This is a genomic window from Roseivirga sp. (assembly GCF_965216855.1).
GTDB lineage: Bacteria > Bacteroidota > Bacteroidia > Cytophagales > Cyclobacteriaceae > Roseivirga.
In genome coordinates this window covers 3,505,172-3,966,544 of sequence record NZ_OZ244204.1, presented here as the reverse complement: position 1 = coordinate 3,966,544, position 461,373 = coordinate 3,505,172, and the positions used below count along the sequence as shown (strand labels likewise).

The following is a 461,373-nucleotide window of genomic DNA, read 5'->3' as shown; positions in this document are numbered from 1 at the left end:
GACGAACCCAGGATTGCACAGTTTACCGCAATCAATGGCAAGAAGATACCCAAAGAACCATAAAGAGATGGGGAGTACTTCTCAATAGTCATCTCAACCAACTGCACCATAGCAGCAATGATGGCGATGAACATGATAAATCTAAGGAATGATAAGTCTATAGTTGCGAAGCTGGCACCTAACCAAGAAAGGGCACCTTCTTTCAATATAAATTCATTCAATAACCAGTTCATTGGAACTGTCATACCTAATACGAATACTACAGCCAGTCCAAGACCGAATGCCGTAGATACCTTTTTCGATACTGCAAGGAAAGAACACATACCTAAGAAGTAGGCAAATACCATGTTCTCAATGAAGATCGACTTAATACCTAAATTCAATAAATCCATGATATATACTTTTAGTGTTCTACGTAACCTGATTTAGTTCTCTGTACCCAGATAATGAATCCAAGTACCACAAATGCTCCTACTGGAGATACCATCAAACCATTGGTAGCGAAGTTTTCAATACCCATGGCTTCAAATACCGGATATCCGAAAACGTTACCGGATCCCCAGATTTCTCTGAAGAAGGCCACGGTTAGGATAATCCAGGAATACCCCAGGCCTGAGCCTAAACCATCCAACATAGAGTCATAAGGCTTGTTACCCAATGCAAAGGCTTCCAGACGTCCCATTACAATACAGTTGGTAATGATCAGACCAATGAAAACTGACAGCTCTTTGTACATATCATATGCATAAGCTTTCAGCACCTCATTCACCAAGGTTACCAGGGTGGCTACTACTGCCAACTGTACGATAATACGTACCCTTGTTGGAATAGCATTTCTCATTAATGAGATGATTAGGTTTGAAAACATCAACACCAGGGTTACGGAAATAGCCATAACCAGTGTAGGTTTCATTTGAGTCGTTACCGCCAATGCAGAACAAATACCCAGAACCTGGATGGTAATCGGGTTGTCGTCACTTAAAGGATCAGTAACAAATTTCTTTCTTCTCTTCGATAGTAAGGATTCTTTCTCCTTGGCTACCGGTGCTTCTAACGTTTCAGTACTCATTATAATTACTGTTTAGTTATTCTCTAAATTCATTGTCATGGTGCCAGAACCACTTTTTACATTCTTGTCGAAGTAGTTCTGATAATAACCGAGGTAGTTTTCCAGCATACTGTTCACTCCATTGGCAGTCAATGTTGCACCAGCCATACCGTCTACTTTGTTGGCACCGAGATTAGACTCAGGATTGTTCTCTCCTTTCACCATCTCAACAGAAACAAATTCACCCTGACCATTGTAAAGCTCTTTACCCTGATATCTTTCTTGAATTTCATCTGAAGTGATTCTTGCTCCCAGACCCGGAGTTTCACCTCGGTGATCGAAGCTTACTCCAACCACGGTTTCCAAATCTGGCGCTATTGCCACAAATCCCCAAATTGCATCCCAAAGTCCTGCACCAAAAGTAGGGACTATGTAAGCCTCCTGACCGTCAGCACTGTACTTAAATACAGGAAGCATTCTCTGCTCAGCTGGTTTTTTGTAGTTCTTCTCAATGTTTACATTCTCAGCTACGATGGGCTCGCCCTTCTCATTGGTAGTCACCAGACTTCCATTATAGTCGGTCACTTCAGAAGTAATCACCTCACTGTAACGCGTAAGAATTTCTTCGGCTGTCATGTTAGCCAAAGCGGCTTTCTCTGAAGGGATAGCACCCAAAATCTGTTTTTTAGTATCCAGATCGACTGCTTTTTTCTGAGCAGGTCCCAATACCTGGGAAACACCTGACAATAACCCTCCTAACACTACAGTAAGGATTACAGAGAAAACGATGATATAAGTATTAGACTGTCGCACGGGCCAACCTCCTTTTCTTGTTTGCTTGTACTACGTAGAAATCGATCAGTGGTGCAAAGACGTTCATTAAAAGAACTGCCAGCATAATACCTTCAGGATATGCAGGGTTCACCACTCTAATTATTACCGTAAGAGCACCTATTAGTACTCCATATATCCATTTACCGGTTTCAGTTTGTGAAGCCGATACAGGATCTGTAGCCATAAATACAGCACCGAAAGCCAAACCACCCATCACCAGGTGATACTCTGCCGGAATTCTCATAAATTCATTAGCATCAACCACATTGAATAGTGTTCCCATAGCAAAAGCACCAGCGAATACACTCACAATGATCTTCCAGCTTCCCACTCCTGTTGCAATCAAAATAATTGCTCCTAACAGCGCCATAAGCGTTGAAGTCTCTCCGATAGATCCAGGTATACCTCCAATCAGCATATTCTGGAAACTAAAGAAGTCTCCACCAAACGGTGCGGCCAGTACACTATTAGCTTTTGCCAGTCCTTCAGTAACAACAGTTCCAACATTAGATGAATCATAGGCAACAGCCAGTGCAGTTGCACCAGAGTAACCATTCACTGCAGTTTCACCAGACAGCTGAGTCCAGACATCACCTGAAATCTGAGAAGGATAAGCGAAGTAAAGGAATGCTCTGGCTGTCATAGCCACGTTCAATACGTTCATTCCGGTACCTCCGAAAATCTCTTTTCCTACCAATACTCCAAATACAGTAGCCAAAGCTACCTGCCACAATGGAATCGTTGGAGGAACAATAAGCGGTATCAACATACCGGTTACCAGGAAGCCTTCATTGATGGGGTGCTTTCTGACAACTGCAAAAATCACCTCTACAATACCCCCTGCGGCATATGAAACGATTACGATAGGAAGTACCCATCTTAATCCGAATAACAAATTATCTACAGAAAAGAATGAAGTCGCTTGACCAACAGCCACATGGTGTTGATAACCTACGTTGAAAATACCCCAGATAAGACAAGGGATCAGTGCGATGACCACAGTCATCATCATTCTTTTCAGGTCAACTGCATCGCGAACCTGCACCCCTTTATTCTTGGCAGTACTGGCTGGCGAAAACAAAAACGTTTCCTGTGCTTCGAAGAGGTAGTAGAACTTCTCGAGTTTACCGCCCTTTTCAAACTTAGGCTTTTGTTTCTCTAATAAATCGTGTAAAAACTTCATTCCAATTAACCGTTTTGCATCAATTCAATCCCTTCTCTAACAATCTGTTGTACATCATGTTTCGACACATCAACATATTCACACAGGGCTAAATCTTCTTCAACTACCTCGTAAATACCAAGGGCTTCCATATTATCATAGTCTTCGGCCATGATGGCTTTGATCAAGTAAACCGGATAGATATCCATTGGGGTTACTTTCTCAAAAACGCCTGTTTCAACAAAGGCACGTGGCTCACCATTGGTATTGGTGTCTAACACATACTCTTTGTCTTTACCATTAAGGAATGAGAATAATCCCCAGGCTCTGTGGAAGCTCAGCACATCTTTCTTAGGCTTAATCCATCCAAGGAATTCTGCATGATCTCCTTCAGGAAGTACTGAAAGCAGATTATCATAGAAGCCTAAATAACCATCCTTTTCAACTTTTTCACCAGTGAGAACATTGCCTGAAATAAATCTGACATGATCCTGCTTCAGGTTACCGTCTACCAGCTTATTTACACAAGCTCCGGTGTAAGTCTTGATATATTGTGGGTCTTTCAATTCAGAGCCAGCTACAGCTACAACTCTGGAAGCATCATATACTCCTTTGCTGAAAAGCTTTCCGATCTGAGCTACACCAAATGGAGTAACAGTCCAGACCAAATCACCTTTTCCGATTGGATCGATATGGTGAATCTGCACACCCACATTACCTGCCGGATGCGGGCCGCTTACCTTATTATGTTGAATACCTTCAATATTGGCGAACACTGAAGAAACCTCACCATTCAGGTCATGATTCAGATGGATAGGCCCTTCCGTAAATTTCTTCAGGATTTCTATACCGGTTCTGAAAGCCTCTTCTTCTCCTTTTAGGGTGAAAGCCGGATCGGCAGCCAATGGATGTGTATCAAATGCAGAAATGAAGATAGATTTCGGTGAATCTTCTTCATTGGCAATTACTCCGTAAGGTCTTTGAATGATATTGGCCCAAACACCACCTTTTGTCATCTGAGCAACAGCGTCTTCTCTGGAAAGACCTTTGATGTCAGACACATTATAAGTGTTGAACTGTTCATATTCAATTTCCTTGTCGGCCAGGATCTTAATTTCGAGTAGTTTCCTCTTGGCTCCCCTCTTCACTTCGACTACTTCACCGCTAACCGGAGAGCAAATCATCACATTTTCCTGCATTTTGTCATATAAAACAGGACTTCCAGCCTTCACGTTATCGCCCTCAGCTACCAAAAGCTTAGGTCGTTTCATTCCAACAAAGTCAGTGGGTTTGATAGCAAACGTTTCCGAAGGAGGAGTATTCGCGATTTTCTTTTGCGCTTTCCCGGCAAGGTTGATGTCAAAGCCTTTTTTAAGCTTTATGATTTTAGACATACTGTATTAAGTTGCGAATCACTAAGGTTGATCAAAATCGAGGCAAAAATACAACTTTTGCACTCAAAAGAAAGGTTAAACCTCCCTTTTCGGTGCGCAATTTAGTCCAAAAAACTTGCTATTGAAATGTAGATTGAAATTTATATTTCAACGGTTTCTTCGAAGTGATTTTCAATGTGTTTCGCCACATTTTGCATGAGCCACATTGGTGTAGAGGTTGCACCACAAATACCAACATGATCTGTCGGGTTAATCCAGCTAAAATCTACCTCTTCTTCATTCTCTACAAAGTAGCTTCTTTCATTCTGCTGTTTACACACTGAATACAATGCCTTGCCATTAGAGCTCTTCTTGCCACTCACGAAGATAATTACATCTACTTCTTCCGAAAATTTGAGTAGTTGGGGCTCTCTATTGGAAACCTGACGACAGATGCTGTCATTGGCTGAAAAATCAACTTCTTCCAACTCACCTTTTTGTTCTTTGATTCTGCTTTCAATCAGTTCACGGATATGATAGAAGCCTTTCGTGCTTTTGGTTGTCTGTGAGAACAGAGTCACCGGCCTGCTGAAGTCAATCTTATCCAGGTCGGCTTCTTCCATTACAATAATAGCCTCGTTGTTTGTCTGACCAGTCAAACCAACCACTTCGGCATGGCCCATTTTTCCGTAAATCACAATCTGCCCATTAGCTCTTTTCATCTTGTCATGGGCTAACTTAACACGGTTTTGGAGTTTGAGCACAACGGGACAAGAAGCATCCACCAACTCGATATTATTCTCCAGTGCCAATTGGTAGGTTTCCGGTGGTTCCCCGTGGGCACGGATAAGTACTTTAGAGTTCTTCACCTGCTTGAGCTGGTCACGGTCAATAATCTTCAATCCTTTTTCATTCAGGCGCTTCACTTCCATACTGTTATGGACAATATCTCCCAAACAGTATAAAGAACCTTCCTGCATCTCGTCTTCTGCCATCTGAATAGCAAACTCAACGCCAAAACAATATCCGGAATTTTGATCTATCGTAACCTGCATACAAACACTCTATCTATTCTGCCTCAATGCGTTGCTGTGCCAAATCTAACACTTTTTGCACTTGGTCTTCAAACTTTAAATCAGAAGTATCTATCTCCACAGCATCCTCTACTTTAATCAGTGGACTCTCCTTTCGGGTGGAGTCTATTCTGTCTCTTTCTTCAAGATTATTGATGACCTCATTTAACTCAACATGCTGACCCTTCTCTGCCAGTTCTGCCTGACGTCTCCTCGCTCTTACTTCAGTTGATGCGGTCATAAACACCTTTAGTTCAGCATCAGGAAAAACAACAGAACCTATATCTCTTCCATCCATTACCACCCCGCTGTCTTTACCCATTTGCTGCTGTTGTCTGACCATGGCTACTCTTACCTCTTTAATGGCAGCAACCTCACTCACATGACCTGCAACGCGCATTGACCTGATCTCTTCCTCAACATTCTGTTCATTCAAAAAGGTTTCATTTTTTTGAGTATCAGGGTTATACTGAAAATCGATCTTGATATTCTCTAAGGCTGCATTTACCTGAGCCGAATCATGGAGATCTACCTGATGATCGAGCATATACAATGTCACTGACCTGTACATGGCGCCTGTATCAATGAATTTATAGCCCAGTGTTTTGGCCACAGCTTTGGCAGTACTGCTTTTTCCACACCCTGAAAGACCGTCAATGGCAATGTTGATTTTATTCATTCTCAAAGTTTGCGCAAAGGTAAGGCTCAAAGTTTTATGTTCTAAGGCTTTTGTCTGAACTTAGCCGTAGCAACTTTTGAAACAGATGAAAATATCCGGTCATATAGTCGATGTAAGAAACAGACGCATTTTCGATGGTGAATTATCTATTGAACGAAACCGCATTACTTCCATAGAAGCCAGAGAGCAGGTCGATAATCAATTTATTCTACCGGGCTTTGTCGATGCTCATGTTCATGTAGAAAGCTCCATGCTCGTTCCCTCTGAATTTGCCCGACTTGCCGTAGTACATGGCACTGTTTCAACTGTTTCTGACCCTCATGAAATTGGCAATGTTTTAGGAGTGGAAGGAGTGGAATACATGATCGAGAATGGCCATAAGGTGAATTTCAAATTCAACTTTGGAGCCCCCTCCTGTGTTCCTGCAACTACTTTTGAAACAGCAGGTGCTGAGATCACTCCCGAAGAAGTAGAGTATCTCTTGAAAAAACCGGAAATCAAGTATCTGGCTGAAATGATGAACTGGCCAGGGGTTTTATTTAAGGATGAAGTAGTCTATCAAAAACTGCAGATAGCCAAGGAACTGGGTAAGCCTATTGATGGCCATGCTCCTGGACTAAGAGGTGAGCAAGCTGAAAACTACATTAAGGCCGGAATTAGTACAGATCACGAATGTTTCACGGCTGACGAGGCAAGAGACAAGCTGAAACACGGAATGAAAATCGCCATTCGCGAAGGGTCAGCTGCCAAAAACTTCGAAGCACTGGTAGAACTGTTTGCAGAAAGCCCTGAAATGCTCATGTTCTGCTCTGATGATAAACATCCTGACAACCTGGTAGAAGGTCACATCGATGTTTTGGTGAAAAGGGCATTGGACAAAGGGTATGATATTTTCGATATTCTTACTGCAGCCTGTATTACTCCCGTAGATCATTACGCTCTGGAGGTTGGAACGCTACAGCCAGGAGACTATGCCGACTTTATTGTAGTGAATAACCTCCATGATTTTAAAGTCTTAGCTACTTATATTGATGGTCAACAGGTAGCTGAGCAAGGTAAGTCATTGATTCCACAGGTTGAGAACAAGATCGTAAATCAATTTGACTGTTCACCAATTGCCCCGAAAGACCTTAAAGTGAAGGCCGACTCTGACTCTGTTAATGTCATAGAAGCCCTGGACGGACAGTTGATTACCAACTGCCTTCCTATGAATTGTAAAAAAGATACGGAAGGATATGCCGTTTCTGATACCAACCAGGACATTCTCAAAATGGTGGTACTGAACAGGTATCAATCGGCCCCACCAGCTATTGCCTTTATTAAAAACTTCGGTTTGAAAGAAGGAGCGATTGCTTCTTCTGTCGGACACGATTCACATAATATTATAGCAGTTGGTGTGGATGATGAGTCTTTGGCCAAGTCGATTAACCTTATTATTAAGGAGCAAGGTGGAGTGAGTGCCGTCAATGGACAACAGGAAATGATTCTTCCATTACCAGTTGCCGGAATTATGTCTGATAAAGATGGTTATGAAGTGGCAAAACAATATACCGCCATTGACAGACTCTCTAAGGAAATGGGTAGTTCACTCAACTCTCCTTTCATGACCCTCTCCTTTATGGCACTGCTGGTTATTCCAAAATTAAAGCTGAGTGATTTAGGCTTGTTTGATGGAGAAAAGTTTGAGTTCAAATCTCTTTTCAACTAAAATTAACTAATCCATTAGTTTGAAGTAAGTCCTGAAATGGCTAAGTTCCGAATTAAACTAGTCAACCATGAAACTTGCACAAACTACTATGCTGGCTTGTCTGTGCCTATGGACTATTAATGTTAGTGCACAGGATTTAGTATCTAAGTCAGAGATCAATGAAAAATATACCATTGCTGGCGATTACATCCGCATGGATGATTATAAGAAAGCCCTCCCCTCACTTCACTGGTTATTGAAAAACGCTCCAGACTTTTCCGAGAGTGTACAATCATGGGCTATGGACGCATTCGAAGAAGTGGCCAATGCCACTGAAGACAAAACCCGAAAGCAGGTCATGCTTGATTCCATGCTCATTGCCTATGAACTTAAAGCGCAGCATTTTGAACTGAGTGTTATTGAACAAAATAAGCTGGCCTTCAGGTATTACAAATACTTTTTAAATGATAAGGACAAACTAACCAGAGCATATACGCTCTTTACAAACCTCTTTGATACACCCGATGAAGTGATCAATAACAACCTGATTCCATTTATACTGGTCACTGAAAAGTATCATCAATTGGTTCAAAACCTCTCCGAAAAGGAAATCATTGATAATTACATGCTTACCTCGGGAGAAGTAACTGAAAGGTATTTCAGTAAGAATGAAAAACGCTTCGACAACTATACTGCCTATCTGGATCAATCACTGATCAATATGCTGGGAGGTGAAATTCCTTGTAACACCATCGATCAGATGGCAGATGGCATGTCGAAAAGTGATAGCGTGAATGTGGCGAAGAAAGTGATGGCCTTTAGCCTCAGATCAAGCTGCGGAAAAACGGATAGCTACCTATCTGCTCTTAAACTATTAGCCAGAAATGAACCTACATCGGGTATCTTCAAAATTCTCGCACAGTATGAAGCAACTGATGATAACTTTGGCCAGGCTATCTCCTATTATCAAAGTGCTCTCGAACTCGAAACAGTTGTTAGCAAAAAGGCAGACATCCATATGGACATTGCCAAAATGCATTTTGCCAACCTCAACAAGCCACTGGCCAGAGCTTCTGCCCTGGAATCAGTAGCACTGAATCCTGAGTTAGGACCTACAGCCTACACATTCATTGGTCATCTATATGTAGCCAGTTTTGACGAATGTGCCGATCGATATGACATTGTGCAGGATCGTGCGGTCTATTTAGCGGCTTACGACATGTTTGCAAAAGCAAACAATACTAAAGCCATGGAGGAAATCGCCCTGCAATTCCCTACCAGGGAAGCAGCCTTTGAACAGGATATATATGATGGAGACCCCATAAAGGTGGGCTGTTGGATCAATGTAAAAACCACTTTAAGGACCAGAGTGAGTAATTAGCAGAAGACAACAATTTGATAATCCTTGAGTTAATTTTTAACTTCTTCATAACCATTACTTTTGCCAACCATTTCTAATTGGTAGAAACTTTGCTATTATCCACTCGTAAACGAGAGACTATGAAAAAGTTAATCTTATTAATACTTACAGTATTTGTCATACAAGGCGCTTTTGCCCAGGCTCCTCAACTGAACCTTCCCTCTGATCCGAAATTGGAAGCCGAAGCCAAAAGACGTTTCGCACTTTCTGTAGATGCAATGTCTGCCGATAAATTCAGAGAAGCAGCCAACTCCTTAAGTTGGTTAATGAAGAATGTTCCCGAGTTGTATGACGGACTTTATATCAATAGCTACAAGGCTTATGAAGAGTTGGCAGAAGCCACTTCTGACGAAGCAAAAAAGAATATGTTGCTCGATTCCATGTTCATTGCTTTCGATCTAAAAGCTAAATATTATGAGCTTTCTGATTTAGAGGTGAACAACAAAGCTTACCGCTATTACAAATACTGGAAGTCTAATAAGGACAAAATGCCTGAGGCTATCGAGGCTTACGAGGCCGCTTATAAAAACCCGGCAGAAGTCATTAATAACAATCTGGTTTCTTACATGGATATCATCAGACGCGCCAAAGCCTATGGTGTAGACATTCCCAATGACAAAGTATTCGATGTTTATACTCAGGTAATGGAAACCATCGACCTGAAAGAACAAAACGGAGAAGATGCTGACCGGCTGGAAAAATACAGAACCACTGTCAACAGCTTATTGACCATGACCATGGGCGATGACCTAAACTGTGACTTTATCAATAATAACCTTGCGCCTAAGCTGGAAACTGACCCAAATACCAAGTTGGCCAAAAAGGTTTTCAGTTTGCTGCTCAATCAGGGATGCTCAGAAAGCCCGTACTTTCTTACTGCCGCAGAGATTATTCAGAAGGATGAACCTACGGAAGGTATAGCCAAAGTAATTGCTCAGAGAGCATTTGTCAATGAAGAGTATGATAAAGCCATTTCATTCTACAATGAGGCCATAAACCTTTCAAAAGATCCTGAGAAGAAAGCAGATCTTTTACTGGACCTTACTTCTGTTTATATCAAAATGGGAAATAAGGCTGAAGCAAGAAAGACTGCCTTACAAGCAGCAGAAACCAACAAAGCTTCTGAAAGTCAGGCTCTCACCTTAGTGGCCAATATGTATATGAATAGCTTCGACCAGTGCGCTAAGAAAGTGAGTCAGGTAGAAGACAGAGCTATCTTTATGGCGGCTTATGACCTTTACCAAAAAGCTGGAAACAGCGAAGGTATGGCTCAGGCCAAAGCCCAGTTCCCAACAGTATCGGATGTATTTACTGCCAACAAAAAAGAAGGTGAATCAATCAGAGTTGGATGCTGGATCAACGTGAGTACTACTATTAAAGCAAGACCTACGAACTAATGGATACTGAAAAACTATTAAAGGAGTTACGCGAGAAAATTGATGAACTCATCGATCAGGCAAAAAATGCCGGTGCAGAAGCTCGAGAAGAAATGGATGATGTCATTGAAGACCTGAAAAAGCAGCGCGATAAGCTGGAGGATAAAATGAAGGACTTCAAATCTAAGAATGAGCCTAAGTTCGAAGAAGCCAAATTCCATATCAGAAAGGCCGCTGAAGAGCTTGAGCAGGCCGTGCGTAAGATTTTTAGAAAAGGCCCGGGAGCCGAAGAGGTATAGAGAAAAGAAAATGTAATCAGAAAGGTCAGCCAAAAGGCTGGCCTTTTGTTTTTGGTATACCCTTAAACAGGTTATTACCAAACCGACTCGTTCTAAATGGTTGGGTTGAGGTTTACTCCAACAGCAGACCCTTTAGCAAAACAGCAGGAGTAAATCCGAACGTCATAAAGCATCAATTGGCTTTTTTGTGCATATTCAGGTATGAGTTATATAGATAGCTTCGATCATGAATATGTCGGGCAGCTAGGTTACCTCCCCATTTATCATCCGTTGGAAACGCTTGAACAAGTGAAATGGGGAGACTATGATTTTGGTGCTGACCCTACCAACCTGATACTTGGTGGCGGAAGCGGTGAACACCCGGGACTTGTACTTCACAGGCTGGAATGTTTTGTCGCCAAATTTCTTTTTGACCAGATCACTGAAGATGATGAACAACTGATGTCCCATGAAGACCGCGATTTTGTGATTGATCTGGCCTTTGTCAATTATATTGAACTGCTAGAATTTTGTGAATGGAGGATAAGTGAAATAGCAAACTTTCACAAGATGGCTAAGTCTTCCACCATGGGTTACCGGCTAACCAAAAACGACATTATGGAAGACTGGCTAATTAAATCGATTGGAGAACTGGTATATTATGCTCTTCCCGAGTTAAACCCGGAACATGAGTCTCTTACCAGAATCTTTCAGGATTATGAAATTCACCCTGTTATGAGAAATGTATTGATACCTCCTCCCGGTTACCCGGCCTGGGGTGGCAGACAAACACTAGACAACAAATCTGTTTGGGGACATCATCGTTTTTATGACAGCACTAACCAATAACCCTATAAACCCCGATTCATCTCTAAACCGCTGCACTCATGAGCATGTCAAAAACTGAAAAACTCTCCCATTATGCTGTTGTACTCATTGCTGTGATGGCCGTAATAGTCTCCTTCTGGCAAGTCCGCATAGCTCAGGAACATAACAGGCTATCTGTAAGGCCTTATATGGACTTCTTCTATGGTTGGACTTCTGCTACGAATCTTCAGCTTAAGTTATCCAATCAGGGAGTTGGTCCGGCCATTATTACGCAGGTAGAGCATTATTACAAAGGCCAGCGATATAATACCTGGGATGACTTACTTAAGGCATCAGGTCTGAATGAATACCGGAAGAGTTCCTATCAGTATGGAGGCAAGAGCCCTTTCGCTTCTGGCAATGAAATCGTATTTCTGGAACTGGAGCTGAGTGAAAATGAGAAATCACTTTTGAATGAGATCAGGACCATTGTTCATTACGAATCTATATATCAGGAGCCGTTTGAATTGGAAATTATCTTCTAGTGATTACATCAAGTCCGGTAGAACAAAGCCTGTACTACTGGTTAACCCTGACTCTCACCTTATTCCCTGTAACTTCCAGATACATTGAAGTGCTTTCTACCTGTTCACCTTCTAAAAGAGAAACAGTACCTATCTCAGCCGGAAAAACCAGTTTAAAGGAAGGGTCAGCCTGCTCAATAAGCAACTCATACCCTCCACTTTCCAGTCGTTGAAAGCTCAACGAAAGCGTATTATCACCAATGACAAGGTCTGCGATTTGAGCCTCATTCCAGGTTGATGGCATCAGTGGAGAAATGGTCACTTCCTTCAAGTGTGCCATAGGCTTTACTCCAAAAAACTGCTTAATAATGGGCACAGCATAAGAGTAAATATTCCATGCCTGGGTATGCATACCAAAATCCGGGCTTACTTCATAAATAGAACCGGGTAAGGCATAACCGAAAGAATTGGTCATCCTGTTCAGATAATCTAATGCAGCATCTGGTCGGCCATAGTTGTTTTCAGCAATGGCCTGTACCCCTGTTGGCAAGGTCATTACAGCTCCTGTATAGGAGAATATCTTCATTTTCTTAGCAAAGCCACTATCATCGGTTCCGGCTGACTCATCGCGATCGATACCGGTTACAAAAACACCAAAGGGGTTGACATAACGACTCCCGGTATTCAGTGCCTTGATCGCTTTAGCACTATCGGCCACCCCAACTTCCATCGGTGTATTCACCACCCAATTGTGGTACAAAACGAATCCCTGCTTTTTATTGGGATTATAACCTCGTACCCTTCTTTGGGTGGTTTTCAGTTCCTCCACTGCCCAGGGTTTGTCGAGAGTATCAGCTCTTACAATAGCTCCTTCAATCAGGTGCTCCGCATCTTTGGCTGTACCAATAAAGTCGGCATAAGAAGAAAACTCTTCCACCCAAAACTCACTATTAATAATTCCGGCTAGTTTCGTAGCCTTCATTCTATAGTCCTTTGCTTCTGCCGGTTGACCCAAAACCTCAGCCATTTCAGCTGCATCCATAAAGGCTTTGTAGGTGTAAGCCGCCACATCGATCATTTCAGATTCGAGGCCATGAATTTCCATCATGCCATAACCATCGGCCAGAAGATTGCCATCTTCATCATTCTCCCTGAGTAGCCAGTCCAACCCTGCTACGACCGTAGGATAATACTTCCTGAGGAAATCCATATCTCCCGTCCATTTAAAGACCTCCCAGATCAATGTGGCATATTGTGGTGTCTCATTGAGGTTTCCCGGGTTGAAGACGGATCCATTGGTACTCATCTCGTGCATGATCTTACCGGAACCATCATTCACTGCATTCGATACGCTATCGATCATCTGGATGGTTGAATAGACTATATCCTTCATTCCCACCGCAGTGGCTCCCTGTAAAGCATATTCGCTGTCGGCACCGAAGAACCATGGATAGTCGGGGTTACCGGCCGTAATCCCTCTACCCAAACCATCTACATCGTTGATCAGCCAATCTGTATTATACTTCACCCATTCAAACGCCTGATTCAATCGTGCATCAGGTGTGGTCAATTGAGCCATTTGATTAATCTGCGCATAGCGTTGGGATTTTTGCTGAAACAGTGACAATACATTCTGCCTGACTGATTCAAAAGTGGCATTGGCAGCATCCAAGGACTTGTCAGATCCCGAAATAACAAAAGGCAGTACCAACTCCTCTCCTTTCGCCAGGCTGAGTGGAAAACTCAAAGCGGCATTAACACCTTGACCGTTTCTTTCAAAGTCACATAGTTGACTATCTACTTCTGCTTTGCCCGGGGAGGAAAATGAGCCATAAACTACATGCCATTCATTGGCCTCGTCTTTCGCTTCAATGCGTCCAGTCTGTTGATTGAAGCTGGCCTGATCTGCGGCATCCACCATATGGGTTCTCTCGCCCAACCAGACAGGCCTGAGGTCCACCATACCATTAAAGGTAAAGTCAAAATCCAGTGCATCGCCCGAGTTATTGATCAGCTTATACTCTACATAGACAGCTTTTTCTCCATCAGGTACAAATTGTCTTCTGGCCACCTCCAGACCTAAAGCGTCAACCTGAAAATGGTGTTCATTGAAGAAAGAGTAGTTGATGAATTCTGAAGCATCAGTGAGACAGAACGTGGCATTATTGCTATTAATGGAAGCTACAAAACCATCCATTAACTTAATCGGATGGCTCCATATACCTCCCATTTCACCTGTTACGTGCCAACCCAAATCAGGAAAGCTTCCGTCCTGATGTCCGACCATGTAGGTTTTATCACCAGGGGTTAAGTAGGGTGAAGCCAGGTATTCAGGCTTACCTGATATGCCTTCCTGTAATGTTACTTCAACATCAATAAAAGATTCGTACCCTTGTTCACAACTGAATGTAAGAGCAAGTAAAGACAGAGCAGAAAAGAGTTTCTTCATGGCATTTGGTTGGAGCATGCTAATCTAGGCGATTATGCATACTCCTGCAAAGGCCGGGCACTACTCATCTCTTAAAACATCGGCCGGATTTTCCTTAGATACTTTTAAAGACTGACCAAGAGTCACCAACCAACTCAAAGCCAGGAAGGCAAGAAATGCTCCAATGAAGATTAATGGACTGAGACTGATTCTATATTGAAACTCGTTCAGCCAGTTCTGCATAGCAAAGTAGGCGACTGGTACGGCAATAATAAATGCCACTCCAATCAAGATGGAATACTCTTTATTGAGCATTAGAATCAGTCGGTTCATTGAAGCTCCCAATACCTTACGGATACTTACTTCCTTTCTTCTTTGTTCAAGGCTGTAGACCGTTAAAGCAATCAGACCCAATAGTGATATACTAATAGCGATGGAAGAAAAAACCTGGAATAGCCTGAACTGCTCCTGCTCCTTTTGATAGAAGTCTGCAATCTGATCATCCAGAAAGTCATACTCGAAAGGTCTTCCAAAATAAGCCTCGTATTGCTCGGCCAACCTCGGTATGGCAGAAGACAAGCTATTAGCTTCCAACTTCACGAAAACCTGATCTGTCCCCCAGCTATTCAGGTAGTATATGCTCATTGGCTCTATCTCAGTCTTGAGGGATTTCATATGAAAGTCCTCTACAATGGCCACAATTTCCAGTCCTACCTGATCACTCCATCCATAAATTCTCCTGCCTTCAGGTTGTTCCAAAGCACCCATACTGGCAGCCATGGTTTTATTGATAATTACCTGTCCGGGGCTAAATTCAGCAATCGCATTTTCATGGGCCTGCCAGTATACCTGAATTTCCATGATATCAAGAAAACCTGCATCGGCAATGATGGCTTCATTCCCTATCATTTCAGCCTCCTTCCCCCGGTTATTAGGTCCGTTCAAGGCAGGTATGCTGGCCGAACCTCCTGGTTTAAACCCTCCCAGGCTGGCCTTCCTCACCCCCGGTATTTTCAGAAACTCTTGTTTTAAAGGTTGATAGGCTTGAGTAGAATCCTGATCAAGAGGGATGCTCAAAACAGCACTGGCATCAAAACCCAGGTCTTTGCTCTTCAGATAGTTCATCTGATTCATCATTACCATAAGGCAGGAAAGTAAGAGTGCAGTTACTGTAAACTGAAAAAGCACCAATACCTTTCTGAACCTGGAGGATTGTTTCCCTCTTCCTGAAGTGGATTTCACAGTGCTAATTGGGCTGACTTTTAAAATCTGTACAGCCGGGTATATACCTGAGAGTCCTCCGATAATTACTCCCGCAATCAACACCCACATAGCGAAAGTACTTCCAAAATAAGGTAGTGCAATATCTTTATTTAGTATCTCATTGAATCTGACCAGCAGTCTTTCAGTTAAAGCAAAGGCCAGCATAAATGAAAAGACCACTACCACAATTGATTCCAGAAACTGGTAAAACATCAGTTGATACCTTCCGGCACCAATCACTTTCCGCAAACCAATCTCCTTTACCTTCTTTGTTGCCTGAGCCGTAACCAGGTTGACATAATTAATGATAGCCAGCAACAGGACAACAAGGGCTATACCTCCAAAAAGTCTCAGGTATCTAATGTCATTTTGCTCAAAGTAAATAGCCCGGTAGTCGGCATATAACCTTTGATCTGCCATTGAGGAAATATTAAATTGCTCATTCTCTACAGCTATTTTGTACGGTGGTTTACTTCTGGCAGCACTAATAGCTGCAACTACCTGATCCTTCGAAAAATCAGGGGTCAATTTGAGATAGGTGATTACATTGGTTAAACCGGAGGTTTTCGCAAAGTTGTTTTTATACTGTCCCTCATCAAAAGTGACCATCTTAAAGCTAATGGTGCTATTCAAAGGAGGATTTTTGGCAATACCTGTAATGGTATACACCTTACTCCCCTTTTCGACTTGTAATTCCTCGCCAATCGCATTGTTATCACCAAAAAGTTTTTCTTTTAAATCCTCAGTGATGACTGCACTACCTGAGTTAGAAAGTACTGAAGAAGGCAAACCATCGATTAATTCAAATGAAAAGAACTCAAAGAAGTTTTTGTCTGCCGAGAGTACTCCATCAGTATTCAACTCCTTTCCTCGTGCTTCAACCAGCACAACACCCCGGTTAAGTCTCAGTCTGGAATAGCTATTGAGTCCAACTATGTCTTCTTCGAAGAACTCTACATAATCACTTGGAATTACACCTCTCCAGTCTCTATCCTGATATTGAGAAGTTACCCTGTATATGTTTTCATAGTCCTTGTGAAACCGATCAAAGCTTAACTCATGCCTGATGTAGAGACTGATCATCAAAAAAGCAGTGAGACCAATCGTTAAACCTACCACATTGACCAGCGTAAAAATTCTTTCTTTACGAAGTCGTCTAAAAACTAATTTGAGGTTATTTCTGAACATGTTATGTCAAATTTATTCGTTACGTAATGTATCCATAGGGTTCAACCGTCCCGTCTTAACCGACTGAAAAGCAATTGTACCCAGAGCGATAAGAACTGATAGTATCGCTGCTACCAGAAAACCGCCAATACCTAAGTCAATTCTATTCGCGTAGGTATTTAGCCATAGATTGACCACATAGACTGATAGAGGAATCGCCACCAAAAAGGCGATCAGGATAAGCTTGATAAAGTCTAAGCCGAAACTCTTGACAATATCGACAATACCTGCCCCCAGCACCTTTCTCACTCCAAACTCATGTTGTCTCTGATCAGCAGTGAAAGCAGCCAGACCAAACAAACCAAGACAACTGATGAAAATGGCCAGCACAGTAAATACCATGACCGCATCACCATTCTGCTTTTCTTTGTTATAGACCTCTGCAAAATTCTGATCGAGGTACTTATACTCAAAAGGTTCGTTATTGAGTTCTTCCCAGGTAGTCCGAACCTGTGCAATAGTTGAATTAAGATTTTTTGTGTCGAGTTTAATGGCCACCTGATTCGGGGTTGATGGATCATAATTGATTAAAGCGGGTCCTACTTCATCTCTGTAGTTGTCTACGAAGAAATCCTCTACCACTCCAATGACTCTCCAATAGTTTCCAAATACCTGCCCTACCGGATCGTCTTCAAAACCTATGGCATTTACTGCCGCCTGATTGAGCACAACCAATGAATCGGTTGGTTCCTGATCCGGTCTGAACCAGTCACCCGAAACCAAGTTTAGTCCCAAGGTCTCCTGATAAAAGGGATCTACCTGAAAATGACTGAAAGCTACGGTCTCTTCGGCATTGAGCATAACAGACATAATATCGTTTGACTGATCAGCGGGGAGACGGTTATTAAAGCTGGCGGACTCCACTCCCGGAATTCTTAATAGTTCGCTTCTCATTGGATGATGACCATCCACCGCTTTTGAAGCATAAGGTAAAACAATAACCTGTTCTCTATCAAAACCAAGATCTACCTGACGGAGATATTGAAGCTGACTATAGACAAAGAAAGCCCCGATAATCAACGTTGAAGAAACCGTAAACTGGAGGACAACAAGTGAATTTCGCAAGGTCTTGGCGCTTCCCAGGTTCAATACCTGATTCAGCTTCATTCCTTTTAACAATGGAATCATCTTCACTGAAGAAAGGTAAAAGGCCGGATATGTACCCGCTAATATGCCAACCACAATTACCCCGATCAACACATACAGCGCCAGAGAAGGGTAGCTCAGAATTGAGATACTAATAACCTCTCCAACAGACTGATTGAGAAGATTGATAAATAGTTCTGACAACCCTCCACCAATAATAGCAGCAATCAGAGTGAGCATAACGGACTCTAATAAAAACTGGCTTATCAACCCTGATTTACCGGTTCCCAGTACTTTCCTAAGCCCTATCTCTTTGGTTCTTTGTGATGACCTTGCCGTAGAGAGGTTCATAAAGTTGATAACGGCAATCAAAAGAATGAATGAACCAATAATGGTGAGTGTTACCCTGGCTTGCCGATCACCGTTCGGAGTCAGTTCAAACTTTTCATTATCACCCAGATAAATCTCACGAATGGGTTTAGCAAAGAAGCGTACTTTATTGGCTGATTCAAGCCAATCATCAGCAGACAAGGTCTGACTGCCATGTACAATAGGATAAGCATAGGTCTTAGCTATTTCATCTAGTTTTTCATTGATAAGCTGAGCGTCTACGGGGACAGTAGTTCTCGCATAGGTGTAACCTCCAATACTAAACCATCTGCCATCGGCATACTCAGGGTTGAAGATATCGCTGGAGATTACATCAAACTTCAAATGACTTCTATAAGGTTGGTCATCCAGCACAGCGGCAACTACCTTTTCCTTTTCCTGATATTTTATGGATCTGCCCACTACATTAGTCTCACCAAAGAGTTTTATTGCAAAGTCTTTGGTCAATACCAACTTATTTGGACCATCAAGTGCAGTTGAGAGATCTCCTGCCAATACATTAAAATCAAAGACCTCAAAGAAATGTTCATCGGCCTGAATGACTCTGGAAGCTGAATACTCCTTCTCTCCCACCTTGAATCCATCTGTAACTCCTGCAGCAATCCGAGTGAAACTCTCTATTTCGGGTACTTCATCCAATCTGTACTGCAGATTAGATGTAGACCAGGCCGTTCTACCCATACCCAAAAAATCTTCCTCCAGACGGTAGATTCTTTCATGGTCTGAAAAACCTTTTTCATAAGTATTCTCCTGATAGAGATACAGTGAAATCACCAGAAAGCAGGCCAGACCTATACTCAACCCTAACAGGTTAAGGGCGGATAACAGAGGACTTCTCTTAATCGCCCTGATGGAAGTTTTCAGATAATGAGCTATCATATTATTCTTCTCTAAGTGAATTAATGGGGTTAGCTGAAGCTGCCCTAAATGACCTATAACTGGTAGTAAGTAATGCTATCATCAGAGTAGCCAACAGACAGAAAGTAAATATGGCCGGTCCAATCTGCATTCTAAAGGCGTAGCCCTCAAGCCATTGATTCATTAACCAATAAGCAACAGGACTGGCAATCATGAAGGCGATAATGACCAATCGGACAAATTCAGATGAGAACAGTCTGACCAGGTAAAATATTGAAGCACCCAATACTCTTCTCACACCTATTTCCTTCCTTCTGGTGGCTGCCATATAGGAAACTATACCATAGAGCCCTAAACAGGTAATGCCTACAGCAATACCTGCAAAAAGAAGCAGCATTTGAGTAGCTTTCTTTTCGTTCTCGTAGTACATCCCCACATAATCGTCATAGAACTGGTATGAAAACTCCTGACCGGAATAAACAGACTGCCATATGCTTTCAAGACTACTTAATACCTGATCGGCATTAGACGGATTAAGCTTTATGCCCAGGGTGCTAAAGTTCCGTTGATCATTGTACATAATCACCGGCCTCATTTCTCTTTTGGCAGTGGTAACCAGAAAGTTCTTCACCACACCTTTTATGGCTGCTGTATGACCATCATAGTTAATCAGTGCCCCGATGGCTTCTTCATTGCTCTCTAGGTTCAGCTTCTTAACGAAAGCTTCATTGACCACAAAACCTTCTACCGTTTGCAGGTCCTGATAGTACTCCCCTGCGACTAATTCCAAACCGTAAGTACCGAAGAATTCGGTATCTGCGGTCTTTTTCAAAGCACTGAACTGAATTCTATCCTCATCTTTACCGAAGGTGGCAGTGGTTGAAGACATTGAGCCGGAAAATGGTGTATGCGTAGAAAAGGCATACTTGTTCACACCTGAAACTTTATCCAGCTCACCTTCCCATACTTGTTGATTACCTGCTTCGCCTGAAGGAAGGTCAAGAAAGACTACCCAATCCTTCATTTCGCCCAACGTAATACTTCTGGCGTACCTGGATTGTTGAAATACAACGGAGGTTCCGAAAAGGAAGATAATAGCAAAGGCGAATTGCATGACCACCAAAATTCTTCTTAGAAGCATTCCTTTTTTACCCGTAGCATAGTTATTCTTTAGTGCATCAGTAGGCTTAAACCTGGAAATAACATAGGCAGGGTAATAGCCTGCAATGAGAGTGACCAGGAACAAAAGGCCTGTGAGAAACAGTGGTATTTCAACATCCGCCAATAAGTGGTAGTCTATTACAGTACCCGCAAAGTCTTGCACCACTGTTGGCATTAGCAGCTCTACCAGTCCGAGGGAAATCAGCATCGATACCAGTACTACATAAAACGTACTGACCATCTGCTTCTTAATTAATCTGGCACTGGTACTGCCCAATATCTTTCTGACTCCAACATCTCTGGCTCTCTGAAAAGCCACAGCGGTTGACATATTGATGAAATTGAAGCAGGCAATGAGCACGATAAAAACAGAAACAATGCTCAGTGTGGTAATGTATGTGCCTGACGCCACTCTGTAGTTCAGGTTACCATATTGCTCATCGAAATGAATCTCATGGAGAGGCTGAAGCTGGATTTCAAGTCTTCTTTCTCCATTATACCTGGCTAAAGCCACTTCATTCATTTGTCTTTCAACTTCAGCCACCTGATTTTTAGAATGAATGACCACATAGGCCCGATCATCGGAATAGGTACTATACCAGTTATTAAATTCTTCACCCCCCGAAATAGTCTTCATTGAAATAAAAAATTCAAAAGGGTAGTCAGAGTTATTCGGTCTTCTTTTCACAATACCGGTAACCATCAGGTCTCCTACATTTTTCACCTTAATGGTCTTACCCAGAGCATTCTGATCTCCAAAATATTTAGTAGCCAGAACATCATCCAGCACCACTGAATTAGGTTCTGTCAGAGCCTTTTCCTCATCTCCTGAAATCCATTCCCAGTCAAACACCTGGAAAAGCTCAGGTTCAGCATAGACTACACCGGGGTTTTCAAAGAAGCTGTCAATACTTCCGTCTTCTCTGATTAACTCGACCTCACCATACCTGCTGTGATAGAAATGGGTGATGGTCTCAATACCAGATATTTTGTCTCTAAACTCATATGGCATTGGCTTCGGTAGCCCTACCTGATGTATGGCCTGTCCTTCTACCTCTCCTGACTGTACAATTCGATAAATCTGGTCATACTTCTCATGGTAGGTATCGAAGCTCTTTTCATAGCGTACTATGAGGAATAAAATAATACCGGAAGTAAGACCAAATGTCAATCCAAGGATATTGAGCAGCTTAAATCTGAGATTAGCCTTTTGACTTTTAACCGTGAAGTACCTGCTGAAATTAATCTTACTCATCTCTTAGTGAATTAATCGGGTTAGAAGTCGCTGCTCTTAATGATTTATAGCCGGTAGTAACCATGGCGATAACAATAGACGAAAGGAGACTCAGTACAAAAATGAATGGTCCGATAGAAATGCTGTATTCATAGTCCTGAAGCCAACTATTCATGCCCAGATAGCCTAAAGGAGCGGCAATCAGGAATGCCAGACCAACAATCACTAAAAACTCAACAGAGAACCGGCTTACCAACTGAGCTACGCTGGCACCCAATACTTTTCTGATACCAATTTCCTTTGCTCTTTGGTTAGCCATGAAAGAAACCAGTCCGTATAGTCCCAGGCAACCAATAAAAATGGCTATGCCGGCAAAGGCAGTGAGCATCTGTGACATTTTCTGCTCACTCTCATAGTATTCTACAATCTGATCATCTACATATTGGTAATTGAATTCGTACTCTTCATTGATCCTGTACCATATACTCTCCAATTGTTTGACTACCTGATCTGCATTAGAAGCGTTAACGCTTACTCCCAGGGTTCTGTAATTCCTCACATCATTGAATAGTGTCACTGGTTCGATAGCGCTTTCAAGCGTTCCGGTGTGAAAGTCCTTCACCACACCTACAATGGGAGCTGTTTTACCCCAAAGTCTGATTCTCTTATTAATGGCATCATCGACATCTACTCCTACCTGTTTCAGAAAAGTCTCGTTAACTACAAACTGCTTCAGGGTATCACTATCGTCCAGCCACTTTCCGGCCAGTAAGGTCAGGCCATAAGTGTCCAGGTAATTTTCATCGGCCATCTTCACATGAGTGGTTAACTCTTCTCTGGTGGTATCACCCAAATAGAAATAGGCATTCGTAGCTGATACCGAACCTGAGAATGGTGGGTGGAAGTTGAATGAGTAGGCATTCACACCAGGTACATTTTGTATCTCTGACTCCCAAAGGTCGAGTGCCTGCTTGTCCTTTCTGGCCAGACCTACGTTTAAGATCCACTCCTGATCATACCCCATGTCAGCCGACATGAAATAATTCATCTGCATAACGGCCACCACGGTACCAAAAATCAATACCTGACAAATCAGGAACTGGAAGAAGACCAGAAATCTTCTGAAGAACATACCTCCTTTCTTCTGTGCCACAGCGCCCTTCAATGCATAAATGGGCTGCGTATTGGAAAGCACCAATGCAGGATAGAGTCCTGCCAGTAAGGAAACAACTACCAGAATACCCAAAAGATAGGCAACAAGGCTAAGATCGGAAAGCAGGCTAAATGATATCTCAATGCCAATGAAGTCATTAATAACCAGAGGCAACAGTCTTTCAGTAATGGCCATGGAGAGTAAAAGGGAAATGAGGGTAATAGCGAACGTTTCACCCAAAAACCTTAATACAAGGTGTCGCTTACTACTTCCCAAGACCTTTCTCATACCTACTTCCTTGCCCCTTTTGACTGACATGGCGGTAGACATATTCACGAAGTTCACGCAGGCAGTAACAATGAGAAAAGCACCAATAATGATGTAGGCATAAAGTAGTGATTTAGGTGCAATGCGCTGACTAAAGGTCCCAAAACGCTCATCGAAGTGATACTCGCTCAAAGGAGACAGCACAAAAGTCCTTAGTTCTCTGGTCTCCTTATCCCAGTGTTTCTCTACAAAATCAGGGAATTGTGCCTCTACCTGCTCAGGGTTCACATTATTCTCCAATTGAATGAAAGCCACGTTATCGCTTGAAATACTACCCCACCGATTGAAGTCGTCAGGCTCTTGTGAACGTTTGGTTTCCATGGAGATAAACAAACCAAAAGGAAAGTCAGAGTTATCCGGAGCATCTTCGACTACGGCTACCACCTTTAAATCAGTTTGTTTATTGAGCCTTACTATTTTGTTTAAGGCAGATTCCTCCGGGAAGTATTTTTCCGCCAGTGTTTGGTTCAGCACTACCACATTGGGCTGAGCCATGACATCTCCATCAATCGTGCCTTCAACCAGAGGCCAGGTAAACATGCGGAAGAAACTAGGCTCTACGTAAACTAAATCTGGGTCTTCTTCATAGTACTTAACCGACCCATCCTTAGCATTGACGGATATTAGTCCATATCGCTCATGACTAACAAGAGTAACCTCTTTGAGTCCTACAATCTCCTCCTCAACAGAAGCCGGCATCACCAGGGGTAATCCACCTCCAGGATATTCTCTGCCATTTTCGATATCGATATGACCAACACGATAGATCGAATTCAAATTTTCATGATATGTATTGAAGCTGAACTCCTGCTTGACAATCAGGAACATCACCAGGCTACAGGTAATACCCAGTGTTAGTCCAAATACATTGATAAGGGTGAAAGCTTTGTTACGGGCAAAGTTTCTAAGGAGGGTTTTTAAATAGTTTTTGAGCATAACCTTTATAGTTTATTCGGTTCTTAGAGCATTAACTGGATTAGACATAGCAGCCTTGGCAGATCTGGCTGAAACAATAAGCAGTATGGTAACCATGGCTAGCAGGCCGATCAGGATAAATGGCCAGGCGCCAATACCAATGTGATAGCTAAATTCAGCCATCCAACTACTCACTGCATAGTAAGACAGCGGTATAGAAACCAGAAAAGCCACCAGCATCAGCCAGAGCATTTCTCTGCTCAGCATACTCAGGATTTGTTTCACGGAAGCTCCCAACACTTTGCGTATACCAATTTCCTTAACACGTTGGTCGAGAGTATAACTAATCAGACCAATCAAGCCCAGAACAGCCACAAAAATGGACAGGCCTGTAAACAGATTGATCACCTGACCGAGTTGTCTTTCTTTATCGAAGAGCCTGTCAAATGATTGTTCAAACAGTTCATAGTCGAAAGGCTCGGCAGTAAATTTTCCATAAATCTGCTGTGCAGCGGCAATAGCCTCTTGTTGGGTACCTTTAAAGCGTACAGAGATCAAAGATGGATATGGTCTGCTAAAGAGGGCAACAGGACCAATTTCTTTGCGAAAGTCTTCATAGTGAAAGTCCCTAATTACCCCCACTATTTCTACATCCTTACCGTTGAAGTTGGCATTGAATCTTCTTCCCAGTACATCGCCCCCAAGGTTTTTGGCCAGGGTTTCATTCACCAGCATAGCTGTGCGGTCTCCATCGAGTTCACTATCGAGAAATCGACCTTCTACCAATTCGAAGCCCATTACCTCAGCATATTCAGCATCGATATACTTATACTGCATACGCTTGTATTCGGCATTCTCCACATTATTCTCAATGAACCCACTGAGTGCCAGATTGGTCAGCTTATAATGACTGAAACCAACTGACTCAATACCGGGCATGCTTTTCAACTCATTTCTGAAAGCATCTACATTATCTCCAATCTGGAATTTCGAATTGTCAATAACCAAAACGTCTGACTTATCGAAGCCCAGGTCTTTCTGCATACTGAAATGCAGCTGCTGGGAAATAAACACTGAGAAAATAGCCAGTGACAGAGACACCACAAACTGGAAAACAACCAGCCCGTTTCTGAAATATCTCTTGCCGGAGCCTGCTTTATAGTCTCCTTTGAGTACTGCCGATGGCTTGAACCGGGTCAGATAAAGAGCCGGGTAAATTCCTGCTACCAATCCGGTAACCAGGGCAACATTACCAATTACTGCTATCAACAGGCTGTAATCATATACATTGGACTCAAAGTGGCCGAATCCATTGAATTGAAGTAGCTTCAGTGTTGCTTCTGCCAAACCAAAACCAATCAACACCGCCACAAAGGCAATCATAACAGACTCTACAATGAATCGATAAACCAACTGATTTCTGAAGGAGCCTAAAACCTTCCTTACTCCTATTTCTTTTGCTCTTTTAGAAGCTTGAGCAGTCGAAAGATTGACGTAGTTAATTGCCGCCAGAATGATGACAAATACGGCTATGAAAAGGAAAACATAGAGGTAGGTTACATTTCCTGGTTCCGAAGCTTCAAACTGGATATTGGAATTCAGATGTACATCTGCCAAAGGCAATACCATCATTCTTGAGGTATAAGTTTCCTTATACTCTTCAAAGCTTTTGCCCTCTCCATAACGTTCGAAGTCAATCGGTAAGAGTGCCTCATCTACGGCAGCTTTCACCTGATCCAGCGGCATCTCGCTGGCCGTCTTGAAATAGCTGTAGCCGGTTGTAAAGGAGTAGCTGTCTTTTACCCTGTCTATGAATTCTGCCGGCAAACGACCGATAGCTGAAAAAGAAATCGTGGTATTGGAAGGTAAGTCCTTAATGACACCCGTCACCTGAAAATTACCCTCAGCCAATTGAGAATTCACATGCAACTGCTCTCCTATCGGGTTTTTGTCACCATAAAGCTTTCGCGACATGCTCTCCGTCAAAATCAGGGCATCGGGAGCATCTAAAGCTCCTTCCGGATTCCCCAAAATAAACGTGTGCTTAAATACATCGCTGTACTCTTCTGTTACATAGAAATAATCCTTAACTGCCAGACTTTTTCCACTCTCTGTTTTCAGGCTGGCAGAGGGATTGGGCATAATGCTTACTACATGCTCTACTGCTGCTACATTATTTTTGATCTGATTCAGATGAGCTATAGATGAAAGCGCAAAACTGTTAGCACTTAGCCGATAGACCTTTTCATGCCCGGCATAATGCTGATCGTAAGTGAATTCACTTTTTACATAAATAGCGATGAGTGTAGTCGCAGCAAAACCAATAGCCAGCCCCATGATATTAATGCTAGCATAAGCCTTGTTTCGCTTGAGATTTCTGAAAATGGAAAGCAGATGATTTCTGAGCATATTATTCGCTTCTAAGTGAGTCTACAGGGTTAGAGACCGCTGCTTTCATTGATCGCAATACGGTGGTAATAACCCCTACTATTAAAGTGAATCCTATAGCCGCAACAAATACCCAAACACTCACTCCCACACGGTATTCAAAGCCCGATAACCAATTGTCCATGATGTAGTAACCGAAGGGTACAGCAATGAGGAAAGCAACTCCGATGAGGACCAGCATCTCTTTAGAAAAAATATTCAGAATCTGTCCTACAGATGCACCGAGCACTTTCCGGACTCCAATCTCTTTCTTCTTCTGATTAGCCATAAACGAAACCAGTCCATATAATCCCAAACAACCTATGAGAATGGCTATTCCGGAAAAGAGCTGAAAGAGTGTGAGCATATTTGCCTCCTCTTCATAGTTCTCCATGATTTCTTCCGTAAGCAGACTATAGTCGAATAAAACATCCGGATATTGGGCTGTCCAGGTCTGCTCAAGAGCAGCAATCAAATCATTGGTTTCACTTTCGTTTCCACTAAATTTCAAAGCCCCTTCATAGTAATAACCCGGATATCTGACCATAACCATTGGGTCTCGTTTCTCTTTTAGATCCTTGTTATGAAAGTCTTTGAATACACCAACAACCGTTTTTGGCCCCGCAAACCCAGAGCTGATTTCTTTACCAATGGCCTCATTTGGATCATTCATTTCCATCAGCTTTAAGGCTTCCAGTGATATCAGTGCCTCGGTTAAGGTATCGGTCTTCTTTATATCTCTACCTGCTAACAGCTCAATTCCGTAGAGGTCAAGATAATTATCATCAATCACCTTGTATGCCACATCAAACTGCCCTTGTGTTTCGAGAGGGGCATAACCGAAAGTAGAACCTATATTGTTGGTAGAAAGCGGGCTTCCGAAGGCATAACTCACATTCTCCACTCCCGGAAAGCTGATCAGCTCATTACGCATGACCTGAAGCTTAGAGCCATCAGGAACTGGTAATGGAAAAGTGATGATAGACTCCTTTTCAAAACCCAGGTCGGAATTGCTGAAGTATTTCATTTGTGAAATCACCACCAGCGTACAAATCACCAGCACCTGAGAAATAAAGAACTGGAATATGACCAAACCTCTTCTGGTTACAATATTTCCTGACATGGCCGATTGGCCTTTGCCTCTTAGAACAGATACAGGCTTTAGTTTCGAAAGCACGAATGAAGGATAGAGACCGGCAAACAGGGTAACTCCAATAATTACAGTCACCACCACTGCCAGAAGTGAATAATCATTCAAAAGATCTAATGAAAGCTTATGTCCAAGAAGGTCTTCCATATTGGTGATGACCAACTCGGCAATTCCAATAGACAGCAGAACGGAAATTAAGGTAATGAGGAAGGTCTCTCCCAAAAACTGAAAAATTAATTGCCCTTTGTGACCTCCGAGTACCTTTCTGATACCCACTTCCTTAGCTCTCTTAATCGCCAATGCGGTTGATAGATTCACAAAATTGACACAAGCTGTGAGAATCAGGAATATGCCAACCACAATAGGTACCGTAATTATATCTGAATCAATGGCAGTACTTCCATAAGTATTAAACTCAGGCTGAAAGTGCATTTCCGCTATAGTCTGCACATGAAATGTTGTTCTGTTTTCGGATTCAGGTATGTATTTCTTGCCCAGTTCCGGCAGAACAGCTTCTATCTGTTTCTTAGTTACATTCTCATTGGCCAGGAAGAACACCTGTGCATTACTGGAAGTGGAAGTCCATGATTCAGGTTGGTAAAAATCAAAGATCTCTGCCACTGCTTCATATTCCATAATAATTTTGAATGGAACTGACGCATTCTTTGGAGGATCAACAACAACTCCGGTAATGAATACTGTCAGCTCATTATTCATTTTCACTTCCTTACCCAAAACCCTGTCATATCCTCCGTCTGTTACTCCAAACAGCTTTTCAGCCAGGGAAGTAGAAATAACGGCCGATTTCGGTTTAGACAAAGCCGTTTCAGAGTCTCCGATCATCCATTCATAGTCGAAGAGTTTAAAAAAGGTTGAGTCTGCAAAACCAATACCATCGGTCTGTTGATAATGGATCCAGTTATCACTTGCGCCCTGAACACTCAATTGATTTTCTCCTGTATAGAAAGTTCTACAGGCTATCCCCAAATCAGGATTATCAAGCATGAAGGACTGGGCAAAAGGGTTTGGCACCCCACCTTCCAGGTCAATCAGGTTTGGGCTTTCTACCCGCTTGGTAAATCTGTAAAGTCTGTCATAGTTAGAAAGGTACTGATCGAAGCTTTTCTCAAACATCACATACTTGAAAAGTACCAGGGCTGCACTTATGCCTAAGGCAAGTCCAAATACATTAATGAGCGTAAAAGACCTGTTTCTTCTAAGGTTTCTTATGGCCGTAATAAAGTAATTCTTAATCATATCGCTTTCTTATCTTATTCGTCTCTAAGTGAATTAATTGGATTAACTGAGGCGGCACGGAATACTCTATAGCCAACGGTACTGGTAGCAATAACCAATGTTACCAGTGCTCCCAGCACAAAAACTGAGGCTCCCAGTGTAATATGATATACATAGCCTTCCAACCAGCTATTCATAGCCAGGTAGGCTAGCGGGGCGGCCAGCACAAATGCAATGGCCACCAAAATCAATACTTCTTTGGAGAAAATACTCACTATACCTGTAAGTCTGGCCCCCAATACTTTTCTGATACCAATCTCTTTTACCTTCTGATTGGCCATAAACGAGATCAGACCATATAGTCCCAGGCAACAGATGAAAATAGCCACACCGGCAAACACCTGAAAGAGGGTTGAAATTTTTCGCTCCGTTTCGTATTGACCCGCTACACGGTCTTCTATAAAGTCATAAGTGAAAACATCATTGGTGAAAACATCTGACCAAATAGCATCCACCTGATCTATGATATTCTGATAACCACCGGAAGAAGCAATCGCTACTCCTCCTTCAAAATATTGAGAAGCCCCTTTCATCATGAATACCGGATCAATTCCCCTGTGGAAGGAATTATTGTGGAAATCCTCCACTACCCCGGCAATGTAGAATGAGGCACCATAGGTAGTTTTATATCGGTTACCTACGGCACTGGCAGGATCATTATAACCCAGTAACTCAGCCAGTTTACGGTTGATCACGCTGTAGTCGTCCGGAGATTCATTCGTGTAAAAGCTACCACTCAATAGTTCGAGGTTGAACAACTCACCATAATTCGGGTCTACATTCTTTCTATTGGCTCTGATGCCATCGTTTTCCTGACCCTTCGGGTCTTCAATTGTATCGATGTTGTTGGTATTTGAAGCGCCCGGGGTAGCGATGAAGAAGCTCATGTCGCCTACTCCGGAAACGGCCGATAATCTGGACTTCAACACATTCATAGTCTCTTCTGAACGATCGGGAATGGGGAATGTCAAAACACCCTCTGATTTAAAACCAAGTGGCTGGCTACTCATGTAATCCATTTGAAAGACGACCACCAGAGTAGCAATGATCAAAGTCTGAGAGATCAGAAATTGGAAGACTACCAAAACTCTTCTGATAGAAAAGCTACCCTTGCTGCTTTTGGCATTCAGGCTACTGCTTTTAATAGCATGCACCGGATTATAATTAGAAAGCACCAATGAAGGATAGAATCCAGACAGTGCCGTTACTCCAACTAAGAGGACTAACAGGAATAATATCGTTTCCGGATTATTGAAAAGATTCAGCCCAAGGCTGTAGCCCAATAGTGGTTCCAAACGAATGAGCACTGCCTCACTCACTGCCAATGATATGAGTATGGACATGAAAGTGATAATAGCCACTTCACCGAAAAACTGGAAGACAATCTGACCCTTGCCACTTCCCAGTACTTTTCTGATCCCTACTTCCTTAGCTCTTTTAACCGACTGAGCAGTTGCCAGATTCACAAAGTTAATGGCGGCAGTGAGGATTAAAATGATGGCTATAATGCGCATATTGCTCAAAATGCTCTGATCTACATAACCACCGGCTCCCAAATCAGGATCCAGGTGAATACTTTTCAAGGGTTGTAAACCAAAGTACACCCCTGCCTCTTCGGAGTCTACCCCAATATTCTTCAGGTATTTGACTGAGGATTGCTTCAGAGCAGCCTCTGCCTGATCCAGGTTCTGACTTTCAGGTAAACGAACAAACATGCGGGTAGCACCATTACGCGTTCCCCAGCTGGTCAGGCCATTGGCATAAGGATAAATTTTTGCTCCTTCATAGAACATAAGATAGTCTATTCCATAATCTGTATTCTTTGGTGGGTTATCATAAACAGCAGCAATGGTCATTTTAAGCTTATTCTCAAAAGTGACCGTCTTGCCAATAATGGATTGATAGTTACTGCCATTCAGACCAAAGAGCTTCTCTGCACTATCAACCGATAAGGCCATAGTGTTAGGATTGCCCAACAAATCCTGATCACTTCCGGCTATAACGTTGTAATCAAACATCTCGAAGAAATCAGATTCCACAAAAGCCATATTATTGGGCTCCTTGATCTTCTTCAAAACTCCCTGTTCATTCTCGTATGAGAATACACCATTCCAATACCAGTGAATTCTGGATACCTTCCAATCAGGATAATCAAGCGCCATGGCTGGTCCTAATGGATGCATAACTGATGCAGATTTCTGCACATCGCCATCATTATCCTGAACCAGGTTGATTCTGTATACCTGGTCGGCATGTTCGTGATAGTCTTCAAAGCTTTGTTCAAAAGCCGTGATTCGGTAAATAATGATGGTACCTGATATACCCAGTACCAAACCCAGAATATTCATGGCAGCGAAACTCTTGTTTCGAAGCAGATTTCTGAGTGCTGTTTTGAAGTAATTCTTGATCATTTGAGGCAATTTTGATTCAGCCTAATACTAAAGACGTGCCAAGACTATAAACATCTATAATACAGATACTTACAAATCAATAATGAAAGCTTAACCGAAAATTTAGTTTGTTTTTAATACATCTGACTGTTTGTTTTTGATACAGTCATTTTCTGTAAGCCATCCATTGACTTCAGTTCTATTCCTCTCTCAGAACGTCAACCGGATTGGTGAAAACTGTTTTCAGTGATCCTGCCACCACAATGACTAAAACGGTCATCAGAGCTCCTACTGCTAAGACAATAAACGGCAGATAACTGAATGAAACACGGTAGGCAAAACTGCTTAACCACTGCTTAATCAGGATAACTGAAAGTGGAAATGCCAGAACCATAGCTACTGCCAGTAAGCGCAATAACTGCAGGTTCAAGGCACCCAAAATATTCACAATTGGTGCACCCAGTACTCTTCTGATACCTATTTCCTTAAACTTCTGGTTAACTAAGGCTGCAATCAGTCCTATGAGCCCAAAGACTGAAATAATGACCGCCACCACGGTAAAGAGATTCACAATGATGCCCAGCTGTTTATCTTGTTTAAAGATCTCTTCGTATCTGGTCGTATAAGGTTCGGCTACCAGAATTTCATCAGTAAACTCTGAATAAATCCGGTTTACCTCCGTCAAAGCTTCATCATAATCACCATGGTATGAGATATATAAATTGGTTGAGTATGGGGCATAGATGAGTGCTACGGGTGCAATCTTACTTCTCAAATTGTCGTAATGAAAATCCTTCAATACACCAACAATGGTCATTCCGTTGTCACTGAGGTTGTGGAGTATCTTTCTACCTAGTACGTCACCGCCCAACTCCCTGGCTAACGTTTCATTAATTAAAACCGAGCCTTGTGTTTCATCTCTTTCAGCATCGAAAAACCGACCTTTCACCAACTCAAAGCTCAATGCCTTAGGGTACCCTTCATCTGAGATAACATAAGATACAGTCATTGGATTGATGGCCTCTCCATCAATCTTATTGAGGGTTGAGAGGTTCATTTTAGTAAGCTCAAAGTGGGTAAACCCTGCATATTCAACCCTGGAATTGCTTTTCAGGCTATTCAGAAAAGCATCCTTGTTATGACCTAGCTGAAAACTGGAATTATCTACCGTTATCACATTATCAAGGTCGAAACCTCTGTCTATTGTCAACCCATAATTGAATTGCTTTGAGATGAAAACAGCAAACAGAATAAGCCCAAGGGACACCACTAACTGAAATACGACAAGGGTGTTCTTAAACCAACCATTAACCGGTCCGGTGGTGAACTTACTCTTAAGCCCCTTCGTGGGTTTAATCTTCATTAAGAAGGTAAAAGGAAACACCCCTGAAATAACACCCTGAGCCAGAGCCAGTAGAGTAGCAACCACTAATACTTCCTGATGATTGAGTAATGAAGTCGCATAGTGCTCAAAGTAGTTACTTAACAACAACTTCATAGACAATTCTGCAATCCACAAACCAATAATGAGACTGCAAATGCAGTAGATAACGGACTCCAGAAAGAACAAGATGGAAACCTGAGACTTGGTGGCACCCAGAACTGATCTGATGGCTACTTCTTTGAACCGCTTCTGTGCTGAGGTAATGGACAGTGTTATATAGTTGATAGATGCCAGAATTATGATAAGCACTGCAACAAGGGAAAGTATATAGATTACCTCATAATCTCCATTCTGGGACGCCTCATAAGTCAGGTTGGACTCTAAATGAATTTTCTCCAGTGGCATGATCAAACGATTGGAGGAGAACCCCTCCCTGAACTCTTCCTGACTTCTCCCATCTCCATACTGAATATAGTCTCTGTCGAAGAGAGACTGATCCACCATTTTATTCAGTTCATCTAAGTCATAGTTTTGTTCCGTCTTGAAATAAGAATAGAATGAAGTAAAAGAATATCTACTCTTTGCACTCTCTAAAAAGTCTTCAGGAAAAGTGGCAATAGCCTCTATAGGAGTTGAAACGGTAGAAGGTAAATCCTTAATAACGGCTGTAACCTCATAATCACCCTCACCAATCTGATTGGAAATTCTCAGTACTTCTCCTACAGGATTATTATCTCCGAAATAAAAGGCTGATAAGGATTCGGTGATTATTATACTATTCGGCTTACTCAGAGCCCGTGCACCATCTCCATAGACATATTGATGTTGAAAAACATTGGTGTAGCCATCGGTTGAATAATAAAAATTCTGAAGGACATTTTGCTTTTGGCCCTTTACCAATTTGGTCTTTTTAGAGCTTAACATGCTGGTGACAGACTTTACAGCAGGATTAACCCTCTTAAGTTCGTCCAGATAAGCCATCGAATAAAAAGCATGAGACCTGGTGCTCACCCGGTATATCTTCTCGCTTTCCTGATAATATTTATCGAAACTTAATTCGTTTCTAACGTAAAGAAAGATCAGGATAAACGTAGCCAAGGCAAATGACAACCCAACCAGGTTGATGGCTGCAAATAGCTTATGCTTTAAAGTAGATCTGAAGACGGACTTAAAATAGGTTCTAATCATAAAGAGTGTTTTGATTCTTAAAGGTCTGCGCTGAAAATTCAACATTCATGCCACCAGATACATTTGACTGGCAATCAGTTATTTGTATTTATTCTGTAGAATACCTGAATAATAATTTGTTTGTTTTTAATACATTTAACCGTTTGTTTTTGATACAGTATTTATGAGTAAGATTGAAGCGAAGATTCTGGTAGTGGATGATGACATTGATGTGCTAAACACTGCGCGGATGTATCTTAAGCAGCAGTTTACACTGGTACAGATAGAAAACGATCCGGAGAACATACCGCTCCACTTCGAAAGGGAGTCATTCGATGTGGTGCTACTGGACATGAACTTTAAGAAGGGTGAAAACGATGGGTCGGACGGACTTCACTGGCTTAACCGAGTTCTGGATATTGACCCTAATGCCATCGTTATATTGGTCACCGCTTATGGTGAATTCGATCTGGCCGTAAAAGCCATTAAGGCAGGGGGTACAGATTTTATTACCAAACCATGGAAGAATGAGAAACTCTATGCTACCATCACCTCTGCCCTACAGCTAAGGCGAAGTAAACTGGAAGTTGATCGACTGAAGAATACCACCAAAAGCATCACGAATGATGTAGATCAGAAGTATGCTCATTTCCTGGGAGAGTCATTACCCATGCAACGGGTGTTCTCTCTGATTGAAAAGGTTGGACCAACCGATGCCAACGTCTTAATTCTTGGCGAAAACGGAACCGGCAAAGAACTGGCAGCACGCGCATTACACAAAAAGTCAGAGAGAGCAGATCAGGTATTTATCAAAGTAGACCTCGGATCAATCAGTGAAACACTCTTTGAATCTGAACTTTTCGGTCACGTTAAAGGTGCTTTTACCGATGCCAAAGAAGACAAGCCGGGCCGGTTTGAACTGGCTCAGGGTGGCACTCTCTTTCTGGATGAAATAGGTAATCTCTCCCTCCCCCTTCAGGCCAAATTGCTCTCCGTTCTACAACAGAGAAAGGTGAGCCGGGTGGGATCCGGTAAAGAGATCCCTGTTGACATTCGCCTGGTCTGTGCCACCAATATGCCCCTTTACGAAATGGTGGAAAGCGGAGAATTCAGGCAGGACCTATTATATCGCATCAATACCGTAGAGCTCAAAATGCCGTCACTATCTGAGCGCACAGAAGACATTGACCTGTTGGTAGAACATTTCCTTAATGTGTTTGGCAAGAAGTACAAGAAGGCCAATATGCGCATTGACACAGGCACCATGAACAAGCTGAAGAAGCATCTCTGGCCGGGTAATATCCGTGAATTGGAACATGCTGTTGAAAGAGCTATCATTCTCTCTGAGGGCAATAAGCTAGGCCCTAATGATTTTATGTTTGGTCCTGCCAAAGGCAATGTAAAAAGCAAGGAGGATGAAAACCTCAACCTGACGGAAAACGAAAAGCGGCTCATATTGAAAGCACTCGATAAGCACAATGGCAACGTCACACGTGCAGCAAAAGAGTTAGGTCTCGATCGACTGGCACTCTACAGAAGAATGCAGAAATATGGACTCTAGACCTTAGATATCAGATGTTAGCATTTAGATTTAATTTGAGAAGTTTATTTAGCTGTCGAGCGATTAAGGTGTTTGGCCAAGTCATCAATCAAAAATCATAAACCGAAGTGGTATCTAAGAGATTTGCCTTACTGGTCATTATCCGCATTGTGTTGCTCATGCTCACCATGACGGCCCTGGCATTTATTTTCGCCCGCACCGAGCTTTTCTTTAACCAGATCATTCTGTTGGGTATCATCATCATTCAGGTCTCTGAACTGATTCGCTTTATTACATTCACCAATCGGGAAATTGCCAAACTACTGATGGCCATCCGTTACTCGGACTTTTCCATTTCCTTCAGGGGTAAAAAAGGTGGCAGGTCTTTTCAGGAACTGCAAGATGCCTTTGTGGAAATCATTGAGGCCTTCAAAAAAGTGAGTGTAGAAAAAGAAGCTCAGTTCAAGTTTCTTAAAGTCATTGTCGATAACATCAAAGTGGGTGTTCTGGCCATTAAAGAAGATTACTCCATTGAGCTGATGAATAAAGCAGCTCAGGATTTATTAAAGACATCTACCCCGAACTACTGGAAACAGTTTCAACAATTGCAACCTGCCTTTGCCCATGAAATCGATGATATGGAAGACAATGAGCGCAGGCTGATAGAGTTGGTCATTAAGGGTGAAAAACAGCAGGTATCCGTACAGATTAACCGACTCAAAATCCTCAACTACCGATATACCATTCTCACCTTCCAGGATATTAAAAGTGAAATTGAGCAGAAGGAAATTGAAGCCTGGCACAAACTGATTCGCATCCTTACCCATGAGATCATGAATTCTGTGACTCCGGTTACTTCCCTATCGGAAACAATGCTCATGATGTTGGAAGAAAAAGGGCAACCTAAGCCATTGGAAGACCTCTCTGAAGAGACGCTGGAGGACCTGAGGTTCTCTTTGAAAACTATTCAAAAACGAAGCGAAGGACTACTTCACTTCGTAGAAGATTATCGTAAACTCACTCGCATTAAGGCACTTCAACTGGAAAATGTCAGTGTAAAAGAACTGCTGGAAGACAATGCCAATCTATTACGAATGGAGTTTGAAAAAGCAGGGGTCGGGCTTAAAGTTCAGTCTGAAAGTGAGTTGAAGGTTCCGATGGACCGCAAGCTGATCGATCAGGTTCTTATTAATCTGCTCACCAACGCCAGACATGCCACAGAAAAGGAAGAGAATCCACAGGTAGAAATTAAAGCCTATTCAACCAGGTCTCAGGCTATCATTGATGTAATTGACAATGGTATGGGTATCGATGAAGCCAAAATGGATCAGATATTTATCCCATTCTTTTCTACCAAAGAAGAAGGCTCGGGTATAGGCTTGAGCTTATCGAGACAAATCATGCAAAAGCATAAAGGCAACCTTACAGTCAAATCTCAACCCGGAGCGGGAGCTACTTTTAGTTTGGTGTTTAAGGTTTAGATCTCTTCTCAAAGGAAGATACCATAAGGCCCATGTCCGGGCCAAGCAGATTCGGTTTATGCGATGCTAATAAGTCGTCCGTTAATCTCAGCATAATTAATTCCCCATTCCGTTATTTTCTGAATCACAGGAATAAGACTCTGTCCCGTATCCGTAAGTGAGTATTCTACCTTGAAAGGTGGTTTCACGCCATACTTCTTACGTTCGATGAGTCCATCCTCCTCCAATGCAGAGAGTTGAATACTCAACATCTTATCAGTGATGTCCGGAATAAGCGATTTGACTTCTGAAAAGCGTAGCTTTCCATTCCTTAGGTACCAAATAATTATAGATTTCCATTTCCCGCCAATGAACCGAAATCCAACGGCAGTACCACAATGGAAAACCTCACCATCAACCTCATACGCTCTGTGCTCTTTATCTAGAATCATAGCATTATTTTATACTGTCAATTTTGACAGTTATTGGATTTCAAAACTAATAAAATCAGCTTTGTACTATAAAAAGTATAGTATAAAAATGACCATATATGACCTTATTGGTTATCTGGGATTAACCCTAAACCTTTACTCCATGTATACCAAGGGAGAATATAGGCTTAGGCTTTTTTCAGCTCTGGCAAATTCCATCTATGTAATATATGGTTTGTTGATATCCGCCATGCCTATCCTTATAGGTTGTGCCATTGCGATTATTCTTCATTTATATCGATTAAAGCAACTAGAAGCCAAAACTCATGCTACAGATTCGCCAAGCAACCATAAATGATGCTATAAGCATTGCACTACTCGGCAGGGTTACATTCAATGACACATTTGGTCATTTGTTTTCAGATCATAACGACCTGCTGGACTACCTTGAAAGAACATTCTCAGTCGCGAAAATCAGCAGCAGTCTGGAAAAGGATAACAATCAGTTTTTCATTGCTTTCTACAATGACCTTCCGGTGGGTTATGCAAAACTCAAACTGGATTCTACCTCAGAGTTCCTGCCTTCCCAAAAGGTTTGTCAACTTCAGAAAATCTATGTCCTGAAAGACTTCCTATCCAAGAAAATCGGGAAGGCATTGCAGGACTCTCTACTGATTGAAGCTCAAAATAAATCCTTTGAAAAGATATGGCTTTCAGTATATCATGAAAACAGCAGGGCCATTAGTTTTTATGAGAAAAATGGATTCAAACCAATCGGCACACATGGCTTTCAAATCGGAAAAGAGTACTTTGATTTTATCGCCATGGCCAAACCCTTACAGAACGGTTAATGATCGGATAGCCTCTTTTTGGACGGTGGAGGTTCATCCCGGCCTTTCTATCAGAATTCTTAGCCTCTTAATCCTTTTAAAATACCCTGCGCTTGCGCGATCAGCCCTCCCGAATCAGTTCCGCAGGTGATGAGTTGATAGCCCTTCTTTTGCTGATACGGCCTCACAGATTCGGGTGTAGTTCCAAAGTAGCCCATTGGCATAGATACCTCCTGACAGGCCTGTTCCACTTTCTCAATCGCTTCTCTGACTTGCGGGTGATCTACCTGACCTGCTAAGCCTAAACTGGCAGAGAGGTCATAAGGCCCGATAAAGACCACATCGATCCCCTCTACACTCAATATGTTATGGATTTGATTCACCCCTTCAAAATGCTCTATCTGAATCACGACCATAGTTGATTCATTCGCCTTCTCGATGTATTCCTGAAAGCTAAGTCCATATCCCTGAGCCCTGGCAGCTCCCACTCCCCTCACTCCCTGAGTCGGGTATTTGGCATACGATACGATTCGTTCTGCCTCTTCGGCCGAATTGACCTTGGGTACAATGATCCCTTCTGCACCGATATCCAGTACTTTCTTAATATTCGATTCACTGACCTCCGGCACCCGGACTAAAGCGCCACAGTCAGACCGCATGGCTTGCAACATCCTTTGCAGTTCCATAAACCCATGAGGTCCGTGCTCCAAATCAATAAATAACCAATCGAAGCCAACCTGGCTCATCATTTCAGCAATTTCAGGCGAAGGCAAGCTGAGCAAAGTACCAAGTAACTGGTCACCGGACTGAAGGCGTTTCTTTAGATTCATGGGTTTAAGATAAACAGCTTTTGGCAAGAATGGGCTTCCACTAAAATCATTTAGTATGACCTCATGAATTGCTTCTCAAGTCCCTTTGTCTAAAAAACAGTATCTTCAAATCAATGAGCAACACATTGCGCACCTTCCTGGCTATTGCTTCCATTGTGCTCATTTCTGTGTTTATCTTCTTTACATTCTTTCTGGAAGGAATTCTCAAAGAACAGTTGAGCTCCAGACTGAAAAAGACCTTTGACAATTATTACTCCGTTGACTTTGAGAGCTCAGAAAGCCGAATCTCCTGGTTCAGACTGAGCATTACCTTCAATGATGTGGAATTCAAAACTGATACGAGCAGAAATGAACTGGTCAGGCAATACCCTGTGATTTTCTTTAGGGCCAAAGCCTTTGAAGTCACCGGGGTTCACATGCTGGATGTACTACTCCAAAGAGACTTACATATCAGCGAAGTAAAGCTGCAGGAACCCAACCTCTTATCTCTGATCCCTGATAGCAGGCCTGTGCAAAAGTCTTCGACCGAAGAACTTTCCGGGTCCAAAAGAATTACCTCATTGACTTTCGACCAGCTATTGATTGAACAGGGACAGGCTGCTCTGGTCTGGTTACAACACCCGGAAGATACTCTCTATGCCGGCAGGAATCTTTCGCTCGAAACCCAATCGTTTGAACTGCCGCTAGACAACAGCTCAGGTCAGGTACTCAAAAACATCCATTTGAAGGATATGAAGATGTCTCTGAAGGATGTCATATTTATACCTCGCTTCTCACCCTATCGCTTTGCTATTGCAGAAAGTAGTCTGAGTCTTTCAGACAGTTTATTTACAAATGCTGGCATAGAGGCTTTACCCAAACGAAACCTTTATCAGGCTAGTCTGAAAGCTGATTACAGAAAGACATTCTTCAACATTACAGCGGATTCTCTCAATATCAATCAGGCTGATTTTAACGAACTGATCAGAGGGAATACTATTCAGGCCAAACGTCTTGACCTGGTCAGTCCTTCCATCACCCTATTCCAGAATATGAACCTGCCACGTGATGAACAGGTTGAGAAACTCCTGCTTGGAGAGCTGGTCAATCAGGTACCTATGCATCTGGATATAGACACATTAGACATCATCAACCTTGAGTTACGTTATGAGGTGCTGGCCAAAGGACAGACAAAAACAGCCCGGGTTAACTTTAGCCAAATGGATGGACACTTCGCCAATATCAGGAAAAATGATACCCAAAAAGACACCATTAAGGTGGAGCTTTCCGGTCGGTTCATGGAGGCCGGAGACATCTATTTCACTGCCCAATTTCCACTCAACACGCCTCGAAATCATACCTATTCGGGGCATATTGCCTCGATGCCCTTTGCCAGTTTCAATCCTATCTTTTCCAATCTGGGTAAAGTGAATATAAGTGATGGTGCTATTAAACACATCTACTTCACGGGCACATGTGATCAGTTCAATAATCGCGGACAGATGATTTTTGATTATGAAGGACTGAAGCTTCAATTCAAAACCAAAAGGGATAGAAATGCCTGGTTGAAAACAGGTCTTGCCAATTTACTGGTCAGAAATAACAGCGGTACGGAAGCTTCAGGTCAAACTGAGAGTGTAGACTATCACTATGTGCGCCCTCCCTACATTGGAGAACTGGGCTTCATTGTGCATGGCATCACTGATGGAGTTGCTCAGGTAGTACTTCCTAAGCCGGCCTACCGGCTGTTCCGCAAAAAATAGCGACTACAAATTGCCATTTCTCACAGACAGTCAATATTTTCGAACAACCTAAAAGCTAATCCATGGATGTTTTCGCCATCATTACCATTCTCACCGTACTCTCAGCGGCCTTTGCTTTCATCAATACCAAATTTCTGAAGCTGCCCTTCACCATTGGTCTGATGATTATTGCCATGTGCTTTACGCTGGTAATTGTATTGATTGGCCAGTTTGAACACAGCATATTGGATAGATCAAAAGAGCTGATAGAGTCTATAGACTTCAAGACTGTACTGCTGGAGGTAATGCTGAGTTTTCTGCTCTTTGCGGGTGCGCTGCATACCAAGCTCGATGAGTTGGCTAAGCACAAAGCCCCCATTATGCTGTTTGCGACTCTTGGTGTGGTCATTTCCACTTTCATTGTGGGCGGCATATTCTACTATGTGGCAATGGCTGTTGGCCATCCGATAGACTTTATCTACTGTCTGCTTTTTGGCGCCCTCATTTCACCTACCGATCCCATTGCCGTATTGGGTATATTAAAAGATGCGAAGGCTCCCAAGAAGCTGGAAATCAAGATTGTGGGTGAGTCACTTTTCAATGATGGTGTTGGTGTAGTGGTGTTTCTGGTCATCTTCGCTATCGCTCAAAAAGGCATTGCAGCTGTAGAAGCTCAGGAAGTGGGCTTGCTCTTCTTTGAAGAAGTCTTTGGAGGTATTGCCCTGGGCTTGATATTGGGTTGGTTAGGCTTTCAGATTATGAGAACCATTGACCATTATGAGACTGAAGTAATGATTACCCTGGCCCTGGTCATGGGCATCTATTCAATTGCACATTATGTACATTTCTCAGGCCCCTTGGCTGTGGTGGTAGCGGGTATATTTATTGGCAATAAATCACCGGAAATTGCCTGGTCACAAACCACTCAGAACTATGTCGATAAGTTCTGGGAGCTGATCGATGTCTTCCTCAATGCCATTCTTTTTGTACTAATCGGTTTTGAACTCCTGATTGTTGCCATCAATGGTGAATATATTCTGCTGGGTCTCCTGGCCATACCAATTACCTTATTGGCCCGATACATCGCCTTGGCAGGCCCCATTATGATCTTCAATAAGAAACTGGAATTCATCCCCAGAACTGATGTAATCATGACCTGGGGAGGTATCAGAGGTGGTATTTCCATTGCCCTGGCACTGTCCCTTCAACCTGAAATGGAAAGAGAGCTCTTTTTAACCGTTACCTATGTAATTGTTGTCTTCTCCATTATTGGCCAGGGACTTACTATTGGGCCTTTGGTGAAAAAGATACTCTCTTCAAAGAAGTAAAAGCCTGTCAGTTTTCTCTAACTGTTCCTTCCAATACACCAACATTGGATGAGAATGGATTACCGGCTCCTCGTCTCATGAGTACTACCTGCCCTACATGCCAGAGTGCATCTGAGAGTGGTCCGTTTAATACATTCCATACAGGATACTCTCGGGAATTTCCGTCAGGATATTTGAAAATCATGTCGAAGTTTTCGAAATCACTGGCATCGGATTTCTTGAGTGTTTCACTGGCCGTTTTAATGAACTCAAGGGTCTGGTTCCTCTTTTCTTCGAAGTTTAACCGGGACAGATCGACATCGAAAGTAGTAGGTTCACCTTTAATGGCATTCATCACAATTCTACTCAGCGACCAGATATGGTCCAGCGTTTCAGCCATGGTGCGTCCATCTTCATTGGCCTTATAACTTAGGTTATCGCTGGTTAACCCTGCTGTAGCCCAGTAGTACCTGAACCCAAGACCATCGACCATTCTGGCCATCACTGTTCCAGCATTGTAAGTGCCTGGATACTCAGGGATTTCGTAGTAATAATCGGTTTTATTCTGTGCCTTGAGCAGGATAGTCGCCAAGAGCAGCGAAGTCATTAAAAAGTATCTCATAGTGTTGGTTTTTGATCCAATAAATATGACGAAAAGAAATATCTGTAAGCTGAATTCGGAATTACCTTTTCCGTTCAATCCTGTTCAAGCTTAATGAAAAGGTGAATTGTAAACTAGCCACCAACAGCCAATCTTTTCCTTTTGGCTTGTTGACGGACATACATAATGAATAGCGCCAAAAAGACTCCCATCAGGGCCATAACTGCTCCTACCAAATCAGCAGAGCTAAAGCCATATCCCATGGCAATCGGAAGTCCGGCAAAATAGGCTCCCGAAGCATTCCCCATATTGAAAGCGCTTTGATTTAGTGATGAACCCAACATCTCAGACCCCTTCGATGACCTGATCATGGTCATTTGAATGGGCGCTGCCAGACTAAAGGCTATGGCTCCGATGAGGAAAGTCATTAGCAAGAGTGCAATCTTATACTCTGCCACCAGCACATTAACTATCAACGCTACTACCATCAGGCTAAGAAAGATAATCACGGCTTTGATCGGTAGTATTCTATCGGCCACTTTAGCCCCGATGACATTTCCGGTAGTCATCCCAACTCCCGCCAGAATCATGATATACCCAACCTGATGCTCTTCGAAACCTGCCACTTCTGTAATCAGTGGAGCGATATAACTGTACCAGGCAAAAAATCCCCCTGTGCCTATGGTCGTAAGAATAATGACCAGCCAGGGCTCCAATCTTTTGAGTAAGCCAAGGTCTTTGAGAATACCTTGTTTGGAAGCTCTGGGAAGTACAGGCATCCAGAAATAGATAGATAGCATAGCCAGCAAGCCAATAAAGCCAACTATCAGAAAGGCTATGTTCCAGCTAAAGTGATGCCCCAGATAGGTTCCTAATGGAACTCCCAACACATTGGCAAAAGTGAGTCCGCTGAACATCACGGCCATCGCCTGAGCCTCTTTCCCCTTAGAAGCCAGTTTACCTGCCACTACGGCCCCTATTCCAAAAAAGGCTCCATGTTGTAAACCTGAAAGGAATCGTGCGATCAGTAACGTGGTGTAATCGTTGGCAAAAGCAGACAGGGTATTGAATACGGTAAACCAGAGCATCAACAATAGCAGCACACGATGTGAAGCCCATTTACCTCCCAGACCTGTCAGAATCGGAGCTCCCACTACCACTCCCAGGGCATAAGCAGAAATGAAATGTCCGGCCTTGGGGATGGATATATCAAGGGCTGCTGCCACATCAGGCAAAATGCCCATAATGACAAATTCAGTCATACCGATACCAAAGCCACCAATGGCCAGGGCAATAAGGGGTTTCTTCATGAAATGCGCGTCTCAGTTTAAGGTCGAGTTGGGTAAACTCTACCCGAAAGAAGTAAAAGCAAATGGCATTAGGAAAAGTTTCTTGAAATTAGACTATCTCTGGAAGTTGGAGTAATTGGTTTTCAGTATTTTGCTTGAATGAAACGCGTACTTATCCTATTTCTTTTAAGTCTTAAAGTTGGACTTTATGCTCAACAGGTAAACCCCAACCCATGGGTTCAGGCCCCTGACCCCAATGCCAAAATCACCTACACCAATCCCATAATTTCAGGCTTCTACTCAGACCCCAGTGTTTGCAGGGTTGGCGAAGATTACTATTTGGTAACCAGCACGTTTGAGTACTTTCCGGGAGTACCTGTTTTCCATAGTAAGGATCTGGTAAACTGGGAGCAGATAGGTCATGTCATTCATAGAAGGGATCAGATTCCTAATAACCTGAATACCTTTGCAGCTACCATCCGCTACAATGAGGGTATATTTTATATGATTACCACCAACATCAGTGAAGGAGGTAATTTTTATATGACAGCTACTGATCCTGCCGGTCCCTGGTCGGACCCTATCTGGATAGACATGCCTGAAATTGATCCTGACCTTTTCTTTGATGATGACGGCAAAGCTTATGTAACCACTTCTACCTTTGAAATGGCTGAACTGAATATTAAAACAGGTAAGGTGGGGGAAAGAAAAAAGATTTGGAATTCTACCGGAGGACGATACCCCGAGGCTCCACACATCTATAAGAAAGATGGATTTTATTATCTCATGGCCGCTGAAGGAGGCACTGAAGAAGCACATATGGTTACCATTGCCAGAAGTCATAATATTTGGGGACCATATATAGATAATCCCGCCAATCCCATTGCAGCACATGCCCGTATTCCAGGTATGGGTAAACCGATTCAGGGCATCGGTCATGCCGATATGATTCAGGCTCATGATGATAGTTGGTGGATGGTGATTCATGGCTATAGAAGCATAGCAGGTTATCCTCCACACCACACACTGGGCCGGGAAACTAACCTGGTACCAGTAGAGTGGCCCAAAGGTGGCTGGCCAGTTGTGAATGGAAACGGCTCGGTAGATATTGAAATGACCAGCCCTACTCTACCCTTGAAACCATTCAATGCAAAACCTACCCGTGTTGAGTTTAAGGAACCAGAGTTGGGCTTTGAATGGAACTATAAGGGAGTCCCGAAGGCTCAAAACTTTATTCTTAATGCCGAAAATGGCACCCTCACTCTCAAAGGATCTGCCAGTAGAATAGGTGAATCTAAGCCAACTTATGTAGCCAGAAGACTAACAGATATTGCTTTTAGTGCCACTACTCGTCTGAACTTCGAACACAAAAGTGATAATGAAGAGGCTGGATTGGTGCTCGAGAACAATAATTCTCATTTCGACCTCATGATTAAAAGAAAAGGTAGAAAGAGATACCTGGTGGTCAGGCTTCAATTTGGTCAAACAATTTATGAGTCCAAAGAAGTAAGTCTCGGTCCAGGTTCAGTTGATTTGAGAATCGAAAGCAGCAATGGATCAGATTTCATTTTCTCCTACAGTCAGAATGGAAGTGATTTTAAGATCATAGAAACGGCCGATGCTAAATTTCTGAGCACAGAAACTGTAGGGTGGTTTACCGGAGTTTATGTAGGACTATATGCCACTGGCAATGGCTCTACCTCCAAGGCAGAAGCAGTTTATGATTGGTTTGAGTATAAAAAGAACGATTAAAGAATGAATACAACTACGTTATATAGGCCTGTAAATCAAGCAGAATTAGATTTGATCAAAGCTTCTGGATGGAACGCTTTTCCTCCAAGGCTTCCTGAGCAACCAATATTCTATCCCGTAATGAATTTTCAATACGCAGAAGACATATCCAAAAAATGGAATGTAGACGCCTATGGAATAGGATACATTGTAAAATGGGAGATGGATTCAGCGTATTTATCCAGATTCAATGTGGAGAATGTGGGTGGTTCTCATCACAATGAATTATGGGTTCCCGCAGAAGAATTGGAGGAATTCAACAGCAAAATTATCGGAAAAATAGAGTTGATCGCTGAATACAAGTAATAACCGCAAGGGGTAATGAGGATATAAATACCCTTTGCGGTTTATGGGTTTTAGTCGTTGCCTTTTCTTGCTGGTGGCAATGCCCTATGAATCCTGTCTACCAACTTACTGAATGGTAAACTTTGCAAATATACTTTCCCGGGTCCGGTCAGCTTTACCAGAAACAATCCCTCTCCACCGAAAAGGGCATTCTTGAATCCACCGACAAACTGAACGTCATAATTTACTGAGGGGCTGAATCCAACCACACAGCCAGTATCAACTCTAAGCATTTCTCCCGGTTTCAACTCACGTTCTATAATAGTTCCTCCGGCATGAATAAATGCCAAACCATCGCCTGTAAGTCTTTGGAGAATAAAGCCCTCTCCACCGAATAACCCGGCTCCGAAACGCTTGGTAAAAGCTACTTCGATTTCAATACCATGAGCGGCACATAAAAAAGCATCTTTCTGACAAAGGAATTCTCCTCCTTTAGAAGCTAAATCAAGAGGTACAATTTTACCCGGGTAAGGTGAGGCAAAACCTACTGTCTGTCGGCTATTACCCAGATTGGTGAATGAGGTAATGAAGAAGCTTTCACCCGTAAACATTCGTTTCAGTCCTTTCATTAAGCCTCCACCCGTTCCGGTTTCCATCTGGATGTCCTGGTCCATATACATCATCGTTCCGGCTTCTGCCCTCACCGTTTCCTGCGGATCGAGAGTCACCTCTACCAGTTGCATATCATCACCTATCAGTTCATAGTCTATTTCGTGCGCCATAATTTGAGTTATTGGTTATTGGTTAATAGTTATTGGGGTTTGTTTTTATTTGATCAGATAATCGACTACCACTGCATCTTCTATAATACCACCATGCTGCTCTCCGAAGGCCACATGGGCAGGATGCGGTAAATATTCATCCCGAGCCTGCTCATCTTCAAAGGTCAATAGAAAAATATGGGTCATCCCTTTATCATACCCCTCCGGGCTATTATTGAGACCCCATTCGAAGGCCTTGATCTGAGGAATTTCGTTTTGAAGTCCTTCGAATGCTTCAATCAATCCATTCACTTGATCCTCTGTAGCATCATCCGAGAATTTAAAGCATACAACATGTCTTAGACCACCTCCGGTTGACTTAGAATTGGTACAGGCAGCCATTAGAGATACTGTTATGAGGAGAAGAAATATCTTTTTCATTTTAATAGTTTAGGGTTTTCAGTTGGAAGTAAGTTCCACAAGCCCAAATCTGGAACTTAAACTGAAATTTCTCAACTGAATCGTTCATTACTTCAGTCGATCATATCGGGTTTTTAATGCATTCAATGTCTGGTTGAGTTGCTCAATGGCCGTTTGGGTCTGAGTAGTAGGCCTGGCATCGGCCGCCTGCAAGAGGTTATGCATAAATAAGAATTTATGCTGAAGGCCTACCAGGGTCTCACGCTCAGCAGGCACCTGAGTAATACTACCATACATGGTATCAGGGTCACCCACTGCTCCATTGCCTCTTAGGTTTTTGAGTTGATCAGAAGCATTTCCCTTGGCATCTATGGCCTCTACCATTTCCTGCAACTCATGATAGGCCCCGTAACAGGCCATACTCAGGTTAAACTGTTCATCAAGATCTTCAGGACTAATCGTTACCCTTGGATCCATTTTCACGGTTACAGGTCTTTCATAGCTTTGCCCATCAACCGTGAGTCTGGCCCGATAGGTACCCGGTTTAACAAAAGGCCCATGAGGTCCACTCGGAGTATTTTGATAGACTGCCGCAATAGAGAAGTCGCGTTCTGCGCCTTTAGGTGGAGCATATCTCAAGTCCCAAATAAAGCGATGGTGTCCTTCAGTGGTACCCAATTGTTGTTCGGGACGCATCCAGAAAGTTGGGTAGGCATATGACAGGGTATCTCTTTCTTCAGCCGGATCATTACTGCTATACTTTCTGATCAGATTACCCTCAGAATCCAGAATTTCCAGTTGCACTATTCGGGCGGACTGATTGAGTTGATAATCGATTGGGGCACCATCTGGTGGATTTTCGCCTGTAGGTTCTTCAGGAGGTAGTGGCGTATCGCTGAACATGTTCCACCTTACTCTGTAGGTATCTGACGGACCATAGAGATAGGCTTTCCCTGAAGCAGACTTAGCCATTTCCCTCAAAGGTGAAATATGGTCCATAATCCAGATTGATCGGCCATGTGTTCCCACCACCAGATCATCTTCATGAATGACTAAATCTCTGATGGAAGTGGCGGGCATGTTATTTCTTAATGACTGCCAGTTTTTACCCTCGTCAATCGAGAAGTAAACTTCGCGCTCAGTACCGGCATATAGTAGACCTTTCTGCTTTGGATCTTCCCGCACCACATTGACCGGCCCTACCGGATTCATTCCTTTGTTCACCAGCTCCCAGGTTTCACCCCCATTATTGGTTTTATACACATAGGGGGTCATGTCGTCTTTACGGATGGCATTGATGGCGATATAAGCTGTATTCTTATCAAAGTGACTGGCATCTATCTGAGAGACTTTGTCCCATGAGCTCATGGCCGGAGGGGTTACCTCTTTCCAGTTAGCACCACCATCGGTTGTCAGGTGAACACGACCATCGTCTGTTCCGGCCCAGATGACATCTATATCCAACGGTGAAGGGCCCACAGCATAGATGACCCCTCTTCTTCGCATGGTTTCCATCTCCCTGGTCTTGAAATCGCCAACTGAAGCGGGCACCGGAGGTTGTTCATAGGTTAAATCCGGACTGATGACTTCCCAGCCCTGACCTCCATTCATTGTTTTCCATAACACATTAGTAGCAAACAGCAGCATGTTGTCATCAGCCGGGTGGAATAAAAGTGGCATTGTTCTGACACCGCGATAGTCACCGGACCTCAAAGCTTCAGGCGCTACATTGGTAGACTGCCCCGTTTTCTTATTGAATTTCATTACCCTTCCACCATAAATGATATCCGGGTTTTTAGGGTCGGGTGCCACATAGGCATATTCATCGGATCCGACTCCCATAAATTCACGGAATGAAATCTGTCCACCGTTGCCACGGCTGGCAACACCTATGGCTCCACTCTCCTGCTGACCACCATAAACCCAATAAGGGAAGGCATTGTCTGTTTTCACATGATAGAGCTGACTGGTTGGTTGATTGTACCATGAGCTCCAGGTTCTTCCGGCATTCACGGTTACAACGGCTCCCTGATCGGCCACGAATAGCATGATGTCGGGATTAATGGGATTGATCCAAATCCTGTGATAGTCATCGCCACCCGGGGCTCCCTTAAGGGACTGCCATGTCTTTCCTCCATCCCATGAGGTATAGGAGGCTACATTACCTACATAGACTCTATCAGGATTTTTTGGGTGTACCTTGATTTCTGCGAAATCTCCTCCTCTACCCCATAATCTTCGGTCTGTTTGAATCAGCTTCCAGCTTTCGCCTGCATCTTCGCTTTTATAAATTCCTCCATTCTGACGGGCATCAACGGTGGCATAAATGATGTTGGAATTGCCTGGTGCAATACCAATTCCAATTCTTCCCAGACTTTGTTCGGCTCCCGGGAGTCCGTTGGTTAGTTTGTTCCAGGTTTCTCCTCCATCGACAGATTTATATAAACCACTATTGGGTCCGGAAAAAGCAGCATTTTCCCAGGGTCCTTCCTGATGCTCCCACATATCGGCATATATGATTTGCGGGTTATTCGGATCGAACTCTACCTGAATAGCTCCGGTATTATGATTGATGTAGAGCAGCTTTTCCCAGGTTTTTCCTCCATCAGTAGTTCTGAAAACACCTCTTTGCTCATTGGCTCCATACGGATGGCCGAGGCCTGCAACATAAACAATGTCGGGATTGTTTGGGTGGACAATCAAGCGGCCCACTTGTTGCACATCACCTAAGCCCACATGCTTCCAGGTCTTTCCACCATCGGTACTTTTGAAGATACCATCACCCACTCCGAGATCGGGCCTGTGCAGACCTTCACCACTCCCCACATAAAGTATGTCGGGATTGGAAGGAGAAACAGCAATGTCTCCGACTGAACCGGTTGGCGCATCATCGAAGATGGGATTCCAGGTCCTGCCGTAATCATCTGTTTTCCACACTCCTCCGTTATTGACTCCTACATAGAAGACATTGGGCTGAGTTGGAATACCCACACCTCCCACAGTTCTACTGGCCCTGAATGGGCCAATCATTCTGTATTCGAGCGATTGATAACGTGATGGATCGATTTGTTGCCCTGACAGAGAAGAACTCAGAGCAGCCAGTAAAATCAGGAAGCTGAAACGAAGGTATTGACGCATAGACATATCAGAAATAATTAGAGTTTCCGAGTTTACCCATATTGACTCATAAAACCAATGTGTTTTTTTAAGCCTGACTCTTTATCTCATTACTGATGAGATAAAAGTGTATAACCCCGACTTAGAAAATAGTAGCAATCCACTTGATGGCTGTGGCTGTCCAGATTAACAGAATACCATACCTAGACCTGAGCTTTTTCTTTTTATCGTTGATTAGAAAATAAGTCAGTACTGAGCAGTAGAGCAGTCCCAAAACATAAACCGGTATGTATTGCTGAAACTCTAAAAACTGGGCGGTTGCCAATAGCACTATCACTATCCCCATAGCCACAAAGAATGTTTTATGCCTGACTTTCAGATTAAGGGAGTTTCCCGGCTCCACTGATGCCAAAATGGAAGCGAAGGCATAGATGACAAAGCCGTATGGTGCAATTCCAACAAATCGCTCCAGGTAAATAACACTTGAAATAGCCAGAAAAACGGTGATATAACGCGTCATTGGCTTGCGTGAATAGCGAGTCAAAAACAGTGCAGCCCCGGCACTGAGAATGGTTATGGCTGAGGAGATCATAACTATAGTAAATTTACCGATTCGTAAGCGCCTACCTATACCCTGATTAGGGTATTTTTTAAAAAATAAGCCCCCGACAAAATTGCCAGGGGCTTCTATTCACCTAAACACTGTAGTCTTGATTACTTCTTAACCATCAACTTCAGATTTCTTACATATCCGTTGGTATTGACTTTCACGAGATAGACCCCACTGGCCACTCTGCGTCCGTCAAATTCAACTTCTACATTCTGGTCGGCTACCACCTCACCATCGTATAGGGTAGCTATTCTTACACCATTCATGTCAAACACTCCCACGCTGGCCTTGCCATCCATATCACTTGAGAATCTGATGACAGCCGTTCCGCTGGTTGGGTTCGGGAATGCTTCGATACCAATAACCGGAAGGTTCTCAACTTCAACCTCTTTCTTCTTGCCATTACCTTTTGAATCATTGGTGCTGATTCCGGTAACAGTTGAAGTTGATGATTTACCTCTGTGAATTACCACGGTACCTTTATCGATCTGCTCCTGTGTTTCAACATCGAGTGCTACACCAGCCTCATTATCATAAATCACATTACCTGAAGCGGTCTCGTAGATCTTGATTCTGAATCTGTCATTAGGAGCTCTGTCGTTCACATGGATATCAACCATAGTGGCCACATAAGAGAATCCAGCCACATCGTTGATTCTACCTGTACCTTTCATCACAGCATTGTCATCCATGATCACCATCCACTGAGCTTCTTCAGACTTAAACTTGAAGCCTGCACTATTGAGGTGGAAGTTCATAGTTCCCTGCAGCCTGCCATTGTTCAGGTATTTACCCTGGAAGCCATAGTTCGATTTTCCTTGTGCCGAAACATTGCTTACCAAATCACCCGGTTGAGAAGTAATGAAACCACCACCGGTGATGTGACCTTCATTCGGATCGAATACCGGCACATAGGTGTACACGCTGGTATCAGACTCGCCACAAGCATCGACAACAGTCAATGTTACAGTATATAGCCCTGTGGCACTGTAGCTGTGTACTCCGGTTACCATGTTATTAGCTATAGTTCCTTCAGTAGTTGAACCATCACCCCAATTCCATGTAGCAGACACCACATTGTTATCGGTGTAACCAGCGCTGTAAGTAGCAGCACCATTGATGATAATTGACTCCTGCATACTGAATCCGTTGATGACCGGAATGTCATTGGTCACCGTAATGGTTTGAGTACCTGTAGTCACATTACCATTTACATCCGTAGCGGTCCAGGTTACCGTTGTAGTTCCTACCGGATAGAAGTCTAGTCCGTTGTCTACAATTGAAGCTACTGCACAATTATCGGTTGCTGTTGCCTGTCCAATATTTACTACAGCTCCACAAACATCAGGGTCATTCAATACCGTGATGTTGGCTGGTACTGTCAATATCGGAGCCACATTGTCCTCGACAGTTACGGTTGCGTTGGCTGAGCTTACATTTCCATTGACATCGGTTACTGTTAAGGTTACCGTATTGTTGCCAACATGTGAGCAGTCAAAGTCGTACTGATTCAGTTCGTAGCTGGCTATACCACAGGCATCATTCGAACCATTGTCGATCATGGCGGTGGTGATGCTGGCTGCACCATTGGCATCTAACTGAATAGTTACATTCTGAGTAATTACCTCAGCGGCAGTTACGTCTTTCACAGTTACTGTAGCAGGAGCTGTAGCACTGTTACCATTAACATCCATCACAGTCAATATTACTGTATTGTCACCCACATTTGAACAATCGAAGTTCGATACATCAAGAGTCAACGATGCTATTGCACAATTGTCTGAAGAACCGTTATCGATCATTTCAGGAGTGATACTGGCATTGCCCTGAGCATCCAGATCAATTGAAATGTTCTGGGTAATCACTGTTGGAGCCACATTATCCTCAACGGTTACAGTAGCATTAGCTAAGCTTACGTTTCCATTGACATCTGTTACGGTTAAGGTTACTGTATTGTCTCCTACATTCGAGCAATCGAAGTTGTATTTACTCAATTCATAGGTGGCAATACCACAGGCATCGTTCGAACCATTATCGATCATGGCGGTAGTGATACTGGCTGCACCATTGGCATCCAATTGAATTGTTACGTTTTGCGTAATCACTTCTGCCGCTGTTACATCATTCACCGTTACAGTTGCTGAAGCATTTGCACTGTTGCCATTTACATCGATGACAGTCAACACAACCGTATTGTCTCCCACATTTGAACAGTCGAAGCTGGTCACATCGAGTGATACAGATGCTATTGCACAGTTATCTGAAGATCCGTTATTGATCATTTCAGGGGTAATGCTGGCGTTTCCGCTAGCATCGAGATTGATAGAAATATTCTGTGTAATGACTGTTGGAGCCACGTTGTCTTCAACAGTCACGGTCGCGTCAGCGGAGCTTACGTTTCCATTGACATCTGTTACTATCAAGGTCACTGTGTTTGCGCCTACATTCGAACAATCGAAGTTGTAGTTGCTCAGAGCGTAGCTGGCAATTCCACAAGCATCATTCGAACCATTATCAATCATGGCTGCAGTAATGCTGGCCAATCCGTTAGCATCTAACTGAACAGTGATGTTCTGAGTAATTACCTCTGCGGCTACATTGTCTTCTACCGTAACAGTAGCATCGGCAGTAGAAACATTACCATTTACATCTGTTACCAGAAGTGTAACCGGATTATCTCCCACATTAGAACAATCGAAGCTTAAGCTTTCTACACCTTGCTCACCTGTTGAATAAGTAGCTTCAACATAAAGTCGCTTGTAAGTACCAGGGCAAGGATCACCGAAGATGCCATTTACTGCAGCTATAGAGAAGGAATTCTGACCTATAGCAGCACTTAGTCTATCCATTGAGAATTGTGAGTGACAACCGCTCTGAACGAACTGGCCATTCACAACATTTGGTGTACCATAGCTGGCAAAATTGATTCCTGTGATCACTGCTCCGGCAGGTGCTGTCAGAGTTAAGGCATAACCTTCATTGGCGGTTGCTCTTAAAATCCCTTCAGTCGTAGAAGCAAACTGAACAGACTCAATACCACATGCATCGCTGCTGCCATTATCTACCATATCAGGAGTAATAGTGGCGTTACCGTTAGCATCTAACTGAACCGTAATGTTTTTCGCAACCGCATCAGGTGCTGTCACATCTCTTACAGTTACAGTGGCATAAGCACTGGCAAATACTCCATTCTGATCGTGAGCCGTAAGTTCCACTACATTCTCCCCTACCTGTGCACATCCAAACTCTGTGATGTTAAGGCTTAGGGTGAATGAACAGTTGTCGTAAGTACCATTGTCGATCATTTCAGGTGTAATGGAAGCATATCCATTAGCGTCAAGGTCAACAACAATGTCTTGTGTAATTACGGTTGGAGCAATTTCATCTCTCACCTCTACATCTGCCGGTGCCGTAGTTTGATTTCCATTAACATCGTAGGCAGTTACCTGAATTTCATGGAAACCAACCTCATCACAATTCCAGGCTGTTTTACTCAACTCAACTCGGTCAATACCGCAATTCTCTGCGATAGTTTCCAGGTTAAAGTCTGATGCCGAAAGTGATGCAACACCATTAGCATCAAGGTAAATGATGAATGACTCTCTGGTAAGGAATACCGGAGCCACATTATCTTCTACTGTAATGATTGATGTAGCAGTTGATTCGTTGCCATTGACATCTCTCACAGTCAGAATCACAGTGTTTTCTCCAACATCAGCACAGCTAAATTGCTCTTTGCTCAGGCTGATACTTTCAATACCGCAGGCATCATAAGAACCATTATTGACCGCTGCCGGAGACAGGTTATAATTACCATTTTCATCCAGCTGTACCGTCAGGTTATTAGCACTAGCTGTTGGCGCTGTTATATCATTCAATTCAAAAGTGATGGTGGCAGTAGCTGTAGACTGAATGTTGCAGTCTTCTGCGCTTCCTCCATATTCCACTACAAATCCTGCGATTGAATTCCCAATTGAATGAGGATAATCATTCCATCTGCCATCAGACAGGAAGTGAGCATAGTCTTCACCGCCAAGTGGTGGATAGTCATTTGGTTCTCCACCGGCCCAGTTGTTATACTCTCCATTGACAGCATATCCGCCTGCATTGCCCTGGCCTATATAGAATAGGGTTCCGGCTTCAGGGCCTGTCTCCCATCTCCACTGACCTTCTTGCTGAGCATCGCTGGCACCAATCCATCCCTGTCCATTCAACTTGGCAGCAGCAAATGCATTTTCTGCCGCACTGGTAATAGTAACCAGATATCCCTGCTGTCCATTATAGGTTCTGCTTTCAGCCATGCTCTTGGCCTGAGTCCAGGTTACACCAGGGGCATAAACAAACTCGTAGAAGTGACCATTGCCGGAGAATACGATGGTTCCATCATCTCTCTTCACAATATATTCGGCAGTAGCAGTGTGATTAGTAGACTGACCAGGTGTATAAGTAAATGTACCATTGCCATTATCTACTATGCTTCCGCTGCTTGGCTGACTAACAAAATCAACTTTCAACGACTCACCATATGGGTCAGAATCGTTACCCAACAAATCGGCAACACTGAAAGTAACCGGCTCGCAATTATCAAGTGTGAAGCTGTCTGCTTCTGCTACGATTGGCAGTACATTTAGCACGGTCACTGTAACCTCTTGCTGAGCAATTTGTCCATTGACATCTGTTACAGTGATGGTTACAGTATTGTCTCCCAATTCGGAGCAGTCGAACGATAGTTGGCTTGCAGCAGAATTAGCTACTCCACAATTATCGTCTGTCGACAGAAGTATATCGGCCAGCTGGATACTTCCATATCCATTCTGATCTAATTGAACTGTTGCATTTTGAACAGTCATGGTAGGCGCAGTATTATCAAGAACTCTAACCTGTGCTGTTCCACTGGCATTACTTCCCAGCGTAGAGGTGGCCGTCAGGGTCACTGTATTATAACCTACATCCGAGCAATCAAATGAAGATATATCCAGTGACAAACCTGATAGCCCAACCAAAGAGCTGGAACCGTCATCTACATCTTCCGGAGCAATGGTCACCTGACCATTTCCATCGAGATAAACGGTAATGTCTTTTGTAATTACTGTTGGTACCGGATCGATTACGGTGACCTGAACAGAGGTAGATGCTGAATTACCACTAGCATCGGTTACAGTAAGTTGCACTGTCACCGGACTGTTAATAGCATCCTGAGCACCAAAAGTATCCTGACTGAGGCTGTAGGAAACTACACCGCAATTGTCTGAAGCACTTACCAGTACATCCTGAGGAGTAATGGACACCGTACCCGATGCAGTCAGGGTGACTTCAACGTTCTGACCTGTTACTGTCGGATCGATATCGTCCAATACGGTTACCAGGGCAGTACCATCGGCTGAGTTACCATTGTTATCTGTTGCAGTCAGGGTTACAAGAACACCTTCTGTTTCGCCCTCAAAAGCAGGCATATCTGTAGTCCAGACAGTCCCGTTTGTATTTGCGTCATTGTTCCCAGCCAGATCCTCAAGGTTAGTACCCGAGCCAGTGTCCATGTTGTAGTATAAAACGAGACCATTCTCACTACCACTAAGTCCCTTATTATAGTTATCGGCAATCTCCTGTGTGGTTCTTGCCACATTCCATAAGCGTACCTCGTCTACTTGTCCATTGTGGTAAGAATGAATACCTGTCTCAGCAATAGTAAATGGCGCATTACTGACTGCCGGAGTTGTATTGGCAACAGTAGTAGTACCAACCAGCTGACCATTGAGATATAAGCGGGCCTGGTTACCGTCTTTTACTCCTGCCAGGTGATACCATGTATCAAGCTCAACCGCAGGGTTACCTGATGTTACGACAGACGCATGATCTAAAACCTGGTTATCTGCCCACATTTGGAATAGGAAACGTTGCTCGTTGAAATTGTACCAAAGGCCATATTCTCTATCATTAGACGTTCCTTTTCCAACTACTCTTACCCAATCGTTAACATTGCTTTCAATCTTAAACCATGTCTCAATAGTCATGTTTCCGGCACTTGTTCTCAAACTTGCATTGTCTGCCACGGAAACATTTTGATTGCCGTTGAAGTCCAAGGCAAAGACATTGGAGTTTCCTGAGGTGCTGCTTAAGTCGTCACAATCAAAATCCGTTATGTCTAGTGAGAGATTCGCGATTCCTGAAGGATCAGAAGAACCATTGTTAATCTGCTCCGGAGTAATGGAAGCATTTCCGTTCTCATCGAGGTAAACGGTTACATTCTGAGTACTTACTGTTGGTGGGGTAACATCAATTACAGTTACTGTTCTTGTTAATGTTTCAGAGTTATTACCCTGAGCATCAACTGCCACATACTCCAGTGTATAAGTTCCTAATGTATTCGTATCAACTGTACCGGTTACCTGAACTGATGCTGAACAATTATCATCAGCCACTGCTCCAGGATCATTAAATGTATCGAATTGATTGACGGTCATATCTCCTCCGTTCAATACCAGAGTTGGCACAGTTTGGTCTACCCCTAACTCACATTCACAGGTGGCAGAGAAGTTGGCACTTGTTCCTACTCCCTGGCCTCCATTGACTGAAGTTGGCACTCCATTGGCATCTACTGCTGCAACAAGTCTGCCTTGTGCATCAATAGCATCTAAGCCAAGTCCTAAGCTTCCTTCTACCGCATCTGCACAACCATCGTTGTCAGAATCGAGGTCTAAGTCGTTAGTAATTCCATCTTCATCGAAGTCACATAGCGAGAAGAAATCTGCTCCGAAGGCAAAGTTCACATAGGTCTCAGCATCCAGATAATCGAAGCTCAATGACGAAAACTCACCATTAAATCTCAAGACGATATTCCCTTCTTTTCCTGTAACCACATTTCCGTTGACGGAAGTTGTAGCTTCTTCGATCCAAAGCACATCAAAGTCATCTTCGAACTCAATGTTAACAGTTGGGCCACCACCGATAGATGCAAATACCAAAACAGGATTGGTCATTGGCTCATCAAAAGCCAGGGTGTTCTGAGAAGCCAAATCATTTCTGATTGATGTTTGATTAGGGATGTCAAACTCAGCAGGGAACTTATGAATACCAAACAAATTGCTTGTGGTAGTAAAGTTCACATTAGAAGAATAGGTATAGCCAATTCCATTAATGGTTCCTCTTGCGCTTTTCGCCAATCCATTAACCGGGTTTTGCAAAGCCGGTCCATCTGACCAGAAGAAGGCCGATGAAGAACATTCATCTGCATCGAGTATACCGTCATTGTCATCATCAAGGTCACAAATATTCGGAACACCATCGCCATCGGCATCAAGTCCTCCCAGTACAGTCACTGTAGCTGTTTCTGTGGTTTCATTTCCGAAAGGATCGACAACAGTGAGTTCCACTACATTGTCTCCGATATCGGCACAAGAGAAGCTAGATTGGCTAACAGTCATATTCACGATTCCTGAATCATCTGTTACATCTGCGAAAACAGAGTAAGTAACAGGCACTACTCTGGATAGGGTAATACCTCCAATAAATGATCCGGCCGCATCATCAACACCCAATTGCTCAAACACCAGGCGAGCCTGCGTTTCAGCATTGACAGTAAATGTTACAGTTTCGGTAGCAGCTGTTAGTTGTGAAGCGAAAGTCTGGTCTAAGAGACCATCTATGACTACTCTCACTGAGTTATTGCCAGCCGGGTTGTTGTTTAGTCTGTGATCGAAACTGATCTGATAATCTCCAGGCACGAAGAGGAAAGCCTCCTTTGTTGTGATGGTAGAGTTATTCGTTCCTGCAAGGTCAATTTCAACACTGCCATTATTGGTGATGTAATCTCCTACATCTACATTGTCATTGGCATCTCCAAAAGACCAGTTAGCCAAGGTAGTTTGAACACCCGTGGCCTCTGCACTGAAATCTTCTGAGAAAAATTCCGACAGATAGGCACCTGCTTCAATTGAAGCCTGACCATTAGCATCCAGTTCGATCGTTGCATTTTGCGTGATTAATACCGGAGATTCGGTATCAACGGCACCCACATTAACGGTTCTGGTAATCGTATTTGATTCATTGCCTGAACCGTCAACTGCTTTATAGCTCACCTCATATGCCCCCGGAGTATTGATATCAACAGTTCCTGAAACCTCAACATTGGCAGAACAATTGTCTGCAGCGGTTGCTCCCGGATCGTTGAATTGTTCTCCGGCTGCCAGGTAAACGGTAGCAGCGCCATTGAGCGATATGGTTGGTGAAATGTTATCTACCACCGTTACACCAAAGGCTTCTGATCTTGTGTTGCCTAATGGGTCTGTGGCAGTAAGGATTACTGCATTATTTCCATTTCCTGACCCGTAGGCATTACCTTCAGATACTTTGTATCCATAGGCCTGATTATTAGCATGAACCCAAATATTTTCTCCATCAAATGAAAGTCCTTGTGAAGTGTAATTACTTACAGTAAAACTAGACTCATAACTCTTACTGGCTACATCTATAATATGTATAACATTCCAGCTGTTAGGATAAGGAGACCAGTTGTCGGTTCTTCCACCCATGTAGATCTTTCCGTTGGCATGGATCATTGATCTAAAGTCACCACCTCCTGGAAGGTTGATAACTCCCTGATAAGAACCATCCGATTTATTAAGAATGATGATTTGTGTGGAGTTATATCGGTGATAATAAACAAAGTTATCATCGGTAGTCACAGCTCTCGGACCATACGCTCCTCCACCCTGAATTGACCTTTGCCAAACCTGATTTAAATTTCTGTCAACTCTTCTTATCACCTGCGAGTAATAATCCGCCTGAAAATAATCACCAGTTTCTCCGTCAACCCATAAATCAAGTATAGAATTATAAGGGAATGTAAAAGACCCTAAGGAATTTCTGTCTTTATCAAACCTATAAATAGTGTTAGTACTCCATTGTGGAAAAAGATATTCTTCTGTTACCGGATCATAAGCAGCACCCAGGGAATAATTAGACTGGTTTTCAGTACCTATATAGGTAGGGGTTACAATTGAAGAATTACCTGCGAGGTCATCACAGGTGAATACATCTCTATCGATAGTCAGGGTTACTGTTCCATCCGGGTCAGTTGTTCCTGTATCTACATCCTGAGGGGTAATAGTGGCCTGGCCATTGGCATCTAAGTAGACCGTAATGTCTTGCCCCTGAATAATTGGGGCTGACTTATTGTATTCAATAGCATAAACCTCTATTTCCTGAATGAAACCATAAGGAAAGCCATAACTACCTGTAGTCGTAACGTTCAGTCCTGTTAAGGCTCTGATTGAATTACTGCTTTGATGGCCACTACCATCAACGGCATAATAACTCCAGCCTCTTACATAACCGCCAGACATGTTACTGTCTATATAGATATCATGTCCTCCGCCAAAGGTAGGTCCATAATTGCTGCGATTATAAGTAGCGTTCTGAACATAATTAGGATGAATATCTCCCTTTTGGTTGGTTGTCAGATTGAAAAGGAAGGCATCTGCTCCACCTGAATAGGTATTTGAAGATGTCCAGGACGTTGGATTATAACCTCCGAATACAGTGCCATTGCTTCCTTTAATAAGGACCAGTGTTGGGCCCTGATTATCTACGGCATTATGAAATGCCGTTCCTGAAGCACCATTTACAGATTTTCTATAAATCAGGGTTCCTGATGGAACAACACCAGATTCTTCTAACCAGGTTCTCAACACCTGATCATCATCACCATCGGCCAGACTCGAGCCGGGTAAAATTGGAAAAACAGATTGTGCACTAATCGCTGAACTGAGTAGCAGCATGACTAGTAACAGACTTATTTTAGATAGATTTTTCATGCTTCCTACTCCTTAATGGTTACATCAAATAATTGGAAATACTCCGATACAGAAATCGGTAAACCGTCCCCTGATTGATGGGTAAGGTTGATTTCCGGAAGTTGACTACAGTCATTCAAAACAGTTATTCCGGCAGCAATCGCAGACTCCTTTATGTCTTCATTGCCACTTTGTTTAACTGTTAATGGATAAGCTATTGTAAGCGCTTTGCCACTTTGATTATCAACCTTGAGTTGAATTACCTGTCTGGTAGTTGATTCAGCCAACATCTCATCAGACGGAGCATCGACTTCGCATTCGGTTACCAGATAATAGACAGCAACCCCGGAAGCCTCTTTCAGAAGCTTCCAGTCTTCCTGCCCATAAGTTTGAAAGGATAAAAGCATCAGGATTCCGATGCCACAAATTGTTCGATTGGTTGTTGCGGTGAAGTAGTTCACCAAAGTGGAATGCATAAAAACATGCCTCACTTTTGGTAAAAGAGAGTTCATACACTATATGTTTTGGTTGTAGTATTCTTATCTGAGCAACAGCTACAGAGTCAGTCTAACAGTGCAGTTCAGGTGAGTTGTTAGTGAAATTAATTCAATTATTGTGTACAGCTAAAAGTTTGTTGTGAATGACATAGCTTTGTATGTCAGCTGTATTTATTGAAGAATCAATCGGTGTCGATTTTATCAAGTATAGAGGCCTTCTTAGATCGGCTAACGGGAATGCGTTCATTATCAATTTCCAGGTAATCAGCCCCTACCCTTACCACCTTGTCCATATTGACGATATAGGAACGATGAACACGAATGAAGTTGGTTGACGGCAGTAAATCCATCATTTCTGAAAGTGGCTTTCTGTGAATGAACTTCTTTGAATTGGTGCTTATTTCTGTGTAGACATTGTCGGCTTTTAACCAACGAATATCATTCAGCTTGATTCTAACGGTATCATAACCTTCTTTCAGATTAAGAAACTGATTACCATTGTTTTGAGAGATTTTTATCCTGGCCACCTCCAACGTCTTGAATACCTCTTCTTCGGTAAATGGCTTCAACATATAAGACAATGGCTCATATTGTAGGGCTTCTCCTATAGTTTTTGGATCTGAGTACGAAGTAAGGTAGACAAAGGGCACCCCCTTATTCTTACAGGCCCGTGCCAAATCGATTCCTGTAGTTTTCGATTCCAGGTTAATATCAAGAAAGACAAGGTCGGGCTGATGTTGATTTAAATAACTATCGAAGTCGAGATTACCTGAGAACAATACCCTAACGTGATTGCCCATTTTTTCCAGAACGGATTTTAAGTATTCAGCTATGATGGTTTCATCCTCAACAAGGATGACTTTCATGCTATTCGGCATAAGGTGTTTTGGTTGAACAGGAGCTAAATATAAATTCTTTTTTAACTTTTGATCCTCCAAGAGCAGCCCCATATGAAATTTATTTCAGATAGCATTTTTACAACCTACTTTACCTTTAAAAATTCATATTTTGTGATTTTCAGAGGTATTTGGGTATTCGTACTGACACTATGCCCATTGTCTTTAATCAGAGGACAGGAAGAAACTTTCTCAGAGAATCAGCTGGTATTAATTTCCGACTATCCGGCCGAAGAGGTTTCTGCCGATCTTCAAAAAGCAATAAGTTTAACAGACTATGGAAACTATAACGATGCCATCCCAATCTTCGAAAAACTGGAGCACTCAGAGCTGATTCATAGTAATGATTCCATGCGTATGGCCATGCTGGAATCGAGGGCTTTTATGTGTAAGGTAATGCGCAAAAACAACCAGGCTCTGGCAGACTACATGGAGATGCTCGACTACTACACAAGCAGGCAGGATTTCAATAATATGGCCAAAACAGAAACACTACTAGCTGAATATTATCGTGCCAGGGCCCTGGGAGATCTGTCTGACAGACATCTCGAGATAGCTGAGGAAATTATCGACAACCATGAAGTTGACCCCTGTAACATTTCTTATTGGTTTAGCCGGAAGGCAGCCAATGAATCTCAATTCAGAAGTAACGCCAATAACGTAGGCTTCTTCAGTCAAAAAGCACTGGAATTAGCCAACGAACCATGTGCTCAATATACCAAAGCGCTCATCCTGAATGAACTGGCCTATTTGTATGGCGCTACTCATTTTGACGAGGTTGAACGAATTGTCTCACATTATGAACAATCTTCTGAAATACTCAGAAATATGAACAGGCAAAGAGACCTGGCAACAGTACAGCATAACCTGGCGGTATACTATGCTCGCAGAGGAGAAGCCGACAAATCACTGGAAGTACTGGGGCCCATAATTGCTCTGGCAGAACTCAACGAATGGCACAGCGCACTCGAAGACCTCTACCTGATTCAGATGACAATCTTCCAATCCAAAGGCTGGTACGAAAGAGCCTATCACATATCAAGAAAGGCCTATCAGTCTAAAATTTCGCTGATGGTTGACCAGTATGCAATTGATGTAGAAGAGCTTCAGGCCGTACATGACAGGGAGTTGGCTGAAAAAGCCCTGGCAGAAGCAGAAGTCAGAGCAGATAATAATCAACGGGCACTGGTCTATACCATTGGTGGCTCAACCTTACTGGCCATTTCTACGCTCACAGTGGTATTTCTTTTTCTAAGGGTACGTAAGAAAAATTCTCAGCTTTCTATTCAACAAGAAGCCATCGCAAAAACGAATGAGCAGCTTTCTTATTCATTGGAGGAAAAGGAAGTACTCTATAAAGAGCTGAATCACAGGGTCAAAAACAACCTCATGGTACTCTCAGGCCTGATTTACCTGCAAGAACAAACAGATGAAGACCGAGGCAATCACGGTTTATATGGTGCTCTGAGAAATCGTATCCAAACCATGGCTATGGTACACGAGAAACTCTATGGCCTTGAGTCAACTACCAGAGTTAACTTTCAGGAGTACCTGGAAGAACTCTCTCCTTTGATTTGTAATACCTTCAGGAAGGGCTCAGGGCATATTCCCATCAACATCAGCTGTAAAGAGTTATCTCTACCGATCAACAAGGCCATTCCACTGGCTCTGATATTCAATGAACTGATCACCAACTCCATCAAACATCTTAATGATAAAGCCCTGGCCCAAGGTATTTCCATTAGCTGTAAAAATGACAATGGGTCAACACTGATTGAGTACAGAGACCACGGCAACGGCTTACCAACAGGTTTCGACCTGTCTGCTTCTAAGAGCATGGGTATGAGAATTGTGAACCTTATGATTCAACAGTTGAAGGCCACTTTTAGTCACCATTCTTCTGATGAAGGATTAAGGTTCACAATCAGATTTGACTAATTATCCTTTTTAACCGGCCGCTTCCAGCGAATTGGTGCTTCAGGCTCAGGTTTGAGTGTTACTTCCTGAGTTTCCAGTAGCCGCATTGCCTCTTTAATAGCTGCTTCCAGTTGAGGATCATGTCCATCAATCACCAGCCTCGGGGTCTGTTCAACCGGTATATCAGGAGAAATCCCCTTTCCTTCTACATCCCATTCTCCATCAGTATTGTAAAAACCACCTCTTGGCGCTACCATTCTACCATTGTCGATAAATCTGGGAGTATCCCAGGTACCAACCAGGCCTCCCCAGGTACGAGTACCTACCAATGGTCCGATTTCCATCTGATGAAACATATAAGGCAAAAGATCACCGCCTGAACCGGCACGTTCATTAATGATCATCACTTTCGGCCCCCAGATTCCTGCACCCGGAGATGGGAATGGCCGATGCCCTTCTACCCTGCTGTTAAAGTATCCATGAAGCTCTCTGGACATGATATCTACCATGTAGTCTGCAGCAGAGCCACCACCGTTATTACGCTCATCGATAACAGCTCCCTTTTTATCCTGCTGGGCAAAGTAGTATCGATTGAAGTAGGTATAGCCGGGATTGCTGGTATTTGGCACATACACATAGGCTAACTTGCCTCCTGATAACTGATCGACTAATCTTCGGTTACCTTCGATCCAGTCAAACTGTCGAAGGCCTCCTTCATTACCAATGGTCTCTACTAAAACAGTTCTGGCTCCTTCTTTGGAAGGTTGAGAATTGATGGTAAGCGTAACCTGACGACCGGCAGTTCCTTCAAAATAGCTAAAGAAGTTATCCTCCACGGACAAGTCTTCTCCATTAACCTGAACTATGTAATCGCCCTCACTAACTCCCAGACCCGGTTGTGCCAGGGGAGCAGAAAGGTTCGGGTTCCAGTTTTCACCAGTGTAAATTTTCTCTATTCGGAAGCCATTACGATCTGGCACTATATCGGCACCCAACAGTCCTACTCTGTCACTGGTGAGGTCAGGGTAATCTCCGCCTGAAACATAACTATGCCCTACCGCGATCTCTCCGCTAATGATATCAACAATGTAGTTCAGGTCTGAACGATGTCTTACATGCTCAACCCATGGAGCATACCATTTCCATACTTCATCCCACGGAGCGCCATGTGTATTGTCCACGTATAGGAAATCACGCATAAACCTCCACCCTTCTTTCAGTATCTGTTTGGCCTCTTCTGTCGGATCAACTTTCACTCGAATTCCATTCAGGTCAAGACGACCATCACCTACTTTCTTTGAACCTCCCTTAGTGGATATTATTCCCCAGGTTCCTCCACTTCTGTAGAGTAGATTATTTCGATCTGATGAAACCACACCATAGGCAATAGAAGGCAGGAAAGTAGTAGCCTTCTGTTCTTCCAGGCTGTAGCGTTGGAGTCTGGCACCTTCCTGAGGAACATTTTCCACGTAGAAGAAATGACCCTCAGGACCGGGCATCATTTGAGTGTAATTTCGTGCGGGTACATTAATTGGAATAATACGTTCTGCAATACCCTCAGCATCAATATTTACAACTACCTCGTATTTCTTATCCTCCTTTTTCTCTTCTCCCGTGGGTTCTTCATCACTTTTAGGTAAAAATGGCGACTTACCGTCTTTTGAAAGCACCATCAGATAAGGTGTATAACTAAGAGGGGCGTTATAAGAACTCATATCCAACCAACCACTGGTTAAACCATAGTCAGTCGATGCCAGGAAGTACAGGTATTGGCCATTGGCATCCCAAACCGGAGACATAGCATCAGCCATGGCATCTGTAAGAGTTAAAGTAGCTCCTGTTTCTACATGATGAACTTTAACTGCTTTAAACTGATTCGGCTGCAATTGAACATAAGCTATCCATTTGCTATCGGGTGACCACTCCGGGTTTAAAGTGCGGTTAGGGTGAGCATATAAGTCCGTGTCTGCCTTTTTGGCCACACCAGACTCAATATCTACATACCACATGTTATAATCAGTATCGGTGTATGCAATGTACTTTCCATCAGGAGACCACTGAGGTCTGAAATAAAAAGTCTGATTAGGAAGGGTAATGGTCCTGGGAGCTTCCAGTCCCATTTGATCTGCAATCTTTAACTCATATTCGCCTGATTCATCTGAAAACCAGGCTACCTGATCACCATTGGGAGACCAAACCGGAGCCCTGTCCGCATATAGGCTTGAGTTGGTCAGGTTTCTCCAGGCACCTTCTTCCTTCGGAACGGTAATAATATCTCCCCTGAATTCGAATATGGCTCTTTGACCTGTTGGCGAGATTTGTGCGTTTTGCATATCGAAAGCTCTCGCATCCACCCATCGAGGCCTGCCCCAGTTCATGTCACCTGCAACATTGATATTTAACTGTTGAGATTCTCCTGTTAAAGGATTGATCGTATGCAGATACCCTCCTTGCTCATAGACCAACATTCCTCCACCGGCATCAATATTCTTTACATCAAAATCAGCATGATGAGTGATCTGTTTCTCTTCTCCTGTTTGAGGGTTGAAGCTCCAAATATTATTCGCATAGTCTCTTTCAGACAGATAGTAGACCACTCCACCCATCCAAACCGGACTGGTATGTCTCTCATTATCCGGCTGAGGCGTCATCTTTAAGTTGTAGTTTTTTAAATCAACAATCCAGATAGGCTTAGCTTGTCCACCTCTGTGATTTCTCCATTCAGGATCCCAGAAAGAAATCTGCTGATAGGCAATCCATCTGCCATTAGCCGAAATCTCACCGTCAACAGCTCTTGGTATGGGTAATTCCTTCGGATGTCCCCCGGTTGTAGAGACTGTAAAGAATTGCGATTCTTTGGTTGGATGTCCATTGCGTCCAGAAGAGAAAAGCACCTCACCTTCAGGTGTCCAGCCCGTCACATTATCACCTGAAGGATGCCAGGTCAATCGCTTAGGCTCTCCACCCTGAGATGGAATTACATACACGTCCTGATTACCATCGTACTGCCCCGAAAAGGCAATCATAGAACCATCGGGTGAGAAATGCGGATTGGTTTCTCCTCCTATATTGGAGGTAAGCCTTTTGGCATTCCCTCCTCCTTTCTCCACAATCCAAAGGTCATTGGCGTAAACAAAGGCAATATGTGTATCAGAAATAGTGGGTTGCCTCAAAAGCATGGTACCCTGAGCCATGGTCAGGCAGCTTATGAACAAGGCAGTCAATGTCAAAATTCCTTTCATAGAAGTGTATGGTTGTTTGCCCGATTAATCTAGAAAAAATGCATAAGGCAAACGAGTGAATTCATGTAAAAGGATTTAAGACTTTATAAATACCACACCATTGGTTACCTTAAATGCGCAAAGAATAAGTCATGCAAAAAATCAAGAAAGTTTGTGTCTACTGTGCGTCAAGCGACAAGATTGATCAAAAGTACTTTGAGGCCACCAAAGTTCTGGCCAAAGCACTGGCTAAAAACAACACAACCGTGGTTTATGGTGGTGGAGCCAGAGGTTTGATGGGACAGTTAGCAGACACCATTCTTGAAGAAAAAGGACGGATCATTGGCATTATGCCTCACTTTATGAAAGAGGTAGAGTTCCATCACAAAGACGTTAATGAATTCATCTTCACAGCCGACATGCATGAGCGCAAAAAACAGTTTATGGTAGGTGTCGATGCACTGATTACCCTACCCGGTGGCTGCGGCACATTCGAAGAGCTTATGGAGGCCATTACGCTAAAGCGCCTGGGTATATTTACTAAACCCATCGTAATACTGAATCTTGACGGTTATTACGACAACCTCCTTACCATGCTTGAGACAGCTATTGAACATGGGTTCATGGGTGAGGTACACAGAAATATCTGGACAGTCTTTACCGATCCGTCCAAAGTTTTAGAAACGATCCAGCAAAGCACGCCCTGGTCCAGCGATGCTATAAATTTCGCTCAAGCTTAGAATTGTATAATTTCAGGTCAGAATTCAGTTTTTTAACTTGCAAATGCAATCATAATCAAGAATCTTTCAAGATCATTGATGAGGCTATCTGGCACAAATATTCTTCTAACCACTCTCTTGTTATTCAGCCTGGGCTACAACAGTTTCGGTCAGGAACGCTTCTTCAAGAACTTTCATGTGATCAATGGCCCCACTGAAAGGACACTTAACAAGCAAAACATTCTCGTTTTTACTGACGAATCCAAAACCAGGACTATTGAGGATATTCAGGAACTAAGGCAGAATGACTTTATAGAAGCCAGTTACATCTCGCGTTTCGACCTTGAGGCCAACTATTGGTTATACTTCCGAATCAACAATGCCAGCGATGTCAGACAATCGCACATACTTAGAGGAGGAAATAACTCTAAAGAAACCTATTACATCAGCATAGACGACCAGGAAACTGTTGAACTAAAAACCGGAGAAGGCTTTGCCTCCAGCGAAAGAAGTATTCAACAAGGTATAGACACAAAAGTAAGGCTGGATATTCCGGCAAAAACAGAAGCCCACATCTATGTAAAGATTGAGAGTGAACATCAAATGCCAATCAGTCTGGCACAAAGTATTGAACCATATGATGACTGGCTGGGACAAAAGGAAAGAATCAATCTGTTCGAAGGGTTCTTTTCCGGCCTGGTACTGGTAATCATTTTCCTCAACCTATTTTTAACTGGTTATGTCAAGCAAAGGGTGTTTACCTACTTCGCTCTCTACAGTCTTTTCAACCTTCTCTACTTTATTGACTACTACGGCATTTTGGAGATTTGGCTCTATCCGGACTATGTAGATCCCCTGCCCATTTTTGGCTATGCTCCTGTATTGTCCATCACTTTCTATTGCTTCTTTGCCAGAGAGTTCCTGGACCTGAAGAAAGACTTCGCTGTGTGGGATGAGACCCTCAAGTGGGTGGGCTATTCAGGTGTTGCCGCCTTTGCCCTTATCTCCATTTACATGGGCCTGTCAGACAACTACTACATGACTTATAAAGCGTTTGAGGCGTACATGGTAATTGTCACAGGTTTAGGACTATTCTTCCTGATTTCTATTAACCTGAGGTCCAACCTGATTATTCGGTACTTCACCTGGGGAACCGTTTTGCTGATGGTTACCGTAATGATTTCAGCTGTAGCCAAAACCATCAATCAGCCGGTAGAGATCCCTATCTACATTCAGATCGGTCTCATCATAGAACTTTTCGTATTCTGTCTCGGAATCAGCCACAAGCTGAAAAGGGACTATGAAAACCATGAAATCACTCAGCGATCTCTTATTCTTCAGTTGAAAAACAATGAAAAGCTACAGCTCAATATTAATCAGGAACTTACCGAGTTAGTAGCAGCCAGAACACAGGTAATCAAAAAGCAGAACAACGAATTGGAGGTTGCGCGAAATGAAGCAGAAAAGGCCACCAGAGCTAAATCTGAATTCCTTTCTGTTATGAGCCATGAGATCAGAACTCCCCTTAATGCCATCATAAGCCTTTCCCACATCATGGAAATGGATAATGAAAATGAGGAGATGCAGGAGTACATCGATGCCCTGAAGTTCTCGGCTGAAAACCTCCATTCACTGATCAATGATGTATTGGATTATAATAAAATCGAGGCCGGCAAACTGGTTCTGGAATCTATAGAATTCTCCATTATTGATCTCCTGAAAAACATTAGAGACAGCTTCAAATACAAAGCAAGAAGTCAGGGCATTGATCTTATTGTTGAAGTTGGTGAACATATGCCGGATCGGGTAATGGGAGATCCTACCCGACTCACACAGATATTCAATAACCTGATTGGTAATGCCCTTAAGTTCACTCACGAAGGTCATGTGCATATTATAGCATCACTATCAGGTCTGAAAGATGATTTTGCCTCAGTAAACTTTGAAGTAAAAGATACAGGTATTGGTATTCCCCGAGATAAACTTGAAAAGATCTTTGAGGCTTATGAACAGGCCGGGCAGGAGACTACCAGAGAGTATGGTGGCACAGGTCTGGGACTTTCCATCACTCAAAAGCTATTGAATCTGATGGACAGCCAGGTGGTCATAGAATCTGCCGAGCAAAAAGGCACCAGCCTGTCTTTCGAAATCTCATTCAAAATCAATCAGGCTTTTGATATGGTGAACCTTCAGGATCAGATGAGAGACAAAGACCTGAACGGTAAACATGTACTGGTAGTAGATGATAACGACATGAACAGACTGGTCCTGAAAAGACTGCTCAACAGCTGGAATGCCCGTTTTCATGAAGCTACCGGAGGCACCGGAGCATTGGAGAAATGCAAGAACCAGAAGTTCGATCTGATCCTAATGGATATTGAAATGAAGCCGATGTCAGGTTTTGAAGTGGCAGCCAGTATTAGAGATCACTGTGAAAACAATCAGGAAACGGTGATCATCGCCATGAGTGGTTACCTGAGTGCAGAGTTCGACAATGTAATGGACAAGAACCATTTTGCTACATTGGTCCAGAAACCGTTTGAGCCAAATGAGCTCTACCGACAGATCATTAAATTCATTTAAGACATGGAAGATCAACAAAGACAAAACTTCAGTTCAGGTAGCCCCTGGGAAGACATTGTAGGATATTCTCGCGCTGTACGAGTGGGCAATGTGGTAGAAGTAACCGGAACCGTTGCCGATGATCAGGGGAAATTAGTAGGTGGAAACGATCCTTATCTGCAAGCCAAATTCGCCCTGCAAAAGATTAAAGGCGTACTGGAACAAGCCGGTGCCCACATGGAAGATGTGGTGAGAACGCGGATTTTTGTAACCGATATCACACAATGGGAAGCTATTGGCAAGGCGCACCAGGAAGCTTTTGGATCCATTAAACCCTGCACCACCATGGTTCAGGTATCCAGATTTATTAGTGATCAATATCTGGTTGAAATTGAGGCCAGTGCCATCATCAGCGAAGGTTAGACTCAACCTCTTCTAAAACATGGGCCAGCTCACTGAGCATCATGGCCGTTGCTCCCCAAACCACTTCCCCCCGCAGTTCAAAATATGGAGAGAATATAGTGTATGGTGGAAAATGCATTTCCTTTACTTTTCTCACCGATTGATCATGAAGCATCTTCAGCGGCATGGGTAGCACCTCGGCCACTTCTATGGGATCAGGAATAAAGCGGGGCGTATTTTTCAATACCCCAACAGTGGGCAATACTTTGAAGTTACTGGCAATGATGAACAGCTCTGATAGATTACCCAATACCTCAATGTCGCCCGAACGAACACCGATTTCCTCTTCTGTCTCTCTTAAAGCTGTAGCCACTAAATCCTTATCAGATTGCTCAAGCTTGCCTCCAGGAAAACTGATTTGACCACTATGTGCCCCATCATATTCAGGGCGTTTCATTAAAGGAATATGAATTCCACTTTCGTGGGGATAGAGCAAAACCATTACTCCTCCTAACTTAGCAGGCCGGGACGGGTTCTCTGTAAACCTTCTCTCATCCACAGGTTTGGGTGCCATCTTTATCTGGGCCTCTCGTCCCGGTAGTGGTTCCCCCAGCCTGCTTCTTACCGCTTGAATAAAGTTTTCGAATTCCTGATCTCTCACTCAGTTAATAATTGTTGGGATTTCTATCTTAAAGTAATAAACTAAGCCACTAAATAATCGTTCCAAAGACGAGAGCAATGGTTATCATGAAAAAAATTTACCTCCTCCTACTCATTTTTGCTGGTCCTTTATTAGCTCAGGCACAATCCGATCAAATTAAAATTGCCAAGCTTCAATATGGCGGTGGTGGTGACTGGTATGCCAATAAAACAGCACTACCAAATCTGGCCAGGTTTTGCAATGAACAGTTAGGCACTCAAATCGATGAAGAGGATGCTGTAGTACAGGTAGGCAGTCCTGAATTATTCGATTATTCCTACGTCTACATGACAGGACATGGCAATGTAGTTTTCAGTCCCTCCGAAGCAGAGAATCTCAGAAAATACCTCAGCTCAGGAGGCTTTCTGCATATTGATGACAACTATGGGCTTAACGCTTATATAAGACTGGAAATGAAAAAGGTATTCCCGGAACTTGAGTTTATTGAACTACCGGTAGATCACCCTGTTTATCATCAGAAGTTTGACTTTCCCGATGGTATTCCAAAAATACATGAGCATGACAACAAGCCAGCTCAGGGCTTTGGCCTGATTTATGAAGGTAAGCTCGTGTGTTATTACTCTTATGAGTCCGACTTGGGCAATGGCTGGGAAGATCAGAGAATACATAATGATCCTCAAGAGGTTAGGCTAAAGGCATTGAGAATGGGAGCCAACCTGATTACCTACGTTTTTACTCAACTCTGAATAAATAACTAAATAAACTAACCCGTTAGTTTGAAAACTACCGCGATAGTTGTATTATTGATAATTACGCAACAACTTTATTGATATGAAGGAATTAACCAAGGCTGAAGAACAAGTGATGCAGATTTTGTGGGATATAGAACAGGGCTTTGTCAAAGATGTATTGGCAAAAATGCCTGAGCCGAAACCTGCTTACAATACTGTTTCTACAATTATCAGAATTCTTGAGAAAAAGGGCTTTGTTGGCTACAAAGCTTATGGAAAAACACATGAGTACTTTCCATTGGTAGACAAGAAGACTTACAGCAATTTTTATCTCAAAAACTTTATTGGTGGCTACTTCGGAGGATCATTCCAGAAGCTAGTATCATTCTTTGCCAAAGAAAACGACATGGATCTCACTGATTTCGAATCTTTAATGGACCATGTTAAAACTGATTTAGACGAGGAAGAAGAAGTTAAGTAAATGAAGCAGCATCCAACCATAGAGCTACTCGAATCACTGAATTCTTCAGTGGTTTATCTCATTGAATCAGCCACCTGTCTGGCTGTTCTCTACCTGCTCTATTATTTCTTTTTAAGAAATGAAAAGAGCTTTCATTACAACAGAGCCTATTTGTTGGTTGCTTTATTTTTATCTGTTTCTTTTCCCATGATGGAGTTCTCTTACAATCCGGCCAGTACTCCGGGTTTCTTCAACTCCTTACATGAAATTGGTAATGGTGTAGGTGATGAACCGATCATTGAAGCCGAAAAAGCTTACTCCTATACCATTACAGCCAAATCTGAACGCCCTTTCCTGCTATGGTGGGAAGCACTTCTCTTATTATACCTTGTAGGTTTCGGCCTGGGTTTGTTGAAGTTCCTTATCAGGATCAGACAATTCAAGGAAGTAATCTGGTATAGAAGACATAATACCAGGTTTAAAGGGAACTACTTCCTGGTGAAGACTGAGGGCTTAATGCCTACTTTCTCTTTCTTCAACTACTTGTTTTGGGATAATTCTCAGCAGTATACTGAAAGAGAAAAAGAGCAAATCATTGCGCATGAGAAAGCTCATATCGACCAAAAGCATTCATACGACATCCTTTTTATCGAAATACTGAAGATTGTCTTTTGGTTTAATCCATTTATGTACCTGTATAAGATGTTGCTGGAAGAAGTGCATGAGTATGCAGCTGACCAGGCAGTGATTGGCAAAGAAAGTCATACCACTTATGCCAGCTTATTGGTTCGTACTGTTTTCAATAAAATGGGACTGGAATATGGTAGCTATTTCGGTAAGAATAAGACCCTGAAGCGACTTGATATGATGAAAAAAGTAGCTTCTACTAATTACTTTAAGTTGTTGTTGCCTTTACCGTTTATAGCGCTGTTGTTCTTTATCTTCTCTTTCGATGCACTGCCATTAGAGAAGGTGAAAGTAGACAACTATCAGGTTGAAGCATCGGCCGAAAAGGAAATTCTGCCTGAGCCGTTAATCGGCACAGCCGAATGGACCTCATTCCTTGAGGAGAACATCCTTTATCCTAAGGCAGCCAGAGATGCCAATGTAGAAGGCCAGGTAATTATATCGTTCGATGTGAACCCTAACGGTTACCTCGAATACCTTGAATTTGAGAATAAACTTGGGTTTAAGATTGAAGAAGCTATCCTTCAGGCGTTGAGAAAATCAAGCAAATGGAAGCCAGGTTTCTCTAACGGAGTTCCGGTGACAACCAGAGTCCGTTTACCTATCGAATTCAAGAAGTCTTAATTATACTTTCTTTTAAAGACCTCGGAAGCAATAAAAGCACGTTTAGCGGAATCAAGATCACTAAACATATCTGAGTAGCCCTTTTCCTCCTCTTCCGGATGGTATGGATCAAATTGTTCATTCACTCGTGCTCTGATTCTTGCAGCTTCTTCTTCCGCCTCTCTTTTTCTTTCTGCAGCACGCTTTTGAGATGCTTCGTAAGAGCTAAGTCTGGGTTTGCTCTCTGTTTGAACCACTTGTGGTTCTTCCTCTGTTTCTACTGCCGGAACGGGCTGCACCTGCCTCTGGCCGGTAAATTCCTCTAACAGCTCTTCGAATGTAGGTCTTCTTGATGGTCTCTGGGTCTCCTGCTCAGCATCGTTAGCTTCAGCAGCCCTTTTCTGTTGCTTCTTCTTGTTCTTGGAATTGCTCTGAACAATGAAATATATAATGGCCAGTGCTATATAAACCAGCGTACCTACATCTATATCCATAGAATAACAAATCTAAGAAATTGCCCGAGATATCCTTTTCAAGACTCATTTTTCCTACGCTTCCAAACAAGATCAGAACTACAGTAAAAATCTCCCAATTGATTAGCAATTTTTCAGACATTAAGCATGAATTGTCCTCGTTAATTTTAATTTTGCTAGCTACACTCATTTTTTAGTGGAGCCCGTTCATGCAGCTTACCAAGCTTGAAATAAAAGGATTTAAGAGTTTCGGAGATAAGGTAGTTATCAATTTCGATAAAGGAATTACAGGTATTGTAGGTCCTAATGGCTGTGGTAAGTCTAATGTGGTAGACTCCATTCGTTGGGTACTGGGCGAGCAAAAGACCAGAATGCTAAGGTCTGAGAAGATGGAGAACATCATCTTCAATGGTACCAAAAAACGAAAGCCAACTCAATTGGCTGAAGTATCCCTTACTTTCAAAAACACCAAGAACCTGCTTCCTACAGAGTACACAGAAGTTACGATTACCAGAAGGTACTATCGATCGGGAGAAAGCGAGTATTTGCTGAATGGAGTGAACTGCAGGCTCAAGGATATCACCAACCTCTTTATGGATACTGGTATTGCTTCTAATAGCTATGCCATTATAGAATTGAAAATGGTAGACGATATCCTGAACGATAAGGATAACTCCAGAAGGGCTTTGTTCGAAGAGGCTGCCGGTATTTCTAAGTTCAAAACACGGAAAAAGGAAACCCTAAAGAAGCTAAAGGATACTGATGATGACCTGGATCGGGTCGAAGATCTTCTTTTTGAAATAGAGAAGAACCTAAAGTCTCTGGAAAAGCAAGCCCGTCAGGCTGAAAAGTATTACAAGCTAAAAGAAGAATACAAAGTTGAGAGTGTAGCTCTTGCCCGGAAAACCGTAGCAGAGAAGTCCAATCGTTTCAAGTCTCTGGAGAAAGCCATTCAGCAGGAAAGCGACAAGAAACTGGAGATCAATCAGATGATGACCAATCAGGAAGCCACCATCGAGAAAGGCAAGACCGAGTTGATCAACAAAGAAAAGCTACTGGCTTCCAGACAACGTACCCTGAATGAACATGTCAATAAAATCAGACAGTTCGAAAGCGAAAGAAAGATCAAAAACGAGCGACTGACCTTCCTTCAGGACAAAAGTGACAACCTGCGTGAGCAGTTAGAAGCCGATAAGAAGAGTAACGACCGGGCTTCTTTCAGTCTGGAAAGTTTACGTAATGAACTGGAAGGCGCTGCAAAAGATCTATCCGTCATTGAACAGGAGGTCCATTCCCTGCAAAAGATATATGCTGAGCAAAAAGAGCTGAGTCAGGAAGCCCAACTAGCCTACGAAGAGCACAGAAAAACCTTTACTTCCAAGCGCGAGCGTCTGTTCAACCTGAAGAAGGAAATAGAAATTAAAGAAATACAGCTTCAAACACTGAAGTCTGAGTTCGAAAAAACAGAGACAGACAGTTCAGAGCAATCGGAGAATCTGGAACGCTTTGATGAAAAGCTCCAATTGCTGGAAGAGCAGAAAGAAGAAAAAGGCAGCCTGCTTTCCAAAAGAAAAGCTGAAGAAGATAAACAAACCAAGGCCATTCAGGACACGACTGATACCATCGATATGATCAGGGAAGAAATGACCCAGGTCGGCCGTAAACTGGACAGCAAAAGAAACGAGTACAACCTGACCAAATCGCTGGTTGAAAACCTGGAAGGTTTCCCGGAAGCCATCAAGTTCCTCAAGAAAAAAGCGAACTGGAATAAAAACGCTCCCCTCCTTTCAGACATTATCACCTGTGACGACAAGTATCGTGTAACCATCGAGAACTATCTCGAGAGCTATATGAACTATTACATTGTCGATACCGAAAGGCAGGCCTTCGAAGCCGTGAACATTTTGAGTGATGCCTCCAAAGGCAAAGCCAACTTCTTTGTTCTGGATGCCTTCGACAAATACGAACCACAGCCATCCAAACTCTACGATAATGCCATCCCGGCAACAGAGATTGTAGAATATGAACCAAAGTACAGAAGACTGATTGGTTATATCCTTGAAAATGTATTCATCGTCAAGGGAGGTCCGGGTGATATTCCAATGGATGAAGATGCTGTATTCATTACTGAAAGCGGCAAATACACCAAGCGCAAATTCAGCGTTTCGGGAGGGTCAGTTGGCTTATTTGAAGGAAAAAGGATTGGTAGAGCCAAAAACCTGGAAAAGCTACAGAAAGACATCAAGGACCTCGAATCCAAGAGCGTTAATATCAAAGACAGGCTGGATCAAAAGCAACAAGAGCTGGCCCGTCTCAAGTCCAACACTTTCAAATCGGATATAGAGGAATTGCAGAGAGAATTCAACATGGTGAACGAGGAATACATTTCCGTGAAAACCAGAAAGGAGCAACTCTCTCAAATGCTGTCTACGCACGCCAACCGCAAAGAAGAAATTGTTAAAGGCATAGAGCGACTCACGCAAGAGCTCGATGGACTTGTACCTCAGGTGGAAGAGGAAGAGGTAATCTTCGCAGAACTGGAATCAGGTATATCGGAACTCGAAGAGAAAGCAAAAGCCGAAGCCGCCACCCTGTCTGAAAAATCTCAGGTATTCAATGAGAAAAACATACTCTATCACCAAAAGCAAAACCGGGTAGAGTCAATCAAACAGGAAATCAGCTATAAAGAAACTGCCTTTGAAAGTAGCAAACAGCGCATCACTAAAAACCAGGACGAACTGGAAAGGAATGAGCTGGAAATCAGAAAGCTGATTGATACATCGGAAAACAATGAGGATGAACTCATTGAGATGTATGACGAAAAAGAAAGCATTGAAAAAGGTGTCAATGAAGCTGAAAAAGACTACTATGCTCAACGGGGAGAGATTGATATAGCAGAAAAGACACTCAGGGAGCTACGCCATAAACGAGAGCTTTCCGATACCCTCATCATGGAGCAGCAGAATAAGCTCAATGAAACCAAGCTGGAACTGAGCTCCGTAAAAGAACGCCTTTCAGTTGAGTTCAAAGTAGACCTTGACGCTATTCTGAAAGAAGATGTAGAGCCTGATGAACGCCCGGCTGATGACATTGAGGAACGTGTACTCAAGCTCAGAAGTAAAATCGAAAACATGGGGCCAATCAACCCTATGGCCATGGAAGCTTATGATGAAATCAAGGAACGCCATACCTTCATCACCGAGCAGAAAAACGATTTGGTGGAAGCTAAAGACTCATTGCTTCAGACCATTGAAGAAATTGATACCGTAGCGAAAGACACTTTTCTGGAGGCCTTTGCCCTGATAAAGGAAAACTTCATCAAGGTTTTCCGCTCTCTCTTTACCGAAGAGGATGACTGTGACCTGAAACTGACCGACCCGGACAATCCTTTAGAGTCATCGATTGATATTATGGCCAAGCCAAAAGGTAAGCGACCTCTGACTATCAATCAGCTTTCAGGAGGAGAAAAAACGCTCACTGCCACCTCTCTGCTTTTCGCTATCTACCTGCTTAAACCAGCTCCATTCTGTATTTTCGATGAGGTAGATGCCCCACTTGATGATGCGAATATTGACAAGTTTAACAACATCATTAAAAAGTTCTCTAACGAGTCACAGTTCATTATTGTAACCCATAATAAACGCACCATGGCTTCAACTGACATCATCTATGGTATCACCATGATTGAACAGGGAGTTTCTCGGGTTGTGCCGGTAGACCTGAGAGAATTAGCCTAAAATTAACACCCCTCTTTGCCCCTCCTCCTCATTAACTTTAATATCTTAGGTGATACCTTAAACTGAACATGAAAAAATTATTCACTATCGTGTGCCTGATGGCCCTTTCATTAATGGCCTTTGCTCAGGAGGAAGAAGAACTTAGCCCGGAAGAATTACAGGAGTTTGAAGAGCTTATCAGGCAAACATCTGACAGCCTTGATGCTACCATGGACTATCAATATGGATCCATCCTGTTGGGTGGAGATATAGCCACTCTTAAAGTACCGGAAGGCTTCAAGTTTGTTAATCGTGAAAAGGCGAAATACGTCCTCACCGATGTCTGGGGAAATCCCGAAGACGAGTCAACCCTTGGTCTCATTTTTCCCGAAGACTCCAATCCGTTCTTCATGTCTTATGCCATAGAAGTTTCTTATGTAGAAGATGGCTATATCGAAGATGATGATGCAGCCGACATTAACTACTATGAGTTACTGGATCAAATGAAAGAGGACTCTGATGCAGAAAATGAGCAAAGGGCAAGCATGGGATACCCAATGGTGGAGTTGATTGGCTGGGCCTCTTCTCCTTACTACGACTCCAAAACCAAAAAACTGTATTGGGCTAAAGAACTCAAATTTGAAGAGTCAGAAATCAATACACTCAATTATAACATCCGAATTCTGGGAAGAAAAGGCTACCTCATGCTCAATTACATTGCAGACATCGACCAGCTGGACCTTATCAATGCCAACATAGATCCGGTATTGAACAGTGTAGAATTCAATGAAGGTTACCGATACGAAGATTTTGATTCGAGTATAGATGACGTAGCCGCTTATGGTATTGGTGGACTCATTGCCGGAAAAATTCTGGCCAAAGCCGGCTTCTTTGCGGTTCTGCTAAAGTTCTGGAAATTAATTTTGATCGGTATAGCCGGAATTGGTGCCGGAGTTCGTAGGTTCTTAAAAGGCAAAAGAGCCCATGAAGAAACAACGAAACCTGAAGCTACCTGAAGCAGTTCATAAACCATTAAGCAAGCAAAAAAAGGCACTGCCAATGAAACTTTTCACTTTCATCATGGCCATCAGCATTATGGCCTGTACCTTAGATGACACTTCAAACGAACCTATGATCAACCCATCAGCAAATAATTATTTAGCCCTTGGCGATTCTTATACCATTGGTGAAAGCGTGGAAGAAAATCTACGCTGGCCAGTTCAACTGACTAATCAATTAAATGAGGATGGTTTTGAAGTGAACTCTCCAAAGATCATAGCAACTACCGGATGGAGAACAGATCAACTGAAGGCGGCCATTGAAAGTGATGATGAGCTTTTAGAGCAGTACGATCTGGTATCGCTACTGATAGGCGTGAACAACCAATATCAGGGGCGATCTGTAGAGAGTTTTGCTCCGGAGTTTGAGGAATTACTTCAAATGGCCATTAAACTGGCTGGCAACGATAAAGACAAAGTCTTTGTAGTATCCATCCCTGACTATGGGAAAACGCCCTTTGGAGCAGCCAAGGCCGAACAAATTGCCAGAGAGCTGGATGATTATAATGCAGTATCGAAACAGATTTGTGAAAAGTATGGAGTTGAGTACATCAACATTACTCCCATTTCAAGACAGGATGACAAGGAAGGAAAACTTGTAGCCTCAGATAACCTGCATCCTTCAGGCTATCAATATGGGTTGTGGGTTGAAGAAATGTATGATGAGGTGAAAGCTATTCTGAATCAGTAGATCAATTATTGATCCCTTAAAGCCAGGTTCAGGCGGATATTCAGTTCTTCGTGAACCTTCAGCAAGCCGAGGAATTTCTTTGGTGGTTCCAAGTCGAAGTATTTCAGATTCAGGTCGAACTCGGCCTTTAGTGACTTCTGCCCTTTTTCTTCCACCAAGATGAAAGGCAGTTTTTCCATATAAAGCTCTTTCCCAACCAGTTTAAGCCTTAGGGAACTGAAGTAGTTATCTCCTTCTTTAAAGAATTGTTCTACCAGGACATGAATAAAGGGGTACTCTTTCGATTGAAGTGTTTTGTTGAAGTCGCGGTTAAGCATTTTATTACCACAACCAAACTCATCGACAGGGAGGTTGATATCCATTACTGGTCTTTCCCTTGCCTCTCCATGATTGAATCTTAGTGTATCGGCTTCGCGAGTTGTAGCATAATCACAGGCAAAGCGGCCAAAGGAGGTTACCCCATCGATGATAACAGACTTCCCTGTTACCACCTGAAAGTCTTGGGCCTTCAGGGATAACAGGGAAATACTGCTGAATAATATGATAACTAAGTTTCTGATCATTCCTTTGTTAAGGACACACTTTCAAGTGTTGACTAGAATCCAATGACTGCTTCGAGAACGATACCGTTGAATTTACCATCCTGGAATCTGGTGTTGGCAAAACCATCACCTGAGTATTCCTGATTGACATATTCAAGTTTCATCAACACATTGTTAGTCATAAACCAACCACCACCAAGGTTCAGTCTGCTGATGTCGCTGGTAGCTGCTGCATCACTTACTTCACCACTAACGCTGTTGTATCTACCTCCAAGGTACCATTGCTCAGCGGCTCCGAATCTGTACAGGCCTTCAAAACCCAGTTGAGTGAATCCACCGCCTACAGCATCGTTACCATTATTGACAAACTCAAACACTCCGAAGAATTCCAATCCTTTGAATTTAACAAATGGGTTGATCTGAACGGCAGTCTGATAGCCAAATCTTGGGTTAAATCTTGGGTCAAAGTCGCTACCACCATTGGCAACAGTAGCTAAAGTGCTATAGTATCTGCCACCGGCACGGTCACCACCGTAGATGTAATCTCGGGTACTCTTGTCAGAGCTAGAGTAAAGTGAACCAGTTAAACGTAGTCTCAAGTCATCATTTACCTGTTTGTCATAACCTACTTTACTGAAGAATACGAAGCCATCGTCACCTTTTACAGGGCTTTGATTCAATCTACCATTAGTAATACCGGCTACTAAAATCCAGTCAGAAGGCAGTAAAGTTACTTCCAGGAAAGGCTCAGTGGTAAAGGCATCCATAATATAGTTACTCACAAATGGGTTGTAGATGGCCATGGCGTTATCTGATCTTCTGAATTGCGCGTCACCGTAGTTAATCTGGTCCATACCTACACGGATAGTGGCAATTTTCATGAATTCTGACAAGAAACCTTCTTTAATGAAGTCCAGCTTATCGAACTGTAAGTAACCACCTTTTACGTAGGCTTCGGTATGGTGACGAGAAGACAGATAAGTTCTTAAGTGCATTCTCATACCATCGGCCAGTTGTGCATCGATGTTCAGGTTAGCAGTTGGCAGGTTAAAGTTTGAACCTAAGTCTACCAATGGGTCTCCAACTATGGAGTTCTCATGGCTTAAGCCCTGGAATTGAATTGCGAAGTCACCTCCTACGCGCACATAGAAGCCTTCATATTGAACAGTATCTGATTTAGAAGTTTCAAAGACATTAACACCTTGCTTTCCAGCGAATCTGTAATACTGCAAGGCCTTACGGGTGTCCACCTGAGCGAAAGTGACCACACTGCTCAGTAAAAAGAGGACAATAAACGAGAGTCTAAAATTTTTCATGACTATTTAGTTTTGGAAAGTTGCGTTGAATTCGATGGTGACATCGTCACCGGTTTTAATTGTGCCCATGAGAGCAGTGGGCGGATCAATCTGATAATCAGTCAGACGAAAATCCGTGCTTCCTTTGACTGTCAGGCTATTGCCCGACTTCTCTACTGTGATGTCAAAGATCACGTTCCTGCTGGTTCCGGCTATGGTAAGCTTACCGCTTGCCTTACCTGTTGTAGCTGACTCCATATTACAGCTGACAAGCACGAACTGAATGTTGGGGAACTCATCTGTTTTGAGCGCCTTATATGCATTTTTATCCATGCCCCTTTTTCCACTCTTTAGCGTTTCTGCTACAAGAGTGATTTCAGACCCGGTAAAATTGAGTACCCCTTCTGTCGATTCACTTACCTGCACAAAGCCTTCACCCTCTTCTGAGGTCATGTGCCAATCGTGTAAGGTCGAAGTTCCTTTCACAGAAAATTCCTGAGAACCTGCCTTAAGATTTAGCTTTTGCTGGGCCTGTAGATTAAGACCAATTAGAAAGAATACTACCAGGGCTAAAATTTTTGATGATTGTATCACTGGCGTTTTCATGATATCTGGTTTTTGTTTTTGATACTCAAAGGTATCTATCGCACTAAGGCAGGAGCGTGATGCGCATCAATCATTAATGTGACTTTTGTCACATTAAAAGGATGACCTATATCATGAAAATATGATGTGGAGCTTCCCCGGTTAGCGGGTACTTATTGATTATCAGGGTAGAACATGGCTTTGAGCCTGTCAATCAACTCTCTGGTTTCGGACAAGACACCTGAGGCCATTTCAGCACAATCCGAAGTGCCTAAGGCATTGACACAGTCTTCAACCCTTCCCAGTAACTCGTATTGGCCGATCATTTTAAAACTGGATCTCATTTTATGGAGTAAGAAGCTGGCTTGAGCTGTATTATTGGATTCTACTATTCCTGGTAGCTTCTGAATGAACTCTTCAAAGTTGAGGATAAAGCTATCTACCAGACTTATGGCAAACTGTTCGTCTCCTCCTACATAGGCAAACAACTTCTCTTTTATATCCATTCCTGCAGTTTCATCAGACGCATTACTCGGTGGCTTAACTGACTGTTTTACATGACTCAATATCTTTTTATGCAGTTCTGACGGCACAAATGGCTTCACCACAATGTCATTCATACCGAAATCCCTGATGCGATTCATGGTACCCGTATCTGATGAAGCTGTTAAAGCCAGAATCGGCAGGTCTTTGAAGTAAACATCGTCAAACCCTCTTATTTCTTTGGTAGCTGTCAGTCCGTCCATTTGCGGCATCTGCAGATCCATTAATACCATATCGTATTTCTTGCTCTTTACAGCTTCTACAGCCTCCAGCCCATTGTGAGCCAGACTCACTTCAATTCCCCAGTTGTTCAGAAACTTGATAGCCACAATCTGATTGGCAGAATTATCTTCAACTAATAATATATGAAGCTTCAAATGAGTCAGGTCGGAGAGTGTATCTCTATATGAAGGATTACTGGTTGAAACAGGAGAGACCTTATCCTGATAAGGGAATTTTAAATGGAAGGAAAACGTAGATCCTTTCTCAAGTTCACTTTCCAGTTGAATTTCACTCCCCATAATTTCTACCAGCTTACTGGTAATGGATAAGCCAAGGCCTGTACCACCAAAACTTCTTGTAATGTGGGATTCAGCTTGTACAAAACGATCGAATATCTTCTTCTGATTATCCTTAGATATGCCAATACCCGTATCCTGAACCTCAAAACGTATATCTACCAGATCATTGGCCTTACTCACCAGCTCTATCGTTACCCGAACACTTCCACTCTGGGTAAACTTAATGGCATTACTCAACAGGTTATTAAGGATCTGAGATAGTCTTGAGGGGTCTCCTATTACCATACCCGGAATATCGCTATCGTAAAACAGCTTCAGACCGATAGACTTTTCTTCAGCCTTGTAGGCATGCGTAAGCTTAATATTATTGACAAGCTCCTCCAGGTTAAACTCAATTTCTTCAAGTTCTACCTTACCTGCTTCAATCTTATTATAATCGAGTATGTCATTGACCAGACTCAGTAAATTCTCCCCGCTGAATCGTATGATCTTCAGGCCCGGAAGCTGGTCAGCCCTGGGAGCCTCCTGCATCAGCAAGTGAGACATGCCGATAACGGCATTCAGAGGCGTCCTGATTTCGTGAGACATTACAGAAAGGAAATTGGCCTTGGCCTGAGAGGCACTCTCTGCTTTCTCCTTGGCCTCAATCAATTCCATTTCCTGGCGCTTAGCATGAGTAATATCCTCAGTGAGCATGATAATTCCACCGATGTCACCTTTATTATTATACCAGGGCTTTACCTCCCACTTGATCCACTGCACTTCTCCGTTTTCCCTTTCAAAGGGATCTTCTTCTCTTCTGTGCACTGCACCGGCCAGACACTCTCTGTGTATCTGCTTCCACTCCTCTCCTATTTCGGGGAAAACCTCATAGTGTCCTTTGCCCAGAATGTCATGTCCTTCAAGCCCATAAGTTTTAAGCCATTGACTGCTATGGGCCAGGTAGATCATGTCTCTATCGAACATAGCAACTGGGGCTGGCGTGGCCAGTACAAAAGACTCCAGCCTGTAGTTCTGATTTTTAATGATCTGCTCCTGCCCTTTCCTGATCTGTATATTTCTGGTAGAGGACCTTAGTGAAGTCACTTTACCTTCATCGTTGACGATGGCTGTCGAAATTGACTCAAACCAGATATAATTTCCATCCTTATGTCTCAGACGGTATTCAAAGTAGTTTTCCTTATCTCCTTCCAACAGTGGTTTGTGCGCCTCATTTCTGGCCCTTTCCATGTCATCAGGATGCATCAAGTCATATGGAGTCAGGCCAATGATCTCTTCAGGTAAATAGCCCAGAGAGTCCTTGATCGAGGGAGAAACATAGGTATAAGCCCCTGTTAGATCATGGAGGCAGACAATGTCCTGAGAAGTTTCTGAAATCAGTTGGTAAAGCGTAGAGCTTTCCTCCGACTTCCTTTTGAGTCTGATCTCATTCGTAATGTTGCGAGAGATGGCTGTTACTTTAATCAACACCCCATTCTCATAAATCATTTTCGACTTTTGCCCTACAATGAGCTCAGCCTCTGGATCATCCTTCACCAGAACCCGAAAACTGATATTCGCTTCTACAGCACCCTGATCAATTTGCTCCCGGTAAAATAACCTGACTCTTTCCCTGTCTACCGGGTGCACCAGTTCAGTATAGCGCATGTTCAGCAGCTCATCGACAGAGTAGCCAAAGTCCCTGGACATCACAGGGTTGCAATAGGTGAAAACTCCTTCTGCATTAGCCTCAAAGACATAGTCCTGCACATCTTCAATCATAGACTGAAATTGTTCAGTCTGCAGCTGAAAGTCTTCAATCTCTCTCCGGAGTTCCAACTGGATCATTACTTGTCTGGATAGTCCCTTTAATGCTCTTTTCTGAGAATCGGTCAGCATCTTGCTCTCCGTATCAATGACACACAGTGTACCTAATACTTCACCATTGGAGGCTAATAATGGTGCTCCGGCATAGAATACAATATTCGGACTACCCGTTACGAGGGGATTGTCTTTAAATCTTGAATCATTTGAGGTATCGCTGACTTCAAAAATCTGAGCCGGGGTATGGATGGCGTGAGCACAAAAGCTATAATCTCTTGGGGTTTCATCTACTTCCAGTCCCACTTTAGATTTAAACCATTGTCTGTCTGAATCTACCAGGCTAATGAGAGCAATTGGAGTATCACAGATTTCCGAAGCAATGGTGGCAATCTCATCAAAAGCCTCTTCCGGCAAAGTATCCAGAATATTATAGTTGTCCAGTGTAGCCTTTCTTTTGGCTTCTGTTTTGGGTAAGTCCGGTTTTTTCATTCAGTCAGCAGCAATGGTCAGTGATTGTCTATGACCATCATTTTAAGCCCAGTTCTCAACGTAAATATATACGTATTCTGTTCTCATTTTGCCCTGCTCATACTTTATGCACCCAGGACATTTGAAGCCTCTGACAAGAAACTAATCTGAAAAGCACAGATAATAATACAACCCGCAGATTTATGGATTAGAACGGCATAAGCAGAAAGGAAATAATTTTCCGGATCTGTTGAATAAAAATGATATGAACATAAAAGTGAGGTTGTCTCGAGTTTGCCTGATCACGTCATTCTGAATTTATTTCAGAATCTATTGAGACCCTGAAACGAGTTCAGGGTGACGCTGAGCAGACATTTGAGACAACCTCAAAGAGCTTTGAAGTAGTATTGTATCAAACTATTTGATATTGCTTGCCTTAACCAGGGGAAGTTGTACTTCAATCTTAATCTCATCTTTACATTGTACTGCGCCACCAAAGTCGGTTGGTGGCTCCAAACCAAAGTCACTAAAAAGTGTATTGGCTTCTGCTACAATCCAAACAATCTCATCCTGCATACGGGTCGTGAACTTAAAAACCAAATCTACATTCTTACCTGCCATGTACAGGTTGCCATGCATTTGTAGGGGTTCATCATTAATTCTGGAAAAACCGTAGGCAAAGAAAGTGACCATTGGATTGTCATCGGTTAACAAAGTAGACTGTGCCTTCCTCGTCATTCGCTTATTTTGTTCATTGATAATGGTACTGGCATCAATGTTTACAATTACCCTTGAGAGGTGCTGTAAAATCTCGCCATCCATCACCATCTGAGCATCTCCCTTCAATTGGTTGGACTTGAGCATCCACGAAGAAGTATTAGACTTACCACTGAGTACAAGGTATCCTGCACCATCTACTATCTCGTATTTCTCTTGAGCGTTCACTTGAAAAACAGCCACGAGAAATAGTGTTGAAAATATGATTCTTAAAGTTTTCATGGCTTGAAATATTATTTGACATGAAGCTACCTCTTAATATAATTTTCTTACCTAATGAGAATCATTCAAATCCATGACAATAGTCAGGCTTTCAAGCCATTACGGCAACTGACCATCTTGACTTACAGGCATTACCGAGAATTCTTTAACTTCCTTCAAACTTTTTCCGGAAGAGGTTCATCTTAAAACCGGAACCACAATGAAATGAGGGAAGTCAACCTAATGCCACAAACTGATTTTCTGGTCAAAGCCGCGAAGGAAGGCGATGTAATTGCACTTAACCAACTGGTAAAACAGTGGCAGAAACGTATTTACAATTTTGCCTTCAAGTACTTTGGCGATTACGACATGGCGATGGACGTTACACAAAAGACGTTTATCTCCATGAGCAAGAACCTGAGTTCGCTAAAAGATGAGAACAGTTTTAAGTCATGGATTTACAGAATTGCAGCCAACTATTGTCATGAAGAAGTAAGAAGGCAAAACAGAAGATGGGTCTTCCCATTTATGAAAGTGCAGGGAAAAGATGACAAACAACACATCTCTGACACACTCTCAAATCATCGTAGTCACAATCCTGAAAAAGAGCTTGGCAACAAGGAATTGAAGGATGTATTGAAAAAGGCCCTGGCCACACTGCCTGAAGAACAGCGTATGGTGGTCATTATGAAAGAATATGAAGGGCTAAAGATCAGAGAAATTGCAGAAGCAATGGCTATCTCTGAAAACACAGTAAAGTCGAGACTTTACTACGCTTTGGGGAGCTTGAAAAAGCTGCTCGAACAGTGGAACATCACAAAAGAAACGGTGCATTATGAAATATAAACCCACCCAGGAAGAACTGATCGCCTATTTATATGGCGAGCTTCCGCAGCAAGATTTAGAACGTATCGAGGAGTTTCTCAATAAGCATCCCGAAACGAGGAAGGAGTTAGAATCCCTCCAGCAAACAAGCCTGTTGATGGCTGAGTATGAAGATGAAGAGCTACCGGAACAAATGGCCTTCATTCAGCCTCAGAGAAACGAAGAATGGCTGTATTGGAGAAAGTATGTAGCCGTTGCGGCAACTCTCCTGCTCATGGTGACTTTCGGTGCCCTCAGCGGTTTTAAAGTAGTCAACTCTGAGGCTGGTCTGCACATTGGTTTTGGTGAAACCCAGTATGGCTTAACCGAACAAGAGGTAGCCGACATGATTTACCAGGACAGGGTAATGATGCTGGACTTTATGAATACCAGTCTGGAGGCCCGCAATGACAGCATTAATCAGAAGTTCAATGCCCTGCAAGCCAGTCTCAATAACGAAGACATGATCAGAACTGCCTTTGAACAGGAAAAACAAGCCTTAATTCAGGACATTACAGACCTCACTGAGAAGATGGGAGACAACTATCGAGGCATTTTAAGAGAAATAGTGGTCAACTTTTCAAACAATATCGAAACGCAACGCATCGAAGACTTAAGAAACATTCAGGCGGCTTTTGACGGACTTGAAAATGCTACGGTCAATAGACAATTGGATATTGAAGATGCAATTTTCAACCTGTCAGAAAAGGTCAATGCAATAGCTGCCAGTCTATCAAACAGAGATTAAAATGGTCAAAAACTCAAAATATATCATCATCATTTGCTTCATGCTCATCAGTACAGGATTATGGGCTCAAAGCAACAACAGCAAATTCAGTCCCATACAAAGGGACATAGAGATTAGCAGAGTCACTTTAGAGAATTTTCTAAAGAAATGGGAAGGAGAGCCACTGCTCAACCGCATAGAGAAGGCAACAGGCCTTTACAATGAAGGCAAGGGAGTTGAGTTCATTATAGATGCCCCTAATGCCAGAATATTCCTGGACGGCAGGTTCATCATGAATCAGAAGGACAAGGTGCTGATGGACACTTTCTACGATGAAGAAATAGTGAGACTTCAGAGAGACAGGCTTAAACTCAGTGTAGCTAGCTTTCTGGAGGATTTTGGAAGCTACCTTCCTAAAATCAACGATCAGGAGGAGATTACCTTCCGCTTTGAAGTAAAGGATCCTGTCAACCAGAAAGAAGAAAGCCCTGGTACATCACCTAAAGAAAATATAAGAACCTATCAGATTGCATTTGCCATTGAAGGCTCGGCCCTGCAAAGGTTCATTGCTGAAGACTCATCTGTCAGCGAAATAGAGAATAGTATTAAAATATCAATGAAATAAATATCTGAATTATGAAAAAGACAACGATCAAAATCAGCTTACTGGCTCTGGCATTATGCTTCGGGCTCAACACAGCTCAGGCGCAGAGTGCTCAGGCTGTAGATATTGTAGAAGGATATGCTTCCCATGGTGGAAGACAAGACCTCTCCCAACTTCCAAAAATGGAAAAGGACATTATCATCCTCCAAAACGTACTAGGAGACTTGTTCAGTAACAATGAAGGCGACAGGTTCTTCTCCAGCAGAAATGCCAAAGGCATGTACATTCCAGGCAGCGGTGTAATGTTTAGCCTGAACAGTTCAGTCTACGGCAGTGCCCTTGTTGAGTTGGTGTCTGCACGTGAAAGAGAATCGCAAAGGGCAGATAGAACCGAAGAGCCGGATTTGGATGTGGATGAAATGAATAAGAAGAACGAAGAAAACCTGAAGCAAAAATCCAGGGAGTTCTTAGCCAACTATGGCAGTTTGCTCAGCGAATTAAAATCGGGTGAGAAAATCATGTTGAATATCGAGTATTCAGAAGCGGTTGACAGAGACCGGGACAGAATTTCTACCGGTGGCGCCCGTGTAGCCTACATCGGCTCAAGAAGCAACAAGAAGCGTATGCAAAGCAGCATTTCAGCCAAAACATTGAGCGATTTTACTTCCGGAAAAATCAGCCTGGATCAAGCCATGAATTCAGTTGAAGTAAATATCAAAGGCGACAGTGACAAAGAGATGTCCGATGTAAGAATTATGGCCGGCATCCTCGATGACCTTCTTCAGAATACCATGGATGGAAAACTAAGAAGGAGAAGCAGAACATCATGGTCTTACTTTGATGGTTTCGGTCTTATGTTCAATATCCAGATGTCTACTACCGTATCGAGTAACCTTGTAGTCTACAGCCAGGGTGCAGCAGGAACTGTTTCCAGAATCAGCAAAGATGACAGAGACAAAGAGAGAGAAGAAATGTTGAAAGACCTGGAAGAAGTCTTCCCTGAATTTGAAGAAATGCTGAAGGAGAACATCATTCAATATGGCCGCACATTGAGAAGCCTTGGTACAGGTGAAAGCATTATTGTCAATGTAGATTTAGGTACCTATTTCAGAGATTCTAAACTTCCAAGAAGCATTAGAATGGTCATTCCTAAAAGTACTATTGAAGCTTATGCCAAAGGACAGAAGTCTCTGGACCAGGCCAAGCAGGATGTAGACATTACCAGACTTCAGACAAGCATTGGCAATAACGGATCTTTCCTTTACCGTTCTGATAGTGATTTCTTTCCTACAGTATATGAGACAGCACCAGAACCTGCTACATCAAGCAGTGTGAGAGGTACAATAAAATCAAACAAATAATAGTCAAACCGACTAAACAGAGAAGCCCGGCTGGTCACCGGGCTTTTTTTATTCCTTTTAAAGGCTTCATTCAATTCAATGGATTTAATAAATTCACACAAATTCGTGACCATGAAGAAAATCCTCAAATATGTATTGATTGTTTTAGTTGCCGGCCTGGTAATTATTCAGTTCATCAACAGACCTGAAAAAATCAATGACCCTGTAACGGAAAATGACATCATTGAGAACCTGCAACTGAACACCGAAATGGCTGGACTCCTTAAAGCAGCATGCTACGATTGTCATAGCAACCAGCCAAGGTACCCATGGTATGCCAATATTGCTCCGGTCAGCTGGACTATCGCTGAGCACATTGAACATGGCCGCGATGAGCTGAACTTCTCAGAATGGGGCACTTACTCAGCCAGAAGAAGAGACCATAAACTGGAAGAAGTAGTAGAAGAAGTGGAAGAAGGTCATATGCCACTACCCAACTATGTAAAAATGCACAGGGAAGCTGATATCAGTGAAGAGCAACTTGAAATGCTGAAAGCCTGGGTACAACAGGAGCGCGCGAAAATCGCTCAGGAGCAAGAGGGAGAATAACCAGGATCAAAGATATTATCGGAGCCAGCTTTTCAGCTGGCTTTTTTTATGCCTTAAAGTTGAATTCAAACAGGTTGTTTGGATGTTTAAATTTTAATTCTACATTTGTAGAAACAATTCTACAAAACAAGAATGAACTTACCTAAATCAGAAGAACAATTGATGCAGTACCTCTGGGAAATGAAGAAGGCTTTCATGAAAGACCTGATCGATAAATATCCTGATCCTAAGCCTGCATCAACCACCGTAGCCACTCTGCTCAAAAGACTTTTAGACAAAAAGGCCATTGGTTTCACCAGGTACGGCAGTGTCAGAGAGTACTATCCTTTGGTGAGTAAAGAGTCATACTTCTCCAAACAAATGAACGGTGTTATCAAAAACTTCTTCAATGATTCTGTTTCTCAGTTTGCCTCCTTTTTCACTTCTGAAGAGAACCTCACTGATGAACAACTCAAGGAGCTACAGGATATAGTCGAGCAGCAAATAAACGCACGAAAGAAATGATTGAATACCTCCAGAAGTTTATGCTGGGTAGTCTAATGCTCTACAGTGTTTACTACCTCTTTTTGAGAAATGAAAAGACCTTTCAGTTCAATAGACTCTATCTGTTACTCATTATTCCAGCCTCATTATCCATCCCCTTGGTTACGGTTCATACCACTTATGTCGAAATTCCGACAGTGGTAAGTCAAATCAGTAGTCAACCGGCTGAGGTTTTCTTTGAAACTCCTTTCTATCATGAGGTAAACCAAGCAGAAAGCAAACCTCCATTTGATTGGACAAGTCTGATAACATATACTTATCTAACTGTGTTTCTGACTCTCCTTTTTAGGTTTACCTTGAACCTATTCAGACTAAACCAGATGAAAAAGCAGGGTGAAATACTCACTTTCGATAGGTACAACATCTGCCTTCAGAAAGACCTGAAAGCTTCATTCACATTCCTCAATACCATATTCACCAATCAACAGAGATACTCAGCCGGGTTATTGCCCGAATCGATTCTAAAACATGAAATGGCTCATGTTCACCAAAAGCACAGTTATGATATCATTCTGATCGAAATATGCACAGCGGTCTTCTGGTTCAACCCTATTGTTCATTTCATCAGGCAATCAATCAAGCTGAATCATGAGTTTCTCGCAGACGAAGCCGTCTGTTCCGAATCTTCGTCCTTATCTGACTACCAACGCACATTAATTAACTACTCCAAACTTAATTCTAAAGAAATGCCAGCAATGGGCAGTCAGCTCACCTTTGGCGAAACCAAAAAACGTTTAAAAATGATGGTCAAAAGAACACACAAAACCACGGCATGGATAAAGCAATCCATCGGCCTGGTGGCAATTGCCGCAGCAGTATATGCCTTTGGTAATCGACAAGTAATTGCAAAAGAGTCTCACGTAGGTTCTAATGCTTCACCAACCGAAAGCGCTAAAGATTCTATTCCTTTAGATCAAAAAACTATTTATCCGGCTCTGCTTTCATCAGAAACTATGGTGCGATTCACCGATGAAGATGGAACTCTGGTTGAATCCGAATTCGGTAAACTAAGTCCCGAGCAAAAAAACAGATTCAACTATCTGGAAGCTGACCTTGAATTCTTTAGCGTGATAGATAGCACGGCCGAAATGAGCCTGACTGACTGGCAACTACTTTTCAATAAAGAGAAATATGGCATATGGATTAACGGAGACCAGATCCCTAATGAAGCATTATCGAATTACGAACCAGGCGATATCTATAAATACAATATAAGGAAGGTGGCCAAAAACAGTAGTCTGGGTAATTTTGATCTTCAGTTTTTCGCCCTTACCAAAGAGTTTATCAACAAGAAATATAAGGTTGGTAATAAGAGAGGCCAATGGCTGAATTACCGTGAATTTGTGAGCCTGAACAAGGCCGTTGAGCAGGAGATTCAGAAGAATGACACTACTCTGTCTGCCATAAGATCAAGACTTAGAAGCAGCAATGCCTTGGTTAGATTCGAAGGTATTGATGGTAGGTTAATTGAGAAAAGGTACCATGATATGTCGCCTGCAGAACTTGAGAGGTTTAAACTAAATGAGGCGAGGCCGGCATACTTTCTTCCACCTCCACCCAAAGGATACATTCCTGATAATTTCCAGGAGATATTCTCAGACTCAAAAGAGTACGGTGTCTGGATTGACGGAGAACAAATATCAAATTCAGCTTTGGCAGAATACGACAAAGACGATTTTCATCACTTCACCAAATCGAAACTATTACCAAATGCCAAAAACTATGGAAAGCATACATATCAGGTAAACTTTTTCCTCAACTCAGAGAAGTTTGAAGAAGGAGTATGGATTAACCTTTTATCGATACCCGAGGGCAGAAAAGATTCCATAAAAAAGTCAAAAACAAATCATAAGCCAGATCAAGATGTAAGAAATGAACTAGCATTTAAAGGCTTCGACACCACTAAAGTTGAATACTTCAGAGTTCCAACACCGAATACATACGTCAAATTCGTAGATAAAAGGAAGAACCTTATTGTAGAGAAATGGAAGAATCTTTCTCAGGAGAAAAAAAGGCAATGGTACACCAATGGTCATGAAGGAATGATTTTCAATCCACCAAAGGCTAAGACAAAAATTGACTTTATAGTGTTGAATGAAATCGTTGAGGATACTGACGGAGAGATTATACTCAATGGTAAAAAGGTGGATGGTGCTACAATCAATACCATGTCTCCTCATGAATTTTATGACTTCGAAAAAATAGTAGGTCAAGAGAGTACAATCACCTATCGACTCATTTCCAACGAAGTCTTTCTGGCAGAGCAATACCTTGAAAGCTATTGGATCACTAACGTCTTGTATAAGAAATCTGACTCCGATGAATAGGTAACTACACAACCAACAAAAAACCCCGACCTATGGCCGGGGTTTTCAACGCTATAAAATTCAGATGCTTTATTGATCTATTGAGCCTACTACTCGCTTCATAAACTCGTTCAAAGCTTCTTTCCTGGGTTTACCATCTTTGATGGATTGACTCACTTCAATGGCTCCATAGAAGTTGGAGATCAACTCTCCTATCACATCCAGCTCTTCATCTTTCAGGTTTTCACTCTCTGTCAGATGTTCCAGCGTTTCAATGGTTTCCAAAACGAAGTCCTGATCGTTCTGCTCAATAAAATCTGTGATATGCTTAATTAGCGGCAACCTCATCGACCAAAGCTTTTAATGAATCAAACTTATTGGTTTGCACCTGGTTAACCAGTTGTCCACCTTCGTAAGCTGCGAAAGTCGGCAGGTTATTCACATTAGCCAGCTTTCTTGACTCCGGAAATTTCTCTGCATCTACTATAATAAAAGCAGCATCCTCTCTCTCACTTGCCAGTTTCTTGAACTTAGGTTTCATAATTCGGCAGTTGCCGCACCATGAAGCTGAAAACTGTACAAATACCCTCTGATTCTCATTCAGAACTTCCTGAAGATTGTCTTGACTCAATTCAGTTACCATATTGACCTCCTTAGTTATTGCTTAGATAAGAAGAAACACCTTGTCTGTTGGCAGTCATGGCTTCTTTTCCTTCTTCCCAGTTAGCAGGACAAACCTCACCATGCTGCTGTACGTGAGCATAAGCATCAATTAGTCTTAGGTACTCATTTACATTTCTACCTACAGGCATGTGGTTAACACCTTCGTGGAATACTGTACCTTCCTCATCGATCAGGTAAGTCGCTCTGTAAGTCACGTTATCACCTTCCAACAGCTCCATACCGGTTTCCTCATCATAGTTTACACCAGTGATATCAAGGATATCCAATACTCTTGAAAGGTTTCTGTTGCTGTCTGCAATCAGGTTATAGCTAACACCTTCGATTCCACCATTGTCTTTAGAAGTATTCAACCAGGCAAAGTGAACCTCAGCAGTGTCGCAAGAAGCACCGATAACGATAGTGTTTCTCTTGTCGAACTCAGGAAGTGCTTCCTGAAAAGCATGTAACTCAGTTGGGCAAACAAAGGTGAAGTCTTTCGGGTACCAGAAAAGCACTACTTTCTTATTGTTCTTTTGTGCCTCCTCAAGCACATTCAGTTTGAAAGTATCGCCCATTTCGTTCATGGCGTCCACAGTGATATTCGGGAATTTTCTACCAACGTAGCTCATAATTGTTCTTATAGTTTTATAGTGTAAAAATCAATTCTGTTTGTGCTGCGAAAGTACTTGTCTTTATCAGATTTAACAGCCCAATGTCTATTAGTTTTTGGTATTTCTTATTGATAAAAACTATATACTCTACCTACTGATTTCTCTACTTAATCAACACACGCCCATATCCTTTTCATAGTCAAATACTTATGAATAAAAAGCAATCTGACTCAAAATTTCATACTCAGAAAAATTGATAAAATGGCTTTGAAATGAAATCGATTGCAGTTTTTCAAATAATTCAGTGATCTTTCAACAAACAAGATTTCATTCAACACTTAAGTGAGCATAGTATATTTTATACAAATCAAACTACACCAAACTACCTGGACACAAACAGAGATTTTACCTTAGATTATGTAATTCTTATAGATTTGATCAATAGAATACGACACAACCGATTCCTATAATTGTAATAACTTGAAAGTCCAGATTTTACCAGTTATGCGCATTACAGAAGAAGAGATTATTGAGGGAAAGGAACTTGAGTCTTACCTCAGAAAGAGCATGCAGTTTGAGTACTGTCAATTCAAGAACTGCGACTTTACTTCACGCAACCTGTCAGGCTTTTCATTCCTGGAGTGTGAATTCATCGACTGTGACCTGTCTGCCGTTGAAATGATTGATACAGGTTTTAAGGAAGTGCGATTTACCAATTGTAAACTCATGGGCTTGCGGTGGGATCAATGCAAAGCCTTTCTCCTGTCTATCAACTTTAATGGCTGTAAACTGGACTTCTCAAGCTTCTATCAACTGAAACTCTCTGAAAAGGACTTTACCAACTGTTCCTGTCTGGATTGTGACTTTGCGGAAGCCGATTGTTCAGCTTGCGATTTTGGAGGAACTGATCTGGCTGGCGCCACTTTTGACCAGACCAATCTGGAGAACGCTGATTTTAGCGGGGCTCAAAACCTGGTACTCATCCCTGAAAAGAACAAACTCAAAGGAGCCCGTTTCGATCGTGATCAGCTATCCGGTCTGCTGGACCATCTGCAAATAGTCATCAACTAACCTTTAGGCATAAAAAAGGCTTTCTTAAGAAAGGTTACTTAAGAAAGCCTTCAAACAAGGGGATTATTTACCTCCCCCTCCTTTTTCCAGTTTCAGGCTCTCACCTTCTTTGATTTTCTCTTCGGTTTCTTCATCAACCAATTCATAGCGTAGGGTTCTACCCTTTAAGGTTGCCGGCAAACCATAAGCCATCCACTCAGGCATTGGCGCATCTTTCAGGTAATGATCGAAGAACTGTCCCATTCTCATAGAAAGGTCTTTTCTGTTCTTACGCTGAGTCAGGTTATGCGCTTCGTCATTATAAACTACCATCCATGACGGCTTCTGAAGTCTTCTCAGGGCCATGTAGAACTCAATCCCCTGATACCATGGCACAGCACCATCAGCATCGTTGTGCATAATAAACAATGGCGTTTCAATATTCGGAACACCAAATAGTGGTGAGTTTTCTACGTAGAGATCGAATTTATCCCAGAGCGTACCGCCAATTCTCGACTGTGTTTTCTCATACTGGAACATACGGCTCATACCTGATCCCCAACGGACTCCACCATAAGCAGAAGTCATGTTAGAAACTGGTGCTCCTGCCCCTGCAGCTGCATACATATCAGTTTGAGTAACAATATAGGCTACCTGATAACCACCCCAGCTTTGACCCTGGATAGCCATCTTATCTTCGTTTACAAACCCTTTGGCCATAACAGCCTTTGTCGCAGGTACTACATGGTCCATCGCACTTTTACCCGGATGTCCATCTTCATATTTAATATCCGGAACAAGTACCAGGTAATCATTACTCACGAAGTAAGGAATATTCACCGTACTGGCACTTGGCGCAGGACTTGGGTGACTGTGCAGTGAGTTAGATCTTCTTTCGTAGAAGTACACAATCATTGGGTACTTCTTGTTTGGATCGAAATTCTCAGGCTTGTAAAGAATAGCCTGCATTGTCTCTCCATCGTATCCAGAAGCAAACTCAATCAATTCAGCACTACCCCAGTTATAAGGGTCTTCCTGAGCATCGATATCTGTCAATTTTTTCAGGCCATCCATTTCCAGATTATTAGCCATGTATACTTCCGGATATTCCTCATAGGTAGACATTCTCACCAATACTCTGTCAGCCTCTTTTGCTTTCTGAAGACCATAAACACTCATGTCCTTCATCACAATAGCAGATGGAGTTGCCGGCTGGCTCATATCACCATAAGCATAACCTGAAGCTTTTGTCCACTCATTGAACACACTCAGGAGTGCCTTACCGTCAACATTCACATACTCTTCTTCTCTATCCAGTCTCTGGTATCTATAAATCATCTGATTGGCTCTTCCATGACCCTCAGTCACGTTCACAGCAGCCTGCTGTCCTTCCGGATCGAACTTCCAGATGTCATATCTGTCATAGATATAGAAGGCCTCATCTTCCGGTGCCCAGCCTGGAGAACCATAGCTTCCTGCCAATGACGGTGAATCATGAAGTTCATCAGCAAATGAAACCGGCATATCGGCAGTGAGATTAGTGATCTTGCCACTTGCCACATTCATGGTGTAGTAGTTTCCATCTTCCTGATCGAACCAGTTGAGGTACTTTCCTCCCGGAGATAGCGAAGCAAAAGCGACAGTGCTTTCCAATAGTACTTCTACCTCACCGGTCTTAGCATCTACTTTATAGTAATCTCTTGGTAGTTGAACATCCCAGGTATACTGAGTTCTGAAACGCTGGTCATCCATAGCGATAAAGAAATCCATATCGTGTTCGGTATCAATGTAAACAGACTCCAGATCGTTACCTTCCAACTGTACCAGAGTACCGGCCTGCAGGTCATACACTACCTGATAGGTTCTGTTTTTCTCACGATTGGCCTGAAGTTTCTGCATTGGCTGAATGTATGGGTCATTGTAAGACCATACATCTACCTGAGGTCTTTCCTCCTTGAGAATAGTCGTATCACTCTCATACTCATATTCCATGGGTTCAGGGGCTGTTCCGAAGTAAAGTCTGTTTCCGCTTTCAGAAAACTGAAGTCGGCTGTTATCACTCACCATCCAACCTTCAGGAACTCCCGCAGTAAGAGAATCAGCCAACACATTGGCAATTCCATTACCATTCCAGTACATCACACTCCAGACCTTATCGTCTTCGTCTTTGTCGCTGTTGGTGGCGAAGAAGGCCATTTGATTGCCCTTATCACTAACTGACATCTTTTTATAATCTGTCATTCCTGTACTTAGCTGCATTGGTGTACCCATTTCAGTATTCACTGCAAATACACCTGATGGGTTCAAAGAGTCTACCTCATCGAATTCGTAGAAGAGATAACTTCCATCTTTAGACATAGTGTATTCCATTACACCCTGGAAGCTGCTCATTTCTCCTGTGCTCATGTTGAAAAGCACCAACTCAGTTCCTTTAGATTTTGCGCGCGGATCTTCAGGTTCTTCAGCAGTTTCAACTTCCTTCTCTACCTCTTCTTCTTTCTTTTTATTCTTCTTCTTTTTCTTACTCTTCTCAGGAGCTTCTACTTCCTTTTCTTCTTCCTTGGCAGGCTTCTTTTTTTCTGCCAATGGTTTTTCATGTAACCAGGCCATCCATTCTGTTGACTCTTCAGGAAGGTCATAACTCTTGACTCGAGCAAACTTCTGAATGTCTCCTGAACTCAAATTCAGGACAAAGAGTGAGTCTTTTGGCATTTTGCTGGCCGCAGTCTTTTTGAGTTTGAGCTCTCTTTCTTCTTCGTAGGCCGGTTTAATCTCTCCTACTACGAAAGCACTGTTATGCGAAAAAGCATATCTCGAAACTCTATCAATTTTAATGGTCTGATTGTTATTCAGATTCCGAATTTCTAATGTGGCATCTCCTACCTGAGGAGCAATTCTCCATCCGGCCCAGTTGCCGTCATTGCTGATGTTTACCGACTGGATTCCTTTCCAGTCATCATAAACATCATGCGTTAGGGGCTTTTTCTGAGCCCACGAAAGTGTAGCCCATATGGTAAAAAAGGCTATCAGCTTGATTTTTCTGGTTGACATGATCTAATGATTTATTATTGATACCCCACAAATATAATTGACTAGATGTGTTGACAAAGACTTCTTATATTGATGGACATCATTTCAAATTTTGAAGCTTCATGAATAAAAGATTAATCCTTGGTCTCGCTTTACTAATGGTTTTCAACCTGTCCAAAGCACAGAAGACCATAGAAGAAGCCACCAGCGGCACCGAAAAAAAAGAAGGTTACTTTACCTATTACTGGGATGAAAAAGCCGGCAAAGTATGGCTCGAAATCGACCAGATGAACTCTGAATTTCTCTATGTCAACTCATTGACTGCCGGAGTAGGCTCTAATGATATAGGCCTTGACCGTGGTCAGTTGGGCGGAACTCAAATTGTAGAATTTAGAAGGGTTGGGCCCAAAGTATTGATGGTACAGCCTAACTATCGTTACAGAGCTGTCTCTGATAATGCCGATGAGGTGAAAGCCGTGAGAGAAGCATTTGCGGAATCTGTTTTGTGGGGCTTCACTGTGGCTGCCGAAACTGATGGTCGCGTTTTGGTAGACCTTACCCCTCTCTTACTGTCCGATGCACATGGCGTAAGTCAGTCATTGAGCAGATCCAGACAGGGTAACTTCAGAGTAGATGCAGACCGATCAGCCATCTACCCTCCCATGCTCAAGAACTTCCCTAAAAACTCTGAGTTCGAAGCGACCATTACCTTCACCGGAAGTGGAGCTGGCGGATACCTGAGAAGTGTTACTCCTTCATCTGATGCGGTAACCGTAAGAATGCATCACTCCTTCATTGAATTACCCGATGCTAACTATGAAAGACGCAAGGCTGATCCTCGCTCAGGATATGGTACCATCAGCTATATGGATTATGCTACTCCTATTCAGGAAAACATAGAAAAGAGCTTTACGCGCAGACACAGGCTGGAAAAGAAAAATCCGAGAGCCAGAGTTAGTGAACCGGTTGAGCCCATCAGATACTATGTAGACCGTGGTGCTCCCGAACCTATCAAGTCGGCCCTGATCGAAGGCGCCAGATGGTGGAATCAGGCTTTTGAAGCGGCCGGATATAAGGATGCCTTTCTGGTAGAAGAAATGCCGGAAGGAGCTGATCCGTTAGACATCAGATACAATGTTATACAATGGGTACACCGTTCTACCAGAGGCTGGTCTTACGGTTCATCAGTGACTGATCCAAGAACAGGAGAAATTATTAAAGGACATGTAAGTCTGGGATCACTCAGAGTAAGACAAGACTTCCTGATTGCTCAGGGATTATTAACTCCTTATGAGAATGGGACAACTCCAGACCCAAGATTGCTTGAAATGGCCCTGGCTCGTCTGAGACAACTATCCGCTCACGAGGTAGGTCATACCATCGGGTTAATGCATAACTACATCTCAAGCACCAATGACCGTGCTTCAGTAATGGATTATCCTCACCCACTGATAGAGCTCAACAATAGTGAGATTTCTCTGGCCAATGCTTATGATGTGGGTATTGGTGCATGGGACAAAGCTGCAATCACCTGGGGATATCAGGACTTCCCTGATAATGTGAATGAAGACAAGGCACTGGATGATCTGATCGAAGAACAATACAAAAACAATCTTTTCTTTATTACAGACTCTGATTCAAGACCTCTTGGTAGCAGCCACCCTCAATCTCACTTATGGGATAATGGTGAAAGTGCTACTACTGAATTGAACAGGTTGATGGAAGTACGTAAACATGTACTTGAGAACTTCTCTGAGAAGAACATCGCGGTAGGAGCGCCAATGGCTACTCTGGAAGAAGTATTGGTTCCTATGTTTATGTTACACAGATACCAACTGGAAGGGGCTGCCAAAGTAGTAGGCGGAACTTACTACAATTACAAGCTGAGAGGCGATAGTCAGCCTTTGCCAAGAACTGTTCCCAAAGTAGAACAGGAAGCCGCTCTGAATGCACTCTTGAATACAATACAGCCGGCCAACCTGGCTTTCCCTGAGCACATTCTGAAAATCATTCCTCCTCGCCCTCCGGGGTATGGAAGATCACGAGAGACTTTCAGAGTCAGAACAGGAATAGACTTTGATGCTGTTGCCCCGGGAGAAACTATAGCCGGAGCCGTTATGAGCTTTATCTTCAACGGACAAAGAGCTACCCGCCTCGTACAACAGAAAGCCATGGATCCTAATCAGATCGGGTTGACTGATGTAATCAACAAGACGATTAACGAGACCTTCGGTAAAACTTATGCAGAGGGTTACCATTTACAGTTGAACTATGCTACCGAAAACCAATTGGTCTATGCTTTAATGGACCTCTACAAGAATAACGGAGCCGCAGCACAAGCACGGTCTGAAGCTCTGCTCGGTCTAAAGCGAATCAAGAACAGAATCAGCAATAGTAATACAGAAGCTATTGCAACAACAGCTGCTCATTATGCTTACCTGAACCTGATCATTGACCAGTTTATGGAGCATCCGCAAGAACTACAACTGCAAGATGCCCTTACTCCTCCTGATGGGTCTCCTATCGGAATGGATATTGAGCAATGGTGCTCTTTTACTGACAATTAATTGATATGATATTTGCTTTGCGTCTCCTGATACTTAAAATTGAAAGTAACAGGAGGCGCAAAGTCTTTTTAAAGAGATCAACTCTGGTGTTACTTTTGCTAATACCTGACGTCTACCTGCTGAACATACGCTTATGCACAAGAGAAATATAGTCGCACTCATATTAATCATCATCTCACTGATCTGTCTTTATCCCGGCCTTACCAGAGACATTCTGAACATCCATATTGGAGCCCAGATTCCCCTCTTAGGAGAGTTCGAGTTGTATGACAGAACGCAGAGTGTTATCAGTGGTATTAAACTGCTTTATGAAAACGACAATGCGCTGGTAGCTTCATTGATACTGCTCTTCTCAGTGATAGTACCCGTTGCCAAAGCCATTTTGCTCTGTCTGGTACTGGCCTTTAAAAACTGGAAGTGGAGAACCCGGGTCTATCAATTTGTGGCACTCATCGGTAAATGGTCCATGGCCGATGTATTTGTTGTGGGCATGTTCCTTATGTATCTGGCCACTGCCTCTGAAGAAAATATCACTTCCAGCATTATGGAAGGCTTCTACTATTTTGCCGCCTACTGTATTATCTCCGTTGCCGCGATTCAGGTAATGACTTTGAAGGATATTACAGCTACCCCGGGTGTAAAATCGACCGATCCAATTCAGTAAGATTTTACAAAAAGATGAACTGATGACATACAAGTCAAGTTAGACTTGTATGCCTAAAATTTTAGGTAGATTTTTAAGAAAAATCACTGCTATGGATCAGGTTAAAGATTTACTCGCCATCACCCCATGGTGGGCCTATGTGCTTCTGGTATTACTCATCGTCTTCCTCAGAGACATCTTTCAGAAAAAGCATACCATCAGTCACAACTTCCCTATTGTAGGTCATTTGAGATATGCGTTGGAGCGAATAGGTCCTGAACTGCGACAATACATTGTAGCCAATAACCGGGAAGAACTTCCATTCAACAGAAGCCAGCGTTCGTGGATTTACGCCAGCTCCAAAAAACAGAACAATTACCAGGGCTTTGGTACAGATCAGGATCAAAGTGCGGCAGGATACATCTTTATCAATCCGGCCTTATTCCCTTATTATGCTCAGCCCGATCATCCTAATGTAAAAGAGAAAGACCTGATCCCCTGTGCCAAAATCATTGGCGAGTACAATGGAAGAAGAAGACCATTCAGGCCAAGATCTATTGTCAACATCTCTGCTATGAGCTTTGGGTCTCTTTCCGCCAGAGCAGTAGAATCACTTAACCTGGGAGCGCATGAAGCAGGCTCTTACCATAATACGGGAGAAGGAGGTTTTTCACCCTATCATCAGAAAGGAGCCGACATCATGCTTCAAATCGGAACAGCCTACTTCGGTGTCCGGGATGAAGAAGGACGTTTCGAGATGAAAAAGCTGTTGAGGCTGACCCAGAGTTACCAGCAAATCCGGGCCATTGAAATTAAACTGTCTCAAGGAGCCAAACCAGGAAAAGGAGGCGTATTGCCTGCCTCCAAAATCACTAAAGAAATTGCAGAGATCAGACATATCCCCATGGGTAAAGATGTAGTATCTCCGTCCAATCACACAGCTTTCACTAATCCGGGTGAGCTACTTGACTTCATAGAAGACATTGCATCAGAAACCGGACTGCCTGTCGGATTTAAATCTGCCGTGGGTAAACTGGAGCTTTGGGAGGAGCTAACAGACTTAATGTTGGAAAGAAACGTTGGTCCCGACTTTATTACCATAGATGGTGGAGAAGGTGGAACTGGTGCAGCGCCTCCTGCTTTCGCCAACCATGTTTCTTTACCTTTTGTCTTTGCTTTTGCAGCAGTCTACAAAATTTTCCAGAAAAAGGGACTCACCAACCGCGTTACCTTCATTGCCTCGGGTAAGCTGGGCTTTCCTTCCAATGCCTTGATGGCCTTTGCCATGGGTGCTGACTTAATCAATGTGGCCAGGGAGGCCATGATGTCAGTAGGATGTATTCAGGCACAATCTTGCCATACCAATACCTGCCCTGCCGGTGTTGCTACCCAAAACAAGTGGTTACAGAGAGGCCTGAATGTGAACGATAAGTCTCAACGTTCAGCTCAATACCTGAAGACGCTCAGAAAAGAAATACTCGAGATTACACATGCGGCAGGATACGAACATCCATGTCAGGTGACTATGGACGATGTAGATGTCGGCATGGGTGACAACAACTACACCACTACCCTGGCTCAGGCTTATAAATATCAAAAAGAAGCTGTGCCTTTCAACAATATGCTTGAATTGGTGGAGTGTCCTCATCTCGGTGGCATTAAATCTCCTGAGGTACACGCTCATTAAAGTTAGCAGACCCAAACGCTTTGGCATTCAGGACAATGGAAGAATAATATTGCTTTCCACGCAATCTTAAATTCTCTATATTCCATTCAACCTTAATACGATGAAAAAGCTTCTTGTTCTATTCCTACTGACCTTGATGGCCTGTAGCTCCTTTAACGATCAATTCGATATCCTCATACTGAACGGTAAGATCTATGATGCTGAAGCGCGTACTTTCTTCGATGGTGATGTAGGTATTAAGGGTGATAAAATTACAGCCATTGGAGACCTTAAAGATCAAAAAGCCAATCAACTGATAGATGCCAAAGGGCACATCGTTAGTCCCGGGTTTATTGATATGCATGCTCACATTGAAGCCATCATGCGCATGCCTTCAGCCGAAAACTTTGTGCGACAAGGAGTCACCACAGTACTGGCCGGACCTGACGGACGTGGCCCTGCCAATCTGGGTAATTTTCTGGACAGTCTGTCCCGATACGAAATCGGGTTAAACACAGCCTGGCTAGTGGGCCATAATTCGGTAAGAAGAGCGGTAATGGGCACGGAAAACAGAATGCCTACTGAAGCCGAACTGAATCAGATGAAGGAAATCGTGCAGAATGCAATGAATCATGGTGCCTATGGGATTTCTACAGGCTTAAAATATGTGCCTGGCTCCTTTTCCAAAGTTGATGAGGTCATCGCGCTTTCAGAAGTTGCGGCACAATCTGGAGGCATCTATACCTCTCATCTGAGAGAAGAAGGGCTTGGCCTGTTGGACGGTGTTAAAGAGGCTATTCAAATTGGGCAGGAAGCTCAAATCCCCATTATCCTTACTCACCACAAAGCCATAGGCAAACCCATGTGGGGAGCAAGTAGCCAAACCCTGGCCATGGTTGATTCTGCCAGAGCCTTGAATATTGATGTAATGATGGACCAGTATCCATACACGGCCAGTTCAACCAGCCTGTCTGTATTGATTCCTACATGGGCCCTGGCAGGAGGCCAGGAAGCATTTAAGGAACGTGTTGAAGATCCGGCAACCCGAAAGAAAATCCATGAAGAAATCATGTTCAACATTGAGTATGACCGCGGTGGAGCTGACCTGGCTGTAGTACAGTTCGCTAATGTAAGATGGAAACCTGATCTCAATGGGAAAACACTTAAAGACTGGGCCATTGAGAAAGGATTAGAACCCGACTTCAGCAATGGTGCTGACCTGGTTATTGAAGGGCAACTCAACGGGGGTGCACAATGTATCTTTCATGCCATTGGCGAAGAAGATGTAAAGCGAATCATGCAGCATCCATTAGCCATGGTGGCCAGTGATGGTGGTCTGGCACAACCGGGACAGGGACATCCCCACCCCAGAAGTTACGGAACCTTTCCGCGGGTATTAGGTCATTATGTAAGGGATGAAAATGTAATTCCTCTGGAACTGGCACTGGCCAAAATGACTTCGCTTCCGGCCAAACGCCTGGGCTTCACTGACCGTGGATTGATCAAAGAGGGTATGCAGGCAGACATCACCATATTTAACCCAGAAACTGTTGATGAAGGGGGTACTTTCGAAGACCCTCATCACTACCCTACTGGTATCCCCTATGTAATTGTTAATGGAAAGCTTACTGTCGAAGGCGGTGAAATGACAGGAAATACCGGTGGGCAGGTTTTAAGAAAAATCAGGCAATTATAGCTCCTGAAGGGAGAGGGTCCTTTGATCGATTTTGGCTACCCGAAGTTTTTTGAGAAGCTCTGCGGTGTCATTGGAGAAAATACTGACTTCCATCCTCTTGCTGTCATAAGTCCAGTTCGCTTCAATCTCTGCATGTCCGTCATTAGGAAGTAAGACACGGTAACTCACTGTTCCATTAGCAGCAAATTCATAGACCTGCCTGAAGCGCGCAGCAGCAAATGCCTGAACATTACAGCCTTTATAGATATCCGCTCCCTCTTCAAAAGCATTTGTCCAGCAACCGGTAATATCTACCGCCTCCTCTTCACATGAGTAAGTCATTAAGCTTAAAGCAAAAAATACGACTACAGCTCTTATCAAAATCAGCTTGGCTTCTAATCTCATACTTAACCTGACACACCCGTTCATGATCTGGTTGTAATAAATTGGGTAAGCACTTAAGGATTTCACAATTGCTGCTTCTGATAATTCAAATAATCGTCTAAATTATGGTGACTTTAAACTGAAAAAGGGACTACTATGATCAGAAAAAGCTGGACCATCGCCATCCTGTGCCTATTCATCAGCACATCTGTCTTCTGCCAATCACTCAATGATCAGGCGGATGAAAAATTAAAAGAGTTCGTAGAAAAAACACAGGTACCGGGATTGAGTGTATCCATCTCACAGCAAGGCCAACTCGTTTTCTCAAAAGGCTATGGCTTCACCGACCTGGAAAGCAAAACGCCTGTCGACCCTTCAACCAGTATGTTCAGAATTGGCAGTGTGTCTAAAACACTTACTGCTGCAGGACTTGCCAAATTGTATGAAGAAGGAAAGATAGACCTGGATGCTCCCATTCAACAATATGTCCCTATCTGGCCAGACAAAGGCACCAAAATTACCTTGAGAATGCTGGCCGGTCACCTGGCGGGGATCAGGCACTACCGAGGATTGGAGTTCATGAGCAACACCTACTATGAAGATGTAATCGATGGACTGGCTATCTTCATTGATGATCCACTCATCAATACTCCGGGCACAGAGTACTCTTATTCATCCTACGGCTGGAATCTGATTTCGGTAGCTATGGAAAATGCGGCCGCACCTGAAGCCAGTTTTCTGTCAGATGTGAGCTTCTTATCCTACATGCAATCCGAAGTATTTGACGCTTTGGGTATGGATCATACAGAACCTGACTATGCGAACCGCGATATCGCCAACAGAGTGAGTTTCTACCAGTTCCAGAATGATCAGGTAGTTCAGGCCCCGGATGTTGACAACAGTTATAAATGGGCAGGTGGCGGCTTCATTGGCACCACAGAAGACCTTTGCAAATTCGGACAGGCACATATGAAGGCGGGTTATTTAAAACAATCGACCCTCGATGAATGGATGGCCTCGCAGCAAACATCCGATGGAAAAAATACGAACTATGGCATGGGCTGGAGAACCTTTGAAAGACCCAGCGGTAAGACTTTTTACGGCCACAGTGGTGGCTCAGTCGGTGGTATCACCTACTTCCTGATTCATCAACCGAGCGAAACGGTACTGGCCATTACTGGTAATATGGACCCATTGAATTATGGCGGTTTACAATTTGAACTAATGGAAATGTTTATCAATGGAGCCAATTGATATTGAGGAAATTAAATCGAAACTCCCTCTGCCTTATAAGGGGCTTGCGGAGTCACTTGTTAAAATCGGAAAAGTAGTTGATCTGCCTGCAGGACATGAAATTCTACGCGAGGGTCAATACGTGAAGTTTGTGCCTATACTGCTTTCAGGCCTGGTCAAAGTAGTTACACGAGGTGAAATGAAAGACCTGCTCCTCTACTACATCAAACCCGGAGAAAGCTGTGTAATGTCCTTTATTCATGCCCTTTCGCAACAACCCTGTAATATTTACGCTATTGCAGAAGAGCCTACCAAGGCCTTAATTATTCCTTCTCAGGAGTTAGATGGTTTGATCAGAGATTCTGCCGATTTCAACAAGCTATTTCACGAACTCTCCAACCAGCGCTATACAGATCTGCTGGATACCATCAACGAAGTATTCTTTCTCAACCTGGAAGAACGTATGCTTAAATACCTGAGAAACAAGACTGCTCTGACCGATGTGAAAGATCTCAATGCTACTCATCAGGAAATAGCAAGGGACCTGGGTACGGCAAGAGAAGTGGTTTCCCGAACATTAAAAAAACTCGAGAATCAGGGGAAAATAGAACTGGTTCGGGAAGGAATTCGCCTCCTGTGACATGAGTCACAAACTTTAGCCTGCAGCCTGTCTACTTTTAGTCATGAAATCGAAAATCATAAGGCTTATGATTGCCTGCCTGCTCTGCGCAGCAGTGATTTTCGCAATCGCATTGATCATTCAAAAAAGTAGCACAATATGAAAAAGAACATGGGAACAGCAGACAGAATCATCCGCTTATTGGTGGTCGCTGCGCTTGTAGTACTTTATGTAACCGGTACTGTTACCGGCCTTTGGGGAACCATTGCTCTGGTGGTGGCTGCCATTTTCACATTAACAAGTTTTGTTGGTTTTTGCCCCATATATGCACTGGTGGGAGTAAAAACCTGTAAAGTATCATAATTGGTTGAGGTGGGAACGGTTCATACGGAGCCTTCCCATTTTTATTTGTCAATTTTAACTAATACATTAGTTTAATAATTAATTATATAGTTAAATATTGACCTTATGAAAAAATCAACCACACTCCTACTTCTATTGCTGGTTATAGCAGCCTGCGATAAATCTGAACTTTACATTGAACCCGGGCAGGAAATGTCAGTGGCCATTCAGGAAACACCCGATGCCACAAGCATAGATCAGGTATTTGTAGTCACTGAAGAACAGCCTGAATACCCCGGAGGACAACAGGGCTGGTTCAGGCACCTGGGCAGCAATTTAAAGTATCCTGAACAAGCCAAGGCAAAGGGAACTGAAGGTGCCGTTTTCCTCAGCTTTGTGGTAGACAAAACTGGTGAACTGAGGGACCTTCAGGTAGTTAGAGGAATTGGCGATGGTTGCGATGAAGAGGCCTTACGCGTCTTGATGGAATCCGAGAACTGGATACCTGCCAAGCAGCGAGGAAAAGAAGTCAGTGCCAGAATGCAAGTCAGAATCCTGTTTAAATTATCTGAAGCCAATGCCGGACCTTCTACCATCAACCATGAAACCAAGCCTGTTGAAATTATTGAAGTACCAGACAATAGCACCGGCCTGTCGAAGTAACAACCTTTTGAGCCCAAGCCGTCAAAAACTGTTCATACATCAAGCAAGCCTGATATTCGGGCTTGTTTTTTTTATCTGTGCTAATAGAACCTATTGTTAATCAGGCCCATTGTGCTTCTCCGGGAACTGGTATAGAATGAGATAAAGATGCTTCTCTCGGATTGAATTTGTTGCGAAATTTTGATCAAATTCAATCCATGAACTACCAGACCTTCAAACCTCACCCTGATTTAGCCTCTATAGTAAAATGCCACTGGATTCTGGAAATTCCTGATGGCTCTGAAGCCCCAAAGCAACGAATCGTTCCTGATGGGTGTATTGAAATGTGCTTCATTCTCGGTGATGATATCAAAAGGTATACTTCTGACACTGAGTTTACTCTTCAACCCCGGGCAATGGTCATTGGTCAGATCACAACGCCCTATTATGTACAGCCGACAGGTTATGTAAATTCCTTTGCTATCAGGTTTTACCCTTATGGTTTCTCTAATTTCATTGACACGCCTATCCGTCAATTGGCCGATCAAGATACTCCTCTCGAAGAGCTTTTCGGTAGGCATACTGCAGCAAATCTGGAGAAAGCCATCATAGAAGCTTCTTCAACCGAGGAAAGAATAGCCATAGTTGAAAACTTCCTCTTGTCGAAGCTATCGGAACAGTCGACAATAGATCAAATCGTCAAATCCACGATTGATAGCCTGTATCAGACCAATGGCAAAGCTGCGATCAACTCCATTCTCAAAGATGAAATGCACAAAAGAAGAAACCTGGAGCGTAACTTCTTAAAAACAGTGGGCATAAGTCCTAAACAGCTGGGCAAAATCATTCGATTACAGGCTGCCCTGAAGTCCTTATTAAACCAGGACGATGAGACGCTCACTCAAATAGCCTATGAAAGTGACTACTATGATCAGGCACATTTTATAAAGGACTTTAAAACATTTACTGGCATCAACCCAAAGGACTATCTGACGGATGATCAGATGATCCTTTCTTCACTTATTTATTCACAAGAGTAGCTTTGTCGCATTTTTACAATTCCTTATCCATAAGCCTGTTTAACTCGCAATAGATTAATCGTTAAACCATGAAAAACCGACTTATTGAATCAGTCATTATACTCGCCTTGGGCAGTATGATTTATTATCCCTTAAGTAAACCTCAGAGTACTGAAAACATCGCAAGACCTCAAACTGACAAAACCATGCAAAGCTTCGTATCCATTGTTGAAATTCCTGCTACAGATATAGCAAGGGCTGTGAAATTCTATCAATCCATTTTAGAAATAGAAATTCAAACCATTGATATGCAAGGGACTGAGATGGGCATATTCCCAAGTGATGGTCAATCCGCATCAGTGGTCATCACCAAAGGAGAAGGTTATGAGCCTGCCAGCAACGGTGTACTTGTTCACCTGAATGGTGGAGACAATCTGGAGCCTATATTGAAAAGAATCGAAAAAAGTGGCGGTCAGGTGATTCTACCTAAGACCCTTATTGATGAAGAAAACGGTTACTTCGCCCTTTTTATGGACTCTGAAGGAAACAGAATGGGGCTACACTCTATGAATTAACATCTAATGAAAAGGGTCTCAACTTCATGTCAAGACCCTTCTTTATCTAATTTTTCCGAGGATGAATCGCCAAATCAATTGGCTTTACTCTCCTCCATTTCTTTCAACTTTCTTCGGATAATCTTACCTACATTAGACTTAGGTAGCTCATCGACAAACTCAAAATGCTTGGGACGTTTGTAACCGGTTAATTCTTCATGACAGAACTGATCTAATTCCTCTACCGTCAGGCTGGGATCAGACTTTACAATAAAGGCCTTTACACATTCTGTGGAATGTGGGTCGGGCACTCCAATCACAGCTACTTCAAGCACCTTTGGATGATCTGCAATCACGTTTTCTACCTCATTAGGGTAAACATTGAAGCCGGAAACGTTGATCATATCTTTCTTTCGGTCAACGATTTTGAAGAAACCCTCTTCATCCATCTGGCCAATATCTCCTGTTCTAAACCAGCCTCCGGGGAAGAATACATCTGAATTATCCTTATTCCAATAGCCACTCATTACCTGAGGTCCATTGATACAAATCTCTCCTATCTCACCCTGAGGCAATTCGTTCCCTTCCTCATCGAAAATCGCCAATAAGGTCGAAGGTACTGGCAAACCAATGGTACCCATTTTATGCGTACCATCGAGTGGATTACAGCTCACTACGGGTGAAGTTTCACTCAGTCCATAACCCTCTACCAATGGAGCTCCGGTTACCTCTTTCCATTTACGGGCCACAAAGTCCTGAACCGCCATACCTCCACCAATTGCACCTTTCAGATGACTCCAGTCTATCTCTTTAATATTGGGCTGATTCAAAAGACCGTTAAAAAGTGTATTTACTCCCGTGAAGAGCGTGAACGGATGTTTCTTTAACTCCTTGATAAAGCCGGGCATATCACGTGGGTTGGTAATCAACACGTTTTTAGCTCCGGTGTACATCATCAGGGTGCAATTCACATTCAACGCGAAAATATGATACAAAGGAATGGCAGTGATCATGATATCAACCTGATCAGGTTTAAGCAAAGGCCTGAACCATTCACGTGTAATCAGTGTATGTGCCACAACATTGTTATGCGATAGTGTAGCCCCCTTGGATACTCCTGTAGTACCTCCGGTATACTGAAGAAAGGCAGTATCCTCTCCATCCATATCCACTTTCGTGTACTTCATTCGGGCACCTTCCTTCATGACAGTCTTAAATTTGACAGCACCGGGAATGTTATAAGATGGAACCATCTTCTTGATGTGCTTTACCACAAAGTTGACCAATGTACCTTTGAAGCCTCCCAGCATATCTCCCAGCTCCGTAACAATCACATGCTGAACCTTTACCTTCTTCATGGCCTCTTCCAGGCTATGGGCAAAGTTCGCTACGATAACCACGGCCTTTACCTCAGCATCTTCATACTGATGCTCCATTTCACGGTGTGTATACAATGGATTGGTATTGACTACAATACAGCCTGCCTTGAGTGCACCGAACATAACAACGGGATATTGCAAACAATTGGGCATCTGGATAGCAATACGATCCCCCTTCTTCATTCCTATCTTGTTCTGTAAATAGGCCGCGAAGAAGTCAGACATCTGATCTACCTCATGGTAGGTAATTACCTTACCCATATTTTCAAAGGCTTCTCGACTACCATATTTCTTAAAGCAGTCTTCGAAAAGCTTAATCAGATTTGCAGGTCTGTTATCAGAAATTTCAGCAGGGATTCCTTCAGGATACTTTTTTACCCAAATGCGTTCACTCATTGGTCTTAGATTTTGGCTAAAGCCAAATATAAGAGAAATGCAATGGCAAACGATTTCAGCTAAAGGGAATTATTGGTTATTCTGCTCCCTGAGCCAAATATTGATCAATCAATGCTCTGGTCTCAGGGTTGGAAGGAACCGGTGCAAAAACAGAAATTATCTTGAAATCCCGATCAATGAGCAGGTACCTCGGAATGGTAATTACTTTGTAATCAGAGAGATCTAATCGATTGATTACATATTCGTGGTCCTTTGGCAAATCGTTCTTCTCGAGATATCGTTGCCAGGCATCCAGGTCTGTATCTATTGATACCGGCACAAAATGTATAGGCTTGTCTTTGTAGTCTTCTTTCAGTTTCTCAAAAGCGGGAAGTTCAGCAATACATGGTCCGCACCAGGTAGCCCAAAGATCTACATAGATCAATTGTCCCTTAAATTCAGAAAGGGGCTTCTCCGCTCCCAGTGCAGTTTCAAACAGAACATCGAAAGCCGGCTGACCGGGCAACAGGGCCTTGTACTCATCTAACTTTTGATTAACCATAGTTTTATAAGCCTGTGCATGATCTGCGGCAAGGAACTCATCTGCCAGGGCTTGCATATCATCAGTCAGGCCATTCAATTCCAACTGAGTGACAAAGGCTCCCATTTCATCATATTCGCTCATGAATGGGGTAAAATTAAGACTGGAGAAAATACCCGCCTTCTTCAATTCAGCATTCACCAGATCATGAAGCATATCTCTGAAGTTTGGATGCTTCATGTATTCGTCTTGCATGAGTCCACCGCTCAGTTGATTGAGTTCATCTTTTGCAGCCGCCAGTACTTCAACTTTCTTTTCCTCAGTATAAGCCCAGTAGTCTTTAAAAGAACCATAAACCGGCATAGACAGAATGGTATTCAATTGATCTAGTTTCAGCCGCATAGACTCAAGTTTCATGAATTCAGCAGGTGCATTTTCCAGACTTTCCAGCTTGGCTCGTCTCTCCTCTGTTTTGCTGGCTGCCAGCGCTACAGTTTCGCTGATATCAGAGCTCTTTAACTGGGAGCCACCTCTCAAATAAGACCCACTCTTCGGAAATGCTACTCCTCCTAAATAGCTCTGTAAATTGGCATGACTACCCTCAAACACTCCTGCTTCAGGATCTTTGTAGTCTACCTCCATGTAGAGTTCATCGCCAGGACTAAGGTAGAGTTTATTCCTGCCAAGAGAGTAATAAGTGGGTTCTTCCAATTGAAAGGAAAGTTCAAACTCATTCTGAGCATTGGTTTCAATGAGCACATCATTACCTAATCCAAAATCTGCTTCAAGACTCTGTGCATTAATGATTTCCGAAGCATTACCCCAATTCACCAGTTTACCTGAGAGCTTGACCATTTGGGTCTTTTCTTCCTGACCACCGCAGCCCGTTAAAACAAAAATTGAAAAAAGTGTAACTGCTAAAAATGAAGCTTGAAGTTTCTGCATGATGCTAAGTTAGCTTTTCCTGCGAATTGGAAAACGGGAATAATTTCTATGGCAAAAAAGAAGCCCCCCCGAATGGAGGGCTTTCTAGTCAATTTCAAACAAAACTTTATAGAATATACTACTAACCTTAATTGTATGAAGTTTTCCTTTTGGAATCGGAGTTCCAAATGGCTGTAGGAGAAGGATTACTCGTACGCACTGGCACGCGCTCTTCCCCTCGTGAATCTCCGCTTCGCTACGATTTCGAACCGTTCGAATCTGGAGAATTCTCTAATTTATTAATGCTGTAGGAGAAGGATTCGAACCTCCACGGAGCAATTAGGCCGAATGGCTTTATCTAAGATCTCCACCCCCGAGAAAGGAGGGCACGGCTGCCTGTTTCGTCACCCTACAGTGTAAAGATGCCTGTCTGCTACACGCAGAACTTCTAGACTCAAAGCCTTCAATCAAGCATCTCATTTCTTAGTTCTAACATACTTCTGTTTAACATCTGGTATTTAGAAAGCTGTAGGAGAAGGATTCGAACCTCCACGGAGTAATTAGGCCGAATGGCTTTATCTAAGAACCTCCACCCCCGAGAAAGGAGGGCACGGCTGCCTGTTTCGTCACCCTACAGTATGTTGTTACTACTATTCCGTTTGAATATGTTTCAAATGTATATCAAACAACCCAATCATTAAAATATCAATAACAATTAGCTTTAATATTTACAGATTAATTAATTAATAGATTATATATTTGACGATTCAATAATCAGAAGCTCCAAATATGCCCGATCATTACGAAATCGACAATGTAGACCTGAAAATCCTTTCACTTTTACAGCACAATGCGAAAAAGCCTTACACTGAAATTGCCAAAGCGGCCTTTGTTTCAAGTGGCACTGTTCATGTTCGAATGAGTAAGCTTGAAAAAATGGGGATTGTCAAAGGAGCCTCACTAGACCTGAACCTGAACAAGCTGGGTTATACTGTCAGCAGTTTTCTCGGGGTCTTTCTCTCCAAGAGTTCACTTTACGATAAGGTAGCCAATCAACTGAAAAAGATTAAAGAGATAACCTCTATCCATTACACTACCGGTAACTACAGTATGTTCGTAAGAATATATGCTAAAAGCACTGACCATCTGAAAGACATTCTTCATGACAAGATTCAGAAAGTAGATGGTATAGAGCGCACAGAAACCTTTGTCATTCTCGAAGAAACACTCAGCCGTAGTATTGAGTTAAGTGATTAGAATTAGTCAGCTATTGAGCACATCTATAAAGTATTGGCAAATTTCTTTAAAGGGAAACCATTACTTCGCTCAATAGGTTGTAACTTTGTGTTTATAACCAGTCTAAATAAGATTGTATGAGTGACGATAACCAAATCCTGGAAGAGTTTACCTCCAAAGAGTACGAGTTCGGATGGACCGTAGACCTTGAGGCTGATGAGGCTCCCAAAGGATTGAATGAAGATATTATTCACTTTATTTCTGCCAAGAAAGAAGAGCCTCAATGGCTGCTTGAATGGCGACTGAAGGCATTCAGACTTTGGCAGAAAATGGAGGAGCCTACCTGGCCCAATGTCAAGTACCCTCCGGTGGACTATCAGGACATCAAATACTACTCTGCTCCTAAGCAGAAAAAGAAGCCTAAATCGCTTGATGAAGTAGATCCGGAATTACTGGCTACCTTCGAAAGGTTAGGTATATCTCTAACCGAGCAAAAGAGATTAACGGGCGTGGCAGTCGATGCTGTAATTGACTCTGTTTCAGTAGCTACTACCTTTAAAGAAACTCTGTCTGAGTTAGGTATTATTTTCTGCTCTTTTTCAGAAGCTGTTCAGGAGCATCCTGAACTGATTAAAAAACATCTCGGTTCAGTTGTTCCTCAGGGAGATAACTACTTTGCAGCCCTTAACTCAGCTGTATTTTCAGACGGTTCTTTCTGCTACATTCCAAAAGGTGTCAGATGTCCAATGGAGCTTTCAACCTACTTCCGTATCAATGCTGCCAATACCGGCCAGTTCGAGAGAACTTTGATTGTTGCAGAAGAGGGCTCTTACGTAAGCTACCTTGAAGGTTGTACTGCTCCTATGAGAGATGAAAACCAATTGCATGCCGCAGTGGTAGAAATCAAAGCCGCCAAAGATGCAGAAGTAAAATATTCAACCGTTCAAAACTGGTACCCGGGAGATAAGAATGGTAAAGGAGGTATTTACAACTTCGTTACAAAAAGAGGTATTTGCGAAGGAGATAATTCTAAAATCTCATGGACACAGGTTGAAACAGGCTCAGCTGTTACCTGGAAATATCCTTCATGTATCTTAAAAGGAGATAATTCACAGGGAGAGTTCTACTCTGTGGCAGTAACCAATAACTATCAGCAAGCTGACACTGGTACCAAAATGATTCACATTGGTAAAAACACCAAATCCAGAATCGTATCTAAAGGTATCTCTGCAGGCCATTCTCAAAACAGCTACCGTGGTCAGGTTCAGGTAATGAAAAGAGCCACCAACGCCAGAAACTTCTCTCAGTGTGATTCACTGTTGATGGGTGATCAGTGCGGTGCGCACACCTTCCCTTACATAGACATAGACAATAGTTCTGCGCAGGTAGAACATGAGGCTACAACATCCAAAATTGGTGAAGATCAGATTTTCTATTGCCAACAAAGAGGTATTGATGAAGAGTCTGCCGTAGCCCTGATCGTTAATGGCTATGCCAAGGAGGTGCTGAATAAATTACCAATGGAGTTTGCGGTAGAAGCGCAGAAATTGTTGGCCCTGACCCTGGAAGGATCAGTCGGCTAAATCCAGCTCCCAAAGTTTAAATTGACAAGAGAATAAGACAGTAATGTTATCAATAAAGAATTTACAAGCGAGAATTGAGGATAAGGAAATCCTTAGAGGAATTAACCTTGAGGTGAAAGCAGGTGAAGTACATGCCATCATGGGCCCTAATGGTTCAGGTAAAAGTACTTTGGCCTCCGTGTTAGCAGGAAGAGAAGACTATGAGGTGACCGGAGGAGAAGTAACCTTTGATGGAAAAGACCTCTTAGAACTTGATGCTGACGAAAGAGCAAGAGAAGGCGTTTTTCTCGCATTCCAATACCCGGTAGAAATCCCTGGGGTTAGTACTACTAACTTCATGAAAACCGCCATCAATCAGGTGAGAGAACACAAAGGTGAAAAGCCATTGGATGCCGTTTCTTTCTTAAAACTGATGAAAGAAAAGATGAAACTGGTAGATATTGACCAGTCTCTATTGAGCAGATCGCTTAATGAAGGCTTCTCAGGTGGTGAAAAGAAAAGAAATGAGATTTTTCAGATGGCAATGCTCGAGCCAAAACTCTCTATCCTAGATGAAACAGATTCGGGCCTCGACATTGATGCATTAAGAATTGTCTCTAATGGAGTGAATGCCTTAAAATCTAAAGATAACGCTACCATAGTAGTTACTCACTATCAAAGACTTCTGGAGTATATCGTTCCAGATTATGTACATGTACTCTACAAAGGCCGTATCGTAAAATCAGGAACCAAGGAATTAGCCCTGGAACTTGAAGAAAAAGGATACGACTGGATTAAGGAAGAAGCAGAAGCAGCGGTTTAATATGAAGAAATTCGCAGGACAATCGATCATCGATCAACTCTCTGAAAGGTTCGAAGCTTCTAAGCAGCAACTTACAAGCAATGCAGCTATTGCAGATGTAAGGCAGAAAGCCCTGAATCACCTGAGAGAGAATGGTCTTCCTCACCCTAAAGCCGAAGAATATAAGTTCACCAACCTGACCAAGGCTCTGGAAAAACATATAAACTTTGCTTTAGAAGCTGAAGGCAATATGCCAACACAAGAGCAAGTAGCTCAGTTAAGAATCAGTGGTTTGGATGCCTATTTTCTGACCTTCATCAATGGGAAATTCGTTGCCGAATTCTCAGATGAGATCAAAGAAGACGGTGTTTCATTCTCTACACTTTCTGAGGCAATTGAGCAGGGCAATGACCTGGCCGAAAAACATTTTGATAAGCTTTCTAAGAGTACAGAAGATGCTTTCGTAGCCATGAACTCAGTCCTTGCCAGTGAAGGAGCTGTGATAGAAGTAAAGGCCAACGCAGTTATTCAAAAGCCGATATACATTCAGTGTATCAATACCAGGTCGAGTGATGTGCATACAAAAAACCTGATAGATATCGGGCAAAATGCACAAGTCACTATTCTAGAAAAAGTAGATACACTTCAGGCCGAGCCTGGTTTTAGTAATGTGGTGAATGAGATCAGTGTGGCTGCCGGAGCCAATGCCAAGTATTATAAAATTGAAAACGATACACCTACCTCCTACCACATCTCTAATGTGCATGTGACTCAGGGTAAGGACAGCAAGTTCACAGCTAATACAGTTGCATTAGATGGAGCAATGGTTAGAAACAACCTCGATATCAAACTGGAAGCCGAAGGATGTGAAGCCTACATGAACGGACTCTATCTGCTTAATGGAAAAACCCATGTGGATAATCACACTACAGTAGACCATACCAAGCCCAATGCCTATTCCAATGAATTGTATAAAGGCATTATGGATGATCAATCAAGAGGCGTATTCAATGGAAAAATATTTGTGAGACAGGATGCACAAAAAACCAATGCGTTCCAGTCGAACAAGAATATTCTATTAACTGACAATGCCACCGTTAACACCAAACCTCAGCTCGAAATATGGGCCGATGACGTGAAGTGTTCTCACGGTTGTACTACCGGGCAATTAGACAAAGATGCTTTATTCTACCTAATGGCTCGCGGAATTAAAAAAGACAGCGCTATGGCCATGCTCTTGCATGCCTTCGCCAGCGATGTCATAGAAAACCTCGAACTGGAGCCTGTTCAGGCCTATGTTGAGGCCATCATCACCGCCAGATTAGAAAAGTAATATGTCAGATACTTCAGTAGTATCAAACTCAATAGATATTGAAGCAATCAGAGCGCAGTTTCCTATACTTCATCAACAGGTGAATGGGAAGCCTCTGGTTTACTTCGATAATGCAGCTACCAATCAAAAACCCCTCAGTGTAATCAATGCATTGAAGCATCACTATGAAGCTGACAATGCCAACATCCACAGAGGTATTCATACTTTGGCCGAAAGGTCAACCACTGCATTTGAAGATACCCGTAAAGCCGTTCAGGCTTTTATTAATGCCAATGAAGCAGAGGAAATTATCTTCACCAAAGGCACTACAGAGTCGATCAACCTGGTGGCTTCTTCATGGGGTAGAAAATTCCTTAATGAAGGAGACGAAATCATTGTATCGGGACTGGAACACCATTCTAACATAGTTCCCTGGCAGTTGATCGCAGAAGAAAAAGGCGCGAAGGTGAAAGCCATTCCTGTACTGGAAAATGGCGATCTTGATATCCCAGCCTTTAGCAACCTGCTCTCTGATCAAACTAAAATGGTAGCCGTTAATCATGCATCTAATTCACTGGGAACTATCAATCCGGTAAGGGAGATCATTGAAATGGCGCATGCCGCAGGTGCTAAAGTGCTAATTGACGGAGCGCAGGCATCGTCACATCTGATTATTGATGTTCAGGCACTCAATGCAGATTTTTATGCCTTATCTGCCCATAAAATGTATGGCCCGACCGGAGTCGGAATACTATATGGGAAAAGAGATCTTCTTGAAAAAATGCCCCCCTATCAGGGAGGTGGTGAAATGATTAAGGAAGTATCTTTTGATGGCACCAGTTTCAATGATATACCTTACAAGTTTGAAGCAGGTACTCCAAACATTGCAGATGTTGTAGCTTTTAAGGCTGCCATCGACTTTATCAATGAACTGGGTAAAGAAAATATTGCAGCCCATGAAGCAGAGCTTCTCTCCTATGCTACCAAAGCACTCAAGGAAATAGAGGGACTCAAAATAGTGGGCGAAGCACAAGAGAAAGTAAGTGTGGTTTCATTTACGGTTGAAGACATTCATCACTTCGATTTAGGTATGTGGATGGATGCTAAAGGAGTAGCTGTGAGAACAGGACACCATTGCACGCAACCATTAATGGACAGATTCTGCATAGAAGGAACAATAAGAGCCTCGTTCTCTGTTTACAACACCAAAGCTGAAATAGATACATTTATTGCAGCATTAAAGGATGTTATAAAGAAGTTCAAACCATGAGCCAGACCATTCAGGAAGTTCAGGACGAGATAATCGAAGAGTTCTCTATGTTAGATGGAGACATGGAAATGACTATTGGCTATGTTATGGAGCTGGGAGATCAGCTTGATCCATTGGACGAGTCCAGGAAGACAGAAGACAACATAGTCAAAGGGTGCCAATCGAAAGTTTGGCTGGATGCAGAACTCAAGGGAGATAAGATTCAATTTAAAGCTGACAGTAACACAGCCATAACTAAAGGCCTTGTCAGTATCTTGGTCCGTATATTTTCAGGCAGAAGCCCTCAGGAAATTATAGATTCAGATCTCTACTTTATCGATAAAGTAGGACTCAACAGGTTTATTGGCACCCAAAGGTCTAATGGCCTTGGCGCTATGATCAAGCAGATGAAAATCTACGGACTTGCCTTCTCAGCAAAGGCAGAGAATAATTAAAATTGGCAATTAAGAATTAACAAGATGTCAGAAACCGTAAAAGAAGGATTAAGAGATGAGGTTGTTGCAGCAATAAAGACTGTCTACGATCCTGAAATTCCTGTAGATGTTTATGAGTTGGGTTTGATCTATGAGATCAATGTGTACCCTGTTAACAATGTCTATATACTGATGACTTTAACCTCTCCTTCTTGCCCTGCTGCCGAAGTATTACCCGATGAGGTAAAGGAAAAGGTAAAAGGAATCGAAGGAGTTAATGAGGTGGAGCTGGAATTGACTTTCGACCCACCTTTCTCTATGGAAATGATGTCTGAAGAAGCCAAACTGGAATTAGGCTTCATGTAAGATTCATTCCTGGTTAAACTTTTAAGTAGGCCTGGTGAAGACTTGATACTTTAACTGAATCAAAAACATTAGAACTTAAAACATAAACTTAGAAAATATGTATCCAGAGCATTTACTTGTTCCATTCAGACAGGAACTCACTGATGCAGGTTTCACAGAACTGAAAACAGCAGAAGCTGTAGATGAACACCTGAAAGATCATAAAGGTACGTCACTGATAGTAATCAACTCAGTATGTGGTTGTGCAGCTGGCACGGCAAGACCTGGAGTTAAGATGGCCCTGAAACTGGCTGATAAGGGTCCTGATAACCTTATGACTGTTTTTGCAGGAGGAGATATTGAAGCCACTGCTAAAGTAAGAGAGTATCATATGCCATACCCTCCTTCTTCTCCTTCTGTTGCCCTCTTCAAGAATGGGGAGCTTGTACACTTTGTAGAAAGACATCACATTGAAGGTAGATCTGCCGAGGTTATCGGTAACCACCTGGCAGATGTCTTTGAAGAGCACTGCTAAAAAAATTTAGAATTTGTACATACTATTTTTTGTCGTTCACAACCAAAGTTCAGAAACAGACAGTTAAAACGACTCCATAATAAGTTCAGGCAAATTCGATCATATTGTGAGCTTCAGAAAAGTTATTTATCATTGAATAACCTAAACATCTGAAGTGCTCAAAACGCTCAGAACAAAAGCGAAATCTGTTTAGGTTTCGCTTTTTTTACTTTCAACCAAACACGAAAGCACCTGCCGGCAAGTGGGTGCTTTTTCTATAATAAAAAAGGGCAGCCATTAGCTACCCCTTTTTCCTCCATTTTTGACCTATAATCAAATGTCTAGTCTGTAATATTTTGTGTTACCATACTCAGTGAGATAATCACTTGCATTCAGAAGTTTTCTCAAATGCTTGTTCTTGTACTGGCGAAGTTTGGTAATTGGAGCTTCCAACAGCAGCACATCATTGGCATCATAAATTTTAATGATAGACAATGGTTCTACTTCTTCCATCAAGCCTTCTTCATTGAAGACTAACTCAGGACAATAAGCTTCCACACTAAGTTCTTCTTTAATTAAGCCCACCAGTTCGTGCGCTTCTTCCTTTGTTAATTTCGCCTCATCTATATCATTGGCGAAAACCGTTGTTCCAATTGCGACCATTATTCCGAGCGCCAGAATGAGACGTCTTCTGATGGTATTCCAGTTGTTTAATACTATTGAGTTCATGACCTTTTGTTGTTTATATTTTGAGTAATACTGCCTTTGCAGTCTTTTTTTGAATGCCGACCAAAGCATTCGTGCCATACAATAGCCAATTGGTATGCCATAAATATTAAACAACTGAATATCTGTTAGTTATGTATTTCATTAACAGCCATTAACATTATAGATTGTACAAAAACGTACACAAGTGTCCCATGATCAACACAGTGCAACTTTTTAGTCCCTGAAAACGTCAGCCACAAAAAAACCCCGACTCTTTCGAGCCGGGGCCATTTCTCCAATTAAGTAAGATTGCACTTATTACTTAATAATGATTGTATGATAAAAGCTTCTGCCGTCTGCAGTAAACTGAATATTATATTTACCCTCGGATAGTTTAGACACATCGTATCTCTTCAACCCTTGCTCATCTTTTGAGATGTTCTCTTCGAAAACTGTGTCACTGAACTGATCTGTGATTTTCATCTCAGCACATTTGTGACCCTCACCGAAGTACACTTTCAATTGATCTCCAGCCAATTTTACTACAGGCTTGGCATAAACTTGCTGATCATTCTTTTTCAGAACAGCAGCCTCCTCAGATACATTGATCTGCATTACTTCAAGGCTCTCTTCATTTTCAATTTCCAGCGTTAACTCACCCTTTTCTAATTGATTCAAATTGAAGAGTCTTGCATAACTATTGCCACGAACTTCGTCCTGATACAGTAGCTTACCTTCCTCATTCCAGATGCTGATATCGGTACCAGATTTGATGTGCTTCATTTCGAGCACTACTGTTTTTGAGTTTTCGGTTTTCAACGAAATTTCCCTTTCATTACCGTTAGCCTGAGCTGTCATTCCGCAAACCATCAAAAGGATGGCTGCCATTAATTTTGAGATTTGAGTTTTCATCTTGTTGCTTTTTTTGAGTTTTGATTTTTCTTCATAAGTCCTCGCTGGTTTTGACCTCTCAGCGATTTCTTATTCAAATGAACGAGGAAGTTCAGGCGGGTTTGTCATGGAGGGGTAAACGAATGTCACGAATTGTCACAATTCGATTTTTTGATGTCAGAATTGAGTCTGAAAGCTCAAATTCGCCAGTCTTTACACAACTTTTCTACTGCGATCAACCCTGAAAGGGTAACTCCTGGTATTCCCTGACCAGGATATACCGTGTCCCCCACCTGATAGGCTTTATGTCCATCCAACCGAGCATCGAGCATTTGCCAGGGCTTGATTTTCCTGAATTGCGGGTAACCTCCTACAAAGCCCCATTTCCTTGCAGTCCACTTCATCCATGATTTGGGAGAGGAGGAATGAATAAACCTGATATGATCTTCCCGCACAAAATCCCTTCTGACTAATTCATCGATAATTGCCTTCTCCATCAAACCGCTGTCGACTATGTTAGAGCCAGGATCAGGCAGGTGTGTACTGATTGACATGACCGCATGTCCGGGCTCATCGGTTCTTGATAGATCTTCTGGATGGTTCAGGCTGATAAATATGGATGCAGAATTGGTTTCCGGTAATGGAGTTTCAAGATGTATCTGATGATGTATGGATTCGAACTTCCTGTGCCGCTCAAAACCAACCCCCATCTGAAAAGCACTATTGAGCTTTTCTGAATTGAGCAGTTTTGACTTGAGCTTTTGGACTCTGGGGTGATCAAATAGCTCCAGGGTATTATTAATAGGTATACCTGAGACCAGGAACTCGGCCTGATATTCTCGTTTGGACGTTCTTACCCGATATGCACCTTTATCTTGATTTATACTTTCTACCTTCTCCCTGTATATAACTTCACCACCATTTGCTTCTATATAATCCGTAAAAGCCTTAGCCAGGTTCAGCAACCCACCATCTATATAGTAATTGGGAAGGTTAGTATAGCAAAGCGCAGCTGCACCAAAAAGAAAGTTGACTTCGCTCCTATGATTCTGTGCGGTTATCAGCAATTGTTCATCAACAAACTCAGTGAAAGTTTCATCTTCATTCAATCCATACTTCCTGAGCACATCTTCAACTGTAAGAAAAGCATTTGGAAAATTCTTAAGCTGATCAAACGACAAACTTCCTACAGTTGTTAAAAGATCTTTCAATTGAGTTGGGGGGAATGACAGTTGCTTCAGAGAGTTCTTCCAAACAAAATCACTCACCTCAAAACATTTCTGCCAAAACGCTCTTTGCCCCTTTTTTCCGAAGCCTCTTTCTGCTTCAGCAATCCACTCCTCTCTATTTTCAAATCGGCTTAATGTCAACCCATTTTTCAGATGAACCTGCATGGGTAAGTCCAGCTTGCGTGCAGCTAAACTTATACCTGTCTGGTCAAGTATAGATTGTAAAGGCATACCTTCACCAAGTCCCACCAATGTGGTAGCTCCTGCCTCAAAGACATAACCTTTCCTCCAATAAGAAGACGTACAGCCTCCCGGCTGCCAGTTTTGTTCGACAACCCGAACTTTCAATCCTTTATTTGAAAGTAAGACAGCCGAGCTTAGTGCGCCCAACCCGGAACCGATTACCAGGACATCGGATGTATTCAATTTACTCCCCTTTAAACTTTTGTTGAATTTATTTTCACCAATGCCTGAACAAAATTGAACAACCTAATGTTGGGTAAACTGAAAGAAAAAGTAGTAAGCAAACTTCTTACTCAGACTTAAAAATCATTAATGAAAGTAGCGGTTTATAGAAAAGAGCACTTCAATGCTGCTCATAGGTTGCATAATCCCGGATGGTCTAAAGAAAAGAATCAGGAGATTTTCGGTAAGTGCAACAATGAATATTACCATGGACATAATTATGAGCTGGTGGTTAAACTAACTGGAGAACCAGATCCTGAAACCGGCTACGTCTATGACATGAAATTGCTCAGTGACATTATTAAGGAACATGTTACCAGCAAATTCGACCATAGGAACCTCAACCTTGATGTTGAGGAATTTAAAAACCTAAACCCTACTGCAGAAAATATTGCGGTGGTGATTTACAACATTTTAAGAGACAAGATCGACTCCAATCTCGATCTGAAAGTGACATTATATGAGACAGAACGAAACTTTGTTGAATACCCGGCCTAATGGTATAACCATTGAAGAAATTGGCGATGAGCACATCGGTACTTCATATGATACACCGTTGAAAGAAGACGCTTTCGCTATGGATGATGAGTTGAAAATGGAACTCATTGAAGACAAGTTCAGGGAGATTATGGAAATCATGGGCCTTGACCTTAATGACGATAGCCTGTCCGGCACTCCCCGTAGAGTGGCTAAAATGTATATCAAGGAAATCTTCAGTGGTCTGAATCCAGCCAATAAGCCCAAAATCGCTCTCTTCGATAACAAGTACAAGTACAATGAAATGCTGGTAGAGAAGGACATTACCTTTTACTCTAACTGCGAGCACCATTTTGTACCGATTATCGGGAAAGCGCACGTTGCATACATATCTAATGGCCAGGTGATTGGTTTGAGTAAAATCAACCGAATTGTAGAATACTATGCCAAAAGGCCTCAGGTTCAGGAAAGACTCACCGTTCAAATCGCTAATGAGATGAAGGAGATACTCGGCACCGAAGATGTGGCTGTTGTCATTGATGCAGAACATCTATGTGTGTCCTCCAGGGGGGTCAAAGATGTGAACAGCAGCACCGTTACTGCTCAATTTCATGGAAAGTTTAAAGAAGAAGCTACCCGAAGAGAGTTTCTGGGTTATATCAATACTAAAAAATAGACATGAGTAAAACAGTTCTTGTAGTAGGTGCCAGTTCAGGCATCGGTAAAAAATTAGCAGAACAGCTGGTACAATCAGGGCATCAGGTAATTTCAGCTTCAAGAACCAATCCACAGATAGCTGGAATAACTCATCATCAGCTTGATGTGACTGAAGAAAACCCTGACTTCTCCTTCATTCCGGAACAGTTAGATGGTTTGGTCTATTGTCCCGGTACCATTAACCTAAAACCATTCAATAGACTGAGCGCTGATGATTTTAAATATGACTGGGAAGTCAATGTACTTGGAGCAATCAAAGTACTTCAGGCCTCATTCAAAAGCCTGAAAAAATCCGAAGATGGCTCCGTGGTACTATTCAGCACCGTAGCCTCTAAATTGGGAATGAACTTCCATTCTTCTATTGCTTCAGCTAAAGCAGCGGTAGAAGGACTGGGCAAATCTCTTGCAGCAGAATGGAGTATGCACGGCATCAGGGTAAATATCTTAGCTCCTTCATTGACTGACACACCATTGGCTGAAAAGCTTTTGGGCACTGATGACAGAAAAGATGCTTCCAACAAGAGACACCCCATCGGCAGATATGGAAAACCAGAAGACCTGGCCCAGATGGCAGCTTTTTTACTCGACACCAAAAGCAGTTGGGTTACGGGACAAGTGATTGGAGTTGATGGCGGAGTAGGCGGCTTGAAGCCCTAGATATTCTGAAATTGTCATACCAAAGACGCGGTAAGACATCATGCCTCTCACCCTTTCGTTGGTATAGGCATGAAGTACTTAGTCATTCTTATTGTATCTCTGGGTTCAGTATTAACACTCAATCTTTATACTGAGGCTGTAACAACTCGCAGTACTATCCAAAGTGAGTCAGTTGCCGTTATCGAGCTTTTCACGTCCCAGGGTTGCTCAAGTTGTCCCCCGGCTGATGAGGTACTCAGTGAAATTATTGATGAAGCCCAAAGCAATGGGCAGCCTATCTATGGACTTTCGTTTCATGTCGATTACTGGAATCGCTTAGGGTGGAAAGACCCCTATAGTGCCAAAGCCTACAGTGAAAGACAATATACCTATGCCGACAAGCAAGGAGCGGCTGGTGTATACACCCCACAAATGATTGTTAATGGTCGGACAGAATTCGTTGGCTCAAGAAAGTCGCAGGCTGAATCTGTTATTAGAAAAGCATTGAAACAAAATTCCAAGGCAAGTCTTGAAATTACGAAAGCCACTGTCGAGAATGAAGAGATAAGCTTCACCTATAACTCTAGTCTTAGTGGCAAGAATTTCCTGATCAATTTTGCACTGGTAGAAAGAGACTTATCAGATCAGGTCACTCGTGGAGAAAACAGAGGACGATTGTTAAAGCATGACAACGTGGTCAGAACTTTCAGGACTGAGTCTGCCCAGTCTGCTGCAAGTATCAGACTATCACTCTCTTCATTAAAATCACAGTCAAACAGTAGCCTTATCATATACATACAGGAGAAGGAATCCTTTGAAATATTAGGAGCCACTGCGCTCGGCCTGACCAATATCAGATAAAGCAAGGTGCTCCAGAGCCAATATCAGAACCTAAATACCTTTATTTCAGACAATTAAACCGACCATCAACAGCCTGTATATAAATACAGGTTGTTTTTCATTTTCTAGGTTCATCTTTTATCTTTGCACGTCTTAAAAACTAAGGACCTAATTATGTCTTATCTAATTTATGCAGTACCCGTCTTGGGTTTGATCGGATTGTTAGTAATGATCGTCAAAGCGAAATGGGTTAACAATCAAGATGCCGGTGATCAGAAAATGCAAGATCTTGCTCAACACATCAGAGAAGGAGCTCTTGCTTTTTTAAGTGCTGAATACAGAGTATTGGCCATTTTCGTAGTTATCGCTGGTGTTCTACTGGGTATCATCTCACAAGTAGTTGACACTACACACTGGTTAATCGTTGTTGCTTTCGTTATTGGAGCATTCTTCTCAGGATGGGCTGGTAACATTGGTATGCGTATCGCTACCGCTGCCAACGTAAGAACCACTCAGGCTGCAAGAACCAGTCTGGCTAAAGCATTAAAAGTTTCATTCACCGGAGGTACCGTAATGGGCCTTGGTGTTGCAGGTTTGGCCGTTTTCGGGCTGAGCGTATTGTTCATCCTGCTTTTCCAATTCTTTATGGGTGGCGAGTGGACAAGCACTCAAGACATGACTGTAGTACTGGAAGCCCTTGCTGGTTTCTCATTAGGTGCTGAGTCAATTGCCCTTTTTGCAAGAGTTGGTGGTGGTATTTACACCAAAGCAGCCGATGTAGGCGCTGACCTTGTAGGTAAGGTAGAAGCTGGTATTCCAGAAGATGATCCGAGAAACCCTGCTACTATCGCTGATAACGTAGGTGATAACGTAGGTGACGTGGCCGGTATGGGCGCTGACCTTTTCGGTTCATATGTGGCTACTGTATTGGCTTCAATGGTACTGGGTAACTATGTAATCAGAGACATGGGTGGAGACATCACTGAATATGGTTTCAATGGAATTGGTCCTATCCTACTACCATTGGTGATTGCCGGTCTGGGAATTGTGTTCTCAATCCTGGGTACTATGGTCATCAAGATTTCAAATGAAAATGCAAAAGAAGCTGAAGTTCAAGCAGCTTTAAATAAAGGAAACTGGGGTTCAATTCTTCTGACAGCCATTGCTTGTTGGTTCATCATTGACATGCTTCTTCCAGGCACCATGCAAATGTCTCTATTTGGAGAAGGCTTGGTAGAAATCACTTCTGTCAGAGTATTTGGTGCTGTGGTTGTTGGTTTGGTTGTAGGAGGTCTTATCTCTTACATGACTGAATTCTACACCGGACTTGGTAAGAAGCCTGTGATGTCAATCATTCAAAACTCTTCTACCGGTGCTGCCACCAACATTATCGCTGGTCTGGCAACAGGTATGAAATCTACTTTCGGTCCAATTATCCTTTTCGCTGGTGCTATTTGGGGTGCTTACGAACTGGCAGGATTCTACGGAGTAGGTATTGCAGCCTCGGCTATGATGGCTACAACTGCTATGCAGTTGGCAATTGATGCTTTCGGTCCTATCGCTGATAACGCTGGAGGTATTGCTGAAATGAGTGAACTTCCTGAAGAAGTAAGAACTAAAACCGATATCCTGGATTCAGTGGGTAACACTACAGCTGCTATTGGTAAAGGATTTGCCATTGCATCTGCTGCCCTGACTGCTCTTGCCCTTTTTGCTGCCTATGTAACCTTCACAGGCATCGATGGAATTAACATCTTTAAAGCCGATGTATTGGCCGCTCTTTTCATAGGTGGTATGGTACCGGTCATCTTCTCGGCACTAGCCATGCAGTCAGTAGGTAAGGCAGCCATGGAAATGGTGAAAGAGGTAAGAAGACAGTTCAAGGAAATTCCTGGAATTATGGAAGGAACCGGAAAACCTGAATATGGTAAGTGTGTAGAAATTTCTACTAAAGCAGCCATCAGAGAAATGATGTTGCCTGGAGCTATTACTATCCTCTTCCCTATCATCATCGGTTTTGCGATGGGTCCTGAAGCATTAGGATCTTACATGGCAGGTGTAGCCGTATCAGGTGTACTTTGGGCAATCTTCCAGAACAACGCTGGTGGTGCCTGGGATAATGCTAAAAAATCTTTCGAAGCTGGCGTGGAGATCGATGGAGAAATGACTTACAAAGGTTCTGATGCACACAAAGCAGCAGTAACCGGAGATACCGTTGGTGATCCATTTAAAGATACTTCCGGTCCATCTATGAACATCCTTATTAAACTTACTTGTTTGGTTGGATTGGTGATTGCTCCAATCTTGGGTGAGATGTACGGAACAGGCGGTCATGGTGAAGACAGACATGTAGAAACTACTCCTGCTCAGGAAATACAAGTAGATGAGGTGGAAGACACCATTACTGAAACAGAATAAGAAATAAGCTAATTCATAAAAAAGGCCTGAAGAAAACTTCAGGCCTTTTTTGTTATCCCCTTTTACCAGAATAATATTCTATCACTTCGATTTGGTGATACAAATACCAACGATTCTGAAGCCCGCTCAAATGAGCCTATCAAAGTAGCCCTTCTGGGGCCATCTGTAAACTGAGCTTTCACATTCTCACCATTCACATCCAATCTTACAGAAGCTGCATGGATTGTACCGGGAGAGTTAAAAATCACATTAACTGAAAAACCCTTCCCATCTTCATTTTCAATAAACTTCAGGTCTTGAATTTTTCCCTGATAGGTAATCCCTCCTACTCCGTTATGACCTACAGCCAAAATATCACCAAACTGAACGGCTATCTCATCTCCTTCAATTTGCACAAAGTTAATCAGGTTATCGACTGGAAGAGTTTGCCCTCTTCTGCTCTTAACTGTATTTGCTCTGAGGGTAAAGTCATGTTCCTCAATAGCTTGCTTAATACTGTCCTGAGAGATCTGAAGTTGCCTTTTTCTCAGCTCCTTGCGTTCCTTTCTCAGTTCCTTTTTGCTCTTCTCAGCCGATGCTTGTTGTGCATTTACAGCACCTCCCACTAGCACCATTACGATCAAAATACTCGCTAATCTTCTCATCATTTCCTCCTTTTTTAACCGGTGTATAAAAGGCAAAATGCATACCAAAAGAGATCAATGAAAATTACTCGTACCGGAGACTGGTAATCGGATCCTGACTAGCCGCTCTCTTGGCCGGAGTAATACCGAAGATAATTCCTACTGTCACCGCGACACCAAAAGACAGACCGATAGACGAGAAGTGAACCAAAGTAGGTATATCAGCCAGTTGGCTAATTCCGAAAGCAATGGACAGGCCCAGAATGATACCGATCATTCCTCCGCTAAAACTGATCATGACCGACTCCAGTAGAAACTGATAGATAATATCCTTTTTGGTGGCCCCAATGGCCAGCCTTAATCCAATTTCCTTAATCCGCTCCAATACAGAAGCCAACATGATATTCATGATTCCAATACCACCGACTAATAGAGAAATACCAGCGATACCTCCCAGTACATAGTTGAATATACTTCTGGTCCTTTGTTGTTGCTTCAATAACAATTCGGGAATCGTGATTTCATAGTCAACCACCTGGCTGTGCTTTCGCTTCAACAGCTTGGAGATGACCTCCGCCATGGCATTCATCTTTTCTGAATCAGACACCTTGATCACTAAGCGATCCAGTTGATGGTAGTTCTTCGCTTTCCCTTCTCCTCCGCCCGTATTCTCATTTCTGATCGCTTCCTGAATAGCCGCATTAGAAACCATCGCTCTGTTCTCATAGCGCAGCAAAGCGGTACTTAAGGGCGTATAGACATCCATGTTATAATCTCTGATGCCCAGATTGGAAATGCTCTTATCAGAAATCAACCTCTCTTCTAATACCCCAATCACTTTAAGCCAGTGCTTACCCACTTTGATATATTTTCCCAGGGGCTCTTCACCGTTAAAGAACCTGGCAGCAATAGACTTTCCTATGATACAGACAGGTTTACCCAGGTCGAAGTGCTCCTGATTAAAGTATTTGCCCTGAGACAAATTGAATCCCGCAATCTCGAAATAGGAATTTTCTACCCCCACCAGTTTGGAGCTTCTGTGAAATGCATTTCTGGAAACTGAAGTCTCGATAATCACCTCCGGACTTATCACCTCAATGCCGGGAATAATGGTTTTAATACTTTCGACATCCAGAAAATTCAGTCCAATTGACAGGTTCTTCTCCTCCTGAACCTGTACGGATCCCTCTCCTCCGCCAAGGTCACCTTCAGACTGTTCAATAACCGGAGTGATAACAATATTATTGACACCCACTAATTTAATCTGCTCCAGAATCTCTTGCTGTGCTCCTGCACCAATGGCCAGCATGGCAATCACCGCAGCCACACCAAAAATAATCCCCAATGCCGTCAGTAAAGAGCGCACACGATTGGCAAACACTGCCTCGGTGGCAATGGCCATATTCGCCAGAATCTTCTTAACCATTACTGCTTATTTTGGGCTAATGACTTCTTGCCATCCAGGCGCTTTAAGCTCTTATCATCAATTCCAGAAGGATCAGATAAATATACGCTTTGCCCCTCTTCCAAACCGGCTTTGATAATTACCTGATCAGAGTTAGAGATACCCAGTTCAACCTCCTGTTTTACGATAGTCATACCATCTTTAAGGAGAACAAATGCAATTGAATCACCCTGGCTATGGACCGCCTCAACGGGAACAAACATAGCTTCTTCAATGACTCTGGCCACAATCCTGTTGCTGGTCGACATGCCCGGTCTTAAGGTAGTGTCTGACTCATTAATCTCAACCACTACTTCAAATACCTTTGAGTCTGAGTTAGGTCTTTGCTGGCCCATATTTGCCACACTGGTCACGGTACCTGTCAGTTTCTTATCTGGAAATGCATCTAAACCCAATTCAACAATTTGCCCGGTCGACACCGTATTAATATCTACCTCATTGATATAGGTTTTAGAAATCATATTCGTCAAGTCTGGCAAAGTAGCCACTACTGGTTCCCAGGCTGCTACACGTCCTCCCTGAGCTATCTTATTGCCTCTCCAGTCTCTTCTGTAAATGAGCATGCCAGATTCAGGTGCGGTGATGACAAACTGATCTGAAATCTCCTGTAGAAACTCCAGTCTTCTTTTGTCCTCGAGCATCTCGGCTTCCGAGGCCTCCACCTTGGCTTTAGCCTTCTCTAACTGCAGTTTATAATTCTCTTTGGTCTGATCGTATCTTTTCTGAGCACGATCCAGTTCCATGCGTTTCTCTTTTACCGTGGCAGGAGGCTCATACTGAGAGTTATCTAATACCAGTTTCTGCTTCTCCATCTCGAAAAGCATATTGTCCATTTCATCCCTGGCCTTGCGCAGTTCCATAGCCGTATCCAGTTTGGCTTCCTTGTACTGAGATGAACTGATAGTAAAATCACTGTTGGCCTGCTGAATCTTTTGACCGAGTTCTGACTGATCAAGTCTGGCCACATAGTCGCCTTTGTTGACTACTGTACCTTCATCGATAATATGACTGATAGTAGTTTCCCAGATATTGGCCTGGCGCATACCATCCGGGCCCATAATATCCACACTGTTCTTGGCATAGAGTTCTCCGCTGGCAGTTACTTCTGATCTGAATAAACCGACTTTGACCTGAGTCAGCACTTCCGTTTCTACTGAAGAGCCTCGATTAACTTTGGTAATAAAAAATATGATGAGGGCAGTGAAGAGGCCCACAATAAGGGTGACCGTTCGTTTTTTCATGAGGTGTTGAGATTTTGAGTTTGACTATAAGATTAGTTCATAAATGGCGTAAATAAAATTATTCCACAATATTTTAACATTATTTATTGCTCAATATTATGTGACTCTTGCTATGTTTCTAGGATGTCCGACAGAAGAAAAATGTTTGAAGCCCAAGTAAGAGACACATCAACAATTGCTAAGACTTTAAACACGAGAAAAGATTACAGCCATTCATGTAAATCCACTCTTCCACATTAGCTTTGCTCCCCATGAATTACTTATCGGTAGAAAACCTCAAAAAAACCTTCGGAGATAGAACCATACTCAATAGTATTTCCTTTGGTATCGCACAAGGGGAAAAAGTAGCCCTGGTTGGAGTCAATGGTTCTGGTAAATCTACCCTGCTGAAAATACTGACCGGTCTGGAGACTCCGGATTCAGGTGAAGTAGTATTCAGAAAAGACATTGTGGTGAAGCACCTGCTTCAAAATCCTGCCTTTCAAAAAGGGCAGTCGGTTATTGACGCAGTATTCGATGATAATAATCCTGAACATTCCATCCTAAAGAATTATGAGAAGGCACTTCTTAAATCCTTAACCGGACATGAAAACCATGAAGAGGTACAGCAACTGATTGAGCAGATCGATTCCAGAAACCTCTGGGACTTGGAAAGCCAGGCCAAACAAATCTTAGGCAAGCTGGGGCTCCATGACCTTACACAGGAAGTGCAGCTGCTATCCGGGGGACAACAAAAGCGAATTGCTTTAGCCTCTGTGCTCATTCAAAAGCCTGACCTGCTCATTCTCGATGAGCCTACCAACCACCTCGATATCGACACCATCGAATGGCTGGAAAAATACCTGAGCACAGCCAATATGTCCCTGATTCTCGTTACGCACGACCGCTATTTCCTGGAACAGGTTACCAATAACATTATTGAGCTCGAAATGGGTGAAGCCTTTACTTATCAGGGCGATTATGCCTATTTTCTTGAGAAGAAAGCCGAACGGGAAGCCAATGAAGCATCCAGTATCGACAAAGCTAAGAACCTCTACAGGAAAGAACTGGATTGGATAAGAAGACAACCTAAGGCCCGGGGTACCAAAGCCAAATACCGGGTCGATGCTTTCCAGGATACCAAAGAGAAAGCTTTCAGCGCCCAGAAGTCAGATTCATTAGAACTGAATGCTGCTGCTTCCAGACAAGGCAAAAAAATACTGGAAGTAGAACATCTAAGCCATGGCTTCGGAGAAAAGCAACTCATCAAAGACTTCAGCTATACCTTTCAACGCAGAGACAAAATTGGCATTGTCGGCCCTAACGGAAGTGGAAAGACTACCTTTATCCGCCTGCTTATGGGTGAACTCTCCCCCAACAGTGGAGAAATAGAAAAAGGGCAGACCACCAAGTTTGGTTATTACCGCCAAATAGAGGAAAGCTTCGACCCTAATCAAACCATTATTGACTTTGCCAAAAGCATTGCTGAAGTGGTAGAAGTGGGAAAAGGAAGAACCGTTCCTGTTTCTCAGTTTCTCACCAGATTCCTCTTCCCTGCCGATGTTCAATACAAACCAATCGCCAAACTGAGTGGTGGTGAAAAGCGAAGACTCCAGCTCTTAGAAATACTACTTCAAAGCCCCAATTTTCTGGTTCTGGATGAACCCACCAATGACCTCGACCTGATCACGCTCGGCACACTCGAGAACTACCTCGAACAATTTGAAGGCAGCGTAATTATTGTATCACACGACCGGTATTTCATGGACAGACTGGTAGACCATCTGTTTGTTTTTGACGGATCTGGTCAGATAAAAGACTATCCGGGTAACTACACAGACTTTAGAATGGATCAGGAAGTGCCTTCCGAGCCAGAATCGAAGAAAACTGAGATAAAAAAGGAAAAGTCGAGGGAACCAAATGAGAGGAAAAAGCTTTCATTTAAGGAACAACGGGAGTTTGAGCAATTGGAGGCAGAAATTCCAGGTCTTGAAAAGGAAAAAGCCGAATTGATTGAGCAGATGAATGTTGAGACAGACCATCAAAAACTCATGGACATCTCAAATAAGATCGAGGCCATATCCGAACAACTGGACGAAAAAGAACTTCGCTGGCTCGAGCTCTCTGAACTAGCGTAATGAATGGCGGTAATAGAATTAACTAATGATCATGTAAGCCTGGTGGCTGATACCAATAAATCAGTTTTAGAAAATACTCTGGCTGCAGGCATACCGCACACCCATGCATGTGGTGGCAATGCGCAATGTTCAACCTGTAGAGTCTATATAGAAGAAGGTATGGAAAATGTCTGCGAAAGAAACGAGAAAGAAAGCACACTGGCCCGTCAGTTAGGTCTCCTCAAAGAAGTGAGGCTTGCCTGCCAAACAAAAGTTAAAGGAGATGTAAAAATGCGTAGGCTGGTGCTGGATGAAATCGATGAAAAGATCATTCTAAGCCAGGATGTAAAAAAGACTCCCCGTAGCCTGGGCATTGAAAAAGATGCATCTATTCTCTTTGTCGATATCGCAGACTATACTGCCTTTACCGAAAAAACCCCTCCCTACGATGTTGTACATATATTGAACCGCTATTTCCATATTGCAGGGACCATTATTAAGAAACACGGTGGCCGTATCATAGACTATTATGGAGATGGCTTTCTGGCCATTTTTGGCTTGGATGACAATCCTGACCACTCGGAAAACCTGATTAAAGCCGGCTTCGAGTTAAAGACAGAAATCGACAAGTTTGACCATGCTGTTCATGAAATGACGCATAGTGACTTTAAAATCAGGTTGGGCGCCCATACCGGGAAAATTATCTGGGGTACCATTGGTATTGAAGGCATGCAGAAAGAAGCCGCCATCGGAGATACTGTCAACCTGGCCAGCAGAATAGAACAAGCCAACAAAGTCTTGAATACCCGTTTTTTAATTTCAGAAGCATTGTATCAGAAACTGCATAGCAAATGCTCGGTATGTCAGAGCTTTGAAATCAACGCTAAAGGCAAATCAGGAGTACAGAAAGTCTATTCACTCGATCAACACTTCCTCGATTAAGACATCGGTAATTACTGAACTTTAAGCCTGGTACTTCGTTGCTCTAAGTAATGAGCTCCAATGCACTTCTGTTTATTTATGGCTTTCTGATGGTTATATACAGCATCAGCTTCCTTTATTATATCAAGCAACGCAGTAAGCGAAAACATAACCAGAACAGAGCACTACAATTACCTTTATTTATGGCCTTTCTTATTGGGCCCCTATTGTTCTTCATGATCAACAATAACCAAAGAAGGGAAAAACGTAGATTTATGTCAGGCAATAAAAGGCGCTTTTCATAAGAAATGCACAACCAAAACCATGGGCTTGCGTGTAGTCAAAATCAATTGAACTCTTTTCGTCCATAATACCTTAGCGAAATATGAATCAGGAATTCATCAACAAACTATATATCAGACAGCAGGCTTGCCCCAGCTGTCCCTCCCCGGAAATAGTAGCCAACTGGTTCAATGAGCTACTAGGCACTATTTTTCCAGACTTCTCAAGACAGCAATTCAGCACCCAGAAAGAATTCGAATTGCACTTCGAAAAGCTGAAGCTTCAACTCCATCAAATCCTGTCGAGAAATCCGATTAAATCAGAAGATGAGCCTGACCATATTGCCGACCGATTCTTTGATGAATTGCCAGTCATTCACGAGATGCTGGAAGAAGACATTACAGCCATATTCGAAGGAGATCCGGCTGCCAAAAGCCGAACTGAGGTCATCAGAACATATCCAGGTTTTATCGCCATTGCCGCTCACAGGGTAGCTCACAACCTGAGTCTTCAGGGTGTCGGACTGATACCAAGGATCATCAGTGAATATGCCCATAGCAGAACAGGAATTGATATTCACCCGGGAGCGACCATTGGTCACTACTTCTGTATTGACCATGGAACGGGTATCGTGATTGGTGAAACCACACAAATTGGCGATCATGTTAAAATCTACCAGGGAGTTACGCTGGGTGGTCTCAGCGTTGACAAAAAAGACGCTAAAGTAAAAAGGCATCCCACTATAGGAGATAATGTGGTGATCTATGCCGGAGCTACAATCCTGGGAGGTAATACCGATGTAGGTCACGACTCTATTGTTGGGGGTAATGTATGGCTTACCCACAGTGTCCCTCCTTTCTCTAAAATCTATTACCAGGCTCAAATGCATCATGGTGATGGTGAAACCGATACGATCATATTCAAAGGCCAAAGCGCATGAAAATCGAAGAACTCATTGGCAATACCCCGCTAGTCGAATACCAACATCTGGCAATCAAACCGGGTGTAAAAATCTATGGTAAACTTGAAGGTAACAACCCCGGTGGAAGCGTTAAAGACCGGGCGGCCTATGGCATGATTAAAGGAGCGCTCGATCGTGGTGAAATTAAACGCGGAGATAAACTGGTTGAAGCTACCAGTGGAAACACAGGAATTGCATTGGCCATGATCGCCAGCATGATGGGAGTGGAAATGACTTTGATTATGCCCGACAACTCCACTCGCGAAAGAGTCTTGAGTATGGAAGCCTATGGTGCCAAAGTAATCCTTACCCCTGCCAAACAAACCATAGAATATAGCAGAACACTGGCTGAACAAATGGCTAAAGAGGAAGGCTACTTTATGCTCAACCAATTTGCAAATGCCGACAACTATGGCCAACACTATAAAACAACAGGCCCTGAAATATGGCGTGACACCGATGGTAAAATCACCCATTTCGTTTCTGCTATGGGTACTACAGGTACGATCATGGGCGTATCCAGATTCCTTAAGGAGCAAAATCCTCAGGTACAGATTGTAGGAACTCAGCCAACTGATGGCTCCAGTATTCCCGGCATCAGACGATGGTCTCCTGAATTCTTACCCAAAATCTTTGAACCATCAAGAGTCGATCGGGTCATTGATGTGAGTGAAGCCGAGGCCACTACCATGACACGCACTATGGCCAAAAAAGAAGGTATTCTGGCTGGAATGAGCTCCGGGGGAGCACTACATGCCGCGCTGAAAATCGCTGAAGAAATAGAAGAAGGCGTGATAGTCCATATAGTCTGCGACCGGGGCGACCGATATCTCAGCAGCGACTTGTTTGGATAAGATGTTATACCACCTCTATTTCGAAACACACTTTAAGGCTGCCAATAAGCCATGAGGAATTACCCGTTCATAACCCATCCGCAATGATCCACATCAGACAGGCTACAGAGAAAGATGTAGATATACTTTTTGACCTCATCATGGCCATTGCCAGATTTCATCATCAGGAGGAATACGTGATTACTTCCAAAGAGGAAATGCTGCAGTCAGGATTTATGGAAAACCCAAAGTTTGGAGCCCTGATAGCGGAGTTCGAAGGCCAGGCCGTTGGCTACCTCTCCTACACTTGGAATTACTCCATCTGGGGTGGATGCGAGTACATGAACCTGGACGACCTGTTTGTCATGAGTGAGTACCGAAGTAAAAAGGTGGGAAATCAACTAATGCAACAGGCCAAAAACCTCTGTCGGCAACAAAACATTGGATTCATCAAGTGGGAAGTAGAAAAGGACAATGACAGAGCGATTGGTTTCTACAAAAACCTGGGTGCCCAAATGGCCGAAAAAGGAATTTTCAAATGGGACTTATCTACTGCTGACTTCCGAACAAATGAGGTTGTCAGTTAATGGTCAAGACTCATTTCCGAATTTATTAGATATCATACTTTTACAACTTTGTAATCCTTTAGAAATTCAATACACTCTAACACGTAATGCCTTCAAGTAAGTACAATATAGATTGGCTCAAAAAAGAGATAGAAAATGGCACTTCTCTTAAGTACTTGTTCTTTTGGGGTCATAATTCCAATGGCATTGACAAAGTTGGGCATTGGTGTTTAAGTCAATGGTACGAGAGTCCATTTATAGTTGATGGTATTACCTACAAGACTACAGAACACTGGATGATGTCACAGAAAGCCCTACTCTTTAATGACATTCAACAACATGAAAAAATAATAGCCTCTAAAAAACCAGGTGAAGTCAAGGACCTGGGGCGTCAGGTACGGGGATTTGACGAAGATGTTTGGGCAGAGAAACGATATGAAATAGTTCGAGTTGGAAACGTCAATAAATTCTCGCAAAACCCGGAGCTTCAGGAGTATCTAATAAATACCAAAAACAGAATATTGGTAGAGGCCAGTCCAGTCGATCAAATCTGGGGCGTAGGTCTATCTAAAGAATCACCAAAAATAAACAATGTATACTCTTGGAGAGGGTCAAACTTATTAGGATTTGCATTAATGGAAGTGCGTGATTTTCTAAGGGACAGTCCTAGTGGCTTCTAGAAATCACTGAGTATAAGGATCGGTACAACACTGGTATTCTCCGATAACTCTGTACCTTCTGTCTACTCCATTCGTCTTCACAATAAATCCCTCAAGACATGGACCGAAGGAAGTTTATTAAAAAAGCGACACTAGGCACCCTGGGCACCGGTGTACTTACCGGTCTTTATGCCTGGCAAATAGAACCCTTTTGGTTGGAGTTTGTGTATAGAAAAATGCCCATTACCAATCTTCCTGAATCATTAGTCGGGAAGAAGCTTATGCAGATCAGTGATGTCCATATCGGAAATCGGTTCGACTATCAATACATTATTGATTCCTTCCAAAAGGCCCAACTACTCAACCCCGACTTTGTAGTCTATACCGGAGACTATGTAACTTATGAAAACGAAGAACAATTCAGGCAGTTGAATGAAGTACTAAGGCATTCGGTTAAAGGCAAACTGGCCACTGTGGGTATTCTGGGCAATCACGATTATGGCAAAAACTGGGCTGAAAGAGATGTGGCTGATGAGGTTAGTGCTTTGCTTCATCAATCCGGTATTGATGTACTCAGGAATCAACAAGCGGATTTTAACGGTTTAAATATTATCGGCTTTGACGATTTCTGGGCTGTGAATTTCAAGCCCGAGAAAGTCATGTCTCACTATGATAATACCAAAGCCAACCTTTTGCTATGTCATAATCCCGATGTTTGTGATCTCAATGTCTGGAACCACTATAAGGGATGGATCCTTTCAGGCCACACTCATGGCGGACAGTGTAAACCTCCATTCTTAAAAGCTCCAATGCTACCTGTTCAGAATAAAAAATACGCCCGGGGAGAGATTAACCTGGGAGATGGCAGAATGCTTTATGTGAACCGGGCTATAGGCCATCTATGGCAAGTCAGGTTCAACGTAAGACCGGAAATCACCATTTTCGAATTAGAGCAAGGCTAATTACCCGGCCTGTCTAATTTCATTTTCGTAACTTCCCATAAAACCAGGCTTCCAAGACACACCTTTCATTTTTTAAGATGACCAAATCCAAAAAGAACCTGCTCAGAATTGGTTTTATTGCTATCTCCATTATATGCACCGCTATATTCACCCCATGGATATTCCTCAGAATCTGGCTTACTCCCCTACCGGATACTGTGCAGGAACAGGTAGATGAGGCCATGAACTACGGATTAGACGGTATGATCGTCTATGTAGACCAGCAAGGCCATGAACCAGGGTTCTATGCCTCCGGTTGGAAGAACCGGGAAAACAAGATACCTGCTAAGCCTGATGATCTATTCAAAATTGCCAGTATCAGTAAACTCTACATAGCCGCAGCCACCGTCAGGTTGGTCCATGAACAAAGATTGTCGCTCGATAAAACCCTGGCCGAATACCTACCTGACCTGGCGCAAAGAATAGAATATGCTGACCAGATTACCCTGCAAATGCTCATTCAGCACCGTAGTGGTATTCCAAACTTCACAGATGAGCCTGATTTCCCCTGGGACAATCCACCAAAAGGAAATAGGGTAGCCGTAGCTCCCATTCTGGACAAACCTGCCGATTTTAAACCTGATGCCAGCTATAGTTACTCCAACACCAATTATGTGTTAATCGGGGAAATAATGGATAGAACCCTGGGGTATAGCCATCATCAATATATTAAAGAAACCATTTTAGCCCCCTTAGGCCTGACTCATACCTTCAGTACACTAGGTGATGTTGATCCCGAAAAAGTAACCAGTGGCTATTATGTGGGCTACGAACCAGACATTAAGATGAACGATTACAGCCTGCCCGGAGGCTCCATGGTGGCCACTGCAGAAGATGTAGGGATTTTTCTTCGGGCCCTGATTGATGGTACCCTCCTCACTGATGAAGAACAGGCTATCTATTCAGAAGTCTATGGTTATGAGCATACGGGACTGTTACCGGGATATCAAAGCATTGCCCGCTATCATGCTGATATCGATGCCGTGGTCATAGAATTCACCAACACCAGTGGGGCAAAAAGCTGGACCATTGCTGAAATACTATACAAACGGATTGTCAGGATTTTGGAGAATCGCTAAACTAACGATGTTGGTTTTAATCTAACCGTACCTTATAGTTTAGACAGAATCATAAAGGTAGTTGTGTCGGCATAATCCATTAATCGATCCAACAAATTCTGTAGAGCTGTCCGTGACCTGACCAAAACTCTTAAGTGTAAGTTTTGATCACCCGTGATCCGATGCGCCTCCATAACTTCAGTGTACTTTTTGACATTATCCATAACGTATTTCAGCTTTCCTGGAAAAACATCCAATAAGATAAACGCCTCTATTCCAAATCCCAATTGTGATTTATCTACTTCCAGACTGTATTTTGTTATTATTCCAAGACTCTCTAGTCTCTGTACTCTCTCTCTAACCGCAGAAGGAGATAATCCTATCTGCCTTCCCAATTCTGCATATGATAAACGCGAGTTGCTCATTAAGGCACTGAGCAACCTTTCATCAATACTATCAACCATAAAACACACGCGTAAACCTCCAAAATAAAGTGAATTCCATTGAAAAACACGTATTGAAGCAACGAATCCATTTCTCGTTGCTTTTCACTGAATCTAATTTTGAAACTCCATCAACTAACAAAGATTCAAAAGATGTCAAGTAAACGATTTAAACTTCTTAATATAGATTATGCTCCGGGTCAGGAAGGTCAGCCAAGACGGGAAGAATTAAAAAAACTCATTATCGGTGATAAGCTATCAGGAGGTCTCGTCAACTTCTCTCATGGAGATATAGACAGCTTTCAACCTATACCAGATAGTGAAATAGAGTGGCTGCGAGGTTTCGTGAGCGGAACAAGTCAGGCATATACAAAATACCGGGGGGCCGAACATATTCTGGAAATGTTGGCCAAGTCTCTTACCAATTTCACCGAAAGCCCAATAGATCATAAAAAAGAGTTGATTATTACCCCTGGGACACAAGGTGCACTATTTCTAGCCATGGCTGCCAACATAAGTAATCATTCGAAAGTGGCTATTGTAGAACCAGACTATTTCGCCATAAGAAAAACTATTCATTTTCTGGGTGCCGAACCAGTACCACTAAGCTTAAACTATCTAAGGAAAGAAGGTCCTGAGCTTGACTTGGACAAACTGGAGCATCTTTTTAAACAAGGGGTGAACCACTTTGTGTTTTCTAACCCAAATAACCCAACCGGACTAATTTACTCCCCAGAGACAATTAAGGAAATTGCCAGTCTTGCACTTAAATATAATGTATCAGTTATCGCAGATCAGTTATACTCGAGAATGATCTATTCGGGTGAAAAATTCACACATATTAGGTCTATGAAGTCTCTACCTGACAACTTGATCACTCTAATGGGCCCCTCTAAAACAGAGTCCATGAGCGGGTTTAGAATCGGAGTAGCATTTGGAACAGATCAAACCATAGACAAAATGGAACGGATCCAGGCAATAGTTTCATTAAGAGCCTCCGGATATAGTCAGGCTGTACTTAAGTCCTGGTTTAATGAACCTATAGTATGGATGAAAGATCGAATTAAACAGCACGAAATAATTAGAAATGAACTAGTAAGTATTTTTAGAGAAGAAGGGCTAGCGTTGGCTAAACCACAAGGTGGTTGTTACCTATTTATACACTTACCTCCTCTAATCGTTGATTTCAATACTTTCATTCTCTTGCTCAGATATCAGGCCAATGTGACCGTAACTTCAGGAGCTCAATTTTCACCAAAAGCCAAAAACTGTATAAGGTTAAACTTTTCTCAAAGTCGGGATAATGCAATCTCAGGTGCCAAACGAATTGTTAGGATGATAAAGCTTTATGAAATCTCACCGAAAGATCAGGAGACTTCTCTAAGATTATCGGAAGAATTCCAGAGAAGGTATAAAACCCAATGATAGTTTCAATTGGTGAGTTTCATATCAGACTTAAGCATTAAATTTGAAACTTTAGAAACTCACCAATTGTCACAAATTAATAGTTTTTAATATACCTGTATATGCTGACAATACTGATCAGAAAAGGAAGCTTAAACGACCTGAACACACTCCAATCACTATTTACAGCAACCATTCAGACAGTTTGCAGAGCAGATTACAATGAAGAGCAAATCAGAGTATGGTCTTCCGGAGCGAAAAACCAGGAGCGCTGGTACGACATCTTAACAAAACAGGAAGTCTTTGTAGCTGAAATCAACAATCAGGTAGTAGGGTTTACTACCCTCTATCAGGGCAGTTACATCGACATGTTTTATGTACACAAGGATTTTCAGGGAATGGGAATAGCCAGAAAGCTATATACCCAAACGGAACAACTTGCCAAAACCATCGGCTCTGTGAAGCTCAGCGCTCATGTGAGTATTACTGCCAGACCTTTCTTCGAACGTTCAGGCTTCAGGGTAGTCAAACAACAAACGGTAATGAGAGAAGAGGTAACCCTCATCAATTACCATATGGAAAAAATACTGGCGAATAACCCTGTTAGCTGAGCTCTCAACCTCTTGCCATAGTTCATTAGGAAGGGTTCCGTTTTTTGAACAGTTTCATTCCTTACCATTTGCACGTCCCTATGATTGGCATTCTTGTAGCCCTCATTCTATCCTGGTTATTACTCCATTTCATTGAAAAGAAAAGCATTCTGGCACTTGGCCTTTGGCCCATTGGGCTAAGATTGAAACAATTTGGTCTAGGGTTGATGATTACCTCCCTGCTTTGCCTTGGGGTAGAATTTCTTGAAAAAGTATTGAGTAGTGCCGAATGGACAATAAATGACAATATGCTTTCCATTGAACTCCTGCAGCGTTTTTGGTGGGACTTTCGATCTGTATTAACTGAAGAATTACTCTTTAGGGGAGCCCTGTTATACATACTTATTCAACGCTTAGGCGAAAAGAAGGCCATATTGATATCAGCCATTGCCTTTGGTATATACCACTGGTTCTCGTTTGGAATAATCGGTAACCTGGTCCCAATGATTGTGGTGTTCCTGGGTACAGGTCTTATGGGATATGTCTGGGGACTGGCATTTGCCAAAACCAGGTCAATACTCTTGCCATTAGGGCTTCATCTTGGTTGGAACTTCACCCTGAACAGTATGTTCTCCCAGGGTCCTCTTGGCGAAGGATTGGTTAATATCCAAAATGCGCAAGCCATCAGTGACTTCTTCTCTCTGGTTGGACTTTGGGGAGTACCCGTTATTCTTTGGCTGATTGTAAGCTTCATGTTCAAAAGACATGAAGTGCAAGGAAAGCATTAGTCAAAGCTCACTCTGGTCATTATGATGGCCTCAGTTTCATCCTGTAAGTATCCCTGGCACCTTTGATAAGGAAGTACAAGGTCAATTCCACTTCACCCAGAGCAGCAGATAAACCAACTACCCAGGCCAGCCAGGCTTCATTACCCGGAAATAGAAAATTTCCGAAACTCTCCATAAGATAACCTATACCTGCCAACAACATAAAGTAGCCAAAGAATTGAGGTATGATACCCGATCGGTTCAGCAAAAGCCCCAATAAAAAGCAGTGAACCCCAAAGAATACACCGGCAATCAAATAGCCATATTGATGTGCATGCATAAACATCAGGCTCAGAGACTCCAGTTGTTGCGGTTCCAAAGTAGCCAAAGCCCCTCCACTGCCCAGCACATAAAAAGCCATATAATGATTCAACAGATTGAGTGAACCAATGGCAGGATGCGCCAATAAACGTAAAGCGGAAGAAGTCATGGCCAAAGTCTTACCAAATGGCTTCAACATTTGGTAGAACAGAATAGATACGACCAGATCCAAAGTAAAAGCTATCAGGTCGGCTACCAGACCGATTCTGAATAAGCCTTCATTTTCAATAATATTGGCAGCAGTCAATGCTGCATCATCAGGCACTACGATATTGGCCCGAACATAGCCCTGACTAAATCCGGCACAAATAATCACCAACAGATACAAAAAACCAGTAATTCTAATCTGCCTGACGTTCATGAGTTGCTTGTGAGTTGTCATCTTCATCATTTAAATACCGGGGTAATTTGCTATGAATCAGATGAATGTGCTTGACCTTTGGGGCCATGCTTTAGACAGTTGAGGCCAAAAACTGAGTTCAGGCGAATTTTCGGTAATCAACAGGCGACTGCCCCATCCACCTTTTAAAAGCACGGTTAAAAGCGCTTTGCTCAGAGAAACCAGTTTGGAAAGCTATTTCTGCCATAGATTGCTGAGAGCTCTTCAGCAAGTGAGTAGACATTTCCTTTTGAATCTGTTGGACCTGATCTCTAAAAGTGAGCCCTTTTTCTGACAGCCTCCTTTTCAATGTTCTTGTACTCATACCCAGATGATCGGCTACCTGAGCCACACTGGGAATACCACTGGGAAGGGATTGCTCGATGATATTTGAGATTTTACCTAAAAACTGATCAGCAGATTTTTGTATACCTTCCAATTCCTCATCCATCCTATCTACAAAAAACTGATGTATACTTTGATCAGCTTTAAGGGTAGGCACATCCAAATCAGCCGTATTGAATTCAATGCTATTCTGCTCTTGTCCAAAGAGTACAGGACAACCCAAAAAAGACTCAAACGCCTGCCTGCCTTCCGACTGATGTTTAAAATGTATGCTTACCGGTCTGATTTTACGCCCTGTTATCTCCTCCAGTATAACAGTCAACATAACAAAGGTGGCCTCGTTGGCCGTTCTGACTCCTACTCTTAAGGCATCCCTTTCCAAAGCGGTCTTGGTAATGCTCCCCTGTTCATTAACAGATATGCTTCCATGATCTGTGACCAGCACCATAAATCGCTGAGTACGGTATAGAACTTCACTTGCCTTCCAACAAGTACGCCAGGAAAGACCTAATGTACCATAGTCTTCGGAGGTAAATTGCTTCCCTTGCCTCAGACCAAAACCGGCTGCAAGATGAGCTTCCGCCAATTCGTAAACGTCAAAAAGTAAGTGGATAGGAACGTACTTATGATCTTCTCTGATCTCTTGCAGTTCATCGTGGCCGGAGAGCAGCTGTTTTGGAAGGCCTTCGCTGATTGCCAGGCTTTTTGCTTTTCTGTAAATACTGGCATTCACAAAGGGCATGGTACTAAAATAAGCAATCGAACATTATGTAGGGCTAAAGAAGTAGTGCAAACTCAAAATTCAGCATTACACCTTAAATCCAGCCTAATTTTCTGTTACTTCATGAGCCGAAAACACCAAAGAAAAACAAACCATGAAGAAGCTGATTTTATGCTGTCTTTTTACCTTCAGTATGCTGATGTCTCAAGCCCAGATTAAAGTAATCGCTCACCGAGGTTTTTCAGGAATTGCACCTGAAAACACCCTGGCTGCATTTCAAAAAGCCATTGACTACGGCATTCCATATTTTGAGCTTGACATCCATAAAACCAAAGACGATTCGGTAGTCGTTATCCACGACAGTTCTATAGACCGGACTTCTTCCAATGGGATGAAGGGTAAAGTATCCCAAATGACTTTTGAAGAGTTATCCAGGGCGAGAGTTGGCTATCCGGAAAAATTCGACAGTGAGTTCAAGGATGAAAAAGTACCCACGCTAAGAGAAGCCCTGTTACTGGCCAAAGGTAAAATTAAGGTCTGTCTGGAAATTAAGGTAACAGGAGCTGAAGAACAGGTGGTGGCTTTATTGAACGAGCTCAATATGAAAGACGAGGTCATTATATTTTCTTTCCTCTACCCTGCTCTGGCAAAAATTCGTCAGTTGGACAGTGACCTGGACATACTCTATCTAATGGGTAGTGCCGATGAAAGCACTATCGATTATGCCAAGGTAATTAATGCTCAGGCTATTGGTGTTGGAGGTGGAACTAAGTTAAGCCCTGAGTATATCAGGAAAGCGCATGATGAAGGTCTTGAAGTATGGCGCTGGACGGTTGATGATGAAAAAACCATGAAAGAGCTTATAAACCTGGGCATAGACGGTATTATCTCAAACTATCCTAACCGGGTGGTAAAACTACTAGGTCAATAATACAGCACTAACATTCATATTTTGATAAAAAATCACAGAAAACACGATTTTATTGTAATTTTGAATGAACGAAGCTGGGAATTCATAACACCCAACAAGCACACAAGCCAGAACGGTAGGCATTTTTCTAATGGACAATAAACACTTTTTGATGCATGAAGCATCTGATTAATTAAGTCATGAAAGCACAGTCCATGAAAAACAATATCAAACTCGAAGAGCTGGCCATGTTCGGGCTATCAATTTACCTCTTCAACCAAACAGATTTTAGCTGGTGGTGGTATCCGCTACTCATTCTCACGCCCGATCTTGGTATGATAGGTTATGCTTTGAACACCCGAACAGGTGCCATTAGCTACAACCTGTTTCATCATAAAGGCATAGCTCTTATCGTTCTTGTGGCAGGTTGGTATTTTAATGATAACTGGCTTGAACTGGCAGGTATCATTTTATTTGGACATGCCAGTATGGATAGAATTTTTGGCTACGGCCTGAAGTATAATGATCATTTTAAACACACACACCTGGGCTGGATAGATGAATCATCTCAACCCAACCCACCAACACAATATGAAAAAAGCAATTGACAGATTCTCCAAACAATCAGACACATACAGGAAATTCCGACCGGTTTATCCTCAGGAGCTTTATGACTTTTTATTCTCCCGATGTGAGACCTTTGATCACGCCTGGGACTGCGGTACCGGTAATGGGCAGGTAGCTGCTGAATTGGCCAAAAAATTTAAAAAGGTAACCGCTACAGATATCAGTCAAAAACAGCTGAACCATGCAGAGCCCTGTCCCAACATTCAATTCAAGGTCAGCAGGGCTGAAAATACAGACTTTGGCAATTCCTGTTTCGATCTTATTACCGTAGGCCAGGCCATTCACTGGTTCGATATTCCAGCTTTCTTTGGCGAAGCCGAAAGGGTTCTCAAACCCGGAGGATTGCTGGCTTTTTGGGGTTATGGTCTGCTTAGGGTGAATGCCCTAATCGATCAACTGATAGATCACTTTTACACCCATGCAGTAGGCCCCTTATGGGACTTTGAACGCAAACACGTAGATAGCAACTATGAAAGTATTGCATTTCCCTGGCAGGAAATAGATACCCCAAAAGATATCGGTATTACAACTACGTGGACAATCGATGAGTTTGAAGGCTATTTTAACTCGTGGTCTGCTGTTCAAAATTATAAAGAAGCCCATAATGGAGAAAACCCGGTAGATCAACTGATGAATGAAGTGGGTAAGGTCTGGAGATCAGGAACGCAAATGGTAAGTTTTCCGATATTCATCAAAGCCGGATTGAAATCATCATAGAACTAAACTGTTCTGGTAGTTTATTATCTTGAAGATGAAGATTTCCGGAAAGCCAATCCGGATCAGGCTTAACTTCAAAACCTATATTATGGAAACCGATCTATTCTTTCAAGTACTCAATTCAGTTGTTAGTATTGCTGTAGCCATCATGGTGATCAGCCAGCTTAGGCAGCTGAAACTTTCCCTTAATTCATCGGCTCAGGTAGGACTCTATGGCCAAAACGCTGAAGTAAGAAAAATGATCAGCTCCGACCCGGAACTCTATCCCTATTTTTTCGAGCAGAAGGCTCTAGATGAAAATGCCAGCGCAGACCTGAAGGTCAAAGTAAAAATGACGGCTATGATGTACCTGAGCTATTTTGAAAACCTGGTAACGCAGGAGCAAAATCTTCATAAGAAACACAGAAATACCTGGGCCAATCAGTTTGTGAAAAAATCTATTCAACAGTCTCCGGTCATGAAAGAGATATTAGAGAATGAGCCTGACATCTATGTGAAGGAGTTGAAAGACTGCTGTTTAGACTAAAAGCTGTTCATCAGTTAAATGACATTTCTATTCAACAGATTCAATAAATAGACTCAATTGATTTTGGTAATTCATTCCATTTGTATTCCTTTGTAGACGACTGGTCTAATATTATGAAAGAAGGTACCATAGAGCATATTTTACAAATCGGAACTGATCTGATCATCAGAAACGGTTTTCATAATATTGGACTGAAGAAAATTCTCGATGAGGCAGGAATTCCAAAAGGCTCCTTCTACTACTATTTCAACAGTAAGGACGACTTCGGACAAAAAGTGATCAATTACTACAGCAAAGGAGTAGAAGAATTCCTCAGAGGGAAGCTGGAAAGCCAGAAAATTGAGCCTAAACAAAGAATCATTGATCTTCTTGAGTCCATGAAGGCAGTATATAAGGATGAGGATTTTGCCAGAGGCTGCTTACTGGGAAATAGTAGTCTTGAACTATCAGCTCAAAATACCTCCTTCGCTACCCTAATTGATGAGAGCTTTAACAGATGGCAAAAACTGTTCTCAACAGCAATAGAAGAAGGCCAAAAATCAGGCAACATCAAGCGCAGCATGTCTCCCGACCAGTATGCATCATTCATACTCAATAGCTGGGAAGGTGCATTGGTAAGAATGAAATCTACCAAAAACAATGAGCCACTGGATCTGCTGATTGATGTACTGAAAAACATGCTTTAAAAAATTTTGAACATTTACTAGACGACCGGTCTAATATTATTTATATACTTATGAAAAACGCAGTAATAACAGGATGTAGCAGTGGTTTCGGAAAACTCACTGCTACGACATTAGCAAGAAAAGGGTACAAAGTATGGGCCACCATGAGAGACCCTGAAACCAGAAATTCAAACAAGAAAGAAGAGCTTTTAGCCATAGCCGAAGAAGAAGGGATTTCCATTGAGGTGCTTGAATTAGATGTCCTTTCAAATGACTCAGTTCAACGGGCCATTGACAAAGTGATTAGTGTTGATGGTAAAATCGATACGCTGGTGAACAATGCAGGAGTGATGTTTGTAGGTATCACCGAAGCCTATTCAATGGAACAGGTTCAGCAACAGTTTGACGTGAACTTCTTTGGTGTCGTGCGAACTACTCAGGCAGTGCTGCCACACATGCGCGAAGCTAAAGACGGTCTGATCATCAATGTCTCGTCTTTGGCTGGCCGACTCTCCTTCCCCTACTTTGGAGTTTATTGTGCGAGTAAATTTGCACTGGAAGCCTATACTGAATCAATTGGTTATGAATTAGCACCTTTCGGAATTGAGGTTTCTATTAACGAGCCGGGGCCTTTCGGTACAGGCTTACTCTACAGTGGGCCTAAGGAAGCCAATTCCGAAGTACTATCATCTTATGGTGATTTTAAAGATGTACCTCCAATGATGCTGAAGAACTTTGAGGGTTTCTTCAATTCAGACGAAGCCATAGCTCCCCAAACGGTAGCTGATGACATTACCAGAGTAATAGAATCTCCAAAAGGTGAACGACCTGCCAGAGTTGTATCAGGTATTGATTACGGAGTGAATCAGTTTAATGAAGTAACCAAACCTGTTCAGGACAGCCTGATCAAAGATGTACTTCAAATGGAACACTTAATGACTGTAAGTCAATAGTGTTTGCTCATGAATGCTGGTATTGAGTGGTATTCTGTGCTGCTCAATCCATCATTTGATATGGAGTTGCAGACACGTCCCGACTAGAGTAGACCTTTCTCTCTTAATTGGGTCTTCAGTCTTTCATGATCACTCCAGAATTTATTCTTTATCCTGGTCCATGCTGCCTGAAACTCCGGCCGATCCGAAATTGAATCAAACAATGGATCATGATCGAACAGTATGAGCCAGTACTGGAAATTCTCCACCCTTGAAAAAGTCTCCAGATGCTCCATTGCTTTTTCTTCTTCTCCGGTATAGGCATAATAGACCGCCAGATTGGCTTCTTTATAAACTGAATTATCAGCATAAAGCGTAAAATCAAGATAACCCTTCAGTAGTGATTGAGCCTTCTCATGTTCTCCGACTTCATCGAATACTACTGCAATTTTCGCCTGCTCATATCTATAGATGTCCAGGTGCATTTGATCACGCATATCCAAGAACAGACTATAGTATTCATGCGCTGTTTCGTAATCCCGCATAAAGTAGCTCACCTTGCCTATTTCTTGCAGAATATCCAGTCTGGTGGTGTCCTTCTTCCATTCAGTGATCAACCTGCTTCTCAGCTTTTCATAATCTTTTTCCTTTGCATACAGCATGAAGGCCCTGACATAATTGGTAAAGGGGTTCTGCGGGTTGTAATCCAAAGATCGGTCAGCATAATACAGAGCCTCATCGACAAAGCCGGTTTGAATCAAGGCATTGCATAAGTGTAAATAGATATAACTGGTGGTTGAAGAGTCGTTTGCATTCACATTCAGTTGTATACCCAGTAAAGCATATTCCAGGTATTTCTCTGTATTGGGCAGATAGTTGGCGTAGAAGTCAGAGAGCAGGTTAATGACACTGGCAGAGTTGGGTTTATATTCAAGCGCCTGCTCCAGATAGGGCAATGCTCCAGCATAGTCCATCCGCTGCATATGAGTGAAGGCCATAGCAATATGACTTTCTGCCAGTTCAGGATCATACTTCATGGCCTGTTCAGCATTATAATCTATCTCATCGATATACTGCCTGTCGGCCATAAAAAGGTCCAGATTATAGTAGGCAAAAGCGAGCGATGCATAAGCATAGGCAAAGGTCTTGTCAAGTTCTATCGCTTTTTTGAAGTAAGGAATAGCGGCCATATTCTTCTGCTTATCACCTACTATGACCAAATCTATCCCCTTCAGGAAGTTATCATAGGCAATCAGGTTTTGAGTAGGCACTTTACCAATCTGCTCTCTTTCATCGGGGGTAATCAGCACCTTTATTCTGGAGGCAATACTGCTGGCAATTTCCTGCTGCATTTTAAACACATCCTCTGCCTTCCTCTCGTACTGTTCAGCCCATAGCTGCTTATCAGTTGAGGCTTCAATAAGCTGTATATTCAGCATGATTCTATCTCCAATCTTCTGCCCACTACCCTCCACAAAATAGTTGACGTTCAGTTCTTCCGCGATTTCCGGTATGAGTTTGGGGGAATTACGATACTTTTCTGAAGAAGTACGACTGATCACTCTCAGGTCACCAATCTTCTGAAGGTTATTCAGTGTCGATTCCATCAGTCCATTGATGAAGTAGACATTGGTAGTATCAGAACTATCGTTTTTGAAAGGAAGTACAGCAATCGACTTTTCAACTTCAGTTAGATCCTGATCCGCATCTGATAATTTCCAAAAGAGGAAGACAACACATGCCAACAGAGCTAAAGCCACTAGACCAATGATCAATCGCTTTCTGTTTGAAACGGTAAGTAGCTCAACTGAAGCCACCGTATTCTCTTGTTGGAATCTTTCCTGTGCCTCACCTGGAGGATATCCATATTGTTCCCGAAAACACTTAACGAAATAAGAGGTAGAAGCAAACCCTACTTCAAAAGACACTTCCGAAACATTCAGCTCACTGTCTTTCAACAGCTCCATGGCTCTTTCTAATCGTACCTGACGAATAAGCTGGCTCACCGACAAGCCCAAAAGCTTTTTGATTTTCCTCAACAGGTTAGAACGACTCATACCCACTGCCTCTGCCAGCTCAGACACACCAAACTGCTCATCAGACATGTGTTGCTCAATGGTTTCTCTGAGCTGTTCGATGAATTTCTGGTCCCTGGCTGGGATATCTGACATATCGGTAGGTGCTAAAAATCTTTACAAAAGAGTGAAATATTAATAAGAGTCACAACTTTAAAAAATGCGCCTTAGCTGCACAAAAAGGGCTACATGCGTCATAATTTATACGCCTGCAACATAGTTTTCAATACTGTACAAAACTTTATACAAGCTGGTTGATAGCTCATAACCCTGCCCCTCCTTTCCTACCGACCTTTGAATCATCAAACATTTTAAAAACGAAAATTCAAAAGTCATGAAATTCAAAACTATCAAATCAATCAGCATGCTGGCGATCTCTTTATTAATAGTTATCAGCTCGTCATGTAGTAACAATGCCAGTAGTAATACTGAGGAGAAAGAAACTAAAATAAAGGCCCCTAAAATTTCCATCCATGATGCCACCATAGCGGGTAACCTGGAAGCCGTGAAGCAACATATTGCCGCTGGTAGCGATCTGAATGCCAAGGATCCATTCGGAGGTTCATCTGCCCTAATTATAGCTGCTGTTTTCGGTAAGCCGGAAATTGCCAAAGCCCTCATCGATGCCGGGGCAAAACTTGACATGAAAAATAATGAAGGCTCTACAGCTATTCATTCGGCTGCCTTCTTCTGTAGAACAGATATCCTTCAGATGCTACTCGATGCAGGTGCCGACAAAGACCTTAAGAATAACTTCGGAAGTACAGCCCTGGAATCAGTCTCTGTTCCATTCAATGAAGTAGAAGCCATTTATGGTATGATGGAAAAACAATTGGGCTCTATGGGACTACAGATCGACCTGAAGCGCATTGAAAGCACCAGACCTCAGGTAGCCAATATGCTGAGATAATAAATCTGAACAACTCAAAATAGAACAACAATGAATAACATAGAAAGAAGATACGACATAGACTGGATGCGGGTAATTGCCATTGGCCTGTTATTGATCTATCACATTGCCATTGGCTTTCAGCCATGGGGTCTGTTAATCGGATTCATTCAGAGTGAAGAAGCAATTCCTTCACTCTGGACCCCGATGACCATGCTCAATGTCTGGAGAATCCCATTACTCTTCTTTGTTTCGGGAATGGGTGTGTTTTTCGCCATGAAAAAACGCAGATGGTTTCAGCTCATCAAGGAAAGAACAACGAGAATACTTGTACCTTTCATTTTCGGTATTTTCGTCATAGTACCACTTCATGTTTTGCTGATTCTTAAATACTATGACCAACCCTTGAGCTATCAGTATAACCGTGGTCACCTCTGGTTTCTCGGTAATATCTTCGTCTATGTAGTAGTACTCTCACCCCTCTTCTTTTATCTCAGAAATCACAGTGAAAGTAAAGTGGCGATGGGATTGAAAAAGCTATTCGGAAGCCCCTTCGGGTTATTGGTAGCCATGCTGATGCTGGTATTGGAAGTGATGATTGTAAAGCCTGTCCCCTTCGAACTTTATGCACTGACCTGGCATGGATTCTTTATTGGCTTGCTGGCATTTCTGCTGGGCTTCCTCTTCGTATTCAGTGGTGCCCCATTCTGGCAAATGATTCTAAAGTGGAAGTGGGTCTTTTTGATACTTGCTGCCGGGCTTTATGTATTAAGGATTACACATTTTAATCTGGTAGCTCCCGGTTACTTAATGTCCGTTGAATCGAGTCTGTGGATCTTCTCAGTATTTGCTTTCTCTTATCGGTACCTTAATAAACCCAGTAAGACCTTGAGTTATCTGAGTCAGGCAGCCTACCCTGTCTATATCATTCATATGGCCATGCTTTACGGGGCTTCTTACCTGATATTCCCTACGCAACTCCCCATTGTTTTACAATTCATTCTGGTGGTTTTACTCACCTTCCTCGGTTGTTTTATCACCTTCGAATTCCTGATCAGAAGGGTTTGGTTTCTTCGTCCGCTTTTCGGTTTGAAGCCACTTCCAAAAACCGATCGAAATATATTATCAGAAAAGGCTAAATTGAATGAACTATGACCTGATTATGCGAAACATTTGTCTATTCCTTCTTGCCTTCATTCTTTTCGGTTGCTCCAACCAAAACGGAGAAAACCTTAACGGCACCTGGATTCCTGTTGAACAAGAAATTGGTGGACAGCCATTGCCTGAAACATCATTCAGTTCACAAAGACTTACCATTGCAGACAGTCTCTACACCATGCAGGCGGAAAGCCTTGATCGAGGTACAATCGAAATGAACGAAGGCAAGTTGGATATCTATGGCACTGAAGGCCCTAATGCCGGCAGACACATCAGGGGGATTTACAAATATGAAAACAACCTGCTCATTGTCTGCTATGACTTGAGCGGTCAACACTATCCGGAAGACTTCAGCACCCAGGGACATGCACTTTATTTTATGGCGAAATTCAAAAAAGAAGAAGAGTAGATATTGACTGGCATTCTCTTTAGAGGAAGCCGCTGAAGTCTTATTTTTGTCTCTTGATGAAGCTTCACTCCATTCTTTCCGGCTTTAGAAGCCTGTTCATTACCTCAACAGTACTACTCTGCTCCAGTGTCGGTGGGCTGATGGCTCAGAAATTCGAAAAAGAATCGAGGATAAAAGAGGAAGCGGTCCCAAAACCGGCACTATCCTACCTCAAAGAAGAGGGTCAATCTCAAGCCAAATGGTATAGGGAACAAGGGCTTGAAGACATCAGCTTTGAAGCAAAATTTAAGAGCAACAACAGAAGAATAAGTGTTGAATTCGGCAAGGATGGTAAACTGGAAGATATCGAGGTAGAGATTGAATTTGAACAACTACCTACGGAAGTTCAACAAACCATAAAAACACATCTTGGGGAAGCTTTTGACCGGTTCAAGATCAGAAAGGTTCAGATTCAATATAAGGAGTCACCCCTTAGTAAGCTAGGTCAAATGCATTGGGTTAGCTTTGCTGAACCTCATGCCTTTGAAATAGTAGTGAAGGGCAAAAAGGAAGCCCTCCCCAAGCTTTGGGAAATCACTTTCGATCAGGCCGGTGAGCTGGTGAATCAGGTGGAAATTGTATCACGCAACAATGTACACCTTGAATACTAAGACCTTCACCCTACTTCTGGCTACTTTTCTGAGCTTCTCTAATTTGGCAGCCCAAAACCGCTATCAATCAGGCTTACTCCCTTCCATCAACCTGAATAAAAAACTAAACTCTGCTTACGCACTCAATCTCAAAATTGAATCGCGAGAGCAATTGGCAGCTGGCTTTATTGGTAATGGGAATGGACTGGATCATGATCACCTGCTCACCGACTTAACCTTTCTGGGAAGCCGAAAAATCGGGCTCACTGAGAAACTTGTACTGGGTTATTTACTCAGGCTCAATAATGGAGAAGTTATCCATCGGAGTATTCAGCAATTCAGCTTTGTGAGTTCCCTTCGGGGAATCAAGCTGGGTCATCGGTTGGGAACAGACCAAACCTTTGAACGGAATGAGCCTACGGTTTTTCGGCTTCGGTACCGGGTTTCAACAGAACTTCCATTAGAAGGCACCAATACCGATCCTGAAGAATTCTATCTTAAGCTCAACAATGAACTGATACAGAGCTGGAGTCAGGACAGGCAGCTTTTGGAATACCGATTTGGCCCTTTTATTGGCTACTTTCTCAACCCGAAGAATCGCTTTGAGCTTGGACTGGATTACCGAAATCAATCCATTCTGGAAGCACCTACCCGTCATAGCTACTGGCTTAGCATGAATTGGTATTATAACCTCTAAGCTCAAATAAACAGTGTGTAACTTCAAAATTGAGCCTGGTGGTTATTTAAGTTAGGTTCAATTATTTTTATATTTCTGACTCATTCAAAGCCATTAAACACGCTGAACCATGGAACAAACTCCTACTGTAGAAGATCGCATTCAACTTCCCCTTCAATTCGATGTAGAAAAAATGCTGGCTGAAGTCAGGCAGATGAATATGAATAACTTCATCTACTACAACGTAATTCCCCTTCGCTCTCCGGCCCATATGGTTGACCCAAGCTTGCCTGTGCCTCCTCCTACAGACGACTATGCCGATGGCTCATGGACTGACTGGAAGGACACGGATGACCTGATTCATTCTCCTTATCTCACAGAAGTGATCGACACTTTCAAAAAGCACACGAAGGTAACACTGGTAAGAATTCTAAGGCTGGCAGCGGGGAATGTTGTGAAAGAACACTGTGACCCAACCCTGGGTATTGAAATACCTAAATCCGTGGTTAGGCTCACCATACCTATCCTGAATGAAGAAGGGGTAGAATTCTACCTGAATGGAGAGCAGGTACCTATGAAACCGGGAGAATGCTGGTACATGCGTCTTACCGATCCGCATAGTGTGGTCAACAATAGCTCGGTCGATCGTATTAACCTGACCATTGATATGATCCCAAATGACTGGGTCAGATCACTGATTATGGGCTAATTACTTCTTCTGTGTTACGATTCGGGACTACTCTCGTCTGTTTGATGAAACTCAAACAAAACACAGATGAAGCGTATTTTCCTAAGCCTCCTCCTATTAATCTGCTTTAGCATCAATGCAAAAAGTCAGGAGTATCCCATTTCTATCACTCCTCAGGGTTACATCTTTGTTCAGGTGAACCTGAACGACTCCATTCCTTTTAATTTTATGCTAGACACTGGAGCGGGTATAGATATTCTTTCACAAAAGGCTTTTGACCGAATCGCTGAAAGCACCAAAGAAGTTGGCCTGATGACCGGTTTCAGGCACGATGGAGACAGACTGGATGGACTGGTATATGAGATTCCCTCGCTGAGCATTGGAGAAACCAGACAGGAAAGGGTTAAAGCAGCCATTTATCCTCCCTTAGATAATTATGGCATCGATGGCCTGATCTCTTTGAAGTTCTTTGAAGACCATCCTGTTACCATCAACTTTAAAACACAAAAGTTATCGCTTCCTTCAGAAAAAGAGACCGAAAGTCTCTCTAACTCGCACTCTGTTATTCCTCTACAACTGAAAACAGAAAGAGACATCATTCTGGATATCTTCATTCCTGTCATCATCAATGGTGAAATTGAAATGCATGCAGAGTTTGACACCGGAAGCGGGTTTCAGCCTTTAATTCTCAATCCACATTACATTGAAAAGCTTAAACTCAGTAAATCCCAAATGGAAAGCGGTCCTTATAAGACACCTATTTCGGCTCAGCAGACTACTGACTATTTTGCCCCTGTAGGTGTAAGTCTTGGAGAAGCCAACAACATCCGGTTATTGGACAAAACAGCCACTTTCAGAGAAAACCTGATCTTCGAAGCCCTCATTGGCTCTGAGATCTTTAAAGACAAGGCCATCACCATCGACATCCCTCGTAAACGGCTGATTATTCATTAATTAAACATTTACGGCTTTACTTCCTGCCCTCCCTTATTTCAGCTACCTTTGCGGCCTGAAATACAAGCCTTATGATTGCAGTACAAAATGTATCGCTCGCCTTTGGAAAAAGGGTTCTATTCGATGAAGTAAATATCAAGTTCAGTGGCAACAACTGCTATGGAGTTATTGGTGCCAACGGAGCAGGTAAATCCACTTTCCTGAAAATTCTTTCGGGTGAAGTTGATGCTAACTCAGGAACCGTAACCATGGAGCCTGGTAAGCGAATGGCCGTATTGAAACAGAACCACTTTGAGTTCGATGAAACTTCGGTACTCGACACTGTCATGATGGGGCATACCGTGCTTTGGGGCATTATGAAGGAAAAAGATGCCATCTACATGAAGCCGGACTTTTCAGAAGAAGATGGTATTAAGGCCTCAGAACTTGAAGCTCAGTTTGCCGAAATGGATGGCTGGAATGCAGAATCTGATGCCGCAGCACTTTTAAGTGGGCTTGGTATTACAGAAGACCTGCACTATAGCCTGATGAAAGACCTGAATGGTAGCCAGAAAGTAAGGGTATTATTAGCCCAGGCCCTCTTTGGTAATCCGGATGTTCTCATTCTCGATGAACCTACCAACGACCTTGACCTGAATACCATCAGCTGGCTGGAAGACTTCTTGCTTGAGTTTAAAAACACGGTGATTGTTGTTTCTCACGACCGTCACTTCCTTGATACTATTTGTACCAATATTGTTGATATTGACTTTGGTCAGGTTCGCTTATTTACCGGTAACTACAGCTTCTGGTACCAGTCGAGCCAACTGGCTCTTTCCCAGCGTTCAGCAGCCAACAAGAAGGCCGAAGAAAAGAAAAAGGAGCTGCAGGAATTCATTGCCCGTTTCTCTGCCAACGCTTCTAAATCCAAGCAAGCCACCAGTAGAAGAAAATTATTAGATAAGATTAATGTAGAAGATATTCAGCCTTCTACCAGAAGATATCCGGCTATTATATTTCAGCAAAATCGCCCTGCCGGAGATCAGATATTGGAGATCAAAGCCTTGTCTAAATCTAATGACGAGAAAACACTTTTTGGCGGTCTGGACTTATTCGTCAACCGTGGTGATAAGATCGCAGTTTTGAGCAAAGACAGTGTAGCCACTACCAGCTTCTTCAAAATTCTAATGGGTGAAGAAAAAGCTGATTCGGGCGAATTCAAATTTGGCCAGACCATCACTACAGCCTACCTGCCGAACGACAACTCTAAGTACTTCAACACCAACGAAAACCTGATCGACTGGCTAAGGCAGTTCTCTGAAGGCGAAAAAGACGAAGTATTCATCAGAGGCTTTCTGGGTAAAATGCTCTTCTCAGGTGAGGAAGTGTTCAAGAAAGCCAATGTACTTTCCGGAGGTGAAAAAGTTAGATGTATGATCTCTCGCATGATGCTGGCTCAAGGTAACCTGCTCATCATCGATGAGCCTACCAACCACCTCGATCTGGAATCTATTCAGGCCTTTAACAATGCGCTGAAGGACTTCCCGGGAACAGTGCTGTTCACCTCGCATGACCACGAATTCACGCATACCGTTGCTAACCGTATCGTTGAAATTGGTCCGAAAGGATACCTGGACAAGCTCAGTTCTTACGATGACTACATCGCCAATGAAGAGTGGATGGCACAAAGAGAGAAGATTTATTAGTCGCACCCGATAGTCTGGAAGCTTTAAGCTTAAATAGCTACCTTGATTTCAATTAGAATCATGGTCAATGAACACCTTTCATTTAAGTTGTAAAAAGCCTTTCAGCTATCAGCACTGTCTTAGCTCTCTTTATCGAAGTCCTGATGAAATTCTATATCAGGTTAAAAATGATCGGATTTATCGGTTACTGACAGTTAACGATGTACCTGTAGCCATAGAGATTTATTTCGATGGAGAGCAGTTGGTCGTTAACTCGGAGAAGTCACTGAATGAAAATGAGGTATCTGAATTAAAGTCTTATATCTCCCGCTGGTTCGATCTGGACAAGGACCTTACGCCCTTTTATGATTTGCTGAATGGCGATGATAGGTTGACCCATTTGGCTGATCAGTTCAAAGGGCTTAGAATTGTCGGCATTCCCGATGTATTCGAAGCGATCTGCTGGAGCATAATCGGCCAGCAAATCAATCTCAGCTTTGCCCATAAATTGAAGCGTAGATTGATTGAACAATACGGTGAAAAAGCATCATGGCAAGGCATGGACTTACACCTGTTCCCTAGTCCAGAGGCCATACTCGATCTCGATGAGCATTACCTTCATAGTCAACAACAATTTTCCAGAAGTAAACTAAAGTACCTGAAAAACATCGCAGACGCCTTCGCATCTGGTAACATTAGCTATGAAAAGTTAAGGTCACTGGAAAGCTTCGAAGAGAAGCAAGCTCTTCTGACCAGTGTTAAAGGTATCGGTATCTGGTCGGCCAATTACACCTTAATGAAGGCGCTGAACCAACCTGAAGCAATCCCTTACGGAGATACAGGACTTAGTCAGGCACTCTTTAACCTGGAAATTATACGGGACCGAAAAGACATTAGCGCCATTGAGCAATTTTTCCAGGACTTCCCCGGCTGGGAAGCCTATTTAGTCTTTTATTTATGGAAGAGTCTTTCTTAAGCACTCAAGATTAACCCAATCATACATTGCAAACCGTCAAATCTACCTAAGGAATTCAAGTATTATTACGGTGTTTTAATAAGCTGTTTTCAGGGAGATTTGATCTTTAATCAAACAAACCAAACATGAGCTCAACTACCATCACCATCAACAACAAAAGAACTGCAGCCACTACGGGCAACAGTGAGCAACTCAACGTACTGCTCACAGCCGACTCGCATTCCAATGTGACCGGCTTAACTGTAGGGCAAAGAACCGCATTGGGCCAAAGCCTGACTTTCTCATTCGAGTATATCAAGAGTGGAAGGTTATATGTAGGCTATGGAGATTTTGACAATCCACCTACACCCAATGGAAGTACTTATTTCGGATGGATCGAATTTACCAGAACATCAAGTGACAGTGTGGTCTGGATCAACCTCTCGAACGTAGACATTGTTGGTTTACCATTGACGATTGCCGGTACTGACTCTTCTGGCAACAGCTTCTCTTGCGGATATGAAACCCCGATGATTGAACCTAAAGGCACAAAAGGTACCGGTATTCTAAAACAGCTGGAGGCCGTACTCACTGATAATGCCAATGGCAACTCAGCCGCTTTAATCAAATGCGGCTCTGGACAAACAAAGGTTTTAGGTCCTAACCATATGCCGGGCAGTTACAGACCTTATGATAACTACATTACTTCATTAATAGGACAGAAGGATTCAAAAGGACATGCAGTAAATGTTCCGCTTACCATTCTTTCCGATACACCTAAAAATGGTTCTCCTGTACGCTTTACAGGAAGCTTTCATGCAAAAGATGCCGATGGCTTTATCATAAGCCTGGCCAGTGAAGACGGAAACCACCTGCTAAAAATCAAAGAGGCCGACCTGACCACTCAAATCATTTACCAATGCGATGGAGGCCACCTCTATTATTCGAATAGTGGAGCAAGCGGCTTAAAGAAATATCCACAAAACAGAACTTCAGTAAATGATCCGAACAGCCATGCTGCTGATCAGACCATCAGCAACTCTACATTCAGAGAGATTATGATTGGACTGAATGAGGGTTACTTCTCTGGCGGTGTAAATGCCGTTAATGACAATACTCAGTTCCCAGGAATGATTCCTTTTGCATCAGGCTATGGTAGCCAGTATGCACAAGTGATTCATGAAAACTCTAACTCTTATGGTTTCCCTTATGCCGATTCCAATCTTAAGGTATTGATTACGGCAGAGGTAGGAAGTACCATTACTGTAGATGCTATTGATGACACGGTAGCCGCAGGTTATCAGGCACCGTCTGACAACACCAGCAATGAACCACAAAGTGGCACATACAGCCTGGGAATTGGCTCTGGTAGTGCTGGTTTGGGTGTTATCAAAATCAACAACTGGAGATATATAGCCACTGATGGCGCTTATGGGGGCTTTCTTCCTGATTTACCAGACTGGACTAAAATGGAATTTACCGGAGCCGGAAAAGATAAGTACATCTGGATTAAGAATGGCCAGATCGTAGAATCGACTAACGGTACAAACTGCCTGACAGGCACTGCTACCCTCAATTCGGACAAAGTATTTGTTTGGGGTGCTGACCTGGCCTGGAATGGCGATACAGACTCACCAGCCAAGCCTGATTAATAAACAGGCACAATAAAGGTGCGGCTGTTTTGAGAGTAGTACTTTGGCCTGAACTGGTTTGCCAGCCAGCCAACCAATATCGATTTTCCAAAGTAACTGAATAAAACGGGGTTCTGAATCTTATTCAAAACCCCGAAATTCATTGACTTGAGAAACAGCCCCCTTTGTTTATTCTGTTCTCAGTGTTTCAGCCGGGTTCATTCTTCTCACCCTTCGAACCTGAAGATTAAGCGTAATAAAAGCAACGCCCAAAAGAATGAAAGCAGAAACGCTCATTGGGAATATTCCGATTTCAGGAGAATAACTGTATAAGTTCTGTATAAGCATACCTACGACCAGAACAGAAAGTGCACCACCAACCAGAATGGCGATTCCCAGAATATACCGGAATCTTTTATAAACCGACATGGACAACTGTAAGCCCGAAGCTCCTAAAACCTTTCGGATACCAAAATCTTTGATCTGAGAAGAAATGTTGATACTCACAAGGCCATAGAGTCCCATTGCGGCAAGAATAATGGCGAGAGTTGAAGTAAAGAGCAGGATATTTCTGATTCCATCCATTTCGTCAAAGTAGTTATCGAATAACTGAGACTGAATACTCACTCCAACCTGGTATTCAGGGGCAATCTTCCCAATGATCTCTTTTATCTCATCGCGTTGTGCAACAATGTTCCCCGGATTCATTTCCAAAAGAAATGCTGATTGATCCGATTCTGGAATAGCCACCATAGCCGCACTTCTGATCTTTTGACCAAAGTCCCAGTAATGATAATCCTTCACTACACCAATAATGTTATAGCGAAGAGAATCCTGCATAATACTGATCCCGTCTTCATCGAAGGCCATATTAAAGCTCTCCATAAAGGTTTCATTCACCACTATACTCTTGTTCAGGTCGCTCGACAGGCTTTCATCAAAGAAGCGGCCTGCAACTAACTCCAGACCGAGCAATTCAGGATAGTTTGCTCCCACTTCAAACAATTCGGCATAGACAGTTTCGTCATCCTTTTGGAAAGGGTATCCGTTAAGTTGTCCGCCAACTCTCGATCTGGTTCCGGCAAAATCTTTCACATTAGGATTGGCTGCAATGGCATCTCTGAAGGGCTGAACGTATTCTTCTGAAGGGGCAGCAATGATCAATTTGTTGTATTGATCATATCCCCAATCTCTGGCCTCATTGACTTTGTTCGTATAAATGGCCATGACGGAGCCCACTATAGTAATCATGGCCAGAATCATTTGGAATGTCATAAAGATGGAGCTCAACCATCGTTTACCTCCACCCTTGGCTTCCTTCTTCAGTATGGCTACGGGTTTATAAGAGGAAGCTACAACGGCAGGGTAAATCCCCGAAACCAACGTAATGAACAATAGAAGGCCCAGAAGGAACAACCAAAAGCTGGTATGACTGGCCAGTTCCAGACCAAAGCTGGAGCCGGAAATATGATTGAATCCGGGTAAAAACAGTGAACCCGCCCATAGTAAGCCAATAAGAATGGCCAGGGCACAAAGCAGAAAGTTCTCTACGAGAAACTGTAATACGATTTGCTTTCTTCTGCTACCAATCACCTTTCTAATACCAATCTCCTTCAGGCGTTTCATGATCATCGCCAGGGAAATATTGATATAATTGAAAGTGGCCAGAATCAACATAAATGTAGCGATGGATGCCAGCAACAAATTGGGCGCTGGATTGGGTGCAGAACCAACACCATTTTCCATCTCGTTGGAATGTAGAGCCATGGTTGCCAAGGGTTCCAGATCAAAATTGCTGTAAGCTCCCTCCTCTTTATCTTTATTGTACAGAGGCAGTAAATCATTCATCGAGGCTTTCAGTGTCGACTCATTAATACCCTCATCTCTGAGGATAAAAAAGTTGGTATTCCAGGTCTCTCTACTCTTCCTGAGGTCTTGCTCAAGGACGGCATAGTTCATTAAAATATTGATCTGTAAACTGGAGTTATTAGGCTTATTTTTCAAGATGGCTCCGACTTGAAAAGACTTCCATTCCTCGCCAATTTTTACTTCAAGCATTTCACCAATCACCTCGCCCTCTCCAAAAAATTGCAGAGCAGCGCTCTCACTGAGCACAACGGTTCCGGGATCATTAAACAGATTTGGATTACCCGCAACCGGTTCGAAATCGAAAATGTCCAGATAGTGCTCATCCACAAAAAAGGTATAATCATGGATCGTTTTCCCTGACCTTTTAAACTCTAACTGACGGGCATTATATCGTGTTGAGGCTTTTATCCCCGGAACCGACTCGAGTATTTCCCGGCTCAACTGGTTATCTGTAGCACCATACTGATTCCGATTGGATTCCTGTTCTTCCCAGTGAGTGACCAGAAAAATATCTTCCTTCTGAGAGTGAAAATTATCTTTTACATACGAATACTCTATCCACTTAAAAGCGACTATACAGCAACCTACTGCCAATGAAAGACCGATGACATTGATGGTTGAAGGCATGCGTTGTTTCCATAGGTTTCTTAAACCTATCTTGAAATAGTTTTTGAACATTGCGATTTGATTTAGTTTTTGACCTTGTTTTTTTGTTCGTCTGATGTTTGACCAACGAAACAGGCGAATGACATCCCAGATAAATGACCTGCTGGCCCTGCCATACCCCTTTTCGTCTAACCGCCAATAGAAGAGCTCATGAACATCTCCCTGAATCTGCTCCAGCAACACAGGGTTACAGAACAGCTCAAGAAACCTGTCAGCCCAACGAGGCGGTCTGTTTTTGGAATCTTTAGTCATGAATTAAAGGAATAGGTAAAACCTACTGGTAACTGGTTGTACAACTGATCGCGCTGGAGCTTGACCTCGTCCAGCATGGATTTACCTGATGCAGTCAATTGATAAAAACGCTTGCGTCTGCCTCCCCTTTCATCGGTAGCACCGCCCATATCGGAAGTCAGCCATCCTTTTTCCTCCAATCGATTTAATACCGCATGAATGGCACTAATATTCAGTTCCCGACCTGTCTGGTCTTTCATTTCCTTCAGTACCGAAACTGCATACGCATCATCACGGAGTATACCGACCAATAGAAGCACCAGCTCTTCCAGTTCTCCTATGTAATTACCCTTTCCTTTCATCAATTAATATCTACAAACATAGAACAAATATATTACCTCTATCTTTGTAGAACAAATATTCATAAGAATTAAGGCTGGTTTATCGTTGACTCATGGATCATATGAAAGTCGGTTTGACAAAAAAATTCAGAAACGCTGAACTTTCTCGTTCACTTTTATCTTTAGTAAGTGATCACTCACTAAAATGACTGAAAAGCAGGAAAACATTTTAAATGCTGCCCTTGAACTATTTGCCAGGGACGGCTTCAGGTCTACTTCTACCAGCAAGATCGCTAAGAAAGCTGGTGTTTCAGAAGGCCTGATTTTTCGTCATTATCAAAACAAAGAAGGACTATTGGAAGCCATTATGAAACTTGGAGAAGAAAGAGCCAGATCACTGTTTGCAGAAGCAGTGCTTGCCCAGGAACCGAAAGAAGTAATCCGAAAAACCTTACAAATTGGAGAGGATATGGTTGGTAATCAGGAAGCTATCAACTTCTGGAAATTACAATACAAGGTAAAATGGGAAATGGAAGAATATGGCGAACATAAGATGGAAGCTCTCCAACAAGCACTCATCAGAGCCTTTGAAGCCATGAATTATAACCAGCCACAGGACGAAGCTCAGGCCTTTCTGCTTTGGATGGATGGTCTCGCTACCCGCTTCTACCTTCAAAGTAATTACAACATTACACCCCAAATTGAATACATGAAACAGAAGTACCATTTGTAAAAAATTTATATTTAAAATGAGTAAGTACTCACTAACTAATTAATATGAAACAAATAATCATCATTACCGGAGCGAGTTCCGGCATGGGTAAAGACTTCGCCCTTCACCTTCTAAAGGAAGGACATACCGTTTATGGTCTCGCCAGAAGAGTAGACAACATGAAAGCCATTGAAGAAGCTGGTGGTTATACCATGGCCTTAGACATCACCAACCATGATCAGGTGGAATCTGTAGTGCAGCAAATTATTGCTCAGGAGCAACGTATTGATGTGCTCATTAACAATGCCGGCTTCGGTATGTACGGTTCTATTGAAGATACCACCATTGAAGATGCCAGATATCAGTTCGAAGTTAACATCTTCGGATTGGCCAAAATAACTCAAATGGTATTACCGCAGATGCGAGTACAGAAGTCTGGTAAGATCATCAACATCTCTTCGATGGGTGGTAAAATGTATACTCCCCTCGGAGCCTGGTATCATGCCACAAAACACGCGCTGGAAGGCTGGTCAGACTGTTTAAGGCTGGAAGTAAAATCCTTCGGCATTGATGTGGTGATTATAGAACCGGGTGCTATCAATACAGAGTTTGGCGATGTACTGACAGAACCCATGCTTAAAAGATCGGGAGAAGGCCCCTATGCGCCACTGGCCCATTCCATTGCAAAGACCACAGAAGAAATGTATGCCAAAGGTGGTGGGTCTGATGTTTCCGTAATTACCAACATGGTGTCCAAAGCCATTAAGAGTGACCAACCGAAGACACGATATGTAGCTGGAAAATTCGCCAAGCCTATGCTATTCATTAGAAAGTACTTCAGCGACCGCTTCTTCGATAAAATCATTATGAGTCAGGTAAAATAAGCTCAGCATGACCTTGAAGGCTACTAATTTTCATATATTCCTAAGCATCTTAAGATTATAAATGACCATGTCAGAAGTTGTTGACCCAAGGATGGATGAGAAGCTGGAATCGCTAAGGGCCGGTTTCCAAAAGGGCATATCAAGACCTGTAGAAGAGAGAATCAGACTCCTGAAAAAGTTGAAAACTGTCATTCTTCAGCATGAGGCCCAAATTGCTGAAGCCCTTTTCAAAGACCTCCGCAAATCTGCTCAGGAAGCCCTAATAACAGAGACGGGCCTGGTGATTAAGGAAATAGATAACCACGTGAGCCATTTAAAGAAATGGGCCAGACCCAAGCGAGCCAGGACGCCTCTTTATCTTTTGCCATCAAGCAGTTACCTGAAACATGAGCCTATGGGAGTGGTACTGATCGTTGCTCCCTGGAACTACCCTTTTCAACTGTTGATGAATCCATTGATTGGGGCTATCTCTGCCGGGAATTGTGCGGTCCTTAAACCATCGGAGTTTTGCATACACACCAACCAGGTGATGGACTCAATTGTACGGCAGGTCTTTGAACAAGATCATGTCACCCTATTTCATGGGGGAAAGCAAACCAATCAGGCACTTCTGGCTCATCGATTCGATCTGATCTTTTTCACGGGTAGCCCTCGCCTGGGAAAAATAGTGATGAAAGCAGCAGCGGAAACCTTAACTCCTGTTGTACTGGAGCTAGGCGGCAAAAGTCCCTGCATAGTCGATCAAAGTGCAAAAGTTGATCTGGCAGCCAAGCGAATTGCCTGGGGAAAAATGGTGAACCTGGGACAGACTTGCATTGCACCCGATTACCTGCTGGTACACGAAGACCTGAAAGATAACCTGGTCTCGGGTATTATTACCTACTGGAAGGAGTTCTTTGGAGAAGATGGTCAGCAAAGTGAATTCCTTCCCCGTATGGTGACCACGGCCGCTTTCGACCGGGTAAGCGAATATCTTAGCCAGGGAAAGATTATTTATGGCGGAAAAACAGACAGAGATGATCAGTACATCAGCCCCACTTTGATGGAAGACGTTTCTCCCGATTCTCCCATTATGCAGGATGAAATCTTCGGCCCAATACTTCCCATCATAACTTTCAAGAATATCGATGAGGCCATTGATCTGATTAACTCTAAAGAAAAACCCCTCGCTTACTATTACTTTGGTGAGACGGGGAAAGGCCGGGAACTATTGGAGCAAAACACATCGGGTGGAGTTTGTATTAATGATACGCTAATCCACATTTCGAACCATGCATTGCCATTCGGAGGTGTTGGAAATAGCGGGACGGGCAGATACCACGGTCGCTACAGCTTCGAAGCGTTTTCCAATGCCAGGTCGATTATGAAATCTCCCACCTGGATCGACATGCCTTTTCGCTACCCACCTTTCAAATACTTTAACATAGTCAGGAAACTGCTCACCTGAACACAAAATCTAATATCGATGAAAAAACAGTTTGGAGGAAAACTGACTGACCGCCTGATTAGTCGCTATAAAAAATCTCCTCAGTGGCGTAATGGCAAGTTTATGAATGCCGAAGAAACCACCATGAATATCAACTGGCAGTCTTTACCCAAGTTGCTATACAAGCAATTCTTTGAAACCAGAGGTCGTGAACCCAAAGCCCCCATCCCAATCACTCCATTCGACAAGGAGGCTTTTCTGAGATCAGAAAACAAGACTCAACTGATCTGGTACGGCCACTCGGTGGTATTGATGAGGCTGAATGGGAAAACCCTGCTGATTGATCCGATGTTAGGACCTGATGCTGCTCCCATTGCTCCCTTCAAGAGTAAAAGATTTTCAGAAAACACGCTTGATCTGATCGACCAATTCCCGGAGATTGATTTGATGCTTTTGACTCATGATCATTATGATCATCTGGATTTGGCTAGTATTGAGAAGTTCAAACCCAAGGTTAAGAATTACTACGTAGCACTGGGCTGCGCCCGACATCTGGAAAGCTGGGGCATTGACCATCAGCTTGTAAAGGAGTTCGATTGGTGGGACAAGGCCAATTTTGAAGGCATTGAAATCACCTTCACACCCACCCGACACTTCTCTGGCAGAGGGCTAAAAGACAGGGCAAAGTCTCTCTGGGGAGGTTGGGCTTTCATCAACGGTGAAGAACGCATCTACTTTAGTGGTGACGGAGGTTACGGTAAGCACTTTAAGGAGATTGGAGAAAAACTAGGTCCCTTTAACTTCGGTTTAATGGAATGCGGACAGTACAATGAGAACTGGCATCAGATTCATATGTATCCTGAAGAAGCCATTCAGGCCGCTATAGATGCCGGTGTTTCGAAAGTCATGGCTGTACATTGGGCTGGCTTTTCGCTGGCGCAACATAGCTGGAAAGAGCCCATCGAAAAGTTTGTCAAAGCAGCACAGCAAAAGCAAATCAACTTCTCTACCCCACTTCCAGGACAAATGATCAACTGGCAGGAAGAAATTCAACCGATGTGGTGGTCGAAAATGACATAAGCCAAACAGTTTGTCAGAAAAACCACCTTCAACCCCTTGAGATTCAACAGGTAACTTTACTCTTACAATCAATTTTAATAAATTGAGCTATGCAAAAGTTAAAACTCATTGTTTGTGCGGGGCTAATGTTCCTCATTTCCGTGGCAGCGCACGGACAAACAGAACTCGTAAGCGGCAAAGTATTTGCCTTTAAAGACACACCCATTGCCAACCTAAAAATTAAAGCCAAAAAATCAGGTGAAACCGCTGTAACCGATGAACTGGGCAACTTCACCATTAAATGTGATGCAAAAGACAAGCTTGTTTTTCAAGCCGATGGTTTTAGAAAAGAAGTAGAAAAAGTAGTCGCAGGTCAGCGATTAAACGTCAAGATGATCCTTTTGGACGGTGAGAGAAATTCTGAAGTCGCTATTCTTTCAGGACATTTATCTGAAGAATCTTTGATGTATGCCACCTCGAACTTTCTGGAATACAATAATGACTACCACACCTATCCCGACATTTTTGCTCTGATCAAGGGAAAATTCCCAGGAGTAAAAGTCTATGAAGAAATGGGCGCCAAAAGAGTGGTAATACGCGATATTCAATACTTCAGTAATGAAAATAATACTGCACTTTACCTGGTCGATGGTGTTATCTGGCAGGATATTTCCATACTAACCCCTATGGAAATTAAGTCAGTCAACGTAATGAAAGATGGAGCACCAATTGGTTTCAGAGGCGCCAATGGCGTGGTACTGATTACTACGGTCGATGACTACGGCAAAGTAGATTTCGACAACAAGAAAGGTCAATAGACCTAAAAACTTTTGCTCCATACACCGAGCTATCTCACTAAAGTCATTGATTCCGAATCTGAAGAGGCTTTAATGAGATAGCTTTTTTATTCCCTATTATTTTGACTTATCGTGTAACCTTTATCCTCTTCACGCGACTATCGGTGCAGGAATCTCTTATTTTCGAAGGTGCACGATAGCAAACAACAAACATTCCTTAAAGCCTATGAAGCCTGTCACGACAGGTTTCTAAGGTACTGCTCAACACTGGCCTATGGTCAGATGGATGTTCAGGATCTGGTCCAGGATGTTTTGCTTTCAGCCTATGAGAATTTCGAAAAGATCGAGAAAAAGGGGCAGCTGATCCATTACCTGATCAGAGCTGCCAGAAACCGCTCCATCAGCATATGGAGAAAGCGGAGAGACTTGATTGAACTTGCAGACTTGCATCATCAGCGACTGGTAGACCAGGGAGTTTCACCAGAAACCATTCTTGACATTGAGCTACTCTACAAAATGCTTAAGAAGCTACCTGTCAGGCAAAAAGATGCAGTGATACTCTTTGAGATCAGCGGGTTCAGCATCAGAGAAATTGCTGACATTCAACAAAGCACCGAAGGAGCTACCAAGACTCGCATCAGTCGCGGACGTGCCCGGCTAGCCGTTCTTTTGGAAGATAAGTCAACGCAGCAGTTATCGGAAGTTTGGGGAACACTCAAAAGTATCAGCTTATGAGCAATCAAAGCCTCCAACAACTGCTTGAAGCATTACGCTTCTCTCCGACCGAACTTTCCTTCGAGCAGATTTCAGGATGGATTCATGGCTTCCCTGATCACATCAGAAAACCATGGTACAAAAGGCTGAATTTAAACTCCATTATTATGATAAGTGTAACATTAATAATCACCAGTGCAATACTTCTTTTAGGCCCTGCAACTCCCCCGTTACCTGAGAAAACGGTCATCGTGCAATCATACAGGATCACGGAAGAGCCTGACCCTGTAGTACCGGGCGATCGCCCAATGAGTGAACTCAAGGTACCTCAACCTGAGTCATTGTCCCTTGATCAACTTGACAAAATCCAACCTTCTTTCAATGAATTCAATTCACCTGTTCCGCAACAAAACCAGGCTTTGCCTGATATAGATGCTACCCCGCATATTAATAGTTCAGGCAAGAAAAGGCGTTTCCAGACTGAAGACAGCTATGAAGCTAGAGATGTAGTGCTTAATACTGAACGGGCCCGTCAATTCAAAAAGGTACTGGAAGAAATGATTGAACAGGATGGGATGAAGATTGGCAAAAGTGATATGATGAAAGTTCATTATCATCCCAACTATCTCGTCATCAATAATGATAGTCTCAGAGGTCATCTTTTCAACCGTTATAGAAACCTGCTTTTTGAATATGGTATTGACCCGGCTGAAAACAGACATATATACTCCGATAAGAAATACCTGATGGCGGGTGACTTTAAGGATGGACAATTCAGGGGCACGGTATTAGGAAGGTTAATGAAAGTTCGTTCCAGGTCTGTACCAGGAAAGTTGAATGGAAAACCAGCCAGGATGTACATTACCGACATAGAACCAGTTGATGAAAAGTATAAAGAGGCCACATTTATTGATTATGATGGCACTCCGCCTAAAAGTTCATTTAACGCTCCGACAGACTCAGTTATTAGCCGTGAAAAGCTTCGCTTACTGCATCAGTCTTTAATTGATTTGTTTGATTCTCTGAACATGGATACGAAAAGGAATTTCGAATACTCTATCACTTTTGAGTCTAATGATATTCGACTCAAACAGAGAAGGCTAAATACTCAAAATAAACAGCGATTGATTCAACTGCTTGAAAAACATGAAGTACGACTCAAAGATGACAGGTTATTGCTGATGAATCAAAACGGAATTGTTATAGTGGACAAGATGGCTCCGAAAAGGAACTTCATCAATGTCTGGGCTAGTGAAGGCAAGATGTTTCAGATTCTGGCATCAGACAATTTGAACGAAGTAGAGCGACACTTCTTCAGGAAGAATTAGTCAATCCAGCAGTTCAGGTAAACACACACATACCTTACTTCCAGGGAGAATAGCAATTATTATACTTTGAACTTCACTTTCATGTCAATTGTCGCTATTTTTCATTTTGATTAATTAAAGCATAACACCTCTTCAACCACGACATCTTAAATGCCTGATCTGAAGTGACTCTCACAACCCTTCTCTTCCAGTGTCACAGTTAAAATCTATAGCCGTACTTCCTTTTGAAAACATGAGTTCAGACCCGGAGAATGAATATTTCTCTGACGGTATGACTGAGGAAATCACTAATGCATTATGCAGAATTGAAGGACTCAAAGTATCGGCCAGAACTTCGGCCTTTGCTTTCAAAAACAAAAAGGAAGATGTACGAATTATTGGGAATCAGTTAGGTGTATCAGCCGTCATTGAAGGCAGTATTCGAAAATCGGGTGACAGGGTGCGGATCAGTACCCAACTGATCAGAACCGACAATGGCTTCCTGATGTGGAATGAAACCTTCGACCGAAGGCTCACCGATATCTTTGATCTGCAAGATGAAATCAGCCTGCTGATCGCGGATAAAATCAGGGAAAACTTTGGTCACCTGGATATCCAGGACCACCTGGTCGACAACAGCACCCAGAATATTGAAGCCTATGAGCTTTTTCTGAAAGCAGTTTATCATCTGCGAAGAAAGGATTTCAATGATATTCAACTGGCGCTGGACCTGTTTAAGCAGGTGGTAGCATTAGACCCTGACTATGCAGAAGCCTATGCCTACATGGGAGAAACCTATTTACATTATACAGGCTTCAACCTCATGCCTGTCGATGACGGGTATGAACAGGTAAAAGAATGTGCCAATAAAGCCTTGTCCATCGACCCTAACGATGCCAAGGCTCATAAACTCAAAGCTTATTCATCCCTATTCTATGACTGGGACTGGGACATGGCTATTTCGGCCTACAATAAGGCTATAGAAAATGGTCTCTCTTCTGATAATGAGTTTATCTCTTACTACTACATTTTCATCCAGAAAGACTATGAGGAAGCCATCAAAATAGCCCAGGAAAGTGTAAAGAAAGACCCGATGCATGTATTGAGTTATTGGCAGTTGGGTATCTGCTATTACTTTGCAGCGAAGCATAAAGAAGCCATCCAGGCCTTTGAACGATGCCTGGAAATTGATGAGAATTTTAGCGAAGCCTTTAGGTGGATTGGTGTCAACTATGGTTATCTGGGGAAATTCGATCGGGCATTTCAATATGTAGATCGGGCATTAGAGATTACCCAAGGTGAAGGTCTGGCTCAAATCGATCGCCTGACAATCCGCATTCTGAATGGTGAGACCGACAGCGTGATCCATGATATAGAGGCGACTGAGTATATCGACCCTTGTGACCCTGCACAACTCTATAGCCTGCTCCAAATGCCTGAGAAAGCTATTCCCCTTCTGCAGCAGGGCTTGCATAAGCGATCGGTTATGATGGTTACCCTAAAGCACTATTGGATCTGGGACAATCTGCGCAGTGAACCCGGCTTTGAGGAAATACTCAATGCCATGAATTTTGGCCAGCAGAAAAGTCACAAATCGCATCAGGCAACGGCTCAACTAGTCCCTGCCAGTCAGTTCAATATGACTGATGGCGAAATTGACTCACTCCTGCAAAGGCTGAATACAACCATGTCTGACGAAGATCAGGTTGTAGACCACAATATGACACTCAGAACGCTGGCCGAGTTACTGGAGGTTCACCCGAACAAATTATCGTGGATACTCAATGAAAAGCTGGGTAGAAACTTCAATGAATATATCAATGAGCTAAGACTGGAAATATTCAAGGAAAAGGCACTTGATAAAAACTATGCCCACCTCTCCATTCTTGGGCTGGCCTATGAGAGTGGATTCACCTCTAAATCTGTGTTTAACGACTACTTCAAAAAGAAAACGGGCCATACACCAAAAGCCTGGATTAAGATCAATAGCTAATGGCCGAACAAAACAACACCAAACTCAACAGGTATCAGATCTTGATGATCGTTTGCCTGGTAGTGCTTCTATTCACCATTGTGGTGGACTATATGTTGATTTCAGCACTTAGCGCCATTATTGTTCCTGAGCTGCACTTAGACACTTCTCAGTTTGGAATTCTGGTGGGTGCCTATGGCGTGAGTGCAGCTATCTCCAGTCTGATTTCCATTGCCTTAATTGACCGGTTTGATCGAAAGTCTTATCTGTTATTCTTCTACATCGGCTTCCTGGTCGGAATTCTGGCCTGTGGTCTTTCACCTGATTACAACATACTGCTGGCCTCAAGAATATTTACTGGTCTTTTTGGTGGCGTTGTCGGTGCCATTTGCCTGACCATTATTACCGATCTGTTCGATCTAAAGCATAGAGGCAGAGTAATGGGGTTTATTCAAATGTCTTATGCGGCAGGGCAGATTGGCGGACTTCCTCTTGCACTGAAAATTGCCAATGACCTGAGCTGGAACAGTGCCTACTTCTTTATCGCTGGTCTGGGCATTGTTGTGGCCGTTCTGATCATCCGGCAAATGGAGCCTCTGAAAAAGCATTTAAGCGAAAACACCTCGAAGAGAAGGTTCTCCGAATCGCTTTCAATTGTCAAAAACCCAAAATACTGGAGTGTATTTGGCAATAACTCTCTTATTGTGGTTGGTGATATCATGCTATTGACGTTTGATTCTCTTTATATGTCCACTAATCTTGGCCTTGATATAGAACAGGTACCTCTCGTTTACCTTGTCACCGGTGGAGTCACGCTGGTCTTTGGGCCGATTATCGGGAGGCTTGCTGATCATTTCGGCAAATACAAGGTATTCCTGGCCGGATCCCTCCTGACTGCTACCTGCTTTCTTGTTTATTCCAATATTGAAAGCCTCTCCTTTGGAGGCATCATTGCTATACATGTACTGATTTTCATTGGTATCAATGCCCGAATGGTCTCCTCAACCTCTCTGGGTATGAGTCTTCCAAAGGTTCATGAAAGAGGTTCCTTTATGGCTATGGATACTTCTATCCAACAATTGGCTGCCGGAATCTCTGCTGCAGTGGTAGGCTCCATTGTGGCCATTGATCTCGAGCGAATCGAGGGATACTTTTACTTAGGCATATTGATGGTCGTACTCTATGGAATCACTTCATTTCTGATGTACAGAATTCACCTGCAAGTCAACCGGTAGTTGGCTTATTTCAGAGAAGTCCTAATTCTCATAATGGACATTCACCCTTAAAAACCCGGACGATCTTCCTCTGCCATTATCTGACATTTGATCAAAAGAATGAATAACAGAGATGAAGCAAAACCGAGTCATACTAGCGGGATCGACAGGATACCTGGGAAAACACCTGATCAAAGAACTGCAACTCCACCGCATTCCCTTTATAGCCATTGCCAGAAGTAAAGCAAAATTGAAAGGCTTCTCGCTCCTTGACGATCAGATCATTGAGGCCGAGGTAACCCAACCTGCAACACTCAAAAACATCATTGGCAAGAGTGATATTGTTATTTCCACAATAGGTATTACACGTCAGGAAGATGGATTAACCTACCATGAGGTTGATTATCAGGCAAACCTCAATTTACTCCAAGAGGCCAAAGAAGCAGAGGCATCCAAATTCATGTATGTCTCAGTATTAAATGGAGAAAACATGAGGCACTTGAAAATCATTGCCGCGAAGGAAGCATTTGTCGATGAGTTGAAGACTTCGGGGATAAATTACTGCATTATCAGACCCAATGGTTTTTTCTCAGACATGAAGGACTTCCTGAATATGGCCAGCAAAGGACGTGTCCATCTTTTTGGTAATGGAGAATTTCTCTTTAACCCAATTCACGGAGCAGACCTGGCCCAGGTGATTATTGATCAACTTAACACACCGGAAACAGCAATCGAGGTTGGAGGCCCTGAAATACTCACACAGAATGAGTTGGCTAAACTGGCTTTTACAGCCTTGGATAAACCGGTTAAAATAACCCATTGGCCTGACTGGACAAGAAAGGCACTCATTCGGTTTCTCAGAAGCTTCTTCACCGTTAAGACCTATGGACCATACGAGTTTTTTCTTAGCATGATGTCTCAGGACAACATAGCCCCGAGATATGGCGTAATGAGGCTCAAGGATTTCTTTAGGGAGGAATCTGACAGAATCCAATAAAAAAGCCTCAATCCAACTACATCATATGGATTGAGGCTTTTAAAAAATTTAAGAGTTTCTATCTGCCTCTTCTTATTTGCTGGTAAGGGAAAACAACTGTTGATTCATTGCCATCAATTCCTACCGCAGCTACACCGAAATAGTAGTTATCAATGACGATACCTTCCAATGTATACTCATTGGTGTCTGTAACATATACAAAGTTGTCCCAGGTTGGAGAAGTTGTCAATCTCCAGTAAATCTTATAGCCTGCTACTCCCGGATCGTTGGAAGGAGACCATTGCAAGGTGGTTGAAGGTCTTACTGCCCCGCCAATACGAACCTCATCAGGTGCAGGTGGTGCCCAGCCTAATCCCGCCAGGGAAATAGCATTCACAGCCGTCAGTTTAGCTGCATATTCAAAATTCACTCCCTCGACAACATCGCCATACTTAATACCATTTTCTTCTCGGATATTCTGATGCTGACGGTTATAATTCTCATGGGCTTCCATAATTCTTACTCCGGCAAAACCAAGGTCATTGAAAGGTCTATGGTGTCCTCCTCTTCCAAATCTATCCAAACGATAGATCATCATTGGATTCATTTCTGGCATATAGGTTTGTACCTGCTTGTGGATATATCGTGCCAGTTGACGGGAGTTTCCATCCACCTCGCCACCCGTAAATCTTCTGGAGGCTCTTTCCCGGTCTGTTTCATTGGCAGGGGTTGGTTCTGAAAAAATCCTGAACGATCGATTATCTATAACACCATCAACACCTTCGATATTTCCGATCATATCGTTATTGAGGATACCAATGATATTCCATCCGTTCTCCTGAGCATATTTAGCCAGACCGGCTCCACCAAAAAGCCCCTGCTCCTCACCTGAAAGACCAACAAAGGCTACACTGTTCTTAAAATTGTACTTGGACAGCACACGAGCAGCTTCTATTGTTCCCGCCATTCCGGAAGCATTATCATTGGCTCCGGGTGCATCGGTCTCAAAGTCCATTGTATTGGACGCTCGGGAGTCGATGTCTCCAGACATCATCACATAGTTGTTGGGATTGTCAGTTCCTCTGAGTACGGCTACCACGTTAACGATATAGGCATCGTGAGGGACTCTTCCACCCATTTCGGTAGTCACCAGGTCTTTCTGATAGAATACCTCCAGGCATCCGCCACACTCCTCAGAGATTTTGTCAAACTCGGCTTTAATCCATCGTCTGGCTGCACCTATTCCTCTGGTATCGGAAACCGTATCAGAAAAAGTATTCCTTGTCCCAAAGCCGGCAAGCGTACGAATGTCAGCTTCAATTCTTTCGGCAGAAACATTCCTGACAATTTCATACATGCGTGGGTCTATAGCCGGAGGGGCTTGTGCAAACAAATTACCTTCACTTAAGCATACCAGGCTCAATAGGGTTATGGTAAGTAGTTTTTTCATATTCAGTTGATTATCACTTGCCTGAAATTAACAAAGAATAAAAGACTCAAAAACGGATAAATGACCAATGGAAAAAATATTAAAAAAAGACATCCACGACATAGGGGTTTTGCGTTTGTTATCTGTATTGATATTGAGACTTTTCTTAGACAAAAGAATATTTCCCGACTACGTAACATTTTTGGTATAATCATTGTCTTAAGACAAGGGGATAAGAAAAGAATATGAAAACGAAAACTATATTACTTACAGCTGCAGTTGTTGCCACAGGTCTTGGTATTTACAGTATTGCTGGAAAGAAGATTGCTCTACCGAAGAAAAAAGGAAGCAGTAAATAATTTCCATCAAACTAGTTAAATACTGTTAAGTTAGCCGGCCTCGGATATTCCGAGGCTTTTTAGTTTCAAGAGTTTGCTATTTTTGAAGCTGATTTTCAACTATGAAGAAAGTTCTCATTCTCCTGATCCTCTTTGTTTCTGTTGTCTCTGCAGCTAAAGCTCAGCAGCAGCAAGACCCGAGAAGGTATATAGATTCAGCAGTTTATTATCTCGATTTAGGCCAATACCCAAAAGCAGATGAATACTTTATGACGGCTCTGGATAAAATCGATGTACTCTCAGCTGACTTCTGTTTCTACTTTGGTAAAAACTCTTTCTATATGAACAAGTTTTCCCAGAGTATAGACTGGTTGAATAAATACCTGGAACTGAAAGGTAGCCGGGGACAGTTCTCCAGAGAAACCCTAGATCTTTTGGAGAAGGCCGAAGAAGCCTTTCGGAATAACAGAGGCATTACCAATACTGCCGATGTCAACGCCAAGTTTTTTTACCTCAATACAATCAAGTGTAGTGAAGACGAACTGATCACCTGTCCTGTGTGTAAAGGGGATGATGTGATTACAAAGAAGGATCGATTTGGAGAGACACTTTATAAAACCTGCCCCTACTCTACCAATGGTGTATTGACATGTATCGAATTCAACCTACTGATTCAGGGGAACCTAAAGGCTAAACATAAGTAATTCTGTCCAGCACCAACCGGATCAATTGCTCAACTGTTTGCTCGTGGTCTTTGGAAAATGTCTGATTAGCTCTGTTGGCAATCAATGCATTTAAACTGATCATCTCATGGCCCAGTAATTCACCCATGGCATAATACCCTGCTGTCTCCATTTCAAAGTTGGTGAATCTTCCAAAGCTGGTTTTAGTATCAGCCAAAGTACTTAGAAAATCACCTATAGCTGGTTTTAGTCTGATTTCACGCCCTTGAGGAGCATAAAAGCCGGGAGCTGTCACTGTAACTCCATGATGCAACTCCTCCCCGAATAAATCAAAGAGTCGATCAGAACCCTGAGCGAAATATGGCTTGAATGGTAGTTTGAGCAGTCGTTGAATTTTATTTTCTACTACCGATAGTTCTTCTCTGGTATGACGTTCGTAGAAACTCATTAAGGTATCCAGACCTAAAGCGGCTCTGGAAACCAGCAAACTATCTAATGGGATATCGGCCTGCATGCACCCGGATGTACCAATACGAATAACCTTCAGCCGTCTGTGCTTTCTTCTGACTGTTCTGCTTTCAAAATCGACATTGACCAAAGCATCCAGCTCGGTCATCAGTAACTCCACATTATCGGTGCCCATACCTGAGCTAATCACAGATATGTGCTTACCACCCAGTTCACCGGTATGAGTAACCAACTCACGGTTACTCACCTGATGAAATATTTTATCAAAATGGCAGCTAATCTTTGGCACCCTGTCGGGGTCACCCACTACAATAACTGTATCAGCTACCATCTCAGGGCTTAAGTTGAGATGGTAGATTCTACCATTGGGGTTAATGATCAGTTCCGATTCCGGAATTCTTCTTTGAGCCATTTAGTCAATCTTTGCTGGCTCTCGTTTCACTCCCTTGATTGGGTTGTAGTGATTGGTGTTCTTCTGATAGTAACCAGTACCATCGTAGGGTCTTCGTGCAGGATTATTTCTGCATTCTTCAGAGCAACAGCCGTCCATCAGCCAACCAGCCTCTTCAGACATAGGGATGTGAGCATTACATTCCGGGTTGGCACAGTTCACCATTCTGTCGGTTGGTTCACCTGTAATATGGCAACGAGAGACTATGGTTGGGTTTACTTTGTTCACATCAGCCGTTATCCTGTTGTCGAAAACGTAGCATTTTCCTTCGAAGTCCTTTCCTTCAGCTTCAATACCATACTTGATAATTCCGCCATGAAGCTGATAGACATTTTCGAAGCCTTGCTCCAACAAATAAGCACTGGCCTTTTCACATTTGATTCCACCAGTACAGTAGGTGACTACCTTTTTGCCTTTCAGGTGATCTAACTCTTTTACCTTTTCAGGAAAGTCTCTGAAGTTATCTATATCTAAGGTCAGCGCATTTTTAAAGCGGCCCACATTATGCTCGTAGTTGCTTCTGACATCGAGGATTACCGTATCTTCCGGCTGCTCTTCCAATATCTTTCTAAAGTCTTCTGGTTCAACATAACCACCGGTTTTCTCTCTTGGGTTGATATGCCTCAGGCTTGAGTGTACAATTTCAGGCTTTACCCGCACATGAAGCTTGGCGAATGCCATCTGATCGTGTGGCTCTACTTTGAACTCAGTGTCAGCAAATCTGGAATCGGACTTCACATATTCCATGTACTTCTCACAGTCTTCTTTCAGACCGGAAACCGTACCATTCAGTCCCTCAGGTGAAATGATAATTCTACCTCTCAGGTTATTCTCAATACAAAAGAGGTGATGTTCTTCTCTGTATGCTTCAAAGTCCTCGACTTTCGCATAGCAGTAATACAATAAAATTGAATACTTCTTTTCCATATGTTCTGCCCTATTGCTTGTAGGGTGATTTTATGTTCTTAAGTTTCCAGGTTCTTGTGTCGGGAAGTTGCTATATCTGGAAGTTGGATCTTAACACTTTCCAAATCTCAACCTCTAAACCTTAGCCGCTGGATTACCGAAGACGGTCTCTCCTTCTTCTACATTAGCGATCACCACAGATCCGGCACCAATACGGGCATTTTTACCCACTTTGATTCCCGGTACAATGGTTACACCTGAACCGATAAAGACGTTATCACCAATTTCGGCTTCACTACCAATTACACTACCCGATCCTACCTGAACCAGATCGCCCAGTTGAGCACTGAAGTCAACAGAGGCATTGGTATGAATCATACAGTGATCACCAATTTTAGCATTGGCTCCGATAATCACTCCACTATTGATAAACTCTCCGTGCCCAACATGTGCTGAAGGTGCAATTTCAGTATTGCTGTGAATCGCATTCACAGGCATCATTTTTCTACGTTCCTTGATGAGTTTAACCAACCCTTTTCTCAAAGGTCTGTCATCTACCGCAATGAATGCTTCGCATTTTTTACCGATCAGTTTCAGATAGCCATCATCATCTGTTCTTCCCAGAATGCTCAACTCTCCAAGGGTTTGACCATGAAGTTCTTCATTATCGTCCAGGAAGCCGTAAACGATGATATCATTACTCTCAAAAATCTCCACTGCAGCTCTACCGAGTGCATTCGCTCCAAAAATGATTACCGGATTCTCCATAGTTTAAATTTGCGGCTGCAAAGTTAACTGTTTTCCTCTCAAAATATAAGTATATCAGGCTTTTACCAGCTCAGCTCCAATCTTACACTTCAGACATTTTTTCTGAATGCAATATTCATTGTAGAGTTCTATGAGGCCTTGTGTATCAAATCCAGAATTAACATTCCAACCCAGACCTTGCCACTTCCTGATGATATGGTTGTCTTCAACAGGCAGCGCCATTAACACACTCATGGCCTTGTCTAGCATATTGTTATTGGATTTATAGATCGCATAGGCCACTAAAAGCGGAGCAACTACATTGATCAGCAGATTCTGTACAGCAGTTTTGGATAAAGCCCTGGATGGACTTTTGGCCACTTTGCCAAAATTGAGGTGTTTTTGCCAATATTCGGATTGTTCTAACTGTAACAGTTTCTCAAGGTCTTTGATAGAGTCGAATTGCGTGAACAATGAGAATAAACTTCGATGGGTATGTACCAGTGTGGTGAATTGAGCTATTCTCAATGTTGGAAAGCTGGATGGCCGAACGCCAGAAAAATGCCATTGGTTATAAGTCAGGCTGGACCGAATGTTATACTTACGTTCCAAAAAGGCATATTCTCTTCTGAGTAAGTCAGCATACTCATCGTGATGATCGGAATTGAGTAGCCCACTGGCTCCATACAGTAAAGCTTCCCACTGCATGCGGCTATCGTGCTTTAAAAGTACTTTCAGCGGTACCGTCACGGCCAGTTCAGACATGCTTTCGGCATTGGTTTTAAACCCGAAGCCTCTGGCTACCCATTCAAAAGTTGACTGTTCCCAATCGTTGTTATTCTTCTCCAGCACTTTCTTGAATAGTTCGCCTTTTCGCTGCAATCGCCTGACCAGTGCTGACTCAAGCATTGCGAGGCGGGTGACTCCCCTGACTTTAGGAAATAAGTCACTGCAGTAAATCTCTGATTGGCTATTAAGAATGGTCTTGTACCTGGACAGGATACCTGGCTTAATCAATCCTTTCAAGGCCAAGGTTGGAATTGCTCTTCCTTCCTCATTCAGTACTTCCTGATTATGTTCATAAACGACATGGAGTATGACGTTTTCATAATTAGGATCACCGGAATGCTGATGAGCTAACCAGTCGGAAGATTTGAGATGAATCTCAATTGAACCTGTCCAAAGCAAACCATCAATCTTGAGTCGGGCTTCTTTGAAGTCGGGGCCGGCCAATTCGTTATGGAAACCTGTCTTGAATACTTCTAAGGATTTCCCCTCAGTAGTAAAAAGGTGGCTGGAATTAAAATACTGATGTTGCCAAACGAAATGTAGAAAGTCTTCCTGAACCATCTGGTGTGTTTAAGCACCAAATAAGTTAGCAATATTTTTCTAAATAATTATACATTTCTTGTTGAATATTAGAAGCTTCCTGACCTGCTACGCGAGCAAAATCTTCAGTAGAATCAGCATAAATGATCCCTCTGGAAGAGTTTACCAAAAGGCCACATTCTCTGTTCATTCCATACTCAGAAACTTCGCTTAAACTTCCTCCCTGAGCACCAACACCCGGCACTAGCAAGAAGTGGTTGGGAACGATCTTTCTGATGTTGGTTAATGCCTGCGCTTTGGTAGCGCCTACTACATACATCATCTGATCATCAGACCCCCATTCCTGGCTCTTCTCTAAAACTTTCTCGTAAACTTCTCCGCCCGATTGTAGCTGCAGATTCTGAAAATCCTTCCCTCCTGCATTAGAAGTCAAGGCCAGCAGAATCACCCATTTGTCAGGAAAGTCCAGAAATGGTTTTACTGAATCTTCTCCCATGTAGGGAGCAACCGTCACGGCATCGCAATTCATTTCCTCGAAAAAGGCCCTTGCATACATTCGTGAAGTATTGCCAATATCTCCTCTCTTAGCATCCGCGATGATAAAAGCCTCATTGGGTATATACTCTATTGTCTTCATCAGGCTTTCCCAGCCTTTGAGACCATGAGCTTCATAAAAAGCGATATTGGGTTTATAAGCTACCGCATAATCTATGGTAGCATCAATGATCTGCTTATTAAACTCAAAAAGCGGATCGTCCGCTTTTTTTAAATGTTCTGGAATTTTATGAATATCTGTATCAAGGCCAACACAGAGATAAGATGATTTGGCCTTGATCTGATCAAATAGCTGAGCTTTGTTCATTAATTACGAAGGTCTTCTTTGTATTGTACCGGGTTCTTCTCTTCATCAAATTCAAAATAGCCTTCCGGGAAAGTAACGCTTGGCTTGAAAGCAGACACTTCGAAAGCGGTCTTTACTCCTGCGTAGTCAATCAAGTCCCAGGCCTTTAAAAATGAATCCTTTTGTCCGATGTACATAATCACATTGGTAAAATCAGAATCGCTGTCAGTAGAAGTCAACTCTACCACATGCACCATTTCACCATTGATATTGTCTTGTCTTTTGTAAGCATAGGTAAAGCCCTCTTTGTAGATGTCATACACATTAGAAGGATTAATTACTGCTTCTTCCGGTTCAAAGTTACTGATGGTCAATTCCTGTGATTCTACAAGGTAGGTCCACAACACGGTACCATTACAATAAATATGTTGATCCTGAAACTTGATCAGGAACATGCTCTTGGAAACAGAGGCTTCTCCCGTTAAGCGGTCAACTACCTCTGCCTCACTCATTACTTTCTGAATAAAGCCAATTTCATATCCAGGCATTGCCTTATAAACCGAACTCATTTTATCCAAAATGGCTTTTGGATCTTCTTCCTGCCCTACAGCCATCAACGAGATGACCATCCAACACATCACTATAAATATTCTTTTCATTCTCTATTCTATTACTGGATTTCAGTTACTGTCCAGATTATTCAATAACTGTTCCAAACTATACTCATCGGGTATAAGCACCTCTCTGGCCTTACTCCCTTCAAAGGGTCCCACAATTCCGGCAGCCTCCAGCTGATCAATCAGTCGTCCGGCCCTGTTATATCCCAGTTTGAGCTTTCGCTGTATTAAACTGGTACTTCCCTGCTGATGGGCTACGATTAATCTGGCAGCTTCATCAAAAAGCACATCTCTTTCCGACAGGTCAACATCGGCTTTGCTTCCTCCTTCATCTTCGCCTACATACTCAGGCAGAAGATAGGCTGACTCATAGCCTTTCTGAGAACCAATGAATTCGCAAATCTCGTCTACTTCTGGCGTATCTACAAATGCACACTGCAATCTTGTGATTTCTGAGCCCATAGAAAGCAGCATATCCCCTTGTCCGATCAGCTGATCGGCACCTCCCGCATCGAGAATTGTTCTGGAGTCTACTTTCGATGTTACTCTGAAAGACAATCTGGCCGGGAAGTTGGCCTTGATAATACCTGTAATCACGTTAACCGAAGGTCTCTGCGTAGCGACCACCAGGTGAATACCAATGGCACGAGCCAGCTGAGCCAGTCTGGCAATAGGGGTTTCTACTTCTTTTCCTGCGGTCATCATTAAATCTGCCAACTCATCTATTACCAGGACGATGTAAGGGAGGAATCTGTGACCCTTCTCAGGATTTAATCTTCGATCTATGAATTTCTTATTGTACTCTTTGATGTTTCTACAGGCAGCATCTTTCAATAAATCGTAACGCTGGTCCATCTCGATACAGAGAGAGTTCAGGGTGTAAATTACCTTTTTGGTATCGGTGATAATGGGCTCCTCATTATCTGGCAACTTAGCCAGGTAGTGTCTTTCGATTTTATTGAAGAGGGTTAATTCCACCTTCTTCGGATCAACCAACACAAATTTAAGCTGTGAAGGGTGCTTCTTATAGAGTAGTGAAGCGAGGATCACGTTTAAGCCCACTGACTTACCCTGTCCCGTAGCACCTGCCATTAACAAGTGTGGCATTTTGGCCAGGTCGGCCACAAAAACCTCATTGGAAATGGTCTTACCCAAGGCCACTGGCAGTGCCATGTCTGAGTTCATGAACTTATCTGTAGAAATCACAGAACGCATGGATACCATTTCTTTATTCTTGTTCGGTACTTCTATACCGATGGTGCCTTTACCCGGAATCGGAGCAATGATACGAATTCCCAATGCCGCAAGACTCAGCGCAATGTCATCTTCCAGGTTCTTAATCTTGGAAATCTTCACCCCTGCTTCAGGTACAATTTCGTAAAGGGTAACTGTTGGCCCGATAGTAGCCTTGATACTGGCAATACCAATCTTAAAGTTGGTCAGGGTTTCAACAATCTTGTCTTTGTTCTGCTGAAGCTCGTCTTTAGTTACCTGAATTTTGCCGGTAGAATATTCATTGAGCAGGTCAACGGTTGGGAACTGGAACTTGGCTAAATCGAGTGTCGGATCATAATGACCGGCCTTTTCAACCAGTTTATCAGAAGCTTCCTTAATCTCTACTTCAAAGGCAGGTTCAGCTTCCTGCGGTTTAGGCTTAGGTTTATTGACCGGTTCCTGAACATCTAGCTCTAAGCTTTTATCATCTTCTTCGGTCTCCTCTTCTACCGGTTCTACTGGCTCCGGTTCTGTATTCAGTTTGATGGGCTGAGCCAGTTCCTCCTCTGGTTCCTCTGTTTGTTCGTCTTCATCCTTGATGGAGACTACCCAACTTTCAGAGTCATCCATATCTTCCTCGCCCTCTTCATCCGCTTCTAAAGAATCTTCTACTTCTTGCTCTTCAACAACTGAATCTTTATCCGTATCTGAGACAGGCACCACTCCTTTGGTTGCCTTTTTCAGGCTGAGCACTTCTGTAATATTGAAGAAGAAAATAGTAAAGACTAAAAGTGTAAAGGCCAGAAAAAGTATAGTTCCATAACCCAGGAGGCTATCGAAGAAAAGCGACAGTTCATATCCCAGGCCACCTGAATAGAAGCTCCACTCAGAAACAGAATCATCGGACTTAATCATGGAGCCCATGAGCAAGCTGATCCACACCAGGAAAAAGGTTGTGGCAGCAAATGCCCGGGTCAATTTCATCAAGGCCTTACCCCAAACAATCTTGTAACCGAGGATAAATAGAAAGGGAGGGATTAGAAAGGCTCCGATTCCAAACCAGGAGAATATCAGCTTGTGGGCAGTGAGTGCCCCCAGGAGTTTCATCCAGTTAGTAGCTTCTCTACCGAGTGACTGAACGGTCTCTCCATCAGCAAAAAAGGCTTCTACCACACTTTGATCAGCCTTACCTGTAAAAAGGTAGCTGAAACAGGAAAGGAAGATAAACACGGAAGCCAACAGCAAAAAGAAGCCTACGGAAAGTTGTACTCTTCTGTCTTTCAAAAAAGGAAGGCTGAAATTGAGAGAGACTTTTCTTTTGGCTTTGGGTTTCTTGCCCTGGTTACTTTTGAAGGTGTTGGACTTATAGGTGTTTTGAGCCATTTAAAAATTTTAAACCAGTTTGTACGAAGTTAAATGAATTTTGGAAACCGCATAAGGCATTCAGACCTTCTGCTGTGCTTTTTTCCAACGAAGGATTCCTTTGTTAATTTTCTTCACCATTGAAGGACCTTCATAAATAAAGCCTGTATAGACCTGAACAAGGCTTGCCCCCGCTTCAAGCTTGGCAATGGCATCGGCTGCCGTTAATATTCCTCCGACTCCTATGATTGGGAAAGCTCCTCCTGAATGCTGATGCAAATACCGAATCACTTCTGTAGACCTGTCGGTAACAGCAGCACCACTTAATCCACCCGCACCAATCTGGTCTATGGTCTCCTTAGGAGTTTTCAACCCTTCTCTGGAAATGGTGGTGTTGGTTGCTATAACACCATCAATTCCGGTGGTTTTCACTATATCGATGATGTCCGTCAATTGCGATTCGGTCAGGTCCGGAGCAATCTTGAGCAGAATAGGTTGTTTAGCACCAATCTCCTTTTTCCTCAATTGTAAAGTATTCAGCAAGGCGGTCAGCGGTTCTTTGTCTTGTAATTCACGCAGATTAGGAGTATTGGGTGAACTCACATTCACCACAAAATAATCTACATAGGGTTCAAGCGCATTGTAGCAGTATAGATAATCTTCTACGGCCTGGTCGTTGGGGGTTACCTTGTTCTTACCAATGTTTCCACCAATCAAGACACCTGTTTTCTTATTTCTCAGCCTTTCAATGGCGGCCTCCACTCCTTCATTATTGAATCCCATCCGGTTAATCAAACTCCTGTCGTCAGGCAACCTGAAAAGCCTCGGTTTCGGGTTACCATCCTGTCCTTTTGGAGTTAGTGTTCCTATTTCAATAAAGCCGAAGCCAAAAGCAGAAAGCTCATCGAACAGCCTGGCGTCCTTATCAAAGCCCGCAGCCAAACCTACCGGGTTGGGAAACTTCAGACCAAAACACTCTGTCTCCAACTCTTTGTGGCTGAAATGAAAGAGTGAACGGGTGATTGACGATACTCCCGGAGCTTTAAACATTCTTCGTATCCAGTTGAATGCGAAGTAGTGAGCAGGTTCAGGATTTTTAAGGAACAGAAAGGGTTTGATGAAGATTTTGTACAAGGCCGAAGATTTCAGGCAAAAATAGTCGAGTTCAACCAGAATTGAAATTTTCAAAAGGCCTTTCAACTATTTATCAAATTCCTTTTGGCGATTAATCAGATATATGAGAATTTGATCTTAAATATCGCACCCTATGTACGAAAAGATACTTGTTCCGGTAGACTTTACAGAGAAGACGCAAAAGGCCTTGATGGTGGCTAAGAGCATTGCCAAAAAGACCGATGCGGAGATTCATTTGATTCATGTGGTGAAAGCAGCTTTGGCAGTCTATCTCGATGAATTGGGAGTTTACAAAAGCAAGTCTCAGACAGGGCAGAAATTTCTGGAAGAAATTATTTCCAAGAATGAGCAGAAAATGGATAAGTACATAAAGCTGCTCAACGATGAAGGAATCCATGTTTCTTACAAACTGAAGATTGACAGTTCACCAGACAGGATTGCAGAACTGGTGGCTGAAGAAGGCTTCGATCTGACCATAGTGGGTAATTATGAGCATCAGCGTTTTGATGAATTCCTGAAGAGAACCCATCCAGAGCGAATCGCCAAGCTGGCCATGAATCCCGTGATTACGGTCAACAAGGAAGATGAAGCCTTTACCCCTGAAAAGATCTTAGTACCTACTAACCTGGAAGACAACTGTAATCAGAAGATGAAGGACTTACTGAGCTTCTCAGAGAAGTTTGGAGCAGAGCTACAGTTCGTTTTCATCAATACTCCGGCCTTTTTTCAAACCTCTCCCCAGATCAGGAAGAAAAGCAGGGCCTGGTTCGAAATGCATGGACTGAAGGGGTATGAGGTGAAAGTTTTCAATACCAAACAATTGCAAAAGGGACTGCTGAATGCCGCTGATTATTTCGAGTCAGACATGATTGCCCTATTCTCCAAGCACAGCGAAACCATTAAAGATTTGATCAAGGGAAATATCACCGAGTACCTGATTACCCGCTCCGATATACCTGTGATGACATTTAATCTCAACATTACTCAATGAATATAGAACTGCCTTTCGACTTCCTTAATTTTTCCGAATTCGGCATACTTAATCTCGCTGCTTATGTGGTGGGCATTTTCATTCTTGCCTACATCATTCTGCGAATTGTCAGAGCCATACTCAACAAAGAAATCAATAAGTCTTCCGATGAAATAAGAGTAGACCCAACCAAGTACAAGTTTCTGAGCAATGCCCTGGGCTTTATCTTCTACACTGCGGCACTCATCATCCTGTTCATTTCCATACCGGAATTCAGAACCGTAGGGGTTACCTTGTTTGCCTCTGCCGGTATTATTGCAGCCATTATCGGTTTTGCCTCACAGGCAGCTTTTTCCAATATTGTCAGCGGTATTTTCATTGTGATCTTTAAGCCCTTCAGAGTGGGTGATATTGTAAAAATATCTAACCTCTATTCAGGGATAGTGGAAGACATTACCCTGAGGCACACAGTCATCAGAGATTTCGAAAACAAAAGGCTTATTATTCCCAACTCGGTGATAAGTGCCGAAACCATTCACAATTTCAACATTGTAGAGGAAAAGGTGAACAATCATATCTTCTTCGGCATTTCATATGACTCAGACGTTGATCTGGCCACAAAAATTATTCAGGAAGAGGCCATGGCACACCCTAACTTTGTCGACTACCGAAGTGAAGAGGAACTGGCCGATGGCACGCCTGCGGTGATAGTGAGACTGCTGGAATTTGGTGAATCCAGCCTGAATTTACGAGCCAATGTATGGACAGATGACCCCATTAAAGGTTTCGAATTAAAATGCGATATTAATAAGTCAATTAAACAAAGATTCGATCGTGAAGGAATTGAAATACCTTTCCCCTACCGAACTATTGTCTATAAGGAGGCGAAGAAAAAAGAAAGCTGAACCTGGCGTAGTTTCTAAAAAGCTTAATCAAATGCCCGGTGCTCTTATTTACACCGGGGAACGCCATGTCGATCAGGTAAGGCTTGAATTGATGCAGTTCAATCCGGAAGATCTGATAGAGACCTCTGTAGATTTCAACGGACTTCAAGACCTTCGTAAGGATGGCTATACGACCTGGCTCAACGTAGTTGGCTTGCATGAGATTGAGGCCATTCAAAAGATTGGTGAGGCCTTCCAGATTCATAACCTGGCACTTGAAGATATTCTGAATGTTAATCAGAGACCCACCTTTGATGAATATGACGATCACTTCTTTATGGCAGCCAAGATGTTCAGAACATCGGATGAAACCATCATATCAGAGCAGTTCAGTATGATTGTCGGTGAAGGCTACATCATTACTTTTCAGGAAAAGGATGGCGATATCTTCGATGGCGTCAGAGGCCGGCTTAGAAATGCTAAAGGAAGAATCAGAACGAGGCAATCGGACTACCTGGCTTTTGCCCTGCTTGATGTCATTGTCGATCACTACCTGGCCATTATTGAAGAGTATGGCGATGAAATCAATGAACAGGAAGCCAGATTACTGGGCGATTTCAAGAAGACCATTCTAAATGATCTTAACCTGAGCAAAAAGGAGGTCAACTATCTAAGGCGCTTTGCCAGGCCTTTGCGTGATACGGTTATCTCTTTCAATAAATCTGACCTTTTACTGATCGATAAAAAGACCCGTCCGTTCCTGAAAGACCTGAACGACCACATCACCCACGTTACTGAAACAATCGAGGTATATCGCGAGACCATCAATGACAACCTCAATACATACCATACCCACATGACCAATAAGCTGAATGATGTATTGAAGGTATTGACCATCTTTTCAGTAGTATTCATTCCACTGACATTTATGGCGGGGATTTACGGGATGAACTTCGAGCACATGCCTGAACTCAGCTATGAATACTCCTATCCTATTTTCTGGGGAGCCATAGTCATCGTTGCTTTGGGAATGGTCTATTATTTCAAGCGTAAGAAGTGGCTTTGATTTTCAATTTGATGATGTGTTAATTTGAAAATTTGATAATTAGCCAATGATAAAGCGGTACCTCATTTCAGATACAGATACCGAGTATGTCATCTTGAGCGAAGCGAAAGTTCTGCCTAAGCATACAGTTTACAGATCCCTCGCCCACTCGGGATGAAAAAGAGAGCGATCAGTTTTCTCTCAACTGCAAGTTATCTAGACAAGACTGACCTTCGTCTCTTTCTATCTTGAGTGAAACGAAAGATCTACCATAAGCTTGGGAAGAGATGATCCCTCCCTACGCTTGGGATAGAAACCTCAAATATTAAACATTAAACTAACTTCTCGGATGAAACTCCTGAATCACCTGCCTTAGATAATCTCTATCTAAGTGAGTATAGATTTCTGTTGTGGTAATAGACTCGTGACCCAGCATTTCCTGCACGGCTCTAAGGTCTGCTCCACCTTCAATCAGGTGTGTTGCGAAAGAGTGCCTGAAGGTGTGCGGGCTGATGGCTTTTTGAATACCTGCCTTCTCCACGAGATTTTTGATAACGATAAACACCATCTGCCGACTCAGCTGACGCCCATTGCGGTTGAGGAACATAAAGCTTTCATTCCCTGATTTAATATCCAGGTGAACTCTAACTTCCTCCATGTATATCTTTATATACTTCAGTGCCTCTTTACCTATAGGCACCAATCTTTCCTTGCTACCTTTTCCAAAAATCCTCAAAAAGCCCACATCGAAATGGACATTAGACATTTTCAGTCCGATTAACTCTGAAACACGTAAACCTGAGCTGTACAGTGTTTCCAGCATGGCCCGGTTACGCATTCCTTCAGGCGTAGAATGGTCAATAGCAGCTAATATCTGATCGATTTCGTCTACACTCAGGGTATCAGGAAGCTTTCGTCCCAGCTTTGGCGCTTCCAATAACTCTGTCGGGTCATGATCCAACTCTCCTTCGTAGAGTAAAAACTTATAGAATGACTTAATTCCGGAGATAATCCGTGCCTGGGAAAAAGCACTCATCCCCAAATCATTGATATATTCGATGAAGTTTTGCAACTCCACCATCGTGATTTGGAGGGGTGTAATTTTTTCACCTGAAAGTTCCAGAAACTGTTTTAGCTTGCTCACATCGCGGACATAAGCCTCCACAGAGTTAGTACTGAGTGAACGCTCGAGTTTCAGGTAGTTTTCATATTCCTGTATGTAGATATCCCAGGCCATTTTCAAGTTTAGTGAATTAGGTTCTTCAAAAAAGGCAAACTCAATTTTTTATTTACCCTACCCCACCAGCAGAGGTATTCAGAGAACGGAGGTGGAGATTATCCAAACAAATTCCAGATAATCATGTAGTTTTAGCCTTATGAAAATCATCATCATCAATGGTCCTAACCTGAACCTACTGGGCGTAAGAGAAAAGAGTGTTTATGGAGACCAAAGCTTCGATAGTTATTTCAATGAATTGAAAGGCAAATACCCTGACATTGAACTGGAGTATTATCAAAGTAATGTTGAAGGTGAACTAATCAATAAATTACATGAGGTCGGTTTCTCTTATGACGGTATTATTCTGAATGCCGGAGCCTATACCCATACTTCGGTGGCTATATCCGATGCCATTGCGGCCATTAAAACACCCGTGGTTGAAGTACATATTTCCAATATCCATGCCCGCGAAGAATACCGGCACCTGAGCCTGATTACAGCCCATTGTGCCGGAATGATCACCGGTTTTGGCTTGAAGGGATATGAAATGGCTTTAGGTTACTTACAAAGTATCTAAAAACTTACTTTCAGGTCCATTTTATCTAACAGAATCTTGATGAATTTAGGAGACTGATTTCACTTAGTCTCAGTAGCTTTGTAAAAATTTTTCAACGATGCTGGACTTCACTCAAATCATTTCGGTTACGCTGATTCTGTTTTCGGTAATCGATATTCTAGGCTCCATTCCAATCATCATCGACCTGAGAAAGAAGGTGGGGCATGTTCAATCTGAAAAAGCAACACTGGTAGCCGGGGTACTGATGATTCTTTTCCTTTTTGCCGGAGACAACCTGCTTGGCTTATTTGGTATCGATGTAGGTTCATTTGCCATTGCCGGTTCTATTATCATGTTCATTATCGGTATGGAAATGATTCTGGGTAGAAACTTCTTCAAAAACGAGCCTACCGCAGCGAATAACAGTTCAGTCGTACCTATCGCCTTCCCGCTAATTGCCGGTGCCGGAACTTTGACTACTCTTATTTCCATCAAGGCAGAATATGACGAAGTGAATATCCTGGTTGGTATTATCATCAACCTGGGCTTTGTTTATCTGGTCTTAAAATCGACTAACTGGCTGGAGCGTAAAATCGGTGAAGGCGGAATCGGCATACTTCAGAAAATATTCGGAATTATCCTGCTATCCATTGCGATCAAGCTCTTTAAAGACAATATTGCCAATCTATGATCATTATTTATACTGATGGCTCTTCCCGGGGAAATCCAGGTCCTGGTGGCTATGGAGTCGTCATGAAATACAAAGAGCACCGAAAAGAAATCTCTGAAGGCTTTCGAAAAACCACCAACAACCGAATGGAATTGCTGGCCATTATCGTTGGTCTGGAATCCATCAAAGTGGCTAATGCCCCGGTAAAGATTTACTCGGACTCCAAATACGTAATCGACTCGGTAACCAAGGGCTGGCTTTGGGGCTGGATTAAGAAAGACTTCAAGGGGAAAAAGAATAAAGATCTCTGGTTGCGCTTTGTAGACATTTACAATAAACACAGGGTCACCTTTCAATGGGTAAAGGGCCATGCGGGTATTCCTGAAAATGAGCGATGCGACCAGTTAGCCGTTGAGGCCGCTGAGGGCAGCAAATTACTGATTGACGAAGGTTTTGAGTCGGGGCTCTACTCCTAGCTTTCCATTGAGGTAAATTCATCATCATGCCAAATACCTATTTCCAGTTTAAGCAATTCAAGGTAAATCAGGACCAATGCGGCATGAAGGTCACTACCGATGGCTGCTTTTTTGGAGCAGTGATTGAACCAGTGGCTGAAGGCAGAATACTGGATATTGGAACAGGCACCGGGTTACTGTCGCTGATGCTGGCTCAAAGATCAACAGCACAGATAGAGGCTATCGAAATAGACGACAATGCCTATAATCAGGCTCAAGCTAACTTTTCAACTTCTCCCTGGAAAGACCGATTGCGAGTTCACCATAGCCCGTTTCAGGAGTTTAGCACCCAGGTGTACTACGACCAATTGGTTTGCAATCCTCCCTTTTTTGCTAATTCCCAACAGGGTAAATCCAATTCCAAAAACCTGGCCTTACATGCTTCCACCCTTTCCATGGACGAGTTACTTCAATATGGTAGAGACTTACTTAAAACAACCGGCTCTTTCTGGATTATGTACCCTGAAGAGGAAATGAATCAGCTCCTGGGAAAATCTTCTGCCCATGGTTTCTTTTTGTCCAAAGAAATCTTGCTTAGCAACACTGAGGAAGGCGCCATTTTCAGGAAAATCGTAAAGCTGACTAAAGCTAAACCCGAACAGACGGAAAGAGAGAGTTACTTTATCAGATCTGCTCATGGCGACTACAGCGAAGCTTTCACTGATTACTTAAAACCTTATTATCTTCATCTGTGAGGAAGATAATGCTCTCGCTCCCTTTTATCATGTTTGCCTCTACTTCAAAAACCAAAGCGGGTAACACTTAGACATAACCATTGAAGAAACAATGGCTTCATCTATCAGTGGTTACTCAATCACCAGTGAATTTTTTACCGCAATAACTTGTTCGATTTCTATGAAAAAATATCAACTACCTGACCAAACGAGAATTGGTCATGTACACCTGAAAGTGGCTGACCTAAATCGTTCGCTTGACTTCTACTGCGGGCTACTCGGTTTTGAGTTAATGCAAAAGTATGGTACTCAGGCTGCTTTCATATCAGCAGGGGGATACCACCATCATATTGGTCTCAACACCTGGCAAAGCAAAGGACAACCACCTGCCCCTCCACAATATCCTGGACTTTTCCATACAGCCATTTTATATCCAACCAGAAAGGACCTCGCTCAAATTTACCAGCGCATAACAGAAGAGCAGTATCCTTTTACCGGTTTCGCTGATCATGGTGTTTCAGAAGCACTCTATCTTGACGATCCTGATGGTAATGGTGTAGAACTCTATTGGGATCGCCCCAAAGATCAATGGCCATTGACTGAAGAAGGGGAAATTGATATGTACACCGAAAGGTTAAATATCAGCTCTTTACTCCAAGAGCTAGACACCTGACAGACTCTGACTTGCAGGGTTTATATTATTCCGATAACTTGGTCGGCTTTAATTGATAGCTATGGAAATTTTGGGAATAGATGTTGGCGGAAGCGGCATCAAAGGGGCCATTGTCGATACAGAAACAGGTAAACTGGTTTCAGACAGAATAAGAATCGCCACCCCTAATCCCTCCACTCCTGGCGCTGTAGCTGATGTCATCAGAGACATTAAAGAACAACTGAAGTGGAAAGATAACATCGGTGTTGCCTTCCCTACTGTAGTGGTCAATGGAAAAGCAATGTACAGCAGCAATCTGCACAAAAGCTGGAAGGGCACTCAGATAGATGATTTGATTTGCGAGTATTCTGGAGAAACCGTTACGGTGATCAATGATGCGGATGCTGCAGGACTGGCTGAAATGCGATTTGGAGCCGGCAGACATCATAAAGGTGGCCTGGTGATGGTCATTACAATCGGTACAGGTCTCGGGAGCGGTGTTTTCTGGGATGGCCAACTGATTCCTAATTTCGAAATGGGCAGGCTCTACTATAAAACAGGCGACCTGATTGAATACTACGCAGCAGATTCAGCTCGTAAGAAAGAAGAACTGAGTTTTGAAGCCTGGGGCAAAAGACTCAACAAGTTCCTAAAGCATATCGAGCGGGTTTTAACCCCTGACTTTATTATTCTTGGTGGAGGAGTAAGCAAGCATATTCACAAGTTCAGAGATCAGATCGACATCAGAACACCTTATGTGGCTTCTGAAAAGCAAAACAATGCCGGTATTATCGGTGCGGCTGTCAATGCTGCCGAGCATCATAAGTAGGTTAGATTGCTCCTATCTCACGAGGGAATATGTTACAGACTTGAAGCATACACATAATTCTCAATTCCAGAAGGCAGGCTCGTCTATTCACAATAGACTTAATTTAAGGGAACCAATAAGGCATTCGTACAAGTTTTGTTATTTTGCCGTTGTATGACAGGCAATCCAAGTTTTAATCAGGCTTTATGACTAACCTGGGAAGGTACATTCTTTTTATTGGCAAGCTTTTCACCAATCCTGAGTCATTCAGAACTTACTTCAGGCTAATCATTGATGAATGCATATACATTGGTATCAACAGTATTGTGCTGGTAGCCATTGTTTCTGTATTTATGGGCGCAGTGTCTACAGTCCAGACGGCCTATAACCTGGTAAGCCCGTTTATTCCTGACAGCATTATCGGTCTGGTGGTTCGTGACCTGACCATACTTGAGTTGGCCCCAACCATTACCGCTATCATTTTTGCCGGTAAGGTAGGATCGAGCATTGCAGGTAATCTGGGTACGATGAGAATTACAGAACAAATTGATGCCCTTGAAGTCATGGGGATCAATTCGGTATCATACCTGGTACTACCTAAAATTGTTGCCACCCTCATAATGTATCCGTTCCTGGTTATTCTGGCAGGTGCATTGGCCATTGGTGGCGGTTACCTGGCGGCAAGTCTGGCAGGAGTTTTAGGAACACCTGACTACCTCATGGGCCTAAAGATGAACTTCAACGAGTTCAGTGTCACTTTTGCCCTGATCAAATCTATCGTATTCGGATTCCTTGTTGCTTCTATAGCGGCTTATATGGGATATTACACCAAAGGTGGTGCGCTGGAAGTAGGACAGTCGAGTACCCGGGCGGTAACCGTTAGCTGTATCGCCATTCTATTAAGTGATTTTGTTTTAGCCCAACTCCTTTTAGTAAGATGATAGAAGTAAAGAACCTGACTAAATCATTTGGAGATAAAACGGTACTGAAAGAGATCTCAGGCACCTTTGAGCAGGGAAAAACCAACCTGATTATTGGAGCCAGTGGTTCCGGTAAAAGTGTGATGCTTAAAAATATTGTCGGACTTTTTAAGCCGGATTCAGGTGAAATACTCTACAATGGCAGAGACTTCATTACTGCTGACCGAGATACCAAAACAGACATTAGAAGAGAGATTGGGATGCTCTTTCAGGGAGGGGCTTTATTTGACTCCATGAACGTAGAGCAAAACGTTAAATTCCCTCTGGATGTGCTCACCCGAATGCCGGAAGATGAGAAGATGGATAGGGTCAATGTCATACTCAAAAAGGTGAAACTGGAGAACACGAACAAAAAGATGCCATCAGAAATCAGCGGTGGTATGCAAAAGCGTGTCGGTATTGCCAGAGCTATTGTCAATAACTCTAAATATCTGTTCTGTGATGAACCTAACTCCGGACTGGATCCGCTCACTTCCATCAAAATTGACCAGCTGCTGGCAGAAATCACCGATGAATATCAGATCACAACTGTCATTGTTACTCACGACATGAACTCAGTTATGGAAATCGGAGAATACATACTCTTCATTGCTGACTCCAAAAAGCTATGGGAAGGCAGTTCTGATGAAATTATGCACTCAGGCGTACAGGAACTGGATGATTTTGTCTTCGCCAATAAGATGATGCGAAAGGCTAAGTCTTTTGGTGGATTTTAACTCGCTGTCTACACTTCACATTTTGCTCCTACGGAACTGCAGAGGCATAGGCATAACCATTGTCTACAAGTGACCTAATGTCATAACCTGGAAAATGCCCTCCTGCTTCAAAAGCTGCGTAGAAGCGGTATATCACAAAATTACAGGTCTTTCTTTTAGATTAAAGGATTGCCTCACCATGGCCTAAGTATATCAGTAAGACTTTTGTTCATTCCGGACTTGTGAAATTAGCAGGAGGCCTATGACAGTACCTGTGAACCATTACTTACTTCTCTACAGCATAGCTCTCATCGAGTGTATCATACTCATTATAAGAACCATCATATAGCCTGGCATCATAGCCGAGGTATTTAGCAATGGTATAGATAACGGAAGCTCTCAAACCCACATGGCAGTATGACATCACCTGCGAATTCGGCTGCAATCCTATGCCTGTATAATACGCTGACAGGGTTGCTTTATCCTTCAGGAACATGTTTTCATCTACAATATCTAACCAGCAGATATTGGCAGCCGTAGCGATATGCCCCGGCCTTCCGTAATCACCCTGCTCAGTGCCATTATAGTAAACATCCCTCCTGGCATCTATCAACTGAATCTTTGATTTCTTTTGTGCCTTAAGTACATCGCTTTTATCGGCAAAGCGTTTCTTTACTGCTTTAAGTTTAACAGGTTCTTCTGCTCTTGTACGTTCAACAGGAGTTGTACTCAAAGGCAGATTGTTGGCTTTCCAGCCTTTCAGCCCCCCATCGAGGATCTTGACCTGATCTGAAACGCCATAGTAATCCAGCGTGAAGAATAACCTGAAGGTAGCGGCATGGTCAGTACCTCCATAGTAGAGTACAATAGTAGACTCGTTGTTAATACCAAAATTCTGTAGTGTATCTGCTAATGCCTCTTCTTCCGGTAACTCCCAGTATAGATCACCTCTGACCACAGTATACTGCTGCGGAACAATGGACAATGCTCCTTTCAGGTGTCCCTCCTGGTAGGTATTAGGGTTGGCTACATGGAGAATGACCAGGTCTTGGTCATCTATGTGTTCCTGCATCCACGCCTGATCAACAAAAGTCTGACTGTAGTCTGTTCTTTGAGCATTTGCGCTGAGGCTAATTCCAAAAACAAAGAGTAGAAGAAGTGTCCTGAAGTTTTTCATGGTTTTGAGTTTTCATGAAAATACGGAAACCATATGCTGCTTGAATAGCTTAGATCAGCCTTTAACCTTTCATTAACTTCTCTTTAACGCTTCAATCAGGAAGTGTCCTTTAGAACAGTGCTGTCACCTGCACTCTCCCCAAATGCACCACCCGGCTGTCGGCTGATTTACGTCCGTCATATCGTACCAACAGTTGCAGGCCATTGCCCAGCTTCTGCTGCCAGTTGAGGTTCCAGGTGAGGTTAGTACCCGGACGAAGTGCTTCCAGTAGTTCGTAGCCCACCGGTGAGGTTTCTGTTCCTTCAAACTGAATATCGATGTACTTGAAATTGGCTGTAATGCTGGTTTGCACCGCTTTGGAGTACCTGGCTCCAACACCCAGCTCCGTGATCTCTGATTTCTCGGTAGATGACTCCGTCAACACATTCTGTTTGTCTTTGAAAGCATAAGAACCTGTTATTCTAATGTTCCTATTGGGCTGAATACTCAGGGAAGGATTAAAATTGGTTGACTCCACCTGATAGTTTCTTTGGGTCAATACATCGGACTGACTTATTCTAAGGCCATTGATGTAGTTAAGATCGAGGTTCAGGCCTCTGTTGATATTCCACCTTAAATGATAGCGGTAATCTTCATTTAGTCTTTGCTCAAACCCATTCACCAGTAGTTGTTTGTTTTCCAGTCTGGCCAAACCTACATCTGCACCAAAAACAGCATTAGATCGATTAAAGAATAGTGTCGACCTCAGATTTTCATTGTAGCCAAGTACCTCGGCATCATTCACCTGAGTTGGCCATAGCCTGTTAACCAGTTGATCATCGGTAATCTTGGCATTCAGTCCCCAGGCGGTAGTATTGGAGAAGTGTGAAAGTGTTTTCTTCAAACCCGATTCTTCTCCCCATTCCCTCGGGAAGTTCAGGTTAAACCGATAGGTAATGATGGTGTTGAAAGCCTCCTCAAAGGTATCAGTTGGCACAAAGATTTTGGCGTAGTTCTTTTCATCAGGATTCACGGCCAGATAGAACTCATTCAGGTCCTGCACTCCATCACCATTATCATCCCGCCAGGTGTGGGTACCCTCTCCGGTAGGCACCTGAATGAAGATAAACTCTCTTCTCAGCTCACGGCTATTGGCCAGGTTATAGTTTAAATCTGACTGAATAATACCCTTAAAAAAACTGGCCGACCAGTCGATACGTCCCATGATGGTTTCATCATTTCTGTCTTCTTCACTTTCATTCAGGTTTACCAGATTTCTGTATGTAAAAAGCATATAGAGTCGGTTATTCTGATTGATCTGGGTTCTGAAAAACGCATTCCATGTATTAGACTGATTATTATCAATCAACTGGCCGTTAACTGGTAGGCGATCTTCTCTGGTCTGATAGTCAATACCGTATGTGGTTTTCAGCGTATCAGCATTTCTCAGGTAAAAAGTATGCTCTCTGAAGTTCATAGCAGACCTCACCACCTCGCTGGTCAGTTGATTCACCACCTCGTTTTGGTCCTGTCTGTACCGATAACCCGGGATGAACCACTTACTTCGATAAGAAATATCCGCATTGAACCGATTCCATTCCGAGCTGAGTACAGTCTGATCATTATTCATCAGATAGACATCTGACTTAAGCAGAAAGTCTCCCAACTCCTTAGTCAGGTTAAAGTAGTGCTGGAAACCATCAACAGCCTGTCCTCTCTTTCTTCTCACCACTCGATATGAGGCTGAGTTCAGCATGTTTTTTCTCAAAGCCAGATCAGCGTTGAATATATTTTCTGTGTAATTGGTGCTAAATTCATCAGGATTGAAACTCCAGTCCCGATCAAATTCTATGTAGCGAAGTCTGTCAATGAAAGAGAACGACTCACTGTTGTACTCATAGGAAAGTGTACTATTGAACTGGTAATCAGGCAGGAAACTCACCTTTCTATCTTTGGTCTCATGGATCACCTTATAGGCCAGACCGCTATCATCATCGCTATCCAGTTCAGAATACAGGTTAACATCATTTTTCGAGAACGCCACTTCTGCCTGTAAACCATCGGTCTTATTCAGTTGCACTCCTCCGGCCAGGGTAACCATCGATTTCTGATTCGGGGCATTGAGAATGGCAATGGGTTCATATTTACCCTGAGCCTGACCATTGACCGGAGCGATCCAATCGTAGATACGTCCGTTGGCGGTGGTATTTCTGAGAATATAATTACCATTACCACTTCCTACTTCGGTAAAGCGCACATCAAAAAAGGCACTATCCGGATTGGTAGAATACTGGTAAATAGGGTATGTCATTCCCAATGCATCAGTTCCCGTTGTCTTACGGTATAAAATCAGGTCCGGGTTGTAGGCTACACTGTCAACTCTGGTGGTAAAGGCATTATCCAGATCATCACCCACATTCGCCAGAATTACTTTTTCCTCATCAGTCAGGTCAAAGAGCAATGGCTGAGTGCGGTTGTCCTTTTCACTGTAGTAGTTAAAGGCAAAGTTCACTTTTTCATTAGCCTGATAATGACTGGCCTGCACTATTGAGCGGCTGTAGTTCTGGTCTGAAAACTCATAGTCGACCCGGATACGGGTGAACTGTGTGATGAGCACCTTATTGGTAAAAGTAATTTCACCCAGATTATAGTCAATGACATAATCGTTATCAAACCCGCGGGTCATTTGCTGACCATCGATAAACACCTTTTCTGAACCCGCCAGAATAATGATAAAGCGTTCGTTATTAGGCCCTCTGACTCGATATGGCCCGAGCACGCCTTCAATCGGATTGATAGACACCGATGCGAAACGTCCTTTAGCCACAGAGCCGGCTACCGTTGTTTCTGCTTTGAAACCTCCTGGTAGCTCATAGCTGGTATTGAATTGGGCACCTTGTACATTCTTATAATAGCGCAGAAAGTTTGACTCACCATTGCGAAGAACCACATCGCCACCTTTCAACCTCCATTTATCCTCATTGTAGAGTTCAATGAATACATTATCAAAATCCTGAATCTGCTGTGTATTACCCTCCGGTTGAAAAGGAACATTTCTGTCGGTTATTACCGCTCTCAGGTTCACATTCTCTGTCAACTGACCTTCCATTTGCAGGTTCAGGGTAGAATTGACAAAGACATCTTGTCGGTTGCCAAAAGAAACACCTCTGGATATACTTCCGGTTTTATAGATATTTTCGGTATTGATGATCTCCTCACGTTTGGGAATAGCTAAGGCCTGCTGATAAAGAATAGCATCTTTGAATAATGCCGTTGAATCGTAGATATCAAGGGTCTTATGGGCTCTTTTTGAATGTAGATCGAAGGGTAATGTAGTGTAGCAAACCCTTACGGAATCGAAGGTACTATTGATGAACGTAATCGTATTGGTGTTCAGGTCGAAGCTGAATTGTTGTGCGGAGTCCGGAGCGGTGATTCTGATGGATTCAGGGAAGACAGTCAGTGAGTCAAGTAGCTGAGGCCCATCCGTTTTTATCCATCGGCACCTGTCAAAGGGGGACTGCGCCAAAGCAGCAGTCGACATCAAAGCCAATAAAAAAACGAATGACCAACGTAGCACACTTAATCGGTTAGCGGAAACTCCAGGTAGAAGGTAGTGCCTTCTCCTGTTGCAGATTCAAACCATATACTCCCTCCGGCATGCTCTACCCCACGTTTAGCTATGGCCAAACCGATACCTGAGCCTTCTGCCTTGGTGCTAAATTTAGGGATAAATATCTTCTCTCTGATTTCTTCAGGGATTCCCATGCCATCATCAGCAAAAGTAATTCTGGCCTTATTATGAGTCACCACCAGTTCAACCTCCAATTGGCACACCTTACCTTCAGGCATGGCCTGGGCAGCATTCAGAATCAGGTTATTGAAAATCCTGCCTAACAACTGATCATCGGCCATCACCCAAACGGGTTGTCGGGGAATGTTGGAATGTATTTCAATCTTATCTTCATGGAATAGCCGAACCGACTTCTTCAGTACTTCTGCCAGATTAATCCGTTCACTACGCGGCATAGGCATTTTGGCAAATGAAGAGAAAGAAGTAGCAATATCGCTCAATGTTTCAACCTGACTCAAAAGGTTGTCGATCGGTTTATTGAAATCTGTATCCAGATCAGGAGCCGATGAGAGTACCCGTTTCAGGTGCTGTAGCTTGAGCTTCATGGGAGTCAATGGATTCTTAATCTCATGGGCTACCTGTTGGGCCATTTCTCTCCAGGCACTCTCCTTTTCGCTCAGGGCCAAAGCCCTTTTACTTTTCTCCAGGTTGGCCAGCATCTTATTGTACTCTCCCACCATCAGGCCAATTTCATCTTCTGCCGGCCAGGTCAGCGGCTCGTTCAGGTTAGACAGTGTGGTCCGCTTTATCTTTTCTGTAAGGAACTTGAAAGGATAAGTCAGTATGCGCGATGCCAGGAAGGAAAGCACCACAAAAATCACAAAAATGAAGGTGAAAGAATTAAGTATGTTCGAGAGTATATCCCGTTGCTCTGCCTTTAACTGCTCTTCTGAGTCGAAGAAAGGCATACTCAGTACCCCAAGTAACTGATTATTCTCATTAGAGCGAATACCGAAGTAGGTGGACTTGTAGCTTAAGGCCAGATTACCCACTCTTTCTGTGAACAGCTCTTCCTTCCCTCCTGACTCAATGATATTGGCCATAGCCTGAGGGTTAATAAATGGAGCCAGGAGCTCATTATCGAAAATCAATCTTTGGTTGGTAGCAATCAGTCGCCCATTCGTATTGAATAGGTTGATGTCGGCCCTGGCATATTGACTAATCTCCGATATACGATTTTCCAGCGCTTCATTGTTTTCATTCCTTCCTTCCAGGAACAACTGAAGCTGGTTAGCCAGGTTATTGGCTGCACTTTCCGTAGTCGCCAGGTATTGGTTTTCAATGTTCTGTTCTACCGTGGTGTTAACCAATCTGAGCACAACAATGCTTACAATAATAAGTGGGAGGAAGAAAGCGAAATTCAAAAGAATCTGAATCTTGGCCGAGAGAGTTACCGATTGCTTTCTGGTGTTGAAGTACCCTGCTGATACTCCAAAGATCAGAATGATCATACCTACAGTAAAGAGGAAGAACACGGAGAAGTTGGTAATCAGGTACTGTAAAGGGTAGTGATGGCTTGAAATAACAAAGACCTGATTGTTCGATTGATTTCTGACCGCCAGATGGTCATAGCCCGCAATGCTTACAGGTGATTCATAAATGGCATCCTGATCCAACAGGTTCACATCAAAATCTCTGCGGTAGTTAAAGTCTCCAGAACTACTTTGCAGGCCTCTTCCTTCGAACACCGCATAATCCAGATGACCAAATTCACTGGTCTCCGGAGATTCATTTAACAAGAGCTGTGGCAGAATGCTGTTGTTCAGTACCTCTTTGCGATCAAGCCTTACCAGTACATATCCAATTACTACTCCATACCTTCTGATCTCATTGAAAAGGTAGTATTGATTAAGCACCACAGGGTAATTGGACCGGTAAAAATACAGATTCTCAAACTCGGTCTGATTGATGTCCTGTCCATACTCAGCTCGCAATTCATCATAGGTGAAAGGCGTGGAGCTATTCACCGCTATACCATTCCCATTGAAGATCAGTACTTCTATTTCATACTTGTCGAAGTATTCACCCAAAAAGACCCGCTGAATCTTTTGTCTGATCAGGTCCTTAGAAGAAAATGGGTTGGCAATATTGGTCTGAATGAGTACATCGGATTCTATTCTTTCCCTGGCCTGCGATAAAAGGTACTCAGCCTCAAGGTCATTTTCTGACAAGAGCCTTGTGGCCAGGCTTCTCTTATCTCCTAATGCCTCATTTTTAATATGTCCTCCCAACAGAATGTTACTGATGGTGGCCACCAATAATGCAGTAGCAAACAGATAAAGGAAGGTGGAGTAATTGGCCTGATAAAGCTGTTCAGCCAGGCGGAAATAGTAGACCACTAGTAAGTAAACGGCCAGCACCAACAGTATTGCTGCATAAGGTCCTCCTAGTAAATAGACCAGAGTTGCCGAAGCAATTATGACAGAAGCTAACACAAAGATGACTACTCCGGATTTCCTGATTTTTCTCAACTCTGTACTTAGGTACTGTCCAATGAGAAAAGGAATGACGCCTATGACAAATAGGGCAAAGTATGCCATGAACTTATAGCCTGAGAAGCTGATATCGGAACCCACATCGAAAGACCATTGTGAATTGGAGAACAAGGACCTGGCTTCCTGAATGAAGTAGTAAATAGCACCCAACAGCAGGATGACTGCAATAAGGATAAAAGCCGGTCTTGCTTTATCTCTTGGTTTCTGAAGTCTGGTTAACCGAACAAAGGCAAAGACGACAATACTGAGTATAGCCAATTGGTTGAGCAGAAAATCTCCCAGGGAAGGCTGCCACCAACTCTCTGCAAAGTAATCGGGTTGAAATAGCCCCCACTCTACTACACTTAGCGGATATTCATATCTGAGCATAAGCAGCCGAACAGCCCCCAGAAAAATGGTCAGGAGAATGATAGATGGCAGTAACAACTTCCCGTCTGCCAGTTGTATGGCATAATGATAACCGGAACGAATAAAGAAGTATATGGCCACCAGATAAAGCAGTAGAATTAGTACTGCATAATTCGGGTAATCAATCTTCATCCTTTCCGTACCCTCAAAGGAGAACAGAAAGATGCCCTCAGGAGAATAGACATTTCGTTCGCCACTGGCATTTTCAGCAGAACTCAATGTGAAAGAAGACCGTCCGAAGACCTTACCATTCAAACCGTAGTCTCTGAAAGAATCGTTCAGGGGTACATCCGAACTGAGTGGAAGCATAGCGTAAATCTCCACTACTCTGTTTTGTGCACTGTTAATCACCTTCCGCTTGACAATGTACTGTCCACTCTTTAATTCAAGGAACCTGTAGATGTAAGTACCGTCCAGTGTACCGTACTTAGGCACAAACCGATTGGTGCTCCAATAAATAACTTCACCGTTCTCGAAGATGAAGTAAGGCATCTCATCATTATTGGAGAAGCGATTGAAAAGTCGACTCAAATCAACGACAGCGATATCGCTGATTTGCCTCAGTTGTTCGTCTAACTGCTGAAGCTGAACAGACAGATTTTGGGAGATCGTTTCTTCAGGGTTAACCCTACGCTTCTGATCGGAGAAGATGGCTTCATCGATAACCAAAGTCAGTCCAACCAATAGTACACTGATTAGAAAGGCTTTGTGCTGAATAAGAAGCTTCCGAAGCTGATTCAAGTTATTTCTGCTTTAGCGAATTGGAATCTACTAATAATTCGCGGCTTGATGCGAATTAGCACATTCCTAGCAAAAATACTACCTAAAAGGTTTACCAAAACCTAAATCATAAAATGGCCTCATTCACCAGTTACTGATCTACCAACGAATTGTATGAGCCATTGTATTAATTCCTTTCGTAACAAGAATAAAAATCCTGAAGATTGACAAATCGCTTTTACCCAAAAGTCAAACAAAAACAGAGAAAGTTAATATATATGTGTATTATTTATATATTAACACATTCAGCACGAGCTTCGATATTAATTATAGAATTGAACCTCGTATATATCAGGGGCTAAAAAGCAGAACTTTTCGCTATCTCTTCTGAATCGGAATCTCCTTCCAAAGAAACTACTCAGATAATGATTGCGACACCCTTACAACTCTTAATTTATATCTCAAACCATAACACAAATAACCCTAGTTAGCTCAATTGCATAAGCACTAGATGAACAATTGGATTTAGGTTATTCTGACTCTAGAAGGCTTTACGTAACCCTCAATAGATTCAGTATGCAAAATATAATTATTAAAACACAATTAATTGAAAGAGTTCATCAATTAATAAAGAGAAACGCAACTGGAACTCCTGAAGAGCTCTCAAGGAGACTATGTGTTTCTAGATCTAGTCTATTTAGACTTATTGAAACCATGAAAAGTTTGGGAGCACCAATTATTTACGACTCTAATAAGAAGAGTTATATCTATGAGCATGAGGTAACTCTATCCTTCGGTTTTAAAAAAAGAGACAGTCAGTAACGAGTTTATTTTTTGATTCAAAATCTTTAGTCTCAGAAAATGAGATTACCATTTTTTAGAATTGTCTCGCGTATAAATTTTATCACTTAAAACTATTACCAATGAAGAAGGTACAATTAGTAACACTATGTTTGGTCACAGCATGCTTCTTTTCCCTAATTAGCATGAAATCATCAGAACCAAAGTTATTAGGAAATGCGAGACCTGCAGGAAATACTCAAAGCAGTCTGTCAACTGTTGAGCAAGATGCATGGGTTGCATCAGCTGTAAGATTCACAGTAGCAGCAACAAGAGCAGCTGTCAATTATACAGCAGCAGCTGTCAGAATGCTTACTCCACAAGTAGAAGCAGTTACCATTCAGGCATCTACTACACTTATTATCACCAACAAAGTCAATGAGTCAAAAGTAGATTATCTCAAACAATTTGAGGTTTTCAAAGCTCAGAAAATGCAAGCTTTAGGCTAATGACTCATTACAAGATCAATACTACTTTTTTCCGAAGCACAATAATATTGTGCTTCGGTCTATATTGGACTACTACCATTGTTTTTGTCTCTCCAGACAACTATATCAATGTTAGTTTACTTAAGTTCAAACACAAATTTGAAACCTATTTCTATCAACAGTGGGGCTTTTTTGCTCCGCCACCAAAATACAACGATCGACTATACTACTATTTCATCAGTGACCTCAATAATGAGTATGTGCTCAGATATGAGGTCATAGAAGACCTACAAGTCATCAAGTCAAAAAAAGCTCCCTTTAATTCAACAGAAGACATCTTAGATTACATCTTATCCAGTTCATTACATGCAGTTAATGATGGTCTAGTGGCAGTAAAGGAATCCCTAGAGTACGAACTTAACAACGGACTAATTGAAGCCTTGAATGACAGCGTCATTATTGAAGAAGGAAGAAATTTCATACAGCAAATCAAGAGCTTTGAAACTCTATTTAATTATGGTCAAATAGTAGCCAAAAAAAACTCAGTACCTAAAGACTTTAACAAAGTTGTAATCGAAATCTCTCATGTTGAAATGCCAAAGTTCTATTCTCGCTCAGAACTTCAAAGAGATAGTATCAAAAGTGAAAAAGTAATTTTTAGAAGTGATACAATATCACTTTTCAATCCATAATTATTTTTATGAATTATTCATCTAATTTATTAACAACTGACCTCTTTCATAAATACTCTCCAGTTCTCAGGGTTTCCGTCTGTATTTTCCTACTGAGAGATGTAATTGTTATGAGAGAATACTTCGAAATAATTTATTCCGGTAGTTCCTTCTTAAGTACTGGAGAATCTCCAATTCTTAATTTCATAGGCATCGGTTCTGAGTTAATAAGAGACAATATTCGGCTGTTTTATGGTCTTTATATTATTCTGATTTTTAGCTTCCTTTTTGGGTTAGGAAAATGGTTGACCCCATTGCTACTTTTCATCTTCTTGGATATTATACAAGCATTCTCATGGGTAACTCTAAATGGTGGAGATAACTTGGTAAAGTTTCTGACTCTCTACCTGATTTTCATCAACTCATATAACTCCCTTTCCATATTTCCTTCAAGGTCCTCTAAATCAAAAATACTAATTTCCAACCTAGGGGGTATTTCTGTTTGTCTCCATTTATGTTTGATCTATTTTCTTTCAGCAATTCATAAAATACACTCTGACGTATGGTTTAATGGAATTGCTACATATTATGTTTTAGGCTCTGAAAGATTTCAAGGTACTCCTTGGAATCAATTATTGGTCCAAAATGGTTTATTCGTGACCATTACAACATATGGCACTATTCTACTCGAATTATTTTTCCCAATTCTCATTTGGTTCAAACAGACTAAACGGCTCTTTCTTTTGTTAATGGGTTCATTACACATCTCCATTGGCTTGTTTATGATGCTGTATGATTTTCAGTTTCTATTTATAATGTCTTTGGGTATGTTTTTGAATAATGATGATTGTGTAGGTTTATGGAATAGCATAAAATGGCCTCTTTCTTGGCTACAACGTTCAACCAAAGGGCTCTTACCGTCATGATAGCCCTTATCATTTTAGCCTCACTCTTACTAACCGGGTTGATCGTTTTCATACTATGGAAAAGGCACATCTCTCTTCCCGAATTGATTAGTGAAAATAAAACTGGTACCCCGATTATCCTTGGCAACTGGTTGAATAAACTTTACGATTTAGAGAAAATGGATGGTGCCTTTTATCTGGGAACCTTAAATGGTTCGACTACAGAACTTAACTTCATTCACGGCTATGCTGATTTAGATTATACTATTAAAGTCGATAGTAACAGCACATTCAGATTAGCCTCCCTATCCAAATCCTTTACTGCATTTGCCACCATAAAACTCTGCGAACAATATGATATTTCTCTTGAATCAGATTTTGGTAAGATTATTCATGCCCCATTACTTCAAGACATATCAATTCTTGACCTACTTCAGCACAAATCCGGACTCACAAATGATTACCTAGCTATCTCAGATAAGAAAATTCAAAAGTTCAATAATGATCAACTTATCTCCGCTTACAAAAATCAATATCTTCAAAAAGGAATTGGAATCGGAGCTGACAGGCCATTTAAATACCAGAACATCAATTATGTATTACTGACCAGCTTATTTCCACTCTTGGCTAACTCAACCTTTGAAAAATATCTTCAAGAATTATTAGTCAAATATGGTTTAACTCAGACCGCTACGGTTAACAATCTCACTAGTGGTAATCAGCTGGTATCTGCCTATGAATCATTCCTTGGTGGTAAACATCAGTCTATCAGAGCAAATCGCTTCGATCAAATTGTTGGAGACGGGGGTGTGATATCAAACATAACCGATTTAAAAAAGTGGGGGCAGATTTGGTCAAAGGAAATTTTATCAAACCAAATTATCTCGAAAACAATCAATGAAGTATATGTTTCTCCAACACTAAATTATCAGTTCGGTTGGGTATTTGAAAAGGATAGTTTTTGGCACAATGGGAGTTGGAATGGTTTTAATACATTCATGCTGGTTGACCATCAAAACTCAAAAACACTTATTGTACTTGATCATTCGAACAACCCTCGATTCAACTCAATTATCAAAAACACATTACGTTTTCTAAACATTAAAATTGCAGCATATGGCACATGACCGGCCTGGTATTTTAAAGCACGTTTTTATACTAGGGACTTTAGTATTTGGAGTTGTTGAACTAATACTTCTAGGCCTTAGCATTAACGGCTATTCTTCAATGGAGCTCCTATTAATCCCCTTCTTGGCAGGTTTATTATTTCTAGGACTACCTCCTCTGATAATCCGACATAGGATAAGTGTAAAAAGCCCCACGAAAGCCACACTTGTTTTCTTCCTTACGAGCCTTTTAATTTATTTAGCTCTTGATACACTTCTATACGCATTCATTCCAGAATTGTCAGAAACCTTTATAGTTGCATTAAACAAACTCGGGAGAACGAATGAAACATCCATTACAAGCATCCCCCAAAGCTTTATTAACCTTATTTTCACAATTGGCCTGTCTCTTATTGGCGTCATAATAGTCAGACAGAAAAAGATTGTAAGGTTACGAGAATAAAAAATCTGAATTCAGACATTACATAGAAATTCCGATTTCAGTGGTGAGTAACTACCTATTTCTTATTCTCACCGTACTTCAGTCCACCGAAGATATAGAGATAGAATATTCTGGAATAGCGAAACATCAGAGGATAAAGCAAAACCACCTCCGATATGATAGCAACCATATATACATTCTCACTCACCGGATGAAAGAACATGTAAATGATGAAGGCTGAAACCAGAAACAGGCCTACAGAGAGGGCATAACTGATATACATTGCACCATCGAAGAAACGGGGCTCACGTTCAAACTTCACTCCACACGAAGAACAGGTATCGTTGATCTTGGTGAACTTGGATAAATTGTAGGCAGCGAAAGGAAAAAGTTTACCTTTTCTGCATTGAGGGCATCTACCCTGCAATACTGCCAGCGCCTTGGGCTTTTTTGACATTTTTTCTACTCGATTTGTACCAGATATAGGCAATCACAGCAGCCAGAACATATGGTGTAAAGAACAAGTAGAGAATACCCAGATTCAGGTTGGCAGCCATTGAAGTATCGCCCGCACTTACCGATGATTCAACTGAGCCCCGACACATCGCACATTGTGCAAAAGACTGGCTGGCCGAAATCAACAATAACAACCCTATAATTAAAAATCTCTTCATTTGTTCTGCGCTTAAAGTTAAGGCTTATAACATTGAAATCCGATTAATGTGCATAATAAGGGCTAATCATCAGGTAAAAAGTAATCTTGGTTACGTATGATCACACCAATGATTTTTTCAAATATCATTGAATAAAAAGGGAGTTCTAAACATACTCATTCACTCAAAAGCCGAAAAGAATTGATTTACGCTTAGCTTCAATACGGCCACTATATAAATATTATATGATGTTATTTTATTAAAATAACATCATATTACTCATCGATATTTATATATTTAATGAAATCTAATAGAAACAACTATTTCCTTTCTTTTTTAGCTGAGAAAGGCTCATTACAAAACAATAACATATGAAAAATATCAGATTTATAATCTTAGCAGTCGTTATGTGCTTAATGTCATTTAATGCATTACCATATAAACTGCAAGAAGTTCCTTGTGAATTACCCTTAGGATGGGCTTGCGGGGCAACTAAGGGCACTATTGATCAAGGTTGGTATCAATGGTATCCGATGTTTGGCTATGTATGGCATTCCAATCTAGTCCCTTGTTGTGTATCAAGCGTTCCATCAAACGCCTGTCAACCTTTTAATGTTGGCTGTACCACAGTCTTACCATCTTAATTTATTCAAACATGAAGAGTATTATAAGACCATTGATTTGCATAGTTATCATTATATCATTTGTAAATGCTAATCCTATGCTGAATGTTGAAAAGGAGCTAATTAAACAATCTAGTTGGTTAACTGGTGCACAGATGTCAAACGTCTGGGTATATACGGGTATTCCGTCAGGTATTACTAGGTCTACTTGTTGTTCGTATTCAGATCCAGAAAACGCCTGTCATAAAGGATCCCAGGCTAGTTCTAGCTGTGATTCTTGGAGAATAAACGATGACTTTCTTTTTGTTTTCCCAAAATAAACAATGTGCCGATATTGGTTCATTTCTATGCATCAGTATCGGTGCTGATTCTATTACTGGTTAGAGATAAAAATCTCTATTAAAATGTGTTTACCAGTTTTATAAAAGCAATTTTCCCAATCACACCTTTTCCCACATAATAGTATGAATTGTACACATAAGGCACTAAAACGCTGTACCTTATTACTTGTTTTTTGCTTAAGCCTAGGTTGTCAGAGTGAAAAAAAACCTCAAAACAGTATTCATCGAATTGAAATTGACCCTGGCTCCAATACGAGGCCACTTCAACTCAGTTCAATATCAGATTCGCTGGAGTATATTCATCTGCAATCTGGAAACTATTCTTTTATCGGGAGTATAGCACATGTAGAAGAGTTTAATGGCAAATATTATGTTCATGATAAAGATCAAGATGCCATTGTTATTTTTGATAGAAAAGGCAAGTACATAGATAGAGTTCAAAGAATTGGGGATGGCCCTGGTGAGTATAGGAAAATTGACTTTTTTGACCTTAACAAGAAGAATAGCTCATTAGAAATCTATGATGTCAGGAAAGGTAAAGTATTTACATATGACTTGTACGGTAATTTTGTAAGTAGTATAAGGGTTACGTTAATCTGTAGAGATTTTATTACAACCCCCGATGGAGATTACCTTTTTTATTCTCCTGATGAGTATAATTTTTTCAACGGTACTAAAGAACTTGGCACAGGTCTCATTCATGTATCTCGGAATGGAAAGGAAGCAAATCTCATTCTTCCTTTAGGAGATGAGAAATTTAGCCCAATATTGGTTTCAAGTTCGTTGGTTGAGTATCAAAAAAACACTTATTTATTCTCAAACTATACTGACACCGTATATCAAATTAAAGAAAGTGAAGTGACTAACAAGTATTTTGTTGATTATGGCACACAAATAGATGAGCGGGCTCTTTTAGACCCTAACTTCACTTTTGTTAATGCAGACTTTGCATTTCTTAAACTTAATCCGCTGGTTACTGAGAATACGATCTCTTATTCCTTTCTGTATAAGGGTGAAGACAAGACGACCTTAATTGATAAAACTTCACTCAAGAGTAGTCTATTTAGAGGAACAATTAATGATATTGATAGTGGAATGTTTACTCTGAATGGCACCATGATTAATGACTCAGACTATGTCTCTTTTTTTACAAGTGAAATGGCCAATGCCTATCAGCAATATTACTCCAGCATTGATATATCAAGTACTCAACCAGACAGTTCTAACTATAGAATATCACAGATCATTGATGAAATGAAGTTAAACAACAACAACCCTGTTATCATAAGAACTAAAATGAAAGCAAAATGAGTAAGCCCGAAATCCTAATTACATTTTTTCTAGTTCTAGGGATAACTGCCCTTATATTTTTTTGGATACTAATTCTCAAATGGATTGTAAAAAAAGTACGGGGCAAACATCATGGATAATAAGGGCTAATCATCAGGTAAACTGTAACCCCGGTTACAGAAACATACAACCAGATGGGGAAAGTGTACTTAACAATCCGCTTATGCTTATCAATCATGTTATTCAGGGCATAGTAAAATGCGAGTAAAACCAATGGCACCACCCCAATAGAAAGCAGTATGTGGCTGATCAGGAAGAAGTAATAAATATATCTGGTAGTATCATCCCCGCCATAAGGAGTTGACTCGGCACTGGCATGGTAGATTACATATAGCACCAAAAATATAGCTCCCAGCACAAAGGCAGCAGAGTTCATTTGTTTATGCACCTTCACCTTCTTCTGGCGGATGGCCACATAGGCTACAATCAGGCATATCGATGTTAATGTATTAACCACACCGATGGCATGTGGTAAGCCATATACCCAATCTCCCAGGTCGAGTTTGGTAGGTAAAGAGAGCAGTACAGCAACCGCCAAAGGAATGGCAATTGAGAGTACACGAATCCATACCATAGACTTTTTATTCTCCAGTGTCTGTGCCATAGTTTTCTTCTTCAGTTTTCAAAATTCTTAACTCCAGTATGAGTCTGTCTGTTTCTTCTCTTTCAAGGATATTGTAGTATCCCCTAATCCGCTTCTGTTGATCGACCAACACCACCCTGTTGTCTAGGTTACTCATGGCCAAACCACAGTACTTCAGGTTGGCCCAGGCAGTAGAGTCAAGTTCATCGATTTGCCAGAATTGCTCCATGAACTGAATACGTCCGTTGTAATCGGTTATGTCTTTGTGAGCGATACTGCTTCCATTGAGGTAGGTAGTGAGCTGTATGTCATCATCATTGTAGAAGACGTCCTGTACCCTTTCCAGTTCCTCCAGTCTGGTCTTTAAAACGGGACCATCCATTCTCTCAAAATGTACTACATTGATCTTTCCTTCCGCTAACAAAGGATTCTTGACGATGTATTGCTCTGCAGAGCGGTCGAGACATGGAGTACTTAACGAATCACCCAAACCCTTTTCATAATAGACAGGGATAGAGAATTCATTTCGGCCAAATGACTTCAGGAAAAGAAAGATAATTACCGGCAGGGCAATCAACAGAAAAAGGAAAACCGACTTTTTACGCATGCTTTATAAACTAAAAAATCAGGCCAAAGTGTTTTGACCTGATTCTGATTTATAGCTAATCAATTAATTCTAATTAATGGCTGTCATCTACGTGTTCCGTAGCCGGACCTCCTTCATAGTCTACCACGCCTCTTGACTCTTTAATGGCCGCACCTTCGAGATTCACAAGGGCTACAATTAACCAAAGAATAAAGATCATGGGAAGAATGATAGAGTATACCAGTCCTTTCACCTCATGCCCCAGGTGCATAAACTCCGCCACGATAAAGAAGGCTTTGAAAATGGTAAGCACGATAAAAATCACTGTTCTTGCCATACCTGCTTCCATTTGAAAGGCAAACACATACTCAATAGCAGTGATAGCCGCAAGAATGATGGCCACTTTCCAGATACCCCAGATTTTAGCCTTATCAACAGGTTGTACTTGTACGTTAGTTGTCTGTTCCATTATAAAAAGTCTTTTAGATCAAGTAGAAGAAAGTAAATACGAATACCCAAACTAGGTCTACAAAGTGCCAGTAAAGTCCAACCTTCTCAACCATTTCATAGTGTCCTCTTCTTTCATATAAGCCGGTAGCTGCATTGAAGAAGATGATTACGTTCAACACCACACCAGAGAACACGTGGAAACCGTGGAAACCGGTGATGAAGAAGAACAAGGCTGCGAAAGCAGGAGGTCCGTATTGGTTAAAGTTCAAGTTAGCCCCGAATATCTCGTAGTTTTCTTTCCAAACACCGTTTACTACTACATCGCTAATGGTAGCAGTATCGGTACCTGTAATGAAGTGGCTCCACTCCCATGCCTGGCAGCTTAAGAAACAGATACCACCAATGATGGTCCATAGCATCCATTTTACCACTCCTTTTTTATCCATTCTATGACCTGCTTCTACTGCCAAAACCATAGTCACAGAAGACATGATCAGGATGAAGGTCATCAAACCAACGAATACCAATGGAAGCTCTACTCCATGGAAACCAGGGAATGCCTCATAAACCTTTTCAGGAATTGGCCAGTATTCAGTTGAGAATGTAAATGCTTCGGGGTCTCCATTATAAGCGGGAGCACTCCATCTGAGGAAAGCATAAGTAATCAGCAATCCGGAGAAGGTGAAAGCATCTGATAGCAGGAAAAACCACATCATCAACTTTCCGTAGCTCGCCTTTAAAGGCGCTACGCCTCCACCCCAAAGGGTCTTTTTACTCATAGTAGCAGTAGTTGCCATAGATTTGGTTAATTATTAATGATTCAGCAATAAAAATATGAACAAATAAATCCAAAGTCCGCCTAAGAAGTGCCACCAGGTTGCCGACATCTCCATGTTCAGCATATTCTTGGAATGCACTTTATATCTAAAGGACGAAATTAGCATATATATCAGATATATCACACCGCTTATTAAGTGTAAGCCGTGAACACCTGTGAAAATGTATACAAAGCTTCCTGCAGGATTCCCTACAAAGAAAACTCCCTGATCGACTAATTGACTATAGGCCTCTAACTGACCAAAAAGGAATACTACTCCTAAAAGGGTAGCAATAGTCAAAGCAATTTTTACCTGCTCCGGTTTATCTTTCTTAGCGGCCATATATGCCCAATGCATAAAGCCACTACTTACCAGAATAATGCCGGAAGTGTACCAGAACATCTGTGGCAGGTCGTAAATCAACCAGTCACCATCAGCCTGTCTTACAATGTGGGCACTGGTAAATGCCGCAAATATCATGATCACGGTGACAATGAACAGCCACAATGCAAACTTCTTGGGATGCATAGATAGTGGTTGTTCCACCGGAGCGTCTACTAATTTGTAATTCTCTGCCATCATCATTTTACCATATCCAACAAATACGCAATCTGAACAATCGGTAAGTACAGGAAGGAACCGAACATGATTCTCAGAGCTGACTTTCTCGATTGATCTTTCATCAACTTAATCGTAGAGGCTAAAAACAGCACTCCACAAACCGTGGCTATCACAGCAGAATTTATTCCTGTCAATCCAAAATAAGTAGGCAACAGCCCCAGTGGAATAAGGAATAAAGTATAGGTCATAATTTGGAAAGCGGTTTTCATATCCTTCTCTCCTCTTACAGGCAGAAGTTTGAAACCGGCCTTTTTATAATCTTCATCAGCTACCCAGGCAATAGCCCAGAAATGAGGAAATTGCCAGATGAACTGGATACCGAAAATAATCAGGGCTTCATGAGAAATAGCGCCTGTGGCAGCTGTCCATCCCAATAGTGGTGGCAATGCACCTGGAAAAGCTCCAACAAATACAGCGATCGGACCTACTCTTTTCAGCGGAGTATAAACAAAACTGTAAAGAATCATGGATAATACAGCCAGACTTACTGTCAACAAGTTGGTAGAAGTCCAGAGTAATAAGATACCCGCCAAAGCAGTAAAAGCCGCAAACCACAGAGACTCTGAATTATTGAGTCTTTCTGTAGGCAAAGGTCTGGTCTGAGTTCGCTTCATCAGCTTATCATAGTCCTTTTCCAATACCTGGTTCACAGTGCATGAAGCACCACTAACCAGCCAGCCTCCAACAAACAGTGCAGCCAGTTGTAGCCAGTCTACTCTTCCCCCCATAGCCAACGCATATCCGAATGCGGATGAAAAGGCTACCAATAGAGACAACCTCATTTTCATCAGCTCTACAAAGGCTTTTACCTTTTGCGATACTGTTGACTGAACATTAATATTTACCGAATTCTCAACCATTCTCAGGCTAACTTCAATTCTTTGTTTCTTAACAGGAGCCACAGATAAAACTGTACTCCAATAATCACTGATCCAAGTAACAAGTGTATTGGTTGTATAAATGCAGGTACACCGAAATAGGCCATTACCGCACCACTGACTATTTCTACAATCACAATCGCCAGTAACCACCTTGTCGGTGCTACTAGTTCTGACTTTCTGATGCCCTCTTTCATGAGCTTCCAAAGCAAATAGATATGCAATGCCAGCAACAACAGAGAATATGATCGGTGAATGTAGAAAGTAATTCCAAGGTTAGAGATCCATTCTGATCGTTCGAGCGAAGCAGATATTATATCTATCGCTTCTCTAACCTGAGTACCCAATACCACCTGCACCAAGCTCAAGATCATACAAATCAGGGTTAGCCACTTTAAACTGCCTAATCTGGCTGAACTGTAAGTATCTGCCTTGTCTTTTGACCTGTAATAGACATAGATCAATAAACAGACAATTACCAGTGCCAGGAGCATGTGAATTGTAATCATCCACTCCAGCAGGTTAGTACTTACTACAATGGAGCCTATCCATCCCTGGAAGCCTACCAATACAAATGCAATAAATGAAAGAACAGTGATCGGTTTATCTTCTTTCCAGTATCTGATCGATAGTACCGCAGTACCAAAAATCAGCAGTCCGATAACCGCACCAATCAGGCGGTTCACATATTCTGTCCAGGTTTTTGCTGCATTAAACTCTTCTTCTTCACGAATGTCAGGATCATTCTGAACCTGATTGGCTAAATCGTCAAAGCCTAATGCTGAGAGATACTTGGCGAACCTTACGTTCTTTTCTACTCTCTGCTGAACATATATGTCCTTATAATCATTTGGGAGCTGAGTTACATCCGTAGGTGGAACCCAACTCCCAAAACATTTTGGCCAGTCGGGACATCCCATTCCTGAGCCTGTAGTTCTTACAATACCACCTACTGCAATCAGCAAGTAGACAGCTATAATGGTGACGGCAGTAAACCGTCTGAATAATCTTCCTTTAGTGTTTGCTTTCATCAACCACAATCTCCTCTGCTTCCATCTCCTTCTCAAGGGCAATCATATCATTCTCATGAGGAAGGTTAGACTCCATAGTCTGAGAGAAAGGAACAGTTTGTGGAATGAAATCATCTTCCGCACCTGGCTTAGAATAGTCGTAAGCCCATCTGTAAACCTGAGGAATCTCACCCGGCCAGTTACCGTGACCTGGTACTCTGGGGGTAGTCCACTCAAGCGTATTAGATTTCCATGGGTTAGCAGGTGCTTTTCTACCTCTGTAAATGCTGTAGAAGAAGTTGAACAAGAACACAAATTGACCAATAAATGTCAGGATAGCTGCTACTGAAATGAACATATTCAGATCAGTGAAACCACTAAACGCATCGAAGTTGGTAAATGAATAATATCTTCTTGGGAAACCTGCAATACCGATGTAGTGCATTGGGAAGAATACTGAGTAGATACCGATGAAGGTCAACCAGAAGTGGATATAACCCAATCTTGCATCCATCATTCTTCCGAACATCTTAGGGAACCAGTGATATACACCAGCCAACAAACCGAACGATGAAGCCGCACCCATTACTAAGTGGAAGTGAGCTACTACGAAGTAAGTATCGTGCAACTGGATATCAATAGCTGAGTTACCTAAGAAAATACCCGTAATACCACCGGAAATGAATACTGATACCAGACCAATTGAAAACAACATGGCCGGGGTAAAGACAATATTACCTTTCCAAAGTGTAGTGAGGTAGTTAAATACTTTTACTGCCGATGGAACCGCAATGATCAAGGTCAGGAACATAAAGATTGAACCCAGGAACGGATTCAGACCTGACACGAACATGTGGTGTGCCCATACGATAAACGACAGGAACGTAATCCCCATCATAGAGATGATCATAGCTTTGTAACCGAAAATTGGCTTTCTCGAGTTAGTAGCAATAATCTCAGAGGTGATACCTAATGCAGGTAACAATACAATATATACCTCAGGGTGACCCAGGAACCAGAACAAGTGCTGGTAAAGGATCGGGCTACCTCCTACATTAGGAAGTGCCTCACCCTGAATATAGATTTCAGACAGGTAGAACGATGTTCCAAAGCTTCTGTCGAATACCAATAACAATGCAGCAGCGAACAATACCGGGAATGAAAGAATACCGATAACGGCAGTCAGGAAGAAAGCCCAAATCGTAAGAGGCAATCTTGAGAATGTCATTCCTTTTGTTCTCAGGTTAATTACTGTAGTTACATAGTTGATACCTCCAAGCAATGAAGAAGCAATGAAGAATACCATGGCTACCAGCCACAAGGTCATACCCAAACCAGAACCAGACATAGCCTGTGGCAAGGCTGACAATGGCGGATAGACTACCCAACCACCTGACGCAGGTCCTGTCTCAATGAACAGGGAAATCAACATGATTACACTGGAAACAAAGAAGAACCAGTAAGAAAGCATGTTCATAAATCCTGATGCCATATCTCTGGCACCAATCTGCAATGGAATAAGGTAGTTAGAGAATGTACCACTCAATCCGGCAGTTAACACGAAGAATACCATGATGGTACCGTGCATAGTTACCAAAGCCAGGTAGAATTCAGGATCAAGTGCTCCTTCTGCTGAGATCCACTTACCTAGTAGAGGTCTTAACCATCCGAGGTCAGCCTCCGGGAAACCCAATTGCAATCTGAAGATTGCAGAAAGCGCTGCCCCGATAATTGCCCAGATAATACCTGTAATCAGGAATTGCTTGGCAATGGTCTTGTGGTCTGTAGAGAAAATATATTTTGAAATAAATGACTGCTCGTGATGATCATCATGATGATCGTCATGTGCATGTACATCAATATGTGCTTCTGCTGCTGTTGCCATACCTAATGATGTTAATTTCTTATTCGTTAATACCTGATGTTACTAATGCCAACTCTTTCATGTCGTCTGGCACCTGAGCCATATAGTCAGGGTTTTTAGACAACCATGATTTCTGCTCAGCTTTCCATTTTTCATATTCTTCCGGCTCCAGTACCGTCACGATCTTCTTCATAGAGAAGTGACCCTCTCCACAGATCTCAGTACAAGCCAGCTCATAGTTGAATTCAGGATTTCCTTCCTCCACTCTCATTTCTTCTGTCGTCTTGTTAGCTATAAACCAGAACTGAGTAGGCATACCTGGTACCGCATCCATTTTCACTCTCATGTGAGGAATAAATACACTGTGCAGTACATCTCTTGCTCTGATTTTCAGAAGTACAGGCTTCCCTTTAGGGATAACCAATGAGATATTTTTAAAGTCGTCATAGTTGGCTCTATCGCTCATGTCCATACCGTGATCATTCACTGCATCGATCAGACGATAATCATAGTCACCTACTTTGTTATCCATTCCTCCATAGCGAATTGACCACTGGAACTGATAACCCATGATTTCGATTTGCTCAGCATCTTCAGGAGCTTCGCTCATGATACCATCCCATGCCATCCAGCCTGAGATAACCAACCAGGTCAATACAATGGCTGGAACACCAGTCCACAAGTACTCTAACTTGTTGTTGTGAGGATAGAAAAGGGCTTTTTTGTTTTTGTTGTATCTGTATTTATAAGAGAATACAAACAGTAAGATATTGGTGATAATGAATACCAAACCAGTTACCCACATGGTTCTCCAGAACAACTTGTCTGTTAATTCACCATGCTCTGAACCTACCGGAGGAGTATAAGCATCATATTCAGCCCAGGAATACCATCCGGCAAGACCGAAGAACAATACCATGAACACCACCATCATGATGGCATTCCAATTATTACTGGTCTCTGTAGTCTGGTCGCCAGTACCTTTTACAACATTCACCAGTCGCGTGATTCTGAAGATCAACAACAGAATGGCGATTACCAGAAAAACTGCAAGTGCTATATAAAAACCGAACATATTCTATTCTTTCAATTTTTTAAATATGATGATGTTTTGCTTCTCCCAACATTGGGTGATTCTTAGGTACAAGTGCGTAAGAAGACAAGGCCTTCAACACTACGAACAAGAATGCTGCACCGAACATGAGGAACATACCGATTTCAGTGAATCCGAAGAATCCGCTTTCTCCAAGAGTACCCGGAGTCATCATTAAGTAGAAATCGATAAAGTGTCCTGCCATTACTACAATACAAACCATTTTCAGGAACACATAGAGTCTCTTCGCATCTCTTGTCATAAGGGCAAGGAACGGGAAGAAGAAGTTCATGATCAGGTTAACAAAGAAGAATGGTGCATACTTATCGCTAAGGAAACGCTCAACGAAGTAAACTGACTCTTCAGGAATGTTTGCGTAGTATATCAACAGGAATTGCGAGAACCAGATGTAAGTCCAGAAAATGCTGAATGCAAATACAAACTTACCAAGGTCATGCAGGTGATTAGCTGTAACCTGTGGCAGGTAACCAGCTTCTTTCAATAATACTGTTACCAGTGTAATGAAAGCCAAACCTGTTACAAACCAGCTGGCAAATACATACCAACCAAACATAGTTGAGAACCAGTGCGTGTCGATAGACATTACCCAGTCCCAGGCAGATACTGAAGATGATACTGCAAAGATCACAAGGAAAATAGCAGACCATTTTCTCATCTTGAACCAGTAAGAGTTACCTCCCAGTTCGTCTTCGGCCAATGAAAGGCCTTTTAATTTTCTAAATAACCAGATCCACAGACCGAAGAATACCACCATTCTCAATAAGAAGAAAACTGGCAGTCCTCCACCCTCACCGAAGAAGAAGAATCCGCTTTTACCAGCGATTAATTCATCATATTCAGGGCTGTTAGGATCGTATAGATAATCATGCGTCCAGTGGAATACATCGTGGTTAACAAAGAACCAGGTAACCAGCATCAGTACCCCTGCAGGGAGTAACCAATGTGCCATGGACAATGGAATTCTTACTATATAAGCTGACCAACCGGCCTGCGCTGCATATTGAATTGCGAAGAAGAAAATACCAATCAGGGCAAGTCCTGTGAAATACACATTGTTGATCCAAAGATCAACCTCGAATCTTTCGAACCAGCCTTTTTCGTGATGTCCGCCCTCTTCAGCTTCAGCATCTGCAACAGTCATTGCTGCAAATTCATCGGCTTCTGTGATGACAGCACCATGACCTTCATCGTGGTGCTCTTCTTCAGTAGCATGAGAATCAGTTCCATGCTCTTCAGTACCATGGTGCTCATTCGTTTGAGGATTGAGTGCACCGATTAACAACATAACCGCCCCTACTGCAAATGCAATAAAGATTTTCTTCTTAAGGCCAGCGTTAAAATCAAATACTTCTTTTGCCATTTCTTAAAAAATTTACTGGTTATTGTTGTAAGGTTTGAACATACCTGGCGATTTTCCAACGCTTATCAGCACTGATCTGAGAACCATGGGCTCCCATTCTTCTGATACCATAAGTGATCACGTGGAAAATATGACCTTGTGATAAATTTCTCTGAGCCGGAGCCGTATAAGAAGGAACACCACCATATACTTCGGCCACTTTACCATCAGCCTGTCCGCTAGCACCATGGCAATGCTGACAATACTGAGTGTAAAGTCTTTGTCCTTCAGCTATGATTTCCTCACTTGCCTCAAATGGATTCTCTATCAAAGCAGCTGCTTCAACATCGTCCTTCTCAAGCCTGTAAGGCAACATATTGTTATTGTTTCTTCTCACTGTACCTTCTACTGGCTTTCTGACATTTTGTGAATAATCATTGTTCACATTTGAGTTGAAAAATTCTCCTTTTCCATCCTCTCTGTTACTTAACCATTGTCCGGCACCTTCATCCTTGATCTGAGTCAATGGTTCGTAAGGCACTGAATGATACATTTGAGGGGCATATTCCAAACCCGGATCATCACCACCGGCAGCACAACCGGATAATACGGCCAGGCCAATTGCAGGAATAATTACTTTCAATTTCTGAATCATATCTCTAGAAGGCTTATTCTTCAACATCTTTATTATTTACTTCAACAGCACCTGAATCTTTCAGAAGAGCATTGATCTTAGCTTCTTCCATTGATTTATTCTTACCCAGGTCGATAGCCATAATGTGCTTGTCGTCTGTAATTCTGATATCCAATAACTTAGGATCTTTCCAGGGCTTCAAATCACTAGCCACCAGGAAAGTACCTACCATACCGAATGCCGCCAATAGTACGGTTAATTCGAAAGTTACCGGTACAAAGTCAGGAAGTGCTACGTGGTTCTTACCACCAATAATCATTGGCCAGTCAACACCCAGCATCCAAATCTGCATCACAAGGGCCAGAGTAGTACCCAATGCACCAAACATAAAGGCTGCAATAGGAAGTCTTGAACGCTTGTAACCCAATTCTTCATCTAAACCGTGAACAGGGAATGGGCTGTACACTTCGTGAATCTTCACTCCTTCTCCACGAACTTTACCAACTGCTTTCAGCAATACATCTTCGTCATCAAAGACGCCCAAAACGAAATTTTTAGAGTCACTCATGATTAAGCAGTTTTTTCAGATGATGATTTAACAATACTTTTTACTTCAGCCATGTTGATCACCGGGAAGAACTTCGCAAACAGGAAGAAACAGGTAAAGAACAAACCGAAGGTGAACAGGTATACTCCCATATCGTAGATCGTTGGATAGAACATAGCCCATGAAGATGGCAGGAAGTCTCTGTGAAGCGAGGTCACGATAATTACGAAACGCTCGAACCACATACCAATATTTACGATGATAGAAAGGATAAATGTCGCTGCAATGCTGGTTCTGATTTTCTTGAACCAGAAGAGTTGTGGAGAGATTACGTTACAGGTCATCATTGACCAGTAAGCCCACCAGTAAGGTCCCTGCATCCTGTTGTAGAATGCGTATTGCTCTGCCGGAACACCGGAATACCAGGCAATGAAGAACTCAGTGATATAAGCGATACCTACGATTGAACCGGTTACGATGATTACAATGTTCATCAACTCGATATGCTCAATGGTGATATAGTCTTCTAATTTGAATACCGCTCTGGTGACCAACATCAGGGTGAGTACCATGGCGAAACCAGAGAAGATCGCACCTGCAACGAAGTAAGGAGGGAAAATGGTGGTGTGCCATCCCGGAATTACTGAGGTTGCAAAGTCAAACGATACAATGGTGTGTACTGAAAGTACCAGTGGAGTAGCCAAACCGGCAAGAATCAAAGAAACTGATTCATATCTCGACCAGGTCTTAGCAGCACCATCCCAACCTAATGAAAGGGCTCCGTAGATTTTCTTTCTGATACCTTCTGCTCTGTCACGGATGGTGGCGAAGTCAGGAACAAGTCCCAAGTACCAGAACACCAATGAAACAGAGAAGTAAGTTGAAATGGCAAACACGTCCCAAAGAAGCGGTGAGTTAAAGTTTACCCACAATGAACCGAAAGTGTTTGGCAATGGAAGTGCCCAATAAGCTCCCAACCATGGTCTACCCATGTGGAGAATCGGGAACTGAGCCGCACAAATTACAGCGAAAATGGTCATCGCTTCTGAGGCTCTGTTAATGGCCATTCTCCACTTTTGACGGAAGAGAAGAAGTACAGCTGAAATCAGCGTACCTGCGTGACCGATACCTACCCACCATACGAAGTTGGTGATATCCCAGGCCCAACCTACTGTTTTGTTCAGTCCCCACATACCAATACCATTCCATAGGGTAGCCACAACAGCTACCAAGCCAATGATAAGTGTAACAACTGAAATACCGAAGGCCATCAACCAAAGCTTAGATGGCTTGGCCTCTACCTGCCTACAGATGTCCTCGGTAACATCATGAACGGTCTTACCGCCTGTGATTAAAGGTTTTCTTACGGGTGAAGTAACCTGCATATTCTTTCGGTTTATTATTAAGCTTCTGTTGATTCTTTAACCTTGTTTCTGATCTTGGTCATGTACCAGATATTTGGATTCACGTTAAGCTCTTCCAATACATGGTATGCTCTGTCTTCATTGACCACACGCTCAGTTGCTTTAGTGCCATCTCCCACTTCTTTCTCTTCAATCTGAAGAAGTTGTGAGATTTTTGACTTCGGATCGTTCAAATCACCGAATGTAATCGCATCTGACGGACAAGCTGAAGCACAAGCAGTGTTGATTTCACCGTCAATCGGTCTTCTGTCTTCACGCTTCGCTGCCAGTTTACCGGCCTGAATTCTTTGCACACACATGGTACATTTCTCCATCACACCTCTTGCACGAACAGTAACATCAGGGTTCAATACCATTTTACCCAGGTCATTGTTCATCGCCATGTTCTTATCGAACTGAGTATTGTCATGGTACTTGAACCAGTTAAATCTTCTCACTTTGTAAGGACAGTTGTTAGCACAATATCTTGTACCGATACATCTGTTATAGGTCATCTGATTCAGACCTTCAGTACTGTGAGTTGTAGCAGCTACCGGACATACAGTCTCACATGGAGCGTTGTTACAGTGCTGACACATCATGGGTTGGAAAGTGACTTCAGGGTTAGCTGCAGCTTGTTCCAACTCCTTCTTATTTCCGGCAGGATTAGCAGCAGAATAGTATCTGTCAATTCTAATCCAGGCCATTTCTCTTCTATTGAGCACTTCTTCTTTACCAACAACAGGAATGTTGTTTTCTGCCTGACATGCTACTGTACAAGCAGAACAACCTGTACAAGAGTTCATGTCGATAGTCATTGCCCAATGGTGGTTGTTGTATTCGTGACCACTCCAAAGCGTAATCTTCGAAGGCTTCACGAATTCACCATCCTTATAAATATGTGGATGCCATCTTCCGGCATCTGTATTTTTCTTGTAGTCATCCAGGGTTGCTTCCTGAATCACGTTCTCACGGCCCATGTAGGTTTGGTGAGTTTGTGTCTGAGCAATTCTGTATTCCTTGCCTGTAGCAGCCACTGAAACACCTGCCAACACATCCAGTGTATTAGCACCGTTCAGTCTCGACATCAATGGATAAGCATTCACACCCAGGCTATCTGCTACTCTACCGGCTTTAGTTCTTCCGTAACCTACAGCAAGACCGATAGTGCCTTCTGCCTGTCCAGGTTGAACCAATGCAGGAACTTCCATGCTTTCACCACCAACAGTCAGTGTTACCAGCTCGGTAGCGCCTTCTTTCATGGCAATGCCCAACTCATTGGCCATAGCCATAGAAATGGTTACATAGTTATCCCAGGTAGCTTTAGTGATTGGATCCGGCATCTCTTGCAACCAAGGGTTGTTGGCCTGAGAACCATCACCAAGACCTACTTTCTGATAAAGAGCCAGCTCTACACCGCCTCCTTGTGTTTTATAATTCTGAGCGATGCTGGTGGCTGCAGAAGTAGCAGCGGCAGTATCGTAGCTGTAGTCGTTATTGTTACCTCCGAACTCAACCACACCGTCATACAATGACTTATCCCAGAATACCTGGAAGCTCGAAACTTCACTTTGCATTGGGAAATAGGTGTTTTTCCAGTTGTCCTGAAGGTAGCTATAGTACTCTACATCCTGACCTGCCCATTTAAGGAATGACTCAGGAGCTTGTCTTGTAGAGAAGAGTGGAGCAATCGTTGGCTGAGTCAAACTCAGGTGACCTGCTCTTAATTCTGCATCGTTCCACTGCTCAAGGTAGTGATGATCAGGAGCTACATATTGAACAGCAGCTGCAGTCTCATCCATTCTGTCAGAAGTAGAAACAGTCAGGGAAGCTTTAGAAATAGCCGCAGTTAATGCAGCAGCTTCAGCAGAGTTATATAAAGGATTACAGTTGAAGAAGATCACTGCTGAAATTCTTCCACCGTTTAAGTCTTTGGCCAGGTTAGACATGGCAACATCATCACCCTGACGGTAATGAACTGGTCGATTGGCATCGATTGTAGTGCCATAGTTGCCTAACATTACGTTGATTCCGTTCACTAGTATCTGAACAGCAGGATCATTCGAACCGCAAACTACAAGAGACTTACCTCTATTAGCCCACAATTCGTTAGCTGCTGCACTCAGGTGTGCCACATCACCAGCATTACCACCACTTACTTTGGCTTGTCCGGCCTTAGTAGCAATAGCATTATACATAGCGGCTACAAGAGGCCCAACCTGCGAAGGTTTAATTGGCGTTCTGTAGTCGGCATTAGAACCTGTTAGAGAAAGGTTAGACTCAAACTGATAGTGTCTTGACATTTCTCTGTGGTGCTCATTGATTTTTCTGGTCTGAGCAAATTGCTTAGAGAATTCGATTGGCGAAATCCATGTTCCCAGGAAGTCAGCACCAACACTTACTACAGTTTTGGCTTTGCTGAAATCGTAAGAAGGAATCATTGATTCTCCGAAAGATCTTCTGTTACCCTCAGTTATACCATAAGCAGAAACTGCATCATATGATACATGCTGTGTTGTTGGGTATTTGGCGATGAACTCGCTAACCGCCTTTTTGGTAGTCGGGCTCAATACAGAGTTGCTTACAATTCTGATCTGACCACCTTTAGCGGCAATATCAGTCAATTTAGCAGTTACTTCTCTGTCGAGTGTAGCCCAATCAACCTCAGCACCATCCTTCAGAGGACCGGCTAATCTTTCCTTATCATAAAGAGAAAGAACTGAAGCTTCTACCTGAGCATTGGTACCACCTTTAGTAATTGAGCTGTATTTGTTACCCTCAACTTTAATAGGTCTACCTTCTCTGGTTTTTACCACAACACTTACTGCATCACCACCATTTACATAGGTAGAGGCATAGTAGTTAGGTACTGAAGGATCAACATCTACAGGTTTATTCAAATAAGGAATAGCCTTTCTTACCGGGGCTTCACAGGCAGCTAAACTAGCCGCTGCAATACCAAAGCCCATCAATTTTAGAAAGTCTCTTCGGTTACTTGATTCACCACCTGTTTCGCTGATCGGGAGGTATTCTGGAAACTCTGATTCGTTCTTCTTAACGAACTCAGCATCGTTGGTCAATTGCTCGACACCTTTCCAGTATGTTTTTTGATTTTCTTTCATTGTATATCAATCAGAAATCGCGAATTCAATTAATTAATAGTGACACTTTGCACATTCCAAACCACCGATATCGGCCACTTTCATTGGTGTAGCAGAGTTCTTATTGTGTAGCTCTACCAGCTTATCATAGTAACCATTACCCTGAGTATTCAGGCTGGTATTTCTATGACAGTCGATACACCATCCCATAGTAAGTGGTGCATGTTGTTTTACCACTTCCATTTCCTGGATTTCTCCGTGACATGTCTGACATTCAATCTCCCCTACCTTCACGTGTTGTGAGTGGTTGAAGTAAGCCAGGTCGGGCAGGTTGTGAATTCTTACCCACTCAATTGGCTCACCGCTATCCTGAGCTGCATAAAGCTTCTGGATTTCAGGAGAGTCAGTTTTAATAGAGCTGTGACAGTTCATACAAATGTTCACTGAAGGAATGTTGGCAGACTTACCAATCTCTACTCCTGTGTGACAGTACTGACAGGCAATTTCATATTGACCTGCGTGAATTTTATGAGAGAAAGCAATTGGCTGCTTTGGCTGATAGCCTTGTTGTACACCGATAGTATACAAACCATCAATCACGTTTTTAGCAGCAAGTGCAATTACCAGGAAGGTAATAATTCCAATAACAGTCGGGCTTTTGAAGAAGGCCATCAGGCTGAATGACTCATTCACCACATCTTCATCTGCCTCATCAAGATCTTTTTTGTCCTGAAGATATCTTTTCAGTACTCCGATGATCAATGCCAATACAGCAAGGATCAACAACAGTACAACCACCAGAGCACCTACAATAATATTAAGGTATGAAGCAGGCACACCAGTTCCTCCACCAGCAGCATCGGCATCGCCTGTTGCGGCCGCAGCTGTGTCAGCTACAGGAGGATTCTCTTCACGGTCTCTTACATAAGCCAGGATGGACATGATCTGAGAATCTTCCAGATCGTAAGCGGCCATGATGGTTTTGTTGTACTCATTGAAAAGAGCATTGGCCTGTGCATCTCCTGATGCAATCAGTGCCTGGGAGTTTTTAACCCATTTGTAAATCCAGTCAATGTCTCTTCTGTCGTAAACTCCTGCCAAAGCCGGACCTACGAGTTTAGATTCAACCCTATGACAGGTATTACACTGATACTCATTGAAAAGCTGCTCTCCCTGAGAAATGATTTCAGGATCGGTTGGAACAGCATCTCTCTGGGCGAAAACCTGGTTCCCAGAAAAAACAAAACAGCATACGATGAGGCATGCTGTCGCATAACGGACAATGGTTGTTTTAGCTACCATGTAAAGTCTATTTTTAATCACAGATTGTCTCAGTTGTAGAAACACGTGGCAAAGGTAGCATCGGACATCCTTATTTCAAACTAATTTTTCCAAGTCAAAACTTAATTACAGCACCCTGAAAATCAATCATAACTCACTGATTAACTGTTTTTTATACATTAGACTAAGCCTACTTATTTTATTTAGAATCAATATAAATAGCAAGACAAAAGGAACCGAATGAAACCTTTTGAATTGCCCGTTTTCGAACTGTAAGCACAGCCATATAATCAAAGGTTTTTTGCAAAATATTTCACAAGGTGAAAATCAGAGACGGCTGGAAATAGCTTTTCAGAACTACGGTTTAAAGCAGGGAATTGAATGCTTTTACCTGATCAATACTCGGTTGAAGAGACCTCTGCAATACGCCATTCATTTGGTCACAGCTTGCACAAGACTTTCCTTTCATATGCCAGGCAAAAAAGTATGATGGTAGTGTTATGAAACAAAAAAAGCACCCAGGAAGGGTGCTTTTGTATGAGGCGCTGAGCGGATTCGAACCGCTGTACAAGGTTTTGCAGACCTCTGCCTAGCCACTCGGCCACAGCGCCATATTTTCGAAGCGCAAATTTAGAGATATTCACCAATTGCACCAACAAAACATGAACTAAGTCAAATAAAAAAAGCATCCCTGTTACGGGATGCTTTTCATTTATCTATTAAGAATTACTCTTCAGTTGATTCTTCTGCCTCATCAGCAGCGTCTTCTTTCTCAGAAGCTTTCTTTTTTGCCTCAGCAGCTTTCTTCTCGTTAGCTTTCTTGGTGTTATCTTCCATTTCAGCTTTCAATGCAGAAAGTGCATCAAGATCACCTAAAGTAGCTGACTCAACAGGAGCCATTTTCACTTTAGCCCCGCCACCAGTGCTCTTCTTCTTAGGAGCAGGCTTCTCAGCAGCCTGAGGGTTGTGAATGTTAGTGTGAGACATTACGATTCTCTTATCGTCTTTAGAGAACTCTACTACAGCGAAGTCAAGGGTCTCTCCTACTTCAACCATAGAACCATCTTCTTTCTTCAGGTTTCTGTTAGTAGCAACACCTTCAAGACCGTAAGGCAATTCAAGTGTAGCACCTTTATCGTTTTTAGAGATTACAGTACTCTTGTGTACCGATCCTGGAGTAAATACGGTTTCGAAAGTATCCCAAGGATTCTCTTCCAACTGCTTGTGACCCAGGGCCAATCTTCTGTTTTCGATATCCAATTCAAGTACCTGAACTTCAAGCTCATCACCTACCTTAACAAACTCAGATGGGTGCTTGATTTTCTTAGTCCATGAAAGATCAGAAACGTGAACCAAACCATCGATACCTTCTTCCAGCTCGATGAACAGACCGAAGTTGGTCAGGTTTCTCACGATACCAGTGTGGTTAGTACCAACACCATATTTGGTCAATACGTCAGACTTGGTCCATGGATCTTCAGTCAATTGCTTGATACCCAAAGACATTTTTCTTTCTTCTCTGTCAAGTGTCAATACAACAGCTTCCAGCTCATCGCCAATGCTGATGAAGTCCTGAGGATTTCTCAGGTGCTGAGACCAAGACATTTCAGAAACGTGAATCAGACCTTCAACACCAGGCAGAAGCTCAAGGAATGCACCGTAGTCAGCTACGTTTACAATAGTACCTTTTACTTTAGAACCTACCTCGATCGCTGATTCCAGTTTATCCCAAGGGTGCTCAGTCAATTGCTTCATACCCAATGAGATTCTCTTCTTATCATCATCGAAGTCAAGAACAACAACATTCACTTTCTCGTCAAGGCTCAATACCTCAGACGGATCGTTGATTCTACCCCATGAGATATCGGTAATGTGAAGCAGACCATCTACACCACCCAGGTCGATGAATACACCGAAGTTGGTCATGTTTTTGATCACACCTTCCAGTACCTGACCTTTTTCAAGGTTCTCAAGGATTTCAGCTTTTTGCTGCTCAAGATCTTTCTCGATCAATACTTTGTGAGATACTACAACGTTGTCGTTAGAGTAGTTGATTTTCACAACTTTTACCTCCATTTTCTTACCTACGAAAACATCGAAGTCTCTGATTGGCTTCACATCAATCTGAGAACCTGGCAAGAATGATTCTACACCGTAGATATCCACGATCAAACCACCTTTAGTTCTTCTCTTCACGAAGCCTTCAATTACTTTATCGTTATCTAGTGCATCCTGGATCAACTCCCATGCTCTAACGATTTTGGCTTTTCTTCTTGAAAGTACAAGCTGACCAAGAGCGTTTTCCTGCTCCTCGATATATACTTCAATCTGGTCACCTACTTTAAGATCTGGAGTATCTCTGAATTCAGAGGCACTTACCAATCCGTCTGACTTGTAACCAATGTTCAACACCACGTCTCTGTCACCGATAGAAACTACAGTAGCCATAATGGTCTGCTTTTCTTCGATAGAGTTCAGGGTGTCTTCATACATTGAAGCCAACTCTTCTTTTTTCTTTTTAGAGTAGCCTTCACCAAAACCTTTGGTTTCGAAATCTTCCCAGTTGAAATCTTCTGGTTTAGATGCAGCTTTTGGTGATGATTTTTCTGCAGTTTCTTTTTTCTCTTCAGAAGCAGGCGCTTCTTCTACTGCAACTTCTGCTTGAGGAGTAGTTTGTTCTTCTACTGCCTCAGGTGCTTTTTGTTCTTCTGACATGATATTACGCTCTGTGATTACTCCTATCGCTACCCAGAGCGCTTAGCGAAGGATTTTTCATTCAACATTTCCGGTGAACCGGAACCGCTTCGTCCGAAACGGACTGCAAAGGTAAACATTTATTTGAAAATGGAATAGATTGGGTAGATGATAATGTGGGAAAGGGAAGACGGAAGACAGAAGACAGAAGACGGAAGACTGGAGGTGGAAGCTAGAAGACGGGAGACGGGAGACCGAGGATGGAAGCTAATCTAAATTCTTTAGCTTTGCGGCTTAAACGCTAAGCCATGTCAGATATGCAGCCTTGCCCTCAGTGCGGATCTCCCTACGGATACCCTACCGACTTTTTAATGATGTGTCCGGAATGCGGACATGAGTGGAAACCCGGAGAAGAACAGGTAGAAGAAGCTGCCAATATTATCAAAGACGCTAATGGCAATGAGCTGGCGGATGGTGACTCGGTGGTGGTGATTAAAGACCTGCCGGTTAAAGGGGCTCCTAAACCCATCAAGGCCGGCACCAAGGTAAAGAACATCAGACTGACGGAAGGCGACCATAATATCGACTGCAAAATTGATGGCTTTGGCTCCATGGCACTGAAGTCTGAGTTTGTGAGGAAGGCTTGAAGCGGAGAAGACGGAAGACGGAAGACCGGTGACGGAAGATGGAAGTGTTGAGGCCCAAAGAGGCTCTCAGCGAAACGTTAAGACTAGGGGCAAGGAGACAGAAAAGATCATCACCAACTTCATTGACCTTATAATCAGCGACTTTAAGCCTAAAAGGCATACCTATAAAAAACCAGCTTCGTTTCAAGATGGCTCTTTATTTATTCGAATATCGGTTTCCACCTTAACCAATATACCACTGCCTTGCCAAATAAGTAGTTGCAATGATCATGATCAGTGATGCAATTATGTAGACCCAAAAGCCATTGTTACTAGCTTTACTTACACTACGATATTCCTCAAATATATCTTCATGCTTACCTCCTAAATAGACCAGCGAATAATTAAAGATTCCAATTATTAAGAACATAATCAAAACATACCCCTTATTGGTCTTACCTAAAAAAGAATAGAAGTAATCTAAAAGAAAGAAAATCGACAAAATATTTATAGCCATTAATAAAGTCGATAAACAAAAAGAATAAATGCCTGGATCAGAATCTCTCTTAGAATAAAAATCATAGATCACAAAATTCAAATAACTAATCCAGTTCATTGCTTATTCCAAAAATCATTTCCTATTTTCCCTAACAAATATTTTCCTCCGAAGTATATTCCAGAGGCTATCCATCCACCTCCGGGGATAAACCCTACTCCTCCCATAATCAGGTCTAAACCACCTTCTCCAAAAAGACTCTTCCTCGCTAAGACCAACCAATCTTAGAAGTCTTCAAACTAGTGGAGGCTGAACCTAAAGTTAATAACATTAAGCTATCTTAAGAGGCGACAGCTCAGTTGATGGCTTTGGCTCCATGGCACTCAAGTCGGATTTTTTGAGGAAGGCTAGAAGCAGAGAAGCTGGAAGAAGGAAAACGGAAGTATGGAATCCCAAAAGAGAGTCTCAGCGAGAGGCTAAGACCAGCAATAGGATTTCAAGTACTACTTTTTCAGATTCGTCTCTAGTTCCTTGATCTTCTCAGACTGCTTTTTGATGGTCTTTTTAAGTACATTAACTTCTTTATTCTGCTCAATCACGTAAAGTGTAAGTTCTTCGATTTTCTCCAAAAGCTTCAACTGCATCTCACCAACGTCCTGGCCATTCGCTTCTACCTCTTTTGCGTTAGGGATATTAGGAAGGTGAGAGTTTTCCTTGATGAAGCTTTCAAGCTCTGACAGACTCCTGAGCTCGTAACCTGCCTTGAACACGTAATCCGGCACACTGCCAGGGGTGGCAGTGACTTTGACTTTCTTTGATTCAATATCATTGTCAACTATCATTTTCCCAATAAAACGGCTTGTACCATTTACATCCAGCCTATGTTCAGGTGCTATATTTCCTATTCCAATATTTCCGTCATATGGGTTTATGCTCAAAGCATCTCGAATAAATCCTCTAGGGCTACCCATAGATATTTGGAAAATGTTTGCCGTGGTCGGTGTGTCTTCATTAAAACCAAGGTGCGCGTAGATCAGCTTATTATCCTGGTACATTTCTATTCTTGGATTATCGGCCTCACTTCCCGCATTGTCCGAGTCGGCCTCCAATCTTAGTACGACATCTCCAGTGGCACCACCAAAGATATCCATCATTGATGCAGGTGTAGTAGTACCTATACCCAACCTTCCATTGGACTTCAGGGTCATCAACTCTTGACTGCCGGTTGCATTAACATTTTTGAAAAGTATATCATGGGAATAGGATGACCCTAAAGCCAATGTATGATTGCTGTATATTTCGTTCCCATCTAAAAGGAGGTTTATCATACCATCTCCGATATTTAAACCAGCATTTTCCGGCAAAAACTTTCCACCTAACGTCTCTCCGTGGTTTATATGCAAAATAGATTGGGGAGTACTTAATCCAACCCCTACTTTGCCTGCTGATGAAGATGCCCCAACTGCACCAGAAGGTGTAAACAGTGATTGAGCATAGTTTCTTTCTTGACAAAAAAGATATACTAGCAAAAAGGTAATTAGGGTTATTCTTGTTCTCATGTGGGTTTAGTTTTAATGGTTAAAAATTGAGATTTGTTAAGCTATCAAGATACTCAGTTTCTCCTAAACCGTCCCTTCCCCGGTAAGCTTTTACATAACATGCTCTTATACAACTGCCCCTCGATGCCCGACCAGGCCAAAGCCGCTATAAGTCTATTATGAAAGCAGTTGTCTCTTCTGGTCTTAGCCTCTCCCTCAGATCTGCAGGCCCATTTTAATTCTTGATTTCTAATGCCCTCACCAAGACCTGGCAAATGATGAATCAATGAGTTAAGCTTCTCATGCTCTACAAAAACAAGAATCAAGACATCTTGACAACTTCAAAGCAGAACATCCAGCTACTTCGATAATTCAAAGCCAAGTCTGAATACCCAAGGACCTTTGCGGTTACTTTTGAGCGGATCATGGAAAAGATCATAGAAAATTGTGGTAGCCGCCATCAGCTTTGACCCCACTTTGAACTTCCTACCTACTCCAATCAAACCAGTGGGTTTCCAGATTACATTGGACGACTGATCATTTAAATTCAGTGTTCTGATCTTGGTGTACTCTACATTGGCCTGTAAGAACAGGCTATTCAGTACACTGTAGCGCAGGAAAGCCCGGGTACTCAGCAGGTTTTTATTCCCTTCCAAATCTGATTTCTTCTGGTATAAAACAGCTCCAACCTCCGAACCGGCCACCCATTTTTTATTGATAGGGTACAACAGGGTAAGAGCTCCGTCTACCGAAACGGGTTGTCTGCGATTATACTGTAAATTCCCTCCCAGCTTCAATCTCTTAAAGAGCGACAAGCTGGCATAAGGGTTATGTTTGGGTGGTGCCGACTCTATGCTGGGCATTTGTGGAAACTCAAGTTTAGCCTCCTTTACCTGCAGCTCTGCAAAATCGAGCTTCTCCTGCAAGGTTTTTAAACCTTGCTCTTTCAGCTCCGCTGCCTTTTCTTCCAACAAGTCCTGAACAAAGCCATTGGACTGAAACTTATCTGCCTGCTGCCTGTACCCATCCGGTAAGGGTTTATAGGCCTTTATCTTTTCCAGTTCCTTTTTCATCAGAGCCACTTCCTGGATATGCTCTACTTGTCTAAGCAGTGCTTCATCCCAATTTTCAAATTCCTTTTTATACACCTCAAAGGATGACTGCAGATCCGTAAATCTTTTCTCCAGCCTGTCTAATTCTTTGACATCAAATACATCCAGTACCTTTTGCCTGTCTTTTAAGACTTGTTCGTAACTCTCCAGTTCATTCAGTAAAGTAATGCTTTCCTGCACTTCCTGCCCTACCGGTAATTTTTCTGGTGTCTCTTTCAGATCATTGATTAGCTCTTGCTTGATTTGCTGGATGTAAGTACTGGCAGAGTCTTGAACCTCTATCTTCTCCCGCATATTGAGTGCGACAGAATCTATCTGCTCCATGGAGAAATCCGGAAACTCCTTTTGCAGCTCCTTTCTGGCAGACTTTCTCAGCCTGACCAGTTCCTTTTGAAGTTTTTGATTGTCCTTTTTCAGATCATTGGTAGACACTTCCAAAGACTCACTTTGGGCAAAACTGGTATTGGCCAACACTAAAAGTAATAGCGTAAGGCTCACCCATTTGACCAGTCCATAGCCAGGTAAATCAAAAAGTCTTATCAACCTATGAGAAGAATTAAGGGGCATTGTGTGTATTGTGGTTTTCACTTACTAAAGAAAATAAAACATCTTCAGAGTAAATAGTGAGAAACAGCTTTTATTGATGGATGGTCTCATTGAGAGGCTAAGCCTATGAAGAAGTTGGCACAACATGTACTTTAGAAGATAAGTACCTGCCAAAAGCAAGCGCAAGTTATTGTAGTATACAAGTGAGTGCTAGTGAGGACATTGAAGTCGGAGTTTATGAGGAAGGCTTGAAGCGAAGAAAATGGAAGACCGGGGACGGAAGATGGAAGTATTGAGTCTTTCTTTACTTACAATTGAAAGTATATAAGAGATGGTCTCAACCAGATGCTAAGAATAAGTACGAAACTCTATGTTTTAATAGGTGATTGGTGGGGCTACTTTCACAACCCCCACCTAATTGTGCCTATCTGATTCCCTTTTGTTATTCTCTGCTTCCCTTTTCCGATCTCTGATACGTTTCAATGCAGCAAATAACATAAAACCTAAGCCTATTATAATCAATGGAACCTCCATTCCAAACATATAATCTTCGGCTAAAACAGTCGCCAGAGTAATTAAGGACAGTACAAATATCGATGTACTTACATAATCTCTTTTCATATCAACTTTTAATTTTTAATCCAATTAGAACCATCCCAAGTATAAAAGCCTGCTTCTATTTCACCATTTTCAGCTTTCTCCAATAATTCCTTTGCCTGTCTACCTCGATTCTCTTCTTCCTTTTGTCTGTTTCTATCTTCTTCCGAAAGCCATGGTTTTTCAATTTTATAAAAATCCTTATTAATTCCATATAATGCTGCTGCTTCAGCTAAAAGTGGGTTAAGAGCTCCGAAGAGTTGTCTATCACTTATTTGTTGAACCTCATCATAGTAACCATCTCTAGTAGCAGAAATATAAGCGCGTCTTATTTTTATAAGATCTTCTTCACTTAAAGTTGCCATAGCAACCTCCATTTTCTCTACTAATTCTGGATCAGGTTTAATTCCTAGAGCACTGTACATCTTCAACATGCCCGCCACAGCAGCTACAACCATCCCTGCCTTTTCATTTGCTGTAAAGAATGGCTTTTTAGGATCACCACCATTTCTACCATACTCCCCCCCCTGTAAAAAATTCATCGGCAAACCTAGTTTCAGTCCTGAGCTTACTTCTATCAAAATCAAAGTCATCCCTAAATTCATAAACAGCATACCCTGTAACGCCTACGGCTGTTGCTGCAGTTAAAGCTTCAATTGCTGCAACAAGCCAAGGAATGGCAAAACATGGACATTCTCCAGATGGGTCATAAAAAAGAATTGGATTATTCCAGCCAAATTGATAAGGAGACTTATCTACTTGAAAAATAATATCCGCCAATGGATCCACTCCCATAAACCTACCTAAAGAAGCATCATACCCCCTTGCATTAAAATCATAAACAGCCCAGTCAAAATCAGTCTGCTCTTCATTTCCGTTGAACTTGTACCTATTAGGCTTACTTAAAGGAGCATTGGAAGACAATGCCTGAATATTCATCCCAAAAGGATAATAATGATCTTCCTGTAACACTTTGCTCTTGGTATGGGTAAGCCTGAGGTCGTCAAAATAGACATCATGGGCTGTGTTGCTCTCATTTGATACATAGACATAGATAAAGCCTGCTTCATTGATGGCCCTTTCCAGGTACAGTCTCTGGTGGTCGTTGATGGTATCATTGGTCACCTGAGCAAAGCCTGCATCTACATAGTCAAAGTCCTTATCAAAGAGAATATAGTTCAGATAGGCTCTCGGACTGTTGGCATCCAGTTCATTCTGCCCCACAAAGATATTCCCTGCATTGGCATTGATACTGGAAGTGATATTGGCTGTCTCTGAACCTGCCGGGCTGGCCCCACTGATCAGCCCTATCAAAGCTGACAGCAGGTTGGCTGAGCTTACCGAGTCATTGTCTGTATAGCCTGAGCCGAGGTTTATGGCATTATTTCAAAGGATGTATAATAGTATTTTAAGATAATCAAACCACCAGATAATTGATGGCATTACTATTTTATTTTTCCTTACTATAAAAGGTTATATTTGTCGACAAAGGTATGTTTAACGGCCTTTACAATTACTTTCTATGAAGCTGAGCGAGAAGATTACCAAACCGAAGAAGCTTAATGGGCTGTCACGGGCAGACCTGGTCACGGCCACAGGGATTTCCAAGGATGCCATCTCTAAATACGAGCGTGGGGATACCCCTTCGGTGGAGTATGCCAAAAGGATAGCTGATGCACTGGGGGTCGCGCTGGACTACCACCTGGTCAGCGACTCGGACGAACAGGAAGTGATTGACAGGGAGACCCTGAACAGGGTCAGGGCCATACAGGGTATGCCGGAGCAGGAACAGGACAAGATATTCTCCGTCATCGATGCCCTAATACGTGACTACAAAACCAAACAGGCATATTCTTAAACACTTAAATAAACTGTCATGATAAGGAAGATTCTCTTAACTGTAATCCTGGTTACAACCTGTGCATCCATTCATGCGCAAGAGGAAAAAGATAGCCCTGAAGCAATCATAAAAGAGTTCTTTAGTTTACTTGATGAAAACAAAGCCGAAAGAGCTGTTGAGTATATCTTTTCAAACAATCCTTGGATGAAAGGAGTCAAGTCGATCGAGTCTATAATGAGTGAGCTCAAAGCAAATGTAAATAAGATGGGAGAATTTCATGGAGCACAGCAATTATCAAAAGCTACAGCAGGAAAAGACCTAGTATCCTATTCGTACTTAGCTAAATACAGTAGACAGCCTTTAAGGTTTGTTTTTGCCTTTTACAGACCCGAGGATAAGTGGCAGATTCACTACTTTAAGTATGACGATGAACTAACGGACGAGCTTTTAGAAGCTCTTGCAGTTTATCGACTTAGCGAAAATATAGACTTAGGAGGCTATTAGCTCCCGAGTCTATATTTTAACTAAAAAACATTAAAGAAAGCCCACTTATTAACAAGAGAGCTATTCCTGAAATATGAATTATATGATTTTGCAAGTCTAAGTATCTATTACCCCCCCTTACTTTTTCCTTATTCTGGTCGTTCGTATTTTCTCTTACCTCAAGAATCAAAAAAAACTACCTAATAAAAAAAAACCAAGCCCTAGATAAAATTCCATAACTCGAACTATTTATTGATTATCTTCTTCATTCTTTTCATTTTGCTCATTTACTCGTTCGATCATCCAATTAGAAATATCTTCGGTCAGACTTTTAAGAAATTCTAGTATCTCTTGACTTTCGTCTGTTAGAGCACCATTCTTATTAGCATCTTTCAATATTTTATCAAGACCCCTCTTGCCAAAAACTAAACTTATCAAACCTTGCTCTCCCCACTCAACTAATTGGTCCGTATCTACATTACCTTCTTGAATTATCTCTATCAAATCAACAGAAATTTGGATTCCTGCTCCGGCACCCTCCAGACTCTCTCCTACTGGAACCAATAAGAGACTTGCACCGCCAGAGATTACAGCCCCAGCAAACCCTCCATACTTAACTACAGTGCCAACCGTTTCTAGTCCTTAGCCAAGCATATCTGCAGACCCAAGAGCTATTCCTGCTGACAAGGTTCCACCTGCATCTAAAGTAGTATTCAACTCATTTTTATACCCCATTACAGTAGAGAACGTTCTTTCTTGTGGGTTCAAATCAATCTCACTTGGAATGGGTTGCCTCGGGGTTCTTTTAAAAATCCTTCCTACCGAACCCCAAAAGCTATTCCATGCTCTACTAAGTTTCTTTAATTTCTTGGGATCACCAGGCCCTTCTCCATTAAAATCAATCCATCTGATCGGGTTGTTAGCTGCATAAGCATAAGGTGTTTGGAAGTTATATTTATCAGCCAATGGATCAATAGTTGTAAACATCGATATCTGTGGGTTATACATTCTTGCTCCATAGTTGTACCAACCCAGATCAAAATTAGTGTCCAACTCTTTACCATTATACTTAAACTGATTAGGCTTACTCAGCGGTGCATTGGAAGACAATGCCTGAATATTCATGCCAAAAGGATAGTAATGATCTTCCTGTAACACTTTACTCTTGGTATGGGTAAGTCTGAGGTCATCAAAGTAGACATCATGCGCTGTGTTACTTTCATTAGACACGTAGACATAGATAAAGCCTGCTTCATTGATGGCTCTTTTCAGGTACAGTCTCTGGTGATCGTTGATGGTATCATTAGTCACCTGAGCAAAGCCAGCATCTACATAGTCAAAGTCTTTGTCAAAGAGGATATAGTTCAGATAGGCTCTCGGACTGTTAGCATCCAGTTCATTCTGCCCCACAAAGATATTCCCTGCATTGGCATTGATACTGGAAGTGATATTGGTTGTCTCTGAACCTGCCGGGCTGGCCCCACTAATCAGCCCTATCAAAGCCGACAGCAGGTTGGCTGAGCTTACCGAGTCATTGTCCGTATAGCCTGAGCCGTGGTTTATGACATTATTTCAAAGGACGTGCAATGGTATTTTAAGATTATCAAGCCACCAGATAATTGATAGCACCAAGGAAACAAAAACCATTTTAAGCTATCCTCAGCTTGTGTTTATTGTCTCAATAATACATTTCTACTTTTGAAAAAAGAAAAGGCCGTTCCCAAAACAGCCTTAATTTTTGAAATTTTCAATGCCTTATGCCCCAACAGATAATTGATAGCATTACCTACTATGCCTAGTATCTCTTGAATTCAGCAGGCGGAGGTGTAAAAAAATACGCGACCAAGGCTGCTGACAATAAGATAAACAAAACCCCTACTATGAAATTAAGGTTTCTCTGTTTAGTATCTTCTGACCCATCACTCATTTCAAAATAATTCCTAAGTGATTTTTCACCTCTCCAAGAATTCACCAACCACCTTAAAAAACCACCTATAATCAGTATAACTCGTCTTGTAAGAGCACCCATAATTACTTACCGTCTTTAAGCTTTAGATACAGTTTATAATCCATTTGACTTTTCTCAAACTGATTGAGCTTCTCAAATAATTGAGATCTGAATAAGTAAATATTCCAATCCAAAGAGTCCAATTGAATAGCTTTACTAAAGCCTTTCATTGATTCATCGTAAAGACCTAATTCCATATTTGCCCTGGCTGCATTATAATGAAAAGTCGCTACTTCTGAGTTAATAGATATTGCCGTCTCGAAACCTTCTAATGCTCTTTTAAAATTGCCCAATTTCAAAAAAACCAGCCCTCTGTCATTATAATAATCTTCATTCCAAGAGTCCATATCAATGAGGCTGTCCCAAATACCAAGTGCTTTCTCAAAATTATTAAAAGAAGAAGAACTCATTAAATTCGCCATATTAATTTTAGCCTGAACATTCTCAGAATCAAGTTTCATTGCTGAGGAGTAACTATAACTAGCCGAGTCATTTTTACCAGATTCTTCATAAGACATCCCAAGATTAACATAATAATCAGAGGCTGTATCATTGAATTGTATTGCCTTAAGATAGGACTTAATAGCTTCAGACTGCATATTTAATTCAGCTTCGCACAAACCCTTAAGATTCCACCAATAGTCATTCCTATCTTGGTTTGACAGAAGATAATGTAAATCCACAAGAGCATCAGAGAACTGACCTAAATTCAAATATGAAATTGCTCTTGTCTCAAATAAGTACAATGAAGAATCTCCTTTGGAAATGAGACCTGTAACATAGTTAACTACTTCTTGGAGTTCTTCCTGTGATTCCTTTTCAATCTCTTGCGCCAGGGTCAAACTACCACTGAAGAATATTACAAGAGTATTAATTGCCACCCTCCTTATTGAGTTTTTCATCTTCCTCACTGCGTACCATTCCATTACTGTTTCCATTATTATTTTGGGTTTCTTCTTGTATTTGATCTAAGTAGTCATCCCATACTTTCATAACCTCTTTCATAATTTTTTCATTAGTCCTACCCGTTTCTTGAGAGTCGAAAAGCTCTAAAATTATTCCAAAAGTATTGCTCAAACCCTTTTTTCCTAATTTCCCAACCGTTTTTATAGCCTTAGAGCCTCCTCCTGCAGCCCACTTTGTGAATTTCCTTTCTGCATACTCCTCTGCACCCACTTGTACAATTTCCTTACCAACTTCTAAAAAGAAATTCTTTCCATCAGATTCAGATTTTTTAAAGACTAAATCTCCGTCTTCAGTGAATCCAGTATTATCATTAATAACTTGCCAAAGCATCGCTTTAGCCTTTTCATCACCCCCATAATCACGGTAATTATTTTTAGCCACTAACTCAAAATAAGTGGTCCTCGCAAAATCGGACTTTCGTCTTATACCTCTCAAATAGCCTTCAGGAAGTTTAGGGTAAATACGTTGACTCTGGGTCCTTTGTGGACTTGGTTTCTTTGGTCCTTGCTGAGGATCCTGAGGCCCTTCACCATTAAAATCAATCCACCTGATTGGGTTATTGGCAGCATAAGCATAAGGAGTCTGAAAATTATAATCCATTGCCAAAGGATCGATTGTTGTAAATCTAGATATCTGTGGATCATACATTCTAGCTCCATAGTTGTACCACCCCAGGTCAAAATTAGTATCCAACTCTTTGCCATTATACTTAAACTGATTAGGCTTACTCAGTGGAGCATTAGAAGACAGTGCATTTATATTCATCCCAAAAGGATAATAATGATCTTCCTGTAGTACTTTGCTCTTGGTATGGGTAAGCCTGAGGTCATCAAAATATACATCATGGGCTGTGTTACTCTCATTAGACACGTAGACATAGATAAAGCCGGCTTCATTGATGGCCCTTTCCAGGTACAGTCTCTGGTGGTCGTTGATGGTATCATTGGTCACCTGAGCAAAGCCTGCATCTACATAGTCAAAGTCCTTGTCAAAGAGAATATAGTTCAGGTAGGCCCTCGGACTGTTGGCATCCAGTTCATTCTGCCCCACAAAGATATTCCCTGCATTGGCATTGATACTGGAAGTGATATTGGCTGTCTCTGAACCTGCCGGGCTAGCTCCGCTGATCAGCCCTATCAAAGCGGACAGCAGGTTGGCGGAGCTTACCGAGTCATTGTCTGTATAGCCTGAGCCGTGGTAGGCAAAGACTTCCATAGACAGGGTATCTCCTCTCATCACCTGTAGCAGTTTGCCTGGTCCTACCTGCCTGTTGGTATCATTACCTCTGAGTCTGACTACCTGATCTTCATTGGTGGTAGCATCAACTGTATAGTTGGCTGTGGCATTGGTCTCCCGCATATCTACATTCAGGAAGGTGTTTTCCTCAAAGGTCTGGTAGGCTGTTTCCATGGTAGCCAGGTAGATCACCTTCTCGTTCTCTGTGGTGAAGGTAAGCCTGGTATTACCCAAATGATCTTTGAGATAATAATCATAGATAAAGCTGTTGTCTGCCTTTCTTCTGACCCTACCTTCGGCATGGGCCAGTTGTTGTAAGACATCATCTTCATAGATAAAAGCTCCACTGTAATCTGTTACTGTAGTGTTGCCGTTGTCATTGACAGTTTTCTTCAGCTTGATCCCTGCTGCATCATAAGTATAGGCAATGCTCCTGCCCCCTGTAAAGATCACAGAGACTGGTAGGTTCAGGTGATTATAGGCTATGGAGGTGATGTCTTTGTTGGCATCACTGATCATGTTGCCATTGGCATCGTAGGTGTAATCTGTGCCAGTGGCATTACCATCTTTAAAACCATTGGATATGTCACCATTATCTAAAACACTCAACAGCCTATTGCCTGAATAAGTATAGTCTAAGTCATCCAAAGCAGTCGTTAAACTAGTGGCATTACGGACCAGATTCATGATATTACCATTCAAATCATAGCTGATAGCATCCACATCAAAGGTAGTAGGATCTGAGAATCCTCCCGCAAAACTAACATAATTTGCCTTTGTCAGTCGATTCAATGGGTCATAGTCATAGGTATAACCTGATTGAACTCCAGCACCTTCACTGAAGAGACTCCATCTCGCACCGGAAATGTTCCCATTATATGCTCTGCTGTTTATTCCTCCAGCATTTTCATTATAGAAGAGTTTCATACCGAAATAATCATTCTCTCCATCGCTTAAGCCGGAATCATTAATGTCAGTCATCCAGCCCCTGATATTGTAGAGGTAATCTACTGACTGCTCATAATTGGTACTGTCGGCTGAGTGCAGTTTTTTATCAATTAGCTCTCCCAATGCATTGTACTCATTATGAACCAGAATAACGGAATTGTCATCATTCACCTGATGACTCATCTCTAACAGCCTGCTGGCATGATCATAGGCATAGAATTCGGAAACAGTTGTTGCTTCACTACCATCATTATGGGTGAGTTTCGTTTCCAGTACCCTGCCTGTAAAATCATACCTTGTACTTGTTCTATCGACACCTCCAACATAGTTGTCGGAATATGTCTGTATTACTCTTCCTTCATCATCATAATAAACCAAGCCTTTGAGCCAGGTAGTGGTTCCCAAAACCTTAGTCATAGAGGCCACTGCCCTGCCTTTGGTGTTGGTAGAGTAAGTGGTAGGCAAACCTATCTCTTCCTGATAAGGATATAGTGACAGCACATAGCTGTTATAGTTATCATAGAAGGAAATTGTCAAGTAGTCATTCAAACTACTTACAGACGGGAACGCCTGATTAGTGTAGCCTTGTATTGGGCCTGTACCCCACTCTTCGTAAAGTAAACCGGCAAATAAATCAAGCTTCAGCTGCATTGCTTCCTGGCCTGTAGTCACTGCATCGGTATATATACCAGTCAATACAGGTCTGCTAAGAATATCATATTTAGTGAAGGTCCATTTATTTTCTACCCTTTGATTAGCATCCTGGCTAAGGACCAGTCTATCGAGTTTATCATAAACCATATATACCCAACCCGCACCAGGTACTCGTTTTTTGCTTATGCGGTTACGCCTGTCATATCTGTACTGAAAGGCCCATAGGTCTAAGAAATCATTATCAATACCATATGGTATAATTTCGGCACCCGGATCAAGCGTTACACCCTCATCAATGGTCACCGTAACGCCTTCAACATACATATAAGACCCTCCTGTATAATTAGCACTGGTAATAGTATGATCTTCTGTTAATAATGTATAACCTGATGGAACTGCAGAAAGATCTCCATTCTCGATGGCCTTTATAGCTTCCGGAGGTAACACCACACTAAGATTCCCAAAATCATCATACACGTAATATGTCTGGGCCCAAGGATTTAAGACATCTCCGGTCTCCAGTTTTTTAAGTATGACCTGACCAGATTTGTTGGTGTATTCTATCATCACATTTCCATCTTCGTCAGTAGTCTTGGATTTGATTAGCTGATTAGCTTCGTAATAGCCATTCAAGGAGATTGGAATAGGCAGGTTGTTACTTAGCCCAAAGAGTCTCACTTCACCCGAGTCATTTAGTTCATAGCTCATATTGATCACCTTGTCGGTTGAAGAACCTGCTATGGGTTGCCATGCTTCACCAGGAGCTCCTTGTTTCAAAACCCGATTCAATGGAGAGTTATCGAAAACAGAAACTGCGTAAGGAGCCAAATCGCTCGCCACCTTAGCGGTATTCTGATAAAATTCATACTGAGGGCTGAGGTTATAATCTGCAAATGAATTAGCCGCCACTCCCATAGGGTTGGCCTGATATACACCGCTATTATCTGTAACCACATATGGCAGGTACTGCTTTGGCTGTCTACCAAATTGGTCATAAACTGAAGCTTGTACGATATGACGTCTGTCTGGAGATGCTTCTACTGCAACTGTTTCAATTGGTCTGCCCAAACCATCAGCATATTGAATATTAACGTTCTTCTCACCAATAATCAGCGTATTAAGTGATGTCTCATCGGTAATGCCTTCAAGCAGAACTATCGTAGACATTACGTAGTTTTCATCGCCAGGATCAAAACCTGATGCATTACTAACAATGACAGGATCACTTACTCCGCTTTGGCTCACTCCACTGACCGTGACAGTCAGGGTATAACTACCTGTTGCAGCCGCTTCATAAGTACTACTTGTTCCTACTGTTTCACCATCTTTCTTCCATTCATAGGTATCAAAAATGCCTGAGGAAGTAAATAAGACCTTCTCTTCCTGTCCACCAATTATAGGACTTCCTATCACCAGAATATCAGGATCAGGAACTGTTGACGCCACTATGGTACTGGAATAACCTGAATAGATATCCTTACCTTTAGCTCGAACTCTATAGTAATAGTTGACACCTGGTTCCAAACCAGTAATTACCTCTTCAGTTAAGGAACCGGAAATCCTCTTGTTCTGGTAGCCATTTAGGAAATCTGTAAAGGATACGTCTTTTGCCACATCCAGCCTATACTGGAGAGCTTGTCCGACTGAGTTCCATTTCGCCTTAAAAGAAGTAGTGGTTTGGTCTGACTCTTCCAGCGCTGTCGGAGTCCCTATGTCAGTATAAGTAGAAACTTTAAACGATTCATCTGAATTCACTAAATCAGCCCCAATAGATACAAGTTTGTAATAATAGTTTGTACCATGATCAAGTCCATTGACGAGACGGTTTGTACCCGTCACTACAATTCCATCATAAGAAGGATGGTTGGGTGAAAAATCAATATATTCTGAGACATATAGTTTGTAACTACTCACTCCTTCTGCAGCAATCCAGTTGGCTTCAAAAGAACCCAATCCTATATTGGTTGCTTCACTCACATCTGGCGGTAGAATATCTGTGGTTACGGTCAGTGGGTCAGAAACCAATGAATTTTTATCTTCCCCTTGAGCCATTACTCTAAAATAATAATGCTTACCCGCCTCTAATCCTGTAATTGATTCTGAAGTTGTAGTTCCATTGGCGATCAACTTTCCATTATAGCCCGGAAGCATATTAACAAAGTCACTGTCGTCTGAAACATCCAGTATATAAGACTCAGCTCCACCTACCAAAGACCAATTAGCAACGAAAGAAACCGAAGTAATGTCAGTACTGGACAATGTCGGCTTAGCTATATCAGTGGTGGCAGCAATTGTTGGTACAGAAAAATCAGAGGACACATCCTGAGAACTTACTGACTTCACTCTGTAGTAGTAAGTTTTACCTGGTATAATTCCCAAATCAATAACATGACTTGCAGTAGACTGTCCTGTAATGATACGTGGATCATAAGATGCAACAGGATTTTCCAGGCCACTATCACGATAAACGTAAAGTTCATATTTACTGGCAGCAGCCACTGTTGTCCAATGAGCAGTGAATTCCAGTTCACCTATATTGGTAGCAGCATTGGTTGTCGGAGCTGCCAGTAAAGTGTTCGTTTCAATAACATTAGAATTGCCTGAAGTTGCTGCGCCAGATTTAGCACGCACCCTGTAATAGTACTTTTTACCAGACTGCAAGCCTGTTACTGTCTGGTTGGTTTCGTTAACATCCAGCGAATCGTAAATACCTACAATGTTCGCGAAGAGAATATCTTCGGCCACATCAAGTTCATAGCCCACAGCATCGAAAACACCTCCCCAATTAGCCTGGAAACTTGTTGTTGTTACAGCTGTCGCAGCATTAGCCGTGGGAGCTATCATCAATGTGGTTGTGGTCACCGGACTGGAATTACCAGAAGTAATACTTGGCCCTACTGCGCGAACACGTGCATAGTAAGTCGTTCCATAATCTAAACCCGTTACCTGCTGACTACTGGTCGATCCTCCGGAAATAGCAAATTCCTCATAACCAAAGAAGAAAGTCGTGAAGTTCTCATCTTCCGAAACATCTAATTCATATGATACCGCTCCACTCACAGGAGTCCAGTTTACATAAAATCCGGTAGCACTTATTGATGTTGAACTTCCTATTGCAGGTGCTGAGATCGTTGTATTGGTCTCTATAGTTGAAGAGTTACCCGAATCTGCATCCGGCCCATCTGATTTTAATCTGTAATAATATCGTTGCCCTTCTGAAAGTCCTGTTACAGTATGATTAGTGCCGCTCACCTGCTTACCTGCATAACCCGATACTGGTGTCAGAAAATCACTACTCTCTGATACATACAAAAGATAATTAGTTACTCCTGATGCTGCTGACCAATTGGCACGGAAGGATGTAGGGGCCTGGTTGCTCGCAGACAATACTCCCGGAGTCGATATCGATGTATTAGCAGTTATATAACCAGTTGAATAACCCGACTCCAAATCCGGCCCCTTTGACTTTACTCTGTAGTAATAGTTCTTACCTGCCTCAAGACCACTAACCACCTGATTGATCCCCGTCACTTCCAAACCATTATACCCAGGTACAGTCGTGGTCAGAGTGTTATCAGGATACACATACAAGCGATACTGAGTAACTCCCGTAGCCGCTGACCAGTTGGCACGGAAGGAGGTAGAGGTTCTATTACTCTCTTCACTCAAAGCTGGCGCTGAGATAGTAGTTGTTGCCGTTACATGCCCCGTTGAGTAACCTGACTCTGCATTCGGCCCTTTTGATTTTACTCTGTAATAGTAGTTCTTACCTGCAACAAGGCCACTAACTACCTGATTGGTACCCGTTACTTCTATACCAGAATATCCGTAGATTGGTGTAGTCAAATCACTATCATATACATATAACCGATATTGGGTAACTCCTGACACAGACGACCAATTGGCACGGAAGGATGTGGCAGAAAGATTACTCGCTGGACTTGTTGCAGGCGGTGTGATGGTCGTTGTTACAGAGGTAAAAGTAGAATATGTTGAATTGACATTTGACCCAACAGACCTCGCCCTATAATAGTAAGTCTTTCCCGCCTCCAAACTAGTCACCACTCTGTTGATACCTGTAACATTTATCGTTTGAAGGTTTTCTGTAAAACCTGAGTTAGTCGCTACCTGTAAATCATAACTTAGTGCTCCATCTTCAGAACTCCAATTGGCCTGAAAAGATGTATTCGATATAGAAGTAGCGGAACTAACAGTTGGTGCTGATATTGGCAGAGTCACCGAACCCACATTGGACTCAATTGACTCATCATCTTCACCTACCGCTGTAAGTCTAAAGAAATATTGTACTCCTGGTGTTATAACACCCGATACATCATAACTGATGCTTGATCCTCCTGTAATAATCTTGTTCTCAAAGTCTGTTAAGTAACTTGTAAAATTACTGTTAGTAGATACATCCAGCTTATATGAGGTAGCTCCACTTATAGCTGACCAGTTAACTCTGAACCCAGATGTGCTTACATTGCTCGATGTTACCGTAGGTGCCGATATAGGAGTTATAACTGTAATTATATTAGAACTACTAGATACTGCTGATGAACTACTCACTGCACGTACTCGATAAAAATATTCCTTACCTGGTGTAAGAGATGTCAATGGCTCACTCGTACCTAAAACCGTCTTGCTATTGTACCCTGCTAAAAAAGTAGCAAAATTATCTGCTGACACATCTAATCGATAAGAACTCGCATCTGGTACTCCTCCCCAATTAGCCTGGAAACTTGTCGTTGTTACAGCTGTCGCAGCATTAGCCGTGGGAGCTATCATCAATGTGGTTGTGGTAATCAAAGTAGAATTAGATGAGATTACACCGTTACTCCCAACAGCCCTGATACGAGCATAATAAGTGGTGCCATAATCTAAACCCGTGAGTGTATGATTGCTGGCAGACCCTCCACTGATGGTTCTATTATTATAATTGGTTATGAAGCTTGTAAAATTACTATTTTTAGAAACATCTAAACGATAGGAAGCAGCTCCTGAGGAAGGAGTCCAGTTAATTCTAAAGCCTGACGATGTGATATTAGATGATGTATTTACAGAAGGAGGAGCAAGAGTGGTATGTGCTGTAATAGTTCCAGAGTTCTCTGATATACAACCAAGGGATGAAACATTTCTTACCCGATAATAATAATTCTGACCAGGAGCAAGCCCGGTTACTACACTATTTATGCTGTTAACTATTTTACCTTGAAAACCTGAGACAAAGCTGGAAAAGCTGCTATTAGTTGAAACATCAAGCCTGTATGAAGCCGCACCAGTGGCAGTATTCCAGCGAGCCTTGAAGGATGTATTACCATTTTCAATTTCTTCTATTGCCGTAGGAACAGCAGGTACCTCTACTGTCATTTCCACTGAATTACTATAAACAGTATTGTTCTGCCCTGGAGAATTAACAGCCCTTCTATACCAGGTATTCGTTGTCAGCCCTGAAGGAAAAGAATATTCAATGCCAGTAGCTCCTGAAATATTTATCCAGGTGGAGTTATCGGTAGACTTTTGCCATCGATATTCATAACCCGTACATCCCCCCGTAGGAGGGCTTGCATTCGTCAATGCAGCACCATAGTCATAACAAACAGTATCTTCTCCGCCAATTGAACCAGGGTATATGGTTTCTTCAGCAATAGATATTCCGCCTTTCATTGCAGAAACCGGATCACCTGTACTTTGCGATCCAGAATACTGCACAATACCAGTCCCCCCTCCGGCAGTCCATTGAACTTCCACTGTGGTATTTGTGTAGGAAACCCTCGTTCCTCCCGTTATTTGCCAGGAAGTACTAGTTGCTGGTTGCAACGTTGTTCCCGATGGTATATTCAATGTATAAGTATAAGTACCGCAGGTTGTGGCAGGTGAGGATGGTTCGCTAATTGAAAGTCCAGTACCCTGAGCAAAAGAAAAGGACGATACAAGGCAAAGTAAAAACAAGGAATTAAACGCCCTCTGTATGTTTATTGTTAGTTTCATTAGTATCTTCTTAAGGTTAGGGGGGACTAGTTATTTTTGTAGTGATAGGTGTTAGACTTTAGAATATTCCCTTCATCATCTCTGACCAGTTTTAAACGATTGAATGAATCATACTCATAATACACTGTTTCTCCATTCGAATCGGTCTGAGATGTAACTCCTACTCCTATTTTATAAGTAATTGCAGCAAAAGGCACTAAACTGGTAATGGATGATTGTGACTTAAGTTCTGAAATAAACTCGGCCCAAACCTGTTTGTGCGTCAATGAGGTCATATCAGAAACATACATGAGTAAACTTTCCAAATCAGTAACTGAGCCCGGTTTTGAAGTCCAGGCATTAATAGCGGATTGCACGGCTGAATTCAGGTCGACACTGGATATATTTTGTCCTTGAATTACGGGCATCGTATTGTCATACCCCCATATATAGGATATCCTGATTCCTCCTTCTTTAGATACCTCAGTGGGATTTCCCAGGTTGTCATAGGAATGATAGTTTACACGAGTCTCTGGTGCATCATCTCCCTTAGCAACATCTACCTTAGACTGGTATAACTGATCTGTATTGAATTCATTGAAAAAATTCCTCACCACAGAAAGAAGCATGCTTCCCTTATAGGTTTTTTGTTCTAAAACTGTAGCCAACATATTTCGATCTTTCAATTCGTTGGTAACAATAGTATTAAGCCAACTAGGTGCGTTGTAAGCAAATGTGTTCTTTGTCTCTCTAAGAATACCATCACTCCCAACAGTCGTAGACCTCGAAATATTATAGTATCCCGAATCCAGTGATAGGTCATCCCAATAGTTAATCGTAGTTATTTCTAAAGGATCCGATGGGTCGGTCATATCATATTGTCGCGAAACAGTCTGCTTAAGGTCTATTCTACCTGAATAAATATTATACCACTCAGCTTGATAGCCTGGAGGACTACCTTCTTCAACAGAAGGTCGTGTAACTACTCTTAAACCAGTGACAGAAGTATATCCATCAATTTGAGGAGGGTTTTGACCATTGTTCTCTTCATTGCTTAATGGAATCGCAAAATTGAACTGGTAGGTATTTTCGGTCTCACTTACCTTTTCAAAAGAAGTACCATTCCATGCATAGTTTGTTTGTTTTTTAAGCAAGCCACGAAGGAAGTCTCTATCATCTGCCTGAGCAAAAGGGTAAATTGAGAGTTTCCCGGTAGGAAAGTATGTAGACTGATACTGATTTTCTCCTGAGAGGGGTTGAAAAAAGTAAGCATCATAAAGGTTGGGATAATCTTCTGGAGAGGTATATTCATAAACAGTTTTTCCCATTACCTCAGCATCTCCTCTTACTTCCGTCACTTTCTTATACCCCACCATGGAACCACTAGTAGACATAAGTGGATAAAGAGGAGTAAGTGCTCTTACATAACCAATTGGCTTATAATCAGTTGGAACAAAAGGAGGATCCAACAAGTCAGTATAAATCTCTTGATAAAAGTATCTTGGGATTGTAACTAATCGCCCGGTTGAATTGCCCGACTCTCCATTTTCACCATAATAAAAATATCTGATTACATCATTAGCCGATGAAATGCCGTCATGGTCTTTGATAGATTTAATTCTTTGACCTCCAACATACTTGACATTGGTTTCAACTTCATTCTCAAATGATAAGGTAAGTTTATCGATAGGGCCTGAATAGGTACACCCTCCCCCCGTCTGATACTGAAATTTTGTGTAATAACTACCAGGCCTTAGGAATATATTGTCATCATAACCCAGAAGGTTACCGTTGCTTCCGAATTCCAAAAAAACATTTTCCACTTCCTCATCTGTATTTGCATCATAAAAAGCGCCAACAATATTACAATCCTTCTCAGGAATTAGTCCCATCATCCTAACTACTGCAAATGCATCCACTTCTAGCTCAACATTGAATACAGATGATGGCTGGTTGTTGATAGGAACTTCTACCGAAACAAATTCTTTGTTGTTAGGCAGTTCATCAGAAACAGCTGTATTTGCTTCTAATTCAAACTCAGTATACCCTCCAGTTGGGTAGGTTATTTTTCTGAGTACACTAAACTTCCCATAATCTGGATTTGCTTCCCGATTGGCATCTCCAGTTAGAGCCAATTTTTCTACCGGCACCCAAGTTCCATTAGGACCTGAGTTTTCTATTGTAAAATAATTGAGCCTTGAGACAGGCTCAGGAGATGTGTTAGATTCCTCTCCATTATAAAAACCCCAATGATCTATGGCATAACTGTATCTATGTGGGAGATTACCTTGATAATATTCAAAAGAATAAGGAGGTAAAGAAGCGGTTTCAGAGCCATTAAATTCCTGGACCTGATCCAATTTCAAGCGTTTAAAATAATCTCCGGGTATTGATGCTGTGTAGTTGTAAACAGGATAAGAAGGCTCATGATCGATAGGATATATTCCATCTTGACCGAAATAGCTATAACCCAGTTTGAACTTCTTCAAAATAGTAGTGCTGTCGGGCGCAACTACCTCAATGCTCTCTAAATACTTATCATTTAAATAATCTATCCGGGCATCGGTGGATATATTGAACCTAACATAACCACCTGGATAACTAATCTCCTTTATTCTTTTGGCTTGGGTTGTATGCCAACTTTTAGTCATATTCTGCTCTTCTGAAAATGGCATATTACTATTCAGAATAGCTTGTGGAGTAAAGGTTGTATGTCTTAGGTTAGCTAAATCGTAATAAGAGAAAGACAATAATACATTGCCATTAGAATCCAATACTCTATCAATATACCAAGATGTTACCCCATTCGGCACATCTGAAGGACTTTGACTCTGACCAAGAGATTGAGTACGCTCTTTATGATTAAACACATACTTAAACCCTTGATTATCGATTATTGTAAATTCATCAATTTCAGTGGTCTTGGTATACTCAATATGAATATTGCTCTTAGATTTCTGAATTACTGTTCCTTCTCTGCCAAGAAAGAAAGAGCCAGAAAGTCCATTGAAGTTAAAATGAAATTTGTCTGGCTCTTTATCTTTTGACCCATTGGTATATCCCAGCATTTCTACCGGATCATATACATCAGGTTGAGAAAGGTATATATAACCAGTTCCTTTGATTGTTTCATCGTCCGGTAGATCTCTGATTGACCTTGAAACGCTACCTGTCGCGTTTAGAGCCCAACCCAATCCCACCCAGGGAGCTATAGACTCAACACCAATACCTTGAAATGACACATATGATAAACTCACCGGAAATTGATACCCCCTGGATTGAACGGTATGTAAAGGAATGGATAGGCTAGGTTGACCTGTGTAGTAGTTCACCGGAGAATTTCCACTTTGAATTATTGAAACCGCCTCAGGAGAAGGTGGGATAATTTCCGGTAGCTCTTGACTTTGCAGGTTAATAGCCAGGAAGGTTCCTGCAATAAACAGTAATAATCTATTCCTCATTGGTTGTCTTTCTTTTCTAATGTGTCAATTTTCTTTATAAGCATATTCAGGATATTGCGAATTGCGATATTTTCTTCTTCCAAGGCTTTATATTTCCCTTTTAATTCATTCAATTCTCTTTCCTGCTCAAGCGTATAAAGCGTCAATTCCTCAATTTTTTCTAATAGCTTTAATTGCAGTTCTCCGAGATTTTGGCCTAATCTTTCTATTTCCGTTGCTGCTGGAATATTGGGTAAATGAGAATTCTTTTTGATATAAGTAGCCAATTCACTAAGGGCAAGAAGTTGATAGTCATTAGAAAAAACATAATCCGGTACTGAACCGGGTGATGCAGATACAACAACCTTCTTTGCCGATAATGTATCGTCTACAATTAGCTTTGAGTGAAACATACCCGTACCAGCAACCTCTAATTTATGTGAAACATTACCTACTCCGATACCCACATTTCCATTCAAAAAAGAGATATCCGATGCACTTGATTCCCAAAGCCCAACATCACTATTGATATTTAGAGTCTTTGTTGTTTCATCCCAATTGAGGCCATTTCCTGCTAGTGACATTCCTAAACTACCTCCACCATTTATATGGTAGCTCTCAGCCGAAACTGATTTAGCTTTAAGTATTCCTTCTGTAATTGTTAAATCATCGCCACCAGCTCCTTTGAAAATATATTCGGAAATCAAAAAATCATCTAAAGTTGAGAATACCATTGCTGCACCAAGATTAGTCCCAATCTCAATAGAAACGGCTGACTCTATATTCCCTACTGAATTATCAATTGCATGAACATTAAGCAGTTGAACAGTTGAGTTATTCAGGTCGACATTTCCAAATTCGTAGAACAGAGCATTGTTCAATGAATCAATATCAAGCTTATTGGTGGATGGGTTCCAAGCCAAACCGTACCCTGCTAAACTTGCTCCATTAGAGCTTGTTGTAGCAGTCGTTTTGGTGTATCGAATGCCCACATTTACTACTGAAAAAGGATTCATTACACTAACACCGGTGCTGAGACCAGTCTGCCCCACACTGGAACTAGATAATTCTACAGTTGGGTTAGTATCAGAATTATAAAAAAAGGCGACACCTCCAGCTTCCACTCCAAGTGAACCGTTACTTTGCGGTGTACCACTAAATCCGCCAGAAGAACTTATTTTGAAAGAGTGATTGTGCTCTGGTATATCTATAATTTTTTCTACGCCTCCAATTTGCCCTAGTGTCCGGTTGGTCAAACCAGAGCCTTGGCCGGCCCCTAAGGCCATTCGTCCTCTCCAATCAGGTAAATTAAACGTTGTTGATCCGTCACCCGAACCATATGTAGTGCCAATAACTGCAAACAAGTCGGAAAATAATGCTCTGCTAATGGCCGAACCATCTGCAAAAAGCACTCCATCAGGTACTGTGACGCCAGCATATTCTACTCTTTCACCAACGAAACCATAGGCAGGTAGACTATCTGCATTCTGAAAGTAAAAACCTTCAGACGGCCCTTTAGCTACCAAACTGACCTTGACAAAGATCACGAGTAGAATTAATATAAGATTTTTGAAATGTGCTGATAGTATCTTCATGAAATGTGTGTCTATTAACTCATGAAAAAAGAGATTATTAATATATTCTCCAAACCAAAACTTGTTTTATATGAATAATCATATTTATAGAAGTATGACATGATTATATAATAACTTCCTTTACAAGAAGACAGGACAACTCAATCTGAATCTTTTACTCAATTGTTAATTTTTGAGGTCTTAAAAAAGTGAAGAAGACATAGTAGATAAGTCATATTTTACTCACAACTCTTAGACTTTCAAGGAAATACACCTTATCCACTCAAAAAAAATCGTTATTCGACTTTATACACGACTTCTTTTCTCATATTCCATTAGTTTTAATTCATATAACATGAGAGCGCTGATCATACCTTCCATCTGTTTTTTAACCTTCTTGGCCAATTTGTCCTATGGACAATCAGGCTTTAAAGAGGGCTATATTATTTCTACTTCAGGAAGTATATTAAATGGAGAGATAAGTATATCTAAAAGCAATGGCACCCCTCAGGAATTCAGGTTCAGACAGAATGATAAAAGCGAAGCCCTGGTAATCAGCAAAGATGATGCTTACTATGTGAGATCAGGGAATGAAATCTACGAACTGCATCAGGTAGAAGTAGATGAAAGGCCGCGGCAGGACAGAACCTTTGATCGTGAACCTCAGATTGAAACCTCAATGGCCAATGTATTTATTCAAAAGCTGTATGGAGCTGAGAACAGCCTGTATCAATACATAGATACAGAGGATAATATTCGCTTCTACCTCATGTCTGATGAAAGCCTATTTCTACTCACTCAACAAACCTATCAAACCAGCGAAGGACCCAAAACCATCAATCCATATAAAGAGGCGCTCACCGAGCTTTTGACAAATTGCAATAACAGCACTACACTCGTTGAAAATACTGATTACTCAGCTTACTCCCTTGTTGAAACCATGGCGAGCTATAATGACTGCATCAGGTACACAGGCGATGTCTACCGACTGAAAATTAAGAAGCCTGCAGAAAAGAGACTAATCTCCCTCAACCTGAGTGAACTTAACCTCACTTTCACTCCCACCATTGGTATCAGCTCTACTGATCTCAATTTTGAAGGCGATCCGGCAAGGTATATAGTCGAAGCTAACTTTGAATCAGAAACAGCATTGGCCTATGGACTTATGACAGAACTACGTTTTAAAAAAGATGCTTTTTGGGGTATTGGCCTTACAGTTATGCATACCTCTTTAAAAGCGAGTGCCAATACTTTCAGGCAAACGACAAGTACAACCTGGGTAAGTACCGACAATGAGCTGGAAGCGAATTATATTAAACTGCAACCAACTGCCCTTTTCCATTTCAATCTCAATGATTTCAGTTTAACCTTAGGAGGTGGACCTTCCATCGGCTACGGTTCAGAGAAAAGAAATTATACAAGGTATACTACCAAGCTAACCAACAACACCATTATCACTGAACACAAGGTCTATGAGCCTTTTCTTAAAAAGGAGAAAGGTTGGGTCGCACTGGTAGGAGTGCTCTATCAAAGACATGGCCTTTATTTCAGGTATGAGTCGGGTGATGGCGTTTCAGGTGATGAAAGTATGCCTTCTACCACCAAGAGGCTCTACTTCTCCTATGGGTTTAGCTTTTAATCTAAACATTCAGCGATAAGCCTTTGGTCGGGGCTCACCGGCAGTTCTTGACTCATCAGTCAGTTCATGGTTGAACCTGATCAGTGATCTTCTGTTTAACTCTTTCCATAAGGAGTCATTGGCAAAGATCTCAGGTCGCGCAGATAACCAGTGAAGATCTTTCAGCTTGCCTAAGAAGAGCATAGCATCGTACATATCCTCTCTTAATGTGGGCTGAACCTCACGCTGTTCTACTACCGTGCCTGCAGGTACGATGGCCACAGGAGCAGGAATGCTCCCCAGCCAGGTATCTTTTATAGAGGCAATTGTCTCTGTGGGATAATCATCCATTTTACTTTCGATTCTCTCCGTATGTTTGCCAAAACCAGTGATTACCTGAATCAGGTAATTAGAACCGGGAAAAGTTTCTTCGATCTGAAGGTTAATAGAGGGAGTTCTCGACATAGGTGATGGTTGAAACAATTTACTTAGATGAGCACCACCAGCAATAATCAGAGCCTTCTCTCCCTTCTTCAACACTTCTTCTACAACAATTGAGGCAAACACAGCATTTCGATTACTAAATGCTCTGTATGATTCCCTGTCATGTACCTTGCTCCAGTCAATGGGCGGATCGGCCGCTATCAACCTGATCTGGTCATCAGTATCTAATCCTTGATTAATCGCTCTGACATGCGCAATAAATTCTGAGTAAACACTGGAACTCCACGGGTCTACGGGAGATTGGGTGGTGTTCATCCAAACTTTTTGAAGCTCCGAATCAGTAACTGGTTTGCCTGCGATATAATCATCCAGTATCGGTTGATAGAGGCTATTACCAAACTCCACCACAATATTCTTTACTCCCATTTGAAAGCCTCGGCTGTCCAATAAGCTATTCAAGAAGTCGTATTGTTCCTTCAGGGCGTGAGACTCACCTATCGCTACAATCTCATAAGTCTCAAATCGCTCCAGAATATAGTCAACGCCATTCTGTGGAACCGGGTCAGTCTGGCCGAAAATGAAGGTTATGGATAAAAAGTAAGCCCATAAAACCAGGGAAACAGTTCGATGCTTGGAAGAGAATTTGGCAGAGCATAAAGAAATCATTTCTGAATATTTTTTGAGTTGTCATCGGATTTGAGGCTTAAATATATAATTTATGTAAGCGCTTACATAAATTATATTCAGTATTCCTTTATAAATCTATTGTCCTCCACCATATCAATGGAGAATTCACTATTCCTAATTAGCTGCAATTTTCATACATTCATTATCTCATAAATAACACACATATGAAAACTATCTGGAACTCCGTTTTGGCAGCTGTTGTACTCTCTTTCAGCTTCCTTAGTTTACAAAGCTCTCATTCCAACCAATACCTTTCAGATTCCTATGCTACGGAATATTTTCTGGAGCAGGACTCTATTGTGCGGGGAATCTCTTTCGCCTCATTTCAAAAGCTAACTTCTAACCTGGACACTATTCCCAATGCCATGAATAAGGCCTGGCGTCTTTGGAAAGCCGAGAAATGGGATAAACTGGAAGCTTACTTTGAAAAGGAAAACCTCAATGGTGAATATCCTCCGGCAGATGGTTTCATTAGCATTGATACGGTAGTATTGGCCGATGATACCAAGATAGATCGCTACGGAAGTCTATGGGGCACTTTTGTTGCACCAACCGGTACTCCTTTTGGACAGCGGGCCTTGCCAGCCTCCTCAAAGGCCAGAGTCTACTATCAATTTGAAGTAACCAAGGATATACCTGGTGTTCTGAAGGGCAAGGCCATTCCCTGGTTTAATGAGCCGGGTGAAGGTATTCAGTATATGATGCCCAAAAGTATGAAGGACTTAATTAAAGAAGGCTACATCATTATTCTGGATTCTATTATCCCTAATACATTGGTAGATAAGTATGGTGAATAACCATACTTATCTACCATACCAGACCTTAGTTTTCCTTTTTTGTCTTTTCAACTCTCTCTACTCTCTTTAGTAAATCTTCAAGACTTTGTTTTAGCAATTGATTCTCTTCTTTGAGTGTAGATAGTTCGTTATTCTGCTCAATAGTATAAAGAGTTAACTCTTCTATCTTCTCCAAAAGTTTTTGCTGGATCAAGCCCAAATCCTGACCATTGGCCTCTACTTCTTTGGCGGTAGGCATATTGGGGAGGTGGCCGTTATTCTTGATATATACCTCAAGCTCAGGCAGACTTTTGCGTAGATAGTCGTTAGAGAAAACATAGTCAGGAAAGGTACCTGGCGCAGCAGTGACCATTACTTTTTTCGTTTCCAGGTCGCCATAGATTAAAACCTTACCACTGGAGTCGTCAATTCTAAGCCTGGTAGTACCACTGGTCTGTAGTTGCAAATCTTCATCGTAGCTACTAAAAACACCCTCATTTACAGTAAGGCGTTTATTAAAAAAGAAACTAGGTCTATCTGTGATAAGATGTGCCCAGTTTGTGTTTTTCGGACCTAAATCTAAGAAACCATAGCCTGTATCAATCCGAATTCCCCCATCTTGATTTCCACGTAAAGCTCCTTGAAAATTAGAAATCCCTGTAAAATCTACATTATTGTATAATTGGTTTGAAAACGATGGTAAGGTACTGCACACAATCCACCATTCTGTTCCAGTGTTTTTATACGTATCAAAAGCTGATTGACTAAGAATCACAGAGCTGTAAATGCTAAAATCGGTTCCGTCAAATGACTGAGAGAAATAATTCCCTTTAATTACCGCTTGTGGATGCCAGCTAGAATTGATTTGATTGTTTGCATTATACTCCAAGGAGTTTACTCCATCCCATGGAATCACATAGATTGAAAAATCTGTACCTGGGTTTAGAGATGCTACTATTGCATAACCGGTTGCTCTTGCATTTCTTCTTTGTATATCTGAAAGACTTTGTGCTGCGAGACTAAAGCACAAAAGAGAAAAGAAAAGAATAAGTTTAATTTTCATTTGATACTTTCTTTAATTGACTAATCTCGGACTGTAGGTCTAATATGAGAGCCTCCATGGCCTTAAGTTTTACTTCTTGTTGAATGGTATATAAAGTCAGCTCTTCTATCTTCTCTAAAAGTTTTTGCTGTATAAGGCCCAAGTCCTGACCATTAGCCTCTACTTCTTTGGCGGTAGGCACATTGGGTAGGTGACCATTTTCTTTGATGTATGCTTCTAATTCAGGAAGGCTTTTGAGTCGATAGTCTTGTGAGAAAACATAGTCAGGAAAGGTACCTGGCGAAGAAGTGACTTTGACTTTTGAGGTTTCTATATTCCCCAAGACATTAAGATGATTACTAATGCCCACATCACCATTATAATCCACAATCATACTGGTAGAACCTAGTTTAAGTTGACCGGTAGACCCCACTATCTGCAAAGAGTGGAACCCATTGGTTTGCTGCTTAATAGAGAAATCTTGATTTTCCAGCTCGCCAACTCGCCAAATTTTACTTGCATTATATTCTATAAATGGATCCGCACCATTCACCCTAAGCTGGGTGCTTGGTGTTGAAAAGTCAGAAATATTGGACCCGGTTGGCGCTGTGTTAATGATAATTTGGTTATCATCTGTAAATGAGCTTACTCTATTTCTTAGATAAGTTATTCTAACCGTATAGCTGGAATAATTTTTAACATCAACATAAACAGGATAGGCAATATTCTCGTATCCGCTTCGGTAAGTCCCCGTGCCAAAAGAAGCTCCCAATGATATTCTGGCGTTGTGGTAATTTCCCGTTGACTCTACAAGGTATAAGGAAGGACTTGTACCTTGATTACCTTGCAAATGGCTTATTTCCAAAAAGTACTTCTCATAGCCAGATCCATAATAGTTATGAAAAAGTTCTATAATCATAGTACCGCCAGTTTGCCAGTGATGGGAATTAATGGCAACACTAGCAACCTCATACCTTTTGGCTTGTGTTCCATTGGCTAAAAGGTTATCAATAACCGAAGTCTTTATCCTCGTCTGATCTATGTGGGTTTGACCAATTGCAGAAAAATCAAGATAAAAGCCAACAACAAAAATGACTGAAAGGATACAAAAAAGTCTCTGAGAATTAAATCTGAGTTTCATCAAAGTGTGTTTATTTTAACAAAAGATGGTTTAAGATAAGTCACTAATTATTACCACTCCAAACAAAGAACAATCTTCTTTGAATAGTAACAATAGAAACTTAAGCAAATCCTATTAGGTAAGATTAAAACTTTGACACCCTAAAAGCACCTTGCATTGAAATATCTACCTGAATGGCAATTCGAACTATTCTTAAGGATTCTAGAACAGACAGTAACTGGTTAATTCACACCCAAATACTTGAGCCATTCGTTGGAAGTAAAGCCACTGAAATTGCGAACAAACATGATATAGGATGGCTTGAAGGGTTTTGTATTGAGCGGCATTTCAGCTTCTTCCGGAGTTTTATCCCCTTTGAGCGAGTTACACTTTTTGCAGGCTGCCACCAGATTAGTCCAGGTAGATTTTCCGCCTCTGGACTTGGGTAGTACATGGTCGATGGTCAGGTCTTTGCCCTTACCACAATACTGGCACCTCTGTCGGTCACGCTTGAAAATATTCTGGCGGGTGAGTATCACACTCTTGTAGGGAATGAAAATGTATTTCTGAAGCCTGATCACCGAAGGCATGGGGAAATCTTCATCGACTGACCGCATTTTTGTTTCCGGGTCATCATGAACGAGCTCAGCTTTTTGGAGGTAAAGCAGCAGGAAGGCCCTTTCTGCCGAACAGACAGATAATGGAGAGTAGTCCTGATTCAATACCAATACCCTGCGCATGCTAAGTGATAATTCTCTTCAATTTAAAGAATTGATGTGTATAAGTATTTTGTTCTAAATTTTTGATCCCTTTTTCATCTAGTTCATCGATTCTTACCTTGCCGGAAGCATGGATAATCTTTCCATCGTCCATCACTATTCCCACGTGGTTCATCTTCCCTTTTTCATTGGTGAAAAAGGCCAGGTCTCCTGCCTTTCTCTCTTCCAGAGCAACCTCCTTGCCTTTCTGAATCTGTTCTGAAGAATCGCGCGGCAGCATATAACCAGCGGTCTTGAATACTATCTGGGTAAACCCGGAGCAGTCTATACCAAAAGGGGTTCTTCCTCCCCAGAGATAAGGGGCATTCAGGTATTTATTGGCCTGATTCATCAGGTTAGTGACGTCCCATTTCTGATAGAGGGTTTTGGACATCCCATTGAAGGCAACATTCTCTTCGTCCTTAAAAATGGGATTGTTCAGCAGGGGCAAAATAGACCCTGCCACTATGTAATTGACTTGCTGTTTAAAAAGGATCTTCGATGACAGGTCTGTACAAATCTTATATTCCGTTTCTCCAATCTGATCAAAATACTCCTTTGAGATGGCATGATGCTGCTTCTGATCAATCCAGCCTTCATATCCGTCAAAGGCATTTTTAACCTTCAGCCATTTCTTGTTATCTGATGGCTCGATCACGGTATAGTGTTCGCCAAAAAGCAATTGAGAGATCATTTCAGAAGCATCGGCAGGTTCTGCTCTCACTGCCACCAGACTCAATCTGATTACACCGTAACCCAAAATATCCATTAGAACTTCATTCTTTGTAAATCCCTTTTAACATCGCGCTCTTTGATAGAGTCGCGTTTATCATGCAGCTTCTTACCCTTGGCCAGCGCAATTTCTAATTTAGCAAAACCTCTCTCATTTATGAAGAGCCTTGTAGGGATGATAGACATTCCCTTTTCTTCTGTTTTGGCCAATAACTTTTTCAGTTCCTGTTTATTCAACAACAGCTTCCTTTCGCGGGTCTGATCATGGTTGTAGTGCGTACCCTGTGCATAAGGTGATATATGCATCTGCTTTACCCAGAGTTCTTCCTTTTTGAAATAGCAGTAAGCATCGGCCAATGTAGCTTTGCCTTCTCTGATCGACTTGATCTCGGTACCCATCAACTGCATCCCGGCCACATAGCGGTCTATCAGCTCATACTCATAGCCGGCCCTTCTGTTCTTAATGTTGATACTATTTGAAAACCTACTCTTGTCTTTACTCGCCATCTCTTTCTAAACTACTGAATATCTGATTTATCTTAGTCTTTGGAAGAATTTTTTGTCCGGAACTTCCAACTGCTACCAATCTGTCTTTGCTTTTAACCGTAATGCTGCAAATCAGTTCATTCTTCTGCAACTGATCAACTACGGCCTCAATGATCAGCTCATCACCAACCATGGCAGGTGATCTGTGTTCTATACTTACCGCAGTACCTATTCCCTCTTCGTGTTCTTCTTTCATTTCAAGCACAAAAAGTCTTCCGGCCCACTCCATCTCTCTGGCCAGTGTAAAGGTAGAGCAAACAGGATGAACCAGACCGGTTTCGAATTGGGCTACATCCTCCTGCTTAACCCGGTATGTATGAACTTTGGTATCGCCTGTTTTGAAAATATTTTTCATTATTTAATTCCTGTTTGCATGCCATTCAGGGCTCTCTACCAAGGCCCTTGCCATGAAAATCAAAACTTCATTCTTGGCAGAGCACTCACCCCTTGATCGACAAACTCCTGGGCCAGGTACTTGTAGTGACCTGCCATGGCAATCATGCCTGCATTGTCAGTACAATATTCGAAAGCAGGAATATAGACCTGCCAGTTCTCCTCTTCAGCCATCTGACTTAACCTGTCCCTCAAGCCACTATTGGCAGAAACTCCTCCTGCAATAGCCACCTGATTGATTTTATATTTTCGTGCCGCTTTTCTCAGTTTTTGCAAGAGCATAGAAATCAACGTTTTCTGAACACTGGCTGCTATGTCTGCCTTATTTTCCTGGATGAACTGCTCATTTTCCTTTAATCGGTCCCGGAGAAAATAAAGCACTGCGGTTTTAATGCCACTAAATGAATAATTGAGCCCAGGCATTTCCGACTCCGGAAATTCGAAGGCATCAGAGTCACCCTCACGCGCGAGTCTATCTACCTGCGGACCACCCGGATAACCCAGTCCCATCATTTTAGCCACTTTATCAAAAGCCTCTCCTACAGCATCATCCTGAGTTTCTCCCACTACTTCCATTTCAGTAAAGTTCTTAACCAAAACAATCTGAGTATGACCTCCACTTACGGTAAGACATAGAAAAGGAAATTCAGGTCTGGGTTCATCGATAAAGTGAGCCAGGATATGGGCCTGCATATGGTTCACTTCAATGAGTGGAACATCGAGTGCCAGGGCCAGTCCTTTGGCAAAAGAAGTGCCCACCAAAAGCGCACCCATCAACCCCGGTCCGCGGGTAAAGGCAACTGCACTTATTTCTTCAGGAGAAATGGCAGCATTTTTGAGCGCTTGATCTACCACAGGCACGATATTTTGCTGATGTGCACGGCTCGCCAGTTCTGGCACCACACCTCCATAATTTTCATGCACCGATTGCGTTGCGACTATATTATTGAGTACTTTGCCGTTAACCGCTACTGCAGCGGATGTCTCGTCACAAGATGATTCGATGGCCAGGATTTTGATATCGGAGGAAGGCATTGAAGGAGAAAATTAAAAGATCGCAAGTTATTAAAAAACGGATTGTCAAATCAATCCTTTGGATCATTGCCACTCCATTCATTTTGCTGGCTCTGATTGCCTTGCTCATTAACCTTCCTCCCATTCAGAATTACATTGTCGATAAAGCCACCACTTACCTAACCGAAGGCACTGGTTATCAGACAGAAATAGGTTATGCCAATATCAAGTGGTTCAACTCCATTGCCTTGGATGATACCAGAATCTATGATGAAAATGGCATCACCATGATTGGTATTGACGAACTGGTACTCACCTTTTCACTCAGCGACTTACTGGGCAAGAAAGACATTCGCACCAAAGAAGCATGGCTAAAGGGAGCCGATGTCAATCTGCGCGATCACCACAGTGGGGGGCTAAATATCGATGAATGGGCGGATAGGATTAGCGAACTCACTGCTTCTGAATCTGCAAGCACTGCAGAACCCTCTGAATTTACCATCGATCAAATCACCCTGCTTGACTCCAAATTCAGTATTTCAGATAGCCGCAAAGACAGCATTAAAAACGGATTCGACTATAATCACTTTCAGCTACTCGATCTCAATGCCGACCTTTTAAACCTTAAAACAGTCAGAGATACATTTCAGATAGATATAAAGAGCCTCTCTACCCGCGATGCCTCTAGTGGTCTGACTATCGACCATCTCGAGACCTTTTTCCGGAACTCACAAAAGGGCCTGATCTTTTTCGACCTGGACCTGAAAATGGGTAAGTCACACATCAAAGACTTTATAGAACTCAGGCATGACCGCCCCTCTCAAATGGCCTATTTTGTTGACAGTGTAGATATACAGGCCGACTTCGATCACACCATTCTGCATACAGATGAGCTTGGATATTTTGTGCCGGAACTTAAAAAGGAGAATCAGTCAATAGAATTAACCGGTTTATTTCAGGGAAGGGTAAATAGTTTCTATTCCGATGATTTTGCTATTCGCTTTGGCGAGAACACCAGTCTGAAAGGTGAAATCGATATGGAGGGTTTACCAAACATTAACCAAACCATTTTCGATTTATCACTGGAAAACTCAACACTCAAGGCTACGGATATCAGAAAATATATTGGAGCCGAGGCCTTTAGAATTTCTAATAAGTTCGGACTGATCCGCATGTCTGGTGACTTCGAAGGCTTCCTCAATGACTTTGTGGCTTACGGAACCTTCAATACTAAAATCGGTAGGCTCGAATCCAATACACAAATCCGAATTCAGGAAAATCAACTCCCCTACTACCGTGGAGATCTGTTCTTACAAAACTTTGACCTGGGTAATTTTACCGAAGTTTCTAACTTCCAGAAGATTGACATGGATGGTCGTATAGAAGGAACCGGCTTCACTCTTGAAACAGCCACATTTCAACTGGATGCTATTATTCCAAAGGTGGGCATTAACGACTACCAATACACCAATATTGAAACAGATGGGGCTTTTGCTGAATCATTCTTTCAGGGTCAAATCGATGTCAACGACCCAAACTTCAAGCTCTTCGCCAACGGTTCGGTAGACTTAAGAGACAACAACAGAATATTCAAGCTGAAGGGCCGATTAGATACAGCTCTGCTCAAGTCTGTCAATATCACAGATACTGATATGGAGCTGAGTACCAGTTTCGATCTGGATATCTCTGGTTTGCAACTCGACAGTCTTCAGGGAAGAATTGACCTTTCGCAGACTTTTTACCGATATCAGACCAGAAATATTGAATTGGACTCTGTCTTTTTCACGGCATCCAAGTCGGCTTCAGGCAGAAAGTTAACCGTATCTTCAGACCTCCTTTTTGCAGATTTTAATGGAGACTTTGAGTTCTCGAATATTTCAAGAGAGCTCACCAATATCAATGAACAGTATCGACTACAATTTTCTTCCCGCTCTGAAGAGGTGGAAGAGTTCATCAGAAGAAACCCTTCCAGCCAGAATGACTTCAACATGAATTATAGTCTGAGTTTGTACGACATAAGCCCCGTCATTAATCTCTTCGATAGCACCATCTATGTTTCCAAAAACACACAAATGGATGGACGCTTTAATAACCGGCAGGGTGAATCTCTGGTATTGAATACTGATGTAGATACCATCAGGTTGGGGAATGTCAACTTCTACGACAACAATATCAATATCAATGCTACTGACATCCGAAGTCAGGAGAGAGTATTGGCACTGGGGTATCTCTCCAGTGAAAAGCAGGTTTACGCCAATTCCTCAGAAACAGACAAGCTGGTTTTTGAAGCGGTTTGGGATGGTACCCATATGGATATCCGGCAGAACATCACACAAAACAGCACGGGTAACTATGCAGAGGTTGGGGCTGACATCAACTTCTACCCCGACCGGACAGAGCTTCGCTTTGAAGACTCCAATATCACCATACTCGATGCCACCTGGCGAATTACCGAAGACAATGTGTTGGTATTTGGAGATGGTAAGATTACAGTGGAGAATCTGAACATCTATAATGACGATCAATCCATTAACCTGGATGGTGAGATTGCAGTTTCCCAGGACAGTGCCAAAACCCTTTCGGCCACTTTCAAAGATGTTGAAGTAGCCAATGTCAATCCCCTCGCTCAGGAATCCTATACAGGCAGAGTCAGTGGTAATGTCAAAGCACAGAACCTCTACTACAACCCAACCATCTTTGGCGACCTCTCCATTATCGACTTGCGAATCAACAACTTTCTGGTTGGCGATATGGAAGGCAACATCAACTGGAATGACTTTAGAGAAAGGTTCGACATCGATTTTGAAGTGAACCGATTACAAAAGAGAACCATCACCCTGGGAGGAGAATTTTATCCCTCAAGAACAGACGACCAATTGAATATTGATCTTATCCTCAACGATGCCAACATCAATATCGCTGAACCTTATATAGACGAATACTTTACCCAATTAGGTGGAGTAATTGACGGTACATACAAAATCACAGGAAGCAAGAATGCACCTCTCATGCAAGGCAAAGGGGCCATTAAAGGAGGTAAAATGAAAATCAACTACCTCAATACCCTCTACAACTTTGATGGTCAGGTAGATTTCTCAAAAGATTTGATTTCGTTGGAAAACCTGCAGTTTGCTGATACCCGGAATAACCAGGCATTATTCAGTGGACAAATCAGCCACGATACATTTAAAAACTTCAAACTGGATCTATTGGGACAACTCAATCAATTTCAGGTACTGAATACGAATGTAGACAACGGTGATGTCTATTATGGCGATGCCTTTGCTACCGGCCAGGTTTCATTGACAGGAGAAGCTTCTAACCTGACCATTGCCGCTCAGGTAAGAACTGAGACTGATACTAAAATCTACATCCCTATCTCCGAAGACACTCCTGATAATGATATTCCTGAATACATCACCTTTATCGATCGGACCATCCCGGATACAGTAGCTACTGCAGACACCCTTCAAATAGAAGAAGTAAACAAAGTAAAGATTGAAGGTTTAAAACTTGATCTTGACATTGAAGTCACACCTGATGCTTATGTAGAAATTATTATAGACCCTAAGACGGGTGATATCATCAGAGGTCGCGGTGACGGGCAGTTAAGACTATTGATCGACTCGCAGGGTGACTTCCAGATGACCGGTGGTCTGGACATCACAGATGGTGCCTATAACTTCTCTCTCTATAACATCATCACTAAAGAATTTGACATTGAACAGCCCAGTACCATCACCTGGTACGGAGATCCCTATGCCGCTGTAATGGACATAAAAGGTTCATACTCACAGAGCACATCCATTGCTCCCTTATTACAGCAGGCGGGCTTTGGAACTGTCACAGAAAGTGGCACTCAGGCGACTACCAGAAGGGTACCTACCAAAGTACTGCTCTTCCTTTCCGGTCCCATGCTGTCACCAGACATCAGCTTTGACATTGACTTCACCGATGCCAATCTGAACGACTATCAGGCAACAACAGCCATCAGTGCTTTCCAGAATAGAATCCAGAGTGATGACCAGGAGCTCAACCGACAAGTACTGAGTTTAATTGTACTGAACAGATTTCAGGAGCAAGGCGGTCTGACGATTGGTGGCCGCAGCCCGACACAGAACGTAAGTCAGCTACTCTCGAACCAATTGAGTCAATTGGTAGCCCAGTTAGATGAAAACCTGGAGGTCAACTTTGACCTGGCCGACCTGGATGAAAATGCGCTAAGCACTTTCAGGCTGCGGTTAAGCTACACCTTCCTTGATGGACGTTTACGCGTAACCAGAGAGGGAGAAGTTTCCAAAAGACTGGATATCAACAGCATAGCCGGAGACTGGACAGCCGAGTATTTGCTCACCTCAGACGGCAAGTATAAAGTGAAGGTCTACTCTCGTAGTAACTATGATTTGGCCCAACAGGCCATTAACCAAACCGCCACCAACCAGACCAGAGGGGCCAGTATTTCTCAAACTACCAGCTTCAATACTTTCAGAGAATTCTTCAAAGGCATTGAGAAGAAGAGAAAAGAGCGGGAAGAAGAAAAAACCACGAATAATTCTGGTGGCGGCTCAAACTAATGTAGCGTTCTGTGGTTGGGTTTAGAGAATTCATTCAATATGTCCAAAATTACCGTTTTCTGGTTCCGCAGAGACCTCAGGTTCATTGATAATACCGGTTTGTACTATGCTTTAAAGGAAGGCAAGCACGTCTTACCCATTTTCATTTTTGACAAAAATATCCTCGATAAGCTGGAAGATAAAAAGGACGCCAGGGTAGAATTCATTCGTGAGACACTTTCCGAAATGAACAAAGAACTCAAAGGGAAAGGCAGCACATTAAAGACATTTTACTCTACCCCACTGGAAGCTTATCAAAAGCTCACCAAAGAATTCGAAATAGAAGCCGTTTACACCAATCGCGATTATGAACCTTATGCCGGGAAGCGAGATGGTGAAGTAGAATCATTTCTTAAAGAAAGGGGTATTGGCTTCTACAGCTTCAAAGACCATGTGATTTACGAGAAGGAAGAAATCGTGTCAGGTTCCGGCAACTTCTACAAGGTGTACACACCCTACAGTAAGAGCTGGAAGGAGAAGTACAAGGCAAATACCCCTGAAACCACTCCAAGTGCACTATACTTTGAAAACTGGTTTCAAACGGAAAATCAGCCTGTACATAGTCTCGCTGAAATGGGTTTCAAACCCACAGATATTTCCATCCCCCCTTCAGAAGTGGAGAAAGAAGTCATTAAGCACTACGACAAGAAGAGAAATTTCCCTGCTGAAGATGCTACATCCAAGTTGGGCATTCACCTGAGGTTCGGTACCATCAGTATAAGACAACTAACAGAAAAGGCCATTTCCCTGAACGACACTTATTTGAACGAATTGATCTGGAGGGATTTCTATGCCATGATTCTGGCCAACAATCCTCAAGTAGTTGACAAGGCCTTTAAACCTGAATATGATCATATCCCCTGGAGACAGGATGAGGAAGGATTTGAAAAGTGGTGTCAGGGAAAAACAGGATATCCTATTGTTGATGCAGGAATGCGTCAGCTGAATACAACCGGTTATATGCATAATCGGGTGCGCATGATTGTGGCCAGTTTCTTAACCAAACACCTTCTGATTGACTGGCGATGGGGAGAAGCCTATTTCGCCAAAAAGCTTCTGGATTTTGACCTGGCCTCTAACAATGGCGGATGGCAATGGGCGGCCGGAACCGGAACTGATGCTCAACCCTATTTCCGCGTCTTCAACCCTCAATCTCAAACCGAAAAATTTGACCCGCAGCTTCAATACATTAAGAAGTGGGTGCCCGAGTATGGAACTGACAGGTACCCTAAACCGATAGTCGAACATAAATTTGCCAGACAACGAGCGATTGACACTTATAAAGAGGCATTATCAGGCTAGTTTTATAACTTTCGGCATGCGAAAGGCCCTGCTACTGGCTTGCTTTATTCTATTCAGACTTTCCTGTTTGGCGCAAGACAGCACGGCACATTCCATACCTCTCAAAAAAGTAAAGCTTTATGGCGGTATTGGATATACTACCGGGCTCTTTGTACTAAGTCAGGCCTGGTATGCCGAAAATGGATTTGAAAACTTTAAGTTCTTCAATGACAATGCAGAGTGGCTTCAGGTAGACAAGTTTGGTCATACTTACAGCACCTACCACTTTTCAAGAATCAACTATCAGCTACTGAGAAGAACAGAACTTAGTGATGAAAAGGCCCTGATATGGGGTAGCCTGCTCAGCACAGCACTATTCCTTCCGATCGAAATACTGGATGGTTTCTCTCCCGACTATGGCTTTTCATATGGCGATATGGTTGCCAATGCAGCAGGGTCGGGACTATTCTATGCTCAGCAAAAGCTCTGGGATGAGCAACGGATCAAACCCAAATTCAGCTTTAGAACAACGAATTATCCTGGCCTCCGCCCTGAGATCCTAGGTAAGAGTCTCCCTGAACAGTTGCTAAAGGACTATAACGGGCAAAGCTATTGGTTCTCGATCGACCTTCATGCCTTTGACCAGTCAGGTCATTGGCCAAAATGGCTTAACCTGGCTGTAGGATATGGAGCAGAGGGCATGGTGTTTTCCAGAAACTCTGAAAACAGCCTTGCAGGATTCAATAATTACCGCCAACTCTTTCTAGGCATCGACTTTGACTTAAGCTATATACCAACCAGCAGCAGGTTTCTCAAAACAGTGCTCTTCCTGGCCGACATGATCAGACTGCCAGCCCCGACCCTGGAACTGAGTAATGGAAGCTTGAAGGGGCATTGGCTTTACTATTGATACTTTTCATTGATAATCAGCGTTTTGCTCTGGTAGTCTAACACTAACACAATGCTCAAACAACATTTACTCTATCTTTTCACATTAAGTATCTTGCTTTCCGCCTGCACCTCCACCAATACCGAGGATCTGGAGCTGAAAATACCTGAAGGAAGTAAAGAAGCAGTAGTTTTTGAGTACCTGATCCATGATGTTGAGGGTGTAATATTCAATATGTTATTTTCCCTTCACGAAAGAGATCAGGGAGAGCTATATACCCATGCAGCTTATAATGTGTTTTCAAATCGGGGTGCCTGTGCCCATCAAACTTTGAACACAAACATTAACCGGCTGACTCTGGATTTCACCCAGACTTGCACCAGTGAAAACGGCCTGATCCGACAGGGTCAAATTGAAATCAACTATTCTGATCCAGAAGACTACATAGGTCATCAAATGAGCATTGTCCTGAACAATTACAGGGTTAACCAGATCGGGTTTAATGGAAGCATAAGCATTGAGAATACTTCAACGACAAACTCAGCAGATAATAAAACCTACCTGATCAGCTTCAATGATCTTGAATTGATCATAGGAAGTGAAACGAGCTTGTTCTCTGGTAACCGGGCGGTACATTATGAAAAGGATGACGGAGCTCAGTTCGAAACAACCGAACTGACCTACAGCGCTATAAACAACCTCAGCTATACCCTGGTCAACAGCCAAACCTTCAACCTTCAAACACCTGCCTCAACACTTCAGGTATTCGAATGTTGGCTGGCTCAACAGTACTTCCCCATCAGCGGAAGACAAACCATTTCAGGCCAAAACAGCAGCATAGAGCTGGACTTTGAAACCGGAGGTTGTAACAACACCCTCCACATTCAGGCTGAAGGAGAAGAAAGAAAGACTTTAGATCTGTCTGCCATCCTTTAGTTCAATGCATTCAACTATCTTTGCAGCGATATAGACCGTCTTATCGTTCTCCTGATTTATCGGGAGGAAGGAAAGTCCGGGCACCACAGGGAAGCATAGCGGCTAACGGCCGTCATTCCGAGCAATCGGGAGAGGACAAGTGCAACAGAAAGAATGTACAGGTAATGCTGTAGTGAAATCAGGTAAACTCTATGCGGTGAAATGCCACGTATACTTGCGTTTGAGGGTTCCCGCCCGATGTGAGAGGGTAGGCAGATAGATTTCGCCAGTAATGGCGCGACCAGATAAATGATAAGATCATCCCATCAGGGAGTAGACAGAACCCGGCTTACAGGTCTATATCTTTTTTCTTTTTCGTGAATTTGGTCATAGGGATGGATTGATTAGGAATTCATTTATCAAATGCCAACCACTTTACAATTTTAGCACTATTTTCGCTTGAAAGAATCAGTTCAATAATTACCAAATTTAACCTACCGAGAGATGGCAAAAATCCTGATCATAGACGATGAACAAAGTATCAGAAGTACACTCAGAGAAATTCTCGAATATGAAAAATATACCATCGATGAAGCCAAAGATGGTCAGGAAGGCCTGGATAAACTGATTTCAGATAAATTCGACATTGCCCTCTGCGATGTGAAAATGCCAAAGATGGATGGTATTGAACTCCTTGAAAGGGTTCAGATGGCTGGCATAGAAACACAATTCATTATGATCTCTGCCCATGGCACCATTGAAACTGCCGTGGATGCCACCAAGATGGGGGCCTTTGATTTCGTGCCTAAACCACCGGATTTGAACAGACTTTTGCTGACCGTCAAGAATGCACTGGACAAGTCATCTTTGGTTACCGAAACCAAAACCCTTAAGAAAAAGCTTTCCAAGAAATATGAAATGGTAGGAGAATCTCCTGCCCTGTCTGAAGTCAAGGAAATGATGGACAAGGTGGGCCCAACCGATGCACGTGTGTTGATCACCGGACCTAACGGAAGTGGAAAGGAGCTGGTAGCAAGGGGAATACACGAAAGAAGTAACCGCTCTTCCACCCCATTCATCGAGGTCAACTGTGCTGCTATTCCAGCCGAACTGATAGAAAGTGAATTATTCGGGCATGAGAAAGGTGCCTTTACCTCTGCTCACAAACAACGAATTGGAAAATTTGAGCAGGCCAATGACGGAACCCTTTTCCTGGATGAGATTGGCGACATGAGTCTTTCGGCTCAGGCCAAAGTCTTAAGGGCATTGCAAGAGCATAAAATCAACCGGGTTGGCGGAGATAAAGACATCAATGTGAATGTGCGTGTATTAGCCGCCACCAATAAGGACTTGAGAAAGGAGATTGCGGAGAACCGGTTCAGAGAAGATTTATACCATCGACTGAGTGTGATTGTAATTCAGGTTCCCGCCTTAAAGGAAAGGAAGGAAGATATTCCTCTACTGGTAGATAAATTTCTGGACGATATTGCTCAGGAGTACGGTACAAAGAAAAAGTCGGTAACCAAAGATGGACTCGAGGCCTTACAGGATTATGACTGGTCTGGAAACATCAGGGAACTACGAAACGTGACCGAACGACTGGTCATCATGTGTGGTGATGAAATTGGAGGAAATGATGTGAAAAAGTATCTGATTTAATCAGAACTGACCCTCTTTCTTTTCTTCTTTCTTCTCTTGCTTGTCTACTTTGGCGTAGGCAGGGCATATGTCCTGAGCGCATGAGGTAATGCCTAAAAAGGCGATTGCTACCAACAAAATGACCAATTGTTTCTTTTTCATGATCTCGAATTGTGCTTAAAGATAAAAATTCAATTTAAGTTTCAACGTCCCAAACAAAGATTATCTTCTTCTCAACGGAACAAGTGAGGCTTTATTTCAAACCACCAATAAGTTACAGCCACGTAAATCTGAGTTATCCATTCTACCCCTCACTTCGAAACTTCCCTCCTCATAGACAGTACCCAGGTCTTTGGTTTCTATAAAGGAACAGGTGTAAATATTAGCCAGGTCGATCACATTTAAGGCTACAGTTCTTTTGTTGGAAGGATAAGATAAAGGGTCATTGATATCGCGCCCCATTACACGCATGGTAGCCGATGGCTTAAAAAGTCCCTCACCCATCGAATAGGCCTGGGAAAAAAGTTCGGTCATCCCATATTCTGAATGGATATGCTGTACCCCAAAGGCTTTCATCAAACTGGCATGGACTTCTGTTCTGAGCATTTCTTCTCGTCTCCCTTTCATCCCCCCTGTTTCCATCACAATCAGTTCGGGGAAATCAACAGAGAAGGATTCTGCAAAATCGAGCAAAGCAAAAGTAACGCCCCATAGAATCACCTTCTTCTCTCCTTTCTTGAGTGCATTGAGTTTTTGGAATAGCTCTTCCAGGTTATTCAGGTAAAACCCTGACTCATTGGAGTTAGTCAGACCGATAAAATGATTCACCATGGAAATCAGTCCTGAATTTCCCCTTTCAAGATAGGAAGGCAATAAGGCCAGAATGATATAGTTATCTAAAGCACCGTACTGTTTCTCAAAAGCCCGAACGCAGTTTTCAAGATATAGCTGTTCATCAGCCACATAGTGTTTACTGGTTTCCATGCCCGTTGTACCACTGCTTTCAAAAACCAATTGCTCCTTCCATGAACCTGTTCGAATAACCTGAGACTTAAAAAAGGAAATGGGTAAAAAAGGAATATCACCCAACCTTGAGACAGTTTCGGGTGTCTTTCCTAATGAAGTGCACCAATTATGGTAAATGTCGTTATACTGATATTGGCACTTAAATATATCGATAGCCAGAGGCTCAAATTGTTCGGCCTCCAGCCTTTTTAATCGTTGTATTAAACTATTGAATTCTGGCATTCGTTATAGAGCCGTATATTCAGCCCACTTAGGGCAAATATTGTTATAATTGTATTTATTTAAAGGCAATTCATGAGATTAAGCTTCTCTAAATCTTTAGTATTCATTTCACTTCTCCTATTTGCGGCCATGGGATGTAACAGACCTCCCGATCTGCCGGTCACTCCGGAAGTGAGTTTTAACGATATCGTTTTCGAAGTCAGAAATGCGGGAGATCCGCTTTTTGAGGAGAATATTCTCAGACTTTCGATCAACATTAAAGATGGCGATGGAGACTTAGGTCTTGATGGTGATGAAGACAATGGTCCCTATGCTCCTTACTACCTGGTTACTCAGAATGGTGCCTATGTAGAGTTTGGAGATCGCCCGGAAGACCCTCCTTTTACTTGCCTTGACTATGTTATTGAAGACAGAGAAAACCTCGACATCAATGAAGATGGAGATTTCCTGGATACATTACGTATCGACTTTAACGAGAATCAATTCAACATAGAAGTAGACTTCTATGTAAAGAGAAACGGCTCTTTTGAAGAAGTAGATCTGAGAGCGCAACCGAGAGGCAGCGCCAATGAAAATACTTTCTGTGGTATTTCATTCGATGGTCGCTTTCCCTGCCTGTCATCTGACGACAACCCTTGCTCAATTGTAAGAAACTCCAACAGACCTATTGAAGGAGTGATCAATTACGAGATGAAGTCAGGACTCTTCTTACCATTATTCAGAACAGACACCGTAAAACTGGAATTTAAAGTGCGCGACAGAGCATTGCACACCAGTAACATTGGTGAAACCCCTGAGTTTACCCTTCAAAGTATTAGGGAAGAAAACTAATCAGTACAGTGATGGAAACCTGTCAGGCTCTACTTCGCTCATCAGCGCGTAGATTTTATCGAATACGGTTTCAACGTTTGGCTTAGACCAGTAATCACCATCTGAAGCATAAGCAGGTCTGTGCTCAGCACTGGCAATGGTTACAGGCTGAGAGTCAAGGTGGAAATAACCTCCCTGCTCTTCCAGTACTTTCTGCATCATATAAGCTGATGCACCACCCGGTACATCCTCATCGGCAAATACCACGCGATTGGTCTTCTTAAGTGATTCTACTATGGAATGATGTACATCAAATGGAAGTAATGACTGCACATCAATTACCTCTACAGAGATTCCTACTTCTTCCAGTTCTTCTGCCGCCTGAGTAATGATACGACACATGGAACCGTAAGTCACCACAGTAACATCAGTGCCTTCCTTAATCACTTCAGGAACACCCAAAGGAACAGTGAATTCTCCAATGTTATCAGGAATACGTTCTTTCAATCTATATCCATTCAGGCACTCAATGATCAAAGCGGGATCATCGGACTTGAGCATGGTATTGTAGAAACCTGCAGCCTGTGTCATATTTCTTGGAACCAGCACATTGATCCCTCTAAGGCTGTTCAGGATCATACCGATCGGTGAGCCGGAGTGCCATACTCCTTCCAGCCTATGGCCACGAGTACGGATTATCAATGGAGCTTTTTGACCACCAACAGTTCTATATTGCAGGGTAGCCAGATCATCACTCAAAGTCTGGATAGCATAAAGGAGATAATCCAGGTACTGAATCTCAGCAATTGGTCTCAAACCTCTCAGGGCAGCACCAATTCCCTGACCAATGATGGTGGTTTCTCTGATACCGGTGTCTGTCACTCTTAGCTCACCATATTTGGCCTGAAGACCAGCAAACGCCTGGTTCACATCACCAATTTTACCGACATCTTCACCAAAAGCAACGACTCTTGGGTCACGGCTCAACGCTGCATCGAAGCAGGCTTGCAGTACCTCACGTCCATCAACCAATGGGGAGGCATCTGTAAATTCGGCCTTAACCTCCTCCACCTTCAATGAAGCTTCATCAGATTCACTCATTACATGAGAGCTAAATCTTTGGAAGTTCTCTTCATCAGATTTTTTCAACCAGGCCACCAGAGAAGCTCTCGAAGAAGTGTCCTCATTACGTGTGATACGCAATATTTTCTTCACTGCTTTGTAGGCATCCATCCTGATTGGATTGAGAGTCTTTTTCAACTCAGACACGATTTGAATAATCTGTCCGCTGAACTCGCTCTCTTCTGCCAGGGCTTCAAGCAGGGTAACTGCTTTATCCTGATCATTCTTAATATCTTTTGCAAAAGCATTCCACGCAGCAGCACGGGCATCCTTTGCTGCACCTTTAGCTTCTTTCTCCAGCTTATCCAGGTCTTCTTCTGAAGCCAGGTCATTTTCCAGAATCCACTCTCTAAATTTTAAGATACAGTCGTGGTTCTTTTCCCACTCCAGTCTTTCCTTGGATTTGTAACGCTCGTGTGAACCTGAAGTAGAGTGACCCTGTGGCTGGGTTACTTCCTGCACATGAACCAATACCGGAACATGCTCATTTCTGGCCACTTTTTCCGCCTTTTCAAAGGCAGCTTTCAGGCCTTCGTAATCCCATCCTTTGGCCTTGATAATTTCAAAGCCTTTCTTTTTACTATCTCTTTGGATACCTGCCAGGAATTCAGAAATGCTTCCTTTGGTAGTATGATATTCCTGTGGTACGGAAATACCGTATTCATCGTCCCAAACCGCCATCACCATCGGCACCTGCAGTACTCCGGCAGCATTCATCGCTTCAAAGAAGTGGCCTTCGGAAGTAGAGGCATTTCCGATAGTTCCAAAAGCGATTTCATTTCCTTTGATAGAGAAGTCTGTAAACTCGTGAAGATCTTTATTTTGCTTATAGAGTTTACTGGCATAAGCCAGTCCGACCAATCTTGGCATTTGGCCGGCAGTAGGAGAAATGTCGGCACTTGAGTTTTTCATGGAAGTCTGAGCTTTCCATTTGCCATTTTCATCCAATAAGCGGTTAGCGAAATGGCCGTTCATTAATCTACCTCCTGAAGCCGGATCGGCCTCCACAGAAGTATGGGCATATAATTGAGCGAAATATTGCTGAACTGTGAGTTCGCCAATGGCAAACATGAAGGTTTGATCCCGGTAGTAGCCAGACCTAAAATCTCCATTGCGGAACACCTTAGCCATAGCTATTTGAGGCAGCTCTTTACCATCACCAAAAATACCAAACTTGGCCTTCCCCATGAAGACCTCCTTTCGGCCGATGATACTGGCCTCCCTACTTTCAACCGCTAGTTTAAAATCGTTGAGTACTTCCTCTACATTAACCTTCTTCTTACTAACAGTTTTTGAAACTCCCACAGGCATAAAATTTAATGAACTTACGTACTATTACGTCTAACAAATGTAATCAGAAAGAAAGACAAATCAAATTTGGTAAACCCTTATTTTAATCGACTTTTTTAGAATAAAATATTGAAATACCTGTTTTCGCATTACTTTTTATAGTATATCAACCATAATTCAAAATTTTATTTCTTCCTAAAAACAAGTAGAGAAAGATAATTTCATCATTCTTGAGTTTAGAGATATATCATTCTGATTCTGAGCGAAATCTGCGTTTTTAGCCCGTTTTGCAAACGTTTGTAGTATCTGTTGGCTATATTTGCCACTCAAAATTTATAAACCTTATCAGACATGATCATTGGCGTTCCAATAGAAATTAAAAACAATGAAAACAGAGTGTCTCTAACCCCTGGTGGAGCACTGGAGTTGATCAAGCGTGGTCACGAAGTTTATGTACAGACTAATGCTGGTTTAAACAGCGGTTTTCCTGATGAGGCTTATCAGGAAGTTGGGGCAAATATTCTTCCTACAATTGAGGCTGTTTATGAGAAAGCCGAAATGATCATGAAGGTAAAGGAGCCTATTGAACCTGAATATAAGCTGATCAAAAAGGATCAATTGGTATTCACCTATTTCCACTTTGCTTCTTATGAGCCGCTTACCCGTGCAATGGTAGACAGTGGTTCGGTGTGTCTTGCCTATGAAACTGTAGAGAAAGCAGATGGCAGCCTCCCTCTTTTGATTCCTATGTCAGAAGTAGCAGGTAGAATGGCAACTCAACAGGGTGCCAAATACCTGGAGAAACCAATTATGGGTAAAGGTGTATTACTTGGTGGTGTACCAGGTGTATCACCGGGTAAAGTATTGGTGCTTGGTGGTGGTATTGTAGGTACTCAGGCGGCTAAAATGGCTGCCGGACTTGGTGCACAGGTAACCATTATGGATGTGAACCTCGACAGAATGAGATACCTGAACGATGTAATGCCTCCGAACGTAGTAACCCGTTACTCAAATGAGGTAAACATTCGTGAATTAATTCCTCACATGGATCTGATCATTGGTGCAGTATTGATACCGGGTGCTAAAGCGCCTAAACTCATCACCAGAGATATGCTGAAAGACATGCAACCAGGTACCGTATTGGTAGATGTGGCTGTAGACCAGGGAGGTTGTATTGAAACCTGTACTCCTACTACTCACGAGAAACCGACATTTATCATTGACGATATTGTACACTACTGTGTGGCTAACATGCCGGGAGCTGTACCTTACACTTCTACTATCGCTTTGACTAACGCAACTCTTCCATATGCTATTCAATTGGCCAACAAAGGCTGGAAAAAAGCCTGCCAGGATAACAAAGAGTTGGAAATGGGCTTGAACGTAATCAACGGAGACGTTGTATACGAGGCAGTCGCAGAGGCATTTGATATGCCATTTGTTCCTGTTGAAAAGTATCTTGCCTGATATTAATTTGATGACATTTAGAAAAAAGGAGCCTAATTAGGTTCCTTTTTTTATTTTTGAAAATTCATGAATAATACGGCCTTAATCACCGGAGCAGCCAGCGGCATTGGATTAGAGTTTGCCAATGTTGCCGCACTCAATGGTTTCAACCTGTTATTGGTAGATATCAACGAGCAGGCACTGGAAGTAGCTCAAAGCAGTCTTCAGTCAATCTATTCTGTAGAAATCCGCATTCTACCGATGGACCTTGCCCATCAGGAAGCAGCACTGGATATCTTCAATTATACGCTCAATGAAAATATTGAAGTTGATCTGCTCTTCAACAATGCCGGCTTCGGCAACTTTGGATATTTCACCCAGAGCAACTGGGATAAAGACCGATCAATGTTGCAGGTTCACATGATCACTGCTACGGAGTTAATGAAGCGCTACCTACCAGGAATGACCAGCAGAGGTCGTGGATATATCCTCAACAATGCCTCTGTAGCTGCCTTTGTTCCAGGTCCGCTCATGTCTACTTATCATGCTTCAAAAGCCTATTTACTTAATTTCTCTCAGGCTCTGGCCAATGAAGTTAGAGCTCAAGGTGTGAATGTTTCTGTACTCTGCCCGGGAATGACCAAAACCAACTTTGCCAAAGCCAATGGCAATGAAAACCCCAACATCAAGTTCAATATAGCTGATGCTAAAAGCGTAGCCCAATTTGGATTCGATGGACTAATGAACGGAAAAGTGGTCTTAGTGCCCGGCTTCTGGAACAAACTCAGTGCCTTTCTACCGCGCCTGCTCAGTAGAAGAAGAGTAGCCAATATGGTAGGTAATATCCAGCGTAAAAATCACGCAAAACGGGTGGATGGAAAGGCTGTAAAAGGTATTTCACCCGTCTGAATAAGTTTTGAACCTCGCAGGTAATGGTATCGTTTTGTAATCTAATTTGTAAATTAGTTTAACAAATCATTCATCAGAGTTCAATGCTCTCAATCAAGGCGTACTTTCTGCCATTGCTCTTAATGCTCTATTTACCTCACCAGAATTCCAGGGAGAGAGTATTTATAGATAATTCCCACGAAGAATTTCTACTGGCATTCAACGACATCCCCGTATTGATTGATAGCACCAACTCCCTTTCTTTTGAACAAGTACTCAATTCGCAAAAGCAGTTTGCTGTTACCCCGGGATTCAAACCTAAAGACTACTGCGTAAGCTGTACCTATTGGATAAAAATACCCCTTCTGATTGCGAATGACCTGGACAAGGAATGGATGATCGAGTTCTATGATCAGACCATTGACGACATTACCGCCTATTTCCCGCAGGCCGACCTCAGTTACGAGAGCTCATCAGTCGGTGACCTGAGACCATTCAGGCAAAAACCATTTATTCATAAGAACTTTGAATGGATAATTGACACCAGCATTAAAGGGCAGCAGAACATCTATTTTAAGGTGAGGTCACACACCTATGCTGATGTCAGGGTTTCCATCAGAACAGTGAATAAGTTTGTTGGCTATGCCCTGAATGAATACTTCTTATATGGCATTTTTTATGGAATGATATTCATTGTGGCTGTATACAACCTCCTTATTTACCTGGCCATACGGGAGATTAAATACCTCTATTATACTTTCTACATACTTAGTGTGGGTGTATACGCCATGTGTGTCGATGGTATTGCCTATCAATACCTCTGGCCCAACTGGCCTCAATGGAACCAGATCGCCTATGGAGCTGCGCTCTATTCATTGATCTTCTGGTCCCTACTGTTCTCCAGGCGATTTCTGAACCTCATTGTAAGAGCCCCCAAATTATATCAGGCAATTAACTGGACCATAGCACTCAGGTCAGCTTTCTTTTTCTTTGCGCTGATCTTCGATCACAGCCTGTTCGATTACAGAAACATAGAGATCATTCCCTTATCACTGATTTTCTACAGCAGTATCAGGGTTTGGAGTAAAGGCTATAAACCGGCTCGGTTCTTCGTGGTGGCTTATGGGATACTGTTCCTGGGCTTTCTGGCCAAAGCATTGATTTACCTGTCTATTATCCCTCTGGTGACTATTACTTACTACAGCTTGCATATCAGCTTCCTGCTGGAAATGATCTTCCTGACCGTTGCGTTGAGTGACAGAGTTCGAATATTAAAATCCAATCGCGACAGAGCTCTGCAAAGAATCATCAATCAGCAAAAGGAAAATGCTCAGCTTAAAGACAAGGTAAATCAGGAGCTGGAAGAAAAGATTAAGGACAGAACCAGACAGCTGGAAGAGAAAAACCTTCTGCTGGCCAACACCAATCAAAAACTGATTGAGCAAACCAAAGAGATCAATGCTATCAACTCGAAGCTAGACCTTGATAACTGGAAACTCAAAAACAACATTAAGGAGATCTTACAGGATCGGCTGATCAACAAAAACCTTAATCTTGAGCAGTTCCAGAAAATCTTCCCTGATCAGGCCACATGTTATCGTTTTCTTGAGAAGCTCAAATGGGGCAATGGCTATCATTGTTCCAAGTGCGGTAATACCAAATACCTGGAAGGCAAAACCAAGTTCATGAGGCGATGCTCTAAGTGTGGTTATAATGAGTCCGTAACAAGCAACTCTATTTTCCATGGCATCCGCTTTCCCATTGAAAAGGCCTTCTTTATTCTTTATGTCTCCAACAACCGGCAGAAAGACTACACCCTTGACCAATTATCGGAAATGCTCGACCTGAGAAGGAACACTGTATGGAATTTCAGAAAGAAGATCGAGAAAGTCTATGAGAGTGATTCGAAAAAGAAGTCAGGAACTGTCTTCATACACAATCTCTTCAGTACACACCTGAATTAGGCTGTAAATCACTTTTTGTTACTCAAGCGTGATATGCAAACGTTTTCGACCTTTTAAGGCTATTCTGAGCCTTTTTTAATTGATATCCAAGCGCAAAATCCACTGCTTTTAAAAGTCCATTTTAAGCCAAAAAATCAACTTTTCCCTTTTCACTATTTGCGTCTGTTCTATACAAGCTCTACAATTACTTAGAGTATTTCAAACGATTTACTCCCACTACATTACCTATTAGCAAAACAAATAAATTAGGCATGAAGAAAACTCTAAGCTCGTACTTGAAAGTACTCCCGGTACTGCTCATGTGTGCTTTAGCTCAACCACTGAGCGCACAGACAGTAGTAGTTTTGGGAACTGTCCGATCTGCTGAAGATGGACAGACCCTGCCGAGTGTTACTGTTCGGGAAAAGAACACTAACAACGGCATTACCACCGACATTGACGGTCGGTATCGGCTGGAAGTAGCCAGCAACGAATCGGTCCTTGTATTCAGTTTCGTTGGATTTGTCACCCAAGAAGTTGTGGTAGGCAATCAAACCACTATCAACATTACATTGGCACCCAACATTAGTGAGTTAGGTGAAATTGTAGTGGTTGGTTATGGTAGCCAGGAACAGAAAGACCTCACCTCTTCGATATCGACTATTAAAACAGAAGAAATCGACAAAACTCCCACTGCACAAGCCATGCAGGCACTACAAGGTAAGGTGCCCGGTTTACAGGTAGTAAGCAGTGGTGCTCCCGGAGCAGCTCCAACCGTAAGGGTTCGTGGTGTTGGTTCCCTTGAGGGAAATGCTGCTCCCCTGTATGTAGTGGATGGCATGTTCTTTAGTAGCATAGACTTCCTGAACACTTCAGATATTGCTTCGATCTCTGTTTTGAAAGATGCTTCAGCATCTGCCATTTATGGTGTAAGGGCATCGAATGGAGTTATTCTGATCGAAACCAAATCAGGTAGCTATAATAAACCAGCTGAAATTATCTACAACGGATACTATGGTATCCAGACTGCTCAGAACGTACTGAAAGTAGCCAACTCGCAGCAGTTCACTAACTATGCGTTAGCTACAGGATCCAGTGCAGATCAGGCATTTATCGACAATGCCCTTCAGCGTTTTGGACGAAGCAGAATAGACCCTAACATTCCTGCCGTGAATACTGACTGGTATAGCCAGGTCATGGAAGAGTATGCCCCTATTCAAAACCACTCATTATCTGTAAACGGTGGTAGCGATAAAAGCCGTTACTCATTAGGCGTTAGCTACTTCAAACAAGACGGTTTGCTCAAGTTCACCAGAAACGAGTATGAACGACTTAACCTCCGTTCGAAAATAGATTTCGATGTTACTGAAAACTTCAGAGTGGGTGGAAACATCAATATCAGTAATGGTACTCAGTACGTTGCTGAAAACTCAGTATGGTTTAAAACTTATTTTGCCGTGCCAATTCTTCCGGTCTATGATGACCAGAACACCGCGGCCACTCCAAACATGTTCTCCAATGCTCAGGTATTGGGTTACAGGGGCTCTCAAAACCCGCTTTACGACCTGTTTTATAACGACAACAGAAATAAGATTGGCAAATTCCTCGGTAACTTCTACGCAGAGCTAGACATTATCCCTGATATGTTAACTGCCAGAACTGCCTATAATTACAGCTTCTCGCAGATTAACTCCAGAAACATCAACTTTGAGTTCAGTGATGGTGTAACCGACTTCCTTTCTTCTCTGAGAAGAAGCCACGCCACTACTTATAACCAAATCTGGGATAACTACCTGACCTTCAACAAGCAATTCAATCAGCATAACCTTACCGCAGTATTAGGTTATTCTTACAGAAATGAAACTGCCGAAGGTGTATTTGCCAGAGGTACTGAACTAGACCCTTCTCCGAACAGGGTACAGGAAGAACTATGGTACCTTTCTTTGGCTGATCAGATTGATGAAGGCGGTGTAGGCGACTTTGGTAGCAAAATCTATGGTACCTCCTACTTTACCCGTGTCGCTTATAACTACGATGACAGATACCTCCTTTATGGAACATACAGAAGAGATGGCAATAACAAATTCCAGGAAAGATGGGGTGACTTCTTCACTGTAGGTGCCGGTTGGGTACTGACAGAAGAAGAATTCTTTAACGCACCAATGGTAGACTTCCTGAAAGTAAGAGCCGGTTGGGGTCAATTAGGAAATGACGGTATCACGGCCTCAGTTGGAGCTCCAACGGTAGAACAGAGATTCGTAGCCATCGATGGTGTGAGAACTCCGGGTAACGTGGTCATCCCAACTTTTGACTTTGTAGACAGATGGGAAACTACAGAAGAAATCAACGTGGGTATCAGCTCAAGAATGTTTAATGAAAGACTTTCAATCGAAGCCGATTACTTCCAGAGAGATACAAAAGATGCAGCAGTTACTATCATTCTGCCACTAATCAGGGAGAATGTGAGAAGAAGTGCTGCCAGCATCAGAAACGAAGGTTTCGAACTGGCTATGAACTGGTCTGACGATCTTCCCGGAGGTATTCGCTACAGCATTGGTGGTAACTTAGCCACATTGAACAATGAAGTATTGAGCCTGGGTGGACCTCAGTATCTCGATGCAGGTTCTGCTGAGTTCAGACAACGTTCAATCATTGGCAATCCGCTGCAAGCCTTCTTTGGCTACAAAACAGACGGTATCTTCCAGAATCAGGCTGAAATCGACAACAGCGGCTATACCTCAGAATTCATTACCAACTCAGGTGTTGAGCCGGGTGACTTCAAATATGTTGATCAGAATGGTGACGGTGTAATTGACGATAATGACAGAGTAGTGCTCGGTTCTTACCTGCCTACCCTGACTTATGGTTTCAACTTCGCTGTGAGCTATAAGAACTTCGATTTGTCTGCTGACTTCCAGGGACAATCAGGACATAGCATTCTGAACAGAAAAAGAGGTGAAATCATCTTCACCACAGATACTAACATCGATGCAGAGCTGGCCGATAACCTTTGGACTGGTGAAGGCACTTCTAACAAGTACCCTTCAGCTGCCGGTCTGAGAAAAGGATGGAACCAGAATATGAGTGACTATTTTGTTGAAGACGGATCTTACTTCAGAATCCAGAACATTAGATTGACTTACAACCTGATCAACAAGACAGTATTAGGCACTGAAATGCCTGACACCAAGATCACTTTCACTGCTGAAAGGCCATTGACACTGTTCAACTACAACGGATTCAACCCTGAAGTAGCTAACGGAATCGACAGACAGACCTACCCAATTCCTGCTGTTTACACACTTGGCTTAAATATCAAATTTTAAGATAAAAGACATTGAAAATGAATAAGATAAAGAATTTCAAAAGTCTAATAGCCCTTGCTCTGGCTGTAACCGTTACCAACGGTTGTACTGACCAGTTGAATGACCCGCTTGAGCAACAGGTGCTTGTAGAAGGTACCGATTACAGACAAACTCAGAATATGGAGCAATTGCTAATCGGTTCTTACGACATCCTTTACGATTTGCAGTGGGAAACCTTCCCTATTGTTTCCGTTAGAGGTGACGATGTCAATGCTGCCGGAGACCAGTTTCCATTGACAGAAACTGATGAGTTCAGATACGATCGTTCTTTCTGGATGTACAACTCTGTATGGCTCAACTTCTATGATGATATCATCAAGTGGCATGCCGCTATGGAGGAAATTGAGAAGTACAAGGAGTTTGCGCCAAACCCTGCCGAAGCAGATCAATACATGGCGGAAATTAAGGTAATGAGAGCATGGGAGCTTCTACAGCTTAGTAAACTCTGGGGAGAAATCCTTATCCCGAACAGCTCTCAGACTGACGGATTGTACACCACTCCTGTTTCTACTCAGGAAGAGGTAATGAACCACATTGTTTCTCAAATGGACGAGGCGGCTCCTTTATTGCCGACTATTCGTCCTAACCAGAGAACAGACATTAAAGGAGGTATCACCCGCTACACTGCGCTGGCTGTAAAGGCCATGGCCATGCAGGAGTTGAAAGACTATCAGGGTGTTGCCGATGCAACCAGCCAGATCATTAGCTCAGGCGCTTTCGAGCTTTACAATGACTATTATGAGTTATTTAAAACAGCCGGAAAACTGAGCAACGAGAGTCTTCTTGAATTCCAGTATTCTGACTTCGGACAAAGCTCTGGTAATGCAGAATACTACCTGCACCAGTTCTTCGGTCCTAACAACTGGACTCCTGCAGTAGCAGGTTCAGGTGCCGGATGGGGTTTCTGGGAGCCTTCAATGAAGTTCATCAAGTTTATGCTCGATAGAGATGAGACGGTGAGATTAGAAACTTCGGTATTGTTCACCAGAGAAGGAATTGAAATGATTCAGTCTGACCCGAACTATGCCACCTTACCAGGTTTTGTATCTAATACAACCCGTGATGGAGATGTAATCGGAAGAACTGACAGCCAGCCTAACCCAAGAGCTAAATTCTCAAGCGGCAAGCACTATTTGCCTTCTAATGAGCTTACTCCCGGAAGAACCAGATATGGCGAGAACAAAAACTTCCTGGTAATCAGATATGCTGAAATCCTTTTGATGCATGCCGAGGCTATGCTCAATGGAGCAACCAGCTCTGCTATGAGTGCTGATGATGCAGTAAATGCTGTTAGAAACAGAGCGGGATTGACCAGCATCACTGGTGTAACCATGGCCAATGTGCTTGACGAGAAATTCGCAGAATTCGGTATGGAATGGGGTATCAGATTCCATGACCTGGTAAGAAACAATCAGACCACCGAATTGAATTATGGAGGAAGAACTTATGGAGCTGAAGACCAGTTCATCCCTTATCCATTAGCTCAGCTCGATTTGTTGACCCAACTATCTGACAATTAAGAAAAGAACAAGTCATGAGAATATATAAATCATTACTCTTTACTGCCTTACTGATCTTCCTGGTAGCAGGATGTAAGGACAGCTTTCTGGATGAAATCGACAGAGTTGAGCCGGGAGCAGATGCCACCGCACCTCAAATCACGATTTCCTATCCTCAGAACGGTACTGAAATTCAGGTGTATGAATCTGTTACTTCAGTGAATATTGAATTCGAAGCCAGTGACGATATTGAAATCGCCAGCATCAGTGTAAAACTGAACAATACAGAAATTGCTTCATTCAACGAGTTTACAGATTACAGGAGATTTGTTGGTGAATATACCTACAGTGAGCTGACTGATGGAGAATACACGCTCTCCATCACAGCCACTGATATTAACAACAAAGCCACCACCGAAAGTGTCACTTTCGCAAAGGTTCCTCCTTATACTGCTAAATACGAGTCAGAGGTATTCTACATGCCATTCGATGGCGACAACATTGAATTGCTTAGCGTAACCTATCCTACTGAAGTGGGCAATACTGGTTTCGCAGGAGAAGGCAAAGTGGGTGGCAATGCTTATGCAGGTGCTGCCGATTCATACCTTACCTTCCCGGCTGCAGACCTGTTGGAAGATGAGTTCAGTGCTGCTTTCTGGATGAAAGTAGATGCTACTCCTGACAGAGCAGGTATCCTTGTCATTGGACCTCCTGATGCAGCCAATCCAGATGCACAGAATAAAAGAACCAATGGTTTCAGATTCTTCAGAGAAAATGCCGGAGGTAAGCAACGCTTCAAACTCAATGTGGGTACCGGAGCCGGTGAAAGCTGGTTCGATGGTGGCGCTGCTGCTGATGTAACTCCGGGAACTGATGAGTGGGTACACTTCGCCTTCACTATTTCTCAGACAGAAGCTACCGTTTATATCAATGGACAAGTAGTCAAAACCGGTACTTTCTCTGGTGTTGACTGGTCTGACTGTGACATTATCTCTATCATGTCTGGTGCTCCAAGGTTCACAGGTTGGGGGCATAATTCAGACCAGAGTTATATGGATGAGTTGCGCTTATTCAATACGGCTCTTACGCAATCAGAAATTCTGAACATCATCAACGATGATGGTGGAACAGTTTACAATGGTGAGTTTGGCGAGAAGTTCTACATGCCATTCAATGGAAACTATACCGATGTAGCTTCAGGTATCAACGCAACGGCCGTAGGTAGCCCTGGTTATGCCGGTGAAGCATTGAGAGGTAGCGATGCCTATGCCGGTGCTACTGACTCATATCTGACTTTCCCTACTGAAACGTTAGAAACCAGCGAATTCAGTGCTTCATTCTGGTATAAGATGGATGCTACTCCTGACAGAGCAGGTATTCTGACTATCGGACCTCCGGATAGTGACAATGCGGGTTTCCCTGATGTTCAAAACGACAGAACCAGTGGTTTCAGATTCTTTAGAGAAAATGCCGGTGGTAAACAACGCTTTAAGCTGAATGTAGGTACAGGTGCAGCAGATACCTGGGTAGATGGTGGCGCTGCTGCCGACCTCGACCCGGCAACGGTAACTGACTGGGTACATATTGCCTTTACCATCTCAGGTACAGAAGCCAGAGTTTATCTTGACGGTGTAATGGTAAAAGAATCTACCATTACAGGCATCGACTGGACCAATTGTGACATCATGTCAATTGGATCAGGAGTGCCAAGGTTCAGTGAGTGGAATCACAAATCTGATTTGAGCTCAATCGATGAATTAAGAATCTTTGACAAAGCATTGACGCAGGCAGAAATTGATGCCATCAAAGCCGCCAGATAAGATTTTAAATCAATAATTAATCAACAATTGGGGGTTCAGTATTGACTGAAATCCCCAATTGTTTCTACTACATATCTCATGAAAAGAATTCTGCTACCCATTTTCCTGTCCCTGATCTTTGTGGGATGTAATAAAGATGAAGCTGATGCAGAAGGCTTTCAACTCAACAGTGCCTTTGCCGGGTCGATTCAACTGAGCCTTACTGGCGATGTGGTCGATAACATACCCGTAGACAAAACCCTATCGCTCAACTTTTCATCAGCCGTAGACGAAAGCACGGTTAATGCAGGAATAGAGTTAAGTAAAGGCGGTCAACCTGTCAATAAAACTATCTCCCTCCTCTCACAAGGCACCTCAGCCATAGTAGCCGTCAACGGCACCTTAGACAATAACACCACCTATACCCTTTCCTTAAAACAGGAACTGAAAAATATTGATGGTACAGCCATCTCACCTGTAAACATTGAATTCAAAACGCAGGCAGGTGACTTAGAAATAGTGTCCGTTTCATTCAATGGACAGGCTCTGGGTAATAATCCACGGGTACAGAACATCGATCCACAGCTGACTCTCACCTTCGAGTTCAGCACAGCAGTCAATGTCACCTCATTCCGCAATGCTTTCAGCTTAAGCGGACGTTCGGTAAACGTGACAGCCTCCAATAATGACCAAACCATTACCGTGACACCAACCTCATCACTCGATTACATCAAAAAATACAGCTTCAGCATCTCTGATGACCTGGTAAGTGCCGAAGGCCGTGGGTTTGAAGGTTACAGCCTGGAGTTCTACACGCAACTGGACCCCAGCTATAAGTTCCCGGAAATAACCGATGAAGAATTACTCACCAAAGTGCAGGAGCAAACCTTCAGGTACTTCTGGGACTTTGGGCATCCAACCAGTGGACTGGCCAGAGAAAGAAACAGCTCCGGCAATACTGTCACCATAGGAGGTTCAGGCTTTGGTGTCATGAGCATTCTGGTGGGTATTGAGCGTGGATTTATCACCCGTCAGGAGGGCATCGACAGAATTCAGAAGATCGTCAACTTCCTGAAAAATGCTGACCGTTTTCATGGCGTTTGGCCTCACTGGATGAATGGAGATACCGGAGTCACCATTCCGTTCAGTGCCAATGATGATGGTGGTGATCTGGTGGAAACAGCCTTTATGATTCAGGGCTTACTCACAGTAAGAGAGTACCTGAACGTAGGCAATGCACAGGAATTAAATATCTTCAATACCATTACCCAACTATGGGAAGAAGTAGAATGGGACTGGTACACTCAGGGAGGGCAGGATGTACTCTACTGGCATTGGTCTCCTAATTTTGGCTGGGAAAAGAACCTGAGAATCCGTGGCTGGAATGAATCTCTCATTGTTTATGTATTAGCCGCCTCCTCGCCTACTCATTCCATTTCGGCAGATGTATATACAAAAGGCTGGGCCAACAATGGCAACATGGCCAACAATAGTGATTATTACGGGTTTACGCTACCTCTGGGCAGTGCCTATGGTGGGCCTCTTTTCTTCAGTCACTACTCCTTCCTCGGACTGGACCCAAGAAACCTGGAAGATACTTACGCCAACTATTGGGACCAGAATATTGCTCATGCAAAAATCAATCATGCCTATTCAGTGGCAAACCCTAAAAACTTTGTAGGTTACGGTGAAGGTACCTGGGGATTAACCGCAAGTGATAACCATGAAGGTTATTCAGCACATTCTCCAACCAATGACAAAGGCGTCATTACACCTACCGCAGCCCTTTCTTCTTTCCCCTATACACCAGACGAATCTTTGGCGGCAATGAAGCACTTCTACTACATCATGGGAGATATGCTTTGGGGACAATACGGATTTTACGATGCCTTTAACCTGACAGAAGGTTGGGTAGCCAGCTCAACGCTGGCCATTGACCAGGGACCAATCATTGTCATGATTGAGAATTACAGAACGGCCCTGCTTTGGGACCTTTTTATGGCCAACGAAGAAATTTCGAATGGCCTTAACAAACTCGGATTTACTAGCTACTAATAGAGAATAGACAACCTTAAAAAATGAACAGAAAGACAGTTTTTCAAAGCCTGCTGGCATTGACCTTATGCTTGACGATCAATGCATGCAATCAATCCAAAGCTACCGGAAATCAGGTAGATACGGTGAGCCAAAATGAGGAAGACTCCCTTTTAAACCTTGTACAATACCAGACCTTCCAATACTTCTGGGAAGGTGCAGAACCTAACAGTGGGCTTGCCCGAGAGCGCTACCATATGGACAATATCTACCCAAGTCATGATAAAGATATCATTACTTCGGGCGGTTCAGGCTTTGGCCTGATGGCGCTGGTCGTAGGTATTGAAAGAGGATTCATTACCAGGGAACAAGGAATAGAGCGCTTTGAGAAAATCACTGACTTTCTGGAAAAAGCCGACAAATTCCATGGAGTATTTCCGCACTGGTGGGATGGTACGACAGGAAAAGTGGCTCCCTTTAGCCAGAAAGATGATGGTGGCGACCTGGTGGAAACCTCATTCATGGCTGCCGGCCTGCTGACTGTCAGACAGTACCTGGATAAAAATAATCCACGTGAGGCCCAACTAGCTGAACGCATCAATGCCATCTGGGAAGGTATTGACTTCAACTGGCATACAAAGGGTGAAAATGTACTTTACTGGCACTGGTCACCCAACTATGCCTGGGAAATGAACTTTGACGTGAGAGGCTACAACGAATGCCTCATTATGTATGTGATGGCAGCAGCATCGCCAACTCACAGCATAGACCCTGCAGTATATCATGAAGGATGGACCAACCATGGTGAAATCACCAAAGACACGGTTTTCTATGGACTTGAGACTGAACTAAACCACTATGAAACCAACGATTCACCGGTAGGACCGCTCTTCTGGGCACATTATTCTTACCTGGGACTTAACCCTAAAGGACTAAAGGACCAGTATGCTGACTACTGGAAACTAAACCAGAACCATGCACTCATTCACTACAAGTATAGTGTAGACAACCCGAATGAATTCAAAGGCTATGGACCTGACCTTTGGGGACTAACTTCCAGTTACTCAATGAGAGGTTATGCCGGACACAGACCTGACAGAGACCTAAGTGTGATCTCTCCAACTGCCGCGCTCTCCTCTTTCCCTTACACACCAGATGAGAGTATGGCCATGCTCAAGCATCTGTATAATGACCTCGATAGCCTGGTAGGCGACTTTGGTCCTTATGATGCCTTTAGTTTACAGGAAAACTGGTACCTGCCTCGATACCTGGCCATTGATCAGGGACCCATCCCGGTCATGATTGAGAATTACAGAACAGGACTGATCTGGAATCTATTCATGTCGGCTCCTGAAGTGAAGAAAGGTTTAGATAAACTCGGATTTGAATATGAATAAGTTTCTGACCATAATCATCGCATTGGGCCTATTCAGCTTAACCCTGAAAGCACAACAGGCCAAAGAGATATTCGAGGCTAAACAACACGAATACAAGGGCGGCACATTAAACTACAGGGTCTTATACCCAGAAGGATTTGATGAGTCAAAGACCTATCCTGTGTTGCTTTTCCTACACGGTGCAGGCGAAAGAGGGCTGAACAACGAAAGACAGCTGATTCATGGCAGTAAGTTGTTTATCGATCAAGCCAACCGTAAAGAGTTTCCAGCCATTGTTATCTTCCCACAATGCCCGCCAGATGATTACTGGGCCAATGTCTACCGTCCGCAGGATGAAAATGGCAAAAGGCACTTCACTTTCTTCAAAACCAGTAAAAAGCCAACACAAGCCATGCAGGGACTTCTCTCTTTGGTTGACTCACTCACGGAACTGAGTTACGTCAATACCGATCGCATGTACGTGATGGGCCTTTCCATGGGAGGCATGGGTACATTCGAACTGGTGAGCCGAAGACCCAACGTTTTCGCAGCAGCCGCACCTATTTGTGGTGGAGACCATGTAAAAAGTGCAAAGAAATACGCCAAAAAAGTACCCTTCTGGATCTTTCACGGACTGAAGGATGATATAGTACCCCCACACTTCTCTCAGGACATGGCTGATGCCATTGAGGCCAGAGGAGGTGATGTAAAGCTCACGCTTTATCCTGATGCCAATCACAATAGCTGGGATCCGGCATTTGCAGAACCTGAACTCCTGTCATGGTTGTTTTCAAAAACTAAAAAATAGTACTCATGAAAAATTCAGCGCAGTACAAAATCAAATGGGCCAACCTGTTTGTCCTGCTCATAATTTCTCTGATTGCCTTTTCTGCATGCAATCAGACTACATCCACTTCGGGTGATTCCGAAATGGATGCCTTTATCGATTCACTCATCAACCAAATGACGGTTGAAGAGAAAGCCGGTCAGCTCACCCTCTATACCAGTGGCTGGGATGTAACCGGACCTGTTTTAAGGGATGACTACATGGACGAACTCAGGGCCGGAAGAGCCGGAAACCTCTTCAATGCCCATACAGTAGACTATGCCACTAACCTTCAGCGCATCGCAGTGGAAGAAACGAGATTAGGCATTCCCCTCCTCTTTGGCCTGGATGTGATTCATGGTTATAAAACCACCTTCCCTATTCCTTTGGCAGAAGCCTCCAGCTGGGATATGGACATCATAGAGAAATCGGCACATCTGGCAGCCAAAGAAGCGGCATCAGCTGGTATCAACTGGACCTACAACCCAATGGTTGATATCGCACGTGATCCAAGATGGGGGCGTATTGCGGAAGGTAATGGCGAAGACCCATACCTGGGAAGCCTCATTGGTGCCGCTAAAGTTCGTGGAATTCAGGGGATGGATCTGAGCGACCCCACCACCATTCTGGCCTGCGTGAAACACTTTGCTGCTTATGGCGCAGCGCAAGCTGGAAGAGATTATCATACGGTTGATATGTCTGACCGTGAGTTGAGACAGAATTACTTACCACCTTACAAAGCCGCACTCGATGCCGGTGCTGCTACCGTAATGACCTCATTCAATGAATTAGACGGTGTTCCGGCATCAGGGAGTCATTACCTGATGACTGAAATCCTTAGAAATGAATGGGGCTTCGATGGGTTCGTGGTAACTGACTACACCTCTATCAACGAAATGGTACCTCATGGCGTAGTAGCCGACCTGAAGGAAGCCGCTGAGCTGGCTTTCAACGCAGGGGTCCAAATGGACATGCAAGGTGGTGTTTACAGTCAGTACCTTCCGGAACTATTGGAAGAAGGAAAAATCAAGGAATCGACTTTGAATGAATATGTTCGTCAGGTACTGGAAATGAAATATAAGTTAGGACTCTTTGATGATCCGTATCGCTATTTGAACAAAAGCCGCGAACAGGAAACCCTCTATTCACAGGAATTGATGGACCATGCCCTGTTGGCTGCCAAAGAATCAATTGTCCTGTTAAAAAATGAGCCGGCAGGTAATGCTGCGTCAAACCTGCTACCACTGTCCAAAAGTACCAGATCAGTCGCACTCATCGGGCCTTTGGCTGATAATCAAAAAGACATGCTGGGAACCTGGCACGTAGCCGGAGATGAAACCAAAGTAGTGACATTACTGGAAGGTATCAGGCAAACCGCTCCTGATGTGCGCATCAACTATGCCCGTGGAGCAGGCTTCAATGGCAATGACCAATCAGGTTTTGCAGAAGCCCTGGCTGCAGCTCGCAGATCAGATGTGGTCATTATGGCTATTGGCGAAGACTATACCCAAAGCGGTGAAGCTGCCAGCCGCTCAGAAATCGGACTTCCGGGTCCGCAGCAGGAATTAATTGAAGCGATTCATGCGCTGGGTAAACCGGTAGTAGCTGTTGTAATGGCCGGCCGACCTCTGACCATCAACTGGATTGACGAAAACATTCCTGCAGTAATGAACGCGTGGCATCTGGGCACCATGTCGGGAAAGGCCATTGCCGAAACACTGTTTGGCGACCACAATCCGGGAGGTAAACTAACCATCACCTTCCCTAAGAGTGTAGGGCAGATTCCGATCTACTACAATATGAAGAACACAGGAAGGCCTTTCGATGCGAATAACAAGTATACCAGCAAATACCTCGATGTGTCTAACGAGCCATTATACCCATTTGGCTATGGACTGAGTTACACAAACTTCGAGTATAGCAACCTTCAATTGAGTAGTAATGAACTCACTATGGACGGTTCCATAACGGTAAGTGCTACTATCAAAAATACAGGAAAGTATACCGGAAAAGAAGTAGTCCAGCTCTACATCAGAGATTTGGTAGGCAGTGTCACAAGGCCGGTGAAGGAACTGAAAGGTTATGAGAAAATAAGCCTGAATCCTGGTGAGTCCAGACAGGTGACTTTTACTATTAGTGCTAAAGACCTGGAGTTTTATACGCGCGACATGAGCTACAAAGCAGAGCCCGGTGACTTTAAAGTATTTATAGGCACCAGCTCAGCGGAACACCTTGAAGGTGATTTTACATTGAAATAAAGATAATGTCCTTGATTTCCGAAAGTGCAATCGACTTAGCCCTCTCAATATCATTCTCAGTCCCTGCTGTCAATGGGCAAGACAGGAAGGAGTATTCGGTGAGTGAAGGCCGGAAAGTAAAAACCAGGACAATCATGTGGCAGGATCAATTGATTTTTCAACGCGCTGAAGAATCGGGGTCCTGCCCTTTTTTTGATATTACATAATAAACCCGAAGATATGATCAACCAAAAAACCAAGCTTACCAGTCTTCTGGCCATCCTGCTGACCTGCCTCTTCTCGTGTACCGCTCCAGAAGGCAGTACCGAAGCTGATGTGCTGAAGCTGGACAAAATCGAAGGTACTGAACCCATGAATGTGGTTTTCATTCTCAGTGATGACCACCGCTATGACTTCATGGGCTTCACAGGCAAGGTACCTTTTCTGGAAACCCCAAATATGGATAAAATGGCACTTGAGGGCACCCATATAGAGAATGCTTTTGTAACCACTTCGCTTTGTTCGCCCAGCCGGGCTTCTATTCTAACAGGACAGTTTTCGCACCACCATCAGGTAGTAGATAATCAGTCTCTGATACCTGACAGTGTGAGGTTCTTCCCTCAATACCTCCAGGCTGCCGGCTATGAGACAGCCTTCATGGGTAAGTGGCATATGGGTGAACACCATGCCGACCCCAGAAAAGGATTCGATCATTGGTTTAGCCTGAAAGGCCAGGGGAATTATTTCAACCCGTTGATCAACGTGAATGGCGAAGAAAAAACCTTTGGCGACAGTACCTACATTACAGACCTGCTTACCGATGAAGCGGTTAAATGGCTGGAAGAAAGAGACGGTTCTAAACCCTTCTTCCTCTATTTATCTCATAAAGGTGTTCATGCAGACTTTAAACCTGCACCACGCCATCAGGGTGTTTACGCCAATGAGAAACCAAGCTATCCTCCTACCATGTATCCGGAGAAAAACCCGGATTACAACTATGACGATGTGCCCGACTGGGTAAAGAATCAACGAAACAGCTGGCATGGTGTGGACTATATGTATCATGGTCAGATCAACTTCGATGAGTTTTACCAGCTCTATACTGAAACCCTGCTGTCAGTAGATGAAAGCATTGGCGCTGTCCTCGATCAACTGGAAAAGAGTGGGCAAATTGACAACACCCTGGTTTTCTACATGGGTGACAATGGCTTCTCCTTTGGAGAACACGGACTGATTGATAAGCGTCAGGCCTATGAAGAATCCATTAGAGTTCCCTTACTGGTATATGGCGGTAAAGATGTGCTCAAGCAACAGAAGGTGAAACAGATGATCCAGAACATAGACATTGGCCCAACTATTCTGGCCATGGCCGGCCTGGAAAAACCAGAGAATATGGATGGAGAAAGCTTCCTGCCAATCCTCAATGGTCAAAACCCAACGGACTGGAGAGAACGGATCTATTATGAGTACTTCTGGGAAAGGCCATTCCCTCAGACTCCAACAACTTATGCGGTAAGGACCGGACAATACAAGTTCATCAGGTATCATGGTATCTGGGACATCAACGAATTATATGATATTCAGAATGACCCATGGGAAATGAACAATCTCATTCGAAACCCTGAATATGCCGATATTTCAAAGGAACTGAGACAGGACCTCTTCCAGTGGCTGGAAGAAACCAATGGCATGCAGATGCCACTAAAAACAGATGGCAACGGTCCACGGTTCGACCATAAATACAGGGGAACATTCTAAACTGTGTGGAATGGACCAATGACATATTGCTGATTACCGGAGGGCTTCTGGCAGGCATTGTAAATACCATATCAGGAAGCGGAACGCTTTTTAGTATGGGTGTCATGACCCTCACCGGAATCCCTCTGGTAGCAGCCAATACCACTACCCGTCCGGGAGTCTTCTTCCAGAACCTGACAGGTATTATCGTTCTTAGGAAATTCAATCATTTCAACTTAAAGAGCTTACAGCCTGCTCCAATACTAGCTACCCTGCTGGGGGCCATGCTGGGGGCCTGGTGTGCCACCCTGGTATCCAACAATTCCTTTAACCTGATTGCCTCCATTGTCATGATGGGCCTGTTGATGACCTATATATTGCCCTCCAGTCTTTTCAGAAAGCTGAGTCTTGGTATACCTAAGTCGACATGGCTCATTGGCCTCCTTCTGTTTCTTGGGGGATTTTATGGTGGATTCATTCAGATTGGAGTCGGTATCCTTATTCTGAGTATACTCTCGGGAGCTTATCAGATGTCGTATCAGGAGTCCAATACCTACAAACTCATCATCATACTCATCTACACCGTACCAACTACGCTCTACTTTAGCCTGACAGATCATATCCTTTGGCGACCAGCCATTCTGTTGACCATCGGTCAGGTTATTGGAGCTTATGGTGCTGCCAGGTTTATCAGTAAAAACAACCAGGCACACCTTTGGGCAAAGGTGATATCCATACTAATGATTGTAGCCACCCTGATTAAAGTGTGGTTCTATTGAAAAAAGAAGAAGCGAAAACTTCACCTCTCCTATCAGAGAGAGGATTCATCTAAAAAGCAAAGATCATGAAAAACATAAAGCACCTCTCCTTCTTAACTCTCCTGCTCGTATTAGCCTGCTCAGGACCACAAGAAGATAAGTCGACAACAAAGGCCACAAATACTGCTGAGCTCAGAGACTATAAGACCTATTGTAATCCTATTGACATCGACTATTCCTACATGTCGCATTACCGGGCCAACAACAATGTCTCTTACCGTTCCGGAGCCGATCCGGCCATAGTTAACTTCAAGGGCAAGTATTACATGTTTGTAACCAGATCTCATGGCTACTGGACATCTGATGACATGAGTAACTGGACTTTCATCAGACCTCGAAGCTGGTATTTCAATGGAAGCAATGCCCCTGCAGCCGCTGTAAAGGATGATAAAATCATTGTATTGGGAGATCCATCAGGCAGAGGTGCTGTGATTGAAACGGATAATCCTGACCTTGGAGACTGGACAACCAACTTCGCAGTCATTAACATGCCTAATGGCACGCAAGACCCCATGCTTTTTGTAGACGATGATGGCAAAGTCTACCTCTATGAAGAATCATCCAACACCTTCCCTATTCATGGTATTGAGTTGGACCCTGACAATTACTACGTACCCATAGGTGAGCAGGTAGACCTGCTTCAGCTTCACCCTGAAAAACATGGCTGGGAACGATTTGGGCAAGATCATAAATCGGATATCAAGCCATACATTGAAGGCCCATGGATGGTGAAGCATGGAGATACTTACTACCTGGAATACGGTGCTCCGGGCACACAATGGAATGTTTATGCTGACGGAGTCTATACCAGCAAGAGCCCCCTGGGTCCTTTTGAATATGCCGACTATAACCCCATTTCCTATAAACCAGGTGGCTTTCTCAAAGGCTCAGGTCATGGCAGTACTGTAAAAGACAACAATGGTAACTACTGGCATTATGCCACCATGGCCATTTCGGTCAACTTTAAGTTTGAGAGACGCATAGGGATGTACCCGGCAGGCTTTGAAGATAATGGCCAGATGTATGTCAATACAGCTTATGGCGATTACCCACATTATCTGCCTGATACCGAAGTGGACAGTCACAAAGAACGCTTTACCGGATGGATGTTATTGAGCTATAATAAGCCTGTAACGACCAACTCCGGACTGGTGAATAAAGATATTAATGTGGTGGATGAAAGTGAATCAGGCTACATGCAGGAGCAAATCCGGGACTTCAGCATTGAACGTATCAATGATGAAGAGATTCGCTCCTATTGGGTTTCTGAGGCCAACGATGATTCTATCTATGTATCAATAGACATGGAAAAGATAATGGACGTGAAAGCGATTCAAATCAACTTTCAGGATTTTAACAGCACCATCTTTGGCCGACCTGACAGTCTGAGACAGCAATTCGTTTTAGAAGCTTCGGTAGATGGTGAAAAGTGGCAAACCATTGCCGACTATTCCAACAATCAGAGAGATATGCCTCATGGTTACATTGAACTGGACAATCCGGTTGAAGCTAGGTATGTGAGGTATAACCATGTGTATTGTACAAACCAGTACCTGTCTATCTCAGAATTCAGGGTTTTCGGTAATGGTAAAGAAGCACTTCCCGAAACACCGGAAAACTTCACGGTGAAAAGGCAACAAGACCGTAGAAATGCAGACCTCAGTTGGTCACCTGTTGAAGGCGCTACTGGTTATGTCATCTATTGGGGAGTCGATAAAGATAAACTCAACCTTTCTGCTCTCATGTATGGAGAACCCGGTTATGAACTCAGAGCACTCAATACAGACAATGCTTACTATTTTCAGGTAGAAGCCTTTGATGAAAATGGGATATCGGAGAGAAGTGAAATCAAATTGGTTCAATAAGCCATCGGGTCATTTCAAAAACACTTAATTGCTTTTGACAGGCAGAAGGTCCTACAAAAGCTGAAATTGATCCAATATGCCTTTTTATCTCATGCAAAAAGTATTAGACTTGAAACATTAATATCAACATTGTCCTCTCGACAAGGAACAGGTAGACATTCTATCCGCACTACTTATTTAGAATGCCATCAGGCAACGTCTATCCAGACCTGATGCACTAGATTATTCCTTAGCGGTTTGAAAATCATCATTTTTGGAGGTTCCGGAGCAGGAACAACAACTTTGGCTGCCAGTCTGGCTGAACAACTGGGCTACACGCATTTCGATGTGGATGATTTCTATTGGGTAAAAACTCAGGTTCCCTATCAGATTAAAATTGCCCGAAGCCAGAGAATTGACAATCTCAAGAGAGCCTTAAATGCAGTAGACAATGCCATTGTTAGCGGATCATTGGTAAGCTGGGGTGAATACTGGAGTTCAGCCTTCGATCTGGCAGTACTGCTGAGACTACCCCAAAACGTGAGAATGAACCGACTCAAGAAACGAGAGCTTGAGCGATATGGTGACAGCCTGCTCAAAGATCCGGAAATGCAGGCCAAATCACAGGAATTTCTGGAATGGGCCAGAAACTATGACGACCCTCTTTTCAGTGGCAGAAATATAGGCTTACACCTCAGCTGGGCAAAATCACTTAGCTGCAAACACATCGAAATCGGAGATCTGCCTAATGATGAACGCATGGAGGTAGTCCTTGAGAAAATTAAAGAACTGGTTCATTAAGTCACTTACTTCCAATGGCTTAAACCCCTTCTTTATCCCAATTCACTTGGTTTCTGTCGAAGACCAAAAGCCTGTACAAGCCCTACACGTAAACAGGAGTATGAGAAAATTTACCTGTTTTATCAGCCTGATGTTAACCTGCTTCATTGGCCATACACAAACGCTTGGAGGCCGATGCGAGGGTTGTGAAGCCTTACTCGAATATGGCGATCAACCACTTCAGTCAACCGACACCCTTCCAGACTTTCAGAAAAACGAACCTAAGCTTGTGCTTTCAGGAACCGTATTCGAAAGTGATGGTCAAACACCGGCTGAAGGGGTAATTATCTACGTCTATCACACCAACCGTGAGGGTATCTATCCAACTCAGGGGAATGAACGTGGCTGGGCTCGAAGACATGGTTATATCAGAGGTTGGGCAATCACTGACCAAAATGGGCGATACACTTTCTATACTTTTCAACCGGCCAGTTATCCAAGTAGAACAGATCCTGCTCATATTCACATGACAATAAAAGAGCCCGGTAAAAAGGAGTACTGGATCGATTCAGTTCATTTTGAAGAAGATCCACTATTGACCACCAAAATCCGCAATAACATGAGCAACCGGGGAGGTAATGGCATTGTGAGCCCGAAGCAGCAGGGCAATTATTTATTAGTAGAAAGAAATATTATTCTGGGGGAGAATATTCCCCATTACCACTAGCTATTGATTAAAGTACACCTTTTGTTCCCAATCGGCTAATCTTGGATTCATCCATTTGAACCATAAAGGAGGTATAGCCGCCAGTAAAATCATGGCCGGATAGCCTGAAGGTAATTGTGGCGACTCATCGTAATGCTTCAATACCTGATAGCGCTTAATAGCATTGGCATGATGATCTGAATGACGCTGCAACTGAAACAAAAAGAAGTTACTTAGCCTGTGATTGGAATTCCAGGAGTGCATTGGGTTAACCCTTTCGTATTGACCGGGAGATACTTCCTTACGGACAATACCATAATGCTCTATGTAATTCACCAGCTCCAGTAAAGTAAAAGCCAGTATGCTTTGAATCAGGAAAAATACAGGCACCTGCCATACCCAAATGCCATTAATCATAAAGATGGCCAGTGTGAGCAGCGCACAAAACAGGAAAGGCAGTAAAGTGAACCAGATCATATTATTCCTGAAACTCCAGACGCCCAGTCCCTTTTTCTTCATTCGCTCATTTTCCAGCTTCCAGGCACTGCTATAACTCCCAAAGACCGACCTCAACCAGAAGACAGGAAATGCCTCATTCTTTCGGCTGGTAGCCGGGTCACGAGGTGTGGCTACATAAACGTGATGCCCCCTGTTATGCTCGATGTAAAAATGCATGTAGGTAACCGTCATCAACAACACCTTGGCATAGAACCTCTCCAGTCTGGATTTCTTATGTCCCAGTTCATGCGCCACAGTAATACCGATTCCACCAGTGACTAAGGCGAAGCTTATGGTAAAGCCAATCCACTCTGATAAATCAAGTGATACGGTGCTTATTACCCAGACACCCCAAAGTAAAAAGCCAAACTGGAAGTAAGTCCAGATAAAGGTGATGAATCGATAGTAAAACTGTTCTGCAATTTTTCGGCTCTCATCTGCTGAAAGGTTTTCAGGATCCTCTCCTATCAGAAAGTCGGCCAGGGGAATGATGACGAATACGAATAGAACAGTCAGGTAATTCCAATAGCCCCCCAGGTAGAATCCAGCAATGGTTAAGGCCGGAATGACAAAGGCTGTCAGGAAACCCAACTTTTTAATCATACTCATGTAGAAAATTAATACTTCTCTACATTTCTTTCAATAGCTGATAGTCAGGAATTTGCTGAAGCATCTCTAATGACTGGCCTTCCCTGCAAATACCTGCGAAAGTTTTCACCCCATTGGTGATAACAATTAATGGTGCCTGGCAAATCTTATTGTAAGCTCCAATCTGTTCTATTACACCTTCACCCAGGCTCACCGATGGAGCTTTACATTCCACCAAGACCAAAGGCTTTAGCTGCTGGTTATAAATCAGAATATCGCTCCTCTTTTGCAGCTCATTATACTTTAAACCGGACTCCACTCTGGTGCGTGAAGCGGGATATCCCAGGTTTTGAATCAGGTGATTCAGAATATGCTGACGTACCCATTCTTCGGGTGTCAATTGAATGAACTTCTTTCTAATGGGATCGAAAATGAATAACTTGCCGCCTCTATTCTCAAGTCGGTATTGATATGTCGGCAGGTTGAGTTTCAGCATCAGGCAAATCTAATTAGACCTAACATTATTTGATGAAAAACAAGCAAGAAATCGTTGAAAACTGGCTACCCCGATATACGGGCGTGCCTTTGGAAGACTTCGGTGAATACATTCTGCTCACCAACTTTATCTCTTACATTCATATGTTTGCCGACCAGTTCGGTGTGGAAGTGCAGGGCGAAGATAAGCCCATGCAAAGCGCCACGGCCGAAAACATCACCATCATCAACTTTGGTATGGGTAGTGCAATGGCGGCAACCATCATGGACCTCTTGTCAAGCATTCATCCGAAAGCAGTCTTATTCCTGGGTAAGTGTGGTGGATTGAAAAAGAAGACTCAGCTGGGTGATTTAATTCTCCCTATTGCTGCCATTAGAGGTGAGGGTACCAGTAATGAGTATATGCCAGCCGAAATACCGGCATTACCCTCATTCCGTCTTCAGCGTTCTGTCTCATCCATGATCAAAAAACATGAAATGGATTACTGGACCGGCACTTGTTATACCACTAATCGAAGGGTTTGGGAACACGACAAAGCTTTTAAAAAGTACCTTAGAAAAATCAGAGCGATGGCCATTGATATGGAAACTGCTACGCTTTTCACGGTAGGCTTTGTTAATGAAATTCCAAGGGGAGCTCTTCTTCTGGTTTCGGATAACCCAATGATTCCTGAAGGGGTAAAAACAGAGGAAAGCGACAAAAAGGTCTCTTCAGACTATGTAACAGCTCACCTGAACATAGGTATCGATGCCTTGAGAGAACTCCGTGACTCCGGAGATTCTGTGAAGCATATGCGCTTCGAGTAAGATCTTTGCATTAACAAAGGACTGATTCAAAAAGCACCCGGGTTTACTGAATTGTATTCAGTAATAGACTCTCGCTTCCTGAATCAGTCTTTTTTATTTCCTTACCAATACCTTGAAGGTGTAATTTTTGGTCTCTGTGACAACACGAATGAGGTAAAGGCCTGAGTCTACTCCTGAAAGATCAATCGGCTCCAAACGATTATCACTGATGCTCCTCTGATAGACAACCTGACCACTAAGATCATGAACATTCAGTGACTTAAGTCTGCCAGGTATTTCTCCCGAAAACTGAATCAGATTTTGGGTTGGGTTGGGATAGTAAGAAAAGCCCGGGAGTTCGTCATCAATAGACTGAACCGTTTTGATCAGAGGGAAATTGAAGAATATATCTCCGTTGTCCGTAACCTCTCCCCACTCATAAGTCCCTTCAATTCCTGCACCTTTCTGGCTACCATTTGCATTTCTGAAGACCATTGCCAAACGATAGGCTGCTGTTACCTGATCAAGGTTATAATAGTCAGAAGGGGTTAATGTGATGGTCCACTGATTGGCATTATCCGGAGATTGGGTCATTTGACCTACTCCATCGTTCTGACCCCAGTTACCAACTACATTTTGCCAGTCCGTTCCAGTTTCTGAATCTGTTACTACCCCTGAATGCATATAAACGGTTGTGGCTCCCTGCAATCCCCTGTCTCCCTGTCTGGCATCGAAGGTGATGGTAATCTGAGTATCCTGATCAAAGCTGGCCGGAGAAACGCTTATCAAATCTCCGTTCAACTCCATATTCATATAGATTACACTGCCTCTGAAGCCTTTACCCAAATTGGTATTATCAGCATCTCTGAAGTACATACCTATTCGGGTAGGCTCTCCATTGGTGATATTGAAATAAGTCGATGGGGTAATAGTCATTTCCCACTGATCTGTCTCTCCTGATACTCTTGTCATCAGGCCAACACCATCGTCTGTTAAATTACCCACGATATTTTCAAGGTTGGTGCCGCTGAAATCGTCATAAACTATTCCTGCATGCATGTAAACTTTATCTGCTCCTACAAGTCCGTTGGTACCATCAGGGTTGGCCTTCGTAGCATCGAAGGTAATGGTGATCTCCGTGTCAGAACCAAACTCAGCGGGATCGATGGTTACCGGAATCTGATAAGCTTCCACCACTTCATTGAAGCCATTAGATATTTGCTGATTGGTATAGATTTTAAAATAACCTGATTCCAAAGTGGTACTGGCCGATAATGAGGTAACATCAAGTGCATCACCCTCAAAGTAATCATACCAATTACCTGTCTCCGTAAATTGATAATCGACAGCAGTGCTTTCCAGTCCAAAATTACCGATGATGACGGCATCCAACCCATCAGAGTCGATAATGATTGACCTGCCATCTCCGCTAAAGTCATAGGTATAGTTGATATTGGTCTGCTCGTTTAACTGAGTTCTTAAGCTGATGACCGCTGAGAAGGCATCATAAAGATATTGCCTCAGTTCATCCTCATAATAACCCAGACCTTCATTCCCCCAGGGTAAAGGCTTGTTACCAACGCGACCATTAAAGTCGATATCTATATCATAGCCCAATTCACCGAATTGCCACAGCATCTTAGGACCGGGAAGGCTGAAGAAGAAAGCGGCATTGGTCTTTAATCTTTCAATGGCCAGTGTCGTATCTCTTGTGTTGTAGCTACCATTACTGAGTCCATTGTTAAAGACTTCGTACAGTTGTCTTTGCTCATCATGGCTTTCCATATAAGAAACATGTGATTCGGCAGTGGCCCCGGTAAAGGACTCATTGGTTTCACCTCCTAAAGCCTGATGGTAGGCATAGCCCATATTGCGCCACAACAACATACCTTCAGCCGCCAGGGCAGTCTCTTCCGACCCATCAGCAAAGTGCTCCAGTATGACATAGGCATTTTGATCGACCTCCCAGATTTTATTTGCCATCCTGGTGAGTAAAGCAATTCTTGAATCATCCCGAGAAGACCAGGCAGAAACGTCATTAGGTGTATTCCTCTGGGTAAACCCTTTGGATAAATCGAAGCGATAACCGTCAAAATGATATTCTTCAATCCAGTATCTGTTTACTGAATCAACAAAGTTCTGTGTGTATGTGCTTTCATGGTTAAAATCGTAGCCCACATTGAAGGGGTGGGTAGCATCTGTATTAAACCATGGTGAATTCGCTGCAGGTTTATTAGCCGCAGCATCCCAATACATCCTCACCATCGGGTTCAGACCAAAAGCATGGTTTAAAACCATGTCGAGGATTACAGCAATCCCTCTTTCGTGACAGGCCTGGATAAAGTTTTTCAGGTCATCTTTGGTACCATAGTACTTGTCGGGAGCGAAGAAATACATAGGGTTATAACCCCATGATTCATTGCCCTCAAATTCCATGACGGGCATCAATTCGATGGCATTAACACCCAGGTTCTGGATATAATCGAGCGTGTCGATAAGGTCTTTGTAATCATGTGTACCGATAAAGTCTCTTACCAGCAATTCATAAACAACCAGCTCCTCTTTTGCAGGTCTCTCCCAGCTGTCTTCTGAAGCATTCCACTGAAATTCAGCTTGTCCGGTTTGCAACGTGGTGGCAATGGCATAATCGGTTTTATCATATTGTGGAATGGCTCCATGCACCGACTGAGGAATGTATTGATCGTTCCAGGGATCAGCTACCTTATCGGCATAAGGATCGCCAACGGTAATTGTACCGTCTACCCAGTATTGAAAAACATATTCCTGTTGTGCTGTCAGACCAGTAATTTCAATCCAGAAAAGTTCTCCATCAGGGGTCTTGTTCATCAGATAATTTGCATCCACTTCCCAGTTGGTGAAGTCACCCACTACAAAGACAAACTCTTTCCCCGGAGCCTCCAATACCAGACTCACCTTTGTCTGATCGGTATGGTAATTTATTCCCTTCTTAAGCCCCGCGGGAAGAGCTAGTACCTGTGTTTCTCCGGTAAGTACCACATTGAGGCTCTGTTCATCACTCACCTCTTCTCCATTGATGGTAGCAGTAACTTTAAGACTTCCGTTAAAGCTTTGTGCCGGGTCGAATTCAAAGTTGATGGTAGTGCCGGAAGTCACTGATTGCTTCTCAACAAAACCATTTCCCTCATCAATAAGAATAGACATTGCGGTTACGGATGAGGAGGCCTGGGCAGATATATTAATGGTTTCACCATTGCCCAGAAAAATAGTCTCTTCAGTTGGCTGCTGGATAGTGACGAAATTGTCAACGACCAGATCGATATAAATATCTCCGTTGGAAGCCACAAAGCCACCGGAGAAGTTGCCGGGTGTTCCTTTGCCCTCAGCCGAACCATCGGCATTTCTAAAAACCATCGATAGTCTGAAGATCGGAGTATTGGCGGAAACGCCATAATAGTCACGTGGCTTACCGATGGTTATTTCCCACAAATCATCTTCACCATCGACCTTGGTCATCAAACCTACTCCATCATCAGCTCCCCAGTTTCCTATTACATTTTGCCAGTCTGTTCCTGAGGGAGAATCGGTTACTACTCCGGAGTGCATATACACTTTGGTGGCACCAACTAAGCCTCCTGTGCCTTGAGAAGCATCGTAGTAAATGGTAATCTCATCATCGCCTGTAGCCGAAGCCGGGTCGATAGTCACAATCTGTGCACTGGCCAGTGAAACGCTGAGAATAAATAGAGAAAGTAGGAAAAATCTGATCATAGGTCTGGTGGTTATTAATGGGGAAAGAGGCTGTCTCAAAAGCGAAGGGTATTCCCCTTTTCAATGCTTTTGAGACCTCCTCCGAAAACTGTTTACTCAATATTAGTTTCCACAGCCACCACCGAACTGGTCGCTGTTTCTCCATTCTGCAATAGCAACAGATACAGTATCTGAAGCTGCCGCTGAACTTGCTGTTCTGTTATCAATCTCACCACAGCCACTATCTTTTTCAACCTTATCCCAGGTACCGTCCAGTCTGAACTTGAATCCACCAGTAGCAATATCAGCTGGCTCAAGAAGAGCACAGTAGCAATCCGAAGCACCAATCTTAGTCATTGCAATATCAGCACCATCGGCCCATTGGGTAAGGTCTCCAACTAATCCCATGTTACCGGTGGTAAAATCCGGTGCTTCTGCAACAAGTGATACTTTGGTATCATCAACAAAAGCCGGACTTGGCTTACAGGCAATTGTCAGAACCAGATCAGCTGTCTGAGAAGCACCTGATCCATCGGTTACAGTTAAGGTTACATCGTAGTCGCCTGTAGCATTGATGGTAAAGCTGAAGTCAAGGTCAGCTTCATCACCTGATAAAGTCATTTCATCAGTAACCACTGTGGTTGAACCCTGGGTTATCTGAATGCTGGCAGAAGCCAGGCCTGAACCGGCTGCATCTACGGAAATCGTTTGCTCAAATCCAGCTCCTAAAGACACCGCTGTGGGAGCAGTAATAGTCAATGCAATGGGATCTTCACCTGAATCATCACCGCAGGAAGTAATACCCAAAACAAGCGCTGATGCAAGAATGGTTGATAGTATTTTTTTCATAATCAGTTAGTTAACAGTAAATATTTGTAAGAACTATTAACCAATCTTAGGGATTATTCTCTACCAACGGATGCTCAGAAAGGCTTTTCTACATTGCAAACGTTTGCGATTCAGATGTATGGAAGTAGTCAGCCTTCCCTGACACTCATTTTGGTCTGACGAACCAGCAGGTAGCCGAGTATAAAGAAAACAGACAAGCCTAGTGCACTGTACCTCATACTTCCGGTTAGGTGTTCGATGAGTCCATAGGCCAGTGTACCAAAAACAATAGACACATTAAAGGTGACATCGTAGAAGCTAAAATAAGAGGCATGGTTAGTAGTGTTTTCGGGAATAAGTTTGGAGAAGGTTGCCCTGGACAGTGCCTGAATTCCCCCCATAATTAAACCTACCAGAAAGGCTAGGCCAAAGAACTGGTAACTGGAACTCACAAAGAAAGCCAGGATGCAGACTGCTATCCAAATCAGGATCATGCATACCAGGGAATAGATATTACCTCTGAGTTTTGAAAGATGTGCAAAACCATAGGCTCCGGCAATCGCTACCAATTGGATGATCAGCACTGTCATGATTAACTCCCCAGTCTCCATTTTTAATTCAGCAGCCCCGAACAGTGAAGCCAGATACATAACCGCCTGAACCCCTGCATTATAGAAAAAGAAACCCAGTACAAATTTCTGCATTTGGGGTAGTTTTCTGATTTCTCCATATACCTTCTTGAGCTCAGTATATCCGTTCATCAACCAACTCCCCTGTGCTTTCTTTCCATAAGGGTTTGAAGGCAATCTGTTAAGCGCATAAGAAGCAAAGGCTATCCACCATATAGCCACGGTAAGAAAGGCTATTCTGGAGGGTAAAGTATTGTCTGGTAGTCCAAAGACCTCCGGCATCTGAATCACCACCAGGTTAATGATCAACAGGATTACACTCCCGATATAGCCTAATGAATAGCCCTTCGCACTTAATCGGTCGAACAGGTCTTCGGTGGCAATCTCGGGCAGGAAGGCATCATAAAAGACCAAACTACCAGAGTAACCAATACTGGCCAACACAGCCATCAATATTCCGAATTCCACATTGTCTCCGGTAAACCAGAACATACCGGCACAGGCCAGGGCTCCAAAGTAGGCAAAGATGCGTAAGAAAGACTTCTTCCTGCCTGAGTAATCTGCTATACCTGAAAGCAGCGGAATGAGCAAAGCGGTGACAAGAAATGAGGCACTTAAGGCATAGGAATAGAGTACTGTATTCGGCAATTGAAAGCTGAGAAAGCTGACAATATTACTTCCATCGGCCTGTTTGGTGACAGCCTCATAATAGATAGGAAAAACCGCTGTGGTAATGGTCAGGGAATAAACTGAGTTAGCCCAGTCATACATGCACCAACCATTGGTGGTACGTTTATCATTCAGTGGAATGGACTGTTTCATAATTAGAAAATTAGGCAAAAAAAAAGAGACTGAATAAACAGTCTCTCTTTAACAAATAGTAAGTTATTCGCTTAGTTGTTTTCTGTTTTTTGTGGAGTTGCATACATGATCTTACGAGCATTTGCATCTCTCAACTCAGTTTGAATATCTACAATGATACCCATTTTGGTTTCATTGTCAACCTTCATTGAAACGGTGATCTGATCTCTTTCCGCTTCACTAAGTTTAGATTTCTCCTGGTTGATCCACTGAACAATACCTCCGATGTCAATGAATGCATCGTTGGCCTGAATCAATGGCTCAGTACCCATAGACTGATCTTTAGGCTTACCAACATAGAGGTAAGTCACAAGTTTTTTCTTTTCAAGCTTCACCAATTGCTCCGCTCTTGGAATCCTTTGCTCTACTTTAATCTCTGTTTCTCTCAATACGGTAGTTACCATGAAGAAGAACAGAAGCATAAAGATAATATCGGGCAAAGCAGCGGTCGGGATATCCTGACTTGATTCACTTTTCTTCTTAAACTTTGACATATTAACCTCCTTGTGATGATGGTTCTGCAATTGAAATCGCCTTAGGGATACCTACCCTGGCACGATCGTACAATTCCTTTTCTTTCGGGTCATTTCGGTTCAGCTTTCTGAATTCCTCATCGGTTAAACCTACTCTTTCACCATAAATTCTATTGTACGCAGCATTCAGCTGATCTAATATCTGAATGAAAATCTCGTAACTACTACCACGGTCAGCCTTCAAGGAAACGATCGCTGCTCCCGGTCCATCTGATGAATCATCTTTTCCGAGGTTTCTGGTGATGTAAGATTTCATAGTTGGAGGTAATGAATTATACACATCCTGATCACTTACTTCATCATTTCCTTTTTTGGTGCTGCTAGGGCTACCGAAATTCAATACAAAATCATAAACCATATCACCAATTAGACCAACATCGTCTAATGGCTCATCTTCAACCAACAGTCTGTCGGCAGAATTAATCTGAATTTTGAAAACGTTTTTCTGATTTTGTTTGATTTCCAGCGGCTCATCATCCTCATTCTTCGGAGGAAGAAGCAGCGTCAAACCTTTGTTAGTGGCAATTTGCGTAGTCACAAGGAAGAAGATTAGGAGTAGGAATGCGATATCGGCCATTGAGCCCGCATTCACTTCCTGACTTCCTTTGTTTTTACTTCTAGCCATAATTTTATCTTACAATTCTTGCTACTGATGAATAAATTAGACCAACTACGGCAATTACAATAAGTGCCAAAGTAGTTGTCATTGCACCACCTACTAATTTGTAAGCAGTTACCGCACTATCACTGGTAGGATCCATGTTAGCTGCTTCCATAGCACGGGCTGTTGAAGCACCGAACTCGGCAGGAGCCATAGAGTATCCAATGAAGAAAATCAATGCAAGAAGGACTACACCGATTCCGCTTTTCAGTAATGACTTAGGGTTCCCGAAAGAGTTCACCAAGTTCATTACAATAGCAGCTACTGCCGCTACGCCTAGCAGAATGTATGAGGCGTAAAGCCCTATATCTACCCACTGTTCCTGATCCATATTAAATGTCTTTTAGAGTGGAAATTATTTTGAAAGGTTGTGCTTCACCAAAATATCTACCAAAGAGATAGAAGCATCTTCCATTGAGTTTACAATTGAATCGATTTTAGACACACAGTAGTTGTAGAACAACTGAAGAATAATCGCAACAATAAGACCACCTACTGTAGTCAAAAGGGCTACTTTAATACCACCCGCAACGAGTGAAGGAGAGATATCACCGGCAGCTTCGATAGCATCGAATGCACCAATCATACCAATTACAGTACCCATGAAACCAAGCATCGGAGCCAATGAGATGAATAGTGAAATCCATACAAGACCTCTTTCCAGTCTACCCATTTCTACTGAACCGTAAGCAATAACTGATTTCTCAACCATTTCAATGCCTTCTGACATTCTCATCAAACCTTGCGTAAAGATTGATGCTACAGGGCCTCTGGTGCTTTTAGTTACCTCTTTAGCAGCTTCAACTCCTCCTGACTCAAGAGCGTCCTCAACTTTGCTCAAAAGTTTAGCAGTGTTAGTAGTAGAAAGGTTTAAGCTGATGATTCTTTCGATAGCGATAGCCAAACCAAGAATCAAACAGATAAGTACTGGTGACATAAAGGTAGGATCACCTTCGATGAATTTTTCTTTGATGATCTGATCGAAAGAAGCAGCTTCTTCTTCGTCTACTTCGTCAGAATAATCGGGAGTTTCTGGATAAGTGTCCTCAACAGCTGTCTCAGTACTAGTCGTATCTTGACCATCTTGCGCAACTGCATTAAATCCGAAGGCGAAAATCCCTAGGATCATCAGTAAAGAGAATAACTTTTTCATAGTCTAGTTTTGATTAATAAAGGTTAAAACGGTTTCTAAATTATTAATAATTATTGTTAAAAGAAATTATACTTAAAGATTTAGTTGATAGAAGAAGAAAGGCTTTGAAAAATATCGTTTCCATATCTTAATCCAACAATTCTACTTCTCTTGCGGAGAGAGAGGGATTCGAACCCTCGATACCCTTTAGAGGTATACACACTTTCCAGGCGTGCTCCTTCAACCACTCGGACACCTCTCCCTTTCGTTGTCGCGCTTCTCGCAGGGCAACAAATAAATCAATAATTATATCACTATGCAAGCTGATTTTTGTTTTTGTAAGTCACAAAAAATCAGTTCATTTCGCCCCTTATTGAAGTTCTCAGGCATTTTTTTGCATCCCTCATATTATCGAGATTAGCCAGTACAAACATCATCTTGGCTGTGGCAGCTTCAAAGGTTAAGTCATGTCCGCTTACCACTCCAATTCTATCTAACTCACTGCTGGTCTCGTACTTACCATGTAATACCCTGCCCCCATTGCACTGCGAAACATTCAATATCAGCTTGCCCTTATCAATGCTTTCCCTAAGCAGGTCCAGGAACCATTTTTCATGAGGAACATTACCAGACCCATAGCTTTCAAGGATAATCCCCTTTACTGAATCTGACAAAAGAACTGCTGAAGCCGTGGTCTGGTTTAGGCCTGGAAATAGCTTAAGCACTGCAATATTGTTATCCATGGCGGCATGTACCTGTACAAAATCTTCAGCGTAAGGCTTCAGGTAAGACCAGTGATAGTCTATAGATATACCGGCTTCGGCCAGAATGGGATAGTTCTCTGATTCAAAAGCATCGAAGTGCTGACTTTCAACTTTCTTAGCCCTGTTCCCTCTCAGTAAAACATGGTTAAAGAAAATACATACCTCTGTGATGATCGGTCGCCCGTCTTTATGATCTGCGGCAATCTCCAGCGAAGTCACCAGGTTTTCAGTAGCATCGGACCTGGGTGAGGCTATAGGCAACTGAGCTCCGGTGAAAATAACAGGCTTGTTTACGCCTTCCAGCATAAAGCTTAATGCCGAGGCAGAGTAAGCCATGGTATCCGTTCCGTGGAGAATAAGGAAACCATTGTATTGATCATAGTGCTCATAAATCAAAGAGGCCAATAACTGCCAGTGCTCTATGTGCACATTCGATGAGTCGATTGGCTCATTAAAGCTGACCACAGATAGATTGACCTGTAGCTCTTTAATGACCGGTACTCTGTTCAATATCCTATCGAAAGAGCAAGGTGCAAGGGCACCATTTTCATTGAAGTCCATGCCCAGAGTTCCTCCTGTGTAAATAATCAGGACTCTGGCCTTAGCCTTTTCAGCAAAATCAAAGTGCTCTATGGTCTTTACCTCAATCATTCAGTTGAAATAGTTTTCGTGCATTTCGGGTAGTCTGTGCCTTCAGATCTACCAGGGACATCTCTCTATAATCGGCAATCTTCTGGGCTATCAGTTCCAGGTAGGCAGGTTCATTACGCTTACCTCTGTTCGGGGTTGGTGCCAGATAAGGACTATCCGTCTCCAATACCAACCAGTCTTCATCAAGCTCTGGAATTACCTTATCCATACCCGCATTTTTAAAAGTGGTGACTCCCCCCAGTCCGAGGTAAAAGCCCAACTCAATAATTCGATTGGCTTGTTCTACCGTACCATTAAAGCAATGAAATACACCCGAAAGCTGATCGGTCTTAATCTTAGAGACCAGATCAATGGTTAGATCCAGTGACTCTCTGCAATGTATGATAATGGGTTTCCCTAATTTGGCAGCCCATTCCGCCTGTATTTTAAAGGCCTCAATCTGCTGCTCTTCAAATGTAGTATCCCAATAAAGATCAGTACCCATTTCACCGATGGCTGTAAACTCTCTTTTGTTCAGCCACTCCTCTACTATATAGAGTTCTTTCTCAAAGTCTTTCTTAACAGAGCAGGGATGCAGGCCCATAGTAGCTATACAGTAGTCAGGATACTCTTCTTCCAGCTCCATCATCGCATCGATAGAAGTATGGTCGATGTTCGGCATGATGATTTTTTCAATCCCGGCTTCCTGCGACCGTTCGATCACATGACCAATATCTTCCTTGAATTGTTCGGCATAAATATGAGCGTGGGTTTCAATCATTTCAGTATCTTCTTCCTTTCCAGCTTACTTTACCTTTGAATATTATTCTCAGCAACGCAAAAGTATCCAAAAGGCTGATAAAAAACGGTTCAAGCAGAATTGTTTTAAGACCGGTTTTGGTCTTCATTCCGACCTGAAGGTATTTGAAAAGGTTAATTAACCATCCATAGAGAACAATCCCTGCACAAAGGCCCGGGTGAAAAAAGTAAGCCACTATAGCAAACACTATCCAAAGCCGGGCAAAAAGAGCTGGAATACCTAAGACCCAATGATGGGTAAATACTCCATTCATCCACCGGCATCGCTGTGTAATCATCTCTGAAAAAGTCTGTTGTGGCTGTGTGTATGCCATTCCTTTACTCACCACCAGTTGACTGGTCTTGAGTCCTGCCTTTTGAAATCGCTGTAGAAGCCCAAGGTCCTCCACATCAGTGGGCCCCAGTGCTCTGAAACCTCCTACCTGATCATAAGCCGACTTCCTGAAGCCCATATTATTACCCAGAATAGAAATGGGTCGAAAAGTATCGGCCATGGCCTTCATGGTGTGCAATACAATGCGCCAATCGAAAAACTGCAGATGACTATATCTGCCACCTTGAGCAATTTGGGTATAGCCACTCACCATTGCCGATTCCTGAAGTCCCAGAATCATTGACTTTAACCAGTGATTGGTTACTTCCATATCAGCATCAATGATGACCTGATATTCATCTGTGGAACAATCGATCAACTGATTCAAAACATTGCCCTTGGCAATCAGCCCCTCCTGCTCATGCTGAATCTTCACTCCTTTTATATAGGGATGAGACGATTGGAACTGCTCAATCACTGACCAGGTAGCATCTTCCGAGTTGTCATCGCCAATCAGTATCAGAAGCTTGTCCTTTGGGTAATCCAGCGCAATCAGGGATTCAATACACCTCGGAAGATTGTGTTCTTCGTTTCGCGCACATACAAGCAGTGTAGCTTTGGGCCAGTCTGCAGGTTCGACAGAATGGGAAAACTGCGTTACTCTGAAGCGCCCTATCAGGATCAGTTCAAAGAGAAAGATGGCGATATAAACGGACGCAATGATGTAGATTAAAATCATCATAGGGCATCGAAACGATAACCTAAAGATGAAAAATGCTGCAAATATTGAGGTAGTACAGCCTTTAAATTATGCTCTGCCTTCAGGTTATCATGAAAAACGATAATTGAACCTTTAGAGGTGGCAGCAATGGATTTCTTTAAAATGAGTTCAGGATTAATACTTTGATCATAGTCCTGAGTCAGCACGTCCCACATGACTATCGTCTTCTGCTGCAGCAATGTCTTTCGTTGCACATTAGTCAACCGACCGTAAGGAGGACGGAATAGGCTGGTAGTACTACCTGCATTGGTCATCACCTGATCACAGTCTTCAACATCACTCAGGTATTGAGTGGCTTCTGTCTTTTTGCCATTCAGGTGATGCTGTGTATGATTACCCACGGAATGTCCTGCACTGAGGATTGACCGATAAATCTGGGGATGCTTAATAATATTTTCACCAACACAGAAGAAAGTGGCTTTGGCCTGATGTTGTTCAAGCTGACTCAACACCCATTCCGTCAGTTCAGGAATCGGGCCGTCATCAAAAGTAAGGTAGAGTACTTTCTCCACGGTCTTCACCTTCCAGAGTAAACCGGGATATACATAAGGTGCAATAAATGGTGTCTTAAACGGAAGCATTATTGACTCTACAAGATAGGAAAGTCAGGTCATCAGAAAAGTTTCTCTCGGCAGAGAAATCATGCAATTCTTCCAGAAGTTTCTTATGCAGTTCCTGAAGTGGCATACCATAGTTTTCTTCCAGAAACACTTCCAGTCTTTCGCTTCCAAACTCTTCTTCATCTTTGTTGAAGGTTTCTGTCAGGCCATCGGTAAAGAGGAAAAGTGAGAATTCTTCCAGGTCTTCTACAGTTCCCATCTCAATAAAGGGCAATGGCTCAAATGCGCCCAGGACTGTAGTTCCCACCGTCAGCTTTTCGACTTCGGGTTTTCCATTCATTAATAATGGGGGGTTATGGCCCGCATTAATATACCTGAGGTTCTTCTTCTTATAATCATACACGGCCAGGAAGAAAGTTATAAAGTTCTCCCTATTCGCATTCATACATAGCTGATAGTTGAGCTCTTTCACCACCTGAACCGGATTCTCTGCGGTTCTGGAGATGGTACGCAGTACTGCCTGAAAATTCGACATTAAAATAGCTGCGGGAATGCCTTTTCCTGATACATCGGCTATACACACCACGAACTGATCTTCATGATCGAGGGTGATATAGTCGTAGTAATCTCCTCCCACCGTCCGGCAAGGCTGATAAAAGGCTTCGATGTGGATTTTATCATTGTTGGGAAGTTCTTTTGGAAACAGGTAGTTCTGTACATTCTTGGCGATTTCCATATCGCGCTGAATAGCCTGTTGCTCCAGTTCCTTTCTTGCCAGTCGCTTATTCTCAATAGCCACCAGCATGATATTACTGAGGGCCTGAATGAAAGTGGTATCTACATTGATTTCATCACCAATAGATTTCACAAAGACGAAAGCGAGGAGTCTGTCTTTATGCAAAACCGGGATAATGATTTCAAATTCCTCGAAACAGGTTACATCGAGGTTCATCTGATCGATATAAGCGATCTTTCTGGTACTGAGGCAGGCATCGCCCATTCTCACCTGATTGAAGTCTTTGCTGGTACCAAACTGCACTTTGCATTCCCAGTCTTCCTCTTTCACAAAGAGACAGAGTTTTTCCATTTGAAGGTTTGCCCTCAGCGTGAACTCAAAAATCTTGTAGAGGTCTTCTTCAGGCAGGTTACTGTTCACCGCCTGGGTGATCTCCATCAAGGCATTGACTTCAAGCTCTTTCTGGTAAAATTTTGTCTGTAATGCATTAAACTCCATAATCAACGGCCGTTGTGCGCCAAAAGTCCTTGCTTTGATGCCAGATAGTAGTAACTCTGATAATCGGCATCGAAGTTCATTTTATCTTCAAAAACCTCATCATTCATATTGAAAAAGCACTTCACATAACCTTTCTTCAGCAGGTTAAACAGTACCTGTTTCAATTCTTCTTCATCCATGTCCAACTCTTCGGTTAAATAAGAGAAAGGTTGAACAAAGTAAAGCTCATCTAGCACATCAAATTCCGCGTCACTCATCTACTTACCGGGGCATATTGTCTGCCCTTCCAATCAAATTTCTTAAAGTTAGCGGCAAGTCCAAAATAAATGGCATAGAAGGGGTATAATATGAAGCAAAGGAGGAAAATAGTGATGGGAGTTTTGAGGCTGAACGGTTTCCTGATTTGGCGGATCAAAAGGATTTCCGCAATGAACTTAAGTCCTAAAACCAAAGCTCCCATGAGGGCAAAACGCTCCTCCACAAATACCTGAATTAATACATACAACTGGCTCAATTGTATTAGCAAAACCATCAAGGCTGAGAGCATGGTATTCTGCCTTTTTCCTACCTTCCACTTACTTGCCCATCTGATGCGTTGGTTCCTGAACTCAGACCAGGTTGGCATGGCTTCGGTAGAAACCAATGTATTTCCAGACCGGTTAAATAGCACCCCTCCTCCAAAATGACTTATGATTTTGTGCATGAGCAGTTCGTCATCTCCTGATGGGCTCGAATCGATTCCCTGAAAACCATTGACCTGCTCGAATGCTGCTTTACGATAGGCAATATTGGCACCATTGGCCATCAGAGGTTTGCCCAAAGAGGCACTGAGAGAAGTGATTGCCATGAGCGAACTGAACTCCAGAGATTGCATCTTTTGCCATAAGCTCTGTCCTTTCAGGTTAACTGGTCCCAGGACCATCTGTACCTGTTCATCATCAAATGGAAGCAGTAACCCTGTTAACCAACCCGCACCCATTGTGCAATCTGCATCTGTAGTGACAATTATATCATGACTGGACTGATGAATACCTTCGTTCAAGGCGGCTTTCTTTCCTGAAGTACCAGATAAGCTTAAGACGCTGGCCTCTAGCGGGCTCCTTTTGAGCAACTCCTCCAATAGCGTTTCTCCCTCATCGGTTGAGTGATCATTGATAAAAAGGACTTCAAAACCGGAATGGCTTTGCCGTGACAATGACTCTACCAGAGTTGACAAGTTATCTGCCTCATTTCTGAAAGGCACTAAAACTGAACACGCCAGATGACTCTTCTCTCCTTTTCTATCCTGAGAAGGATTCCCCCATCGCAAAATCAACCAAAAGAGTAGCAAAACATAGCAAAACAGCAAGGCAGCAGCGATGAACATAGCGCAATTTGAAGAATCCCCTTCAATTTAAAAACTGCTAACAAGACGATTGATTATATTGCCGAGGCATGGCAAAAACGATTCAGGAGAAGATTGTATTAGGCATTGACCCGGGAACCAGCGTAATGGGTTATGGTATCCTGAAGGTGGAAGGTAAAAAGCTGAGCTTACTTCAGTTTGGTGTTATTCACCTGAAAAAGTATGCAGGTCATGAACTCAAACTGAAAAAGATCTTTGAACGGGTTACCTCAATTATTGAGGAGTTTCATCCCGATGAAGTGGCATTAGAAGCCCCTTTCTATGGAAAGAACATACAGTCCATGCTAAAGCTTGGTCGTGCTCAGGGAGTGGCTATGTCGGCTGCTCTGGCAAGAGATATTCCTATTACAGAATATGCTCCCAAGAAGGTAAAGCAATCTGTTACCGGTAATGGTAATGCTTCAAAAGAGCAGGTAGCAGCTATGCTACAAACCCTGTTAAGTATAAAGGAACTCCCCAAAATGCTCGATGCTACGGATGCCCTGGCGGTGGCTGTGTGCCATCATTTCCAGAATGGCCAGGCACAAACCCGATCTGCCAGTTGGAAGAGTTTTATTTCAGAAAACCCGGGAAGGGTCAAATAGTGAATCGGTAATTGGTTGATTGGTCAATCACTCTTCTTCTTTATTAGAGAATTCTGGTTATTCATATTATATGCAAATGCATATAATTTAACTTATTTAAAATAAATTATATCTAAATGCATATAATTTCATATATTTGACATGAATTATATTCAAAAGCATATAATGAGTGTTTTAGCTGAATTTGTAAAAGAGCGTAGAAAGCAGGCCAATCTGACTCAACTGGAATTTGCGGAAAGAGCTGGTGTTGCTCTGACAGTAATTCGAAAAATTGAACAAGGCAAAACGAACCTGAATATGGATAGAGTAAACCTTGTTCTCAACATGTTTGGCCATGAACTGGCTCCTGTCAGAACAAAGGAACTTAATCAATGAGACAAGGTAGCGTTTTTTATAAGGACTGGTTTGCCGGAACTATCACAGAGTCAGATGATGGTGACTACGTATTTCAATACGACAAAAACTATATAAAGGAACATCCTAACGATTTTCTTTGCTTCACCATGCCTGTAAGTGAAGCTCCTTTTACGGATAAGCGTCTTTTTCCATTTTTTGAAGGTTTAATTCCCGAAGGCTGGTTGCTAGACATTGCTTCAAAAAACTGGAAAATAAATACAAATGACAGAATGGGTCTACTCCTGGCCTGTTGTCAAAATTGTATAGGAGCCGTTAGTGTTGTACCCATAAGTAAAAGCGAGGATGAGCAATAGGTGTCTTTACTGCTACGAGCAACTAGATGGTAAATCTGACTTCCATGAAAAATGCAGTCTGAGTTTTTTTGGCTCTAAAGAAGCACCAATCGTTCCATATACTTTCGATCAAATGGCTGAGTTGGCTAAGGAAGTTGTGGCACGAAGTATTGCCGTTCCGGGAGTACAGGCCAAACTGTCTATGTCTTTGGTACAAGAAGCCCAACAAAACACTAAGAGAAGGCTGACTGTGCTAGGTGCACTAGGGGGAAACTACATTTTCAAACCTCCCAATAAGGAATTCAGACAAATGCCTGAAAATGAACACCTTACCATGCGAATAGCAGGAGCCTTTGGAATCAACACGGTTCCCTCAAGTTTAATCAGGCTCTCCTCCGGTGAATTAGCCTATTTGACCAAAAGGGTTGACAGAGCTGAGGGCGGACAAAAGTTACACATGCTGGATATGTTTCAAATTACTGAAGCCTTTGATAAGTACAGGGGTTCTATGGAAAAAATTGGTAAGGCGCTGAATGAGTATTCTGAGAATACGCTCCTAGATAAGGTTTTCCTATTTGAATTAACTCTCTTCTGCTTTCTTACCGGCAATAATGATATGCACCTCAAGAACTTTTCTATGATCAATAGCCCAGCAGGATGGATATTAGCCCCGGCTTATGATATGCTGAATGTCTCTATTCTTTTGCCTGAAGACACAGAAGAATTGGCACTGACTGTTGACGGACGAAAAAAGAACATTAGTCGTGCGAACTTTGAAAACTTTGCAAAAGGCATGGGGCTCACGGCAAAACAGATTGATGGGGTTTTCCAGAGAATGAAGTCCAATAAACATCAAGCTATTCAGTGGATTGAAAACTCATTCCTATCTTCTGATATGACTAACAGGTATATCTCAACCTTAGAATCCCGGTATCAAAGATTATTCGCGTAACTCCTATAGGCCAAAAAGCCATTCCACCCGAAAGCGGAACGGCTTTTATCCAACCAAAACCAAAAAATTGGACTACTAACTATTTTTACTCATCAATTCCAGCCGCCACCCAGCGCCTGATAAATATTGACTACAGCGTTCATCTGACGCAGTTTGGTTTCTACCAACTCGAATTTCGATTCCAGAGCATCTCGCTGAGTCAACAACACCTCCATATAATCGGCACGTGCCGACCTAAACAGGTTGTTGGATATAGTAATTGACTCGGTAAGCGCCTGTACCTGTTGCGCTTTCAAACTGAAGCTTTGCTCCAGGTTATTAATATTCGATAACTGATTAGCCACTTCGATGTAGGCATTCAGTATAGTTCGCTCATAATTGAACACCGCCTGAACCTGCTTGGCATTCGCATTTTGATACTCTGCCTTGATCGCTTTCTTATTGATCAATGGAGACATTAGGTCTCCCGCCAGATTGAAAAGCACAGACTCCGGAAATGTGAGCAGGTGTTTCGGGCTGATGGCGTTAAGCCCTACTCCACCTGTAATACCCAGCGATGGATAGAAGTTAGCCTTCGCTACCTGGATATCCATCTTAGCAGCGGCCAATTCTAACTCAGCTTGTCTCACATCAGGTCTTCGCTCTAATAATTGAGCCGGTATACCTGCCTGAATAGCCGATGGCACCATATCACTGAAATCATCACTACTTCTCTGAACTCTCTGAGGGAAACGACCTACCAGGAAATTGATCCGGTTTTCAGTTTCCGTGATCTGTTGCTGAATATCGAATTGAAGGCTTCGGGTTTTATAAACTTCAGCTTCAAACTTTTTTACAGCCAGTTCAGTCGCCTTAGCAGCCTGCTTCTGCAACTTGACAATCTTCAGTGCATTGGTCTGTATTTCAATGTTCTGATTGACAATATCCAATTGATTGTCCAGCGCCAGCAACTCATAATAGGAATTGGCTATTTCAGCAATCAGGTTGGTCACCATAAAGTTTCTACCTTCAACCGAAGCCAGATAGCGGGTTAAGGCCGATTTTTTAGCCGTCCTCAGTTTTCTCCAGATATCGACTTCCCAATTGGCAAATGCACCAAACATAAAATCGCCCAATGGCTCAGGAAACTCTTCACCAGGAGCCACCTCAAGGTTCTTTTCTACTGCACCACTTCTGGTATAGCGACCTACCTTATCTACTCCGGTTGCCGCACCCAGATTCACCGATGGTAAATACTCTCCGGTTTTGGCACTCACTTCATTTCTGGAAACCTGGATTTCCTGAAGCATGATATTCAACTCCTGATTGTTATTCAGAGCAGTATCAATTAATGCTGCCAAATATGGGTCAGTGAAAAATTCCTTCCACTGAATGCTGGCTGTACTCGTAGTATCCTGAGAGCCGTTGAAACTCTCAGGAACTGACGTATTAGCTGTCTTATCAACTAAAGCGGGAACACCACAGCTCGACATGACTATCGTCAAGCAGGCTATTCCTATACATTTATATATATTTCTCTTAATCATTATGAACAAAGTCTTCGCTTAACGGATTATCATCTTCATCTTGAATTATGCTACGACCGGAGGCTATTGTTCCGAATATGTAGTAGAGACCGGGCACTACCACCACCCCGAAAATGGTTCCGAACAACATACCTCCCAGTGCTGAAGCACCAATAGTGCGGTTACCAATAGCTCCTGCTCCAGTGGCAATAACCAGTGGAATCAGCCCTGCAATGAAGGCGAATGAAGTCATAAGAATTGGTCTGAAACGTACCTTGGCTCCTTCAATAGCGGCCTGGAATACAGTGAATCCATGTCTGTGTTTCTGAACTGCAAACTCTACTATAAGCACGGCATTCTTACCTAATAGACCTACCAGCATAATCAGACCGATCTGAGCATAGATGTCATTCGATAGTCCCATTCCCTTCAACAGCAGGAAGGAACCAAACACCCCAATCGGCAAAGAGAAAATTACAGCCAGAGGGATGACGAAACTCTCGTACTGAGCAGCAAGCACCAGGTACACAAAAGCCAAAACAATGATGAAAACGTAAATGGATTCATTGCCCCTACCTGCTTCATCGTATGACAGACCTTCCCAGGCGATATCATAACCCTTAGGCAAGGTCTGCGCTGCCACTTCTTTCACAGCATTAATGGCATCGCCAGTGGTATAGCCTTTAGCAGGAAGTCCCTGAATAGCGGCTGAGTTGTACATATTGTACCGCGTAATCTCATTAGGCCCCTGCTTCTTCTCTAACTTCATGAAGGCAGAATAAGGAACCATTTCACCATCTTCATTCCTCACAAAGAGTTTTAATACATCAGAAGGCAGCTTCCTGAATTCCGGAGCAGATTGCACATACACCTTAAAGAACCGTCCAAAACGTATAAAGCCTTGTTCATAGGTACTACCAATCAGGATGTTCAGGTTTTCCATAGCATCGCCAATGGAAACCCCTTTCTGCATAGCCAATTCGTTGTCAATAATCAGCTCATATTGAGGATAATTGGCAGCAAAGAAGGTAAACAAGCCAGTGAGTTCTTCACGCTTGGCCAGGTTATCCATAAACTGCTGATTGATCTTATCGAACTCCTGATAATCAGTATTGGTCGTCTTATCGAGCAAACGCATAGAGAAACCTCCTGAGGTACCGAAACCCGGAATGGCCGGTGGTTCAAAGAATTCTATGATCGCTCCAAGGCCTTTCGACTCTTCCTCAAGCTCTTCCATGATTTCTTTCACAGATTGGTCCCTTTCTGACCATGGCTTGAGGTTAATCAAACAGGTGCCGGCATTCGAACCTCTACCTTCCGTCATGATTTCATACCCTGCCAATGAAGAAACAGATTCTACTCCATCAATCTCTTCACAGATCTTTTGGAGCTCTCTGGAAACAGCATTTGTTCTTTCCAGTGTTGCACCCGGAGGGGTTTGAATAATCGCGTAGATCGTGCCCTGGTCCTCACTCGGAATAAACCCCTGAGGTAGAATTTCACTTTCGTAGAAGATTCCGAAACCAAAAGCCAGCAGAATACCAAATGTGAGTATTCTTCTCTTGACAATTTTGTTTAACAGGCCAGTGTACCTGCCTGTGATCTTATCAAATGCATTGTTGAATCCGTCTAATGCCTTAGTGAGGAGATTTCTCTTTTTAGCCTTGCCATGATTGTTCTTCAAAAGCATAGCACAGAGCACCGGAGTCAGGGTGAGGGCTACCACAGCCGAAATCACGATAGCACTTGCCATGGTGATAGAGAACTGGCGATAGAAGGTACCTACAGGTCCGGTCATAAATGAGATCGGCAGGAATACCGATACCATCACCATGGTAATGGCAATAATAGCGCCTCCAATTTCACCCATTACTTTCCTCACTGCATTGTATGGAGTAACATGCTCTTCCTCCATCTTGGCGTGAACAGCCTCTACCACCACAATCGCATCATCAACCACAATACCAATGGCAAGTACAAGTGCGAAGAGGGTGACCAGGTTAATCGACAGACCAAAAAACTGGATCACAAAGAAAGCTCCCACCAGAGAAACCGGAACGGCCAGAATTGGAATGAGTGTAGAACGCCAGTCTCCGAGGAAGACAAACACCACCAAGGCCACCAGTATAAAGGCATCGCGCAAAGTATGAGTCACCTGCTCTATTGAGGCATCCAGGAACTTCGAAACATCATAACTGATTTTGTAATCAAGACCTGGAGGGAAGTTTTCACTCATTTCATCGAGTTTGGCTTTTACCTCCTCTATTACATCGCTGGCATTACTACCAAAGTTCTGCTTTAATACTATCGCGGCCGATGGATGCCCATCGAGGTTGGAATAAATATCAAAGAACTCACTACCTAATTCAACCTTAGCGATATCTCTCAGGTGAATACTCTCCCCTTCTGAGTTGGCCCGAATAATAATCTTCTCATATTCTTCCGGCTGATTGTACCGTCCCTTGTAAGTGAGTACATATTCCAGTGACTGTGCCTGAATACCTGAGCTCCGTCCGATACGTCCGGGACGCCCTACAATACTTTGTTCCTGCATGGCCTCCATCACTTCCTCTATAGAAATATTGTAGGCTCTCATTCGCTCAGGGTTCAGCCATACCCTCATGGCATACCTACGGCTACCCAGAATCTGAGCTCTGGCTACCCCTTTGATACGCTGAATTTCAGGGATTAATTGAACGTTAGCATAATTGTATAAGAACTTCTCATCCATGCTTTCATTATCAGCATAGAGGTTCACATACATGAGCATACTAGGCTGTATCGGTGTAATGATGACCCCTTCCCTTTGTACCAGCTCGGGCAGTAAAGGCATCACCTGGTCGACCCGGGTCTTCACCCGTATTACGGCCTGGTTGGGGTCGGTCCCCGGTTCAAAGATTACTCTGATAGTAGCCTCACCTGCACTGGTAGCATCAGTGGCGAGGTATCTCATTCCCTGCACACCATTAATGGAGTTTTCCAGGGTAATGAGAGTGGATTTTACCAGTACATCTGCACTGGCACCCGGATAGGCAATAAAAATATTGACTGTTGTCGGGGCAATTTGTGGGAACTGCGAAATAGGCAGTTGTTTAATAGCCAAAGACCCCACAAACAAGATGATGACCGAAATGACTATAGCAAATACCGGTCTGTGTATAATCTTACTAAACATACTTGATTTCTTTTGTTAAGCGGATTACTCAGCATACAGGTCTAGCCCTGACATCACGGTGGTTGGAGGCAGGAAGTCGTAGCTGATTTCCTGATTCTCCCGAACCAATCTTAGCCCTTCAAGAAGAATCTTATCGTTTTCTTCCAATCCTTCAGAAATCACATATATGTGAGGTAATTCTTCCTCGATTTTAATTTCACGAGATCGAATGATATTGTCTTCACCCACTACATAGACATACTTTTTGTCAAGCACCTCGAAAGTGGCTTTCTGCGGAATGATCAATGCATTCTCTAATGGTATATCAATCAGAACATTACCTGTCTCACCATGTCTGAGTAGCCTGTCAGGGTTAGGGAAAGTGGCTCTGAAAGCGATATTACCAGTCTCATTATTGAATTCACCTTCGATAGTTTCGACCACTCCATTCTCACTAAACAACTTGCCATTGGCCATTAGCAGGTGAACATTATTCATGTCCCCTTTTTTGGCATTGGTTTGAAAATCGAGGTACTCGGCTTCAGGCACGTTGAAGTACACCCACATTTTGCTATTGTCAGAGAATGAGGTTAATAGTTCACCCTCCTCCAGCAAACTACCCTCCCGGGCTTCGAGGCGGTTCAGTATACCATCGAATGGTGCTTTAATCAGTGTAAAACCCAGATGTGCTTCGGCCAGGGCCACTTCAGCCTTGGCTTTATTAAAATGTGCCTCAGCAAGAGCCAACTCATTCTGAGAGATTACGTTCTGATCGGCCAGAGACTTGGCGTTCCTGTATTCAATTTCCGCCACCTGAGCTTCCGCTTCGGCTTTCTTCAACTCTGCTTCGTAAAGCATAGGCATGATTTTAAACATCTTCTGCCCTTTCTTCACAAATTGACCTTCATCAACATAGATCTCCTCGAGATATCCCTCTTCCAGGGCTCTTAGCTCTATGTTTCTGATAGAGCGGATTTGGCATACGTAATTCAGTGATTGCAGTGTGTCTTTTCGAACAGGACTCGTGACTTGAAATTTTGTCTCAGCTAATTCATGTTCGTTTTCATGTTTTTCAGATTCACAGCTCGTGTACAACACCAGTGCACACAGGCTCATGATAAAGAGAATTCTCTTCTTCATAATTTTAATTTTAAAAAGATGGTTTTGATTTTCTGGGGATGGAATGCCTGATGAGAAGCGACAATATCATATTGCCTTATTCAAGAAACTCAACAGAGCTACTCCAAAAAGGGAATTACCCGAACTGTATAAGGCTCAGGTAAAAATTAGGGCATCATATTCTGAACACCTGGAACAGAAGATACCAGTCACAAAGCGAAAAGTGATAGGATTGCTCACTAGACGGTGAGCGTCTCTTAGTGTACTCGTGAAAATACCCCAGAATGAGGGCTAGACTAACAAATACCAGGTATTTACCGGTATCTGCCTGTTTTTTAAGAGCATTGTTTTTTTCGTCATCTTCTTCCTCAAACTCAACCTCATAGGGTTCCAGATGATGTCTGGTTTTAATTGAGTGATAAGAGGAGGTGACAATTTCAGCAGTTGGCTGATCGGAATGGTATTCGAGATAACTAGAGTCGGTATCTCCCAGAGGTAGCGGTAGGCCCGCTGCCAATACATGATTGAATCCACTCAAAAAGAGGATCAATATGCTTAGGAAATATTTGATCAACACTTTAGTCATCAAGGGCGCAAATGTATATGACCCAAAAGGTACTGACAAGCAGTTTTCGTAAAGATTAGTTAAAAGTAGTTTGAAAGCTCGTTACTGGTGATAGAAGGTCATAAAATCTGAGCAATCGATTTCTTCGATTAAGGTACTCAGTCCAGCCCAGAGAGAGGTGTTATAATGCAACAGAAATCTTATCTCTGATCTCCTCAAAGCGCTCCTTGCTAAGTTGCAACTTAGGTCGGCCAAAGTCTATATCATGCATACCATGTAGTGGAATCAGGTGAATGTGCGCATGCGGTACTTCAAGACCAATAACAGCTACACCTACCCGCAAACAAGGAATAGCCTTTTCAATGGCCTGAGCGACTTTATAGGTGAATGCCTGTAATTTCAGGTAAGTATCTTCATCCAAATCAAAGAGTTTGTCAGTTTCCTTTTTGGGTACCACCAAAGTATGTCCTTCATTCAGGGGGTTGATATCCAAAAAGGCAATAGCATACTCATTTTCGGCTACAATATAACCGGGTATTTCTCTATTAATGATTCGGGTGAAGATACTTGCCATCTCGATTAATCAAGGGTGATTTCGAGTACTTCAAATTCCATAACTCCGGCCGGAGCTTTTACTTCAGCAACCTCGCCTACTTTTTTATTTAAAAGCCCTCTGCCAATAGGTGATTCGTAGGATATTTTACCAGCTTTTAGGTCAGCTTCCTTCTCAGAAACCAATGTGTATTTTACGGTCATGCCGTTTTTAACATTCTTGATTTTAACAGTTGAGAGTATAGATACCTTTGAAAGATCTACATCTTCCTGTTTTTTAATTCTGGCATTACCAACCAGTTTTTCTAATTCTGAAATCCTCATTTCCATGAGACCCTGAGCATCTTTGGCAGCATCGTACTCTGCATTTTCACTCAAATCTCCTTTATCTCTGGCCTCAGCAATCTGTCTGGCCATATCAGCTCTTCCTTTTGTCTTCAGTTCCTGAAGTTCATCTTTCAACTTCTGTAACCCTTCCTCGGTGTAATAACTTACACTTGACATATCTCTTCTATTTAGTTTGTACTTATCTTCTACAAAAAAACAACGGTCTCAAATTGAAACCGCTTTAAACAAATAAAATCGCCCGCAAGGCGATTATGTACAGGCAAAGTTAGCTAAAATTTGCTTAACTCGAAATCCGTCAACTTTGGCCTATTCTGTAGTACTGGGCAATTTTGCTGACCAAAACTTCATTGATTCTCTTGTAAGAAGCAAAGGTCCATCCCGCTACATGTGGAGATAACACAACGTTCTTTCTACTGAACAGGTTTTCGAATCGATCCTTTTCTTCTTCAGACAATTGATCGAATTTTTCCTTCTCCAAAACGTCTAATGCAGCACCCAGTACTTTACCGGAATCCATCAGTTCAAGTAAATCCTTCAATGGCACAATTTCACCCCGGGCGGTATTTAGCAAATGGATATCCTTTCTAAACTGGCTAATAAAATCTTTATTCACCCAGCCTCTGGTTTCAGAGGTCAATGGCACATGCAGACTCAGAATATCAGCCTTACTGAAGATTTTTTCCAGGCTTACCTCTTCTACTTTCTTGGTGCCAAATCCCTTTTTGAATTTGTCATAAACCAGCACTCTGCAATCAAAAGCCCTGAGCCTTTGTACAAAGGCCTGTCCCATGTACCCGTAACCGATAATACCTACCGTTTTATCCGACAGCTCTACGCCACGGTTACCTTCCCGGTCCCATATCCAGTTACGGACTTCATTGTCTGATGTATTAATCTTATTAAGTAAACTCAACAGCATTCCCACAGCATGTTCCGCCAGTGCATCGCGGTTTCCTTCGGGCGCATTGAGAATTTCTATGTTCCTGGCTTCAACATAATCAACATCAATCTTATCCAGTCCGGCCCCTGCACGGCCAATGAATTCAAGCTTACCGGCATGGTCTACAAATTCCTGATCGATAGTGGTTTTTGAACGCACAAGAATACCCTCATAGTCGCCAATAGCCTCGAGAATTTCATCTCTGCTTATACCGGGGGCGTATGTAACCTCAATCCCAATTTCGGCAAGTAATGGCACGATGCTCTCGTGCATATCATCTATAATCAGACACTTCTTATTCATTTCAGGGTAGTAACAGGTTTGCTATTGCGAGGTAAACGATGATACCGAGTATATCGTTCGTGGTGGTGATAAACGGACCTGAAGCCAGGGCCGGATTGATACCCATTTTATCAAGTACCAATGGAGTGGTTGTTCCCATAAAAGAAGCGAGCATCACCACACAGATTAATGAGATAGAAACCACCGTTCCTAGTGTTTGATCATCCTTCCAGAGAAATACGATTAGGAAACTAATGAGAGCCAATACAACTCCGGTAAATATGGCTACTAAAAACATCTTCCCTATTCTCTTAGATAGAGAGTCTTCAAAAGCCGATCTGTTAGCGAGACTTTGCACAACTAAGGTAGAGGATTGTATACCAACATTACCTCCGGTAGCCATTACCAGGGGAATGAAAAATGCCAAAGCTGCATTCCTTTCCAGGCTTCCTTCGAAGAAACCAATCGCCCAGGCACCCAGCGTACCGCCAATCAGCCCCACCAGCAACCATGGCAATCTAGCCTTGGAAATAGCCCAGATGGAATCATCTTCTTCTACATCACCAGAAATACCTGACATCAACTGTCTTTCTTCCTCGGCCTGCTCTGTAATTACATCGATTATATCGTCAATGGTAATACGGCCTACCAGTTTCCCTTGTAGATTGACAACGGGAACAGCATCGAGGTCGTATTTACGCATCATATCCGCTACCTCTTCTTCATCCATATAAGTTTCTACATGAATGATATCTGAGTCGTAAATGTCTTTAATGAAGGTTTCGTCTTTGGAGAGGATAATCTTCTTGATAGAAACTTTGCCTTGAAGCTTACCTTTATCATCCACCACATAGACCGAATAAATTCTTTCTACATTTTCAGCTTGCCTCCTGATTTCATCTATGGTCTGAATGACTGTCCAGTTGATGTTAGCGACAATCATCTCCTTGGCCATTAGTCCACCCGCACAATCTTCATCGTAGCGCATCAGCTCCTGAATATGGGCTGCGCTTTCGGGATCATCTATGGCGGCAATTACTTCTTCCCGGGTTTTGACAGGTAAATCATTGATGATATCTACCGCATCATCCGATTCCATCTCTACGATATAGCGGGCAATCTCTTCCGGCTCCAGTTCTTCCAGAAATTCCTTCCTGGTATCTTCCTCCAGTTCTTCGATTACCTCAGCCCCTACCTCGTTATTGAGTACATCTAAAACATAGCGTGCCTCATCGGTCTCCACTTCATCGAGCAAAGCAGAAATATCGGCTGGATTGACACCCTCCATCGTATCACGGATGAAGGCAGCATCCTGCTGTTCTACGGCCTGCAAAACGAGGTCTAGATACTCTTTAGAAAGCTCAAAAGGTACTCTCTCTAACGACACGCTGAGATTTTATTAGTTAGGTCTACAAATTGATTAACTGAAAGTGCTTCGGCCCGAAGGTCTAATATTGGATCACCTGCCAACTCCGCTGGCAAATTTATTGGTTTTAGTGCATTCCGCAACGTTTTGCGTCTCATTTGAAAACCTGTTTTTACTACCGTTTTAAAGAGGTTCTCATCGCAGTCTAATTGCTCCGTTTGATTACGCTTAAGACGAATCACTCCTGAATTTACTTTAGGAGGTGGATTGAATACCCCCGGCTTCACAGTAAAAAGATACTCTATATCATAATAGGCTTGTAGTAACACACTCAATATGCCATAGGTCTTAGACCCGGGGCCTTCAGCGATTCTGTCGGCCACTTCCTTTTGAATCATACATACCACTTCCGGCACAACATTTCTCAGCTCCAGAATTCTGAAAAATATTTGAGAAGAAATATTATAAGGGAAATTGCCAATGATAGCCAATGGAGTTCCGGTGTCTTTCAGAAAGTCATACTTCAAAAAATCACCATCTATGATCCGGCCATCCAGCTCTGTGAAGTTCTCTTCAAGGTAGGCAATGGACTCTTTATCAATGTCTACCACCCAGGTTTCATAGTCAGACTTTAATAGAAACTGAGTTAAGACTCCTGTTCCCGGACCTACTTCCAGTACGGTCTTATAAGCTCCATGCCCGGTCAGGCCTTTGGCAATTCGTTCTGCAATGGATAAATCTTTGAGAAAGTGTTGGCCTAAATGTTTCTTGGGACGGACGAAAGACATACTCACAACTTATTTAAAAAAGCGTAATTTGCGCACAAAATTAGGATTTGTATTCTAAGAACAGCGAAATAGGCTTTCTATATGCAGGAGAATAAAAACGAAAAACCTTTCATACCTACTTTAGGCATTACCATTGGCGATATGAATGGAATTGGACCTGAAGTAATTATCAAATCTGTGATGAACCCCAAGATCTTCGATCTTGTGAATCTGGTGGTTTATGGACACGGTAAGGTGCTTTCTCACTACAAAAACCTGTTGGGTGTAGACAAGTTTTCTTTTAATCAAACCAACAATGCCGGACAAATTCGCTACAACAGACTCAATGTCATCAATTGTGTGGAAGATATAGAAGTTAACCCGGGAGAAGAAACGAAAGAAGCGGGTGCTTTGGCTTTAGCTGCCATTCAAAAAGCAACAGAAGACCTCAAAGAAGGGAAGATTGACGCCATTGTAACAGCTCCAATTAACAAGAATAATATCCAGAGTGATGATTTTAAATTCCCTGGACATACGGAGTACTTCACCGAAGCCTTTGGTGCCCATGAAAGCCTCATGTTTCTTTGTGGTGAACGGATTAGAATAGGTGTAGCTACCGGACATATTTCTATTGCTCAGATCAAGGACCGGTTGAATGCCGATGTTATTCGCAAAAAACTTGAATTGATGTTGAAGTCACTCAAAAAAGACTTCAACATTGGTAAACCTAAAATTGCCGTTCTGGGTCTCAATCCACATGCAGGAGAAGATGGCCTATTAGGCAACGAAGAAATTGAGATTATTCAACCGGTCATTAACGAGTTCAAGGAAAAAGGAGAACTGGTCTTTGGCCCGTACCCTGCCGATGGTTTCTTCGGCAATTCCAGCCAATCTAAGTTCGATGGAATTCTGGCGATGTACCATGATCAGGGCTTAATCCCTTTCAAAACCTTAGCTTTTGAGGAAGGAGTCAACTTCACTGCCGGGCTTTCAGCAGTACGAACTTCTCCGGATCACGGCACTGCTTACAATATTGCAGGTAAGGGGATAGCCAATGAGCAAAGCATGAGATCGGCCATATATATGGCGAAAGATGTGCTCTTGGCCCGAAGAGAGAATACACACTAATAAACAGGTCTTTGGTCAATAAAGAGTATCTGTTCATCGAATTTCATAACTTAGAAAAACAAAGCTCGTAACAGTAGACGAGCAGACTTAATTCTGAAAAGAGCTATCACCATATTATTACTCTTGCTTTTTGTAAGTGCAATGGGACTTGAGGTTTATGCCAATACTGCAGACCTTAAGGTAAATACCTATGAACTTCTGGATGCTGAAGAAGATCAGGATACTGAAGAAGACGGCCCTGAAGAGGAACTACTGGACGATAACCTGTTAAATCTGCTCGATACACTCGTTTTTTTTACTGCTATCTCTAAAGAAGAGTTTGCTCATCGGCAGTATTTGTGGAAAATGGATGTTCACGAAATCATACTACCTCCTCCGGAGCTGGTATAATCCACTTTTACAGACTCCAATAACAAATCATTCTCAAACCTATTTGAGGCACATGTGTGGCTCAAAGAAATCATTTTTATGAATAAAGACCTCTTTAAAAATATTAAGTCAGATGCCCCGGCCGGGTTAGTGGTATTTCTGGTTGCTGTCCCTCTCTGTCTCGGCATTGCACTCGCTTCAGGAGCACCTCTCTTCTCCGGTATCATTGCCGGTATGGTTGGTGGTATTGTAGTTACCCTGTTCAGTGGTTCTCACCTTGGTGTATCTGGACCTGCTGCCGGACTGGCAGTAATTGTACTGGCAGCCATCGAAGACCTGGGTTCATTCGAAATTTTCCTCGTTGCCGTAGTTATCGCAGGTATTATCCAGATTGTACTAGGCATTCTACGAGCAGGAATTATTGGTTACTACTTTCCTACTTCAGTGATTAAGGGTATGCTCTCCGCAATTGGTATCATTATCTTTCTGAAGCAAATACCTCATGCTTTTGGCTATGATGCTGACCCGGAAGGCGATATGGACTTTGCCCAGGCTGACGGACAAAATACATTTACCGAACTATCCAACATGGTAGATTATATTACTCCTGGAGCCATAGTACTGGCAGTAGTCTCACTGGCCATTCTTATTCTTTGGGAACAGAAGTTCATGAAGAAAGTAAAAATCTTCCAAGTCATTCAGGGGCCTCTTGTGGTGGTTGTATTGGGCATTATCTTCGGCAATGTTTTCACTAGTGGTGCACTGGTAATCACGAATGAACACATGGTAAGTATCCCTGTAGCTGAAGACTTAGCCGGATTTGCTGGTCAGTTCACTTTGCCAGACTTTACTGCTATTACCAATCCTCAGGTTTGGATCGTTGGTATTACTATGGCTATTGTAGCCAGTTTGGAAACTTTGCTCTGTGTTGAAGCAACGGATAAACTGGACCCTCAAAAAAGAGTTACGCCTACCAATAAGGAGCTAAGAGCCCAGGGTATAGGGAATATTGTAGCTGGTTTGATTGGTGGATTACCTGTTACTCAGGTAATTGTCAGAAGTTCAGCCAATATTCAATCCGGGGGTAAGACAAAGCTTTCTGCACTAATTCATGGTATACTCATTTTCCTGGCAGCCCTGGCCATTCCTAATATCATGAACATGATTCCATTGGCAAGTTTAGCTGCAATTCTTCTGGTTGTCGGCTATAAGCTGGCCAAACCAGCCTTGTTCATTGACATGTACAAAAAAGGCTGGCTGCAGTTTATTCCTTTTGTGGTAACCGTTCTGGCTATTGTATTTACAGATTTGCTGGTAGGTATTGGTATTGGTATGGCTGTAGCCGTCTTCAATATTTTGGTAACCAACCTAAGAAATCCTTATGTACTGAAGGAAACGCATGATCCTGAGCATAAGCACTACCAAATCGCATTATCTGAACAAGTTACCTTCCTGAATAAGGCTCAGATTCTTAAAGAATTGAACCGCATTCCTAATGATTCGGAGTTATTCATAGATGCCTCCAGTACCGTTTTCATTGAGCACGATGTACTGGAAATATTCAACGACTTTAAAACGAGTGCGCAATACAAAAACATTAAAGTCCAGATGAGTTCACTAGATCACCTGGATCTCAATGGTTTTGAACAAAACTTAAAAGACATGGTAGCCAATAAACATGATATTGAAAAACTACCTGATCGAGAGAATCTTAAGGTAACTACATTGTCATAAAGAGAGTATAGAAAAGGAGACCTTTTTTATTGTCAATAAATTTCGTCAAACAAAAGAAAATATCTACTTTTGCACACCTGAATTTTGAGCAAGGTAAGTTATGAGGGCCAGGAAGAAATTCGATATTCATATCTACAAGCTTTCCAATGGTATTCATGAATACGAGTTCGAAATCAGGAACGAGTTCTTTGAAATGTTCGAAGGTGATTTAGTAAGTGAAGGTGAGCTTAAGGCCATAGTTACACTGAATAAATCAGATTCAATGATTCAGGTAGACTTCGATATTGAAGGCACAGTTGTGCTGGAATGTGACAGAAGTCTTGATTTATTCGACTTCCCTATTCATGTAGAAAGAAACATGATTTATAAATATGGGGATGAAGAAAAGGAGTTATCGGAAGATGTCTATGTAATTGAGAAAAACACACAGACTTTGAATATTGCCGGAATTCTTTTCGAATACATTGGCCTGGAGATTCCAATGAAGAAACTTCACCCTAAGTTTGAGGATGAAGACGAAGATTCAGAAGGAACCATGATCTACGTATCTGAGGAAGAAGATCAAAACGAACAGGAAGAAGAAACAATTGACCCCCGATGGGCAGCTTTAAAAAATTTAAAGAATAAGAAATAGCGAAAGCTTAAAACAGAATAAGAAATGGCGCATCCTAAACGTAAGACCTCGAGAACCAGAAGAGACAAGGGAAGAACTCACAAGAAACTTTCAGCAAAAAACCTGGTGGTTTGCCCTACAACTGGAGAATTGCACATGCCTCACAGAGCATTTTGGCATGAAGGTAAACTTTACTATAAAGGTAAAGTTGTAATGGAAAAAGAGGTTTTAGCTTAAGGCTTACCTTTAAAGATATTTGCTCCTGGATAGGTCTATTCAGGAGCATTTTCATTTATAGGGGTATTTGAGCAGTTTCTCACAATAATCCATTATGATTCTGAAGCCTTTCCCCTTATATTGGCAGATGTTTATATCTCAAATCTGCAAGTCAAACCAAATTTAAAGCATGACTCAGCTAAGAGCTCAGATTTCCGGTGTCCAAGGTTATGTTCCAGAATATATTCTAACCAACAAGGAATTGGAAACTATGGTAGAAACCACCGATGAGTGGATTACTACCAGAACCGGAATCAAAGAAAGAAGAATTCTCAAAGGCGAAAACCAAGGCACCTCAGTTATAGGAATTAATGCCGTTCAGGGTTTACTCGCCAAAACCAATACCACACCAGAAGAAATTGACCTACTCATTTGTTGTACCACTACACCTGACATGGTGTTTCCTGCAACCGCTAATCTGATTTGCGATGCTATTGGTGCGAAAAATGCTTTTGGATATGACCTTCAGGCAGCCTGCTCAGGCTTCTTATATGGACTGGTAACAGGCTCTCAATTCATTGAGACCGGCAAATACAAAAAAGTAGTTGTTGTTGGAGCCGATAAAATGTCTTCCATTGTAGACTATCAGGACAGAACCACTTGTATCATCTTTGGAGATGGTGGTGGTGCGGTGTTGCTAGAACCTACTACCGAGGAACATGGCATTATGGACTCTATTCTAAGATCTGACGGTTCGGGAGCTCCTCACCTGCATATGAAAGCAGGAGGAAGCAGAAAGCCTGCAACAGCAGAAACAGTAGCCAACCGTGAGCATTACGCTTATCAGGAAGGTTCGGCCGTTTTCAAGTTTGCCGTAACCAATATGGCCGATGTGGCAGCTGAGGTCATGGATAAGAACAATTTGACCGGTGATGACATCTCCTATCTGGTGCCACACCAGGCCAACAAAAGAATTATTGACGCTACCGCCAGAAGAATGGATGTTGGAGAAGACAAAGTAATGCTCAACATTCATAAATATGGTAATACAACCAGTGGTACTATTCCGCTGTGTCTCTGGGATTATGAATCTCAATTGAAAAAGGGCGACAACCTGATTCTAGCTGCCTTTGGAGGTGGATTTACCTGGGGATCAATCTGGTTAAAGTGGGCATACGACCCAAAGTAAAAGACTAATCTAAATCTAAATATGGCTACCACAGCAGATATTAAAAACGGTCTTTGTATTGTAATAAACAATGACCTATGGATGATTACTGAGTTCCAGCATGTGAAGCCGGGAAAAGGCCCTGCTTTCGTCAGAACGAAGCTCAAAAATGTTAAAACAGGAAAGGTGATTGATAATACCTTCTCTTCCGGTCACAAAATTGAGACAGCCAGAGTTGAAAAAAGAACTCACCAGTTTTTGTACAAGGATGAATTTGGCTTTCACTTCATGAATACCTCTACCTTCGAACAGGTAATGATTCCTGAAGAAATGATTGAAAATGCCGACCTGATTAAAGATGGTCAGGAGGCTGATATTCTTTTCCATGCAGAAACAGAACAACCTTTGACCTGTGAATTACCTGCCTATGTGGAATTAGAGATTACTTACACTGAGCCCGGACTAAAAGGTGATACGGCTACCAATGCCAGTAAACCCGCTACTTTAGAAACCGGTGCCGAGATTCAAGTACCTTTATTCATTAACTTAGGCGATAAAATTAAAGTTGACACTAGAACCCGCTCATATGGTGAGCGAGTGAAATAAACCTTAACTCATATGAACCCGAAAGAAATTAAGAACATGATAGACTTCATCGCCAAATCCGGTCTGGCTGAAGTGAATATCGAAACGGAAGAATTTAAAATTAAGGTAAAAAGAGATACGGAGGCGCAGATTGTTGCTTCAGCGCCAGTGGCTGCGGCCCCTGCTCCTGCTCCGGCAGCAGCTCCTACTTCAGCACCTGCCCCAGCTCAGGAAAGCGCACCTGCCGCTCCTGCTGCTGACGATTCAAGCAAATACGTAGAAATCAAATCACCAATGATCGGAACTTTCTACAGATCTCCTAAACCTGAAGACCCTTCGTTTGTGAATGTAGGAGATTCTATTTCTGCCGGAGATAAAGTTTGTATTGTAGAAGCTATGAAGCTTTTCAACGAAATTGAATCTGAAATTTCAGGTACTATCGTTAAGGTATTGGTAGAAAATGCCTCTCCTGTTGAATACGATCAACCACTATTCCTGGTAGACCCGGCTTAAACAGCCTGCTATCTTATTTAGTTTTCAACTTAAAAGAGCAACCGTGTTTAAGAAAATATTAATCGCCAACAGAGGTGAGATTGCCTTACGTGTTATCAGAACCTGTAAGGAAATGGGCATCAAAACAGTGGCTGTTTATTCAGCTGCTGACAAAGACAGCCTTCATGTGCGCTTTGCCGATGAGGCTGTAAATATTGGTCCTGCCCCGTCAAACCAGTCTTACTTAAAAATACCTCATATTATTTCTGCAGCAGAAATCACTAATGCCGATGCTATACATCCGGGTTATGGTTTCCTGTCTGAAAATGCTGAATTCTCCAGAGTTTGTGCAGAGTATGGCATTAAGTTCATTGGTGCCTCGCCTGACATGATCGACAAAATGGGTGATAAGGCAACAGCGAAGGCCACAATGAAGGCTGCCGGTGTACCTACTATCCCGGGATCTGAAGGTCTACTCGATTCTGTCGAGCAAGGAGTGAAACTGGCCAACGAAATGAAATATCCGGTTATTCTAAAAGCTACTGCCGGTGGTGGTGGCCGAGGAATGAGGATTGTTAACTCAGATAAAGAGTTTCAAAAGGCATGGGATGATGCCAAAATGGAATCAGCTGCCGCCTTTGGTAACGATGGCCTTTACCTTGAGAAGTTCGTTGAAGAACCACGTCACGTAGAAATTCAGGTTGTGGGCGATAGCAAAGGAAAAGCCTGTCACCTGTCTGAAAGAGACTGTTCTATCCAAAGAAGACACCAGAAACTGGTTGAAGAAACCCCTTCTCCTGCCATCACTCAGGAAATCAGAGATAAAATGGGTGCTGCGGCTGTTAAAGCTGCCGAAGCCATTGGTTACGAAGGTGCAGGAACGGTAGAGTTTCTCCTCGACAAAAACGGTGACTTCTACTTCATGGAAATGAACACCCGTATTCAGGTAGAGCACCCAATTACAGAAGAGGTAACCGATTTCGACCTGATTAAGGAACAAATTAAAGTAGCGGCAGGAATTCCGATTTCAGGAAAGAACTACTATCCTAAGCTTTATGCAATGGAATGTAGAATCAATGCTGAAGACCCTGCTCATGGCTTCAGACCTTCTCCGGGTAAGATTACTAATCTTCACTTACCAGGAGGTCATGGGGTAAGAATTGACAGCCATGTTTATGCCGGCTACACTATTCCACCTAACTATGACTCAATGATTGCTAAGCTTATTGTCAGCGGACAGTCGAGAGAAGAAGTCATTGTACGGATGAAAAGAGCCCTGGAAGAGTTTGTTATTGAAGGCATTAAAACCACTATTCCTTTCCACATTAAGCTCATGGAAGATGAAGGTTTTAAATCCGGAAACTTTACTACGAAATATCTTGAGACATTTGATTTCTCAACACTATAAAACTTAAGCCGGCAAAAGCCGGCTTTTTTTATCTCTTTAGGTACTTTCCTCCCATGATCTTTTCCAGCACCTGTCCTCTCAGTTGAGGAGCTACTGGCACTTCCTGACTATCTATTTTGAGCACGTTCCCTTCAATGGCTTCTACCCTCAGCGTATTCACTATAAAGGATCGATGAACCCTTATAAACTCAGTAGGTAACTGCTCTTCCATATTTTTTAATGAGACCAGGGTCATCAGGGAAGATTTACCCTTTCTATGAATCCTGACATAGTCTTTCATTCCTTCTATATACAGTACATCTGAAAGTAACACTCTGACAATAACACCATCGACTTTCACAAAAAAGTATTGATCTGACCGATTCGCTCTGGCTGATTCATTCATTAGAGCATAGGCCTTATTGACAGCTTTTACAAACCTTTCAAACGAGATGGGCTTCACCAGGTAATCAACGGCTTCCAATTCATAGCTCTCTGCTGCATATTCCCTGTAGGCTGTCGTGAATATGATATTCGGTTTATCACGCAACTCTCCAAGAAATTCCAGCCCATTTTGCCCCGGCATATTAATATCCAGAAACATCAGATCCACGGGGTGATCTTTCATATAGTCAAATGCCATTGAGGCATTCTTAAACTCTCCGACCAGTATAAGAAATGCCGTTTTAGCGACATAGTCTGCAAGACCTTCACGAGCCAAAGACTCATCATCAACTATAATGCACCTAATTTCCATTCAGATTGATTTGAAGGTTTACACTGAATTCCTGCGCATTTTTCTCTATTTCCAATTGATGCTTACCGGGATAGAGGAGTTCCAATCTTCTTCTAACATTACTCAACCCAAGTCCCTCTCCCTCATGTCTCAAGCCTTCGTCAGTCACAGAGTTAATACAGGAAAACTCCAGATAACTCTCTCTGATATCTAATAGAACTTCTACTTTGGTCATCTCCTCCTTATTGGAAACACCATGCTTAAATGCATTTTCCACAAAATTCAAGAATAGCATGGGAGGAACCTTTAGCCCTGTGGGTTCTCCATTGACTTGCCATTGAACATTCACATGATTCGAAAACCTGAGCTCCTGCAATTGTATAAAATTACTGAGGTTTTTGATCTCTGTTTCTAAAGGGACCCACTCCTTTTTGACATCATAAATCTGGTGACTCAGGAGGTCAGAGAACTTCTCCAAAGTCTCGATTGCCTTCTCATTATCCTTCCTAATAAGCACATGAATACTATTCAGGGCGTTAAAAAGAAAGTGTGGATTTATCTGGCCCTTTAGTAAATCTAACTCAACTCTCAGGTTTGTACTTTCCAATTCCCTTAACCTTCTTTCCTTTACATACCATTGATTAATAAAGTAAAAGCACATACTGAACCCTAATATGATAAGGAACTCCGAACCAGTACTACCCATGCCTTGCATGGAAGCAAAGAACTCTGAAGTAGGTATATGATGGTGCAGGTAATAATAGGAGAATATCTGTGCACTGAAATATGAATTAGCCAGGATTAATACGGTCAGAAGAAAAACATACAGCACACGTCTGTTCTCCAACAAGAAGTAAGGAATGAGAAAATACATATTGATATAAATTCCCGGGCAGTAGCTTAAACTACCAATGATGTTACCATCGACAGTATCCCAGAAAGTGGGGGCATAGATCATATCCATAAACCCCCAAATGAGAATGTACAACATCCATAAAAGGATGTGGATGATTATCAGCTTCCAATTCAACTTCATTCTTGCCTTAATGAATCGACAGGATTGGCTTGAGCCGCCTTAAAGGATTTGATGCTTAATGTCCCGAAGACAATGATTATAAGTATAGCTCCGGAAATCAAAAAATAGTAGGGAGTCAAACCGATTTGATAAGCAAAATTCCCCAACCAATCACCTAATACAAGGTAACTGATTAAACAGCCTATCACAAATGCAATGAAGATGAGCCAAACAAAGCCAGATGAAATTCTCCACACGACATGCCCGACCTTTGCTCCCAGTACTTTCCTGATCCCGACTTCTCTTTTCAGTTGTGCTGCCATCAACGAGGTCATCGCAAAAAGCCCAAGGCATGCCAACACTATGCTGATAGATGAAAATGTGAGGAATACCTCACCAATTTGTTCTTCTGATTCATAAAGAGATTGAACGGCATCATCCAAAAAAAAATAATCAATAGGAATATTGGGTGCAAATGATGACCATACTTCTTTGACTGCCTCAAGGTTCTCAGATATCGTTCCCGAACTCAATTTCACAGACATCTTCTGTTGCATATAGGGTTGAGCAGCAGGAATTATACTGATCACTACAGGGTCTACTTCATTGTGTAATGACTTAAAATTGAAGTCTTTTACCACACCTATAATTTTACCCTGATGCACAGCTCTAAATGAACCATTGGCATTAACACTGCCTAAATAGAGATTCTTATTGAGCGCCTCTTCTGGTTGCCAACCAAGCTTTTCAATAGCGGTCTGATTCAGGAGGTAGGCAGCTGAATCTGTTCCCAGTTTTTCATCGAATCCCCTGCCGGAAACTATCTCAAAATCATATAGCGATACGAAATCCAAGTCTGTTTCCAACCTCATAAAAAGGAGATTATTCTCCACAGAACTACCCTCAGGGAGAACATTATAGTCGTAAAATCCTTCATAACCAGGAATTCGGGAAGATACTGAAGCACCCTCAACCTGAGGTAGCTGATTCAACTGATCTTTCAGTAATCTGATATTCAAATGCTGAACACTTTCAATATCAAGCACTATAGTCTGTTCCTTATCGAACCCCAAAGACTTATTTCTCAAAAACGAGAGTTGATAATAAATCACCACCGTTGAAATAATGAGCACGCTGGAAACCAAAAATTGAAAAATGATAAGACCCTTTCTGAAGAATGAAGAAAAGCGGCTTTTCAAACTAACCTCCCCTTTTAATATAGCAATCGGTGAAAACCCGGACAGAAACAAAGCGGGGTATAGACCTGAAAGCACCCCAACGAACAACCCAATACCAAGAAGAGCTCCTACAATCAAAGGAAGTTCTCTTAATCCCACCTGAAACTCCTTTTGTGCCAAACCATTGAAGGCGGGAATAGCCAGATAAAAGAACCCCAATGCCAAAAGAGCCGAGAAAAGAGCCAGGATGATAGATTCGGTTAGGTATTGTCCGATTATCTGGGCTCTGATTGCACCAAAGACCTTTCTAATCCCCACTTCTCCACTTCTTCCTATAGACTTAGCGAGAGAAAGATTCATAAAGTTGATACAAGCTATAGACAGAATCAGCAAAGCAGTTGTTGCTAAAACATAGAGATAGCTCTTGTTAATAGTCTTGCCCAATTCATTAGAATAGCCTGTACTTGTATGTATCTTATCAATAGGCTGGAGCTCGTAATCTCTCTGCTCTGCAATGATCTCTCCCAAATACTTTTGAATCATTCCTGTAAACTTGGATTCGGTTTCTTTAATATTGACAGTTGGCGGAACTTTGGCATAGGTGTAAACAGGTGGCCAGTACCAATTATTGAACATCCAACCACCTTCTAACTGTCTCAGACTGATGAATGAAGCAATGATATCCAGCTGCAAGTGAGACCGATGAGGCATATCTTCCATTAGCCCAACTACCTGAAAATCATATTGTCCGTTTACTCTAAGGGTTTGCCCAATTGGTGATTCCTCTCCAAAGTGTCTTTTGGCAGCTGACTTTGATATTACCAATGAAAAAGGATCTGACAAAGCAGTATTAGGATCTCCCTCAATAAGGTGATAGTCAAAAACATCCCAGAAGCTAGAGTCAGCAAAGGCAAAGTTTTTCTCCTGAAATTCGCTTTGTATGTCTCTGCCCACTTTAAATTCATCTATATGCAGCCTGACAAAGGCCTCAAATTCAGGGAAGTCATTTTGCAAAGCAGGACCAATAGCACTAAAGGCATTAGCCATCTTTGTGGAGCTGCCATCAGCTGTAACTACTTCTGTTAACCGATAAATCTGTTCATAATCCTTATGAAACCTATCGAATAAAGATTCATCTATTACGAATAAGGTAATGAGCAGGAAACAACTCATTCCAATGGCTAAACCAAGAACATTAATAATAGCATGAGCTTTGTGTCTGACCAGATTACGAAGCCCGATTTTGAGATAATTCTTCAGCATGACCTTTTTAAAGGAACATAGCCTAACTATCCAGGAAGAAGAAATTAAATAGAAGAATGGGGTTCAATAATAGACAAAGCCCCCTGATCAGTAGATTATGCTTTCCCTTCAATCTCCTGGCAAAGTTCCTGATACCAGGCCTCTCCATATTTTCTGATGAGCGCATCTTTCAGGAACTTGTAGACAGGTACACCCAGTTTTTCTCCCAAAGTACATGCTGCTGAGCAAATACTCCAGCGATCATAATTAAGAGCCTCGTAATGATCGTACCTGGTAATTCGAATCGGATAAAGTTCGCAGGAGATGGGTTTCTTAAATGTAGTTTTACCATCACGATAAGCCTGTTCAATACCACACTTGAGAATCCCTTTCTCATCATAAATCGCAAAGGCACATTCCTTTCCACCAATCGTAGTCGTTGAGTAATCACCCTCAAAGTCTTTGATGTAAAGTCCTTCCTTTTCTATGGCCTTTAAGCCTTCATCTGACAGATATGGTTTTACTGCTTCAAAAGCATCCTCTAGCTCCTTCAATTCGCTTTCTTCTAAAGGGGCTCCCAAATCTCCTTCAACACAACAGGCTCCTTTACATTTATCAAGATCGCAAACAAAAAACTGCTCTTTGATATCGTCACTAATTACCGCGTTTTCTACCAGAATCATAAAGACTTCTTTGTTGCAAATATAGGCATAGCATTAGCCAATCCATTCAAAATGTTAACTTTGCCCCGATTTGATTCAATGAGCCAACCAGTTAAAATTTCAGGAGTAATCATCACCTTCAATGAAGAGAAGAATATTGCCAGATGCATTAACTCCATGCAGTCGGTTTGTGATGAAATACTGGTGGTTGATTCCTATTCCACAGATCGGACGAAGGCCATTTGTTCAGACCTTGGGGTGAGGTTTCTGGAAAACAAATGGGGTGGTTTTTTAGAGCAAAAGAACTTTGCTCAGGACCAGGCCCGGTTCGATTATGTACTACAGCTGGATGCTGATGAAGAACTCTCAGACCAGCTCAGGATCGAAATTCAAAAACTAAAGGAAAACTGGCAGGCTGATGGCTATTCCTTCAATCGGTTCACTAATTTCTGTGGCAAGTGGATCAAGCATTCAGGGTGGTATCCTGACGCGAAGCTGAGGCTTTATGACAGAAGGAAAGGCGAATGGAAAGGTCTTGATCCGCACCCGGCAGTTGAAATGTCGGCTGAATCTTCCACGGGCAAAATCAAAGGTGACCTGCTACATTACTCTTACATCTCATATGATGACTTTGTCAATCGCTCTGCCAGCTATGCCAGGCAAGCGGCCTTCGCGATGAAAGCCATGGGCAAAAGGCCAAGTCACTTCAAGATGGTATGCAGCCCGGTCTTTAGATTTTTCAAGGACTACGTCCTTAGAGGTGGTTTCAGGGATGGTATAGAAGGTTATCTGATATGCAAGACGGCTGCCTATTATACGTTTTTAAAATATTTGTACCTGAAGCTGATTGAAAGTGGCAAACTGAGTTCATGAATAAAGCCTGGTCATATATAGTCCTTGAAGCCAATCACCGCAAGCAGGTGATTTTCTTAATGATCTTTGTATCACTGGTGTACCTCTATAACTTTCATGTCAATGACATATGGACACCCAACGAAAGCTTTTATGCCGAGGCTGTGAGAGAAATGTTCGAGGGCAATAACTTTCTCGACATTTTCTACAACTATGAGCCTAGATATAATAAACCCCCTCTAACTTATTGGCTCATCGCCATTTCATCTACCGTATTCGGGCTAACTGAATTCGCCATCCGGCTTCCAATTGTACTTTTAGCTCTTGGGAGCATCTGGTATACCTATAAAATAGGCAAGCTGCTTTATGGCGACAAAGGTGGCTTGTATGCTTTGGTAATGATGGCCTTCAGTGTTCAGCTTCTGGCGGTCAAACAATATGCATCTCCGGAAATCCCTCTGACCTTCTTTTTCACACTCACCATGTACTACTTCATTAAAGCCTACATTTCCAGAAGTAGTCGATATATGTGGTGGGCTTATGTGGCCCTGGGGTTAACAGTCCTCACCAAGGGCTTTCCCTACATCATTGTGATTGGTGGTATCATCGGTCTGTTTATCATTATCGAGAGATCGTTCAAATGGAAACCCATTTGGCAGGATATCAAATTCCTGAAGTTACCCTTTGGAATACCTCTGGTTCTACTCATTGGCTTAAGTTGGGTAATATTCATGTACCTGAAAGATGGACAGGAGTTTTGGGAAGTTTATTACCGCGAGACCTTTGGCAGAGCCCTGGAGAAAAAGACCAACGGACCAAAACCGTTCTTTTATCTCGAAGTAATTTCATGGAGCATACTGCCCTACTCGTTGGCTTTCTTCTTTGCCTGCTTTTACTGGGTAGCCAACAGGACTCAGTGGAGAAAAATCACATTCCCACTAAGCTGGGTAGTAGTTATGTTTGTGATCTTCACTATCGCTAAGGGAAAGATTCCAACTTACATGATTCAGGCACACCCCGCTCTGTTGCTGATGATCGTCCCACTCCTGCTGAAATTTGATCCGAAAAAACTTTGGCTTAAGGGGCTTTGGAGCTTCTGTTTTTTATTTCCGTCAGTACTCATTTTAACCGCCAATATTCTAATTGTCGATCAGCTTAATTTACACTGGCTTACCTATGTAGCTCCTTTGGCTTCATTAGGCCTACTGGCTCTATTTCACTTTAAGAAAGGCGATGACAATAACCGGGCATTGGCTGCCGTTCCATTCTGGGTAATCTCATTTTTTCTGATCTCATTCGCCACCCTGCTGCCAAAGCTGGAGAAATTCAGACCTTATGATGAAATTGGTCAGGTAATTAAATCACATGATATTGATTCAGAAACGCCTATTTTCATTGAAAATACACTCATCCATAATATCCCTTTCTATGCAGAAAGATTTGCTGAGAGAGATGCCACTCCTGCCATAGTGCAAAATCATAAAGGAGCAACCCTGGCTTTGATGAGAGAAGAAAGTTTAAGTCAACTGGACGGTTTTGAAAGTCTTTGGTCAGGCTACATCTATGACTTTCCCAGTGAATCTCAATTCGCCAAGTTCATTATGGCTTGCATTGAGGCAGAAAATGGTGATTACTCAAAATTTGCTAATTTCCACCTGATTTATCGACCCTGACTTTATGCCTAAAAAGTTTTCAAAGACCAAGTTCCTTTACAGAGCTCTTAAATACCGATTTGTAGAGGATAAGGCCGAACTTGATTACATTACTCAATCAGTTAATCCCGGTGATTTTGTACTAGACATTGGTGCGCACAAAGGTGGATACTTACACTGGCTGAGAAAGTCTGTTGGTGATCAGGGGCAAATAGTAGCCTTTGAACCACAACCATCGCTTTACAATTACATAAAGGAGGCAATAGCAGCATATGGCTATCAAAACATTACACTTCATCATGCGGGAGTTTCCTCTCAAAAAGGTAAACTAAATTTATTCATACCTAAAGCAGAGGGATTAACTTCTCCGGGAGCCACTTTTGAAGACAGGCCTCATGTAGAAGGAGGACATAGCATAGAAGTACCTGTGCTTCAAATTGATGAGGTATTGGAAGGCAGGTCAGAAAAAGTATCTTTAATCAAAATTGATGTAGAAGGTCATGAGCTTGAGGTATTTAAAGGTGCTGAAGCACTATTGAAGACTGATCAACCTAAGTTGATTTTCGAGTGTGAAAACAGGCACCTTAATCATATGAAGGTCGAAGATGTCTTCAACTATTTAAAGCAGTTAAATTACAAAGGCTATTTCTTCAATAAAGGCAAGAGAGTAGCGATTGAAGAGTTTGATGCTAATCAGCATCAGGCGATTGACGAGGGGAAAGAAATAATTAACAAAAAAGCATATTGCAACAACTTCGTTTTTGAACCCACCAGCTCATGAGTCTGAAAAGAAAGCTTAAGAACTTTGCCAATAATACTTATGAGCCACTCAAAACCAAGCTCAAAAAATACTACAGACCAAAACAATATGTAAAGAAGTGGGGCAAAGAAGAAGGACTCAGGCTTTACAATGATTTTTTCAATTATACCTCAGAAGAGGAAGAAACACATTTCCAACTTAGCGGCTATCCTCACACTCTTTTCCTAAGAAAAGCCACTTCTGACGAACCTACCTTCAGGCAGGTTTTTATGAATATTCGCTATGATATGAACCTGGACTTTAGTCCTGAAACGATTCTGGATGGAGGGGCTAATGTAGGTTATGCTTCTGTCTTTTTCGCAAATAAATACCCTGAAGCTCAAATTTTGGCTATTGAACCGAATAGCTCCAATTACGATCAGGTAATTAAAAACACCAGATCATACTCAACCATCAAACCTCAAAAGACTGCTATCTGGGGCAGGTCTACCTGTCTCAAAATCATTAATCCTGATACGGATCACTGGGCTTTTGAAGTAGCGGAATGTGATTCTAATGATGAAGGTGCCTTCGAGGCGGTTTCTATCAACCAACTTATTGAACAGGAAGGCTGGGATAGTATCGACATCTTAAAGCTGGATATTGAAGGGGCCGAGATGAATGTATTTAAAGATAAAAGTCATGAAGACTGGCTCCCGAAAGTAAAGCTGCTGATTATTGAACTTCATGAAAGAATACAACCTGGTTGCACAGAGATTTTTGAAAATGCTATTGCCAAATACAATTTCGAAAAAAGTATTAGTGGCGAAAACCTTGTCTACATGAATAAAAACTAAAAAGGCCTCACACAAGTAAGGCCTTTTCGGTTGATAGTATCTATCTGTTAATATCTGTAGTGATCTGGCTTGTATGGGCCATCTACGGTTACACCAATGTATTCCGCCTGATCTTCCGAAAGAGTCTCTAACTCCACACCAATCTTCTCCAGGTGCAAAGCAGCCACTTTTTCATCAAGGTGCTTAGGCAGAGTATAAACCGCATTCTCATAAGCATCCGTATTAGTCCACAATTCGATCTGAGCCAAAGTCTGGTTGGTAAATGAATTCGACATAACGAATGAAGGGTGACCGGTGGCACAGCCAAGGTTTACTAAACGACCTTCAGCCAAAACAATGATGTCGTTACCGTCAATATTGTAAAGGTCAACCTGAGGCTTAATTTCAGTTTTTGTACTGCCGTAGTTTTTGTTCAACCAGGCAATATCTATTTCATTATCGAAGTGGCCGATGTTACAAACAATGGTTTTATCTCTCATTGCTTGGAAGTGCTCACCTGTAATAATGTCTTTGTTACCAGTAGCTGTGACAACAATGTCAGCCCTCGGAATGGCCGACACCATTTTCTTCACTTCGAAACCATCCATAGCAGCCTGAAGCGCACAGATTGGATCAATCTCCGTCACAATCACTCTTACACCAGCACCTCTTAGAGAAGCAGCAGAACCTTTTCCAACATCACCATATCCGGCTACAACAGCTACCTTACCGGCCAACATAACATCGGTTGCTCTTCTGATGGCATCTACCAAAGACTCTTTACAACCGTATTTATTGTCAAACTTAGACTTGGTAACAGAATCGTTTACGTTGATAGCTGGCATAGGAAGTGTTCCCTTCTTCATTCTTTCGTAGAGTCTGTGAACACCTGTCGTAGTCTCTTCAGAAAGGCCTTTAATTGCAGGAACCAACTCAGGGAATCTATCCAAAACCATATTAGTCAGGTCGCCACCATCATCAAGAATCATATTCAATGGTTGGCCACCTTCAAAGGCATGAAGGGTTTGCTCGATACACCAGTCAAACTCTTCTTCATTCATTCCCTTCCATGCAAAAACAGGAATTCCTGCCTTAGCAATAGCGGCCGCAGCATGATCCTGAGTTGAGAAAATATTACAAGAAGACCAGGTCACTTCTGCACCTAGCTCAACTAAAGTCTCTATCAAGACTGCAGTCTGAATTGTCATGTGCAAACAGCCGGCAATTCTCGCACCTTTGAGAGGTTGACTTTCACCATACTCTTCTCTTAGAGACATCAATCCTGGCATTTCAGCCTCAGCCAGTTGAATTTCTTTTCTACCCCACTCAGCGAGGTTAATATCTTTAACTTTGAATTTAACTCCTGTTTCTTGCATCGAATATCATTTTTTGGAGGCGCAAAGGTAACACCTTAAGTATTGCCGATCAATTAATTAAATTAATTCCAAATGAATTCTACTTCTTTGAAATCGAAGAGCTCGGAACCAACAGGTGTTCTTATTTCAAGATGACCGGAATCGCGAACATCTATAATTTCTCCATCGAAAATATACTCAGCACGATATTTTCTCAGCCTTTTGTAGCCTAACAAACTTCCCAGGTATTGTTCTTTGATCTCCTTCTCCTTTCCACTTTTCAACCTGAGATATAAAGACTCCAGATGACCAAGAAGTAGATCTAATACCTCTTGGAGACCATATTCCCGGTTCGCCTCATTCACTATTGAAGTAGCTCTTTCAAGTCCTATAGACCTTTGATTAACATTCAAACCAATTCCAACAATACTATATTCTATGTTCGATTTTCTGACACTGTTTTCAATCAGAATTCCGCAGGCCTTTCTTCCATTCAGAATGATGTCATTAGGCCACTTCACCTCTACATGTGCATCACTCGCTAACTCCTTGAGCACAGCCTTAACAGCCAGTGAGCCGACCATATTCAAATAAAATTGTTTATCAACTGACAAAAAGCCTGGTTTGAGGATTATGGAGAAGGTGAGATTCTTTCCTTCAGCGCTAAACCAGCTATTTCCACGTTGGCCCTTACCTGCCAATTGATGATCTGTAATGACAAAGGTGCCTTCTTTGATGTCAGTACTGACAAGCATTTCGTGGGCTATATCATTGGTAGAGTGACATGATGGCATATATTCTACCACCTTCCCCATAAATAAGGTATTAGCAGGAATTTTGTACAACAGTTTTCGTAGTTTTACGCGCAAAGAAAATCAAATATACATCACTAAATCATTAATGAATTCGGAAGAACTAAGCAATGTAGTTGTCAGAGGAATGGAAGAGAAGAAAGCCGAGGACATTGTAGTTATGGATTTACGCCAGGTGAAAGGTTCAATCTGTGACTTTTTTGTCATCTGCTCAGGTAACTCCGATACACAGCTGGAAGCCATAGCCAAATCTGTTGAGGCAGAGGTTGAAAAACACAACGAAAAAGTCTGGAGAAAAGAGGGCTTTACCAACAGAGAATGGATCCTTATTGACTTCGTGAATGTAGTAGCCCACATCTTCAGAAAAGACAAAAGACAGTATTACGGACTCGAAGATCTTTGGGGTGATGCCGTAATTACTTCTGTAACCCAAAACGCCTGATTAACCTTTATTCCAACAGCGCGTTATAATGTAGATTTTAAAGACTCAAAAAAATAAATAATGCCAGATAGTCCAAGAAAGAAAAACATACTGGGCAAGCCAGCTCCGGGAGGAAAAAGGCCGAATAATCAAATATGGATCTTTGTATCCCTCATTATATTATTCTTCGCCATATCCTTCTTTACCAATTCAGGCTCGGGAATCCCTATTACACCAGTAAGGTTTGAAAGCATGATCAAGAGCAACGATGTCTCAGACATTGTTTATGTTGAAAACCAGCGTATGGTGGAGATCACCCTGAAACAGGAAGCATTGCAAAATGCTAAATACAAAACTGAAATTGAGAACAACAACGTATTAGGTTTTAACTCCGGACCGCACTACGTGATGCAGGACAGGTTTCCTACAGCTGAGAAATTCGAGGAGTACTACAACAAGTTTTTAACTGACAACAGTATCCCCGATAACCAAAGGGTTTATGTAAAATATAAAAACAGAACTACCATCATTGAATTCCTTAGTACATGGGGATTCCTGATTCTAATTGTTCTTTTCTTCTGGTTAATGATGAGAAGAATGACCGGAAACACAGGTCCTGGTGGTCAAATCTTTAACATTGGTAAATCAAGAGCAGCTCTTTTCGACACTGAGAACAAGGTCAAAATCACTTTCGACAACGTGGCTGGTCTGGATGAAGCTAAGGAAGAAGTAAAAGAGATTGTTGAGTTTTTGAAGAACCCTTCAAAATTCACCAAACTGGGAGGTAAAATCCCTAAAGGCGCTCTGCTGGTAGGCCCTCCTGGTACAGGTAAGACTTTGTTGGCCAAAGCGGTAGCCGGAGAAGCTGGCGTTCCATTCTTCTCACTATCAGGTTCCGACTTCGTTGAAATGTTCGTGGGTGTTGGTGCGGCCAGAGTTCGTGACCTGTTTAAACAAGCTAAAGAAAAGGCACCATGTATCGTATTTATCGATGAGATTGATGCCATCGGACGTTCAAGAGGTAAAGGCCAAATGCCTGGCTCTAATGACGAAAGAGAAAACACACTGAACTCACTCTTAGTGGAGATGGATGGTTTTGCCACCGATTCAGGAGTAATCATCCTGGCAGCAACCAACCGTCCTGATGTTCTGGATAATGCCCTGTTGAGACCGGGACGTTTTGATCGACAAATCAGCATCGACAAACCAGATATTGTTGGTAGAGAAGCTATTTTCAAAGTTCACCTGAAACCAATCAAGTTGGAGAAGGATGTAGACCCTAAGAAGCTTTCTGCTCAAACCCCGGGTTTTGCGGGTGCTGAGATTGCCAACGTCTGTAACGAAGCAGCCCTGATTGCTGCGAGAAAAGACAAGAAGGCTGTTGATATGTCTGACTTCCAGGATGCCATTGACCGTGTCATTGGTGGACTGGAGAAAAAGAATAAAATCATTTCTCCTGAAGAGAAGAAAATTGTTGCTTACCACGAAGCGGGCCATGCCGTAGCAGGTTGGTTCCTGGAACATGCCGATCCATTAGTAAAGGTGTCTATCGTGCCAAGAGGTGTAGCCGCATTGGGTTATGCTCAATACTTACCTAAGGAGCAATTCCTATATCAAACCGAGCAGTTACTCGATGAGATGTGTATGACCCTTGGTGGGCGTGCCGCTGAAGAAATCATCTTTGGTAAAATCTCTACTGGTGCTCTGAGCGACCTGGAAAGAGTAACCAAAATGGCCTACAGTATTGTAAGCGTTTATGGTATGAATGATAAGATTGGTAATATCTCTTATTACGATTCAAAACAGAACGACTACGGGTTTAATAAGCCTTATTCTGAAGACACTGCGAAGATTATTGATCAGGAAGTGAAGAAGCTTGTTGAACAGGCTTATCAGAGAACCAAGCAACTACTGACAGACAAGAAAGCACAGCTTGAGATCTTAGCTAAGGAATTGTTGGACAAGGAAATTATCTTCCAATCAGACCTGGAAAGCCTGATCGGTAAAAGACCTTTTGACAAGGAAACTACTTACCAGGCTTACACTAACAACTCGAATGGTAAAGCAGAAGATAAAGAAGAAAAGGAAGAGTCAGTTTCAGAGGAAGTTACCAATTCAGAAAGTACGACTGAAGAAGTAAGCAATGAGCCTCAGGATTCTGACACAAAACCTGATAAAGAGTAAGAACTCTGTTAAACTTAATAATACATCAGGCCTTAGGGCCTGATTTTTTTTGTCTACCCCTTTGGTTATCTTTCCATATTCATTTTAAAATATGAAGCTCACCCCTGGTCTGTCACAAAAGATATATTTTGCCTCTGACTTCCATCTGGGAATACCTGATCCTGAAAAAAGTCGGGAGAGAGAACTTAAAATTATACGATGGCTCGATGAGTGCAAAAAAGACGCACAAGCCATCTTTTTAGTAGGTGATCTTTTCGATTTCTGGTTTGAATACAAAACCACTATTCCAAAAGGCTTTTCAAGGTTTCAGGGCAAACTGGCCGAAATAGCTGATGCAGGAATTGAATTGCATATTTTCACAGGTAACCATGACCTGTGGATGTTCGGCTATTTTGAATCGGAGTTTAATGCTAAAGTCTATACCGAGCCCATCGAACTAGAGATTAATAACACCAGCATCTTTGTTGGCCATGGTGATGGACTTGGCCCGGGTGACAAAGGTTATAAGTTCCTTAAAAAAATCTTCACAAATAACTTCTTTCAGTGGGCTTTTCATTGGCTTCATCCCAATGTAGGAATTGGTTTGGCCAACTTCTGGTCTGGAAAAAGCAGAGCTCAGGCCAACAATACTGAGCAAAGATTTTTGGGTGAAGGTGAATGGCTCTGGACATACAGTAAAGAACTCGAGAAAAACCAGCATCGGGATTACTACATTTTCGGTCACAGACACCTGCCTCTCGATCTGGAAGTAGGTGAAAACAGTCGTTATATTAACCTCGGAGAGTGGCTGAGTTCATCTACTTATGCCGTTTATTCTGACAATAAAATTGAGCTCAAGACTTTTGAAGGCTAGGCTAATCATATTACTGCTTCTCAGTGCCAGTAGCTTTCTGGCACAGGCTCAACAAATCAAATCAAAGGGTTCTTTTAAGTTGAGCTTTGAACCTGTTGCTGCCTCAATTGACAGACAAGGTTATCTGTATTTTGCCTCTGATGAAGGAGTGATTGAAAAATACAATCAGTCAGGCGAGCTTCAATACCATTTTTCTCCACGGAAAAAGGCAAGACCCTCTTTGTTAGAGGCATGGCAAGGGTTAAGAGTATTTGTTTATTATCAAGGCTTTCAGGAATATCTTTTCTTAAACCGTTTTCTGACGGAGTCAGAACGGTATAATCTTCAAAGATTTAATCTCAGCCAATTCAATGGCATTGCCACTCTTTCAGCCGACAATAACTTGTGGTTGATTGATTCAAATTCATTAACTCTAATCAAACTTGACCTTCAAAGTGGAGAGAAACTATTAGATAATGTTTTAAGTCTATCGCTGAATACATCTGGAATAGACCCATTATTCATGAGAGAATATCAGAATCTGCTGTTTATCAGCGATGCCAAAAACGGACTTCTTGTCTTTGATAACCTCGGAAATTATGTTGAAACATTGACCGAAGACAGTCCTTCATTTTTCTCCTTTTCAAGAAATGAAATCATTTATACACAAAAACAGAATATGATCCTGATGGATATTTATTCCAAAACAAAAAGAGAGATCAGCACTGCCGATCTCTCCTACGAAATTGTGTTTATGGAAAACAATCAAGTCTTTGCCTTATCAGGAAATCGGGTAGATATCCTGAGTCTGAATTAATTACCAGGCTGCTGTAATTCTCCTGTATAAATATCCAGGATAAACTGTCTCAGCAATATCTGATACTTACTCCTTACTAATTCTAGATCACCTCTGTTCTTGGCAGTCAGGCTCTGTAAATAAGTCACAAAGTCAATCGTACCATTCTCATATCTTGTTTTTGCAAACTCAAAAGACTGATCGAGATTAACCTTGCTCTCTCTTGCAGCAGCGTATGTTGTTTTAGCATTCACAAGATTCAAATAAGCCTGCTGTACCTGATTAGTCAATGTATTTCTGGCTTGCTCTAAACCCAGTTGAGAATTAAGCACCTGAATTTTAGAAGTCTGAAGTTGTGTTCTATTTCTGAAATTGGTGAATAATGGAATGTTTAAGCTAAATCTGGCAGACTTAGAGGCATTGTTCTCAAACTGAGTAGATAAATCCACTACCGAACCATCATTCGCCTTTACGTTTGACGACCATGAGGTACCATATCCAGCATTCAAGCTTAGGGAAGGCATCCAGGCAAACTTGGCAGCCTGAAGACTTTTCTCAGTAGCACTTAATGTCAACTCAGCAGATCTTACTGATGGAGAGTAGTCAAGAGATCTCTCATATACAGAATTATAAGCCTCTAATTCCTCATCCAATTCTGCATCTGTTGGAGTAATCCCCTGGAAATCATATTCATTTGTGGGGTCCAGCAATAGCAACTGAATCAATGTTAATTGGGCAGTTTCCAGGTTATTCTTCAAGTTGACAATAGTAAGCTCTTGTTGAGCAATCTGAGAACGGAAATTATAAACCTGCTCCATATTACCAACACCAGCTCTTTCTCTTTTCTCCTCGCGCTCTAGTTGTTCCTGAAGAAGTGATTTGGTTTCTTCATTAATCTTTAAGCTCTCTCTAGTAGTGATTACCTGAAGAAAAGAAGCAATAATGCTAGCCTGAGTCGCCTGAACTGAACCTTTCACTGCCTCCTCCGCAGCCTGATAGTTTGCTTTAGCCTGCTGCATACCAAATACATTGGAGAAACCATCAAATATAGTTAATCCAGCACCTATTGATCCACCACCACTTAAAGTAGTAGTGTTTACCAAGCCTCCAGAAGTCTGGTCAAAAGAAAGTCCTTCAAACCAGTTATGAGATGCACTAGCACTCAAAGAAGGCAGGAAATTGAACTTACTTTGTGTAAAGTTAGCTCTGGCAATTTCAGCGTTATTCTTGGCTCTTTTAATGTCCAGGTTATTCTGAAGTGCAATATCTATACACTCCTCCAAAGTCAGCACTTGTTGTGCAAAACTCACAGATGTACTCAGAATGGCTAAAAGAGCTATTGTGAATATTCGTTTCATAATAATGTTTTCTATCCTTTGGGCAATATTATTCCTGAAGAGCTGTCCCAAAGCCCTTCTTATAAGGTCCACCTGCCTTTGGCAAGTGGACAGCATCAATAGTCGTTGGTAATTAGACTAAAGAGTTTTCTTTTGAATTGATGTTCTCAGATACTACCTGACCATCGAACAAGTTCACTACTCTGTGAGCATATTCAGCATCAGTAGCAGAGTGAGTTACCATAATTACAGTGGTACCTCCTGCGTTCAGGTCGCTAAGAAGTGTCATTACTTCCTGACCGTTAGTTGAATCCAGGTTACCAGTAGGCTCATCCGCAAGAATCAGGTTTGGCTTAGCCACAACTGCTCTGGCTACCGCAACCCTCTGTTGCTGACCACCTGATAATTGTTGAGGGAAGTGATCTTTTCTGTGCATAATCTGCATATGCTCTAATACTTCCTCTACTCTTTGCTTTCTTTCAGAAGCAGGGTATTTAAGATAGATCAATGGAAGCTCAACATTTTCATATACAGTTAGCTCATCGATCAGGTTAAAGCTCTGGAATACGAAACCAATGTTTCTTTTTCTGAGCTCAGCTCTTTGTCTTTCAGAATATTTTGAGACCTCTTCATCGTAAAAGTAGAACTCACCTTCAGAAGGATTGTCCAATAGACCAATAATATTCAATAGTGTTGACTTACCACAACCGGATGGTCCCATGATAGCCACAAACTCACCTTCAGCAATCTGAAGATTCACGTTGTTCAACGCGGTAGTTTCAATTTCATCAGTGTAGTAGAACTTCTTCAGTCCTTTTGTAGTGATGATACTTTTGTTGTTTTCCATAATTATAAAGTTAATTAGCTGTTTGAATTAATTTATTTCTTTATGACAAGCTTGTCCTTGTCTTCATATCCTTCGTATGATGAAAATATCACTTTTTCTCCAGGTTGTAAACCTTCGAGCACTTCATAGTGTCTAGGAGTCTGGTTTCCAATTCTGATATTTCTTCTTGTAGCCTCTGTTTCATCTTCATTCAGAACAAAGATCCAGTTACCACCTGTAGTCTGGAAGAAGCTTCCTCTAGGGATTTGAATGGCATTCTTTTCTTCGCTGAGTTGCAGTCTGATTGAGATAGTCTGACCCCTTCTAACTCCATCCGGCACCTCTCCGATCATCTCTACTACAAATGTTCCGTTATTGATCTCTGGGAATTTCTTTCTGATTTCCAATCTGTATTCTTGTCCGGCAAAATCATAAGTACCCACCAGACCTTCATAAACTCGAGGTAAATAATGCTGATCTACATTGGCAGAAATTTTAAACCCATCGAGATCATCAATCTGAGCGATGGTAGTACCCTGACCAATAGATTGACCTATCTCTGCATTTACAGTTGATAAAAGGCCATCAACAGGCGCTGTTATGTAAAGATCATCCAACTGACCTTCTACAATTCTCAAACTTTCTCTGGATGTGACCAATCTGGCTTCATTTTGCTTAACCTGAGTCACGGCATTAATTGAGTCATACTTCATCTGTTGAAGCGTATTTTCTCTCTGAGCTACTAGTCTCTCATAACTTCTTTTAGAGTTCAAATATTCCTGTTCAGAAATCACATTATCCTTCCAAAGAACCTGATTTCTAGTGTACAGATCTTTAGCCTGATCAATATCAAAGTCAAGCGTGATCACTTGTGCTCTAGATCTAAACAATGACTGTTGTAAGTTATTATTGGTGTTCTCGATTTCATTCTCAAGACGGTTAGTCTGTGTTTGTTGACCTATATAGTTCATTTCCAAACTACTATTCTCAAGCTTCAGGATGGTATCTCCCTTTTTCACTTCTACCCCACCTTCCAAGAATTTCTCCTGAACATTACCACCTACTTTGGCATCAAGGAAAAATGTTGTTTTTGGTTGTACTGTCCCTTCAATTGGGATGTACTCTTGGAATGGCCCCTCAACCACAGGAGCTACACTAATTTTTTCCAAGTCTACATTGAGTTTTGACGCATTGTCTGCAAAGACAAACACATATAGTATCAGGTATAAGATACCGCCACTTCCTAGTATGGTTACTATACGTTTTGTGGTCCACGTCTTCTTCTTAATTTTTCTGTCCATTGCTAATTTAGTCGTGTTTTCTAATCCGACCTGCTTTTGACAACAAGGGTGCCACTTTTGTAAAAAGCTTAAAATCAATGAAATAGACTATCCTGAAGAGTAAAGGGTTGCATGGAAGTGTACAGATTTAAAACAAAGATTGATCGAAAACGAACACATTCTGAGATTCAACCGAAACGGAAGGGCATAAAAAAAGGCTCGGTATGGTCAGCACCGAGCCCAAAGGTCAAAAACTCAAAATATCTGAATTAATCTTTAAAATTAATTCAAAACAACAGCTGCAATATAAGCACTAATCTAACATCTGCAAAACCTTCTTCTAACTAATGGTGTCTTTTTTACACATTGAATTAAAAATATCTGTACCTACTGCTTTTTAGCAAATTTCACCTTAGTTAAGTACTAATAGAGGCATCACCACTTCAGCATGAGATTCAAAATACGCTCCCGGCATCCTGTACGATTCCGTTCTATTTATTGTACTGCAAACGGACACTTTTAATTAAGAATCCCTTAAATTGAGCCTCATTGTCATTTGGCATTATTTCAGTTAATCAAAGGTAAAACCCAAGCTTGTGGAGAAAGAATTAGGAAAGATTTTAATCATCGATGATGATGAAGACGTACTTATTGCGGCCAAACTATTATTAAAAAAACACGCCAAAGAGGTAATCATAGAGAAGAATCCTAAGAAGATTCCTTTTCTCATGAATAACGGTACTTACGATGTCATTCTCCTCGACATGAATTTTAGCCATGATACCACCAGTGGTAAAGAGGGTTTTTATTGGCTGGAACAAATTCTTGAGGCCGACCCTAAAGCAGTTGTTATTCTTATAACTGCCTTTGGCGATGTTGAAATGGCTGTAAAAGCCCTGAAAGAAGGGGCTACGGATTTTGTGCTCAAACCATGGCAGAATGAGAAGCTTCTGGCCACTCTTTCTTCTGCCGTAAGACTCAAGCAAAGCTATAAGGAGGTTGAAAAGCTCAAAAGTGCTAAAAAGCAACTTGAAGACGACATCAGTAAACCTTTCAACGATATCATCGGAGACAGTCCTGCCATGAAGAATGTCTTCAGCATCATTGATAAAGTGGCTGGCACTGATGCCAATGTTTTGATCCTGGGGGAAAACGGTACAGGTAAGGAGCTGGTGGCGCGAGCCCTTCACAAGCGATCTTTGAGAAAAGACAATGTCTTTGTGGGGGTCGATATGGGTGCCATTACCGAAACCCTTTTTGAATCGGAGCTATTCGGGCATAAGAAAGGTGCTTTTACCGATGCCAAAGAAGACAGAGCAGGACGCTTTGAAGTAGCTTCCGGAGGTTCCCTGTTTCTGGATGAAATCGGAAACCTCAGTATGCCTTTACAATCCAAACTCCTGACCGTTTTACAAGGACGCCAGGTGACAAGAATTGGTACCAACAAACCTGTCGATATAGATATCCGCCTGATCTGCGCCACCAACATGCCAGTATATGATATGGTAGCCGAAAACACCTTCCGACAGGATTTACTATACAGAATCAATACGGTTGAAATACATCTGCCCCCGCTAAGGGACAGACAGGATGACATTAACTTATTGGCTGATCATTTTGTGAAGGTATATTCAGAGAAGTATAGAAAGCCACTCAAGAAGATTGCTCCTTCTACCTATAAAAAACTATCTAAGTACTCATGGCCGGGCAATATCAGAGAGCTACAACATGCTATTGAAAGAGCTATCATTATGAGTGAAGGGAATGTGCTCATGCCAGATGATTTCTTCTTCCTTGTACAAAAGCAAGACAATCAAAATGATGCTGTAGACAATCTGAACCTCGATGATGTAGAAAAGAATGTCATTCTGAAAGCCATCAACAAGCATTCAGGCAACATCTCAAAAGCTGCCAAAGAATTGGGACTCACCAGAGCCTCTTTATACAGAAGATTGGAAAAGCATGGGCTTTAAGAACCTTAGAATTACCGTTCTCATTAGAGTCGTCTTGTTGATTGGCTCTATTTTTCTTTTGGCTTATGTCTATTATGAGCAGCCCAATAATGTCAACGCCTTTTTTGTAGGTATCCTCATAGTGGTTCAGATCTATTTCCTGATCAGAACTCTCGATAAGACCAACAGAGAAATTGCAAGCTTCCTGAGCTCCATTAAATATGACGACTTCACTACAACCTATCCCTCTTCAGGAAGGGGAAGGTCTATGAATGAATTGTATAATGAGTTTAATAGCGTTATCCGTAAGTTCAGAGAAATCAGGGCAGAAAAGGAAGCCAATTACCACTATTTCAGAACTATTGTTCAACATGTGGCCATTGGATTGGTAACCTTTAACAAGCTCGGAGAAATCCAGATCATCAATAGCTCGGCTAAGAAGTTACTGGGTGTAGAATCTCTCAACAGTATTTTTGAGCTGAGTAAGGTTAGCCCGAAGTTGGTAGAGTCTCTGGTAAAGCTTAAGACCGGTGGCAGTGCATTGATTGAACTCACAAATGAAGGCACCCGTACCCAGCTGTCAATCTATGTCATAGAATTAGTATTGAGAGGCGAAGAGTTCAAACTGGTTTCAGTTCAAAACATTCAATCTGAACTGGAAGAAAAAGAGATGGACGCCTGGCAGAACCTGATTCGTGTATTGACTCATGAAATCATGAATTCAGTTACTCCCCTATCCTCTCTTGCGAATACAGTAGAGGTTAATCTGGTGGATAACATCGAAGATGATGTGCCTATCGAAAAGGAGGAACTGGAAGATATTTACCTGGCCGTTCAAACCATCAAACGTAGAAGTGAAGGGCTGATTCGCTTTGTATCTGACTTTAGAAACCTCACCCGAATTCCTGAACCAAAGATTCAGGAAATTGAAATCCATAAAGTCATAGACCATATCAAGGTATTGCTCTCGCATGACATGGTCGCCAGAAATATTGAGTTCAACATCAACATTGTTCCAAAAGGGCTAAAGATTCATGTAGACAAAGAGTTGATTGATCAGGTGCTGATTAACCTGATTCAAAATGCCATGCATGCTCTGGAAGAGACTGAAGGTGAGAAGTTGATCATCGTGAATGCTTTCGTTAATGAGTATGGCAGACCCACTATGAAAATCAGAGATAACGGTTCGGGAATTGATGAAGAAGCTTTAGGTAAAATATTCATCCCTTTCTTCACCACCAAAAAGCAGGGTTCAGGTATTGGTCTTTCATTATCCAAGCAAATTATGAGAAAACATGGAGGAGCCATTACCGTTAGATCAGTGATTGGTGAAGGCACAGAATTCACACTTAGGTTTTAGTTTTATCACTAAATGGTTTAACTTCCGCCATATAATTTGACCACTATCCGAATGAGCAATACTCTAGACCAGGTAACTCAAATACTAGTAGAAAAAATAGGCATAGCACCCACTGAGGCCACCCTCGATGCCAACTTCATTAAAGACTTAGGAATTGATTCTCTCGACTATGCAGAGATCGTTATGGAATTTGAACAGACCTTCAATATCCGCATTCCAGACAGCGATGCAGAGAAGCTACAGACTGTAGGGCAAGCCGTGAAATACATTGAAGAGCAAGTGAAATAGCAACTTGTATTAAGCCAATTTTACCTCAGTATTCTTTAACGCTACTAATTATAGCATTGTCATAATTCACTGTTTACAGCGGGGTCACACTAAAGGTTGATATTGTATTAGCCCGAACCCCCAAATACCCAGACAGTGAAGCACGAGTGTAAAACCATTATTGTGTCAGATGTGCACCTAGGAACCAAAGGCTCCAAAGCCAAGGAGTTGGTCAGGTTTCTTAAGCAATATCGATGCAAAAACCTCATCCTTAACGGTGATATCATAGACGGATGGCAACTTCGTAAATCCGGAAAATGGAAGCGAAAGCACACCCGCTTCTTCACCAAAATTCTAAAAATGATTGAGGAAGATGGCACTAAAATCACCTACCTCAGAGGCAACCATGATGACTTCCTGGACCAGGTATTACCCTTCACTGTCGGTAACCTGAAAATCTGCCGGGATACCATTTATGAATCCAATGGAAAGAAGTACTATATAGTACACGGAGATGTCTTCGATTCCGTAACCTCACAGTTCAAATGGATCGCCAAGCTAGGTGACATAGGCTATACCTTCCTCCTTTGGTTAAACAGACAATACAACTACAGACGACTGAAGAAAGGCCTCCCCTACTTCTCTCTTTCTCAAAAGATTAAGGGCAAAGTAAAGCAGGCTGTCAAATACATAGACGACTTCGAAACCCAGCTGGCTGCCATGGCCAGATATAAAGACTGTGATGGTATTATCTGTGGTCATATTCATCAACCAGCCATGAAAATGATCGATGGAATCCATTACATGAACTCTGGAGATTGGGTGGAGTCTATGACAGCATTGATCGAAGATAAAAACGGGGAATGGGACCTTGTTTATTACTCTGAAAGTGATCAGAAGGAAAAGCAACAAGCCGAGAAAGAAGACAATACAATTGATCTGAAAGACTACTTCGAAAAAGAGAATGAAGCGTCTGGTCTGAAGGTCAAAAATGCCTGATATGAAACTAATGTTTATCATTCAGGGAGAAGGTCGCGGACATATGACTCAGGCCCTGGCATTGGAGCAAATTCTTGAAAATGCTGGCCACGAAGTGGGTATTATGGCCATTGGCACCAGCAAAAGAAGAAGTATTCCTTCATTTTTCAGGAACAAGACAAAGGCCAGTCTCAAGCTGGTTAAAAGCCCTAATTTCTACTATGATAGAAATAGCAAGACCATTAACGGTTGGAAAACCATTGTCTTCAATCTGATTCGGATCCCTCTTTACCTGAGAGAATTGCTTACTATCCACTCCATCAAGAATGAATATAACCCAGATGTCATCATCAACTTTTACGATGTAATAGGAGGTTTCTACTTTCTTCTATTCAGGCCTCAATGCAAAAGAATTTGCATTGCTCATCAATACCTCGCAGAACACGAGTCATTCCCTTTCGCTAAAGGTTATTTTACCCAAAAACTGGCTTTCAAAATCAACAATCAGTTCACCTCTTTTAATACGAACAAGAAACTGGCACTTTCCTTCAGAGCGCTGAAAAGCCATAAACGTGGATTGAGTATTGTTCCTCCACTTTTGAGACAAGAAGTACTTGAGTTGGCTCCTAAAACTGGAGATTTCGTCTTATCCTATGTAGTCAATAAGGGTTATGGTGAAGAGATCATACGCTGGCATGCCAGGAATAAGAAGATCAATCTGCATTGTTTTTGGGATAACCATGAATACCCTGATGGCTGGTCACCTCACAAAAATCTTCATTTTCATCATTTGAATGATCAGAAGTTTCTGACGCTCATGGAAAGTTGCGCAGGATATGCAACCACTGCCGGTTTTGAATCTATATGTGAAGCCATGTACCTGGGGAAACCCGTACTTATGGTTCCGGTTAAGGGACAGTACGAACAGGCTTGTAATGCTGAAGACGCACTGCTTGCCCAGGCAGGAATCAAGTCCAGAAAGTTCAATATTGGACTGTTATTGAATTACATCACCAAGAAACACAGCCCTAATGAAGTGTTTTCAGAATGGCTCGATGGTTATGAACAGCGGTTTGTGAAGGAAATTGAAGTGCTTGAGCCTCAAATTGATGAATCGAATCGATTCAGATGGTTCAGCCTTCTGCCATCGATCAGTAGTAAATAAGTCCTTCTCCGGCCAGTCCTTCCTGCTTGGCGAGGCCTTTCGCATATCGCTCTGCTATTTCAAGGCATAGAACGGCATCGAAGTCATGAGATGAAGCAATATCCGGTAATTTTTCCATGTTCAATGCACTCCCCATTGCATCGATATCGGGTGACTTGGACCTATATCCCATTGCCTCGAGACCCATTTCCCTGGCCCTGTAAACGGGATATACTTCTATAAACGCTATGGCCGTCAACTTATCTTTCAATCGCATGGCTCTGGCCGTCAGCCCTCCCAGAAACATAGGCGACATTGCCCTTAAGACTCTATCTGCCTCTCGGTAAAAATAGTCGTTGAAATCAATCTTATTGGAGTAAACACCCGGCAAGGAAAGCGGGGCATCAATAGCAATGAGTTCAGGTCGATGCTTATCGCAAAAGTCAATGATCATTTTATCAGCATCCTGTTTCTTAGCTGATCGAAGTAGTTTGATTTCGCCATTATCCCGATACGCTATGCTGGTTGTGCCCGCCAGTTTACTCCCATAATCAATTCCGCAGACCATCATTGAATTCTAATTTCGTTGCTCCTCCCCACTAAAGTAACCTGAGTTACATTGTAAAACCATTGATGGAACCATAACTCTCTGATACCACTTAATGGTTTATAAATTGAGAGAAATGAAAACAAAGCAGTTAACACTTACCGATTTCGAAGCTAAAGTATTCAACTATAAAAAGAATAAAGAGTGGAAGTTTGAAGGCGACAAACCAGCCATTATAGACTTCTATGCCGACTGGTGTGGACCCTGTAAAATGATTGCCCCTATTTTTGAAGAATTGGCGGGAGAATATCCGGAAATTGACATCTACAAAGTGGACACCGAGGCAGAAAGAGAACTGAGCGCCATGTTTGGTATCAGGAGTATCCCTAGCATCTTGTTTATTCCTAAAGACGGCCAACCGATGATGCAAGCGGGTGCCTTGCCCAAAGAAGTTTTAAAAGACGTCATTAAGAAAGAGCTTCTATTACAAAACGTTGAATCATGAATACCATAAGCCATCACTTTTCAGGCATTGAACAAGAACAATTGGAAGAACAATTGATTAGCAGATTCAAAGAAATTGGCTTTGGAGTGCTTCATCAGATTGACTTTCAACAAACACTGTTGAATAAAATTCAAAAGGATATTGGCACCTATAAGCAATTACAGATTTGTAATCCAAATCTGGCTTATGAGGCTATCAAGCTGGAGCCATCAATCGGAATTCAACTGCCCTGTAATGTAGTGGTGAGAAAAGAAGGTGAGGGTTTTACAGTTGATATTCAAAGTCCATTTGACTCTATTCCAGAGAGTTCACCGCAAGCGTTAAAAGAACTGGCTTCAGAACTGGACCAAAAGATTAAGAAATTACTGGAAAGTGTAAGTTGACTTGAGAGATGGGTTAATCTCAATGAAGGAGTGACAGATCTGTCACTCCTTTTTTATTGTCGTCCAAGTTTCACCATAATTACATTATTACTCACCCATAGGCTATAATTCCATATTCCATCCGATATTTGAGTCAACAGTAAACCATCCGGTTGATTAGCTTGTTCTGTCAGCCATAAACTTATTGCCTATGCTTACCTGGTCAGATATCATCAAATTCGCCAATAACGGAAATCCTCAACCTGATAAAAGAGTAGAAAAAACTGAAGAGGAATGGAGGGAAATCCTCAGTTCCGAACAGTTTCAGATTGCCCGGTTAAAGGGTACAGAAAGAGCTGGTTCAGGAGAATTTTGCGAAAGGCATGAACCGGGTCTCTATGGCTGTGTCTGCTGTGGCACCCCTTTGTTTGATTCAAGGGTGAAATTTGAATCAGGTACTGGTTGGCCAAGTTTTACACAACCCGTGAAGGAAAATGCCATTAAGTATGAAAAAGACACCAGCTATGGTATGGTAAGGGTTGAAATCATGTGTAATACCTGTGATGCTCATCAGGGTCATGTTTTCCCTGACGGTCCTGAACCAAGCGGATTGAGATATTGTGTAAACTCAGCATCCATGCAACTACTTTCTACTGAGCTGACAGAAGCCACTGCCATTATTGGAGGTGGTTGTTTTTGGTGTACTGAAGCCGTATTCCAACGTGTACAGGGTGTGATTAAAGTAGAGTCAGGTTTTGCAGGTGGACAGATAAAAAATCCTACTTACCGTGAAGTAGTCAGTGGAAGAACCAATCATGCAGAAGTAATCAGGATTACTTACAACCCAAAAGAATTGACCTACGCAGATCTTCTCCGTATTTTCTTTGCTACCCACGATCCTACTACACTCAACCGTCAGGGTTATGATACAGGGAGTCAATACCGATCCATCATTATAGCAGCTGACGAAGAAGACCTGAAGACGGCCGAAGAAATCAAAACTGAAATGACTCAGTACTTTGATGACCCAATTGTAACGGAAATTACAGGACCCGCTGCTTTCTATCCGGCAGAAGATTATCATCAAAACTATTTCAACGACAACCCTAACCAACCCTACTGTCAGGCCGTCATTAGCCCTAAGGTTAACAAGCTGAGGTCTATGTTTAAGGAGGTATTAAAGCCAGAAGCCTGAGGCTAGAAGACCGAAGACGGAAGATGGAAGACGGAAGATGGAAGACGGAAGGCCGAAGGAGAAATCAGTTATCGGTTGATCAGAAAACAGGTGATTTTCAGGTATGCGTCACTCAGAGCGTAAAGCGGTCGGCTGATAAGCAAGACCGATTGTAGCGAAGAGTCTCCAAAGTAACTGATGCTGTAATTCCCCTTTAGACACTAGGGTGAAACAGCAAGAAATCGGAGGACCGAAGTTTCTTTGCGTTCTTAGTCAACTCAGCGGTAAGTTTTCAACCGAAAAGGTCGCAGAGAACGCGGTATTTGATTGGCACTCACTAAAAAGCTGATTTCTGATCGACTGATAACCTAATCCCCTTTCCTCAACACCTCAAACCGCCTTACTAATTCGTTTCCTGATTCATCAACCAGGACCAGTCGATGGTTACCATTAGCAGGTTGTAATGACATAACATGCTCACTTTGAGTATAACCAAGGTATTCTCCATCCAAATGCCAATGAACCTTAGTCGTTCTACTCTGATGCGTGGCCTCAAAGACAATTTTCCCCAGCTTACCGTCTTGTTCTACAGGAAGGTAAAAAGATGCATTTGGCTCAGGGTAAATCATCTCCATGGCTTTTAATTCAGTCAATTCATTGGCACAACCTGCCATAAATCCAGGAGGATCAGCATAAGTGGGGTTTTTCATTTTATAGTAATAGGCCAGCTTGGGAGGTAATTCAAACCAGCTTTTGGTAACTATCTCATTCAGAGGCAGACAACCGGTATTCACCTGATATCTTTCTGAAGCATCAAGATGAACAAGTTTATGAAAAGGGGAAGCAGTAGTGCGCAAACCAACCTTTGGAATAAATACAGTATCCACCTGCGTGGAATAAGGTGATGCCAGATAACCACTTTCCCGATCAACAGCAGCCGTTATCAATTCTGCTCTCGGCATATTGTACCAGGTAGTCTCAGGTAGGCGATCGAAAATATCGAACATAATTGGAGCCGCTGCCTTAATTCCGGTGAGGCCCGGTCTTCCTTCCCCATCAGCATTGCCCACCCAAACACCAACCACATATTCAGGTGTCACACCAATGGCCCAACCATCGCGATAACCAAAACTGGTACCTGTTTTCCAGGCTATTTTGTTAGAGCTTGAGTATAGCCTCCACGCAGCATCTTCATTAGGGCGATAAACTTCAAGCATGGCCTCAAAGGCAAACCAAATGGATGCAGCCGATAGATGGCTGGGTAACTCACTACTTTTCCTTTCATCGTTCCCCTCTCTCCTCACATCACCCCCGCGTAAGCGGGAATCCCCAGAAGTATGCTGCCCAACTTCCAAACTCGCAAAGTCGAAATCTTCTGCTTTATATCTTTCCCTATTGAAGTGATTCAGAGTACGTGACATGCCAGCGTATATATTGGTCAGATCCCAGAGTGTACCTTCTGAACCACCAAGGATCAAAGAGAGACCGTAATGTCCTGGGGGACGATTTAAAGTGGTCATCCCCATATCTCTCAGCTTCTGATGAAATTTAGGATAACCATACATCTTCAGCATTTCTACAGCGGGAATGTTCAGGGAGCGGGCAATGGCCATATCTGCATGCACGGCACCATCATAGGTTTTACTGAAATTTTGAGGGGCGAAGTCTCCAAAGAAGATCGGTACATCGGGGATTAAAGTCTTTGGTAATATCTGGCCTTCATCTAAAAGACTGGCATAGAGTAGAGGTTTTAAGAGGCTACCGGTGCTTCGGGGTGCCTGAATCACATCAACGAATTCCTGATTTTCGCGACCAGCTCCCCTGACATTACCCACATAGGCCATGACCTGGTTTTCCTTAACATCCAGTACTATAGCAGCCGCATTATGGATACCCTCTGTTCTGAGCAACTGTTGGTGGGCGTTTAAAATATGGCTAACATCTCTTTGGACATGAATATCCAGACCAGAATGCACTTGCTTTCCTTCTTCACCTGAATTAATCAGAAAATTGGTGAAGTGAGAAGCCAGTTGTGGTAAGTCCTGAGGTTTGTCCGGTAAAGGTTCAGATAATGCCAACTGGAGGTCGGTCTGCTCGAGATGGCCTTCTTCAAAAAGCTTCTGAAGCAATCTATCTCTTTTCGATTTTAATGGCTGAACACTTCTACCCGGATATAACATAGCGGGTTGATTGGGCAAAACCGCTAAGAGTGCCGCCTCAGCCCAGGAGAGCGAGGAAGGATTCCGCTCAAAATAACGCCAGGCCGCTGCATTGAGCCCTACTGTATTTCCACCAAAAGGGGCATGAGAAGCATAGAGTTCTAGAATTTCCTTTTTGGAATAGCGTAACTCCAGACGAGTAGCCAGTACCATTTCAATCAGCTTTTCAAAGACCGATCTATTTTTACCCTTCCGGTGTAGTCGAATAACCTGCATGGATATAGTACTACCCCCACTCACAACTTTCCCGGCCTGTATATTTTGCCTTATGGCCCGGCCAAAAGCCAAAGGGTCGACTCCTAAGTGATTGTAGAATCTCTGATCTTCAAATGAGATCAGAGCCGTGATATACTTGTCAGGTAATGAATCCAGTTCTGGAAACCGCCACTGACCATCACTGGCAATTCTGGCTGACAGCAAGGCACCATTTCGATCATTGACTACGGTAGCATACGGTTCATCAAAGAGTGTTTTCGGCAAACAGAAATAGTACCCTACTCCTAGTATGAGCAGGGTTACTATTAATGCTTTTCGATATTTCTTTATTCGTTTGATCACTTTTCTTGTACTGATATATAAGATCCCTCAGTCGTACTTGCTTCGGGATGACTTACCGGATACATCTTCAGCCTTTTGGAACCATCATTCCCGCGCATGCTGGAATCCCTCCACTCTGGCCGTCTGCTAAGCCTTCCCCCATGGGGGAAGGTTTGGATGGGGGCTATTTCCATTAAATCAATCCCAAAATCAGTTCACTCCTTTCACCTCTACCCATTTTCCGGCTTCCCTGCCATAAATCGTATTATCATACATGGCCTCTACTGTCACCACCGGCAGATAGTATTTCCCGCCATACGTGGCGTTCAGGTTGACTTTGAAGGTTTTTGAATCATTGGACCTCAGGTCAAAATACGTATAGACCCGATCATCTCTGATATCCCGATAGGTGTAGTTATTAACAGCTGATGCTCCCGGTATTTCGTTCAATCGGTCATTGAGTATTTCCCATCCGGATGGAAAAACCTGAGACAGCGCCAGATCTCGGTAAATCCCCTGACTACCGGTATTATAAACCGTTACTTCAGCTGTGAAGTCTGTTCCTTGGGCCAGGTTAGCCGGGTCAATAGGCACATTATTCCTGTCGAAGTATTGCACCTGCAACCTCAGTCCAGAATTTCCGCTGGTCTCCTGTCCTGTCAAAGGTTGACCTCTCTGAATCAGTCGTACAAAAAGAATTGATTCACCATTGTTCTTCACATTCAGCTGACCACTTTGATTGTCCTTAGCCATCTCTACCACCTTTATGGGTTTGGCAGTATCAAGCGTTTCATTCCTCCCATTGTTCACCTGATATTCAGCGGACAGGCTATTTCCAAAAGCCGTACTATTGAGGCCAACGAATTTAATTACACCCAATAGGCCATAAGCTGTGGTTTGAGTACTCAACCATCGGTCTTCACTTAAAGCATCGGCCACAGAGCGAAGTAAATTCATTCCTTCATCTCGCATATTAAGTAATCCCATGGTTTCCAGAATCATGGCATTATCCCTAAGCTGTGAACCATAGTAGTAATAGGTGGACTTTCGGCTCGACTGTTTTGGCAATGCATTAATCATCTCCTTAGCTACCTGCACTCTTCCGGTCAGGGCATAAGCAGCAGCTAACCTCCATTTCGCTTCCAGACTCAGGTTAGAATCTTCTCTCAGTCTATTCATCGCTCCCAACTCCGGTGACTGAGCCTTGGCCAAAGTATAGAGTCGATAGGCCTGAACGATATCATCATTGTACTGACCATATCTGGCCCATTGTCTGGCTCTCTTGCCCTGATAACTTTTCCAGCTATTAAAAAGGGCGGTTGGCACATCATAGCCCTTCTCTCTGGCTTCCAGCATAAAGTGACCTGCGTAGTTTGTTCCCCACTCATTGTCGTCACTCTGCCCTGGCCAATAGGCAAACCCTCCTTCTGCTGTCTGAAACTTACTTAGTCGGTCAATTGCTGCAATGATGTTCCTTTGTATCTCCCGCTCCTTTCTCTCACTCACTTCCATAATACTGGACAAGAATAACTGAGGAAACACTGATGATGTGGTTTGCTCAATACAACCATGAGGATAACTAACCAGATAGCCAAGTCTTTTACCCAGGTTGATTGGAGGAAGAATTGACAGCTCCAATTCCGTAGAATTTGTACCGTTCATGCCAATGGCTTCAAAAGCCTGCTCCCAGCTTTCTCCTGGTTGAAGAGATGTCTGAAGCACGGAAGTCACCGGAGGATTAGGGTTTCTGATCTGAATCTCAATTTCATGGGTGGCTACCTCACGCCCCGATCTCGCTATGATTTCAACTTTACCTACACCCAGTTCAGGTTTTACCTCCAGGCCGAAATCAACCAGTTCATCGCCTAATGAATTGAATTTCAGAGTTTTCTTATTATTGTCCGCCAATTGAAGAGGTCCACTGACCTTAACTTCTACTTCTGCCTCCTTCACGAAATCTTCCAACGCGAAGACCGAAACCGGCAGATTGAGTTTCTCACCCGGCCCCAACACTCTGGGCAGTGTTCCTAAAACCATCAAAGGCTTGCGAACCGGTGTTGCCTTTTCAGAGCTTCCATAAGCTCCTCCATCCCCTGCAATAACCATCGTGCGGACTGAACCTATATAGTTCGGCATTTCAATGGTATGTGATGCCTTTTTTCCTCTCTCCAGTTGAAAAGGCCCGAGATGCTTAACCACCGGTTTAAATCGATTGGCTTTTGCACTTTCCGGTCTTGCCCCTGATCCGTCACCACCCAGCGCCAATAGTCTGGAAAGGTCTCCATTAAAAGCGCCAATGACATCGTCATAGATATCCCATGATTTCACTCCCAGGGCCTGACGAGCATAGAATGTATTCCAAGGGTTGGGAGTATTGAAGCGGGTAATATCAAGCAAGCCCTCGTCTGCCACTGCAATGGTATAGGTCATCGGCTTACCATTGAGTTCGCTCACTTCCACCTTAAAAGACTCCTCAGGCTTGAGTACCTCCGGCATAGTAATCTCTGGCCGCAAAACTGTTCTATCATCCGTGACATTAATCGGCACTATGCCATAAAGTCTAATGGGTAAATCATTTCTGGTCTGAGCATGTGGCTGTAATAAAGTGGCATTGATGTAGACATTAGGTGCCATTTCAGGAGTCACTTCAAAACTAAATTCGTTCGACCCATTTTTGGTCTCAACCCAATGGGCCTCAATTACCTTACTTCCATTCTCTATGCTCACTAATGCCCGGCCCTGCGTACTGGCAGGTATGCGTAATGTTACTTCCTCCCCAACCTTATAATCTTCCTTATCAGTAGAGAAGTTGAGCAATGAAGCTCCTCCCGGACGATTATTGCTTGCCGACCAACCAGGCCAATCAAAGTAGGTCACCGATCCGGCAGAATGTCCTGAGCGAATATCTCTTACTCTGATATAGTATCGGCCCCAGTCCTCATTAGGAACATTGATCTGCACCTGCGCTTTACCATTTTCCGTAGTAATTCTTTGTCTGAAATAAGGGCTGTTCTCATTCCTACTTACATAATAGGCCAGATTATCTGACCTATCCCACCACCAGCGCCATTGCAGCTTAAAGGCTTCTATGACGAGTTCTGAACGATCTACCGGATTACCTTCAGCATCAACTGACACAATATCCAGCACATGATCTCTCTCGGTCAATAGCTGCCCCCTCCTGTTTCCTTCAGGCTTCTTCAGTCCCACGAAATGGGTGTAAGGGTAGAAAGGCACTGAAAACTGATCAATACTGAAATCTCCTCCCGGCTCGTAAACTTTACCGCTAAAGGTGGCCATCAACATACCAGGAGCATTAGGCTGTGTTACCAGGCTGATGGGCACCTTAGCTTTGCCCTCGGCATCGACTCTCCCTTCAAAAATCCGCTCTGTTTCAGGGTAATATTCTTTGGCGACATCATCGAATGAATAAGCCGGGTAATCTTCGAAAGTGGTTCTGGCCGGATTCAGGTAAAGATCGAATTCGGCTTTGAGATTCTTAGCCGTTGCACCGGTCAGCCATTTTACATTAAGATCTGCATTGACTTCCTGGGTCCCGGCAGCAATTCTATCACGTCCTAAGTCAAAATTGATCTTAAGGCGGTTTGGTTTAATGGTCTCAATTTTAATCCTTTTGGTGAAAGAAGACCCTCCCACATTAACTCTTGCCAGCCAATTTCCGGTAGGATCATCATCAGCGGTCTGTAGCTGGAAAGGATAGAAACCTCCAACTGACTGAGTACTAACTTTTCTGTCTTTGAGATTACCCGATGGGTCCAGGAATTCTAATACCACCGGATGGTCATCAGGTATGTTGTTGTCTTTGTCTTCGAGAATAAAATCGAGATAAATAGGATCACCAGGCCTCCAGACTCCACGTTCTCCATAGATAAAGCCTTGTATGCCTCTTTCAACTCTGGCACCTCCCACGTTGAAGTTACTCACCGATAATGAAGTACCATCCGTTAACTTGAGATAGCCTCTTTCAACGCCCCGAACTGCTTCTAAAAGGAATGGCTTACGTTGTGTATCGAGGATTATTCTTCCCTCTGCATCTGTTTGAAGGGTCTGCAATAGTTCTTGCTGATAATCATAGACATTCACCGATAGCCCTGAAATGGGCTTAGTGGTTTTGAGGTCTGTCACAAAAGCAGTAAGAGTTCTGTTGTTTCCAAGCTTGGCTATCATACCCAGGTCTGAAGCCAACACATTGGTTTTCACCATTCGCTGGGTGCCGGCATAGTAGCTCTCATGGCAGGGATTTTCACGCTCGCGCCAATCATAGTTATAGCCATAGTTATAATCATAGTAGCTATCGTATTCTCCATGATTACCAATGTCGAAAGTGTTCCAGTTATCTTCTTCTATCGCTCCTTCAAGATTCATTTCTGGCTGGTTGCCTTCGCATTGATATAGTGAAAACTCTTGTCGAAGATTTAACCTGACCTGATAAATAGCCCCTCTTTCCGGAGTGATCAGGTTGGCTAGATCAAGCGTAAAACGGTTCCAGCGACTGAAGTCAGTCACTCCAGACTCATCCAGCAAAATCGCCTGCTTAACGATTGGCTTACCCACCCTTCTCAGTTGATCATTGCCATCCAGTTCATTGACTTGAAGAAACTGGAAGACATTGGCCTCTGATACCTTGATAACCGTCACTTCAACTGCCCGAACATTTACCGCATCAAAAGGTAGAATTAAGCCATCTGAGCTGGGGAGGATACTTCCCTGCTGGGTCAATCTAACTTGTGGCTTAATCTGGCTAAAGTTCACTACCTGCTGACTGCCTTCAGCCATTCGAAAGTCGAGCTGATTCCGAATGCCTTCATAAACCCTGACTAGTTTATTCCCATTTAAATCGGTGGAAGGATAAACGCGCACTTCATTTCCTTCAATCAGAAACCTTGGGTTATTATCTCCTTCCAGGGTGATCAACCCATTGAGGTCCTGTCTTTCGTTCAGTGGGTCTGAGAAGTTAAGCACCACATAAGGATCTGCACTCTTTTGCAATCTGGCACTAATGAGTGAAAAGTCATTCAGGGAAGGAATAGTTACGCTTCCCTCACGATTCCGGTCAGCACCAAAAACATTTCCCTCCACAAAAAAGTCTACCTCCGAAACTTCCTCCTTTCGATCGACTGAAAGCACAGTGAATGAATGATTTTTACCAGTAGTTTCATCAAAATCCCAAGTCACATTGAGTCGCTTACCCTCCTGCTCAAAGGTTACTGCCTTGGCCAATGCTACTGTATCTGCAAAGTCAGCCGTATTAAATGTTCCTCTAATCACTTGTTTGCGCATGGGATTAGCCTCATCACTGTTGATCCCGGTAATATCAAGGTCGAAATCCTGAGCAATCACATTGAAGGTAAACTCAAAGGGTTTGAGGTCTTTGGCCAGTTCAATTTCCAGTCCGTCTAACTTTAGTTTACCAACATAAGCGGCCCCATTAGGTAAAGGCCGACCGGGCCTGAACTCGACCACTCTTGGGGTAACCCAACGTGTCTCCCCCTTTATAGAAGGAGAGAAGCTTAACAGGTCTTTTCTCTGGTTGGTTGTCGGTACATTTTCGGCCAGTTGCACTGTAATCACCGATTGGCTTGAAATTTTTCCCGTGGTATAGGCCGAAATCACATCAGCATACTGCTCATCAGCCACCCGATCATAGGTTTCGGGAGCTTTCTTACGGGTTTGACAGGCATTGAATAAAACGAATAGGGAGAGGAGACAGAGGGCTCTCACAAAAGGAACTTTGCTGCGCATATTAACTCAAGTTTGGAGGATGATAAAGAGAAATTAAGTTAGGGAAAATTGCCCCTACGATCTAATAACTAGGATTTTAGTTTTTATTGTGTGTATCAATAAAAACTAATTCTTATTAATTCTATGTATTGAGAAAAGTCATGAATTGGAAGTAAGTATTCGGCTGTTCTCTCCTCCTCCGCCCTTCGGGCACCTAGGACATGAGCCGAGGCATTCCTTACTCAAACCAGCTCAGCCTTTTAAGGATACTTATTGGATAATTTTTCCGCGAAAGTTCCGGCCTTAGATGTCCCCCGCTGGCGGGGGTTAGGGGGTGGACAAAAACCTCAGTCATAAGAGTGAATGACTACATTAATCCTCCTCCGCCCTTCGGGCACCCTGCCTTTGCCGGCAGGCAGGCTCCTCCCAAGGAGGACATAACACGAAGCCTTCCTTGCTCAAACCAACTCAGCCTTTTAAGGATACTTATCAGGATAATTTTTCCGCGAAAGTTCCAGCCTTAGATGTCCCCCGCTGGCGGGGGTTAGGGGGTGGACAAAAACCTCAGTCATGACTCGTCCTAAAATAAGTTTACAGATTTGACTTATAGTTTTCTAATGATAATACAATAATAGTTAATCCTGATATTGGTTTACAGTTGGTTTGTTATTTGGGTAATAGTTCTTCCACTTTCTTAATACTTCTATGTTCTTTGACTGGTGTATCTCTGAAGGGATCCTATTGTTAATACTCATATGAGGCCTTTCACTGTTATAAAGCCTTATGGTTTGCCTAAGTAGTTTTCTTGCTTGTTTAAGGCTGTTGACTTGGTAGTTTTCTAAGTATTCCCCTTTTATGATTCCGTTAATCCTCTCAGCTACAGCATTCTGTTTTGGGTCTCCGTTTTCTGTCATGCTGATTTTAACCTTGTGTCTTTTCAGAACCTTGACATACTCACCGCTGCAATATTGCAACCCTCTATCTGAGTGATGTATGAGGCCATTTAGAGAACCTGTTGCTTCCCGAATTGCCATCTTCAGTGCTTTGACCGATGCTGCTGCTTCCAGAGTTTTATCTACCCTAAAGCCTACTATCTTATGTGAGTATGCATCGGTAATAAAACTGATATACAGATATCCTATGGAGGTTTTCCAGTAGGTGATGTCGCTTACCCAAAGTTGGTTTACCGATAATGGGGCGAACTCCTTAATCAGGTTTGGATACTTGCGAAGCCAGTGAAAAGAGTTGGTAGTACGCATTCTGTTTTTCCTTCTTCTCACCAATAGGCTATTGGCCGCTAATAGATCGAAAAGGGCATCTCTACCCATTTTAATCTGATGATCAAGCATAAATGGTTCTAGGAGTTGGTATAACTTTCTGGTTCCTATACATGGGTGCCGTTTTCGGATCTGCATTACCTGCTTGACAACAAGCTCCTGTTCAAAGGTCTTCTCTTCCCAAAACCAGTAGTGCTGATAGTATGATTGCCTGGTCACACCAAATAACAAGCATAAACGCCCCAGAGCAATGCGTTGATGCCTTTCCTTTAAGGTGGTAATTACTTGGTGCCTGACTTTTTTCTAATCGGTATTTTTAGCTCCTTTTCTGCAATGTCGATCATCAACTCATAGCCTTCGGCCTTGAGTTTGGCCATTTCTAGCTGCTTTTCAAGTTCCTTGATCTTACGCTGAAGTTCTGCTGGGTCTTTATCGTCTGTAGGTTTGTTCAATGTGCCCATAGGTTGTCCAAATGAAGGTAACAGTATTTGTTGTCTTGACACAGCATCTTCAACATAACCTAACTTTCGCATCCAGTTCAATAACTGACCGTGTTCTTCATCTTGGCCGGTGTACTTCTTCCATATCTCTGCTTTACTCAAATCTCCTGAAAGGTACTCCTTAATCATTTCCTCACGCTCTATCCATGAAATTGAGCCTCCATGCCTAATCTTGTTTTTGTCCATTTTCTCTTAATAGGTTGGTGTAAACCTATTTCAGGACAAGACAGTCATAAGAGTGAATGACTACATCAATCCTCCTCCGCCCTTCGGGCACCTCCTCCCAAGGAGGACATAAGCCGAGACATTCCTAAAACAAACAACCTCAAGCCTTAAGGATACTGATTTATCTATTCCTTTTGCAACGGAAGCTTTAACCTTCTGTTGACGATAAGTCTCGTTCGATTTGCTCTATTACTTCCTGAATCACTTCTCTTACACGATTGATCTGGGTAAGCACTTCATCATCTTCAAATCGAATCACACGAAAGCCAAGTGACTCTAATTTTGCTTGTCTGATTTCATCGTTGTTAGCCACTTCACCATAAGTATGAGTTATTCCATCAACTTCGATAATAAGATTAAGAGGGAGACAAACAAAATCAGCTATATACTGATCTATAGGCCTCTGTCTCCTAAACTGATACCCCTTCAATCTTCTTCCTTTGAGCACGTACTTCCAGAGACAAGCTTCCGCCTTTGTCATCCTGGACCTAAGTGCTTTAGCATTCAACTGTAGGCGTGGATTGTAGTGATGGTTTTCGTGTGCACTCATTGAGGAATTTAGGAAATAACTCCAAATTCTCCTCCTCCGCCCTTTGGGCACCCTGCCTTTGCCGGCAGGCAGGCTCCTCCTAAGGAGGACATAACACGAAGCTTTCCTTACTCAAACCAACTCAGGCTTTAAGGATACTTATCAGGATAATTTTTCCGCGAAAGTTCCAGCCTTAGATGTCCCCCGCTGGCGGTTTAGGGAGTCAATCGTACCAGTCCTCATACTCTCTTGGCTTATAAGCATACTGCTTTCTTCTGCGGAAATAATGCTTAAGCCCAAACTGGAACCCATTAGAATAATATAGTGCCTGATTGAAGAATTCAAACTGCCCCGTGATGTAGGTGAACTTCTTAATTGGGAAAGAGAAGTTACCTGTCAGGCGCAAGAAACTATCGGTATAGCTATCATAGAAAGCTCCCGCTTCAACACGAGCATACAGTTTTCTGGATTGGTCGCGACCGTATGTCCACGCCAGTCCTCCTCCTCCATAAAACCTGTTTTCAATAATCCAGAATGGATTACCATCTTCTTGCAAAGCGTTCGCCCCCGAAACAAATGCCTCAGCAAATGGAGAGAATCTGGAACCTGTACCCAGTTTTGTATTGTAGAAGAACCGGCCCGTCAGGGAGGCTTCTAAAGCTCCGGTTGTATAATGAGTGAGTACGGGGGATACGGAAGTCTGGAATGTTTTTCCATAACCACTTTCATAATAGCCAATCAACTGACCCCAATAGACCTCCCGGCTAATGGCAGGTCCTGTTTTTACCGGGCTAAACGTATAGGCCAGCGATTTAAAGTTCTTCTCGTTAGAGATAGAAATACCAGCTCCAACGGTCAGGAAAGTATTTGACACATCATCTTGTTCCAGGCCAGCCATGGCATGGAATATAGGCTTAGTCGTGTTCTCACGAGTCTGATATCTGTATCGGAAGCCATACAATGAGTGAGGCACATTATTACCGTCAAAAACATTGAGATTCAGATCGGAAATATCGCTGTAGGTTACCGACAGACTATGCTGGTTCAGACTATCTGTTTTCAGATTATAAGTCACCGAGTTATTCCAAACTGACTGATTGAAGTTATCAACCACATAATCGGTGTTATACTGAATAGAGCTGTTCTCCTGATAGCGTAATTCGTTCCTTAGCGACTTTAATGTATCCTGATAAATGACTGAAGGTGTTTTCACAATCAGGAACTTTCTGATATCAGATTCAAAGGTTCTCACCTCCGAACTTAGCCTTTTCCTGAAGTCTTCCTTTAACAGAGTAGTGTCAGGCAATTGATTGGCTATCAATGAAGCTCTTTCGAATTCTCCGATATCATACCAGACATTACTCACAAAGTCTTTGACCTCATAGTCCAGTGGATGATCAGCAATATACTCCAGGTACACAGATTCCATCTTGTTAAAGGCTTCCAGGTCAATCCACCATTGCAGGATGGTCTTCATTGGAACCTCATCACTGAAATCAGACCAGAGCAGCGCTTCCTGCAACAAACCCTCATCAGAGAATGCATAGGTTATGGTAGTGGCCATAGGTTGAAGTAATGGATATTGTGCCGGGTTTTTCTCTCTGAGTTCAGTTGTTAAATGCTCAGGCTCAAAATCAATCAGGTAGCGAATATAAAGAGCATACCCTTCTTCCGAACCAGATAGGCGAAGTCTGTTCAGGATAGCCTTCACATAATCCAGATAAGGCTCAGAGTAAAAGAAATTGAGGTATTCTTCAATGAGCTCAATATTGTATGGGTCTTCCTCAATCATTCTTCTCAACCATAGCTCATTAAGCTCAACTGTCGGGTAAAATTCTGTTTTGAGATAGTAGTTGACATAGCTTATAGCTAACGTCTGCGACTTATTCTGATAGATATCATCAAAGAAATTCCAGACCTCACCAGGCTTTTCCTGATAAGCCAGATAGAGTGCATATTGATCAAAGTTTACACTATCAATCTGGTCTTGAGGCTCCAATCTACTACGAAGCATATCCGTGGCTGCCTTTAGGTTTTCATTAGATACATACCAGGCCACAGAGTCTTCAATAACAGGCTGCTCTTCCACCAACAACTCATCAACCGCTATCTCCTCTTCTATGAAATTATCTCTTTCATCAACATATTCTTCATATTGCTCATTCACTATGGCAAACACTTCAGACAGGTCATACTTGCCCAGGCCTTTCAACCTGACACTTTCGGTGAATATCACCTGTGGTTCAGGTGACTTTAGGGTATAGAGAACACCACCGAAGAAAGGTGTTCGGCTAAAAGTGATGTTCAACTTCTCCAGTTCATTTTGAACCCTTAGCTCATTCCCTTTTTCTACAAACAGGTTCCAATAGAAGTTTCTATTGGTCCACTGCTTCTTACTAACTCTGGTAACATTGAAACCATCACCATTTTCTTCATAACGATATTGACTATTTCTCCAGTCACGGGTTATTCTTCCTCCCGTAGTCACTTCTACAAATCGGGTAGATGGATGTCGCTCCACAACAGTCTCAAGGTAATTCATCCACTCCTCAAGCATACCAGGCCTATTGTTGGTCGAAGCATGCCAGCCTAAACGCTCAGCATTCCTGTATCCATAGTCACCAGCTGATGTATTGGTACTATCTGGCAGTTGATATACATCGTCAGGGTGAATAAAGTGAGTCCATATACCGGTAAAAAGATAAAGTGATTCCTGGTTATAGGTTTTGAAATCATTGAAGGTATAGCCACTTGTTACCCTGGGAAAGTCGAACAGCCTTGGCTCTAAGGGGTCAATATCAAACTCCCTTCCTCCTCCTTCATGAATATCACCATCGTAGGTTGAACTCATAAATTCTACCTCCGGCATGGCGTTGGCAAAACGCACTAACCCAACACTGTCTATTTCATTTGATGGTGGCACATAGCTGGTAGGGAAAGCTCCGAACCGATTGACCTTCCATTTCTTTCGGGTGGCGTTCAGGGCGGCCTCAATATATTCCGGAGTCTGCCAGATATCTTTAGTCAAAGACTCATGATTGTAGCCATGAAAGGCCAGTTCAAACTGATTTTCCAGTACCTGATTCACCATCCAGTCTGTGCTGATTACCGTACGGTTATTCTTTATGGTTCTATTAAGATCCCATTCCTTAAAAATGAAGGGAGGTTGCTTTAATTGATTATAGTTAAAGCATGGATATACCGAATAATCTATATCGAAGCGGTTAGAAACCTTTAGCATATCTGGCCACCAGATATTCATCACAAAGTCGGCTTCAGTAATTCCAAACTCCTTATTAATCGGCTCGGACCTGATATCGTAGAGAGGATTGGGAAAATCGTCAATAAAGACACTGCTGACATTGGCTATAGGATAAGGAACTCCCTGAAGCCCTTTTAAAGCCGGAGCAAAGAGCAAGCCCCTGTCCTGTCTTTCAAGCTCCATACCGGTATTGAAGTGTATTACTCGACCATTTCCAATAGAATGCTCAAAAATGACCGGCTGTTGAGGATCAGTAGCCGATACCGCCAATATTTGAATATCAGATTTGAAAGCCTCAGCCTCAAGCCCTGTGTTTTTCTTGAGTTGATAAATCGTCTTGCCCTCTATTCCCGGCAATAGGTTAACCCTGAAGCTAATACCTTGTGAGGTCAGGTTATAATTATAGTCTGCTCCGGGTTTAATACCTGACAGGAAACCAGCACTTTGATCTTCATTCAGACTAGGGAAGATAAGGGTGCCTCCTGCCGCTACAAATTCAGTCAGTATTTCTTTACTCTCCTCATTTAAGGGGGAAGTATTATTGATATAAACTACTCTGGTTTCAAAAGGAAAATAAGGATCATCATTGAATGCCGTAATGGGGATTGAGGCATAAGGTATTTTACTATAGTCAAAGACCTTAGCCAGTTGAGTGGAGTAAGACCTGCTCAGGTCAAAACCTTCATCTACCAGATAGACCACAATAGGAGACTGAGCTTCAAATTGCTCCTCTTCTACCTCGCTCTCTGGTTCAGTATTGCAACCAACCATAGCCAACCCCAACACCAGAAGTAAAAGCAACCTTATCCGATGATATGTTAACCAACCCATCATAACATCTCCTCCAGTTTTGCCTGCCCCGGATTATTAACAATTTCAAAGACCTTGAGATTATCCTTTTGAAAGAACAACCTGATCTCTCTTCCCTTTTGACGGAGTGTTTCGATCTCTCCTGCCACACGCTGATTCAATGTTGGGTTAATGGTAATCTTAGAGTTGAACTCAACAGAAACATTGTCATACACAAAGACCAAGAGGCTATTGGGCACTATGTATTCTGTATTCCTAACCAGAAAATCCCTATCGTCTTTATACTCAAAATAGATGGAATCTCTTTCCGGATAACTATCCACAAAATCATCATAAGAAATGAAGTTGTGAGAATCCTTACTCATGGGTAGCATATTGTTGGCATTCACCACCGCATAGCCATAAGGAATGTAACTGGCTTTGATCATCTGATAGGCCTCAAGCACATTTTTACTGAGTTGGCCCGTTCTACCCGATTGAGAAAGCAGGCTCTTTTGACTAAAATAGGCTCCTCCAAAAAAGAGAGCAAAGATTAAGGGTGCGGAGAACCAGTCTGAAATTCGAATTCTGGTTACGCGTGTATTGAAGTAGTAATATATGAGGTAGAATACCAGACCAAAGGAACAGGCTATAAATACCGGCAAGACTTCATTGAACAGATCTTTATCGAAATAATCAAAACCAGACTTACTAAAGAGTATCAAGACATTGACATAAACTAGAAAAGCCAGTGGGCTGGCCCATTTACGCCTGTTTCTTCTAAATAAGATGGTCATAATAACAATGGCCACTGAGCTCACTACCTGATAAATAGCGAGAATGGTATCATAGCCCAGAATCATATTTCCGGTGGTAGTGGTAGCGGTAATGGAAAGCAGATTGGAGCGAACAAAAAGCCAGAAATCCATTTCTTTCACATGAGCCGAATAGGCATAAGTGAGAAAGATAATACCTCCCCCAACCACATAAGCCCATAATGCCTGGAAATAGAAGTTCCATCGCGTATTTCTCACAATAGCAATCATGACCACGAAAAAGGGTGGAATCAAAATCAGAAAAGTGAAAATATCGATCAGGGCAATGGCAGCAAACAAGGCCACCATTGATGGAAAATAAGTCTTTGGCTTTGTCTTATAAAGTTTCCATGGCTTTCTGATGAACACAATAGCCGGAAGCAAAAAGGTCATGGCCATAAAGGTGGACTTGCTGTGTGTAATCTGGGCTACGTTAATTGGAGCGAGATTAAAGAACAAGGCAAACATAAGTGAGGCCAGCAAAGGAATGGTAATCAGTGAGTTTGTCATCTGATCGATAAACCAGAAGATGACGAAACACAGAATAAAGACCTGAAAGAGCGCAAACGACTCAAGGGCCATTTCCGTACTGATACCGGTAATCAAGCCATAAAAACTCATAAAGGCATATTGTCCTGTCATGGTCATGTCAGGAGAAAACCATTGCTGATCTTCAATAGATTTCAGGATATTCAACTCCTGGAACCAGGGCGCTGACAGTTGATAATTATCGAACTGCATCAGGTAAAAGCGCATGAGCATAGCCGCCATACAGGCCATTGTGGCCACAAGAAATTCAGTCTTAATACCAAATCTTGATTTTCCTTTGTGTCTTCTGATATTGATGATTGGATCTTCATCTTCTACATTCTCAATCACTCCGAGAAGAATAATCTGTTTCCTCCTGAGCCAGGCCATGCCATTCAACTCAACATCGGTAAAGCCGGCAAGCCTTAAGCCGAGAAAAAGTATCATCATAGCCAGTACCGTCAATAGATCATACCCATTGAATTGCACGAGTATATAGACCACAATTAAGGTTGCACTACCATAAAATGCCCAGAAATTACCCATAGTCTTTACCTGATTCTGAGAGGGCTTCCCTTTAAAAAAGAGCCTCTTCAGAATATACAGGAAGAGTATCCATAAGAGCATTCTTATGATTCCGATAAAGATGGTATCGGTGTAGGGTATATTCATTTATACTCGGGCAATCGATCTAGTTCAATATTTCCTATAAAGTAGTCCCACTTCAATCTCGCTGCCTGGCTCTTTACTTTGTTGAACATGCTTTGTGAATCGGCATATTCTATGAGAATGATGGGCAGGGCAAACTGATTATGGACTACGGTCAGATCATTTATTCTTTCGATGGATTCACTGGTCCTCCGCATTCTATAATCTCCCTTATCGAAGTTGTAATCTGTAACCACCGACTCTATCGCAATAGAGTTGATAAAATCCTTGGCTCTTGGTACAATCTGTAAACCGGCATTTTGCATTAGGTGCAGTCCCGGATATTTGGCCTTTATTTCGCTGAGAAAACTAACATAAGAGGCAGTCTTTTCGGCATGTGCACCCCAGGGACCATAAGCATCTACCGTATCCAGGAATAGACCTGTAAACCCTTTTTTGACAATCTTATCTACCAAGCCCATTAACAGATTACGGGTCTTGGGATCGTCTAAGTCCAGATAATAACTATCCCATAAAGGGTTTTTACCCAGGGTCTTATCTTTGATCTGATCGAAATAATCACGGCTTTGACTAACTTCTCCAACACTGAGGTAACCCAGCACCTGCTGGTTATTTTCCCTGATCAGTTTGACATCGAATGGATTGAAATGCTCTGATTCCAGAATGACATATTTGTATTGCTGAATTTTATCCGGGTTGAGATCGCCATAGCATACCAATACAGTGGCATTCTGGTATTCCTGACAGTTGACACTGGTCACAGAGAAGATGGCTAGCAGGGAAGCAATTTTTTTAATAAGCGGCATAATAGAAGTAGTCAAGATTTTTAAAGAATTTCAATGTAGACCAAAGAGTCATTAACATATAAACTGCCGAACCAACTGCAAAACCAATTACGCTGTATTCATAGGAAATCAGTCGACTGGCTGCCAGACCAACTACTATATTCACTAACCATGCCACTACAATGGCATTCAATGGTTTGGCTGGCTGATTGAGTGTAAATAAGTAGAGAGAGTTTAACATACCCCATGCCACCAAAATATATCCAAGCCCACCAATAAGGCTTACTTTAATACTAATAAAGTCAAGACCTTCGTCAAAAGCCCTTTCGTATCCGAGTCTTTCCCAAATCACCAGGTATAAGACAAAGGTCATCACCAATCCAACGATGATGAGGATCAGAACATGCTCCCAGTACATTCTCAACGATTTGGCATTGAACACATGAGCCTTGTTATAGGCAACCTGCTTTTGCCGGAGATCACTGAAGGTACTGAAGGAGGCAATACTGAACTCAAGTACACCTACCAATAAAAAGAATATGAGAATGGCGATGTCCATTCCAATTTCATAATCCTTTTCGTAGTAGACGATATAGGGTAATACACCGCTGTTAGAAGTAGACCAGGCCAGGAAACGATCGGTAAAAATGAAAAGGAAGAACACCAACCCATAGAAGAAGTAGCGATAATTCCTGTAGACCATAGCAGCACTTTTGGAAGTGGCACGATTGAATACCTTGGTCTTCTTCACCCTTCGGTTGAAAAACCAATTGAGGTAAAGTAACATCAAACCAATGGCCGTCCAGATACCGATCCAGTGAGTATAATAAGTATCCAGCGATGTATAAAGATGCAAAGCCAAGGCCAGCGTAGCGGCAATGACAAAGGCCACTGTAATGGCCCAACGTTCTTTTAAGGGGTGAAATACTGCGGATAACAGCAACAGTGTACCGATAGAAAAAGCGTAAGCATATACTAACCAGAGAAAACGGTATGGATAGAAATTAGCAAAGAAGTTGAGTATCAGGGCCAGTAAACTCAACACCCCCATAAAAGTCAGTCCATCACGAATGACGAGAATGGTGCTCTTACGGGCCATATCAAAATCATTGCTATACCAATAATGCGATACTTGTCTACCAATAACCTGAACAAATCCCCCTGTACCAATCAATCCGAAAATTACCCCTAGCACAACCGCTGTTGATTGAAGCTGATTGAAACCTGTGTATGTCCACATGGAGTAGCCAAATACAATAATGGTGGCAATTTGTAAGAAGACGGGCACACCATGAAAGAGACCCATTGGGTAATAGTAAAAGAAGTAACGTGTCTTTATTTTGAGATAGTCTGAAGCAGCAGTATTGGTTGCCTTGAATTGTTCATTGACCTCAAGCGTACTGGGATTTTCTTCCAAAAACTGCGGATCAGTAATTTGAGCATATACCATTTTCGCCAGCTCCTGTAAGTCATCAACGCCATAATCCTGGCTGGCATCTACCTTACGGATACTCATAGACTCCAGCATGGCCCTCACCACATTCACGTTGACGGGCTTTCCGATCTTGTCATAAACATCAAACCCCAGTTGCTTTATTTTCTGAACCTCCACCATCTATGACACCTTCCTTTTTACTTGTTTTCCGGCAAACACCTCTTCATAGATACGCTCATAAGACTCGATAAAGATTTCCAATGTGAAATTATCAATCACTCGTTGTCTTCCATGCTTACTCATACTTTCGCGAAGGGCATCATTGCTCAACAATTCAACGACCTTCTCTCCTATTGCTCTGGCATCCCGGGGCTTACAAACAAAACCCGAACCTGCATCAATCGCTTCTGCAACACCTCCTACATCGGTGGCCACCACAGGCACCCCACAACTCATCGATTCTATCACGGTAAAAGGGAATCCCTCTGAAATTGAAGTAAGAATAGAAATGTCACCTTCACTGAAAATGAGATGTGGCTTATTGTGATAACCTTTCAAAAAGAAGTTATTCTCAAGCTTTAATTCTTTGATGAGGTCTTCACATTTTTTGGTGTATTCAGGTACGGCATTCTTGTCGCCATAAACCAGATATTGAACGTTAGGGATTTTCTCTCTGACGATCGCACATGATCTGATCATGGTCAAGATATCCTTTAACTCGAAAATCCTGGCTGCCGCCACTACAGTAGGTATTCCCTTTAAATGATCCGGTTTCTCCCTGGGACTGAATCTTTCATGATCGACACCATTGTAAGTAATCTCAATTTTATCTTCAGTAGCGCCATACATCAGCTCCCAGGTAATGTTAAACTGATTAACAGACAGTATCTTATCTGCCTTGTAATAGGAAAGACGAGTAATGGCCTCGGTCAGCTTAATCAGGAAATCCTTAATAAAGTAGCTATAATCAGACCTGTTGATATAGAGCAGTCGCTCACGAACATAAACACCATGTTCGGTAATCATCAGAGGAGTTCCGTACCTGTATTTTAAAACCAAAGCTGGTATCAGAGGAAAGCCCGACAGGGTAATGTGGCACAGGTCCTTTTTACTGATAGGGATAGAAAAAGGAATAAGAAACCTATAAAGCCACCTCAATCCTACCGTGACATCGAACAGACTGGCGGTAAATGAACCATCTCTTTCAGCCTCACTTGTTGCCTCAGCCTTAAAGGCATCCCAAACAGACTTGGCCTGTAGCGTCTCCTTATAATCGTACTCCTGAAAGTACTCCCACATTTCATAGAAGACCAGATCCATCATCCCCATATTGGTTGTCTCTGCATAGACCAACTGAATGAATTTCTCGAAAATGGGAACGAATCGTTCTCTGATTACCTGAGAGGTGGTTTGCTCTTTTTTCTTGACCACTTTATAGTAATCGCGTCTAAAGCTCATATAATCCTGCGGCTCATCAGGGGCCCATAGCGGCACCTGAATAATTTCTTTAACGGAAGGACTGAGTTCGAATATAGGTTCGGGTTCGAAGCCTGCATTAATGGAGTATAATGAGAAATTGGCATTTGACACACGGTCACACAGCATGTGACTCCAGGTGGAAATGCCTCCTCCATAAAATGGATATGTACCTTCTGAAATTAGAAGTACATCTAACTTATCTGTAGCCGGGTCTTTCAAGTGCTTTGGTTAAAAAAGCCGCACTAGTCAGATATTATTTCGAATATCGTATAGCACAAGCTCTTAATCTTTATTAAGATATTCATCAGCGCTTTTTCTTCAAAATTAAATGATACAAAAGGCAGACACAGTCCAACATTTTATCATCATATTTCAATCAAAGCACTCTGTTTTTCAATAAGTTAACGAATTCTAATTTCCCTTGTCTTTACAACAGATAAGTTTCAGGATTTAGAGCTTATGCAACCATTAAGCCAGCACCGGCATCTACCGGTCAATCAAAACTCAAAACCAAACAACACCATGATAAGGTCATATCTCAAAACTACTTTGCGGACTATTCAGAAAAGTCCGCTATCGTCATTCATCAATATTTTTGGACTGGCAACAGCTTTGGGAGTGGCCATCATGGTCTATGCTTTCATAGATCTTGACCTCAGTATGGATCAGTTCCATGAAAACAGAGAAGAGATCTACCTGGCCACTTCCTACCTCGACAGAAGTGGAGATGTGAGGCATCATGGTATTGTTCCCGCTCCCTATGCCGAAGTATTAAGAAACGATTTTCCTCAAATCAGTCAGGTGGTGAGACTGGAAAGGCGCAGTGGTATTCTCAAATCAGGCCCGAATGTCTTTAATGAAACCTTCACTTTTGCCGACCCTGATTTCCTCAGCATGTTCACATTCCCCCTGGCCTCAGGAAACAAAGAAGCGCTGGAACAGCCCAACAAAATCATACTCAGCCATAATACAGCCATCAAATATTTTGGTGAAGAAAACCCGGTTGGCAAGGCCATGACTTTCGACTTTGAAGGAAATAAATACACTTTTGAAGTAGCGGGAGTTGCTGAAGAATTTCCCAGAAGAAGTAGTCTCAGCTTTAATGTATTAGTCAATTTTGGTCAGTTAGAAATCATTGATACTGATTATAAGCTCAGCGACTGGAGTCATTTTCTGGATGCTGTTTACATCAGAACCAATGATGAAAAGAATATAGATCAAATTGCCTCCTCTGTTCAACAGTATGTACAGGTACAGAATGAAGTTCAGAAAGACTGGCCGGCCACAGAATTCTCATTTATCTCCTGGACCAGTCTATTTGTAGCAGCCGAGGACATGAGTAGTGTGATGACAGGACAAGGCGATTCCATAGCCAGAATGGTCTTAACCGTAATCGCTTCCTTTGTACTGGTATTAGCAGTCTTTAACTACATCAACATTGCCATAGTATCAGCCACCAAACGGCTAAAAGAAATTGGTGTACGAAAAGTAATGGGCGGCACCAGAAAAGCCCTGGTATTTCAGTTCCTCACAGAGAATGTGGTCCTGACTCTTTTTGCGCTGTTACTTGGCTTTATTTTGGCCATTACCGTACTCATCCCCGGATTCGATAAGCTATTCGATATTGGTATGGATTTTCATTACGATCAGCCACGTTTATGGTTGTTTCTACTGGTTCTGGTCATTTTCACGGGTTTATTGTCAGGCGCCTATCCGGCTCTTTATATTTCCAACTTTAGTGCTGTTAATATCTTCAGAGGGCGACTCAAATTTGGGGGTAAAAACAGGCTGACGAAGGTATTTCTCACTTTCCAGTATATACTGGCTATGATAGCTGTTGTGGGTGGAATACTCTTCACACAAAACACCCAGTTTCAAAAAGCACGAGACTGGGGCTATGACCAAAACAACGTCATCTCGGCCTTTGTCAATAATGACACTCAGGTTAAACAGTTAATGAATGCCATGAGCCAAAACCCAAAAGTGGAAAACATGGCTGGCTCCTATACTCAGATTAATCAAAATACATCCAGACAAATTATTGAGGTAATTGATAAAAAGCATGATATCCAGACCATGTTAGTCGATGCCAATTATGTAGAGACATTTGGTCTTAACCTTTTAGAAGGTCGCAATTTTGACAAGCAAAGAGAGAATGACTTTCAAAATGTTCTGGTCAATGAGAAAATGGCTAACCTCCTTAACCCTGAAGGTGCTTTGGGAGAACAGTTTAAAATGGATAGTCTAAATTACACTGTAGTCGGCATTCTGGAAGACTTTCATCAATGGTCTTTCTTCGATCCTATTGAACCAATGATTGTGCGATTGGCGAAGGAAGATCAGTTTAGGTATATCTCACTCAAAGTAGCCAATGGCACACTACAGTCCTCCTTCGAAGATCTGAAAACCACCTGGACAGAACTCTTTCCGGAAAAACCATTCAATGCCTACTATCAGGAAACTTCGCTCGATTGGTATTTCAGAAATATCGAGGGGCATAGCAGGTTGATGCAATATGTAGCAGCTATCTGTATCATGCTCTCCTGCCTCGGGCTATATGGTTTGGTATCGCTCAATGTGGCCAGCAGAGTCAAAGAATTTAGTATCAGAAAAGCCTTAGGAGCCGGACTTAAAAACCTGATCTATGTGATCAACAAACAATTCGTCATCTTCCTGAGTATTGCATTTATTATTGGTATTCCGCTCAGTTATATGCTAATGACGAGCCTCTTCGATCAGGTTTATGCCATCCACGTACCGATTACCTGGTTGCCGTTTTCCATTGCCCTGGTACTGGTAGTCATTATGGTAGGAATTACCATCTCTTCTCAGGTAAGAAAAGTAATGAAAACCAGCCCGACTGAAGGATTAAGGAGTGAGTAGGAAGTAGTTAGTATTGAGAACCTGGTATGTGAATCAAGCAAACTCAATTATGGCTTCATTTCAAGAGTTCTCAATCTAACTCTTGAAGTAATTCAGAGACATTAATCTCGAGACCTCTGGATATTCGAATCAAGGTCAATAGGCGTGGATTTGTTTTACCATTTTCAATCATATGAAGCTGAGTTCTTCCCACACCACAATCAAAAGCAAAGGCTCTTTGATCGAGCCCCCTTTCTTCCCTTAATCTCCTTATTTTCTTACCAAGTTTTAGAAAATCTATTTCTTCATTGCTGTTCATTATACTGAACATATATCTTTTTTCATTACCTTGTGTTCGCTATTACGAACACAAACACAATGAGTCATATCAGAATTTTAAAAATACAGAGTAAGTATCGAAACAGAAGGTGGGACATCACAACTGTCCCTGAAATTCGACTTGAAGGAAAATGGCTCGAAGAACTCGGCTTTTTAGAAGGCGAACAAATTCACATTGAACAACACTACCAAAAACTGACCATCACTTTGAAACATGAATTAAAACAAGAGCCTTCAAAAAAACTCAGGTCCAAAGAAAACGGAAAGTAAACAACTGCAGGCAAGATACCTGGACGACAAAGGCCTAAGTAAAGACCATTAAGGAGGTTGTCCTAACCTCCTTAATGGTCAAGAGGATATTACTCAGTAGTTGCTCTCCAGCATCAACTTGTTCTGCAGATACAAATAGCGAGCGTAGTTGGCTCCCATGCTTCTTTGCTCCACATTCAGTTCATAGGCCTTTTTAAAGTGTTCTACGGCTGACTTCTGATAACCTAACTTCTGATAAATTTCACCCAGGGCAAGATAGGTAGGATAGTTATCCGGGTGCTTTTTCAGATTTTCCTTGAGTAGATCCACTGCCTCTTCTTTCATGCCCTTATTCAGGTATTTGTTCAATGCATAGTAGTAAACATCAAACCCGGAAGAATTATCAAGTGCCTCTTCAATCAGCTTTCTGCCTGCCTTCTTCTGCCCCATAGTTTCCAATAATTCACCTTTAAGTACCTTATAGTTGAAAGTATAATATGACCTGTATTGCTCATTTTCCTCCTTTTCAATCAGTGGCTTTGATTGCTCCAGATAGGCTAAAGCCTGTTCTCTCGCGGTCGGATCTTTTTCAAGCGTTCTGATAGCCAGCTCATGATAGTTGTTGGCCTTTTTATCTTCCAGCTCCTTTAAGTCGGCAATCACATTGGCCAACGCATCTGTTTCTACATGGAAACTCACCGCTGTTCTTTCCCATCGCAATACCACATCGACTGATTCATTCTTTGGGTTGGCGAATTCATAACTTAGCCACTCCTGAAATGCTGTGGTTTGAGGTTGAACAGGAATCCTGAGCACATCATTGGCTTGATCATAATTAAAGGCTCCCCAAGTCTTACCCGATGAAAAAATAAGTATCCATTCATCCTTATCGACCAGTGCGAGAAAACCATACTCCCCGGCTTTCAGTGGTCTGCCTTCTACAAGCACATCGCGACTGAATGAAATGGTAGTCCTTTGGTTAGATCCTGCCCTCCAGGGGTATTCCTTACCATCAACTACAAAATTATATGGAACCAGTCCACCGAATATCTTCCTCCCATTTACTGAAGGGCTATGATACTTGATGGTAATATCAGCCTTGCCAATATTGGCCGTTGTCGTCCTCGATTGACTGACGAGCGTAGGAGCACCTACATCCTGACTAAAGGCGCCATGCCCTAGTAATAAAAAGAGTAGAGTTAAAAAATTGACCTTTACGTAATTCATCATTTTCATTTTTTGTTCTGGGATGAAATTACGAGGCCGATCAGGCCACGGGTAATGAATCAAAATGCAAGTTGATTCATCTTTGTTCAGAATTAATCAAGCCTAATCTCTTGCTGGTTATTTCCATATAGGTGAAGATCACTTACCTGACCTATTCCAAGAAACCTGAACCGGAAGCCAACAAGCTTTCCAATTGATGCATTATAAGCACCTTCGAACACCAACTCATCATCAATAGATACTGACATCTGTTTCATTTGTACCTGAACCGATATTTTGGTTGGATCCTGAAAATCATTACTCAAAGCAGACAGATCATGTTCCTTCCCGCTTAAATAGACATCATTCATCATGATATTACTTTCTGAACTACAGCCTATAGTTGAAAACGGAATAGCCAGGGCTCCTTCGCTCCCCAAAAGGTAAATACTCATTCTTTTGCATACGGCCCAGGGTTGGGTCGATAGATTTTCAACGGTGGCTGAGAGTGAGAACTGTTCATCAGTGACATCTCCCAAATCATCCACATAATGAAATGAGCTAATCACTGGTTCTTCCGCTAAATTCATTTCTGACCGCATAGCCTCTGGTATAGCATAACCTTCGAAACTCTGTTCATCCAGGTCAAAATACCTGGGAATAGGCATATAGTCGATAGTCGCTAACCAGCCATTACTTTTTAAAAACAGGTCATGCTCCTTAACTATTTCTCCCTCTACTAAAAGTTTGGCCCTGAAATAGCCAGGTATATAATAGATAGCAGTTGCCTGTGTCTGATCAGCTTTCACAGGGACTGTCTTGGTGGCATCCCAACTCTGCTGAATTAAAAGGCTATCGGATTTCAGATCTTTCGGCATGCTGAAATCGAATACCACTGTATTGGGGTATTCCATGCTCTTCACCTCACTACCAAATGTAAACTCCGAAGAATTGATCACTACCTCCGGTTGTCTGTTAGCCACCAGGCTGATAATGAAAAAGCAGAGCACGAAACCAAAAGCAGCATAAACACCCTTTTTGTTGGGCAACTTGAATCTTGGCTTCACTGAAGATTGATTTTGCTGTTTGAAATCTCGCCAGTTTTCAAAGTCCAGAAACTGAGCAATAGCATCTAGCGTGGTGATGCTCGGCTTTCCGGTATAATTAACTGCACCAAAAAAGCGCTTGAGGGTTGTCACGCTGAGACTGATATTAGTCGACTTGAATATCTGTTCCGAAAGCTCATTGAACATACTGCTATGCCACTGATCGGCAGCACCCCAACCCAGCTTCTTTTCAATTGCCTTTCTTAACCTCTCTATTTCCTTTTCCATGCTATTGTTTTCGGAAGTCTAATGACCGCCAATCTCTGCAAACCACCGAATCTGCACAAGTATGAATCGCATTGAATGAACTTGAGCATCATTGTTTCATATGGGTTGAGTAGTTCATCGTAAGTAATGACCATGAAAAATTTCAGCTACATCACGGCCATCTTATTGGCCTTTACAGTTAACCTTTACGGTCAGCAAATCCCAATAGATACAGCCCATTGGGATATCAATGCCCGGGGCTATGTCATAGAACCTCACCTGGGACAGTCTTCAATATACCTTCAAGGAGGGACTATTACCCTGAAAAACAGAGAATTCCTGAACGGAACCATTGAATATGACATCCACCTGAATCCTGAAAGAGCTTATCCGGGTGTTTATTTCAGAATTCAGGATAACCTTGATGCTGAGGAGTTCTACGTCAGAACTCATTTATCGGGAAAAGAAGATGCTACTCAGGCCATCCCTATGGTTCAGGGAGTCTCTCCATGGCAGCTATATTTTGGTCCCAGGTACTCCTTCCCATATGAATTTCAGTATAACGACTGGACCCATATCAAAATCGTGATCAGGGAAGACAAAGCTCAGGTGTTTATGGACTACAGTGCTACTCCCAACTTATCCTGGGAACTAACAAACCCGATTCAGCCTGGAGCCATTGCCTTTAATGGAGGCAATTTTCAAGGCGTACATTATGCAAACATTCAGATAAAAGATGAAGTACCTGAACTGGTTGACTTCAAGCCTATTGAAAGACAACCGGAAAAAGGGCTGATTACTGCATGGGAGATCTCAGAAAAATTCGAAGAGGGTCGTCTGAATGACCCCAAATCATTGGCCAGACTATTGAACTCCGTGAAGTGGCAAGGTACCCTGGGGGTTGAAGAAGGTGCTGCAGTAAATATCTCCCGAATCCAAAGGCTAAATGACGGAACACCGGGCAATACGGTCTTTGCCCGTCTGATTATTCAATCTGACAAAGATCAAATCAAGAAACTCGACTTTGGCTATAGCGACAGGGTATTGGCCATCCTCAATGGAGCACCGATTTACTCCGGTAGCAATAACTGGCGATCGAGAGATTATCGTTACCTGGGCACTATCGGTCTATTCGATAGCATCTTCCTTCATCTGAAAAAAGGAAGGAATGAGTTGGTTATGGCCGTATCCGAAGATTTTGGCGGATGGTTAATTACCGGAAAGTTCGATGACTTGGATGGAATGAAAGTATCACAGGACTAAGGACCTACCAGCACTTTATGAAATGTGGTAAAGTGCTGGTAGTTCTTTATTCTTATTCAGTCCTCAACCCTTTTACAGGATTAAACCGGTTCACCCTGAATACCTGCGTGATCACTACCAATGACATGGACACGATCAGAATCAGCACAGGAATCACCAACCTGTATGCTCCCATATCTAAGGGATAAGCGAAAACCATGTCTAATTGAAACTTGGTAAAATAGAAACCTAAAGGGGCACCGATTGCAATGGAGAAGAAAGTAATCATCACATACTGCTTCGACATGATTTTACTCAGGTGTCTGAAGTCGGCACCTAATGTCTTGCGGATACTCAACTCCTTCATTCTTCCGGAAATATTCAAGGTCATCAGACCGTAAAGTCCGAGCAGCGCCAGTGCCACTGCAATACCCGCCACAGATTTGTTGAATCTGGCAAAATTACTGATCAGGTTGAAGTAGCCATTCCATATATCCGCTTGCAGGCCTCCATCGAATGGGATTTCAGGGTATAACTCATCCCATGCAGATTCCATCTCATTATAGACCTCAATCTCATGCCCGGGGTTGATGCCAGCGGTGATGAACCTCAAATCATCCGGACTGGCCTGTGTGAATACCATGGGATCAATCTCAGTCCCGAAGGGTAAATTATGGAAGTCCTTCATAACCCCTACTACCATGTAGGTCTTATCATTGATTTTGATTTCCTGGCCCAGAGGATCATTTAGCTCCAATTGATTAATCAATGTTTGGTTGACAACCATTTCCTTATTGGTACCTGAAACATTATCGCTGAAAAACCTTCCGGCCAGGAGTTCAATCCCCATGGTCTCGAAATAGCCTGATTCCACATTGAACTCATTGACTTCATATTTCCTGTTGAGTGTTTCTGCCACACTCAGGCCACTGCTCCTGCCGATGTGATCTGCTGAACCGGAAATACTTTCCATATAAGGACTTCTTTCCAGCTCCGCATATAAATTATCGTACATGGCCTTGGATGGTGTATGTATATACAACACATGGCTCTGGTCGTAACCCCAGCTTCTCGACATCTGGAAATTAGTATTCTGAACAAAAACCACCGCAGCAGTAATGGTCACTACAGCCAACACCAGTTGAAAGCCCAGAAAAGACCTGGTGAGCCAACCCTTTCTTCCCAGCTTAACTTTTCCCTTAAAAATGTTAACCGCCTGAAAGCGTGAAATATAAAAAGCCGGATATATACCTGATGCAATACCAGTAAGCAACAGTAAACCGAGCAAGAACAGGTAGAAAATCTGATCAGATAATTGAATGCTATATTCTGCTCCCGATATACCCTCGAACCAGGGCATAAAAGCCCCTACTCCGAGGAAAAGACCAAAAATCATGGCACAGGAAGTAATGAATACATTCTCTGCCAGGAACTGGACCATCACCCTTCGTTTGTCGGCTCCCATCACCTTTCTAACCCCTATTTCCTTCAGCCTTTTAGCGATGGAATTAATGGCCATATTCACGTAGTTAAGACAGGCAAGAATGAGCATAAAGGCAGAAATGAAGGGTAGAGTCAATCGGCCTGGCTTCCTGTCATCATGAGAAATTGACTGCTGAATATCGGCAGAGCTTAAGTAAAGATCATTAATGGAGATCAACTGAAAATCCTTGATAGCCCAGTCCTTGTTCACCTCATTTTGTAAATCAATATAGGGCTTCATACCACTGGCCACACTACCGATTGCCGAAGGATCATTGACCTGAATCAAGGTGGCATTGAGAAACTTAGACCAGTCGTTGGGATTAAAGTCTTTGACAGCCAGTTCAATATTAGCGTAGTTGATAAGGAAGTCGAATTGAATCTCAGCTTCATTCGGAAAGTCCTCCGCTACACCGGCTATCTCGAAGTACTTTTTCTCTCCTGTTTTGAAGATGACCAGCACTTCTTTACCCAAAGGGTTTTCCGTCTTGAAATATTTATCAGACAATTCCTCGCTGAGAATTATGCTGTTAGGGTCATACAGACTTGAGGCATTTCCCCACTTCAAAGGGAATGTGAACATCTCCAGAAATTCACCATCCACCATTCTGATATCTTCATAGAAGACCTGATCATTCAGACGGATTACTGCATTTTGATCATCTACACGACAGACTTTTTCTATGTTGGCAAAGTCTCCTTTCAGATGCTCAGCCAATGGCAGTGGAGAAACACCATATTGGGTAGTTTTTCCATCCCTGTCAGCAAAAATGGTGGTCAGGAAAACGCTATCCTTATTCTCGTGAAACTTATCTGTATTCAATGACTGGTTCATAAATGAATAAGTCATCACACAGACACCAATGGCCATAGAAAGCCCGAAGACATTAATGAAGCTGCTCAGAGGATTTCTCAAAGCGCTTCTTCTCGCTGTTTTGAAGTAATTTTTAAACATGATAAAGTTTGAGTTTTTGAAAAGATGAGGTGTTTTCCAGGCGTATGGCTGGCAGCAGCGCAATACATCACGCAAGTAGTACCAACGGGCTTTGACCTTGCCCATAGACTCTGCTCTCTCATAGAAATACTCTTCGAGATCGCCATGCATTTCTTCAAATCGCTCCTTTTTGCAGTAAAACTTAAAGAAGAGATAAGGCCACTTAGGTATACCTTGGGGACGCCTCATGAATTGAATTTAAAAGCCAGATCAGGAATTTGATTTCGGAGTTTGGACCTCAAATCGAGTGATTCATCGAGCGCCCGCTTCCCATAAGGAGTGATATTGAAGAGGCGTTTGCGCTTCCCTCCTCTCTTAGATTCAGGGTCGCCTAATCTTGACTGAAGCATGCCTTTTTCTTCCAGCCGATAAAGTGATTTGTGTACAGCACTTACCGCAACTGCTCTGTCTGATTGGTTTTCAAGTTCTTTGGCAATGGCCACGGCATAGGCATCGTCATACAATACACCTACCGTTAGCAGCACCAGCTCTTCAAACTCTCCGATTTGTGCTCTTCCCATCTGATTAATTTTACAATTGTCAGCAATATACGGAAGACATTTTAATAAAGTTCTACTTTGTCAGTATTATATCTGTTTGGTTATCTCAAAAGATGGTATTCCGTTCTGAAAGCAAGTCCTACATTACTAAAGGCAGCAAAAACAGAGAAAGTTAATTTATAACTCTGTCCACCCCCTACCCCCCGCCAGCGGGGGACATGAAGACCGATAGAGCATCGGGTTGCACGGATGTCCTCCTTTGGAAGAGACGGCCGGCAAAGTCAGGATGCCCAAAGGATGGAGAAGGATTAGTCTAAATACTAATATCTAGCTACCAGCCTCTCAATACGCAATACCAGCTACTCCAGTTCAATCACCAAATCATCCTGCTCTACCATATCTCCTGCTTTGAGTACGATAGACTTGACAGTACCTGCCTGAGGTGAAGAAACTGTTGTTTCCATTTTCATGGCTTCGATCAGGAAGAGGGCCTGATTTTCTTTCACTTGGTCACCTACCTTCACTTTGACTTCGGCAATTCTTCCCTGAAGAGGTGCCCCGACCTGTCCTTCTCCTTCAGCTTTCTGATTAATGGCTTTGGTGGCTTTCAGGTTTTGGTCCCTGACATCAATGACCCGGGTTTGTCCATTCAGTTCAAAATAAACCTTTCGCATACCTGACTCATCCGCATCAGCGATGTAAAGCATTTTGATAATGATATGTTTGCCTTTACCTATTTCGACAAAGACTTCCTCATTCTGCTTTAAGGCAAAGAAGAAGGCTTTGGTAGGTAGTTGCCAAACCGCCCCATAATTGAGCCAGTGATGATAGAAATCTTTAAACACTTTAGGATAAAGCTTGTAAGAAAGGAAGTCTAGTTCATCGCAGTAGATGTCGAACTCTTTCTGGAACTCTTTGAATTCCTTCTCGAAATCCACTGGTTCCAGGTGAGCATTCGGTCTGTCAGTATATGCTTGCTGGCCTTTCAGTATAATTCTTGAAAGCTCCTGAGGAAAACCTCCCGGCATTTGGCCCAAGTCACCTTTGAATAAGCTCACTACTGACTCAGGGAATGACAAGGTCTCTCCCCTTTCGAATATATCTTCGGGAGTCAGATTATTTGAGGTCATGAAGATGGCCATGTCTCCCACGACCTTGCTGGACGGGGTTACCTTCACAATGTCTCCAAACATCTTATTCACCACGGCATAGTTCTTCTTCACCTGCTCAAACTTATGTTCCAGTCCAAGAGCCGCTGCCTGTGGTCTCAGATTGGAATATTGCCCACCCGGAATTTCATGATCGTAAACTTCTGCGGTACCCGCCTTCAACCCACTTTCGAAAGGATAGTAGTACTCCCGTACATCTTCCCAGTAATTCGCATATTTATTCAGGTTGTGCACATCAATTTTTGGATCGCGCTCATGCCCCTGAAGTGTCGCTGCCAACGCATTGAAGTTTGGCTGTGATGTGAGACCGGAAAGAGAGGCAATAGCTACATCGACTATATCTACACCTGCTTCAATGGCTTTGAAATAAGTAGTGGCCTGCATAGATGATGTGTCATGGGTATGCAGGTGAATAGGTAACCCGGTCTTCTCTTTTAAAGCACTGATTAAAACTGTAGCTGCTTCAGGTTTCAAGAGCCCCGCCATGTCTTTAATGGCCAACATATGAGCCCCCTCATCTTCAAGCGCCTGAGCCATGTCCAGATAGTATTGCAGGTTATACTTACTGTTTTTATCCAGTACATCTCCGGTATAGCAAATACATGCCTCTGCAATAGAGTTGGTCTTTTCCCTCACGGTACGGATACTGACTTTCATGGCCTCCACCCAGTTGAGCGAGTCGAAGATTCTGAAAACATCCATCCCATGCTCGGCAGACTTGATGATGAATTTTTCGATAAGATTGTCCGGATATGCTTTGTAGCCAACACCATTGGACCCTCTGAAGAGCATTTGCATCAGGATATTAGGCGCTGCCTCACGCATTTTCTTCAATCTGTCCCATGGGTTCTCATGGAGGAAGCGCATACTGACATCGAACGTAGCCCCACCCCACATTTCCATAGAAAAGACATTGGGTTGGTTTTTAGCAAACCCCTGCGCCACTTTGAGCATGTCGAGTGATCGCATTCTGGTAGCCAACAGTGACTGATGTGCATCCCGCCAGGTTGTATCTGTAAATAAGATCTGTTTCTGATCTGTGATCCATTGGGTTAAACCTTCAGGTCCTCGCTCTTCGAGAATCTGCTTGGTTCCTGATGGATACTCTCCCAATCGATCGAACTCCGGAACCTTAGGCTCTCGTAGTTTTACGGATGGGTCAATTTTCTTGACACTTGGATTACCATTGACCGCTACCTCTCCGAGGTAATTGAGCAGTTTGGTTGCCCTGTTCATATAGCGAGGCATCTGGAACAGTTCGGGGTGTGCCTCTATAAATTTAACTGTAGCTTTCCCGGTGTAGAAAAGCTCGTGATTCAATACGTTTTCAAGGAATCCCTTATTCGTAACCACCCCTCTGATTCGGAATTCAGAAAGGGCTCTTTGCAATCGCTGCGAAGCTCCTTTCAATGTTCTTCCTGAAGCGGTAATCTTAACCAGCATGGAATCAAAGAATGGTGAAATAGTCACCCCGGCATAGCAATTACCCGCATCGAGACGGATTCCAAAACCTCCCGGAGAGCGATAGGCTATTATGGTTCCATAATCTGGTTTGAAGTTATTCTCAGGGTCTTCAGTGGTAATCCGGCACTGAATGGCAAAACCATTTTTCTGAACATCTTCCTGACTTTTGATATAAATCCTTGGATGATCGAGGGGATAACCCTGAGCAATTTCTATCTGTGACCGTACAATGTCTATCCCGGTAATCTCTTCAGTAATAGTGTGCTCTACCTGCACCCTGGGGTTTACCTCAATAAAGTAGATATTCTCTTCTGCATCGACCAGAAACTCGACAGTTCCTACGTTGTTGTAGTTTACCTCCCTGGTAATCTTTAAAGCGTATTCATATAGCTTCTCTCGGGTTTCATCCTTCAGTCCGATGGAGGGAGCCACCTCCACAACTTTCTGATACCTGCGCTGTACGGAACAATCTCTTTCATATAAATGCACCAGATTGCCGTAATTATCGCCCATAATCTGCACTTCAATGTGCTTGGGGCTATCAATGAATTTCTCAATGAATACAGTATCGTCACCAAAGGCTTTCTTAGCCTCACTTTTAGCTTCATTGAAAGCCTGCTCCAGCTGATCTTCGGTTCTTACAACGCGCATTCCACGACCTCCACCGCCAGCGGCAGCCTTAACCATTACAGGGAATCCGATTTTCTGAGCTTCCTGAAGGGCTACCAGACTATCTGTTAAATCTTTCTGACTATCCTCAATTAATGGAACTTCTGCATTTCGAGCTACAATCTTAGCCTGAACCTTATCGCCCAAACGCTGCATTACTTCTGGTTCAGGACCTACGAAAGTAATTCCTGCCTCTTTACAGGCTCTAACGAAGTTTACATTCTCAGAAAGGAAACCATAGCCGGGATGTATTGCATCTACTTCCTCCCTCTTGGCCAATGAGATAATCTCTTCAATGTCGAGATAGGGTTTTAATGGATCATCATCTTCACCAATCTGATAGGCCTCATCGGCCTTGTATCGGTGAAGTGAGTAGCGATCTTCATAGGTGTACATGGCCACTGTTCTGATCTTCATCTCAGATGCAGCTCTTAAGACACGAATGGCAATTTCACCTCTGTTGGCAACAAGTAGTTTCTTAAACTTTCGAATGTTTGGCTCCATATTTTAAAAGTCTTGTGGGAAATTAACAGAATAGTCAGTGCATGACAAACGCAAATCGTCATTCATACGAAGTCCAAAGTCAGTTTTATTACTTCCGTTGATTGCCTTCAAAAAAAGATGCTGAAATTGCGGGTTGAAATGTCAAAGCTTCAATAATACTAACACGAATGAATTCAGGAAGTTATCGGATTGAGAAGGTTTCTGCTGAAGAGCTAGAGGTGCTAAGGTCACTTTCTGTAGAAACTTTCAGTGATACGTTTTCCAACATGAACGATCCTGAAAATTTCGATTCTTATCTAAAGAAGGCTTTTAGTATGCAGAAGCTAAGTGATGAGTTTAAACACCCTGACTCTTTCTTTTATTTTCTGAAGGATGAGAGCGGCCTACTGGGTTACCTTAAGATCAATACCAAAACGGCCCAGACAGAACAACTTCTGGACAGTGCTTTAGAAATTGAACGGATTTACATAGTACAGGAAGCTCAGGGAAAGGGCCTTGGAAAAGCTTTACTCGAGTTTGCCATGGGGGAAGCCAAGGCAAGACAATTGTTATGTGTCTGGCTGGGGGTTTGGGAGAAAAATGAAAAAGCCATAGCGTTTTATAAACACCATGGCTTTGAGGTATTTGCAGACCATCCGTTTAAGCTGGGCGATGACCTGCAGCGTGACCTGTTGATGAAGCGCTTCGTTTAGCCTTTTGCTGTCCTTTCCAAAATCCAGTTTTTTATGATTTCCATAGTTTTCGGAGAGAACGTTTCTTCGATTTCACTATACTCACTAGATTCTCCTGTTTCGGCTTGCTGGAAGAAGTGGTTTTGTCCTTCAATTTCCATAATGGTATAATCCTTATTTCTGGCCTTCTTGAGTGCTTCCCGAATAGCCTCTTGATTTGGCTTGGCAAAAACCTGAGTATCCTTTGTGCCATTCAGAGACAACACCGGACATTTTACTTTCCTGTATACATCAGCAGGGGTGTAATTGTAGAAGTATCTGGTCCAGGGATTGGTTCTTACATCGATCAAACCATTAAGAATGGTTTGTTTATCAGCTCCCTCAGGGATTGAACCATGAAAGAAGTCTGAACTCATATAATGGGCTGCCAGTTTCTCTCTCACCACTTCAATGTCTTCTTTGGCAGAGGCAATATCCAGCACTCCCCTCATAAATGTCTCATAAGCTTCAAAATCAGGTACCCTGCCTTTTGCAGAGTGCAAAGCCTGCTGCAACGAAGTCTCATAACCTGACAAACCTGTGCCTGCCAAATTCACAAAAAAGGCAATGTCACGAGGGATTTCAGTTATAACCAAAGGGGCAACAATTCCACCCTCGCTATGACCAATCAGTCCGATTTGATTGAGGTTAACATCATCTCGGGTCTTCAGGTAGTTCACAGCGGCCATTGCATCGGTAGCAAAGTCTGCTGTAGTAGCACCGCTAAAATCTCCCGTAGAGCCATTCACTCCTCTGTCATCATAGCGGAGAACGGCAATACCATTTCTGGTGAGGTAATCAGACAATACCAGGAAGGGCTTGTGACCAAATATCTCCTGATCACGATTCTGTGGTCCACTTCCTGTTATGAGAATGGCTACGGGTGGATTCTCTACACCTGCGGGTAAAGTGAGTGTACCTGCCAGTTGAATTCCCGCCTTCTCATTTTTAAACACTACTTCCTCTGCCTGGTAAGGCAAGGGCATTTCAGGTTCCTGAGGCCTTTTTACCCTGGCCTCTGTTTTTGCTCCAGCTTCTGCCTTAGCCAGGTTTAGAGGTAATTGATTGACGCCTTCTTTGAACTTACCTTCAAAGGTTGACTTCTCTTCATTGAAAGTACCCCTGTATTCCCATCCATAGTTGCTTCCGTCAATAAACAGCTCTCCATCTTCAAAGGTGGTTGCCTTGGCTTTCAGGTTTCTAAGATTCCTTCCGGGTATAGACATGGTTGCTGCAAGGTTTCCGTCTACCGTCTCAATATCGAAGACAAAGCCTATTTCATTAGTTCCGGCTTTCAATGTACCCTGCCAGCTTCCATCTATGTGCTGGGCTTGCATACCGGCACTTAGAAAAAGCGCCAGTTTCATGGTTATCAGTATTCTAAACATATTCTTTTTGGTTTCTGAATTAGACATAGTTTTCCTGTCTGAGCTTTCGCTCAGTATTTTATTTTCCTGATTTTCAAATGATTAATTAAAGATTAGAGCAGTTCATCTTCTGCGTCTGCCAGTGGATCCTGTCCTCTGAGGTTAATGAGTTTTTCGCGCATAGACTCCAGGTTTCTTTTCTGGGTCACGTAGAAAGTATTGTGTTCCCACCGGGCTCCAAAATATCCTACAATAAAGAAGATAGAGAGAAATGCTCCTTTATACCACTCATCCAATGTATCTACTACTGAAGCCACACTTAAAATGGCCACGATAAAGTATAGGCCTTTTCCCATGGAGGAGAGCCTGACCTGATACTCTGCATTGGCTATGGCCAGATCAATATCACCCAGAATACTGTTATCAAAAGTGTTTTGAATATTCAGTCTTTTCTGTCTTCTCAGAAAGATAAATACTGCTGTACCCAACATGACTGCAGCCAACACCAGTGGAATTAACTCGTAATCGGCTTTGTAAACACTGGCACCTACAATTACGGTTGTACCAAACAACAGGGCCTTCATCATAATTTTCTCACTACGGCTGGCAATTCTTGCCGCCTTATTTCTTTTGTTAATCACACGGTCATGTAATGCCGACTCATCTATTGCATACATGGCCTGATTACTCTGCGTATCCCATATTTTTTTCATTTCATCGAATTCCATCGTTCTACATCTTTTTAGACTGTTCCGTGAGATACTTTTTGATTCTATTAATCTTCACTCCCACGTAGTTTTCCGATATCCCCGTAATAGAAGCCATTTCCCTGTAGCTGAAACCATCGAGCAAGAGCAGGCAGAGTGACTTATCTACTTCATCGAGCTTTTGTATTTGCTCATACAACCAGGTGAGTCTTTCATCGGGTTGCTCCTCTTTGGGTTGAAGTATGTGATAGTAATCCCTGTCTTTTTCCTTTTCCTTTTGATTTTTGGTTTTCAAACTCCATTTGATGGCCTGGTTTAAGGCTATCCTGTAAATCCAGGTAGAAACTGCGCAGTCGTTCCTGAAATTGTTGACAGATTTCCAGACATTGACCGCAATCTCCTGAAAGAGATCTTCCTGATCTTCTGCCACTGAGCTGTAAGAGCGTATTACCTTAAAAAAGATACCTCTATGCTCATGAAGCCATTGCTCGAATATCTCTTGCTGTTGCGAATCTGTCATATCCAACTGTCGACCCATTAGTACCGGGTGGGTGAGAATTTCTTACAGCAGAGTACAGATTTTTTCTGATAATTTTAAAAAAGCTGAATAATAAGTACTTAAAGCCCGTTTTATAATCAGGTTAAAAAGGTGTCTGGGTTTAAAAAAGTCTTACCTCAACCAAAACCTTCAAAGCCTTCAATCATTTTTAGCATATTTATAAGACCCAAGATTTCATCAAGCAAAACCAACCTCAGCCATGAGCAAACTCATTTTTTCAGAAAAAGACTTTCAGGAACTGTTTACTGATTTACATGCCTCAGGCTTATGGCACGATGGCAAGGAAATATCTGACGCCATAGCCATCGATGAACCGGAAGACATTCTAAAAGCCTACCGGGAGCAGAAAGGGGTAGAAGGATTTGACCTGAAGAAGTTCTTTAACCATTATTTCGACCAGGCCCCTACCCGAGAAGTCAATTACCAAAGCGACACAACAAAACCGGTAGAAGAGCATATTGAAAAGCTGTGGCCTATTCTTTCCAGAGAGCCTGAAGAACCCGACTATTTCTCCACCCTGATCCCTTTACCTCATGCCTATGTAGTGCCTGGAGGCAGGTTTAATGAGATATACTACTGGGACAGCTATTTTACCATGCTTGGACTGGTAGAAAGCGGGAAAGTAGATTTGGTGGAGAGTATGGTGAAGAACTTTGCTTACATGATTGAGAGCTTTGGCTTTATCCCAAACGGAAACCGGACTTATTACCTTGGCCGTTCTCAACCTCCCTTCTTTTCATTGATGGTGCGCCTGTTGGCTGAAGAAAGAGGTGAAGAGATAATCATAGAATATCTACCCGCCATGGAAAAGGAACACGAGTTCTGGATGGAGGGTCATAAGAAATTATCATCTGCCTGGCCAGACCATAAACGTGTCGTCCGTATGCCTGATGATGAAATATTGAACAGGTACTACGATAACATTCATAGTCCGAGAGCAGAAATGTATCAGGATGATGTAGAACTCATCAAAACCAAAGGTGACCTGGGTAAAAGGACGCTTCTGAATATCAGAGCAGCTTGCGAATCTGGCTGGGACTTTAGCTCCAGGTGGTTTGAAGTCCCTGACGATCTGGGCACCATTCGCACTACCGAAATAGTGCAGGTAGACCTGAACTGCTTGCTTTACCATCTGGAGACGATGATCTCTAAAGCTTATGCTTTAAAGGAAAATAAAGACAAATCGACACATTTTTCCAGCCTCGCTGAGAAAAGAGCTGATGCTATTCAAAAATACTGTTGGAATGAAGAGACAGGCTTCTATCACGACTATCTGCACATGTTCCATATGCCAAGCCCAAGTATTAATGCCGCTGCCGTATTCCCATTAGCTTTCCAGCTAGCTTCCAGCGATCAGGCACGATCAGTGGCCAGGATAATTGAAGAAGAACTATTAAAAGATGGCGGGCTATTAACCACCAACGTAGAATCAGGGCAGCAATGGGATGCTCCCAATGGTTGGGCGCCCTTACAGTGGATGGCTATCTGGGGACTACGCAACTATGGTCTGGGTGATCTGGCAGATCAAATCAAGGAAAGATGGGTCAACCTGAACATCAAAGTATTTAGAAATACAGGCAAACTGATGGAGAAATACAATGTAGAAGACACTTCACTGCTGAGCGGTGGTGGAGAATATCCCGTTCAGGATGGGTTTGGTTGGACAAATGGTGTACTTTTGAAATTGATCAAGGAAAAAGAATAGTATGAGGAAAGTATTGGCAATTATTCCGGTCTTAGTTTTAGCCATGGCTTGCCAGAAGCAACCGGAGCCTTTGCAATTGGAGCAGGTAACAGGTGAACTGGAGTCTAAACTTGACGTGAACTGGACAGACTTACCTACTAATCAGGATATCACTACCACCTCCCCGGTTGGTGGTGAACACTTTGCGCCCATAAGTACAGAAGACTTTGGAGTAAATTCTGAGACGCTGGTTTACGATCCTGCAGTAACAGGGCTTTACTATGATGTGCAGAACCTTACAGGACTTTCAGAAATAGGCCAACTGGAAATGACAATTAGTGTAGTTTCAACCAATGGATTTATTGAGCGGCTCACCACAGTAACTCTTAACAATGTTGAGAACACCACGGAAAACAATGGAGCCAGATCGAAAATACCCATTTTCACAGCAGATGACACTGGCGATGTTAACCTGAATGCACTGGTTGCAATGAATCAATCTATCATTCTGGGTAGAATTGTTTTTCAGATAGACCTTGTTGGCCGCAATGTACACCTCAAGAATCCGGAAGACTTTGATATTGTTTTCTCCTATGACCTTCAGGGGAATATTGAACAATAGAAGAATAGATTTTAGGGAATAAAAAAAGCTCAGAAATTTCTGAGCTTTTTGTTTTGCAGTCCCTAGGGGAATCGAACCCCTGTTTCCAGGATGAAAACCTGGCGTCCTAACCCCTAGACGAAGGGACCAAATTTTCGGTGTGCAAATATAGATTTCGGATTTTTAAAACCAAAAATAATTTTATCGAATTATTTCAATCGATTCCAACGGAACCCATTTCTTTCAGCATTCATTTATATTTGAAATGGCGTAGGGCTTTGTTAGTTTTGCGCCACAACAATCACTAATAAAACCGTAAAGGACATGTCTAAAATAAAAGTAGCCATTAACGGTTTTGGAAGAATCGGACGATTGACTTTCAAGGCCTTATTGAGCAAAGAAAATGTTGAAGTAGTTGCTATCAATGATTTGACAGATACTGCTACCCTTGCCCACCTATTGAAGTACGACTCAGTACACGGCAAATTTGATGGCACCGTATCTTCTACTGCTGATGGTATCGTTGTCAACGGAAAAGAAATTAAAATCTATGCTGAAAGAGAGCCAAAGAATCTTCCTTGGGGAACCCTTGGAGTTGATGTTGTGCTTGAGTCTACCGGTAGATTTGTAGATGAAGCTGGTGCAGGCGGACACCTGGAAGCTGGTGCTAAGAAAGTAGTTATCTCTGCTCCTGCTAAAGGTAATATCCCAACCGTAGTACTAGGTGTAAATGAGGATATCCTGACAGGAAACGAAACTATTGTTTCAAATGCCTCTTGTACTACCAACTGTCTGGCTCCAATGGCTAAGGTATTGGACGATGCTTTCGGTATCGAAAAAGGATATATTTCAACTGTTCACGCTTACACTGCTGACCAAAGAATTCAGGATGCTCCTCACAGCGATTTGAGAAGAGCAAGAGCTGGTGCGGTTTCTATTATCCCTACGTCTACAGGTGCTGCCAAAGCTGTTGGTTTGGTATTACCTCACCTAAAAGGTAAACTCGATGGTATTGCATTGAGGGTTCCTGTGCCGGATGGTTCATTGACTGACTTAACTGTGGTTGTTAATAAAGAAGTAACCGCTGAAGAGGTAAATGCTGCTATGAAAGCCGCTGCTGATGGTCCTTTGAAAGGTATTCTGGAGTACACTGAAGATCCAATCGTTTCAGTTGACATTATCGGAAACCCTCACTCTAACATTTTCGATTCACAACTGACTGCTGCCGCTGGCACTTTGGTTAAAGTGGTTGGATGGTATGACAATGAGGCTGGTTACTCTAACAGAGCTGCTGACTTGATCGTTAAGTTGGGTGCTTAATTAAAACCTAAAGTATAATGGAAGCCCTGGTGGAAACATCAGGGCTTTTTTTATTGCCTTTGTTTTTGGGTTATGTCGCTTCTACGAAGCTCGGAAGAATCTCATTATGAGCAATAGTCATGACATAACGCCACTCTGCGGCTAAGTGGAACACACATTAGCCCAAAAAGCAAAACATGACATAGCATAACATCATCAGTCCAAAGCCTGGCTCCATAGGAGCCTGATGTTATAAAAATCAATGCCATGGAAATTAAGCTCCGTAGGAGCGACATATCCCCATTACCATGATGGGAAATAATCTCTTCACAAATAATTAATCCGTAATGCATTGAACTATCCTGTCTATCCACTAGTTTTACAATCGAAATGACAAACCCGAGTCGCTATAACATGGGGCAATAGATTAAATCAAGGACAACATCTAGTCATAAAAATGAGATGAATAAAAAGGCCGCTCGAAAGAGGGCTTATTTTTTTGCCGTCTTCTCAAGTATCTCATTGGCTCTTTTAGCCATATCTACCGACTGAAGAATCTTCATTTTGAGTTGGGCATTGTAGTCGGGATTGGCTGCAAGAAATTTCTCCACTACCTCTACTGCTTCTCTGGAATTATGGTCACCTAATGTTTGACCCAACCAACGGGTAGGGAAGAAAATATCACCTGTCTGCTGAATTTCCTGAAGTAGTTCCAGACTAGGCTCTATATACTTCAAAGAAGAGGATCTTCGCAAAGGATGATGAAGGTTACCTAAGCCTCCCAGCACCCAGGATTCTGTCTCACGCATCTTCTCATCCTTCAATGATTCAAAAAAGGCGTCACGCTGAGTTTCATCATTGCTCAGAGTAGGTGCGATGAACTCAAACCGGCTTTTGGAGTCCGGGTTCTTGATTCGCTCTAATTGTTGCGCCACAATATCATCGGCTCGATCCGGCATCTTAATAGCCAGATTCGAAGCTAAACCGATATAGTCGTTTTCCGATAGTTTAAGTCCTGCGATATTAACCGTCCCATCCTCTGACCAGATGCTGTATAATCTGTTCAGGTTAGGTTGGGTAATAGATATGCTACTATAGGTATTGAAAAAGGTCTTCTTGATTGAAGGATCACTGTGCAGTGTAGTCATACAATGAAACAGCAAGCGCTCCAGGTCGGGTGCCATTAAATTTCTCTGGTTATCGGAAAGGAGATTCCAATAGACACTTCTTAGCTGGCCTAATGCCTGTCCGATAAGCAACTGGTTCTGCTCCCTCTGCAAGAGCCACTTAAGGATCTCTATATATCGGGTTGGGTTATACTGCCCTTCTTTACCGAGATTGGAGGGCTCCAATAGACTTTCGTACATATTAATCAATTGAGCACCTTTCTCAAGTTCACTCAACCTATCCCATTGGTCTGTCAATAACGCGTAAGAAACAGGGAAGAGGCCATAACCCATTCCATTAGAGTTGGCCAGTATCTCAAAATCTCTCCAGGTTGGATCCAGCTTCATTTCATAAGGTTGATCAGCAGAAACTACCAGGAGCTCCTTTCTGTCCTTTCTGAAGGTACTGAAAAGCTTCATCCTAAAACCCTGGGGCCATGAACGTCCGGCCCCACTCATATCTACCTGGCGCAAGGAAGCATTAACTCCGTCAGCTCCCTCCTGTACATCCAGATCAAATACAGGTCGACCTGGTGTATTTACCCAGACCTCACTCCATCGCTTCAAATCAACCTCTGTCTTTTTATCCAGTATGTTGATGAGATCAGGCCAGGTAGCATTTTTCATAGCATAGGTGCTCAGATATTCCTGAATACCTGACCGAAAGACTTCTTCTCCCAACAATGACTCCAGTTGCCTCATCATGATAGGAGCTTTATTGTAAATAATGGCACCGTACATTTGCCCTGCTTCATTGAGGTTTGGAAGCTGCTGGCGGATAGGATTTGCACCTTCCGTCCTGTCTACTCCATAGGCCGAGGGATAATGTCTTAGCAGGAAGTTGAGGTCATGATTGATCTCTGGAAAACTCGGATTCACCATCTTGGCCGCCATAAAATTCGCGAACACCTCTTTGGTCCAGACATCGTTGAACCAGTCCATAGTAACCAGGTTACCAAACCACATATGCCCCACTTCATGGCCAATCAGACTGGCCCTCCCAAGTAATTGGCTTTGCGAAGGGTCTTCATCCAGAAAAAGTGAATTAGCTCTGTATTGAATTGCTCCTACATGTTCCATTCCCCCATATTGAAAACTGGGAATCAATGCAAAGTCTAGTTTCTTGAAGGGGTATTTAATACCAGTATACTGTTCCAGCCATTGAATAGAGGCTGCATGCAAATAGAATATGAAGTCTTTGTTCCTCTTTACTTTCTCTGCATCTGTCTCTCTGTGCAGCATGGTAAAGGTTCTACCTTCCACAGATTGTGTTATGGATTCAAACTCCCCTGCCACAAAGGAAAACAAATAGGTACTGATCAAATCAGACTTCTCATAGCGAATGTTCTTTCTGTTATTCTCCACTTTGGCCAATGCCACTGGCGCATTAGAAATGGCGTTCCATTCCGCTGGTACATCCAGTGTAAGTTCAAAGTTGGCTTTGAGGTTAGGCTGATCGAAGCAAGGAAATGCTGTTCTTGCTCTGTCTGGTACAAAAAGGGTATAAAGAAATTCTTCCTTTCTGTTGAGAGAGGTCTCCCCCGCCCAGAAATTCACCTCTACCTTATTGAATCCTTCAATCAGGTTTTCTGCCTTCAGCATAATATGCTCGTTAACAATCTCCAGAGGCTGGCTTTTTCCATTGACGAGTAGCCCTTTGAGGTGATCTTGAGATACTTTAAAATCGAGAGGTATGTCTTTTGAATTGTCTGTGAGGTTGAATGTGAGTTCTTCCAGTGCCTGAATCTTCTGATCAAAAGCCGATGGTATTCTGAATTCGAGCTTGTAGTTCACAATAGAAACCACAGACTTACGATACTGAGCCATATCAAGTGCCACTCCGGGAGCAGCCAGCTCAGTTTCCTTTTCAGAAGAACATGAATAGACAAGAGCCGCAAACAGGGCCAAAAGCAATACTCTCTTCATTTAAATAAGGATTAAGTCTTTTCTTAGTTCTGGTGGTATACCGAAATGCTCACCCATAAATCCATCCATTTCATCTTTGGTTTCTTTGGAGAGCAATTCATTCATTTCCTCCATGGCCAGCTCACCAATCATAAATGGAGGCATAAAGTTGGTTACCAATCTGTCACCTTTAAAGCAAGCTCCCATCTGATACTCTTTCATCTCTTCCTTGTGGGTCCCTTTAATCAGGCAATGAGACAACCAGTGCTCAGGATCATCAGGCTTTTCCTCAATACGCTCCTGTAGCTTCGTGAAATCGGTATTCTGCATCATGTAAGCAGATAAATTCTGCATACTCTCCTGCGACATGGCGTCTTTCATCTTTTCATAGCAAACAGAACAGATGGCATATTCAAAGAGCACTTCAGTGGTTCTCAACTGTGAATAGGTTTTAAAAACCTTTTCAATCATGTAGAAGCGATCGCCCTCCAATACAGGGTATTCGCAGTCAATACATTTATCGAGTGGTGCACCGGTATCCGTATTTAAAAAAATCGAAGGGATGGGTAATCCCTCTTGTTCATGCTGATCTTCCATTCTATGATTTTTTATCTACCATGGTGGAGGCCACCTGGGCAGTAGGTAAGATGAGTGTGTCTGCAATATTTACATGGGCCGGTCTGGTGACAATAAACTGAATCAGGTCAGCTATATCTTCGGCAGTTAGTGCATCGAAGCCCTGATAAACCGTGTCGGCCCGATTGTTATCTCCCTTGAAGCGGACCAATGAGAACTCCGTTTCCACCAATCCGGGACATACCTGAGATACCTTAACCCCTGTTCCCAGCAAATCCATACGCATACCATTATTAATAGCATCTACTGCATGCTTTGATGCGCAATACACATTACCATTGGGGTATACCTCCTTACCGGCAATAGAACCAATATTGACCACGTGACCGCTACCTCTGTCTATCATGCCGGGCACAATGGCCTTGGTAACATAGAGCAAGCCCTTTACATTAATGTCTATCATGGCATCCCAATCTTCAATACTACCATCCTGTAACTTAGACAGGCCGTGCGCATTACCGGCATTATTTACCAAGACATCGATTGACTGCCAGTCGGCAGGAATTGACTGTAAGGCACTATCTACAGCTTCTCTGTCACGAACATCAAAGATTAGCGGCAGTGTTTTTACTTTCAGTTTGGCAGATAATTCTTCTAGCCTTTCCTTCCTTCTGCCACAGATAATCAGGTCATATCCTTTTTCAGCCAATGCCACAGCTGTAGCCCATCCTATACCGGATGTTGCACCGGTCACTAAAGCAATTTTCTGCATTTGAAATTCTTTTTGAGAAGCTCCAATTTAACAGAAATTCATCAGAAGAAAGACCTGATTTATTTGAAGTGATGCTTAATCTGAGAAATGAAGATAAAGAGTGAAATTATGAGTAGTAAGCCTCATAAGACCATCGTGATAAATATTGCTTGAGTTATTCATCACATTCATCAGGCCTCTGGCATACCGGATTTCCGGAGAAAACTTAAAGAACTCAAAATACCTTTCCAGACCAATACCAAACTCAACTTTGGCATTAAGTCTTCTGATTTCAAGTCTGTCACTATTGGTAATCAGGTCTTCTTTTCCGGCCCTCATTGAAGCGCTTACACCAAAGACCATATACATTCTGGAGTTGTCTCGCCTGATTGAACGGTATTTGAGAAATACTCCCGGTTCAATTCGGGTAGATTCAATCAGCTGAGAGTCCACAGTACCATCGGTATAATTGTAGTCTACGGTGTTCTGATATAGCCCGATTTTCACAGGAACGGTCCTCAGTGTGAATTGATCGTCCAGCCTGAAATTAACCATAAAGCCCAGATTAAAACCCGCACTTTTCTGTGATACTACTGAACTGATATCGTCATATTGGGGTGTATCAAAAGCTTCGGAATACTTAACGCCATAGTAGTTTTGGTGTGCTCCGAGGAAGAATCCATACTGAATTTTCTTTTTGTCGCTTTCCAGGCGGTGGAGCGTCACACCCTGCCTTCTTGTTTGTGCTGACAGAGCAGTAGTACCAAGAAGGATGACCAGGAAAATTACTTTTGCCCTATGTATATGGAGCTGATACCAAAAGTGAGTGGTCTGCATTCTACATTCTTAAATCCAACTTCTGTAAGGATATTCAAAAAGTCCTGTCCATCAGGAAACGCCTCAACAGACTCTGGCAAATAGGTGTAGGCTGATTGATCCTTAGAAATTAGCTTACCAATTATCGGCAGAATCGACTTAAAATAAAAATTGTAGAGTTGCTTCATTGGGAAGCGTTTCGGGCGGGAAAATTCAATGACAACGATCTTTCCTCCCTCCTTCAGCACCCTGCACATATCGCTAAGTCCCTGTTGCAGATTTTCAAAGTTCCTTACGCCAAAAGCAACGATGGCTGCATCAAAGGTATTGTCATCGAAAAGGAGCTTTTCGCTATCTCCCATTTGCATATCTATAATATGATCGACACCCTTCTTCTTCATTTTCTCACGACCAATCTCCAGCATGCCTGAAGAAATATCTACCCCTACCACTCTATCAGGGTTAAGCGCGAGTGCTTCTAGGGCAAAGTCTCCGGTGCCTGTAGCTACATCGAGGATCTGTTTGGGTTGATCTTTTTTGAGAAGCCTGATGGCCTTCTTTCTCCAGAGAATATCTATGCCAAGACTAAGGAAATGGTTCAGGAAATCGTACCGCTTACTGATGTTGTTGAACATCTCAGCAACCTGCTCTTTTTTTCCTCCCTCTTTTTCCTTGTAAGGTACAACTGCCATGTCTTTTCAATTAGGGTGCAATAATACGAAGGAAACAGCCGGTTATAAAGTTTGTTCAGATTATTCTGGTTAATATAAACAAGGGTTCATGCTCGTTTACTTGTCCATTGAATAAGATGAAAAAGGAAAACTCAAGACTTTTATTTTTTGAAGGCCTGCTAATTGTCTTCAGCGTAATGCTCGCTCTGGCCCTCGACTCCTGGAAAGAGAATCTGAAAAACGAAAAACTCATTGAGGCCTCGTTAAATGAAATCTTCAAAGAAGTAACAGCCATGACATATATCTCGGAGTTGACCAATTACAACCAAAATCAATTAGAAATCCTTGATTCGCTCATCGACACCTATCAAAACAGCAGAAATGACTTTGTCGGATCTTATGGCTTCGGTCGCCCAGAAGTAAGAAACCTGGCCTGGATTACCTCAAAAGAAAATGGCATTGCCGCAAGCTTTGAACCGGCATTATTCAGGGACCTGGCAGAGGTTTATATAGAATTGGGCCGACTGGACAATATACTAGCCTACAATCGTGATTTTGATCTAAAGGCAGACCCTGATATGAGTGAATACAAGAAGGCGCAACACATCAGAAAACAGTTCAATCTTGCGATTTTCAGAAGCCGTGAGTTAGTCAAGAAGTCTTCGGCATTATTGGGAAAATACAAAGACTATAAATATTTCCCTGAAGAGCTCAGAGAGTGAAAAGAGGAGCATTGAGTTAGCCTCAATGCTCGTAAATTCTATTTAGCTGATTTCTACCAACTCAATATCAAAAACCAGGTCTTTACCTGCTAACTGATGATTGGCATCGATCACTACTTTATCTTCTTCTACCTTGGCAACAGTTACTGGAACCTGCTGACCGTTCGGTTGTGTCATGGCTAATTGCTGACCTACTTCTGGTTTTAAATCTTCCGGAAGATTACTCTTTGGTACATCAAAGATTAGATCCTGACGAGCCTCTCCATAGGCTTCAGCTGCCGGAATCTCTGCAGTTTTAGTATCACCTACTTCCATTCCGTCAACGGCCGCATCGAATCCCTTAATCATCTGACCTGCCCCTACCTGAAAGGCCAATGGTTCTCTACCCTGCGATGAATCGAAAACGGTTCCGTCCTTGAGTTTACCAGTGTAGTGCACTTTAACACTATCACCTGCTTTTGCTTTTGGCATAATTATTTGTTTTTTATTTCTCCTCAATATCAAGGATTTGCAAAGGTACAGGTTTAGAAAGGAAAGCAAAATCGGCTACTCCTCTCCGCAAATTGCAGTAGTCATGTGAGTGTCAGGAATAAAATCTAAATTTGCGCCATGTTTACGCAAGCCAGTTACCTGATCAGCAGTCCGAGTTATGATCAATGTCCCAAACCAGACCGGTTCGAAATCGCCTTTATTGGCAGATCCAATGTCGGGAAGTCATCTCTCATTAATATGCTTACAGGCCGTAAGAACCTGGCAAAAACATCAGGAAAACCAGGAAAGACCCAAATGATTAATCACTTTCTGATCGATGACAGCTGGTACCTGGTTGATCTTCCTGGTTACGGATATGCCAAAACAAGCAAGAAGAATCGCGATGCCTGGGCAGAAATGATTGAGGACTATCTGGTTCATAGAGAGAGCCTGCAGATTGTTTTTGTATTAGTAGACTCCCGCCTGGACCCACAGAAAATAGACATGGAGTTTATTAACTGGTTAGGAGAAAATGGAGTGCCCTTCGCCATTGTATTCACCAAAGCAGACAAACAGTCAGTGAATAAAGGGCAACAGAACATGGCCAAATTCAGAAAGGTCATGAAAAAAACATGGGAAGAGCTTCCGGTATTCTTCCTTACCTCTTCAGAGTCAGGGTTGGGTAAAGAAGAGCTGACAGAGTACATTCAGGTCCTTCTCGAAAATTGAGTTTTTGTTTGAATTTCGTTCCTACTCAAACTTACTTTGCCACAAAATTAATGACAATATGAAATTTGAAGAGATAGCTGCAGTTGCAGGAAAAGGCGGGTTATTCAAGGTATTGAAACCATCAAAGGCTGGTGTAATATTGGAATCCCTCGATGGAAAGAAAGCTAAACTCGTAGTTGGAGCTGATGCAAGAGTTTCCATTCTATCCGAGATTTCAATTTATACTCATACTCAGGAAGGTTCTACTCCACTGATTGAAGTCATGAGGAAAATTCATGAGGAATTCGAGGGAGACACAGGGCTGGACAAGAATTCAGACGGAGAGGAACTAAAGTCATTCCTTAAGCATATTCTTCCTGACTATGACGAAGACAGGGTTTATGTTTCTGACATCAAGAAATTAATCAGCTGGTATAACCTCCTGGCTCAAATTGCGCCTGAGTCATTTATGGAAGACACTGAAGCAGCCAGCGAATCTAACGAAGCAGAATAGCCATAGGCTTATCGATAGCAAAAATCAGGATGTCTTAAAAGCCGGTTCCTCTGTTATGCCTAAAACATTCCAGACGACATAAAGTGCGCTTTTGAGACATCTTTTTTTTGTACACAAAATCTCAATTGATTTCCTTGCTTCCTCGTTACATTAACATTATGCCTGAACAAGAAGACATTATTCGTAGCCTGAAATTATTTGAAAAAGACTTTCAGTTAGACCAGGAGTATCTTCAGCTCTCTACACAAAAAGAGTATACCTACGATCAGGCTTTCCTCAAAATCATGAGAGTAGTAGAAGACCTGATGGAAAAGGACTTCGAAAAATTGCTGAATGTTCTGTATAGAATAGATGTCTCCGAGAGCAAACTCAAAGAAGCCTTAGCTCTTTCAACTGATAACCCTGCCTCTATTATCACTAAGATGATTATAGAAAGAGAATTACTGAAAGTAGAATTCAGGAAGAAGTATAGTCAGGGCTAAACCATCAATAGATTCAACCCTGATCTCAAAAGGCTCTTATGTTATAAAGAAGCCTCCTCAACCATTTTCTTGCTTCCCACATAGAAAGGAACTCTCTGATGCAGACTTTCGGGTTCTATATCCAGAATTCTCCTTTGTCCGTCAGTCGCCTTACCCCCAGCCTGTTCGGCAATCATAGCTAATGCATTACACTCATACATCAATCTGAGCTTACCATGAGGTGCCTTGGCTGTCGATGGATAAATATAAATTCCTCCTTTGAGCAGGTTTCTGTGAAAATCAGCCACCAAAGAGCCTATGTATCTGGCAGAGTAGTTTCTTTCCTTACATTTTTCGATATAGTTTTTCACTCCTTCATCGAAAGACAGATAAGAACCCTCATTTACAGAATAGATATTTCCATCTTTTGGCATTTTCATATCCTGATGAGAGAGAATATACTCTCCCAAACTAGGTTCGAAAGTAAAACCATTTACTCCTTTACCTGTGGTATAGACAAACATGGTTGATGAACCATAAAGGATATACCCTGCAGCCACCTGATGCTTACCGGCCTGCAGAACATCTTCTTTCTGCACCGGACTCCCCAGAGGAGAAACTCTTCTGTAAATACTGAAAATTGTTCCGATTGAAACATTCACATCGATATTTGAGCTTCCATCCAGGGGATCAATCGCAATGATGTATTTAGAGCGAGGGTTATTGAGGTCTATGATATCTTCGTCCTCCTCAGATATGATAGCCGCTACTTCCCCCCCTTTTTGCAAGGCACGGGTAAACCTGATATTAGCAGCAACATCGAGATTTTGTTGTTCTTCACCCTGCACATTTTCGGAGCCATAAGCTCCGGTAATGCCGGCAAGACCAGCCCTGTTGATTTCTCTATTCACAACTTTACCGGCATATGCCAGATCGCGAATCAACTGTGAAAGTTCTCCGGTGGCATATTTAAATGCCTCTTGGTTCTTGTTGATGAACCTGTCGAGATTAGAGCCTACCGGAAGGGCAATTCTCGATTTTTCCGCTTTTCCCATTGGTGAGTTATAATTTGATTCTAATCAAACGTTAATAACTTGCGCGAAAATAGTAAAATTTAAAAAGGTCAGTTGAAAGTATTTAAGTTTGGTGGTGCATCGGTCAAAGATGCCGCATCGGTGCAGAACATGTGTAAGATCATTTCGGCACATAAAGAAGACAGGTTGGTAATAGTGGTTTCGGCCATGGGCAAGATGACAAACGCCTTTGAATCTGTCTTAGCCAAGTCGATAGATGAGGAACCCATAGATGCACCCATTCAGGCCATTCAAGACTACCACAATGAGATTATTAAGTCTCTGGGCTTATCGAGCCAGCAGGATTTACTTCAGGACTTAGATGAAATCTACGAGCAGTTGATTCATGGCCTCAATGGTTATAGCTCGTCATTTGGGTATGATTTTGTCTATGATCAGACCGTATCTCTTGCCGAAGTAATTTCCACCAAAATTGTTGCTGCCTATCTAAATAAAGAAGGTTTGCCAACGGAGTGGGTCGATGCCCGAAAAGTGGTCAAAACGAATAACACCCACCGACAAGCCATGGTTGACTGGGGAGCAACTCAAGCCATGATTAAGTCACAGGTGCTCCCACTTACTGAAGAAAAGATTGTACTCACACAGGGATTTATAGGCAGTAATGCCAAGTACAATACTACTACACTCGGTAGAGAGGGCAGTGATTTTAGTGCCGCCATTTTTGCTACTTCTCTGTCTGCCGATTCGGTAACCATCTGGAAAGATGTACCCGGAGTATTAAATGCCGATCCAAAGAAGTTCGAAAACACCAAATTGTACGACAGACTTCCTTACAAAGAAGCTGCTGAAATGACGTATTATGGAGCTTCTGTCATTCACCCTAAGACGATCAAACCTTTGGCTCAAAAAGGAATTCCCCTTTATGTAAGGTCTTTTCAGGACATGGAAAGTACCGGGACAGTCATTGAAGAATGCCTGATCCCTAACCTGAACCCTGCCATTATTCATAAAGACAATCAGACGGTTATTTCTTTCAAAATCAGTGATTTCTCATTTATCAATGAAACTCACATACATACCATTTTTGATCATATTAAAAGGTTGAACCTGAGCATCAACCTCATGCAAAACTCGGCTATCTCTTTCACCATCTGTATGGATGACAATCCGAAAAAAAGAGAACAGCTTAGAACAGCCTTGATGGAAGAGTTCAACATTTATTACAATGAAGGACTCGAAATGATTACCGTGAAAAACTATAACCAGGAAACCATTAATGAACTGATGAGGGGTAAGCAGGTAATTATTGAACAGCGTTCAAGGAACAACTTCCAAATGGTCTATAAAACAGCTGAGAATCCGGCTTAAAGATACCTTTTGATGGTACGCCAAACAGTACCCAGATAACCTGCATTGGCACCAAAAAGATTTACATGTACCATCAGTGGATATAGGCTATAAATCTCCACCAGAGAATCGAATTCATCAGGTAATGGGTACACCTCATTATAAGCCTGATAAAATCGTTGATTAAAACCTCCAAAGAGGTGAGTCATGGCTATATCCATTTCTCGTGCCCCATAATAAACAGCAGGATCATATATGGCTGCCCCTCGATTAGTGTTCAGGACATTACCATTCCATAGGTCTCCATGCAAAAGAGAAGGCTCTGATTCAGGAATCAGGTTCGGAAGTTTAGTTAGAAAGCGCTTGAAATCGCGGACAAAATCCTGACTGACATAATCATTGTAAATGGCCAGGCCTAATTGAGCATTCAATCGATGCTCTGCAAAGAAGGTCAACCAACTCCCCTCCTGTTCATTCCTTTGATTCAACCGACCGATGTAATTGTTGTGATTCAGACCACAAAGCTCAGATGTAGACTGATGAAGCCGGGCCAGCCCCGACCCCAATTTTTCCCAATACTCAAAGTTTTCGTGGGCAGTTTCCAGAAACTCCAGCACCAGAAAAGCTTTGTCCTCCACTTTTCCTGTCCCAAAAACCTCCGGTACTTTTAAGCTATTCGCTTTCTTCAGTAATTGTAAGCCGGCAGCCTCGGTTTCAAACATGTGCTCATAGTTTCCCTCATTCCACTTAATAAAAAAGTTACCATGTTCGGTTTGAGCACAAACGGCCATATTAATATCACCGCCACTTTGCATGTAAACCTGATCTACTTGCAGCTCATCGCCCAATACCTGAAATAGCATTCTCGATAGTAATTCAGGAAACTCTTCCATTAGCCTAAGTCGTGCTTTTCTACAAGGTCTTCCAGAAGATTATGAGTGGACCTTTCAAGAATGTCGAATACCAATTGAAAGCCGTTCTCTCCACCATAGTAAGGATCAGGAACATCTGAATTTTCATACTGATCATCAAAAGCTCTCATCTTTAGAACTTTGGCCGTGGCATCTTCAGGCCTGATTCGTTGAACATCATTGATATTCAGCTCATCCATGGGAAGGATATAGTCAAACTCATAGAAGTCCTTCTCTTTTAGTTGACGGCCTTTATGCATGTAGTCTACACCATTTTTTCGGGCATTCCCAAGAGATCTCTTATCCGGATTTTCTCCAATATGATAATCCGAAGTTCCGCATGAATCAATAATAAAGTGATCGCTCAGGCCCTTTTCCTTTACCTTAAACCTGAAAATTCCTTCAGCCAAAGGTGACCGGCAAATATTACCCAAACACACAAATAACACTTTCACTTGAGCCATTCTCTTCTTCTCTTTTAACTTAGCAACTAGAATCGTAAACCTATGGATTTTATAAAAGTAACCAAAGATCACGCACCCTATGTTGCCCTCATCGAACTGAACCGTCCAAAAGAGCTCAATGCCCTTAATATTCAGTTGATGTCTGAGTTGGGTGAAACGCTAAAGGCACTGGACACTGACGATGAGGTCAGGGTGATTATCTTAACGGGTAATGAAAAAGCATTTGCTGCCGGAGCGGATATCAGACAGATGGCAGGCAAAGGGACCATTGATATGCTTCAGGGTGAGTTATTTGGCATCTGGACTCAAATCAGCAAGACCAGCAAACCCACCATTGCTGCTGTATCGGGTTTTGCGCTTGGTGGTGGCTGTGAACTGGCCATGAGCTGCGACATGATTATCGCTTCTGAATCGGCACAGTTCGGACAACCAGAAATCAAAATTGGAGTAATGCCCGGAGCCGGAGGTACTCAAAGACTAACCAGAGCCGTAGGAAAGGCAAAAGCCATGGAAATGGTATTGACCGGAAAGTTCATAGATGCAGAAGAAGCACTACGATACAGGATCATCAATAGAATTGTGCCGGTTGAGGTTTACATGCAAGAAGCTACCAAACTGGCCAGTGAAATTGCTGCTATGTCACCTCTGGCTACTCAATTAGCTAAAGAGTCTGTCAATAGGGCCTTTGAGGTTTCGCTTGAAGAAGGTCTGTATTTTGAGCGTAAGAACTACTATATGCTTTACTCATCGGAAGACCAGAAAGAGGGCATGAATGCATTTCTGGAAAAGAGAAAGCCTGACTTCAAAGGCAAATAAAAAAGGCTGTCTTAAAATCGCTAAAGCTCGTCATTCTGAATTTATTTCAGAATCTCCCTGGTCGGTTACCATCGACTTGCAGACCCTGAAACAAGTTCAGGGTGACGTTAAGCTAGCTTTTAAGACAGCCTTTTACTTTTCTTTTACTTATCTCTTATCTAAAAGAGAAGCCAACACCTACAGACATGGTATTGTATTCCTGGAAGGCGTACTCTCCAGTTAAAGTAAGGAACAATAGCTTCAGTCTTACACCTACGTTAGTCCTGAGCCCATTATTCTTATAGTTAAGACTAATCGGATCTGTAAATGAAGAGGTCTCAGTTGTATAGGTTCCTAACATGTTGAAACCAATATCATAATTAGAGTATCCAAGTCCCGCAAAAGCAGTGAAGAACAATAACTTCTTAGAAATAACTGCCTGAGCTACCACTGAACTGGCATCGAATTCGCCTAACTGATTCAGGTCCTTGTCGATAAATACCTGAGAGGTCAACTTGGTATAACCTACAAAGAGAGAAAGGTCGAATGGCAACAGTTTCTCGCCTGGCAACCACTGTTTGATATCATGCATAACACCTATACCAAAAAGTGACACATTCCCATCCTCTTCAATAGTTTGCTCCGGTACATATCTTAGCTTAAGCTCAAATCCTTTAGGCAGCCCGATACCAATTTGTGCCATAGGCACAGGCACGGCATTAAAAGGCATAAAATCCTCTTCTACCCCCAGACCCGTTGGGGCAGAGATTCTAATTACCTCTTCACCTGTATCAGGATCAAGGAAAGTCAACTGAGGTAGATCATCAGCACCCAGATTAGGACCAAACATAGTTGGGATGCTGACAGATGTTCCTCCATCATATCTCACGTTTGTATAGTCTGAATTTCTGAAAGTGAAGAATTCAGCAGAAGTAGGAACTCTGGCTGCTGAAACGGTAATCGACAAGTCGAATCCCAATACTTTATGCGGTTTTGCTGTATTGTACCAACCGCTGGCTAATCCATATCCGAAACCTTCGAATGCCGGCTGCATATAACCTTCCAGAAGCTTATTAGCATCCTGAATACCTGCTTCCAGGAAAGAATCGAAGTCTAATTGTGCTCTTAGTCCAAATGACGTTGTCATTAACATCAGGACTGCTATCAAAAATCTATTAATTCGTTTCATTGTCATCTTTGGGTTGAAGGTTAGTCAAATCTTACTCTAGTTGTTACATCGAATTTGAAAATGATCTCAAAGTCAACGTTTGACTGCTGAAGAGTAACATCGCGGCCTATAATCTCTATGTCCATTTCAAAAGTCTGGTTATTAAGGAGAGCTTGTTCTAGGGCCGAGATAGCGCTGGCGTTGACATTCCCTGGAACTCCGTTCTGGTAAAGAACAACATCAGAGACATTATCCTGAGCATCAGGAACTAAAATCTGCAACAAATCCTGATTAGCTCCCCCAGCGATAGCAATGTCAATATTCAGATCCAAATCTGCCTGGCTTCCGTTTGGAAAACCTTCAATACTGTAAGTAATCTTGTTGATGGTGAAATTTTCAGCATCATCTAGATATTCAGAAAAGTCATTGTCTGAGATGTCAATAGTCCCAGTCGAAACCTGCTGAGGGGGTGTCTCATTGATGGGTTGACCTACAAAAATTGGGGGGACAGAAAGTGAAACACTGATCGGGTCAATCGCAACATTTTTTGAAATATCCGATTGAATACCCGCTTCACCACAGCCCCAGATCACCAGTAACAGTGATAAAAAAGGTAAAAGACGTTTTTGCATGATAGAATAGTTAATAATTAATTTCTCTTTTAAGTAAGCTGATGTCTTAGGAGGAGGAGGGTTTTTTCGCTTCAATTAAAGCAGATAACCTGCCACCTACCCGATAACCACCAACTGAGTTATCTATTGTAGCCTGGTTTTAATTGAGCGTTTCCTTTAGTAAAAGGTATGTAATAATCGACAATTGAAGGCAAAGTTCCTAAACGCGAGGTCTTAATTCGCATTGCATGATCAGCAGACTTTGCCAATTTTCAACTATAGCTCATTATCACCAGCAAACCTGGTATATCCCGGTTGAAATATAAAATTATGAATTTCTTCTCGTCTATTATCAACAAGTGCTGTTAGCGGCATAATAATTATTTTCAATTCACCCCCCTTTCAATCAAAGTAGCATTAACCTTTGGAGGGCTTTCTTATTTTTGCACATGCTCTTACTCTACAATGTAGGAATCAGGCTTTATGCCTTGCTCATTAGCTTGTCATCTTTGTTCAATAAGAAAGCCAGGTTATTCAGAGCAGGGAGAAGACATATCTGGCAAAACCTGACAGAATTTAGAAAAGAAAACGGGTCCAATCTCAGCTGGTTTCATGCTGCCTCTCTGGGAGAGTTTGAACAAGGGTTACCCGTTATGGAAGCTTTCAAAGCGACCTTCCCGAATCAATTGATTGTAATAAGCTTTTTCTCTCCATCAGGCTACGAGCAAAGAAAGAATCATCCTGTGGCTGACTTCACCTGTTACCTCCCCCTAGACACCAGACGAAATGCCCAAAGGTTTCTTAACATACTCAAGCCCGACCAGGCCTTCTTTATTAAGTATGAGTATTGGTATCACTATTTGAATCAGATTAACACCAGGTCTATTCCTCTATATAGCCTCTCTGCCCTTTTTACCCCAGAGCATATATTCTTTAAAAAGCATGGTGTACTCCACAGAAAGATGCTGAAGCTCTTCACTCATACTTTCGTTCAGAACTCTAAATCCAGGCTCCTATTGGAGAGTATTGGCATTGATGAAGTCACCGTGTCGGGTGACACGAGGTTTGATCGGGTTAAACAAACTGTTAGCTCTCCTGACTCATTCAGTAACATAGAGTCATTTTGCAAAAACAGTAAAGTATTGATTCTGGGTAGCGTCTGGCCTGAAGATATGGAGGTAGTAGCCGACTTCATAAATCAAAACACTCCTGAACTGAAGATAATTATTGCTCCCCACCTGATAGACGCTGCCCATATTCAGAAAATCATCAGAAAAATACAGTTACCTTATTGTTTATATTCTCAGGGGGAAATATCGATGGATAAACCTATTCTCATTCTCGACACAATCGGTATGCTTTCTTCTGTTTATCAGTATGGAGATTTAGCCTACATTGGAGGCGCTTTTGGAGATGGGCTACATAACATCCTGGAAGCCGTTGCATTCGGACTCCCTGTGGTGTTCGGTAATAAGGGATTGGAGAAATTCCCTGAGGCTGACGAATTGATTACTCTTGGCGGTGCATTTTCAGTAGACAACTCTCATATGGCCGGGGAAGTGTTGGAAAACCTGATGATTGATGATTTTAGAAAAGGGGCTTCAGATATTTGTGTCAATTATGTGAATGAACATACAGGAGCAACCAATACAATTATGTCTTACCTTAAAAGCCATATCAAATGAAGGGGCAGGTCTATAAATCCACGGGCAGTTGGTATGACGTAAAGGCGAACAATGGAAGCACCTACCAAAGTAGGTTAAGGGGCAAGTTTAAACAAGACGGACTTAAAGTTAATAACCCTATTGCAGTAGGTGACTGGGTTGAAGTCATTCCTGACGAAAAACACGAAAATACAGGTTTAATCACTTCGATAGAGCCCAGAGAAAACTACATTATCAGGAAGTCTACCCGAAAAAATGGCTTTTCGCATATTTTGGCGGCCAATGTAGATCAGTGTCTTCTGTTGGCCACTATATCTTTTCCAAGAACATCCCAGGGCTTCATTGACCGTTTTCTGGTCAGTGCTGAATCATTCAGGATTCCCAGCCTGATCATCTTCAACAAGAAAGATATCCTAAAGCCAAAGGAGTTGAAAAAAGTAGAAGCCTGGAGGGATATGTACGAGTCCATTGGTTATCAGACTGATCTTATCTCAGTAAAAACAGAAGAAGGGCTTGCTCGACTCAAGCAACATCTACATGGAAAAACAACCCTAATTGCCGGGCACTCGGGCGTGGGTAAGTCTACTCTGCTCAATGAACTTGTTCCTGGTCTCAGTCAGAAAACAGGAGAAGTCTCCACCTTTGCTAATAAAGGAACTCATACCACCACATTTGCTGAGATGTTCGATGTAGATGAGAACAGCAAGATTATCGACACTCCGGGCATTAAAGAACTTGGTTTAGTAGATATGGAAGCTTATGAAATCAGCCATTACTTCCCTGAAATGCGCCAATACCTTGGAGAGTGTAAATTCAACAATTGTCTCCATGTGAATGAACCGGGGTGCAGAATCATTGAGGCACTTGAAGAAGGTGATATCTATGAAGAAAGGTATATCAGTTACCTCAGCATGTTAGAAGACTATGACAGCCACCGATAAATAGAGTTAAAAAAGGCTGACGCTAGGGCAGCCTGTCTTTTACATATTCTATCTGAGTTTTTCCATGTGGTTTAGGTTTTCCATCCTCACCCAGGTTCACCATGGTAATCTTTTCAATAGAGAGAATATCTTCTCTGGTAATCTTATTCCTTACCTCACATCTAAGTGTGATTGAAGTACGTCCGAATTCTACAGCTTCTATTCCTATTTCAATAATATCTCCCTGATGAGGCGCACTAATGAAATTAATCTCAGAAATGAACTTGGTTACTATGTGCTTATTTTCCAATTGCACCACAGTATACAAAGCTGCTTCTTCGTCAATCCAAGCCAAAAGGCTCCCTCCAAAGAGGGTGCCATTTGGATTTAAATCTTCGGGTTTAACCCATTTTCTGGTATGAAAATTCATGCTTAGTTCAAATATGATTTGAACATCCAGTTTTGTTTCTCTAATTCCTGAATGTAGCTGGTAAAGATATCAATGGTTCCTTCATCTCCTTCTTCTTCTGCAGCTTTTAACACATCATTCAAATTACCAATCAGGATTTTATTGGCTGTAACAATAGCCTCAACCATCTGATTAGCTTCCATGATTTCTTCATGTGATTCTACATGCGCATTTGAAACAATATTTTTCAAGGAACCTTTTGGCGTACCTTCAAGAGCCAGCACTCGCTCAGCCACCTCGTCTATTTTCTCAGCAGCTTCTCTATACAGCTCCTCAAATTTCTCATGTAGGACGAAAAAGAAAGGGCCTTTAACATTCCAGTGAAACAGTCTCAGGTTTTGATAATGTACCTGATAGTTGATTAAAAGTTGATTCAATTTACTTACTACTGCGTTTTCAGTTTGTGTTTCCATATCGTTAATGTTTTGAGTTTCAAGATTCATACAATTAAACAACTATATTTATAAAACATATGTTCCTATATACAGTATAGATTTTATAAATATGACCTTACAGCAACTAGAATACATCGTAGCCCTGGACACACACCGTCACTTTGTGACTGCGGCCGACAGTTGTTTTGTTACCCAACCCACTCTAACACTACAGATTAAAAAGCTGGAAAATGAGATGGGTACATTGATATTCGATCGTTCCAAACACCCTATTGAGCCAACCAAAACCGGCAGACAGGTAATTAATATGGCCAGACAAATCTTACGCGAAGTGAACTCGCTGAAAGATTATGTCAATACTGAGAAGGACAACCTGAGCGGTACTTTCAGAATTGGTGTTATACCTACCGTAGCTCCATACCTGATGCCTAGATTCCTCAAACACTTCTCTGACAACAATCCTAAAATCTCATTGAAAGTCCGCGAAATTGAATCGGAACAAATCATACATGATATTAAGCACGATTTGCTGGATATCGGTATCATGGCAACCCCTCTTGAGGAAAGTAACATTAGAGAAATTCCGCTATACAACGAACCCTTCCTCCTATATATAGCTCAACAGCATCCGCTTTATACCAGAAAGGCTGTTACTCCGGAAGACTTACCTGAAAATGGCCTTTGGCTACTCAACCAGGGGCACTGTCTCAGAGATCAGGTGCTTTCTATTTGCAACCAACGGAAAACCTCAAAAATTGAAAACATCACTTATGAAAGTGGCTCCATTGAGACATTGAGAAACCTGGTCAAAAGCCACATGGGTTATACACTGGTTCCTGAATTATCAGTAATCGACCTGAAGGATGATTTCAGAATCAAGCGATTTGAGAAACCAGAACCTACCAGAGAGATCAGCCTGGTAGTACATAAGGGCTTTTCCAAGGAAGCAGTATTAGAGAACCTTCGAGATAGTATTATGAAAAACATCCCTGACAGCTTTGTCAAAGCCAAAAAGATCAATCGCATCCGCTGGAGATAAACCAAAGGTAAGTGAATCACTTATACGCAAAATCAGCAAATCTCTGAGTTTTTCCTTCTTCATGATTTCCACCTTTGAAAAAAAGAAACATCATGGAAATCGAAACCTTATTATCTATTATGGCTGTTGGCTACTTCTTTATTTTCGGATTCGTTACTGTTAAGATCAGACAAATCCTTAAGAAGCATAGTTAATTCTGATTGTGCAGGGTATCTGAAGGATTGTTCAGTGCCGCCCTGATGCTATGGAATGATACTGTCAACAGCGCTATCAGTATAGATACTATTGTAGCCAATGCAAAGAACCATAGGTTAACACCGACTGCATAGGCAAAACTACTCAACCATTCCTGCATGAGGTAATAGGCTATAGGCCATGCTAATAAATTGGCCAGAAGAATCAGCTTTACGAACTCATTGCTCAAAAGCCTCACGATACTTCCAACTGAAGCTCCCAGCACCTTTCTGATACCAATCTCCTTCTTTCTTTGTGAAGCAAGAAATGCGGCCAATCCAAATGCACCCAAACAGGCGATAACAATGGCCAATAGAGCAAAGGAAGAAAACAGTCGTCCACTCCTCATTTCATTTTCATAAAGCGCACCAAATTCCTGATCAACGAAGGTAAATTCCAGTGGCCTTTGCTGCACAAAATCATCCCAGGCAGACTCAATGCTTTTCAAAGTTGCCGCCACATTACTATTCGACATCTTCACCACCATGATTCCAGCCCCTCTCTGCAGGTCAGCCGCAAAGAGTGCTACGGGACCGATATCCTGATGTAGTGACTCAAAGTGGAAGTCTTTCACCACACCAATTACATTATAAATAGGTCCATTAATCGGCTGAAGCTGTTTCCCGATAGGGTCAGCCCAACCAAAAGTTCTGGCAGCAGCTTCATTGATAATGATGGCGGTTGAATCTGTTACTATGCTTGCATCAAAGGCCCGGCCATTGATCACTTCCAGTCCCATGGTTTGAATCAGGTCATAGTCACCACGTAGGTTAGGTATCAGGTACCTGTCACTGGCATTGCCCTGAACATCCATAAATGTCCCTCCATTGATCTGACGCCCCGGAAAGGTATTGGCTCCAGAAACTTCACTGATATTAGGGTTATCGAGTAAGATATTCTTAAATGTTTCCAACTCATTACCCATCAGGTTAGCCCGTTCGATAATCACCAGTTGATCTTTATCGAAGCCCAGTGGCTTGCTGTTCATGTATTCTATTTGCTGATAAATAATCAGCGTTCCAATAACGAGGATAATAGAAATGCCAAACTGAAGGATGACCAATGTATTTCGCAACCACGAGTTCTTAGCACCGGAACTTGCTCTTCCCTTCAATACGGTAATAGGTTTGAATGAAGACAGTACAAATGCGGGGTAAAGTCCTGCCATCAGTCCAAGTACAAGAGAGAATAAGAACAATCCAACAATTACCTCAGTAGTGAGAAGCTCCTGAATTTGAAAACTTTTCCCTGCCAGATCATTGAAGAATGGCAGTATCAGACTAGCTACTCCGGTAGCCAGCGTTGTGGCCACCAGACACATAATGATGGACTCCACCAGAAACTGACCAATCAGCTGATTCTTTAATGCTCCTAAAACCTTACGCATACCCACCTCCCTGGCTCTATTGGCAGCTCTGGCCGTGGTCAGGTTGATAAAGTTGATACAGGCTATGAGCAGAATAAAAATAGAAATGGCCAGAAAGAGATACACAACCGTTTTATTTCCATTCGGTTCAATTTCCCATTGAAAATTAGAGTCCAGATGGATGGACTCCAATGGCTGAAGAAAGTAGCTGTGGTCATTCCCTGCTGCCTCATACTGATTCCAGTCTATCCCCAGTATACTTTGCACCTGAGGCTCCATATAAGTCTTGGTAATATCTCTCATATTGGCCTCAATAACAGCAGGATCTACTCCCGGATCGAGTTTAATGTAGGTGTGAGCGATATATGAGCCCCAGAAAGTATTTCTGTACAATCCTGGCATGGAGCTTAAACTGAAAAGAAAATCAAAGTGAAAATGGCTATTGACCGGCATAGGCTTTACCACACCTCTTACCATCATTTCCCCAACATTCTGAATCGTGAGTTGCTGACCGATTGGATCAGCTGAACCAAAGTATTTGGTGGCCATGGCCTCAGTGATCACCAGAGAGTTTGGCATATCGAGAGCCGTACTCTTATCTCCATCAATAAACTCTACCTGAAAGAAATCAAAGAAGGTTGAATCTACAGCGAAGACATTCGTCTCATCAAAATACCGGTCTTCAATATTGAATGTAAGCTCATTGAAGTTGGCATAAATTCTTGTAGAGGCGGTCACGCTAGGCAAGTCATTAACCATCGTTTGCCCCATGGGCATGGGAGTTCTGGCATAGACAAAAGCGTTATCAGGAAACTTTCTATCAAGAGCTATTCTGTAAATCTGATCCTTGTCCGGATGAAAATTATCATAGCTGAACTCTTCAGTTACATAGGCCAGAATTAGCAGACAACAAGAAATGCCAATGGCTAAACCTGTAACATTAATAATCGCAAAGAATTTTTGTCTGACAATATTCCTGAAAGCTACCTTGATGTAATTCCTGATCATAGCGCATTAATTTAATTATGGAATATAGTAAGCGGCTTTGAGTTAATTCTTGCTCATTATGTTAGTGGTTACTTATTCTTTCCAAAATGGTATTTCTACCAAATTGACCATCTTAAATCGCTCCTTTTTCATTTCAGCGCCTAATACTATTCCCTGATATTCTAATTGCCTAACGGTGATGATATGCTTGCCTCTACTTAAAGCCTGAATATCCAGCATTTGCAGAAAGCCCTTTTCTCCCTTATTGGGATGACTGGTAAAAATGAAATCCTGAGCTACCGGTTCATCATCGATAAGTATTTCATAGGTAGTTTCTATACAGCTGAGAGCTGACTGGACCTTTCCTTCAGAAGCGAAGCTCTCACTCAATAGCTCTGATACAGTTCTGGTAGTATCAAGCTGAGACTTCATACCTGCAGCAAACCCATCTTTAAGCCTTATCCCCTGATTCAGTTCCTGATATTCAGGACAGAAGAATTGAAGTACATAGTTTTGTTCTGGTGAATACCTGATAAATAGAGGTAGAAAGCTTTCCTTGGCTATCCTACCCGGTATGCTGGCTGTATAAATGAAGCTATCCTGCCTCTCATTGTCATAATTAACAGTTTTTGCTACCAGACGAGTATCCACATCTTTATCGGGAAAGTATAAATAGCGATCCCAGGAATTCAACCGCTCAGACAGCACTACCATAGCTAACAGAACAACTGAGACCATGACTATATGCTTTCTTCTGAAATTGGTGATGAGATGGTAATAGATACTTCTATAAATAATAGAAAGACTAATGATACTGAAGAATCTATAAATAGGGAAATATAGAATTGAAAACCACTTAGACTTCTTGAAAGTGCTGAAGAACAATGAATCGAGGAAGAATATAACTGCCGAAACAGCCAGTATCAACGAAAGAATAATGGTCGTAAACCAGATAGCTGTCATTGACATTTCATTACCCAGCGAATTACCTAACAGGTTAGGGAAACTCATAAAGGCAAAAAGGAAAGAAACGACCAGTACAACCGAGATTATGGAGAAAACCAGAAGATAGGTATAGGCAAAAATGACACTAGATATCTGATCAAGGAAAAAGATAAGGTCATCTAGCGTTCTCACCTTTTTGGGTAAATGCTTACGAAATGGCCCCTTTAAGTTGAGCTTTTCAAAGTCAATATTATTCGAAACTGAACTCAAGCCTACTATACCAATCCAGAATCCCCTTAAAAGAAGATGAAGGAGTAAACTGACCAAAAAGAATTTGATGGCATAAGGAATGGTATTGATAATAAAGCTTCCGGCTACTGATATGACCATAGTATAGTCATTCATAATTACCAGTTTATCGAACCTCATACTTCTCCTGAAGTTCTCATATTCATCATAACCACTGGCCAGAAGAAATATGGAAAAACCAGTTATGAGTAGCTCAAGCTGCCAGCTCTCAAGTTGAAGATTAGCAACCCACCTCCGAAGTTTGCCTTCCTTCGAGTCATCATTATAATCTATTTCTTCCATCAGTTAAGGTTGATTATCTGATGAAATTAAGAAAAATGAGTCAGCTTATCTGCTTGCTAAGAAATGAATAAATAAGTGAGTGCGACATTCTGCCTAAGCCGTTGTTCCCCCACAACTGGAACCGGCTCCGGCCGTACAGCCATAGCAATGTTGGTTGATGATGATCTCCCGGTTCATCACTTTTTGCCAGTCAAAGTCTTTGATATGTTTTGGAGCACCATTAGCCAGCTTTAATTCCAGCATCTGGTTAAAGTCACAATCATATAAGTATCCATCCCAACCAATTGATACCATATTTCGGCACATCACCCCTTCTGCAGCGGTTGGATTAAAGGCATTGGCCAATTCATTCATATACTCTTCGTAGTTCTCTGTATTCAACAGATAATCCAGAAATCTACTAACCGGGAGGTTGGTAATGGCATACAGTTCATTAAACTCTATCTCAAAACCATCTCGCAGACGCCTCTTAAATTCATCTTGTAACACAGCCTGATCGTCAGGCAGATATGCGCCTGAAGGGTTATAAACCAAGTCTAATTTTAAGCCAGTGCCCTCTTTGCCATAACCGACTGCATTGAGCATTTTAAGGGCCTCTATGGACTTGTTAAACACCCCGTCTCCTCTTTGGGCATCTGTTCTTCTGGCCGTAAAAGAAGGCAAGGAAGAGACTACATTGATTTTATGCTTTTTGAAAAACTCCGGCAAATCATGGTACTTAGGGTTAGCCAGAATTATCGTTAGATTACATCGAACAATGATTTGTACGTTTTGGGCAGACAACTGCTCTACAAACCATCGGAAATCAGGATTCATTTCGGGTGCCCCTCCGGTAAGATCTACAGTCTTTACTGGCATACCCTCCATAGCATCCAGAATTTGCTGCATGGTCTCACGGGTCATGATTTCCTTTCGGTCAGGACCAGCATCGACATGACAATGCTTACAAACCTGATTACACATTTTGCCCACATTGATCTGGAAAACATCTACACCAACAGGCTTAAGACTATTCATCCCCATATCTTTGAGTCTTGATTCAAAGCTTGGGATTTCCAGATCCTCATGATTACTCAGGATTTTAATTTGCTCTTCTGGAGAAGAAAGCCAATGCTTGGCTCTTTTGAGGGTCGCTAACGACATAGACTACATTAATTTTTCTTTCACTTTATTCATCATCTGAACACCATGAACCAATGAAGCACCTCCTCTAATGGCCGAGGCCACATGAACGGCTTCCATCATTTGCTCCTCATCGGCTCCCTTCTTCATACTGGCATCAGTATACGCATCTATGCAGTATGGACACTGTATAGCATGGGACACTGCCAATGCAATCAATGCCTTTTCACGGGCAGAAAGAGCTCCGGGCTTGAACACAGTTCCATACCAATCGAAGAACTTGTCTCCCATTTCTTTTTGAAACTCTGTGATATCACCAAATTTTTTAAGGTCTGCCGGATCGTAATAGGTCTTTGCCATGATTTAACTTTAATAAAAATAATAACCCATCGAGCTGGTTTCTGATGTTACATATCAACATACGATAATGTCAGTTGTTCAGATTGCCCGATACATTTTATCAAAGGAAACAGAATGTAGACAAGAAACAAACCTCTTGAAAAAACATTCCCAAGAGGTTTAAGTGTGTTTCGGTTCTGTCAGTTACACTACAAACCGTTAGTTGAAGCTACTACTCAGATCAGGCTGAAATAGCATAAGAAGAAGTAAACTGATTTCTGTAGGCTGAAGGAGTTAACCTGGTATAACTGGCAAATAACCTTGTAAAAGAGCTCACATCTTTAAAGCCAATCTCATTACAAATAGTCTGCACATTGATATCCTTATTTTTCAGCAACCATTTAGCCTTTTCAATCCTGAGAGCCGTTACATACTTCTTCGGAGTAATGCCAAAGGTTTTCTTAAATGCCCGGTGAAAATGATAAGGTGATAAACATGCCACCCTTGACAGTTCATTGAGGTTAATATCTGTACAGTAGTTAGCCTGAATATAATCTCTTGCTACAGACAGTCTTTTATAAAGTTCGACCTTAGTAGATTGTTTAACTATATTCTGGTTCTCGATATTTTCAAGCTGGGTGGTGCAATCAGTGAATACCATTTCCAAAATGCGATTGAAGATTGAATAGTCATCTATCTCATCAACCGACAGATAGAGTTTCGCATGAATAATATCTCGGATAATCGGGCGTACGCCCTCATCTACTAACAAAGTATGTAACGGAAATTCAGGAGATTCACCGATAAGACTATACAACCCATTTTGATCAATAAGACTCTCCTGACGACTGGTGTGTACATTCACGAAGTCTTTAACAAAGTCTTCATTAAAGCAGAAAGCCAACATAGTGGTATCCTCGGCATTCTGAGATTTGACGGTGTATTCCGTTCCGGCATTCATCACTAAAAACTGGTTCTGGTTGACCTTCAACACTCTATCGTTGATGTGATACTCCTGAGTGCCTGTTAAACCAAAACGAATTGAAAAGCGGGTTTTTTGATCTTCTCCTATGAGATTCTTTGAGCTGAAAAGGGCAAAGCCATTGTCTATTCCCTCCATTGCTCCGTTGTCAGATTTCCAATAAATCTGCCCACCCATCTTATGGATGGTGTGTTGACCTTTATAAGCTATCATGTTTTTTGACCTTTATACCGAATATACTTTAATGCTTAGGAAGCTGTTGAACGATTTACGTAAGTGGTAACTTAATCTGGTTGGAGGGTTAAATAACGTAGGAACTGTCAGCCAATGAACAATATGGAAGAGAAATGGAGGTCTTAATATCCAATTCCAAAAGGCCCAGGCACCTAAAGTGACTCAGATTTAAGATAAAGCAGTAGCCATAAAAAAAGCCATCCAATATGAATGGCTTGGTAGTGACCTCGGCAGGATTCAAACCTGCAACCTCCTGAGCCGTAATCAGGTGCACTATTCAGTTATGCTACGAGGCCTTTTTTAACGTTCAAGGTTAAAGTCCGTTAAAATAGGCTGCAAAGGTAGACAATTCTTTTTCTTTGTAAAAGAGCACTATTATAACTTTTAAAAAATACTAACTTTGCCAGCTCTCAAATTGAGATTCTATATGAAAAAATTAGCATTTGCCGTAGTTGCACTCGTGATGTTGGGAAACCTTGCCAAAGCTCAAAGACCTGATTTACCAGGTGCTTTGATTATTGATATTGGCGTTAATAGCCTGAGCAATGCGCCTGACAATATCAACACCAATACCTTTCAGTCGAAAACTGTCAACATTACTTACTTCTACGATCTGCCTATTGGCAATAGCAAGTTTACTTTTACCCCCGGGATTGGCCTTGGACTAGAGAAATTTTCTTTCAAGAACAATTACTCCCTTGAGAGCAGCTTCGATGCTAATGACGAACTTCAGGTGGCTCCCATCCTCTTATCTGACAACCTGACCAATGTTTTAGAGTATGGCCGTTCGAAATTAGGTGCTAATTATTTAGACATTCCATTGGAATTCAGATTCTACACTAGAAAGAATCAATATGCAAGAGGCTTCAGAGCAGCTATTGGAGGTAAAGTTGGTGTTCTTTATTCAACTTTTACCAAATACAAGTACCAGGACAGTAATGGAGACAACCACATGGTGAAAAACAGAGCTAATTACGGCTTGAACCGTTTCAGATATGGTGTTCAGGCTCGGGTTGGCTTCGGTGGATTCAGTCTTTTCGGTTATTACGAACTCTCAGACAAGTTCGACACCCCTCCTCCAGGCGGTGAGAACACCAGTAACATGACTTTTGGTATTGCTTTAACAGGATTCTGAGAAGAGCCTGTTATTTACCCTGAAACTCGGGCTTTCTTTTATCGAGGAAAGCCTGAACTCCTTCTTTATAGTCGTGAGACGCACCAGCAATATCCTGCATATGTGCCTCATACTCCAACATCTCTGTTAAGGTAGAATTCTGAGATTTATTGAGCATCTTTTTCATTAAGCCAATAGCTTTTGTGGGTGCCTTGGCATAATAGTCTGTATATGATTTTACAGCATCATCGAGTTCTTCGTCAGCCACACATTTATTGACCAAGCCTATAGACTCCGCTTCTTTCCCTGAAACTCTTGTCCCCATAGTAGCCAACTCAAAGGCTTTGGATGAGCCTACCAGTCTTGGTAGGAAGTAAGATGAGCCACTGTCTAATACGAGTCCAATATTCACAAAAACCTCAATAAGCTTCGCACTCTCTGCGGCCACAATCAGATCGCAGGCCAAAGCAAAAGAACAACCAGCTCCGGCAGCCACTCCATTCAATCTGCAGATAACCGGCTTAGGCATTGTTCTGATAGCCTGAATAATTGGATTGTATCGCTTATGTATGGAATCCGAAAAAGATCTATTCGGTTCTTTTGATGAGGCCTTCAGATCTTGTCCACTGCAAAATGCCTTACCTTCTCCCGTGAGTACAACTACTCTCACTTCATCATTTTTCTTACATTCCTTCAATGCAGCCTGTAACTCGAAAGTGATTTCATTATTTAATGCATTATATACTTCGGGTCTGTTGAGTGCTATTGTAGCAACTCCCTCGGTCAAGTCGTATTTGAGAAATTCGTACATAAGTAAGTTATATGAATAAATAGATGGAGCCGTAACTCACTGTAAAACCAAGCAATGCACCACCAAGTATTTCTTTTGGCGTATGCGCATTCAAATATAGGCGTGCCCAGGAAACCAAACCACACATGGCCACACTCAATAAGAGAGGGGTTAATAAATCATGACCTGATGGATACGCTCCCTGCAGTGCTAAAACGAAACCCAACCAACCAAAGACTCCGGCCGCATGGGCACTGATTTTCCACTTAAAAGTTATTCCATTCGTTATGATTACTACTGTTGTAATGGCTAAAAAGGCAATATTCATCAATGGGGTCATCCACTCCTGCCCTTTAATCATGAAAGAGACAATCAGGTAAAAAATGGAGATAAACATGAATGGCAACACCCGGTCTTTTCTGTCTTTCATGTGGAGATCCTTTATGACCTTCGTAAGCTTGAACATGACGACTGTCAATGCCGGAATCAGGAAGGTAGTTATAAACACCAATCCTATAACTGTCTGTTTCCCCCTATCAGTCAGGTTAGAGCTATCTTCCAGATAATAAAGGATTGTATAGAAAACCACTGTTGGCATCAACAGAGGTTGTACTATATAGGTTATGAGCTTTGCAGCTAAATTCAAATCAGAGTTCTTTTCTAAGTCTGGCAACCGGAATATTAAGCTGCTCTCGATACTTGGCTACTGTTCTACGGGCGATGTTATAGCCTTGAGCCTTTAATGCTTTCTCTAGCTTATCATCTGACAAAGGCTTTTTCTTATTTTCACCATCAATAAGATCCTGAAGTCTTGTCTTCACTTCTCTGCTACTCACATCCTCTCCACTGGCCGTAGAAATACCTTCACTAAAGAAGTATTTCAAAGGAAAGATACCAAAATCAGTCTGGATTGATTTTGAATTAGCTACCCTGGAAACAGTAGAGATATCCATTTGGATCTCATTGGCAATATCCTTCAGAATCATAGGCCGAAGTTTAGCCTCATCTCCTTCCAGAAAGAAGTCGTACTGATACTTCACTATGGCTTCCATTGTCCTGAGCAAAGTATTTTGCCTTTGCTTAATGGCATCAATAAACCATTTGGCGGCATCCAGCTTTTGCTTCACGAAGCTAACAGTCTCCTTCAGTTTCTTATCCTTCTTATCACTCTTATCGTAGGCACTGAACATCTCACTATAAGATCTGCTCACTTTTAATTCTGGAGCATTTCGAGAGTTCAATGACAAATCGAGCTTTCCATTATTATTGGTCAAAAGAAAGTCAGGTATCAGATACTGAGTTTTCACCAATCCACCTGAAATACCACCTGGCTTAGGGTTTAGTCTGGTAATGGCAGAAATTGAGTCCTTGAAAACTTCTTCGTCTTCAAGATTCAGTTTCTTCATTATTTTATCGTAGTGCTTTTTAGTGAATTCCTCAAAGCAGAGAGAAACGATATTATAAGCTACTTCCAATGTGTGGAGTAACTCTTCATCTTCCTCATTATCTTCCTTTTTTCGGTCGAGTTGAATGAGCAGACATTCCTTCAGGTTTCTTGCACCAATTCCGGGAGGGTCAAACTTCTGAATCTCGTTGAGTAATTCCTCGAGTTCATCAACATCTGTCTCAATGTTTTGTGAGAATGCCAGATCATTTACAATGGCATCTAACTCTCTTCTGATGTAGCCATCAGATTCTATACTACCAATAAGTTGCTTTGCAATACTCTCCTGACGCCCGTCCAATCCCAGGAACCCAAGCTGTGCTTCCAACTGATCATTCAAAGACGACTGCATGGCAATTGGCATTTCACGATCTTCGTCATCGTTATAATTGCCATCACCCTGCATCTTATATCCGGCATAGTCATCTTCTGCCAGATAGTCATCTACATTGAGCTCATCTGAGTTATCCTCGTATGAATCCTCAAAATCATCTTCCTGAGTTGCCTCCTGTTCTTCCCTCCCTTCCTCTAATGCAGGGTTCAGCTCCAACTCCTCTTCAATTCTGGTATCAAGCTCTGCGGTTGGCACCTGAAGAAGCTTAATAAATTGAATCTGCTGCGGGGAGAGTTTCTGGCTTAAGGTTTGACTTAAACTGAGTTTTTGCATTCGACAATTATTTCTGACCTATAAACTCAAAGTTAAAGGAAAGTCTCAGAGAATCGAGTGGATGGAAACACTTTTTAACAAAAATCATGCAAATTTTTAAAAGCGCCTGCCTCGTGTCCTGAATGCAGATATCCAAGTATATAACTAACCTCCACCTATAGTTATTTCAATCTGGTTTTTAAGAAGAAGAAAGGTTGTGAATCCCCTTAAAAAATGATTGTTTTGCGTTTCTTTTCAAACACTATTCTGAGAAACATGAAGATCAGGAGAACTAAAATTTCCGAACTACTTAAAAGTGGACAAATTGGTACTGAAGTACATGCCAAAGGTTGGGTCAGAACCAAAAGAGGCAACAAACACGTAAGCTTTATTGCTTTGAACGATGGCTCAACAATTAAGAACATTCAAGTAGTAGCTGATCCTAATAATATCTCAGAAGATGTTCTTAAACTGGTTACTACCGGAGCAAGTTTGTCTGTGACCGGCCAACTGGTAGAATCTCAGGGAGCTGGACAATCAGTAGAAATCCATGCCCAATCGATCACGGTTATGGGAGTTGCTGATCCGGAAAAATATCCTTTACAGCCGAAAAAGCACTCCTTTGAATTCCTAAGAGAGATCGCTCACTTAAGACCAAGAACCAATACTTTTGGAGCTATTCTACGTATGCGACATGCCATGTCATTTGCTGTGCATAAGTTTTTCAACGACAAGGGTTTCAACTATATGCATACTCCTATCATTACCGGCAGTGATGCGGAAGGTGCGGGAGAAATGTTCAGAGTGACAACACTAGACGCTAAAAACCCTCCTCTAACAGAGGATGGAAAGGTAGACTTCGCTGAAGACTTCTTTGGCAAGGAAACCAACCTCACCGTATCTGGTCAGTTAGAAGGAGAATTGGGTGCGTTGGCTTTAGGTGAGATTTACACCTTCGGACCTACTTTCAGAGCTGAGAACTCAAATACAACCCGACACCTGGCGGAATTCTGGATGATAGAACCAGAAATGGCGTTCTACGACCTGGAAGATAACATGGACCTGGCAGAGGAGTTCCTTCAATACCTTTGCCGTTATGCCCTTGAACATTGTGAGGATGACCTGGCCTTCCTGGAAAGCAGGTTGTTAGAAGAGGAAAAGAACAAGCCTGCTAACGAGAAGAGTGAAATGACACTCACTGAAAAACTCAGGTTCGTTGTGGAAAATGATTTCGAAAGAGTTACCTATACAGAAGCCATAGACATTCTCAGAAACTCGAAACCCAATAAGAAAAAGAAATTTCAATATCCTGTTGAGGGTTGGGGAACCGACCTTCAATCAGAACATGAGAGATACCTTGTTGAAAAACACTTCAAGAAGCCTGTCATCCTAACCAATTACCCGAAAGACATTAAGGCTTTCTACATGAGAATGGATGAAGATGGTAAAACAGTATCTGCCATGGACATTTTGTTCCCAGGCATCGGTGAAATAGTTGGAGGTTCTCAGAGAGAGGAAAGACTTGATGTCCTTATGTCAAGAATGGACGAAATGAGCATCCCTCATGAAGAAATGGACTGGTACCTAGATACACGAAGATTTGGAACCGTGCCTCACAGTGGCTTCGGCTTAGGCTTCGAAAGGTTAATGATCTTTGTAACCGGAATGGGAAACATCAGAGATGTCATACCATTCCCAAGAACTCCCGGGAATGCAGAATTCTAAAAAATTAAGGGCTGAATAACAGCCCTTTTTTATTTCTTACTAAATCTTACTGTTTGCTGGAATTTTGATCGGTCGTCACGGACCAACACCAGGTAATAGCCCCTTGGAAAAGACTGTACATCTACCTTATACTTTTTTGTACCATTTTCTTCAACAGTGACCTGCATCTTGGTACCAATTATACTTCTGATCTCGAGCTGCGGCTTTTGCAGATCGAGCTTGCTCAGATCGATATTCAAAAATTCAGAAGTAGGATTAGGGAATATTTCGACTTTAACCTTGTCTTTCGGATCGGTATTGGAGGCATTTGCCATTGCTCCGGTTTGGGCAGCCGCTGAAAATGCACATAAAGAGAACACTAGTAGTGCTATTAATCTGAAGTGCAATATGTTTCGGCTAAAGAGCTTCATTGTTTAGTTAGACCCGCTTTAAGTGTTTAAGGTTTAGATAAAATTAAGTTTTTTTTCAATAAATCACTTTATCTAATCGTTACAAAACGTTTCATGGATGAAATTAAGCAAATCTGATGCCATAAGAGACGTTTCTCCGATTGTTTTTTCAGCAATATCTCCAGCCTCACCATGGATATAAACTCCCAACAGGGCAGCATCAACCGGAGACAAACCCTGAGCCAGTAAACCTGTAATCACACCAGCCAAAACATCTCCACTCCCTGCTGTTGCCATGCCTGGATTACCGGTTGTATTGAAATAAACTTCAGCTTTTGGTGTTATCACTGCCGTATTGGCTCCTTTCAAAACAATAACCCATTTTCTTTTAAAAGCTACATGTTGAGCCAGTCTAATTCTCTCCAAACCATTTTCCTTCTCACCGAACAACCTCTCAAATTCTCCCACATGAGGAGTAAGTACAGTTCCTTCTGGAAGCAAGTCCATCAGTTCACTATGCTGAGCTAGGATGTTTAAACCATCAGCATCAATTACCAATCTTTTGGGGTTATCATGAAGTATATTCAAAAGCGTTCTTCGTGTATCATCATGTTGTCCAATACCCGGACCTATACAAACAACATCTGTATTCTCCATGAGCTCTCCAGAAGACAGGTGACCATATGACCTATCTAAGGTCACCATAGCTTCCGGCAAAGCAGTTTGCATAATGGTCATCCCACACTCGGGAATATGTACGGTGAGTAGGCCTGCCCCAGATTTCATAACCGCAGTTGCGCACAATACCGCTGCGCCCATTTTACCGAGACTTCCTGCGAAAACCTGTACACGACCAAAGTCGCCCTTGTGTTGAAACCTCCCTCGATGAGGTAAAAAATCCTTAACAGAGCGGTCCATTAGATAATAGTTACTTTCCTGATTACTAATAAACTCTTTGTTCAGTCCAATGTCTTCATTCCACCAGTAGCCCGCATATTTACCTGTTTCCGGTATTAGAAAGCTCAGTTTAGGCAATTGAAAGGTAATCGTATAATCAGCTCTGATTATAGCCCCACTTAGGTTTACTTCATCAGCAAAAAGGCCTGAAGGAATATCAACCGACACCACCTGACACGGTGCACTATTAATTTGACGGATTACCTCAGAAAGATCTCCTTCCACCGGACGGTTCAGCCCCGATCCGAAAAGAGCATCAATGATCACATCACAAGCATCAATTACCAATCCACGCGGTTGGACCTCTTTTACTTTTCCATCCAATCTGTTCAAATTGATTTGACAATCATCTGATAGACTGCCATACCTTATTAAAAGGCAATCTACCTGATACCCTGTTTCTCTTAGTAATCTTGTAATAGCCAGACCATCACCGCCATTGTTCCCTACTCCACAAACTACGAAAACAGACTTCTGCTTCGATACGATTTGAACAAATCGGTCAGCGAAAGCCTGAGCGGCCCGTTCCATCAGATCGATAGAGCTTATTGGCTCATTCTTAATAGTGTATAGATCGGCCTCGCGAATCTGTTTAGCACTTAATATCTTCTGCATCAAAATCTCAGATATGGTCCCAGCCTTGATCTTCCCAGTGAATCCAGGAGGCTCAAACGACTAAGATCTTCCAATTTCTTGAATTTACCGTATTTGCTCTTGGCCAACAAGATTTCTTTGGTGAGTTCGTAGCTGATATACGGATGACTATTTAACTGCTCAAAAGTGGCTACATTGATAGGAATCACTTTGAGCTTTACTGTATCAGAGATGGTCAGAAAGCTCTTGATTTGGTAGTATAAGCTATCTGTCATTCCATACAAATCACTAACCTGATCAACTGAGTAAAAACCACCCAATGCTTCTCTAAAAGCCACTATTCTTTTGGCATAGGTAGAACCGATACCATGAAGCTTCTGAAATAGCGTAGTGTCCGCCAGGTTAATATCGATTAACCTTGGTTCATCAGGAAATCGCAGCTCAGACATAAGCACTGCTGCCTTTCTTCTAACACCCCTACCAGTTCTTTTCTCAACTGACCTTTCCTTCTCCCGTATTTGTAACTCATCTTCCATACGTATGTAGGACTCCAGCCGAAAGAAGAGCGAGTCTGGAAAATTATAGATCTTCATAAGATCAGATTTTACTTTAAAAACACCTCCGGCATTTCGGTAACCAATAATTCTTTTGGACAGAAACTCAGGAATTCCCAATGAGACCAATTCATTGAGTGAAGCTTCATTAGGATTGAATTCAGACAGTTTAGGCTCAAAAACCGGCTCTATGCTAACGCTGGAATTAATTGCGGACATCAGGCTATCTAACAAGGCTTGATCTTCTTCAAAAGAATCATAGCGATCGCCTAACATGATTTTGTAAAGTTGAGGACTAAGAAGCAGGCAAACGATAATTATCAGTAAAAAAACCGTTCCATTGATCTCCGTTTTGCTGAAACTTAAGAACTTCAAATACAGTTGTTTTAAGTGTTTCACAAAATCATTATTTAATTTTTGCATCTATTAATATAATCAATTCATCATATAGTTAAATATTGAATTCAAGATTGATTTAAGTAGAATCATTCTAAATAACAAACACTGATATACATCACTTTTTTTAGGCTTTAGTAGGGTTTATTTTTGCCCAGCGTATATAGAAGAGGTTGAAGCGCAGAGAATGAAAGAAGGTTTTAAAGTTCTTAGTTTATCGTACAAAAAAGCTCCGGTAGAAATCCGTGAGATTCTTTCTATAGATGATACTTTAGCGAAAGTATTTTTGGCTGAGTTTAATCAGATAGCTGAGGCCAATGACTTACTGATTCTTTCTACCTGCAACAGAACTGAAATCTACTACAGTGCCGACAGAGACCTAAGCCTGGAAATTATTTCATTCCTAGGAACCAAAAAAGGCCTCAACAACCCATCTCAATATCTCCAATACTTCGACAGTATTCTTCATGCTGACGCTGCTGCTGAGTACCTTTTCAGAGTTTCAATGGGGCTCGAAGCACAAGTAGTAGGCGACCTTCAGATTATCAACCAGATCAAAAGAGCTTATCAATTGAGTGCAGACGCTCACTTGGCAGGTCCTTTCCTACACAGGTTAATGCATACCATCTTCTTTGCCAATAAAAGAGTGGTTCAGGAAACCGCCTTCAGAGATGGAGCTGCCAGCGTCTCTTACGCTACGGCAGAATTGGTCAAAACTTTAGCTCAAGGATTTATTGATGCTAAGGTACTCGTAATGGGACTTGGAGAAATTGGTGAAGACCTGGCTAAGAATCTTGCAGAAACCAGCTTCACTGTTAACCTCACTAACAGGACTGATGAAAAACTGGAAGAAGTTGCTGCCAACTGTGGCCTTCCAACCATTTCATTCGAAGGAATAAAAGAGCATTTATCTGATTTTGATATTGTCATATCCAGTATCCCGGTGAAAGACTTCATTGACATTCAGGATCTGAAAACAATACCTGATAATGGTTTGAAGTACTTTATAGACCTTTCCATTCCAAGATCGATTTCTCCGGCTATTGAAGCCATAACCGGGGTTAATCTATACAACATCGATGAAATTCAGGACAAAACTTCTCAAGCGGTTCAGAAAAGAATCAATGCCATACCGGAAGTTGAAGCCATTGTAAAAGAATCAATGTCTGAATTCAACGACTGGTCCAGAGAAATGGAAGTTTCTCCAACCATTCACAAGTTGAAAAATGCATTGGAAGAAATCAGACAAGAAGAGCTCAAGAAGCATTTGAAGAATGTCAGCCCTGAGATTGAGGCTTTCGCTGATAAATTCTCCAAAAGCATCACTAACAAAATCATGAAGCTTCCTGTCCTACAATTAAAGGCCGCTTGTCAGCGTGGTGAAGCGGAAACTCTTATCGATGTTTTGAATGACTTATTTAACCTGGAGAAAGACCCGGTTAAGGAATAGTCAACTTTTACGTCAAGTACGTTTCATTAATCGGCTATTTTTTACAGCTTTCGAGCTGATTTGTCGTTCCAATACGAATGCGCTTTTCGAAATTCACCATACTTCTAATCATACTCCTTAACACTGTTAGCCTTCTGGCTGATCAGTATGAACCTTTCATGGAAGATGGTCGCGTAGGCTTAAAGAATATCACTACCAACTCCATTGTTATCCCGGCAAGCTATCAGGCCATAGGATGGTCTGATAAGAGTTTTTCTGTAATCAACGGTGTGGTGGGCGCATTACAAAATGAAAAGTGGGCAATAATCGACACGGAAGGACATAGGATTACGGACCAATTATTCAGTACCCTTATCCCCCATTCCGGAGGAAGCTTCATTGCTTCAAAACGAGAGAACAGATCAATTTTTACTTACTTCGGATTGATAGACAGTCGTGGCAAAACAATCATACCATTTGACTATAGCTCAATTACTGATCACCCGGCCGGCTTAATTGTTTCCTCCAAAACAGGAAACCAATACAAAACAGGTTTTTTGACAAATAAGGGGACTGAACGCATTCAGGTGGCCTATAAAAAAATCATTCCCTTAAACGAACGACATCTGGCAGTATCAAACTTCAAAAATCAGTTCTCCATATTCAACATCGAAGGTGACTCATTAACAGGGTTTCAATATGAATATGTTAAACCCTACAACGATAGCCATTATCTGATAGGCCAGTATAATCACCAGGGATTGTTAGGGAAAAATATGGAGTTGATTATTCCTCCTCTTTACAAATCATTGGAATTTGAATCGAACCAAATAACAGCAACGCCCTACCTACAATGGGACCTCTATTCAGAAAACCAATATGAAGGAACTTTATACTTCGATGACCTTGGGTTTCTAAACAATGATCGGTTTGTATCATCAGCCGGAGGCAAAACCGGAATTGTGACTATAAACAACAACTACTCTCTTTTCCTGAGTAATGAAGAACTTGTCGACTACAATCATGAACTTCTTGTCACCAGGGATAAAGACTCCGACAGATACCATGTTTATAATTCTGACGGAAAGTCTCTTTTCAGAGACTCATTCCAACAAGTAGAGTTATTCGAACAGGTATTCTTTGCCATGACCAGCCAGCCAGATGGGCACTCCTGGGCTGTCTACAATTTCAACGGTAAGAAACTTAATCTTTTCAACTACGAGTCTTTCCACCAAAGATCTCCCTCTCTCTTTGAAGCTAAGAGGAACGGCAAGATCGGACTTATTGCCTCCAATGGTAAAGAGTTAAGCCCCTTTCTCTATGATTACCTTGGCAACTATATCAATGGAAGAGCTATTGCCTATTATAATAACAGCTATGGTGTTCAGAATGAACAGGGTATTTGGATTATGACTCCATACTATGACAGCCTGCACATTATGAACGAACATATTTACTTTGAACAAGGAAGTGAATCTGGTTTGGCTGATATGTACGGGAAAGTTGTTTACAGAACACAGAACACTTTTCAAACCAAAGGCTCTTCTTTAGTCCAAATGAATGAAGACAGTACTTTTTCATTGTACTCGTTGAATGGAGATATACTTCTAGAACACACTTACGATTCTATCCACGAAATAAATAATGACCTACTACTCCTTAGTAGAGACAGCCTGCAGTTTATGTACAGACCAAGTGATGGCTTCGACACGAAACTAGACAGTGATATTGAGTTCATGGGAGACTTTGAAAACGGCTACATCCCGGTAAAAAAAGGTGGACAATGGGGCTATCTTAATTCTAAGGGATTACTTGCCATCGCGAATAGATATGAAGAAGTATCTAAGTTTTCTGAAGGATATTTCGGTGTCAAGTTGATCGGAAAATGGGGCTTTGTGAATGAGAATGAAGAGCTGGCGATTCAACCTAATTATGATTTGGTTGAACCCTTCCAAAATGGTCTGGCTATTGTGATGAATAACGACAAATATGGTATCATCAACACAAATGCTGAGCCCGTGGTTAAGATCGATTATGATCTTATAGAAAAAACCGGAGACTACTTTCTATTAACTTCTAATGGACAAACAGGACTAATAGACGGCAAGGGCAGAATTATCAAAAACCCTTCATACAACAGCATCTCACCTCTCCAAGACGGCTTCTTTCTGGTGGAAAGGGATGGTTTATTTGGAGTAATAAACCTGTCTGGTGATGACATTCTACCCACCAGCTACGAACAGATCAAACAGTCAGGAAGCTCATTCATTGGTGCGAAAAAGGGTGAAACAAGAGTATTCGAACTGAAATAGCTTACACTCTTTCAAAAGGCCTGTAAAAAAGAGCCCCATCAATAATGACAGGGCTCATCTCAATTTTCTTTATTTCGAGAAGGACTATCCTTTTGAACTTCCTCCTTTACTGTCTCTCTTTCTTCCGGAACTCCCTTTTTCAGGGTTTGCAATTGACTCTCTCATATCGGTATCAGCCTGAATATTCTCAAGCTTATAGTAGTCCATTACGCCTAATCTACCGGAACGGAATGCCTCTGCTATCGCCATAGGTATTTCTGCTTCTGCTTCAATTACCTTAGCACGTGCTTCCTGAGACTTGGCTTTCATTTCCTGCTCGTTGGCTACAGCCATTGCTCTTCTTTCCTCAGCTTTGGCCTCAGCTACTTTTAAGTCTGCCTGAGCCTGGTCCGTTTGTAGTTGTGCACCAATATTAGCTCCAACATCAACATCAGCAATATCGATAGATAGTATCTCAAATGCAGTACCCGCATCGAGCCCTCTTTGAAGTACCAGTTTGGAAATCTTATCAGGGTTTTCTAACACCTCTTTGTGGGTACCCGCTGAACCAATGGAGGTAACAATACCTTCTCCTACCCTGGCCAGAATGGTATCTTCACCAGCACCACCAACCAACTGTCTGATGTTAGCTCTAACTGTAACACGGGCAATAGCTATCAGCTGAATACCATCTGCGGCTACAGCTGCTACCTTAGGAGTAGTGATCACCTTGGGATTAACTGAAATCTGAACTGCTTCAAACACATCACGACCCGCAAGGTCAATAGCTGTGGCCTGCTTAAAGGTTAGTTCAATGTTGGCTTTATCAGCAGAAATAAGTGCTTTAATCACCGAAGGCACATGTCCGCCAGCCAGATAGTGTGTTTCGAGGTCGGAAGTGGTAACCTCAAGTCCTGCTTTGGTTGCAGTAATCATTGACTCTACCACAATGCGTGGTGGCACCTTACGAATACGCATGAACACCAGTTCGAGTAGCCCAACCCTCACCTTCGAAAATTGTGCGGTAATCCACAGGTTAACCGGCACAAAGTACAAGAAGATAAAGAGTAAAATAATGCCGCCAACGACAGCAATGAGCATAGTATAGTTTTCCATCAATCAGTGGTTATTGTTTCAACAATGATTCTGTTGCCAGTAATTCTGGCTATTTTAATTGAAGTACCCGAGGAAATGTGCTCTCCTCTTGATCTTACTTCATATGTTTTGTTATTGAACTCTCCCTTGCCTATTGGTTTTAAGTCAGAGGTGGCAATCCCTCTCATTTCAATTTGCAGATCGTTATAATAGTCGTCATTGAACTTGCTATTATTTGTAGTCTTGAGTGAAAACCTGTCCCATGACTTAGACCTGAAGCTATATATCATACCTCCTATAGATATCAAAGCTGTTCCAGCCAGCACCCAATTACCAACTACGCTTCCATGATCTTCATAAGTGAGGTAAATGCCAACACCGCATAGTGCTAAACCAATCAAGCCAACGATTGTAGTACCAGGCACGAACAACAGTTCGATATAGATTAAGATTAAGCCTACGGCTATTAGTAATATGATGGAGAGCCACTCACCCATAGGTGCTAAAGATTTACTCCAATATACCAATAAAATGAAACGGCATTAGTAAGCCTTGGCAAAAAGTACTCTTCCTTTTGATGGTTTACCAGAATACACACAATTTCCTTCTTCCTCCTTCATGTCAAGAGGGATACAGCGTATTGTGGCTTTTGTTTCTTCTTTGATTCTTTCCTCTGTTTCGGCAGTGCCATCCCAGTGTGCAGAAACAAAGCCGCCTTGCTCTTCCAGCACTTTTTTGAAGGCCTCATAACTATCAACTGGCGTAGTATTCTCTTCTCTGAATTTCAGAGCATTTTGATAGATATTGTTCTGAATATCTTCCAGCAAGCCCTCAACCTTCAATGCAATATCATCCTTCAGGTCAAATGACTCCTTAGTCCCTGTATCTCTTCTGGCAATTTCGAGCGTATTGTTTTCCAAATCTCTTGGACCCATGGCAAATCTTACAGGAACTCCTTTTAATTCCCATTCTGCAAACTTAAAGCCTGGTTTATGGGTATCGCGATCATCAAACTTAACACTGATACCTTTAGCCCTCAGGCTGGCCGTAATTTCATTAACCTTATGGCGAATCATCTCCAACTGCTCTTCACCTTTATATATAGGTACAATCACTACTTGAATTGGCGCCAGTCTTGGAGGAAGCACTAAACCCTGGTCATCAGAATGAGCCATGATAAGAGCCCCCATCAGCCTGGTACTTACCCCCCATGAGGTACCCCAAACATATTCCAGACCTCCTTCTTTGGTGGCAAACTTCACATCAAATGCTTTAGCGAAGTTTTGCCCGAGGAAGTGAGAAGTTCCTGCTTGCAGGGCCTTACCATCTTGCATCAAAGCCTCGATACAATAGGTCTCTAATGCTCCGGCAAATCGCTCAGATTCGGACTTGATTCCTTTTACCACAGGTAAAGCCATAAAGTCTTCAGCAAACTGTGCATAAACATTCATCATTTGTACCGATTCATCGATAGCCTCCTGTCGAGTAGCATGGGCCGTGTGACCTTCCTGCCAAAGAAATTCCGCTGTCCTCAGAAAAAGTCGGGTTCTCATTTCCCATCGTACCACATTGGCCCATTGGTTCACAAGGATTGGAAGGTCTCTGTACGACTGAACCCAATTTTTATAGGTGCTCCAGATCACAGTCTCAGATGTGGGTCTTACAATAAGTTCTTCTTCCAGCTTGGCTTCCGGGTCTACGACTACACCATTACCATTCTCATCATTTTTAAGTCTGTAGTGAGTTACTACAGCACATTCTTTAGCAAACCCTTCGACATGATCTGCTTCTTTACTCAGATAAGATTTCGGGATGAACAAAGGAAAGTAGGCATTAGTATGACCCGTCTCTTTAAACATACGGTCAATTTCAGCCTGCATCTTTTCCCAGATACTATAACCGTAGGGCTTTATTACCATACAGCCTCTCACAGGTGAGTTCTCAGCCAGATCGGCCTTCTTCACCAACTCATTATACCACAGGGAGTAATCCTCACTTCGTTTAGGTAAACCTTTGCTCATGTCTTGATATTTGGTATGATACTTGCTCTTTTACAGGGCGGAAAATACCTCGCAAAGATAGAATTTTCGGGTATTTAACCGACCAAATAAGAAAATTAGACGTTAAGTTTAAAGAAGAAAGGAAAGCCATGAAAAACTCCAGCTATTATAAGATTGCATCGACCTTTATGGCACTTTCGGTTTTTGCCGGATGTGCATCGTTACCTGTTCAGCAGGGTGAATATGACGATGTCTACTTTACATCGGCAGACAGGACTCAGCCCAGGCAGGTAGTCATTGACCCGGAGAACAGAGAAAGTCTTGATGAAGATGTAATCACACTTCAAAGGAGTTCTGATTCCAAGGTTGAACCAGCTTTACTGAATAAATATAATAATGGAGAGCCTTCTGAAGTGGTTTACTTTGAAGACATCGAACCCAGGGTTAAAAAAGCTTTTCAATTAAACTATGATGATTTTGTCTGGGATTATGAGCATGAACTCCTCAAAAACTATGACTTACCTCTAAGCTGGGATGACATGGACGCCTTTTCGTTCAATCAAATTGTCAATAATGATTTCCAATTCAGAAATGCCTGGTATGAGCAATACTACAATGGCAACCTGACACTTATGGAAGCGTATGTTCAGAATACATCTTCCAATCTCAATAATGCCAGCACTTACTTTAGCTTAGGCTTCGGATTAGGCTCCATGTATAATCCATACAGATTCAATAGTTGGGGAGATCCTTTCTATTACGGATACAACGACTTCTACAATCCATATTGGACTGCTAGTTACAGCTTCTCCAGGTATAGACGTTTTGGATGGAGATGGTCAAGAATTTACGCTGGAATGTATGGATGGGGATTCGATCCATTCTACAGTCCCTTCTACGATCCTTATTACTATAACTCATGGGCATATTCACCTTGGGGATGGAGGAACAATAGCTGGTACTGGTCGAGAAACACAGTTATCATTGCTGACAACAACTATTATAGTAATAGAAACTACACCAGAGGCGGTCGGGTTCGTTCTACCTCAGTCACAAGTGTAAGATCCGATGCAGTAAATGGTGCAGGCAGAACACGTTCTACTGCTAACCTCAATACATCATCAAGAACACGCTCAACAATCTCCGGTGGTCGTGTATCTAACTCTTCAGTAAGACCAACTACAACCTCTACAAGATCAAGCAGGTCTACCTCAGCAGTTGACCGTGCACTGGCCAGTAGCAGCAGAAGAGTACGAACAGACGCCTATCGTTTCAGCCGTTCCGATGGAAGTAGCAGAAGCACGCGTACCTCTACTCTCAATAGAGTATCATCAAGCAGGTATGGAAACCCTAACCGTAGTAATACTACTTTGAACAGGACCAGAACCAGTAGTTATCCTTCGGGTATCAGAAGCTCACGGTCTAGCTCAAGAAGTATTTCATTTGGAAGAACATCGTCCAGCAGGTCATCGAGTGTATTTAGCAGAGGCTCTGGATCTTCCAGCAGGTCAAGCGGGGGCTTTAGCCGAAGTAGTTCTTCTTCTGGCAGAAGTAGCAGCGGAGTAAGCAGAAGCTCTTCATCAAGGTCTTCCGGTTCAGTTAGCAGAGGAGGAAGCTCTGGTTCTAGCCGCTCTTCAGGTGGAAGTAGTGGTTCTTCAAGATCATCATCTTCTTCAGGAAGCAGGTCTGGCCGCGGTAATTAATTAGTACTCAAAAACTTAAAATATGAAGCGAATTTATCAGCTATTCTTAGTTGGTCTGGCAATGTTTTGCCTTAACCAGACCTCTAAAGCACAGGTAGAGCCAGGGGCATTTGGCTACTATCAGGATGCCCTCAGGTTTTCACAGTATGGAGTCTATGGAACATCAAGATTCCAGGCCCTGGGTGGTGCAGGTTCCGTTCTTGGCGGAGATTTAAGTGCTGGAATTTTGAACCCAGCTGGTTTAGGAATGTTCAACAGGTCACAGTTTGTTTTAACACCAAGCCTTAACTTCAAGAAGTTCGATGTAGATTTTCTTGGACGTAACATAGCCAACGAGGACACTAAGTTTAATCTGGCTAACTTTGGCCTGGCCCTTAATTTCAACAAAGGAGACCTTGAACCAGGCCCCTGGCGTGGAGGAACCCTGGCCATTACTTACAACAGAGTAAACACCTTTAACCAGCAACTGTCGTACACCGCTCAGAATGACAACAGTTCCATTATAGATGCTATGCTCAACAGAGCAGACGGTTTCTTTCCGGAAGAGCTTGGAGGTATTGAAAAAGTGGGGTATGATCACTTCCTGATTAATCCAATACCTGGTGCTGAAGACATCTATGCATCATTTGTACAAGGTTTCCCATCCCAAAATGAGCGAATTACACGTAGCGGTAATCTGGATCAGTTCAATGTTTCATTTGGAGGTAATTTTGCCGATCAGGTTTACATAGGTGCCGGAATTGGTTTTACTTCTACTGACTATTCTTATAACCGAATATTTACTGAGACATTTGATGATCCGGCCATCTCGAGCTTTCAGATTGATGAAAGACTCAATGTAACAGGAACCGGAGTTAATCTAAACCTGGGAGTGATTGTAAGACCCACCAATTTCATGAGAATCGGAGCCTCTTTCACTTCCCCTACCTGGTATAATTTAAGTGATGAAGGTGATGCCATTTATCGATCAGAGTATAAGAATTACGATGTCTCAAACTTCCGTGATGACCAGGGTAACCGATTGATTTTGGAAGATACAGTTTTGAATAGTCTTGAAAGTGCCACTGACATTTACTTCTCTGATTATAAGATAAGAACCCCTATGAAATTGAATGCAGGTGTGGCATTCTTCATTGGTAAGAATGGATTCATCACTGCAGATGTTGAGCACCTGAACTACAGCAATGCCTACATCTCTTCTCTTGATTTCAATTCAGAAAGTGATAACAGTACCATTGAGAATATCTATCAGTCAAGTACCAATATTAGATTAGGTGGAGAGTACAGATACAGCATCTTCAGGTTTAGAGCAGGATATGCTTCATTAGGAGATCCATATAAGAGTTCATTTGACGGATTGGACAGATCAAGATCCGTAGTGTCTGGCGGGATAGGAATTAATATCGGAAGCTACTTTGTTGACTTTGTGATGTCGCAAACTGCTTACAAGGACTCTTTCACCTCATACACTTTCGCAGACGGCACTGGCCCAACAGCGGTAATCGACAATAAGCTGACTAATGCTAGTTTAACCCTGGGGCTTAACTTCTAAAGAGACTCTAAGTTCGAGATAATCTTATCCACGGTGATCTGATTATCTCGAATTTTTATACTTGACTGATTATAAAACTCCTGCCTCTTCTCTTTCAATTGTCTTATTTCCTGGATTAAATCTTGTTGATCATAGCTGTTGAAAATGGGCCTCTTCTCTACTCCTTCATCCATCACCCTCAAGGCTAAATCTCCGGGACTTACATCGAGAAAAACCGTCTGACCATGTTCATTCATGGTGTCCATATTGAAATGGAAGCAAGGGGCACCTCCTCCGGTAGCCATAACAAAACTATCATAAGTAGCACAAACTTCATGAAGAACTTCCTTCTCGCGAAGTCTGAAGTTCCCTTCTCCTTGTTGCTTGAAGTACTTTGGAATTGACATCTCAATCTTCTCCACAATTTTCTCATCCAGGTCAATGAACTGAAGTGCTAACTGCTGAGCCAACTCTTTTCCCAAAGTGGTTTTCCCTGAACCGGGTAGTCCAATTAAAAAGATTCTTCTTTTCTCCATTAGTAGAGCTCCTTCAATAGTTCCGGTGCATCCGGAATATCATTGTAGTGCCACTTCTTAACTACCTCCCCATCCTGAAGCAGAACCAGACCGGGGTTCGATCTAATCATAGTCTTGAGTAAGGTTTTATCAGAATAATAATATGGGATAGCCAATTGCACATCATGTCTGAAGTTCTCAAATTCCGAACCTGAAGAGGCCGTAATCGCTGCGACACCAACCTCATTTTCAACAGAACGAATCAGGCTATTGAGCATAGGGTAAGCCCTCATCTCAGTATGCTCAACATCGTGCACTATTACCAGCAACTTCTTACCAGTCAGCGAAGCTTCGGTGAAGTCACTTTCATCGCCCCAGAACGCATAATTTGTAATCTTAGGAACCTCGGATGGATTATCTGCAGGGGGCAGCATAGCCTGCGGGATTGAAGTTCCTTCCTTATATGCCCTGAAATCAATAAAGGGAAGGTGATTGATTGAAAGAAAGGCAATGGTAAGACAAAAGACTGTACTTACGGCTACCACAATATGTTTTCCCTTAGCTGTTTCCCTTTGGTTATTCACTTTACGACCAACAAAAAGAATCAGTATGAAAACCAAAAGAACAATGTCTTTTATGAATGATTGCCATGGTGTTAGCTTAATGGCATCTCCGAAGCATCCACAGTCGGTGACTTTGTTAAAATAAGCACTATAGAAGGTCAGAAAAGTAAAGAACACAATCATCACCAACAGCAATGTTGTAACCAGCTTCTCTCTGTACTTCAAAAGGATAGCAATACCTAACACTACCTCAAGTGTTGAAAGCAAAATTGAAAAGAACAGAGCCAATGGTTTCAATTGCTCAAAAAACGGAGCAATATCAACAGCGAAGACAGTGAAATACTCTTCCAGCTTAATTTGAGTACCTACAGGGTCATTAACCTTGATCAGGCCTGAAAAAATAAATAGTCCTCCCACCAGGTATCTGGCTACTGAATTGAGCGCTTTCATGCTTTATTGGTTCCCATTAAAATCATACAAAAAACTGCGTAATTGATCATATCCATATAATTGGCATCAATACCTTCGGAAATGATTGTTTTACCCTGGTTGTCTTCAATCTGCTTCACCCTGAGTAACTTCATCAAGATGATATCGGTAATTGAACTGACCCTCATATCTCTCCATGCTTCACCATAGTCATGGTTCTTATTGATCAGCAGAGACATGGTTTCATTCACATATCTGTCATAAAGAGGCTCCAGGGTCTGAACATCCATCTCCAATGGATCTTCCTCACTCAGGTGCATTTGAATCAGGGCAATTACACAGTAGTTAATAATACCAATGAACTCGCCTGAAATATCATCATCAACCATTTGTTTCCCCTTCATTTGGATAGAACGGATGCGTTGAGCCTTGATAAAAATCTGATCAGTAATTGAAGAAAGTCGGAGTATTCTCCAGGCCGTTCCATAATCTTGTGTCTTCTTCAGAAATATGTCTTTACAGGCCTTAATAACTTCTTTATATTCGCCTACCGTTTGCTCCTCCAAGGTTGATTATATTTAAAGTCTAAAGAATTCTTGAACGCGAAAGATAAGTTATTTGAGCTTAAAACCACATTGAATATCAATGGAAATCTGGTGAGCCTTGATGAGCCTCAGGTGATGGGGATTCTTAATATTACACCTGATTCATTCTACTCTGGAAGTCGCGTCAATCAGGATACGGCCATTATTAATAAGGCTGAAGAAATGATAGGTCATGGAGCCTTCATTCTGGATATTGGAGGATATTCTACAAGGCCGGGGGCAGAAGACATAGATGCTAAGGAGGAAACCAACAGAGTAACCCAGGCCATTGAACTCATTCGCTCCAAGTTCCCCGATGTTTTGATTTCCATCGATACCTTCAGGGCTTCCATTGCTGAGACCGCCATATCAGCTGGCGCCAATATTATCAATGATGTGTCGGGAGGCAACCTCGACCCCACCATGTTTGAAACTGTAGCCCGGCTTCAAGTTCCTTACATCCTCATGCATATGAGAGGTACTCCTCAGACCATGAAGACGCTCAATCAATACGACAATCTATTGATTGACATTAGTAAAGAGCTTGCAGAAAAATGTAATCAGCTAAAAGCGTTGGGAATAGCTGATATCATCATCGACCCCGGGTTCGGTTTTGCCAAAGGCATCTCGCAGAACTATGAATTACTCCGAAATTTAAATTATCTTAAAAGACTTGGGTTTCCGATTTTGGCAGGGCTTTCCAGAAAGTCGATGATCTATAAATCATTGGGCATTGAGCCGGAGGAAGCACTGAACGGAACAACAGCTTTGAATATGGTTGCCCTACAAAATGGAGCCAATCTCCTCAGAGTTCATGATGTAAAAGAAGCTCGAGAGACTATTAAACTTTATAAAGCCTTAAACACTTGATCTATTCTTTCAACATAGGGTTTCTGGATATCAGATGGATCGATATGCTCGATATCGCCCTGGTGAGTGTATTGCTTTATCAGGTTTATAAACTGTTGAAAGGCAGTGTTGCCGTCAGAGTATTAATTGGCTTCCTGGTTCTATATCTCGTTTACCTCATTGTACGAGCTGCAGAAATGGAACTGCTTACTGGTATTCTGGGGCAGTTTATGGGAGTTGGTGTATTGGCCGCCATCATTATTTTCTCTCAGGAAATTAGAAAATTCCTGATTGTACTGGGAAAAACCACCTTCAGGAAAGATGGCCTGCTTCAGTCACTAATGATTTGGAAACGGAAAGAAAGCAAAGAGCAATTCAATCTGACTCCAATCATTGAAGCCTCTAAAAATCTATCCTCGACTAATACTGGTGCGCTGATGGTATTCAGCAGAAACTCCGAACTAAAATTCTATGCTGATTCAGGAGACCGACTGGATGCTACCCTCTCAAAAAGGTTGCTCATAGCCATATTCAATAAGCATAGCCCTCTCCACGATGGTGCTATTATTATATACCAGGGAAAGATACTTGCAGCGCGATGCATTTTACCTGTAAGTGAAAGAGACTTGCCCGCTCATTATGGTATGCGACACCGGGCAGCTATAGGAATGTCGGAGGCTACTGACACTTTGATCCTGTCCGTTTCCGAAGAAACGGGGCAAATATCGATTATAAGAAATGGCAGAATCGATAGCAATCTCTCCATTCCTGAAATCAGAAAGCGGATTCTTTCATACCTGTCTGAAACAGAAAATATCAAAGAGAAGGCCGGTGAAGAGAGTGATCTGGAGATAATTAACCAATAATTACTAACTACCTAAACTTCATAAATAAAATAACGGGGTTTTCTGAAGACTCTATTTCTTCTAAACTACTACCCTCCGCAAATGAATACTGTGATGCATCGAAGTACTCAAGTAATTCGGTAATATGATCCGAACTAACGGCCATTACCATCTGATTCTCATAGCTTAGTCGTGCATTCAGGTGTATTGTCTCCTCTCCTACGATAATATCCTTTAAATGAAATTGTTCACCAGTCCTTCGATTGATAAACTGGTATTTAGCATCGGTCATCGTGGTATGATAACGCATATAAACCCAGTCCCTGCCATAAAATGGCCAAACCTGCCATACTTTACCACTGGTATTCATAGCATCATAGCCTTGCTGATATTCATAATCTAACGCTTCAGCATCGTTCCATAAAAACCCTTCATCAAACTCGATAAGTGCAAACGGATAAACACTTCCGTCTTTGATCATGTAAGTGGAGTCACTTAAGAACCGTTTATAAAGAATATTACCTTCGTAATAACTGAAACTGTTCATAGTTGAAGGCATATCGAATCGCCCTCTTAGTTTCTGAAGAAGAAAGAGAGAATCAGTTCCCTGTTTAGGGTTGTATTTTGAAAGCTGAGCCATAACGGAATCTCTGACATAGGTGGTACTTACTTCCAACCAAATACTTTCTCCATCTCCTATGATATGATTAGGGCTGTACGGCAACTCAATACGGCCTACAAAATTCCCGTCCATATCGAAGTCTATTACTGCAGAATTGGCAGGATCATTAATACGGATAAGCTCACCTTCTACCCAAAAACCCCAAGCCCTTGCATATTGCTCCGGCCCATTGCCTATATGATTAAAGTGAGTCTTAAAATTACCAGACCGGTCAAAGATGTAGAAATCTCCATTTCTGGGATCAGAAGTAATCATCACTTCCTCATTGACAAAGAGGTTTGAGGTTCTATTCAAAAGAGATTCATCCGTTTCTTCCAGCTTAACAATGGTCATATGCTCAACAAGATCAGGAAGTCGAACAGCCCGGGCATCAGCCTGAATATGGTATTGCTGAAATTCGTCCGTTACATCTAAGGTATATTCACTTCTTTCTTCCCGGCTGTTGGAGCCACAAGAAATGAGTATTGACGCCAGTAACGTAAGAATCAGAGTGTGTCTATTCAAATCAATCATACTAATAAGTTTAATCTAAGCTTTTGAATTTTACCCACATCATAGCAGGGTTTTCGGAAGATTCTATCAAATCGAGAGAGCTCCCCTCTTCAAAAGAGTATTGCTCCTCAGAAAGCTCTTCTAGTATCTCCGCTAAATCAAGTGAATTTACACCAACAAGCATTTCATCATTTTTCCAAAGGTTGAACATTAATCCAAACTTTTCCTCCTGAGTCTTTCTCTTATCGATCTTTACCTGTTCACCGGAAACCCTGTCAATGAGCATATCGAAGCTGTCCTGAAAAGAAATGTTGTAGGTAAGGTATATAAACCTCTCTCCTATTTTAGGCCATATAATCCAAACCTTACCTGACTCATTAATGCTATTCATCGCTCCCTGTGGGTTATCTCTCATCTCTTCGTCAGACCAAAGAAACTCACTACCAAAGTTCATATGAGCCAGAGGCTCCAACTCATCTCCCTCGATACTGTAGACAGTATCATTCAGAATCTGTTTATAGAGCATCATATCCTCCTTGTAAGGAGTCATGCTATTCGTGGTGGTGGTTATGGGAAACCCCACCTGTTGATTAAATGGCAAAAAGTATTTTGGATTTTGCATCCGGTGATCGTAGCTAATCAATTCATAATTGGTTGAATCTCCTCTGAACCTAAGGCTCATATCTAACCAATAGCCGTTTTCATTTTCATAAACATGATTAGCTCTCTCCGGAACTTTAATAGCTCCCAGATAATCTCCTTGCAACGAATAAAAAGCTACTCGTGGTCGTTCATTATCATAAATCTTCAAAGTATCTCCCTTAAACCAGTAAGACCAGAGAGATGAATACTCCTCGGGACCATCGCCCCCTTTGTTCAGCTTCCTGATAAAGTTTCCCTTATCATCAAAGAAGTAAAGCGTATTCTCAGAAGTATTGGGAAACACAATCATATGATCATGGACCGTGACATTGAATACATTCCCGAGAAGTGATTCTTCTGTTTCTTCCAGCTTAAATATCCTGACAGACTCAATTAGATCGGTAATCTTCCTCTGAGGAGCATTCATATCGATATTAAAGCTCCTGAATTGATCTAAGTTCTGAGACGGTTGAGCCTGACTTCCCTCCTTAGTTCCACAAGAGGACAGCAAAACCAAGGACAATATACATACTGTGATTTTCAGGTAATTCATTCGTTTTAGTTTATCACCAAGTATAACTAAAATATTCGTTTACCTAAAAACTAAGTTGAAAAGACTCTACTTGAAACGATTTAAATCTACTGACCATTAACTTATTGCTCTAATACTCTTTCTTTTACTGAGGAATACAGGCAGACAAACAAATACTGCAACAGTGGAGAACACCAACCCTCCGATGGTCCCTATAGCCAAAGCAAACCAGAAATACTCCGAATCTCCTTCCATTAGAAATGGAATCAGGCCAAAGCAAGTCGATAAAATGGTAAGAATAATAGGTTGTGCTTTTCCAATAACAGAGCGGAGTACTGAACGATTGTAGTGCTTGAGCGAACGGTTATTAAGGTCATTTACTATAAATATTGAAGCATTGACCACCAGCCCTCCAAGCATAACAAAAGCAGCAAACCCTCCCGGATCGAAACGAAAATCGAATAAAGAGAAAATCAGAAATAGTCCGATAAATGAAATGGGAATAGTGACTATGATATAAAAAGGCTGCTTTAAGTTTTCAAAAAGGATAGCACAAATGAAGAATATCCCGATCATCAAAAACAGTAGCAGACCATATTGACGTTTCTCCTGACTAAAGCTGAAATAGTTATTCCTCGACTCAATGCTATAACCTACAGGTAAAAGCTTTTCCATTTTCTCAATGCTCTCCTCCAGGTATTGACGACCGAATTTAGCCGAACCCATATAATCGAATGCCAATCTTCTCAGGTATTGACGGTCTTCTTTTCTAAGTTCATTGGCCGTCTCTTCAAAGACCAATGAGGCATAATCCTTAATTTTCACAAATCGACCTGTATCAATTGGCAATGCT

The 461,373-nt window shown here is 42.4% G+C and carries 381 protein-coding genes, 4 tRNA genes and 1 other RNA gene (2 of these 386 only partly in view); 189 read left to right on the top strand and 197 right to left on the bottom strand.

What is annotated here, in order from left to right; genetic code table 11:
- The 7 genes from nqrE to cmk all read right to left on the bottom strand — a co-directional run.
- A protein-coding gene (gene nqrE / locus ACOOEY_RS17440) for an NADH:ubiquinone reductase (Na(+)-transporting) subunit E (RefSeq protein ID WP_420388664.1) crosses the window boundary here: on the bottom strand, nt 1–395 show its 5' portion. It extends 220 nt beyond the left edge of the window; the window shows 395 of its 615 coding nt (coding positions 1–395); its start codon is at nt 393–395; its stop codon lies beyond the left edge, outside the window.
- A gap of 8 nt (nt 396–403) precedes the next feature.
- Entirely contained in the window at nt 404–1,069 is a 666-nt protein-coding gene (locus tag ACOOEY_RS17435) for an NADH:ubiquinone reductase (Na(+)-transporting) subunit D (RefSeq protein ID WP_420386008.1), read from the bottom strand.
- 12 nt (nt 1,070–1,081) lie between these two features.
- Nucleotides 1,082–1,861 (bottom strand): NADH:ubiquinone reductase (Na(+)-transporting) subunit C, encoded by a 780-nt coding sequence (gene nqrC / locus ACOOEY_RS17430; protein ID WP_420386007.1) that lies wholly within the window; start codon nt 1,859–1,861, stop codon nt 1,082–1,084.
- A complete protein-coding gene (locus ACOOEY_RS17425; RefSeq protein ID WP_420386006.1) occupies nt 1,848–3,065 on the bottom strand; it encodes an NADH:ubiquinone reductase (Na(+)-transporting) subunit B in 1,218 nt (405 codons plus the stop codon). Before ACOOEY_RS17425 ends, nqrC begins: the two co-directional genes overlap by 14 nt.
- Before the next feature lie 5 nt (nt 3,066–3,070).
- Nucleotides 3,071–4,438 carry a Na(+)-translocating NADH-quinone reductase subunit A gene (locus ACOOEY_RS17420; protein ID WP_420386005.1) on the bottom strand — a complete coding sequence of 456 codons (1,368 nt, stop codon included), beginning with the start codon at nt 4,436–4,438 and terminating at the stop codon, nt 3,071–3,073.
- Nucleotides 4,439–4,578: 140 nt separating this feature from the next.
- A complete protein-coding gene (locus tag ACOOEY_RS17415; protein WP_420386004.1) occupies nt 4,579–5,472 on the bottom strand; it encodes a 4-hydroxy-3-methylbut-2-enyl diphosphate reductase in 894 nt (297 codons plus the stop codon).
- Between the two features lie 13 nt (nt 5,473–5,485).
- Nucleotides 5,486–6,169 (bottom strand): (d)CMP kinase, encoded by a 684-nt coding sequence (gene cmk, locus ACOOEY_RS17410; RefSeq protein WP_420386003.1) that lies wholly within the window; start codon nt 6,167–6,169, stop codon nt 5,486–5,488.
- Nucleotides 6,170–6,254: 85 nt separating this feature from the next.
- Here cmk and ade point away from each other — a divergent pair, with 85 nt between their 5' ends.
- The 6 genes from ade (at nt 6,255) to ACOOEY_RS17380 (ending at nt 12,282) form a co-directional block, all read left to right on the top strand.
- Entirely contained in the window at nt 6,255–7,877 is a 1,623-nt protein-coding gene (gene ade, locus ACOOEY_RS17405; RefSeq protein ID WP_420386002.1) for an adenine deaminase, read from the top strand.
- Nucleotides 7,878–7,944: 67 nt separating this feature from the next.
- Nucleotides 7,945–9,237 (top strand): hypothetical protein, encoded by a 1,293-nt coding sequence (locus ACOOEY_RS17400; protein ID WP_420386001.1) that lies wholly within the window; start codon nt 7,945–7,947, stop codon nt 9,235–9,237.
- Between the two features lie 119 nt (nt 9,238–9,356).
- Nucleotides 9,357–10,673, top strand: a complete 1,317-nt coding sequence (locus tag ACOOEY_RS17395; RefSeq protein ID WP_420386000.1) for a tetratricopeptide repeat protein — start codon at nt 9,357–9,359, stop codon at nt 10,671–10,673.
- The gene (locus tag ACOOEY_RS17390) at nt 10,673–10,951 is read left to right on the top strand and encodes a hypothetical protein (RefSeq protein ID WP_420385999.1); all 279 of its coding nucleotides are present in this window, start codon (nt 10,673–10,675) and stop codon (nt 10,949–10,951) included. The genes ACOOEY_RS17395 and ACOOEY_RS17390 overlap by 1 nt, the downstream gene beginning before the upstream one ends.
- 201 nt (nt 10,952–11,152) lie before the next feature.
- Complete coding sequence (locus ACOOEY_RS17385; protein WP_420385998.1) at nt 11,153–11,779, top strand: hypothetical protein; 627 nt, start codon at nt 11,153–11,155, stop codon at nt 11,777–11,779.
- Between the two features lie 38 nt (nt 11,780–11,817).
- Nucleotides 11,818–12,282: a hypothetical protein gene (locus ACOOEY_RS17380; RefSeq protein ID WP_420385997.1), complete on the top strand. Its 465-nt coding sequence runs from the start codon at nt 11,818–11,820 to the stop codon at nt 12,280–12,282.
- A gap of 34 nt (nt 12,283–12,316) precedes the next feature.
- Here ACOOEY_RS17380 and ACOOEY_RS17375 read toward each other — a convergent pair whose 3' ends face one another.
- The 9 genes from ACOOEY_RS17375 to ACOOEY_RS17335 all read right to left on the bottom strand — a co-directional run bounded on the left by ACOOEY_RS17375 (nt 12,317) and on the right by ACOOEY_RS17335 (nt 34,138).
- The gene (locus ACOOEY_RS17375; protein ID WP_420385996.1) at nt 12,317–14,710 is read right to left on the bottom strand and encodes a glycogen debranching protein; all 2,394 of its coding nucleotides are present in this window, start codon (nt 14,708–14,710) and stop codon (nt 12,317–12,319) included.
- Nucleotides 14,711–14,770: 60 nt separating this feature from the next.
- Entirely contained in the window at nt 14,771–17,140 is a 2,370-nt protein-coding gene (locus tag ACOOEY_RS17370) for an FtsX-like permease family protein (protein WP_420385995.1), read from the bottom strand.
- A 12-nt stretch (nt 17,141–17,152) separates the two neighbouring features.
- Nucleotides 17,153–19,534, bottom strand: a complete 2,382-nt coding sequence (locus ACOOEY_RS17365) for an FtsX-like permease family protein (RefSeq protein WP_420385994.1) — start codon at nt 19,532–19,534, stop codon at nt 17,153–17,155.
- 1 nt (nt 19,535) lies between these two features.
- Nucleotides 19,536–21,929 carry an ABC transporter permease gene (locus ACOOEY_RS17360; RefSeq protein ID WP_420385993.1) on the bottom strand — a complete coding sequence of 798 codons (2,394 nt, stop codon included), beginning with the start codon at nt 21,927–21,929 and terminating at the stop codon, nt 19,536–19,538.
- Nucleotides 21,922–24,324: an ABC transporter permease gene (locus ACOOEY_RS17355; protein ID WP_420385992.1), complete on the bottom strand. Its 2,403-nt coding sequence runs from the start codon at nt 24,322–24,324 to the stop codon at nt 21,922–21,924. The genes ACOOEY_RS17360 and ACOOEY_RS17355 overlap by 8 nt, the downstream gene beginning before the upstream one ends.
- Nucleotides 24,325–24,336: 12 nt before the next feature.
- A complete protein-coding gene (locus ACOOEY_RS17350; RefSeq protein WP_420385991.1) occupies nt 24,337–26,712 on the bottom strand; it encodes an FtsX-like permease family protein in 2,376 nt (791 codons plus the stop codon).
- 1 nt (nt 26,713) lies between these two features.
- Complete coding sequence (locus tag ACOOEY_RS17345; RefSeq protein WP_420385990.1) at nt 26,714–29,137, bottom strand: FtsX-like permease family protein; 2,424 nt, start codon at nt 29,135–29,137, stop codon at nt 26,714–26,716.
- Between the two features lie 14 nt (nt 29,138–29,151).
- On the bottom strand, nt 29,152–31,587 hold the full coding sequence (locus ACOOEY_RS17340; protein WP_420385989.1) for an ABC transporter permease: 2,436 nt from the start codon (nt 31,585–31,587) through the stop codon (nt 29,152–29,154).
- A gap of 178 nt (nt 31,588–31,765) precedes the next feature.
- Entirely contained in the window at nt 31,766–34,138 is a 2,373-nt protein-coding gene (locus ACOOEY_RS17335) for an ABC transporter permease (protein WP_420385988.1), read from the bottom strand.
- A 163-nt stretch (nt 34,139–34,301) separates the two neighbouring features.
- Here ACOOEY_RS17335 and ACOOEY_RS17330 point away from each other — a divergent pair, with 163 nt between their 5' ends.
- Both ACOOEY_RS17330 and ACOOEY_RS17325 read left to right on the top strand, forming a co-directional pair.
- A complete protein-coding gene (locus tag ACOOEY_RS17330) occupies nt 34,302–35,678 on the top strand; it encodes a sigma-54-dependent transcriptional regulator (RefSeq protein ID WP_420385987.1) in 1,377 nt (458 codons plus the stop codon).
- 107 nt (nt 35,679–35,785) lie between these two features.
- Nucleotides 35,786–37,138: a sensor histidine kinase gene (locus tag ACOOEY_RS17325; RefSeq protein ID WP_420385986.1), complete on the top strand. Its 1,353-nt coding sequence runs from the start codon at nt 35,786–35,788 to the stop codon at nt 37,136–37,138.
- Between the two features lie 56 nt (nt 37,139–37,194).
- Here ACOOEY_RS17325 and ACOOEY_RS17320 read toward each other — a convergent pair whose 3' ends face one another.
- Nucleotides 37,195–37,569: a winged helix-turn-helix transcriptional regulator gene (locus ACOOEY_RS17320; protein ID WP_420385985.1), complete on the bottom strand. Its 375-nt coding sequence runs from the start codon at nt 37,567–37,569 to the stop codon at nt 37,195–37,197.
- A gap of 305 nt (nt 37,570–37,874) precedes the next feature.
- Between ACOOEY_RS17320 and ACOOEY_RS17315 the strand changes: the two genes are divergently transcribed.
- Nucleotides 37,875–38,399, top strand: coding sequence for a GNAT family N-acetyltransferase (locus tag ACOOEY_RS17315; RefSeq protein WP_420385984.1), 525 nt, complete (start codon nt 37,875–37,877; stop codon nt 38,397–38,399).
- Between the two features lie 59 nt (nt 38,400–38,458).
- On the opposite strand, the gene ACOOEY_RS17310 is transcribed toward ACOOEY_RS17315, so the two are convergent.
- Nucleotides 38,459–39,208 carry an HpcH/HpaI aldolase family protein gene (locus ACOOEY_RS17310; protein ID WP_420385983.1) on the bottom strand — a complete coding sequence of 250 codons (750 nt, stop codon included), beginning with the start codon at nt 39,206–39,208 and terminating at the stop codon, nt 38,459–38,461.
- Nucleotides 39,209–39,321: 113 nt separating this feature from the next.
- On the opposite strand from ACOOEY_RS17310, the gene ACOOEY_RS17305 reads away from it, so the two are divergent.
- Together ACOOEY_RS17305 and ACOOEY_RS17300 are read left to right on the top strand one after the other, a co-directional pair.
- Nucleotides 39,322–40,950, top strand: a complete 1,629-nt coding sequence (locus ACOOEY_RS17305; protein ID WP_420385982.1) for a hypothetical protein — start codon at nt 39,322–39,324, stop codon at nt 40,948–40,950.
- Between the two features lie 62 nt (nt 40,951–41,012).
- A complete protein-coding gene (locus ACOOEY_RS17300; protein ID WP_420385981.1) occupies nt 41,013–42,257 on the top strand; it encodes a cation:proton antiporter in 1,245 nt (414 codons plus the stop codon).
- 7 nt (nt 42,258–42,264) lie between these two features.
- Here ACOOEY_RS17300 and ACOOEY_RS17295 read toward each other — a convergent pair whose 3' ends face one another.
- A complete protein-coding gene (locus ACOOEY_RS17295; protein ID WP_420385980.1) occupies nt 42,265–42,858 on the bottom strand; it encodes a DinB family protein in 594 nt (197 codons plus the stop codon).
- Nucleotides 42,859–42,971: 113 nt separating this feature from the next.
- Nucleotides 42,972–44,147 carry an MFS transporter gene (locus ACOOEY_RS17290; RefSeq protein WP_420385979.1) on the bottom strand — a complete coding sequence of 392 codons (1,176 nt, stop codon included), beginning with the start codon at nt 44,145–44,147 and terminating at the stop codon, nt 42,972–42,974.
- Nucleotides 44,148–44,285: 138 nt separating this feature from the next.
- On the opposite strand from ACOOEY_RS17290, the gene ACOOEY_RS17285 reads away from it, so the two are divergent.
- Entirely contained in the window at nt 44,286–45,878 is a 1,593-nt protein-coding gene (locus ACOOEY_RS17285; RefSeq protein WP_420385978.1) for a glycoside hydrolase family 43 protein, read from the top strand.
- A 3-nt stretch (nt 45,879–45,881) separates the two neighbouring features.
- Entirely contained in the window at nt 45,882–46,223 is a 342-nt protein-coding gene (locus tag ACOOEY_RS17280; RefSeq protein ID WP_420385977.1) for a hypothetical protein, read from the top strand.
- A 50-nt stretch (nt 46,224–46,273) separates the two neighbouring features.
- Here the strand turns inward: ACOOEY_RS17280 and ACOOEY_RS17275 are convergent, their stop codons facing one another.
- The 7 genes from ACOOEY_RS17275 to ACOOEY_RS17245 form a co-directional block, all read right to left on the bottom strand.
- On the bottom strand, nt 46,274–46,984 hold the full coding sequence (locus tag ACOOEY_RS17275; protein ID WP_420385976.1) for a TIGR00266 family protein: 711 nt from the start codon (nt 46,982–46,984) through the stop codon (nt 46,274–46,276).
- Nucleotides 46,985–47,029: 45 nt separating this feature from the next.
- Nucleotides 47,030–47,404: a Dabb family protein gene (locus tag ACOOEY_RS17270; protein WP_420385975.1), complete on the bottom strand. Its 375-nt coding sequence runs from the start codon at nt 47,402–47,404 to the stop codon at nt 47,030–47,032.
- Between the two features lie 87 nt (nt 47,405–47,491).
- Nucleotides 47,492–50,527, bottom strand: a complete 3,036-nt coding sequence (locus ACOOEY_RS17265; protein ID WP_420385974.1) for a WD40/YVTN/BNR-like repeat-containing protein — start codon at nt 50,525–50,527, stop codon at nt 47,492–47,494.
- A gap of 115 nt (nt 50,528–50,642) precedes the next feature.
- A complete protein-coding gene (locus tag ACOOEY_RS17260) occupies nt 50,643–51,092 on the bottom strand; it encodes a hypothetical protein (protein ID WP_420385973.1) in 450 nt (149 codons plus the stop codon).
- Nucleotides 51,093–51,214: 122 nt separating this feature from the next.
- On the bottom strand, nt 51,215–60,922 hold the full coding sequence (locus ACOOEY_RS17255; RefSeq protein WP_420385972.1) for a PEP_CTERM-anchored TLD domain-containing protein: 9,708 nt from the start codon (nt 60,920–60,922) through the stop codon (nt 51,215–51,217).
- Between the two features lie 5 nt (nt 60,923–60,927).
- A complete protein-coding gene (locus tag ACOOEY_RS17250) occupies nt 60,928–61,413 on the bottom strand; it encodes a hypothetical protein (RefSeq protein WP_420385971.1) in 486 nt (161 codons plus the stop codon).
- Between the two features lie 167 nt (nt 61,414–61,580).
- Nucleotides 61,581–62,264 carry a LytR/AlgR family response regulator transcription factor gene (locus ACOOEY_RS17245; protein ID WP_420385970.1) on the bottom strand — a complete coding sequence of 228 codons (684 nt, stop codon included), beginning with the start codon at nt 62,262–62,264 and terminating at the stop codon, nt 61,581–61,583.
- An 84-nt stretch (nt 62,265–62,348) separates the two neighbouring features.
- On the opposite strand from ACOOEY_RS17245, the gene ACOOEY_RS17240 reads away from it, so the two are divergent.
- Nucleotides 62,349–64,232 (top strand): sensor histidine kinase, encoded by a 1,884-nt coding sequence (locus tag ACOOEY_RS17240; RefSeq protein ID WP_420385969.1) that lies wholly within the window; start codon nt 62,349–62,351, stop codon nt 64,230–64,232.
- On the opposite strand, the gene ACOOEY_RS17235 is transcribed toward ACOOEY_RS17240, so the two are convergent.
- Nucleotides 64,229–67,453, bottom strand: a complete 3,225-nt coding sequence (locus ACOOEY_RS17235) for a S41 family peptidase (protein ID WP_420385968.1) — start codon at nt 67,451–67,453, stop codon at nt 64,229–64,231. The genes ACOOEY_RS17240 and ACOOEY_RS17235 overlap by 4 nt on opposite strands.
- Before the next feature lie 131 nt (nt 67,454–67,584).
- Here ACOOEY_RS17235 and ACOOEY_RS17230 point away from each other — a divergent pair, with 131 nt between their 5' ends.
- The 3 genes from ACOOEY_RS17230 to ACOOEY_RS17220 all read left to right on the top strand — a co-directional run bounded on the left by ACOOEY_RS17230 (nt 67,585) and on the right by ACOOEY_RS17220 (nt 71,136).
- Nucleotides 67,585–68,172, top strand: a complete 588-nt coding sequence (locus tag ACOOEY_RS17230; protein WP_420385967.1) for a TIGR00730 family Rossman fold protein — start codon at nt 67,585–67,587, stop codon at nt 68,170–68,172.
- A gap of 78 nt (nt 68,173–68,250) precedes the next feature.
- On the top strand, nt 68,251–70,734 hold the full coding sequence (locus ACOOEY_RS17225) for an ATP-binding protein (protein ID WP_420388663.1): 2,484 nt from the start codon (nt 68,251–68,253) through the stop codon (nt 70,732–70,734).
- A 3-nt stretch (nt 70,735–70,737) separates the two neighbouring features.
- Complete coding sequence (locus ACOOEY_RS17220; protein ID WP_420385966.1) at nt 70,738–71,136, top strand: RidA family protein; 399 nt, start codon at nt 70,738–70,740, stop codon at nt 71,134–71,136.
- On the opposite strand, the gene ACOOEY_RS17215 is transcribed toward ACOOEY_RS17220, so the two are convergent.
- Nucleotides 71,123–71,776: an NUDIX hydrolase gene (locus tag ACOOEY_RS17215; protein WP_420385965.1), complete on the bottom strand. Its 654-nt coding sequence runs from the start codon at nt 71,774–71,776 to the stop codon at nt 71,123–71,125. The genes ACOOEY_RS17220 and ACOOEY_RS17215 overlap by 14 nt on opposite strands.
- Nucleotides 71,777–71,862: 86 nt before the next feature.
- Here ACOOEY_RS17215 and ACOOEY_RS17210 point away from each other — a divergent pair, with 86 nt between their 5' ends.
- From ACOOEY_RS17210 to ACOOEY_RS17200, 3 genes are all read left to right on the top strand, one after another.
- The gene (locus tag ACOOEY_RS17210) at nt 71,863–72,522 is read left to right on the top strand and encodes a DUF4159 domain-containing protein (protein WP_420385964.1); all 660 of its coding nucleotides are present in this window, start codon (nt 71,863–71,865) and stop codon (nt 72,520–72,522) included.
- 85 nt (nt 72,523–72,607) lie between these two features.
- A complete protein-coding gene (locus ACOOEY_RS17205) occupies nt 72,608–72,988 on the top strand; it encodes a BlaI/MecI/CopY family transcriptional regulator (protein ID WP_420385963.1) in 381 nt (126 codons plus the stop codon).
- Nucleotides 72,989–74,278: a M56 family metallopeptidase gene (locus ACOOEY_RS17200; protein ID WP_420385962.1), complete on the top strand. Its 1,290-nt coding sequence runs from the start codon at nt 72,989–72,991 to the stop codon at nt 74,276–74,278.
- Here the strand turns inward: ACOOEY_RS17200 and ACOOEY_RS17195 are convergent.
- Nucleotides 74,275–74,751: a hypothetical protein gene (locus ACOOEY_RS17195; protein ID WP_420385961.1), complete on the bottom strand. Its 477-nt coding sequence runs from the start codon at nt 74,749–74,751 to the stop codon at nt 74,275–74,277. The genes ACOOEY_RS17200 and ACOOEY_RS17195 overlap by 4 nt on opposite strands.
- A gap of 188 nt (nt 74,752–74,939) precedes the next feature.
- Between ACOOEY_RS17195 and smc the strand changes: the two genes are divergently transcribed.
- The 3 genes from smc (at nt 74,940) to ACOOEY_RS17180 (ending at nt 80,195) form a co-directional block, all read left to right on the top strand.
- On the top strand, nt 74,940–78,467 hold the full coding sequence (smc, locus tag ACOOEY_RS17190) for a chromosome segregation protein SMC (protein WP_420385960.1): 3,528 nt from the start codon (nt 74,940–74,942) through the stop codon (nt 78,465–78,467).
- A 68-nt stretch (nt 78,468–78,535) separates the two neighbouring features.
- Complete coding sequence (locus ACOOEY_RS17185) at nt 78,536–79,462, top strand: DUF2167 domain-containing protein (RefSeq protein WP_420385959.1); 927 nt, start codon at nt 78,536–78,538, stop codon at nt 79,460–79,462.
- Nucleotides 79,431–80,195 carry an SGNH/GDSL hydrolase family protein gene (locus ACOOEY_RS17180; RefSeq protein ID WP_420385958.1) on the top strand — a complete coding sequence of 255 codons (765 nt, stop codon included), beginning with the start codon at nt 79,431–79,433 and terminating at the stop codon, nt 80,193–80,195. Before ACOOEY_RS17185 ends, ACOOEY_RS17180 begins: the two co-directional genes overlap by 32 nt.
- Before the next feature lie 5 nt (nt 80,196–80,200).
- Here ACOOEY_RS17180 and ACOOEY_RS17175 read toward each other — a convergent pair whose 3' ends face one another.
- The 5 genes from ACOOEY_RS17175 to ACOOEY_RS17155 all read right to left on the bottom strand — a co-directional run bounded on the left by ACOOEY_RS17175 (nt 80,201) and on the right by ACOOEY_RS17155 (nt 86,951).
- Nucleotides 80,201–80,758: a hypothetical protein gene (locus tag ACOOEY_RS17175; RefSeq protein ID WP_420385957.1), complete on the bottom strand. Its 558-nt coding sequence runs from the start codon at nt 80,756–80,758 to the stop codon at nt 80,201–80,203.
- 32 nt (nt 80,759–80,790) lie between these two features.
- Nucleotides 80,791–82,053 (bottom strand): hypothetical protein, encoded by a 1,263-nt coding sequence (locus ACOOEY_RS17170; protein ID WP_420385956.1) that lies wholly within the window; start codon nt 82,051–82,053, stop codon nt 80,791–80,793.
- Nucleotides 82,054–82,059: 6 nt separating this feature from the next.
- A complete protein-coding gene (locus ACOOEY_RS17165) occupies nt 82,060–82,638 on the bottom strand; it encodes a YceI family protein (protein ID WP_420385955.1) in 579 nt (192 codons plus the stop codon).
- 152 nt (nt 82,639–82,790) lie between these two features.
- Nucleotides 82,791–85,973, bottom strand: coding sequence for a PAS domain S-box protein (locus ACOOEY_RS17160; protein WP_420385954.1), 3,183 nt, complete (start codon nt 85,971–85,973; stop codon nt 82,791–82,793).
- A 396-nt stretch (nt 85,974–86,369) separates the two neighbouring features.
- Entirely contained in the window at nt 86,370–86,951 is a 582-nt protein-coding gene (locus ACOOEY_RS17155) for a YceI family protein (RefSeq protein WP_420385953.1), read from the bottom strand.
- Between the two features lie 204 nt (nt 86,952–87,155).
- Between ACOOEY_RS17155 and ACOOEY_RS17150 the strand changes: the two genes are divergently transcribed.
- From ACOOEY_RS17150 to ACOOEY_RS17120, 7 genes are all read left to right on the top strand, one after another.
- The gene (locus ACOOEY_RS17150; RefSeq protein ID WP_420385952.1) at nt 87,156–87,776 is read left to right on the top strand and encodes an RNA polymerase sigma factor; all 621 of its coding nucleotides are present in this window, start codon (nt 87,156–87,158) and stop codon (nt 87,774–87,776) included.
- On the top strand, nt 87,766–88,542 hold the full coding sequence (locus ACOOEY_RS17145; protein ID WP_420385951.1) for an anti-sigma factor family protein: 777 nt from the start codon (nt 87,766–87,768) through the stop codon (nt 88,540–88,542). The genes ACOOEY_RS17150 and ACOOEY_RS17145 overlap by 11 nt, the downstream gene beginning before the upstream one ends.
- A 1-nt stretch (nt 88,543) precedes the next feature.
- Complete coding sequence (locus ACOOEY_RS17140; RefSeq protein WP_420385950.1) at nt 88,544–89,146, top strand: hypothetical protein; 603 nt, start codon at nt 88,544–88,546, stop codon at nt 89,144–89,146.
- 11 nt (nt 89,147–89,157) lie between these two features.
- Complete coding sequence (locus ACOOEY_RS17135; protein ID WP_420385949.1) at nt 89,158–90,486, top strand: hypothetical protein; 1,329 nt, start codon at nt 89,158–89,160, stop codon at nt 90,484–90,486.
- Between the two features lie 111 nt (nt 90,487–90,597).
- Nucleotides 90,598–91,074, top strand: coding sequence for a heme-binding domain-containing protein (locus ACOOEY_RS17130; protein WP_420385948.1), 477 nt, complete (start codon nt 90,598–90,600; stop codon nt 91,072–91,074).
- A 132-nt stretch (nt 91,075–91,206) separates the two neighbouring features.
- The gene (locus ACOOEY_RS17125) at nt 91,207–91,578 is read left to right on the top strand and encodes a BlaI/MecI/CopY family transcriptional regulator (RefSeq protein ID WP_420385947.1); all 372 of its coding nucleotides are present in this window, start codon (nt 91,207–91,209) and stop codon (nt 91,576–91,578) included.
- The gene (locus ACOOEY_RS17120; RefSeq protein ID WP_420385946.1) at nt 91,575–93,944 is read left to right on the top strand and encodes a M56 family metallopeptidase; all 2,370 of its coding nucleotides are present in this window, start codon (nt 91,575–91,577) and stop codon (nt 93,942–93,944) included. Before ACOOEY_RS17125 ends, ACOOEY_RS17120 begins: the two co-directional genes overlap by 4 nt.
- Before the next feature lie 69 nt (nt 93,945–94,013).
- Here ACOOEY_RS17120 and ACOOEY_RS17115 read toward each other — a convergent pair whose 3' ends face one another.
- From ACOOEY_RS17115 to ACOOEY_RS17105, 3 genes are read right to left on the bottom strand one after another with little or no spacing between them, the layout of a single operon-like run.
- Nucleotides 94,014–94,271 (bottom strand): DUF6952 family protein, encoded by a 258-nt coding sequence (locus tag ACOOEY_RS17115; protein ID WP_420385945.1) that lies wholly within the window; start codon nt 94,269–94,271, stop codon nt 94,014–94,016.
- The gene (locus tag ACOOEY_RS17110) at nt 94,252–94,566 is read right to left on the bottom strand and encodes a thioredoxin family protein (RefSeq protein WP_420385944.1); all 315 of its coding nucleotides are present in this window, start codon (nt 94,564–94,566) and stop codon (nt 94,252–94,254) included. Before ACOOEY_RS17110 ends, ACOOEY_RS17115 begins: the two co-directional genes overlap by 20 nt.
- A 10-nt stretch (nt 94,567–94,576) precedes the next feature.
- Nucleotides 94,577–95,215, bottom strand: a complete 639-nt coding sequence (locus tag ACOOEY_RS17105) for a peroxiredoxin (protein ID WP_420385943.1) — start codon at nt 95,213–95,215, stop codon at nt 94,577–94,579.
- A 486-nt stretch (nt 95,216–95,701) separates the two neighbouring features.
- Between ACOOEY_RS17105 and ACOOEY_RS17100 the strand changes: the two genes are divergently transcribed.
- Entirely contained in the window at nt 95,702–96,268 is a 567-nt protein-coding gene (locus ACOOEY_RS17100) for a pentapeptide repeat-containing protein (protein WP_420385942.1), read from the top strand.
- Nucleotides 96,269–96,331: 63 nt separating this feature from the next.
- On the opposite strand, the gene ACOOEY_RS17095 is transcribed toward ACOOEY_RS17100, so the two are convergent.
- A complete protein-coding gene (locus ACOOEY_RS17095; protein ID WP_420385941.1) occupies nt 96,332–99,298 on the bottom strand; it encodes a S9 family peptidase in 2,967 nt (988 codons plus the stop codon).
- A gap of 101 nt (nt 99,299–99,399) precedes the next feature.
- On the opposite strand from ACOOEY_RS17095, the gene ACOOEY_RS17090 reads away from it, so the two are divergent.
- The 4 genes from ACOOEY_RS17090 (at nt 99,400) to ACOOEY_RS17075 (ending at nt 105,849) form a co-directional block, all read left to right on the top strand.
- Nucleotides 99,400–101,844, top strand: a complete 2,445-nt coding sequence (locus tag ACOOEY_RS17090) for a zinc-dependent metalloprotease (RefSeq protein ID WP_420385940.1) — start codon at nt 99,400–99,402, stop codon at nt 101,842–101,844.
- Nucleotides 101,845–101,977: 133 nt separating this feature from the next.
- Nucleotides 101,978–102,508: a paraquat-inducible protein A gene (locus ACOOEY_RS17085; RefSeq protein ID WP_420385939.1), complete on the top strand. Its 531-nt coding sequence runs from the start codon at nt 101,978–101,980 to the stop codon at nt 102,506–102,508.
- Between the two features lie 49 nt (nt 102,509–102,557).
- Nucleotides 102,558–104,174 carry an FMN-binding glutamate synthase family protein gene (locus ACOOEY_RS17080; RefSeq protein WP_420385938.1) on the top strand — a complete coding sequence of 539 codons (1,617 nt, stop codon included), beginning with the start codon at nt 102,558–102,560 and terminating at the stop codon, nt 104,172–104,174.
- Nucleotides 104,175–104,274: 100 nt separating this feature from the next.
- Nucleotides 104,275–105,849: an N-acyl-D-amino-acid deacylase family protein gene (locus ACOOEY_RS17075; protein ID WP_420385937.1), complete on the top strand. Its 1,575-nt coding sequence runs from the start codon at nt 104,275–104,277 to the stop codon at nt 105,847–105,849.
- Here ACOOEY_RS17075 and ACOOEY_RS17070 read toward each other — a convergent pair.
- A complete protein-coding gene (locus tag ACOOEY_RS17070) occupies nt 105,844–106,233 on the bottom strand; it encodes a hypothetical protein (protein ID WP_420385936.1) in 390 nt (129 codons plus the stop codon). The two genes, ACOOEY_RS17075 and ACOOEY_RS17070, sit on opposite strands and share 6 nt — an antisense overlap.
- 135 nt (nt 106,234–106,368) lie before the next feature.
- Between ACOOEY_RS17070 and ACOOEY_RS17065 the strand changes: the two genes are divergently transcribed.
- From ACOOEY_RS17065 to ACOOEY_RS17040, 6 genes are all read left to right on the top strand, one after another.
- Nucleotides 106,369–107,466 carry a serine hydrolase domain-containing protein gene (locus ACOOEY_RS17065; protein WP_420385935.1) on the top strand — a complete coding sequence of 366 codons (1,098 nt, stop codon included), beginning with the start codon at nt 106,369–106,371 and terminating at the stop codon, nt 107,464–107,466.
- A complete protein-coding gene (locus tag ACOOEY_RS17060; protein WP_420385934.1) occupies nt 107,453–108,085 on the top strand; it encodes a Crp/Fnr family transcriptional regulator in 633 nt (210 codons plus the stop codon). The genes ACOOEY_RS17065 and ACOOEY_RS17060 overlap by 14 nt, the downstream gene beginning before the upstream one ends.
- 138 nt (nt 108,086–108,223) lie before the next feature.
- On the top strand, nt 108,224–108,427 hold the full coding sequence (locus ACOOEY_RS17055; RefSeq protein WP_420385933.1) for a YgaP family membrane protein: 204 nt from the start codon (nt 108,224–108,226) through the stop codon (nt 108,425–108,427).
- Nucleotides 108,428–108,532: 105 nt separating this feature from the next.
- Nucleotides 108,533–109,069 (top strand): energy transducer TonB, encoded by a 537-nt coding sequence (locus tag ACOOEY_RS17050; protein ID WP_420385932.1) that lies wholly within the window; start codon nt 108,533–108,535, stop codon nt 109,067–109,069.
- Nucleotides 109,070–109,266: 197 nt separating this feature from the next.
- Nucleotides 109,267–110,088 carry an AraC family transcriptional regulator gene (locus ACOOEY_RS17045; protein WP_420385931.1) on the top strand — a complete coding sequence of 274 codons (822 nt, stop codon included), beginning with the start codon at nt 109,267–109,269 and terminating at the stop codon, nt 110,086–110,088.
- Nucleotides 110,089–110,156: 68 nt separating this feature from the next.
- Nucleotides 110,157–110,642, top strand: coding sequence for a VOC family protein (locus ACOOEY_RS17040; protein WP_420385930.1), 486 nt, complete (start codon nt 110,157–110,159; stop codon nt 110,640–110,642).
- 74 nt (nt 110,643–110,716) lie between these two features.
- Here the strand turns inward: ACOOEY_RS17040 and ACOOEY_RS17035 are convergent, their stop codons facing one another.
- Both ACOOEY_RS17035 and ACOOEY_RS17030 read right to left on the bottom strand, forming a co-directional pair.
- Complete coding sequence (locus tag ACOOEY_RS17035; protein WP_420385929.1) at nt 110,717–112,396, bottom strand: AMP-binding protein; 1,680 nt, start codon at nt 112,394–112,396, stop codon at nt 110,717–110,719.
- A 76-nt stretch (nt 112,397–112,472) separates the two neighbouring features.
- A complete protein-coding gene (locus ACOOEY_RS17030; protein WP_420385928.1) occupies nt 112,473–113,861 on the bottom strand; it encodes a TlpA family protein disulfide reductase in 1,389 nt (462 codons plus the stop codon).
- A 768-nt stretch (nt 113,862–114,629) separates the two neighbouring features.
- Between ACOOEY_RS17030 and ACOOEY_RS17025 the strand changes: the two genes are divergently transcribed.
- The 8 genes from ACOOEY_RS17025 (at nt 114,630) to ACOOEY_RS16990 (ending at nt 121,315) form a co-directional block, all read left to right on the top strand.
- Nucleotides 114,630–115,097, top strand: coding sequence for an Lrp/AsnC ligand binding domain-containing protein (locus tag ACOOEY_RS17025; protein WP_420385927.1), 468 nt, complete (start codon nt 114,630–114,632; stop codon nt 115,095–115,097).
- A gap of 116 nt (nt 115,098–115,213) precedes the next feature.
- Nucleotides 115,214–116,659 (top strand): Fe-S cluster assembly protein SufB, encoded by a 1,446-nt coding sequence (sufB, locus tag ACOOEY_RS17020; RefSeq protein WP_420385926.1) that lies wholly within the window; start codon nt 115,214–115,216, stop codon nt 116,657–116,659.
- 43 nt (nt 116,660–116,702) lie between these two features.
- Nucleotides 116,703–117,461, top strand: coding sequence for a Fe-S cluster assembly ATPase SufC (gene sufC, locus ACOOEY_RS17015; protein ID WP_420385925.1), 759 nt, complete (start codon nt 116,703–116,705; stop codon nt 117,459–117,461).
- Nucleotide 117,462: 1 nt separating this feature from the next.
- Nucleotides 117,463–118,773 carry a Fe-S cluster assembly protein SufD gene (gene sufD / locus ACOOEY_RS17010; RefSeq protein ID WP_420385924.1) on the top strand — a complete coding sequence of 437 codons (1,311 nt, stop codon included), beginning with the start codon at nt 117,463–117,465 and terminating at the stop codon, nt 118,771–118,773.
- 1 nt (nt 118,774) lies between these two features.
- Nucleotides 118,775–120,022 carry an aminotransferase class V-fold PLP-dependent enzyme gene (locus ACOOEY_RS17005; protein WP_420385923.1) on the top strand — a complete coding sequence of 416 codons (1,248 nt, stop codon included), beginning with the start codon at nt 118,775–118,777 and terminating at the stop codon, nt 120,020–120,022.
- Nucleotides 120,019–120,456 carry a SufE family protein gene (locus ACOOEY_RS17000; protein WP_420385922.1) on the top strand — a complete coding sequence of 146 codons (438 nt, stop codon included), beginning with the start codon at nt 120,019–120,021 and terminating at the stop codon, nt 120,454–120,456. The genes ACOOEY_RS17005 and ACOOEY_RS17000 overlap by 4 nt, the downstream gene beginning before the upstream one ends.
- Nucleotides 120,457–120,480: 24 nt before the next feature.
- Nucleotides 120,481–120,801: an SUF system Fe-S cluster assembly protein gene (locus ACOOEY_RS16995; RefSeq protein WP_420385921.1), complete on the top strand. Its 321-nt coding sequence runs from the start codon at nt 120,481–120,483 to the stop codon at nt 120,799–120,801.
- A 97-nt stretch (nt 120,802–120,898) separates the two neighbouring features.
- A complete protein-coding gene (locus ACOOEY_RS16990) occupies nt 120,899–121,315 on the top strand; it encodes a BrxA/BrxB family bacilliredoxin (RefSeq protein ID WP_420385920.1) in 417 nt (138 codons plus the stop codon).
- Nucleotides 121,316–121,627: 312 nt separating this feature from the next.
- Here the strand turns inward: ACOOEY_RS16990 and ACOOEY_RS16985 are convergent, their stop codons facing one another.
- The 3 genes from ACOOEY_RS16985 to ACOOEY_RS16975 all read right to left on the bottom strand — a co-directional run bounded on the left by ACOOEY_RS16985 (nt 121,628) and on the right by ACOOEY_RS16975 (nt 124,548).
- Nucleotides 121,628–122,023, bottom strand: coding sequence for a hypothetical protein (locus tag ACOOEY_RS16985; protein ID WP_420385919.1), 396 nt, complete (start codon nt 122,021–122,023; stop codon nt 121,628–121,630).
- A 297-nt stretch (nt 122,024–122,320) separates the two neighbouring features.
- Complete coding sequence (locus tag ACOOEY_RS16980) at nt 122,321–122,890, bottom strand: hypothetical protein (protein WP_420385918.1); 570 nt, start codon at nt 122,888–122,890, stop codon at nt 122,321–122,323.
- Nucleotides 122,891–123,090: 200 nt separating this feature from the next.
- Nucleotides 123,091–124,548 (bottom strand): phytoene desaturase family protein, encoded by a 1,458-nt coding sequence (locus ACOOEY_RS16975; RefSeq protein ID WP_420385917.1) that lies wholly within the window; start codon nt 124,546–124,548, stop codon nt 123,091–123,093.
- A gap of 129 nt (nt 124,549–124,677) precedes the next feature.
- Between ACOOEY_RS16975 and ACOOEY_RS16970 the strand changes: the two genes are divergently transcribed.
- The 5 genes from ACOOEY_RS16970 to ACOOEY_RS16950 all read left to right on the top strand — a co-directional run bounded on the left by ACOOEY_RS16970 (nt 124,678) and on the right by ACOOEY_RS16950 (nt 129,675).
- Nucleotides 124,678–125,085, top strand: a complete 408-nt coding sequence (locus tag ACOOEY_RS16970; RefSeq protein WP_420385916.1) for a 6-pyruvoyl trahydropterin synthase family protein — start codon at nt 124,678–124,680, stop codon at nt 125,083–125,085.
- Complete coding sequence (folE, locus tag ACOOEY_RS16965; protein ID WP_420385915.1) at nt 125,048–125,740, top strand: GTP cyclohydrolase I FolE; 693 nt, start codon at nt 125,048–125,050, stop codon at nt 125,738–125,740. The genes ACOOEY_RS16970 and folE overlap by 38 nt, the downstream gene beginning before the upstream one ends.
- A gap of 2 nt (nt 125,741–125,742) precedes the next feature.
- The gene (locus tag ACOOEY_RS16960) at nt 125,743–126,438 is read left to right on the top strand and encodes an SDR family NAD(P)-dependent oxidoreductase (protein WP_420385914.1); all 696 of its coding nucleotides are present in this window, start codon (nt 125,743–125,745) and stop codon (nt 126,436–126,438) included.
- Between the two features lie 69 nt (nt 126,439–126,507).
- Nucleotides 126,508–127,278, top strand: a complete 771-nt coding sequence (locus ACOOEY_RS16955; RefSeq protein ID WP_420385913.1) for a DUF1223 domain-containing protein — start codon at nt 126,508–126,510, stop codon at nt 127,276–127,278.
- Nucleotides 127,279–127,431: 153 nt separating this feature from the next.
- A complete protein-coding gene (locus ACOOEY_RS16950; protein ID WP_420385912.1) occupies nt 127,432–129,675 on the top strand; it encodes a sodium-translocating pyrophosphatase in 2,244 nt (747 codons plus the stop codon).
- A gap of 62 nt (nt 129,676–129,737) precedes the next feature.
- Here the strand turns inward: ACOOEY_RS16950 and ACOOEY_RS16945 are convergent, their stop codons facing one another.
- The 3 genes from ACOOEY_RS16945 to ACOOEY_RS16935 all read right to left on the bottom strand — a co-directional run bounded on the left by ACOOEY_RS16945 (nt 129,738) and on the right by ACOOEY_RS16935 (nt 133,004).
- On the bottom strand, nt 129,738–130,322 hold the full coding sequence (locus ACOOEY_RS16945) for a DUF4251 domain-containing protein (RefSeq protein WP_420385911.1): 585 nt from the start codon (nt 130,320–130,322) through the stop codon (nt 129,738–129,740).
- 61 nt (nt 130,323–130,383) lie between these two features.
- Nucleotides 130,384–131,724 (bottom strand): ABC transporter permease, encoded by a 1,341-nt coding sequence (locus ACOOEY_RS16940; RefSeq protein ID WP_420385910.1) that lies wholly within the window; start codon nt 131,722–131,724, stop codon nt 130,384–130,386.
- Entirely contained in the window at nt 131,724–133,004 is a 1,281-nt protein-coding gene (locus ACOOEY_RS16935; protein WP_420385909.1) for an efflux RND transporter periplasmic adaptor subunit, read from the bottom strand. Before ACOOEY_RS16935 ends, ACOOEY_RS16940 begins: the two co-directional genes overlap by 1 nt.
- A gap of 251 nt (nt 133,005–133,255) precedes the next feature.
- Between ACOOEY_RS16935 and ACOOEY_RS16930 the strand changes: the two genes are divergently transcribed.
- The 8 genes from ACOOEY_RS16930 (at nt 133,256) to ACOOEY_RS16895 (ending at nt 141,402) form a co-directional block, all read left to right on the top strand.
- On the top strand, nt 133,256–135,121 hold the full coding sequence (locus ACOOEY_RS16930) for an ABC-F family ATP-binding cassette domain-containing protein (RefSeq protein ID WP_420385908.1): 1,866 nt from the start codon (nt 133,256–133,258) through the stop codon (nt 135,119–135,121).
- 3 nt (nt 135,122–135,124) lie between these two features.
- Entirely contained in the window at nt 135,125–136,042 is a 918-nt protein-coding gene (locus ACOOEY_RS16925) for an adenylate/guanylate cyclase domain-containing protein (protein ID WP_420385907.1), read from the top strand.
- 364 nt (nt 136,043–136,406) lie between these two features.
- Nucleotides 136,407–137,243, top strand: a complete 837-nt coding sequence (gene epsC, locus ACOOEY_RS16920) for a serine O-acetyltransferase EpsC (RefSeq protein ID WP_420385906.1) — start codon at nt 136,407–136,409, stop codon at nt 137,241–137,243.
- Complete coding sequence (gene cysM / locus ACOOEY_RS16915; RefSeq protein WP_420385905.1) at nt 137,240–138,118, top strand: cysteine synthase CysM; 879 nt, start codon at nt 137,240–137,242, stop codon at nt 138,116–138,118. The genes epsC and cysM overlap by 4 nt, the downstream gene beginning before the upstream one ends.
- Nucleotides 138,119–138,201: 83 nt before the next feature.
- On the top strand, nt 138,202–138,684 hold the full coding sequence (locus ACOOEY_RS16910) for a GNAT family N-acetyltransferase (protein WP_420385904.1): 483 nt from the start codon (nt 138,202–138,204) through the stop codon (nt 138,682–138,684).
- 86 nt (nt 138,685–138,770) lie between these two features.
- On the top strand, nt 138,771–139,343 hold the full coding sequence (locus ACOOEY_RS16905) for an NADAR family protein (RefSeq protein ID WP_420385903.1): 573 nt from the start codon (nt 138,771–138,773) through the stop codon (nt 139,341–139,343).
- Between the two features lie 98 nt (nt 139,344–139,441).
- A complete protein-coding gene (locus ACOOEY_RS16900; protein ID WP_420385902.1) occupies nt 139,442–140,284 on the top strand; it encodes a metallophosphoesterase in 843 nt (280 codons plus the stop codon).
- 77 nt (nt 140,285–140,361) lie between these two features.
- Nucleotides 140,362–141,402 (top strand): serine hydrolase domain-containing protein, encoded by a 1,041-nt coding sequence (locus ACOOEY_RS16895; RefSeq protein ID WP_420385901.1) that lies wholly within the window; start codon nt 140,362–140,364, stop codon nt 141,400–141,402.
- Between the two features lie 32 nt (nt 141,403–141,434).
- Here the strand turns inward: ACOOEY_RS16895 and ACOOEY_RS16890 are convergent, their stop codons facing one another.
- Nucleotides 141,435–141,845, bottom strand: coding sequence for an Lrp/AsnC family transcriptional regulator (locus ACOOEY_RS16890; protein ID WP_420385900.1), 411 nt, complete (start codon nt 141,843–141,845; stop codon nt 141,435–141,437).
- Nucleotides 141,846–141,977: 132 nt separating this feature from the next.
- On the opposite strand from ACOOEY_RS16890, the gene ACOOEY_RS16885 reads away from it, so the two are divergent.
- The 3 genes from ACOOEY_RS16885 to ACOOEY_RS16875 all read left to right on the top strand — a co-directional run bounded on the left by ACOOEY_RS16885 (nt 141,978) and on the right by ACOOEY_RS16875 (nt 144,606).
- The gene (locus tag ACOOEY_RS16885) at nt 141,978–143,249 is read left to right on the top strand and encodes a pyridoxal phosphate-dependent aminotransferase (RefSeq protein ID WP_420385899.1); all 1,272 of its coding nucleotides are present in this window, start codon (nt 141,978–141,980) and stop codon (nt 143,247–143,249) included.
- Between the two features lie 101 nt (nt 143,250–143,350).
- Nucleotides 143,351–143,839 carry a GNAT family N-acetyltransferase gene (locus ACOOEY_RS16880; protein WP_420385898.1) on the top strand — a complete coding sequence of 163 codons (489 nt, stop codon included), beginning with the start codon at nt 143,351–143,353 and terminating at the stop codon, nt 143,837–143,839.
- Between the two features lie 80 nt (nt 143,840–143,919).
- The gene (locus ACOOEY_RS16875; RefSeq protein WP_420385897.1) at nt 143,920–144,606 is read left to right on the top strand and encodes a CPBP family intramembrane glutamic endopeptidase; all 687 of its coding nucleotides are present in this window, start codon (nt 143,920–143,922) and stop codon (nt 144,604–144,606) included.
- Between the two features lie 19 nt (nt 144,607–144,625).
- Here ACOOEY_RS16875 and ACOOEY_RS16870 read toward each other — a convergent pair whose 3' ends face one another.
- Both ACOOEY_RS16870 and ACOOEY_RS16865 read right to left on the bottom strand, forming a co-directional pair.
- Nucleotides 144,626–145,348 (bottom strand): DUF4386 domain-containing protein, encoded by a 723-nt coding sequence (locus tag ACOOEY_RS16870; protein ID WP_420385896.1) that lies wholly within the window; start codon nt 145,346–145,348, stop codon nt 144,626–144,628.
- Between the two features lie 97 nt (nt 145,349–145,445).
- Nucleotides 145,446–146,432 carry an AraC family transcriptional regulator ligand-binding domain-containing protein gene (locus ACOOEY_RS16865; protein WP_420385895.1) on the bottom strand — a complete coding sequence of 329 codons (987 nt, stop codon included), beginning with the start codon at nt 146,430–146,432 and terminating at the stop codon, nt 145,446–145,448.
- Between the two features lie 133 nt (nt 146,433–146,565).
- Here ACOOEY_RS16865 and ACOOEY_RS16860 point away from each other — a divergent pair, with 133 nt between their 5' ends.
- The 6 genes from ACOOEY_RS16860 (at nt 146,566) to ACOOEY_RS16835 (ending at nt 150,809) form a co-directional block, all read left to right on the top strand.
- Nucleotides 146,566–147,342, top strand: coding sequence for a glycerophosphodiester phosphodiesterase (locus ACOOEY_RS16860; protein WP_420385894.1), 777 nt, complete (start codon nt 146,566–146,568; stop codon nt 147,340–147,342).
- A 194-nt stretch (nt 147,343–147,536) separates the two neighbouring features.
- Nucleotides 147,537–147,929: a DUF4260 domain-containing protein gene (locus ACOOEY_RS16855; RefSeq protein WP_420385893.1), complete on the top strand. Its 393-nt coding sequence runs from the start codon at nt 147,537–147,539 to the stop codon at nt 147,927–147,929.
- Nucleotides 147,913–148,665: a class I SAM-dependent methyltransferase gene (locus ACOOEY_RS16850; RefSeq protein ID WP_420385892.1), complete on the top strand. Its 753-nt coding sequence runs from the start codon at nt 147,913–147,915 to the stop codon at nt 148,663–148,665. The genes ACOOEY_RS16855 and ACOOEY_RS16850 overlap by 17 nt, the downstream gene beginning before the upstream one ends.
- Nucleotides 148,666–148,753: 88 nt before the next feature.
- The gene (locus ACOOEY_RS16845; protein WP_420385891.1) at nt 148,754–149,191 is read left to right on the top strand and encodes a hypothetical protein; all 438 of its coding nucleotides are present in this window, start codon (nt 148,754–148,756) and stop codon (nt 149,189–149,191) included.
- A gap of 113 nt (nt 149,192–149,304) precedes the next feature.
- On the top strand, nt 149,305–149,877 hold the full coding sequence (locus ACOOEY_RS16840; protein ID WP_420385890.1) for a TetR family transcriptional regulator C-terminal domain-containing protein: 573 nt from the start codon (nt 149,305–149,307) through the stop codon (nt 149,875–149,877).
- A gap of 50 nt (nt 149,878–149,927) precedes the next feature.
- Nucleotides 149,928–150,809: an SDR family oxidoreductase gene (locus ACOOEY_RS16835; RefSeq protein WP_420385889.1), complete on the top strand. Its 882-nt coding sequence runs from the start codon at nt 149,928–149,930 to the stop codon at nt 150,807–150,809.
- Between the two features lie 83 nt (nt 150,810–150,892).
- Here the strand turns inward: ACOOEY_RS16835 and ACOOEY_RS16830 are convergent, their stop codons facing one another.
- Entirely contained in the window at nt 150,893–152,959 is a 2,067-nt protein-coding gene (locus ACOOEY_RS16830; protein WP_420385888.1) for a helix-turn-helix domain-containing protein, read from the bottom strand.
- Between the two features lie 238 nt (nt 152,960–153,197).
- On the opposite strand from ACOOEY_RS16830, the gene ACOOEY_RS16825 reads away from it, so the two are divergent.
- From ACOOEY_RS16825 to ACOOEY_RS16780, 10 genes are all read left to right on the top strand, one after another.
- Complete coding sequence (locus ACOOEY_RS16825) at nt 153,198–153,773, top strand: ankyrin repeat domain-containing protein (protein WP_420385887.1); 576 nt, start codon at nt 153,198–153,200, stop codon at nt 153,771–153,773.
- 30 nt (nt 153,774–153,803) lie between these two features.
- Nucleotides 153,804–154,907, top strand: coding sequence for an acyltransferase family protein (locus ACOOEY_RS16820; RefSeq protein WP_420385886.1), 1,104 nt, complete (start codon nt 153,804–153,806; stop codon nt 154,905–154,907).
- A 7-nt stretch (nt 154,908–154,914) separates the two neighbouring features.
- On the top strand, nt 154,915–155,319 hold the full coding sequence (locus tag ACOOEY_RS16815) for a TIGR03067 domain-containing protein (RefSeq protein WP_420385885.1): 405 nt from the start codon (nt 154,915–154,917) through the stop codon (nt 155,317–155,319).
- A 53-nt stretch (nt 155,320–155,372) separates the two neighbouring features.
- Entirely contained in the window at nt 155,373–155,969 is a 597-nt protein-coding gene (locus tag ACOOEY_RS16810; RefSeq protein WP_420385884.1) for a hypothetical protein, read from the top strand.
- A complete protein-coding gene (locus tag ACOOEY_RS16805; RefSeq protein ID WP_420385883.1) occupies nt 155,959–156,645 on the top strand; it encodes a DUF2490 domain-containing protein in 687 nt (228 codons plus the stop codon). Before ACOOEY_RS16810 ends, ACOOEY_RS16805 begins: the two co-directional genes overlap by 11 nt.
- A 109-nt stretch (nt 156,646–156,754) precedes the next feature.
- Entirely contained in the window at nt 156,755–157,333 is a 579-nt protein-coding gene (locus ACOOEY_RS16800) for an aspartyl/asparaginyl beta-hydroxylase domain-containing protein (RefSeq protein WP_420385882.1), read from the top strand.
- 66 nt (nt 157,334–157,399) lie between these two features.
- On the top strand, nt 157,400–158,266 hold the full coding sequence (locus ACOOEY_RS16795; RefSeq protein WP_420385881.1) for a retropepsin-like aspartic protease: 867 nt from the start codon (nt 157,400–157,402) through the stop codon (nt 158,264–158,266).
- Nucleotides 158,267–158,337: 71 nt separating this feature from the next.
- On the top strand, nt 158,338–159,951 hold the full coding sequence (locus tag ACOOEY_RS16790; protein ID WP_420385880.1) for an ABC-F family ATP-binding cassette domain-containing protein: 1,614 nt from the start codon (nt 158,338–158,340) through the stop codon (nt 159,949–159,951).
- A 67-nt stretch (nt 159,952–160,018) separates the two neighbouring features.
- Nucleotides 160,019–160,906, top strand: coding sequence for a DNA-3-methyladenine glycosylase family protein (locus ACOOEY_RS16785; RefSeq protein ID WP_420385879.1), 888 nt, complete (start codon nt 160,019–160,021; stop codon nt 160,904–160,906).
- 125 nt (nt 160,907–161,031) lie between these two features.
- Nucleotides 161,032–162,537 carry a beta-1,3-glucanase family protein gene (locus tag ACOOEY_RS16780; protein WP_420385878.1) on the top strand — a complete coding sequence of 502 codons (1,506 nt, stop codon included), beginning with the start codon at nt 161,032–161,034 and terminating at the stop codon, nt 162,535–162,537.
- A gap of 168 nt (nt 162,538–162,705) precedes the next feature.
- Here ACOOEY_RS16780 and ACOOEY_RS16775 read toward each other — a convergent pair whose 3' ends face one another.
- Together ACOOEY_RS16775 and ACOOEY_RS16770 are read right to left on the bottom strand one after the other, a co-directional pair.
- Entirely contained in the window at nt 162,706–165,303 is a 2,598-nt protein-coding gene (locus ACOOEY_RS16775; protein ID WP_420385877.1) for an ABC transporter permease, read from the bottom strand.
- Entirely contained in the window at nt 165,300–165,644 is a 345-nt protein-coding gene (locus tag ACOOEY_RS16770; RefSeq protein ID WP_420385876.1) for a PadR family transcriptional regulator, read from the bottom strand. Before ACOOEY_RS16770 ends, ACOOEY_RS16775 begins: the two co-directional genes overlap by 4 nt.
- Before the next feature lie 184 nt (nt 165,645–165,828).
- On the opposite strand from ACOOEY_RS16770, the gene ACOOEY_RS16765 reads away from it, so the two are divergent.
- From ACOOEY_RS16765 to ACOOEY_RS16720, 10 genes are all read left to right on the top strand, one after another.
- A complete protein-coding gene (locus ACOOEY_RS16765; protein ID WP_420385875.1) occupies nt 165,829–166,356 on the top strand; it encodes a TetR/AcrR family transcriptional regulator in 528 nt (175 codons plus the stop codon).
- A 44-nt stretch (nt 166,357–166,400) separates the two neighbouring features.
- Nucleotides 166,401–167,219, top strand: coding sequence for an oxidoreductase (locus ACOOEY_RS16760; RefSeq protein WP_420385874.1), 819 nt, complete (start codon nt 166,401–166,403; stop codon nt 167,217–167,219).
- A gap of 67 nt (nt 167,220–167,286) precedes the next feature.
- Nucleotides 167,287–168,666 carry an aldehyde dehydrogenase gene (locus tag ACOOEY_RS16755; protein ID WP_420385873.1) on the top strand — a complete coding sequence of 460 codons (1,380 nt, stop codon included), beginning with the start codon at nt 167,287–167,289 and terminating at the stop codon, nt 168,664–168,666.
- A gap of 18 nt (nt 168,667–168,684) precedes the next feature.
- Nucleotides 168,685–169,725, top strand: a complete 1,041-nt coding sequence (locus ACOOEY_RS16750) for an MBL fold metallo-hydrolase (protein ID WP_420385872.1) — start codon at nt 168,685–168,687, stop codon at nt 169,723–169,725.
- A gap of 89 nt (nt 169,726–169,814) precedes the next feature.
- A complete protein-coding gene (locus ACOOEY_RS16745) occupies nt 169,815–170,522 on the top strand; it encodes a hypothetical protein (RefSeq protein ID WP_420385871.1) in 708 nt (235 codons plus the stop codon).
- Between the two features lie 168 nt (nt 170,523–170,690).
- A complete protein-coding gene (locus ACOOEY_RS16740; RefSeq protein ID WP_420385870.1) occupies nt 170,691–171,236 on the top strand; it encodes an RNA polymerase sigma factor in 546 nt (181 codons plus the stop codon).
- Entirely contained in the window at nt 171,233–172,543 is a 1,311-nt protein-coding gene (locus ACOOEY_RS16735; RefSeq protein WP_420385869.1) for a hypothetical protein, read from the top strand. The genes ACOOEY_RS16740 and ACOOEY_RS16735 overlap by 4 nt, the downstream gene beginning before the upstream one ends.
- Nucleotides 172,544–172,733: 190 nt before the next feature.
- The gene (locus ACOOEY_RS16730; protein WP_420385868.1) at nt 172,734–174,515 is read left to right on the top strand and encodes a tetratricopeptide repeat protein; all 1,782 of its coding nucleotides are present in this window, start codon (nt 172,734–172,736) and stop codon (nt 174,513–174,515) included.
- Nucleotides 174,515–175,729: an MFS transporter gene (locus tag ACOOEY_RS16725; RefSeq protein WP_420385867.1), complete on the top strand. Its 1,215-nt coding sequence runs from the start codon at nt 174,515–174,517 to the stop codon at nt 175,727–175,729. The genes ACOOEY_RS16730 and ACOOEY_RS16725 overlap by 1 nt, the downstream gene beginning before the upstream one ends.
- A gap of 112 nt (nt 175,730–175,841) precedes the next feature.
- Nucleotides 175,842–176,705 (top strand): SDR family oxidoreductase, encoded by an 864-nt coding sequence (locus tag ACOOEY_RS16720; RefSeq protein ID WP_420385866.1) that lies wholly within the window; start codon nt 175,842–175,844, stop codon nt 176,703–176,705.
- Between the two features lie 58 nt (nt 176,706–176,763).
- Here ACOOEY_RS16720 and ACOOEY_RS16715 read toward each other — a convergent pair whose 3' ends face one another.
- Nucleotides 176,764–178,134: a M28 family peptidase gene (locus tag ACOOEY_RS16715; RefSeq protein ID WP_420385865.1), complete on the bottom strand. Its 1,371-nt coding sequence runs from the start codon at nt 178,132–178,134 to the stop codon at nt 176,764–176,766.
- Between the two features lie 439 nt (nt 178,135–178,573).
- Between ACOOEY_RS16715 and ACOOEY_RS16710 the strand changes: the two genes are divergently transcribed.
- A complete protein-coding gene (locus tag ACOOEY_RS16710; RefSeq protein ID WP_420385864.1) occupies nt 178,574–179,155 on the top strand; it encodes a hypothetical protein in 582 nt (193 codons plus the stop codon).
- On the opposite strand, the gene ACOOEY_RS16705 is transcribed toward ACOOEY_RS16710, so the two are convergent.
- From ACOOEY_RS16705 to ACOOEY_RS16670, 8 genes are all read right to left on the bottom strand, one after another.
- Nucleotides 179,142–180,014, bottom strand: a complete 873-nt coding sequence (locus ACOOEY_RS16705; protein WP_420385863.1) for a nucleoside phosphorylase — start codon at nt 180,012–180,014, stop codon at nt 179,142–179,144. The two genes, ACOOEY_RS16710 and ACOOEY_RS16705, sit on opposite strands and share 14 nt — an antisense overlap.
- Nucleotides 180,015–180,980 (bottom strand): rhodanese-related sulfurtransferase, encoded by a 966-nt coding sequence (locus tag ACOOEY_RS16700; RefSeq protein WP_420385862.1) that lies wholly within the window; start codon nt 180,978–180,980, stop codon nt 180,015–180,017. It abuts the gene before it with no gap.
- 114 nt (nt 180,981–181,094) lie between these two features.
- Nucleotides 181,095–181,727: an acetyltransferase gene (locus ACOOEY_RS16695; protein WP_420385861.1), complete on the bottom strand. Its 633-nt coding sequence runs from the start codon at nt 181,725–181,727 to the stop codon at nt 181,095–181,097.
- A 54-nt stretch (nt 181,728–181,781) separates the two neighbouring features.
- A complete protein-coding gene (locus tag ACOOEY_RS16690; protein ID WP_420385860.1) occupies nt 181,782–183,056 on the bottom strand; it encodes a DUF2851 family protein in 1,275 nt (424 codons plus the stop codon).
- 25 nt (nt 183,057–183,081) lie between these two features.
- A complete protein-coding gene (gene pyrF, locus ACOOEY_RS16685; RefSeq protein ID WP_420385859.1) occupies nt 183,082–183,897 on the bottom strand; it encodes an orotidine-5'-phosphate decarboxylase in 816 nt (271 codons plus the stop codon).
- The gene (locus tag ACOOEY_RS16680; protein ID WP_420385858.1) at nt 183,897–184,535 is read right to left on the bottom strand and encodes a LolA family protein; all 639 of its coding nucleotides are present in this window, start codon (nt 184,533–184,535) and stop codon (nt 183,897–183,899) included. The genes pyrF and ACOOEY_RS16680 overlap by 1 nt, the downstream gene beginning before the upstream one ends.
- A 21-nt stretch (nt 184,536–184,556) precedes the next feature.
- A complete protein-coding gene (locus ACOOEY_RS16675; protein WP_420385857.1) occupies nt 184,557–187,091 on the bottom strand; it encodes a DNA translocase FtsK 4TM domain-containing protein in 2,535 nt (844 codons plus the stop codon).
- Between the two features lie 60 nt (nt 187,092–187,151).
- Nucleotides 187,152–188,204, bottom strand: a complete 1,053-nt coding sequence (locus ACOOEY_RS16670) for a quinone-dependent dihydroorotate dehydrogenase (RefSeq protein WP_420388662.1) — start codon at nt 188,202–188,204, stop codon at nt 187,152–187,154.
- Nucleotides 188,205–188,337: 133 nt separating this feature from the next.
- Here ACOOEY_RS16670 and ACOOEY_RS16665 point away from each other — a divergent pair, with 133 nt between their 5' ends.
- The 3 genes from ACOOEY_RS16665 to corA are packed head-to-tail and all read left to right on the top strand — an operon-like array spanning nt 188,338 to nt 191,124.
- Entirely contained in the window at nt 188,338–189,195 is an 858-nt protein-coding gene (locus ACOOEY_RS16665; protein ID WP_420385856.1) for a universal stress protein, read from the top strand.
- Complete coding sequence (locus ACOOEY_RS16660) at nt 189,192–190,079, top strand: mechanosensitive ion channel family protein (RefSeq protein ID WP_420385855.1); 888 nt, start codon at nt 189,192–189,194, stop codon at nt 190,077–190,079. The genes ACOOEY_RS16665 and ACOOEY_RS16660 overlap by 4 nt, the downstream gene beginning before the upstream one ends.
- Nucleotides 190,009–191,124, top strand: coding sequence for a magnesium/cobalt transporter CorA (gene corA / locus ACOOEY_RS16655; protein ID WP_420385854.1), 1,116 nt, complete (start codon nt 190,009–190,011; stop codon nt 191,122–191,124). The genes ACOOEY_RS16660 and corA overlap by 71 nt, the downstream gene beginning before the upstream one ends.
- 316 nt (nt 191,125–191,440) lie before the next feature.
- Here the strand turns inward: corA and xerD are convergent, their stop codons facing one another.
- Nucleotides 191,441–192,340 (bottom strand): site-specific tyrosine recombinase XerD, encoded by a 900-nt coding sequence (xerD, locus tag ACOOEY_RS16650; RefSeq protein WP_420385853.1) that lies wholly within the window; start codon nt 192,338–192,340, stop codon nt 191,441–191,443.
- 139 nt (nt 192,341–192,479) lie between these two features.
- Between xerD and aroQ the strand changes: the two genes are divergently transcribed.
- From aroQ to ACOOEY_RS16610, 8 genes are all read left to right on the top strand, one after another.
- Nucleotides 192,480–192,899, top strand: coding sequence for a type II 3-dehydroquinate dehydratase (gene aroQ / locus ACOOEY_RS16645; RefSeq protein ID WP_420385852.1), 420 nt, complete (start codon nt 192,480–192,482; stop codon nt 192,897–192,899).
- Nucleotides 192,900–192,996: 97 nt separating this feature from the next.
- A complete protein-coding gene (locus ACOOEY_RS16640; protein WP_420385851.1) occupies nt 192,997–193,569 on the top strand; it encodes a MarC family protein in 573 nt (190 codons plus the stop codon).
- The gene (gene rnhA / locus ACOOEY_RS16635) at nt 193,566–194,024 is read left to right on the top strand and encodes a ribonuclease HI (RefSeq protein ID WP_420385850.1); all 459 of its coding nucleotides are present in this window, start codon (nt 193,566–193,568) and stop codon (nt 194,022–194,024) included. The genes ACOOEY_RS16640 and rnhA overlap by 4 nt, the downstream gene beginning before the upstream one ends.
- 26 nt (nt 194,025–194,050) lie before the next feature.
- Nucleotides 194,051–194,758: a tRNA1(Val) (adenine(37)-N6)-methyltransferase gene (locus ACOOEY_RS16630; RefSeq protein WP_420385849.1), complete on the top strand. Its 708-nt coding sequence runs from the start codon at nt 194,051–194,053 to the stop codon at nt 194,756–194,758.
- Between the two features lie 160 nt (nt 194,759–194,918).
- A complete protein-coding gene (locus tag ACOOEY_RS16625) occupies nt 194,919–195,410 on the top strand; it encodes a VOC family protein (protein ID WP_420385848.1) in 492 nt (163 codons plus the stop codon).
- A 61-nt stretch (nt 195,411–195,471) separates the two neighbouring features.
- A complete protein-coding gene (gene ppgK / locus ACOOEY_RS16620) occupies nt 195,472–196,218 on the top strand; it encodes a polyphosphate--glucose phosphotransferase (RefSeq protein ID WP_420385847.1) in 747 nt (248 codons plus the stop codon).
- A 185-nt stretch (nt 196,219–196,403) separates the two neighbouring features.
- The gene (locus ACOOEY_RS16615; protein WP_420385846.1) at nt 196,404–197,138 is read left to right on the top strand and encodes an MlaE family ABC transporter permease; all 735 of its coding nucleotides are present in this window, start codon (nt 196,404–196,406) and stop codon (nt 197,136–197,138) included.
- A complete protein-coding gene (locus tag ACOOEY_RS16610; protein WP_420385845.1) occupies nt 197,135–197,893 on the top strand; it encodes an ABC transporter ATP-binding protein in 759 nt (252 codons plus the stop codon). The genes ACOOEY_RS16615 and ACOOEY_RS16610 overlap by 4 nt, the downstream gene beginning before the upstream one ends.
- Before the next feature lie 265 nt (nt 197,894–198,158).
- Here ACOOEY_RS16610 and ACOOEY_RS16605 read toward each other — a convergent pair whose 3' ends face one another.
- From ACOOEY_RS16605 to ACOOEY_RS16595, 3 genes are all read right to left on the bottom strand, one after another.
- Nucleotides 198,159–199,049 carry a sulfurtransferase gene (locus tag ACOOEY_RS16605; protein WP_420385844.1) on the bottom strand — a complete coding sequence of 297 codons (891 nt, stop codon included), beginning with the start codon at nt 199,047–199,049 and terminating at the stop codon, nt 198,159–198,161.
- A gap of 109 nt (nt 199,050–199,158) precedes the next feature.
- On the bottom strand, nt 199,159–202,608 hold the full coding sequence (locus ACOOEY_RS16600; protein ID WP_420385843.1) for a hypothetical protein: 3,450 nt from the start codon (nt 202,606–202,608) through the stop codon (nt 199,159–199,161).
- 2 nt (nt 202,609–202,610) lie between these two features.
- Nucleotides 202,611–206,306 (bottom strand): ATP-binding protein, encoded by a 3,696-nt coding sequence (locus ACOOEY_RS16595; RefSeq protein WP_420385842.1) that lies wholly within the window; start codon nt 206,304–206,306, stop codon nt 202,611–202,613.
- Nucleotides 206,307–207,271: 965 nt separating this feature from the next.
- Between ACOOEY_RS16595 and ACOOEY_RS16590 the strand changes: the two genes are divergently transcribed.
- From ACOOEY_RS16590 to ACOOEY_RS16575, 4 genes are all read left to right on the top strand, one after another.
- Nucleotides 207,272–207,574 (top strand): hypothetical protein, encoded by a 303-nt coding sequence (locus ACOOEY_RS16590; RefSeq protein ID WP_420385841.1) that lies wholly within the window; start codon nt 207,272–207,274, stop codon nt 207,572–207,574.
- Nucleotides 207,574–208,245 carry a hypothetical protein gene (locus ACOOEY_RS16585; protein WP_420385840.1) on the top strand — a complete coding sequence of 224 codons (672 nt, stop codon included), beginning with the start codon at nt 207,574–207,576 and terminating at the stop codon, nt 208,243–208,245. Before ACOOEY_RS16590 ends, ACOOEY_RS16585 begins: the two co-directional genes overlap by 1 nt.
- A 1,036-nt stretch (nt 208,246–209,281) precedes the next feature.
- Complete coding sequence (locus tag ACOOEY_RS16580) at nt 209,282–210,256, top strand: serine hydrolase domain-containing protein (protein ID WP_420385839.1); 975 nt, start codon at nt 209,282–209,284, stop codon at nt 210,254–210,256.
- Complete coding sequence (locus ACOOEY_RS16575; RefSeq protein ID WP_420385838.1) at nt 210,246–210,698, top strand: hypothetical protein; 453 nt, start codon at nt 210,246–210,248, stop codon at nt 210,696–210,698. Before ACOOEY_RS16580 ends, ACOOEY_RS16575 begins: the two co-directional genes overlap by 11 nt.
- A 55-nt stretch (nt 210,699–210,753) precedes the next feature.
- On the opposite strand, the gene ACOOEY_RS16570 is transcribed toward ACOOEY_RS16575, so the two are convergent.
- Entirely contained in the window at nt 210,754–211,134 is a 381-nt protein-coding gene (locus ACOOEY_RS16570) for a DUF983 domain-containing protein (RefSeq protein WP_420385837.1), read from the bottom strand.
- Nucleotides 211,094–211,351, bottom strand: coding sequence for a hypothetical protein (locus ACOOEY_RS16565; protein WP_420385836.1), 258 nt, complete (start codon nt 211,349–211,351; stop codon nt 211,094–211,096). The genes ACOOEY_RS16570 and ACOOEY_RS16565 overlap by 41 nt, the downstream gene beginning before the upstream one ends.
- Nucleotides 211,352–212,417: 1,066 nt before the next feature.
- Between ACOOEY_RS16565 and ACOOEY_RS16560 the strand changes: the two genes are divergently transcribed.
- Entirely contained in the window at nt 212,418–213,605 is a 1,188-nt protein-coding gene (locus ACOOEY_RS16560; protein ID WP_420385835.1) for a 6-bladed beta-propeller, read from the top strand.
- Nucleotides 213,606–213,714: 109 nt separating this feature from the next.
- On the opposite strand, the gene ACOOEY_RS16555 is transcribed toward ACOOEY_RS16560, so the two are convergent.
- From ACOOEY_RS16555 to rpsA, 17 genes are all read right to left on the bottom strand, one after another.
- Nucleotides 213,715–214,248 carry a DUF420 domain-containing protein gene (locus tag ACOOEY_RS16555; RefSeq protein ID WP_420385834.1) on the bottom strand — a complete coding sequence of 178 codons (534 nt, stop codon included), beginning with the start codon at nt 214,246–214,248 and terminating at the stop codon, nt 213,715–213,717.
- Nucleotides 214,226–214,834 carry a hypothetical protein gene (locus ACOOEY_RS16550; RefSeq protein WP_420385833.1) on the bottom strand — a complete coding sequence of 203 codons (609 nt, stop codon included), beginning with the start codon at nt 214,832–214,834 and terminating at the stop codon, nt 214,226–214,228. Before ACOOEY_RS16550 ends, ACOOEY_RS16555 begins: the two co-directional genes overlap by 23 nt.
- Before the next feature lie 73 nt (nt 214,835–214,907).
- On the bottom strand, nt 214,908–215,282 hold the full coding sequence (locus ACOOEY_RS16545) for a cytochrome C oxidase subunit IV family protein (protein ID WP_420385832.1): 375 nt from the start codon (nt 215,280–215,282) through the stop codon (nt 214,908–214,910).
- A 13-nt stretch (nt 215,283–215,295) separates the two neighbouring features.
- Nucleotides 215,296–216,060, bottom strand: coding sequence for a cytochrome c oxidase subunit 3 (locus ACOOEY_RS16540; RefSeq protein ID WP_420385831.1), 765 nt, complete (start codon nt 216,058–216,060; stop codon nt 215,296–215,298).
- A 15-nt stretch (nt 216,061–216,075) separates the two neighbouring features.
- Nucleotides 216,076–216,660, bottom strand: a complete 585-nt coding sequence (locus ACOOEY_RS16535; protein WP_420388661.1) for a cytochrome c oxidase subunit 3 — start codon at nt 216,658–216,660, stop codon at nt 216,076–216,078.
- 2 nt (nt 216,661–216,662) lie between these two features.
- Complete coding sequence (gene cyoE, locus ACOOEY_RS16530; RefSeq protein ID WP_420385830.1) at nt 216,663–217,562, bottom strand: heme o synthase; 900 nt, start codon at nt 217,560–217,562, stop codon at nt 216,663–216,665.
- Between the two features lie 2 nt (nt 217,563–217,564).
- On the bottom strand, nt 217,565–218,611 hold the full coding sequence (locus ACOOEY_RS16525; RefSeq protein ID WP_420385829.1) for a COX15/CtaA family protein: 1,047 nt from the start codon (nt 218,609–218,611) through the stop codon (nt 217,565–217,567).
- The gene (locus ACOOEY_RS16520) at nt 218,595–220,475 is read right to left on the bottom strand and encodes a cytochrome c oxidase subunit I (RefSeq protein ID WP_420385828.1); all 1,881 of its coding nucleotides are present in this window, start codon (nt 220,473–220,475) and stop codon (nt 218,595–218,597) included. Before ACOOEY_RS16520 ends, ACOOEY_RS16525 begins: the two co-directional genes overlap by 17 nt.
- 19 nt (nt 220,476–220,494) lie before the next feature.
- Entirely contained in the window at nt 220,495–221,529 is a 1,035-nt protein-coding gene (locus ACOOEY_RS16515; protein ID WP_420385827.1) for a cytochrome c oxidase subunit II, read from the bottom strand.
- Nucleotides 221,530–221,548: 19 nt separating this feature from the next.
- The gene (locus tag ACOOEY_RS16510) at nt 221,549–222,928 is read right to left on the bottom strand and encodes a quinol:cytochrome C oxidoreductase (RefSeq protein WP_420385826.1); all 1,380 of its coding nucleotides are present in this window, start codon (nt 222,926–222,928) and stop codon (nt 221,549–221,551) included.
- 19 nt (nt 222,929–222,947) lie between these two features.
- A complete protein-coding gene (locus ACOOEY_RS16505; RefSeq protein WP_420385825.1) occupies nt 222,948–223,589 on the bottom strand; it encodes a c-type cytochrome in 642 nt (213 codons plus the stop codon).
- A complete protein-coding gene (locus tag ACOOEY_RS16500) occupies nt 223,576–224,109 on the bottom strand; it encodes a DUF3341 domain-containing protein (RefSeq protein WP_420385824.1) in 534 nt (177 codons plus the stop codon). Before ACOOEY_RS16500 ends, ACOOEY_RS16505 begins: the two co-directional genes overlap by 14 nt.
- Before the next feature lie 2 nt (nt 224,110–224,111).
- Entirely contained in the window at nt 224,112–225,473 is a 1,362-nt protein-coding gene (nrfD, locus tag ACOOEY_RS16495) for an NrfD/PsrC family molybdoenzyme membrane anchor subunit (RefSeq protein WP_420385823.1), read from the bottom strand.
- A 17-nt stretch (nt 225,474–225,490) separates the two neighbouring features.
- A complete protein-coding gene (locus tag ACOOEY_RS16490) occupies nt 225,491–228,613 on the bottom strand; it encodes a TAT-variant-translocated molybdopterin oxidoreductase (RefSeq protein WP_420385822.1) in 3,123 nt (1,040 codons plus the stop codon).
- Between the two features lie 33 nt (nt 228,614–228,646).
- Entirely contained in the window at nt 228,647–229,894 is a 1,248-nt protein-coding gene (locus tag ACOOEY_RS16485) for a cytochrome c3 family protein (RefSeq protein ID WP_420385821.1), read from the bottom strand.
- A gap of 519 nt (nt 229,895–230,413) precedes the next feature.
- Nucleotides 230,414–230,484 (bottom strand) — tRNA-Cys (locus tag ACOOEY_RS16480).
- A 115-nt stretch (nt 230,485–230,599) separates the two neighbouring features.
- A complete protein-coding gene (gene rpsA, locus ACOOEY_RS16475; protein WP_420385820.1) occupies nt 230,600–232,588 on the bottom strand; it encodes a 30S ribosomal protein S1 in 1,989 nt (662 codons plus the stop codon).
- A gap of 287 nt (nt 232,589–232,875) precedes the next feature.
- Here rpsA and ACOOEY_RS16470 point away from each other — a divergent pair, with 287 nt between their 5' ends.
- Complete coding sequence (locus ACOOEY_RS16470) at nt 232,876–233,214, top strand: zinc ribbon domain-containing protein YjdM (RefSeq protein ID WP_420385819.1); 339 nt, start codon at nt 232,876–232,878, stop codon at nt 233,212–233,214.
- Nucleotides 233,215–234,192: 978 nt separating this feature from the next.
- On the opposite strand, the gene ACOOEY_RS16465 is transcribed toward ACOOEY_RS16470, so the two are convergent.
- The 4 genes from ACOOEY_RS16465 to ACOOEY_RS16450 form a co-directional block, all read right to left on the bottom strand.
- A complete protein-coding gene (locus ACOOEY_RS16465; RefSeq protein ID WP_420385818.1) occupies nt 234,193–235,248 on the bottom strand; it encodes a hypothetical protein in 1,056 nt (351 codons plus the stop codon).
- Nucleotides 235,249–235,586: 338 nt separating this feature from the next.
- Entirely contained in the window at nt 235,587–236,882 is a 1,296-nt protein-coding gene (locus ACOOEY_RS16460; protein ID WP_420385817.1) for a hypothetical protein, read from the bottom strand.
- 632 nt (nt 236,883–237,514) lie between these two features.
- Nucleotides 237,515–238,024, bottom strand: coding sequence for a hypothetical protein (locus tag ACOOEY_RS16455; RefSeq protein ID WP_420385816.1), 510 nt, complete (start codon nt 238,022–238,024; stop codon nt 237,515–237,517).
- Nucleotides 237,993–238,796, bottom strand: coding sequence for an RHS repeat domain-containing protein (locus ACOOEY_RS16450; protein ID WP_420385815.1), 804 nt, complete (start codon nt 238,794–238,796; stop codon nt 237,993–237,995). The genes ACOOEY_RS16455 and ACOOEY_RS16450 overlap by 32 nt, the downstream gene beginning before the upstream one ends.
- 208 nt (nt 238,797–239,004) lie before the next feature.
- Here ACOOEY_RS16450 and ACOOEY_RS16445 point away from each other — a divergent pair, with 208 nt between their 5' ends.
- Nucleotides 239,005–239,340 (top strand): helix-turn-helix domain-containing protein, encoded by a 336-nt coding sequence (locus tag ACOOEY_RS16445; protein WP_420385814.1) that lies wholly within the window; start codon nt 239,005–239,007, stop codon nt 239,338–239,340.
- Between the two features lie 18 nt (nt 239,341–239,358).
- Nucleotides 239,359–239,826, top strand: coding sequence for a hypothetical protein (locus tag ACOOEY_RS16440; RefSeq protein WP_420385813.1), 468 nt, complete (start codon nt 239,359–239,361; stop codon nt 239,824–239,826).
- Between the two features lie 228 nt (nt 239,827–240,054).
- Here ACOOEY_RS16440 and ACOOEY_RS16435 read toward each other — a convergent pair whose 3' ends face one another.
- From ACOOEY_RS16435 to ACOOEY_RS16410, 6 genes are all read right to left on the bottom strand, one after another.
- Complete coding sequence (locus ACOOEY_RS16435) at nt 240,055–240,369, bottom strand: hypothetical protein (protein ID WP_420385812.1); 315 nt, start codon at nt 240,367–240,369, stop codon at nt 240,055–240,057.
- A 78-nt stretch (nt 240,370–240,447) separates the two neighbouring features.
- Complete coding sequence (locus ACOOEY_RS16430; RefSeq protein WP_420385811.1) at nt 240,448–241,305, bottom strand: RHS repeat-associated core domain-containing protein; 858 nt, start codon at nt 241,303–241,305, stop codon at nt 240,448–240,450.
- A gap of 531 nt (nt 241,306–241,836) precedes the next feature.
- A complete protein-coding gene (locus ACOOEY_RS16425) occupies nt 241,837–242,751 on the bottom strand; it encodes a tetratricopeptide repeat protein (protein WP_420385810.1) in 915 nt (304 codons plus the stop codon).
- Nucleotides 242,684–251,608, bottom strand: coding sequence for a fibronectin type III domain-containing protein (locus ACOOEY_RS16420; protein ID WP_420385809.1), 8,925 nt, complete (start codon nt 251,606–251,608; stop codon nt 242,684–242,686). Before ACOOEY_RS16420 ends, ACOOEY_RS16425 begins: the two co-directional genes overlap by 68 nt.
- Nucleotides 251,609–251,634: 26 nt before the next feature.
- Complete coding sequence (locus tag ACOOEY_RS16415) at nt 251,635–255,048, bottom strand: hypothetical protein (protein WP_420385808.1); 3,414 nt, start codon at nt 255,046–255,048, stop codon at nt 251,635–251,637.
- On the bottom strand, nt 255,045–256,622 hold the full coding sequence (locus ACOOEY_RS16410; protein ID WP_420385807.1) for a tail fiber protein: 1,578 nt from the start codon (nt 256,620–256,622) through the stop codon (nt 255,045–255,047). Before ACOOEY_RS16410 ends, ACOOEY_RS16415 begins: the two co-directional genes overlap by 4 nt.
- Nucleotides 256,623–256,956: 334 nt before the next feature.
- On the opposite strand from ACOOEY_RS16410, the gene ACOOEY_RS16405 reads away from it, so the two are divergent.
- Nucleotides 256,957–258,240, top strand: coding sequence for a hypothetical protein (locus tag ACOOEY_RS16405; protein WP_420385806.1), 1,284 nt, complete (start codon nt 256,957–256,959; stop codon nt 258,238–258,240).
- 9 nt (nt 258,241–258,249) lie between these two features.
- Here the strand turns inward: ACOOEY_RS16405 and ACOOEY_RS16400 are convergent, their stop codons facing one another.
- Nucleotides 258,250–259,329: a hypothetical protein gene (locus ACOOEY_RS16400; RefSeq protein ID WP_420385805.1), complete on the bottom strand. Its 1,080-nt coding sequence runs from the start codon at nt 259,327–259,329 to the stop codon at nt 258,250–258,252.
- Nucleotides 259,330–259,514: 185 nt separating this feature from the next.
- On the opposite strand from ACOOEY_RS16400, the gene ACOOEY_RS16395 reads away from it, so the two are divergent.
- Nucleotides 259,515–260,147, top strand: coding sequence for a TNT domain-containing protein (locus ACOOEY_RS16395; RefSeq protein ID WP_420385804.1), 633 nt, complete (start codon nt 259,515–259,517; stop codon nt 260,145–260,147).
- Nucleotides 260,148–260,172: 25 nt separating this feature from the next.
- Here ACOOEY_RS16395 and ACOOEY_RS16390 read toward each other — a convergent pair whose 3' ends face one another.
- From ACOOEY_RS16390 to tsaD, 7 genes are all read right to left on the bottom strand, one after another.
- Nucleotides 260,173–261,189, bottom strand: coding sequence for a hypothetical protein (locus ACOOEY_RS16390; protein WP_420385803.1), 1,017 nt, complete (start codon nt 261,187–261,189; stop codon nt 260,173–260,175).
- The gene (locus ACOOEY_RS16385; protein ID WP_420385802.1) at nt 261,179–262,309 is read right to left on the bottom strand and encodes a hypothetical protein; all 1,131 of its coding nucleotides are present in this window, start codon (nt 262,307–262,309) and stop codon (nt 261,179–261,181) included. The genes ACOOEY_RS16390 and ACOOEY_RS16385 overlap by 11 nt, the downstream gene beginning before the upstream one ends.
- A 221-nt stretch (nt 262,310–262,530) precedes the next feature.
- Nucleotides 262,531–263,028, bottom strand: coding sequence for an HNH endonuclease (locus ACOOEY_RS16380; protein ID WP_420385801.1), 498 nt, complete (start codon nt 263,026–263,028; stop codon nt 262,531–262,533).
- 1 nt (nt 263,029) lies between these two features.
- Nucleotides 263,030–263,815 (bottom strand): NlpC/P60 family protein, encoded by a 786-nt coding sequence (locus ACOOEY_RS16375; RefSeq protein WP_420385800.1) that lies wholly within the window; start codon nt 263,813–263,815, stop codon nt 263,030–263,032.
- On the bottom strand, nt 263,815–264,285 hold the full coding sequence (gene smpB / locus ACOOEY_RS16370) for an SsrA-binding protein SmpB (protein ID WP_420385799.1): 471 nt from the start codon (nt 264,283–264,285) through the stop codon (nt 263,815–263,817). Before smpB ends, ACOOEY_RS16375 begins: the two co-directional genes overlap by 1 nt.
- Complete coding sequence (locus tag ACOOEY_RS16365; RefSeq protein ID WP_420385798.1) at nt 264,275–264,679, bottom strand: thioesterase family protein; 405 nt, start codon at nt 264,677–264,679, stop codon at nt 264,275–264,277. Before ACOOEY_RS16365 ends, smpB begins: the two co-directional genes overlap by 11 nt.
- Nucleotides 264,680–264,738: 59 nt before the next feature.
- A complete protein-coding gene (tsaD, locus tag ACOOEY_RS16360; RefSeq protein WP_420385797.1) occupies nt 264,739–265,752 on the bottom strand; it encodes a tRNA (adenosine(37)-N6)-threonylcarbamoyltransferase complex transferase subunit TsaD in 1,014 nt (337 codons plus the stop codon).
- Here tsaD and ACOOEY_RS16355 point away from each other — a divergent pair.
- The 6 genes from ACOOEY_RS16355 (at nt 265,752) to ACOOEY_RS16330 (ending at nt 275,088) form a co-directional block, all read left to right on the top strand.
- The gene (locus ACOOEY_RS16355; protein WP_420385796.1) at nt 265,752–270,305 is read left to right on the top strand and encodes a translocation/assembly module TamB domain-containing protein; all 4,554 of its coding nucleotides are present in this window, start codon (nt 265,752–265,754) and stop codon (nt 270,303–270,305) included. The genes tsaD and ACOOEY_RS16355 overlap by 1 nt on opposite strands.
- A 39-nt stretch (nt 270,306–270,344) precedes the next feature.
- Nucleotides 270,345–271,646: a cryptochrome/photolyase family protein gene (locus ACOOEY_RS16350; RefSeq protein ID WP_420385795.1), complete on the top strand. Its 1,302-nt coding sequence runs from the start codon at nt 270,345–270,347 to the stop codon at nt 271,644–271,646.
- Between the two features lie 16 nt (nt 271,647–271,662).
- Nucleotides 271,663–272,535 carry a DUF2279 domain-containing protein gene (locus ACOOEY_RS16345; RefSeq protein ID WP_420385794.1) on the top strand — a complete coding sequence of 291 codons (873 nt, stop codon included), beginning with the start codon at nt 271,663–271,665 and terminating at the stop codon, nt 272,533–272,535.
- Between the two features lie 51 nt (nt 272,536–272,586).
- A complete protein-coding gene (locus ACOOEY_RS16340) occupies nt 272,587–273,450 on the top strand; it encodes a hypothetical protein (protein ID WP_420385793.1) in 864 nt (287 codons plus the stop codon).
- Nucleotides 273,451–273,477: 27 nt separating this feature from the next.
- Nucleotides 273,478–273,797, top strand: an RNA gene (gene rnpB / locus ACOOEY_RS16335) — RNase P RNA component class A.
- 136 nt (nt 273,798–273,933) lie between these two features.
- Nucleotides 273,934–275,088 (top strand): sigma-54-dependent transcriptional regulator, encoded by a 1,155-nt coding sequence (locus ACOOEY_RS16330; protein WP_420385792.1) that lies wholly within the window; start codon nt 273,934–273,936, stop codon nt 275,086–275,088.
- On the opposite strand, the gene ACOOEY_RS16325 is transcribed toward ACOOEY_RS16330, so the two are convergent.
- Together ACOOEY_RS16325 and ACOOEY_RS16320 are read right to left on the bottom strand one after the other, a co-directional pair.
- Nucleotides 275,089–275,229, bottom strand: coding sequence for a hypothetical protein (locus ACOOEY_RS16325; RefSeq protein ID WP_420385791.1), 141 nt, complete (start codon nt 275,227–275,229; stop codon nt 275,089–275,091). It lies immediately after the preceding gene.
- Between the two features lie 96 nt (nt 275,230–275,325).
- Nucleotides 275,326–276,315 carry an acyl transferase gene (locus ACOOEY_RS16320; protein ID WP_420385790.1) on the bottom strand — a complete coding sequence of 330 codons (990 nt, stop codon included), beginning with the start codon at nt 276,313–276,315 and terminating at the stop codon, nt 275,326–275,328.
- A gap of 72 nt (nt 276,316–276,387) precedes the next feature.
- On the opposite strand from ACOOEY_RS16320, the gene ACOOEY_RS16315 reads away from it, so the two are divergent.
- Nucleotides 276,388–277,146: a hypothetical protein gene (locus ACOOEY_RS16315; protein WP_420385789.1), complete on the top strand. Its 759-nt coding sequence runs from the start codon at nt 276,388–276,390 to the stop codon at nt 277,144–277,146.
- Here the strand turns inward: ACOOEY_RS16315 and ACOOEY_RS16310 are convergent, their stop codons facing one another.
- Nucleotides 277,147–279,558, bottom strand: coding sequence for an alpha-ketoacid dehydrogenase subunit alpha/beta (locus tag ACOOEY_RS16310; protein ID WP_420385788.1), 2,412 nt, complete (start codon nt 279,556–279,558; stop codon nt 277,147–277,149). It lies immediately after the preceding gene.
- Between the two features lie 330 nt (nt 279,559–279,888).
- Here ACOOEY_RS16310 and ald point away from each other — a divergent pair, with 330 nt between their 5' ends.
- The 15 genes from ald (at nt 279,889) to ACOOEY_RS16235 (ending at nt 302,856) form a co-directional block, all read left to right on the top strand.
- Complete coding sequence (ald, locus tag ACOOEY_RS16305) at nt 279,889–281,004, top strand: alanine dehydrogenase (RefSeq protein ID WP_420385787.1); 1,116 nt, start codon at nt 279,889–279,891, stop codon at nt 281,002–281,004.
- 66 nt (nt 281,005–281,070) lie between these two features.
- The gene (locus tag ACOOEY_RS16300; RefSeq protein WP_420385786.1) at nt 281,071–281,892 is read left to right on the top strand and encodes an SDR family NAD(P)-dependent oxidoreductase; all 822 of its coding nucleotides are present in this window, start codon (nt 281,071–281,073) and stop codon (nt 281,890–281,892) included.
- A gap of 83 nt (nt 281,893–281,975) precedes the next feature.
- A complete protein-coding gene (locus ACOOEY_RS16295; protein ID WP_420385785.1) occupies nt 281,976–283,835 on the top strand; it encodes a 7TM diverse intracellular signaling domain-containing protein in 1,860 nt (619 codons plus the stop codon).
- Nucleotides 283,836–284,086: 251 nt separating this feature from the next.
- Nucleotides 284,087–287,140, top strand: coding sequence for a SusC/RagA family TonB-linked outer membrane protein (locus ACOOEY_RS16290; protein WP_420385784.1), 3,054 nt, complete (start codon nt 284,087–284,089; stop codon nt 287,138–287,140).
- Between the two features lie 17 nt (nt 287,141–287,157).
- Nucleotides 287,158–288,699, top strand: coding sequence for a RagB/SusD family nutrient uptake outer membrane protein (locus ACOOEY_RS16285; protein WP_420385783.1), 1,542 nt, complete (start codon nt 287,158–287,160; stop codon nt 288,697–288,699).
- A gap of 14 nt (nt 288,700–288,713) precedes the next feature.
- Nucleotides 288,714–290,498, top strand: coding sequence for a LamG-like jellyroll fold domain-containing protein (locus tag ACOOEY_RS16280; protein ID WP_420385782.1), 1,785 nt, complete (start codon nt 288,714–288,716; stop codon nt 290,496–290,498).
- 78 nt (nt 290,499–290,576) lie between these two features.
- Nucleotides 290,577–292,532, top strand: coding sequence for a glucoamylase family protein (locus ACOOEY_RS16275; RefSeq protein WP_420385781.1), 1,956 nt, complete (start codon nt 290,577–290,579; stop codon nt 292,530–292,532).
- A gap of 23 nt (nt 292,533–292,555) precedes the next feature.
- Nucleotides 292,556–293,908, top strand: a complete 1,353-nt coding sequence (locus tag ACOOEY_RS16270) for a glucoamylase family protein (RefSeq protein WP_420385780.1) — start codon at nt 292,556–292,558, stop codon at nt 293,906–293,908.
- Nucleotides 293,901–294,695 (top strand): prolyl oligopeptidase family serine peptidase, encoded by a 795-nt coding sequence (locus ACOOEY_RS16265; RefSeq protein WP_420385779.1) that lies wholly within the window; start codon nt 293,901–293,903, stop codon nt 294,693–294,695. Before ACOOEY_RS16270 ends, ACOOEY_RS16265 begins: the two co-directional genes overlap by 8 nt.
- Nucleotides 294,696–294,700: 5 nt before the next feature.
- Complete coding sequence (locus ACOOEY_RS16260) at nt 294,701–296,971, top strand: glycoside hydrolase family 3 N-terminal domain-containing protein (RefSeq protein WP_420385778.1); 2,271 nt, start codon at nt 294,701–294,703, stop codon at nt 296,969–296,971.
- A 219-nt stretch (nt 296,972–297,190) separates the two neighbouring features.
- On the top strand, nt 297,191–298,708 hold the full coding sequence (locus tag ACOOEY_RS16255) for a sulfatase (RefSeq protein ID WP_420385777.1): 1,518 nt from the start codon (nt 297,191–297,193) through the stop codon (nt 298,706–298,708).
- Nucleotides 298,709–298,713: 5 nt separating this feature from the next.
- Nucleotides 298,714–299,466, top strand: coding sequence for a sulfite exporter TauE/SafE family protein (locus ACOOEY_RS16250; protein ID WP_420385776.1), 753 nt, complete (start codon nt 298,714–298,716; stop codon nt 299,464–299,466).
- A gap of 65 nt (nt 299,467–299,531) precedes the next feature.
- Nucleotides 299,532–301,370 carry a family 43 glycosylhydrolase gene (locus ACOOEY_RS16245; RefSeq protein ID WP_420385775.1) on the top strand — a complete coding sequence of 613 codons (1,839 nt, stop codon included), beginning with the start codon at nt 299,532–299,534 and terminating at the stop codon, nt 301,368–301,370.
- A gap of 237 nt (nt 301,371–301,607) precedes the next feature.
- Nucleotides 301,608–302,150 carry an AAA family ATPase gene (locus ACOOEY_RS16240; protein WP_420385774.1) on the top strand — a complete coding sequence of 181 codons (543 nt, stop codon included), beginning with the start codon at nt 301,608–301,610 and terminating at the stop codon, nt 302,148–302,150.
- Between the two features lie 100 nt (nt 302,151–302,250).
- The gene (locus ACOOEY_RS16235) at nt 302,251–302,856 is read left to right on the top strand and encodes an intradiol ring-cleavage dioxygenase (RefSeq protein ID WP_420385773.1); all 606 of its coding nucleotides are present in this window, start codon (nt 302,251–302,253) and stop codon (nt 302,854–302,856) included.
- Here ACOOEY_RS16235 and ACOOEY_RS16230 read toward each other — a convergent pair whose 3' ends face one another.
- Nucleotides 302,857–303,942, bottom strand: a complete 1,086-nt coding sequence (locus ACOOEY_RS16230; protein WP_420385772.1) for an alkane 1-monooxygenase — start codon at nt 303,940–303,942, stop codon at nt 302,857–302,859.
- Between the two features lie 19 nt (nt 303,943–303,961).
- Nucleotides 303,962–304,417 carry a type I restriction enzyme HsdR N-terminal domain-containing protein gene (locus ACOOEY_RS16225; RefSeq protein ID WP_420385771.1) on the bottom strand — a complete coding sequence of 152 codons (456 nt, stop codon included), beginning with the start codon at nt 304,415–304,417 and terminating at the stop codon, nt 303,962–303,964.
- Nucleotides 304,418–304,449: 32 nt separating this feature from the next.
- Between ACOOEY_RS16225 and ACOOEY_RS16220 the strand changes: the two genes are divergently transcribed.
- Nucleotides 304,450–305,223 (top strand): AMP nucleosidase, encoded by a 774-nt coding sequence (locus tag ACOOEY_RS16220; protein WP_420385770.1) that lies wholly within the window; start codon nt 304,450–304,452, stop codon nt 305,221–305,223.
- Between the two features lie 93 nt (nt 305,224–305,316).
- Here ACOOEY_RS16220 and ACOOEY_RS16215 read toward each other — a convergent pair whose 3' ends face one another.
- The 15 genes from ACOOEY_RS16215 to ACOOEY_RS16145 form a co-directional block, all read right to left on the bottom strand.
- A complete protein-coding gene (locus ACOOEY_RS16215; RefSeq protein ID WP_420385769.1) occupies nt 305,317–308,952 on the bottom strand; it encodes an alpha-amylase family glycosyl hydrolase in 3,636 nt (1,211 codons plus the stop codon).
- Between the two features lie 102 nt (nt 308,953–309,054).
- Nucleotides 309,055–309,780 carry a hypothetical protein gene (locus ACOOEY_RS16210; RefSeq protein WP_420385768.1) on the bottom strand — a complete coding sequence of 242 codons (726 nt, stop codon included), beginning with the start codon at nt 309,778–309,780 and terminating at the stop codon, nt 309,055–309,057.
- A 128-nt stretch (nt 309,781–309,908) separates the two neighbouring features.
- Nucleotides 309,909–311,210: an MFS transporter gene (locus tag ACOOEY_RS16205; RefSeq protein ID WP_420385767.1), complete on the bottom strand. Its 1,302-nt coding sequence runs from the start codon at nt 311,208–311,210 to the stop codon at nt 309,909–309,911.
- Nucleotides 311,211–311,281: 71 nt separating this feature from the next.
- Nucleotides 311,282–311,743 carry an ExbD/TolR family protein gene (locus ACOOEY_RS16200; protein ID WP_420385766.1) on the bottom strand — a complete coding sequence of 154 codons (462 nt, stop codon included), beginning with the start codon at nt 311,741–311,743 and terminating at the stop codon, nt 311,282–311,284.
- A 1-nt stretch (nt 311,744) separates the two neighbouring features.
- Nucleotides 311,745–312,407 (bottom strand): ExbD/TolR family protein, encoded by a 663-nt coding sequence (locus ACOOEY_RS16195; protein WP_420385765.1) that lies wholly within the window; start codon nt 312,405–312,407, stop codon nt 311,745–311,747.
- A gap of 4 nt (nt 312,408–312,411) precedes the next feature.
- Nucleotides 312,412–312,774: a hypothetical protein gene (locus ACOOEY_RS16190; protein WP_420385764.1), complete on the bottom strand. Its 363-nt coding sequence runs from the start codon at nt 312,772–312,774 to the stop codon at nt 312,412–312,414.
- A gap of 24 nt (nt 312,775–312,798) precedes the next feature.
- On the bottom strand, nt 312,799–313,596 hold the full coding sequence (locus ACOOEY_RS16185) for a MotA/TolQ/ExbB proton channel family protein (RefSeq protein WP_420385763.1): 798 nt from the start codon (nt 313,594–313,596) through the stop codon (nt 312,799–312,801).
- Nucleotides 313,597–313,749: 153 nt separating this feature from the next.
- Nucleotides 313,750–313,837: transfer RNA gene (locus tag ACOOEY_RS16180), tRNA-Ser, on the bottom strand.
- A 91-nt stretch (nt 313,838–313,928) separates the two neighbouring features.
- A complete protein-coding gene (locus ACOOEY_RS16175) occupies nt 313,929–314,990 on the bottom strand; it encodes an asparaginase (RefSeq protein WP_420385762.1) in 1,062 nt (353 codons plus the stop codon).
- Nucleotides 314,983–315,750, bottom strand: coding sequence for a TatD family hydrolase (locus tag ACOOEY_RS16170; RefSeq protein ID WP_420385761.1), 768 nt, complete (start codon nt 315,748–315,750; stop codon nt 314,983–314,985). The genes ACOOEY_RS16175 and ACOOEY_RS16170 overlap by 8 nt, the downstream gene beginning before the upstream one ends.
- A gap of 1 nt (nt 315,751) precedes the next feature.
- Nucleotides 315,752–316,843 carry a glycosyltransferase gene (locus ACOOEY_RS16165; RefSeq protein ID WP_420385760.1) on the bottom strand — a complete coding sequence of 364 codons (1,092 nt, stop codon included), beginning with the start codon at nt 316,841–316,843 and terminating at the stop codon, nt 315,752–315,754.
- Nucleotides 316,840–317,463: a polysaccharide deacetylase family protein gene (locus tag ACOOEY_RS16160; protein WP_420385759.1), complete on the bottom strand. Its 624-nt coding sequence runs from the start codon at nt 317,461–317,463 to the stop codon at nt 316,840–316,842. The genes ACOOEY_RS16165 and ACOOEY_RS16160 overlap by 4 nt, the downstream gene beginning before the upstream one ends.
- Complete coding sequence (locus ACOOEY_RS16155; protein ID WP_420385758.1) at nt 317,450–318,676, bottom strand: SpoIIE family protein phosphatase; 1,227 nt, start codon at nt 318,674–318,676, stop codon at nt 317,450–317,452. The genes ACOOEY_RS16160 and ACOOEY_RS16155 overlap by 14 nt, the downstream gene beginning before the upstream one ends.
- Nucleotides 318,677–318,678: 2 nt before the next feature.
- Nucleotides 318,679–318,933, bottom strand: a complete 255-nt coding sequence (locus tag ACOOEY_RS16150; protein ID WP_420385757.1) for a hypothetical protein — start codon at nt 318,931–318,933, stop codon at nt 318,679–318,681.
- Nucleotides 318,930–320,042, bottom strand: a complete 1,113-nt coding sequence (locus tag ACOOEY_RS16145; protein WP_420385756.1) for a glycosyltransferase — start codon at nt 320,040–320,042, stop codon at nt 318,930–318,932. The genes ACOOEY_RS16150 and ACOOEY_RS16145 overlap by 4 nt, the downstream gene beginning before the upstream one ends.
- Before the next feature lie 68 nt (nt 320,043–320,110).
- On the opposite strand from ACOOEY_RS16145, the gene ruvC reads away from it, so the two are divergent.
- From ruvC to ACOOEY_RS16125, 4 genes are all read left to right on the top strand, one after another.
- A complete protein-coding gene (gene ruvC / locus ACOOEY_RS16140) occupies nt 320,111–320,665 on the top strand; it encodes a crossover junction endodeoxyribonuclease RuvC (RefSeq protein ID WP_420385755.1) in 555 nt (184 codons plus the stop codon).
- A 165-nt stretch (nt 320,666–320,830) separates the two neighbouring features.
- Entirely contained in the window at nt 320,831–321,040 is a 210-nt protein-coding gene (locus ACOOEY_RS16135) for a helix-turn-helix domain-containing protein (protein ID WP_420385754.1), read from the top strand.
- The gene (locus tag ACOOEY_RS16130; protein ID WP_420385753.1) at nt 321,037–321,375 is read left to right on the top strand and encodes a HipA N-terminal domain-containing protein; all 339 of its coding nucleotides are present in this window, start codon (nt 321,037–321,039) and stop codon (nt 321,373–321,375) included. The genes ACOOEY_RS16135 and ACOOEY_RS16130 overlap by 4 nt, the downstream gene beginning before the upstream one ends.
- Nucleotides 321,365–322,306, top strand: coding sequence for a HipA domain-containing protein (locus ACOOEY_RS16125; protein ID WP_420385752.1), 942 nt, complete (start codon nt 321,365–321,367; stop codon nt 322,304–322,306). Before ACOOEY_RS16130 ends, ACOOEY_RS16125 begins: the two co-directional genes overlap by 11 nt.
- Nucleotides 322,307–322,398: 92 nt before the next feature.
- Here the strand turns inward: ACOOEY_RS16125 and ACOOEY_RS16120 are convergent, their stop codons facing one another.
- The 9 genes from ACOOEY_RS16120 to rsmA all read right to left on the bottom strand — a co-directional run bounded on the left by ACOOEY_RS16120 (nt 322,399) and on the right by rsmA (nt 332,925).
- Nucleotides 322,399–323,832, bottom strand: a complete 1,434-nt coding sequence (locus ACOOEY_RS16120) for a TolC family protein (RefSeq protein ID WP_420385751.1) — start codon at nt 323,830–323,832, stop codon at nt 322,399–322,401.
- Nucleotides 323,825–326,986 carry an efflux RND transporter permease subunit gene (locus ACOOEY_RS16115; protein ID WP_420385750.1) on the bottom strand — a complete coding sequence of 1,054 codons (3,162 nt, stop codon included), beginning with the start codon at nt 326,984–326,986 and terminating at the stop codon, nt 323,825–323,827. The genes ACOOEY_RS16120 and ACOOEY_RS16115 overlap by 8 nt, the downstream gene beginning before the upstream one ends.
- A gap of 24 nt (nt 326,987–327,010) precedes the next feature.
- Nucleotides 327,011–328,105, bottom strand: a complete 1,095-nt coding sequence (locus ACOOEY_RS16110; RefSeq protein WP_420385749.1) for an efflux RND transporter periplasmic adaptor subunit — start codon at nt 328,103–328,105, stop codon at nt 327,011–327,013.
- Between the two features lie 154 nt (nt 328,106–328,259).
- Nucleotides 328,260–328,670: a hypothetical protein gene (locus tag ACOOEY_RS16105; RefSeq protein ID WP_420385748.1), complete on the bottom strand. Its 411-nt coding sequence runs from the start codon at nt 328,668–328,670 to the stop codon at nt 328,260–328,262.
- 160 nt (nt 328,671–328,830) lie between these two features.
- Nucleotides 328,831–329,223, bottom strand: a complete 393-nt coding sequence (locus ACOOEY_RS16100) for an HIT family protein (RefSeq protein WP_420385747.1) — start codon at nt 329,221–329,223, stop codon at nt 328,831–328,833.
- A 5-nt stretch (nt 329,224–329,228) separates the two neighbouring features.
- Entirely contained in the window at nt 329,229–329,705 is a 477-nt protein-coding gene (gene greA / locus ACOOEY_RS16095; protein ID WP_420385746.1) for a transcription elongation factor GreA, read from the bottom strand.
- 139 nt (nt 329,706–329,844) lie between these two features.
- Nucleotides 329,845–330,792, bottom strand: a complete 948-nt coding sequence (locus tag ACOOEY_RS16090) for an NAD(P)-dependent oxidoreductase (protein ID WP_420385745.1) — start codon at nt 330,790–330,792, stop codon at nt 329,845–329,847.
- Nucleotide 330,793: 1 nt separating this feature from the next.
- Entirely contained in the window at nt 330,794–332,158 is a 1,365-nt protein-coding gene (mgtE, locus tag ACOOEY_RS16085; protein ID WP_420385744.1) for a magnesium transporter, read from the bottom strand.
- On the bottom strand, nt 332,149–332,925 hold the full coding sequence (gene rsmA, locus ACOOEY_RS16080; protein WP_420385743.1) for a 16S rRNA (adenine(1518)-N(6)/adenine(1519)-N(6))-dimethyltransferase RsmA: 777 nt from the start codon (nt 332,923–332,925) through the stop codon (nt 332,149–332,151). The genes mgtE and rsmA overlap by 10 nt, the downstream gene beginning before the upstream one ends.
- 81 nt (nt 332,926–333,006) lie before the next feature.
- On the opposite strand from rsmA, the gene pdxA reads away from it, so the two are divergent.
- From pdxA to accC, 9 genes are all read left to right on the top strand, one after another.
- Nucleotides 333,007–334,032 (top strand): 4-hydroxythreonine-4-phosphate dehydrogenase PdxA, encoded by a 1,026-nt coding sequence (gene pdxA, locus ACOOEY_RS16075; protein WP_420385742.1) that lies wholly within the window; start codon nt 333,007–333,009, stop codon nt 334,030–334,032.
- Between the two features lie 123 nt (nt 334,033–334,155).
- Nucleotides 334,156–334,422: a hypothetical protein gene (locus ACOOEY_RS16070; RefSeq protein ID WP_420385741.1), complete on the top strand. Its 267-nt coding sequence runs from the start codon at nt 334,156–334,158 to the stop codon at nt 334,420–334,422.
- 78 nt (nt 334,423–334,500) lie between these two features.
- Nucleotides 334,501–336,135, top strand: coding sequence for a SulP family inorganic anion transporter (locus ACOOEY_RS16065; RefSeq protein ID WP_420385740.1), 1,635 nt, complete (start codon nt 334,501–334,503; stop codon nt 336,133–336,135).
- A 100-nt stretch (nt 336,136–336,235) separates the two neighbouring features.
- Nucleotides 336,236–336,769 (top strand): YceD family protein, encoded by a 534-nt coding sequence (locus ACOOEY_RS16060; protein ID WP_420385739.1) that lies wholly within the window; start codon nt 336,236–336,238, stop codon nt 336,767–336,769.
- Between the two features lie 24 nt (nt 336,770–336,793).
- A complete protein-coding gene (gene rpmF, locus ACOOEY_RS16055; protein WP_420385738.1) occupies nt 336,794–336,985 on the top strand; it encodes a 50S ribosomal protein L32 in 192 nt (63 codons plus the stop codon).
- 169 nt (nt 336,986–337,154) lie between these two features.
- Nucleotides 337,155–338,153, top strand: a complete 999-nt coding sequence (locus ACOOEY_RS16050) for a beta-ketoacyl-ACP synthase III (protein ID WP_420385737.1) — start codon at nt 337,155–337,157, stop codon at nt 338,151–338,153.
- Nucleotides 338,154–338,174: 21 nt separating this feature from the next.
- Nucleotides 338,175–338,738, top strand: coding sequence for an elongation factor P (efp, locus tag ACOOEY_RS16045; RefSeq protein ID WP_420385736.1), 564 nt, complete (start codon nt 338,175–338,177; stop codon nt 338,736–338,738).
- A 12-nt stretch (nt 338,739–338,750) separates the two neighbouring features.
- Nucleotides 338,751–339,230, top strand: coding sequence for an acetyl-CoA carboxylase biotin carboxyl carrier protein (gene accB, locus ACOOEY_RS16040; protein ID WP_420385735.1), 480 nt, complete (start codon nt 338,751–338,753; stop codon nt 339,228–339,230).
- A gap of 43 nt (nt 339,231–339,273) precedes the next feature.
- A complete protein-coding gene (accC, locus tag ACOOEY_RS16035; protein ID WP_420385734.1) occupies nt 339,274–340,617 on the top strand; it encodes an acetyl-CoA carboxylase biotin carboxylase subunit in 1,344 nt (447 codons plus the stop codon).
- 28 nt (nt 340,618–340,645) lie between these two features.
- On the opposite strand, the gene ACOOEY_RS16030 is transcribed toward accC, so the two are convergent.
- From ACOOEY_RS16030 to ACOOEY_RS16015, 4 genes are all read right to left on the bottom strand, one after another.
- Nucleotides 340,646–341,353, bottom strand: coding sequence for a LytR/AlgR family response regulator transcription factor (locus ACOOEY_RS16030; protein ID WP_420385733.1), 708 nt, complete (start codon nt 341,351–341,353; stop codon nt 340,646–340,648).
- Complete coding sequence (locus tag ACOOEY_RS16025) at nt 341,343–342,368, bottom strand: sensor histidine kinase (protein ID WP_420385732.1); 1,026 nt, start codon at nt 342,366–342,368, stop codon at nt 341,343–341,345. The genes ACOOEY_RS16030 and ACOOEY_RS16025 overlap by 11 nt, the downstream gene beginning before the upstream one ends.
- Nucleotides 342,365–344,788: an ABC transporter permease gene (locus ACOOEY_RS16020; protein WP_420385731.1), complete on the bottom strand. Its 2,424-nt coding sequence runs from the start codon at nt 344,786–344,788 to the stop codon at nt 342,365–342,367. Before ACOOEY_RS16020 ends, ACOOEY_RS16025 begins: the two co-directional genes overlap by 4 nt.
- Nucleotides 344,789–344,883: 95 nt before the next feature.
- On the bottom strand, nt 344,884–345,450 hold the full coding sequence (locus ACOOEY_RS16015) for a DUF3109 family protein (protein ID WP_420385730.1): 567 nt from the start codon (nt 345,448–345,450) through the stop codon (nt 344,884–344,886).
- Between the two features lie 78 nt (nt 345,451–345,528).
- On the opposite strand from ACOOEY_RS16015, the gene ACOOEY_RS16010 reads away from it, so the two are divergent.
- From ACOOEY_RS16010 to ACOOEY_RS15995, 4 genes are read left to right on the top strand one after another with little or no spacing between them, the layout of a single operon-like run.
- Entirely contained in the window at nt 345,529–346,302 is a 774-nt protein-coding gene (locus ACOOEY_RS16010; protein ID WP_420385729.1) for a glycosyltransferase family 2 protein, read from the top strand.
- Nucleotides 346,299–347,954: an ArnT family glycosyltransferase gene (locus tag ACOOEY_RS16005; protein ID WP_420385728.1), complete on the top strand. Its 1,656-nt coding sequence runs from the start codon at nt 346,299–346,301 to the stop codon at nt 347,952–347,954. The genes ACOOEY_RS16010 and ACOOEY_RS16005 overlap by 4 nt, the downstream gene beginning before the upstream one ends.
- Before the next feature lie 4 nt (nt 347,955–347,958).
- Nucleotides 347,959–348,714 carry an FkbM family methyltransferase gene (locus tag ACOOEY_RS16000; RefSeq protein ID WP_420385727.1) on the top strand — a complete coding sequence of 252 codons (756 nt, stop codon included), beginning with the start codon at nt 347,959–347,961 and terminating at the stop codon, nt 348,712–348,714.
- On the top strand, nt 348,711–349,529 hold the full coding sequence (locus ACOOEY_RS15995; protein WP_420385726.1) for an FkbM family methyltransferase: 819 nt from the start codon (nt 348,711–348,713) through the stop codon (nt 349,527–349,529). Before ACOOEY_RS16000 ends, ACOOEY_RS15995 begins: the two co-directional genes overlap by 4 nt.
- 47 nt (nt 349,530–349,576) lie before the next feature.
- Here the strand turns inward: ACOOEY_RS15995 and ahcY are convergent, their stop codons facing one another.
- Both ahcY and ACOOEY_RS15985 read right to left on the bottom strand, forming a co-directional pair.
- Nucleotides 349,577–350,884 carry an adenosylhomocysteinase gene (ahcY, locus tag ACOOEY_RS15990; RefSeq protein ID WP_420385725.1) on the bottom strand — a complete coding sequence of 436 codons (1,308 nt, stop codon included), beginning with the start codon at nt 350,882–350,884 and terminating at the stop codon, nt 349,577–349,579.
- Between the two features lie 62 nt (nt 350,885–350,946).
- Entirely contained in the window at nt 350,947–351,678 is a 732-nt protein-coding gene (locus ACOOEY_RS15985; protein WP_420385724.1) for a biotin--[acetyl-CoA-carboxylase] ligase, read from the bottom strand.
- Nucleotides 351,679–351,763: 85 nt separating this feature from the next.
- On the opposite strand from ACOOEY_RS15985, the gene rsfS reads away from it, so the two are divergent.
- The 4 genes from rsfS to ACOOEY_RS15965 all read left to right on the top strand — a co-directional run bounded on the left by rsfS (nt 351,764) and on the right by ACOOEY_RS15965 (nt 355,929).
- Nucleotides 351,764–352,117, top strand: coding sequence for a ribosome silencing factor (rsfS, locus tag ACOOEY_RS15980; RefSeq protein WP_420385723.1), 354 nt, complete (start codon nt 351,764–351,766; stop codon nt 352,115–352,117).
- Between the two features lie 60 nt (nt 352,118–352,177).
- Nucleotides 352,178–354,280, top strand: coding sequence for an ATP-dependent zinc metalloprotease FtsH (ftsH, locus tag ACOOEY_RS15975; RefSeq protein ID WP_420385722.1), 2,103 nt, complete (start codon nt 352,178–352,180; stop codon nt 354,278–354,280).
- Between the two features lie 91 nt (nt 354,281–354,371).
- Nucleotides 354,372–355,133 carry a UDP-2,3-diacylglucosamine diphosphatase gene (locus ACOOEY_RS15970; RefSeq protein WP_420385721.1) on the top strand — a complete coding sequence of 254 codons (762 nt, stop codon included), beginning with the start codon at nt 354,372–354,374 and terminating at the stop codon, nt 355,131–355,133.
- Nucleotides 355,123–355,929 (top strand): hypothetical protein, encoded by an 807-nt coding sequence (locus ACOOEY_RS15965; protein ID WP_420385720.1) that lies wholly within the window; start codon nt 355,123–355,125, stop codon nt 355,927–355,929. The genes ACOOEY_RS15970 and ACOOEY_RS15965 overlap by 11 nt, the downstream gene beginning before the upstream one ends.
- Here ACOOEY_RS15965 and ACOOEY_RS15960 read toward each other — a convergent pair.
- The 3 genes from ACOOEY_RS15960 to ACOOEY_RS15950 form a co-directional block, all read right to left on the bottom strand.
- Nucleotides 355,926–357,266, bottom strand: a complete 1,341-nt coding sequence (locus ACOOEY_RS15960; protein WP_420385719.1) for a TolC family protein — start codon at nt 357,264–357,266, stop codon at nt 355,926–355,928. The two genes, ACOOEY_RS15965 and ACOOEY_RS15960, sit on opposite strands and share 4 nt — an antisense overlap.
- Before the next feature lie 112 nt (nt 357,267–357,378).
- Complete coding sequence (locus ACOOEY_RS15955) at nt 357,379–358,074, bottom strand: ABC transporter ATP-binding protein (protein WP_420388660.1); 696 nt, start codon at nt 358,072–358,074, stop codon at nt 357,379–357,381.
- A gap of 50 nt (nt 358,075–358,124) precedes the next feature.
- A complete protein-coding gene (locus tag ACOOEY_RS15950; protein WP_420385718.1) occupies nt 358,125–359,372 on the bottom strand; it encodes an efflux RND transporter periplasmic adaptor subunit in 1,248 nt (415 codons plus the stop codon).
- Between the two features lie 575 nt (nt 359,373–359,947).
- On the opposite strand from ACOOEY_RS15950, the gene ACOOEY_RS15945 reads away from it, so the two are divergent.
- The 5 genes from ACOOEY_RS15945 (at nt 359,948) to ACOOEY_RS15925 (ending at nt 365,073) form a co-directional block, all read left to right on the top strand.
- Nucleotides 359,948–361,324, top strand: a complete 1,377-nt coding sequence (locus ACOOEY_RS15945; protein ID WP_420385717.1) for a sigma-54-dependent transcriptional regulator — start codon at nt 359,948–359,950, stop codon at nt 361,322–361,324.
- Entirely contained in the window at nt 361,314–362,663 is a 1,350-nt protein-coding gene (locus ACOOEY_RS15940) for a sensor histidine kinase (protein WP_420385716.1), read from the top strand. Before ACOOEY_RS15945 ends, ACOOEY_RS15940 begins: the two co-directional genes overlap by 11 nt.
- A 51-nt stretch (nt 362,664–362,714) precedes the next feature.
- A complete protein-coding gene (locus ACOOEY_RS15935; protein WP_420385715.1) occupies nt 362,715–362,951 on the top strand; it encodes an acyl carrier protein in 237 nt (78 codons plus the stop codon).
- A 135-nt stretch (nt 362,952–363,086) separates the two neighbouring features.
- Nucleotides 363,087–363,929 (top strand): UDP-2,3-diacylglucosamine diphosphatase, encoded by an 843-nt coding sequence (locus tag ACOOEY_RS15930; RefSeq protein WP_420385714.1) that lies wholly within the window; start codon nt 363,087–363,089, stop codon nt 363,927–363,929.
- 1 nt (nt 363,930) lies between these two features.
- Nucleotides 363,931–365,073 (top strand): glycosyltransferase family protein, encoded by a 1,143-nt coding sequence (locus ACOOEY_RS15925; protein WP_420385713.1) that lies wholly within the window; start codon nt 363,931–363,933, stop codon nt 365,071–365,073.
- On the opposite strand, the gene ACOOEY_RS15920 is transcribed toward ACOOEY_RS15925, so the two are convergent.
- The gene (locus tag ACOOEY_RS15920) at nt 365,060–365,623 is read right to left on the bottom strand and encodes a hypothetical protein (RefSeq protein ID WP_420385712.1); all 564 of its coding nucleotides are present in this window, start codon (nt 365,621–365,623) and stop codon (nt 365,060–365,062) included. The genes ACOOEY_RS15925 and ACOOEY_RS15920 overlap by 14 nt on opposite strands.
- Before the next feature lie 112 nt (nt 365,624–365,735).
- Between ACOOEY_RS15920 and trxA the strand changes: the two genes are divergently transcribed.
- The 3 genes from trxA (at nt 365,736) to ACOOEY_RS15905 (ending at nt 367,661) form a co-directional block, all read left to right on the top strand.
- Entirely contained in the window at nt 365,736–366,104 is a 369-nt protein-coding gene (gene trxA / locus ACOOEY_RS15915; RefSeq protein ID WP_420385711.1) for a thioredoxin, read from the top strand.
- Nucleotides 366,101–366,487: a DUF302 domain-containing protein gene (locus tag ACOOEY_RS15910; protein ID WP_420385710.1), complete on the top strand. Its 387-nt coding sequence runs from the start codon at nt 366,101–366,103 to the stop codon at nt 366,485–366,487. Before trxA ends, ACOOEY_RS15910 begins: the two co-directional genes overlap by 4 nt.
- A 190-nt stretch (nt 366,488–366,677) precedes the next feature.
- Complete coding sequence (locus ACOOEY_RS15905; protein ID WP_420385709.1) at nt 366,678–367,661, top strand: bifunctional methionine sulfoxide reductase B/A protein; 984 nt, start codon at nt 366,678–366,680, stop codon at nt 367,659–367,661.
- A 347-nt stretch (nt 367,662–368,008) separates the two neighbouring features.
- Here ACOOEY_RS15905 and pbpC read toward each other — a convergent pair whose 3' ends face one another.
- The 10 genes from pbpC to pelF all read right to left on the bottom strand — a co-directional run bounded on the left by pbpC (nt 368,009) and on the right by pelF (nt 388,650).
- Nucleotides 368,009–370,417 (bottom strand): penicillin-binding protein 1C, encoded by a 2,409-nt coding sequence (pbpC, locus tag ACOOEY_RS15900; RefSeq protein WP_420385708.1) that lies wholly within the window; start codon nt 370,415–370,417, stop codon nt 368,009–368,011.
- A gap of 189 nt (nt 370,418–370,606) precedes the next feature.
- Entirely contained in the window at nt 370,607–376,159 is a 5,553-nt protein-coding gene (locus ACOOEY_RS15895) for an alpha-2-macroglobulin family protein (RefSeq protein WP_420385707.1), read from the bottom strand.
- Between the two features lie 614 nt (nt 376,160–376,773).
- The gene (locus ACOOEY_RS15890) at nt 376,774–377,697 is read right to left on the bottom strand and encodes an IS3 family transposase (RefSeq protein WP_420388627.1); all 924 of its coding nucleotides are present in this window, start codon (nt 377,695–377,697) and stop codon (nt 376,774–376,776) included.
- Nucleotides 377,697–378,101 (bottom strand): hypothetical protein, encoded by a 405-nt coding sequence (locus ACOOEY_RS15885; RefSeq protein WP_420385706.1) that lies wholly within the window; start codon nt 378,099–378,101, stop codon nt 377,697–377,699. The genes ACOOEY_RS15890 and ACOOEY_RS15885 overlap by 1 nt, the downstream gene beginning before the upstream one ends.
- Nucleotides 378,102–378,288: 187 nt before the next feature.
- On the bottom strand, nt 378,289–378,690 hold the full coding sequence (locus tag ACOOEY_RS15880) for an endonuclease domain-containing protein (protein WP_420385705.1): 402 nt from the start codon (nt 378,688–378,690) through the stop codon (nt 378,289–378,291).
- A gap of 202 nt (nt 378,691–378,892) precedes the next feature.
- Nucleotides 378,893–382,765 carry a DUF2194 domain-containing protein gene (locus ACOOEY_RS15875; protein ID WP_420385704.1) on the bottom strand — a complete coding sequence of 1,291 codons (3,873 nt, stop codon included), beginning with the start codon at nt 382,763–382,765 and terminating at the stop codon, nt 378,893–378,895.
- On the bottom strand, nt 382,762–384,735 hold the full coding sequence (locus ACOOEY_RS15870) for a hypothetical protein (protein WP_420385703.1): 1,974 nt from the start codon (nt 384,733–384,735) through the stop codon (nt 382,762–382,764). Before ACOOEY_RS15870 ends, ACOOEY_RS15875 begins: the two co-directional genes overlap by 4 nt.
- Nucleotides 384,732–385,538, bottom strand: a complete 807-nt coding sequence (locus ACOOEY_RS15865; RefSeq protein WP_420385702.1) for an endo alpha-1,4 polygalactosaminidase — start codon at nt 385,536–385,538, stop codon at nt 384,732–384,734. Before ACOOEY_RS15865 ends, ACOOEY_RS15870 begins: the two co-directional genes overlap by 4 nt.
- A complete protein-coding gene (gene pelG, locus ACOOEY_RS15860; RefSeq protein WP_420385701.1) occupies nt 385,525–387,132 on the bottom strand; it encodes an exopolysaccharide Pel transporter PelG in 1,608 nt (535 codons plus the stop codon). The genes ACOOEY_RS15865 and pelG overlap by 14 nt, the downstream gene beginning before the upstream one ends.
- Complete coding sequence (gene pelF, locus ACOOEY_RS15855) at nt 387,133–388,650, bottom strand: GT4 family glycosyltransferase PelF (RefSeq protein WP_420385700.1); 1,518 nt, start codon at nt 388,648–388,650, stop codon at nt 387,133–387,135.
- A 303-nt stretch (nt 388,651–388,953) separates the two neighbouring features.
- Between pelF and ACOOEY_RS15850 the strand changes: the two genes are divergently transcribed.
- On the top strand, nt 388,954–391,314 hold the full coding sequence (locus ACOOEY_RS15850) for an ABC transporter permease (RefSeq protein WP_420385699.1): 2,361 nt from the start codon (nt 388,954–388,956) through the stop codon (nt 391,312–391,314).
- A gap of 70 nt (nt 391,315–391,384) precedes the next feature.
- Here ACOOEY_RS15850 and ACOOEY_RS15845 read toward each other — a convergent pair whose 3' ends face one another.
- Nucleotides 391,385–391,612: a helix-turn-helix domain-containing protein gene (locus ACOOEY_RS15845; RefSeq protein WP_420388659.1), complete on the bottom strand. Its 228-nt coding sequence runs from the start codon at nt 391,610–391,612 to the stop codon at nt 391,385–391,387.
- Between the two features lie 59 nt (nt 391,613–391,671).
- On the opposite strand from ACOOEY_RS15845, the gene ACOOEY_RS15840 reads away from it, so the two are divergent.
- Nucleotides 391,672–391,902, top strand: a complete 231-nt coding sequence (locus ACOOEY_RS15840) for a SymE family type I addiction module toxin (protein ID WP_420385698.1) — start codon at nt 391,672–391,674, stop codon at nt 391,900–391,902.
- 93 nt (nt 391,903–391,995) lie between these two features.
- Here the strand turns inward: ACOOEY_RS15840 and ACOOEY_RS15835 are convergent, their stop codons facing one another.
- A complete protein-coding gene (locus tag ACOOEY_RS15835; RefSeq protein ID WP_420385697.1) occupies nt 391,996–393,111 on the bottom strand; it encodes a DUF2911 domain-containing protein in 1,116 nt (371 codons plus the stop codon).
- 89 nt (nt 393,112–393,200) lie between these two features.
- The gene (locus ACOOEY_RS15830) at nt 393,201–394,421 is read right to left on the bottom strand and encodes a hypothetical protein (RefSeq protein WP_420385696.1); all 1,221 of its coding nucleotides are present in this window, start codon (nt 394,419–394,421) and stop codon (nt 393,201–393,203) included.
- Between the two features lie 132 nt (nt 394,422–394,553).
- Between ACOOEY_RS15830 and ACOOEY_RS15825 the strand changes: the two genes are divergently transcribed.
- Nucleotides 394,554–395,663: a hypothetical protein gene (locus ACOOEY_RS15825; protein ID WP_420385695.1), complete on the top strand. Its 1,110-nt coding sequence runs from the start codon at nt 394,554–394,556 to the stop codon at nt 395,661–395,663.
- A 52-nt stretch (nt 395,664–395,715) separates the two neighbouring features.
- Here the strand turns inward: ACOOEY_RS15825 and ACOOEY_RS15820 are convergent, their stop codons facing one another.
- From ACOOEY_RS15820 to ACOOEY_RS15810, 3 genes are all read right to left on the bottom strand, one after another.
- The gene (locus ACOOEY_RS15820; RefSeq protein WP_420385694.1) at nt 395,716–398,307 is read right to left on the bottom strand and encodes an ABC transporter permease; all 2,592 of its coding nucleotides are present in this window, start codon (nt 398,305–398,307) and stop codon (nt 395,716–395,718) included.
- Nucleotides 398,304–398,639: a PadR family transcriptional regulator gene (locus ACOOEY_RS15815; protein WP_420385693.1), complete on the bottom strand. Its 336-nt coding sequence runs from the start codon at nt 398,637–398,639 to the stop codon at nt 398,304–398,306. Before ACOOEY_RS15815 ends, ACOOEY_RS15820 begins: the two co-directional genes overlap by 4 nt.
- A 338-nt stretch (nt 398,640–398,977) precedes the next feature.
- Nucleotides 398,978–402,424 (bottom strand): pyruvate carboxylase, encoded by a 3,447-nt coding sequence (locus ACOOEY_RS15810; RefSeq protein ID WP_420385692.1) that lies wholly within the window; start codon nt 402,422–402,424, stop codon nt 398,978–398,980.
- Between the two features lie 167 nt (nt 402,425–402,591).
- On the opposite strand from ACOOEY_RS15810, the gene ACOOEY_RS15805 reads away from it, so the two are divergent.
- Complete coding sequence (locus ACOOEY_RS15805) at nt 402,592–403,116, top strand: GNAT family N-acetyltransferase (protein WP_420385691.1); 525 nt, start codon at nt 402,592–402,594, stop codon at nt 403,114–403,116.
- Here the strand turns inward: ACOOEY_RS15805 and ACOOEY_RS15800 are convergent.
- The 3 genes from ACOOEY_RS15800 to ACOOEY_RS15790 all read right to left on the bottom strand — a co-directional run bounded on the left by ACOOEY_RS15800 (nt 403,113) and on the right by ACOOEY_RS15790 (nt 405,728).
- Entirely contained in the window at nt 403,113–404,549 is a 1,437-nt protein-coding gene (locus ACOOEY_RS15800) for an alpha/beta hydrolase family protein (protein WP_420385690.1), read from the bottom strand. The two genes, ACOOEY_RS15805 and ACOOEY_RS15800, sit on opposite strands and share 4 nt — an antisense overlap.
- Nucleotides 404,550–404,614: 65 nt before the next feature.
- A complete protein-coding gene (locus ACOOEY_RS15795; RefSeq protein WP_420385689.1) occupies nt 404,615–405,214 on the bottom strand; it encodes a hypothetical protein in 600 nt (199 codons plus the stop codon).
- Between the two features lie 19 nt (nt 405,215–405,233).
- On the bottom strand, nt 405,234–405,728 hold the full coding sequence (locus ACOOEY_RS15790; protein WP_420385688.1) for an RNA polymerase sigma factor: 495 nt from the start codon (nt 405,726–405,728) through the stop codon (nt 405,234–405,236).
- A gap of 238 nt (nt 405,729–405,966) precedes the next feature.
- On the opposite strand from ACOOEY_RS15790, the gene treF reads away from it, so the two are divergent.
- Together treF and ACOOEY_RS15780 are read left to right on the top strand one after the other, a co-directional pair.
- On the top strand, nt 405,967–407,472 hold the full coding sequence (gene treF, locus ACOOEY_RS15785; protein WP_420385687.1) for an alpha,alpha-trehalase TreF: 1,506 nt from the start codon (nt 405,967–405,969) through the stop codon (nt 407,470–407,472).
- A gap of 1 nt (nt 407,473) precedes the next feature.
- A complete protein-coding gene (locus ACOOEY_RS15780; RefSeq protein ID WP_420385686.1) occupies nt 407,474–408,073 on the top strand; it encodes a hypothetical protein in 600 nt (199 codons plus the stop codon).
- A gap of 56 nt (nt 408,074–408,129) precedes the next feature.
- Here ACOOEY_RS15780 and ACOOEY_RS15775 read toward each other — a convergent pair.
- Nucleotides 408,130–408,201 (bottom strand) — tRNA-Glu (locus ACOOEY_RS15775).
- Nucleotides 408,202–408,376: 175 nt separating this feature from the next.
- On the opposite strand from ACOOEY_RS15775, the gene gap reads away from it, so the two are divergent.
- Nucleotides 408,377–409,372 (top strand): type I glyceraldehyde-3-phosphate dehydrogenase, encoded by a 996-nt coding sequence (gene gap, locus ACOOEY_RS15770; RefSeq protein WP_420385685.1) that lies wholly within the window; start codon nt 408,377–408,379, stop codon nt 409,370–409,372.
- A gap of 470 nt (nt 409,373–409,842) precedes the next feature.
- On the opposite strand, the gene ACOOEY_RS15765 is transcribed toward gap, so the two are convergent.
- The 5 genes from ACOOEY_RS15765 to ubiE form a co-directional block, all read right to left on the bottom strand.
- Nucleotides 409,843–412,443: a M1 family metallopeptidase gene (locus ACOOEY_RS15765; protein ID WP_420385684.1), complete on the bottom strand. Its 2,601-nt coding sequence runs from the start codon at nt 412,441–412,443 to the stop codon at nt 409,843–409,845.
- Complete coding sequence (locus tag ACOOEY_RS15760; protein WP_420385683.1) at nt 412,444–413,019, bottom strand: hypothetical protein; 576 nt, start codon at nt 413,017–413,019, stop codon at nt 412,444–412,446.
- Nucleotide 413,020: 1 nt separating this feature from the next.
- Complete coding sequence (locus tag ACOOEY_RS15755) at nt 413,021–413,770, bottom strand: SDR family NAD(P)-dependent oxidoreductase (RefSeq protein WP_420385682.1); 750 nt, start codon at nt 413,768–413,770, stop codon at nt 413,021–413,023.
- 75 nt (nt 413,771–413,845) lie between these two features.
- The gene (locus ACOOEY_RS15750; RefSeq protein WP_420385681.1) at nt 413,846–414,586 is read right to left on the bottom strand and encodes an outer membrane beta-barrel protein; all 741 of its coding nucleotides are present in this window, start codon (nt 414,584–414,586) and stop codon (nt 413,846–413,848) included.
- Nucleotides 414,535–415,257: a bifunctional demethylmenaquinone methyltransferase/2-methoxy-6-polyprenyl-1,4-benzoquinol methylase UbiE gene (ubiE, locus tag ACOOEY_RS15745; RefSeq protein WP_420385680.1), complete on the bottom strand. Its 723-nt coding sequence runs from the start codon at nt 415,255–415,257 to the stop codon at nt 414,535–414,537. Before ubiE ends, ACOOEY_RS15750 begins: the two co-directional genes overlap by 52 nt.
- Nucleotides 415,258–415,373: 116 nt before the next feature.
- Here ubiE and ACOOEY_RS15740 point away from each other — a divergent pair, with 116 nt between their 5' ends.
- Nucleotides 415,374–415,958 (top strand): hypothetical protein, encoded by a 585-nt coding sequence (locus ACOOEY_RS15740; RefSeq protein WP_420385679.1) that lies wholly within the window; start codon nt 415,374–415,376, stop codon nt 415,956–415,958.
- A gap of 42 nt (nt 415,959–416,000) precedes the next feature.
- Here ACOOEY_RS15740 and ACOOEY_RS15735 read toward each other — a convergent pair whose 3' ends face one another.
- Nucleotides 416,001–416,429 carry an FKBP-type peptidyl-prolyl cis-trans isomerase gene (locus tag ACOOEY_RS15735; RefSeq protein WP_420385678.1) on the bottom strand — a complete coding sequence of 143 codons (429 nt, stop codon included), beginning with the start codon at nt 416,427–416,429 and terminating at the stop codon, nt 416,001–416,003.
- 138 nt (nt 416,430–416,567) lie between these two features.
- On the opposite strand from ACOOEY_RS15735, the gene yihA reads away from it, so the two are divergent.
- The 3 genes from yihA (at nt 416,568) to ACOOEY_RS15720 (ending at nt 418,133) form a co-directional block, all read left to right on the top strand.
- On the top strand, nt 416,568–417,158 hold the full coding sequence (gene yihA, locus ACOOEY_RS15730; protein WP_420385677.1) for a ribosome biogenesis GTP-binding protein YihA/YsxC: 591 nt from the start codon (nt 416,568–416,570) through the stop codon (nt 417,156–417,158).
- Between the two features lie 58 nt (nt 417,159–417,216).
- Nucleotides 417,217–417,651 (top strand): DUF5606 domain-containing protein, encoded by a 435-nt coding sequence (locus tag ACOOEY_RS15725; RefSeq protein WP_420385676.1) that lies wholly within the window; start codon nt 417,217–417,219, stop codon nt 417,649–417,651.
- Between the two features lie 158 nt (nt 417,652–417,809).
- A complete protein-coding gene (locus tag ACOOEY_RS15720) occupies nt 417,810–418,133 on the top strand; it encodes a hypothetical protein (RefSeq protein ID WP_420385675.1) in 324 nt (107 codons plus the stop codon).
- Nucleotides 418,134–418,174: 41 nt separating this feature from the next.
- Here ACOOEY_RS15720 and fbp read toward each other — a convergent pair whose 3' ends face one another.
- The gene (gene fbp / locus ACOOEY_RS15715; protein ID WP_420385674.1) at nt 418,175–419,167 is read right to left on the bottom strand and encodes a class 1 fructose-bisphosphatase; all 993 of its coding nucleotides are present in this window, start codon (nt 419,165–419,167) and stop codon (nt 418,175–418,177) included.
- 72 nt (nt 419,168–419,239) lie between these two features.
- On the opposite strand from fbp, the gene ACOOEY_RS15710 reads away from it, so the two are divergent.
- Nucleotides 419,240–420,514, top strand: coding sequence for an aspartate kinase (locus tag ACOOEY_RS15710; RefSeq protein ID WP_420385673.1), 1,275 nt, complete (start codon nt 419,240–419,242; stop codon nt 420,512–420,514).
- Here ACOOEY_RS15710 and ACOOEY_RS15705 read toward each other — a convergent pair.
- A complete protein-coding gene (locus tag ACOOEY_RS15705) occupies nt 420,511–421,386 on the bottom strand; it encodes a fructosamine kinase family protein (RefSeq protein ID WP_420385672.1) in 876 nt (291 codons plus the stop codon). The genes ACOOEY_RS15710 and ACOOEY_RS15705 overlap by 4 nt on opposite strands.
- Nucleotides 421,386–421,868: a low molecular weight protein-tyrosine-phosphatase gene (locus ACOOEY_RS15700; protein ID WP_420385671.1), complete on the bottom strand. Its 483-nt coding sequence runs from the start codon at nt 421,866–421,868 to the stop codon at nt 421,386–421,388. Before ACOOEY_RS15700 ends, ACOOEY_RS15705 begins: the two co-directional genes overlap by 1 nt.
- 42 nt (nt 421,869–421,910) lie before the next feature.
- On the opposite strand from ACOOEY_RS15700, the gene ACOOEY_RS15695 reads away from it, so the two are divergent.
- Nucleotides 421,911–422,684 carry an enoyl-CoA hydratase-related protein gene (locus tag ACOOEY_RS15695; RefSeq protein WP_420385670.1) on the top strand — a complete coding sequence of 258 codons (774 nt, stop codon included), beginning with the start codon at nt 421,911–421,913 and terminating at the stop codon, nt 422,682–422,684.
- 154 nt (nt 422,685–422,838) lie between these two features.
- Here the strand turns inward: ACOOEY_RS15695 and ACOOEY_RS15690 are convergent, their stop codons facing one another.
- Both ACOOEY_RS15690 and ACOOEY_RS15685 read right to left on the bottom strand, forming a co-directional pair.
- Nucleotides 422,839–423,852 carry a DUF6588 family protein gene (locus ACOOEY_RS15690; protein WP_420385669.1) on the bottom strand — a complete coding sequence of 338 codons (1,014 nt, stop codon included), beginning with the start codon at nt 423,850–423,852 and terminating at the stop codon, nt 422,839–422,841.
- A 20-nt stretch (nt 423,853–423,872) separates the two neighbouring features.
- Nucleotides 423,873–424,463, bottom strand: a complete 591-nt coding sequence (locus ACOOEY_RS15685) for a hypothetical protein (RefSeq protein WP_420385668.1) — start codon at nt 424,461–424,463, stop codon at nt 423,873–423,875.
- Nucleotides 424,464–424,891: 428 nt separating this feature from the next.
- On the opposite strand from ACOOEY_RS15685, the gene ACOOEY_RS15680 reads away from it, so the two are divergent.
- Nucleotides 424,892–426,127 carry a 3-deoxy-D-manno-octulosonic acid transferase gene (locus ACOOEY_RS15680; RefSeq protein WP_420385667.1) on the top strand — a complete coding sequence of 412 codons (1,236 nt, stop codon included), beginning with the start codon at nt 424,892–424,894 and terminating at the stop codon, nt 426,125–426,127.
- Nucleotides 426,124–427,047, top strand: a complete 924-nt coding sequence (rsgA, locus tag ACOOEY_RS15675; RefSeq protein WP_420385666.1) for a ribosome small subunit-dependent GTPase A — start codon at nt 426,124–426,126, stop codon at nt 427,045–427,047. The genes ACOOEY_RS15680 and rsgA overlap by 4 nt, the downstream gene beginning before the upstream one ends.
- Before the next feature lie 22 nt (nt 427,048–427,069).
- Here the strand turns inward: rsgA and ACOOEY_RS15670 are convergent, their stop codons facing one another.
- Both ACOOEY_RS15670 and ACOOEY_RS15665 read right to left on the bottom strand, forming a co-directional pair.
- On the bottom strand, nt 427,070–427,456 hold the full coding sequence (locus tag ACOOEY_RS15670; protein ID WP_420385665.1) for an acyl-CoA thioesterase: 387 nt from the start codon (nt 427,454–427,456) through the stop codon (nt 427,070–427,072).
- Nucleotides 427,457–427,458: 2 nt separating this feature from the next.
- On the bottom strand, nt 427,459–427,908 hold the full coding sequence (locus ACOOEY_RS15665) for a Dps family protein (protein ID WP_420385664.1): 450 nt from the start codon (nt 427,906–427,908) through the stop codon (nt 427,459–427,461).
- A 91-nt stretch (nt 427,909–427,999) separates the two neighbouring features.
- Between ACOOEY_RS15665 and ACOOEY_RS15660 the strand changes: the two genes are divergently transcribed.
- Nucleotides 428,000–428,929: a hydrogen peroxide-inducible genes activator gene (locus ACOOEY_RS15660; RefSeq protein ID WP_420385663.1), complete on the top strand. Its 930-nt coding sequence runs from the start codon at nt 428,000–428,002 to the stop codon at nt 428,927–428,929.
- 190 nt (nt 428,930–429,119) lie between these two features.
- Here ACOOEY_RS15660 and ACOOEY_RS15655 read toward each other — a convergent pair whose 3' ends face one another.
- From ACOOEY_RS15655 to ACOOEY_RS15630, 6 genes are all read right to left on the bottom strand, one after another.
- A complete protein-coding gene (locus ACOOEY_RS15655) occupies nt 429,120–431,537 on the bottom strand; it encodes an ABC transporter permease (protein WP_420385662.1) in 2,418 nt (805 codons plus the stop codon).
- Between the two features lie 72 nt (nt 431,538–431,609).
- Nucleotides 431,610–433,052: a hypothetical protein gene (locus ACOOEY_RS15650; RefSeq protein WP_420385661.1), complete on the bottom strand. Its 1,443-nt coding sequence runs from the start codon at nt 433,050–433,052 to the stop codon at nt 431,610–431,612.
- Nucleotides 433,053–433,145: 93 nt separating this feature from the next.
- A complete protein-coding gene (gene arsS / locus ACOOEY_RS15645; protein ID WP_420385660.1) occupies nt 433,146–434,195 on the bottom strand; it encodes an arsenosugar biosynthesis radical SAM (seleno)protein ArsS in 1,050 nt (349 codons plus the stop codon).
- A 3-nt stretch (nt 434,196–434,198) separates the two neighbouring features.
- A complete protein-coding gene (locus ACOOEY_RS15640) occupies nt 434,199–434,534 on the bottom strand; it encodes an arsenosugar biosynthesis-associated peroxidase-like protein (RefSeq protein ID WP_420385659.1) in 336 nt (111 codons plus the stop codon).
- Nucleotides 434,535–434,754: 220 nt separating this feature from the next.
- On the bottom strand, nt 434,755–435,708 hold the full coding sequence (locus ACOOEY_RS15635) for a helix-turn-helix domain-containing protein (protein WP_420385658.1): 954 nt from the start codon (nt 435,706–435,708) through the stop codon (nt 434,755–434,757).
- 243 nt (nt 435,709–435,951) lie between these two features.
- Nucleotides 435,952–436,025: transfer RNA gene (locus ACOOEY_RS15630), tRNA-Arg, on the bottom strand.
- Nucleotides 436,026–436,156: 131 nt separating this feature from the next.
- Here ACOOEY_RS15630 and ACOOEY_RS15625 point away from each other — a divergent pair.
- Complete coding sequence (locus tag ACOOEY_RS15625) at nt 436,157–436,864, top strand: outer membrane beta-barrel protein (RefSeq protein ID WP_420385657.1); 708 nt, start codon at nt 436,157–436,159, stop codon at nt 436,862–436,864.
- A 10-nt stretch (nt 436,865–436,874) separates the two neighbouring features.
- On the opposite strand, the gene ACOOEY_RS15620 is transcribed toward ACOOEY_RS15625, so the two are convergent.
- The 3 genes from ACOOEY_RS15620 to rpoN are packed head-to-tail and all read right to left on the bottom strand — an operon-like array spanning nt 436,875 to nt 439,744.
- A complete protein-coding gene (locus ACOOEY_RS15620) occupies nt 436,875–437,654 on the bottom strand; it encodes an enoyl-CoA hydratase-related protein (protein ID WP_420385656.1) in 780 nt (259 codons plus the stop codon).
- A gap of 7 nt (nt 437,655–437,661) precedes the next feature.
- Nucleotides 437,662–438,231, bottom strand: a complete 570-nt coding sequence (locus ACOOEY_RS15615) for a phosphatase PAP2 family protein (protein WP_420385655.1) — start codon at nt 438,229–438,231, stop codon at nt 437,662–437,664.
- A gap of 49 nt (nt 438,232–438,280) precedes the next feature.
- Nucleotides 438,281–439,744 (bottom strand): RNA polymerase factor sigma-54, encoded by a 1,464-nt coding sequence (gene rpoN / locus ACOOEY_RS15610; protein ID WP_420385654.1) that lies wholly within the window; start codon nt 439,742–439,744, stop codon nt 438,281–438,283.
- A gap of 255 nt (nt 439,745–439,999) precedes the next feature.
- Here rpoN and asnS point away from each other — a divergent pair, with 255 nt between their 5' ends.
- Nucleotides 440,000–441,448 (top strand): asparagine--tRNA ligase, encoded by a 1,449-nt coding sequence (gene asnS, locus ACOOEY_RS15605; protein ID WP_420385653.1) that lies wholly within the window; start codon nt 440,000–440,002, stop codon nt 441,446–441,448.
- Nucleotides 441,449–441,477: 29 nt separating this feature from the next.
- Here asnS and ACOOEY_RS15600 read toward each other — a convergent pair whose 3' ends face one another.
- The 3 genes from ACOOEY_RS15600 to ACOOEY_RS15590 form a co-directional block, all read right to left on the bottom strand.
- Nucleotides 441,478–441,858, bottom strand: a complete 381-nt coding sequence (locus ACOOEY_RS15600; protein ID WP_420385652.1) for a T9SS type A sorting domain-containing protein — start codon at nt 441,856–441,858, stop codon at nt 441,478–441,480.
- 72 nt (nt 441,859–441,930) lie between these two features.
- A complete protein-coding gene (locus tag ACOOEY_RS15595; RefSeq protein WP_420385651.1) occupies nt 441,931–443,409 on the bottom strand; it encodes an NAD(P)H-hydrate dehydratase in 1,479 nt (492 codons plus the stop codon).
- A complete protein-coding gene (locus ACOOEY_RS15590; protein WP_420385650.1) occupies nt 443,409–444,317 on the bottom strand; it encodes a helix-hairpin-helix domain-containing protein in 909 nt (302 codons plus the stop codon). Before ACOOEY_RS15590 ends, ACOOEY_RS15595 begins: the two co-directional genes overlap by 1 nt.
- A 208-nt stretch (nt 444,318–444,525) precedes the next feature.
- On the opposite strand from ACOOEY_RS15590, the gene hemA reads away from it, so the two are divergent.
- Together hemA and ACOOEY_RS15580 are read left to right on the top strand one after the other, a co-directional pair.
- Nucleotides 444,526–445,788, top strand: a complete 1,263-nt coding sequence (gene hemA, locus ACOOEY_RS15585) for a glutamyl-tRNA reductase (protein WP_420385649.1) — start codon at nt 444,526–444,528, stop codon at nt 445,786–445,788.
- 77 nt (nt 445,789–445,865) lie between these two features.
- A complete protein-coding gene (locus ACOOEY_RS15580) occupies nt 445,866–448,079 on the top strand; it encodes a WG repeat-containing protein (RefSeq protein ID WP_420385648.1) in 2,214 nt (737 codons plus the stop codon).
- An 84-nt stretch (nt 448,080–448,163) separates the two neighbouring features.
- Here ACOOEY_RS15580 and floA read toward each other — a convergent pair whose 3' ends face one another.
- Genes floA through proS form a run of 3 tightly spaced genes read right to left on the bottom strand, consistent with a single transcriptional unit; the run spans nt 448,164 to nt 451,174 of the window.
- Complete coding sequence (floA, locus tag ACOOEY_RS15575; RefSeq protein ID WP_420385647.1) at nt 448,164–449,174, bottom strand: flotillin-like protein FloA; 1,011 nt, start codon at nt 449,172–449,174, stop codon at nt 448,164–448,166.
- The gene (locus ACOOEY_RS15570; protein WP_420385646.1) at nt 449,174–449,650 is read right to left on the bottom strand and encodes an NfeD family protein; all 477 of its coding nucleotides are present in this window, start codon (nt 449,648–449,650) and stop codon (nt 449,174–449,176) included. The genes floA and ACOOEY_RS15570 overlap by 1 nt, the downstream gene beginning before the upstream one ends.
- A 45-nt stretch (nt 449,651–449,695) precedes the next feature.
- Nucleotides 449,696–451,174, bottom strand: a complete 1,479-nt coding sequence (gene proS / locus ACOOEY_RS15565) for a proline--tRNA ligase (RefSeq protein WP_420385645.1) — start codon at nt 451,172–451,174, stop codon at nt 449,696–449,698.
- Nucleotides 451,175–451,302: 128 nt separating this feature from the next.
- Between proS and ACOOEY_RS15560 the strand changes: the two genes are divergently transcribed.
- Together ACOOEY_RS15560 and ACOOEY_RS15555 are read left to right on the top strand one after the other, a co-directional pair.
- Nucleotides 451,303–452,856, top strand: a complete 1,554-nt coding sequence (locus tag ACOOEY_RS15560) for a hypothetical protein (RefSeq protein WP_420385644.1) — start codon at nt 451,303–451,305, stop codon at nt 452,854–452,856.
- A 22-nt stretch (nt 452,857–452,878) separates the two neighbouring features.
- Entirely contained in the window at nt 452,879–454,408 is a 1,530-nt protein-coding gene (locus tag ACOOEY_RS15555) for an OmpP1/FadL family transporter (RefSeq protein ID WP_420385643.1), read from the top strand.
- Here the strand turns inward: ACOOEY_RS15555 and ACOOEY_RS15550 are convergent.
- The 3 genes from ACOOEY_RS15550 to ACOOEY_RS15540 are packed head-to-tail and all read right to left on the bottom strand — an operon-like array spanning nt 454,405 to nt 456,460.
- Nucleotides 454,405–454,923 (bottom strand): shikimate kinase, encoded by a 519-nt coding sequence (locus ACOOEY_RS15550; RefSeq protein WP_420385642.1) that lies wholly within the window; start codon nt 454,921–454,923, stop codon nt 454,405–454,407. The genes ACOOEY_RS15555 and ACOOEY_RS15550 overlap by 4 nt on opposite strands.
- Nucleotides 454,923–455,915, bottom strand: coding sequence for a DoxX family protein (locus ACOOEY_RS15545; protein WP_420385641.1), 993 nt, complete (start codon nt 455,913–455,915; stop codon nt 454,923–454,925). Before ACOOEY_RS15545 ends, ACOOEY_RS15550 begins: the two co-directional genes overlap by 1 nt.
- Complete coding sequence (locus ACOOEY_RS15540) at nt 455,912–456,460, bottom strand: DUF1599 domain-containing protein (protein WP_420385640.1); 549 nt, start codon at nt 456,458–456,460, stop codon at nt 455,912–455,914. The genes ACOOEY_RS15545 and ACOOEY_RS15540 overlap by 4 nt, the downstream gene beginning before the upstream one ends.
- 30 nt (nt 456,461–456,490) lie before the next feature.
- Here ACOOEY_RS15540 and folP point away from each other — a divergent pair, with 30 nt between their 5' ends.
- Together folP and cdaA are read left to right on the top strand one after the other, a co-directional pair.
- Nucleotides 456,491–457,348 carry a dihydropteroate synthase gene (folP, locus tag ACOOEY_RS15535; RefSeq protein WP_420385639.1) on the top strand — a complete coding sequence of 286 codons (858 nt, stop codon included), beginning with the start codon at nt 456,491–456,493 and terminating at the stop codon, nt 457,346–457,348.
- Nucleotides 457,345–458,193 carry a diadenylate cyclase CdaA gene (gene cdaA / locus ACOOEY_RS15530; RefSeq protein ID WP_420385638.1) on the top strand — a complete coding sequence of 283 codons (849 nt, stop codon included), beginning with the start codon at nt 457,345–457,347 and terminating at the stop codon, nt 458,191–458,193. Before folP ends, cdaA begins: the two co-directional genes overlap by 4 nt.
- Nucleotides 458,194–458,200: 7 nt before the next feature.
- Here the strand turns inward: cdaA and ACOOEY_RS15525 are convergent, their stop codons facing one another.
- The 3 genes from ACOOEY_RS15525 to ACOOEY_RS15515 form a co-directional block, all read right to left on the bottom strand.
- Complete coding sequence (locus tag ACOOEY_RS15525; protein ID WP_420385637.1) at nt 458,201–459,367, bottom strand: 6-bladed beta-propeller; 1,167 nt, start codon at nt 459,365–459,367, stop codon at nt 458,201–458,203.
- A gap of 10 nt (nt 459,368–459,377) precedes the next feature.
- Nucleotides 459,378–460,541, bottom strand: a complete 1,164-nt coding sequence (locus ACOOEY_RS15520) for a 6-bladed beta-propeller (protein WP_420385636.1) — start codon at nt 460,539–460,541, stop codon at nt 459,378–459,380.
- A gap of 96 nt (nt 460,542–460,637) precedes the next feature.
- Nucleotides 460,638–461,373: the 3' end of an efflux RND transporter permease subunit gene (locus ACOOEY_RS15515; RefSeq protein ID WP_420385635.1), read on the bottom strand. It continues 2,399 nt past the right edge of the window; 736 of the gene's 3,135 nt are visible here — the last part of the coding sequence; its start codon lies off the right edge, out of view; the stop codon is at nt 460,638–460,640.

What these genes read in the sequence shown, in the direction of transcription:
- ACOOEY_RS17435 (WP_420386008.1), bottom strand. Translation starts at nt 1,069, where the DNA reads ATGAGTACTGAAACGTTAGAAGCACCGGTAGCCAAGGAGAAAGAATCC.
- ACOOEY_RS17425 (WP_420386006.1), bottom strand. Translation starts at nt 3,065, where the DNA reads ATGAAGTTTTTACACGATTTATTAGAGAAACAAAAGCCTAAGTTTGAA.
- ACOOEY_RS17420 (WP_420386005.1), bottom strand. Translation starts at nt 4,438, where the DNA reads ATGTCTAAAATCATAAAGCTTAAAAAAGGCTTTGACATCAACCTTGCC.
- ACOOEY_RS17415 (WP_420386004.1), bottom strand. Translation starts at nt 5,472, where the DNA reads ATGCAGGTTACGATAGATCAAAATTCCGGATATTGTTTTGGCGTTGAG.
- cmk (WP_420386003.1), bottom strand. Translation starts at nt 6,169, where the DNA reads ATGAATAAAATCAACATTGCCATTGACGGTCTTTCAGGGTGTGGAAAA.
- ade (WP_420386002.1), top strand. Translation starts at nt 6,255, where the DNA reads ATGAAAATATCCGGTCATATAGTCGATGTAAGAAACAGACGCATTTTC.
- ACOOEY_RS17400 (WP_420386001.1), top strand. Translation starts at nt 7,945, where the DNA reads ATGAAACTTGCACAAACTACTATGCTGGCTTGTCTGTGCCTATGGACT.
- ACOOEY_RS17395 (WP_420386000.1), top strand. Translation starts at nt 9,357, where the DNA reads ATGAAAAAGTTAATCTTATTAATACTTACAGTATTTGTCATACAAGGC.
- ACOOEY_RS17390 (WP_420385999.1), top strand. Translation starts at nt 10,673, where the DNA reads ATGGATACTGAAAAACTATTAAAGGAGTTACGCGAGAAAATTGATGAA.
- ACOOEY_RS17385 (WP_420385998.1), top strand. Translation starts at nt 11,153, where the DNA reads ATGAGTTATATAGATAGCTTCGATCATGAATATGTCGGGCAGCTAGGT.
- ACOOEY_RS17380 (WP_420385997.1), top strand. Translation starts at nt 11,818, where the DNA reads ATGAGCATGTCAAAAACTGAAAAACTCTCCCATTATGCTGTTGTACTC.
- ACOOEY_RS17375 (WP_420385996.1), bottom strand. Translation starts at nt 14,710, where the DNA reads ATGAAGAAACTCTTTTCTGCTCTGTCTTTACTTGCTCTTACATTCAGT.
- ACOOEY_RS17370 (WP_420385995.1), bottom strand. Translation starts at nt 17,140, where the DNA reads ATGTTCAGAAATAACCTCAAATTAGTTTTTAGACGACTTCGTAAAGAA.
- ACOOEY_RS17365 (WP_420385994.1), bottom strand. Translation starts at nt 19,534, where the DNA reads ATGATAGCTCATTATCTGAAAACTTCCATCAGGGCGATTAAGAGAAGT.
- ACOOEY_RS17360 (WP_420385993.1), bottom strand. Translation starts at nt 21,929, where the DNA reads ATGAGTAAGATTAATTTCAGCAGGTACTTCACGGTTAAAAGTCAAAAG.
- ACOOEY_RS17355 (WP_420385992.1), bottom strand. Translation starts at nt 24,324, where the DNA reads ATGCTCAAAAACTATTTAAAAACCCTCCTTAGAAACTTTGCCCGTAAC.
- ACOOEY_RS17350 (WP_420385991.1), bottom strand. Translation starts at nt 26,712, where the DNA reads ATGCTCAGAAATCATCTGCTTTCCATTTTCAGAAATCTCAAGCGAAAC.
- ACOOEY_RS17345 (WP_420385990.1), bottom strand. Translation starts at nt 29,137, where the DNA reads ATGATTAAGAATTACTTTATTACGGCCATAAGAAACCTTAGAAGAAAC.
- ACOOEY_RS17340 (WP_420385989.1), bottom strand. Translation starts at nt 31,587, where the DNA reads ATGATCAAGAATTACTTCAAAACAGCACTCAGAAATCTGCTTCGAAAC.
- ACOOEY_RS17335 (WP_420385988.1), bottom strand. Translation starts at nt 34,138, where the DNA reads ATGATTAGAACCTATTTTAAGTCCGTCTTCAGATCTACTTTAAAGCAT.
- ACOOEY_RS17330 (WP_420385987.1), top strand. Translation starts at nt 34,302, where the DNA reads ATGAGTAAGATTGAAGCGAAGATTCTGGTAGTGGATGATGACATTGAT.
- ACOOEY_RS17320 (WP_420385985.1), bottom strand. Translation starts at nt 37,569, where the DNA reads ATGATTCTAGATAAAGAGCACAGAGCGTATGAGGTTGATGGTGAGGTT.
- ACOOEY_RS17315 (WP_420385984.1), top strand. Translation starts at nt 37,875, where the DNA reads ATGCTACAGATTCGCCAAGCAACCATAAATGATGCTATAAGCATTGCA.
- ACOOEY_RS17310 (WP_420385983.1), bottom strand. Translation starts at nt 39,208, where the DNA reads ATGAATCTAAAGAAACGCCTTCAGTCCGGTGACCAGTTACTTGGTACT.
- ACOOEY_RS17305 (WP_420385982.1), top strand. Translation starts at nt 39,322, where the DNA reads ATGAGCAACACATTGCGCACCTTCCTGGCTATTGCTTCCATTGTGCTC.
- ACOOEY_RS17300 (WP_420385981.1), top strand. Translation starts at nt 41,013, where the DNA reads ATGGATGTTTTCGCCATCATTACCATTCTCACCGTACTCTCAGCGGCC.
- ACOOEY_RS17295 (WP_420385980.1), bottom strand. Translation starts at nt 42,858, where the DNA reads ATGAGATACTTTTTAATGACTTCGCTGCTCTTGGCGACTATCCTGCTC.
- ACOOEY_RS17290 (WP_420385979.1), bottom strand. Translation starts at nt 44,147, where the DNA reads ATGAAGAAACCCCTTATTGCCCTGGCCATTGGTGGCTTTGGTATCGGT.
- ACOOEY_RS17285 (WP_420385978.1), top strand. Translation starts at nt 44,286, where the DNA reads ATGAAACGCGTACTTATCCTATTTCTTTTAAGTCTTAAAGTTGGACTT.
- ACOOEY_RS17280 (WP_420385977.1), top strand. Translation starts at nt 45,882, where the DNA reads ATGAATACAACTACGTTATATAGGCCTGTAAATCAAGCAGAATTAGAT.
- ACOOEY_RS17275 (WP_420385976.1), bottom strand. Translation starts at nt 46,984, where the DNA reads ATGGCGCACGAAATAGACTATGAACTGATAGGTGATGATATGCAACTG.
- ACOOEY_RS17270 (WP_420385975.1), bottom strand. Translation starts at nt 47,404, where the DNA reads ATGAAAAAGATATTTCTTCTCCTCATAACAGTATCTCTAATGGCTGCC.
- ACOOEY_RS17265 (WP_420385974.1), bottom strand. Translation starts at nt 50,527, where the DNA reads ATGTCTATGCGTCAATACCTTCGTTTCAGCTTCCTGATTTTACTGGCT.
- ACOOEY_RS17260 (WP_420385973.1), bottom strand. Translation starts at nt 51,092, where the DNA reads ATGATCTCCTCAGCCATAACCATTCTCAGTGCCGGGGCTGCACTGTTT.
- ACOOEY_RS17255 (WP_420385972.1), bottom strand. Translation starts at nt 60,922, where the DNA reads ATGAAAAATCTATCTAAAATAAGTCTGTTACTAGTCATGCTGCTACTC.
- ACOOEY_RS17250 (WP_420385971.1), bottom strand. Translation starts at nt 61,413, where the DNA reads ATGAACTCTCTTTTACCAAAAGTGAGGCATGTTTTTATGCATTCCACT.
- ACOOEY_RS17245 (WP_420385970.1), bottom strand. Translation starts at nt 62,264, where the DNA reads ATGAAAGTCATCCTTGTTGAGGATGAAACCATCATAGCTGAATACTTA.
- ACOOEY_RS17240 (WP_420385969.1), top strand. Translation starts at nt 62,349, where the DNA reads ATGAAATTTATTTCAGATAGCATTTTTACAACCTACTTTACCTTTAAA.
- ACOOEY_RS17235 (WP_420385968.1), bottom strand. Translation starts at nt 67,453, where the DNA reads ATGAAAGGAATTTTGACATTGACTGCCTTGTTCATAAGCTGCCTGACC.
- ACOOEY_RS17230 (WP_420385967.1), top strand. Translation starts at nt 67,585, where the DNA reads ATGCAAAAAATCAAGAAAGTTTGTGTCTACTGTGCGTCAAGCGACAAG.
- ACOOEY_RS17225 (WP_420388663.1), top strand. Translation starts at nt 68,251, where the DNA reads ATGAGGCTATCTGGCACAAATATTCTTCTAACCACTCTCTTGTTATTC.
- ACOOEY_RS17220 (WP_420385966.1), top strand. Translation starts at nt 70,738, where the DNA reads ATGGAAGATCAACAAAGACAAAACTTCAGTTCAGGTAGCCCCTGGGAA.
- ACOOEY_RS17210 (WP_420385964.1), top strand. Translation starts at nt 71,863, where the DNA reads ATGAAAAAAATTTACCTCCTCCTACTCATTTTTGCTGGTCCTTTATTA.
- ACOOEY_RS17205 (WP_420385963.1), top strand. Translation starts at nt 72,608, where the DNA reads ATGAAGGAATTAACCAAGGCTGAAGAACAAGTGATGCAGATTTTGTGG.
- ACOOEY_RS17200 (WP_420385962.1), top strand. Translation starts at nt 72,989, where the DNA reads ATGAAGCAGCATCCAACCATAGAGCTACTCGAATCACTGAATTCTTCA.
- ACOOEY_RS17195 (WP_420385961.1), bottom strand. Translation starts at nt 74,751, where the DNA reads ATGGATATAGATGTAGGTACGCTGGTTTATATAGCACTGGCCATTATA.
- smc (WP_420385960.1), top strand. Translation starts at nt 74,940, where the DNA reads ATGCAGCTTACCAAGCTTGAAATAAAAGGATTTAAGAGTTTCGGAGAT.
- ACOOEY_RS17185 (WP_420385959.1), top strand. Translation starts at nt 78,536, where the DNA reads ATGAAAAAATTATTCACTATCGTGTGCCTGATGGCCCTTTCATTAATG.
- ACOOEY_RS17180 (WP_420385958.1), top strand. Translation starts at nt 79,431, where the DNA reads ATGAAGAAACAACGAAACCTGAAGCTACCTGAAGCAGTTCATAAACCA.
- ACOOEY_RS17175 (WP_420385957.1), bottom strand. Translation starts at nt 80,758, where the DNA reads ATGATCAGAAACTTAGTTATCATATTATTCAGCAGTATTTCCCTGTTA.
- ACOOEY_RS17170 (WP_420385956.1), bottom strand. Translation starts at nt 82,053, where the DNA reads ATGAAAAATTTTAGACTCTCGTTTATTGTCCTCTTTTTACTGAGCAGT.
- ACOOEY_RS17165 (WP_420385955.1), bottom strand. Translation starts at nt 82,638, where the DNA reads ATGAAAACGCCAGTGATACAATCATCAAAAATTTTAGCCCTGGTAGTA.
- ACOOEY_RS17160 (WP_420385954.1), bottom strand. Translation starts at nt 85,973, where the DNA reads ATGAAAAAACCGGACTTACCCAAAACAGAAGCCAAAAGAAAGGCTACA.
- ACOOEY_RS17155 (WP_420385953.1), bottom strand. Translation starts at nt 86,951, where the DNA reads ATGAAAACTTTAAGAATCATATTTTCAACACTATTTCTCGTGGCTGTT.
- ACOOEY_RS17150 (WP_420385952.1), top strand. Translation starts at nt 87,156, where the DNA reads ATGAGGGAAGTCAACCTAATGCCACAAACTGATTTTCTGGTCAAAGCC.
- ACOOEY_RS17145 (WP_420385951.1), top strand. Translation starts at nt 87,766, where the DNA reads ATGAAATATAAACCCACCCAGGAAGAACTGATCGCCTATTTATATGGC.
- ACOOEY_RS17140 (WP_420385950.1), top strand. Translation starts at nt 88,544, where the DNA reads ATGGTCAAAAACTCAAAATATATCATCATCATTTGCTTCATGCTCATC.
- ACOOEY_RS17135 (WP_420385949.1), top strand. Translation starts at nt 89,158, where the DNA reads ATGAAAAAGACAACGATCAAAATCAGCTTACTGGCTCTGGCATTATGC.
- ACOOEY_RS17130 (WP_420385948.1), top strand. Translation starts at nt 90,598, where the DNA reads ATGAAGAAAATCCTCAAATATGTATTGATTGTTTTAGTTGCCGGCCTG.
- ACOOEY_RS17125 (WP_420385947.1), top strand. Translation starts at nt 91,207, where the DNA reads ATGAACTTACCTAAATCAGAAGAACAATTGATGCAGTACCTCTGGGAA.
- ACOOEY_RS17120 (WP_420385946.1), top strand. Translation starts at nt 91,575, where the DNA reads ATGATTGAATACCTCCAGAAGTTTATGCTGGGTAGTCTAATGCTCTAC.
- ACOOEY_RS17115 (WP_420385945.1), bottom strand. Translation starts at nt 94,271, where the DNA reads ATGAGGTTGCCGCTAATTAAGCATATCACAGATTTTATTGAGCAGAAC.
- ACOOEY_RS17110 (WP_420385944.1), bottom strand. Translation starts at nt 94,566, where the DNA reads ATGGTAACTGAATTGAGTCAAGACAATCTTCAGGAAGTTCTGAATGAG.
- ACOOEY_RS17105 (WP_420385943.1), bottom strand. Translation starts at nt 95,215, where the DNA reads ATGAGCTACGTTGGTAGAAAATTCCCGAATATCACTGTGGACGCCATG.
- ACOOEY_RS17100 (WP_420385942.1), top strand. Translation starts at nt 95,702, where the DNA reads ATGCGCATTACAGAAGAAGAGATTATTGAGGGAAAGGAACTTGAGTCT.
- ACOOEY_RS17095 (WP_420385941.1), bottom strand. Translation starts at nt 99,298, where the DNA reads ATGTCAACCAGAAAAATCAAGCTGATAGCCTTTTTTACCATATGGGCT.
- ACOOEY_RS17090 (WP_420385940.1), top strand. Translation starts at nt 99,400, where the DNA reads ATGAATAAAAGATTAATCCTTGGTCTCGCTTTACTAATGGTTTTCAAC.
- ACOOEY_RS17085 (WP_420385939.1), top strand. Translation starts at nt 101,978, where the DNA reads ATGCACAAGAGAAATATAGTCGCACTCATATTAATCATCATCTCACTG.
- ACOOEY_RS17080 (WP_420385938.1), top strand. Translation starts at nt 102,558, where the DNA reads ATGCCTAAAATTTTAGGTAGATTTTTAAGAAAAATCACTGCTATGGAT.
- ACOOEY_RS17075 (WP_420385937.1), top strand. Translation starts at nt 104,275, where the DNA reads ATGAAAAAGCTTCTTGTTCTATTCCTACTGACCTTGATGGCCTGTAGC.
- ACOOEY_RS17070 (WP_420385936.1), bottom strand. Translation starts at nt 106,233, where the DNA reads ATGAGATTAGAAGCCAAGCTGATTTTGATAAGAGCTGTAGTCGTATTT.
- ACOOEY_RS17065 (WP_420385935.1), top strand. Translation starts at nt 106,369, where the DNA reads ATGATCAGAAAAAGCTGGACCATCGCCATCCTGTGCCTATTCATCAGC.
- ACOOEY_RS17060 (WP_420385934.1), top strand. Translation starts at nt 107,453, where the DNA reads ATGGAGCCAATTGATATTGAGGAAATTAAATCGAAACTCCCTCTGCCT.
- ACOOEY_RS17055 (WP_420385933.1), top strand. Translation starts at nt 108,224, where the DNA reads ATGAAAAAGAACATGGGAACAGCAGACAGAATCATCCGCTTATTGGTG.
- ACOOEY_RS17050 (WP_420385932.1), top strand. Translation starts at nt 108,533, where the DNA reads ATGAAAAAATCAACCACACTCCTACTTCTATTGCTGGTTATAGCAGCC.
- ACOOEY_RS17045 (WP_420385931.1), top strand. Translation starts at nt 109,267, where the DNA reads ATGAACTACCAGACCTTCAAACCTCACCCTGATTTAGCCTCTATAGTA.
- ACOOEY_RS17040 (WP_420385930.1), top strand. Translation starts at nt 110,157, where the DNA reads ATGAAAAACCGACTTATTGAATCAGTCATTATACTCGCCTTGGGCAGT.
- ACOOEY_RS17035 (WP_420385929.1), bottom strand. Translation starts at nt 112,396, where the DNA reads ATGAGTGAACGCATTTGGGTAAAAAAGTATCCTGAAGGAATCCCTGCT.
- ACOOEY_RS17030 (WP_420385928.1), bottom strand. Translation starts at nt 113,861, where the DNA reads ATGCAGAAACTTCAAGCTTCATTTTTAGCAGTTACACTTTTTTCAATT.
- ACOOEY_RS17025 (WP_420385927.1), top strand. Translation starts at nt 114,630, where the DNA reads ATGCCCGATCATTACGAAATCGACAATGTAGACCTGAAAATCCTTTCA.
- sufB (WP_420385926.1), top strand. Translation starts at nt 115,214, where the DNA reads ATGAGTGACGATAACCAAATCCTGGAAGAGTTTACCTCCAAAGAGTAC.
- sufC (WP_420385925.1), top strand. Translation starts at nt 116,703, where the DNA reads ATGTTATCAATAAAGAATTTACAAGCGAGAATTGAGGATAAGGAAATC.
- sufD (WP_420385924.1), top strand. Translation starts at nt 117,463, where the DNA reads ATGAAGAAATTCGCAGGACAATCGATCATCGATCAACTCTCTGAAAGG.
- ACOOEY_RS17005 (WP_420385923.1), top strand. Translation starts at nt 118,775, where the DNA reads ATGTCAGATACTTCAGTAGTATCAAACTCAATAGATATTGAAGCAATC.
- ACOOEY_RS17000 (WP_420385922.1), top strand. Translation starts at nt 120,019, where the DNA reads ATGAGCCAGACCATTCAGGAAGTTCAGGACGAGATAATCGAAGAGTTC.
- ACOOEY_RS16995 (WP_420385921.1), top strand. Translation starts at nt 120,481, where the DNA reads ATGTCAGAAACCGTAAAAGAAGGATTAAGAGATGAGGTTGTTGCAGCA.
- ACOOEY_RS16990 (WP_420385920.1), top strand. Translation starts at nt 120,899, where the DNA reads ATGTATCCAGAGCATTTACTTGTTCCATTCAGACAGGAACTCACTGAT.
- ACOOEY_RS16985 (WP_420385919.1), bottom strand. Translation starts at nt 122,023, where the DNA reads ATGAACTCAATAGTATTAAACAACTGGAATACCATCAGAAGACGTCTC.
- ACOOEY_RS16980 (WP_420385918.1), bottom strand. Translation starts at nt 122,890, where the DNA reads ATGGCAGCCATCCTTTTGATGGTTTGCGGAATGACAGCTCAGGCTAAC.
- ACOOEY_RS16970 (WP_420385916.1), top strand. Translation starts at nt 124,678, where the DNA reads ATGAAAGTAGCGGTTTATAGAAAAGAGCACTTCAATGCTGCTCATAGG.
- folE (WP_420385915.1), top strand. Translation starts at nt 125,048, where the DNA reads ATGAGACAGAACGAAACTTTGTTGAATACCCGGCCTAATGGTATAACC.
- ACOOEY_RS16960 (WP_420385914.1), top strand. Translation starts at nt 125,743, where the DNA reads ATGAGTAAAACAGTTCTTGTAGTAGGTGCCAGTTCAGGCATCGGTAAA.
- ACOOEY_RS16955 (WP_420385913.1), top strand. Translation starts at nt 126,508, where the DNA reads ATGAAGTACTTAGTCATTCTTATTGTATCTCTGGGTTCAGTATTAACA.
- ACOOEY_RS16950 (WP_420385912.1), top strand. Translation starts at nt 127,432, where the DNA reads ATGTCTTATCTAATTTATGCAGTACCCGTCTTGGGTTTGATCGGATTG.
- ACOOEY_RS16945 (WP_420385911.1), bottom strand. Translation starts at nt 130,322, where the DNA reads ATGATGAGAAGATTAGCGAGTATTTTGATCGTAATGGTGCTAGTGGGA.
- ACOOEY_RS16940 (WP_420385910.1), bottom strand. Translation starts at nt 131,724, where the DNA reads ATGGTTAAGAAGATTCTGGCGAATATGGCCATTGCCACCGAGGCAGTG.
- ACOOEY_RS16935 (WP_420385909.1), bottom strand. Translation starts at nt 133,004, where the DNA reads ATGAAAAAACGAACGGTCACCCTTATTGTGGGCCTCTTCACTGCCCTC.
- ACOOEY_RS16930 (WP_420385908.1), top strand. Translation starts at nt 133,256, where the DNA reads ATGAATTACTTATCGGTAGAAAACCTCAAAAAAACCTTCGGAGATAGA.
- ACOOEY_RS16925 (WP_420385907.1), top strand. Translation starts at nt 135,125, where the DNA reads ATGGCGGTAATAGAATTAACTAATGATCATGTAAGCCTGGTGGCTGAT.
- epsC (WP_420385906.1), top strand. Translation starts at nt 136,407, where the DNA reads ATGAATCAGGAATTCATCAACAAACTATATATCAGACAGCAGGCTTGC.
- cysM (WP_420385905.1), top strand. Translation starts at nt 137,240, where the DNA reads ATGAAAATCGAAGAACTCATTGGCAATACCCCGCTAGTCGAATACCAA.
- ACOOEY_RS16910 (WP_420385904.1), top strand. Translation starts at nt 138,202, where the DNA reads ATGATCCACATCAGACAGGCTACAGAGAAAGATGTAGATATACTTTTT.
- ACOOEY_RS16905 (WP_420385903.1), top strand. Translation starts at nt 138,771, where the DNA reads ATGCCTTCAAGTAAGTACAATATAGATTGGCTCAAAAAAGAGATAGAA.
- ACOOEY_RS16900 (WP_420385902.1), top strand. Translation starts at nt 139,442, where the DNA reads ATGGACCGAAGGAAGTTTATTAAAAAAGCGACACTAGGCACCCTGGGC.
- ACOOEY_RS16895 (WP_420385901.1), top strand. Translation starts at nt 140,362, where the DNA reads ATGACCAAATCCAAAAAGAACCTGCTCAGAATTGGTTTTATTGCTATC.
- ACOOEY_RS16890 (WP_420385900.1), bottom strand. Translation starts at nt 141,845, where the DNA reads ATGGTTGATAGTATTGATGAAAGGTTGCTCAGTGCCTTAATGAGCAAC.
- ACOOEY_RS16885 (WP_420385899.1), top strand. Translation starts at nt 141,978, where the DNA reads ATGTCAAGTAAACGATTTAAACTTCTTAATATAGATTATGCTCCGGGT.
- ACOOEY_RS16880 (WP_420385898.1), top strand. Translation starts at nt 143,351, where the DNA reads ATGCTGACAATACTGATCAGAAAAGGAAGCTTAAACGACCTGAACACA.
- ACOOEY_RS16875 (WP_420385897.1), top strand. Translation starts at nt 143,920, where the DNA reads ATGATTGGCATTCTTGTAGCCCTCATTCTATCCTGGTTATTACTCCAT.
- ACOOEY_RS16870 (WP_420385896.1), bottom strand. Translation starts at nt 145,348, where the DNA reads ATGACAACTCACAAGCAACTCATGAACGTCAGGCAGATTAGAATTACT.
- ACOOEY_RS16865 (WP_420385895.1), bottom strand. Translation starts at nt 146,432, where the DNA reads ATGCCCTTTGTGAATGCCAGTATTTACAGAAAAGCAAAAAGCCTGGCA.
- ACOOEY_RS16860 (WP_420385894.1), top strand. Translation starts at nt 146,566, where the DNA reads ATGAAGAAGCTGATTTTATGCTGTCTTTTTACCTTCAGTATGCTGATG.
- ACOOEY_RS16855 (WP_420385893.1), top strand. Translation starts at nt 147,537, where the DNA reads ATGAAAAACAATATCAAACTCGAAGAGCTGGCCATGTTCGGGCTATCA.
- ACOOEY_RS16850 (WP_420385892.1), top strand. Translation starts at nt 147,913, where the DNA reads ATGAAAAAAGCAATTGACAGATTCTCCAAACAATCAGACACATACAGG.
- ACOOEY_RS16845 (WP_420385891.1), top strand. Translation starts at nt 148,754, where the DNA reads ATGGAAACCGATCTATTCTTTCAAGTACTCAATTCAGTTGTTAGTATT.
- ACOOEY_RS16840 (WP_420385890.1), top strand. Translation starts at nt 149,305, where the DNA reads ATGAAAGAAGGTACCATAGAGCATATTTTACAAATCGGAACTGATCTG.
- ACOOEY_RS16835 (WP_420385889.1), top strand. Translation starts at nt 149,928, where the DNA reads ATGAAAAACGCAGTAATAACAGGATGTAGCAGTGGTTTCGGAAAACTC.
- ACOOEY_RS16830 (WP_420385888.1), bottom strand. Translation starts at nt 152,959, where the DNA reads ATGTCAGATATCCCAGCCAGGGACCAGAAATTCATCGAACAGCTCAGA.
- ACOOEY_RS16825 (WP_420385887.1), top strand. Translation starts at nt 153,198, where the DNA reads ATGAAATTCAAAACTATCAAATCAATCAGCATGCTGGCGATCTCTTTA.
- ACOOEY_RS16820 (WP_420385886.1), top strand. Translation starts at nt 153,804, where the DNA reads ATGAATAACATAGAAAGAAGATACGACATAGACTGGATGCGGGTAATT.
- ACOOEY_RS16815 (WP_420385885.1), top strand. Translation starts at nt 154,915, where the DNA reads ATGCGAAACATTTGTCTATTCCTTCTTGCCTTCATTCTTTTCGGTTGC.
- ACOOEY_RS16800 (WP_420385882.1), top strand. Translation starts at nt 156,755, where the DNA reads ATGGAACAAACTCCTACTGTAGAAGATCGCATTCAACTTCCCCTTCAA.
- ACOOEY_RS16795 (WP_420385881.1), top strand. Translation starts at nt 157,400, where the DNA reads ATGAAGCGTATTTTCCTAAGCCTCCTCCTATTAATCTGCTTTAGCATC.
- ACOOEY_RS16790 (WP_420385880.1), top strand. Translation starts at nt 158,338, where the DNA reads ATGATTGCAGTACAAAATGTATCGCTCGCCTTTGGAAAAAGGGTTCTA.
- ACOOEY_RS16785 (WP_420385879.1), top strand. Translation starts at nt 160,019, where the DNA reads ATGAACACCTTTCATTTAAGTTGTAAAAAGCCTTTCAGCTATCAGCAC.
- ACOOEY_RS16780 (WP_420385878.1), top strand. Translation starts at nt 161,032, where the DNA reads ATGAGCTCAACTACCATCACCATCAACAACAAAAGAACTGCAGCCACT.
- ACOOEY_RS16775 (WP_420385877.1), bottom strand. Translation starts at nt 165,303, where the DNA reads ATGACTAAAGATTCCAAAAACAGACCGCCTCGTTGGGCTGACAGGTTT.
- ACOOEY_RS16770 (WP_420385876.1), bottom strand. Translation starts at nt 165,644, where the DNA reads ATGAAAGGAAAGGGTAATTACATAGGAGAACTGGAAGAGCTGGTGCTT.
- ACOOEY_RS16765 (WP_420385875.1), top strand. Translation starts at nt 165,829, where the DNA reads ATGACTGAAAAGCAGGAAAACATTTTAAATGCTGCCCTTGAACTATTT.
- ACOOEY_RS16760 (WP_420385874.1), top strand. Translation starts at nt 166,401, where the DNA reads ATGAAACAAATAATCATCATTACCGGAGCGAGTTCCGGCATGGGTAAA.
- ACOOEY_RS16755 (WP_420385873.1), top strand. Translation starts at nt 167,287, where the DNA reads ATGTCAGAAGTTGTTGACCCAAGGATGGATGAGAAGCTGGAATCGCTA.
- ACOOEY_RS16750 (WP_420385872.1), top strand. Translation starts at nt 168,685, where the DNA reads ATGAAAAAACAGTTTGGAGGAAAACTGACTGACCGCCTGATTAGTCGC.
- ACOOEY_RS16745 (WP_420385871.1), top strand. Translation starts at nt 169,815, where the DNA reads ATGCAAAAGTTAAAACTCATTGTTTGTGCGGGGCTAATGTTCCTCATT.
- ACOOEY_RS16735 (WP_420385869.1), top strand. Translation starts at nt 171,233, where the DNA reads ATGAGCAATCAAAGCCTCCAACAACTGCTTGAAGCATTACGCTTCTCT.
- ACOOEY_RS16725 (WP_420385867.1), top strand. Translation starts at nt 174,515, where the DNA reads ATGGCCGAACAAAACAACACCAAACTCAACAGGTATCAGATCTTGATG.
- ACOOEY_RS16720 (WP_420385866.1), top strand. Translation starts at nt 175,842, where the DNA reads ATGAAGCAAAACCGAGTCATACTAGCGGGATCGACAGGATACCTGGGA.
- ACOOEY_RS16715 (WP_420385865.1), bottom strand. Translation starts at nt 178,134, where the DNA reads ATGAAAAAACTACTTACCATAACCCTATTGAGCCTGGTATGCTTAAGT.
- ACOOEY_RS16710 (WP_420385864.1), top strand. Translation starts at nt 178,574, where the DNA reads ATGAAGAAAGTTCTCATTCTCCTGATCCTCTTTGTTTCTGTTGTCTCT.
- ACOOEY_RS16705 (WP_420385863.1), bottom strand. Translation starts at nt 180,014, where the DNA reads ATGGCTCAAAGAAGAATTCCGGAATCGGAACTGATCATTAACCCCAAT.
- ACOOEY_RS16700 (WP_420385862.1), bottom strand. Translation starts at nt 180,980, where the DNA reads ATGGAAAAGAAGTATTCAATTTTATTGTATTACTGCTATGCGAAAGTC.
- ACOOEY_RS16695 (WP_420385861.1), bottom strand. Translation starts at nt 181,727, where the DNA reads ATGGAGAATCCGGTAATCATTTTTGGAGCGAATGCACTCGGTAGAGCT.
- ACOOEY_RS16690 (WP_420385860.1), bottom strand. Translation starts at nt 183,056, where the DNA reads ATGGTTCAGGAAGACTTTCTACATTTCGTTTGGCAACATCAGTATTTT.
- pyrF (WP_420385859.1), bottom strand. Translation starts at nt 183,897, where the DNA reads ATGAACAAAGCTCAGCTATTTGATCAGATCAAGGCCAAATCATCTTAT.
- ACOOEY_RS16680 (WP_420385858.1), bottom strand. Translation starts at nt 184,535, where the DNA reads ATGAAAAGAATATTTATAGTGATGTGTTGGATGGTCATCTCGTTGATG.
- ACOOEY_RS16675 (WP_420385857.1), bottom strand. Translation starts at nt 187,091, where the DNA reads ATGGCTCAAAACACCTATAAGTCCAACACCTTCAAAAGTAACCAGGGC.
- ACOOEY_RS16665 (WP_420385856.1), top strand. Translation starts at nt 188,338, where the DNA reads ATGTACGAAAAGATACTTGTTCCGGTAGACTTTACAGAGAAGACGCAA.
- ACOOEY_RS16660 (WP_420385855.1), top strand. Translation starts at nt 189,192, where the DNA reads ATGAATATAGAACTGCCTTTCGACTTCCTTAATTTTTCCGAATTCGGC.
- xerD (WP_420385853.1), bottom strand. Translation starts at nt 192,340, where the DNA reads ATGGCCTGGGATATCTACATACAGGAATATGAAAACTACCTGAAACTC.
- aroQ (WP_420385852.1), top strand. Translation starts at nt 192,480, where the DNA reads ATGAAAATCATCATCATCAATGGTCCTAACCTGAACCTACTGGGCGTA.
- ACOOEY_RS16640 (WP_420385851.1), top strand. Translation starts at nt 192,997, where the DNA reads ATGCTGGACTTCACTCAAATCATTTCGGTTACGCTGATTCTGTTTTCG.
- rnhA (WP_420385850.1), top strand. Translation starts at nt 193,566, where the DNA reads ATGATCATTATTTATACTGATGGCTCTTCCCGGGGAAATCCAGGTCCT.
- ACOOEY_RS16630 (WP_420385849.1), top strand. Translation starts at nt 194,051, where the DNA reads ATGCCAAATACCTATTTCCAGTTTAAGCAATTCAAGGTAAATCAGGAC.
- ACOOEY_RS16625 (WP_420385848.1), top strand. Translation starts at nt 194,919, where the DNA reads ATGAAAAAATATCAACTACCTGACCAAACGAGAATTGGTCATGTACAC.
- ppgK (WP_420385847.1), top strand. Translation starts at nt 195,472, where the DNA reads ATGGAAATTTTGGGAATAGATGTTGGCGGAAGCGGCATCAAAGGGGCC.
- ACOOEY_RS16615 (WP_420385846.1), top strand. Translation starts at nt 196,404, where the DNA reads ATGACTAACCTGGGAAGGTACATTCTTTTTATTGGCAAGCTTTTCACC.
- ACOOEY_RS16610 (WP_420385845.1), top strand. Translation starts at nt 197,135, where the DNA reads ATGATAGAAGTAAAGAACCTGACTAAATCATTTGGAGATAAAACGGTA.
- ACOOEY_RS16605 (WP_420385844.1), bottom strand. Translation starts at nt 199,049, where the DNA reads ATGAAAAACTTCAGGACACTTCTTCTACTCTTTGTTTTTGGAATTAGC.
- ACOOEY_RS16590 (WP_420385841.1), top strand. Translation starts at nt 207,272, where the DNA reads ATGAAATCATCAGAACCAAAGTTATTAGGAAATGCGAGACCTGCAGGA.
- ACOOEY_RS16585 (WP_420385840.1), top strand. Translation starts at nt 207,574, where the DNA reads ATGACTCATTACAAGATCAATACTACTTTTTTCCGAAGCACAATAATA.
- ACOOEY_RS16575 (WP_420385838.1), top strand. Translation starts at nt 210,246, where the DNA reads ATGGCACATGACCGGCCTGGTATTTTAAAGCACGTTTTTATACTAGGG.
- ACOOEY_RS16570 (WP_420385837.1), bottom strand. Translation starts at nt 211,134, where the DNA reads ATGTCAAAAAAGCCCAAGGCGCTGGCAGTATTGCAGGGTAGATGCCCT.
- ACOOEY_RS16565 (WP_420385836.1), bottom strand. Translation starts at nt 211,351, where the DNA reads ATGAAGAGATTTTTAATTATAGGGTTGTTATTGTTGATTTCGGCCAGC.
- ACOOEY_RS16560 (WP_420385835.1), top strand. Translation starts at nt 212,418, where the DNA reads ATGAATTGTACACATAAGGCACTAAAACGCTGTACCTTATTACTTGTT.
- ACOOEY_RS16555 (WP_420385834.1), bottom strand. Translation starts at nt 214,248, where the DNA reads ATGGCACAGACACTGGAGAATAAAAAGTCTATGGTATGGATTCGTGTA.
- ACOOEY_RS16550 (WP_420385833.1), bottom strand. Translation starts at nt 214,834, where the DNA reads ATGCGTAAAAAGTCGGTTTTCCTTTTTCTGTTGATTGCCCTGCCGGTA.
- ACOOEY_RS16545 (WP_420385832.1), bottom strand. Translation starts at nt 215,282, where the DNA reads ATGGAACAGACAACTAACGTACAAGTACAACCTGTTGATAAGGCTAAA.
- ACOOEY_RS16540 (WP_420385831.1), bottom strand. Translation starts at nt 216,060, where the DNA reads ATGGCAACTACTGCTACTATGAGTAAAAAGACCCTTTGGGGTGGAGGC.
- ACOOEY_RS16535 (WP_420388661.1), bottom strand. Translation starts at nt 216,660, where the DNA reads ATGGCAGAGAATTACAAATTAGTAGACGCTCCGGTGGAACAACCACTA.
- cyoE (WP_420385830.1), bottom strand. Translation starts at nt 217,562, where the DNA reads ATGGTTGAGAATTCGGTAAATATTAATGTTCAGTCAACAGTATCGCAA.
- ACOOEY_RS16525 (WP_420385829.1), bottom strand. Translation starts at nt 218,611, where the DNA reads ATGAAAGCAAACACTAAAGGAAGATTATTCAGACGGTTTACTGCCGTC.
- ACOOEY_RS16520 (WP_420385828.1), bottom strand. Translation starts at nt 220,475, where the DNA reads ATGGCAACAGCAGCAGAAGCACATATTGATGTACATGCACATGACGAT.
- ACOOEY_RS16515 (WP_420385827.1), bottom strand. Translation starts at nt 221,529, where the DNA reads ATGTTCGGTTTTTATATAGCACTTGCAGTTTTTCTGGTAATCGCCATT.
- ACOOEY_RS16510 (WP_420385826.1), bottom strand. Translation starts at nt 222,928, where the DNA reads ATGGCAAAAGAAGTATTTGATTTTAACGCTGGCCTTAAGAAGAAAATC.
- ACOOEY_RS16505 (WP_420385825.1), bottom strand. Translation starts at nt 223,589, where the DNA reads ATGTTGAAGAATAAGCCTTCTAGAGATATGATTCAGAAATTGAAAGTA.
- ACOOEY_RS16500 (WP_420385824.1), bottom strand. Translation starts at nt 224,109, where the DNA reads ATGAGTGACTCTAAAAATTTCGTTTTGGGCGTCTTTGATGACGAAGAT.
- nrfD (WP_420385823.1), bottom strand. Translation starts at nt 225,473, where the DNA reads ATGCAGGTTACTTCACCCGTAAGAAAACCTTTAATCACAGGCGGTAAG.
- ACOOEY_RS16490 (WP_420385822.1), bottom strand. Translation starts at nt 228,613, where the DNA reads ATGAAAGAAAATCAAAAAACATACTGGAAAGGTGTCGAGCAATTGACC.
- ACOOEY_RS16485 (WP_420385821.1), bottom strand. Translation starts at nt 229,894, where the DNA reads ATGGTAGCTAAAACAACCATTGTCCGTTATGCGACAGCATGCCTCATC.
- rpsA (WP_420385820.1), bottom strand. Translation starts at nt 232,588, where the DNA reads ATGTCAGAAGAACAAAAAGCACCTGAGGCAGTAGAAGAACAAACTACT.
- ACOOEY_RS16470 (WP_420385819.1), top strand. Translation starts at nt 232,876, where the DNA reads ATGTCAGATATGCAGCCTTGCCCTCAGTGCGGATCTCCCTACGGATAC.
- ACOOEY_RS16465 (WP_420385818.1), bottom strand. Translation starts at nt 235,248, where the DNA reads ATGAGAACAAGAATAACCCTAATTACCTTTTTGCTAGTATATCTTTTT.
- ACOOEY_RS16455 (WP_420385816.1), bottom strand. Translation starts at nt 238,024, where the DNA reads ATGAATTTTTTACAGGGGGGGGAGTATGGTAGAAATGGTGGTGATCCT.
- ACOOEY_RS16445 (WP_420385814.1), top strand. Translation starts at nt 239,005, where the DNA reads ATGAAGCTGAGCGAGAAGATTACCAAACCGAAGAAGCTTAATGGGCTG.
- ACOOEY_RS16440 (WP_420385813.1), top strand. Translation starts at nt 239,359, where the DNA reads ATGATAAGGAAGATTCTCTTAACTGTAATCCTGGTTACAACCTGTGCA.
- ACOOEY_RS16425 (WP_420385810.1), bottom strand. Translation starts at nt 242,751, where the DNA reads ATGGAAACAGTAATGGAATGGTACGCAGTGAGGAAGATGAAAAACTCA.
- ACOOEY_RS16420 (WP_420385809.1), bottom strand. Translation starts at nt 251,608, where the DNA reads ATGAAACTAACAATAAACATACAGAGGGCGTTTAATTCCTTGTTTTTA.
- ACOOEY_RS16415 (WP_420385808.1), bottom strand. Translation starts at nt 255,048, where the DNA reads ATGAGGAATAGATTATTACTGTTTATTGCAGGAACCTTCCTGGCTATT.
- ACOOEY_RS16410 (WP_420385807.1), bottom strand. Translation starts at nt 256,622, where the DNA reads ATGAAGATACTATCAGCACATTTCAAAAATCTTATATTAATTCTACTC.
- ACOOEY_RS16405 (WP_420385806.1), top strand. Translation starts at nt 256,957, where the DNA reads ATGAGAGCGCTGATCATACCTTCCATCTGTTTTTTAACCTTCTTGGCC.
- ACOOEY_RS16400 (WP_420385805.1), bottom strand. Translation starts at nt 259,329, where the DNA reads ATGATTTCTTTATGCTCTGCCAAATTCTCTTCCAAGCATCGAACTGTT.
- ACOOEY_RS16395 (WP_420385804.1), top strand. Translation starts at nt 259,515, where the DNA reads ATGAAAACTATCTGGAACTCCGTTTTGGCAGCTGTTGTACTCTCTTTC.
- ACOOEY_RS16390 (WP_420385803.1), bottom strand. Translation starts at nt 261,189, where the DNA reads ATGAAAATTAAACTTATTCTTTTCTTTTCTCTTTTGTGCTTTAGTCTC.
- ACOOEY_RS16385 (WP_420385802.1), bottom strand. Translation starts at nt 262,309, where the DNA reads ATGAAACTCAGATTTAATTCTCAGAGACTTTTTTGTATCCTTTCAGTC.
- ACOOEY_RS16380 (WP_420385801.1), bottom strand. Translation starts at nt 263,028, where the DNA reads ATGCGCAGGGTATTGGTATTGAATCAGGACTACTCTCCATTATCTGTC.
- ACOOEY_RS16375 (WP_420385800.1), bottom strand. Translation starts at nt 263,815, where the DNA reads ATGGATATTTTGGGTTACGGTGTAATCAGATTGAGTCTGGTGGCAGTG.
- smpB (WP_420385799.1), bottom strand. Translation starts at nt 264,285, where the DNA reads ATGGCGAGTAAAGACAAGAGTAGGTTTTCAAATAGTATCAACATTAAG.
- ACOOEY_RS16365 (WP_420385798.1), bottom strand. Translation starts at nt 264,679, where the DNA reads ATGAAAAATATTTTCAAAACAGGCGATACCAAAGTTCATACATACCGG.
- tsaD (WP_420385797.1), bottom strand. Translation starts at nt 265,752, where the DNA reads ATGCCTTCCTCCGATATCAAAATCCTGGCCATCGAATCATCTTGTGAC.
- ACOOEY_RS16350 (WP_420385795.1), top strand. Translation starts at nt 270,345, where the DNA reads ATGTCCAAAATTACCGTTTTCTGGTTCCGCAGAGACCTCAGGTTCATT.
- ACOOEY_RS16345 (WP_420385794.1), top strand. Translation starts at nt 271,663, where the DNA reads ATGCGAAAGGCCCTGCTACTGGCTTGCTTTATTCTATTCAGACTTTCC.
- ACOOEY_RS16340 (WP_420385793.1), top strand. Translation starts at nt 272,587, where the DNA reads ATGCTCAAACAACATTTACTCTATCTTTTCACATTAAGTATCTTGCTT.
- ACOOEY_RS16330 (WP_420385792.1), top strand. Translation starts at nt 273,934, where the DNA reads ATGGCAAAAATCCTGATCATAGACGATGAACAAAGTATCAGAAGTACA.
- ACOOEY_RS16325 (WP_420385791.1), bottom strand. Translation starts at nt 275,229, where the DNA reads ATGAAAAAGAAACAATTGGTCATTTTGTTGGTAGCAATCGCCTTTTTA.
- ACOOEY_RS16320 (WP_420385790.1), bottom strand. Translation starts at nt 276,315, where the DNA reads ATGCCAGAATTCAATAGTTTAATACAACGATTAAAAAGGCTGGAGGCC.
- ACOOEY_RS16315 (WP_420385789.1), top strand. Translation starts at nt 276,388, where the DNA reads ATGAGATTAAGCTTCTCTAAATCTTTAGTATTCATTTCACTTCTCCTA.
- ACOOEY_RS16310 (WP_420385788.1), bottom strand. Translation starts at nt 279,558, where the DNA reads ATGCCTGTGGGAGTTTCAAAAACTGTTAGTAAGAAGAAGGTTAATGTA.
- ald (WP_420385787.1), top strand. Translation starts at nt 279,889, where the DNA reads ATGATCATTGGCGTTCCAATAGAAATTAAAAACAATGAAAACAGAGTG.
- ACOOEY_RS16300 (WP_420385786.1), top strand. Translation starts at nt 281,071, where the DNA reads ATGAATAATACGGCCTTAATCACCGGAGCAGCCAGCGGCATTGGATTA.
- ACOOEY_RS16295 (WP_420385785.1), top strand. Translation starts at nt 281,976, where the DNA reads ATGCTCTCAATCAAGGCGTACTTTCTGCCATTGCTCTTAATGCTCTAT.
- ACOOEY_RS16290 (WP_420385784.1), top strand. Translation starts at nt 284,087, where the DNA reads ATGAAGAAAACTCTAAGCTCGTACTTGAAAGTACTCCCGGTACTGCTC.
- ACOOEY_RS16285 (WP_420385783.1), top strand. Translation starts at nt 287,158, where the DNA reads ATGAATAAGATAAAGAATTTCAAAAGTCTAATAGCCCTTGCTCTGGCT.
- ACOOEY_RS16280 (WP_420385782.1), top strand. Translation starts at nt 288,714, where the DNA reads ATGAGAATATATAAATCATTACTCTTTACTGCCTTACTGATCTTCCTG.
- ACOOEY_RS16275 (WP_420385781.1), top strand. Translation starts at nt 290,577, where the DNA reads ATGAAAAGAATTCTGCTACCCATTTTCCTGTCCCTGATCTTTGTGGGA.
- ACOOEY_RS16270 (WP_420385780.1), top strand. Translation starts at nt 292,556, where the DNA reads ATGAACAGAAAGACAGTTTTTCAAAGCCTGCTGGCATTGACCTTATGC.
- ACOOEY_RS16265 (WP_420385779.1), top strand. Translation starts at nt 293,901, where the DNA reads ATGAATAAGTTTCTGACCATAATCATCGCATTGGGCCTATTCAGCTTA.
- ACOOEY_RS16260 (WP_420385778.1), top strand. Translation starts at nt 294,701, where the DNA reads ATGAAAAATTCAGCGCAGTACAAAATCAAATGGGCCAACCTGTTTGTC.
- ACOOEY_RS16255 (WP_420385777.1), top strand. Translation starts at nt 297,191, where the DNA reads ATGATCAACCAAAAAACCAAGCTTACCAGTCTTCTGGCCATCCTGCTG.
- ACOOEY_RS16245 (WP_420385775.1), top strand. Translation starts at nt 299,532, where the DNA reads ATGAAAAACATAAAGCACCTCTCCTTCTTAACTCTCCTGCTCGTATTA.
- ACOOEY_RS16235 (WP_420385773.1), top strand. Translation starts at nt 302,251, where the DNA reads ATGAGAAAATTTACCTGTTTTATCAGCCTGATGTTAACCTGCTTCATT.
- ACOOEY_RS16230 (WP_420385772.1), bottom strand. Translation starts at nt 303,942, where the DNA reads ATGAGTATGATTAAAAAGTTGGGTTTCCTGACAGCCTTTGTCATTCCG.
- ACOOEY_RS16225 (WP_420385771.1), bottom strand. Translation starts at nt 304,417, where the DNA reads ATGCTGAAACTCAACCTGCCGACATATCAATACCGACTTGAGAATAGA.
- ACOOEY_RS16220 (WP_420385770.1), top strand. Translation starts at nt 304,450, where the DNA reads ATGAAAAACAAGCAAGAAATCGTTGAAAACTGGCTACCCCGATATACG.
- ACOOEY_RS16215 (WP_420385769.1), bottom strand. Translation starts at nt 308,952, where the DNA reads ATGATCAGATTTTTCCTACTTTCTCTATTTATTCTCAGCGTTTCACTG.
- ACOOEY_RS16210 (WP_420385768.1), bottom strand. Translation starts at nt 309,780, where the DNA reads ATGAAAAAAATACTATCAACCATTCTTGCATCAGCGCTTGTTTTGGGT.
- ACOOEY_RS16205 (WP_420385767.1), bottom strand. Translation starts at nt 311,210, where the DNA reads ATGAAACAGTCCATTCCACTGAATGATAAACGTACCACCAATGGTTGG.
- ACOOEY_RS16200 (WP_420385766.1), bottom strand. Translation starts at nt 311,743, where the DNA reads ATGTCAAAGTTTAAGAAGAAAAGTGAATCAAGTCAGGATATCCCGACC.
- ACOOEY_RS16195 (WP_420385765.1), bottom strand. Translation starts at nt 312,407, where the DNA reads ATGGCTAGAAGTAAAAACAAAGGAAGTCAGGAAGTGAATGCGGGCTCA.
- ACOOEY_RS16190 (WP_420385764.1), bottom strand. Translation starts at nt 312,774, where the DNA reads ATGGATCAGGAACAGTGGGTAGATATAGGGCTTTACGCCTCATACATT.
- ACOOEY_RS16185 (WP_420385763.1), bottom strand. Translation starts at nt 313,596, where the DNA reads ATGAAAAAGTTATTCTCTTTACTGATGATCCTAGGGATTTTCGCCTTC.
- ACOOEY_RS16175 (WP_420385762.1), bottom strand. Translation starts at nt 314,990, where the DNA reads ATGATTGAGGTAAAGACCATAGAGCACTTTGATTTTGCTGAAAAGGCT.
- ACOOEY_RS16170 (WP_420385761.1), bottom strand. Translation starts at nt 315,750, where the DNA reads ATGATTGAAACCCACGCTCATATTTATGCCGAACAATTCAAGGAAGAT.
- ACOOEY_RS16165 (WP_420385760.1), bottom strand. Translation starts at nt 316,843, where the DNA reads ATGATGATTTTAATCTACATCATTGCGTCCGTTTATATCGCCATCTTT.
- ACOOEY_RS16160 (WP_420385759.1), bottom strand. Translation starts at nt 317,463, where the DNA reads ATGCTTCCGTTTAAGACACCATTTATTGCACCTTATGTATATCCCGGT.
- ACOOEY_RS16155 (WP_420385758.1), bottom strand. Translation starts at nt 318,676, where the DNA reads ATGGAGTTTAATGCATTACAGACAAAATTTTACCAGAAAGAGCTTGAA.
- ACOOEY_RS16150 (WP_420385757.1), bottom strand. Translation starts at nt 318,933, where the DNA reads ATGAGTGACGCGGAATTTGATGTGCTAGATGAGCTTTACTTTGTTCAA.
- ACOOEY_RS16145 (WP_420385756.1), bottom strand. Translation starts at nt 320,042, where the DNA reads ATGTTCATCGCTGCTGCCTTGCTGTTTTGCTATGTTTTGCTACTCTTT.
- ruvC (WP_420385755.1), top strand. Translation starts at nt 320,111, where the DNA reads ATGGCAAAAACGATTCAGGAGAAGATTGTATTAGGCATTGACCCGGGA.
- ACOOEY_RS16135 (WP_420385754.1), top strand. Translation starts at nt 320,831, where the DNA reads ATGAGTGTTTTAGCTGAATTTGTAAAAGAGCGTAGAAAGCAGGCCAAT.
- ACOOEY_RS16130 (WP_420385753.1), top strand. Translation starts at nt 321,037, where the DNA reads ATGAGACAAGGTAGCGTTTTTTATAAGGACTGGTTTGCCGGAACTATC.
- ACOOEY_RS16125 (WP_420385752.1), top strand. Translation starts at nt 321,365, where the DNA reads ATGAGCAATAGGTGTCTTTACTGCTACGAGCAACTAGATGGTAAATCT.
- ACOOEY_RS16120 (WP_420385751.1), bottom strand. Translation starts at nt 323,832, where the DNA reads ATGATTAAGAGAAATATATATAAATGTATAGGAATAGCCTGCTTGACG.
- ACOOEY_RS16115 (WP_420385750.1), bottom strand. Translation starts at nt 326,986, where the DNA reads ATGTTTAGTAAGATTATACACAGACCGGTATTTGCTATAGTCATTTCG.
- ACOOEY_RS16110 (WP_420385749.1), bottom strand. Translation starts at nt 328,105, where the DNA reads ATGAAGAAGAGAATTCTCTTTATCATGAGCCTGTGTGCACTGGTGTTG.
- ACOOEY_RS16105 (WP_420385748.1), bottom strand. Translation starts at nt 328,670, where the DNA reads ATGACTAAAGTGTTGATCAAATATTTCCTAAGCATATTGATCCTCTTT.
- ACOOEY_RS16100 (WP_420385747.1), bottom strand. Translation starts at nt 329,223, where the DNA reads ATGGCAAGTATCTTCACCCGAATCATTAATAGAGAAATACCCGGTTAT.
- greA (WP_420385746.1), bottom strand. Translation starts at nt 329,705, where the DNA reads ATGTCAAGTGTAAGTTATTACACCGAGGAAGGGTTACAGAAGTTGAAA.
- ACOOEY_RS16090 (WP_420385745.1), bottom strand. Translation starts at nt 330,792, where the DNA reads ATGAATAAGAAGTGTCTGATTATAGATGATATGCACGAGAGCATCGTG.
- rsmA (WP_420385743.1), bottom strand. Translation starts at nt 332,925, where the DNA reads ATGTCTTTCGTCCGTCCCAAGAAACATTTAGGCCAACACTTTCTCAAA.
- pdxA (WP_420385742.1), top strand. Translation starts at nt 333,007, where the DNA reads ATGCAGGAGAATAAAAACGAAAAACCTTTCATACCTACTTTAGGCATT.
- ACOOEY_RS16065 (WP_420385740.1), top strand. Translation starts at nt 334,501, where the DNA reads ATGAATAAAGACCTCTTTAAAAATATTAAGTCAGATGCCCCGGCCGGG.
- ACOOEY_RS16060 (WP_420385739.1), top strand. Translation starts at nt 336,236, where the DNA reads ATGAGGGCCAGGAAGAAATTCGATATTCATATCTACAAGCTTTCCAAT.
- rpmF (WP_420385738.1), top strand. Translation starts at nt 336,794, where the DNA reads ATGGCGCATCCTAAACGTAAGACCTCGAGAACCAGAAGAGACAAGGGA.
- ACOOEY_RS16050 (WP_420385737.1), top strand. Translation starts at nt 337,155, where the DNA reads ATGACTCAGCTAAGAGCTCAGATTTCCGGTGTCCAAGGTTATGTTCCA.
- efp (WP_420385736.1), top strand. Translation starts at nt 338,175, where the DNA reads ATGGCTACCACAGCAGATATTAAAAACGGTCTTTGTATTGTAATAAAC.
- accB (WP_420385735.1), top strand. Translation starts at nt 338,751, where the DNA reads ATGAACCCGAAAGAAATTAAGAACATGATAGACTTCATCGCCAAATCC.
- ACOOEY_RS16030 (WP_420385733.1), bottom strand. Translation starts at nt 341,353, where the DNA reads ATGGAAATTAGGTGCATTATAGTTGATGATGAGTCTTTGGCTCGTGAA.
- ACOOEY_RS16025 (WP_420385732.1), bottom strand. Translation starts at nt 342,368, where the DNA reads ATGAAGTTGAATTGGAAGCTGATAATCATCCACATCCTTTTATGGATG.
- ACOOEY_RS16020 (WP_420385731.1), bottom strand. Translation starts at nt 344,788, where the DNA reads ATGCTGAAGAATTATCTCAAAATCGGGCTTCGTAATCTGGTCAGACAC.
- ACOOEY_RS16015 (WP_420385730.1), bottom strand. Translation starts at nt 345,450, where the DNA reads ATGATTCTGGTAGAAAACGCGGTAATTAGTGACGATATCAAAGAGCAG.
- ACOOEY_RS16010 (WP_420385729.1), top strand. Translation starts at nt 345,529, where the DNA reads ATGAGCCAACCAGTTAAAATTTCAGGAGTAATCATCACCTTCAATGAA.
- ACOOEY_RS16005 (WP_420385728.1), top strand. Translation starts at nt 346,299, where the DNA reads ATGAATAAAGCCTGGTCATATATAGTCCTTGAAGCCAATCACCGCAAG.
- ACOOEY_RS16000 (WP_420385727.1), top strand. Translation starts at nt 347,959, where the DNA reads ATGCCTAAAAAGTTTTCAAAGACCAAGTTCCTTTACAGAGCTCTTAAA.
- ACOOEY_RS15995 (WP_420385726.1), top strand. Translation starts at nt 348,711, where the DNA reads ATGAGTCTGAAAAGAAAGCTTAAGAACTTTGCCAATAATACTTATGAG.
- ahcY (WP_420385725.1), bottom strand. Translation starts at nt 350,884, where the DNA reads ATGCAAGAAACAGGAGTTAAATTCAAAGTTAAAGATATTAACCTCGCT.
- ACOOEY_RS15985 (WP_420385724.1), bottom strand. Translation starts at nt 351,678, where the DNA reads ATGGGGAAGGTGGTAGAATATATGCCATCATGTCACTCTACCAATGAT.
- rsfS (WP_420385723.1), top strand. Translation starts at nt 351,764, where the DNA reads ATGAATTCGGAAGAACTAAGCAATGTAGTTGTCAGAGGAATGGAAGAG.
- ftsH (WP_420385722.1), top strand. Translation starts at nt 352,178, where the DNA reads ATGCCAGATAGTCCAAGAAAGAAAAACATACTGGGCAAGCCAGCTCCG.
- ACOOEY_RS15970 (WP_420385721.1), top strand. Translation starts at nt 354,372, where the DNA reads ATGAAGCTCACCCCTGGTCTGTCACAAAAGATATATTTTGCCTCTGAC.
- ACOOEY_RS15960 (WP_420385719.1), bottom strand. Translation starts at nt 357,266, where the DNA reads ATGAAACGAATATTCACAATAGCTCTTTTAGCCATTCTGAGTACATCT.
- ACOOEY_RS15950 (WP_420385718.1), bottom strand. Translation starts at nt 359,372, where the DNA reads ATGGACAGAAAAATTAAGAAGAAGACGTGGACCACAAAACGTATAGTA.
- ACOOEY_RS15940 (WP_420385716.1), top strand. Translation starts at nt 361,314, where the DNA reads ATGGGCTTTAAGAACCTTAGAATTACCGTTCTCATTAGAGTCGTCTTG.
- ACOOEY_RS15935 (WP_420385715.1), top strand. Translation starts at nt 362,715, where the DNA reads ATGAGCAATACTCTAGACCAGGTAACTCAAATACTAGTAGAAAAAATA.
- ACOOEY_RS15925 (WP_420385713.1), top strand. Translation starts at nt 363,931, where the DNA reads ATGAAACTAATGTTTATCATTCAGGGAGAAGGTCGCGGACATATGACT.
- ACOOEY_RS15920 (WP_420385712.1), bottom strand. Translation starts at nt 365,623, where the DNA reads ATGATGGTCTGCGGAATTGATTATGGGAGTAAACTGGCGGGCACAACC.
- trxA (WP_420385711.1), top strand. Translation starts at nt 365,736, where the DNA reads ATGAAAACAAAGCAGTTAACACTTACCGATTTCGAAGCTAAAGTATTC.
- ACOOEY_RS15910 (WP_420385710.1), top strand. Translation starts at nt 366,101, where the DNA reads ATGAATACCATAAGCCATCACTTTTCAGGCATTGAACAAGAACAATTG.
- ACOOEY_RS15905 (WP_420385709.1), top strand. Translation starts at nt 366,678, where the DNA reads ATGCTTACCTGGTCAGATATCATCAAATTCGCCAATAACGGAAATCCT.
- ACOOEY_RS15895 (WP_420385707.1), bottom strand. Translation starts at nt 376,159, where the DNA reads ATGCGCAGCAAAGTTCCTTTTGTGAGAGCCCTCTGTCTCCTCTCCCTA.
- ACOOEY_RS15885 (WP_420385706.1), bottom strand. Translation starts at nt 378,101, where the DNA reads ATGGACAAAAACAAGATTAGGCATGGAGGCTCAATTTCATGGATAGAG.
- ACOOEY_RS15880 (WP_420385705.1), bottom strand. Translation starts at nt 378,690, where the DNA reads ATGAGTGCACACGAAAACCATCACTACAATCCACGCCTACAGTTGAAT.
- ACOOEY_RS15875 (WP_420385704.1), bottom strand. Translation starts at nt 382,765, where the DNA reads ATGATGGGTTGGTTAACATATCATCGGATAAGGTTGCTTTTACTTCTG.
- ACOOEY_RS15870 (WP_420385703.1), bottom strand. Translation starts at nt 384,735, where the DNA reads ATGAATATACCCTACACCGATACCATCTTTATCGGAATCATAAGAATG.
- ACOOEY_RS15865 (WP_420385702.1), bottom strand. Translation starts at nt 385,538, where the DNA reads ATGCCGCTTATTAAAAAAATTGCTTCCCTGCTAGCCATCTTCTCTGTG.
- pelG (WP_420385701.1), bottom strand. Translation starts at nt 387,132, where the DNA reads ATGGTGGAGGTTCAGAAAATAAAGCAACTGGGGTTTGATGTTTATGAC.
- ACOOEY_RS15850 (WP_420385699.1), top strand. Translation starts at nt 388,954, where the DNA reads ATGATAAGGTCATATCTCAAAACTACTTTGCGGACTATTCAGAAAAGT.
- ACOOEY_RS15845 (WP_420388659.1), bottom strand. Translation starts at nt 391,612, where the DNA reads ATGAACAGCAATGAAGAAATAGATTTTCTAAAACTTGGTAAGAAAATA.
- ACOOEY_RS15840 (WP_420385698.1), top strand. Translation starts at nt 391,672, where the DNA reads ATGAGTCATATCAGAATTTTAAAAATACAGAGTAAGTATCGAAACAGA.
- ACOOEY_RS15835 (WP_420385697.1), bottom strand. Translation starts at nt 393,111, where the DNA reads ATGATGAATTACGTAAAGGTCAATTTTTTAACTCTACTCTTTTTATTA.
- ACOOEY_RS15830 (WP_420385696.1), bottom strand. Translation starts at nt 394,421, where the DNA reads ATGGAAAAGGAAATAGAGAGGTTAAGAAAGGCAATTGAAAAGAAGCTG.
- ACOOEY_RS15825 (WP_420385695.1), top strand. Translation starts at nt 394,554, where the DNA reads ATGAAAAATTTCAGCTACATCACGGCCATCTTATTGGCCTTTACAGTT.
- ACOOEY_RS15820 (WP_420385694.1), bottom strand. Translation starts at nt 398,307, where the DNA reads ATGAGGCGTCCCCAAGGTATACCTAAGTGGCCTTATCTCTTCTTTAAG.
- ACOOEY_RS15815 (WP_420385693.1), bottom strand. Translation starts at nt 398,639, where the DNA reads ATGGGAAGAGCACAAATCGGAGAGTTTGAAGAGCTGGTGCTGCTAACG.
- ACOOEY_RS15810 (WP_420385692.1), bottom strand. Translation starts at nt 402,424, where the DNA reads ATGGAGCCAAACATTCGAAAGTTTAAGAAACTACTTGTTGCCAACAGA.
- ACOOEY_RS15805 (WP_420385691.1), top strand. Translation starts at nt 402,592, where the DNA reads ATGAATTCAGGAAGTTATCGGATTGAGAAGGTTTCTGCTGAAGAGCTA.
- ACOOEY_RS15800 (WP_420385690.1), bottom strand. Translation starts at nt 404,549, where the DNA reads ATGTCTAATTCAGAAACCAAAAAGAATATGTTTAGAATACTGATAACC.
- ACOOEY_RS15795 (WP_420385689.1), bottom strand. Translation starts at nt 405,214, where the DNA reads ATGAAAAAAATATGGGATACGCAGAGTAATCAGGCCATGTATGCAATA.
- ACOOEY_RS15790 (WP_420385688.1), bottom strand. Translation starts at nt 405,728, where the DNA reads ATGACAGATTCGCAACAGCAAGAGATATTCGAGCAATGGCTTCATGAG.
- treF (WP_420385687.1), top strand. Translation starts at nt 405,967, where the DNA reads ATGAGCAAACTCATTTTTTCAGAAAAAGACTTTCAGGAACTGTTTACT.
- ACOOEY_RS15780 (WP_420385686.1), top strand. Translation starts at nt 407,474, where the DNA reads ATGAGGAAAGTATTGGCAATTATTCCGGTCTTAGTTTTAGCCATGGCT.
- gap (WP_420385685.1), top strand. Translation starts at nt 408,377, where the DNA reads ATGTCTAAAATAAAAGTAGCCATTAACGGTTTTGGAAGAATCGGACGA.
- ACOOEY_RS15765 (WP_420385684.1), bottom strand. Translation starts at nt 412,443, where the DNA reads ATGAAGAGAGTATTGCTTTTGGCCCTGTTTGCGGCTCTTGTCTATTCA.
- ACOOEY_RS15760 (WP_420385683.1), bottom strand. Translation starts at nt 413,019, where the DNA reads ATGGAAGATCAGCATGAACAAGAGGGATTACCCATCCCTTCGATTTTT.
- ACOOEY_RS15755 (WP_420385682.1), bottom strand. Translation starts at nt 413,770, where the DNA reads ATGCAGAAAATTGCTTTAGTGACCGGTGCAACATCCGGTATAGGATGG.
- ACOOEY_RS15750 (WP_420385681.1), bottom strand. Translation starts at nt 414,586, where the DNA reads ATGCAGACCACTCACTTTTGGTATCAGCTCCATATACATAGGGCAAAA.
- ubiE (WP_420385680.1), bottom strand. Translation starts at nt 415,257, where the DNA reads ATGGCAGTTGTACCTTACAAGGAAAAAGAGGGAGGAAAAAAAGAGCAG.
- ACOOEY_RS15740 (WP_420385679.1), top strand. Translation starts at nt 415,374, where the DNA reads ATGAAAAAGGAAAACTCAAGACTTTTATTTTTTGAAGGCCTGCTAATT.
- ACOOEY_RS15735 (WP_420385678.1), bottom strand. Translation starts at nt 416,429, where the DNA reads ATGCCAAAAGCAAAAGCAGGTGATAGTGTTAAAGTGCACTACACTGGT.
- yihA (WP_420385677.1), top strand. Translation starts at nt 416,568, where the DNA reads ATGTTTACGCAAGCCAGTTACCTGATCAGCAGTCCGAGTTATGATCAA.
- ACOOEY_RS15725 (WP_420385676.1), top strand. Translation starts at nt 417,217, where the DNA reads ATGAAATTTGAAGAGATAGCTGCAGTTGCAGGAAAAGGCGGGTTATTC.
- ACOOEY_RS15720 (WP_420385675.1), top strand. Translation starts at nt 417,810, where the DNA reads ATGCCTGAACAAGAAGACATTATTCGTAGCCTGAAATTATTTGAAAAA.
- fbp (WP_420385674.1), bottom strand. Translation starts at nt 419,167, where the DNA reads ATGGGAAAAGCGGAAAAATCGAGAATTGCCCTTCCGGTAGGCTCTAAT.
- ACOOEY_RS15705 (WP_420385672.1), bottom strand. Translation starts at nt 421,386, where the DNA reads ATGGAAGAGTTTCCTGAATTACTATCGAGAATGCTATTTCAGGTATTG.
- ACOOEY_RS15700 (WP_420385671.1), bottom strand. Translation starts at nt 421,868, where the DNA reads ATGGCTCAAGTGAAAGTGTTATTTGTGTGTTTGGGTAATATTTGCCGG.
- ACOOEY_RS15695 (WP_420385670.1), top strand. Translation starts at nt 421,911, where the DNA reads ATGGATTTTATAAAAGTAACCAAAGATCACGCACCCTATGTTGCCCTC.
- ACOOEY_RS15690 (WP_420385669.1), bottom strand. Translation starts at nt 423,852, where the DNA reads ATGAAACGAATTAATAGATTTTTGATAGCAGTCCTGATGTTAATGACA.
- ACOOEY_RS15685 (WP_420385668.1), bottom strand. Translation starts at nt 424,463, where the DNA reads ATGCAAAAACGTCTTTTACCTTTTTTATCACTGTTACTGGTGATCTGG.
- ACOOEY_RS15680 (WP_420385667.1), top strand. Translation starts at nt 424,892, where the DNA reads ATGCTCTTACTCTACAATGTAGGAATCAGGCTTTATGCCTTGCTCATT.
- rsgA (WP_420385666.1), top strand. Translation starts at nt 426,124, where the DNA reads ATGAAGGGGCAGGTCTATAAATCCACGGGCAGTTGGTATGACGTAAAG.
- ACOOEY_RS15670 (WP_420385665.1), bottom strand. Translation starts at nt 427,456, where the DNA reads ATGAATTTTCATACCAGAAAATGGGTTAAACCCGAAGATTTAAATCCA.
- ACOOEY_RS15665 (WP_420385664.1), bottom strand. Translation starts at nt 427,908, where the DNA reads ATGGAAACACAAACTGAAAACGCAGTAGTAAGTAAATTGAATCAACTT.
- ACOOEY_RS15660 (WP_420385663.1), top strand. Translation starts at nt 428,000, where the DNA reads ATGACCTTACAGCAACTAGAATACATCGTAGCCCTGGACACACACCGT.
- ACOOEY_RS15655 (WP_420385662.1), bottom strand. Translation starts at nt 431,537, where the DNA reads ATGATCAGGAATTACATCAAGGTAGCTTTCAGGAATATTGTCAGACAA.
- ACOOEY_RS15650 (WP_420385661.1), bottom strand. Translation starts at nt 433,052, where the DNA reads ATGGAAGAAATAGATTATAATGATGACTCGAAGGAAGGCAAACTTCGG.
- arsS (WP_420385660.1), bottom strand. Translation starts at nt 434,195, where the DNA reads ATGTCGTTAGCGACCCTCAAAAGAGCCAAGCATTGGCTTTCTTCTCCA.
- ACOOEY_RS15640 (WP_420385659.1), bottom strand. Translation starts at nt 434,534, where the DNA reads ATGGCAAAGACCTATTACGATCCGGCAGACCTTAAAAAATTTGGTGAT.
- ACOOEY_RS15635 (WP_420385658.1), bottom strand. Translation starts at nt 435,708, where the DNA reads ATGATAGCTTATAAAGGTCAACACACCATCCATAAGATGGGTGGGCAG.
- ACOOEY_RS15625 (WP_420385657.1), top strand. Translation starts at nt 436,157, where the DNA reads ATGAAAAAATTAGCATTTGCCGTAGTTGCACTCGTGATGTTGGGAAAC.
- ACOOEY_RS15620 (WP_420385656.1), bottom strand. Translation starts at nt 437,654, where the DNA reads ATGTACGAATTTCTCAAATACGACTTGACCGAGGGAGTTGCTACAATA.
- ACOOEY_RS15615 (WP_420385655.1), bottom strand. Translation starts at nt 438,231, where the DNA reads ATGCCAACAGTGGTTTTCTATACAATCCTTTATTATCTGGAAGATAGC.
- rpoN (WP_420385654.1), bottom strand. Translation starts at nt 439,744, where the DNA reads ATGCAAAAACTCAGTTTAAGTCAAACCTTAAGCCAGAAACTCTCCCCG.
- asnS (WP_420385653.1), top strand. Translation starts at nt 440,000, where the DNA reads ATGAAGATCAGGAGAACTAAAATTTCCGAACTACTTAAAAGTGGACAA.
- ACOOEY_RS15600 (WP_420385652.1), bottom strand. Translation starts at nt 441,858, where the DNA reads ATGAAGCTCTTTAGCCGAAACATATTGCACTTCAGATTAATAGCACTA.
- ACOOEY_RS15595 (WP_420385651.1), bottom strand. Translation starts at nt 443,409, where the DNA reads ATGCAGAAGATATTAAGTGCTAAACAGATTCGCGAGGCCGATCTATAC.
- hemA (WP_420385649.1), top strand. Translation starts at nt 444,526, where the DNA reads ATGAAAGAAGGTTTTAAAGTTCTTAGTTTATCGTACAAAAAAGCTCCG.
- ACOOEY_RS15580 (WP_420385648.1), top strand. Translation starts at nt 445,866, where the DNA reads ATGCGCTTTTCGAAATTCACCATACTTCTAATCATACTCCTTAACACT.
- floA (WP_420385647.1), bottom strand. Translation starts at nt 449,174, where the DNA reads ATGGAAAACTATACTATGCTCATTGCTGTCGTTGGCGGCATTATTTTA.
- ACOOEY_RS15570 (WP_420385646.1), bottom strand. Translation starts at nt 449,650, where the DNA reads ATGGGTGAGTGGCTCTCCATCATATTACTAATAGCCGTAGGCTTAATC.
- proS (WP_420385645.1), bottom strand. Translation starts at nt 451,174, where the DNA reads ATGAGCAAAGGTTTACCTAAACGAAGTGAGGATTACTCCCTGTGGTAT.
- ACOOEY_RS15560 (WP_420385644.1), top strand. Translation starts at nt 451,303, where the DNA reads ATGAAAAACTCCAGCTATTATAAGATTGCATCGACCTTTATGGCACTT.
- ACOOEY_RS15555 (WP_420385643.1), top strand. Translation starts at nt 452,879, where the DNA reads ATGAAGCGAATTTATCAGCTATTCTTAGTTGGTCTGGCAATGTTTTGC.
- ACOOEY_RS15550 (WP_420385642.1), bottom strand. Translation starts at nt 454,923, where the DNA reads ATGGAGAAAAGAAGAATCTTTTTAATTGGACTACCCGGTTCAGGGAAA.
- ACOOEY_RS15545 (WP_420385641.1), bottom strand. Translation starts at nt 455,915, where the DNA reads ATGAAAGCGCTCAATTCAGTAGCCAGATACCTGGTGGGAGGACTATTT.
- ACOOEY_RS15525 (WP_420385637.1), bottom strand. Translation starts at nt 459,367, where the DNA reads ATGATTGATTTGAATAGACACACTCTGATTCTTACGTTACTGGCGTCA.
- ACOOEY_RS15520 (WP_420385636.1), bottom strand. Translation starts at nt 460,541, where the DNA reads ATGAATTACCTGAAAATCACAGTATGTATATTGTCCTTGGTTTTGCTG.